General features: G+C 64.5%; 374 protein-coding genes, 7 tRNA genes and 6 pseudogenes (1 of these 387 cut by a window edge). 222 read left to right on the forward strand and 165 right to left on the reverse strand.

Annotated elements, in window-relative coordinates; all coding sequences use genetic code 11:
- Nucleotides 1-12: the beginning of a hypothetical protein gene (locus tag VI123_RS05305; RefSeq protein WP_255410195.1), read on the reverse strand. The gene continues 117 nt to the left of window position 1, outside the view; 12 of the gene's 129 nt are visible here — the first part of the coding sequence; its start codon is at nt 10-12; its stop codon lies beyond the left edge, outside the window.
- Between the two features lie 146 nt (nt 13-158).
- Between VI123_RS05305 and truD the strand changes: the two genes are divergently transcribed.
- From truD to VI123_RS05320, 3 genes are all read left to right on the forward strand, one after another.
- On the forward strand, nt 159-1535 hold the full coding sequence (gene truD, locus VI123_RS05310) for a tRNA pseudouridine(13) synthase TruD (RefSeq protein WP_336337003.1): 1377 nt from the start codon (nt 159-161) through the stop codon (nt 1533-1535).
- A gap of 72 nt (nt 1536-1607) precedes the next feature.
- Nucleotides 1608-2303: a phosphoribosyltransferase gene (locus VI123_RS05315; protein WP_336337004.1), complete on the forward strand. Its 696-nt coding sequence runs from the start codon at nt 1608-1610 to the stop codon at nt 2301-2303.
- A 407-nt stretch (nt 2304-2710) separates the two neighbouring features.
- Nucleotides 2711-3373, forward strand: coding sequence for a ribonuclease H (locus tag VI123_RS05320; RefSeq protein ID WP_336337005.1), 663 nt, complete (start codon nt 2711-2713; stop codon nt 3371-3373).
- A 799-nt stretch (nt 3374-4172) separates the two neighbouring features.
- On the opposite strand, the gene VI123_RS05325 is transcribed toward VI123_RS05320, so the two are convergent.
- The 3 genes from VI123_RS05325 to VI123_RS05335 all read right to left on the reverse strand — a co-directional run bounded on the left by VI123_RS05325 (nt 4173) and on the right by VI123_RS05335 (nt 9177).
- A complete protein-coding gene (locus VI123_RS05325; protein WP_336337006.1) occupies nt 4173-4637 on the reverse strand; it encodes a hypothetical protein in 465 nt (154 codons plus the stop codon).
- 216 nt (nt 4638-4853) lie between these two features.
- Nucleotides 4854-7106 (reverse strand): NADP-dependent malic enzyme, encoded by a 2253-nt coding sequence (locus VI123_RS05330; protein ID WP_336337007.1) that lies wholly within the window; start codon nt 7104-7106, stop codon nt 4854-4856.
- Between the two features lie 157 nt (nt 7107-7263).
- A complete protein-coding gene (locus VI123_RS05335) occupies nt 7264-9177 on the reverse strand; it encodes a methyl-accepting chemotaxis protein (protein ID WP_336337008.1) in 1914 nt (637 codons plus the stop codon).
- 128 nt (nt 9178-9305) lie between these two features.
- Here VI123_RS05335 and VI123_RS05340 point away from each other — a divergent pair, with 128 nt between their 5' ends.
- The 5 genes from VI123_RS05340 (at nt 9306) to VI123_RS05360 (ending at nt 13076) form a co-directional block, all read left to right on the forward strand.
- Nucleotides 9306-9794 (forward strand): COX15/CtaA family protein, encoded by a 489-nt coding sequence (locus VI123_RS05340; RefSeq protein ID WP_336337009.1) that lies wholly within the window; start codon nt 9306-9308, stop codon nt 9792-9794.
- A gap of 70 nt (nt 9795-9864) precedes the next feature.
- The gene (locus VI123_RS05345) at nt 9865-10659 is read left to right on the forward strand and encodes a basic amino acid ABC transporter substrate-binding protein (RefSeq protein ID WP_336337010.1); all 795 of its coding nucleotides are present in this window, start codon (nt 9865-9867) and stop codon (nt 10657-10659) included.
- Between the two features lie 3 nt (nt 10660-10662).
- Nucleotides 10663-11343 (forward strand): amino acid ABC transporter permease, encoded by a 681-nt coding sequence (locus VI123_RS05350; protein ID WP_336337011.1) that lies wholly within the window; start codon nt 10663-10665, stop codon nt 11341-11343.
- Entirely contained in the window at nt 11340-12092 is a 753-nt protein-coding gene (locus VI123_RS05355) for an amino acid ABC transporter ATP-binding protein (protein WP_336337012.1), read from the forward strand. Before VI123_RS05350 ends, VI123_RS05355 begins: the two co-directional genes overlap by 4 nt.
- A 3-nt stretch (nt 12093-12095) precedes the next feature.
- Entirely contained in the window at nt 12096-13076 is a 981-nt protein-coding gene (locus tag VI123_RS05360) for an amino acid ABC transporter permease (RefSeq protein WP_336337013.1), read from the forward strand.
- On the opposite strand, the gene VI123_RS05365 is transcribed toward VI123_RS05360, so the two are convergent.
- The gene (locus VI123_RS05365) at nt 13077-14576 is read right to left on the reverse strand and encodes a replication factor C large subunit (RefSeq protein WP_336337014.1); all 1500 of its coding nucleotides are present in this window, start codon (nt 14574-14576) and stop codon (nt 13077-13079) included. It abuts the gene before it with no gap.
- Between the two features lie 100 nt (nt 14577-14676).
- On the opposite strand from VI123_RS05365, the gene VI123_RS05370 reads away from it, so the two are divergent.
- From VI123_RS05370 to VI123_RS05380, 3 genes are read left to right on the forward strand one after another with little or no spacing between them, the layout of a single operon-like run.
- Nucleotides 14677-15246, forward strand: coding sequence for a hypothetical protein (locus VI123_RS05370; protein ID WP_336337015.1), 570 nt, complete (start codon nt 14677-14679; stop codon nt 15244-15246).
- Between the two features lie 54 nt (nt 15247-15300).
- Complete coding sequence (locus VI123_RS05375; protein WP_336337016.1) at nt 15301-15849, forward strand: type IV pilin; 549 nt, start codon at nt 15301-15303, stop codon at nt 15847-15849.
- A gap of 52 nt (nt 15850-15901) precedes the next feature.
- A complete protein-coding gene (locus VI123_RS05380; RefSeq protein WP_336337017.1) occupies nt 15902-16609 on the forward strand; it encodes a helix-turn-helix domain-containing protein in 708 nt (235 codons plus the stop codon).
- Between the two features lie 33 nt (nt 16610-16642).
- Here VI123_RS05380 and hmgB read toward each other — a convergent pair whose 3' ends face one another.
- On the reverse strand, nt 16643-17980 hold the full coding sequence (hmgB, locus tag VI123_RS05385) for a hydroxymethylglutaryl-CoA synthase (protein WP_336337018.1): 1338 nt from the start codon (nt 17978-17980) through the stop codon (nt 16643-16645).
- A gap of 98 nt (nt 17981-18078) precedes the next feature.
- Nucleotides 18079-18765, reverse strand: coding sequence for a hypothetical protein (locus VI123_RS05390; RefSeq protein ID WP_336337019.1), 687 nt, complete (start codon nt 18763-18765; stop codon nt 18079-18081).
- 180 nt (nt 18766-18945) lie between these two features.
- Here VI123_RS05390 and VI123_RS05395 point away from each other — a divergent pair, with 180 nt between their 5' ends.
- Nucleotides 18946-19695, forward strand: coding sequence for a CAP domain-containing protein (locus VI123_RS05395; protein ID WP_336337020.1), 750 nt, complete (start codon nt 18946-18948; stop codon nt 19693-19695).
- 33 nt (nt 19696-19728) lie between these two features.
- On the opposite strand, the gene VI123_RS05400 is transcribed toward VI123_RS05395, so the two are convergent.
- On the reverse strand, nt 19729-21729 hold the full coding sequence (locus tag VI123_RS05400; RefSeq protein WP_336337021.1) for a PKD domain-containing protein: 2001 nt from the start codon (nt 21727-21729) through the stop codon (nt 19729-19731).
- A 46-nt stretch (nt 21730-21775) separates the two neighbouring features.
- Nucleotides 21776-22357 (reverse strand): DUF2150 family protein, encoded by a 582-nt coding sequence (locus VI123_RS05405; RefSeq protein ID WP_336337022.1) that lies wholly within the window; start codon nt 22355-22357, stop codon nt 21776-21778.
- Between the two features lie 213 nt (nt 22358-22570).
- Between VI123_RS05405 and VI123_RS05410 the strand changes: the two genes are divergently transcribed.
- Nucleotides 22571-22879 (forward strand): hypothetical protein, encoded by a 309-nt coding sequence (locus VI123_RS05410; RefSeq protein ID WP_336337023.1) that lies wholly within the window; start codon nt 22571-22573, stop codon nt 22877-22879.
- 1 nt (nt 22880) lies between these two features.
- Here VI123_RS05410 and VI123_RS05415 read toward each other — a convergent pair whose 3' ends face one another.
- Together VI123_RS05415 and pdxS are read right to left on the reverse strand one after the other, a co-directional pair.
- Nucleotides 22881-24098 (reverse strand): mechanosensitive ion channel family protein, encoded by a 1218-nt coding sequence (locus VI123_RS05415; RefSeq protein WP_336337024.1) that lies wholly within the window; start codon nt 24096-24098, stop codon nt 22881-22883.
- Between the two features lie 77 nt (nt 24099-24175).
- Nucleotides 24176-25084 (reverse strand): pyridoxal 5'-phosphate synthase lyase subunit PdxS, encoded by a 909-nt coding sequence (pdxS, locus tag VI123_RS05420; protein ID WP_336337025.1) that lies wholly within the window; start codon nt 25082-25084, stop codon nt 24176-24178.
- 164 nt (nt 25085-25248) lie between these two features.
- Between pdxS and VI123_RS05425 the strand changes: the two genes are divergently transcribed.
- A complete protein-coding gene (locus VI123_RS05425) occupies nt 25249-26016 on the forward strand; it encodes a DUF1405 domain-containing protein (RefSeq protein WP_336337026.1) in 768 nt (255 codons plus the stop codon).
- A 29-nt stretch (nt 26017-26045) separates the two neighbouring features.
- Here the strand turns inward: VI123_RS05425 and VI123_RS05430 are convergent, their stop codons facing one another.
- The 8 genes from VI123_RS05430 to VI123_RS05465 form a co-directional block, all read right to left on the reverse strand.
- Nucleotides 26046-26222: a hypothetical protein gene (locus tag VI123_RS05430; protein ID WP_336337027.1), complete on the reverse strand. Its 177-nt coding sequence runs from the start codon at nt 26220-26222 to the stop codon at nt 26046-26048.
- 92 nt (nt 26223-26314) lie between these two features.
- Complete coding sequence (locus tag VI123_RS05435; RefSeq protein WP_336337028.1) at nt 26315-28987, reverse strand: valine--tRNA ligase; 2673 nt, start codon at nt 28985-28987, stop codon at nt 26315-26317.
- A gap of 235 nt (nt 28988-29222) precedes the next feature.
- On the reverse strand, nt 29223-30140 hold the full coding sequence (locus tag VI123_RS05440) for an HFX_2341 family transcriptional regulator (RefSeq protein WP_336337029.1): 918 nt from the start codon (nt 30138-30140) through the stop codon (nt 29223-29225).
- Between the two features lie 146 nt (nt 30141-30286).
- Complete coding sequence (locus VI123_RS05445; RefSeq protein WP_336337030.1) at nt 30287-31516, reverse strand: glycosyltransferase family 2 protein; 1230 nt, start codon at nt 31514-31516, stop codon at nt 30287-30289.
- Between the two features lie 273 nt (nt 31517-31789).
- On the reverse strand, nt 31790-32224 hold the full coding sequence (locus tag VI123_RS05450) for a YgaP family membrane protein (RefSeq protein ID WP_336337031.1): 435 nt from the start codon (nt 32222-32224) through the stop codon (nt 31790-31792).
- Nucleotides 32225-32326: 102 nt separating this feature from the next.
- Nucleotides 32327-33853, reverse strand: coding sequence for a sodium:solute symporter family protein (locus VI123_RS05455; RefSeq protein WP_336337032.1), 1527 nt, complete (start codon nt 33851-33853; stop codon nt 32327-32329).
- Between the two features lies 1 nt (nt 33854).
- Nucleotides 33855-34064, reverse strand: coding sequence for a DUF3311 domain-containing protein (locus VI123_RS05460; RefSeq protein WP_336337033.1), 210 nt, complete (start codon nt 34062-34064; stop codon nt 33855-33857).
- Between the two features lie 75 nt (nt 34065-34139).
- Complete coding sequence (locus VI123_RS05465) at nt 34140-34484, reverse strand: tRNA-binding protein (protein WP_336337034.1); 345 nt, start codon at nt 34482-34484, stop codon at nt 34140-34142.
- A gap of 51 nt (nt 34485-34535) precedes the next feature.
- Here VI123_RS05465 and VI123_RS05470 point away from each other — a divergent pair, with 51 nt between their 5' ends.
- Nucleotides 34536-35246 (forward strand): sugar phosphate isomerase/epimerase family protein, encoded by a 711-nt coding sequence (locus tag VI123_RS05470; protein ID WP_336337035.1) that lies wholly within the window; start codon nt 34536-34538, stop codon nt 35244-35246.
- Nucleotides 35247-35408: 162 nt separating this feature from the next.
- Entirely contained in the window at nt 35409-36731 is a 1323-nt protein-coding gene (gene dnaG, locus VI123_RS05475) for a DNA primase DnaG (protein WP_336337036.1), read from the forward strand.
- Here dnaG and VI123_RS05480 read toward each other — a convergent pair.
- Together VI123_RS05480 and VI123_RS05485 are read right to left on the reverse strand one after the other, a co-directional pair.
- The gene (locus tag VI123_RS05480; RefSeq protein ID WP_336337037.1) at nt 36728-37144 is read right to left on the reverse strand and encodes a GNAT family N-acetyltransferase; all 417 of its coding nucleotides are present in this window, start codon (nt 37142-37144) and stop codon (nt 36728-36730) included. The genes dnaG and VI123_RS05480 overlap by 4 nt on opposite strands.
- Nucleotides 37141-38499: a DUF92 domain-containing protein gene (locus VI123_RS05485; RefSeq protein ID WP_336337038.1), complete on the reverse strand. Its 1359-nt coding sequence runs from the start codon at nt 38497-38499 to the stop codon at nt 37141-37143. Before VI123_RS05485 ends, VI123_RS05480 begins: the two co-directional genes overlap by 4 nt.
- A 93-nt stretch (nt 38500-38592) precedes the next feature.
- Between VI123_RS05485 and VI123_RS05490 the strand changes: the two genes are divergently transcribed.
- The gene (locus VI123_RS05490; protein WP_336337379.1) at nt 38593-39201 is read left to right on the forward strand and encodes an undecaprenyl diphosphate synthase family protein; all 609 of its coding nucleotides are present in this window, start codon (nt 38593-38595) and stop codon (nt 39199-39201) included.
- Here the strand turns inward: VI123_RS05490 and uppS are convergent, their stop codons facing one another.
- Nucleotides 39202-40128, reverse strand: a complete 927-nt coding sequence (gene uppS / locus VI123_RS05495) for a polyprenyl diphosphate synthase (RefSeq protein ID WP_336337039.1) — start codon at nt 40126-40128, stop codon at nt 39202-39204.
- A gap of 114 nt (nt 40129-40242) precedes the next feature.
- Between uppS and VI123_RS05500 the strand changes: the two genes are divergently transcribed.
- From VI123_RS05500 to VI123_RS05510, 3 genes are all read left to right on the forward strand, one after another.
- Nucleotides 40243-40437: a cold-shock protein gene (locus VI123_RS05500; protein ID WP_008312646.1), complete on the forward strand. Its 195-nt coding sequence runs from the start codon at nt 40243-40245 to the stop codon at nt 40435-40437.
- 2 nt (nt 40438-40439) lie between these two features.
- Entirely contained in the window at nt 40440-40634 is a 195-nt protein-coding gene (locus tag VI123_RS05505) for a cold-shock protein (RefSeq protein WP_004591449.1), read from the forward strand.
- A 175-nt stretch (nt 40635-40809) separates the two neighbouring features.
- A complete protein-coding gene (locus VI123_RS05510) occupies nt 40810-41220 on the forward strand; it encodes a DUF5778 family protein (protein ID WP_336337040.1) in 411 nt (136 codons plus the stop codon).
- Here VI123_RS05510 and VI123_RS05515 read toward each other — a convergent pair whose 3' ends face one another.
- A complete protein-coding gene (locus tag VI123_RS05515) occupies nt 41221-41511 on the reverse strand; it encodes a DUF7577 domain-containing protein (RefSeq protein WP_336337041.1) in 291 nt (96 codons plus the stop codon). It abuts the gene before it with no gap.
- Nucleotides 41512-41610: 99 nt separating this feature from the next.
- Between VI123_RS05515 and ahbB the strand changes: the two genes are divergently transcribed.
- The 6 genes and pseudogenes from ahbB (at nt 41611) to VI123_RS05545 (ending at nt 46178) form a co-directional block, all read left to right on the forward strand.
- Nucleotides 41611-42666 carry a siroheme decarboxylase subunit beta gene (ahbB, locus tag VI123_RS05520; protein ID WP_336337042.1) on the forward strand — a complete coding sequence of 352 codons (1056 nt, stop codon included), beginning with the start codon at nt 41611-41613 and terminating at the stop codon, nt 42664-42666.
- A gap of 31 nt (nt 42667-42697) precedes the next feature.
- On the forward strand, nt 42698-43345 hold the full coding sequence (locus VI123_RS05525) for a precorrin-2 dehydrogenase/sirohydrochlorin ferrochelatase family protein (RefSeq protein ID WP_336337043.1): 648 nt from the start codon (nt 42698-42700) through the stop codon (nt 43343-43345).
- On the forward strand, nt 43342-44688 hold the full coding sequence (gene hemA, locus VI123_RS05530) for a glutamyl-tRNA reductase (protein ID WP_336337044.1): 1347 nt from the start codon (nt 43342-43344) through the stop codon (nt 44686-44688). Before VI123_RS05525 ends, hemA begins: the two co-directional genes overlap by 4 nt.
- 41 nt (nt 44689-44729) lie before the next feature.
- Nucleotides 44730-45008: a 4a-hydroxytetrahydrobiopterin dehydratase gene (locus VI123_RS05535; RefSeq protein WP_336337045.1), complete on the forward strand. Its 279-nt coding sequence runs from the start codon at nt 44730-44732 to the stop codon at nt 45006-45008.
- Between the two features lies 1 nt (nt 45009).
- A pseudogene (gene lwrS, locus VI123_RS05540) lies at nt 45010-45443 on the forward strand (LWR-salt protein).
- An 87-nt stretch (nt 45444-45530) separates the two neighbouring features.
- Nucleotides 45531-46178, forward strand: a complete 648-nt coding sequence (locus VI123_RS05545; RefSeq protein WP_336337046.1) for an HAD family hydrolase — start codon at nt 45531-45533, stop codon at nt 46176-46178.
- Here the strand turns inward: VI123_RS05545 and VI123_RS05550 are convergent.
- The gene (locus VI123_RS05550; RefSeq protein WP_336337047.1) at nt 46166-47092 is read right to left on the reverse strand and encodes a molybdopterin-binding protein; all 927 of its coding nucleotides are present in this window, start codon (nt 47090-47092) and stop codon (nt 46166-46168) included. The genes VI123_RS05545 and VI123_RS05550 overlap by 13 nt on opposite strands.
- A gap of 104 nt (nt 47093-47196) precedes the next feature.
- Here VI123_RS05550 and VI123_RS05555 point away from each other — a divergent pair, with 104 nt between their 5' ends.
- The 5 genes from VI123_RS05555 (at nt 47197) to VI123_RS05575 (ending at nt 52131) form a co-directional block, all read left to right on the forward strand.
- Nucleotides 47197-47970, forward strand: a complete 774-nt coding sequence (locus VI123_RS05555) for a GIDE domain-containing protein (RefSeq protein WP_336337048.1) — start codon at nt 47197-47199, stop codon at nt 47968-47970.
- A 41-nt stretch (nt 47971-48011) separates the two neighbouring features.
- Nucleotides 48012-48368 carry an Hsp20/alpha crystallin family protein gene (locus VI123_RS05560; protein ID WP_101350660.1) on the forward strand — a complete coding sequence of 119 codons (357 nt, stop codon included), beginning with the start codon at nt 48012-48014 and terminating at the stop codon, nt 48366-48368.
- Between the two features lie 18 nt (nt 48369-48386).
- Entirely contained in the window at nt 48387-50105 is a 1719-nt protein-coding gene (locus VI123_RS05565; protein ID WP_336337049.1) for an ABC1 kinase family protein, read from the forward strand.
- Between the two features lie 190 nt (nt 50106-50295).
- Nucleotides 50296-51714: a sulfatase-like hydrolase/transferase gene (locus VI123_RS05570; protein ID WP_336337050.1), complete on the forward strand. Its 1419-nt coding sequence runs from the start codon at nt 50296-50298 to the stop codon at nt 51712-51714.
- A gap of 6 nt (nt 51715-51720) precedes the next feature.
- Nucleotides 51721-52131 carry a GtrA family protein gene (locus VI123_RS05575; protein ID WP_336337051.1) on the forward strand — a complete coding sequence of 137 codons (411 nt, stop codon included), beginning with the start codon at nt 51721-51723 and terminating at the stop codon, nt 52129-52131.
- Here VI123_RS05575 and VI123_RS05580 read toward each other — a convergent pair.
- A complete protein-coding gene (locus tag VI123_RS05580) occupies nt 52128-53075 on the reverse strand; it encodes an AAA family ATPase (RefSeq protein ID WP_336337052.1) in 948 nt (315 codons plus the stop codon). The two genes, VI123_RS05575 and VI123_RS05580, sit on opposite strands and share 4 nt — an antisense overlap.
- Nucleotides 53076-53160: 85 nt before the next feature.
- Between VI123_RS05580 and VI123_RS05585 the strand changes: the two genes are divergently transcribed.
- Nucleotides 53161-53245: transfer RNA gene (locus VI123_RS05585), tRNA-Ser, on the forward strand.
- A gap of 41 nt (nt 53246-53286) precedes the next feature.
- On the opposite strand, the gene VI123_RS05590 is transcribed toward VI123_RS05585, so the two are convergent.
- From VI123_RS05590 to VI123_RS05605, 4 genes are all read right to left on the reverse strand, one after another.
- Entirely contained in the window at nt 53287-55143 is a 1857-nt protein-coding gene (locus VI123_RS05590) for a DUF2070 family protein (RefSeq protein ID WP_336337053.1), read from the reverse strand.
- Between the two features lie 48 nt (nt 55144-55191).
- Nucleotides 55192-55761, reverse strand: coding sequence for a GMP synthase subunit A (locus VI123_RS05595; protein ID WP_336337054.1), 570 nt, complete (start codon nt 55759-55761; stop codon nt 55192-55194).
- 57 nt (nt 55762-55818) lie between these two features.
- A complete protein-coding gene (locus tag VI123_RS05600) occupies nt 55819-56916 on the reverse strand; it encodes an ATP-binding protein (protein WP_336337055.1) in 1098 nt (365 codons plus the stop codon).
- 66 nt (nt 56917-56982) lie between these two features.
- Nucleotides 56983-57531, reverse strand: coding sequence for a DUF7097 family protein (locus VI123_RS05605; RefSeq protein WP_336337056.1), 549 nt, complete (start codon nt 57529-57531; stop codon nt 56983-56985).
- An 81-nt stretch (nt 57532-57612) separates the two neighbouring features.
- Here VI123_RS05605 and VI123_RS05610 point away from each other — a divergent pair, with 81 nt between their 5' ends.
- Nucleotides 57613-57960 carry a DUF192 domain-containing protein gene (locus VI123_RS05610; protein ID WP_336337057.1) on the forward strand — a complete coding sequence of 116 codons (348 nt, stop codon included), beginning with the start codon at nt 57613-57615 and terminating at the stop codon, nt 57958-57960.
- 192 nt (nt 57961-58152) lie between these two features.
- Entirely contained in the window at nt 58153-59661 is a 1509-nt protein-coding gene (locus VI123_RS05615; protein ID WP_336337058.1) for a (R)-citramalate synthase, read from the forward strand.
- A gap of 46 nt (nt 59662-59707) precedes the next feature.
- Here VI123_RS05615 and VI123_RS05620 read toward each other — a convergent pair whose 3' ends face one another.
- The 5 genes from VI123_RS05620 to VI123_RS05640 form a co-directional block, all read right to left on the reverse strand.
- Entirely contained in the window at nt 59708-60676 is a 969-nt protein-coding gene (locus VI123_RS05620) for a terpene synthase family protein (protein WP_336337059.1), read from the reverse strand.
- 400 nt (nt 60677-61076) lie between these two features.
- Nucleotides 61077-61376 (reverse strand): HalOD1 output domain-containing protein, encoded by a 300-nt coding sequence (locus VI123_RS05625; RefSeq protein ID WP_336337060.1) that lies wholly within the window; start codon nt 61374-61376, stop codon nt 61077-61079.
- A 98-nt stretch (nt 61377-61474) separates the two neighbouring features.
- Complete coding sequence (locus VI123_RS05630) at nt 61475-63928, reverse strand: bacterio-opsin activator domain-containing protein (protein WP_336337061.1); 2454 nt, start codon at nt 63926-63928, stop codon at nt 61475-61477.
- A gap of 90 nt (nt 63929-64018) precedes the next feature.
- Nucleotides 64019-64681, reverse strand: a complete 663-nt coding sequence (locus VI123_RS05635) for an HAD family hydrolase (protein ID WP_336337062.1) — start codon at nt 64679-64681, stop codon at nt 64019-64021.
- A gap of 43 nt (nt 64682-64724) precedes the next feature.
- Nucleotides 64725-65192 (reverse strand): bifunctional nuclease family protein, encoded by a 468-nt coding sequence (locus VI123_RS05640; protein ID WP_336337063.1) that lies wholly within the window; start codon nt 65190-65192, stop codon nt 64725-64727.
- Nucleotides 65193-65496: 304 nt separating this feature from the next.
- On the opposite strand from VI123_RS05640, the gene VI123_RS05645 reads away from it, so the two are divergent.
- Together VI123_RS05645 and VI123_RS05650 are read left to right on the forward strand one after the other, a co-directional pair.
- Complete coding sequence (locus VI123_RS05645) at nt 65497-65988, forward strand: hypothetical protein (protein WP_336337064.1); 492 nt, start codon at nt 65497-65499, stop codon at nt 65986-65988.
- 77 nt (nt 65989-66065) lie between these two features.
- Entirely contained in the window at nt 66066-66392 is a 327-nt protein-coding gene (locus tag VI123_RS05650; protein ID WP_336337065.1) for a hypothetical protein, read from the forward strand.
- 47 nt (nt 66393-66439) lie between these two features.
- Here the strand turns inward: VI123_RS05650 and VI123_RS05655 are convergent, their stop codons facing one another.
- The 4 genes from VI123_RS05655 to VI123_RS05670 all read right to left on the reverse strand — a co-directional run bounded on the left by VI123_RS05655 (nt 66440) and on the right by VI123_RS05670 (nt 68008).
- Nucleotides 66440-66676 (reverse strand): DUF3194 domain-containing protein, encoded by a 237-nt coding sequence (locus VI123_RS05655; RefSeq protein ID WP_310895493.1) that lies wholly within the window; start codon nt 66674-66676, stop codon nt 66440-66442.
- Nucleotides 66677-66679: 3 nt separating this feature from the next.
- A complete protein-coding gene (locus VI123_RS05660) occupies nt 66680-67069 on the reverse strand; it encodes a prefoldin subunit beta (protein WP_336337066.1) in 390 nt (129 codons plus the stop codon).
- 130 nt (nt 67070-67199) lie between these two features.
- Nucleotides 67200-67709, reverse strand: a complete 510-nt coding sequence (locus VI123_RS05665) for a hypothetical protein (RefSeq protein WP_336337067.1) — start codon at nt 67707-67709, stop codon at nt 67200-67202.
- Entirely contained in the window at nt 67706-68008 is a 303-nt protein-coding gene (locus tag VI123_RS05670) for a UPF0175 family protein (protein ID WP_336337068.1), read from the reverse strand. Before VI123_RS05670 ends, VI123_RS05665 begins: the two co-directional genes overlap by 4 nt.
- Nucleotides 68009-68166: 158 nt before the next feature.
- Between VI123_RS05670 and VI123_RS05675 the strand changes: the two genes are divergently transcribed.
- Together VI123_RS05675 and VI123_RS05680 are read left to right on the forward strand one after the other, a co-directional pair.
- Nucleotides 68167-69003 (forward strand): pantoate kinase, encoded by an 837-nt coding sequence (locus tag VI123_RS05675; RefSeq protein ID WP_336337069.1) that lies wholly within the window; start codon nt 68167-68169, stop codon nt 69001-69003.
- Nucleotides 69004-69062: 59 nt separating this feature from the next.
- A complete protein-coding gene (locus VI123_RS05680; protein WP_336337070.1) occupies nt 69063-69791 on the forward strand; it encodes a DUF2103 domain-containing protein in 729 nt (242 codons plus the stop codon).
- 1 nt (nt 69792) lies between these two features.
- On the opposite strand, the gene VI123_RS05685 is transcribed toward VI123_RS05680, so the two are convergent.
- On the reverse strand, nt 69793-70437 hold the full coding sequence (locus tag VI123_RS05685) for a hypothetical protein (protein WP_336337071.1): 645 nt from the start codon (nt 70435-70437) through the stop codon (nt 69793-69795).
- A 109-nt stretch (nt 70438-70546) separates the two neighbouring features.
- Complete coding sequence (locus tag VI123_RS05690; protein WP_336337072.1) at nt 70547-70771, reverse strand: hypothetical protein; 225 nt, start codon at nt 70769-70771, stop codon at nt 70547-70549.
- A 107-nt stretch (nt 70772-70878) separates the two neighbouring features.
- On the opposite strand from VI123_RS05690, the gene VI123_RS05695 reads away from it, so the two are divergent.
- The 8 genes from VI123_RS05695 to VI123_RS05730 all read left to right on the forward strand — a co-directional run bounded on the left by VI123_RS05695 (nt 70879) and on the right by VI123_RS05730 (nt 77278).
- Nucleotides 70879-71187: a 50S ribosomal protein L37ae gene (locus tag VI123_RS05695; protein WP_004591489.1), complete on the forward strand. Its 309-nt coding sequence runs from the start codon at nt 70879-70881 to the stop codon at nt 71185-71187.
- 26 nt (nt 71188-71213) lie between these two features.
- Nucleotides 71214-71348 carry a DNA-directed RNA polymerase subunit P gene (locus VI123_RS05700; protein ID WP_162316872.1) on the forward strand — a complete coding sequence of 45 codons (135 nt, stop codon included), beginning with the start codon at nt 71214-71216 and terminating at the stop codon, nt 71346-71348.
- A gap of 101 nt (nt 71349-71449) precedes the next feature.
- Nucleotides 71450-71695, forward strand: a complete 246-nt coding sequence (locus tag VI123_RS05705) for a KEOPS complex subunit Pcc1 (protein WP_336337073.1) — start codon at nt 71450-71452, stop codon at nt 71693-71695.
- Nucleotides 71696-71838: 143 nt separating this feature from the next.
- The gene (locus VI123_RS05710) at nt 71839-74580 is read left to right on the forward strand and encodes a PAS domain-containing protein (RefSeq protein ID WP_336337074.1); all 2742 of its coding nucleotides are present in this window, start codon (nt 71839-71841) and stop codon (nt 74578-74580) included.
- Nucleotides 74581-74685: 105 nt separating this feature from the next.
- Nucleotides 74686-75093 (forward strand): DUF7344 domain-containing protein, encoded by a 408-nt coding sequence (locus VI123_RS05715; protein WP_336337075.1) that lies wholly within the window; start codon nt 74686-74688, stop codon nt 75091-75093.
- A 70-nt stretch (nt 75094-75163) separates the two neighbouring features.
- Entirely contained in the window at nt 75164-75922 is a 759-nt protein-coding gene (locus tag VI123_RS05720; protein ID WP_336337076.1) for an aldo/keto reductase, read from the forward strand.
- A gap of 147 nt (nt 75923-76069) precedes the next feature.
- Entirely contained in the window at nt 76070-76900 is an 831-nt protein-coding gene (gene hop / locus VI123_RS05725; RefSeq protein ID WP_336337077.1) for a halorhodopsin, read from the forward strand.
- Between the two features lie 189 nt (nt 76901-77089).
- Nucleotides 77090-77278 carry a hypothetical protein gene (locus VI123_RS05730; protein ID WP_336337078.1) on the forward strand — a complete coding sequence of 63 codons (189 nt, stop codon included), beginning with the start codon at nt 77090-77092 and terminating at the stop codon, nt 77276-77278.
- Between the two features lie 146 nt (nt 77279-77424).
- Here VI123_RS05730 and aspS read toward each other — a convergent pair whose 3' ends face one another.
- Nucleotides 77425-78729: an aspartate--tRNA(Asn) ligase gene (gene aspS / locus VI123_RS05735; RefSeq protein ID WP_336337079.1), complete on the reverse strand. Its 1305-nt coding sequence runs from the start codon at nt 78727-78729 to the stop codon at nt 77425-77427.
- Nucleotides 78730-79042: 313 nt separating this feature from the next.
- Nucleotides 79043-79765: a phosphoglycerol geranylgeranyltransferase gene (locus VI123_RS05740; RefSeq protein WP_336337080.1), complete on the reverse strand. Its 723-nt coding sequence runs from the start codon at nt 79763-79765 to the stop codon at nt 79043-79045.
- Nucleotides 79766-79903: 138 nt separating this feature from the next.
- Here VI123_RS05740 and VI123_RS05745 point away from each other — a divergent pair, with 138 nt between their 5' ends.
- From VI123_RS05745 to VI123_RS05755, 3 genes are read left to right on the forward strand one after another with little or no spacing between them, the layout of a single operon-like run.
- Nucleotides 79904-80380 (forward strand): hypothetical protein, encoded by a 477-nt coding sequence (locus VI123_RS05745; protein WP_336337081.1) that lies wholly within the window; start codon nt 79904-79906, stop codon nt 80378-80380.
- A gap of 49 nt (nt 80381-80429) precedes the next feature.
- Nucleotides 80430-80831: a Rieske (2Fe-2S) protein gene (locus tag VI123_RS05750; protein WP_336337082.1), complete on the forward strand. Its 402-nt coding sequence runs from the start codon at nt 80430-80432 to the stop codon at nt 80829-80831.
- Nucleotides 80828-81019, forward strand: coding sequence for a hypothetical protein (locus VI123_RS05755; RefSeq protein ID WP_336337083.1), 192 nt, complete (start codon nt 80828-80830; stop codon nt 81017-81019). The genes VI123_RS05750 and VI123_RS05755 overlap by 4 nt, the downstream gene beginning before the upstream one ends.
- A gap of 6 nt (nt 81020-81025) precedes the next feature.
- On the opposite strand, the gene VI123_RS05760 is transcribed toward VI123_RS05755, so the two are convergent.
- Both VI123_RS05760 and VI123_RS05765 read right to left on the reverse strand, forming a co-directional pair.
- Complete coding sequence (locus VI123_RS05760) at nt 81026-81424, reverse strand: PPOX class F420-dependent oxidoreductase (protein WP_336337084.1); 399 nt, start codon at nt 81422-81424, stop codon at nt 81026-81028.
- A 43-nt stretch (nt 81425-81467) separates the two neighbouring features.
- The gene (locus VI123_RS05765) at nt 81468-83999 is read right to left on the reverse strand and encodes a DNA topoisomerase I (RefSeq protein WP_336337085.1); all 2532 of its coding nucleotides are present in this window, start codon (nt 83997-83999) and stop codon (nt 81468-81470) included.
- A 216-nt stretch (nt 84000-84215) separates the two neighbouring features.
- Here VI123_RS05765 and VI123_RS05770 point away from each other — a divergent pair, with 216 nt between their 5' ends.
- Together VI123_RS05770 and VI123_RS05775 are read left to right on the forward strand one after the other, a co-directional pair.
- The gene (locus VI123_RS05770; protein ID WP_336337086.1) at nt 84216-84764 is read left to right on the forward strand and encodes a hypothetical protein; all 549 of its coding nucleotides are present in this window, start codon (nt 84216-84218) and stop codon (nt 84762-84764) included.
- Nucleotides 84765-84930: 166 nt separating this feature from the next.
- Complete coding sequence (locus tag VI123_RS05775) at nt 84931-85221, forward strand: hypothetical protein (RefSeq protein WP_336337380.1); 291 nt, start codon at nt 84931-84933, stop codon at nt 85219-85221.
- Nucleotides 85222-85558: 337 nt separating this feature from the next.
- On the opposite strand, the gene gatB is transcribed toward VI123_RS05775, so the two are convergent.
- A complete protein-coding gene (gatB, locus tag VI123_RS05780; protein ID WP_336337087.1) occupies nt 85559-87076 on the reverse strand; it encodes an Asp-tRNA(Asn)/Glu-tRNA(Gln) amidotransferase subunit GatB in 1518 nt (505 codons plus the stop codon).
- 119 nt (nt 87077-87195) lie between these two features.
- Here gatB and VI123_RS05785 point away from each other — a divergent pair, with 119 nt between their 5' ends.
- From VI123_RS05785 to VI123_RS05800, 4 genes are read left to right on the forward strand one after another with little or no spacing between them, the layout of a single operon-like run.
- The gene (locus VI123_RS05785) at nt 87196-87495 is read left to right on the forward strand and encodes a DUF7518 family protein (protein ID WP_336337088.1); all 300 of its coding nucleotides are present in this window, start codon (nt 87196-87198) and stop codon (nt 87493-87495) included.
- Between the two features lie 21 nt (nt 87496-87516).
- Nucleotides 87517-91098 carry a chromosome segregation protein SMC gene (smc, locus tag VI123_RS05790; RefSeq protein WP_336337089.1) on the forward strand — a complete coding sequence of 1194 codons (3582 nt, stop codon included), beginning with the start codon at nt 87517-87519 and terminating at the stop codon, nt 91096-91098.
- Nucleotides 91091-92077 carry a ScpA family protein gene (locus VI123_RS05795; protein WP_336337090.1) on the forward strand — a complete coding sequence of 329 codons (987 nt, stop codon included), beginning with the start codon at nt 91091-91093 and terminating at the stop codon, nt 92075-92077. The genes smc and VI123_RS05795 overlap by 8 nt, the downstream gene beginning before the upstream one ends.
- 53 nt (nt 92078-92130) lie before the next feature.
- Nucleotides 92131-93234 (forward strand): site-2 protease family protein, encoded by a 1104-nt coding sequence (locus VI123_RS05800; protein WP_336337091.1) that lies wholly within the window; start codon nt 92131-92133, stop codon nt 93232-93234.
- Between the two features lie 16 nt (nt 93235-93250).
- On the opposite strand, the gene VI123_RS05805 is transcribed toward VI123_RS05800, so the two are convergent.
- Together VI123_RS05805 and VI123_RS05810 are read right to left on the reverse strand one after the other, a co-directional pair.
- Nucleotides 93251-93901 (reverse strand): hypothetical protein, encoded by a 651-nt coding sequence (locus VI123_RS05805; protein ID WP_336337092.1) that lies wholly within the window; start codon nt 93899-93901, stop codon nt 93251-93253.
- A gap of 49 nt (nt 93902-93950) precedes the next feature.
- Entirely contained in the window at nt 93951-94187 is a 237-nt protein-coding gene (locus tag VI123_RS05810) for a DUF7576 family protein (RefSeq protein WP_336337093.1), read from the reverse strand.
- A 75-nt stretch (nt 94188-94262) separates the two neighbouring features.
- Between VI123_RS05810 and VI123_RS05815 the strand changes: the two genes are divergently transcribed.
- Nucleotides 94263-94526 (forward strand): hypothetical protein, encoded by a 264-nt coding sequence (locus tag VI123_RS05815; protein ID WP_336337094.1) that lies wholly within the window; start codon nt 94263-94265, stop codon nt 94524-94526.
- 315 nt (nt 94527-94841) lie between these two features.
- Here the strand turns inward: VI123_RS05815 and VI123_RS05820 are convergent, their stop codons facing one another.
- From VI123_RS05820 to VI123_RS05830, 3 genes are all read right to left on the reverse strand, one after another.
- The gene (locus VI123_RS05820; protein WP_336337095.1) at nt 94842-95087 is read right to left on the reverse strand and encodes a hypothetical protein; all 246 of its coding nucleotides are present in this window, start codon (nt 95085-95087) and stop codon (nt 94842-94844) included.
- A gap of 211 nt (nt 95088-95298) precedes the next feature.
- Nucleotides 95299-95730, reverse strand: a complete 432-nt coding sequence (locus VI123_RS05825; protein WP_336337096.1) for a hypothetical protein — start codon at nt 95728-95730, stop codon at nt 95299-95301.
- Nucleotides 95731-95737: 7 nt separating this feature from the next.
- Nucleotides 95738-96175: a pyridoxamine 5'-phosphate oxidase family protein gene (locus VI123_RS05830; protein ID WP_336337097.1), complete on the reverse strand. Its 438-nt coding sequence runs from the start codon at nt 96173-96175 to the stop codon at nt 95738-95740.
- Between the two features lie 183 nt (nt 96176-96358).
- On the opposite strand from VI123_RS05830, the gene VI123_RS05835 reads away from it, so the two are divergent.
- A complete protein-coding gene (locus VI123_RS05835; RefSeq protein WP_336337098.1) occupies nt 96359-96943 on the forward strand; it encodes a HalX domain-containing protein in 585 nt (194 codons plus the stop codon).
- Between the two features lie 73 nt (nt 96944-97016).
- Here VI123_RS05835 and VI123_RS05840 read toward each other — a convergent pair.
- Nucleotides 97017-97160, reverse strand: a tRNA-Met gene (locus VI123_RS05840).
- A gap of 145 nt (nt 97161-97305) precedes the next feature.
- Between VI123_RS05840 and VI123_RS05845 the strand changes: the two genes are divergently transcribed.
- Nucleotides 97306-98295 (forward strand): DUF7115 domain-containing protein, encoded by a 990-nt coding sequence (locus VI123_RS05845; protein WP_336337099.1) that lies wholly within the window; start codon nt 97306-97308, stop codon nt 98293-98295.
- Between the two features lie 154 nt (nt 98296-98449).
- Here VI123_RS05845 and VI123_RS05850 read toward each other — a convergent pair whose 3' ends face one another.
- Nucleotides 98450-98818: a DUF5830 family protein gene (locus VI123_RS05850; protein WP_336337100.1), complete on the reverse strand. Its 369-nt coding sequence runs from the start codon at nt 98816-98818 to the stop codon at nt 98450-98452.
- A 75-nt stretch (nt 98819-98893) separates the two neighbouring features.
- Between VI123_RS05850 and VI123_RS05855 the strand changes: the two genes are divergently transcribed.
- Nucleotides 98894-99553 (forward strand): TVP38/TMEM64 family protein, encoded by a 660-nt coding sequence (locus VI123_RS05855; RefSeq protein WP_336337101.1) that lies wholly within the window; start codon nt 98894-98896, stop codon nt 99551-99553.
- Here the strand turns inward: VI123_RS05855 and VI123_RS05860 are convergent.
- Nucleotides 99531-102110 carry a PAS domain S-box protein gene (locus tag VI123_RS05860; RefSeq protein ID WP_336337102.1) on the reverse strand — a complete coding sequence of 860 codons (2580 nt, stop codon included), beginning with the start codon at nt 102108-102110 and terminating at the stop codon, nt 99531-99533. The two genes, VI123_RS05855 and VI123_RS05860, sit on opposite strands and share 23 nt — an antisense overlap.
- A gap of 46 nt (nt 102111-102156) precedes the next feature.
- Nucleotides 102157-102279 (reverse strand): HVO_2523 family zinc finger protein, encoded by a 123-nt coding sequence (locus VI123_RS05865; protein ID WP_336337103.1) that lies wholly within the window; start codon nt 102277-102279, stop codon nt 102157-102159.
- Between the two features lie 105 nt (nt 102280-102384).
- Between VI123_RS05865 and VI123_RS05870 the strand changes: the two genes are divergently transcribed.
- Nucleotides 102385-103905, forward strand: a complete 1521-nt coding sequence (locus VI123_RS05870) for a sulfite oxidase (protein ID WP_336337104.1) — start codon at nt 102385-102387, stop codon at nt 103903-103905.
- 6 nt (nt 103906-103911) lie between these two features.
- Here the strand turns inward: VI123_RS05870 and VI123_RS05875 are convergent, their stop codons facing one another.
- Nucleotides 103912-104118: a DUF7534 family protein gene (locus tag VI123_RS05875; RefSeq protein ID WP_336337105.1), complete on the reverse strand. Its 207-nt coding sequence runs from the start codon at nt 104116-104118 to the stop codon at nt 103912-103914.
- A gap of 98 nt (nt 104119-104216) precedes the next feature.
- Here VI123_RS05875 and VI123_RS05880 point away from each other — a divergent pair, with 98 nt between their 5' ends.
- Nucleotides 104217-104507, forward strand: a complete 291-nt coding sequence (locus VI123_RS05880; RefSeq protein ID WP_336337106.1) for a DUF7526 family protein — start codon at nt 104217-104219, stop codon at nt 104505-104507.
- Between the two features lie 77 nt (nt 104508-104584).
- Nucleotides 104585-104875, forward strand: a complete 291-nt coding sequence (locus VI123_RS05885; RefSeq protein ID WP_336337107.1) for a hypothetical protein — start codon at nt 104585-104587, stop codon at nt 104873-104875.
- A gap of 97 nt (nt 104876-104972) precedes the next feature.
- On the opposite strand, the gene VI123_RS05890 is transcribed toward VI123_RS05885, so the two are convergent.
- On the reverse strand, nt 104973-108086 hold the full coding sequence (locus tag VI123_RS05890; protein WP_336337108.1) for an adenosylcobalamin-dependent ribonucleoside-diphosphate reductase: 3114 nt from the start codon (nt 108084-108086) through the stop codon (nt 104973-104975).
- 560 nt (nt 108087-108646) lie between these two features.
- On the opposite strand from VI123_RS05890, the gene VI123_RS05895 reads away from it, so the two are divergent.
- The 3 genes from VI123_RS05895 to VI123_RS05905 all read left to right on the forward strand — a co-directional run bounded on the left by VI123_RS05895 (nt 108647) and on the right by VI123_RS05905 (nt 111812).
- Complete coding sequence (locus VI123_RS05895; protein WP_336337109.1) at nt 108647-109210, forward strand: J domain-containing protein; 564 nt, start codon at nt 108647-108649, stop codon at nt 109208-109210.
- Between the two features lie 37 nt (nt 109211-109247).
- Nucleotides 109248-109931, forward strand: a complete 684-nt coding sequence (locus VI123_RS05900) for a phosphoglycolate phosphatase (protein WP_336337110.1) — start codon at nt 109248-109250, stop codon at nt 109929-109931.
- A gap of 249 nt (nt 109932-110180) precedes the next feature.
- Nucleotides 110181-111812: a GTPBP1 family GTP-binding protein gene (locus VI123_RS05905; RefSeq protein WP_336337111.1), complete on the forward strand. Its 1632-nt coding sequence runs from the start codon at nt 110181-110183 to the stop codon at nt 111810-111812.
- 12 nt (nt 111813-111824) lie between these two features.
- Here VI123_RS05905 and VI123_RS05910 read toward each other — a convergent pair whose 3' ends face one another.
- The 5 genes from VI123_RS05910 to VI123_RS05930 form a co-directional block, all read right to left on the reverse strand.
- Nucleotides 111825-112322 (reverse strand): hypothetical protein, encoded by a 498-nt coding sequence (locus VI123_RS05910; RefSeq protein WP_336337112.1) that lies wholly within the window; start codon nt 112320-112322, stop codon nt 111825-111827.
- Nucleotides 112323-112324: 2 nt separating this feature from the next.
- A complete protein-coding gene (gene mch, locus VI123_RS05915; RefSeq protein ID WP_336337113.1) occupies nt 112325-113257 on the reverse strand; it encodes a methenyltetrahydromethanopterin cyclohydrolase in 933 nt (310 codons plus the stop codon).
- A 24-nt stretch (nt 113258-113281) separates the two neighbouring features.
- Nucleotides 113282-113614, reverse strand: a complete 333-nt coding sequence (locus VI123_RS05920) for an MTH1187 family thiamine-binding protein (protein WP_336337114.1) — start codon at nt 113612-113614, stop codon at nt 113282-113284.
- A gap of 73 nt (nt 113615-113687) precedes the next feature.
- A complete protein-coding gene (locus VI123_RS05925) occupies nt 113688-114338 on the reverse strand; it encodes an HVO_2922 family protein (RefSeq protein WP_336337115.1) in 651 nt (216 codons plus the stop codon).
- 216 nt (nt 114339-114554) lie between these two features.
- Nucleotides 114555-114626 (reverse strand) — tRNA-Gly (locus tag VI123_RS05930).
- Nucleotides 114627-114974: 348 nt separating this feature from the next.
- Between VI123_RS05930 and VI123_RS05935 the strand changes: the two genes are divergently transcribed.
- The 26 genes from VI123_RS05935 to VI123_RS06060 all read left to right on the forward strand — a co-directional run bounded on the left by VI123_RS05935 (nt 114975) and on the right by VI123_RS06060 (nt 131162).
- Nucleotides 114975-115820, forward strand: a complete 846-nt coding sequence (locus VI123_RS05935) for an RNA methyltransferase (protein ID WP_336337116.1) — start codon at nt 114975-114977, stop codon at nt 115818-115820.
- Between the two features lie 4 nt (nt 115821-115824).
- Nucleotides 115825-116841, forward strand: a complete 1017-nt coding sequence (gene rpl3p / locus VI123_RS05940) for a 50S ribosomal protein L3 (protein ID WP_336337117.1) — start codon at nt 115825-115827, stop codon at nt 116839-116841.
- A 3-nt stretch (nt 116842-116844) separates the two neighbouring features.
- Entirely contained in the window at nt 116845-117585 is a 741-nt protein-coding gene (gene rpl4p, locus VI123_RS05945) for a 50S ribosomal protein L4 (RefSeq protein ID WP_336337118.1), read from the forward strand.
- Nucleotides 117582-117839 (forward strand): 50S ribosomal protein L23, encoded by a 258-nt coding sequence (locus VI123_RS05950; RefSeq protein ID WP_004591553.1) that lies wholly within the window; start codon nt 117582-117584, stop codon nt 117837-117839. The genes rpl4p and VI123_RS05950 overlap by 4 nt, the downstream gene beginning before the upstream one ends.
- Nucleotides 117840-117841: 2 nt before the next feature.
- Entirely contained in the window at nt 117842-118564 is a 723-nt protein-coding gene (locus VI123_RS05955; RefSeq protein WP_004516968.1) for a 50S ribosomal protein L2, read from the forward strand.
- Entirely contained in the window at nt 118561-118983 is a 423-nt protein-coding gene (locus VI123_RS05960; RefSeq protein ID WP_336337119.1) for a 30S ribosomal protein S19, read from the forward strand. Before VI123_RS05955 ends, VI123_RS05960 begins: the two co-directional genes overlap by 4 nt.
- A 2-nt stretch (nt 118984-118985) precedes the next feature.
- Nucleotides 118986-119453, forward strand: a complete 468-nt coding sequence (locus VI123_RS05965; protein ID WP_336337120.1) for a 50S ribosomal protein L22 — start codon at nt 118986-118988, stop codon at nt 119451-119453.
- Nucleotides 119453-120367: a 30S ribosomal protein S3 gene (locus VI123_RS05970; protein WP_336337121.1), complete on the forward strand. Its 915-nt coding sequence runs from the start codon at nt 119453-119455 to the stop codon at nt 120365-120367. Before VI123_RS05965 ends, VI123_RS05970 begins: the two co-directional genes overlap by 1 nt.
- Nucleotides 120364-120579 (forward strand): 50S ribosomal protein L29, encoded by a 216-nt coding sequence (gene rpmC, locus VI123_RS05975; protein WP_053967654.1) that lies wholly within the window; start codon nt 120364-120366, stop codon nt 120577-120579. The genes VI123_RS05970 and rpmC overlap by 4 nt, the downstream gene beginning before the upstream one ends.
- Nucleotides 120579-120863, forward strand: coding sequence for a ribonuclease P protein component 1 (locus tag VI123_RS05980; protein WP_336337122.1), 285 nt, complete (start codon nt 120579-120581; stop codon nt 120861-120863). The genes rpmC and VI123_RS05980 overlap by 1 nt, the downstream gene beginning before the upstream one ends.
- Entirely contained in the window at nt 120854-121207 is a 354-nt protein-coding gene (locus VI123_RS05985) for a 30S ribosomal protein S17 (RefSeq protein WP_336337123.1), read from the forward strand. The genes VI123_RS05980 and VI123_RS05985 overlap by 10 nt, the downstream gene beginning before the upstream one ends.
- Nucleotides 121207-121605 (forward strand): 50S ribosomal protein L14, encoded by a 399-nt coding sequence (locus VI123_RS05990; RefSeq protein ID WP_004516961.1) that lies wholly within the window; start codon nt 121207-121209, stop codon nt 121603-121605. Before VI123_RS05985 ends, VI123_RS05990 begins: the two co-directional genes overlap by 1 nt.
- Before the next feature lie 4 nt (nt 121606-121609).
- A complete protein-coding gene (gene rplX, locus VI123_RS05995) occupies nt 121610-121972 on the forward strand; it encodes a 50S ribosomal protein L24 (RefSeq protein WP_336337124.1) in 363 nt (120 codons plus the stop codon).
- On the forward strand, nt 121969-122673 hold the full coding sequence (locus VI123_RS06000) for a 30S ribosomal protein S4e (protein WP_336337125.1): 705 nt from the start codon (nt 121969-121971) through the stop codon (nt 122671-122673). Before rplX ends, VI123_RS06000 begins: the two co-directional genes overlap by 4 nt.
- Nucleotides 122670-123203, forward strand: a complete 534-nt coding sequence (locus VI123_RS06005; protein WP_336337126.1) for a 50S ribosomal protein L5 — start codon at nt 122670-122672, stop codon at nt 123201-123203. The genes VI123_RS06000 and VI123_RS06005 overlap by 4 nt, the downstream gene beginning before the upstream one ends.
- Nucleotides 123200-123385, forward strand: coding sequence for a 30S ribosomal protein S14 (locus VI123_RS06010; protein WP_008312921.1), 186 nt, complete (start codon nt 123200-123202; stop codon nt 123383-123385). Before VI123_RS06005 ends, VI123_RS06010 begins: the two co-directional genes overlap by 4 nt.
- Nucleotides 123386-123387: 2 nt before the next feature.
- Nucleotides 123388-123780, forward strand: coding sequence for a 30S ribosomal protein S8 (locus VI123_RS06015; RefSeq protein WP_004516956.1), 393 nt, complete (start codon nt 123388-123390; stop codon nt 123778-123780).
- A gap of 2 nt (nt 123781-123782) precedes the next feature.
- A complete protein-coding gene (locus tag VI123_RS06020; RefSeq protein ID WP_336337127.1) occupies nt 123783-124319 on the forward strand; it encodes a 50S ribosomal protein L6 in 537 nt (178 codons plus the stop codon).
- Nucleotides 124320-124453: 134 nt separating this feature from the next.
- Complete coding sequence (locus tag VI123_RS06025; RefSeq protein ID WP_336337381.1) at nt 124454-125170, forward strand: 50S ribosomal protein L32e; 717 nt, start codon at nt 124454-124456, stop codon at nt 125168-125170.
- Nucleotides 125170-125619 carry a 50S ribosomal protein L19e gene (locus VI123_RS06030; RefSeq protein ID WP_336337128.1) on the forward strand — a complete coding sequence of 150 codons (450 nt, stop codon included), beginning with the start codon at nt 125170-125172 and terminating at the stop codon, nt 125617-125619. Before VI123_RS06025 ends, VI123_RS06030 begins: the two co-directional genes overlap by 1 nt.
- On the forward strand, nt 125619-126182 hold the full coding sequence (locus tag VI123_RS06035; protein WP_336337129.1) for a 50S ribosomal protein L18: 564 nt from the start codon (nt 125619-125621) through the stop codon (nt 126180-126182). Before VI123_RS06030 ends, VI123_RS06035 begins: the two co-directional genes overlap by 1 nt.
- Entirely contained in the window at nt 126179-126817 is a 639-nt protein-coding gene (locus VI123_RS06040) for a 30S ribosomal protein S5 (protein ID WP_004957374.1), read from the forward strand. The genes VI123_RS06035 and VI123_RS06040 overlap by 4 nt, the downstream gene beginning before the upstream one ends.
- On the forward strand, nt 126817-127281 hold the full coding sequence (rpmD, locus tag VI123_RS06045; RefSeq protein ID WP_336337130.1) for a 50S ribosomal protein L30: 465 nt from the start codon (nt 126817-126819) through the stop codon (nt 127279-127281). The genes VI123_RS06040 and rpmD overlap by 1 nt, the downstream gene beginning before the upstream one ends.
- On the forward strand, nt 127281-127778 hold the full coding sequence (locus VI123_RS06050; protein WP_336337131.1) for an uL15m family ribosomal protein: 498 nt from the start codon (nt 127281-127283) through the stop codon (nt 127776-127778). The genes rpmD and VI123_RS06050 overlap by 1 nt, the downstream gene beginning before the upstream one ends.
- A gap of 7 nt (nt 127779-127785) precedes the next feature.
- Complete coding sequence (gene secY / locus VI123_RS06055) at nt 127786-129249, forward strand: preprotein translocase subunit SecY (RefSeq protein WP_336337132.1); 1464 nt, start codon at nt 127786-127788, stop codon at nt 129247-129249.
- Between the two features lie 830 nt (nt 129250-130079).
- Complete coding sequence (locus VI123_RS06060) at nt 130080-131162, forward strand: glycosyltransferase family 4 protein (protein WP_336337133.1); 1083 nt, start codon at nt 130080-130082, stop codon at nt 131160-131162.
- Here VI123_RS06060 and VI123_RS06065 read toward each other — a convergent pair.
- From VI123_RS06065 to VI123_RS06075, 3 genes and pseudogenes are all read right to left on the reverse strand, one after another.
- A complete protein-coding gene (locus VI123_RS06065) occupies nt 131154-132602 on the reverse strand; it encodes a sulfatase (RefSeq protein WP_336337134.1) in 1449 nt (482 codons plus the stop codon). The two genes, VI123_RS06060 and VI123_RS06065, sit on opposite strands and share 9 nt — an antisense overlap.
- Nucleotides 132603-132914: 312 nt before the next feature.
- Nucleotides 132915-134465: an alkaline phosphatase family protein gene (locus VI123_RS06070; RefSeq protein ID WP_336337135.1), complete on the reverse strand. Its 1551-nt coding sequence runs from the start codon at nt 134463-134465 to the stop codon at nt 132915-132917.
- Between the two features lie 418 nt (nt 134466-134883).
- Nucleotides 134884-135439: pseudogene (locus VI123_RS06075) on the reverse strand (IS6 family transposase); the annotation flags it as partial.
- Nucleotides 135440-135687: 248 nt separating this feature from the next.
- On the opposite strand from VI123_RS06075, the gene VI123_RS06080 reads away from it, so the two are divergent.
- The gene (locus VI123_RS06080; protein ID WP_336337136.1) at nt 135688-136764 is read left to right on the forward strand and encodes an O-antigen ligase family protein; all 1077 of its coding nucleotides are present in this window, start codon (nt 135688-135690) and stop codon (nt 136762-136764) included.
- Nucleotides 136765-136913: 149 nt separating this feature from the next.
- On the opposite strand, the gene VI123_RS06085 is transcribed toward VI123_RS06080, so the two are convergent.
- On the reverse strand, nt 136914-138497 hold the full coding sequence (locus VI123_RS06085) for a hypothetical protein (RefSeq protein ID WP_336337137.1): 1584 nt from the start codon (nt 138495-138497) through the stop codon (nt 136914-136916).
- A 113-nt stretch (nt 138498-138610) separates the two neighbouring features.
- Between VI123_RS06085 and VI123_RS06090 the strand changes: the two genes are divergently transcribed.
- The 4 genes from VI123_RS06090 to VI123_RS06105 all read left to right on the forward strand — a co-directional run bounded on the left by VI123_RS06090 (nt 138611) and on the right by VI123_RS06105 (nt 143345).
- Nucleotides 138611-139291, forward strand: a complete 681-nt coding sequence (locus VI123_RS06090; RefSeq protein ID WP_336337138.1) for an IS6 family transposase — start codon at nt 138611-138613, stop codon at nt 139289-139291.
- A gap of 263 nt (nt 139292-139554) precedes the next feature.
- Nucleotides 139555-141018, forward strand: coding sequence for a lipid II flippase MurJ (locus tag VI123_RS06095; RefSeq protein WP_336337139.1), 1464 nt, complete (start codon nt 139555-139557; stop codon nt 141016-141018).
- Nucleotides 141019-141202: 184 nt separating this feature from the next.
- Nucleotides 141203-142312, forward strand: a complete 1110-nt coding sequence (locus VI123_RS06100) for a glycosyltransferase family 4 protein (RefSeq protein WP_336337140.1) — start codon at nt 141203-141205, stop codon at nt 142310-142312.
- A 115-nt stretch (nt 142313-142427) separates the two neighbouring features.
- Nucleotides 142428-143345, forward strand: a complete 918-nt coding sequence (locus VI123_RS06105; RefSeq protein ID WP_336337141.1) for a glycosyltransferase family 2 protein — start codon at nt 142428-142430, stop codon at nt 143343-143345.
- Between the two features lie 15 nt (nt 143346-143360).
- Here the strand turns inward: VI123_RS06105 and VI123_RS06110 are convergent, their stop codons facing one another.
- From VI123_RS06110 to VI123_RS06125, 4 genes are all read right to left on the reverse strand, one after another.
- Nucleotides 143361-144467, reverse strand: coding sequence for a glycosyltransferase family 4 protein (locus tag VI123_RS06110; protein ID WP_336337142.1), 1107 nt, complete (start codon nt 144465-144467; stop codon nt 143361-143363).
- Between the two features lie 694 nt (nt 144468-145161).
- A complete protein-coding gene (locus VI123_RS06115) occupies nt 145162-145611 on the reverse strand; it encodes a hypothetical protein (RefSeq protein WP_336337143.1) in 450 nt (149 codons plus the stop codon).
- A gap of 49 nt (nt 145612-145660) precedes the next feature.
- Nucleotides 145661-147076: a DUF4330 family protein gene (locus VI123_RS06120; protein WP_336337144.1), complete on the reverse strand. Its 1416-nt coding sequence runs from the start codon at nt 147074-147076 to the stop codon at nt 145661-145663.
- Nucleotides 147077-147146: 70 nt separating this feature from the next.
- Nucleotides 147147-147986: an RNA ligase family protein gene (locus VI123_RS06125; protein WP_336337145.1), complete on the reverse strand. Its 840-nt coding sequence runs from the start codon at nt 147984-147986 to the stop codon at nt 147147-147149.
- A gap of 348 nt (nt 147987-148334) precedes the next feature.
- On the opposite strand from VI123_RS06125, the gene VI123_RS06130 reads away from it, so the two are divergent.
- The 8 genes from VI123_RS06130 to phoU all read left to right on the forward strand — a co-directional run bounded on the left by VI123_RS06130 (nt 148335) and on the right by phoU (nt 155538).
- Entirely contained in the window at nt 148335-149093 is a 759-nt protein-coding gene (locus VI123_RS06130; protein WP_336337146.1) for a helix-turn-helix domain-containing protein, read from the forward strand.
- Nucleotides 149094-149196: 103 nt separating this feature from the next.
- The gene (locus VI123_RS06135) at nt 149197-150891 is read left to right on the forward strand and encodes a helix-turn-helix transcriptional regulator (protein ID WP_336337147.1); all 1695 of its coding nucleotides are present in this window, start codon (nt 149197-149199) and stop codon (nt 150889-150891) included.
- A gap of 380 nt (nt 150892-151271) precedes the next feature.
- The gene (locus VI123_RS06140; protein ID WP_336337148.1) at nt 151272-151976 is read left to right on the forward strand and encodes a DUF7344 domain-containing protein; all 705 of its coding nucleotides are present in this window, start codon (nt 151272-151274) and stop codon (nt 151974-151976) included.
- Between the two features lie 48 nt (nt 151977-152024).
- Nucleotides 152025-152561 (forward strand): DUF7344 domain-containing protein, encoded by a 537-nt coding sequence (locus VI123_RS06145; protein WP_336337149.1) that lies wholly within the window; start codon nt 152025-152027, stop codon nt 152559-152561.
- A 214-nt stretch (nt 152562-152775) separates the two neighbouring features.
- Nucleotides 152776-152904, forward strand: coding sequence for a hypothetical protein (locus VI123_RS06150; protein ID WP_336337150.1), 129 nt, complete (start codon nt 152776-152778; stop codon nt 152902-152904).
- Between the two features lie 134 nt (nt 152905-153038).
- Nucleotides 153039-154370, forward strand: a complete 1332-nt coding sequence (gene trkA, locus VI123_RS06155; RefSeq protein ID WP_336337151.1) for a Trk system potassium transporter TrkA — start codon at nt 153039-153041, stop codon at nt 154368-154370.
- A gap of 53 nt (nt 154371-154423) precedes the next feature.
- The gene (locus tag VI123_RS06160; RefSeq protein WP_336337152.1) at nt 154424-154732 is read left to right on the forward strand and encodes a hypothetical protein; all 309 of its coding nucleotides are present in this window, start codon (nt 154424-154426) and stop codon (nt 154730-154732) included.
- A 125-nt stretch (nt 154733-154857) separates the two neighbouring features.
- Complete coding sequence (phoU, locus tag VI123_RS06165) at nt 154858-155538, forward strand: phosphate signaling complex protein PhoU (RefSeq protein WP_336337153.1); 681 nt, start codon at nt 154858-154860, stop codon at nt 155536-155538.
- Nucleotides 155539-155746: 208 nt separating this feature from the next.
- Here phoU and radB read toward each other — a convergent pair whose 3' ends face one another.
- Entirely contained in the window at nt 155747-156454 is a 708-nt protein-coding gene (gene radB, locus VI123_RS06170; protein ID WP_336337154.1) for a DNA repair and recombination protein RadB, read from the reverse strand.
- A gap of 265 nt (nt 156455-156719) precedes the next feature.
- Here radB and VI123_RS06175 point away from each other — a divergent pair, with 265 nt between their 5' ends.
- The 4 genes from VI123_RS06175 (at nt 156720) to VI123_RS06190 (ending at nt 161705) form a co-directional block, all read left to right on the forward strand.
- Nucleotides 156720-158084 carry a sugar ABC transporter substrate-binding protein gene (locus tag VI123_RS06175; protein WP_336337155.1) on the forward strand — a complete coding sequence of 455 codons (1365 nt, stop codon included), beginning with the start codon at nt 156720-156722 and terminating at the stop codon, nt 158082-158084.
- Nucleotides 158085-158090: 6 nt separating this feature from the next.
- Nucleotides 158091-159692 (forward strand): sugar ABC transporter ATP-binding protein, encoded by a 1602-nt coding sequence (locus tag VI123_RS06180; RefSeq protein WP_336337156.1) that lies wholly within the window; start codon nt 158091-158093, stop codon nt 159690-159692.
- A complete protein-coding gene (locus VI123_RS06185; RefSeq protein WP_336337157.1) occupies nt 159693-160700 on the forward strand; it encodes an ABC transporter permease in 1008 nt (335 codons plus the stop codon).
- Between the two features lie 219 nt (nt 160701-160919).
- Nucleotides 160920-161705: a hypothetical protein gene (locus tag VI123_RS06190; protein ID WP_336337158.1), complete on the forward strand. Its 786-nt coding sequence runs from the start codon at nt 160920-160922 to the stop codon at nt 161703-161705.
- A gap of 2 nt (nt 161706-161707) precedes the next feature.
- Here VI123_RS06190 and larC read toward each other — a convergent pair whose 3' ends face one another.
- Together larC and VI123_RS06200 are read right to left on the reverse strand one after the other, a co-directional pair.
- Entirely contained in the window at nt 161708-162982 is a 1275-nt protein-coding gene (gene larC / locus VI123_RS06195; protein WP_336337159.1) for a nickel pincer cofactor biosynthesis protein LarC, read from the reverse strand.
- A gap of 69 nt (nt 162983-163051) precedes the next feature.
- Complete coding sequence (locus VI123_RS06200) at nt 163052-163468, reverse strand: universal stress protein (protein ID WP_336337160.1); 417 nt, start codon at nt 163466-163468, stop codon at nt 163052-163054.
- A gap of 200 nt (nt 163469-163668) precedes the next feature.
- Here VI123_RS06200 and VI123_RS06205 point away from each other — a divergent pair, with 200 nt between their 5' ends.
- Both VI123_RS06205 and VI123_RS06210 read left to right on the forward strand, forming a co-directional pair.
- Nucleotides 163669-165894, forward strand: a complete 2226-nt coding sequence (locus VI123_RS06205; RefSeq protein ID WP_336337161.1) for a CDC48 family AAA ATPase — start codon at nt 163669-163671, stop codon at nt 165892-165894.
- A gap of 156 nt (nt 165895-166050) precedes the next feature.
- Nucleotides 166051-167064, forward strand: a complete 1014-nt coding sequence (locus tag VI123_RS06210; RefSeq protein WP_336337162.1) for an NADP-dependent oxidoreductase — start codon at nt 166051-166053, stop codon at nt 167062-167064.
- Nucleotides 167065-167081: 17 nt separating this feature from the next.
- Here the strand turns inward: VI123_RS06210 and VI123_RS06215 are convergent, their stop codons facing one another.
- Complete coding sequence (locus VI123_RS06215) at nt 167082-168224, reverse strand: CBS domain-containing protein (protein WP_336337163.1); 1143 nt, start codon at nt 168222-168224, stop codon at nt 167082-167084.
- 108 nt (nt 168225-168332) lie between these two features.
- On the opposite strand from VI123_RS06215, the gene VI123_RS06220 reads away from it, so the two are divergent.
- The gene (locus VI123_RS06220) at nt 168333-168653 is read left to right on the forward strand and encodes a lycopene cyclase domain-containing protein (protein ID WP_336337164.1); all 321 of its coding nucleotides are present in this window, start codon (nt 168333-168335) and stop codon (nt 168651-168653) included.
- Between the two features lie 175 nt (nt 168654-168828).
- Entirely contained in the window at nt 168829-169320 is a 492-nt protein-coding gene (locus VI123_RS06225; protein WP_336337165.1) for an HTH domain-containing protein, read from the forward strand.
- A 12-nt stretch (nt 169321-169332) separates the two neighbouring features.
- On the opposite strand, the gene VI123_RS06230 is transcribed toward VI123_RS06225, so the two are convergent.
- Nucleotides 169333-169686 carry a hypothetical protein gene (locus tag VI123_RS06230; protein ID WP_336337166.1) on the reverse strand — a complete coding sequence of 118 codons (354 nt, stop codon included), beginning with the start codon at nt 169684-169686 and terminating at the stop codon, nt 169333-169335.
- A gap of 286 nt (nt 169687-169972) precedes the next feature.
- Nucleotides 169973-170047: transfer RNA gene (locus tag VI123_RS06235), tRNA-Val, on the reverse strand.
- A gap of 178 nt (nt 170048-170225) precedes the next feature.
- On the opposite strand from VI123_RS06235, the gene trpD reads away from it, so the two are divergent.
- Genes trpD through trpG form a run of 4 tightly spaced genes read left to right on the forward strand, consistent with a single transcriptional unit; the run spans nt 170226 to nt 174083 of the window.
- Complete coding sequence (trpD, locus tag VI123_RS06240) at nt 170226-171221, forward strand: anthranilate phosphoribosyltransferase (RefSeq protein ID WP_336337167.1); 996 nt, start codon at nt 170226-170228, stop codon at nt 171219-171221.
- A complete protein-coding gene (locus tag VI123_RS06245) occupies nt 171218-171862 on the forward strand; it encodes a phosphoribosylanthranilate isomerase (RefSeq protein ID WP_336337168.1) in 645 nt (214 codons plus the stop codon). The genes trpD and VI123_RS06245 overlap by 4 nt, the downstream gene beginning before the upstream one ends.
- Nucleotides 171859-173463, forward strand: coding sequence for an anthranilate synthase component I (trpE, locus tag VI123_RS06250; protein WP_336337169.1), 1605 nt, complete (start codon nt 171859-171861; stop codon nt 173461-173463). Before VI123_RS06245 ends, trpE begins: the two co-directional genes overlap by 4 nt.
- Entirely contained in the window at nt 173460-174083 is a 624-nt protein-coding gene (trpG, locus tag VI123_RS06255) for an anthranilate synthase component II (protein WP_336337170.1), read from the forward strand. The genes trpE and trpG overlap by 4 nt, the downstream gene beginning before the upstream one ends.
- On the opposite strand, the gene VI123_RS06260 is transcribed toward trpG, so the two are convergent.
- A complete protein-coding gene (locus VI123_RS06260) occupies nt 174080-174268 on the reverse strand; it encodes a hypothetical protein (protein ID WP_336337171.1) in 189 nt (62 codons plus the stop codon). The two genes, trpG and VI123_RS06260, sit on opposite strands and share 4 nt — an antisense overlap.
- A gap of 80 nt (nt 174269-174348) precedes the next feature.
- Between VI123_RS06260 and VI123_RS06265 the strand changes: the two genes are divergently transcribed.
- Nucleotides 174349-174549, forward strand: coding sequence for a hypothetical protein (locus VI123_RS06265; protein ID WP_336337172.1), 201 nt, complete (start codon nt 174349-174351; stop codon nt 174547-174549).
- A 1-nt stretch (nt 174550) separates the two neighbouring features.
- Here VI123_RS06265 and pyrF read toward each other — a convergent pair whose 3' ends face one another.
- A complete protein-coding gene (gene pyrF / locus VI123_RS06270; RefSeq protein ID WP_336337173.1) occupies nt 174551-175378 on the reverse strand; it encodes an orotidine-5'-phosphate decarboxylase in 828 nt (275 codons plus the stop codon).
- A 113-nt stretch (nt 175379-175491) separates the two neighbouring features.
- On the opposite strand from pyrF, the gene VI123_RS06275 reads away from it, so the two are divergent.
- Nucleotides 175492-175974 (forward strand): hypothetical protein, encoded by a 483-nt coding sequence (locus VI123_RS06275; RefSeq protein ID WP_336337174.1) that lies wholly within the window; start codon nt 175492-175494, stop codon nt 175972-175974.
- A 24-nt stretch (nt 175975-175998) separates the two neighbouring features.
- Here VI123_RS06275 and VI123_RS06280 read toward each other — a convergent pair whose 3' ends face one another.
- Nucleotides 175999-176343, reverse strand: a complete 345-nt coding sequence (locus VI123_RS06280) for a hypothetical protein (protein WP_336337175.1) — start codon at nt 176341-176343, stop codon at nt 175999-176001.
- Nucleotides 176343-176783, reverse strand: a complete 441-nt coding sequence (locus tag VI123_RS06285) for a DUF2240 family protein (protein WP_336337176.1) — start codon at nt 176781-176783, stop codon at nt 176343-176345. The genes VI123_RS06280 and VI123_RS06285 overlap by 1 nt, the downstream gene beginning before the upstream one ends.
- Nucleotides 176784-176873: 90 nt before the next feature.
- On the opposite strand from VI123_RS06285, the gene VI123_RS06290 reads away from it, so the two are divergent.
- Nucleotides 176874-177245 carry a 30S ribosomal protein S8e gene (locus tag VI123_RS06290; RefSeq protein WP_336337177.1) on the forward strand — a complete coding sequence of 124 codons (372 nt, stop codon included), beginning with the start codon at nt 176874-176876 and terminating at the stop codon, nt 177243-177245.
- Between the two features lie 49 nt (nt 177246-177294).
- Here VI123_RS06290 and VI123_RS06295 read toward each other — a convergent pair whose 3' ends face one another.
- A complete protein-coding gene (locus VI123_RS06295; protein WP_336337178.1) occupies nt 177295-178293 on the reverse strand; it encodes a PhoU domain-containing protein in 999 nt (332 codons plus the stop codon).
- Nucleotides 178294-178601: 308 nt separating this feature from the next.
- Between VI123_RS06295 and VI123_RS06300 the strand changes: the two genes are divergently transcribed.
- The 4 genes from VI123_RS06300 (at nt 178602) to pstB (ending at nt 183242) form a co-directional block, all read left to right on the forward strand.
- Nucleotides 178602-179624: a PstS family phosphate ABC transporter substrate-binding protein gene (locus VI123_RS06300; RefSeq protein ID WP_336337179.1), complete on the forward strand. Its 1023-nt coding sequence runs from the start codon at nt 178602-178604 to the stop codon at nt 179622-179624.
- Nucleotides 179625-179709: 85 nt separating this feature from the next.
- Nucleotides 179710-180720, forward strand: a complete 1011-nt coding sequence (gene pstC / locus VI123_RS06305) for a phosphate ABC transporter permease subunit PstC (RefSeq protein ID WP_336337180.1) — start codon at nt 179710-179712, stop codon at nt 180718-180720.
- A complete protein-coding gene (pstA, locus tag VI123_RS06310) occupies nt 180721-182364 on the forward strand; it encodes a phosphate ABC transporter permease PstA (protein ID WP_336337181.1) in 1644 nt (547 codons plus the stop codon).
- Nucleotides 182364-183242: a phosphate ABC transporter ATP-binding protein PstB gene (gene pstB / locus VI123_RS06315; protein ID WP_407066978.1), complete on the forward strand. Its 879-nt coding sequence runs from the start codon at nt 182364-182366 to the stop codon at nt 183240-183242. Before pstA ends, pstB begins: the two co-directional genes overlap by 1 nt.
- Nucleotides 183243-183266: 24 nt before the next feature.
- Here pstB and VI123_RS06320 read toward each other — a convergent pair whose 3' ends face one another.
- The 4 genes from VI123_RS06320 to VI123_RS06335 all read right to left on the reverse strand — a co-directional run bounded on the left by VI123_RS06320 (nt 183267) and on the right by VI123_RS06335 (nt 187413).
- Nucleotides 183267-184112 (reverse strand): TatD family hydrolase, encoded by an 846-nt coding sequence (locus VI123_RS06320; RefSeq protein WP_336337182.1) that lies wholly within the window; start codon nt 184110-184112, stop codon nt 183267-183269.
- 39 nt (nt 184113-184151) lie between these two features.
- Nucleotides 184152-184598 (reverse strand): NYN domain-containing protein, encoded by a 447-nt coding sequence (locus VI123_RS06325; RefSeq protein ID WP_336337183.1) that lies wholly within the window; start codon nt 184596-184598, stop codon nt 184152-184154.
- Nucleotides 184599-184706: 108 nt separating this feature from the next.
- Nucleotides 184707-186887 carry a heavy metal translocating P-type ATPase gene (locus VI123_RS06330; protein WP_336337184.1) on the reverse strand — a complete coding sequence of 727 codons (2181 nt, stop codon included), beginning with the start codon at nt 186885-186887 and terminating at the stop codon, nt 184707-184709.
- 97 nt (nt 186888-186984) lie between these two features.
- Nucleotides 186985-187413 carry a universal stress protein gene (locus VI123_RS06335; protein WP_336337185.1) on the reverse strand — a complete coding sequence of 143 codons (429 nt, stop codon included), beginning with the start codon at nt 187411-187413 and terminating at the stop codon, nt 186985-186987.
- A 201-nt stretch (nt 187414-187614) separates the two neighbouring features.
- Between VI123_RS06335 and VI123_RS06340 the strand changes: the two genes are divergently transcribed.
- The 6 genes from VI123_RS06340 (at nt 187615) to VI123_RS06365 (ending at nt 197821) form a co-directional block, all read left to right on the forward strand.
- A complete protein-coding gene (locus tag VI123_RS06340; protein ID WP_336337186.1) occupies nt 187615-189411 on the forward strand; it encodes a sensor histidine kinase in 1797 nt (598 codons plus the stop codon).
- A 134-nt stretch (nt 189412-189545) separates the two neighbouring features.
- Entirely contained in the window at nt 189546-190640 is a 1095-nt protein-coding gene (gene gcvT, locus VI123_RS06345; RefSeq protein WP_336337187.1) for a glycine cleavage system aminomethyltransferase GcvT, read from the forward strand.
- On the forward strand, nt 190637-191020 hold the full coding sequence (gcvH, locus tag VI123_RS06350; RefSeq protein WP_336337188.1) for a glycine cleavage system protein GcvH: 384 nt from the start codon (nt 190637-190639) through the stop codon (nt 191018-191020). Before gcvT ends, gcvH begins: the two co-directional genes overlap by 4 nt.
- A gap of 107 nt (nt 191021-191127) precedes the next feature.
- A complete protein-coding gene (gcvPA, locus tag VI123_RS06355) occupies nt 191128-192471 on the forward strand; it encodes an aminomethyl-transferring glycine dehydrogenase subunit GcvPA (RefSeq protein ID WP_336337189.1) in 1344 nt (447 codons plus the stop codon).
- Nucleotides 192468-193889: an aminomethyl-transferring glycine dehydrogenase subunit GcvPB gene (gcvPB, locus tag VI123_RS06360; protein WP_336337190.1), complete on the forward strand. Its 1422-nt coding sequence runs from the start codon at nt 192468-192470 to the stop codon at nt 193887-193889. The genes gcvPA and gcvPB overlap by 4 nt, the downstream gene beginning before the upstream one ends.
- 74 nt (nt 193890-193963) lie before the next feature.
- Entirely contained in the window at nt 193964-197821 is a 3858-nt protein-coding gene (locus VI123_RS06365) for a PAS domain S-box protein (RefSeq protein WP_336337191.1), read from the forward strand.
- On the opposite strand, the gene VI123_RS06370 is transcribed toward VI123_RS06365, so the two are convergent.
- From VI123_RS06370 to VI123_RS06380, 3 genes are all read right to left on the reverse strand, one after another.
- A complete protein-coding gene (locus VI123_RS06370) occupies nt 197818-198186 on the reverse strand; it encodes a response regulator (protein WP_336337192.1) in 369 nt (122 codons plus the stop codon). The genes VI123_RS06365 and VI123_RS06370 overlap by 4 nt on opposite strands.
- A gap of 38 nt (nt 198187-198224) precedes the next feature.
- On the reverse strand, nt 198225-198428 hold the full coding sequence (locus VI123_RS06375) for a DUF7511 domain-containing protein (protein ID WP_336337193.1): 204 nt from the start codon (nt 198426-198428) through the stop codon (nt 198225-198227).
- Nucleotides 198429-198496: 68 nt separating this feature from the next.
- Nucleotides 198497-198667, reverse strand: a complete 171-nt coding sequence (locus tag VI123_RS06380) for a DUF7838 family putative zinc beta-ribbon protein (RefSeq protein ID WP_336337194.1) — start codon at nt 198665-198667, stop codon at nt 198497-198499.
- A gap of 90 nt (nt 198668-198757) precedes the next feature.
- Between VI123_RS06380 and msrA the strand changes: the two are divergent.
- From msrA to mvaD, 3 genes and pseudogenes are all read left to right on the forward strand, one after another.
- Nucleotides 198758-199422, forward strand: a pseudogene (msrA, locus tag VI123_RS06385) (peptide-methionine (S)-S-oxide reductase MsrA).
- 69 nt (nt 199423-199491) lie between these two features.
- Nucleotides 199492-200028, forward strand: coding sequence for a cob(I)yrinic acid a,c-diamide adenosyltransferase (locus tag VI123_RS06390; protein ID WP_336337196.1), 537 nt, complete (start codon nt 199492-199494; stop codon nt 200026-200028).
- Between the two features lie 82 nt (nt 200029-200110).
- On the forward strand, nt 200111-201085 hold the full coding sequence (gene mvaD, locus VI123_RS06395; protein WP_336337197.1) for a phosphomevalonate decarboxylase MvaD: 975 nt from the start codon (nt 200111-200113) through the stop codon (nt 201083-201085).
- A gap of 128 nt (nt 201086-201213) precedes the next feature.
- On the opposite strand, the gene VI123_RS06400 is transcribed toward mvaD, so the two are convergent.
- A complete protein-coding gene (locus VI123_RS06400; RefSeq protein WP_336337198.1) occupies nt 201214-202332 on the reverse strand; it encodes a PAS domain S-box protein in 1119 nt (372 codons plus the stop codon).
- Between the two features lie 99 nt (nt 202333-202431).
- Between VI123_RS06400 and VI123_RS06405 the strand changes: the two genes are divergently transcribed.
- Complete coding sequence (locus tag VI123_RS06405) at nt 202432-203574, forward strand: NAD(P)/FAD-dependent oxidoreductase (RefSeq protein WP_336337199.1); 1143 nt, start codon at nt 202432-202434, stop codon at nt 203572-203574.
- A 13-nt stretch (nt 203575-203587) separates the two neighbouring features.
- On the opposite strand, the gene VI123_RS06410 is transcribed toward VI123_RS06405, so the two are convergent.
- Nucleotides 203588-204514 carry a chemotaxis protein CheW gene (locus VI123_RS06410; protein WP_336337200.1) on the reverse strand — a complete coding sequence of 309 codons (927 nt, stop codon included), beginning with the start codon at nt 204512-204514 and terminating at the stop codon, nt 203588-203590.
- Nucleotides 204511-205413: a ParA family protein gene (locus tag VI123_RS06415; protein WP_336337201.1), complete on the reverse strand. Its 903-nt coding sequence runs from the start codon at nt 205411-205413 to the stop codon at nt 204511-204513. The genes VI123_RS06410 and VI123_RS06415 overlap by 4 nt, the downstream gene beginning before the upstream one ends.
- Nucleotides 205414-205586: 173 nt before the next feature.
- Between VI123_RS06415 and VI123_RS06420 the strand changes: the two genes are divergently transcribed.
- Together VI123_RS06420 and VI123_RS06425 are read left to right on the forward strand one after the other, a co-directional pair.
- Nucleotides 205587-206072: a FlaD/FlaE family flagellar protein gene (locus tag VI123_RS06420; protein ID WP_336337202.1), complete on the forward strand. Its 486-nt coding sequence runs from the start codon at nt 205587-205589 to the stop codon at nt 206070-206072.
- Between the two features lie 131 nt (nt 206073-206203).
- Nucleotides 206204-207298: a hypothetical protein gene (locus VI123_RS06425; protein ID WP_336337203.1), complete on the forward strand. Its 1095-nt coding sequence runs from the start codon at nt 206204-206206 to the stop codon at nt 207296-207298.
- Here the strand turns inward: VI123_RS06425 and VI123_RS06430 are convergent.
- Entirely contained in the window at nt 207295-207468 is a 174-nt protein-coding gene (locus VI123_RS06430; protein WP_336337204.1) for a hypothetical protein, read from the reverse strand. The two genes, VI123_RS06425 and VI123_RS06430, sit on opposite strands and share 4 nt — an antisense overlap.
- A 193-nt stretch (nt 207469-207661) precedes the next feature.
- Here VI123_RS06430 and VI123_RS06435 point away from each other — a divergent pair, with 193 nt between their 5' ends.
- From VI123_RS06435 to VI123_RS06445, 3 genes are all read left to right on the forward strand, one after another.
- Entirely contained in the window at nt 207662-209158 is a 1497-nt protein-coding gene (locus VI123_RS06435; protein WP_336337205.1) for a hypothetical protein, read from the forward strand.
- 198 nt (nt 209159-209356) lie between these two features.
- Nucleotides 209357-209491, forward strand: a complete 135-nt coding sequence (locus VI123_RS06440; RefSeq protein ID WP_336337206.1) for a hypothetical protein — start codon at nt 209357-209359, stop codon at nt 209489-209491.
- Nucleotides 209492-209708: 217 nt separating this feature from the next.
- Nucleotides 209709-211820 carry a GH32 C-terminal domain-containing protein gene (locus tag VI123_RS06445; RefSeq protein ID WP_336337207.1) on the forward strand — a complete coding sequence of 704 codons (2112 nt, stop codon included), beginning with the start codon at nt 209709-209711 and terminating at the stop codon, nt 211818-211820.
- A 46-nt stretch (nt 211821-211866) separates the two neighbouring features.
- On the opposite strand, the gene VI123_RS06450 is transcribed toward VI123_RS06445, so the two are convergent.
- Both VI123_RS06450 and VI123_RS06455 read right to left on the reverse strand, forming a co-directional pair.
- Nucleotides 211867-213192, reverse strand: a complete 1326-nt coding sequence (locus tag VI123_RS06450; protein ID WP_336337208.1) for a glycoside hydrolase family 68 protein — start codon at nt 213190-213192, stop codon at nt 211867-211869.
- A 117-nt stretch (nt 213193-213309) separates the two neighbouring features.
- Entirely contained in the window at nt 213310-213576 is a 267-nt protein-coding gene (locus VI123_RS06455) for a hypothetical protein (protein ID WP_336337209.1), read from the reverse strand.
- A 100-nt stretch (nt 213577-213676) separates the two neighbouring features.
- On the opposite strand from VI123_RS06455, the gene VI123_RS06460 reads away from it, so the two are divergent.
- The 5 genes from VI123_RS06460 (at nt 213677) to VI123_RS06480 (ending at nt 217736) form a co-directional block, all read left to right on the forward strand.
- Nucleotides 213677-214723, forward strand: a complete 1047-nt coding sequence (locus VI123_RS06460; RefSeq protein ID WP_336337210.1) for a phytoene/squalene synthase family protein — start codon at nt 213677-213679, stop codon at nt 214721-214723.
- Between the two features lie 238 nt (nt 214724-214961).
- On the forward strand, nt 214962-216203 hold the full coding sequence (locus VI123_RS06465) for a hypothetical protein (RefSeq protein WP_336337211.1): 1242 nt from the start codon (nt 214962-214964) through the stop codon (nt 216201-216203).
- Between the two features lie 48 nt (nt 216204-216251).
- Entirely contained in the window at nt 216252-216629 is a 378-nt protein-coding gene (locus tag VI123_RS06470) for a hypothetical protein (RefSeq protein WP_336337212.1), read from the forward strand.
- A 49-nt stretch (nt 216630-216678) separates the two neighbouring features.
- A complete protein-coding gene (locus VI123_RS06475) occupies nt 216679-217026 on the forward strand; it encodes a TRAM domain-containing protein (RefSeq protein WP_336337213.1) in 348 nt (115 codons plus the stop codon).
- 83 nt (nt 217027-217109) lie between these two features.
- The gene (locus VI123_RS06480) at nt 217110-217736 is read left to right on the forward strand and encodes a TetR/AcrR family transcriptional regulator (RefSeq protein WP_336337214.1); all 627 of its coding nucleotides are present in this window, start codon (nt 217110-217112) and stop codon (nt 217734-217736) included.
- Here VI123_RS06480 and VI123_RS06485 read toward each other — a convergent pair.
- The 5 genes from VI123_RS06485 to VI123_RS06505 all read right to left on the reverse strand — a co-directional run bounded on the left by VI123_RS06485 (nt 217733) and on the right by VI123_RS06505 (nt 220237).
- On the reverse strand, nt 217733-218143 hold the full coding sequence (locus VI123_RS06485; protein WP_407066979.1) for a DoxX family membrane protein: 411 nt from the start codon (nt 218141-218143) through the stop codon (nt 217733-217735). The genes VI123_RS06480 and VI123_RS06485 overlap by 4 nt on opposite strands.
- A 94-nt stretch (nt 218144-218237) precedes the next feature.
- On the reverse strand, nt 218238-218798 hold the full coding sequence (locus VI123_RS06490; RefSeq protein ID WP_336337215.1) for an NAD(P)/FAD-dependent oxidoreductase: 561 nt from the start codon (nt 218796-218798) through the stop codon (nt 218238-218240).
- A 110-nt stretch (nt 218799-218908) separates the two neighbouring features.
- The gene (locus tag VI123_RS06495) at nt 218909-219658 is read right to left on the reverse strand and encodes a pirin family protein (RefSeq protein WP_336337216.1); all 750 of its coding nucleotides are present in this window, start codon (nt 219656-219658) and stop codon (nt 218909-218911) included.
- 186 nt (nt 219659-219844) lie between these two features.
- Nucleotides 219845-219919, reverse strand: a tRNA-Val gene (locus VI123_RS06500).
- A gap of 48 nt (nt 219920-219967) precedes the next feature.
- Nucleotides 219968-220237: a DUF7553 family protein gene (locus VI123_RS06505; RefSeq protein WP_336337217.1), complete on the reverse strand. Its 270-nt coding sequence runs from the start codon at nt 220235-220237 to the stop codon at nt 219968-219970.
- 148 nt (nt 220238-220385) lie between these two features.
- Between VI123_RS06505 and VI123_RS06510 the strand changes: the two genes are divergently transcribed.
- Nucleotides 220386-221333, forward strand: coding sequence for an MBL fold metallo-hydrolase (locus tag VI123_RS06510; protein WP_336337218.1), 948 nt, complete (start codon nt 220386-220388; stop codon nt 221331-221333).
- Nucleotides 221334-221340: 7 nt separating this feature from the next.
- On the opposite strand, the gene VI123_RS06515 is transcribed toward VI123_RS06510, so the two are convergent.
- From VI123_RS06515 to VI123_RS06580, 14 genes are all read right to left on the reverse strand, one after another.
- Complete coding sequence (locus VI123_RS06515) at nt 221341-222891, reverse strand: NADH-quinone oxidoreductase subunit N (protein WP_336337219.1); 1551 nt, start codon at nt 222889-222891, stop codon at nt 221341-221343.
- Complete coding sequence (locus VI123_RS06520; RefSeq protein ID WP_336337220.1) at nt 222892-224427, reverse strand: complex I subunit 4 family protein; 1536 nt, start codon at nt 224425-224427, stop codon at nt 222892-222894.
- Nucleotides 224428-226524, reverse strand: coding sequence for an NADH-quinone oxidoreductase subunit L (gene nuoL, locus VI123_RS06525; protein WP_336337221.1), 2097 nt, complete (start codon nt 226522-226524; stop codon nt 224428-224430). It abuts the gene before it with no gap.
- Between the two features lie 3 nt (nt 226525-226527).
- Nucleotides 226528-226830: an NADH-quinone oxidoreductase subunit NuoK gene (gene nuoK / locus VI123_RS06530; RefSeq protein ID WP_336337222.1), complete on the reverse strand. Its 303-nt coding sequence runs from the start codon at nt 226828-226830 to the stop codon at nt 226528-226530.
- Nucleotides 226827-227225 carry a proton-conducting membrane transporter gene (locus tag VI123_RS06535; RefSeq protein WP_336337223.1) on the reverse strand — a complete coding sequence of 133 codons (399 nt, stop codon included), beginning with the start codon at nt 227223-227225 and terminating at the stop codon, nt 226827-226829. The genes nuoK and VI123_RS06535 overlap by 4 nt, the downstream gene beginning before the upstream one ends.
- The gene (locus VI123_RS06540; protein WP_336337224.1) at nt 227222-227491 is read right to left on the reverse strand and encodes an NADH-quinone oxidoreductase subunit J; all 270 of its coding nucleotides are present in this window, start codon (nt 227489-227491) and stop codon (nt 227222-227224) included. The genes VI123_RS06535 and VI123_RS06540 overlap by 4 nt, the downstream gene beginning before the upstream one ends.
- A gap of 264 nt (nt 227492-227755) precedes the next feature.
- Nucleotides 227756-228217 (reverse strand): NuoI/complex I 23 kDa subunit family protein, encoded by a 462-nt coding sequence (locus tag VI123_RS06545; RefSeq protein ID WP_004518194.1) that lies wholly within the window; start codon nt 228215-228217, stop codon nt 227756-227758.
- A gap of 46 nt (nt 228218-228263) precedes the next feature.
- Entirely contained in the window at nt 228264-229304 is a 1041-nt protein-coding gene (locus tag VI123_RS06550) for a complex I subunit 1/NuoH family protein (RefSeq protein WP_336337225.1), read from the reverse strand.
- Nucleotides 229304-230986: an NADH-quinone oxidoreductase subunit D gene (locus tag VI123_RS06555; protein ID WP_336337226.1), complete on the reverse strand. Its 1683-nt coding sequence runs from the start codon at nt 230984-230986 to the stop codon at nt 229304-229306. Before VI123_RS06555 ends, VI123_RS06550 begins: the two co-directional genes overlap by 1 nt.
- Nucleotides 230987-230992: 6 nt before the next feature.
- Complete coding sequence (locus VI123_RS06560; RefSeq protein WP_336337227.1) at nt 230993-231685, reverse strand: NADH-quinone oxidoreductase subunit B; 693 nt, start codon at nt 231683-231685, stop codon at nt 230993-230995.
- On the reverse strand, nt 231678-232091 hold the full coding sequence (locus tag VI123_RS06565) for an NADH-quinone oxidoreductase subunit A (protein WP_336337228.1): 414 nt from the start codon (nt 232089-232091) through the stop codon (nt 231678-231680). Before VI123_RS06565 ends, VI123_RS06560 begins: the two co-directional genes overlap by 8 nt.
- 151 nt (nt 232092-232242) lie before the next feature.
- On the reverse strand, nt 232243-232893 hold the full coding sequence (locus VI123_RS06570; RefSeq protein ID WP_336337229.1) for an AIR carboxylase family protein: 651 nt from the start codon (nt 232891-232893) through the stop codon (nt 232243-232245).
- Nucleotides 232894-232939: 46 nt separating this feature from the next.
- Entirely contained in the window at nt 232940-233353 is a 414-nt protein-coding gene (locus VI123_RS06575) for a hypothetical protein (protein WP_336337230.1), read from the reverse strand.
- A 2-nt stretch (nt 233354-233355) separates the two neighbouring features.
- Nucleotides 233356-234978 (reverse strand): uracil-xanthine permease family protein, encoded by a 1623-nt coding sequence (locus VI123_RS06580; protein WP_336337231.1) that lies wholly within the window; start codon nt 234976-234978, stop codon nt 233356-233358.
- A gap of 114 nt (nt 234979-235092) precedes the next feature.
- Between VI123_RS06580 and VI123_RS06585 the strand changes: the two genes are divergently transcribed.
- Together VI123_RS06585 and VI123_RS06590 are read left to right on the forward strand one after the other, a co-directional pair.
- On the forward strand, nt 235093-236364 hold the full coding sequence (locus tag VI123_RS06585; RefSeq protein ID WP_336337232.1) for a HEAT repeat domain-containing protein: 1272 nt from the start codon (nt 235093-235095) through the stop codon (nt 236362-236364).
- Nucleotides 236365-236406: 42 nt separating this feature from the next.
- Nucleotides 236407-238029, forward strand: coding sequence for a phospholipase D-like domain-containing protein (locus tag VI123_RS06590; RefSeq protein ID WP_336337233.1), 1623 nt, complete (start codon nt 236407-236409; stop codon nt 238027-238029).
- A 15-nt stretch (nt 238030-238044) separates the two neighbouring features.
- Here the strand turns inward: VI123_RS06590 and VI123_RS06595 are convergent, their stop codons facing one another.
- Nucleotides 238045-239958, reverse strand: a complete 1914-nt coding sequence (locus VI123_RS06595; RefSeq protein ID WP_336337234.1) for a DHH family phosphoesterase — start codon at nt 239956-239958, stop codon at nt 238045-238047.
- A 94-nt stretch (nt 239959-240052) separates the two neighbouring features.
- Between VI123_RS06595 and VI123_RS06600 the strand changes: the two genes are divergently transcribed.
- The 3 genes and pseudogenes from VI123_RS06600 to VI123_RS06610 form a co-directional block, all read left to right on the forward strand.
- A complete protein-coding gene (locus VI123_RS06600) occupies nt 240053-240550 on the forward strand; it encodes a Mov34/MPN/PAD-1 family protein (RefSeq protein ID WP_336337235.1) in 498 nt (165 codons plus the stop codon).
- A complete protein-coding gene (locus VI123_RS06605; protein ID WP_336337236.1) occupies nt 240547-240975 on the forward strand; it encodes an adenylyltransferase/cytidyltransferase family protein in 429 nt (142 codons plus the stop codon). Before VI123_RS06600 ends, VI123_RS06605 begins: the two co-directional genes overlap by 4 nt.
- A 58-nt stretch (nt 240976-241033) precedes the next feature.
- Nucleotides 241034-241412: pseudogene (locus tag VI123_RS06610) on the forward strand (IS5/IS1182 family transposase); the annotation flags it as partial.
- A 42-nt stretch (nt 241413-241454) separates the two neighbouring features.
- Here VI123_RS06610 and VI123_RS06615 read toward each other — a convergent pair.
- The 4 genes from VI123_RS06615 to ribH all read right to left on the reverse strand — a co-directional run bounded on the left by VI123_RS06615 (nt 241455) and on the right by ribH (nt 244507).
- On the reverse strand, nt 241455-242279 hold the full coding sequence (locus tag VI123_RS06615; RefSeq protein ID WP_336337237.1) for a hypothetical protein: 825 nt from the start codon (nt 242277-242279) through the stop codon (nt 241455-241457).
- A 108-nt stretch (nt 242280-242387) separates the two neighbouring features.
- Nucleotides 242388-242843 (reverse strand): hypothetical protein, encoded by a 456-nt coding sequence (locus VI123_RS06620; RefSeq protein WP_336337238.1) that lies wholly within the window; start codon nt 242841-242843, stop codon nt 242388-242390.
- A 48-nt stretch (nt 242844-242891) separates the two neighbouring features.
- A complete protein-coding gene (locus VI123_RS06625; RefSeq protein WP_336337239.1) occupies nt 242892-244097 on the reverse strand; it encodes a pyridoxal phosphate-dependent aminotransferase in 1206 nt (401 codons plus the stop codon).
- The gene (ribH, locus tag VI123_RS06630) at nt 244094-244507 is read right to left on the reverse strand and encodes a 6,7-dimethyl-8-ribityllumazine synthase (protein WP_336337240.1); all 414 of its coding nucleotides are present in this window, start codon (nt 244505-244507) and stop codon (nt 244094-244096) included. The genes VI123_RS06625 and ribH overlap by 4 nt, the downstream gene beginning before the upstream one ends.
- Nucleotides 244508-244641: 134 nt before the next feature.
- Between ribH and VI123_RS06635 the strand changes: the two genes are divergently transcribed.
- From VI123_RS06635 to VI123_RS06645, 3 genes are all read left to right on the forward strand, one after another.
- On the forward strand, nt 244642-246606 hold the full coding sequence (locus tag VI123_RS06635; protein WP_336337241.1) for a flippase activity-associated protein Agl23: 1965 nt from the start codon (nt 244642-244644) through the stop codon (nt 246604-246606).
- Nucleotides 246607-246631: 25 nt separating this feature from the next.
- The gene (locus VI123_RS06640) at nt 246632-247777 is read left to right on the forward strand and encodes a 5-(carboxyamino)imidazole ribonucleotide synthase (RefSeq protein WP_336337242.1); all 1146 of its coding nucleotides are present in this window, start codon (nt 246632-246634) and stop codon (nt 247775-247777) included.
- Nucleotides 247778-247980: 203 nt separating this feature from the next.
- Complete coding sequence (locus VI123_RS06645; RefSeq protein ID WP_407066989.1) at nt 247981-248289, forward strand: plastocyanin/azurin family copper-binding protein; 309 nt, start codon at nt 247981-247983, stop codon at nt 248287-248289.
- Nucleotides 248290-248341: 52 nt separating this feature from the next.
- Here the strand turns inward: VI123_RS06645 and VI123_RS06650 are convergent, their stop codons facing one another.
- Genes VI123_RS06650 through VI123_RS06665 form a run of 4 tightly spaced genes read right to left on the reverse strand, consistent with a single transcriptional unit; the run spans nt 248342 to nt 250795 of the window.
- Nucleotides 248342-248983, reverse strand: coding sequence for a 30S ribosomal protein S3ae (locus VI123_RS06650; RefSeq protein WP_336337244.1), 642 nt, complete (start codon nt 248981-248983; stop codon nt 248342-248344).
- Nucleotides 248976-249206: a KEOPS complex subunit Pcc1 gene (locus VI123_RS06655; RefSeq protein WP_336337245.1), complete on the reverse strand. Its 231-nt coding sequence runs from the start codon at nt 249204-249206 to the stop codon at nt 248976-248978. The genes VI123_RS06650 and VI123_RS06655 overlap by 8 nt, the downstream gene beginning before the upstream one ends.
- Nucleotides 249203-250324: a hypothetical protein gene (locus tag VI123_RS06660; protein WP_336337246.1), complete on the reverse strand. Its 1122-nt coding sequence runs from the start codon at nt 250322-250324 to the stop codon at nt 249203-249205. Before VI123_RS06660 ends, VI123_RS06655 begins: the two co-directional genes overlap by 4 nt.
- Nucleotides 250325-250795: a 30S ribosomal protein S15 gene (locus VI123_RS06665; RefSeq protein WP_004957060.1), complete on the reverse strand. Its 471-nt coding sequence runs from the start codon at nt 250793-250795 to the stop codon at nt 250325-250327.
- 272 nt (nt 250796-251067) lie between these two features.
- Between VI123_RS06665 and VI123_RS06670 the strand changes: the two genes are divergently transcribed.
- Both VI123_RS06670 and VI123_RS06675 read left to right on the forward strand, forming a co-directional pair.
- Complete coding sequence (locus VI123_RS06670; protein WP_455429071.1) at nt 251068-252834, forward strand: DUF7289 family protein; 1767 nt, start codon at nt 251068-251070, stop codon at nt 252832-252834.
- A gap of 138 nt (nt 252835-252972) precedes the next feature.
- Entirely contained in the window at nt 252973-254697 is a 1725-nt protein-coding gene (locus VI123_RS06675; protein ID WP_336337247.1) for a polymer-forming cytoskeletal protein, read from the forward strand.
- A 4-nt stretch (nt 254698-254701) separates the two neighbouring features.
- On the opposite strand, the gene VI123_RS06680 is transcribed toward VI123_RS06675, so the two are convergent.
- From VI123_RS06680 to VI123_RS06700, 5 genes are read right to left on the reverse strand one after another with little or no spacing between them, the layout of a single operon-like run.
- Nucleotides 254702-255445 (reverse strand): DUF7289 family protein, encoded by a 744-nt coding sequence (locus tag VI123_RS06680; protein WP_336337248.1) that lies wholly within the window; start codon nt 255443-255445, stop codon nt 254702-254704.
- Nucleotides 255438-255878 (reverse strand): DUF7266 family protein, encoded by a 441-nt coding sequence (locus tag VI123_RS06685; RefSeq protein WP_336337249.1) that lies wholly within the window; start codon nt 255876-255878, stop codon nt 255438-255440. Before VI123_RS06685 ends, VI123_RS06680 begins: the two co-directional genes overlap by 8 nt.
- Nucleotides 255871-256845 (reverse strand): DUF7261 family protein, encoded by a 975-nt coding sequence (locus VI123_RS06690; protein WP_336337250.1) that lies wholly within the window; start codon nt 256843-256845, stop codon nt 255871-255873. The genes VI123_RS06685 and VI123_RS06690 overlap by 8 nt, the downstream gene beginning before the upstream one ends.
- Nucleotides 256833-257420, reverse strand: coding sequence for a DUF7288 family protein (locus VI123_RS06695; RefSeq protein WP_336337251.1), 588 nt, complete (start codon nt 257418-257420; stop codon nt 256833-256835). The genes VI123_RS06690 and VI123_RS06695 overlap by 13 nt, the downstream gene beginning before the upstream one ends.
- Entirely contained in the window at nt 257420-258013 is a 594-nt protein-coding gene (locus tag VI123_RS06700; protein WP_336337252.1) for a DUF7287 family protein, read from the reverse strand. Before VI123_RS06700 ends, VI123_RS06695 begins: the two co-directional genes overlap by 1 nt.
- A 209-nt stretch (nt 258014-258222) precedes the next feature.
- On the opposite strand from VI123_RS06700, the gene VI123_RS06705 reads away from it, so the two are divergent.
- The 12 genes from VI123_RS06705 (at nt 258223) to VI123_RS06760 (ending at nt 270316) form a co-directional block, all read left to right on the forward strand.
- Nucleotides 258223-258294: transfer RNA gene (locus VI123_RS06705), tRNA-Ala, on the forward strand.
- Nucleotides 258295-258488: 194 nt separating this feature from the next.
- A complete protein-coding gene (locus VI123_RS06710) occupies nt 258489-258632 on the forward strand; it encodes a hypothetical protein (RefSeq protein ID WP_336337253.1) in 144 nt (47 codons plus the stop codon).
- A 513-nt stretch (nt 258633-259145) separates the two neighbouring features.
- Nucleotides 259146-260933, forward strand: coding sequence for a hypothetical protein (locus VI123_RS06715; protein WP_336337254.1), 1788 nt, complete (start codon nt 259146-259148; stop codon nt 260931-260933).
- Between the two features lie 152 nt (nt 260934-261085).
- Nucleotides 261086-263476 carry a TPR end-of-group domain-containing protein gene (locus tag VI123_RS06720; RefSeq protein WP_336337255.1) on the forward strand — a complete coding sequence of 797 codons (2391 nt, stop codon included), beginning with the start codon at nt 261086-261088 and terminating at the stop codon, nt 263474-263476.
- Between the two features lie 166 nt (nt 263477-263642).
- The gene (locus VI123_RS06725) at nt 263643-264014 is read left to right on the forward strand and encodes a hypothetical protein (protein ID WP_008313104.1); all 372 of its coding nucleotides are present in this window, start codon (nt 263643-263645) and stop codon (nt 264012-264014) included.
- Nucleotides 264011-264409 (forward strand): hypothetical protein, encoded by a 399-nt coding sequence (locus tag VI123_RS06730; RefSeq protein WP_336337256.1) that lies wholly within the window; start codon nt 264011-264013, stop codon nt 264407-264409. The genes VI123_RS06725 and VI123_RS06730 overlap by 4 nt, the downstream gene beginning before the upstream one ends.
- A gap of 39 nt (nt 264410-264448) precedes the next feature.
- On the forward strand, nt 264449-266269 hold the full coding sequence (locus VI123_RS06735) for a hypothetical protein (protein WP_336337257.1): 1821 nt from the start codon (nt 264449-264451) through the stop codon (nt 266267-266269).
- On the forward strand, nt 266269-266430 hold the full coding sequence (locus VI123_RS06740; RefSeq protein ID WP_336337258.1) for a hypothetical protein: 162 nt from the start codon (nt 266269-266271) through the stop codon (nt 266428-266430). The genes VI123_RS06735 and VI123_RS06740 overlap by 1 nt, the downstream gene beginning before the upstream one ends.
- A 22-nt stretch (nt 266431-266452) precedes the next feature.
- Nucleotides 266453-267007, forward strand: a complete 555-nt coding sequence (locus VI123_RS06745; protein ID WP_336337259.1) for a hypothetical protein — start codon at nt 266453-266455, stop codon at nt 267005-267007.
- Nucleotides 267004-267837 (forward strand): hypothetical protein, encoded by an 834-nt coding sequence (locus VI123_RS06750; RefSeq protein ID WP_336337260.1) that lies wholly within the window; start codon nt 267004-267006, stop codon nt 267835-267837. The genes VI123_RS06745 and VI123_RS06750 overlap by 4 nt, the downstream gene beginning before the upstream one ends.
- Nucleotides 267830-268819, forward strand: coding sequence for a hypothetical protein (locus tag VI123_RS06755; protein WP_336337261.1), 990 nt, complete (start codon nt 267830-267832; stop codon nt 268817-268819). The genes VI123_RS06750 and VI123_RS06755 overlap by 8 nt, the downstream gene beginning before the upstream one ends.
- A gap of 273 nt (nt 268820-269092) precedes the next feature.
- Nucleotides 269093-270316: a hypothetical protein gene (locus tag VI123_RS06760; protein WP_336337262.1), complete on the forward strand. Its 1224-nt coding sequence runs from the start codon at nt 269093-269095 to the stop codon at nt 270314-270316.
- Nucleotides 270317-270339: 23 nt separating this feature from the next.
- On the opposite strand, the gene VI123_RS06765 is transcribed toward VI123_RS06760, so the two are convergent.
- Genes VI123_RS06765 through VI123_RS06775 form a run of 3 tightly spaced genes read right to left on the reverse strand, consistent with a single transcriptional unit; the run spans nt 270340 to nt 271880 of the window.
- Complete coding sequence (locus VI123_RS06765) at nt 270340-271347, reverse strand: hypothetical protein (RefSeq protein WP_336337263.1); 1008 nt, start codon at nt 271345-271347, stop codon at nt 270340-270342.
- A 43-nt stretch (nt 271348-271390) separates the two neighbouring features.
- Nucleotides 271391-271684 (reverse strand): hypothetical protein, encoded by a 294-nt coding sequence (locus VI123_RS06770; protein ID WP_336337264.1) that lies wholly within the window; start codon nt 271682-271684, stop codon nt 271391-271393.
- Between the two features lie 13 nt (nt 271685-271697).
- On the reverse strand, nt 271698-271880 hold the full coding sequence (locus tag VI123_RS06775) for a phage repressor protein (protein WP_336337265.1): 183 nt from the start codon (nt 271878-271880) through the stop codon (nt 271698-271700).
- A gap of 774 nt (nt 271881-272654) precedes the next feature.
- Between VI123_RS06775 and VI123_RS06780 the strand changes: the two genes are divergently transcribed.
- Nucleotides 272655-273683, forward strand: coding sequence for a tyrosine-type recombinase/integrase (locus tag VI123_RS06780; RefSeq protein ID WP_336337266.1), 1029 nt, complete (start codon nt 272655-272657; stop codon nt 273681-273683).
- Nucleotides 273684-274059: 376 nt separating this feature from the next.
- A complete protein-coding gene (locus VI123_RS06785) occupies nt 274060-277863 on the forward strand; it encodes a DUF7289 family protein (RefSeq protein WP_336337267.1) in 3804 nt (1267 codons plus the stop codon).
- Between the two features lie 129 nt (nt 277864-277992).
- Here the strand turns inward: VI123_RS06785 and rpl12p are convergent, their stop codons facing one another.
- The 5 genes from rpl12p to VI123_RS06810 form a co-directional block, all read right to left on the reverse strand.
- Entirely contained in the window at nt 277993-278340 is a 348-nt protein-coding gene (rpl12p, locus tag VI123_RS06790) for a 50S ribosomal protein P1 (RefSeq protein ID WP_151100166.1), read from the reverse strand.
- 17 nt (nt 278341-278357) lie between these two features.
- On the reverse strand, nt 278358-279404 hold the full coding sequence (locus VI123_RS06795) for a 50S ribosomal protein L10 (RefSeq protein ID WP_336337268.1): 1047 nt from the start codon (nt 279402-279404) through the stop codon (nt 278358-278360).
- 1 nt (nt 279405) lies between these two features.
- Nucleotides 279406-280044: a 50S ribosomal protein L1 gene (locus tag VI123_RS06800; protein WP_336337269.1), complete on the reverse strand. Its 639-nt coding sequence runs from the start codon at nt 280042-280044 to the stop codon at nt 279406-279408.
- 228 nt (nt 280045-280272) lie between these two features.
- Nucleotides 280273-280761 (reverse strand): 50S ribosomal protein L11, encoded by a 489-nt coding sequence (locus VI123_RS06805; RefSeq protein WP_336337270.1) that lies wholly within the window; start codon nt 280759-280761, stop codon nt 280273-280275.
- A gap of 95 nt (nt 280762-280856) precedes the next feature.
- A complete protein-coding gene (locus VI123_RS06810) occupies nt 280857-281057 on the reverse strand; it encodes a VNG_1110C family protein (RefSeq protein ID WP_336337271.1) in 201 nt (66 codons plus the stop codon).
- A gap of 158 nt (nt 281058-281215) precedes the next feature.
- On the opposite strand from VI123_RS06810, the gene VI123_RS06815 reads away from it, so the two are divergent.
- From VI123_RS06815 to VI123_RS06830, 4 genes are all read left to right on the forward strand, one after another.
- The gene (locus VI123_RS06815; protein ID WP_336337272.1) at nt 281216-282325 is read left to right on the forward strand and encodes an OBG GTPase family GTP-binding protein; all 1110 of its coding nucleotides are present in this window, start codon (nt 281216-281218) and stop codon (nt 282323-282325) included.
- Between the two features lie 133 nt (nt 282326-282458).
- The gene (locus VI123_RS06820) at nt 282459-282899 is read left to right on the forward strand and encodes a TIGR04206 family protein (RefSeq protein ID WP_336337273.1); all 441 of its coding nucleotides are present in this window, start codon (nt 282459-282461) and stop codon (nt 282897-282899) included.
- Between the two features lie 68 nt (nt 282900-282967).
- Nucleotides 282968-283720, forward strand: a complete 753-nt coding sequence (locus tag VI123_RS06825) for a VOC family protein (protein ID WP_336337274.1) — start codon at nt 282968-282970, stop codon at nt 283718-283720.
- 411 nt (nt 283721-284131) lie between these two features.
- Nucleotides 284132-286894, forward strand: coding sequence for a DUF7282 domain-containing protein (locus VI123_RS06830; RefSeq protein WP_336337275.1), 2763 nt, complete (start codon nt 284132-284134; stop codon nt 286892-286894).
- A gap of 90 nt (nt 286895-286984) precedes the next feature.
- Here VI123_RS06830 and VI123_RS06835 read toward each other — a convergent pair whose 3' ends face one another.
- Nucleotides 286985-287620 (reverse strand): hypothetical protein, encoded by a 636-nt coding sequence (locus VI123_RS06835; protein ID WP_336337276.1) that lies wholly within the window; start codon nt 287618-287620, stop codon nt 286985-286987.
- Nucleotides 287621-288064: 444 nt separating this feature from the next.
- On the opposite strand from VI123_RS06835, the gene VI123_RS06840 reads away from it, so the two are divergent.
- Nucleotides 288065-290806 (forward strand): DUF7282 domain-containing protein, encoded by a 2742-nt coding sequence (locus VI123_RS06840; protein WP_336337277.1) that lies wholly within the window; start codon nt 288065-288067, stop codon nt 290804-290806.
- A gap of 140 nt (nt 290807-290946) precedes the next feature.
- Nucleotides 290947-291942, forward strand: a complete 996-nt coding sequence (artA, locus tag VI123_RS06845; protein WP_336337278.1) for an archaeosortase A — start codon at nt 290947-290949, stop codon at nt 291940-291942.
- Between the two features lie 18 nt (nt 291943-291960).
- Here the strand turns inward: artA and dph5 are convergent, their stop codons facing one another.
- Nucleotides 291961-292740 (reverse strand): diphthine synthase, encoded by a 780-nt coding sequence (dph5, locus tag VI123_RS06850; protein ID WP_336337279.1) that lies wholly within the window; start codon nt 292738-292740, stop codon nt 291961-291963.
- A 75-nt stretch (nt 292741-292815) separates the two neighbouring features.
- Between dph5 and VI123_RS06855 the strand changes: the two genes are divergently transcribed.
- The 4 genes from VI123_RS06855 (at nt 292816) to VI123_RS06870 (ending at nt 294603) form a co-directional block, all read left to right on the forward strand.
- Complete coding sequence (locus VI123_RS06855) at nt 292816-293796, forward strand: class I SAM-dependent methyltransferase (protein WP_336337280.1); 981 nt, start codon at nt 292816-292818, stop codon at nt 293794-293796.
- Between the two features lie 40 nt (nt 293797-293836).
- Nucleotides 293837-294034 (forward strand): hypothetical protein, encoded by a 198-nt coding sequence (locus VI123_RS06860; RefSeq protein ID WP_336337281.1) that lies wholly within the window; start codon nt 293837-293839, stop codon nt 294032-294034.
- 3 nt (nt 294035-294037) lie between these two features.
- Entirely contained in the window at nt 294038-294451 is a 414-nt protein-coding gene (locus tag VI123_RS06865; protein WP_336337282.1) for a universal stress protein, read from the forward strand.
- Between the two features lie 78 nt (nt 294452-294529).
- Nucleotides 294530-294603, forward strand: a tRNA-Thr gene (locus VI123_RS06870).
- Nucleotides 294604-294801: 198 nt separating this feature from the next.
- On the opposite strand, the gene VI123_RS06875 is transcribed toward VI123_RS06870, so the two are convergent.
- Nucleotides 294802-295731 (reverse strand): DUF6338 family protein, encoded by a 930-nt coding sequence (locus VI123_RS06875; RefSeq protein ID WP_336337283.1) that lies wholly within the window; start codon nt 295729-295731, stop codon nt 294802-294804.
- On the reverse strand, nt 295732-295977 hold the full coding sequence (locus VI123_RS06880; protein ID WP_336337284.1) for a hypothetical protein: 246 nt from the start codon (nt 295975-295977) through the stop codon (nt 295732-295734).
- A gap of 506 nt (nt 295978-296483) precedes the next feature.
- On the opposite strand from VI123_RS06880, the gene VI123_RS06885 reads away from it, so the two are divergent.
- Entirely contained in the window at nt 296484-296780 is a 297-nt protein-coding gene (locus tag VI123_RS06885) for a DUF7562 family protein (RefSeq protein ID WP_336337285.1), read from the forward strand.
- Between the two features lie 35 nt (nt 296781-296815).
- Here the strand turns inward: VI123_RS06885 and VI123_RS06890 are convergent, their stop codons facing one another.
- The 4 genes from VI123_RS06890 to VI123_RS06905 form a co-directional block, all read right to left on the reverse strand.
- The gene (locus tag VI123_RS06890; protein ID WP_336337286.1) at nt 296816-297856 is read right to left on the reverse strand and encodes an NAD(P)-dependent alcohol dehydrogenase; all 1041 of its coding nucleotides are present in this window, start codon (nt 297854-297856) and stop codon (nt 296816-296818) included.
- 114 nt (nt 297857-297970) lie between these two features.
- Nucleotides 297971-298606 (reverse strand): PGF-CTERM sorting domain-containing protein, encoded by a 636-nt coding sequence (locus tag VI123_RS06895; RefSeq protein WP_336337287.1) that lies wholly within the window; start codon nt 298604-298606, stop codon nt 297971-297973.
- A 43-nt stretch (nt 298607-298649) separates the two neighbouring features.
- A complete protein-coding gene (locus VI123_RS06900) occupies nt 298650-298892 on the reverse strand; it encodes a DUF7385 family protein (protein WP_336337288.1) in 243 nt (80 codons plus the stop codon).
- A 42-nt stretch (nt 298893-298934) separates the two neighbouring features.
- Nucleotides 298935-299798: a cytochrome c oxidase subunit 3 gene (locus VI123_RS06905; RefSeq protein WP_336337289.1), complete on the reverse strand. Its 864-nt coding sequence runs from the start codon at nt 299796-299798 to the stop codon at nt 298935-298937.
- Nucleotides 299799-299954: 156 nt separating this feature from the next.
- Between VI123_RS06905 and VI123_RS06910 the strand changes: the two genes are divergently transcribed.
- The 3 genes from VI123_RS06910 (at nt 299955) to VI123_RS06920 (ending at nt 301956) form a co-directional block, all read left to right on the forward strand.
- The gene (locus tag VI123_RS06910; protein ID WP_336337384.1) at nt 299955-301301 is read left to right on the forward strand and encodes a hypothetical protein; all 1347 of its coding nucleotides are present in this window, start codon (nt 299955-299957) and stop codon (nt 301299-301301) included.
- On the forward strand, nt 301298-301600 hold the full coding sequence (locus VI123_RS06915) for a DUF7410 domain-containing protein (RefSeq protein ID WP_336337290.1): 303 nt from the start codon (nt 301298-301300) through the stop codon (nt 301598-301600). Before VI123_RS06910 ends, VI123_RS06915 begins: the two co-directional genes overlap by 4 nt.
- A 71-nt stretch (nt 301601-301671) precedes the next feature.
- Nucleotides 301672-301956: a DNA-directed RNA polymerase subunit L gene (locus VI123_RS06920; RefSeq protein ID WP_137684216.1), complete on the forward strand. Its 285-nt coding sequence runs from the start codon at nt 301672-301674 to the stop codon at nt 301954-301956.
- Nucleotides 301957-301958: 2 nt separating this feature from the next.
- On the opposite strand, the gene VI123_RS06925 is transcribed toward VI123_RS06920, so the two are convergent.
- From VI123_RS06925 to hisF, 3 genes are all read right to left on the reverse strand, one after another.
- The gene (locus tag VI123_RS06925; protein WP_336337291.1) at nt 301959-302807 is read right to left on the reverse strand and encodes a toprim domain-containing protein; all 849 of its coding nucleotides are present in this window, start codon (nt 302805-302807) and stop codon (nt 301959-301961) included.
- A gap of 55 nt (nt 302808-302862) precedes the next feature.
- Nucleotides 302863-303270, reverse strand: coding sequence for a hypothetical protein (locus VI123_RS06930; protein WP_336337292.1), 408 nt, complete (start codon nt 303268-303270; stop codon nt 302863-302865).
- A gap of 191 nt (nt 303271-303461) precedes the next feature.
- Complete coding sequence (gene hisF, locus VI123_RS06935) at nt 303462-304277, reverse strand: imidazole glycerol phosphate synthase subunit HisF (RefSeq protein WP_162413059.1); 816 nt, start codon at nt 304275-304277, stop codon at nt 303462-303464.
- Nucleotides 304278-304382: 105 nt separating this feature from the next.
- On the opposite strand from hisF, the gene VI123_RS06940 reads away from it, so the two are divergent.
- Genes VI123_RS06940 through VI123_RS06950 form a run of 3 tightly spaced genes read left to right on the forward strand, consistent with a single transcriptional unit; the run spans nt 304383 to nt 307055 of the window.
- On the forward strand, nt 304383-304574 hold the full coding sequence (locus VI123_RS06940) for a DUF7550 family protein (RefSeq protein WP_336337293.1): 192 nt from the start codon (nt 304383-304385) through the stop codon (nt 304572-304574).
- A gap of 54 nt (nt 304575-304628) precedes the next feature.
- Nucleotides 304629-305840, forward strand: coding sequence for an FIST signal transduction protein (locus tag VI123_RS06945; RefSeq protein WP_336337294.1), 1212 nt, complete (start codon nt 304629-304631; stop codon nt 305838-305840).
- 3 nt (nt 305841-305843) lie between these two features.
- The gene (locus tag VI123_RS06950) at nt 305844-307055 is read left to right on the forward strand and encodes a sensor histidine kinase (protein ID WP_336337295.1); all 1212 of its coding nucleotides are present in this window, start codon (nt 305844-305846) and stop codon (nt 307053-307055) included.
- Between the two features lie 10 nt (nt 307056-307065).
- On the opposite strand, the gene purL is transcribed toward VI123_RS06950, so the two are convergent.
- Complete coding sequence (purL, locus tag VI123_RS06955; RefSeq protein ID WP_336337296.1) at nt 307066-309231, reverse strand: phosphoribosylformylglycinamidine synthase subunit PurL; 2166 nt, start codon at nt 309229-309231, stop codon at nt 307066-307068.
- 227 nt (nt 309232-309458) lie between these two features.
- Here purL and VI123_RS06960 point away from each other — a divergent pair, with 227 nt between their 5' ends.
- Complete coding sequence (locus VI123_RS06960; RefSeq protein ID WP_336337297.1) at nt 309459-309824, forward strand: hypothetical protein; 366 nt, start codon at nt 309459-309461, stop codon at nt 309822-309824.
- Between the two features lie 15 nt (nt 309825-309839).
- On the opposite strand, the gene VI123_RS06965 is transcribed toward VI123_RS06960, so the two are convergent.
- Entirely contained in the window at nt 309840-310127 is a 288-nt protein-coding gene (locus VI123_RS06965; RefSeq protein WP_336337298.1) for a hypothetical protein, read from the reverse strand.
- A gap of 261 nt (nt 310128-310388) precedes the next feature.
- On the reverse strand, nt 310389-310922 hold the full coding sequence (locus tag VI123_RS06970) for a hypothetical protein (protein ID WP_336337299.1): 534 nt from the start codon (nt 310920-310922) through the stop codon (nt 310389-310391).
- Between the two features lie 88 nt (nt 310923-311010).
- Here VI123_RS06970 and VI123_RS06975 point away from each other — a divergent pair, with 88 nt between their 5' ends.
- Together VI123_RS06975 and VI123_RS06980 are read left to right on the forward strand one after the other, a co-directional pair.
- Nucleotides 311011-311244: a DUF2249 domain-containing protein gene (locus tag VI123_RS06975; protein ID WP_336337300.1), complete on the forward strand. Its 234-nt coding sequence runs from the start codon at nt 311011-311013 to the stop codon at nt 311242-311244.
- A complete protein-coding gene (locus tag VI123_RS06980) occupies nt 311241-311552 on the forward strand; it encodes a cupin domain-containing protein (protein WP_336337301.1) in 312 nt (103 codons plus the stop codon). Before VI123_RS06975 ends, VI123_RS06980 begins: the two co-directional genes overlap by 4 nt.
- Nucleotides 311553-311554: 2 nt before the next feature.
- Here the strand turns inward: VI123_RS06980 and VI123_RS06985 are convergent, their stop codons facing one another.
- Together VI123_RS06985 and VI123_RS06990 are read right to left on the reverse strand one after the other, a co-directional pair.
- Complete coding sequence (locus tag VI123_RS06985; protein ID WP_336337302.1) at nt 311555-311827, reverse strand: glutamyl-tRNA reductase; 273 nt, start codon at nt 311825-311827, stop codon at nt 311555-311557.
- A complete protein-coding gene (locus tag VI123_RS06990) occupies nt 311824-312093 on the reverse strand; it encodes a DUF2249 domain-containing protein (protein ID WP_336337303.1) in 270 nt (89 codons plus the stop codon). Before VI123_RS06990 ends, VI123_RS06985 begins: the two co-directional genes overlap by 4 nt.
- Nucleotides 312094-312182: 89 nt before the next feature.
- On the opposite strand from VI123_RS06990, the gene VI123_RS06995 reads away from it, so the two are divergent.
- Nucleotides 312183-313496: a hypothetical protein gene (locus tag VI123_RS06995; protein WP_336337304.1), complete on the forward strand. Its 1314-nt coding sequence runs from the start codon at nt 312183-312185 to the stop codon at nt 313494-313496.
- 2 nt (nt 313497-313498) lie between these two features.
- Here the strand turns inward: VI123_RS06995 and VI123_RS07000 are convergent, their stop codons facing one another.
- The 3 genes from VI123_RS07000 to VI123_RS07010 all read right to left on the reverse strand — a co-directional run bounded on the left by VI123_RS07000 (nt 313499) and on the right by VI123_RS07010 (nt 314585).
- Nucleotides 313499-313795: a DUF7521 family protein gene (locus tag VI123_RS07000; protein WP_336337305.1), complete on the reverse strand. Its 297-nt coding sequence runs from the start codon at nt 313793-313795 to the stop codon at nt 313499-313501.
- 110 nt (nt 313796-313905) lie between these two features.
- On the reverse strand, nt 313906-314205 hold the full coding sequence (locus VI123_RS07005; protein WP_336337306.1) for a DUF7521 family protein: 300 nt from the start codon (nt 314203-314205) through the stop codon (nt 313906-313908).
- 2 nt (nt 314206-314207) lie between these two features.
- Complete coding sequence (locus VI123_RS07010; protein ID WP_336337307.1) at nt 314208-314585, reverse strand: helix-turn-helix domain-containing protein; 378 nt, start codon at nt 314583-314585, stop codon at nt 314208-314210.
- A gap of 211 nt (nt 314586-314796) precedes the next feature.
- On the opposite strand from VI123_RS07010, the gene VI123_RS07015 reads away from it, so the two are divergent.
- Both VI123_RS07015 and VI123_RS07020 read left to right on the forward strand, forming a co-directional pair.
- A complete protein-coding gene (locus VI123_RS07015) occupies nt 314797-315948 on the forward strand; it encodes a multicopper oxidase domain-containing protein (protein WP_336337308.1) in 1152 nt (383 codons plus the stop codon).
- 265 nt (nt 315949-316213) lie between these two features.
- Entirely contained in the window at nt 316214-317218 is a 1005-nt protein-coding gene (locus VI123_RS07020; RefSeq protein WP_336337309.1) for a Cdc6/Cdc18 family protein, read from the forward strand.
- Nucleotides 317219-317521: 303 nt separating this feature from the next.
- Here the strand turns inward: VI123_RS07020 and VI123_RS07025 are convergent, their stop codons facing one another.
- Both VI123_RS07025 and VI123_RS07030 read right to left on the reverse strand, forming a co-directional pair.
- Nucleotides 317522-317734, reverse strand: coding sequence for a hypothetical protein (locus tag VI123_RS07025; RefSeq protein ID WP_336337310.1), 213 nt, complete (start codon nt 317732-317734; stop codon nt 317522-317524).
- Between the two features lie 280 nt (nt 317735-318014).
- On the reverse strand, nt 318015-319043 hold the full coding sequence (locus VI123_RS07030; RefSeq protein WP_336337311.1) for a hypothetical protein: 1029 nt from the start codon (nt 319041-319043) through the stop codon (nt 318015-318017).
- Between the two features lie 75 nt (nt 319044-319118).
- Here VI123_RS07030 and VI123_RS07035 point away from each other — a divergent pair.
- The 6 genes and pseudogenes from VI123_RS07035 to VI123_RS07060 all read left to right on the forward strand — a co-directional run bounded on the left by VI123_RS07035 (nt 319119) and on the right by VI123_RS07060 (nt 325413).
- A pseudogene (locus tag VI123_RS07035) lies at nt 319119-320286 on the forward strand (ISH3 family transposase).
- 175 nt (nt 320287-320461) lie between these two features.
- A pseudogene (locus tag VI123_RS07040) lies at nt 320462-321562 on the forward strand (transposase); the annotation flags it as partial.
- Between the two features lie 277 nt (nt 321563-321839).
- A complete protein-coding gene (locus VI123_RS07045; RefSeq protein WP_336337312.1) occupies nt 321840-322154 on the forward strand; it encodes an Htur_1727 family rSAM-partnered candidate RiPP in 315 nt (104 codons plus the stop codon).
- Nucleotides 322151-323386, forward strand: a complete 1236-nt coding sequence (locus tag VI123_RS07050) for a TIGR04347 family pseudo-SAM/SPASM protein (protein WP_336337313.1) — start codon at nt 322151-322153, stop codon at nt 323384-323386. The genes VI123_RS07045 and VI123_RS07050 overlap by 4 nt, the downstream gene beginning before the upstream one ends.
- A 246-nt stretch (nt 323387-323632) precedes the next feature.
- Nucleotides 323633-324319 carry a PHP domain-containing protein gene (locus VI123_RS07055; RefSeq protein ID WP_336337314.1) on the forward strand — a complete coding sequence of 229 codons (687 nt, stop codon included), beginning with the start codon at nt 323633-323635 and terminating at the stop codon, nt 324317-324319.
- A complete protein-coding gene (locus tag VI123_RS07060; RefSeq protein WP_336337315.1) occupies nt 324319-325413 on the forward strand; it encodes an asparagine synthase C-terminal domain-containing protein in 1095 nt (364 codons plus the stop codon). The genes VI123_RS07055 and VI123_RS07060 overlap by 1 nt, the downstream gene beginning before the upstream one ends.
- 7 nt (nt 325414-325420) lie before the next feature.
- Here VI123_RS07060 and VI123_RS07065 read toward each other — a convergent pair whose 3' ends face one another.
- Entirely contained in the window at nt 325421-325897 is a 477-nt protein-coding gene (locus VI123_RS07065; protein WP_336337316.1) for an NUDIX hydrolase, read from the reverse strand.
- Between the two features lie 43 nt (nt 325898-325940).
- Nucleotides 325941-326915: a transcription initiation factor IIB gene (locus VI123_RS07070; RefSeq protein WP_336337317.1), complete on the reverse strand. Its 975-nt coding sequence runs from the start codon at nt 326913-326915 to the stop codon at nt 325941-325943.
- 222 nt (nt 326916-327137) lie between these two features.
- Here VI123_RS07070 and gatC point away from each other — a divergent pair, with 222 nt between their 5' ends.
- The 4 genes from gatC to VI123_RS07090 all read left to right on the forward strand — a co-directional run bounded on the left by gatC (nt 327138) and on the right by VI123_RS07090 (nt 330258).
- The gene (gatC, locus tag VI123_RS07075) at nt 327138-327416 is read left to right on the forward strand and encodes an Asp-tRNA(Asn)/Glu-tRNA(Gln) amidotransferase subunit GatC (RefSeq protein ID WP_336337318.1); all 279 of its coding nucleotides are present in this window, start codon (nt 327138-327140) and stop codon (nt 327414-327416) included.
- Nucleotide 327417: 1 nt separating this feature from the next.
- The gene (gene gatA, locus VI123_RS07080; RefSeq protein ID WP_336337319.1) at nt 327418-328695 is read left to right on the forward strand and encodes an Asp-tRNA(Asn)/Glu-tRNA(Gln) amidotransferase subunit GatA; all 1278 of its coding nucleotides are present in this window, start codon (nt 327418-327420) and stop codon (nt 328693-328695) included.
- A 214-nt stretch (nt 328696-328909) separates the two neighbouring features.
- Nucleotides 328910-330037: a M48 family metallopeptidase gene (locus VI123_RS07085; protein ID WP_336337320.1), complete on the forward strand. Its 1128-nt coding sequence runs from the start codon at nt 328910-328912 to the stop codon at nt 330035-330037.
- Nucleotides 330038-330075: 38 nt separating this feature from the next.
- Nucleotides 330076-330258 carry a hypothetical protein gene (locus VI123_RS07090; protein WP_336337321.1) on the forward strand — a complete coding sequence of 61 codons (183 nt, stop codon included), beginning with the start codon at nt 330076-330078 and terminating at the stop codon, nt 330256-330258.
- A gap of 6 nt (nt 330259-330264) precedes the next feature.
- Here the strand turns inward: VI123_RS07090 and VI123_RS07095 are convergent, their stop codons facing one another.
- Nucleotides 330265-331368: a glycosyltransferase gene (locus tag VI123_RS07095; protein ID WP_336337322.1), complete on the reverse strand. Its 1104-nt coding sequence runs from the start codon at nt 331366-331368 to the stop codon at nt 330265-330267.
- Nucleotides 331369-331489: 121 nt separating this feature from the next.
- Here VI123_RS07095 and VI123_RS07100 point away from each other — a divergent pair, with 121 nt between their 5' ends.
- Nucleotides 331490-332812, forward strand: a complete 1323-nt coding sequence (locus tag VI123_RS07100) for an MFS transporter (RefSeq protein ID WP_336337323.1) — start codon at nt 331490-331492, stop codon at nt 332810-332812.
- 18 nt (nt 332813-332830) lie between these two features.
- Here the strand turns inward: VI123_RS07100 and VI123_RS07105 are convergent, their stop codons facing one another.
- Nucleotides 332831-333880: a glycosyltransferase family 4 protein gene (locus VI123_RS07105; protein WP_336337324.1), complete on the reverse strand. Its 1050-nt coding sequence runs from the start codon at nt 333878-333880 to the stop codon at nt 332831-332833.
- Between the two features lie 209 nt (nt 333881-334089).
- Here VI123_RS07105 and VI123_RS07110 point away from each other — a divergent pair, with 209 nt between their 5' ends.
- The 16 genes from VI123_RS07110 to VI123_RS19380 all read left to right on the forward strand — a co-directional run bounded on the left by VI123_RS07110 (nt 334090) and on the right by VI123_RS19380 (nt 349381).
- Nucleotides 334090-334377, forward strand: a complete 288-nt coding sequence (locus tag VI123_RS07110) for a ribonuclease P protein component 4 (RefSeq protein WP_336337325.1) — start codon at nt 334090-334092, stop codon at nt 334375-334377.
- Between the two features lie 52 nt (nt 334378-334429).
- Nucleotides 334430-334678: a YhbY family RNA-binding protein gene (locus VI123_RS07115; protein ID WP_336337326.1), complete on the forward strand. Its 249-nt coding sequence runs from the start codon at nt 334430-334432 to the stop codon at nt 334676-334678.
- Nucleotides 334678-335556: a mechanosensitive ion channel family protein gene (locus VI123_RS07120; RefSeq protein WP_336337385.1), complete on the forward strand. Its 879-nt coding sequence runs from the start codon at nt 334678-334680 to the stop codon at nt 335554-335556. The genes VI123_RS07115 and VI123_RS07120 overlap by 1 nt, the downstream gene beginning before the upstream one ends.
- Nucleotides 335557-335787: 231 nt before the next feature.
- Nucleotides 335788-336495, forward strand: coding sequence for a DUF4396 domain-containing protein (locus VI123_RS07125; RefSeq protein ID WP_336337327.1), 708 nt, complete (start codon nt 335788-335790; stop codon nt 336493-336495).
- Nucleotides 336496-336717: 222 nt separating this feature from the next.
- Nucleotides 336718-337866 (forward strand): BMP family lipoprotein, encoded by a 1149-nt coding sequence (locus VI123_RS07130; protein WP_336337328.1) that lies wholly within the window; start codon nt 336718-336720, stop codon nt 337864-337866.
- Between the two features lie 39 nt (nt 337867-337905).
- The gene (locus VI123_RS07135; protein WP_336337329.1) at nt 337906-339534 is read left to right on the forward strand and encodes an ABC transporter ATP-binding protein; all 1629 of its coding nucleotides are present in this window, start codon (nt 337906-337908) and stop codon (nt 339532-339534) included.
- A 33-nt stretch (nt 339535-339567) separates the two neighbouring features.
- Nucleotides 339568-340698 carry an ABC transporter permease gene (locus tag VI123_RS07140; protein WP_336337330.1) on the forward strand — a complete coding sequence of 377 codons (1131 nt, stop codon included), beginning with the start codon at nt 339568-339570 and terminating at the stop codon, nt 340696-340698.
- A complete protein-coding gene (locus tag VI123_RS07145) occupies nt 340698-341741 on the forward strand; it encodes an ABC transporter permease (RefSeq protein WP_336337331.1) in 1044 nt (347 codons plus the stop codon). The genes VI123_RS07140 and VI123_RS07145 overlap by 1 nt, the downstream gene beginning before the upstream one ends.
- A 438-nt stretch (nt 341742-342179) precedes the next feature.
- Nucleotides 342180-342788: a LamG domain-containing protein gene (locus tag VI123_RS07150; protein WP_336337332.1), complete on the forward strand. Its 609-nt coding sequence runs from the start codon at nt 342180-342182 to the stop codon at nt 342786-342788.
- A 179-nt stretch (nt 342789-342967) separates the two neighbouring features.
- Nucleotides 342968-343426 (forward strand): pyridoxamine 5'-phosphate oxidase family protein, encoded by a 459-nt coding sequence (locus VI123_RS07155; RefSeq protein ID WP_336337333.1) that lies wholly within the window; start codon nt 342968-342970, stop codon nt 343424-343426.
- Nucleotides 343427-344377: 951 nt separating this feature from the next.
- A complete protein-coding gene (locus VI123_RS07160) occupies nt 344378-344608 on the forward strand; it encodes a hypothetical protein (RefSeq protein ID WP_336337334.1) in 231 nt (76 codons plus the stop codon).
- A 9-nt stretch (nt 344609-344617) separates the two neighbouring features.
- Nucleotides 344618-345034, forward strand: a complete 417-nt coding sequence (locus tag VI123_RS07165) for a PIN domain-containing protein (RefSeq protein ID WP_336337335.1) — start codon at nt 344618-344620, stop codon at nt 345032-345034.
- A gap of 419 nt (nt 345035-345453) precedes the next feature.
- A complete protein-coding gene (locus VI123_RS07170; protein ID WP_336337336.1) occupies nt 345454-345933 on the forward strand; it encodes a hypothetical protein in 480 nt (159 codons plus the stop codon).
- Nucleotides 345934-346256: 323 nt separating this feature from the next.
- Nucleotides 346257-347465: a PD-(D/E)XK nuclease family protein gene (locus tag VI123_RS07175; protein ID WP_336337337.1), complete on the forward strand. Its 1209-nt coding sequence runs from the start codon at nt 346257-346259 to the stop codon at nt 347463-347465.
- Nucleotides 347466-347689: 224 nt separating this feature from the next.
- Nucleotides 347690-347935: an HNH endonuclease gene (locus VI123_RS07180; RefSeq protein WP_407066990.1), complete on the forward strand. Its 246-nt coding sequence runs from the start codon at nt 347690-347692 to the stop codon at nt 347933-347935.
- Between the two features lie 1014 nt (nt 347936-348949).
- Nucleotides 348950-349381: a hypothetical protein gene (locus tag VI123_RS19380; RefSeq protein WP_336337338.1), complete on the forward strand. Its 432-nt coding sequence runs from the start codon at nt 348950-348952 to the stop codon at nt 349379-349381.
- Here the strand turns inward: VI123_RS19380 and VI123_RS07190 are convergent.
- The 6 genes from VI123_RS07190 to VI123_RS07215 all read right to left on the reverse strand — a co-directional run bounded on the left by VI123_RS07190 (nt 349322) and on the right by VI123_RS07215 (nt 356664).
- Nucleotides 349322-351748 (reverse strand): DEAD/DEAH box helicase, encoded by a 2427-nt coding sequence (locus VI123_RS07190; RefSeq protein ID WP_336337339.1) that lies wholly within the window; start codon nt 351746-351748, stop codon nt 349322-349324. The two genes, VI123_RS19380 and VI123_RS07190, sit on opposite strands and share 60 nt — an antisense overlap.
- A gap of 3 nt (nt 351749-351751) precedes the next feature.
- Nucleotides 351752-353194 (reverse strand): ribonuclease H-like domain-containing protein, encoded by a 1443-nt coding sequence (locus VI123_RS07195; RefSeq protein ID WP_336337340.1) that lies wholly within the window; start codon nt 353192-353194, stop codon nt 351752-351754.
- Nucleotides 353195-353288: 94 nt separating this feature from the next.
- Nucleotides 353289-354122: a hypothetical protein gene (locus VI123_RS07200; protein WP_336337341.1), complete on the reverse strand. Its 834-nt coding sequence runs from the start codon at nt 354120-354122 to the stop codon at nt 353289-353291.
- An 813-nt stretch (nt 354123-354935) separates the two neighbouring features.
- Nucleotides 354936-355754 carry a hypothetical protein gene (locus tag VI123_RS07205; RefSeq protein ID WP_336337342.1) on the reverse strand — a complete coding sequence of 273 codons (819 nt, stop codon included), beginning with the start codon at nt 355752-355754 and terminating at the stop codon, nt 354936-354938.
- Nucleotides 355755-355759: 5 nt separating this feature from the next.
- Nucleotides 355760-356089, reverse strand: a complete 330-nt coding sequence (locus VI123_RS07210) for a hypothetical protein (protein WP_336337343.1) — start codon at nt 356087-356089, stop codon at nt 355760-355762.
- A gap of 2 nt (nt 356090-356091) precedes the next feature.
- Complete coding sequence (locus VI123_RS07215; protein ID WP_336337344.1) at nt 356092-356664, reverse strand: hypothetical protein; 573 nt, start codon at nt 356662-356664, stop codon at nt 356092-356094.
- Between the two features lie 1034 nt (nt 356665-357698).
- On the opposite strand from VI123_RS07215, the gene VI123_RS07220 reads away from it, so the two are divergent.
- The 4 genes from VI123_RS07220 to VI123_RS07235 all read left to right on the forward strand — a co-directional run bounded on the left by VI123_RS07220 (nt 357699) and on the right by VI123_RS07235 (nt 361126).
- Nucleotides 357699-358355, forward strand: coding sequence for a site-specific integrase (locus tag VI123_RS07220; RefSeq protein ID WP_336337345.1), 657 nt, complete (start codon nt 357699-357701; stop codon nt 358353-358355).
- Nucleotides 358356-358469: 114 nt separating this feature from the next.
- On the forward strand, nt 358470-359240 hold the full coding sequence (locus VI123_RS07225) for a hypothetical protein (protein ID WP_336337346.1): 771 nt from the start codon (nt 358470-358472) through the stop codon (nt 359238-359240).
- A gap of 225 nt (nt 359241-359465) precedes the next feature.
- Entirely contained in the window at nt 359466-360584 is a 1119-nt protein-coding gene (locus VI123_RS07230) for a tyrosine-type recombinase/integrase (RefSeq protein WP_336337347.1), read from the forward strand.
- A complete protein-coding gene (locus VI123_RS07235) occupies nt 360581-361126 on the forward strand; it encodes a recombinase family protein (RefSeq protein WP_336337348.1) in 546 nt (181 codons plus the stop codon). The genes VI123_RS07230 and VI123_RS07235 overlap by 4 nt, the downstream gene beginning before the upstream one ends.
- Nucleotides 361127-361217 lie beyond the last annotated feature (91 nt).

Genomic DNA, 361217 nt, shown 5'->3' on the forward strand with positions numbered 1-361217 from the left:
TAGCTTTGGCATCGTGGTGTTCTCGGGTCGCCCGCACAGCCACGACCCGGTCACGGATACAGTGTGTGCCGTGATAACACTAGGTATCGGCCGCAGCGCGGGTCGACGCCGCGTCCGCAAGCGCCAGCCATAAGCGCCGAGCCACGAACAGTCGACCAATGCAAGCGGCCCACCCCATCGAGCGAGCGGTCGGCATGGAGTACTACGTCAGCGACGCCGACGGGGTAGGCGGCCGTCTCCGCGCCTCCCCGGCCGACTTCCGGGTCCGGGAACTGGAGGCGTTCGATACCGAACCGGTCGACGCCGACACCGGCGCGTACCCGCATCTCGTCTTCCGGGCGGAGCTTCGCAACTGGGAGACCAACGACTTCGCCAGCGAGCTATCGGACCGACTGGGCATCTCCCGCGAGCGGGTGTCGTGGGCGGGGACGAAGGACAAGCGCGCGGTCACGACCCAGCTGTTCTCGGTGAAAGGCGTCGCGGCCGAGGACCTGCCGGAAATCGGCGGCACGGACATCGAGGTCGTCGGCCGCGCCGGCCGTCCCATCCTCTTTGGCGACCTGGCCGGCAACGCCTTCGAAATCGTCGTCCGGGAGACCGAGAACGCCGACGCCGCCGCGAGCGTCGTGGCGGACCTTCAGGCGTTCGCCACCGGGGACGACCCGACCGCGGGCGAGGGCGGCGAAACCGCCCTCCCGGACGGTGAGACAACGGTCGGCGTGCCCAACTACTTCGGTCAGCAGCGGTTCGGGTCGCGCCGGCCGGTCACCCACGAGGTCGGGCTGGCTATCGCCCGCGGCGAGTGGGAGGACGCGGTCCTGGCCTACGTCGGGAACCCCCACGAGCGCGAACCGGAGTCGACCCGAGAGGCGCGCGCGTACGTCGACGAAACCCGCGACTGGGCCGGCGCGCTGGACAGGCTCCCGGGGGCGCTGGGCTACGAACGCTCCATCTGTCACCGGCTGGTCGAGAACGGGGCAGCGGAGCCGGCGGACTTCCGCGACGCCTTGGAGGCCCTGCCGTCGAACCTCCAGTCGCTGTTCGTCAACGCCGCTCAGTCGTACGTCTTCAACCGCATCCTCTCGGAGCGGCTGGAGCGGGGGCTCCCCTTCGACCGGCCGGTCGAGGGCGACGTGGTCTGTTTCCGGGACGGCGACGCCCCCGAGGACTTCCCGATTCCCGACGCCGACCGCACCCAGGAGGTCACGGCAAAGCGGCTCTCGACCGTCGAGCGCCACTGCGAGCGCGGGCGGGCCTTCGTCACGGCGCCGCTGGTCGGGACCGACACCGAACTCGGCGGCGGCGAACCGGGCGACATCGCCCGCGGGGTCCTCGACGACCTCGGGCTCGAACGCGGCGACTTCGACCTCCCCGGCGCGTTCGACAGCGACGGGACGCGCCGCGCGATACTGCTCCGGACCGACCTCGGCGTCGACCGTGCCGGCGACGACCTGACGTTCTCCTTCTCGTTGCCGAAGGGGAGCTACGCGACGGTCCTCCTCCGGGAGTTCCGCAAGGGCGACCCGGACGCATAGCAGGCCCTTCGGGCGCTCGGTAAATGACGCGGAATATGCAACGGTTAAGTCCGGCCACACACGCCATCTCGTATGGGCGAGCTACCGGACGAGTTCTCGTGTACCATCACCGACTGGGAGTACATCTACAGCCTCTGTCGAGACGTGGCCGACGACGTGAAAGCCGCCGCGTTCGAGCCCGACGTGGTCGTCGCGCTGGCACGGGGCGGCTGGTTCGGCGGGCGCTGTCTCTGTGACTTCCTCGGGCTGGACGACTTAGCGAGCCTGAAAGTCGAGCACTACGTCGGGACCGCGGCGAAAGGCGAGGAGGCACAGATAAAGTACCCGCTGGCCGACGGTGCGGTCGAGGGCAAGGACGTGCTGGTCGTCGACGACATCGCCGACACCGGTCAGTCAATCGAGACGGCCGCCGAGTGCGTCCGCGACCGAAACCCCAGCAGCGTCCGAACGGCGACGCTCCAGTTGCTCCAGACGAGCGACCACGAACCGGAGTTCGTCGGCGAGCGCCTCGACGAGTGGACCTGGGTCGTCTACCCCTGGAACTTCGTCGAGGACATGGTCGAGCTCGTCGCGGGCGTGATGGCAAAGAGCGACCTGGAGACGCACACGGAAGCCGACATCCGCCGCCTGCTGCGGGAGTACCACGGCGTTGGCCGCACGGACCTGGAAATCGCCCAGCCGGACCGACTGGGCGAGGTCACCGCGGAGATGGAACGGCGCGGCGTCGCCGAAGCGGCCGGCGACGGCTGGCGACTCGCCGACGACTGAGACGGGGCGGCGTCGCTCACTCCGGCGGCAGTCGCTGTAGAAACGGGCACGGCAGTCGCTCCACCCGGGGTCGACGGAACCGAACGGCTAGCGCCGTCCGTCGCTAGTCGGGCGCTCCACTAGCGGCGGGCACGGCCGTCGTCGCGGACGTACTCTAACGCGCTGACGAACTGCTCTTTGTCGACCCGGTCGCCGGACTCCTCGAGTCGTTCGCGGATTTTCGTCGGGGTCATGTGTGTTGGTAACATGGGCCTGTGTCGGTATAACTCTTTCCGCTCCGCTAACAGGTTCGGCGCGAGACGTCCGACTCGAAGTACGGCGTGGGGCCGGCCCCGGCTCGAACCGCCGGACCGGGACACCCCCCGTCCAGGGAATATATTTAATACCCTGCTTACCCAACGGAAACTATGGCCGCTTACGGCCGGCCGTCACTTCGAGACCTGTTCGATGAATCACCGACGCCGCACATCGCGCATCCGCCGCGGAGTCACCATCGAGACTTCTACGTTGCCACAGACGGGTCGTTCAGACCCCACAACGGCACGACATCGACCGCCAGCGGGTCGAACGGCCCGACGGGCGGGCTGGGTGTCGTCGTCGAGACCCTCGACGGTGAGCGCGTGGTCAGGCTGTCGGTCCCGGACACCTGTCCCGACAACAACGTCGCCGAGTACCGGGCGCTCCACCTCGGACTCGACGTGCTGGCGAGACGGGCGCCGCCCGACGCCCGCGTCGGACTCCTCATCGACCACGACCAGCTCGCCGAGAACGTGAACGCGGAGGTGCTCGCCGCCCACGGCTCCGACTACGACCCGCCACACGCCGTTTCGGTCCCGCCGGCGACGGGGCTACACTGGCGCGGCATCCAGGCCCGCATCAACGGGTTCGGCGAGGTCCGCGCCGCGCGGATTTCCGGCGACCGCAACCCCGCGCATCCGCTGGCGAACGCACCTGACCAGTACGCCCACGTCAACGGCGAACCGGACCGGTGTGTCCTCCCTGACGCGCCGACCGTAAACGAACGCGTCCCGCCGCCGTCGCGCGCCGAGCGCGGCGGGGCGTCGGACTGACGGAACCTGGCCGGCCAAAGCCGGCGACACGCAAGAGCTCTCTCACATCGCGGTTACTGCTCTGTTTCTCCACCTCGTCGCTATCGCTCCGTTCCCCACTTCGCTGTCACCGCTCAGTTGCATCTGCGTTTGCCAACCCGTCCTGGACCACTACGGATAGTTACATACATCTGCGCTTCGGTGAGAAAAGCACGCTCACGGGTGGAAAGCTCCGTAACGACCCGCTCCATGCTGTTGTATCAGATACTCGTCAATGTCTCTCTATCTCATAACTTATGGAGATTATCAGCTACGTTCTCACGTACGTTCGGAAAACGTCATACTGACCAAATTTTAAGTGGTAAAAATAGAATAGTTTACAGTGGGAGGTGAATTACGTTGAGTACCAGAACTGACGGACCAGATGGTTTCGGCGGACAGTTCTTCGAGCAGCTGGTGCCGCGTCGGCGACTGACGCGGCACGACTTCGTTCTCGCCGTCATTCCCGCGGTGTTCGCCCTCACACTCGTTGCCGCGGCTGTTCTGGACCTCTCGATTCAGGCGGCAATTGCTGGCGCATCACTTGTTGGCGCTGTGGCCGTTGTCGATGCACTCTTCCTCCACCCACCGACCCGCGGTCAACGGCGAGGCGAGACGTGACATCGCGTTCCGGCATCGAGCCAGAACGCCGTGTCTTTTAGAGGGGCCACTCTGTGTCCCTCGATAGAAGCGGATCAGAGTATCATACAATTCCCACAAGTGTTGCTTTCAGTCAGAATAGTCTGAATAGACTGCACAGTAGGACTGCGAACCAAGCAATCTACGCTTTTCTCCCCAATAATCTAAGTATTAGTCCGAGCAGAACAAACCCGGCCCCGATGAGGCCGATGAGTGCGCCCCCGAGTTGAGCAATGGGACAGCCAAGGCAGTCAGATCTGTACGTCCACACTAAGTAGTATTTGCCATCATGCTGAACGTATGTGTCCCATGTTGTATCATCGTAATATTCAAACTCTGGTGGGAGGCGACTCGTGTTGGTGGTGGTCACTTTTGTGGTATTCTTTGCTGTCAAGAATAGCGATTGAGCCCTATCAGAGAGATTCGAAAATGTGTAATAGTGGTCATGTCCGTCTATCTGATCGACCTCTTCTGCAGTAGCTGGTTCGACGGTGATTGTGTACTCCGTGACAGGAATCATTGAGAATACGACGGCGCTCCCGCCGATGAAAAAGCATCCAAGAAGCATCCAGAACAGAGGTGTGAGTAATCTTTGATCAGAGGGCATTCAGTCGGAGTATTGCTGGTTGCGATATATGTTTTCGGCCGTCAATCACGCCACCGGAAATAGTTGGAAGTATAGGACTGGAGCATGTCTTCAAGCCATTCGATAGGGTTTGAATGATCAACATTTGGTCTGTACTACCGTTTCAACTCGGATCTGACAACAGTTCTATGACACCCTCACAAACGGATACGTTCCTGCGAAAAGACGGGTAGTCGGTTACTCCTGCTGAGCGTCGACGACGGCGACGCCGGCGAGGTTCACGATGTCTTTGACCTCGTCGCCGCGCTGGAGGACGTGGACGGGCTTGTCCATGCCGACCAGCATCGGCCCGATGGCCTCGGCACCGCCCAGCCGCTGGAGCAGTTTGTAGCCGATGTTGCCCGCTTCCAGGTTCGGGAACACGAGGACGTTCGCGGGGTCGTCGAGTTCGGAGAACTCGTAGGTGTCCTGCAAGATGTCCTCCACGACGGCAGTGTCGGCCTGCATCTCGCCGTCGACCGGGAAGTCCACGCGGTCGTCGCTTTGCAGGCGTGAAACCGCTCGGCGAATCTTCTTCGTCCCGGGGTTGTCGACGCTGCCGAAGTTCGAGTACGACAGCATCGCCGCCCGCGGTTCGACGTTGAACCGACGGGCCAGCTCCCCGGTGTGTCGGGTGACCTCCTCCAGTACGTCCGTGTCGGGGTCCTGATTAACGGTGGTGTCGGCACAGAAGATGACGCGGTTCTTGAACGTCAGCATGTAGACGCCGGCCGCGTAGTCGGCGTCGTCGGCCGTGCCGATGACCTGCAGCGGCGGCCGTAGCGCCGATGGATAGTGGTGGGTCAGGCCGGTCAGCATCGCGTCGGCGTCGCCCATCTCGACCATCACGCTGCCGAGGTAGTTCCCGTCCCGGACCAGTTCCTCGGCCTCGCGGCGCGTGATGCCTTTGCGCTGGCGAATCTCGTACAGCCGGTCGGCGTAGTCGGCCACATCGGCGGTCTCGGGGTCGACGACGACGGGGTCGAACTCCAGGCCGAACTTCCGGCGCGTGGACTCGATGCGGTCGGCGTCGCCGATGAGAATCGGCTCGGCGATGCCCTGCTCGACCAGCTGGTAGGCCGCCCGAATCATCTTCTCGTCGTGGCCCTCGGCGAGGACGACCCGCTGTGGGTCGCTCTTTGCCTTGTTGAGCACGACGCGCATCATCTCGCGGGACTTGCCCAGGCGGGCCTCGAGTTTCTCGACGTAGGCGTCGGTGTCGATTTCCGTCCGCGCCGCGCCGCTCTCGATTGCGGCCTCGGCGACCGCGGGCGTCACCTCGAAGAGGACCCGCGGGTCGAGGGGTTTCGGGATGATGTAGTCCGGGCCGAACTGCAGGGGCTGGTCGCCGTAGGCCTTGACGACCTCGTCGGGGACGTCCTGCTTGGCGAGGTCCGCGAGCGCGCGGGCCGCGGCGACCTTCATCTCCTCGTTGATCTCGGTCGCACGCACGTCGAGCGCGCCTCGGAAGATGAACGGGAAACCGAGGACGTTGTTCACCTGATTGGGGTAGTCAGAGCGGCCGGTGGCCATGATGACTGTGTCGTCGCGGGCCGCTTTGGCGTCCTCGTAGGCGATTTCGGGGTCCGGATTGGCCATCGCGAAGATGATGGGGTCGCTGGCCATCGACCGCACCATCTCCTGGTCGACGATGCCGCCGACCGAGAGGCCGACGAACACGTCCGCCCCCTCCATCGCGTCGGCGAGGCCGCCCTCGGGGATGTCGCGGGCGAACTCCTGTTTGAACTCGTTGAGTTCCTCGTGTTTCGCACGCTCCTCGGTGATGATGCCCGAGGAGTCACACATCGTGATGTTGTCCTTCGAGACGCCCAGCGAGACGTAGAACTTCGCCGAGGCGATGGCCGACGCGCCGGCACCGGAGAAGACGACGTCCAGTTCGTCCAGTTCCTTCCCGGCGATGTCGGCCGCGTTGACCATCGCCGCCCCGGAGATTATCGCGGTACCGTGTTGGTCATCGTGGAACACCGGGATGTCCAGTTCCTCGCTGAGTCGGCGCTCCACCTCGAAACACTCCGGGGCGGCGATGTCTTCGAGGTTGATGCCGCCGAAGGTCGGCTCCATCGCCTGGACCGTCTGTATCATCGCCTCGGCGTCGTCGGCGTCCAGTTCCACGTCGAAGACGTCGATGTCGGCGAAGCGCTTGAACAGCACGCCCTTCCCCTCCATAACTGGCTTGCCGGCCTCCGGGCCGATGTCGCCCAGGCCGAGCACCGCCGACCCGTCCGAGACGACCCCGACGAGGTTCCCCTTCGCGGTGTACTCGAAGGCCCGCTCGGGGTCCTTGTCGATTTCCCGACAGGGTGCCGCGACGCCGGGAGAGTACGCCAGCGAGAGGTCACGCTGTGTGTTCGTCGGCTTCGTCGTCGCTATCTCTATCTTGCCCGGCGGCTCGCTCCGGTGGTACTCCAGTGCGTCCTCGTCAAGTCCCATACCCCGACGTCGAACCCAACTGTAAAAAAGACAAGTTTACCGTCAACGGACGAGCGGTACAACGACAGCTGTCGAATACAGTCGCCGAGTGGCGGTCTACGGCACCGGAACGTCCCGTCAATTGGAAAACAGCCGCCGGCTGTGCCGCCCGCGCCCCTCAGTTCGCGTTGGTGAGTTCGCCGACCCGGGCGGTGAGTTCGGTGACCGCGTCCTCCTGCTGGTCGGCCGCCTCGACGATTTCCTTCGTCGCCGACTCGGCCTCCTGGGCGTGGGTCTGGGCGTCTTCGACCATCGAAGTCACGTCCTCGATAGCGCTCGCCTGGTCGTCGTTGGCGTCGGCGACCTCCTGGATGCCCCGCGTCGCCTCCTCGACGGCGTCGGAGATACGGTCCAGCGCGTCCAGTGCGTCCGAAATCTCGGACTCCGCGTGCTCGACCTGTTCGTGGGTGGTCCCGACCATGTCCGCGGTCTCGTTCGCCTGCGCCTGAATCGTCGTGATGCTGGTCGATATCTCCGAGGCGTACTCGCTCGTTTCGTTGGCGAGTGTCTTCACCTCGTCGGCGACGACGGCGAACCCGCTCCCGCTCTCGCCGGCGCGGGCCGCCTCGATGTTGGCGTTCAGCGCGAGCATGTTCGTCTGCTCGGCCACGTCGGCGATTATCTCGACGATTTCGCTGACTTCGTCCATCTGTTCGTCGAGGTCGGTGACGGTGTCGACGAGGTCGTCGCTCGTCTCGGCGAGCCCGTCCGTGACCTCCATGACCGCTTCGCCGGCGTCCGACCCGTCCTCGGCGGCCTCTCTCGCCCGTTTGGCCGCCGACGCGACCTCGCTCGACGTCGCGGCGACCTCCTCCATCCCGGCCCCGATGTTCTGGATGTTGTCGGCCGCCTCCGACAGGGCCTCGGTCTGTTCGGTGACCCGGCTCTCGACGGTTTCGGCTGACGAGTTCGTCTGTTCGATGGCGACTGCGAGCTGCTGGGCCTGTTCGTCGACCTTGTCCGCCAGCCGCTCGACCTGTTCGGCCATGTCGTTGAGCGAGGTGACGACCTCACACAGCTGGTCGTCGACGTACTCGGCACCGTCGGACCGGTCGAACGACGCCCGGGCGTCGAGCTGGCCGCTCTCGAGCGCGGCCATGGTCGATTTGACCTCCTCGACCAGGTTCGTCACCGCCTCGTGACGGTTGGCCTCGTCGGTCCGGTCCTGGACCATCTCGACGACGGCGATGAGTTCGCCGTCCTCGTCGTAGATGGGGGCGGCGCTGAACGAGATGTTGCGCTCGTTGCCGTGCTGGTCGGCCATCACGCTCGTATCGCGGTACAGCGTGAAGTCCTCGCCCTCGACCTTCGGCACGTCGTACTCCGTGTGAGTGGTCTCGGGCGCGTCGAGGACCTTGTCGGCGAGGGTCTTCCCGCGTCGCCCGTCCGGGTAAAACGCCATGCTCGCCATCTCCATCTCCTTCGCCTCGGCCTCCGAGACGCCGGTGAGGTTCTCGATAGAACGGTTCCAGGTGAGGATGTCGCCGTCGGTATCCAGCACGAAGAGCGGCGTTCCGATGTGGTGTAACACGTCGTGGTAGTTCAGCCCCGCGGCGGAGCCGCCACTCGGTTCGGACTCGGCGAACGCGTCGACGCCGGTCCGGGAGACGTACTGTGTCGCCTCCAGACCCTCCTGGAGTTCGGTCTCGACGGCGTCGATGGCAGCCTGTGCGTCCGGACCGAGTTCGTCCCGGAGCTGGTCGAACGCGCCCTCGACGAGCGATTCGGTGACGAACTCCTGGGTCGCGACGAACTCGTCTCGGCTGATTCCGGCGGCTTCGTACTCCTCGACGAGCGTCCGCAGCTCGTCGGGCGCGAGTTCGAACTGCCGTTCGACGTGCTGGGTTCCGATGGCGGCGGTTTCTGGGTCGTCGAAGCGGTCCCTGAGCCGCGGCGAGTCCGGGTCGAGAGCGTCGGTCAGAAAGCGGGTCTGCCCGTCACTCGCCGTGAGTCCTCCGTCCGCCCGTGGGGCCGGAGCGTCCGAAGAACTGGACTCCTGGCCGTAGATGTAGGTGCGGATGCGTTCGAACATGGGGTAACTATCTTCCCTTCCATGACACCTGTAGATAAAGATGACCCCAATAGTATCAGTAAAGATAATTGCACTCGTCGGTCGAGTGCGAAAAGAGAGCATAAGTACGTGCAACCGAAGGTCTAGGTATGACCACCCGTTTCCGCCGACTGGTGGCGACGACGACGGTGCTGACGTTCGCACTCATCCTGCTTGGCGTGTACACCGGTGCTATCGGTGCCGGGCTCACCTGCGAGGCACGCTGGCCGTTCTGTGACGGCTGGATGGGGCTGTTCCCCGCAAACTGGGCGAGCTTCGTCGAGTGGTTCCACCGGCTGGTCGCGATGATTACCGGCTTCGGTATCCTCGGCTCGACGGTCGCCGCGTGGCGCGGTGAGTACAGCCGGCGGATAAAGCTCGCGACCGGCGTCGCCACGGTCGTGCTCCCGGTGCAGATACTGCTGGGCGCGAACACCATCTTCAACTTCGGTGCCACGGCGCAGGTCCTCCACCACGGGGCCGCACAGCTCATCTTCGGCGCGATGGTCGCGGCGACGGCGTGGGCCTACACAGACACCGCGGAGTCGCCGTCCGTGCAGTCGGCCGACAGCCAGCACGCGGCCCGCGCCGACGACTGACCACGGCGGCGGGTACCACCCCTGTAGTTAACACGTAAGATATATTCCGGTCTGTCGTGTGGTCGGGATTATGTCAGACGACGGCCTTTCACGACGACAGTACCTCTCCACGGTCGGTGGAACCGCAGTGACCGTCTCGCTCGCCGGCTGTTTCGGCGGCGGTGGCGGCGGCGACGGGAGCACGGAAATCACTGCCGGGACCGCACCCGGGTTCCCGCCCTTCGAGATGAAGCAGGACGGCGAACTCGTCGGGTTCGACGTCGACCTGCTCGAAGCGGTCGTCGACGAGACCGACTACACGCTGGCCGGCTGGGAAGAGTACGAGTTCAAGTCCCTGATTCCGGCGCTGACGAACAGCAACATCGACGTGGTCGCGGCGGGGATGACTATCAACGACGAGCGCGACCAGACCATCGACTTCACTGACCCCTACTACAGCTCGAACCAGGCTATCGTCGTCCGCGAGGACGGCGACTTCTCCCCGTCGTCGCTGTCGGACCTCTCGGGACGTCCCGTCGGCGCACAGAAGGGGACCACCGGCGAGAGCACGATTCAGTCGGAGCTCATCGAGCCGGGCAACCTCGAGGAGTCGAACTACAACTCGTATGGCAACTACGTGCTGGCCATCGAGGACCTCCAGAACGGCAACATCGACGCCGTCGTCATCGACGAGCCGGTCGCCCAGACCTTCGCCGCCCAGCGCCCGGTCACCATCGCGTTCACCTACGAGACCGGCGAGAACTTCGGGTTCGGGGTTCGGGAGGACGACGACGAGTTCACGCAGGCGCTGAACGACGGCCTGGCCACGGTACGGGACGGGAGCACGTACCAGGACCTGACGAACAAGTGGTTCGGCCAGCAGTAACCGATGCCACTCCTCCCGCTGCAGAGTGACTGGGCGTTCGTCGTCGGGAACCTCGACCTGCTGCTCGCCGGCACCGGCGTCACAATCGGGCTGACAGCGGCGAGTATTCTGCTGGGCTTCCTGCTCGGGTTCCCCGCGGGCGCCGTCGAAGTGTACGGCAGCGGCCCGCTCAAGCGCGCCGTCGAGACGGCCGGCGTCGTGCTCCGGGGGACGCCGCTGCTGGTCATCATCATCCTGCTTTTCTTCGGGCTCTCGGTGTCCAGTAGCGCCTTCGTGACCGCGACTGTCGCCCTGGGCCTGCGGAGCGCCGCCTACCAGTCACAGATATTCCGCGGCGCGCTCCAGAGCGTCGACGAGGGGCAACTGGAAGCCGCCCGCGCCGTCGGCATGGGTCGGCTGCAGGCGATACGCAGCGTGGTCGTCCCGCAGGCGCTTCGCCGGAGCGTCCCGGGCTTCCAGAACGAGTTCACCATCGTCCTGAAGGACACGAGCATCGCCATCGTCATCGGCCTCGGCGAACTGCTGACCGTCGGCCAGAACCTCTACCAGGGCGGCCAGAGCACGGCCGCGCTCGAAATCTTCCTGACTGTGAGCCTCATCTACTTCGTCCTCACGTTCGTGACGAACCGCTCGCTCGACCGCCTCGACGACCGCTTCAGCATTCCGGGGGGTGAGCGGGCGTGAGCGACCCCCTGCTGAAACTCGACGATGTGTACAAGTCCTACGGCGCGGAGCAGGTGCTCTCGGGCGTCAGTTTCGACATGGACGCCGGTGATGTCGACGTGGTCATCGGCCCCAGCGGCAGCGGGAAGTCGACTATGCTACGGTGTGTCAACCGCCTTACAGAAATCGACAGCGGCGACATCTACCTTGACGGCGATTGCGTCACCGACGCCGACACGGACGTGAACGAACTCCGCAAGCAAGTGGGGATGGTGTTCCAGGACTTCAACCTCTTTGCCCACCTCACGGCGCTCGGCAACGTCACGCTCGGCCTGCGGAAAGTCCGTGGCATGGACAAGGAGGCGGCCCAGGAGAAGGGCTACGACCACCTGGAACAGGTGGGACTGCTGGACCAGGCCGACTCCTATCCGGCGGAACTCTCCGGCGGCCAGAAACAGCGGGTCGGCATCGCCCGCGCGCTCGCGATGGACCCGAAGCTGCTGCTGTTCGACGAGCCGACCAGCGCGCTCGACCCGGAACTCGTCGGCGAAGTCGTCGACGTGATGCGTGACCTCGCCGCCGAGGGCATCACGATGCTCGTCGTCAGCCACGAGATGGGGTTCGCCCGCTCGGCCGCCTCGGACATCATCTTCCTCGACGAGGGGCGCATCGTCGAACACGGCCCGCCGGAACAGCTGTTCGAGAACCCGCAGGCGGCCCGGACCGGCGAGTTCCTCAGCCGCCTGGAGACGAGCCACGAGGGGGAGTGACCGATGGGGACGCCGGAGTCCACGACCGCCGGGCGGACGATTCGCGCCCGTGCCGCCGGGCTGACGGACCAGCCGCTGACGGTGCTCACCGTCGCGGTCTTCTGGACGTGGCTCGTCGTGCGATGGACGAACGACTTCCTGCTTGACGGCGCGCTCGTCGAGCGCGGCACGTCGTTCTTTCCCACCGCTCCGTTCGAGGCGGCCGCGTCGGCGCTCGGTGGTCTCGCGGCGAGCCTCGGGCCACTCGGGTTCCCCGTCGGGTGGGTCGCCGGCTTCTTCGAGTTCCTGGCGGCGTCGGTTCCCTACCTCCCGGAGCTTGCGACCGGGGTCTGGGCCACGATACTGCTGACGGTCCTGGGCACCGCGCTGGGCTTTTTCATCGCGGTTCCGCTCAGCGTCGCCCGCGTGTACGGCGGGACTGTCACCCGGTCGGCGGCGCTCGCCTACACGGAGCTGTTCCGGGGCACGCCGCTGCTCGCCCAGCTGTTCGTCCTCTATTTCGCGACGCGGCTCTCGATTTACATCCGCGGCCTGCCCGCTGTGGGGACCGGGTACATCCCCGCCCAGGCGTTCTGGGTGGCCGTCATCGCGTTCACCCTCAACAGCGCGGCTTACCAGTCGGAGTACATCCGCTCGGCGCTGAACTCCGTGCCGGAGGGCCAACTCACCGCCGCGCGCGCAATCGGGCTCTCGAAAGTCGAGGGGATACGACACGTCGTCCTGCCACAGGGCCTGCGCTACGCGATTCCGGGCTGGTCGAACGAGCTCGTCTACCTCATCAAGTACTCGTCGCTCGCGAGTTTCATCACCGTCCGCGAACTGTTCGAGCGGACCGACGCCATCGCCAGCGAGACCTACCGGTACACGGAGCTGTTCGTCCTCGCCGGCCTGCTGTACCTGGCGCTGGTCATCTCGGCGTCGCTCCTGATGGAGTACGTCGAGGGCCAGGTCGCGATTCCCGGTCTCGGCACGACCGGCCGGTGACTACATGAAGTCGGAGAGGCCGGACTGTTGGTCGTCCTCTTCGGCGGCCTCGCTCGCTGATTCCGCGTCGGCCTCGGCGTCGGACCCGCCGCCGTCCTCTGTCGTGAGCGGCACCTGCTGGTCGTCGCTCCCCTCGTCAGCGTCGCCGGTCGCGTCGTCGGCCTCGCCCGCGCTGTCGCCGCCTTCGGCGCTCGCGCCGTCGAAGACCCCGCCGGAGTGTTCGACGGCGGCCTCTTCCCGGAGCGCCTCCGCGTCCGCGACGATGTCTTGGACCTTGTTCGTGTCCTTGCCCGACCCGGTGACGAACGAGACGTGTTCGGCCTCCAGGTCGTAGGTCGCCGCCATCGCAACCGTTAGCTCGCGGTTCCGGCAGTGGTGGGTCATCGTCGAGAGGAAGGGCATGATTTCACGGCGGGCGGTCCGCATCGAGACGCCGTCGATGGCGGCTATCTGCTGGGCGACGTAGTCGCGGGTGTTTCGCGTCCCTTTCGACCGGCCGAGCTTCGACCAGTAGCTCGGCGGGCCGTAGCGGGTCCAGCCGCCCTTGGTGCCGTTCCGTGCTGCGGCGACCCCGGCGGTCATGTTGTCGCCCGCGTAGCGCCAGAACGAGTAGTTCTGCGTCTCGCGGACCCGCCCGAGCCACTGGTCGGCGTTCGAGAGGAACTCGTAGGCCCTGGCCAGTTCGGCCCCCTCGTAGTCTTTGGGCATGTTGTCCTCTATCCAGTTGATGAGGTCGTCCGGCGTCTCGTCCACGTCGTAGCTCGCCTCCAGCGCCTCCTGTGCGCCGCCCTCCTTGAGCACCACGTCGAGGTACTCGAAGATGCCCTCGGTGGTGTCGCGCTCGCCGGTCACCACGTCGTCGGCGGTCAGCCGCTCGGTCGTCTCGGCGATGGCCTGGAGGTCCTTGACCGCGCCACGCAAGTCGCCGCTGTTCTGCTCGGCGAGGTCCTCCAGCGCGTCGGCCTCGTACTCGACGCCCTCCTGGCGACAGAGGTCACGAAGGACCGGAACGATAGAGCGGGGCGAGACCTCGCGGAACTCGATGTCCTGGCAGTTGTTTCGCAGGCCGTTGGACATCTCGTAGTACTCGTTGGCGATGAGCACCATCGGCTGGCTGGCCTCCTTCACGAGGGCCGTTATGGCCCGAGCACCCCCGCGGTCGGCGTTGCCGTGGATGTTGTCCGCCTCGTCCATGATGACCAGTCGGCGGCCGCGACCGCCGGCGGTCAGCGTCCCGGACTTGGCGGCCTCGCCGGCCACCCGGTTGATGATGTCTTTCGTCCGGGAGTCGCTGGCGTTGAGTTCGATGGTCGGCCACCCCATGTCGTTTGCCAGCGCGTGGGCGGCCGAGGTCTTCCCGATGCCCGGGGACCCGTGGACGATGACCGCCTCGCGGTGGTCGTCCCACGTCTCCGCCCACTCCTTGAGTGCGTCGCGGGCCTTGTCGTTGCCCCGCACCTCCGACAGCGTCGTCGGGCGGTACTTCTCCGTCCAGTCCATTGGGTCGTGGTTGGCGCGACCGGCGTTTAGTGGTTGCGGAGCCACACCGCCGCCCGGAGCCAGAAGACCTATCCCCGTCACTGGCCGCGGCCTAACCGGCATGAGTGACACAGCCCGTCGGAGCTACGCCGTCGGTGCCCTCGCCGGCGTCGCGGCGTTCGTCCTGACGTACGTCCTCGTCTACGCCATGAGCATCGCCACTGTCCAGGACGCGCTGCTGACGGACATCGCCGAGTCGTTCGGCGACGGCCGGGCAGCCTGGAAAATCGTCGGCTGGGTGTTCTTCAACGCCCAGTTCGTGACGACGACGATTACCGTCACCATCCCCTTCCTCGGCGGCACGTCGGCGGTCAACTTCATCGCCGAGAGCGAGTCGCTGTCGCCGGTCCTGTACCTGCTTCCGCCGGCGCTGCTGACGGCCGCGGGAACCGCGACGGCGCGTCTCGACGGGGCGACAGACATCGGCCGCGCGGTCCGCGTCGGTCCCGCCGTCGTGCTGGGCTACCTCCCGCTGGCGGTCCTCGGGGCTGTGCTGTTCACCGTCAGCGCCGGCGAGTCGGGCCAGGGCGCGCCGACGCTGCTGACGGCAGTCCTCCTCGCCGGCATCGTCTACCCAGCCGTCTTCGGAGCCGTCGGGGCCACAGTGGCTGCCACGGTCGGCGAGTCCTAACGGCGACCCGCTGCTGGGGTTTTTGCCCGAAGGCGCGGCAAGCGGCTACCAGCCGTGAGCCGCTCCAGCTACAACCGGGCCCGCCGCGGCGTCTCCCCAGTGGTCGGCGTGGTCCTCGTGCTCTCGATTACCGTCCTTCTGGCGGCGACAGTCGGCGGGGTCGCGCTGCACGCGGTCGGCGAGTCGGACCGCCGGACGCCGGTCGTCGCCAGGTCGACGGGGCAGTTCGTGACCGGCCCGTCGTCCGGGTGCGGCGCGAACACGGTGACGGTTCGACACGCCGGCGGCGACTCGGTCCCGGCCGACGAACTGGAAGTCGCCGTCGCGCTTCCCGACGCGGCGGCCCGCCTCGTCGATCTGCCGGTCCCCGGGACGGCACTCGCGGCGAACAACACCGACGACCCGGACAACGTCGTCTACGACTACTGCGTCGGCGGCGTCATCGCCGACGGGGGCCAGCCCTGGACCGCGGGACGAGCCATCTCCTTCCAGTTGAACGCCGGCGGCGGCACCGTCGAACCGGGCGACACCATCGACGTGCGCGTCGTCCACGCCCCCTCGAACGGGGTTCTGGCCGCGGTCGAACTGACCGCTCGCCGGTAAGCGCTCGCGGTTCCGATACCCTTTTGTTCGCGTCCCTCCAGCGTGTGAACTAATGGCAGGGGGTGCACGCGACGATCTCGCGGAGAAGATGGCGGGCGAGGTGGCACTGAGCGACGAGCCAGGGGCGACGCTCCGGAAGTGGCGCACCGACTTCGACGTCGCACAGACCGAACTCGCGGACGAACTCGACGTGTCACCGTCCGTGGTCTCGGACTACGAGAGCGGCCGGCGGGACAACCCCGGTATCGGCGTCGTCCGGCGGCTCGTCGTCGCGCTGCTCGACATCGACGAGGAGCGGGGCGGCGACCACATCCGGCAGCACGCTCGCGTCCTCTCGGCCGGGTTCGACAGCGACGTGGTCCACGACCTCCGGGAGTACTCCGCGAACGTCGGCGTCGAGCGCGTCTACGACGCCATCGACGCCGAGGAGCTGTACCGCGGCAGCACGGACACCGTGGCGGGCCACACTGTCATCAACTCAATCGCCGCCATCACGCGGCTCTCCTCCGACGAGTTCTACCAACTGTACGGCCAGTCGACCAACCGCGCGCTCGTGTTCACGAACGTGACCCGCGGCGAGTCCCCGCTGGTCGCGCTCCGGGTCGTCTCGCCGACCCCCAACGCGGTCATCCTTCACGGGCTCGAGGACGAGGCCGTCTGGGAGCACGCGCAGGACCTCGCCCGTATCGACGACTTCTCGCTGGCGATTACCGATATCGACCTGGAGGACCTGCTCGGCGGCCTGCGAGACCTTCCCTGAGCGGCTCGCTGTAAAAACCGTTCGCGCCCCTCGCTACTCCACGTACTGGTACTTCCGCTCGCCCATCCGGCCCCAGCCGTCGAAGGCGAACTCGCCTTCCGGTGCGGTGAACTCCTCGACGTCCGTCTCCGTCTCGTGGTTGTGTACGTCGTGGACCTGTTCGTACTCCGCGAAGGAGAGTTCGTAGCGGTTTCGAATCTGCTCGTCGACGTCGAGTGCGGCGATTTCGTCCTCCCAGCCGGGGACGACAGTCTCGGCGTGGACCTCCGCCTGCGCGCCGGAGCCGTAGGAGGCGACCAGCAGTCGGGCGTCGTCCAGGTCCAGGCCGTTCTCGCGGGCGTGTTTCAGACCCGACGCGCGGGCGATGTGGACGGAGCCGGTGTACCAGTTGCCGACCTCGCGGGAGATTTCCAGCGTCGGCTCGATGGCGCTCGCGTACCAGTCCCGGTAGCGTTCGGTCTCGGTGAGCGCGTCCGTGTACTCCTTGATGGCCGCGTGGAACTCGTCGTCGGTCTCGAACTCCGAGCGGGTCGGCTGGTGCCCGATTTCCTCGGCGAGGAGGTCGCCCACGTCGGTCCCGCGGACGATGTGTCGGTAGCCGAGCGCCGCGGCCTTTCGGACCATCCCCGGGAACGGCGTGTGGAACGGAATCATCTCGTAGTCGCCCGGGTGGATGTCGCCGGCCACCGCGGCGAAGTCCTCCAGCGCCTCGCGCATGCGGGCGAGGTAGACGTTCACCGAGCGTTTCCCGTCGACCGACGGGAACTGCTGGTTCGGCTTCAGGAAGTCAGTCTCGTCGGCGCTGCCGTACCCCTGTTCGGTCGAGAGTTCCACCAGGTTGGGGTCCTCGTCGACGAGCATCGCCACCGCGCCGGCCCCCTGCGTGGCCTCGCCGGGGTCGTCGCGGGCGTACAGCGCGGTGTCGGTCGCGATGACGAGCGCGGCCCGGCCGCGGTTCCGCCCGGCGCGAATCCAGTTGTAGGCGTCGTCGAGGCTCTGTGTGCCGGAGATACAGGCGAACTTCCGCTCGCCCTTGTTGGCGTGGTGGAAGTTCTCGTCGTACACCTGTTCGAGACAGCCCGCGATGTACGTCGAGACCGGCTTCGAGTTGTCGAAGGCGCTCTCGGTCGCCACGTCGATACGGCCGATATCGTCGGGTGTCAGCCCCTTCCGGTCCATCAGTCGGTAGGCCGCGTTCGCCCCCATCGTGACGATGTCCTCGTACACGTCCGGGAACGACGAGGCGCGCAGTCCCAGCCCCTTCGTGTACTTCCCCGGGTCGTCTCCCTGCGCCGGCGCGAACGTCTCCGCGAGGTCGAGTTTGAGCTTCCCGGTCCATATCTCCATGGCGTCGATACCGACTGCAGTCATGGGTCTAACGTCAGGACGGACGTATATGGGTTTGTCGACTGGTCTTTCGACGATTGACTAGTACTGTGCCGACGGACTGTGAGCTATCCGTGAGCCGGCTACTCGCTGGATGCCGGTTCCGTACTGAACGAGAGGTCGACGATGCACTCGCCCTCGAGAGCGTCGTACGGCTCGTCGACCGACGGAACGGCGCGCTCCCAGTCGGTGTTGTTGACCACGAGCCGATACGTTCCCGGCCCGATGGTAATCCGGTTCTCGCGGACGTTCGTCCGGTGGAACCGCGACACTTCGTCGGCGTACCGGGCCCGGTAGTGGCGCTGGAACGCCCGGTACTCCTCTTCGGTGAACAGGATGACGTCGACGGCCGGGCCGCGCCGGACGATGAGGTCGTACGTCAGCGTCGTCTGGCCGGTCGCCTCGACCGTGTAATCCTGGTACTCGTTTTCCTCAAGCCGGAACGACGTGTCGACCGACCGGTGGTCCGGTTCGGGCGTCGGCGTCGGTGTCTCGGTTTCGACCTGGAGGCGGGCCGAAGATTCTTCCGTGCTGTTCGTCTGGACCGCTTCGGCCCGCTGTGCCGGCGGCGTGTCGGCCCGCGCGACGGCGTTGTCGGCCGCCGGTGTCGAAGCCGTACCGGTGCCGTCAGGCGTAGCGACTCGCTGTGACGCTGTCGGGTCCGGGACTGGCGTCGTCTCGGACTCCCGTTCAGGTCGACTCCCGAGACAGCCGGCGGAGAGCGCGGCAAGCACCGAGGCTCCGAAGCCGCGCCGCGACAGGTCACCCATACCTCAGGACACTCATCCACAGTAAAGATGTTTACGGGCGGGTTTTCGTCGCTGGTAATCGGGGCCCGAATTCGTCCAAACATATTTGTGGAGAGAAAGCCGAGTCTACGCCGTTCGAGCCAGTTCCGAGAGAGTTGTTATCCAAGTATCATTTCTCGGAACGGGACGGGAACGATTCACATGAACAGGTCGGTCATCACGTTCGGACTGGTGGTTGTCGCGGCGGTCAGTGTCTCGCTCCTCGCGGGAGTGGCGGTCGAAGGGTCGGCCGGAGCGTCCGCGACCGAGTCAGCGCCGGCTCCGGCGACGAATGCGTCACCGGCGGCGACCCCCACCGCCGACAGGACGTCGCCGGCGGCGCCGAGTCGTGCGGGGACTCCGGCCGCCGCGATGCAGTCCGCGGACCCTACCCCGACGGCGGCACAGCCCACACCGGTGGACGCGGGGCCGGAGACGGCTGTCGATACGGCCCGCGTAGAAGCACACCTCATCGCGGCTATCAACGACCGACGCGGCAATCCGGTCGTCAACGACGCCTTCGACGGGAGCCTCTCGAACGAGACACGGACCGGACAGAAACTGTCGGCCATGGCCGCCACCCACAGCGAGCGCATGGCCGCCCAGGGGCTCGCCTCCCCCATTGCGAACGGGACTGACACGCGGGACCGCTACGCGGCCGCCGGGCTCGCAGACCAGTGTCGCCTCCGCCACGAGGGCAACGCGTACTTCCGCCCGGTGACTGACCTCGAACTCGTCACGAGCGTCGACCCCAACGGCGCGAACGCGACCCGGGTGGCAAACGCCGTCGCCGACCACTGGTTCGACCTCTCCGGGCCCCGTGATACGCTGTACATAGCACAGGCGAACCACATCGGCGTCGGCGCCGCGACCGCCGACGGCGTCGTCTACATCACCGTGAACCTTTGCTGAGGCCGGTGACGGGACGGAGTGCCGGAACGGACGTTATGGAACCACTTTACGGACAGTGTCCGCGTTCCCTTCCGAGTCGACGACCCGGAGCGCTACCGTCGTATCAGACGGGACCCTCTCTCTCACCGTCTGGCCGGTCGCATCGTCGAAGATGCCGTCGCCGTCGAGGTCCCACTCGTAGGCGGCGATGTCTCCCTGTGGGTCGCTGGACGGGCTGGCGTCGAAGTCTCGATTGTTACTGTTTCCTGAACTGTCTATCGTGAAGTCGGCGTTCGGCTGCTCGTTCGCGTTCGGGCCGCCGGGAGTGACCGTGAACATCTTCGAATCGGTACCGCCGCTCGATAGCTCGTAGGTGACCGTTATGGTGACGCTCTCACCATCCATGTCCACCTCGTCGGGACCCCAGCCGCCGTCCTGGAATTCGAACAGGTGGAACGTGGCGATAGAGCCATCGGACATGACCGGATTTGGTCCGGACAGGGAGCGGCTGTCGTCGTCGACGTCGATGACCCGTGGAACGTCTGTCCCGCCACCGAAATCAGTGTAGCCGTCAGTATCGGCCTCGATGTACAGTTCGTTTTCCTGTGGTGCCGGGTCGCGGTCATTGGCATACGTGTCGCTAAGGTAGTCTATATCGTCGTCGACGGGGTCGACCGCCACTGTCGTTATCGTGATTTCCTCGCCTAATTCGTTGGTGACACTGAACTCGACGCCGCCGTCGATGCCGTCGTTACTGTCGCGGGCAACGGCGTCCTCGTTGTAGATGAGTCCGTTGTTGCCGGACCCGTCACCGTCACCCGGTCCTTGACTCGCCTCGGTGACCGTCACCGGCACCGCGACATCTTCGGGTGTTTCGCTGTCGAACGAACCGTGGAGTTCGTCGATGCTGAACTCGACGGTGTGGTTCCCGGTCTCCGTCGACTGGGTCGTTTCGTAGACGAACTCGACCCGACCGTCGTTGTCGGCGGATTCCGAATCCGTCGTAAGCGCCCCTGTGTTCTCCCCTTCCACCGACCCGTTGACCGTCGCACCGCTCACGGGGTTGTTGTACGCGTCTCGGACCTCCAGAACTATCTCTTCGCTGTCACCTCTTGCAACGCTGATGCTGTCACTGTCGACCGTCGTGAGGTACGCTTCGCTCTCATCGGTTGTGCCCGTGCCGACGCCCGCCTTCGCCATCTGCAGGCGGTAGGTCGCCCCGCGCTCGAAGACGAGAGTGATGTTGTAGAGCGAGCCCGGTCCCTCGGACCCGATGACGTTTGCCACGTACCGGTCGTTGCTCATGTTGCCCGGATTCGGGTCGACTTCCTCGCCGAGCGTCTCGTTCCACTGCGAGGCCGGGAGCCGGGAGAGAAACGAGACCGAGACGTTCGACCCTGTCGCGTTCCGGACGCGGACCGTCCGGGACGACTGGGATTTGGGTTGCACGTCGACCGTGACCGAATCGCTCGCTGAACGGCTCAGCGACCCGTTGAGCGCGACCAGCGTGACGTCGCGGCCGTCGACCATCGCCTGCTCCGAGAGCGTGAGGTTCGCCCTCCGGAACTGGTTGTAGACGACGGAGTGCTCGTAGACCGTCTCCGGGGCACCGTCGTAGACGTTGTACTCCGGCTTGTAGGCGATGGCCCCCGTGTTGTAGTGTCTCGACGCCGTTCCGTTCCAGTAGTCCGCCGTCTCTGGGTTGACCGCCTCGGCGTTGCGGACCGTGAGGTTCCGCGATTCGTTGGCCGTCCCGTCCGTGTACAGCAGGCCCGACGGCGGCCCGGGGTTGGTCGCCACCAGCCGGCTCGGGTACCGCGTCCCCAGATGGACCGAGACGGCCTGTTGGCTCGGTTGTCCCGGGACGGAGACGATGGCGTTTCGCAGGTCCTGCAGCTGCGTCTGGACCTGCTGGTTGTGGTTGAACTCCACCTCCCGGTTTTGCTCGGGCACGGCGAACGCCTGGTACGACGAGAAGGCGATGATAAGCACGCCGAACAACAGCACAGCCCCGACCTGCACCGACTGCGCGCGCTCATCGCCCGTGAAACTCATGGCGAGGAGTTGCGGAGACGGCGGTAAAAACCTGACTGCCGAATTATCAACTCTCGTCTTCTTCGACGACTTCCGGGTCGCTCATCGCGGTCTGGAGGCTGTCGAGTCCGTTGACCCACTCGGAGACGAGCCCGTATTCGAGGTCTTCGGCGACCTCCATCGGGAGCTCCGAGCCGCCGATTATCTGCGTCCCGGCCTGGACGCAGTAGCCAAGCGCCGCGTCGAGGTCCTCTTGGGCTTCGGCGTCGGCGGCGGCCTCGATGTAGTCGGCGATGGCCGCGTCGTCGGCGGCCCCTTCGGCGACGAACTCCTCTGCCGCGTAGAACACGCACAGTAGCGAGGTCTGGACGCCGTCTATCAGCATCACGGTCTCCTCGTCGTCGATGTCGATGTCGTCGAGAACTATCTCGCGGACGCCGGTAAGCTCGTCGAGGGTCGCCTCCTTGTCGAGCGGCCCGTCCTCGTAGTCCGTGAGAATCTTCGCGACCGCGATTGCGGCGTCGTCCTGCAGGTTCAACAGGAGCCGCGCCGAATCCTCGTCTTCGGGGTCGACGTCCTCTTCCTCGATACGGTCTAGCCAGTTCTGCCAGCGTTCTTCGGTGTAATACTCCCCCGGCGGAGTGCTCATACCTCTCCGTTCGTCCCGTTGGGGATAGTAGTTTCGACCGGCGGCCACTGGACTGGAGCGCCACCGTCGCCGGGAGAACGCAGAAGACTGGCGTTTCAGTACCAGAGGAGGCTGTTGTGACGATGCACCGGCTCGATGTCTGACTCCGAGCGCCGGTCGCGGCCGCCACCGAGGAACGGACTTTTATGACAGGCGGTCGTGTCATGGAACACCATGGCACAGAGACAGCCGGCCGCGACCGTCGGCGGCCCGCTGGACCCGGCCACAGTCGCCAGACTGGCCGAACGGGCCGGTCTGGCGCTGGTCGCCGTCGCGCTGCCGGTGGCCGTCGGCGCGTTCGCCGGCATGGCCCTCACCGCCGGGTCGCTCCCGGCCGCGACTGCCGCCGCGGCCGCCGCGATGAGCGGGCCGCTGACCGCGGGGCAGGGGCTGTCCTGGCTGTTCTACGTCGGCGCGCTCGGAACCGTGCTTGGCTGTTGGGTGCTCGGGCTGGGGCTCGTCCTCGACGGTCTCGACCTGTAGGTCAGCCGTCGCCGTCCGGCCGCATCTCCACGCCGCGCTCCGGCGACACCTCCTCGGCCGCGTCCGCGCGCTCCGAGAGGGTCCGCTGGGGAAACGGAATCGAGACCTCCTCCTCGTCGAAGGCGGCTTTCACGCCGCGGACGACCGCCGAGATGGCGCGCCACTTCCGCGGCGGCGTCGGGTGGTCTATCCAGAACCGGAGCTCCATCACCACGGCGGAGTCCCCGAAGTCCTTCGGGACCACGTCCGGCGTCGGCGAGTCGACGACGTGCTCGATGTCGGTCATCGCCTCGCGGGCGAGCTCCATCGCCCGGTCCACGTCGGTGTCGTAATCCACGCCGACGTCGACCGTGAGCCGCAGGAGCCCCTTCCGGCTGCGGTTCGTCACCGCGCGGTCGCTCACGCGGTCGTTCGGGATGATGACGAACTCGCCGTCGAAGTTCTCCAGGCGCGTGTTGAAGATGGTGATGTCCGTCACGATGCCCTCCTCCTCGCCGATGAGCACCCAGTCGCCGATGGTGAACGGCCGGGAGAACATCAGCACGAAGCCGGCGATGAGCGACCCGAGCGTCTGTCTCGCGGCCAGGCCGACGACGATACCGAGGAACCCCGCCCCGACGAGCAGGCCGCTGAGGTCGATGCCCCAGACGGCGAAGACCGTCGCACCGATGGTGACGAACACGGTGACCTGCCCCAGTCGGAGGAGGATTTCCTCCTGGTGTTCGGTGAACCCGGTGACCGCCTGGCTGAACCGGCCTATCCACCGCTGCATCTGGTCGGACAGGACGAACGCCAGCATGACGAGGACGACCGTCTGTATCGTCGCCAGGACCGACCGGTTGCTGCCGTTGAGGTACGGTCCCACGGTCTGGACGATGTCGAGGACCCCCCAGACGACGAGAAACGAGAGGACGACGAGGACGACCATCGAGAACTGGGCGATGCGGAGGAACACGCCCCGGATGGTCGTCGGCGTGTAGTCGGCCATGACCTGCACCCAGTCGCCGGTCCGGTCCGCGGCGACGGCCCGCAGCCGCGAGAGGGCCGCGGGCACGGCGACGACGCTGAAAAGCAGGACGACCAGGAGGATGACCGTCGCGACGAGTCGCCCCTGCGTCGCGACGAGCTGTTCCAGCGACCGCTGTAACACGGTAAAGAGTTCCAGCAGTCCCTCACCGGTCTCGTTGGCGGCCGGCGTCGGCGTAGCCGTCCCCTGCACAGCCGTCTATCGCCGCCGTAGGAACTTGTGTCTTCGTCTTCCTGTCACCGCGACCATGCGAGAAACCGACGGCCCCGTCAGACGCCGCGGCCCTGCAGCTGCTCTTCCTCGTCGAGGTCCGCGTTCGCCTGGCCTCTCATCCCCTTGCCGGGGTTCTTCGCGATTTCCTTGAGCTGGTCGGGGTCGTCGTAGTTGTTGACCGCCGCGACGATGGACTCGCCCATCGCCTGCGGGTTCTCCGCGCCGAAGATGCCGGAGCCGACGAAGATGCCGTCACAGCCGTGTTGCATCATGAGCGCGGCGTCGGCGGGCGTCGCGATGCCGCCGGCCGCGAAGTTGACGACCGGGAGCCGGCCGCGGTCCGCCGTCTCGTGGACGAGCCGCCGGGGCGCGCCGTGCTCGCGGGCCCACTCGTCGCGCTCCTCGTAGGCCATCCCTTCGAGCATGCGGATGGAGCGCTGGATGTTGCGCTGGTGGGTAACGGCCTGGTTCACGTCGCCGGTGCCCGCCTCGCCCTTCGTGCGAATCATCGCCGCGCCCTCGTCGATACGGCGCAGCGCCTCGGCGAGGTTCCGCGCCCCGCAGACGAACGGCGCGGTGAACTCGCGCTTGTCGATGTGGTAGCGGTCGTCGGCCTGTGTCAGCACTTCCGACTCGTCGACCATGTCCGCGCCCGCGGCCTCCAGAATCTGGGCCTCGGCGGTGTGGCCGATGCGGGCCTTGCCCATCACCGGAATCGACACTTCCTCGGTTATCTCTTCGAGCTTGCCGGGGTCGGCCATCCGGGCGACGCCGCCGCGCTTGCGGATGTCGGCCGGCACCGACTCCAGGTGCATCACGGCGACCGCGCCGGCGTCTTCGGCGATTCGGGCCTGCTCGCGGTCGACGACGTCCATGATGACGCCGCCCTTCTGCATCTTCGCGAAGCCGCGCTTGACCAGGTCGGTCCCGCGGCGAAGGTCCTCGAGGTCGGTCTCTTCAGTCATTACTCCGGCTTGGAACTGGATTTACTTAACGCGTGTCCTTCCGAGGGACAGAACGCCGTCCGCCCGTCCGTCGGGGGCGGAACACCGAGCCACCGACGCTGACACGTCCAGGGGGCGGCCCCGAGACCACTACCGTTTTCATCGCGTCTCCCCACTGCACCGACATGGCTCCGGACGAGGGTGTCGGCGGGCGCATCGACGCGGCTGTCGCGCGGGTGTTCGGCCGGCGGCTCCCCGCCGCCGAGGGACTCCCGCGGTACGTCGCGCCACTGCCGCCGTGGCTGGAGAACGTCGGGCTCCGGCTCGCCTGGCCAATCGCGCTCGTCAATCTGGTCGGGACGCTGTTCGGGTTCTGGTACTACGCCGGCCGGCCGCTGAACACAGCGCCACCGCTCGTGGAGGGGCAGCTCGGCGCGGCTCCGCTGGCTGCCTACCCCCTGATTCCGGACTCGCCCGTGGCGACGATGTTCATCGGGCTCTCGCTGGCCGCCTGGCGGCTCGACTGGGATAGCCAGTGGCTCCACATGCTCGGCTTCTTCGGCTGTATCAAGCTCGGCCTGTGGACGCCGTACGTCCAGCTGGTCCTCAACGGGCCGGGCGGGATTCCGCTGTGGCTCTACTGGTTCCTGATTCTGAGCCACCTGGCGATGGCCCTGGAGGCGTTTCTCATCCACCGCTACGCGAGCTTCTCCGTGCCGGCCGTCGCGGTCGCTGTCGCCTGGTACGGGTTCAACGACGTGGTCGACTACTTCGTCCCGGTGCTGGACGGCCCCCACCACACCTGGCTCCGGGCCGAGCCGCTGGTCACCGGCGGGTTCGACCACACGGTGCTGGCCCACGACCTCGCGGCGAGCTGGGCAGTCGTGCTAACGCTCGCGGCGACGTTTCTCGCGCTGGCGACGCGCGTAGAGAAAGTGAAACGGCAGGCGTGACCGGCGCGGCCCTCCGCCAGTGGTCACACTCAGGTCGTGAACCCGTCCTCGGCGTCGCGCTCGTCGAGGACCCACTCCAGTTCCTCGATGGCGCGCAGGATGGCGACCTCGGCCTCGTCCTCCAGTTCTGTCGACGGCGGGTCGTGCTTGTCGTACTCGTTTTGCAGCGCCTCGATGCGGTCCCGAATGGCCTCCTCCGTTTGCATGGTTCGAATGACCGGACCGGCAGGTCTTGATGGTACTGGTCGCGGCGATGTGCGGCCCGACAGCCGCTGGAACCGCCGGAAGCGCGCCGGGCTTACCGGACGACGACGACGGCGCTGTCGGTCTCGGTCATCTCGCCCTCGCCGGAGTAGGTCCGGGACTCCTCGACGGCGAACATCTCGTCGGTGAGCGTGACGCCGGCGACGTGGAGTTCGTCGCCGTCTATCTCGTAGTCGCCGTCCTCGATGGCGGCGTCGATAGCGCCGACCTCGCTCCCGAACTCGGGGCCGACCAGCGAGTAGTCGAGGTCGATGCCGCTGACCGCGGTCGTGATGTCCGGTGCCTCGTCGTAGGTGTCCAGTCGGTCGACGTGCATCGCCTCGGCGACGGCGTCCTCGAAGCCGGCGACGTGGCCGAACACCTCGACGTGGTCGAGGTCGGCGTTCAGCGGCAGACCGTGCTCGGTCTTGTACCGCCGGAGCGCGGAGACGACCTCCATCGCCGTCTCGCCCGCGTCGAGGTCGGCGTCGTAGCCGCCCGCGGTCGGCCAGTCGGTCGTGTGAATCGAGCCGTCCTCGTCGTAGACGCGGTCCCACAGTTCCTCCGTGATGTGGGGCAGGAACGGCGCGAACAGTTGCAGGAAGGTCCGGTGGGCCTGCAGCAGGGTGAACTCCGTCGACGTATCTTCCCCGTCCGAAAGCCGCTGCTTGGCGATTTCGAGGTAGTCGTCACAGAACGTGTTCCAGAAAAAGGAGCGGAGCTCGTTGCGGGCCTTCGAGAACTCGTAGGCCTCGAACTTCGCCGTGACCGACTCGACGGTCGCGTCCAGTTCGGCCAGCAGCCACTCGTCGACCGCGGCGAGGTCGTCCGGTTCGGCGGGTCGCTCCGCCGGAGTGAGCTGGTCGACCAGCCGCGAGGCGTTCCAGAGCTTCTGGAGCAGGCGCTCGCCGGCCTCCAGGTCGCCCTCCTTGTACGGGAAGTCGTCGCCGATGGAGGTCCCGGCGGCCCAGTAGCGGGTGGCGTCGACCGGGAACTGCTCTAGCACCTCGCTGGGCGGGATGACGTTGCCCTTGGACTTGGACATCGCCTCCCGGTTCTCGTCTAGCACCATCCCGTTTATCATCACGTTCTCGAAGGGGACCTCGCCGGTGTGTTCGTAGCACTTGACGACGGTGTGGAACAGCCAGAACGAGATGATGTCGTGGCCCTGCGGGCGCAGGTCGAAGGGGTACAGCTCGGGGTTCTCCCAGGTGAAATCCCCGGCGTCGTCGTCCCAGTCCCAGCCGGCGTTGACGAGCGGCGTCAGCGACGACGTGGCCCACGTGTCGAAGACGTCCTCCTCGGGCGTCAGCGAGCCGTGGCCACACTCGGGACAGCTATCGACCGGCGGGTCGTCCGACAGCGGGTCGACCGGGAGCTGGTCGCGCTCGGCCATCACGGGCTCGCCGCAGTCGTCGCAGTACCACACCGGAATCGGGATGCCCGAGTCGCGCTGGCGGGAGATACACCAGTCCCACTCCAGCCCCTCTATCCAGTGCTCGTAGCGGGTGGCCATCTTCTCGGGGAACCACTCCATCTGGCGGCCGGCCTCGATGTACTCTTCCTTCTTGTCGAGCAGTTCGATGTACCACTGCTCGGTGACGAGGTACTCGACCTCCTCCTCGCAGCGCTCGTGGACCTGAACGGTGTGGTCGTGGTCGCGGCTCTCCAGCAGCGACCCCTCCTCGCGCAGGTCCTCGATGATGGCCTCGCGGGCCTCGGTGGTGTGCAGCCCGGCGTAGTCGCCGGCGAGGTCGGTCATCGTCGCGGACTCGTCGATGGCGAGCCGCAGCGGCAGGTCGTGGGCCTGGTACCACTCGATGTCGTTCTGGTCGCCGAACGTACAGCACATCACGATGCCGCTGCCGGTCTCCATGTCGACGCGCTCGTCGGCGATGACGGGGACCTCCTGCTCGAAGATTGGCACCCGCGCCGTCCCGCCGACGAGGTGCTGATTGTCGTCGTCCTCGGGATGGACGAAGACGGCGACACAGGCCGGCAACAGTTCGGGACGGGTCGTCGAGATGGTGAACGTCGCGTCCTCCTCGGCAGGTCCATCGCCAGTCTCGACGAGGTCGAACGCGATGTCGTTGAACAGCGTCGACTTGTCCTTGTCCTCCTGTTCGACCTGCGAAATCGCGGTTTCGCAGTCGGGACACCAGATGGTCGGCGCACGCTGGCGGTACTCCCGGCCCTGCTCGTAGAGGTCGAGGAAGGACAACTGGGAGACGCGCTGGACGTCCGGCGCGATGGTCTTGTAGGTGTTGTCCCAGTCGACTGAGATGGCGAGCGACTGCACGTCCTGGGTGAACTCGTCCTCGTACTGCGTGCAGACGTCGCGGCACTTCTCCTGGAACTCCCGCCGGGAGAAGTCCTGGTGGCGGATGTCGAGTTCGCGCTCGGTCAGCCGCTCCGAGGCGATGCCGTTGTCGTCGTAGCCGAAGGGGAAGTAGACGGTGTCGTCGGCCATCCGGTGGTAGCGGGCGACGAAGTCCTGGAGCGTGAACTGGTAGAGATGGCCCATGTGGAGGTTCCCCGACACCGTCGGCGGCGGCGTGTCGATGGTGAAGCGGGTGTCGGCGTCCTCGTCGTAGGCGTAGGTCTCGTCGGCGACCCAGCGGTCCTGCCACTCCGGCTCTACCTCGCGGGGGTCGTACTCCCCGTCGAGGGCGTCGGCTGACTGGTCTGCGGTCGATTCCTCCTGCGGTGGGTCCTGTGTATCACTCATGTTCGAACGGTGGGCGGATAGCCCGGATAGCGGTGGACTGCGGCGCGGTTGTCAGCGGTGCGTGCGTCGAGTGGTGGGGGTGGTGTGGGGCGTGGGGACCCCTACACCGACCGGGGCGAGAACCAGCGTCTGGGAGAGTCGACGCACCATCTGGTCAGTACTCGGCCGACGGCGGGATTAACGACTTCGGTTTCCGGTGGCTTCTCGGCAGGGCCACGATGACCACCAACTCAGGTCACGTCAGGTCGGGCTCGCGCCGGTCGCGGTCCTCGGCGGAGTGGGCGCGGACCCACAGCTGTCCGATGCGGGAGAGCGTCGTCCGGTAGGACTTCCCGTGTTCCTCCTGCTCGATGTACCCCTTGCCGCCGGGGCCGAGGCGGTCGACGTTGTAGATGACCTTCGAGCGGAAGGAGTCGGTGTACTCCTCGCCCATGTCCCGGGCCAGTTGCTGGGCCAGTTCGGAGACGGACTCGAACTCGCCGTGCTCGCCCAGCGTGAAGAGGATGACCTCCTCGAAGGGCTTGACGTTCGAGAAGGAGGCGACCGGAAGTTCCACGATGTGGGAGCCGTCGATTTCCTTCGCGCCGATGGTCGTCCCGCGCTCGTCGAACTCCGCCAGCAGGTCCCGCGCGGTTTCGAGTCGCTCGTCGACGCGCTCGTCGACCTCTTCGCCGGTGCGCATGTCCTCCAGCATGTCTATCTGCTTGCGCAGTTCCTCCGCGAGTTCGGTTTCGAGGTACTTCTCGGGGACCGTGTAGTAGGTGTGGATGCGGTCCCGGTCGCCCTCACGCTCGACCATGATGGAGTGGGCGGCGGTGGCGAAGGCGAACGAGACAGTCCGGGGCATCGCGGAGACGTTGACCCACACTTCGCTGCCCGCGTCGAGTTCGGCGTTGATGAGCTCGAAGGCCTGCTCGAAGGCCTCGTCGTAGTCGTACACGTCGGCGACGACGAACCGCTCGGTTTCGGCCCCGAGGAGGTTCTGGTAGTCCTTCTCCAGCTTTTCCGCGAGGTTGCGTGAGTACTCGACGTTGGCCTCGCTGCCGACCGCCCCTTCGAGCAGGATGACGCGGTCCACGTCGAGTTGCTCGCGCACGAGCGGCGCGATGAGCCGGTCGTAGTCGAACCCGACCGGGACGATGTGGGTCTGCATACCTGGTACGGTCGGCTGGTATTTATAAAAAACACCAGTCTTCGGCCCGTCGGCACGCACGCCGGCGCTGGCCGTCGCCGTCCCGTAGCCGGCCGGCGAGCAGCGACGGACTAGGTCCGTCAGCCGTCGGGCCGACGAACGTGGGCTCAATCGTCGAAGACGTGCATCTCGAACTCGTCGCCAGACTCGCGGAGGAGCCGTTCGGTCCCGTCGTGTCGCTGCAGCGAGCCCTCTTCGAGGTGATTGACCGCTTCGATGGTCTCGGGGGTCACCTTCTCGGTCACCTCGAACTCTTCGACGGGGGAGACGACGCCCCACAGCGCACCGGTGGCGTGAAGCACGACGGCCACCGGCGTCAGCAGGAGGAAGACGGGCCAGAGAATCGGGTGTTTCCGGTACGCGACGACGCCGAGGAACATGTACACGAACAGGATGCCGAGCAGCACCGTCGAGACGAGCCCGTACAGTTCGATGCCGGGCGCGGTGCCCGGCAGCAGGTACGACGCGAGAGCCAGCAGCGGCACGAACGGGGAGAAGGCCCAGGCGACCACGCGAGTGAGGTAGAGCGGTCGGTACAGCAGCGGCAGCAGGTAGTCGTCCCTGATGGTCCCGCTCATCCACCGACGGCGTTGTTTGAGCATCGACTTGACCGACGGCGGGGCCTGGTTCCGGAAGCGGCTGTCGACGAGCTGGTACGTGAGGTCGTACTCCCTGGCGGCGCGCCAAATCAGGTTCGTGTCCTCGGTGATAGTCGCCACGTCCCAGCCGAGTTCCTGCTCGATGTCGTGCCGGATAGCGAACCCACCGCCCCACGCGTACAGCGGGTACGAAAGCTGGTGAAACCCGAGCTGTTCGAACTGGTAGCCGGTCCGGAAGACCTCACAGAGATACGTCAGCCGCGAGCCGGTGTATATCGGTTTCTCCGTGAACTGAACGAAGTCGGCGTCCGGCAGGCCGGTGAAGTCGGTGACTATCGTGTCTTCGTCGAGATAGAGCGTGTACTCCCTGTCACAGTCGACGTTGCGCCGCGCCCACTCGACGGCACGCCCCTTGTTCGTCGCCGCACAGGTGAATTCGTCGGGAACGACGTGGACCGTCGCGCCCTCCACAGTGATGTCCGACTCGGCGATGACGCGAACGTCCGTCACCTCGTCCGGTATCGCGTCGACCGTCTGCTGGACGACCGGCGCGGCATCAATCGTCAGGATGCGGACCTGTACGTCGTCGAGTCCCCACACGTCGGTGCTGTCCGGCTTCCACCCGCGCGACAGGACGAACGTCTCGACGCTCCACCAGAGCGACGAGAAGCCGTACACGCCGAGCGCAGCCCACAGCAGTACCGACAGCAGCACCTGGACCGACACGGATTCGACCATCTCCTGTTTACCTCCGTGTTTGCACCTACTATTAGCTGTTCGTTTACGAGATACTATCCAGAAACCACTCGCGCTCGTCAGTTACATTCGTCCCGCCGGTCACGCAGGCCCGGCGAACTGCTTCCCGCGGAGGACTTCTGGCGTTGCTCGTCGAAACTCGGCTACAGTCGGAGCCGTACCGCGGCGCGCCGGCCACAGCCGGGGCTGGGCGACACAGCTGAGCGTCGGGTTCAGGCGACCCACAAAAAACCAGATTCGCGTCCAGCGGCGACGTTACTCGCAGCTCTCGTGGACGATAGCGCCCTCGTCGTTGGGCCCGCGGCGCTCCCCGGGGACGATTGGGTCCTCACAGACCGCGCAGGTCAGCGTGCCGTTAGCGCGGACCTCGGTGGTCGCCGCGTCGTCGGACGCGGCGAAGTCGACGCTCACGTCGGCCGAGTCGTCGGTCGCCGGTTCCTCGTCGGAGTCGCTCGGCGAGAACACGTCGTCGTCATCGGGTTCGCTTGTCGTGTCGATGTCGAACGTGTCGTTGAAGCCGCAGTAGCCCGTCGAGGCGTTGAAGCCCAGGCCGAGCGCGCCGACGCCGGCCAGCAGGCCGCGCTTTCGCTTCCCGCTGCGAAGCCAGCGCACGGAGACGATTGTCAGGACGACTGCAAGCACCGCTCGAAGCAGGCGGTCGCGACCGCCGACGTTCGTATCGGAGTCCATACCGGTACATTGGCCTGGACGCTTTTGTAGGTTTACATGTCGACCGACGGCCGCCGTCCGGTGGTTCCCGCGCCGAACGGCCGGCGAGCGGACCCGGTCGCTTCAGTCGCTCTCGACGCCGGAGACGGCATAGGCGGTGCGGTCCTCGGTCGCGGCGGGGGCGGTCACCAGCGAGACGCCGACCGTCAGCACGAGGCCGACCAGGATGCCCACGACGCCGGGCGTCCAGCCCATGTACGTCGCCGGGAGGGCGACGTCGAGGCCGACCAGTCCCGCAATCGTCGCTACGACCGGGAAGACGTGCAGGCCGTAGAACACCTGACTGCCGACGACGCCGGCGTACATGCCGGAGCGCGTCGTTCCCTGCCAGTACAGCGCGAGCGCGACGGGGACGGTCAGCTGGGCGAAGCCGCTGAATGCGGTGTCGCCTATCTGGACCAGCGTCCCGGGCGTGTAGAGGCTCGCGACGAACGAGAGGGTGGCGAAGGCGACGACGCCGACGCGGGCGACCAACCCCTCACGGCGGTCGGTCCGCTCGTCGCTGGCGTCGCTCCGGCCAGTCAACGGCCGGTAGATGTCCCGGGTCAGGTACGACGACCCCGACAGCAGCATCGAGTCGCTGGAGGACATCATCGCGGCCATCGCCCCGGCGATGACCAGGGCGGTGAACCACGCTGGCGTGTACTCGCCCAGCAGCGCCGGGATGACGTTGCCGCTCTCCGGGACCGTGACCCCGAGGCCGGCCGCCCACGCCCCCAGCATGAACGCCGGGACGAACAGGAGCAGGACCAGCACCGGCCAGAGCGCGAACGTGCGCTTGAGCACCTTCTTGGACCCGGCGGCGAAGAACCGCTGGTTTATCTGCGGGAACATCGTCACGCCGAAGGCGATGCTGACCGCGGTGGAGACGATGTACTGGGGCGTGTAGAGCCCGCCGCCGAGCGCGACGAACGCGGGCGCTTCGGACGCCAGCAGGTCGGTCGCCGCGCCCGCGCCGCCGACGGCCGATAGCACCCACGCGACGGCGACCCAGACCAGCGAGAGCATGAACAGGCCCTGGAGCGTGTCGGTCCAGGCGACGCCGCGCATCCCCGAAAGCGCGACGTAGAGAACCATGAACAGCGTGATACCGCCGGCCCCGACCCAGAACGGGACCGCGCCGTTCGTGAGGCCGACGATGGCCTGCCCGGCCCCTTTCTGCTGGAGCATCACGTAGGGGAACAGCCAGAACAGGCTCACGCCCGCGACGACGACCCGCAGCGCCGTCGAGCCGAAGCGGTCGCCCAGCATCTCCCCCAGCGTGACGTAGCCGTGGCGCTTGCCGACGAGCCACTGCTTGTACCCGAGCACGTACCAGAGGACGGCGAAGATGATGCCGTCCATCAGCCCCATGACGAGTATCCACTCGGGGCCGGCGCTGAACGCGAGGTTCGGGCCGCCGAAGAACGTAAACGCCGACAGCAGCGTCGCGAAGGTGGTAAACAGCAGGACGACCGTCCCGAGCGTCCGGCTGGCGAGGTAGTAGTCCTCGGCGGTCCGGTCGGTCAGCCGGTACGCGACCGCACCGACCGCGAGCGCGACGACCATGTACGCGCCGACGATGCCCAACTGGAGCGCGGTGTCGGCCACGCTACCGCACCTCCTCGACGCCGAGGCCCCAGTCTGTGCGCGCGAAGACGGCGAAGACGACGCTCGCCAGCGCCATCCACCCGATGTGCCACCACAGCCACACCGGCAGCCCGGCCGCGATTGTGCTTGTATCCCAGAGGAACCACGGCACTGCCAGCGCCATCAACACGAGCGCGACGACTGCCCACCCGGCAGCTCTGACGGTACTCATATTACGACAGGCTAGCCGCTGCCGGTACTAATGGGTAACGAACCTTCACCGACTCTCGTTGAAGAACAATCTTCTTCAATACACACGAGTGCCGGGTTCGACCTCCCGCTCGGGGGTCAGGTGGACGACGCCCTCCTCGCTGTCCACGCCGGTCACCAGACACTCGCTCTCGAAGCCGGCGATAGAGACGGTCCCGAGATTGACGACCGCGACGACCTGTGAACCCAGCAGTTCCTCCGGGTCGTATACGTCGGTCAGCCCCGCGGCGGACTGTCGGCGTTCGTCGCCGAAATCGACGTCGAGCTTGTACACGTCCTTGCGCGCTTCGGGGAACGGCTCGACGTCGACTATCTCGCCGATGCGCATCTCCACGTCTTCGAGGAACCGCGCGGGGTCGATTTCGGTTTCCGTGAATCCCATGGGCTCCGGTAGTACGTCCACTTATTTTACGACAGCGTTCGCAGCGACGGTATGCGAACGGCCATTCAGCTCTGGACGCTCCGGGACCTCCGCGAGCCGCTGTCGGACGTACTCGACCGTATCGCGGCCGCTGGCTACGACGGCGTGGAGTTCGCCGGCATCGGCGACCCCGGTGTGTCCCGGCGTGCCCTCGACGAGACGGGGCTGGGTATCGCCGGTGTCCACGTCGGGCTGGACGACTTACAGTCCGACTCCCGCACCGTCGGCAATCAGGTCCGGACGCTCGACGCGCCGTATCTCGTGCTCCCGTACCTCGACGACGACCACTTCGCGAGCGAGAGCGCCGTCGAGTCGACCGCGGCGCTGCTGGAACTGCTCGAGGCGGAGTTCGACCGCCCCCTGCTGTACCACAACCACGACCACGAGTTCGTCCCGCTCGGCGACGGCACCGCCTTCGACGCGCTCCTCGACCGGACGACGGTCGGCGTCGAGTTCGACGCCGGCTGGGCCCACGCGGCGGGCCAGGACCCCGTGACACTGCTCCGGCGACTCGACGGCCGCGTTCCCGTCGTCCACCTCAAGGACATGACCGCGGACGGCGAGCCGACGGCGCTCGGCGAGGGCGTCGTTCCGCTGCAGGCGGTGGTCGACGCGGCCCGCGAGGCCGGGACCGAGTGGCTCGTCTTCGAGCACGACGACCCCGAGAACCCCGTCGACGCCATCCAGGCCGGTATCGACGGCATGCGGCCGCTGCTGGAGTGAGCCGTCGCGGTCGGCACTGCGAGAAGACCTGCGGCGACCCGCAGGGGGCCCGCTCAGGCACCGGCTCGCGTGCGCAAGGTTATTCCGCTGTACTACCCAACATCAGTATAGTGACAGCAGTCCGTCGGGACATCCCGAGACGGGCTGGAAAACAGGACAATCATGCAAGATACGGCGAAATATCTGATACATGCCGACATCACGGCGGCGGGAGTCGTCGAGCGAAGCGACGTCGTCGGCGCGGTGTTCGGCCAGACGGAAGGGCTGCTCGGCGACGAACTGGACCTGCGGGACCTGCAGGACTCGAAGAAGGTCGGTCGCATCGACGTGGAGATACGCTCCGAAGGGGGCCAGTCCTTCGGCGAGATTACCGTCGCGAGCGGCCTCGACAGGGTCGAGACAGCGATTCTCGCCGCGGCACTGGAGACAATCGAACAGGTCGGGCCGTGCCGCGCCGAGATAGAGGTCTCCGAAATCGAGGACGTGCGCAGCGCCAAGCGCCGCGAGGTCGTCGAGCGGGCCACGGAACTGCTGAACGACTTCGAGGAGACGTCCATCCAGACCGCGGACATCGTCGAGACCGTCCGCCAGCAGGTCCGGGTCGCCGACGTGACCGAGTACGAGGGGCTCCCGGCCGGGCCGCGCGTGGCCGACTCCGACGCCATCGTCGTCGTCGAGGGCCGCTCGGACGTGCTGCAACTGCTGAAATACGGCATCAAGAACGCCGTAGCGGTCGAGGGTACGGACGTCCCCGATGCCATCGCGGACCTGACGGCCGGCCGCACGGTGACCTCGTTCCTCGACGGCGACCGCGGCGGCGACCTCATCCTGAAGGAACTCGCGCAGGTCGGCGACGTGGACTACGTCGCGGTCACGCCCAGCGGCAAGTCCGTCGAGGACCTCTCGCGCAGCGAGGTGATGGCGGCGTTGCGGGACAAGGTCCCCTACGAGACGGTCGCAAGCGCACAGAGCCTCGACACCATCCGCGAGGAGCTGTCCCACGCCGGGGAATCGACGACCGCCGACGGCGGTGCCGTGGCGGCCGCGGTGCCGGATGACTCCGTCGACGACCAGCCCGCGCCCGGAGAGGCCGGGTCAGCCGGGGCCGAGACGGCCGGCGAGGCGACGGTGGCGTCCGACGAGTCGAACGCGGCCGCGACGGCGGGCGACGCGACGGACGAGGACGCCGACGAACCGGCCATCCCTTCGCTTTCGGACCACATCGAAGCGGTCGTCAAGGACCACAGCGGGACGGCGCGGCTGGTCGACGAGGACGCGACGCTGCTCGCGGAGGGCGAAGCCGACGACGTCGTCTCGCTGCTTGCGTCGGCCGAGACCGTTCCCAGGACGGTCGTCGTCGACGGCGACTGCACGCAGAAGCTCCTTGACGTGGCCGCCCAGCGCGGCGTCGGCGTCGTCGTCGCCGGCGGGCACGGCGAGTACGTCAAGCAGCCGACCGCCGTCCAGGTCCGCATCGAGGGCTAGAGCTCTCGAACGAGCAACACGCCGTCACCGTCGTCGTAGTGGCCGGGCAGCTCGTCGGCGACCGAGAACCCGAACCCGTCGTAGAAGGAACGGGCCCGCTCGTCGTCCGCGCGGGCGGTGAGCCTGACGGTCTCGAACCCGCCGGCACGGAGCCGGTCGAGCAGGCCGTCCATCAGCGCCGTCCCGAGGCCCTGGCCCTGTTTTTCGGGCGCGATGGCGAACTCCGCCACGTACGCGACCGGGCGGTCCGGCACCACCAGCGCGTAGCCGAGCGGCTCGCCGATGTCGAGGACCAGCACGAGCGGCGGCCCGTTGAGTCCGACGCCGAGCAGTTCCGGCCACGGCTCGTCCAGCGCCTCGGTCTGGATGGCCCGGATGCGGGCCTCGTCCTCGGGACGGCCCTCCCGAATCATAGGAGGCCGACGGCCAGTACGACGCCGGCTCCGGTCAGCGCGGCCGCCAGCGTCGCGAGCATGTTGACGCCCTGGTTGCCGACCACCGAGCCCTCGACGGTTGCGCCCAAGAGGCTGTCGACGGTCATCCCGACCAGGCCACACAGGAGGATGACGCCGCTCCCGACCGTGCTGATGTCCTGGGTGAGCGCGGCGATACCGGCGATGATGCCCGCCCCGACGGCCCCGGCGGCGACGCCCTGCCAGGTGACGCCGCCGTCGGTGCCGGGCTCGACGGGTCTGAGCGTCGTGATGAGCCGCGGGTTGTCGTAGAGCCCGCCGAACTCGCTGGAGAACGTGTCGGTCATCGCGGCGGCGACGGCCCCGGCGAAGGCATAGAAGAACAGCAGCGGATCGACGGCGATGTGGCTCGGGCTCGCCGCCGCGGCGACGACGGCGAACAGCGCGACGATTGAGTTCGCCAGCACGTTCCCGCTCCCGCGTGCCCCCTCGTTTTCCTCCGCGATGCCCCGCTCCAGTTTCTCGTCGTATCGGTACTTCGTCGAGAGGCCGCCGAGCCCGAAGAAGGAAATCAGCATGGCGAACCAGCCGAAACCGCCGAGCACGATGGTCAAAAAGGAGAGGAGGACGCCGGTGAGCATTCCCGGGAGCGACGCGGTGTCGAGCGCGTAGGAGAGATAGCCGAGCAGTACTGTCACGGCCAGGGCGATGACGGCGCGCTGGCCCGTCACCGACGGGTCGAGTTCGAAGAACAGCCACAGCAGGAGGCCGACGGTGAGCATCACCAGCGGGTCGTCCCGCTCGAACAGGACCGAGCGGAGCAGGGCGGCGACGAACGCGCCGCTGGCGGCGAGAAACAGCACGAGCGGGAGGTCGACGGCGACCGCCCCCTCGCCGACGGCGGCCTGAATCCGCGTCCCCAGCACCTGGCCCGCGACGCCGGCGACGAAGCCGACGAGCACGAAGCCCGCGGTTGCGACCACCTCGTCGGAGCGGACGGTGTACGCGAGCCGCTGGCCGAGGTTGCCGTAGGCGACGATGACGACGACGCCGACGAACACCGGCACCGGGAGGCCAAAGCGGACGGCGAGCAACGCGAGGCCGGCGGCGGCGAGCGAGAAGGCCGCCAGCCCGTACAGTTTCCCGTCCTCGTAGTCGCCGGGCCGCGCGAACAGGTCGAACAGCCGCGAGTTCTGGTCGATGGCGGTCACGCCGAGCGCGGCGACGAGGACGAACGGCGCGATAGCGGCGACAGTCGCGAGTTCGAGCGAGCGAAAGCCCGTCGCGGCCGGGACGACGACCGCGAGGGTCCCCACCGCGGCGAACGCGCCTGCCCGACGGACTGTGCCAGTCACGTGCCACCGGTATCCCCGAGAGGCACTTACCCTTTCCGAACTGCGGAGGGCGGTACCGTGGGATTTACTGTGGCCGTCGGCATACCGGCGGACGTGGGGTTGTACGACCGCTATCTCGCGATGCGCGTCCGACGTAGCGACGCCGACCTGCCCGAGACGGTCGCGCTGGTAATCACGGAGCGTGACCTGCTGGGCGACGGTGCCTACCGGACGCTCGAACGCTTCTTCGACTGGGCGGTCCAGTACGGCACCGACACGGTCGTCGTCTACGTGAGCGTCCTCGACGAGGAGGCGATTCCGACGCTCCAGCGCGAACTCGAAAGCGTCACCGCGCCGCGGGAGATAGCGGTCAGAGTCCCGGACGACGAGACGACGGCCGACGCCCCGATTCAGATTTCAATCGGCCTGGGCGGGCAGTCCGAGTTCGCGACGGCCGTCCAGAAACTCGCGGCGGACGTCGACGCCGGCGAACTCGACCCGGCGGACATCGACGAGACCGCGGTCGAGGAACACCTCGTCTTCCCGACCGACCCGGACCTGGTCATCAAGACCGGGGCCGAGCGGCTCTCCGATTTCATGATATGGCAGTCCGTCTACTCGGAGCTGTATTTCACCGACGTGAACTGGCAGAACTTCCGGCTGCGGGACTACCTGCGGGCGCTGCGTGACTACCAGGACCGCCAGCGGCGCTTTGGCCGGTAATCAGTCCGCGAGGTCGTACTCCTCGTCGAGCTGTTCGCGTTCGGCGTTGGGGAGCGCGTCACGGAACCGCCCGAGCATCCGCTTTGCCGTCGGCAGCTCCGACTGCTCGATGGCACGCACAAGCGCGAGCGAGCGCTCGGCGCGGGTCGTCCGCCAGGACTGCTCGCGGTTTTGGTAGGTCCGAATCGCCCGGAGGAAGTCGACCTTCCGGAACTCGGGCCAGTAGGGGGTACAGAAGAACGTCGCGGCCTCGTTGCCGTTGGCGTGCCAGGGGAGGAAGTTCGAGGTGCGCTCGTCGCCGCCGGTCCGGACGATGAGGTCGACGTCGCGGGTCGGCCCCTCGTAGAGCCGTTCCTCGATAGTCTCCGCGGAGACGTCGGACGGGTCCAGCGCGCCGTCCTCGACGGCGGTGGCGACGTCGCGGGCCGCGCCGAGCAGTTCGGCCCGGCCGCCGTAGGCCAGCGCGACGTTGAGGTTGAGCTGGTCGTACTGTGCGGTTCGGCCCTCCGCGTAGTCGATGGCCTCCTGGACCCGCTCGGGGAGCATCTCCGTCTCGCCGATGGCGCGGATGCACACGCCGGCCTCGTGGACCCGGTCGGCGTCGGCGAAGGTCCGGAGCTTCTGCTCGACGAGGTCGAAGATGTGCTCCCGCTCCGCGGGGTCGCGGTCGAAGTTCTCCGTCGAGAACGCGTACAGCGTCACCTCCCTGACGTCGAGTTCGTCACACCAGTTCAGGAGCGCCTCGGTCGTCTCGGCCCCCTCCCGGTGACCCTCCTGTTTCTCGGCCCCCTGTTTCTCGGCGTACCGCCGGTTCCCGTCCTGAATGACGGCGACGTGGTCCGGCGTTCCCGACAGTTCCCACTTGAGCAGCCGCTCGTAGGCCGCGTAACCCAGTCGCTTCCCCCTCGATAGCATCATCGTATACATTTCAACCACTCAATAAGGGCTTTGTGGAAGGGGGCTGGTACAGTTATTTCCCGCCTAATATAACGAAATATATGCGCATAGTTTTAATAGACCCCGGCTTAACGTTCAACTGCAATGGCGACCGGTACGGTAGACTTCTTCAACGACACAGGCGGTTACGGTTTCATCGATACCGAAGACTCCGACGAGGACGTCTTCTTCCACATGGAGGACATCGAAGGTCCTGACCTCGAAGAGGGGCAAGAAGTGGAATTCGAGATAGAGCAGGCCGACAAAGGCCCGCGCGCGAAAAACCTCACGCGGCTGTAACCATGGCGACAGGCACTGTAGACTTCTTCAACGACACGGGTGGCTACGGTTTCATCGAAACCGACGACGCCGACGAAGACGTGTTCTTCCACATGGAAGACGTCGGCGGCCCGGACCTCGAAGAAGGGCAAGAAGTCGAATTCGACATCGAACAGGCAGACAAAGGCCCGCGGGCGAAGAACCTCACGCGGCTGTAGGCGAGAGCGACTCGCTTTTCGAGAGGACTGTTGCTCGACGGAGCGGTGCGCCCGGGTAGTGCGTGGCTTCTCACCGCTACCCGCGCGCCGTCTCACGGACCGAATATCTTCGGGTAGAGCCGACAAGCGCTCGGAATCCGAAGTGTCTTAGGCACAGGGCCGCCGACCGCATGGTATGAGCGAGGCCGACGCACTCGACGAGGACCTCTACCGCCGGACCAAACAACTGCTCGAGCCGGGCGAGATACAGCTCAACGGCGCCGTCGTCCACACGGAGTACGACGGCAGCGACGAAATCGAGATGATGCAGGCCACCATCGAGGTCGGCGAACTCATCGCCGAGGGCGCGGGGCTCGACCCCACGGACACGTTCGTCTACTCCGGCAGCGACGACCCCGAGTTCGCGTCGAACCAGCACCAGGGGCTCACGCTCGACGGCGAGGAGTTCGTCTGGGAGTGCCAGCAGCTCCTGCGCAACGGCTCCTTCGACCTGGTGTTTTACTACGAGGCCAGCGCCGACCACGACGGCATCCTCGCCGCCATCGAAGAGGCCGGCTACGCGGTCACGGGCGTCGAAGGCGAGTAATCAGTCGCCAGCCGACAGCCGTTCCTGGCAGTTGTGACAGTAGGTGTAGTCCGGACCGTTGGCCGCGCCGCAGATGCGACAGGTCGTCGCCTCGACCGCGGCCTGTTCGAAGTAGGCGTTGAGCTGGCCGGTGTCGCGCCCGGCGCGCCGGCCGCTGAACTGCTCGACGAGCGGCTCGTGTGCGGCGTAGTCCATGAGCCGGAACATGAGGACGAACCACAGCGGCACCCCTATCAGGACGAACAGGTAGACCAGCAGCCGGACCGCCAGTTCGGCCGTCGAGATTGCCACGCCCGGAGTACGGGCCCAGAGGGGTAAAACGCTCCGGCGACCGGGCAGGCGGGCGGCCGTCCCGGACTATTTTTATTCGCAGAACCCCCAGATTGCGGCATGAGCGAAGACCTCGGAACAGTAGACCGGGCCGTGCTGAACGCCTTTCAGGGGGGCTTCCCGGTCGTCGAACGGCCGTTCGAGCCGGCCGCGTCGGCGCTTGCCGAGCACGGCGTCGACATCGACGCGGACGAGCTGTTGGCGCGCGTACAGGACCTCGACGACGCGGGCGTGCTCACGCGGTTCGGCGCGCTCATCAACGCCGAAGCCATCGGCGGCACCGCGACGCTCGTCGCGACCCACGCTCCCGAGGACAGCTACGACGAGCACGCGGAACTGATAAACGCCCACCCCGAGGTCGCGCACAACTACGAGCGCGAACACCCCCATCTGAACATGTGGTTCGTGGTCTCCGTGGCCGAGGAGGGACGGGTCGAGGAGGTCCTGGCCGAAATCGAAGCCGAGACCGGCGAGGAGACGTACAACCTCCCGAAACAGCAGGAGTTCCACGTCGGCGCGAAGTTCCCCGTCGAGGGGCCACAGACACAGGCCGTCGACTGTTCGGACCTGGGGCCGGACGTGACGCCGACCGCGGAGCGGTCGCTCACTGCCGACGAACTGGACCTCGTGCTGGAAATCCAGGACGGGCTGCCGATTACCGCCACGCCCTACGCCGACGTGGCCGACGCAATCGACGCCGACGTCGACTGGGTGCTGGAGACGATACGGCGGTTCAACGCGGAGGGGAAGGTCCGTCGCGTCGGCGTCATCCCGAACCACTACGCGCTGGGCTACAGCGAGAACGGGATGACCGTCTGGGACGTGCCCGACGAGGTCATCGACGAGGTGGGGCCGGCCATCGCCGAGTTCGACTTCGTGACCCACTGCTACGAACGGCCGCGCCACGACGGCGTCTGGCCGTACAACTTCTTCGCGATGACTCACGGGCGAAGCGAGGCCGAGAGCCAGGAGCGCATCCAGCAGGTCCGCGACCGGATGGCCGAACACTGGGACGTGTCCGAGGACGATTGGGACACGCTGTTCTCGACGCGCATCCTGAAGAAGACGGGCATCAGGCTGGACGAACGAGCGCGGCGGAACGCAGAGACGCCGTGACCGTCCGCATCCGGGCACGGGGCGGTGGCCGATGATTCCGCTCATGCACGACTTCGAGGGCGAGACGGTGCTCGTCGTCGGCGGCGGTCCGGTCGGTGCGCGCAAGGCCCGTCGGTTCGCCGCGGAGGCGCGCGTCGTCGTCCTCAGCCCCGAGTTCGCCGACCGGTCGTTCGCGGACGCGGAAAAGGTCCGGGCCGCACCGACCCCCGAGCAGGCACAGGCGTGGGTCGAGCGGACCGACCCGGCGCTGGTCGTCGCCGCGACGGACGACCCGGCCCTGAACGACGCCTTCAGCGCGGCCGCCGAGGCCCACGGCGCGCTCGTCAATCGGGCCGACGACCACGGCGACCAGTCGTTCGGCAACGTCGTCGTTCCCGCGACAGTGCGTGACGACCCCGTGACGCTGGCGATTGCGACCGGCGGGCGCGCGCCGGCGCTGTCGAAGCACCTGCGCGAGCGCTTCGAATCGGAGTTCGACAACGCCGGGCTGATGGCGGCCCTCGTCGGCGACCTCCGCGAGGACCTCCGGGACAGGGGCGTCCCCCCGTCCGAGCGGCGTGACGCCGTTAGGCTCGTTGTCAGGTCACGGGAAGTTTGGAAGGCTTTAGATAGTGGCAGGTCCAATGGGGAGCAAGTAGCTAGAGACGTGATCGGAGAGTTACCTGGTGATCAAACGTGAGAGGGGACACTGGTGCAATCGTTGGGGTCTGTATCTCCCATGAGCGCGCGAGCGTCGACCAGCTAGAGACCGCTGCGGCGGACAGCGAGCGCCACGCCGTCGAATCCCTGCTCGCACACCCCGAGGTCGAGGAGGCGATTGCGCTGCAGACGTGCAACCGGACCGAGGGGTACGTCGTCGTCTCGGACCGCGAGGACGGCCTCGACGCGCTCGAACTGTTCACCCGCGCCGTCCCCGACGACGTCGTCGTCGAGATGGGGCACGAGGAGAGTCTCCGTCACCTGCTCCGGGTCGCCGCCGGGCTCGAATCGATTGTACTCGGCGAGGACCAGATTCTCGGACAGCTCCGGACCGCCTACGAGACCGCCCGCGGCGTCGGCGGCGTCGGGCCGACGCTGGAAGACGGCGTCACGAAGGCGATTCACGTCGGCGAGCGCGCTCGCACGGAGACGGAAATCAACGAGGGCGTCGTCTCGCTGGCCTCCGCCGCGGTTCGCCTGCTCGACAAGGAGTGTTCCCTCGACGGCGAGACGGCCCTGGTCGTCGGTGCCGGCGAGATGGGCCAACTGGCGGCGAAGGCGCTCGGCGAGGAGGTCGACCGGCTCCTCGTGGCCAACCGGACGGTGCCACACGCCGAACACGTCGCCGAGTCGGTCGACACCGACGCCAGCGCGGTCGCGCTCGAGGGCATCGAAGCGGCCGTCTCCGAGGCCCGCGTCGTCATCTCGGCCACCGGGAGCAGCGACCAGGTGTTCGACATCGGGACGTTCGGCGACGCCGGCGAGGTGTCCATCGTCGACATCGCACAGCCGCGTGACGTTCCGGCCGGCGCGGACCGCCTCCCGTCGGTGACGGTGTACGACCTCGACGCACTGGAGTCGGTGACCGCCGAAACCCGGAACAAGCGACAGCGGGCCGCCGAAGCCGTCGAGCGCATCGTCGACGAGGAGTTCGACCGGCTGCTCACCCAGTACAAGCGCAAGCGCGCCGACAGGGTCATCTCGACGATGTACGAGAGCGCCGAACAGGTGAAAGCGGCGGAGCTAAACAGCGCACTCTCGGCGGCGGACTTCGACGAGGACCAGGCGGAGGTCGTCGAAGCGATGGCCGACGCCATCGTCTCCCAGATACTCGCCGCGCCGACCAAGAGCCTGCGCGACGCCGCCGAGGAGGACGACTGGTCGACGATTCACACGGCCTTACAGCTGTTCGACCCGGACTTCGGCGGTCCCGACCAGGCCACTCAGCCCGAGTTCACCAAGGGCATGTCGGTCGAAGACATCCCGGACGGCATGCGCGACGAGATTCCGAACGCGATGCTCGACCGGCTCTCGGACGACTGACCACGCCCACCTTTTTGCCCACGCCGCCCGACCCATGCAGTATGGCAGACCTGCTCTCCGACGAGGAGATTAGCGACCGGCTACCCGACGGGTGGAGCCGCGACGGCGACGAAATCGTGCGCGTCTTCGAGTTCGACGGCTACCTGGACGCGTCGGGCTTTCTGAGCGCCGCGGCCGGCCTCGCAGAGGACGCGTGGCATCACCCGGAGATGACCATCCGCTGGGGCGAAGTCGAGGTCCGGCTCACGACCCACGACGCCGGCGGCATCACCGACAACGACATCGACCTCGCCGAGCGGCTGAACGGCATCCACGACTGACGTGCCCGCCGACGGACTCGCCGCCCTCCGGCCGACCGACCCGGACGGCGAACCGCGCGGTACGTCTTCCGCATCGAGGTCGACCCGGAGCCGGACGCGCCGGGACTGTGGCTCGACCCCGACCGGTTCGAGACGACGCTGTCCCGGGCGGCCGACGAACCGGGAACCGACGGGTGGCTGTTCTTCCGGGACACCCTCTGGCGGGGCGAACTGGCCGACGAACCGCATTTCCGGCGGCTCGTCGCGGACGAACTCGGCTGTCCGGTCGTCTCGGCGTCGTTCAGCGAACTCCGGACCGACGAGGCGCACCTGGCTGCGCTGAAAACCGCCATCGCCGGCGACCTGTCCCTGTTCAACGCCGAGTCGGTCAGCGACGTACTCACCAAGTACCTCGGCAGTTCGATACGCGTGGAGCCGGGCGGCGACGTCGCGTAGTCACCGCCTACAGCGTGTTATACGCGTCAAAACCGGTCGTAGGGCCCGAAAGACTATATCCGAAACTCCCCAACGAACTGACCCCCAATGACCACCGACTACGACTTCTGGCTGTTCGACCTCGACGGGACGCTCGTCGACATCGAGCCAGCGTATCCCCGGAAAGTGATGGGCGCCGTCGGCGACCGCCTCGGCGTCGAGTTCACGGAGCGGGAGCGGGACGCGCTCTGGTACGGGTTCGGTGGGACGCGGTCGCGGACGCTCGCGGAGCGGGGCGTCGACCAGCGGGAGTTCTGGCGGCTGTTCCACGAGGAGGAAGACCCCGTCGCCCGGGCGGAGGCGACGTACCTCTACGACGACGCCGAGGCGTTTCTCGCCACCCTCACCGGGCCGGTCGGGCTGGTCACGCACTGCCAGCAGTACCTCACCGACCCGGTCCTCGACCACTTGGACATCGCCGACTGGTTCGAGACGGTCGTCTGCTGTGACGACGACGTCGGCTGGAAGCCCGACCCGAGGCCCGTGGAACTGGCGATGCGGGAGATGGACGTCGGGGCCGACGGCCACCGCGGCGTGCTCGCCGGCGACAACCCGTCCGACATCGGCGCGGCGTGGAACGCGGGCCTCGACGGGGTCCACGTCGGGCGGCGGTCCCCGGCGGAGACGGGTCGGTGCGTGCGAGGCGACAGGCGCGTCGCCTCACTGCTCGACCTCGCCGCCTCTCAGGGCAGGTAGTCCCAGTCCTCGACGCCGACGGTGGTGCCGGACTCGAGGCCGGCTTCGTCCGCGGGCACGGACACCCAGCCGTCGGCCCGGGTCGCCACGGCGAGGTCCGCGCCCGGCAGCGGCGTCGCCGTCCCGTCGTCTACGGCGACCGGCGCGAACGTCCGGACCGTTTCCCGGCTGTCGATTCGCTCCGTCAGGGTCGCCGACGTCCGTGGGTGCGCGGACAGCGGGGCGTCGGCGAACGACTTCAGGAGCGGGCGAACGAGTTGGACGGCGCTGACGCGCGCTCCGGTCGGCGACTCCGGCAGCAACACCACCGGCCGGTCCTCGACGACGGCCAGCCCGGTCCGGCCGCCGGGGTCGACAGCGACGGTGTCCGTGAGCACGTCGCCGAGTTCGGCGACGACGTCCCTGAGCGTGTCGCCCGGCTCCGTCCCGGTGACGACGAGGAGGTCACGGGTGAGGTCGCGCTGGACTGCCATCCGGAGCGCCGGCGCGTCGTCGGCGACGGGGTCCCGGTAGGTCACCTTGCCGCCCCAGCGGTCGACGTACTGCGCCAGCGTGAACCCCGCCGTCTCGGCCTGTGGGGACTCGTCGCCGGTCCGCTGGAGTTCGTCGCCCGTGGGCAGGATACCCACCTGCGGTCGCTGGCGGACGAGCAGTTCGGTGACGCCGGCGGCTCTCAGCAGGCCCACGTCGCCGGGCCGTATCTGGTGGCTCCGCTCGAAGACGGCGTCACCGGCGCTGCGGTCGGCCGCCGCGACGGGGTCGTTCGCCGTCGCGTCCGTCGCCAGGACCCGGCCGACGGCGACGGAGAGTGGAATCCGGTCCGTCCGGTCGACGGGGCCGGCGACGCTGCCGACCCGTCGGCGTGCGGTCTCCAGCGGAAGCGACTCGGCGTCCGACGGCGAGGAACCAGCCATACCCGCCCTAGCGGCCGCTGTGTCAAAAGCGCCTCGTAGCGACCCCATCTCGTCGTCACCGCGGGACCGGGAACGCTTTTTTCCGTCGGCGACGGCGTCGACGTATGGTCCTCCCGCAACTGGTCGCTACCGTGTTCCTGGTCGTCGGCGGGTTCCTGCTCGTCCGCGGCGGCCGGGAACTCCGAACCGTGTTCCACATCCTCCGCAACGACCCGGTCCCGGTGCGTTCGCTCGACGGACACGCCGGCCCCGTCGAAATCACCGGCACGGCCGTCGCCGACGAGGACGCCGGGACGGTCACGGCTCCCTTCACCGGCAGCGAGTGTCTGGCCTACACCTACGAAGTCGAGGAGTTCCGCTCGTCGGGGAAACACTCCAGCTGGGAGACGCTCGACGCCGGACAGGCCGGCGTCGACTTCGTCGTCGACGACGGAACTGCCCGCGTCCGCGTGAATCCCGAGGGCGCGGACGTGCGGTTCGAGCCCCAGTCGGTCACCGTCGCGCCCGGCACGGAGCTTCCCGAACGCCTGGCCGAGTACGTCGAGCGGACGGAGGCCGTCGAGGCACAGGACGGGTCCGTGAACCTGCTCGTGACGGAGCTCAGTCTGGGGAACAAACAGCGCTTCACCGAGCGCCGGCTGGACGTCGGCGAGGACGTGTACGTCTACGGCCAGGCGACCCGCGGCCCCGCGACGGAGTGGGGGAGCAACCTCGTCGACGCCGTCGTCGGGGACGGCGACGGGACGCCGGTGTTCGTCGTCTCCGACGCCAGCGAGCGCGCCACCGCCTGGCGGATTGTGCGGGGCGCGGTCGTCGAGACGGCGTTCGGGCTGCTGGCCGTCGTCGTCGGCAGCGTCGCCCTCCTGTCCGTGTGGTAGAGACCGTCGGGTTTACCACTGCGTACCACTTAGGTGGGCGCATGTCTGCCCTGCGTGAAGCGCTTCGGGACCTCCCCGACGCCGTGTTCGCGGACGTGCTCGAATCCGAGGACGAATACCTCCTCGTGCTCGACCTGCCGGGCGTGACCGCGGACACAATCGACGTGACCGTTGAAGGGGGCCGCCTTCGTATCGACGGGCAACGGACCAAGGACGTTCCCGGGGAGTTCACCTTCGTCCGCGAGGACCGCTCCGTGTTCCTCGACGCCGAACTCCCGCTCCCGCCGGACACGACCGGGCAGGGCGGTGAAGGGACCGTGGAAAACGGCGTCCTCGAACTCCGCCTGCCGAAGGCGACAGCGGCACCGAGCACGACGATTCCCATCGACGGGGACTGACCCAGAGGTGGCAAGCCGGTGAACCTTCGCGCGTACTGGCGGTTCCTCGTCGTCGCCCGCCACTTCCTGCCTCTGTTGGTCGCGTACGCACGGGACCGGAAGCGGTTCTTCGTGGTCGGCTCGTCGCGCCGCGTCACGCCCGAACAGCGCCGGAAGCGGGCACAGCAACTGCTCGACTCGCTGTTGACGCTCGGCCCGACGTTCATCAAACTCGGGCAAATCCTCTCGACGCGGCCCGACGTCCTGCCGCCGGAGTACATCGAGGAGTTCTCGAAGCTACAGGACCGCGTGCCGCCGGCGGACTGGGACGAGGCACGGGTCGTCCTGGAGGACGAACTGGGACCCGTCGACGACCGCTTCGACGAGTTCGAGACGGAGGCGATAAGCGGGGCGTCGCTCGGGCAGGTGTACCTGGCGGAGGTCGACGGCGAGAAAGTCGCGGTCAAGATTCGCCGCCCCGGCATCGAGGCGCTCGTCGAGGCCGACCTGCGGGTCGTCCGCTGGTCGCTCCCGCTGCTGATGTATTTCATCGACGACTCCCGGTCGTTCTCGCTGGAGACGCTGGCCGACGAGTTCTCGAAGACCATCCGCGAGGAGATGGACTACCAGCGTGAGGGGCGCATGCTCACCGAAATCCGGGAGAACTTCCGGGACAACGACCGCATCTGCATCCCCAAGGTCGAGGAGTCCCACTCCACACAGCGGGTCCTGACGATGGAGTACGTCCCCGGCACGAAGATAAACGACATCGACAGCCTCGACGCGGGCGGCATCGACCGGACGGAACTGGCCGAGACGCTCCAGCGGGCGTACCTCCAGATGATTATCGACGACGGCGTGTTCCACGCCGACCCCCACCCGGGCAACCTCGCGGTCCAGGACGACGGGACGCTCGTCTTCTACGACTTCGGGATGTCGGGCCGGGTCGACCCGTTCGTCCAGGACAAGATAATCGACTTCTACGCCGCCGTCGCCGACCAGGACATCGACGCCATCCTCGACGCGCTCATCGAGATGGGGACGCTCTCGCCGGAGGCCGACCGGCAGGTGATGGGCGACGTGATGGAACTGGCCATCGCCGACGCCCGCGGCGAGGACATCGAGCAGTACCGCGTCCAGCAGATAATTCAGCAGGTCGAAGACACCATCTACGAGTTCCCGCTCCGACTGCCGGCGAACCTGGCGCTCGTGTTGCGGGTCGCCACGGTCGTCGAGGGCGTCTGCGTCACGCTCGACGAGGACTTCGACTTCATCGGCGTCGCCACCGACTACCTGCGCGAGGAGGGGTACCTCGCTGAGGGCGTGCGGAACTTCGTCGAGGACCGGGCCACGGAGGTGTCCGACGCGGCCCGGTCGGCCGTCCGCATCCCGCCGAAACTGGAGTCCGTCCTCGACAGGGTCGAGCGGGAGGACTTCCGCGTGCAGGCCGACATCGAGGACTCCGACGGCCTGCTGGCGACGCTGACCAAGCGTCTCATCCTCGGGATGTTGCTCGCGAGCACGCTGTTCTCGACGGCGTTTCTCTACACGCAGGCGTCGCTGCCGGCCACCGGGGTCGGCATCGCCGGCACGGTCGGCCTGTCACTGGCGCTGTGGTGGTCGTTCCGCTCGAAGAAGACCGTCCGCGCCAAGCCACAGTTCACCCGCCAGAGCATGCGCGAGCGCGACCGGGAGAGCCCGGGCGGGCTCAACACCGCCTTCGGCGAGGACACCGACGACGCCTACGGCGGCGACTGACGGGGTCGAGCGGGCCGGCGTAGCAGTGTATGGTTCTAGTATCCCCGCCTGAATTTATCCGGAACGTTCAGTATTCAGTGTCTGGTATACGGGGTATGAGAGAATTCGGTGGTACGTGCCGGGTGCGACCCCGGCCCCGCGGGCGCGATACGTCGGTCCCGGTACCGTCCAGGGGGAGGGCGGGCCGACGATGACAGCCCCAGCGACGAACAACGTGGTGCTCGTCACGGTCGACTCGCTGCGGGCGGACGCGCTGGGCGGCACCGACAGCGTCTCCCCCGTCATAGACTCGCTCGCCGAATCGGGCGTCGTCTTCGAGAACGCCGTCGCACAGGGGAACTGGACGCCGTTCTCGTTCCCCAGCATCCACGGCTCGCGGCCGGTGTTCGCCGAGAGCGACGACATCGGACTGGCGTCGACGCCGACCCTAGCCGAGCAGGTGTCCGACGCTGGCATCGAGACGGCGGGGTTCAACGCCGCGAACGGCTTTCTCACGGACCACTGGGGGTACGACCGGGGGTTCGACGAGTTCGAGCCGTTCGTCGACAGCGGCGGTTACAGCAAGTACCTGGCAGCCCACCCGACCGTCCAGGCGTGGGTCCAGCTCGGGACCTCGCCGTTCCGCCGCGCCGCGACCGTTCTCAGCGGCGGGTCCGACGAGCGCCCCTTCGCCGACGTGTCCCGGATGGGCGACCTCGAAGACCGCGCGACCGAGTTCCTGGAGACGACCGACGGGCCGTTCTTCCTGTGGGTGCACTACATGGACACGCACACGCCGTACGTCCCGGCCCCGCGACACATCCGCGAGGTGTCGGACAACCACTTCGGCGTCCTCCGGATGCTCAACGCCCACCTCCGGACGGGGCTGGGCTGGGAGGTCGACGACCGGACGCTGGAGACGCTCCGGACGCTGTACGAGGCGACGGTTCGGCAGGTCGACGCCAGCATCGGCCGGCTCCTCGACACCCTCGAAAGCGAGGGCCACCGCGAGGAGACGGCCGTCGTCGTCGCCGGCGACCACGGCGAGGAGTTCCTCGAACACGGGCACCTCGCGCACTACCCCAAGCTCTACCGGGAGCTCATCGACGTGCCGTACATCGTCTCGACGCCCGACAGCGAGCGCCAGTCGGTCGAGACGCCGGTCGGCCTCGACACCATCGCGCCGACGGTGTGTGACCTGCTGTCGCTCACGCCGGCGCCGGAGTGGGACGGGGCCTCGGTCGCCCCGGCGGTCGACGGCGAGGTCATCGCGGACCGCGGCCCAATCGTCTCCGCGGCGGTCCGGGGCGAGAGCGTGACCAGCCAGCCGATTCCCCGGAGCCGCGCGGACGGCGAACTCCTCCTCAGCGCACGCGACGAGCGGTACACGTACATCGAGTTCACGGAGTCGGGCCGCCGGGAGCTGTACGACCGGACGGACGACCCCGAGGAACAGGTCGACTTGTGCGCGGAATCGAACGATAGCGACCCGCCGGCGACCGTTCTCGACCGGCTCTCCGAGGCCGTCGCCGACCATCTCGCCGACCTCGACAGCGACGGGACGGGGGCGGAAAACACCGAGGCGTCCGACGAGATAACAGCACGATTAAAGGCGCTCGGTTATCAGTAAGGCTGTATGGCGTCCGCTGTCGTCACACCGGCCCGGCGACAGCAACTCGTCCGGTTCTTCCTCGTCGGCGTCGTCGCAGCTACCGTCCAGACGGCGCTGCTGTGGTCGTTCGTCGACATCGGCGGTTTGAACTACATCTTCGGGGCGGCGCTCGCCATCGAGTTCACGATACTGTTCCAGTACGTCCTCAACAACGCCTGGACGTTCCACCGCTCGCAGCACTCGACGCTCAGAGAGTACGTGGTGGGGATGGGGAAGACGAACCTCGTCCGCGGGACGGCCATCCCGCTGCAGCTGGGCCTCCTCTACGCGTTCGTCACCTGGGGCGGCGTCGCGTACCTCCTGGGGAACGGCGGCGCTATCGTCATCACCGGCGTGTACCGCTACGCGCTCGACGCCCACTGGACGTGGGGTTAGACGGTCGGCACGGGTACCTCGTCGAGCACGCTCTGGACGACCGTCTTCTTGTCGACCTGTTCGACCCGAGCGTCGGGTGTCAACACCAGCCTGTGTGCCAGCACCGGCTGTGCGACCCGCTTGACGTCGTCCGGGGCGACGTACTCCCGGCCGGCGATTGTCGCCATCGCCCGCGCCGCCTCGAACAGCCGCTGGGTCCCGCGCGGGGAGACCCCAACGTCCACGCGGTAGTCGTCCCTGGTCGCCCGCGCGAGGTCGGCCATGTACCGCAGCAGGTCGTCGTCGACGGTGACCGACTCCGGGACCGCCCGGAGTTCCTCGACCGACGCCGCGTCGAGGACCGGTTCCACGGTCGGGCTCTGTGTCGTCCGCCCGGCCCGTCGTCGGAGGAGTTCGACCTCGCCCTCGTCGTCGGGGTAGCCCAGCGAGGTCTTCGCGAGGAACCGGTCGACCTGGGCTTCGGGGAGTTCGAAGGTCCCCTCCATGTCAACGGGGTTCTGCGTGGCGATGACGAAGAACGGCTCTGGCAAGTGGTAAGTGTCCCCGTCGACGGTGACCTGCCCCTCCTCCATCGCTTCCAGCAGGGCCGACTGGGTCTTGGGCGGCGCGCGGTTGATTTCGTCGGCCAGCACGACGTTGGCGAACACCGGACCTTCGGTGAACTCGAAGCTCCGGGACTCCTCGTTGAAGATGTGCGTCCCGGTGATGTCGGCCGGCAGGAGGTCCGGCGTGAACTGAATCCGGGAGAAAGACAGCCCGAGCGCGGTCGCGACGCTGCGGGCGGTCAGCGTCTTTCCCGTGCCGGGCACGTCTTCCAGAAGGACGTGACCATTCGCAACGACGCCCAGCAGCACCGTCTCGAAGAAGCCGCGGTCGGCGATGACGGCACTCCCGATTTCGTCGAGTATCTGCGTCGACACCTCGCTCGCCTCGGTAGCGTCCATAGCCTGTCATGTTGCGGGGCCGGTAAATGGGTATCGAGACCGAAATCGAAACCCCTAAAGAGCAAACGGCGGTACTGACGGGTGAGCCGAGGTAGCCTAGCCTGGCCAAGGCGGTTGCTTCGAGAGCAACTGTCCTCACGGACTCAGGAGTTCAAATCTCCTCCTCGGCGTTCTCTGCAATCGACGCACGAGCGACGGCCGCGGTCGCCGCTCACGTCAGCAGGAATATCAGCACGCTGACGGTCATCACCGCGAGGATGAACGCCACAGCCAGCGCGCCGCCCATCGAGACCATCGCGTTGGCGGTCGAGGCCAGCGTCTCGGTGCGGTCGTTGCCGAACACCGTCACGGTCGCCTGCTCGCTTGCCATTCCGGCTTCGACGGGTTCGAGGTCGGCGACCGCCCTGTCGACGAGGTCCTCGATGAGCGCGACGACTTCCTTCTCGGGAATCGCCTGCCCGACCTGGTTCTCGGCTTCGACGGTGTTGACGATGTGCGTGTCGCTGGTCATCACCTCCATGACGTCCACGCCGTTGACGGCGTCGACGATGCGCTCGCGGAGACCGGGCTCCATGTTGTTGCCGTCGATGAGGACGTAGGCCGTTCGCTGGCCCGCCACCTCGAAGACGCAGACGCGGATGCCGAGCGGACCGACGCCGTCTTCGGGTTCCCAGGGGGTCTCGTCCCAGGCGACGCCACAGCGGAGCCGGCCGGTCTCGGCCTCCGTGAGCAGGCCACCGAGCTGTCCGGCCCCGTGGAGCATGTCGAAGGACCGCTGGCTGCCGGGGACGACGTGACCGAGGTCGTCGCCCTCCAGCCCGTCGTTGCAGTTGTGGGCGTCGACCAGGAGCACGTCGTCCAGTCCGTCGACCCGCGCCTCCGACATGGCCGAGAGGCCCACCGCGTACTCCACGTCGTCGGCACAGCCCGGCGCGTACGTGTTCACGACGAGGGCGTCCGAGCCGAACGCCTGGCCCGTCAGCGTGGCCTCGCCCTCGGTGACCCGGTGGCCCGCTGTCGCCTGGTCGTCGTATTCGAGGTTCTGGTACGCCGTCTCGGCGGTCACGAGGATTTTGTCGACCTCCCGCTCGGTGACGAGGTTGAAGTCGTGGCCGGCGGTCGCGTGCGGCGGGAAGGCCAGGCCGTCGGCCGACTCGGCGACGCGTCTGGGGAGGTTCCCGCCCCCGATTTCCCCCATCGGGCCGGGGTGAATCATCGGCAGGACGAACCGCGCCTTCTCCTCCCCGTCGGGTCGGCGGACCGACAACACGGTGACCGGGACGACGGCCTCCTCGCCGATGTCCTCGAAGAACTCCTCCAGTTCGCGGGTCCCCTCGGCGATGTGGCCGATGAAGCCACGGAGGAAATCCAGCGCCGAGACGCCCAGCGAGGAGCGCCACGGCTGGTCGATGACGACCAGAAACAGCCAGACCGCCAGCGCGTAGATGACACAGATGACCGCGAGGATGATGAAGTCCTGCGGGATGAACCCCTGTACCTGCGGGGGCACCTCCTCCGGGCGGGAGAGGTACTCCCGGAGCATCGGGTCTTCGAGGATGAACGCGGTCGCGCCGCTGTATATCGCCAGCAACACCGCGGCGGTGACCGTCTGGACGCTCGCCGGAACCGCGGCCTTCAGCAGCGAGTGCCGCGAGACGGCCATCAGGACCAGCAGCCGGAGCGCGAAAATCGACGCCAGCGCGACCAACAGCACGTCGAAGACGAAGTTCTGGCCGAGTCGGACGGTGAGGACGGCGATGACGCCGGCGACGGTGAGCATCGCAATCGTGATGAGCTCACAGATGAGCGCGAGCAGGGTGGCCCGGTTCGGGGTCAGCTGCCCGCCCAGTTGCCGGTCGACCCACGGCGTGACGGCACTGGCGATGGAGGTCGGCAGGCCGATGAGGAACACGCCCTGCCAGGCGTCGTCGAGGATGAACCGCGAGTCGAAGGCGACGACCCCGGTCATCGCGGCGATGACCAGCGCGAAGGCCAGACTCGTGTACCAGGTCGGAGCCCGGAAAATGAACCGCGAGAGGCTGGCGAGGTTGCCCTGTGTCGCCGTCATTTACGTATCACACCCTACGAGCGAATATAAAACCAGTCACATCATCGGCTACTGGCGGGCGACGGACCGCCGGTCACAGACCGACAGGAAGTTCTCGAACACTTCCTCGCCCTCTTCGGTGTGGGCGACTTCCGGGTGCCACTGGACGCCGTATATCGCCTCGTCGGTGTTGCTCATCGCCTCGACGCCACAGACGTCCGAGGTCGCGGTCCGCTTGAAACCCGGCGGGACCTCCTTGACCTCGTCCGCGTGGCTGGCCCACACGCGCGTCTCGGGGTACAGCGAGCCAAGCAGCGGGTCGTCGTCGTCGAGAATCTCGACGGTCACGTCCGCGTATCCGCCGTACTCGCCGCTGCCGACCCGGCCGCCGAGTTCGTCGGCGATGAGCTGCATCCCCAGACAGATGCCCAGCACGGGCACGTCGAGGTCGAGGTACGCGGGGCAGTTGCCGATGTCGTCCATGTCCGGGCCCCCGGAGAGGACGATGCCGTCGGCGTCGATGTCTTCGGGCGGGGTCGTGTTGTCCCTGAGCGAGACGTCGACGCCCATGTCCCGGAGCGCGCGCTGCTCCAGGTGCGTGAACTGTCCGTGGTTGTCGATAACGTCGATTCGGGTCATTACTGACGCGAAGGCCACGAAGGCGTATATATCTCCTGATGCGGTCGACAACCCCGGTCAGGGCCACGTTCGGAGGGTCCGGCGGAGTTCGTCGAGGGCCGTCGGGCCACGCAGTTCGAGCGTCACGGTGTTGCCGTCGTCCGACGTCGTGAGGTGGACCGCTCCGCCGTAACTCTCGACAATCCACGTCGTCAGCCACAGCCCGATGCCCTTCGAGTGGCGCAGTTGCGTCTCCGTGCCGCTGTCGAGGACCGCCCGTTCGTGCTGTGGAATCGACGGACAGTTGTCGCCGATGTGGACGAACACGGTTCGGCCCCGTTCCTCGACCGATACGTACAGCGTCGGGGTCTCCTCGCAGTGGACGACCGCGTTCTCGATGACGTTTTGCAACACGGTGTCCAGCAGCCAGTCGGCGTACACGTGCGACTGCGCCGGGAGGTCGAGTTCGACCGTCGTCTCGGGGTGGGACTGCGTTATCTTCTCGGTCTGTTCGCGGATTCGCGGCACGACGTCGACTGGCTGCTGTGCGCGGCGGTCCGCGTCGAACGCGAACTCTATCTGTCTCGCCTTCTCCGAAGTGCCGATGATGTCGTCGACGGTGTCGCTCAGTTTCTCGACGTGTGCACGCGTCTTGGGGTCGTCACGCTCCGCCGCTTCCCGCTGTAGTTCGCCGAGGTGCCCGAGCGCGACGTTGAGGTCGTTCCGGAGGTCGTGGCGGAGGACCCGGAATAGCACCTCGTTGCTCTGGGCGAGCCGGCGTCTGGACCGCCGGAGTTCGAGGAGCCAGCCGAACAGGATGCCGCCGAACCCCCCGACTGCGACGCCGCTCGCGAGTATGGCCGGGACCATCGAGGACTGTGGCATCGGGGCGAGCAACACGACGACGTTGATGAGCGTAAACAGCGCGATGCCGAACCCACACCACTCCGCGGCGGTCCACACCTGGTCGCCGGTCAGCCCGCTCACCGGGAGCCAGTAGTTCGCCGCGACCAGGACGAGGGCCGGTATCAACCCCACGCTGAGGATGACCACGTCGACCGGGGACCGCTGGACGAGATACGCGCCGTGTGCGAGCAACGCACCGGAGAGTACGACGCCGGCCGAGACGACGTACCCCGTCCCTAACGACTGTTTCGTGATTACGGGAGGGGTCACTCTAGGTGCGGTTATCGTATGACTACTTATTATTCGGCCGCCAGTTATTAATTCTGATAGCCAGAGTCACGAACCGTCGTAGCGGTCGGCGGCCGACTCGAACCCCAGTTCCGACTGTTCCTCAGAACGGCGCTGTTCACGCTCTGCAATGGCTTCTGAGTCCGGATTCGCGTCGTCGCCGAGCCGCGCCCACGACTGGTGAACCTTCGCGTGACACCACCGGCAGAGGTATACCGTTATCTCGTGTGATAGCTCCTCGCCGTCCCCGCGGTACGAGAGGTGGTGTTCCTCGAGCAGCGGTCGGTCGTCGGAGTGGGCCATCCGCCGCTCTTCGAGCCCACAGCGAACGCACTCCCGGTCGTGGTTCCGTGAGCGGAAGTGCGGGCAGTCGCTCCAGTCCCACTCCGGCTCTGCGTCGGCCTCTGCGTCCTCCGGTGCGACTGCCGCCGGACAGCGGAAGCCGTCGGCGCTGCGGGCGTCGGCGAACTCGGGGTCGTGGTGGCCGTGCTCGCGCGCCCAGCGACACTTCCCCTCGTCGGTGACGAAGTCGCACCGCCGGACGTGGTCGTACGGGTCGTCGACGCCGACGGAGGTGCCCCCCGGTGCCTTCTCCATAGGTCACGGTGTGGGCTCGCGGCCTCTCAAACCCTCCGTTCCGACAGAAGGCTTTTTGACTCCTGTGGCCTCCGCGGTGGTATGCGGCTCGTCCACGACCCCGACGGCGCGGCCCGCCCCCTCGCGACGGAGGTAGCGTACGCCGAGTCGCCCCTCGAACAGAGTCGGGGGCTGATGTTCCGGTCGTCGATTCCCGACGACTACGCGCTCGTGTTCCCGTTCGACCGGCCCAGCCGGCAGTTCATCCACATGCTGTTCGTCCGGTTCCCCCTCGACGTGCTCTGGCTCGTCGACGACGAGGTTCAGGCCGTCGAGACTCTCAGACCCTGGCGGTCGGTCGGCTACGCGAAGGCGGACACCGTCGTCGAACTCCCCGGCGGTGCCGCCGCCGGCGTCTCCGAGGGCGATACGGTTCGGCTCGTCTCCTGAGCGGTGCGTTCGGGGGCGTGGTAGTCGGTTTCGTCACCTTTTAGACCATGAAGATTAGAGTAGAGACCACTATGTCGGAACACCCGACGGAGGATAGAGGAAGTCGCCGCGAGGCGGCTGGCCGCGAAATTCGTGGCGCGTGATGGAGTATCTTCTGTGAGTCAGAACACCTTATTCGGAGGGCACCCAGCCATGCGTGCCCTCTCAGACGTCGGTGAGGTACAGTTTCTCGACACGACACTGCGCGACGGCGAGCAAGCGCCCGGGGTCTCGCTGACGCCGGACGACAAGGCCGACATCGCCCGCTCGCTCGACGCGGCGCGTATCGACGTCATCGAAGCCGGGAGCGCCTGTACCGGGCCCGGCGAGCGCGAGACCATCTCGCGGGTCGCGGGGCTCGACCTCGACGCGACGGTGACGAGCTTCTGTCGCGGCATCCAGAACGACATCGACCTCGCACTGGAGTGTGGTGTCGACGGCATCAACCTCGTCGTTCCGGCCAGCGACAAACACGTCGAGCAGAAGGTCGGGACCTCGAAAGACGAGAACGTCGAGATGACCGTCGAACTGGTGGAGTACGCCACCGACCACGGTCTGTGGGTCGAGGTCATCGGCGAGGACGGCTCGCGGGCCGACCTGGACTACCTCGAAGAGCTGCTCGGAGCCGCAATCGACGCCGGCGCGGACCGCGTCTGCTGGGCCGATACCGTCGGTCACGCGACGCCGGACCGGGCCCTCGAATGCGTCTCGCGGCTCTCGGACCTGGGACCGGTCAGCACCCACACCCACGACGACCTGGGGCTCGCGGTGACGAACGCCCTGGTCTCCATCGCGGCGGGCGCGGACCTCGTCCACGGGACCATCAACGGCATCGGCGAACGGGCCGGCAACGTCGCACTGGAGGAGGTCGCAATCGCGCTGGACCACGGTTACGGGGTCGAGACGATGGACCTGACCGAGGTCCACGACCTCGCCCAGCTCATCGCCAACCGGACCGGCATCCCGCTGGCCCCGAACAAGGCCGTGGTCGGCGAGAACGCCTTCACCCACGAGTCCGGCATCCACACCGACGGGACGCTCAAGGACGACTCGATGTACGAGCCGTACCCACCCGAGAAGGTCGGCCGCGAGCGCCGCCTCGCGCTCGGCAAGCACGCCGGCCGCGCGGGGGTCCGGGCCGCCCTCGACGAACACGACGTGGAGGTGACCGAGGACCAGCTCTCGGACATCGTCGCCCGCGTCAAGGAAATCGGCGACCGCGGCAAGCGGGTCACCGACGCCGATCTGCTGACCATCGCCGACGAGGTGACCGGCGACGCGCGCGACCGCCGGGTCGAACTGCTCGGCCTGACCGCCGTCTCCGGCTCCGATACGCCGACTGCCAGCGTCCGGCTCGCGGTCGACGGCGAGGAGCGCAAGGAGGCGGCGGTCGGCTCCGGACCGGTCGACGCCGCGATGAACGCCGCGGAGGTGGCGCTGTCCCACACCGCCGACGCGACGCTCGAAGCCTACCACGTCGACGCCATCACCGGCGGGACGGACGCGCTCGTGACCGTCGAAATCGAGATGTCCCGCGGCGACGACCACGTCGTCGTCTCCGCCAGCGACTCCGACATCACCCGTGCGTCCGTGCGCGCGATGGTGGACGCGATGGACCGGCTCGTCGCCGACGACGAGGAACCGCTCGTCGCCGACGACTGAGTAGCTGATTTACGCAGAACAGACTCCCCGGGGCTGTGCCCAGTCGTTACTTGTGGCCGCGGCTGGCCTCGTGGTACTGGAACACCGTCTCCATACCCCTGACCAGCGCGTCGAGGTCCACGCTCTCCGTGTCGAACTCGCGGTCGCGCACGGACTGGTAGATGTCGGCCCACCGGTCCCGGAACCGGGACTCGAACTGCTCGGCTTTGATTCGGTCAATGAGTTCCGCCTTCCCGTCGGGGTCTTCCAGCTCGTCCGGCGTGACGAGTCCCTCCTGAAGCGCCAGCACGACGATGCCGGCGGTGTAGTCGCCTTCCTTGACTTCCCGCTCCCAGGTCGTGAGCCAGTTGCCGATGCGGGCCATCTCCTGGAGGTCCCAGATGAGGTCCCGGACTGTGCCGTAGTCGGCGAGTTCGAAATCCGGCGAGTACATGAGGTCGACAGCCGCGTAGGGAAACATTACCATGTTGTGCGCCCCGTACGTTTCGGCCCCGCTGAGGTTCGCAATCCGGGGGTTCTCGTTGACGACGGCGCTGTAGTCCATCGCGTTCAGCGTCTGTCGCATGTCGTAGGTGAACACGTCGTAGAACTCGTCGACGCGCGGCGCGTCGGTCAGGCCGCCCTCGAACTCCCGCCACACGCGCTCGATGAAGGCGAAGTACTCCTCGCTTACCGCCGCACGGCTCGGGTCCATGGCCGACGGGTCCTGGACGAGTCGCCGGGCCTCCTCGAAGGTATCCCGGTCGCCGTCGTTCTCAACGATGTCGTCCAGGATGGTGACGTACATCGTGAGTATGGTCTTCTGTTTCCGGACGTGGTCGGCGTGGGCCGGGTGGACGGAGGAGAGCGTGAACTCGGGGAACAGCGAGTAAATCCACTGCCAGAGGAACCGGTCGCGCTCGCCACAGACCCGCTCGTACTCGTCGGCCAGCTCCGCGACCTCGTCGGGCAGGCTGGTCGTCCGGACCTCTTCGAGGAGGTCCTCGGCATCGGCCGTGGGGGACTCAACACTCATCGGACTCACCCTCCGGACGATAAGTACTGACTAACTGACGTTTGTCGGCTACTACTGTCCGCCGTTGGACGGCTGCTGCATCGTTGCTCGTGCCCTGCGGGCCGGGTTCGCTCGGTTGTTTGCCGCGGTCCATACAATCGAAAGGCGAAGTCGCGCTTATAGTGGTACTGACGCGTCGGCTGCGGGTAGTATACTGTTAACGACTCGCTTACCCGGCTTTACTCCAGATTACGTACCAGTTTTTCAGTTACTACCACAAAATAAGTATTTGCCTACTGAAAATTCCGGGAGTCACCTCCATAGAAAAGGAAATTAGGACGATACTACTAGCGTCCTGGGGGACGGTACCCTGACTGGTCAGGGTATGAAGTGCCGGTAGAACAGCCGCAGTCGGACCGCGTTACGCTTCGAGGCCAGTGGCGACGGAGACGTCACGGGACGGCGTCACCAGCACCGACCGGCTCCCCTCGACTTCGATGCGACAGCCGGCCATGTTGAACACGACCAGGCCGTCGGGAGATGGATTGTCGTCCGTCTCGGGACGGAACAGTCTGTCCAGCGCGTCCGGGTCAATGCAGTCGCTGATTCGGTCGTCGAGGTCGACGGGGTCGACACCCAGCGTGTCGGCCACGGCGTGGACGATGGTCTCGCTCAGCGGTTCGTTCGGTGACGGTCTGTAGACCAGTTTTGCCTGGGACATGGTTCGTCGCTGTCTGTCCCTACCGCCCCTACTGAAAAGGTGATTGTGGCTATACAGATACGGCCGGCCGGGCAGGCCACTAACAGTATAGCGACGGCTCAGCTGTCGCCGAACACGAGTTCGAGCAGTTTCCGCTCGCTGACCCGGAGGTGTCGGTTGACCGTCGGCTGTGACACGTCCAGGCTGGACGCGATTTCCTGGCCGGTCGTCTCCCGTGGCCAGTCGAAGAAGCCGCTCAGATACGCCGTCTGGAGTACTTCGAGCTGTCTGTCGGTGAGTTGCTCCTCAAGCGCCGACCGGACGGTTCCGTCGTGGTGCCCGTCAGACTGCGTGTCGTCGCGGCGCGCGACCAGGTCCACGTTCGCGTAGCGCTCGCCCAGCCGTTCGACGAACTGCCGAACGTCGGTCTCGCCCGAGACGGCGACAGTGACGGTGAGGCCGCCCGCCGACGTTCGGAGCGACTTCAACCGGCCGCCCTGTTCCAGGAGCGTCTCCGCGACGGTCCGGCCGGTCACGACGACCTCGTAGAGGCCGTCCAGCTCGTCGGCCGAAATCGCCCGCATCGCGTCGACCCGCGCCATCGCCTCCAGTTGCTGCTCGACGGCGTCCGGGTCACAGTCCGAGATAGCGAGGAAGAGGCGAATCGCGCCGTCGCCCCGACGCACGGCCCCCTCACAGACGACTGGGACGCCGAGCCGGTTCGAGAGGAGGGTCAGGAACGACTGGGGAGCCGACAGCGACAGTTCGAGTTCGACGGTGCCGTCCCCGGCCCGGCGCTGTCTGGACTCGACCTCTCGAATCGCGTTCGCGATAGTCTCGCCGAGCTCGGAGAACACCTCCTGGAGCATCTCGTCGAAGCCGTCCTCCTCCCCGGCGTACACCGTCAGGACGCCGTAAACGAAGTCGTCGTATTCCAGCGGGACGCTGAGCGCCGACTGGAACTCGCGGGAGAGCGCCTCCGTCCGCCAGTGCTCGCCACGGAGGTTGTCGGCCACCGACGGCACCACGGTCATCGTCTCCGACTGAGCGGTCTGGACGGCCGGCGGCCCGCCATCGCGCTCCAGCGACAGCGAGACGGCGTCGAGGTAGCTAGCGGTGTCGCCCGCCCACGCTCTCGGGACGAGTTCCGTCGCGTCCTGTCTGCCCAGCCAGGCGAAGGCGAACCACTGGGACTCGGCCAGCTGGTCACACACGGCCTGCTCGATTTCCTCGCAGGTCTCGGCCTCGACGAGCACCTGGTCTATCCGGCGGATGATGGCGTTGACCTGCTTGAGCCGGCGCAGTTCGCGGTTCTGTTCGCGCCGCTCGGCCTCGCGCTCGCGCAGCGTCGTCTCGCGGTCGACCCGCGCGAGCGCGGCCTCCGCGCTGGCGGCGAGCAGGTCGACCATCTCGCGGGTCCTGGCGTCGCCGTGTTGCTCACCCAGTTCGATGTAGAACACGCCGTGGTCCTCGAGCGGGAGACAGAGGCGCTCCGCGTCCGTCGTGACCGGTCCCGCCCCGAGGTCGAGACGCTCGCCGGGCGCGGCCTCGACGGCGCTGTCCCGGACGAACACCTCCCAGACCGTGCTCCCGCCCGGCCCGATGGCCCCGCTCCGGTCCGGCCCGGCGTCGCCGACGCTGCGAAGGGTGTTGTCGCTCCGGTCGAACAGGTAGATTTCCACGTCGGGGAGTTCCAGCACGTCGACGGCCGTCTCGAGTATCTGCTCGGCCACGGCCGTCTTGGTCTCCGTGTGGAGCAGCTTCCTGGTCGACTCGTGTAACGCCGCCAGCGTCTCCTCGAACCGCTTCCGGTCGGAGATGTCACGCACGACGCCGACCTGCCGGTAGCTCCCGTCATTGCGGTCGTACGTGGTGAACTTGGTCTCTATCGGGAGCGTGTCGCCGTCGGCGGTCCGGAGGTCCGTCGTCAGCGTCCCCACGTCGCGCTCGCCCTCGATGAACTGCCGCGACATCTCCGCGGCCTCCTCGATGACCGATTCGTCCGCGAGTAGCGTCGCGTTCGACCCGACCAGCGTGTCCTTGTCGTAGCCGGTCATCGACTCGACGGCGCTGTTGACCGTCTGCATCGTGAACGACTCGTCGAGCGTGTAGATGCCGTCCTCGATGGTCTCGACGATGCGCTCGTACTGTTCGAGCATCTCCGTGCGCTCGTGGCGCTCGGTCACGTCGTGAACGATGCCCAAGTACAGCTCCTCACCGTCCCACTGCTGGGGCTCGAAGGCGATTTCGACCCACCGCTCCGTGTCGCCGGCGGAACACGGCGACGTCAGCGGCATTCCCGGCGACTGACTGCAGTGGGCCCCGAGGTCCACGTCGCTCAACCCCGGGAAGAGCTCGTCCAGTTGGCTCCCGAAGACGTCCTCCGGGTCCGAATCGAGGAGGGCACAGAGGTGGTCGTTCCCGGTCCGTATCTCCCCGTCCGTGGCGGTGACGACCACTGGCTCGGGCATTCGCGCGGCGAGCGTCTCCAACAGCACAGGGGGAGATTGCTGTGCCGGTGTATCGCGTGCCGCCTGTTCGTTCTCGTCCGTTCCACCGACCGGGTTCTCCATACCGTTTCACGGCACTTGCCATGGGAAAGGTTGCTTTCAGTATACGTACCAGAATCCGATGCCTGCGTGTCCGTTGGGTCCGGATACGGCTCAGTCGCTCCGAGCGACGCGGACGACGTCTTCCAGGCCGGACACGTCGTAGTCCGGAGTCACGTCGAGTCGGGCGTCGACCCGGTGTGGCCGGCGGATGAACGCCGCGTCGATGCCGGCCCGGTGTGCCGCTTCGACGTCGGATTCGTTGTCGCCGACGAACAGGGCGTCGCTGACGCCGAGGTCCGCCATCGCCCGCTCGATGTAGTACGGCCGCGGCTTCTTCCGGCGGAGGCTCTCGACCGTCGGCTCGCGGGCCCAAACGCTGTCGAAGTAGTGCCCGATGTCGAAGTGCTCGAAGGCGAAGGCGACGGTGTCGCGCTGGTTCGACGAGACCACGCCCAGCGGGCAGTCGAGTCGGTCGAGGGCGGACACGTCGCCGTAGGGTCGCTTCCCGCCGGCACGGATGAGCGACCGCTGGACCGCGGTCAGCGCCTCGTCGCGGGCCCGGAAGAACCGCTCGGGGTCGATGTCGTACTGGGTACAGATGTCGGTGAGTTCGGGCACCGTGACGCCGATGCTCATCGCCTCGACGTGGGCTGTCGCCGGCGAAACCACGCCGAGTTCCTCGAAGGCCCGGCGCGCGCCGACGTAGTGTGCGTCCATGTCTGTCAGCGTCAGCAACACGCCGTCGTTGTCGAAGATGACCGATTCGTACCCCATCACCCATCCAGAGGGCGGACACACGCAGAAAGGTTTCGCGTGTTTACAGGCCGAAGTCCCCGCTCCCGCCCCGGCCCCCTTCCTGGTCGAACTGCTCGGGCGGTCGCCCGGCCTCGTCGAGGACTTCGTCCGTGACGACGACCGGACACTCCACCCGGAGGGCAATCGCGATGGCGTCGGAGGGGCGCGCGTCGAACACCATGTCCTTGCGCCGGTCGTCGGTGTACTGCTCCGCGTCTATCTTCCCGTAGAAGGTCCCGTCGGCTAGGTCGTCGATGCGGACCCGGTCGATGGCGGCCCCGAACTCCGTCACCATCTCGACCACCAGGTCGTGGGTGAGCGGGCGCTCGAAGGGCTCGCCGGCCATCGCCAGTTGCATCGACTGGGCCTGGTCCTTGCTGACGAAGATGGGGACGATTTCCTCGCGCGCACGGAGCAGGACGACCGGCGTGCCGCTCCCCTCCTCGCTGACACCGACGCCGACCCCTTCGACCGTGGCATCGTGTTCCATGGCCCAGTGTTGGGTTCGCGGGTATGAAAAGCTACCCCGGCGGTGGTTTCGAGGGCCTGCACCCGCTCGTGTGCCCGGCCCCGACTCACCTGTTCGTGGCCCGACCTCGACGCGCGCGCCAGCCGTCCCCGCCGGTCGGCCAGCCCTGACTTGAGGGCAGGTACGCGCCCGGCGAAGCCGGATTAAACCGAATTAAATCGGCCGATAGACCGTTCAAATCGGGCAAATCCGAGTTAATTCGCCTTTTCCGCTTGCCCCCTTCTTATGCCATCGGGCCAGAGAGACGAGCGGAGGCAACGACACGATGAAACTCACTACGATTGCCGGCGGCCTGCTCGCCGTGCTCGTCATCACGGGCTCGGCGGCGGCACTGCCCGGCGCAGCAGGCGCACAGGCCGACGACCACGCGGACGACGCACAGGCGGACAACGCCGAACAGGCGGCGAACGAGACAGCGAACGCGGACGGGACCGAAGCTGGCGGCGCTGCCGAAGCGGCTGACCGCCGCGGCCCGCCCGCCGACGCCGGCGCGTCGGCCGACCAGCGCGGCCCGCCGTCGGACCTCCCCGGACAGGTCCCCGACTTCGTCAGCGAGATTCACACGCTCGTCGGGCAGAAACTGGCCGGCGACCTCACGGGCGACCTGGGCGCACAGATAAGCGACCTGACCCCCGGTGACGAGACCGAATCGCCGCCCGAGAACGCTGACGACCAGTCCGACGACGCTGAGAGCGACAGCGACGACGCGGACCAAGAACAGTCTACTGACGGCGCGGACGACGACAACGACGCGTAATCCCCCTGACCTGCCGGCGCTCCACCCGTGACAGACCAAGCGCGGTTTTTTTGCTTGCTGAACCCCGAGTGAGGGGTATGGATGACACCGCCGAGTCCGGCGTCCGCGCCGACGACGGAACCGGGGACCGCACGACGGCGGACCTGCTCGCGGGCGACGAGGGCTCGTCGGCGTCGGACGAGTCCGACGGGATGAACCGGAAGCGGGCGCTCCTGTTCGTCGCGCCGTTCCTCGCTATCGGGCTGTTCGACCTGGCCCTGTTGCTCGGCTGGGGGCTGGACCCGCTGTGGGGGTTCATGATCCTCCCGCCGATACTGTTCGTCTCGGTGCTCGGCTGGATTGCGTTCCGAACCGGGTTCGCCAGCGACCGGACCGGTGACCCGGCCCTCGACAGCCGCGACTGAGCCCGACAGCGCAGTAAAACCCGATTGCCCGCTCGCCGTGCGGGTGTCTACTCCTCGAACAGGTCGTCGACGGCGGCCCGCGCGGCGAGCGCGGCGTCGTCCGCGACCCGTGCCTCGTCCTGCCGACTGTCGGGCGCGTTGACGTACACGTCCACGTCGAGCACGCCGTCCTCGAAGGTGACAGTCACGTCGAGGTCTTCGACCGCGCCGACGTCGTATCGGGAGAAGACAACGTCTTCGGCCGCGGTCGAGGCTGTCTCGACGACCTCATCGTCCGTCGGCATCCCTTACGCGCCGCCAGCGCCGGGGCCACCGGCCGGACCCGCGCCGCCCGCGCCGCCGAGCATCTGCTGGAGCTCGCCCTGGAGGTCCTCGAACTGCTCCTGGACGCGCTCTTCCTGCTTTTCGAGGGTCTCGACGCGGACTTCGAGGCTGTTGACCTTCTCTTCGAGGTCGTCCTTGGCCTCGTCGAACTCCGTCTTCACGAGGAGCTCGCCGACCTCGCGGTACATGGTCGCGTCCTCGTCGATGTCGTCGAGTTCGTCTAGGGCCGTCTGGGACTCCTGGAGCTCCGTCTCGGCCTGCTGTTTCTGTGCGGCGACCTGCTGTGCTGTCTGCTGGAGGTCCTGCAGTTCCTCGAGCTTCTCCTGTGCTTCAGGCGGAAGATTACCCTGCATACCTCCAGAGTTGGGGGCCGCACTGTTAAACCCACGCTTTCAGCTCCAGCAGCGGGACGGGACGCGACCGACAGTCCAGCCGTTTTGCCGAAAACCGCTTGAGACAGTCACTGCTGCCCTGATAGCGCAGTCAGGCGACCTCACCGACTGCCCGCTCCCGCAACTCCCCGGTCAGGTGCGTTCCGTGCTGGTCGATGCGCCGGACGATACGCTTTGCCTGGGTCGGTTTGAGGTACTTGTCCTCGATGGCGGCCCGGACCACGACGCCGAAACTGCTCGTCACCTCCGCGCCGAGTCCCTGGGCCATCCGGCGGACGGTGCGGTCTTCGGAGACGACGGCCACGGCGGACCGGTCCTCGCTGTCGCGGTGGGCCAGCACGCCAGCGAGCACCGTCACGGCGGCCCCGAGGTCTTTCTCGCCCAGCAGCGCCTCGGCCTGGTCGATGCGGTCCTCGTCGACGGCGGTGTCGACGCCGCTCTCGCGGTACTCGGCCAGGTTCGTCGCGGTCGGTTCGACCCGGACCTCGTCGATGACCGGCTCCGGGATGACGATGTCGCCGTCGAACGCGTCCAAAAGCGACAGTTCGCCGACCTGGCCCAGCGAGTACAGCGCCGTCGGCCCGACGTAGATGCGGGTCATAGCTCGGCGGCCGTGTCGGCGTCGAGCTCCAGGTCGGACAGTTCGAGCTGCGTCGTGAGGTTTCGCTCCCGGGCCACGTCGAGCCACTCCGCGATGGAGAGGTCCGCGAGCTGTGCCGCCTCGGCCGCCGACACGTCGCCGGACTGGTACTGTTCGACGGCGACCCGAAGCCGGAGCGTCTCCAGCCCCTCCCGGAGCGCCTTCCGAATCGTCGTCGAGCGGTCCTCCGAGAGCAGTTCGGCCACGTCGTCGAGTTCTTCCTTCTCTTCGGCGGGGAGGCGAGCGCTGATTGTCGGCATGTTTGCACAGTCATCCGCCGTAAACGCACATCAAACTACGGGTCGACAAAGCGTCTGTCGGCTGGCCTGAAGGTCCGGGACGTGGCGGCCGTCGACCCCGTGGTAGTCCGGCGGGGCGACCACCAACCATTAACGCCGCCGGGGCCCACGGGGAGCCAATGAGCGACGAAGCACACGCGTTCGTTCCCGGCCACATCACCGGTTTCTTCACGGTCGACCGGGGCGAGGACCCGGTCGAGACCGGGTCCCGCGGCGGCGGGCTGGCGCTGTCTGACGGCGTTTCCGTCACCGTCGCCCGCGGCGCGGAGACGGAGGTAACGCTGAACGGCGAGGGGATTCAGGTCGAGGCCGTCGAGCGGGTGCTGGACGCGTTGCGAACGACGGCGACCGTCACCGCCGAGACGCCGCTCCCGCTGGGGTCCGGATTCGGCGTCTCGGGCGCGCTGGCGCTTGGCACCGCACTGGCGGCCAACGCCGCCTTCGGCCACGGGCTCTCGTACAACGAACTGGTGACCATCGCCCACGGCGCGGAGGTCCAAGCCGGGTCCGGGCTGGGCGACGTGGTGGGACAGGCCCGCGGCGGCGTGCCGCTCCGACTCGAACCGGGCGGCCCGGAGTACAACTACATCGACGCGATTCCGGCCCGCAGCCGCGTCGAGTACGTCACCCTGGGCGAGCTATCGACCGAGGAAGTGGTCGGCGGCGACACGGAGCCGCTGACGGCTGCCGGCGAGCGCGCGCTCTCGGACGTGGTGAAAACGCCGACGCTGTCGGCGTTCATGCAGGCCGCCCGCCGGTTCTCCCGCGAGGCGGACCTGCTGACGCCGGCGGTCAAGGCGGTCATCGACGACGTGGCCGGAGCCGGCGGGGACGCCGCGATGGCGATGCTCGGCGAGACGGTGTTCGCGCTCGGGACCGGCCTCTCCGACGCGGGCTACGACGCCAGCGTCGCCGCCGTCTACCCGCCCGGCGCGACAGTCGAAGACGAAGAGTGACGACCGTCGGAGAGCCCGCGAACCGTCCCCCTTATCAGCGCGGACCCGTAGCCACAGCTATGGACTGTCGGCAGTGTGCCACGCCACTGGACCGACCGGGCGACTACTGCCTGGTCTGTCACACTGCTAACACGGACGCCGTCGTCCTCGAACTCGACCGCGAGCGGGCGACGGTGACCGCGCTCTTCGACGGGTCTGTCGTCGGTCAGCGGACGGTGACGACGACGCCGGAGGGCGAGGGCAGCGACGAGGCCGTCGTCGTCGAACTGCGGAACTTCGCCGGCCTCGTCGCCGACGAAGTCCGGCGCAAGCGGCCCGAGGAGGTGTACGTCACGGGCGACCGCGACGTCATCGCCGCCGTCCGGCCCCAGTTGCACTACGAGTTCTTCCGCGTCGAGGGCGAGGACCCGGTCCAGCGAGTCATCGACCGCCAGGGCGAACCCGCACTCGAAGTCGTCGACGCCGCGCCGGCGGAGAAACTCGGCGGAAGCCACTCGACGCTCATCGGCGGCCGGTCGGGCCAGCGAGTCATCCAGACCGTCGCCGGCCACCCCCACGTCAAGAAGGTCATCCCCGGCCCCATCGACGCCGGCGGCGCGAGTTCGCCGACGGGCGTCCGGGCGAAGGCGACCCGCGCCGACGACAACGGGAACGTCCGGGTGCTCATCCGCGACGGCTCCAGCGTCCAGGAGAACCGCGTCGTCACGACGGCCGGCGACCGCGAACTCGGCGAACACGTCCGGGCCGACCTGAACGAGGCGCTCCGCGAGGCGGAGCTACAGGACTGAGTCACGGCACGGCGGTGCCGACGACGAGGACGCCGGCGACCGCGACTCCGACGACCGCGGTCCGGCCAAACGCCGGCACTGCCGTCCGCACGTCGAGAATCAGGGGGGTCGCGTGGAGCACGGCGAGCGCGAGGTAGCCGGCCGGTGCGACCAGCGGGAACGCCACGGCCCCGACGGCAAGCAGGCCGAGGCCGACGACGCCCGCGCCGAGGTAGCCGCGGCCGCGGACGGGCTGGCCGGCTCCCTCCAGCACGCCCCCGGTCCAGCAGTAGCCGACCGCCGTCGCTGCGACCCACGCGTACCAGAACGCCAGCCGCTCGGGGACGATGCCGAGGAGCCCGCCGACCGTCAGCGCCGTCGCCGCGGCGTTGACCGTCCCCCAGGCCAGCATCGCGTCGGAGAAGCGGACCGAGTCGGGCGCGTGCAGGACGGCCAGGCCGACGAAGCCGCCGAGCAGGACGCCCCACAGCCCCGCCGCCAACAGCGCGCCGTCGGCGGCGTTCGACCACGTAATCACCTGCGTGCCGCCCCAGCCGACCAGCCCGGCCGCCGCCCCCGAAAGGAGGAACGCGGAGGGCGTGAGCCGCCCGCTCGTGGCCGGTGCGACCCGCTGGAGACGACTGCGGAGGCCGTCGAACGCTGCCATCGACCGGCGGTTCGCCCGCCTCCCCCTTGAGTGGTTCCTCTGCTACAGTGGCCGGTGAAAACCGAGACACACCCGACCACTGCGGTCGGTGCGGACCTCGTTTCGACTGTTACGATAGCTCCGCGGCCAGCAGGAGGATGCTGGGCGCGACGAGCAAGACGAGGCCGACGAATATCAGCACCGCTGGCACGACGAGCAGTCCCATCTCGGTGAACAGCCACAGCACGAGCCCGGCCAGCAGCGCGACGAGACCGACGAGTCGCACCAGCCACGTGACGATACCCTCGAATCCGGAGTCCGCGACGAGGTCGACGACGTCGAGTAGCTCGTCCATGTCGGCCGGGGGTTGACGACGGAGCCTGTTAGGCTCTGTGGCCGCACACCGGTTCGTCGGCGGCGGGGCGGCCGACGGTCGCGGCGGAACCGCATCTCGAAGGCCTTATGTGGCCGCTCGGCGGACAACAGACCACTATGGCTAGCAAGAGCGGAAAGACCGGGAGCTCGGGCCGTTTCGGCGCTCGCTACGGTCGCGTGTCCCGACGCCGCGTCGCGGAAATCGAATCGGAGATGAACGAGGACCACGCCTGCCCGAACTGCGGTGAGGACCGCGTCGACCGCCAGGGCACGGGCATCTGGCAGTGCAGCTACTGCGACTACAAGTTCACCGGCGGCAGCTACAAGCCGGAGACGCCCGGCGGCAAGACCGTCCGACGCTCCATTCGGGCCGCGCTGTCCGAAGACGAGGAGTAAAGGACCTCCACCCCTATCTCTCAGCTATGAGCTACAAGTGTTCACGCTGTAAGCGCGACGTGACGCTGGACGAGTACGGCGGCGTTCGCTGCCCGTACTGCGGACACCGCGTCCTGCTGAAAGAGCGGTCCCCCGACGTCAAGGAAATCGACGTCAACTGAGACGGCCCGTCGCCGGCGGTCTCCGGACTGTCGGTGGCGTGACCGGTCGCACCGCGGCGACGACGGCTTTTTCGACGACCACGACACAGCACACGACCAGCATGACTGCGCCACACCGGACCCGCCTCACCGCCGAGTACGACAGCGCCGCCCGTGCCCGCGCAGTCGAGCGCAGCGTCCGCCCCGAAATCGACGACATCGAGGGCGACCGGACGACCGCCAGCCTCGACCGTGACGGACGGCGGGTCGAACTCACCGTCGAGGCCACCGACCTCGTGGCGCTTCGGGCCGGCATCAACACGTGGCTGACGCTGCGCGGCGTCGCGGAGACCGTCGCGGGAAGCTAACGGCTGTTCGCTGTGGACCCACCGCGGTTTCGACGCCACGGGCGGAGACACGGCCGCACCTGCCGAACTGGCGCGGTCGCTGTCGTGACCCTGCCGAACAATTATTACCTCTCGGTAAAGTGGTTGAACAGCACACTAGGGTGATGATTGGGAACGACCTCGACGACATCGCGTTCGCGGGAGGGGGCCACGCCGACGCTACCGGTCGTGAGTTCGAAGTCGTGTATCTCGACACCGACCCGGCGGCGCGACAGCGGGTACGCACGGCACTGTCGGACCACAGCGCCGACGCGACGGTGACGACCGTGGCGACGACGACGGCCGCGCTGGAGGCGGTCGCGTCGACGGAGGTGGCCTGTCTCGCCCTCGACCCGGCCGGCCTGGACGATATCCCGGCCGCGCTGGTGTCGAACGACCGCTATCCCGTCGTCGTCTACACCGACGGCGACGACGCTGTCGTCGACGACGCGGCGACTGTCGTCAAGAAACAGCGTGGCGAACAGTCGACGTTTCTCGCGGAGAAGGTCGTCAGCGTCGTGTCGGCGTCGGCCGACAGGACCGAGTCCGCGCTGCGGGAGTCGCTCTCGGGCATCGAATCGCGTGCCGGAGCGGACGAAATCGCCGTCCTGCTGGGGTCCGACGGTGAGGTGCGCTGGTCGAACGCGGCGGTGTCGGCCTTCGTCGCCGGCATGGACGACACTCGCCGGGTCGACCGTCTCTACGACGCCATGGCCACGGCAGTGCCTGACACGCCCTGTGGCCGCCGGCAGGTACAGCGGCTCCGGGACGCCCCGACGGAGCCGGTCACCGTCAGGCTCCCCGGCGACGACCACGACCAGTACCTCCTCCGGCACGGGTACGAACTGCCCGACGCCGCGGGCGGGCTCACGCTCGTCCTGCTCCGGGACGTCACCGAGACCGCCCGGCGTGACGCTCGGACGGCGCTGCTGGACCTCCTCGTCGACCAGGCACAGGACGGGCTCTACACGCTGGACGAACGCGGCGTCATCGACTTCTGTAACGAGTCGTTCGCGGCGACGCTGGGATACGACCCGGCCGAACTGCGCGGCGAACACGCCTCGGCGGTCCTCGTCCCGGGGGAGCTCTCGAAGGGGCAGGCGACCGTCGAACGGCTGCTGGAGTCGCCCGCCGAAACGAGTACGACCGTCGACCTGACGTTCCGCCGGAAGGACGGCACCGAGCGGGAGCTGTCTATCAACTACACGCTGATTCACGACGACGTCGGCAACTACGACGGGCTCGTCGGCGTCGCCCGGGACGTCACGGAGCGAAAGCACCGCGAGCGGGAGTACCAGGAACTGACCGAGCGGCTGCACTTCGCGCTCGAAGGCGCGGAGCTCGGCGTCTGGGACTGGAACCCCAAGACCAACGAGGTTACCTTCGACGAGCGCTGGACCGGGATGCTCGGCTACACCACCGACGAACTGGAGCCGCGGTACGAGACGTGGGCGGACCTCGTCCATCCGGACGACATCGACAGGGCGGAACAGGCCCTCAAGGACCTGAAGACCGGCGAAACCGAGCTGTACCAGTGCGAGTTCCGGATGCGGACGAAAGACGGGGACTGGCGGTGGATTCGGGACATCGGGAAGGTGTTCGAGCGGACCGACGACGGCGAGGCGGTCCGTGCGGTCGGAATCCACCAGGACATCACCGAGGAGCGGCGACGCCAGAACGAGGTCGAACGACAGCGCGACGAACTGGTGACCCTCGACCGGGTCAACGTCCTGATTCAGGACCTCATCCACGCGCTCGGGACGACAGCGTCCCGGGACGAAATCGCGGAGACGGTGTGTGAGCGCATCGTCGACTCCGAGCTCTGGAGCCTGGCCTGGATCGGCGAGCGGACCGGAGCCAGCGACGGCCTCGTCCCGGAGACGGTCGCCGGGGCCGACGACCGCGTCGACGTCGCCACTGACTGGGCGGACCCGGGACCCGGCGAAACGGCGCTCCGAACGGGGACGCCACAGACGGCGACGGCCGAGAGCGGGGCTGCCGCGTCCTCCGGCGACGCCACGCCGGCCGCGGACGGGGCCGAGTCTGTCGCGGCTGTCCCCCTGGTTCACGGCGACGTCGTCCACGGCATCCTCTGTGTCTGCGCTGCCGAGCCGGACGCGTTCACCAGCCGTGTCGTCGAGAGCTTCGCCGTCCTCGGCGAGATGATTGGCTTCGCGTTCACGGCCGTCCAGAACCGGCGGCTGCTCACCCGCGACAGGGTCCTCGAACTGACCTTCGAGTCCCGGAACCCCGAGACGCCCCTCGTCTCGGTGTCGAACGCGTACAACTGCCGGGTCGAGGTCGTCGAGTCGGTCGATATCGGGTCGAACCACCTCCTGTACCTCTCCGTGGACGGTGGGCCGGCCGCCGCAGTCGCGGAGCGACTCGGCTCGCGCGCGGCGGTCGTCGACTCGCGGGTCGTCCGAGCGGACGACGACGGTGGCACCATCGAACTGCGGGTCCCGGAAACCATTCAGTCGCTCCTGCTGGATGTCGGTGCCTGTCGCCGGACAGTCGTCGCCGACGGCGGGACGCTCTCGATAACCATCGAGGCCCCGCCGGACGCCGACTCGCGGACGATACGGGAGACGCTCACCACGCTGGTGCCGGACCTCACGCTGACGGCAAAGCGGGAGTGCGAGCGGGCCCGCGACGCGGTCGCCGCCGACACGGACCCGAGCGAGAACCTGACGGACCGCCAGCAGGAGGTGCTCCGGACGGCGTTTCTGACGGGCTACTACGCCTGGCCTCGGGACACCGACGCGGAGCAACTCGCGGAGGCGCTCGGCATCGCGTCGCCGACGCTCCACCAGCACCTCCGACGGGCACAGCGGAACCTCGTCGAGGCCGTCTTCGATTTCCAGTAGGGCACCGACGTGCCGGCCCGAGCCGGCGGCCGGCGTTTCGGGGACGCCTAGCCACCCTAGGTACAGCGTTGATGTCCTTTGCCGCGGTTAATTCTGTTCCCACCAATGAGCAATCAAGGGAATGGCGGGCCGCGGAGCGACCGGTGGTGTGGGATGACGCCGGCGGACAGGACGCTGTCCACGGCGGATGTCGACGACGTGTTCGAGGTGCTGTCGGACTGGCGACGGCGCGCCGTCTGTCACTACTTCGTGACTGGTGACCGGACAGCCGCCGACGTCGAGGCGCTCGCGACGGTGCTCTCCGACCGGGGGGACGCGGGCACGGTCGGGGCGTCGGACACGTCGCCGTCGACTATCCGGACACAGCTCCGAGAGGAGCACCTCCCGGTGCTGCACCGAATCGGTGTCATCGACTACGACGAGCGAAGCGGCGCAGTCAAATACTGGGGATCGCCCACCGTCGAAAAGTGGCTCGACCACGCACGGGCGGTCACGCGGCGAACCGACTTCTGACAGACGACGGGCGCGGCTGGGGGGACGGCCGGAGCGGTACCCCTTTCTCGCGGCGGTCCAAACCCGGCACATGGACCTCCCACCGGTCGGGCTCGGCACGATGGGCATCGAGGACGCGGCCGTCGTTCGGACGGCCATCGACTGTGGCTACCGGCACCTCGACACCGCGCAGATATACGACAACGAGGCCGTCGTGGGCGCGGGCATCGCCGCTGCTGCCGCCGACCGCGACGACCTGACCGTCGCGACGAAGCTCTGGACCGACGCGCTCGGAGCGACCGCCGTCCGCCCGGCGACGGAAACGAGCCTCGACCGGCTCGGCCTCGACGCCGTCGACCTCCTGTACGTCCACCGTCCCCGCGGCGACTACGACCCCGAGACGACGCTGCCCGCTGTCGAGGCCGTCCGCGAGGCGGGGTTGACCGACCACGTCGGCCTCTCGAACTTCGAGCCCGAACAGCTCGCGGCGGCGCGCGAGCACGTCGACGTCGCCGCCCACCAGGTCGAGTTCCACCCGCTGTACTGGCGCGAGTCGCTGCTCGCCGACGCCCGTGAGCACGGCTACCCGCTGGTCGCGTACTCGCCGCTGGCCGGCGGGGGCGTGTTCGAGGACCCGACTATCGTTGACATCGCCGACCGGCACGACACGTCGCCGGCCGCCGTCAGCATCGCCTGGGTGACGAGCTACGACAACGTCGTCACGATTCCGAAGGCGTCCTCGCAATCCCATCTCAGCGCCAACCTCGCCGCCGCCGACCTCCAGTTGACCGACGCCGAGAGAGCCCGCATCGAGGCCATCGAGCGCGAAGAAGAACTGTTCCCGGAGTGACCGCTCCGCCGCTCCCGGCCAGTCCGGGATGCCGGCTTCGTACAGCGGTTTCACGCCGTCCGGGCCGGGCGCACCTTCTGACCCGGGTAGTGATACCGATACCGTTTGGCTACGCGGCTTTACGTGCCCTGTCCGTAGTCGCCGTACATGACAGCTGCCAGTCACACTGCAACGACAGTACTCCAGGCCTCACAGTCCGAGGTGTTTCAGGAGATACAGTCGAGTGTCCTCCTGAACTCGTCGCTGTGGGTGAACATCGCCCTCGCCGGGGTCGCGGTGCTGCTGTTCGTGTTCATGGGCCGAGGGGTCGAGTCCTCCCGCGCGAAACTCATCTGGGTCGCAACCCTACTGGTCCCGCTGGTCTCGATTTCGAGCTATGCTGGCCTGGCCTCTGGGCTGACGGTCGGCGTCCTCGAAATGCCGCCGGGCCACGCCCTCGCCGGCCAGGAGGTCCTCTCCCCGTGGGGTCGGTACCTGACCTGGACGTTCTCGACGCCGATGATACTCCTGGCGCTGGGGTTGCTCGCCGACGCCGACATCGCGTCGCTGTTTACCGCCATCACGATGGACGTCGGGATGTGCGTGACCGGGCTCGCGGCCGCGCTGATTACCTCTTCGCACCTGCTGCGCTGGGTGTTCTACGGCATCAGCTGTGCGTTCTTCCTGGTGGTGCTGTACATCCTGCTCGTCGAGTGGCCGGCCGACGCACAGGCCGCGGCGACGGCCGAGATATTCGGGACGCTCAAGCTCCTGACCGTCGTGCTGTGGCTCGGCTACCCGATTCTGTGGGCGCTAGGCTCGGAGGGGGTGGCCCTCCTGAGCGTCGGCGTGACCTCGTGGGGTTACTCCGGGCTGGACATCCTCGCCAAGTACGTCTTCGCGTTCCTGCTCCTGCGCTGGGTGGCCGCCAACGAAGACGCCGTCTCGAACGCCGGTGCGAGCGTCGGCTCCAGCGGCGCTGTGCCGTCGGACGACTGAGAGACGCGAACCGTCCGCGGTATCCTCGCCATATGTCTCTCCCAGCCGCGCTCGCTCAGTTCTACTCGTGACGGCCACGAACGCCGGCTGGTGGCTGTTGTAGCCGAACCTGCTCGACGCTCGATTAGTTGTTCCGAAGCCACCGCAGTCAGTAACGAATATGGCACGCCGCTCGATTGGCTAGTTCGTATGCCCTCCCCTTTCGAAAACCCGATTGTTCGCTACGGCATCCCACTGGTCAGCGCCACGGTCATCGCGGCTATTGCGTTCCTCTTGCTCGATGGAACGATACGATATGTCGCCCTTGGCATCGCCATGCTCGAAGTTGTAGTCACCCCACAGATTCTGAAACAGGCGGCGGCGAACGAACAGAACTAGTCGTCCTCCCGTTACCGAGTCGGTCCGACACGATGTAACCCTGCGGCTGTCCACCGCTGCTGTGCCAGACCTGGCGATAGCGCACCGCTGTGGGACAGTCCGCTCGCGTCACCGAGGGTCTGAGCCTGCAGCCAGAACCTCGCTTCCTACGGGCTCAGCCGCTGCCGGTCGCGCGGGAAGATGACCGCTTCCCGGATGTTCTCCAGCCCGAGCATCGTCATGATGAGGCGCTCGCCGCCGAGGCCCCAGCCGGCGTGGGGCGGCATGCCGTACTTGAACATCTTGGTGTAGTATTCGAAGGCCTCCGGGTCCAGGCCCTGCTGTTCGAACCCTTCGACGAGGTGGTCGAAGCGGTGTTCACGCTGGCCGCCCGAGACCAGTTCCATCGAGGGGTGCATCATGTCGAAGCCGGTCGAGACCTCCGCGTCGTCGTCGTGGTCCTTGATGTAGAACGGCTTGATTTCGCTGGGCCAGTCGGTGATGAAGTAGTGCTCGCCGACCTCCTGGCCGAGGACGTGCTCGGCCTCCGTCGAGAGGTCGTCGCCCCACACGAGCGGCTCGTCGAGCTCGCCCGTGGCGTTGATTTTGTCCAGCGCCTCCTCGTAGGTGAGCCGCGGGAAGTCGCCCTCGGGAGCCTCGAACTCGTCTTCGAGGCCGAGCGCTTCCAGCTCCTCGGCGCAGTTCTCGGCGACGCCCTCGTAGGCAGACTTGACGACGTGTTCGCAGGCGTCCATCGCCTCGGTGTGGTCGTAGAAGGCCGACTCGAAGTCGATGGAGGTCGCCTCGTTGAGGTGGCGGGGCGTGTTGTGCTCCTCGGCGCGGAAAATCGGGCCGATTTCGAAGACCCGCTCCAGGCCGGAGCCGACCATCAGCTGCTTGAACAGTTGGGGGCTCTGGTTCATGAACGCCTCGCGGCCGAAGTACGTGATGGGGAACAGCTCGGTGCCGCCCTCGGTCCCCGTGGCGACGATTTTCGGCGTGTTAATCTCCGTACAGTCGAGCTCGCGGAAGGCCTCGCGGACCGACCGCAGGACCTCGGCGCGAATCTCGAAGATGGCCTTGACCTCGTCCTTGCGGAGGTCCAGCGTCCGGTTGTCGAGGCGCGTCGGGAGTTCGGCGTCGACCTTCCCGGAGGGGTCGAGCGGGAGTTCGGGGTCGGCCTCGGAGATGACGTCGACGCTCTCGGGCGTGACCTCGACGCCGGTCGGGGCGCGGGGTTCCTCCTCGACGGCGCCGGTCACCGAGATGACCGACTCCCGCTGGACGCCGAGACCGGTCTCGACGAGGTCGTCGTCCATCTCGTCTTTCTCGAACTTGACCTGTATCTTCCCGGTGGTGTCCCGGAGAATGAGGAATGCGATTCCACCGAGGTCTCGGATTTCGTGGACCCAGCCGGCGACGGTGACCGTGTCACCCGGCGCTGCGTCCGCCGTGTAGGTGCGGTTTTCCATGGGTGTTGGTTCTTGTGGGCGTAACTTAAGGACAGTCTTTCGAAGCGAGGGTGCGAGCAAAGCCAGAACCCTCGTCAGTGCGAGCGGGAGCGATAGCGACACGCGAGCAGCGAGGTCGTGACCGGAGGGACCGACCTCGGCACGGCGAACGGTGAACGGAGTGAGCCGTGAGCAGCGAGGAGAGCGAGTGGCCGACCCTCGAGAGCGATGCGGTGACCAACGCGAACCGCAGCGCAGGAGCGTGACTCTTCGCTTCGCTCAGCGTCGAGAAAACCCGGACACCGGCTTCGAAACGGACGACCTGGGGAACGACTCAGCGGTCCGCGGTGGCGGCCGCCTGCGCGTCTCTCGCGCCCTCGACGGTCTCCCGGACCGCGTCGACACCCTCGTCGTGGACGAGGTCGCCGACGACGATGGTGTCGGCGTGGGCGGCCATCGTGCGGGCGGACTCGTAGTCGTGGATACCGCCGCCGTAGAACAGCGTGGCGTCGTCGAGGATGTCGGCCGCGGCGGCGACCTTCTCCGTGTCGCCGAGCATGCCGGAGTACTCGACGTAGACGATTTCCTGGCCGAGCAGGTGTTCGGCGGCCTCGGCGTAGGCGGCGACCTCGTCGGCGTCCAAGTCGCAGTTGGCCTGCGTGTAGGCGGCCACGGAGGCGTCGGGGTTCATGACGATGTAGGCCTCGGTGAAGGTCCGGGACCAGTCGATTTCGTCGTCGATGCGTATCCACTCCTTGTGTGCGCCGGTAATCCACGTCACGTCGCCGGCGTTCATCACGACGGGGATGAGGTAGCCGTCGTGGCGGTCGCTGTGGACGACGGAGGCAGGGTTCGACGGCTCGATGTAGACGGGGATGTCGTACTTGCCGCAGGCGTCGACGACCCGCTTCATCTTCTCTTCTGTCATGCCGGTCGTCCCCCCGACTTCGATGGCGTCGGTCCCCGTCGCCGCGACGTCCTCGTAGGTCTCTCCGTCGACCAGCGTCTTGTCGGGGTCTATCTTCACGATGTGGTCCCAGTCCGCCCAGTCGCTCATACCTGCCAGACTTGCGCGTGGCCGTATAACCGCTTCGGATACACCGATGACAGGGGCCGCGCCGGCAGTCCCGTCGGTGTCGCTTCGGATATGTACGTCTCCGAAGATTTATGATGGCTATGTTACAATCGTCAGACGATGACAGCGGACACGCACCGGTACGTCGTCGCCGGCATTCGGGCCGTGCTCGTTCTCACCGGCGTCGTCGTGACGGTCGCAGTGCTGTACTCTCTCTCGACGATGCCGACCGCGCCGCCGTCCGGGACCGGCTTCGTCCGCGGGCTCTCGTACCTGTTCGGCAGCGTCCTGTTCGTCCTCGCTCTGGGCGGGGCCGGACTCGGCATCGCCCTGCCGTCGCTGCTCGGGGCCGAGGACACGCTGGCGTTCGACCGCTGGCAGCGCCGCTGTCTCCAGAGCGCCGGCGGCCTCTTCGTCGGCGGGTTCGTCGTCGGACTGGGAGTGGGACTGCTCACCGAGTTGCAGTTCGGCCTCCTCCTCTGGCTGGTCGCCGTCGTCCTCGGCGTGCTCGTGGTCAGTTGCGTGGTGGTCTGGCGACTGTTCGAAGTGTTCGTCACGGCGCTGGTCCGGCTCATCGCAGCGGAGACCGGCGAGTAACCCCCGTCGGACGGTAACGCTGAAGCGGCCGGCCCCCGAACGTGTGGCCGTGCAGCGACTTACGACAGTCGAGACGGTCCACGAGGACGGGTCGTGGCTGTTCACCGCCCAAGACCCTTACGGCGACCTCGAAGAAGTCGTCCTCGTCCCCTGCGAGGACGGCGTCGAGGCGTGGGTGAACCAGTGTACACACGAGGCACAGCGGTTCGACACCGGTCGGGGCGTCCCGATGCGGGACGAGCAGCTCATCTGCCCCCGGCACGGCTCCCTGTTCGACGCCTGTGACGGCGGCTGTGACAACGGCGAGGCCGCGGGGACGACGCTCCCCGGCGTCGAGATATCGGAGACCCACGGCGACGTGTTCCTCACCGACGACGACTACGCCTTCGCCCACGAGGGCGGCATCGACGACGACGACGGCCCGAGTTCCACGTCCCACCTCCAGCTGTGACCGGCGGCCACAGCATCGACCGGGACCGGCTGCGGGCCGGCGTCGTCGAGTGCCCGCTCTGTGAGCGCCAGATTCCCGACCCGGTAGCACACGCGGTCGTCTACGGCGCGGTCGACGCGGTCACGGCCGACAACGCCGAGGCCGTCGAGTGTCCGGTCTGTGACGGCGTGACCTTCGTCGCCGACTGAGTGCGGTCAGCCGCCGGTCCGGACCTCGTCGGCCCTGATTCGGAGGATGATCCGCTCTGTCTGAATCGGGTTCGGGTACTCGGTTTCGCCCATGTATCGCTTCGCCAGCGCGTCGATGTGTTCGCGCGCGCCCTCCGTGGTCACCGTCTCGACCTCGCCCGTGACGGAGAGGAACCGATACGGGTTCTCCGGGTCCGTCATGCTCACCGCGACGCTCGGGTCGGCGTCGACGTTGCGCGCCTTCTGCCGGCCGCGCTCGGTGTTTATCAACAGCCGGTCGGCCTCGCTGTCGTAATCGACCCAGACCGGCGTGGCGTGTGGCTTCCCGTCCGGCGTCATCGTCGTCACGTGTGCGATGGTGGCTTTCTCGAACAGGTCGTGGAACGCCTCGGGTATCGATGGCACACCTGCGACCAGTCCCCCGAGGGGATTAACGGTACCGGCGGCGTCAGGCTTCGAGTTCGTCCTGCCACTCGCGGACCTGTGTGGCGCTGACGCCCTGGACCTCGGTGGCGACGACGTCGGGGTCGGCCTCCCGGAGCGCCGCCAGCGAGTCGACGCCGGCGTCGCCGAGCTTCTCCGCGGTCGCCGAGCCGATACCGTTCAGGTCCTCCAGGTCCTCGACGGCGGTGCGGGCCTGGTACTCCTCGTAGTTGCAGATGGGACAGCCCAGCTCCCAGGGGTCGTCGCTGTCGGCGTCGATGACCAGTTCCGGCAGGTCGTGCTCCTCGCAGACGGCCTCGGTCACCGAGATGTCGCCGTTGCGCGGCAGCGGCAGCGAGTAGTCACACTCGGGGTAGCGCGTACAGCCGACGAGCCGGGAGCCCGAGCGGAGGTGTTTGATGGCGAGTTCCCCACTGTGCTCGTCCCCTCCGGCGGCTTCGCCGCCCTCGCCTCGTTGCTCCTCCGGAGCAACGCCACACTCGGGACACGGCCCGATGACCTCGTCCTCGCTCTCGTCGGCCTTCTCGGCCTCACAGCGGGGACAGCCGTGGACGAAGGTGTCCCGGCCGGCGAGCATCTTGACGTGGTGCATGTCGTGCTCCTCGCAGTGTTCGTCGAGCACTTGCGGCTCGCCCGTGGAAGGCAGCGGGAGCGTGTTGCGACACTCGGGGAAGCCGTCACAGCCGACGAAGTACGACCCCTGGCGCGAGCGCCGGACCAGCATGTCCTCGCCGCACTTGGGACAGGGGCCGAGCGTCTTGTCGGCTTTCAGCGACTCCTGGAGGTGCTCGCCGATTTCCTCGCGCGAGTCCCGCAGTTCCTCGAACACGCGCTTGAGCATCTCGCGGGACTCGTCGGCCACCGTATCGAGCGTCTCCTCGCCGTTGGCGATGGCGGTCATGTCCGCCTCCAGCTGGGCGGTCATCTCGTCGCTGACGACGTGGTCGGCGAACTCCTCGGCGGCCTCGACGACGGCCATCGCCAGCGTCGTCGGTCGCGGTGGGTCCCCCTCGATGTAGCCGCGGTCGTACAGTTTCTCGATGGAGTTGTGGCGGGTCGATTTCGTCCCCAGTCCCTTGTCCTCCATCGTCTGGATGAGCCGCGACTGGCCGTAGCGGCGGGGTGGCTGGGTCTGTTTTTCCTCCATCCGGACCTCCGAGATGGCCAGTTCCTCGCCCTCTTCCACGTCGGGGACGTGGTTCTCGCTGGCGCTGGAGTAGGGGTAGACCTCGTGGTAGCCCGGTTCGACCAGGCGCTTGCCGTTAGCCTTCAGCGAGCGGCCGCCGGCCTCGGCGACGACGCGGAGGTGCTCCCACGTGGCGGCCTCGGCGACCGTGGCGAAGAACCGCCGGACGACCAGTTCGTATATCTCCCACTCGTCGTCGGAGAGGTCGACCCTCGGCGGAATCTCGCCCGTCGGGTGGATGGGCGGGTGGTCGGTGGTCTCCTCGTCGCCCTCGGTGGCGGTGATGTCGTCCTGTTCCAGCAGCGCCTCGGCGTCCTCGCCGAAGTGGCCGGCCCCGACGAACTCGTCCAGCAGGGCGTCCTCTTCGAGGTCGTCCGGGTAGACCGTGTTGTCCGTTCGCGGGTAGGTGATGTAACCGGTGGTGTACAGCTCCTCGGCGATGGACATCGCCTGCTGGGCGGAGTAGCCCAGCGAACTGGCCGCGGAGATGAAGGCGGTGGTGTTGAACGGCGTCGGCGGGCTGTCGGTGCGGGTCCGGCGGCGGACGCTCGTCACCGTCGCCGCGTCGACGCTCGTCAGGTCCGCGTAGGCGTCGTCGGCGTCGCCCTCGACCCAGACCCGCTCGGCCTCTTTACCGTCGTCGTCGTAGAAGTACTGGGCTTCGAAAGCCGAGCCGTTCTTCTGGAGGTCGGCGAATATCTCCCAGTAGTCCTCGGGGTCGAAGGCCTGTATCTCGCGCTCACGGTCGACGATGAGCTTCAGCGTCGGCGACTGGACCCGGCCCACGGAGATGAAGTCGTCGCCCAGTTGCCGGGCCGACAGCGAGAGGAAGCGCGTCAGCGCCGCGCCCCACACGAGGTCGATAATCTGGCGGGCCTCGCCCGCGGCCGCCAGGTCGAAGTCGATGTCGTCGGGGGTGGCGAAGGCTTCGCGGACCTCTCGCTCGGTAATCGAGGAGAAACGGACGCGGTCGACGGGCACGTCGGTCTCCTCGCGGATGAGCTCGTAGGCCTCCTTGCCGATGAGCTCCCCCTCGCGGTCGTAGTCCGTGGCGATGGTGGCCTCGTCGGCCTCCCGGGCCAGTTCCTTGAGCGTCGTGACGATGTTCTCCTGTGTCGGTTCCTTGGTCACGTCGGCATCGATGAGCTCGACCGGCTCCACGTCGCGCCAGTCGTTGTACTCCTCGGGGAAGTCGACGCCGACGACGTGCCCGGAGAGGCCGACGACGCGGGTGTTCCCCCACCGATAGACGTTGACGCCGTTCTGCCGGCTCGCGGACGCCCCCCCTTCCGAGAGTATCTCCGCGATACGGCGAGCGGCGTTGTCCTTCTCGGTGATAATCAGCCTCATCGGACACCACCAGTCTCTGTCATTACCCGTCGCTACGGAGTCAGTTGTTCTAAAGGCTTTCGGGAAAATCGGCCGACAGCGCGGGTGTGCGGGCGCTTGCGGGGCCGCTCGCGCTCGCGCGAAGGTAGCCCCTTGACAACTCTGGCCGGGTCGGGACCGGCTCCGGGGGACCGACCCTTTCGACGCACTCTTGGGACTGCCGCCCCGACCGTCTGTATGGACCGTCGGACCACCAAACTCCTCCGCGGAACCGCCGCCGCGCTCGTGTTCGCCACGGCGGCGTTTCACCTCTGGTGGGGGCTCCCGCGAAGTATCATCTACGCGCAGGCGATGGAGGGACTCCTCGGGCGGGGACTGCCGCCGGACCCCCGTCCGTTCCTGTTTGTCGCCTTCGCCGCGGTGTTGCTCGCCGGCCCGTACCTCGTCACTCGGGGACTCGTCAGCCTGCGGACCGCCTATCTCGCCGGGACCGTGCTCATGGTCGCCTCAATCGCCGCCTGGGTGTTCTGGCACGCCACCGGACACGGGGCCTTCCTCGTCGACGGGTTCTCCGCGCCGTCCGCGGGCGGCAGCGGCCACCACCACGGCGGGAGCACCGCCCTGCTGATACTGGACCACTTCGACACCGAGCCGACCGAATCGGCCGTCAAGACCCTCGAAGCGCTCGCCGCCGCGATATTCGTGACGTTGCTGTGGAGGGACCCCGCGCTCATCCCGGCCGAGCGACGCGAAAGCGTCGACTCGACCGTCCCGAACGAATCGTGACACTCGGCCCGGTGACACGGGCGGGCTGATCTCTCGGTTAAGAATACCTGTGTGATTCGTGGTCGATTCGCCCGACGAGGTGCCGTATCGTGACATTTATTAGCAGTAATGTCCCTTCTGTTACAGAATGGTGGACTCTGTCCCGGACGTGATATGGGATACAGGGATGGACCGGGTGTTCGAGGCCCTGTTTACCCGGCGGCGGCGGATGATTCTGTTCATGCTGAAACGAAGCAGTCCCCGGCCTATCGTCGACTTCCTGCCGAGAAGCGCCGGTGCCCGGAGTACCGAAACCGAACTCCGCCACGACGACCTCCCGCGCCTCGCCAGTCTGGCCTACATCGACTGGGACCGGGCCGCCGACGAGGTGTCGCGGGGCGAGCGCTTCGACGAAATCGAGCCGATGCTTGACCTGCTCGAAGACCACGCCGACGAACTCCCCGACGGCTGGCCCTGACGACGCAGACCGGCATCCGTCCAGGTCCCCGCACAGCAGCCGCCTCCCCACCTCGGGTACGCTCCCGTCGGTCGCGCACCACTCGTCGAAAAATCCGGACCAAAACGCGCTCGTTCGCTCGCGGCGCTCGCTCACGACCGTGAACCGTGGCCGGGGGCTACGGATGCTATCCGTCCAGTTCCTCACGCAGTAGTCCGTTCACGTCACCCCACCTTTTTCGTCCTCGGGTACGCTCCCGTCGGTCGCGCACCACTCGTCGAAAAATCTGGACCAAAAAGCGCTCGTTCGCTCGCGGCGCTCGCTCACGACCGTGAACCGTGGCCGGCGGCCACGGATGCTATCCGTCCAGTTCCTCGCGCAGCAGTCCGTTCACGTCGCCGGGGTCCGCACTCCCGCCGGTCTTCTGCATGACCTGTCCGACGAGGAAGTTGAGCGCGCCGTCCTCGCCACTGTGGTAGTCGTCGACGGCGTCGGGGTTCTCGTCGATGGCCGCCACGACGGCCTGCTGGACCTCGTCGCCGGAGGTCTTGCCCAGCCCCTCGCGGTCGACGACCGTGTCGGGGTCGTCGCCCGTGTCGAGCATCTCCCGCAGGACCGTCTCGTGGGCGTTCTTGGCGGTGATTTCGTCCTCGGCGACGAGTTCGACCAGGCGCGTCACCTCGTCGAAGCGGTCGTCGAGGTCGGTAATCGCCATGTCGCGGTAGTTCAGTTCGCCCAGTAAGTTGTCGGCGACCCACGTCGCCGCGAGGTCGGCGTCGAAGCGCTCGGCGACGCTCTCGAAGAAGTCCGCGACCTGCTTCGTGCTGGTGAGCTTCGAGGCCGCCTCCTCGCTCAGGCCGTACTCGGCGACGAAGCGCTCGCGGCGGGCGTCGGGCAACTCCGGGATTGGGACCTCGTCTTTCCAGTGGCTGACCCGCAGCGGCGGCAGGTCGGCCTCCCGGAAGTACCGGTAGTCCTTCTCCTCTTCTTTGGAGCGCATCGACACCGTGTTGCCATGGGTCTCGTTGAAGTGGCGGGTCTCCTGCTCGACGGCGCGGCCCGACTGGATGAGCTTGCGCTGGCGGGACGCCTCGAACGAGAGGGCCTGCTCCGCCCCCTTGTGGCTGGAGATGTTCTTGACCTCGGTTCGGTTGGCGTCTTCGAGCACACCGTCGTCGATGTCGCCGGCGTCGTCGACCTCGCTGGCGTCGACCATCGAGAGGTTCGCGTCGATGCGGAGGCTGCCGTCCCGGGTCGCGTCGAACACGCCCAGGTACTCGAGCACCTCTTCGAGCTTTTCGAGGAACGACCGGACCTCGCCCGGCGCGCGGAAGTCCGGCTCGGTGACGATTTCCATCAGCGGCGTCCCGGCGCGGTTGTAGTCGACGAGCGTGTAGTCCGCGCGCTCGATGGAGCAGGTCCGGGATTCGAGCGGCCCGGTCCCCTCGCGGACGTGCTTGATGGAGCCGGGGTCCTCTTCGAGGTGCGCCCGGCGGATGTCGACGCTGCGGCGCTCGCCCTCGACGGTGAACTCCAGTTCCCCGTCCTGGCAGATGGGGGAGTCGTACTGGGTTATCTGGAAGTTCTTCGGGAGGTCGGGGTAGTAGTAGTTTTTCCGGTGGAAGGTGGTCTCCTCGGGGATGTCGGCGTCGATGGCCTTGCCGACCTTCACGGCCGCCTCGACGGCCCCCTCGTTGACCACGGGGAGTGCGCCGGGCAGGCCGAGACACACCGGACACGTGTGGGTGTTGGGCTCGGCGTCGGCCACGTCGGTCGAACAGCCACAGAATATCTTCGTCTCCGTCTCGAGCTGGACGTGGACCTCCAGCCCGATGACGGCCGCGAGTTCGCGGGACTCGGACGCTTGTGCGGTCATTGTCCGGGGTTCGGCGGCGCGTGGCTAAAGGCTAACGACCCTGTACAGGCGCGGACGTATCAACCGAACTGGTAATGTCTGACGTAGGTATAAGTGCCCAGAATGGCTGGGTAACGGGTATGTGCGGCAACCGAGTCGAGGAACTCGAAACGCGCGTCAGGGAACTGGAAGCGTCGGTCGAGGGGCTGACCGACGAACTCGTCGAATGCAAGGTCCGCATCCGGGAACTCGAAGCCAGCGTCGACGCGGACAACGGCTTCAGCGCCGAGGAGTCCAACTCGGAGGAACCGGCTGCCGCAGTGGAGGCCGACACACCTAACACCGAGGATACCGACGAGGCAGATAACAGGGAGGAAGCCGAGGCCGGGTCGGAGACCGAGGCCGAAGAGGACTCGGAGTCCGACATCATCGTCGCGTAGGGCTGTCGGCCACACCACCGCATGCACATCAAAGAGCTCGTCCTCGACAATTTCAAGAGCTTCGGGCGCAAGACCCGAATCCCGTTCTACGAAGATTTCACTACCATCAGCGGCCCGAACGGCTCGGGCAAGTCCAACATCATCGACGCAATCCTGTTCGCGCTCGGACTGGCTCGCACCTCGGGCATCCGCGCCGAGAAGCTCACCGACCTCATCTACAACCCCGGCCACGCCGACGAAGACGCCGAGTACGACGGCGAGCGCCAGGCCAGCGTCGAGGTGATTCTGTCGAACGACGACCGCACGCTGTCCCGCTCGCAGGTCGTCAACGCCGCCGGCACGGAGGACGTGGGCGACGTGGACGAAATCGCCATCAAGCGCCGGGTCAAGGAGACCGAGGACAACTACTACTCCTACTACTACATCAACGGCCGCTCGGTCAACCTCTCGGACATCCAGGACCTGCTCGCACAGGCGGGCGTCACGCCGGAGGGGTACAACGTCGTCATGCAGGGCGACGTGACCGAGATCATCAACATGACCGCCGGCTCCCGTCGTGAGATTATCGACGAAATCGCCGGCGTCGCCCAGTTCGACGCGAAGAAGGCCGACGCCTTCGACGAACTGGAGGTCGTCCAGGAGCGCATCGACGAGGCCGAGCTCCGCATCGAGGAGAAACAGGAGCGGCTTGACCAGCTGGAAGACGAGCGCGAGACGGCGCTCCAGTACCAGGACCTCCGCGAGGAGAAAGCGGAGTACGAGGGCTACCGCAAGGCCGCCGAACTCGAAGACAAGCGCGAGGAACTGGCCGCCGTCGAGGAGACTATCGACGACCTCGAATCCGAACGCACCGAGCTACAGACGGAACTCGACGAGCGCCAGGGCGCGGTCATCCGGTTGGAGGACGAACTCCACGAGCTCAACCAGGAAATCGAGCGCAAGGGCGAGGACGAACAGCTCGCCATCAAGCGGGACATCGAGGAGATAAAGGGCGACATCTCGCGGCTGGAGGACCGAATCGAGTCCGCCGAGGAGACCGTCGAGGCCGCCGAGAACGAGCGCAGGCAGGCGTTCGTCCAGATAGACCGCAAGCAGGAGACCATCGACGACCTGGAGAGCGACATCCGCGAGACGAAAGTCGCCAAATCCAACGTCAAGGCCGACATCGCCGAAAAGGAGTCCGAACTCGCCGAGGTCCAGCAGCGCATCGACGAGGTCGGCGAGGAGTTCCAGGAGGTCAAGGACGAACTGGAGGCGAAGCGCTCGCGCCTGGAGACGCTCAAAAGCGAGAAGAACGACCTCCAGCGCGAGCAGGACCGCCTGCTCGACGAGGCCCGCCGGCGCTCGAACGCCGAAGACGAGAAGCGCGCTGCCATCGAGGAAGCGGAGGCCGAGATTCCCGACCTCGAAGCCGACATCGAGGACCTGGAGACGGAACTGGAGAAAGCCGAGCAGAACAAGGCGACCATCGGCGAGGTCGTCGACGATTTGCGGGCCGAAAAGCGGGCACTCCAGTCGGACCTCGACGACCTCGAAGACGAAATCAGCGCGAAACAGCAGGAGTACGCCCAGCTAGAGGCGAAGGCCGGCGAGGACGGCGACTCCTCGTACGGCCGCGCGGTGACGGCGATTCTCAACGCCGGGCAGGACGGCGTCCACGGCACCGTCGGCCAACTCGGCGGGGTCGACCCCGAGTACGCCACGGCCTGTGAGACGGCCGCCGGCGGGCGGCTCGCTCACGTCGTCGTCGACGACGACAGCGTGGGCCAGCGCTGCATCGAGTACCTCAAGTCACGCAGCGCCGGCCGGGCGACGTTCCTCCCGATTACGCAGATGCAGAACCGCTCGCTGGGCTCGCTCCCGAGCGCCGACGGCGTCGTCGACTTCGCGTACAACCTCGTGGACTTCGACCCCGAGTACGCGGGCATCTTCTCGTACGTGCTCGGCGACACGGTCGTCGTCGACAGCATGGATACCGCCCGCGACCTGATGGGCCAGTACCGGATGGTGACCCTCGACGGCGACCTCGTCGAGAAGTCCGGCGCGATGACCGGGGGCTCCTCCTCGGGCACGCGCTACTCCTTCTCGGGCGGCGCGGGCAAGCTCGAACGGGTCGCCACCCGCATCAACGAACTCGAAGACGAGCGCGCCGACGTGCGCGAGGACCTCCGGGACGTGGAGGAGCGCCTCGACGACGCCCGCGACCGCGAGTCCGACGCGACCGAACAGGTCCGGGACATCGAGACGAGCATCGAGCGCAAGGAGAGCGCCCTCGAAGACACCCGCGACCGCATCGGCCAACTGGAGGCCGACCTCGAAGAGATAGCCGCGGAGCGCGAGGACGTGGCCGACCGGATGGACGAACTGGAGGCCGACATCGAAGAAAAGACCGAGGAAATCGACGCGCTCCAGGGCGACATCGACGACCTGGAGGCCGAGGTCGAGGACTCGGAGCTGCCGGCCCTGACCGACCGGCGCGAGTCCATCGAGGCAGACATCGACGCGCTGGAGGACCGCCAGAGCGACCTCGACGCGGAACTCAACGAGTACCAGCTCGAGAAACAGTACGCCGAGGAGGCCATCGAGGACCTCCACGACGACATCGAGGCCGCACAGAACCGCAAGGCCGAACACGAGGAACGCATCGACGACCTCGAAGCGAAGGTCGCGGAGAAGCAGGAACTGAAAGCCGAGAAGGAACAGGCCGTCGCGGACCTCGAGGAGGAACTGGCCGAGCTCAAGTCCGAGCGCGAGGACCTGAAAGCCGACCTGCAGGCGGCCAAGGAGGCCCGCGACGAGCAGCAGGCCGCCGTCTCCGAAGTCGAGCGGGACCTCGAATCCGAGCGGGAGACCCAGGAGCGCCTGGACTGGGAAATCGACGAACTCGAAGCGCAGGTCGGCGACTACGACCCCGAGGACGTGCCCGACCACGAGACGGTCGAGCAGGAGATAGACCGGCTGGAGACGGAGATGGAGAAACTGGAGCCGGTCAACATGCGCGCCATCGAGGAGTACGACCGGGTCGACGACGACCTGCAGGAACTCGAAGACAAGCAGGCGACGCTGGTCGAGGAGGCCGACGGCATCCGCGACCGCATCGACACCTACGAGGCGCGCAAGAAGGAGACGTTCATGGACTCGTTCACGGAGATAAACGACCAGTTCCAGGACATCTTCGAGCGGCTCTCGAACGGCACCGGGCACCTCCACCTCGAAGACGAGGGCGACCCCTTCGAGGGCGGGCTGACGATGAAGGCCCAGCCGGGCGACAAGCCCATCCAGCGGCTGAACGCGATGTCCGGCGGCGAGAAGTCCCTGACCGCGCTGGCCTTCATTTTCGCCATCCAGCGGCACAACCCCGCGCCGTTCTACGCGCTCGACGAGGTCGACGCCTTCCTCGACGCCGCAAACGCCGACCTCGTCGGCGAACTGGTGGACGAACTCGCCGGCGACGCCCAGTTCGTCGTCGTCTCGCACCGCTCGGCCATGCTGGAGCGGTCCGAGCGGGCCATCGGTGTGATGATGCAGGGCGACAACGTGAGCGCCGTGACCGGTATCGACCTCTCTGGCGAGGGTGACGAGGAGGTGCCGGCCGATGACTAGCGAGGAGAGCGAGGCGCGCCCGGAGGAAGCGCCTCGGGACACTGAAGACGACATCCCCCTCGACATCACCGGGCACGAGGACCGCGACCCGCCCGGGGAGTCAGGCGACGCCGCGGCGCTGCTGGGCGGCGATTCGGACACGGACGACGACCGAGAGCGAGCCGACACCACGGACGACGGAACCGGGGACGACAGCGACGAGGACGTCGAACCGGTCGAAGTGCTGGTCCAGCTCGCGGACGACGGCGAAATCGACCCGTGGGACATCGACGTGGTGCGTGTCACCGACAAGTTCCTTGACCGTATCGACGACGCGGACCTGCGCACGTCGGGGCGGGCGCTGTTCTACGCGAGCGTCCTGATTCGGATGAAAAGCGACGCGATGCTCGGCGAGGGCGACGCCGACGAGGAGCCGGCCGAGCCCTGGGAGCAGGCGATGCACGAGGACGCGCCAATCGAACAGCCCGACCCCTTCGCCGCGCTGGAGTCGGAGATGGACCGCCGGCTCGAACGCCGCCGCGCCCGCGGGATGCCACAGACGCTCGACGAACTGGTCCGGGACCTCCGGGACGCCGAGCGCGATTCGTGGTGGAAAGAGTCCCGGGAGTACGACACCAGCGACTCCCCGAGCGGGTTCGACCGCGGGACGCAGGAACTGGACTACCGCGGGGCCGACGACATGCGGCTGGACGAGGAGCCGTCGGCCGCCGACGTGACCGGGACGGCCCACGCCGAGAACATCGACGACATCATCGCCGACGTTCACGACGCCGTCCGCGAGCAGTACGACAAGGGCCGCGAGGAGGTGCTGTACCGCGAGGTCGACACCGCCGGCGGGACCCGCGTCGAGACGTTCCTCGGGCTGCTCTTTCTGGCCCACCGCGGCCAGGTCCGGCTCCAGCAGGACGACCTCTTCGGCGACCTCTGGATTCAGGACCCCAGCGCCGCCACCAGGTCGGACGAGGCCGTCGCGGACTGACGACACCGGGGCCGGCAAACAGGTTCAAACGGGTCGAACCCTAAACGGGAGTAATGGCGACCCAGTCCTCGCCGCCGGAGTTGCCGGACCCGGAAGCGCTCGCGGACACCTTCCACGTCTACGAGGTCGACAGGACCGCCGAGGACGGCGTCCGGTACTACGGGGAGCCGATGACCGAGTCCGACCAGGTCGTTCACCGTATCGCGCCGGCGTTCCGCCAGCGCGGGTACCGCGTCGCGCTCAAGCGCGAGATGGGCGAGTGGGTGCTGATAGCGCGGGAGCGGTCGCTGGGCGTCGACGGGATTCCGTGGCTGAACGTCGGTCTCGCCGCCCTGACGCTCCTGTCGACGCTGTACGCCGGGACTCGCTGGTACGGGCTGTCCGTCTTCGAGGAGCCGACGGCCATGCTCGAGGCGTGGCCCTTCGCCGCCGCGGCGCTCGGCATCCTCGCGGTCCACGAGTTCGGCCACTACGCCATGAGCCGCTACCACGAGGTGGAGGCGAGCCTGCCGTACTTCCTGCCGTTCCCGAACGTGCTCGGAACCCTCGGTGCGGTCATCAGCATGAACGACCACATCCCCGACCGCAAGGCGCTGTTCGACATCGGCGTGGCCGGCCCGCTGGCGGGCCTCGCCGCGACGGTCGTCGTGACTGCCGTCGGCGTGACGCTCCCCCCGGTGGAGGTGACGCGCGGTATCGTCACGAACATTGAGTTGGGCTACCCGCTCTTACTGCAGGGTATCGCCGCGGCGATGGGCGAACCGCTGGAGTATGCGAACCCGCAACTTCTCCCGAACCCAGTCGTCATCGGCGGCTGGGTCGGCGCGTTCGTGACCTTCCTGAACCTCCTGCCGGTCGGACAGTTCGACGGCGCACACGTCGCCCGGTCGCTGTTTGGCGACCGCCTGTCGCTGGTCCAGCTGGCCGTCCCCGCCGCCCTGTTCGGGCTCGCGGCCTACCTCGTCGCTTTCGAGGGGGGACGGGCGGCCGGGCTGTGGGCGTTCTGGGGAGTGCTGGCGCTGGTGTTCGGTCGGCTCGGCTCCGCGACGCCGCTGGACGAGACGCCGCTGGGGCCGGGTCGCTGGGCCGTCGGCCTGGTCACGTTCGTCCTGGGGATGCTCTGTTTCGTGCCGGTGCCGCTCGTCATCACGATGTAACACACCGCGTGGCGGCTCACAGCCCGTACGGGTCGTACTCGGGCCTGGTGTCGGCGTCGGCGGGAAGGGAGTACCGCTCCCGGAACTCCGCGAGTAGCTCGTCGGCTCCGGCGGTGAACAGCACGGCGACGCCGTAGGGGCGGGAGTACGAGCCGGTGTCGGGCGCGTCGGGGTCGAGGAAGAGTGCGTCCGTCGGCGGCTCGCCGATGGTGGGGAGTTCGGTCAGGAGTGACTCCATCGGCACGAGGCCGGTGAGCACGCTCGGGACGAACGCGCCGCCGGGCAGCGGCGCGCGCGGCTGGACGAAACACTCCGCGACCGCTTTGCCGTCCTCTTCGAGGACAGTACTCGCCGGGCGTTCAAGCCCCGGTTCCCAGAGGGTCGCCGCCACCTCGGGAACCTCGGTGTCGACGGCGAAATCCATCCGGACGCGGTCGCGGCGCTCGAAGGAGAGCAGTGACCAGGCCTCCTCCGAGTCGTCCGGGTCGCCGCCCAGCGTCGCCGCGACCAGGTCGCCCGTCCGGAGGTCGTCGACCGCCGGCTGGCGCTCGCCGTAGCCGGACTGGTACACGGTGTAGAGGCGCGTCGCGTCGGCGTCGAACAGATTGATGTGCGGGACCGCTTCGACGACGCGGTAGACCCTGAACACCCCCGTGCGCTCGTCCATGTTCACCCCGACGGGTTCCACGGCCAAGACTCCGTGGACTCCCCGCCGGTCAGTCGGCCGCCATCAGCCGGAGCCAGTCGGTCATGCAGTCGTCGCTGCAGTGGTGGTGGCGCTGCCGGCCGCCGTCCGTGTCCACCACGCCGGTGACGAGATGCCACTCGTCGGCGTACACGTGGCCGCCACAGACCACGCAGTCCCTGACCGTCGCGTCGTCGGGGCGTTTCCCGACGGACACCGTCTCGACGTAGTAGGTCCCGCCGAGGGCGTACGGCACGGGCAGTCGCATAGCCTCGTCTCCGGGCTACACGCCCCTAAGTACCCCGACGCAACACGGAGGTAGCTCCGGCTCCAAGGAACAGTCATGAGTCAATCCACGGACCTCCCGGACCCGGAACAGCTCCGCGTGGCCGCCGAACGGCTGCTCGACGAGACGGTCGACCGTGACGAGTCGCTCCACGTCACGGCCGAGGACCTGTCCATCGCCGTCCCGACGCGGTTCGGCCCGGACGCCCCGCAGGCGACGTGGCGCTTCGACGGCGACGTGACGGTCTCGGTCGACGGCGTCAGGGGCCCGCTCAGGGAGTGGGTCGAACTCGTCGACAGTCGGACCACGGACACGGAGTGAGCCGGGACGACCCAGTCTCCCCGGCGCACCGCTCCCGGAGCGGACGTGTCACCATATCGTGTGAAATAGGCCACAGTTCTCACGGTCGCATCTCATTTCGGTGTAGTCCAATCGCCGAGTGGACACGGCGGGACGCCACCAACTGTGTCTGTCAACGAAATCTCCTGGTCCTCGCCGCCGTGTCCGCTGGCCCCATGGCCACTCGGTGACCGTCTGCACCCAGGGAGCCGTGACACGCCACGAACGCGGTGGTGCCGCGTTTCCCGCCGAACCCCGCGAGGGACAGCATCGGTCCGACGTAGAGGCCGCCGCCGGTCAGTCGCTTCTGCTGTGCGAGTGGCCGACGAGCAGCGACACGGCGTTACAGACGACGAGCGCGACGAACGCGGTCCGCGTCGCCCCGGAGTGGAGCCCGGTGACCAGCAGTGGGAGATAGAGAAACGGGAGCGCAATCGCTGTCCAGAACGCGATGCCGCGAACCGCGGAGACGAGGGACTCGTCGAACGCTGGCAGGGACTCATCGAACTGGGCGAGTAATTCGTAGGCGGACGAACTTGACATGTGGAGGACCTATCCACGGCTTCTACTGGAGATATCTTATAACCTCCAGAGGTTTCCGCCCGTTTCGCTTCGTTTCACGCTGCATCGCCTGCGATACGTTCGTTTTACGAACGGCTAAGCGAGGCTTAGATGTTTTATCCGCCGCGTAGCGTCTGTGGGTGACGCTGTGGCACGTTCGGCCGGGACGGCGACGCGGTCGGCGGTCCGAGGGCTACGGGCCGAGAAGCGACACGGTCACGTCGTGGCCCGTGTCCCCTACTGTGGTGTTATCGACGACATAATCCGGCAGGGACGCCCGCCACTCGGCCAGTCGTTGCTCGTGGTAGGTCCGGTGGCGCTCGACCGAGTACGTCTCGTCGTCCGCAGCCCGGAGTTCGTCGGCAGTGTCGTCCGGCGTCGGGTACGGCGGCGCGTCCGCCGTCAGCAGCGCGTCGGGGGCGAGATGGACCGTTTCGTCGTCTTCGTCCGGCTGGACGACGTGGAGACGCGCTCGCATCCGCCCGCTGAATGGCGGCGTGATGCGCAACACGGTCTCCGAGCCGTCCGCGGTCGCCTCGATGGCCGCAACGAGGTCGGTAGCGCTTATCGCGACTGCTCTGATGTCTGTCGGGTCGGTGTCCGTGGCTGAGTCTGTGGGGTTCATCGTGCTGTCACATCCGGTCGGTGTAGTCCCAGGTGTGGAGTCGGTCGGGTGTTATCCGTATCCGCACCTCGCGGCGGTCGGGCGCGAGCAACCGTTCGGCGAGCGGCGAGTCGGTTCCGCCGAGATAGCGGTGTAGCAACTCGGTGAGTACCGTCTTGTCTTCGTCCGCGGTCATCGTCGCCGTCCCGTTGCCCCTGACGCCACGGTACGGCGGCTCGTTCGTCGAGACTTCGAACGAGACGGCGTCGTCGTAGTCGAGGTAGTCGACGACCGCCGCGTCCGCCCCGGTCGCACACTCGAAGGTCCCGTCGACGAACCGGTACCACAGCGAGAGCATCCAGGGCTTGTCTGCGGGCGTCCGGCACCCGAGACGGAGTGGGACGGTTTCGGCGTCGAGGAACTGCGCCGTTTCCTCGCGCGTCCACGGTCCGGAGACGGTCACCATACAGACGGCGTACGGCCGCCGCGGTGTTAACAGCACTGGGACGAGTCACCCCGTCGTGACGCGGCGGACACGCCAACGATTCGGTCTCCTATTATCACATCTGAGAATTGGCTGGGTAGATTTATTTCGGCGTTCAGAAAATTCCCCGCTATAGGCGCCAGTAGGCCGACAGGAGGGACAACAATGGAAAATCGTGTCGAAACGAGGGAGGCAACGGTGCTGATAGTCGACGACGAGCCAGATATCGCGGACCTGTATTCGACGTGGCTGCTGACTGCCCACGACGTCCGGACCGCATACAGCGGTTCGGAGGCGCTTCGGATGACCGACGAGTCCGTCGACATCGTCTTTCTGGACCGCCAGATGCCCGAGCTGAGCGGCGACGACGTACTCGATTCTATCGCGGACCGGGACATCGACCCGGCGGTGGTGATGGTGACGGCCGTCGACCCGGACTTCGACATCGTCGAGATGCCCTTCGACGAGTACCTGACCAAACCGGTCAGCCGCGAGGAGCTCCTCGACACCGTCTCCGAGATGCTCGTCCGGAGTACGTACGACGACCGGGTCCAGGAGTACTTCGCGGTGGCCTCGAAGAAGGCGACGCTGGAGACTCAGAAGGACACGCTGCAACTCGAAGCCAGCGACGAGTACCGGACGGTCAGCGAGCGGGTGGAGGAACTCCGGCAGACAGCCGACGCCACGGCCGCTGAGATAGACGACTTCGAAGCCGTGTTCCGGCAGTTCCCCGGCAGCGGACTCTCGTAAGGCCGACTGGTCCCGGCTCGCGAGACACGACTCAGTGGTACGGCCTGCTACCGGTGCGTGAATTTCGGATAAATGCCCGGGGAGGGCTCCGAACCCTCGATCTCCGCATGGCCCAGGTCTGGGGCGTGACGAGCGCCCCGGGGTCATGACGGGTGCGTGCCGCATGAGTCGAGAGACCCTATGAGTGCGGCGCTATGTCCAGCTAAGCCACCCGGGCGCGGGTGCATTCAGCCGTTGGCCGTTAGCCGTCTTGAAGGTTCTCATCTCCGCCGGGACTGTGGAGTAGTCCCACGCCGCGGGCGTCTCATCGCCGCTGATAATCGACCCGCGGATTTAAGCCATCACGCAGGTATGCAGGCAGTATGGAGATACCAGACCTCGTCCAGCAGGAACTCGGGGACGAGGAGATTCGGGGCGGTGTCAACCTCGGCGACGAAGACGCGGCCTGTTTCACACCGACCCGGACGCTCGTCTACCGCGGCGAGGGCCTTCTCAGCGACGAGAAGGTCGCCAGCTACCCGCACGACTTCGAACGGCTCACCGTCTCGGAAGGGCGACGCAAGACCAAGTTCTCGCTCGTCTACACCGGCGAGAAGCTCGAACTGTCAGTTCCCGGTAGCCGCGGCGACGCCGTCCTCGAACGGCTCCTCGAAGGGAAACTCACCGTCTCGGGCGGCATCGACGACGACGAGAGCATCAGCGGCGTGTTCCGGTTCAGCGAACTCACGCTGGTCGTCACCGACCGCCAACTGCTCAAACACATCGGCAACGTCACTTGGGACGCCGACTACGAGGCCTTCTCCTTCGACGACGTGACCGGCCTGGAGTTCGAGGAGGGCAGCGTCGCGACGGCCGTCGTGCTCTCGTTCAACGAGCGTCCGGAACGCATCAAGGCACCGTCCGAGCAGGCACCGACGGTCCGGAAGACGCTCGAAGAGACCCTCTTCGCGTACCACGAGGTTGGGTCGCTCGCCGAACTCAACGCCGAAGTCGGCGCGGACCCGGAGGAAGGAGCCGACGACGCCGGGAGCGGTTTCGGCCTCGAATCCGGTATCGACCCGCTCGTGAGCAACGATTCGGCGAGCGACGCCGAGGCCGAAAGCGCCAACGCGCAGGCCGCAGCCGCACCGACCGGCGAGCAGGGTACGACCGCCGAGGCGACGGCCGAGACCGAGTCCAGCGGTTCCGTCGGGATAGACGCCGACACGGACGCCGCCGCGAACGCCGACGTCGCCGACCTCGAAGCGCAGGTCGCCGAACTGACCGCCGCCGTCGAGGCGCAGAACGAACAGCTCCGGAAACAGGAGCGCACCATCAAACAGCTCATCAAGGAACTCCGACAGGGCCGCTGAGCCGCCGGAGTTCCCGCTTGGTGTTTTTGAGACCTCGACCTGTTGGCGCTACTTGCGGTTCACTTTGTTCTCTTGCCTCTACAGGCGCGCTTTCGTGGCTCACTTCGTTCGCCGCTCGTCTAACGAGGGCCGCTCCTTCCGGTCGTGGCCCTCGCTACTCCCGCCCCAGCACTTTCCGAATGCACGTCGACCCGAACGGCCCCAGTTCGCCGCCGTCGAACTGGACGAAGTGGCCCGTGCCGATACTCGCCCCGCATCGCTGACACGAGAACTCGCCCTCGCGGACGACCACGTCGCTGTCGAAGTTCACGTACGACCCCTGTGACCGCGGGCGGACGACGCCGTCCTCGCGTTCGATGAGCCCGCGCATCACCGCGGTATCGAGTATCTCGCGCTGGACCTGTGGGTTGGTCGTCACCGTCTCGATGCGGTCGAGGGCGTCGGCGACGGACAGCTCCCCGTGTTCGAGGTGGGCCAGCAGTTCGACGCCGAGTTCGACCGGGTCGCGGTCCTGCTCGGGCACAACCGCCGTTTCGACGCCGAACGACCTAAAAGATACCACAAAGCGTTTGTCGATTGCTACCGCTCGATTGGGTAGATGGACCGCCTCGCGAAGCGACAGCTGGTCGGGACCGCCGGGCTGGTGGCAGTCGTCGCTCTCGTGACGACGCTGTTCACGCCCGAGCGGGTGGTCGCCCGGACGATGCACCTAGCGGACCACCCCGTCTACCTCGCCGGCGTCATCGTGGGGCTGTACCTGGTCCGGCCGTTCTTCGCGTGGCCGACGATGCCGCTGTCCGCGTTCGTCGGCTTCGTCCTCGGCATCGAGTACGGGTTCCCCGTCGCGCTGATGGGCGCGCTCGTCACCTGCCTCATCCCCTACCGGTTCGCGCTCCGGGCCGGCGAACAGGGCGGGATGTTCGGCTGGCTGGGCGACTCCGGCCGGCGAATCATCGAGGTGACCGGCGAGACGCGCGGCGTCCTGGCCGCGCGGCTCTCGCCCGTCCCCGCCGACCCGGTGTCCTACGGGGCCGGGTTCGCCCGCGTCTCGCCCCGGTCGTTCGCCGTCGGCACCTTCCTCGGCGAGATTCCGTGGGTCGCCGTCGAGGTCACCGCGGGGGCGTCGCTGCGGTCGCTGACACTGACTGGCCTCACTATCGACGCGCTCCCGCACGTCCTGCTGTTCTCCGCGGCGCTGGCCGTGCTGGTGCTCGCGGGCCCGGCCTACCGCCACGTCAGCTCACCGGACTCGTCGTGAACTCGAACCGCGCGCCGCCGGCGTCGCTCTCGGTCACCGACACCGACCAGCCGTGGGCCTGCGCAACCTCGATGACGATTGCCAGCCCGAAGCCGGTCCCCGTGTCGCTCGTGGTGTAGCCGCGCTCGAACACGTTCTGTCGCTCCGCCGGCGGGATTCCGGCCCCGTCGTCGGCGACGTAAAAGCCGTCGTCCGTCGTGCCGACGGAGACGGTTATCGGCGCGGCGTCGCCCGCTGGGGGCCCGTGGTCCATGCTGCCGTCGGCCCCTGTCCGACTGCTCGTGTCACCATGCTCCACGCTGTTCCGGAACAGGTTCTCGAACACCGTCCGGAGCCGCGCCGCGTCGGCTTCGACCGTCGCAGTCCCGCGTTTTTCGAGCGTAGCCTCGCCGGTTTCGACGTCGGCCCAGGCCTGGCCCGCGAGCGCGGCGAGGTCCACCGTCGCCGTCTCGCCGACCGTCTCGCCCTGCCTGGCGAGGGTCAGCAGGTCGTTGATGAGGTCGTCCATCCGGTCGGCCGCCGACGCCGCCGCGTCGAGGTGTGACACGTCGCCCGACGCCTGGGCGACCGAAATCCGCCCTTTGACCACGTTCAGGGGGTTCCGGAGGTCGTGACTCACGACGGAGGCGAACTCCGCGAGCTGTCGCTCCCGCTGTTTCCGGTCGCTGATGTCGCGGATGACGCCCGCCGTGCCGTTGAACTCCCCGTCCGGGGCCGGCAGCAACGCGATGTGGATTTCGATAGGGGTGTTGTCGCCGGACTGGTCGACGATGTCCGTCTCGAAGGTCGCGTTCCGGCGGCTCGGGTCGGACAGCATCGCCCGGATGAGTTCGCTGCCGCGGTCGATGTCCCCGCCGGTCATGATAGTCGAGATGTGCTCGCCGACGAGCGCGTCCGGCTCGAACCCCGTCAGTCGTTCCGCCGCTTCGTTCACGTAGGTGAACACGCCCTCGTCGTCGAGCGTGTACACCGGGTCGCCGACAGCCTCGATTATCGTCTCGTAGCGTTCGAGTTCCCGCTCGCGCTGCTTGCGCTCGGTCGTGTCCCGGAGCACGCCGACGGTCCCGTCGAAGTTCCCGTCCCCGTCGAACAGCGGCGCGACCCTGTCCTCGTTGACCCGGACCGTCCCGTCAGCCGACACCGTCCGCATCTCGAATACGGCCCACGTCCGCTCGTCGTCTGCGAGCACGTCGCGGATGTGTTCGGTCGCCGCTTCCACGTCCGACTCCGGCATGAACCGGGCGGGGTCCGAGCCGACTATCTCCGAGCGGTCGTACCCCAAATGGACGGCCATGGCTTCGTTGACCATCTCTATTCGCCCGCCGGTATCGAGGACGTACATCGGGTCCCCGACGTTCTCCACCAGCGTCCGGTACTCCCTGAGCGCCCGCTCCCGACGCTTCCGGTCGGTGATGTCGCGGCCGATACCGGCGATACCGTACAGGTCGCCGCGCTCGTCGTCGATGCGCGTCCCTCGGAACTCGTACTGGAGCGTCTCGCCGTCGGCCGCCTCGACACCCGCCTCGACGGTCCCGTACCCGGTCTCGATAGTCTCCTCGAACACCTGCCACAGTTTCTCGCGGTCGTCGTCCGCGATGAGGTCGTCGACGCCCATCGACGCCAGCTCCGTGTCGGTGTAGCCGGTCACCGAGGGGACGGTGTCGTTCCACCGGACCAGGCTGCCGTCCGGGCCGACGACGTAGAACACGTCGTCGACGGAGTCGATGAGCTTCTCGGTGAACGCCCGCTGGTCGGCCAGTTCCCGCTCGCGCTCCTCCCGCGCGGTCACGTCGGTGATGAACCCTTCGAGGAGTTCGACGCCGTCGTCGTCGGTGTCGACGACGCGGCCCCGCTCCCACATCCAGCGGTCCTCCCCGTCGGCCGTCTCCACCCGGTAGGTGACTTCGAAGGGCTCGCCGGCGTCGATACACGTCTGGACCGTCTTCCAGAGCCGCTCCGTCTCGGACTCTTTGATGAGCGTCCCCCAGGACACCTCGCCGCTTTCGAGCGCCGCCGAACTGTAGCCCACGAGTTCTGCCGCCCCGTCGCTGACGAACTGCATCGGCCAGTCGGGTTCGTTCCGCGCGCGGTACACCATCCCCGGTAGGTTCGAGATGAGCGTCGACAGCATCCGCTCGGACTCTTCGAGGGCCGTCTTGGCCCGCCGCTCCCCGACGGCCCGCTCGATGCGGTTCGCCAGCACGGTGTACTGGTCCGTCCCGACTCCCTTCTGGAGGTACTCGGTGACGCCGGCGGAGATTGCGTCGCTCGCAATTCCCTCGTTGCCTTTGCCGGTAAAGAGGATGAACGGTAACTCCCCGTACTCCTCACGGACGATCTTCAGAAACTCCAGCCCGTCCATGGTGGGCATGTCGTGGTCGCTGACGACACAGTCGAACGCGCGCTCTGACAGCCGGTCTAATCCGTCGGCCGCGCTTCGCTCGGTACAGACGGAGATGTCGTCACTGATTCGCTCCAGATGGACCGCAACGAGGTCGCCGAGGTCGGGGTCGTCGTCGACGTGTAGCACCGAGATTTCGTCCCCCTGGCTACTCATACCACATCCCTCGTGGTTCCAGAATAATAAACCCGTAAGCGACGCGTCAGTAGAACGTGTCCGCACAGTCGTACACGACGCCGTGCTCCGGACAGACGTACTTGCAGTGGCGGTGGTACATCGCGCGGTCACAGCGCGGGCAGGGCCGACCACCGGGCTGCTCGTCCATGCTACCGTAGACCGCCGCCGCTCGCTTGTGTCTTCCGGAGTTTCGGAACGGATTCTGGACGAAATTGGAACAACTCCTTTAGCGGGATAGGCCGTCAGTACAGCTATGACCGACGACCTCCTCGAAACGCCCGGCGGTCGGCTGCTCGTCAGCGCCGCCGCCGCCGTCGCGGGCCTGGCGGGGTCCTACGCGGTGACCGGCTACGCCCCGTCGTTCATCGCCTCGCCCATCGAGCGGGCGCTCGCCCGGGCGATGCCCGGTATCGTCGTCTCGACCGCCATCTCGACGCTCGGCAGCCTCGGCCAGCAGCTGAACCTCCTGCTCGCTATCGCCCTCGCGGGGCTGTTCATCGCGCTGGCGGCCCGGGCAGCCATCCTCACCGGCCAGCTGGCGAACAACCGAGCCCTCCCGACGGTCGGAACGGCCGTCGTGACCTGGGGCATCGGTGTCGTGCTCACCGGCGAGGTCGCTCTCGCCGCCGGTCCGGCGGTTGCCGCCGCTGCCGTCGTCGCCCTCGCACAGACCCTGGACGGCTTCGGCACTACGACGACGCCTATCTCCTCGAAGCGACGGCGGGCGCTGTCGACGGTCGGTGCGGCCGTCGGCGCGGCGACGCTCGGCTACGTGGCCGGGAACCAGCGGACGGTCATCGCGACGGGGGACGACGCGCCGGCACTCACTGCGCCGGGGGCCGACCTCGCCGACGTCGAGGAGAAGCTCGCCGTCGCAGCCGACTACTCCCTGGAACTGGACGACATCGACCCGCTGGTCAGCGAGAGCTTCTACGAGGTCGACATCAACTCCATCGACCCGGAGCTGTCGGCCGGCGACTGGTCGCTCTCTATCACCGGTGCCGTCGAGGAGGAAGTCACGCTGGACTACGCGGACCTCCAGCAGATGGACGCCGAAAACCGGTTCGTCACGCTCCGGTGCGTCGGCGAGCGGCTCAACGGCTACAAGACCGATACCGCGCTGTGGACCGGCGTGCCCGTCGACAGCCTCCTCGAAGAAGCCGGCGTCCAGAGTGGTTGTGAGTGCGTGATGCTCCGGGCCGCGGACGACTACTACGAGGAGTTCCCCATCGACGCGCTCCGGGGCGGCCTGCTCGCTTACGGTATGAACGGGACGGTCCTCCCCCGCGGCCACGGCTACCCCGTCCGGGCGCTGGTCCCCGGCCACTGGGGCGAGGTCAACGTCAAGTGGCTCTCGGAAATCGAAGTCCTCGACCGGGAGGCCGAAGGCTATTGGGAGCAACGCGGCTGGCAGGGGACCGGCCCAGTCAATCCGGTCGCCAAACTCCACCACGAATCGACGCGTCCCGACGGCCGCCGGCGCGTCGGCGGCCACGCCTACGCCGGCCTGCGCGGCGTCGAGCGCGTCGAGGTCTCGACCGACGGCGGCGAGACGTGGGCCGACGCGACGCTGTCGGACCGACTGCCGGCCGCCAGCGGCGACGGCCCCGCCGAGGACGCGTGGCGACAGTGGGAGTACACCTACGACCCGCCCGCGGGCGGCCACACCGTCGTCGTCCGGATGGTCGACCGGCGCGGCGAGGTACAGCCCGAAGCAGAGACCGACGCCTATCCCAGCGGTGCCTCGGGCTGGGTGTCCAAGCAGTACTCGTAGCCGCCGTCACCGCTCGACCCACGCTCCGAGCGACGCGTAGCCGCCCCCGTAACTGAGATAGTACGCCACCGGGAGCGTCACCGCCAGCAGGAGCCCCACGGCGAGTAGCTGCGTGTACGGGTCCGGCGGTGTGAGGAGGGCCGCGAGCGGAACGCTCACGACGGCTGCCGCCGCGACCGTCACCGCGAACTGTATCAGCGGCGAACTGCCCATATCGCTACAACGCAGCCCCGGACCAAGTGTGTTCCCGTACCGGTGTCGCCGTGCGGATGAAACGAGCGGCACATACCGCTCTGGCCACAAGGACGGCCATGGACGAGACGATTGCAGGCGAGGTCATCCACGTCGTCCCGCCGGCCGACCACGAGGACTACGACTTCGAGCCCGAGATGGCGTCGCTCGCCGAGTCGCGCTACGTCATCGTCTGCCGAAAGGGCGGGACGCCGTCGTGGCTCGAACGGCTGGTCGCGTTCTTCCGCCGCCAGCCTATCGAGCCGGTGACGCTCGTCGCCGACTCCGCGGCCGAGGAGGGCACGGAAATCACGGCGGCCGTCGAGGAGACGACGATTGCCGGCGTGTACGACGTGACCGAGTTCCGGTAGCGGGCGCTCCATAGCGAGAGGGAGCCGCCGCTCGTGTCGCCCCAACGCTTTATTCCGTCAGGCGGCTGTCACCGTGTGTGGACGTGATTCGACGGGTGTTGTTTCGTGAGCCGGCCGGACGACGGAAGGCACTGCTTTTCTCACTCTTTTCGGGCATCTGTATCCTCGGGTGGGCGTATTTCGGCGTCGTACTCGACGGCCCCCACATCATGCTCTTCCTGGGTGTCGCGTTTGGATGCTCCGGATACGCTGAGTCCCTCCCGCAGAACCGACGACGTTCGGCGGCGGTGCTGCGATTCCTCGGTCTCGATGTCCTCGTCGCCCTGACTGGTCTCCTCGTACTGGCTCCGGAACTGATACTGGACTGAGCGAGCGCAACCTGGACGTGCTCGATGCCCCCGTGGGACAGAGCGAAACGAAAAGAGCGTACAGTCAGTCGCTACGAACGCGGCTGTAGCGTGTCGTTCAGCACTCGGACCAGCCACAGGACTCGCAGGTCTTGCAGCCCTCCGAGTAGTACAGCGACAGCGAGCCACAGTCGGGACACTCCGGGCTCTCACCGGCGTCGATGATGTCCTGCTGGTCGCCGCCCGCGTCGGCCGCGGCGGCCGCGCCGCCGTCGGTCTGGGTCTGCGTGGCGGGTCCGGTCTCGCCCTCTTCGGCCTTCTCGGCGGTCTCCTCCAGCGTGGTCTGGTCTGGGTAGGCCTTGTCGACGTCGCCGTCGAGGTAGCGACGCAGGGCGGTGCCGATGGCGTCCGGGATGGACTGAATCTGCTCGCCCTTGTCCCAGGCGACCTTCGGCGACCGGATGCCCTGCAGTTCGTCGGCGATTTCCTCGGGGTCCACGCCCGAGCGCAGCGCCGTCGAGATGGTCTTGGCCAGCGCCTCGGTGAACGAGGCCGTGAAGCCGCCGGAGTTGCCGATGTTGGCGAACAGCTCGAACGGCCGGTCGGCCTCGGGGTCCTCGTTGATGTTGACGTACAGTTTCCCGTAGCCGGTGTCGATGCGCTGGGTGACGCCGTGGAGCACGTCCGGCCGGGTCTGCTTCTTGGCGAACTCGGCGTCCGCGTCGCCGTCGGCGACGCTCAGGATTTCCTCGACGGAGTCGTCGAGGGCGGCCTGGACGGCATCGTCTTCGAGGAAGCCCTCGATGCCGCCGAAGACCTCCTCTATCTGGGCGACGATTTCGTCGGCGTCCATGTCGGCGAACTCCGTGTTCTGGGCGCGCGTGGTCAGCACCTGTTTGCTGCGGGTGCCGTCGCGGTAGTAGGTGACGCCCTTGCCGCCGTGGTCGTAGATGTACTCGAACACTTCGGCGGCGTCCTCGATGGTGGAGTCGTTGGGGGCGTTGACCGTCTTCGAGATGGCGGAGTCGACGCCCTCCTGGCAGGCCACCTGGATACCCGCGTGTTCCTTCGCCGAGAGGTCGCCCGTGGTGACGAACAGCTCGCCGATGGCGTCCGGGACCGTCGTGAGCCCGTCGACGCCGTCGAACGCGTTGTTCGCCATCTGTTCCTGGGCCTCCTGTTTGACGGCCTCGACGTCGATGTCGTTGTCCTCCAGGGCCCGCAGGAAGTAGTCGTCGAACTCGACGAGCATCTCGTCGCCCTGGACGTCGTCGGAGACGTTCTTGTAGTAGGCGACGTTGTAGATGGGCTCACACCCGCCGGTGGTGTTGCCGATCATCGAAGTCGTGCCGGTCGGCGCGATGGTCGTCGTGTTGTGGTTGCGGATGGGGTAGCCATCGGCCCAGTCGTCGGCGTCCTCGCCGGTCTGCTTCTCGAACCACTCGCGGTACTCCGTCGGGTTCGCGTACTTGGAGTTGTCCCACTCCTCGAAGACGCCGCGGTCCTCGGCGAGTTCGTGGCTGGTCGCCTTCGAGCCGTGGTTGATGTGGCGCATCGTCTGGCGGGCGATTTCGTTCGCCTCTTCGGTGCCGTAGGCGACGCCCAGCTGGATGTACAGTTGCGCCAGCCCCATGATGCCGAGGCCGATCTTGCGCATCTCCCGGACCTTCTGCTCTATCTTCTCGACCGGGAAGTCCGACATCGTGACCACGTTTTCGAGGAAGCGGGTGCCGAGTTCGATGCGCTGGTCGAACTCGTCCCAGTCGATGGCGTCCTCGAGGAACGCGTCGATGGCGGCCTCCGTCGAGTCGTACTCGTCGGCGTGGGCCTCGGACCAAACGCGCCAGTCCGGGGCGTCCTCAGCGGCCAGCGTCGAGAGGTTGATGTGGCCGAGGTTACAGGCCTCGTACTCCTCGAGGGGCTGTTCGCCACACGGGTTCGTGGCGAGAATCTCGTGTTCGGGGTGTTCCTCCACGTCGAAGGAGTGCTGTTTGTTCACCCGTTCGAGGTAGATGACGCCGGGCTCGCCGTTTTCGTGTGCGCCCTGGACGATTCGTTCCCAGAGCTTCTCCGCGGGGATGGAGAGCACTTCGCCGGCCTCGACGTACTCGCCGAGGTCGAACATCTCGTACAGCTCCTCGGTCTGTTCGGTGGCGACGTGTGGCTCCTCGGTTCGGGGGTTCGTGAACGTGAACTCCTCGCCGTTCTGGAGCGCGTCCATGAAGTCGTCGGTGATGCCGACGGAGATGTTGAAATTCGAGAGGTGGCCCTCGACGGCGTTACGGAGGTGCTTCGGGACTTTGCCGTCCTCGTCGATGAGGTCGCGGGCCTCTTCCAGGGCCTCGGCGAAGGAGTTGTGCGTGAAGTCGTCGGGGTCGTTCAGGCGCAGCGTCTCGGCCAGCGAGACGTCCTTGTTCTTGGCGTGGATGAACTGGATGACGTCGGGGTGAGAGACGCGCATGACGCCCATCTGTGCGCCGCGGCGGGCTCCGCCCTGTGCGATGGTCTCGCACATCTGGTCGTAGGTCCGCATGAACGTGATGGGGCCGGAGGCGATGCCGCCGGTCGAGCCGACGGGGTCGCCGTACGGGCGCAGTTTCCAGAACGCGTAGCCCATGCCGCCGCCGGACTGGAAGACCTGCGCGGCCTCCTTGGCGGTCTGGTGGATGTCGTCGATGTCGTCGCCGGGCGAGTCGACGAAACAGGCCGAGAGTTGCTGGAGTTCGTCGCCGGCGTTCATCAGCGTCGGCGAGTTCGGCATGAAGGAGAGCTGTTCCATCTGCTCCTGGAAGGCGTCGGCGGTCGACTCGACGTGGTCGCGGACGCTTTCGGGCAGTTCCGGGACGACCGTCTCGTAGGCGAACTTGTTGACGTTGTAGACGGAGAGTTCGGTCTCGACGTCGTCGTCGACCGACGTTCCCTTGCCGAACACCTCGTCGGCGAGCTCGTCCCGCCGCGGGTGGTCGGGCTTCAGCTGGTCGGGCGAGACGTGTACATCGGCGTCCTGCTTGTCGGCCTCGAAGACGGCCTCGGCGAGCGCGATGTTCTTCGCGACCCGCTCGAAGAGGTCCTCGGGCTCTTCGATGAGGTCGCCGTTGGCATCCTTCCGGAGGTACCGGGCCGGGAGAATGTTGTGGTAGGCGTTGCCTGTGAGCCGCTCTTCGATAGTGTCACCGTCAGTACGTTTGATCGGCAGCGTAATCTCGTCGGCGGAGAGGTCGCTGTTACTCATCGCCCGCTCCTCCTCCCGACAGCGGCCGTCTGTCGGTCGATACCCCTCGTCGTAGCTACCCGTGATCCTGTCATTTCTGGCGGCGAATACGTATTCATCGATAGCGTTTAATCCTTCTTGTCTGCGATTCGGCGGCGGCCGTAGCGCTGTCCGGAGTCGCGGCTACGGTGTTCGACCAACGGTGCTGGTGACGCGTGAAACGATAGTCGCGTACAACGGAATAGATGCCGTCGATTCTCCTTAATACTGTCCAGACCGAAGTGAAAGTGAAACCCCGGCCCCGCGAACCGCCGGACACGGTCGAGATATCCAATGGAAACGGGCGGGGGTTTGCGACCGCCGATATACAGTCACTAACGTCACGTAGTCAGACAGTACTGTGTTACCAGACGTACCGCCGTAGAGCGGTTTCGCAGAAACCGGCCAGTCGGATACTGCGGCGTCGCTACCGCGTCAGCGCGCGGGCCGATACGGTGTCGCTCCGGACGGTCTCCCCGCTTCGTTCGGCGGACGACCGGGGAGGCGGGACGCTTACAGGTCTGTGGACCGAACGAGTGTGTGTGCAGTACGACGGGCTCACCAAGGGAATCGCGGTCGTGTTCGGCGGCCTGACAGTCGTCCTGACAGCGGTGGGGCTCCTGGTCAATCCCGCGGTGCTCTTCCTCGCGCTCATGTTCGGCGCGTCGACGTACTTCATGTACTACCACCTCAGCGGGAAGATGGCCGCCAGCCTCTACGAGCGGGTGGAACGCCAGGCGGCCCAGAACACCGGCACCAGCCGCCGGGGCGGGTTCGGGGCTGGCCCGCGGGAGGAGTGGGAGCCGCCGCGGGACGGTCGCCGGGCGCGCCGGTCGCGAGCGACCCAGAACGGTCAGCGCCGCCGTCAGAAGCGACAGCGACGCCAGACGGCGGGCGGCCGGCAACGCCGACAGCCCGTCCAGTCGTCGGGCCCCAGTCCGGCGGAGGCCTACCGGCGGCTCGGACTCGACGCGGACGCCGACCAGAGTGCCATCAAGCGGGCCTACCGGGAGAAGGTCAAGGAAGTGCATCCCGACACCGACGGCGGGAGCGAGAGGGAGTTCAAACAGGTACAGGCGGCCTACGAGACGCTGACCGACGACTGACCGTAATCCACATATCCGCCGCTCCGAACCCGGAGGTATGGACAGCGACACGCCGCCCCTCATTGTCGACATCGACGGGACGCTGACCGACGAGAGCCGTGCGCTCGACCCCCGCGTCGTGCCGGTCCTCCGCGAGTGGCCCGAACGCGTCGTCATCGCCACCGGCAAGGCGATGCCGTTTCCGGTTGCACTCTGTGAGTTCCTCGGCATCGAACGGACGGTCGTCGCCGAGAACGGCGGCGTAGTGTTCGTCGAGGCCACCGACGAACTCAGGCTGGAGGGTGACCACGAGGCGGCGCTCGCGGTCGGCGACGCCTACCGGGACCTGGGTCACGACCTCGGATTCGGACGGGTCGACCTGGCGAACCGGTGGCGCGAGACGGAACTCGTCGTGTCGCTGGACCAGCCCCTCGAACCGCTGGAGGAACTGGCCGCGGCCCACGGGCTCGTCGTCCTCGACACCGGTTTCGCCTACCACGTGACCGACCCGGTCGTCGACAAGGGAACGGGCCTCGAAGCGGTGTGTGCGGAACTGGACCTCGCTCCGGAGACGTTCCTGGCGGTCGGCGACTCGGTGAACGACGCCCAGATGTTCGACCTGGCCGGGGAGGCCGTGGCCGTCGCTAACGCCGACGAGACGGCGCTCGAACGGGCCGACCGGGTGACCGATGCGAGCTACGGCGACGGCTTCCTCGAAGCGGTCGCGCCGTACCGGGACTGACGCACTGGTATTCGGACAGCACGGTACGCAGTCGCTCTCTTGACGAGTCCGTTCACCGGAATCGGGTTCGTCACGCAACCGCGAACCCCGCGTGGCAGCTCAGTCCACGGCCCGTGCTGGCCGCGTCTCCGTACATAAATATCCGGCCGGGCGCTACTGTGAGAGACACACTCAGCCACTAGCTTCAAGAGTGCTCTGGAGCGTCAAATCCGGGGAAGGCTTATATCTACCCCACAGTAACGGGAGGATATGAGCCCCGACCGGGCTGTCCTCCGGCGCGCGCTTGACCGCGGTGAGCGGGAGGGCGGCAGCGTCGAGTTCAAAGAACGGCTCACCGAAGAGCTTCACCTCTCCGAGGGGCGACTCGAATCCCTCGCAGCGCAACTCCGCCACCGCGTCCTCTCCGGGGACGGGGAGGCGACCTACGTCGTCGGCGTCACCGACGACGGCGGCCTCGCCGGCATCTCGCCGTCGGCGTTCTCCGAGTCGATGGACGTACTCAGCCTGCTGGCAGACGAAGCCGGCGCACACATCGAGGAGGTGAAAACGTGGGGCGTCGACGGCGTCTCGGACGACGGGTCGACAGCCACCGACGGCATCGTGGGCGTCGCGACGGTCTCCGAGGGGTCGGTCCTCGCGGACGACGACCACATCGTCGTGGGCACAGCCGGCCACGTCGACCACGGCAAGTCCACGCTCGTTGGGTCGCTAGTCACCGGCGACGCCGACGACGGCGAAGGCGGGACGCGCGGCTTCCTTGACGTGCAGCCACACGAGGTCGAGCGGGGGCTCTCGGCGGACCTCTCCTACGGCGTCTACGGCTTCGACGAGGACGGCGACCCGATTCGCATGGACAACCCACATCGGAAAGACGACCGCGCACGGGTGGTCGAAGCGTCAGACCGACTCGTCTCGTTCGTCGACACCGTCGGCCACGAGCCGTGGCTCCGGACGACGATTCGCGGCCTCGTCGGCCAGAAACTCGACTACGGCCTCCTGACCGTCGCGGCCGACGACGGGGTGACCGAGACGACGCGAGAACACCTCGGCATCCTGCTGGCGACGGACCTCCCGACCATCGTCGCGCTGACGAAGGTCGACCTGGTCGACGAGGAGCGAGTCGCCGAGGTCGAACGCGACGTCGAGCAGGCGTTGCGGGAGGTCGACAAGACGCCGCTCCGGGTCGAGCGCCACGGCGTCGACACGGCCATCGACGAGATCTCAGAGACGGTCGTCCCCGTCGTCACCACCAGCGCCGTCACGAAAGCGGGGCTGGACGACCTCGACGAGATGTTCGAGGCACTGCCCAAAACTGCGGGCGAGGTGGGCGAGTTCCGGATGTACGTCGACCGCACCTACAACGTCCAGGGGGTCGGCGCGGTCGCGTCGGGTACTATCAAGTCCGGCGAGGTCGAGGCCGGCGACGAACTGCTACTGGGGCCGATGCAGGACGGGAGCTTCCGCGAGGTCGAGGTCCGCTCCATCGAGATGCACTACCACCGGGTCGACGAGGCCAAGGCCGGCCGCATCGTCGGTATCGCGCTGAAGGGCGTCCGCGAGGCGGACATCGAGCGCGGAATGGTCCTGTTGCCGGGCGACGCCGACCCCTCGCCGGTCCGGGAGTTCGAGGCAGAGGTGATGGTGCTGAACCACCCGACCCGCATCGGCGACGGCTACGAGCCCGTGGTCCACCTCGAAACGGTCAGCGAGGCCGCGGCCTTCCACCCGGACGGGGGCCAGTTGCTCCCGGGGGACGCCGGGAAGACCCGCGTCCGGTTCAAGTTCCGGTCCTACCTCGTCGAAGAGGGCCAGAAGTTCGTCTTCCGCGAGGGTAGTTCCAAGGGCGTCGGGACCGTCACCGACATCGACCCGGCGGAGTAGCGACCCGGCGGTTCACGGGGCCGTCCGGCCGCCGGTCGGTCGCCTGTATCCGGCAGCCGTTTTCTCGACGAGTCCGAACAGCACAGCCCACTCCAGCAGGCGGCCGGTCCGTTCCCGCCAGACAGCTTCCCAGTCGGCGTGGCGCTCGCGCTCCCAGCGTGGAACTTCGCCCCGGAGCGCGTCGAACGCGGCGTCGGCGTCTACCGGCTCCGGCCCGAGCGCGGCGATGAGCACGTCGGCGCCGAAGACCGATTCCTCGAACGCTGTCCCGAGAGCTGTCCGGTCGGGGTCGGTCCGCGTCCGGTAGTAGCCCCGCTGGCTCTCGGCGACAAGCCCCAGCGCCTGCAGGAACACCAGGTACTCCTGTGCCGTTTCGCGGTCGGACACGTCGGTCGCCGTCTGTATCGCCCGACAGCAGTCGGCCTCGCTGTCGGGGACGAGCGGAATCGCGTCGCGGACAGTCTCTAGAAACGCACGCGAGCGGACCGGCGGCGCGACCTTGTAGCGCACGGTCAGAGGCCGAAGCTCTCGGCCAGCAGGCCGTCGCTCGTCCCGCCGACGACGTGTGTGTCGCCGCCGACGACGTCGATAGTGACAGCGGCGGGGCCGAACAGCTCGACGGGGAGCTCCGCGAAGTCCCAGTCCACGTCCTCGAAGACGCCTTCGAGCGGCTCGCCGTACTCCCGGGCGGCGACGGAGGGCACCTCCTCGAAGCGGTCGAACGGCTCGTCGACAGTGAGGTGAACCTCGCTGCCGTAGGCGAGCGCGTCCGTCGTCCGGGCCATCGCGGTCGCCTCGTCTCCGGCGACCGGCGCGACCGGCGCGCGGCCGGTGGCCGACAGCACCGATACCGGGTCGAAGCCGAGCTCGGCCAGCCGGAAGACGGCCAGTTCGGCGGCCCGCGCCGCGGCGACGACGCTTCCCGTGACGCTCGCCGTCGCAAACGACGGCAGGAACACGCCGGTCTCGGGGACGCCGGTTCGCTCGGCGACCTGGGCGGCGACGCTCTCGTCCGGCAGCTCGTCGGTTTCCAGGGCCAGCACGGCGAAGTCGGCGTCCTCGCGGTAGCCGATACGCTGGAAGGCTTCCTCTTCGGCGACCAGCGCGCGTGCGGGGCCGCTCCCGAGCGCCTCGAAGCCGTCGACGGCCAGTTCCCAGCCGCCCTTCTGTGAGCACAGCAGGGCCAGCGCCGGGTGGTCGGTCGACAGTTCGACGTGGTTCAGCGGCGCGCCGCCGACGGTGTCCATCGTGGACTGGACCGTGGCCAGCCCGGCCGTCTGGATTTCCGCGAGCAACATGCCGGCCTCGACAGCGCCCGGCACCTCGACGCCGAAGTCGAGCACCGCCGCGTCGCCCTCCAGCGCGTGTACGTCTATCGTGAGTTCGTCGGCGAAGTCGATGGCCTCGTCGACTAGCTCGGTGGCCATCCGGTTGAGACTATCCATACGCCGTCTTTGGCACCCTCCCCTTTAATCTCCGCCTTCGGCGGCGTCGCTCCGCGCTTCGCGTCCGAGGTGCGCCTCGACGGCGTCGACCTTGTCCCGCGCCCGCTGGTCGACCGTCCGCTTGTCGTCTATCTTCAGGAACGTACTCACGCGGTCGGTCTGTTCGCCGACGGCCTCGTGGGCGGCGTGGGTGGCCGCGAACAGTTCCTCGCTGTCCTCCGCCTCGATTATCGTCCCCATCGGCGTCGTCTCGTACTCGACGTCGAAGGCCTCCAGCGCCGCGACGGCGTCGGCGACGTACGACGACATGCTGCCTTCGACGACCGGTGCGACCGAGAGGAACCCTATGCAGGTCATATCGGTCCACACGCGCGCCCGCGACCTAACCGCTGTGGTGCTCGTGAACTGAAGAAGCCGCCGTCCGAGGCGCTTACTCGCTGTCTTCGACCGGTGCGCCGCGCGCGTTCGTCTTCACGCTCTGGAGGCCCTGTTTCGCCTTCTGCTTGGAGGCGTAGCCCTGCCCGCAGTCGGCGATTATCTCCCCGTTGTCGTGGCGGAGCCGCCAGCGGGCCTTGTCCTCGCTGTCTTTGAACAGTTCGAACGTCGCCTTGCTGCCGCCGTCGTCGTCGGGTGCCGTCTCGTCTTTGGTCTCGTCGACGACGTACGCACCGGGCGCGTTGTCCTTGACGCTCTGGAGGCCCTGTTTCGCTTTCTGCTTCGAGGCGTAGCCCTCGCCGCTGTCGGCGATGATGTTCCCGTTGTCGTGACGGAGCCGCCAGCGGTACTGCTCGGCGCTGTCCTCGTACACCTCGAACGTGGCTTTGCTCGCCACGACTTCGGTCTCGACCTCGCCGTCGGCCTCCTCCCATTCCATCTCGATTTCGAGCGTGACGGTACCGTCCTCGCGTTCGACGCCGACCTCGAAGTCGGATTCGGCCGGCGGGTCGACAGTCACAGTCTGTTCCTCGTCGGCCGGCACTGGCTCGCCGCGGCTGAGCCTGTTTGCCAACCGCCGGAAGTACGACGCGATTCCTCTTCGACTCCGCATTTCCTGTGACTCGTGGACCGTCTCGTCTGTCATGCAACAACACTGTCGACGGGACAACGGATAACGCTACCCCCAATTCGTCAGCCGACGGTGCAGTCCGCTACGGGTTCCTGTAACTCAAAGAGTGAGTCGGTGGCCGACGCGACCTGCCGGCTCGTCGGTCGGCATCAGCAAAACTGCGCTGGCCGGGGTTGCAGCCAGTACGCGGCGCGGCGAGACGCCTCGCTTGCCAACGTGGCTGAAGAGAAATGCGCTGGCTGGGATTTGAACCCAGGTTGTGACCATGGCAAGGTCACGTGATACCAACTACACTACCAGCGCGTACTTCGGCTGCCCTGACCCTCGCGGCCGTCGGCCGCTCGGTACCAGCGCGCAACGCCTCGTTGCAATCAAATCTGGCGAGGGTGAGAGTAAAAAGCCTTCCGTTTTCCGGGGGAAACCGTGGGAAGTGAGGCCAATCGTCGCTCCCACTGCCGGCCCAGGCATGTGATGCTGTCACGGGCCACGGTCTTTCGGAAGCGGCAAACCGCTCAGCGAGCGTATCGGGTCCGAACCGGCATGACGGACCATGTGAACGCGACTCACCGCGAACACGAAACGGGGTCTTTTTAAGTCCGGGAAGGGGAGATATCGGCACAGTCTAGTGGCGCGACGTGGAAGCGTCACGGCATGACGACCAGCGTACTCGTGCCGTCTTCCCTCGCACGGGAAGCCGAAGACAGACGCGAGGCGACTCGCAAACTCGGTTACGTGGCCCGCGCGGCCGCGGTCTACCGGGTCGATCGGCTGACAGTGTACCCCGACCCAGACGGGGCGGGGAAGTGGGAAGACGGGTTCGTCGAAACCGTGCTGCGGTACGCCGCGACGCCCCCGCACCTCCGAAAGGAGATGTGGGGCAAGCGGGACGAACTGGAGTACGTCGGCGTCCTGCCGCCGCTCCGCGTGCGTTCACAGACCGGCTCCGGATCTGAGGGTTCGGGGTCGTTAAGACAGGGAATCGTGACCGAGGTCGGAGCTGATGGGCGCGTCCGGGTCAATTGCGGCATGCAACACCCGATCTCCCTTCCCGTCCCAGCGGATATGGACGTGGACCAGGGGGAGCGCGTGACCGTCAGGGTCTCTTCGCGACGGCCGGTCCGGGCGAAGCTCGTCGACGTCCCCACAACGGGATTCGACGTTGTCGCCGCGGACCTCGATGCGGCACTCTCGCGCGACGATGCCGGGCTCACTATCGCGTCCTCGCGATACGGCGAGCCGGTAACGTCGACCCGTCTCGGCCAGCTGGCCGAGCGGCGAGGCGCCGAAGGCGGCATGACCGTCGCCTTCGGGGCACCCGAGCGCGGGTTACCGTCGATACTCGACGTCGCCCCGGACGCCGTCGGGGGAGACCAGACGAGCGACGAACCAGAAGGGTTCGACCTCTGGCTGAATACGGTTCCGAACCAGGGCAGTGAGGTCGTGCGGACGGAGGAAGCTCTGTTCGCCTCCCTCACCTGTCTAACCCTCACGGAGTAAACGAATGCCACAACCAAGCAGACCACGCAAAGGCTCGCTGGGCTTCGGCCCGCGCAAGCGCTCGACGAGCGAGACGCCTCGCTTCAACAGCTGGCCGTCCGACGACGGCCAGCCGGGCGTCCAAGGGTTCGCCGGCTACAAGGCAGGCATGACACACGTCGTGCTCGTCAACGACGAACCCAACTCCCCCCGCGAGGGGATGGAGGAGACTGTCCCGGTGACAGTCATCGAGACGCCACCGATGCGCGCCGTCGCCCTGCGAGCGTACGAAGACACGCCGTACGGTCAGCGTCCGCTGACGGAAGTCTGGACCGACGAGTTCCACTCGGAGCTCGACCGGACCCTGGACGTTCCGGAGGACCACGACCCGGACGCTGCTGAGGAACAGGTACGCGACGCACTCGAGGCCGGTGACCTCGGGGACGTGCGACTCATTACGCACACCGTCCCCGACGCCGTCCCGAGCGTCCCGAAGAAAAAGCCCGACGTGATGGAGACTCGCGTCGGCGGCGGGTCCGTCTCGGACCGCCTCGACCACGCCCTCGACCTCGTCGAGGACGGTGGCGAACACGCCATGAACGACATCTTCCGCGCCGGCGAGTACGCCGACGTGGCCGGTGTCACGAAAGGCAAGGGGACGCAGGGTCCCGTCAAGCGGTGGGGCGTCCAGAAGCGGAAGGGCAAGCACGCCCGCCAGGGATGGCGCCGACGGATCGGCAACCTCGGTCCGTGGAACCCGTCCCGCGTGCGCTCGACGGTCCCCCAGCAGGGGCAGACCGGCTACCACCAGCGCACCGAGCTCAACAAGCGCCTCGTCGATATCGGCGAGGGCGACGAGCCCACCGTCGACGGCGGTTTCGTCAACTACGGCGAGGTCGACGGGCCGTACACGCTCGTGAAAGGCTCCGTGCCCGGTCCGGACAAGCGCCTGGTGCGCTTCCGGCCCGCGGTGCGTCCGAACGACCAGCCGCGCCTCGACCCCGAGGTGCGCTACGTCTCCAACGAATCGAACCAGGGATAACCTATGCAGGCAACAATCTACGACCTGGACGGCAACACAGACGGCGAGGTCGACCTGCCGGACGTCTTCGAGACGCCGGTCCGGTCCGACCTCATCAGCAAGGCTGTACGTGCCGCACAGGCCAACCGGAAGCAGGACTACGGGTCCGACGAGTACGCCGGCCTCCGAACGCCGGCCGAGTCCTTCGGTAGCGGCCGCGGCCAGGCACACGTCCCGAAGCAGGACGGCCGTGCCCGCCGCGTCCCGCAGGCGGTCAAGGGGCGACGCGCCCACCCGCCGAAAGCCGAGAAGGACCGCTCGCTCGACCTCAACGACAAGGAACGGCAGCTGGCCGTTCGCTCGGCGCTGGCCGCGACGGCCGACGCCGACCTCGTCGCCGACCGCGGCCACGAGTTCGACCGCGACGAAGTCCCCGTCGTCGTCTCCGACGACTTCGAGGACCTCGTCAAGACGCAGGAAGTCGTCTCGCTGCTGGAGGCGGTGGACGTCCACGCGGACATCGACCGCGCCGACGACACGAAAATCAAGGCCGGACAGGGGTCGGCCCGCGGACGGAAGTACCGCCGTCCCGCTTCGATTCTCTTCGTGACCAGCGACGAGCCGTCGACGGCCGCCCGCAACCTCGCGGGGGCCGACGTGGCGACCGCCAGCGAGGTCAACGCCGAGGACCTCGCGCCCGGCGGCGCGCCCGGTCGACTCACAATCTTCACGGAATCCGCACTCGCGGAGGTGGCCGAGCGATGAGCTGGGACGTCATCAAGCATCCGCACGTCACTGAGAAGGCCATGAACGACATGGACTTCCAGAACAAGCTTCAGTTCGCCGTCGACGACCGCGCCTCCAAGGGCGAAGTCGCCGACGCCGTCGAGGAGCAGTACGACGTGACGGTCGAACAGGTCAACACGCAGAACACGATGGACGGCGAGAAGAAGGCCGTCGTTCGCCTCTCCGAGGACGACGACGCCCAGGAAGTCGCCTCCAGAATCGGGGTGTTCTAACGATGGGACGACGAATCCAAGGACAACGGCGCGGTCGCGGGACCTCCACGTTCCGTGCGCCGTCACACCGTTACAAGGCAGATCTGGAGCACCGCAAGGTCGAGGACGGCGACGTCGTCGCCGGCACGGTCGTCGACATCGAGCACGACCCTGCCCGCTCGGCCCCGGTCGCCGCCGTCGAGTTCGAAGACGGCGACCGTCGGCTCATCCTCGCGCCGGAAGGCGTCGGGGTGGGCGACGAGCTACAGGTCGGCGTCAGCGCCGAAATCGCACCCGGGAATACGCTCCCGCTGGCGGAAATCCCCGAGGGGGTCCCGGTGTGCAACGTCGAGTCCAGCCCCGGTGACGGCGGGAAGTTCGCCCGCGCGTCGGGCGTCAACGCCCAGCTGCTCACCCACGACCGCAACGTCGCGGTCGTCAAGCTCCCCTCCGGGGAGATGAAGCGGCTCGACCCGCAGTGCCGTGCTACTATCGGCGTCGTCGCCGGTGGCGGCCGGACTGACAAGCCGTTCGTGAAGGCCGGCAACAAGCACCACAAGATGAAAGCGCGAGGGACGAAGTGGCCCAACGTCCGCGGTGTGGCGATGAACGCCGTCGACCACCCGTTCGGTGGCGGCGGCCGCCAGCACCCCGGCAAGCCCAAGTCCATCTCGCGGAACGCCCCGCCTGGCCGTAAGGTCGGGGACATCGCCTCGAAGCGAACAGGTCGAGGTGGCAACGAATGAGCTCAGAATATCAAATCGGCCACGAAGGAGAGTTCTCCTTCCGCGGCCACACGCTCGACGAGCTGCAGGAGATGGAGCTCGAGGAAGTCGCGGAACTGCTCCCCGCTCGACAGCGGCGAAGTATCGAACGCGGCCTGTCCGAGGAGAAACACAAGCTCCTCGAGAAGGCCCGCGAGGCCGGCGAAGAGGAGACAGCCAACGACCCCATCCGGACGCACCTGCGCGACATGCCGGTGCTGCCGGAGATGGTCGGGCTGACCTTCGCCGTCCACGACGGCCAGAACTTCGAGCGTGTCAAGGTCGAGCCCGAGATGCTCGGCCACTACCTCGGTGAGTTCCAGCTCACCCGGAGTAGCGTCGAACACGGTCAGGCCGGTATCGGAGCGACACGCTCCTCGAAGTTCGTACCGCTCAAATAATCATGGGAATCAGTTACTCAGTCGAAGCCGACCCGGACACGACGGCCAAAGCGATGCTCCGGGAGCGGCAGATGAGCTTCAAGCACAGCAAGGCCATCGCCCGCGAGATCAAGGGCAAAACGGCCGGCGAGGCTGTCGACTACCTCGAAGCGGTTATCGAGGGCGACCAGCCCGTTCCGTTCAAACAGCACAACTCGGGCGTCGGCCACAAGAGCAAGGTCGACGGCTGGGACGCCGGTCGCTACCCGGAGAAGGCCAGCAAGGCCTTCCTCGACCTGCTGGAGAACGCAGTCGGCAACGCCGACCACCAGGGGTTCGACGGTGAATCCATGGAGATAATGCACGTCGCCGCCCACAAGGTCGGCGAGCAGCAGGGTCGCAAGCCCCGCGCGATGGGGCGTGCCTCGGCGTGGAACAGCCCGCAGGTCGACGTGGAACTCATCCTCGAAGAACCGGAGGTCGAAGACTAATGGCCGACGAACAACAGTTCATCGAGGACGGACTTCAGCGGACCCAGATAGACGAGTTCTTCGCGGAGGAACTCGGTCGCGCCGGCTACGGCGGCATGGACGTCGCCAAGACGCCGATGGGGACCCAGATAGTCCTGAAAGCCGAGAAGCCAGGGATGGTCATCGGCAAGGGCGGAAAGAACATCCGGAAGATAACGACGGAACTCGAAGACCGGTTCAACCTCGACGACCCGCAGGTCGACGTGCAGGAAGTCGACGAGCCGGACCTCAACGCTCGCATCGTCGCGGACCGACTGGCTAACGCCTTAGAGCGTGGCTGGTACTTCCGCAAGGCGGGCCACACCACCATCGACCGCATCATGGAGTCGGGCGCGCTCGGCGCGGAGATCGTCCTCTCCGGGAAGGTCACCGGTGCGCGCTCGCGCGTGGAGAAGTTCAACCGCGGCTACGTCAAGCACAACGGCGAGCCCGCGGAGGAAATCGTCGACAGCGGCGTCGGCGTCGCCGTGATGAAGCTCGGCACCATCGGGGTCCGAGTCAAGATCATCCCGCCGGACGCGGAGCTCCCCGACGACTTCGAAATCTACGAGGACGTCGACGTCGAGGACTACGTGGCCGACACCGACGGCGAGTCCGTCGAGGAACTCCTCGAAGGCGAGCCCGAAGACAGCGAGACGGCCGAAGAACTCGACGAGGACGTGGCCGCCGGGGCCGACGACGACTCCGAGGCCGACGAGGAGTTCGTCGACGAGGAAATCGTCGAGGAAGACGTCGAAGTCCCGACTGACGACGACGTCGAGGACGTCGATGTCGACGAACTCGAAGAAGCCGTCGACGAGGAACTCGACGAGGACGTCGAGGCGGAAGCCGAAGAGCTGATGGACGAGATGGACGAGGAGGGTGACGACGAATGACCGTCCTGCACGTCCAGGAGATTCGGGACATGACGCCCGCCGAACGCGAGGCGGAACTCGACGACCTGAAGACCGAACTGCTGAACGCCCGGGCCGTCCAGGCTGCGGGTGGTGCGCCGGAGAACCCCGGTCGCATCAAGGAGCTGCGGAAGGCCATCGCCCGCATCAAGACGGTGCAGGGTGAAGAAGGCGACCTGCAGGAGAACGAATAATGCCACTGACACCCGAGACGCTCCCACGACACGAACTCGTCGGCCTCGACTGCGAGGTCGTCGCGGCGTCCAACCCGGACGCCGTCGGTATCAGCGGAACTGTCGTCATGGAGACGACACAGATGCTGACAGTCGAGGGAGCCGACCGGGTGTGGCACGTGCCGAAGGACGGGGCGACCTTTTCGTTTGCCGTCTCCGGACAGCGAGTCCGAGTCGACGGCGACCGACTCGTCGCGCGTCCCGCTCGTCGCACAGAGAACACAGGAGATTCACTATGGCGCTAGGACTGAACGTACAGGAACCGGAGGAAGCCTGTGCCGACCAGAACTGCCCGTTCCACGGAGAGCTCTCCGTGCGCGGACAGACACTGAACGGCGAGGTAGCCTCCACTGACATGGAGAAGACCGTCGTCGTCGAACGCGAGTACGACGTGAAGGTGCCCAAATACGACCGCTTCATGAAGCGGCGGAGCCGCGTCCCGGCTCACGCACCGGACTGTCTCGACCTCGCGGTCGGCGACACGGTCACGATAGCAGAGTGTCGACCGCTCTCGAAAACGAAAAGCCACGTCGTCGTCAGCGTGGGCTCGGACGAGCTCACAGACGGCGAACAGGACGGTGATGCCTGATGGAAGCACTCGGTGCCGACGTCACGCAGGGTCTTGAGAAGGGCTCGCTCATCACGTGTGCGGACAACACGGGTGCGCGAGAGCTCAAGGTCATCTCCGTCCACGGCTACTCGGGAACGAAGAACCGCCACCCCAAGGCTGGGCTGGGCGACAAGATCACGGTCTCGGTCACCAAGGGGACGCCGGAGATGCGTCGCCAGGTGCTCGAAGCCGTCGTCGTCCGCCAGCGAAAGCCGATCCGTCGGCCCGACGGCACCCGCGTCAAGTTCGAAGACAACGCGGCCGTCATCGTCGACGAGAACGAGGACCCGCGCGGGACCGAGCTGAAAGGTCCCATCGCACGGGAAGTCGCACAGCGATTCGGCAGTGTGGCATCAGCAGCGACGATGATCGTATAGAACCATGAGCGAGCAACCAGACAAACAACGCAAGAGTCAACGACGTGCCCCGCTTCACGAGCGGCACAAGCAGGTCCGGGCGACGCTCTCGGCCGACCTCCGCGAGGAGTACGGCCAGCGCAACGTCCGCGTCAACGCCGGCGACACCGTCGAGGTGCTCCGCGGCGACTTCGCCGGCGAGGAAGGCGAAGTCCTGACCGTGGACCTCGACGCCGCCGTCATCCACGTCGAGGACGTCACGCTCGAGAAGACGGACGGCGAGGAGGTCCCGCGACCGCTGGACACCTCGAACGTCCGCGTGACGGACCTGGACCTCGAAGACGAGAAGCGCGAGGCGCGTCTCGAATCGGAGGATGATTCCGCATGAGTAACCACCAGAAGCGACTCTCTGTGCCAAACAGTTGGCCCGTAGAGCGCAAGACAGCGACGTTCACGGTGAAAGCCGGTGCCGGCCCGCACGGTGAGTCGGGGGTTCCCCTGCTCATCGTCCTTCGGGACGTGCTCGGCTACGCCGACAACCGCAAAGAAGCCCGCTACGCCCTCAACGAGGACAACGTCCTCATCAACGGGAAGGCCATCTCCGACGAGGAGCGTCCCGTCGGGATGTTCGACATCCTGGCCTTCACCGAGCGCGAGGAGTACTACCGCGTGTTCCCCGGCGAGGGCGGTCGGCTGGCGCTGACCGCAATCGACCCGGACGCGGCCGAGTCCAAGCTCGGCAAAATCGTCACCAAGACCCACGTCTCCGGTGGCGACGTCCAGCTTGGCCTCCACGACGGCGAGACGCTCGTCGTCGAGGACGACCAGACCTACGACGCCGGCGACTCCATCGTCGTCGACAACGAGGACGGCGAGGTCGTCGCCCACTTCGAGTACGAGGAGGGCGCGCTCGTCACCGCCGTCGACGGTGCCCACGCGGGCGAAGTCGGCGAAGTCGAGGAGATTCAGGTCACGCCGGGGTCGGCCCAGAACAACGTGCTGGTCTCCCAGGACGAGGGCGAGGGCTTCGAGACGGTCGAAGAGTACGTCGTCGTCATCGACGAGAACTTCACGGGTGATGACGAATGAGCTCCGAGAGCGAAGCCGGCGGCGACTTCCACGAGATGCGCGAACCGCACATCGAGAAGGTCGTCGTCCACATGGGCATCGGTCACGGTGGCCGCGACCTCGCCAACGCCGAGGACATCCTCGAAGAGATCACCGGGCAGACGCCGGTGCGGACGAAGGCCAAGCGGACCGTCGGCGAGTTCGACATCCGCGAGGGCGACCCCATCGGCGCGAAGGTCACGCTTCGCGCCGAGATGGCCGAGGCGTTCCTCGAGACCGCCCTGCCGCTGGCCGAACTGGCGACGAGCCAGTTCGACGACACCGGCAACTTCAGCTTCGGCGTCGAGGAACACACCGAGTTCCCGAGCCAGGAGTACGACCCGAGCATCGGAATCTACGGGCTGGACGTGACGGTCAACCTCGTCCGTCCCGGCTACCGCGTCGCCAAGCGCGACAAGGCGTCGCGCTCGATTCCGACGAAGCATCGACTCAACCCGGCGGACGCGGTCGCCTTCATCGAGTCGACCTACGACGTGGAGGTGAGCGAATGAGCGAAAGTGAAACCACAGACGAGCCCGATTCCGAGACGGCAACCAGCGAGCGGACTGGCCAGCTCGAGTCCTGTCAGCGCTGCGGGCGCGAACAGGGACTCGTCGGCAAGTACGACATCTGGCTGTGCCGCCAGTGCTTCCGCGAGATTTCGCGGGGCATGGGCTTCAAGAAGTACAGCTAACAATGACAGGGAACGACCCATTCGCCAACGCACTGTCGGCGCTTAACAACGCCGAGAGCGTCGGGCACCTAGAGCAGACAGTATCGCCCGCTTCGAACGAGATCGGCAGCGTCCTCGAGGTCTTCTACGACCGCGGGTACATCGACGGATTCAGTTTCGTCGACGACGGCAAAGCCGGCGAGTTCGAAGTCGAACTGAAAGGAGCCATCAACGAGTGTGGCCCGGTCAAGCCCCGCTATTCCGCGGGCGCAGACGAGTTCGAGAAGTGGGAGAAGCGGTTCCTCCCCGCCCGTGACTACGGGACCCTCGTCGTCACGACCAGCCACGGCATCATGAGCCACTACGAGGCTCGTGAGCAGGGCGTCGGTGGCCAAGTCATCGCGTACGTATACTAACAATGCCACGAGTAGAACTGGAGATTCCGGAGGACGTGGACGCCGAGCAGGACCATCTCGACATCACCGTCGAGGGGGACAACGGCAGCGTCACGCGTCGGCTCTGGTACCCTGACATCGACGTGTCCATCGACGGCGACACGGTCGTCATCGAGTCCGACGAGGACGACGCCAAGACGATGTCGACGATAGGTACCTTCCAGAGCCACATCGAGAACATGTTCCACGGCGTGACCGAGGGCTGGGAGTACGAGATGGAAGTCTTCTACTCCCACTTCCCGATGCAGGTCGACGTCGAGGGTGACGAAGTCGTCATCGAGAACTTCCTGGGCGAGAAGGCCCCCCGCCGCACGACGATTCACGGCGACACTGACGTCGCCATCGACGGCGAGGAGCTGACCATCAGCGGCCCCGACATCGAGGCCGTCGGCCAGACCGCCGCGGACATCGAACAGCTCACGCGCATCAACGACAAGGACGTGCGCGTGTTCCAGGACGGGGTGTACATCACCCAGAAACCGAACCGAGGTGACGCCTGATGGCGGACAATCCCGAGAACACGAGCAGTGACGCCGACGCCAACGAGGAGGGGCTTCCCCAGGGCGACGTGCCCGAGGAAGACATCGAGTCCGAGCAGCCACACGACGGGGCGCCGGCCGAGGACCCCGACCAGGTGGCCGAGGAAGCCGAGGACGAAGACGAGTACCTCGAACTGACCGACATCAGCGGTGTCGGCCCGTCCAAGGCGGAGTCGCTCCGCGAGGCCGGCTTCGAATCCGTCGACGACGTCCGCGGTGCCGACCAGTCCGCGCTCGCCGACGTCAGCGGCATCGGGAACGCGCTGGCGGCCCGTATCAAGGCCGACGTGGGCGGACTCGAAGTCGAGTCCGAGACCGAGGCCGAAGTCGAGGAGGAAGGCGGCGAGGAAGCGCCCGACGAGGACGTGGAGACAGAACTCCAGGCCCGCGGGCTCGCCGACAAGACGCCGGACCTCTCCGACGAGGAGGCGCGGCTGCTGGCCCAGCGACACCGGGTCGGCAAGCCGCAGTTCAACCGCCAGGACCACCACAAGAAAAAGCGCGTCTCGACCTCGTGGCGCAAGCCCCGCGGCCAGCTCTCGAAGCAGCGCCGCGGCATCAAGGGCAAGGGCGACACGGTCGAGGCGGGCTTCCGCTCGCCGACCGCGGTGCGGGGCAAACACCCCTCCGGCTTCGAGGAGGTCCGCGTGCACAACGTGGACGACCTCGAAGGCGTCGACGGGGACACCGAGGCCGTCCGTATCGCCTCGAAGGTCGGCGCTCGCAAGCGCGAGCGAATCGAAGAGGCAGCCGAGGACGCCGGCATTCGCGTCCTCAACCCCACCTACGTCGAAGTCGAGGTGAGTGAGTGATGACAGACCTCTCCGCACAGAAGCGACTCGCGGCCGACGTCCTCGACGTCGGGCAGAACCGCGTCTGGTTCGACCCCGAGCGACAGGGCGACATCGCCGACGCGATTACCCGCGAGGACGTCCGCGAACTGGTAGATGAGGGCGCCGTTCAGGCGAAAGACAAGAAAGGCAACTCCCGTGGACGCGCCCGGGAGCGCCAGCAGAAGCGTGCGTACGGCCACCAGAAGGGAGCCGGCTCCCGGAAGGGCAAGGCTGGCGCACGGCAGAACTCCAAGGAGGACTGGGAGTCACGCATCCGCGCACAGCGCAAGAAGCTGCGCGAACTGCGTGACGAGGGAACGCTTTCGAGTTCGCAGTACCGCGACCTGTACGACAAGGCCGGCGGTGGCGAGTTCGACAGCGTTGCCGACCTCGAACGTTACATCGACGCAAACCACGGTGACGCATAATGGCGACAGGACCACGATACAAAGTACCGATGCGGCGACGCCGCGAGGCCAGAACCGATTACCATCAGCGGTTGCGCCTGTTGAAATCCGGCAAGCCACGTCTCGTTGCTCGAAAGAGCAATAAACACGTCAGGGCGCAGCTGGTGACGCTTGGCCCCAACGGCGACGACACCCTCGCGTCCGCTCACTCGAGCGACCTCGCCGAGTACGGCTGGGAGGCTCCGACGGGCAACATGCCCTCGGCGTACCTCACCGGCCTGCTCGCCGGGCTTCGCGCACAGGAAGCGGGCATCGAGGAGGCAGTGCTCGACATCGGACTCAACAGCCCGACCCCCGGAAGCAAAGTATTCGCAATACAGGAAGGCGCAATCGACGCCGGCCTGGACATCCCGCACAACGACGACGTACTCGCCGACTGGCAGCGCACGCGCGGTGCCCACATCGCCGAGTACGACGAGCAGCTCGAGGAGCCGCTGTACAGCGGCGACTTCGACGCTGCCGATCTCCCGGAGCACTTCGACGAGCTCCGCGAGACCCTACTGGAAGGTGACATCGAACTATGAGTGCTAACAACGGATGGGAGCCACGGACACGCCTCGGCAAGCAGGTCGTCGAGGGCGAAATCGACTCCATGCAGGAGGCGCTGAACTCCGGGCTCCCGCTGAAAGAATCGGAAGTCGTCGACCAGCTCGTTCCCGACCTGGAAGACGAAGTGCTGGACATCAACATGGTCCAGCGGATGACAGACTCCGGCCGCCGCGTGAAGTTCCGCTGCGTGGTCGCCGTCGGCAACCGTGACGGCCTCATCGGCTACGCAGAGGGGCGTGACGACCAGGTCGGCGGTGCCATCCAGAAAGCCATCGACATCGCGAAACTGAACATCATCGACGTCTCCCGCGGTTGCGGGTCCTGGGAGTGTGGCTGTGGCCGTCCGCACACGGTCGCGCTGCGCACCGAGGGCAAGGCCGGGAGCGTCGAGGTCGAGCTCCAGCCGGCCCCGCGCGGGCTGGGCCTGGCGGGCGGGGAGACCGTCCGAAAGGTGCTCGAACTCGCCGGTATCGAGGACATCTGGACACGCAGTAGCGGGAACACGCGCACCACGGTCAACTTCGCGAAGGCGACGTTCAACGCCCTCCAGAACACGGCCGAGGCGCGCGTCCCCGAACGGACCTTCGAGAAACGAGAGGTGATCGAGTGATGCACGCGCTCGTCCAGCTCCGTGGCGAAGTCAACATGCACAGCGACATCCAGGACACCCTGGAGATGCTCAACATCCACCACGTGAACCACTGCACGCTCGTCCCCGAGACGGACGCCTACCGCGGCATGGTGACGAAGGTCAACGACTTCGTCGCCTTCGGCGAGCCGAGCCAGGACACCCTGGAGACGGTTCTGGCGACGCGTGCCGAACCCCTCGAGGGCGACGCCGACGTCGACGACGAGTGGGTCGCGGAGAACACCGAGTACGACGACATCGCCGGGCTCGCGTGGGCGCTCCTCTCCGAGGAGACGACGCTGCGCGAGCAGGGCCTGTCCCCGACACTCCGTCTCCACCCGCCGCGTGGCGGCCACGACGGCGTCAAACACCCCGTCAAGGAGGGCGGACAGATCGGGAAACACGACACCGACGGAATCGACGACCTCCTGGAGGCGATGCGATAATGACGAGCAAAAAGAAACGACAGCGCGGTTCGCGCACGCACGGCGGCGGCTCGCACAAGAACCGACGCGGTGCCGGCCACCGCGGTGGGCGCGGCGCTGCAGGCCGCGACAAACACGAGTTCCACAACTACGAACCGCTCGGCAAGAGCGGCTTCAAGCGGCCGGAGAAGGTCCAGGAAGAGGCCGCGACCGTCGACGTCCGCGAGATAGACGAGAACGTCACGCTGCTTGCCGCCGAAGACGTCGCCGAAGCCGACGGCGACGGCTACCGCGTCGACGCTCGTGACGTGGTCGACGACGCCGACGACGCCGACTACGTGAAGGTACTCGGTGCCGGCCAGGTTCGCCACGAACTCACGCTCGTCGCCGACGACTTCTCCGAGGGCGCTCGCGAGAAGGTCGAGGCCGCTGGCGGCAGCGTCGAACTGACCGACCTCGGCCAGGAGCGCCAGGCCGAGGCCGAGACAGACGACAACGCGGACGCGGACGAGGAATAACAGAACGATGAGCTGGAAGGACACCGCCGAACCACTGCTTGTCCGGATGCCCGCCGTCCAGCGACCGGACGGTCACGTCCCGTTCAAGCGCAAGCTCACCTGGACAGGGGGCGTGCTCCTGCTGTATTTCTTCCTGACGAACGTGAAACTGTTCGGGCTGGACATCGACGCCAGCCAGCAGGTGTTCGGGCGCTTCTCCTCGATTCTGGCCTCCGGCCAGGGGAGCATCATGCAGCTAGGTATCGGTCCCATCGTCACGGCGTCCATCGTGTTACAGCTCCTCGGTGGTGCGGACCTGCTCGGCCTGAACACCCAAGACGACCCGCGTGACCAGATCCTCTATCAGGGGCTCCAGAAGCTGCTGGTGCTCGTGATGATCTGTCTGACCGGGCTTCCGATGGTGTTCGCCGGCGGCTTCCTCCCGGCTGACACGGCCGTCGCGAGATCCCTGGGTATCGGTACGACCGGCGTCCAGTGGCTCATCTTCGGCCAGATGTTCGTCGGCGGTGTCCTCATCCTGTTCATGGACGAGGTCATCTCCAAGTGGGGCGTCGGCTCCGGTATCGGGCTGTTCATCGTCGCCGGCGTGAGCCAGCGGCTCATCGGGGGCGTCCTGACCACGCCGTTTATCGGCAACAGCGAAGGCATCATCTACACCTGGTACCTGTTCATCACCGGCCAGCGGGGCACCGGGCCAGTGCTGGCCGCTGACGGCCTTCAGACCGTGTTGCTCCAGGGCGAACTCTTGGGCCTGGTGACGACCATCCTCATCTTCTCGGTGGTCGTCTACGCCGAGTCCGTCCGCGTCGAGATTCCGCTGTCGAACGCCCGCGTGAAAGGTGCGCGTGGCCGGTTCCCGGTCAAGCTCATCTACGCGAGCGTCCTGCCGATGATTCTCGTCCGGGCGCTGCAGGCGAATATCCAGTTCCTGGGCCGGATTCTGAACGCCCAGCTGGGCTCGATGCCCGCGGTCCTTGGGACCTACTCCAACGGCCAGCCCACCGGCGGGCTGTTCTACTTCCTCGCCCCCATCCAGAGCCGTGGCGACTGGATGTGGTGGCTCGAAGGGACCGCTCAACCGGTCTGGCAGATTCTGACCCGCGTCGGTATCGACCTGTTCATCATGCTGGTCGGCGGCGCTATCTTCGCCGTGTTCTGGGTCGAGACCACCGACATGGGCCCGGAAGCGACGGCCAAGCAGATTCACAACTCCGGGATGCAGATTCCCGGCTTCCGACAGAACGTCGGCGTCATCGAGAAGGTTCTCGAGCGATACATCCCGCAGGTGACTGTCATCGGCGGCGCGCTCGTTGGACTGCTCGCCGTGATGGCCAACATGCTGGGCACCATCGGCGGCGTCTCCGGTACCGGACTGCTGCTGACGGTCTCCATCACGTACAAGCTGTACGAGGAGATCGCCGAAGAGCAGCTCATGGAGATGCATCCGATGATGCGCCAGATGTTCGGATAGAACAGCCGAATATCTACACTTCTTTCTAGATAGGACCGCTAAACCGCTGCTTCACCCTCACTCTTTATTGCTTGGGTGTAGTTGACGTGAACAACAGTGCCACCGCTTCGAATGGCGGGCAACCTCTTTTTACCGAGCACGGCCTGAAATTGTACTGGGTCGCAGTGAACTCCTATTTAGGGTTTTGAGGGGGACTCGGGAGAGATGGAGAAACACTCTGCGGATAGTAATAGGACGTTCAGCCGACACTGTTTAGTTCTGAATGTATCCAATTGGTGTTTCTGAATTAACAGTTGACTTGGACACTGTGGCTGTAGTGTTGCATGAGGCGTTGCAAACACTGGTTGACGTTAGGTGGACTACTCTGATAAAACAAATGAAAGCGGTTGATTCGGCTGAAAACAATTTAGAAGTGTGTCTCAATATGGCTTCAAGTTTAATTATCAGGCACCCTTCAATTATTCACGAGGAGGAGGAGGAACTCTGTATGGATTGATTGTGCTCTTCCGCGACCCGTTACGGGTACACTGTTTGGATGAATTTCGGTTTCGATTGGATACCGAGATCCACTGTTACTGTGAAAGACGCAGACTGAGTCCTGTGAACGCTGATTATGTCGACATCAACCAATACTTCGTTTAAGTATATTTGGCTATATAAGGCGGCTTTCGTATCAACTCCTGTTTATTGTTTTTAATCAACTGCAACCATCCAACTGTCCTACCTGGTTATTTTGAGCTTTAAACAGGTCTGACCCATTCTATCACACTTTCATAGTGGTTATCCAATGCGACCGCCACGTACTTATCAGTCCGGACAAACCGAAGCACATGCGCATCCTTCGTGTCGCGCAGAAACTCTATCCGGAGGTTCCCGGTGGCGGACCGTATCACGTACATGCCATGTCGCGGGACCAGGCCGCACTAGGGCATGATGTGACTGTTTTGACTGTTTATGACAACCAATCACTTCCCCGACGCGAACGACGAGATGGGTACACCGTGGTTCGTCAACCGAGGACGGCGTCCATGCTTGGTAATGACCTCTCGATCGGAATAGGTAGATTCCTGTGGACTGCCGACGAATACGATATTATCCACGCTCACTCACATTTGTATGCTTCGACGAACTTGGCTGCGGTGAAACGGCGATTTGATGACATTCCGCTCGCAATAACGAATCATGGGCTGTACAGCCAGACTGCCCCAGAATGGACGTTCGACCTGTATCTCAGAACCGCTGGTCGCTGGACGTTTAACCAAGCAGACGCGATTTTCTGCTATACAGATGAGGACCGCAGTCGCGTCCAGAACTTCGGGGTAAAGTCCCCTATCAAGGTAATCGCGAACGGTGTTGATACGGACCGATTCACGCCCACAGGGCCGACAAGCGACCGGATCAACCACGATGGGCCAGTCGTGTTGTTTGTGGGGAGGCTGGTTGAGGGAAAACGGCCCCAAGATGCGGTGAAAGCAGTGAAACAGCTTCCGGATGGACTGAACGCACAACTGTACCTGGTCGGTGATGGCCCGATGCGGCCGGAGCTTGTTCAAATGGCGTCGGAGTCGGTGGAGTTTCTCGGACAGGTCTCGTACGACGAGATGCCAAGCATATATCGCTCTGGCGACGCAATTGTGCTGCCGAGTCGGGCCGAAGGATTACCCCGAACCGTCCTGGAGGCGTTCGCATCGGGTGTTCCAGTTGTATCTAGCCATTTAGAACACACCGCATCGATTGTCGAGCAGGCCGGTGAAACCGTAGATATCGGTGATGTCGAGGGATACCGAGAAGCGCTGAAACGCGTGCTCAATACCTCAAATTCGGGGGCAGCCGGTCGAGAAATCGCCGCTGATGGGTTCCGTTGGGAAACCACCGTCAAACAAACTACCAGAGCACTTCGGGAACTACTGTAAATAACCGAGTTCCTCTAGCCGGGACTTCGTACTAGCGCTCATTGAGACATCGGATACGTTTTCGGCATGTTTGAACGAATCGAGCCACGTGTCGAGCTGCTCGTCCAACTCAACGACTTTTTTAGACTCTCTGTCAGCAATATCGTTTGTTTCATCGGAGTCTAACTGGATCTCGTAGAGTTCCCGTGACCCATCAGATCCACGAATGTATTTATATCGATCAGTGCGAATCGTACGGAGGGTTCGATCATATATATGGACCTCTGGGGGGAGTTCGCCGACGCGCTTTTCGAGTGCGGCCATCGATGGTTGGGGAGCAAGGTATTCGGCGACCGCGTGCTCACGCGTCGCCTCGGAATCGGGGTGAAACGAGATTCCCTGAAATTGTTTCCGTGCATCAAGCGCATCGATATCGAGTACGTCAAGCACGGTAGGAGGGATATCGAGGAGTTGGACGAGGTCGTGGATATCATTGCCCCCGAACGGACCGCCGTGAACAATTAGTGGGACATTCAGGAGTGTTTCGTAGAGCGCGTACTGGTGGTCCATCAGATCATGTTCGCCAATATTCTCTCCATGGTCGCTTGTGACAATAAAAAGTGTATCCTCCCATTTCCCAGCTGTTTTGAACATATCGATAAGGGATTCGATCTTCTCGAAGAGATATGCGATTTCAGCCCTGTATAACGCCCGAAGGATGACGAAATCTTCCTCTGACATTTCGACGTCGCCGGCAATATATCTCCACGCATCTTGTGAAACGTCCATCGCTTCGTTGAAGCTTATGCCCTCGGGAAGCTGTTCCTTTGCGTGTTGCTTGGCAGGGCGATATTCGAGATGGGGTTCGATGTAGTTGATGAAGAGGAAGAACGGCCGTGTGTCGTCTCGTGTCTTGAGCCAGTCATGAACCCATTTGTTGGTTTGGGCAGCGCCATCGTCCTCATTCTTTCGTAGGAACTGACCGTAGATAGCGTTTGTCAGGTTCGTCACCGGGTTTCCATTGAACAATGCTTCGGTAGCTTTTTTAAGTTTGTCGACTCCCTCTTCTTGCCGAGCGATTTTTCCGAGGTCTGTGTTGGACTGGACATACTGCCAAGTCTTGTAGAACGTTTCGAATCCTCTTTCGAAGCCGAACTCTCCGCTTATCCAGGTGTTGTTGGAGACAGCGACTGTTTCGTAGCCTTGGTTTTGGAGAATTTCGGAAATTGTGGTAAGATCATCGCTGAGGTGTTTATGACCCGCATGAGCGCCGTGCTTTGATGGTGTCGTCCCAGTGAAAAGCGACGCATGAGATGGTAACGTCCACGGTGCTGAGGAGATGGCTCTTCTGTAGGTTGTGGCTGTCGCAAGAGTACTTTCCGACTCTTCTGCAGCCGATTTTGCGTCTAACAGCCCGTAGCTCTCGTCAACTCGGGCCGTGTCCATTACGATGAGGACCACATTCGTTGCTTTCATTTATTCACCAGCCAACTATATTTCCTGAAACTCGCTTCTTCTTCAAGACAACGATAGGTGCCAACGGAGATCCGGCTAATTCGAAATACATCATGTAATCCCATTTTAGATTTCTGTATAATATGCGTTCCGGGCTTCGGCGTTGAACTCTGTTCGTGAATCATGCTTCTCCTTTAGGATTACTCATAGGACATGGTTTAGATATTTTATCAAGATGGAACAAACTGTGATCCATCAGAATTGGACAGTAATTTGTTCACTACACAGTCTGCTACTCTCTGATTTTGACCGTTTTCCTCAGATTCTACCAAGCTGTTTTAACGTTAATACCCGGCTTTCGACGTGTTTCTTTTCGGACTTCTTATGGTCGGTATAGGCCGGCGTTCTGTCAGACGTATCGAGCCCAAGTATTACCGTCCCATCCATGTTCTCTGGGATCGGATACCCTAGAAGATGAAGAAGTGTAGGTGCAACATCTGCGATTCCATTCCGTTCGGCTCGCCCATCACTGGTTGCAATGTCTGGTCCGTTAGCAATGAGGATACCTTCCCGCTCGTGGACACCCGAGTTTGGCATCGGACCAGTCTTCCGGGTGAAAATCTGGGTTCCCAAATTACCAGAACAGTAGAACCCAGTAGTCGTTTCTAGCACAAGGTCTGGTGCTTGTTCGATATATGGGCCATGGTAGATATCGTCTCGCTGATAAACATTTTTGAACACGTTTTTCCCAGTCTTGGGATCTGTTACGTCAAGAAACATTTCTGTGAGTTCGTCACAGATTTGGTCATAGGCTGCTTGACTGACCTGCCCGTACTTCTCGCGACCAACCAAGTTGAGGTAGATATTCGGCATCACACCGAAACTATAGGCTGAAGTCTCTGTCCAGTTGATAGCATCCATAATCCTGTCGTTCCGGGGCATTTGGTCCTTTGCTGCCGACTTGACACTGCTAGGAATAAGAAATTCTAATGTGTCTGCGCTGATGTGGTTTTTGAGAAAGTCGTACGCATCGGTCAACACTGCCGTCGATGTGCCGACATCGTATTCTAGATACCCCTTCTGATTGAGTAACGCGTTAATATTCAACTCAGTATGGCACGGCTTGAATCCGTGGTCACTTGCAATTACGACATTGACGCGCTCGTCGAAGCATGCGAGAATATTTTCTAACGCTTCGTCAAAACGCTTGTATGCGTCCAGAATCGCTGCTCCAAATGACGAATCCTCATGAGCGGGATGCGACTCATGCATATACGCCCAGAAGTGGTGCTGGATATGATCAATTGCATTGAACATTAAGAAGTACAGAGGAATATCGAACGTTGAGATGAGGTGTTTGAAGAACTCCTCTCGTGCAGCGATACGCTTCATGACACCGTCGACGATATCTGCAGTGTCGTCTTGCCAGTTTATCCTATAGTCGTAGTAGTCCGGAATTATCTCTTTGAGCGATATTGGAGATACGATCTGGTCCTCGTTGATTCGAGCGAGACTACCCTGCACGAAGAATCCGTCCGTATTGTGATACGGAATCAGTGGTACCGAGCCAAGTCCGATGGGTTCGTCCATATGCTCCCAAAAAAAATCGAATCCTTTTTTTCGAGCATCGTTAATGTAGAAGTTCAGGGTCTCCGGAAAACGACCCATGAAATCGAACATCCCGTATTTTGCTGGGTTCTGTCCAGTCGCAAATGATGGCCAGGCCACCGAGGTGGTTGGTGGCTGTGTACTATCGAGAATTGAGTGGTACCCATCGGCCATTAATCGATCCAGCGTTGGGAGGTCTTCCCGATAATTATCAATTATCCTATATGTACCTCCATCTAAACCTATGATCGCCGTTTTCATAGTTCTATTCCAAATATCCTAAAGACTCCAAGTTTTCACGGGCCCTGCTTTCATCCACCGAATGTCTCTCGGACACTGAATCCTCAATTTCTGGGTGTTCTTTGGTAACCTCACTGAGAACGAAGGTGACATACGCTTCAATAGAATCGAATTTGGACCGACTGACACGCTCTTTGAGACGACTGGCAAGTTCGTCCGAGATTTCGATAACTTGGGCCATATGTCTAAATATTCCTCTTTCATGTAATAAAGTCGTCGGATAAGTCATTTGTAATTTCCAAAGAAATATTAGGGAAATGATGGTGGTGCAAGCTAAATGTGAGTTTGTTATGGATGCTTCGTGTGTTAACATTGTCTATATAATACCACATGACTGTATTCATATAAATTCGGTAGCAACCGGCTCAGTAGTATTTAGAGCGAAGCATTGTGCTAACGAGCAAAACTCTGGAGTCAGCGTTCGTCGATTGAATCCTCGGAAAATCCGTTCGACAGAGTTCCGATTTCCGTAGCGACACATTTGAAATCGGGGCCCTGCTCATTGAAGCGCAGGTTGGAGATGCTGAGCACTATCAATCAGAAAAGCAGTAGTTTCAACATCGTGTTTGTGCTGGAGTTCGTGCAGGAAAATTTTCGTGAGAGCAGTCGTAGTTGTCGGAAACACCGGATGTGAAGCAGCTCAACTGCAGATCAGTGCGGCGTACAGCTAGAATAGCTCGTCGTCGCTCTGAATCACTATTTCGTCGAGTGCGATTTGATTCGGTCCTTTCCCGGATTTGGCTGTAGATCGGCTTTCTGAACCTAATCGTGGATGGCTTTTCGACTGTGTCGGATTCGACGGTATTCGACATTGACAGCCTCGCAACGTGTGATTGAATACCTAACGTCATCGATGGCTCGGGTGTCCGCTCGCGCTCCACAAAATCCAAATCAAAGCCATTAGAGTTATAATTATTAAATTTTGGCTCGGAAATATTCTTACTGAGACAGCCGCTACCTCTATTACACTGAATTTAAGTACTCCGTCCATAGAGAGATAACCAAAGAAATGTTTGATTCTCGAAGGAAGTCAATCTACCTAATCGCTATCGTGACTATTGCTGCAATATTAGATTTCATATATGTCTTCCCAAGAATGAGCTTATCTAAGGTGCTAATGCCGTTTGCATTAGTTGGCATCGGGTCCGGATTTATTCTTCGGAATATGAACAAAAGAAAGATTATGTACTCATTCCCAAGATGGATCACTAACATTGGGTTCTTATGGATTACATTTTACCTGTATTTGGTTCTACGTTGGGCAGTTTTACCGACCAGTAGGGGGTTCTCTATCCTTCAGAGCTATATCTTCATCCCTATTTTTGCAGCAACACTCATAATACTTTTGAGAGACCATGAAGATTTTAATAGGGTAGTACATTATGTACTCATTGCGATAGTCGCCTTGGCAATTTTATCAGTGCTTGATGTTTTATTCGGTGCCCAGCGTGCAGATCCACTTGGTCTAAACCCAAACAATCTTGGGTTACGCTTTGTTGTCGGCCTTTTCTTAAGTGGTGTCTTGATTGAACAAACAGAGACCCGTGTACGGACTGGGTCATATGTCATCTGTATACTTATACTACTCCTTGGTCTGGGAGCAACAGGCTCACGTGAGGCATATATTTCATTTGTTTCAGCTCTAATATTCTACATAGTGGTCAACTACAATAATATTTCTCTGCGATACATACTTTCAAGGACGCTGGTTCCGGTTTTGGTGGCACTTGCCGGTATCATTATAATCGAACCGAATCTTGTCACCGGATCCTTTGGCCGGGTCAAAGCTCTAGTAACGTTCATCGCTAATCCGGATGCGCCTGTCGGCGCGGGTTCAAGATCTCTTAGTATTAGATATTCATTGCTAAAAACATCTATTGAAATGATACAAGAAAAGCCACTTTTTGGCTTTGGGTTAGGGACATTTCAAGAATATACTTCAACATTAAATCGGTTTAACCAGCCACGAGGTGCGCACAGCACATATTTGTATGTAGGCTCTCAGACAGGTTTGATTGGGCTCTTATTACTTATAGCGGTGTTTACTTCTATGCTTAATACTATACGCCGAGGTATTTTTTTGGAATCTAGCAACATCTTGGGGGAGAAAAAGAGGATGTCATTACTTGGTAGTATCGTAATTGCCGGTTTTGTTAATGCTATTGCGGCAGATGTCGTTCGATGGAAGATATTTTGGATTGGTATCGCATTAGCGCTCGCACATTACAAAATAATCGAAAAGAATAAAAGCAATTCATGACCTCGATGAGAGTACTGTATATTCATCCATTTCACATCCTCAGGTCGATTATTGGCACTGTCTATGAGTCCTGTCAGAGAATTTTAGCTTATGTTCTGGATGTATCGTGGTTATTGACCCTGAGATCTAATCCAAATCGTATACCTCTTTTATTTGGGCTTGTTTTCCACTTCAATTATGAGAACCTCCTCATTCTCGTAGATCACTTCATAACTCTTTGTCTGGTCAAAGGTTGAAGCAATCATTTCAGGGGCCGCTCTTCGTTGCCCTCCACCCGGAATTTGAATTGTATCCTTGCGGAAATAGATATGAGTTGGATTTAGTTGATATTTTTTAAGTACCGCGGTAAAACACTCCGGCGAGAGGCATTCTGATATAGCTTTTTGCTCGGCTAAGTTTTCATGGAACTTGCCCTCCCATTCTGCCCCCCATGACCCACTAAGTCGCGTTCGTTTCGCGAACATTGGAAACATCTCTGCTCTATTCCCAGATACGATAAATCGTGCATCACTCTTAGTCTCAGACTGGACCCAGTCAGTTGCTTCTTGATCGTCCCCATCGTATACAGATTCTAGAGTTGGCTGATGCGTGATTCCGCCTGTAACCGGCACGGCAAGTAGGCAAACAATGCTGCCCACAGTTATTACAGTCCGAATCTGTCTCGATATATTTGGTTTTAAAAAATGGGCTATCCCGACACTTGGAAGACGAGCAATAAGAGGTGCAACAAGAATGACAGCCGCAAGAAGACTAAACCGTTGCCGTGACACTGTGAACCCGATAAGGCAGGGCCATAGGACTGCAAACCAATCGTGCCGGTACGCTGCGTACAATGCTCCGATTAGTACCAGACTGTACGAAAATTTTGGGCTAACAACTGCTGTTTCGATTCTATAATATTGAAGTGGATTGATGAAGCTCTGGATAGCTCCGCCGTGTGTCTCTGCAGCGTATAAAAACACCTCAGACCCGTGGACAACCGTTACGAAAAGCACCCAAGGACAAATAAGGGCTGTGGAGACAGCAGCTATCGAAGCTGTAGACCGAATTGTAGTCCGATTTATGGGTTGAGCGGAAACAAGCAGCACCAAGCTGGCAGCAGTAAAAACTGCATAAATCGGGTGAGTGAGTGCAGTGGCCGACGCAAGCACAGATGCCGACCATTTTGACCAAGAAGCGCCTGTACGAAAATGATGTGCTGTAACACCGAGAGTTCCGACTGAATAAAAATATGCTTGCGCTCGCACAATGCCTCCTGCTCTAAGATGGTACCATGCAGTCGCAGGCAGTACACCGATGAGAATACCGACAACGGCTGCCTGAATTTCTGACTGTGACCGTTGAAACTCGAACCATGAAGCCGCGGCAGCTGTGCTAACCACGAATACTGGCGGTATGACTCTCGTAATTGTAAGCGCATCTATGCCCAATGAGAGGGGAATCGCAAGTACATACATACCGAGGGGTGGATAGGCGAAGGGCAACCCGTCAGGGGAAATGAGAGGGATAGAATAGGGGAGGACAAACATGTTTGAACGGATTGCATCCGCTCCGAGAAGGTACATTCCAGCAACGCTGTGTGGGTCAGAATGAATTGATCGCTTCGCCAGAGATGTTGTCAAAGATATTACGAACCCAGGAAAAAGATACCAGTGCTCCTTTATCGCCGCAAATATTGCCAGATGCCGATTGAAATTAGAAATAATTCTCTTCACAATTCCTATTGCACTCATTATCACGATTACTGTACTCTAATTTAAAACAGTTCGTGGAGTGAGACGTGAACAAATATGGCACTGTCTAGTTGAGGGATTGAGAAGTGAGCAGGCCGTAGCGAGAGGTGTTCATGTCACTCGCAGACCTGCTCAGAGAAACCTTAGAGGAGGACAGTCAAGACGTTTGGGAGAACGAGCGGACCCCGACACCCGTCCGGCGATTTGGAGTGCGTCTCCACACGGCGGGGCTGTCGATCAGGGAGACAGTGGCGATCTTAGACCTGCTGGGTGTCGATCGCTCTCACGGTGCGGTCTGGAACTGGGTGCATACGCTGTCCGAGGCTCAGAGCGACCCGCCGACGGCGTCGCCGTCGCGGGTCGCGGTCGATGAGAAACAGATCAAGGTTGACGGCGAGAAAAAGTGGTTGTACGCCGCTGTCGACACCGAATCAAAGCTGCTGCTCGAAGTTGACGTGTTCAGCCGCCGCGGGACTGACCCCGCGGCGGCGTTCCTGCATCAGCTCACCGAGAAACACGATGTTGCCGATTCAGTGTTTCTCGTCGATGCTGGCGGCTACCTGACTGCCCTCTCACGTCACGATTTGAGCGGTCGGCTCGACTACCGAATCCGGAACCACATCGAAAAGTGGTTCCAGACTGTGACCATGCGAATCGACCGCTTCCACTCCTTCTGGAGGGGCAGTCAGTCCAGCGCGAAACAGTGGATACGACGCTTTAGACACCACTACAACCACGAACGACCGAACCAGGCACTCGACGGACGAACGCCAGCGGAGGAGATTCAGAACTAGACAGTGCCACAAATATCAAAAATACAACGAAATGATAATTTAGCCTGTCCCATTGGCAGTTCAGAATATACGCTTATCAAGCCTTAACATACCGTTTCTGTTTGGCTCGGCCGGCAGTTCCTGTCTCTCCGTGAGTGCGGTACGAAACATCAACCAGGGATTGAGCCAGTAAGATTGACTTCCGTCAAGCGATCCAACATGGATAATTAAACCAATTAACACAGGAAAGGTTATTTCCCTCCAGAGAATGGCCCGAATATGTAATGGGTTTAGGAAAGAGTGTTAGCTGGAATGCATTAATCACATTTGTGGTTACCGTCGGCTCGCGATTTTCGAAATTTCTCGGGAGTGTTGTCTTTGCTAACGTTGCCGGAGGCGCGTCGCTTGGTGTGTTCTATTTGTTCACCTCGTTGTTCCGTGTCCTGCGGAAACTTATCGGACTCGGACTCGGCCAGGCAATCGTCACTCAAACGGCCGAGGCAGTTTCCAGCGACGACACCGACCATGTCGGTGAAATTGTCTCTTCGGCACTGCTCGTCCGACTAACCAGCCTCTGTTTCGTCAGCGTAGTATTGTACGCTGCACGGCACCGTCTGGGCCGGTACGTTGGGCTCAACCGCATTTGGATATATCTCGTCGTCGCGCTCAGTCTGACAATGCTCCTCTCAACTGCCAGATCCGTGCTCGTCGGGGTCAAACGTGTTGATGTCGCCAGCACCCTTGATTTCCTCAAAGAGATTTCGATGATTGTTATTCAGATTGCCCTCGTGTTGCTCGGGTTTGATGCATTCGGACTGGTGGCTGGGTTTCTCGCTGGCATGGCAGTTCCGACCGCGCTGGCTATCGTCCGGACGGCTCGGTTCCTTGAGGACTTGCATCCGGCGAGAGACCGTATCGAAGCACAACTTTCCTTCGCCCGGTTCTCTTTTCTCGACTCACTGGTCGGCGGTGAACAGATCTGGATTGACACGCTGATGCTCGGTGCGGTCGTTACGATAACGCAATCTGATATCGGTGTGTACGGAATAACATACTCGATAGCGATGTTTGGACTGACCTTATCTTCGTCTATAAGCCGTGCCATTCTCCCCGAAATCCGAGACCTTGACGTAGCGGACCAATATCAGAACCGTGATAGACTCGTTCAGAAGTCAATAAAATATTCGACGCTCATTGCACTCCCTCTGTTCTTCGGTGCGTTAGCCATTGGTGACAACGTGCTGGCCTTTATTTATGGGTTTGACCGCGGCTTTGAGCCCCTCCTCTTTCTAACCGCAGGCACGATGGTGTTCAGTATTTATCAACCGGTGCATCAGACATTTTACGCCCTCGACAGACCTCGAACCGCCTTCTTGGTCAGTGCCGTGACAAGCCTCAGCAATTTCTCACTAAATATTCTTCTGATACCACCATTCGGAATTGCAGGTGCCGGTTTATCTACAGCGGCATCAATGTGTCTTTCGGCAGCTACTGGACTCCTTTTACTTCGACGGTTGGGTGTCGTTTCACCGCTCCCGTTCCGAGCCTGGCGAATACAGTTCGGTGCGGCAGTCTTGATGGCCCTCATCGTCCGATTCGGCGACGTTCAGGTCGGAACCGACTCGTTGCTGTCTACCAGTATGCTGGTCACCGCCGGTGTCGCAATTTATGCGAGTGTCGTCCTCGTCGGTGATTCGGAAATTCGAAAACAACTTTTCAATCGGCTCGGCTCGCTGACCGCACCGTGATATTAACAACAGGTGATCCGGTTACTCTCACAATTTCTTTTTTGACTGCAGTCCACTCGTCACCAGTCGGTTTCTGGAGGACGTAGTACAATCCGATGCGGCGGCTTGATTCGTCGTAATGACTAATGTAACGATATGTCTCCCATCGAAAGCGTTTAGTCCAATCATGGCCACTCGAAAGGTAATGTCGAAGATCGGCGTTTTGACTATTCCGGACCTCACGTCGTACAACCCGGAACGAATTACGTTTGGAATCTGCTCAGCTATCGGGACTGACAACGACGTCGATATTGTCGGTGCTGAGTCGGTTAGCGACAGAATTGCGGACTGGTTTTCTATTTTCAGCTATCTACCACGTCAGCGTTCGTCCAGGCCCCTCCAACTTTTATTACTCCTGCCAGTGACAGCGTTAAATTTACTTCTATATATTCATCGAGAAAAACCGGACGTTCTTGCTTCATTCGGTAATTTGGGTGTTAACGGATTTCTTGTTACTACCATTGGGCGTCTCGTCTCGACACCGTCAGTCGTCCGCGTTACGAGCGATATGTTTGAAATCTACCGATATCAGAGTAGCCCGTTTGAGCGCCTGAACACATTCGTACAGAACAACGTCTTCGGATATATCGCTGTTCAACTGGCCAGTCGTGTCATCGTCCTCGGACCGAGAACAGAGGACAAACTCGTCAACCGAGGTGTCGCTTCATCAAAAATTCATATTATCCCACAACCGCCACAGACCGAGGAAGTACCACATCCAGATTCGGCGTTTTCAGTGCGTGCTAAACACGACATCCCTGCAGACATTCCTGTAATACTCTATGTGGGTCGCTTCTCCAATGAGAAGGGGGCAGAGCGGCTGATTCAAACGGTAAACTATGTCCTCAACCGCAGTGACGATATCCACTTTCTTCTGGTCGGGGCAGGTGGTGAAAAAGCGAAACTGGTCGAGCGTGCTCTTGAGGGGCCAAGAGTTCACTTTGCTGGCCATGTGAAGCACGAGTATATCCACTACTATTACAAAGCGGCCGACATCTTCCTCCAGCCCTCTAACACAGAAGGACTACCCAACACTGTGTTGGAGAGTCTTTACTTCAACCTCCCAGTTGTTGCGACGGACTCCGGCGGTGAAGTGATTACACACGTGTCAAATATCGGTACAGATAATCGTGAACTCGGTGAACTATTACTTAGAGGTGGAGAGAATCTCATAACAGATACGTTACCGGACCGAGCAACGTCTCAGCGAAACGCCGAACTGTATCGGCGTCTCTTTTCAACGATCGAAGTATAACGACCCAGGATGAACTATAATATGAGCCGATGTCATCGCTGGAGCAAAGTCTCCTTCTGCCATATTTCTATATCGCTATCTGTCTGCTTTCCACAAGAACCTCACAGAATTAATTATGACTGACCAATACAGCATTTCGGTTGTGATTGCCACCCGAAACCGGCCTTCGAAACTCGAAAACTGTCTTCGTTCGATATCGCAACAGGAAAGCGTTCCAGCGGAAGTGGTTGTGGTTGACGACGGTACGAACTCTCTCGCCAGCGACGTCATGAGGAGTCTACTCCCAGCGACAGTCCAACTCGAAGTAACCACCTCGGCGGGACCCACAAGTACGTCGACAGCACGGAATACCGGTGCACGAGTTGCTTCCTCCAGCATTGTTCTTTTTCTGGACGACGATGTCGTCCTTGCACCGTCGTACATCAACCGACTGCGTGAGATGTACAAGTCGCTGGATAGTTCAGATCTGGCTGGCATCGGAGGTTACGACGATGAGCTAAGGACACCGTCCTGGGTTGAGGAGCTGTATAACAGCCTATTCTATCTGGCCGAAGGTCGGTGGCGTATCAACAGTTGTGGCATGCAATCATGGGGACACGTCTCCGGCACAACAGCCGCCGATTGGCTCTCGGGGAACAACGCGAGTTATAAACGGTCTGTCCTCGTTGACCACCCCTTTCCACATTGGGAAGGTGGACGTGAAGCGCTTGAGGACATCGCAATGGGTTGGCGACTCAAGCGCGCTGGCTACCGGCTATTGATAGATCCCGGGCTGACAGTTGATCACGACGAAACAGGTATTACGGAGGGCGACTTCGCGTTCGGGGTGAAGCGGGGAAAAAACCGAATCAGGATATTCCGAAACTGGGGCAGACAGATACTCTGGCCACTGTTCGTTTGGGCATATTTCGGAGAAACCTTGAGACAGTTCCTGGCACCCGCTGTCGACGGCGACGTACGGGCCCACTGGCAAATCGGTTGTGGCATGATCGCTGCCCCATTCGTGTTTTTGTTGGGAGTTCTTAATCAATAGTACAAGGTGTGATAGCTAGCCAGTGACTGTCCGATACAACTTGATGAGCTCTTCTGCGTTCTCTCGCCACCCAGCCACCTGTGCCGGTCCAGTGTTTGTCGAAATTTCATAAGCCTCGGTGCTTATGACCGTTTCTAATACAGCAGCCAGCGACTCTGCAGTGTTTGGTTTATATACTTGGCCACGATTCTCGCTGTCCAGCATCTCTCGGATACGGCCTGTATCCGGTGCGACAGCGTACGTCCCGCAGGCCATAGCCTCTTTCAGGGCGATTGGGTGATTCTCCATCCGTGAGGAGAGCACGAATACGTCACTAGCGTTGAGATAGTCCGGTATATCTTCATGTGGGACTCGTCCAGTGAATCTGACGACATCCTCGATCGCTAATTCCGAGGCTGTCTGCTTGAGCGACTCGAACTGCGAGCCATCTCCGATAACAGTCAAATGGAACGGTATCCCATCGTCACGTAATATCGATGCTGCTTGAAGTATCTGGTCTACACGTTTTACCGGTTCTAAGCGACCTACGAACAGCAACTGTGGCACTGCTTCATCTCTCGATAGAGCTTGGACACTTGAGTTGGTGTAAGAGTAGAACAGGTCTGTATTAACTCCGGGATCTATGGTAATATATGGTGTTTCAAACATATCCGGATCCTCGTAGCTTTCCTCACAACCTCCCCAGAATACAAGCCCATCTGCGCGCCTCAGATGCCGGTGATACCGTGAATTCACCGACCCACGTACAGCGTGGAACACCGGGGCCGATGCTATCGATGATAACCGTGTGAGAATTGGACGTCCAGTAGTGAGAATCATATCTGTGTCTCTAAATAACGCCGGACGGTGTTTTTTTAGCCTTCGAACGAACAATTCTTGATTTAGATGCCGGAGCACTTTCCCGAGCGGTTCCGGCATATCATAACTGATTCCATACAGGTAGGGGCAGCTAACAGGGGCACAACGTCGGTCGAATTCGATTGGATTTCGCTTTTTATCTCGCTGGAACGTGTAGGTAACGCTGTGCCCGAGTTCCTCAAACTCCGAACCAAGATGCAGATCGTTGATTTCTGCACCACCACGTGCGTGGCCCAGATGCGTACAGACTATCGTAATATCCATTCTATGACTCGTCGTGTAACAGTGTAGGCCCCGCTGGTTTTACTCTGTATATTTCTATTCATCTACTATGCGTCTATTCGTAATAGTCCGATTTCTCATCAGTGACCGTGTTTGTGTTTAGAAATTTAGCAGGGAAATATATACTTTTTTACCACTCGATATTATCCTTGGTGTGCATACCGGGAGTAGTAATGTGAGCTATCCACGAGTTTCCCAAACGGTGTCCGTACCGCCGATGTTAATTACTTTGTCTTTTCCCCTCTCACAGACACGCGTTCGCTTCCACGACATCCCAGATCCCAACTACTCCGACCTTTGCGTTCAAGACGTGACCGTTCGCTCGTGCCGGGACAAGCTGGTACAGAAGCATGTTTCCCTTCAGATGGTCAATCTTGTTGAACATCACGATATGAATCCTACCGATCTGGTCTAACTGCCTGCACATTTTGTCAATCAAATCTTAGGTACCGTCTCTCCGATCTTATTACTGACTAGCGTTTTCAGGAGCAGACCATAACGAAGCCACGAACGCTCATGAATAGCGTCGGGTAGAATTTATCGTATTGATCTGAAGATCGTCAGTTCCTTCTCTTGCGTTGTCAGTTCCTCACAAAGATAATTCACGATGTATTCAGTGACTTCCGTGGCGGGATATCACTACTCTGAATCACAGCAAGTAGCCTAGATATGTCGGTCAGGACGAGTTGTCTTCGGTAGACTCCGATTCCCCACCAGCAGTACGCGTTTGCTCTGGCGGCTCCGGCGGTGTCAACAGAGCGACTGCGAGTTCGTAGCCCCGTGTCTCCGAAAGCGGGTCGAACACCGCCTCGCTAAGCCGTTCGAACGCACGTCTTGCGACCGACCCCACCTTCGAGTGGTGCCACGCATTCTCGATATGTGGAATGAGCATATCCAGCAGTGTAATAAAGGGCCCAACGGCGTACGTCTCGCGAAGGTCGATGACGATGACGTCCGGGTCGGGTTCCTTCGTGAGCCAGCGGTAGCAATACGATTCCTTGACGAACGCACTCGTCCGAGAGCCGAGCGTTCGCACGGCGTCAACGGTCCGTGAGCCGTCACTAATCGTGCCGATTCTCTCCCCGATGGCTTCAATAGGGTTTAGCGACCCGGATTCCTCGGACATCCGATTGTGTACAGATTTGAGTGGGTTGATATACGGTTTGTGATGTCGTTCAGAGCCCGACGCTCACGACCGTCGCTTCGATGGTTATCGTCCCGAGATTGATGACGACCGTCGAGCCCTGCTGGACGGACTCGCCTTTGAACTGGACACCGCTCGTCGTCTCACGGACCCGGAGTTCGGTCGTGATGGTGACGTCTCGCAGGTACGGGTGGTCGACGACGTTGACGGAACCGTTGTCACCCGTCGTGATGATGACAGACGGCTCGGTGGAGACGCGACTGACGCGAGCAACTGTTTCGCCACCGCTGGTTTCGGTCATGCCGGGCCTGATCGCGTCGGCCATATCCGCGCGCATGTCGGTCATCCGCAGGGTGACCGTTCGATTGGTGACCGCCCCGCGGGGTTCGAGTGCGCCGACGCGGTCGATGGTGCCGGAGAGTTCGTAGCTCTCTGTCGAGACGGTGATGTCGTTCCCGCGCTGGACGGCGGCGCTGCCGAACTGCTGGCGGCCGCTGCTTTCCAGGGTCGCCAGCGAGAGACCGACGAACACGCGTTTGCGGTCGGGGTTCTGTGTCGCGTACGTGGTGACCGTTCGCACTTCGGCGGCCTCGTACCCGGCAACGGTAGCGACGTCGCCGGTGGCGAGACGGTCGGCCGTTTCGGTGTCGACGGTGGTCTCGATGAGCACATCGGCGGTCGTCGACTGAAGGCCGTTACCGACCTGTTCGATGCGCCCGTCGAGCGTGTAGTCCTCGGCTGGGAGGGTGACCGACTGTCCGCGCCGGACCTGTGTGCCGCCGAACCGGCGGTCGGATTGCTGTCGGTGTGTGTCGAGTGTCGCCTCGACGAAGACGGTCTGCTCGGTCGGGTCCTCGGTCGCGTATGCAGCGACGTCCTCGATGGTCGCGACAGTGCGCCCGGCGAGTCGAACTTCATCACCGGGCGTGACGTCTCGCGCTTCGGCGCTGGCCATGGTGTCTCTGAGAACCACGGTCGTGTCTTCTTGGGCGAGGCTGTCGTTACCACCGACGGCACGTATCTGGCCGCGGACCTCGTAGCGGCTCGTCGCGACGGTCAGCGGCCGGCCGAGACGCGGGGGTGCATTCGCGTACGTGAGGCTGTCACCGTCGGGCGGTCCCTGAAGCGTGGTACGGACGATGACGCGAGTCTGATCGCCCTGGGGAGTCACGTGAACGTCCGTGACCGTGAGCTCGGAATCGCCGCCGGGACTGTACGTATCGCCTTCAGTGATCTCTGTGACGATGTACGACGGTTGCGTCCCGAGGTCGAGGGTGACGTTGGTCGTGTTCGGCGGAGGTGACTCAGGCTCGGGCTGGAGGACGAGCGCGGCGCCTGCCACGACGACTGCGACGACGAGCAGGACGGCCAATGCATCGACGACATTGACGAGACCGAAGATGTTCCCATCCTCGTCGAGGAGGGCCGACGAACGACTATCTGCCATGCTGTAGGCATTTTTTCGGAGTGGTTTGGGTGTTTCGTTGTGCGACTCATTTGAGTCGGCGAGCGGACCGCTACCGGTCGTCGAGAAACGCCCGCACCAGCGCTGCCACTTCGGAGCGGAACGTCCCCATATCGACCGGGTCCGAACCGTGATACAGTCGCCTGTGCTCTTCCCGGACGATGTCTTCGAGGGTTCGCTCGTAGAGCGTCTCGACCGTCACTGTCTGCTCGCGGTCTTCGAGTTCGGCAGCGAGCTTCCGGAACCGCTGTTCCGTCGCGTATCGGCGGGCCAGCGCCGACGCGTCGGCATCCTCTGGGATTGGCTTGTCGACCTCCTGCAAGTCGGGATTAAGCAGTTTCGCACGGCCGCCGCGCTTGTTCCGAATCACGACGCCTTCGGCCGGGCCGTCGTACCACGCCGACTGCGGCATCTCGTAGCTGGCCGGGTCGAACTCCTTGGCCCGCCGTTCCCGTTCGACCGCATTGACGGGCTGGAGGCCGAGCCGCTCGTAGATACCCTCGACGACGTCCGGGGAGAGAAACCGGTCGTCCGCCGCCGACCAGACGTCGAAGCCGAGAAACGACGGCGTGCGGTCCCAGTCGTAGTCGATTGTGTGGTGGTGCATCGCCTCGCCGAAGAAGACGTACGCCTCGACGTCGTCGACGGCGCTGCGGAGCGCGTCGCGGTCGAGGTTGTCACGGACGTGCCGGACGGCGTGGCGGTACGGGGCCGGCACCGCGTCGGGGTCGTCGTAGACGCGGCTCCGGTCGCCGAAGCGAAGGAGCCCCGACTGCTGGAGTTGAAAGCGCATGGTCGCGCCGTCGACCTTCTCCAGAATCCACAGGTGTCCCTCCTCGAAGGGAGCCGCAGGAGCGTCGTCGGCGCGTGGAATCGACGGGAACTGTTTCATTGTTTGTGCATCGCGGACTCTAGCTACCGGCCACCGACGGCGTCCGTCCACGGTGTTCTATCGTTCGTGGGGTTCTACCGTCGCTCCGCAGTTCGGACATTCCCCATCGGTGATGGTTAGCTGGGCATCACAGGACGGGCAGTAGTCGCGGTAGCACGCAGGGTCGCCCATATTCCACGTCTGTTCCGGAGCAGTGAGAGTGTTTCCCTGATTGCAGGGTCCCCTGGTGGCGGACAGCGGTACGAGCGAAAGATGATGCCGGCCTTCGGCTATCAATATAGCATCCCGCTTCTCACACGCTATTCGTATAGCAGTAATGGCCTTGTGCGCGATTCGTCTGGACTCCGTATGCACAACACCGGCGACCAGGGGTCGGCGACCGAGGCGGGCCAGCCAGCCGATGGCGCTGGGTGCGGGCCGGCAAACCGTTCGGAGACGGATGAGGCGACGCGGGAGAAGAGCCTCGGCGTCGAACTGTGTCTGGGTCACCCGGACCTGGTGCTGACGGACGCGACCGAGCGCAGTCCGGGCGTGACCGTCCGTCCGGAACAGATGGTCGACGATGGGGCCACGACCTTCCTCGTCGTCACGGCGGCGGGCGAGACGCTCGACCGGTTCGAAACGGAACTGGAACGGGACGGCACGGTGTGTGACGCCGTCGCCCTGGACTGGACGGAGACGGAGCGCGTCTACAGGATTGCGCTCGCGGACAGCGCCGTCCGTGGCACACCGCCGCTGGTCCGTGCTGGCGGGCGGGTCCTCGACATGGAAGGGGCCGGCGGGCAGTGGCACGTGCACGCGCAGTTCCGGTCGCGGTCGGCGCTGTCGCAGTTCCGAACCGAGTGTGCCGAACGGGACGTCTCGTTCCGGCTGGACCGGCTGTACTGGACCAGCGGCGAGGCGAACGCCGGGGCCTGCGGCCTGACCGCGGACCAGCAGGTCGCGCTCGAGACGGCCCACAGAGAGGGGTACTTCGACGTGCCCCGCGGGATTTCGCAGGCCGAACTGGCGGACGAACTCGACATCTCCCCGTCGGCGATGTCCCAGCGGATTCGGCGCGGGATGGACCAGGTCATCGGGTCGGAACTCGGGCTCTCCGAGGAGTGAACCGGCGAGAGTGGTTTTATCGTTGATTTGTCAGGTGTGGCGGTCCGTGGCAGGGGGTGGACGTGCCAAAAAGGATATTGGTCCCCTGTGACACCCGTACTGTATGAGACACCGAATCGTGAGCGGGATATGCGCTTTCCTTCTCCTGTCGACGGTCGCGTCTGCCTCCGCAGGTGTCGCCGCCGCGGAGACCGGCCAGTACGCCGAATACACGGCGACGGTCGACGACACCGAGCCAGCGATACAGGCGGTCGAGGCCACACAGGCTGTCGGGACCGGACCGAACGGGACCGCCTACGTCTGGGAGCGGATAGACGGCGAGCGAGCCGGCAGCTACCGGCTGTCGGTGGCGGTCAGTTCACCACAGGAGGGACTCGCGGTCTGTGCGCGGGCGAACGGTTCGGCGACGTGTACGCCGGTCGGACCGAACGGGACTGCGGCCCTCTCGACTCCCGGGTCAACCGGGCTCGACACCCTCTCTGTCTCGCTCTACAACACGAGCGCCAACGGGACGCTGGATACGCGGTCGGTGTCTCTCCAGCCGATTCAGCGCGCCGGTGACCTCGACGCCGACGGTCTCACCAACGGGAACGAAGTCGCGCAGGGGACGGCTCTCACTACCGCCGACACGGATGGTGACGGGCTCTCGGACGGCGCGGAGGTCCATCAGCGCGGGACCGACCCGGCGGCGGCTGACACCGACGGGGACGGGGTCGAAGACAGGACCGAGCTTCGACAGGGCACCGACCCGCTGGACGTCGACACGGACGGTGACGGGCTCTCGGACGAACGCGAACTGGCCCTGGGAACGAACCCGACCGTCGCCGACACGGACGGCGACGGGCTCTCCGACCAGCGCGAGGCGTCCGGAGAGACCGACCCGACTGATGCCGACACGGACAACGACGGGGTCGTCGACGGGCGGGAACTGGAGACCGGCACCAACCCGGTGGAGGCCGACACCGACGACGACGGCGTCGCCGACGGCCGGGAGCTATCCCTGGGCACGGACCCGACCGTCGCGGACACTGACGGCGATGGCCTCGGGGACGGGAGAGAACTCGACGCGGGCACCGCCCCCACGGAGAGCGATACGGACGGCGACGGGCTCGACGACGGACGCGAACTGTCGGTCGGTACGTCCCCGACAACCGCGGACACCGACGGCGACGGCCTCAGCGACGGGCAGGAGGTCTCGGCCCTCGGAACGGACCCCCTCGCGTCCGATACGGACGGCGACTTCCTGACCGACCACCAGGAGGTCGCCTGGGGGACGAACCCGAACAGCGCGCTGACGCCCGCCTGGGTGACGAGTTCGCTTCTGGGGTTCCTCGTCGGCATCGGGCTCACGACCGCGGCGATACGGCGCGGCTGGGTCACGGACCTCTCGACGGCCGCTGGGCTGTTCGTCTATCGGGCCCTCGAACTGGACCGCGAAATCATCGCGGTCAACCGTGACATCGAGGCCACGGACGCGGCGGCGTCCGACGGCGAGGGCAGCGACGCCGACACCGCGGCCGAGGCGTTCGAGCGGGCGGACGGGTACGTCCCCGACGAACGGCTCGTGAAGTCGATGCTGCGGGCCGAGAGCGGCCGGATGCGCCAGACGGAAATCGTCGACGCGACCGACTGGTCGAAAGCGAAGGTCAGCCGCCTCCTCTCGAAGATGGTCGAGGACGACACGGTGGTGAAAATCCGCCTCGGCAGAGAGAACCTCATCTGCCTGGAGCGGGCAAAGCCCGCGGCCGCGAACTCGCCCCACGCGGACGACAGCAAGCCACCGGCGCCCGGTGGATAAGCCGACCCACACCCGACCGGGAGAGCCGCGCCGATAGTGCCGACGCCGTGCAGTGACGGCGGTTTCGCGGCGAGTGAGCGCCGAGTGCCGCTCACGGCGCGGTCCCGGCAACAGTCGTAGCCGCATTCTGTCTGTTCGAAGGGGCGAATTCCCCGTCGTCGCGGTGAAACAGTTCGATACCCCGTGTGAAACAGTCAGAAACCCCTTCCCAGTGACTGAAGCGCCGAATACGCCGGATAGATTGCCCGAAAACGCCTTTTTACCCGACCCCGATTCGCGGTAAGTCGGTCATTATCGGCCCGTTAAATCGGTGAAACAGTCGCAACCGGCGGAACAGTCGACCCGGTATATGTCGGAGGCTGGGAAAGGGAGAACCGAACATGTCGATAGCCGAAACGACTTCCGAACCCACGACGACCGAGGCTGAGGAGTCCGCGACCGACGAGTCGCCGTCTTCGGAGTCTGCGTCGGGCGACGACCTCACCCGTGACGACCTCTTCCACGTCCTCCAGTGTCGTCGCCGCCGCCTGGTCCTCAAGTACCTCCACGAGTACTCCGGCGACGGGCCGGCCGAGATGAGCGACATCGCCGAGCACATCGCCGCGCTGGAACACGACACGACGGTCGATTCGCTCCGCTCGAAACAGCGCCAGCGCGTCTACATCGCGCTGTACCAGTCACACCTCCCGAAGATGGACGACGCGGGCGTCGTCAACTACAACCAGGACCGCGGACTCGTCGAAGCGACCGCGCTGGCGGACTCCTTCGACGGGTACCTCGACGAGGAGCCCTCGCTCCTGTCGACGACGCCGGCCGTGGAGTCAGTACCGTCGACCGAGCCGAGCGCCCCGACCGGCGGGCACGACCCCGGCGAGCAGTGGTCGAGACGGTATCTCGGCACGGCGTGTGCCGCGCTGGTCGCGGTCGGTGGCGTCGCGGTCAGTGGGGCCGCGGTCCCGGGCGTGGCTCTCGCTCTGGTCGTGAGCGCGGCGTTCCTGCTGCTGGCGCTGGGGCACCGGCTCGCACTGTCGGGGCCCCAGTCGCTCGCAGACCGTCTGCGGACCGTCTTCGGCCAGGGGCCGTAAGCGCACACCGGACAGATGCGTGGACTCAGCGGCACATCCGGAGGGCGCGTGTCCCCGACGGCCGGAGTCGACGATGCCCCCGCTGCCGAAGGGACGGACGGGGACGGTCTCGACGACGCGACGATGTTCGAACTTCTCGGCAACGAGCGCCGTCGAGCCTGCTTGCAGTGCCTGGCCGCACACGAGACGCCGCAGTCGGTCAGTGCCCTGGGCCGGGAGGTGGCGCGTACGGTCGCCGACGCGGAGACAGACAGCGACGACCTCTACGACAGCGTGTACGTCTCCCTCTGTCAGACCCACCTTCCCAAACTCGACGCCGTCGGCCTAGTCGAATACGAGCGGGAGCGAAAGCAGGTCCGCCGTGGCTCCAGATTCGACGCTATCAGACGCCAGTTCGAAGCGGCCAGCACGGACGAGGGAGTAGCGAGCGACACCTTTCGAGTCGGTCTCGCGGCGAGCGCCTCGACGGTCGTGCTGGGCGGGGCCGCGGTCGTCAGCCCACCGACGGTCAGGACGGTACTGCTTCTCGGACTGGTCGCGGGTCACCTTCTCGTACTCGCGTCCACTGCCACGGGTAGTAACTGAGCCCGCCTGTCGGCTGGACGACTGTCCCGGTGACGACCGACAGTAGTCACCTGCTACTACGGCGGACGCTACAGAGCGACTGCTGTATGCCGTCTGCGTCCGTCACGAGCGGCAACAGCGAACGCCGGCGCACGGGACAGAAGCACGTCTCTACCGGCCGGACAGCGGACGTAAAGAAGCATATAATCAAGCGGGGGGAGACGTACGAGTGGGTATGACCGACTACGCCAGCATGCGAAAGGCAATCGAGGAGACGAAAGAATCGTTCGACGCGGTCGAACGGTTCCACCGTCGGTCCCCCCTTCATCCCTGGGTGGACGTGCCGCTTCGAGACGAGCGGTAAGCGTCGGTCCCTCTCGGGGTCGGTTTCTCGCGCGGCGTCCGGGCTGGGGAGCTCCACCGCTCGCCGGCCGGATGAAAATACACTTCACCCATCGGTGGAAACCTGGTGCACATGTATCAGGCAGAGGCGGAGCCGTGTATATCGTAATCGTCGGTGCGGGCGAGGTCGGGTCGAACATCGCAAAGAGCCTCGCCGAAAGCCACGAAGTCGCCGTCGTCGACATCGACCCCGACCGCGTGGAGGCGCTGATGTACGACGCCGACGTGCTCGGTGTCGAAGGTGATGGCGCGGAACTCGACACGCTCACCGAGGCCGGCATCGAGAAGGCGGACGTGCTCATCGCCAGCACCGACGACGACGAGACGAACATCGTCACCTGCGGGACGGCGGTGACGGCCGCCGACCCGTTCACGATTTCCCGCGTCAAGAGCGCGAAGTTCCTCCGGACCTGGGAGAAGTCCAGGGGTGCCTTCGGCGTGGACCACATGGTGGCGACGAACCTGCTGACAGCGGAGAACATCGCCCGCGTCATCGGGCTCCCCGGTGCCCGCGACGTGGAGACGTTCGTCGACGGGCAGGTCCAGATGGGGGAGTTCGAGGTGCGCGAATCCAGCCCCATCACGAACCTGACCGTCGCGGAGGCCGACCGGTACGAGTCGCTGACCTTCGCCGCCGTGTTGCGCGGCGACGAGGTCATCATCCCGCGCGGGGAGACCGTCATCAAGGAGGGGGACGACATCGTCGTCATCGGGAGCTGTGAGAGCGTCCGGCTGTTCGCGACCGAAATCGCGCCGGAGTCGGATTCGACCCAGAACGTCCTCGTCGTCGGCGGCAGCGACGTCGGCTACCACACCGCGCGGCTGCTCCAAGACCGGGGCATCAAACCGCGGCTCGTCGAGCGCGACCACGACCGGGCGCGCGAACTCGCGGAGGCCCTCCAGGGAACCACCGTGCTGGAGAGCGACGCCACCGACAGCGAGTTCCTCGAACGGGAACACGTCGAGGACGCCGACGCCGTGGTCGCGACGCTCGACAGCGACGAGAAGAACCTCCTGGTGACGCTGCTGGCCAAGCGCCTCGGCGCGGAGCGGACCGTCGCCGTCGTCAACTCCGGCGAGTACGTCAGCCTGTTCGAGGCCGTCGGCGTCGACGTGGCCGTCAACCCCCGCGAGACGACCGCCGAGGAGATAACGCGGTTCACCCGGGAGTACGACGCGACGAAGGTCGCCATCATCGAGTCCGACCGCGCCGAGGTGCTCGAAATCGAGGTCGCCGCCGACAGCATCCTCGCCGGGCGGCCGATTCGGGAGTCGGTCCAGGAGCTGCCGACCGGCGTGGTCATCGGGGCCATCAGCCGCGGCGGCGAGTTGGTCATCCCGCGCGGTGACACCGTCATCGAACCCGGCGACCACGTCGTGGTGTTCGTCGAAGCCGCCTGCCTGGAGGCGGTCAACGACAAACTGTAGCGCCGACGGGAGTCCCCCGAGGGGTTAAGCCTCGCTACCGCCTCGAGGACGGTATGCCATCGACCGCAGACCGTGTCGTGCTCTCGTTTGCCCCCGCCGACGACGGGGACCCGTGGTCCGGCGTCGATACGGAGTGGATACTCGACGAACTGCGCGGAGACACCTATCAGCAGTACCTCCGACGGGCACACGGCGGGCCGGTGTCTGTCGGGGAGGAGTGGGCGGAATTCGTCAGCTGTGGCTGTGCCACACCGCAGGACGTCCTGTTGCGCGTCGAGCGCGTCGAAGGCGGGACGACCCTCGGCGCGGCGACGGCCCTCGACGTCCGTCCCCGCGACGACGCCGGGACCGTGTCACCGTAGTCGCTTTTCGCCATCGGACGTGGCAATATCCGGGATGTGAACGTTCTCTACCGTCGCAGCGGCCGGTATCGGGAGATATTGGGAGAAGGGAAAGGCTGATGCATGCCACTAGCACATTCCGGATTATGCCACGCGATTCCTATCAGGAGGGACTGAACTCGCTCCGCGAGGACGTCCTCTACATGTCCGAAATCGTCCTCGAACGCCTCCGGCTGGGGCTGGACGCGCTCGAACAGAAAGACGAGGAGATGGCCCGGGAGGTCATCGAGGGCGACCACGAGATAAACCAGTTGTATCTCGACCTCGAACAGGACTGCATCGACCTGCTGGCGCTGCAACAGCCGGTCGCGTCGGACCTCCGGTTCGTCGCCGCGTCGTTCAAAATCATCACCGACCTCGAACGCATCGGCGACCTCGCCACGAACCTCGGCGAGTACTCGCTCGAAGCCGAACGCGACGTGTATCCCGAGGTCGACATCCAGGACGTCGCCGACGTGACCATCGAGATGGTCGAAAACGCGATGGACGCCTACGGTAACGAGGACGCAGACCAGTGCTACGCTATCGCCGACATCGACGACGAAGTGGACGAACGCTGTGAGGCCGCCTCGGAGACGGTCGTGCGCGACCTCATCGAGCGGGAGATAGACACCGACTCGAGCGAGGAGGATATCGAGCAGCTGATGGCCGACGTGTCCCGGCTCCTGCTGACGATTCGGGACATCGAGCGGGTCGGGGACCACGCCGTCAACATCGCCGCGCGGACGCTGTACATGGTCGAGAACGACGACGACCTCATCTACTAGTACCTTTTTCGACCTCGGGTATCCTCGACCGCCATCGACGGCCTGCGGGTACCGCTCGGCGCAAAAATCTACGCTAAAAAGGCCGGAATCTCGGCCACAGCCCTCGATTCCGGTGAAACCCCTCGCTGCGCTCGCCGTATGCGTCCGTGACCGCACAGCCGCCACTCGGGGGCGTTTTCGACGGGCTGGCGAATCCGCTCCGGCTTCCTTACGCCGGTTCGACCGCGTCGTCGCCCACGAGTCCCGAGTCGGTGATGCGGAACTGGACAGTGTCGCCGGCGGGCTTGGCGCGGTGCTTTTCCAGCGTGGCGCGGCGGTTGCCGCCCCGGAAGCGGTCCAGGCGGACGATTGCGCCCGACCAGTGGTTGAGGGTGTGGCCGCCCAGCGCCGTCGAGCGGTCGCTGTCGGGGTCGGTGAACACCTGGTTCGTAAACAGGACCGCGAGGTCGTGTTTGCGGGCCAGCGAGAGCAGGTGGGTAATCTGGCGGGCCACGTCCCGCAGCGTCTCGCCGCCGTCCGCGTCGTCCCGGCGGAGCCGATAGAACCCGGTCGCGCTGTCGAGGACGATGAGTTCGACCTCGGCGGCGAATTCGGCGGCGTCCTGGACGGCCTCGGCCTGCTCGTCGTAGTCGAGCGCCTCTGTGACGATGAGCCGGCCGGCGAGGTCGTCGACCGTCTGTGCGGTCCCGCGTGCGCGGCCGCCGGCGACCTGCGCCATCCGGTCGGCCGAGAGCCCCTCGGTGTCGATGTACAGCGCCGCGTCGCCGGCGGCGGCGACTTCCATCACCGCCGACAGGGCGAAGTTGGTCTTGCCGGCCGCCGGCGGGCCGTACACCTGCGTCACCGCGCCGCGTTCGAGCCCACCACCTAGCAGGCCGTCGATAGCGTCGCACCCGGTCGGGACGTACTCGCTCACGGACTGGGATTGTGCGGGTTCGGATAAAAACGCTCGTACCTGCCGGCACCGCTGTCAGGCCTCGGCGAGCGCTGGGCCTGCGTCCACTCGGCCAGCGACACGTCGTCGATTTCGGCCGTCGCGAACCGTCAGCCCGCCCTCACTCGGGGACGATGATATCGCCGGGCTGTTCGAGACGAAGACAGGCATTCAAAAAATGACCGGCTAGTTCTCTAATTTAACCCGGCGACCAAAGTATTATTATCTTTGTAACAAACAAACATGTATGGTAGTCGACGAGACTGGTGACGGCACGGCGGACCGGCGGACGTACTTGAAGGCGCTGGGCACTATCGGTGCCGCTGGGCTTGCCGGGTGCGCGAGTGACGGTGGGGGCAACGGAGGCGGTGGCAGCGGTAGCGGTGGTGGCGGCTCGACCTCGACAGAGTGGTCGTACGACGGCGAAATCGACCAGGCGTTCGTCTCGCCGGACAACCTGGAGAACGACATCTGGCAGACGTTCCTCGCCGGCGCCGAGGAGGCGGCGTCTGCGCTGGGGCTGACGGTCGACTATCAGGGGCACGGCGGGCAGGAGTCCCAGCAGATATCGCAGTTGCAGTCGGCTATCGCGGCCGGTGCGGACATCCTGACCGGGACGGCCTACCAGAACTCCGGCGTCCGGTCGGTCGCCGAGACGGCCGCCGAGGGGGGCGTTCCGTTCACCTCCTATTGGACGATGGCCAACTGGTGGACACCCATGGACAGCGGCCCCGAGTTCCTCCAGTACCAGATCCCGGAGGTCGTCCGGACTGGCGCGGCCACCGCGCGTGTGCTGTTCGAGGCGATGGGTGGGTCGGGTAACTTCGTCCACATCACGGGGGTGCCGGGCCACGTTGGGTCACACCGCAACGCGGGGGTAGAGCAGGCGATGGAGGACTACCCGGACATCGAGCGCCTCGGCGGCCCGATTCCCAGCGAGTGGACACGCTCGACGGGCCGACAGGCGATGTCCGACTTCATCTCCCAGTACGGTGACGACATCGACGGCGTCTACGGTCAGAACGACGGCGTCGCGCTCGGTGCCATCTCGGTCCTCGAAGAGAACGACATGGCCGTGCCCGTGGTCGGGTACGACGGCTTCCGCGAGACGACCGAACTCATCAGGGACCGGTCGGCCGACTCGGGCGAGCCGTACATCGCCGGGACGTTCGCCGCCCAGCCGTTCTGGCAGGGCGGCTACGCCGTGGTCAAAGGGTACGACTGGCTCAACGGCTGGCGGCCCGAAGCCCCCGAGCGGATGATGTTCGGTGGTGGGGTCATGATTCTCAACGACGGCCTCTCACAGGACACGTTCAGCGGTCTGGACGTCTCGTTCACCGAACCGTCACAGTACCTCGACATCGCGTTCAGCGACGGGCAGTCACCCTACGACTGGGAGGCGATGTCCTACGAGTTGAGCGGCGATGACTGGGACCCACAGAACTTGCTGGTCCCGATTCGCCAGGAGGACTTCAGCCAGTTGCTCTGGACCGAGGAGAACAGGCCGTCGAACTACGAGGTTCCCGACGTCTACGACGACACTGAACTGTTCGACCGCGTCGAGGAGGACTACCGGGAGCGATTCGAGAACGGGCTGAACCCGTACGCATAGTCGACGATGGTAGCTAACACGGCGACGGATGACACCGTCACGAAGAGCAGGTCGGCCGGCGAGACGCGGGCCCACCTCCGGGTCGAGGGGCTTTCGAAATCTTTCCGAAACGTCGACGCACTCAAAGATGTCTCGTTGCACATCCGGACGGGCGAGGTAGTCGGCCTCGTCGGCGAGAACGGTGCCGGGAAGAGCACGCTGTTGAAACTGCTGACTGGCATCTACGAGCCGACCGCGGGCCGCATCGTCATCAACGGCGACCCGGTCGAAATCAGTGGCCCACGCGACGCCGCCAAGCGTGGTATCGCTATCGTCAAGCAGGAACAGGACGTCGTCCCCAACCTCACCGGCTACGAGAACCTCTATCTCGGGCGCATCCCGGACTACGCCCGCGGGGGAATCATCGACAGCGACAGCATGCGCGAGGACGCCCAGCAGATCGTCGACGACTTGGGCATGAGCTTCGACGTGGCGAAACCGGTCAAGTCCTACAGTTTCAACGAGCGCCAGATGCTGGAAGTGGCGAAAGCCTTCAGCGAGTCCATCCACACCGACAACCCCGTAATCCTGCTGGACGAACCGACCGCCGGCCTCGAAGAAGACAGCCGTGAACTGCTGTTCGAGCGGATAGAGGAACTCCGCGACCAGGCGTCGTTCGTCTTCGTCTCCCACGAACTCGACGAGGTGCTGGAGATAAGCGACCGGATATACGTCCTCAAGGACGGCGCGCTCGTCAGCGAGGAGTCGGCCGACGAGGCCACCGAGTCGACGCTCCAGCAGGCGATGGTCGGCCGCGAGACGGCCGACGAGTACTACCGGACGGACCGTCAGCGCCGGATAAGCGACGACGCCGAGACGGTGTTGCGGGCAGAGGGCATCGGACGCGAGGACGCGCTCACTGACCTGTCGTTCACGCTGCACGAGGGAGAGATATTCGGCGTGGTCGGGGTCGAGGGCTGTGGGAAGAGCGCCCTGGGTCGCGTTCTCTGTGGCGTCGACCCGCCCGATACGGGGACGATACGCATCCACGGCGAGCGCATCGAGCCGGGGTCGATGTCCGATATGGTCGACGCCGGGCTGGGCTATGTCCCCAAAGACCGGAAGTCCGAGGGACTGTTGCTCTACCAATCGCTCCCGATGAATATCTCGCTGCCAAGCATCGGTACCGACCGCGTCACCGACACTCTCTACGGTATCGGCTCGGCGCTCAACCTCGTCGACCACGACAAGGAGGTAGCGCTGGCAGAGGCAGCCGTCGAAGAACTGGACATCCGCACCCCGAGTATCGACACGCTCGTCCACCAACTGAGCGGGGGGAACCAGCAGAAGGTCGTCCTCGGGAAGTGGCTCATGCGCGAGGCTGACATCCTTATCCTGGACAACGTCACTCGGGGTATCGACGTCGCCGCCAAAGAGGAAGTCTACCGGGTGTGTCGTGACCTCGTCGAGAACGGCGTCTCGCTCGTGTTCATCGGCGACGAACTCCCCGAAGTCATCGGGATGTCGAACCGTATCGGCGTGATGAAGAAGGGCCGGCTTGTCGACGTCGTCGACGCCCCGCCGGGCGGGAAGCCGACCGAATCAGACCTCATAACCGAGATGATTTAAATGTCAGAGCGTACATCACAGTCCGCGTTGCGGGATCGGTTCGAGGAGTTCGCCGCCGACCGGACGCTTCAGGACTGGGTCATCGACCTCGGGCCCTTCGCCCTGTTGGCCCTGCTGATGGTCACGTTCAGCCTCACCAGCCCGGTGTTCCTGACCTTCTCGAACCTCGTCGATAACGTCCTCCGGAACAGCACCATCCTCCTGCTGGTCTCGCTTGCCGGCACCTTCCCGATACTCCAGCAGAGCATCGACCTCTCTATCGAGTCGATGGTCGGGATTACCGGCGTCATCGCCGCGATACTCATCTCCGACTTCCAGTTGGGGCTGCTCGGCCTGCTTGCCGCTGTCGTGGCTGGGACGGTGTTCGGGACGCTCAACGGCATCGTGTTCGCGAAGTTCAAGATCCCGTCGTTCCTCGTGACGCTGGGCTCGCTGTCGATTCTCTCGGGGACCGCACTGCTGATGACCGGTGGGACCTCGATACCCTACCGCGACCCCAGCGTCAGGTGGATCGCGACGGGCTATGTCATCCCCGGCGTCCCGAACCTCGTCATCTGGGGGTTCCTGTTCTACGTCCTGTTCGTCTTCGTCGCGTTCAAGACGCCGTTCGGCCGGTACTGCTATGCGCTCGGCGAGAACGAGACCGTCGCCGACCTCTCGGGCGTGAACGTCGACCGCTACAAGATCGGCTCCTTCCTCGTCTCGGGGCTGCTCTGTGGTATCGCGGGTGCGCTCTTGACCGCACGGACCGCCTCCGCCGCGCCCGGCATGGGGACGGGACTCCTGTTGCAGTCCATCGCGGCCATCGTCATGGGCGGGACTGCCCTGACCGGTGGTGTCGGCGGCCCACACCGCACCCTCCTCGGCGTCCTCGTGATAGGCGTCCTCGCCAACGGGATGAACCTCATCGGCATCCAGTCGTTCGTCCAGGACATCGTCCTCGGGTTCGTCGTCATCATCGCCGTCGCGATGTCGATGGACCGCCGGAAAATAGACATCGTGAAGTGACTGACTGGTCCCGGACGGACCGATTTCACGCGGAGGCGGGGAACCGAACCGGTCGTCGGCGGTGTCTGGACTGACCTGGCCGAACCGGACCGGGAATCAGCCGCCTCGTGGGCCGCCTCACCGAAGACCCGTCCGACACTGTTCTGGTTCCACAGCGTACGTTTGACCGAGGCCAGTCCCCTCCCATATCTGTAAGTAATCGGCGGCCGAAGTCCGGCCGTGATTGTCGTCGCCACCGAGGACTTCGAGGTGTACCACGGTGTCGTCAACGAGCTCCGCGACCGCGGCGTGGCGTTTACCACCATCGAACCGGGCGAGGAGTGGCCCGATGGCGCGGACGTGGCGGTCATCGCGGCCGGAGAGTCGGTCGAGGTTCCCGACGGTGTCGACGTCGTGCAGGCGGCCCCGGACGCGCCGCGGCAGGCCGTCGAAGCGGTCATCTCGACGCTGCGCGGCGACGACGGGCGCACCGTCATCGGCATCGACCCCGGCGAGCGACCGGGCGTCGCGGTTCTCAACGGTGACATGGTCGTCGCGGCGTTTCAGGTGCCCGCGGCGGAGGCCGGCGAAATCGTCCGCGAGGAGGTCGAGGACGCCGTCGACCCGGTCGTCCGCATCGGCGACGGCGCGCGGCTCGTCGGCGCGCGCATCATCGACGACATCCGGTCCGTGCCGGTGGAACTGGTCGACGAGACGGGCACGACCCCGTATCTCGGGTCCGGCACGCGCGGCATGGGCGACGTGCTGGCCGCGGTCAACATCGCCCGTCTCGACGGCGAGGAAATCGAGAGCCGGACCATCGAGCCGACCGCGGGGGAGCTCCAGAAGATAAAGGACCGCTCGCGGGAGGAGAGCGACACGAACCGGGCCATCAGCGAGGGGCTGGCCCGGAAGGTCGCAACCGGTGCGCTCACCGTCGAGGAGGCGCTGGCCGAACACGATAGCGACACTGCGGCCGGAGAGGGGGACGAGGGCGGCTCCGACTCGGATGCGGCCGGCGAGTAGCGCTACTCTCGGACCATCCGCTCGGCCCGCCGCATCACGTCCCGGACGGGGAGTCCGGTCGCGTCCGCGACGGCCGCGGCGTCGTCGTACTCCGCGCTCACGTCGAACACCGTGCCGTCGCTGTCGCTCGCAATCTTGACCGTGACCTCGAACTGCGCCCCGTCGACGGCGAGCGCGACCGTCTCGTACGCCCGGTCGGCGACCCAGCGGTGGCCGGCCCCGGACTCGCGCACGCCGAGCGTCCCGGTCGCTTCGGCGAGGCGGCGCGCGACCCGCTCGGCGTCGGCCGGCTTGCAGATGACCTTCACGATGTGGCCCGGCCGGGACTTCTTCATCGTCGTCGGCACGACCGACACGTCGCGCGCGCCGACCTCGGAGAGCGACCGCTGGAGGTCGCCCAGCACCTCGGGCGGGACGTCGTCGACGTTCGTCTCCAGCACCGTGATTTCGTCGCGGCGGAGCTGTCCCGCGCTGTCGCCGACCATCGCCCGCAGGACGTTGGGGCGGTCGTCGAGGTCCCACCCGCCAGCGCCGTACCCCGAGGCGTCGACGGCGAGTGACGGCAGCGACTCGGCCCCCTCGGCGACGTGGGCGAGAATCGCCGCCCCGGTCGGCGTCAGGAGTTCCCTGTCGACGGGGCCGCCCTGCAACGACCAGTCGGCCCGCTCGGCGATTTCGACCACCGCCGGGGTCGGCACCGGGTAGGTCCCGTGGCTCATCGCCACGGTGCCGCCCCCCGTCGACAGCGGCGTCGTCACGACCCGCTCGACGTCGAGGTCGTCCAGCAGGAGACAGGCCCCGACGATGTCAGCGATGGCGTCGTCGGCCCCGACCTCGTGGAAGTGCGTGTCGTCGAGGTCGGTCCCGTGGACCGACGCCTCGGCCTCGCCGAGAAGCTCGAAAATTGCCAGCGCGTCCGCTCTGACCGCCGTCGGCAGGTCCAGCCCCTCGACAAGTTCGACGACCTCGGCGTACGTCCGGCTGGGGCCATTGCCCTCGGCGTGAACGTGGTCGTGGTCGTCGTGGGCGTGAGAACCCGAGTGGTCGTCGTGCGCGTGGTCGTGTGACCCGTCGTCGGCCACGTCAGCGTCGGACAGCAGGACGTCGACGCGCGTGGCGGCGACGCCACACCGGTCCACCTCGGAGACGGCGTACTCGACGGGGAGTTCGTCTTCGACCGGCGACAGGGCCTCGCGGTCGGCCCCGGCGGCGAGGAGCGCCCCCAGCAGCATGTCGCCGGCAGCGCCCATCCGGCCGTCGAAAGCGAGTGTTCGCATACACGGGGCGTCGCGCCCCGCGAGTAAAAGCCCTCATACTGCGGTTCCACCGACAGCGCGGCGGCCGTGTCAGGTCCGACGGACGATGTGGACGTCGTAGGACTCGCCGTCCGTGACCTCGCCGATGGGGACGACGATGTCTTCGGTGTCGTCGCTGCCGAGGAACACGACGCTGGCGTCGACGTCTCGGGCGGTCTGTCTGATGGTCGTCGACAGTTCGCTGGTCGAGTGGGCGCTCACGTCGTCGTAGCGGAGCTCGGAGTCGTCGGTCGCCTCCTCGATTTTCCGCCGGAGGTCGTCCGCGGCGGTTTCGGCGGCGAAGTCCTCGGTCGGGTCGACGCGGCGGCGGCGCTCGGCGTAGTCGGCCCCGGTGGGGATGAACGCGACGGCGACGACGTCCTCGTCGAGCGCCTCGGCGTAGGTGACGGCGCGGTCGAGCGCGGCGTCTGCGAGCGGTGACCCGTCGAAGGGAACGAGAAATACCATATCGGCGCTATCGCGTCCAGCCTTATGAAACGCGGCGATGACGGCAGCCTGTGTCACCGCCACCCAAACCGGAGGCTATGACGGTGTGCTGTGCGGTGTGTTATTAGGTATCATATAAACCCGTCGCCCTGCGTCTTGGCCGCCGGTAGCATAAAGCATATCTCCGGGGCTACCCGAGTTCGTTGTAAGCAGGCTCTACTATGAACGAAGTCCAATTGGAAGTGGCGAAGGCGTACCCGAACGACTCGGGGCGCGGCATCGCCCGACTCGACCCCGACACGCTGCTGCACCTCAAGCTTTCCCCCGGCGACATCATCGAGATAGAAGGGAGCGACACGACCGCGGCCAAGGTGTGGCGCGCCGACCGGCAGGACTGGAACACCGACACCGTCCGCATCGACGGCTTCACGCGCCAGAACGCCGACGTGGGCATCGGCGAGCGCGTCACCATCCGCAAGGCCGAGGCCGAGAAGGCCGACAAGCTCGTCCTCGCGCCGCCGGAGGAGGCGTCGGTCCAGTTCGGCTCCGACGCCGCCGGCATGGTCAAACGGCAGATACTCAAACGGCCGGTCGTCGAGCGCGACATCGTCCCGGTGATGTCCTCGACGAACCACCCGTTCATGCGCTCGCCCGGCCAGGCCATCCCGCTCATCGCGGTCGAGACCGAGCCCGAGGGCGTCTGTCTCATCACCGAGGACACCGAGGTCGAACTCCGCGAGGAGCCCATCTCCGGGTTCGAGAAGACCGGCGGCGGCATCACCTACGAGGACATCGGCGGCCTCCAGAACGAGATTCAGCGGGTCCGCGAGATGGTCGAACTGCCGATGAAACACCCCCAGATATTCAAGAAACTCGGCATCGAGCCGCCACAGGGGGTCCTGCTCCACGGGCCGCCCGGCACCGGGAAGACCCTGCTCGCGAAGGCCGTCGCCAACGAGACCTCCGCCAGTTTCTTCTCTATCGCCGGCCCCGAGATAATCTCGAAGTACTACGGCGAGTCCGAACAGCAGTTACGCGAGATATTCGAGGACGCGAGCGAGGAATCGCCCTCGATAATCTTCATCGACGAACTGGACTCCATCGCGCCAAAGCGCGAGGACGTGACCGGCGAGGTCGAGCGCCGGGTCGTCGCACAGCTGCTGACGATGATGGACGGCCTCGAATCGCGGGGCCAGGTCATCGTCATCGCCGCGACGAACCGCGTCGACAGCGTGGACCCGGCGCTGCGCCGTCCGGGCCGGTTCGACCGCGAAATCGAAATCGGCGTGCCAGACGAAGTGGGCCGGGAGGAAATCCTCCAGATTCACACCCGCGGCATGCCGCTGTCGGACGACGTGAACCTCGCCAAGCTGGCGACGGACACGCACGGCTTCGTCGGGGCCGACATCGAGAGCCTCACCAAGGAAGCCGCGATGAAGGCGCTCCGTCGGTACCTCCCCGAAATCGACCTGGACGAGGAGGACATCCCGCCGAGCCTCATCGACCGGATGATAATCAAGCGCGACGACTTCAAGGGCGCGCTCAACGAGGTGAGTCCGTCGGCGATGCGGGAGGTGCTGGTGGAGCTCCCGAAGGTGTCCTGGGACAGCGTCGGCGGTCTCAGCGAGCCCAAAGAGCAGGTCCAGGAGGCCGTCGAGTGGCCGATGAACTCCCCGGAGAAGTTCGAGCGCATGGGCGTGACGCCGCCCTCGGGGGTGTTGCTGTACGGCCCGCCCGGGACTGGGAAGACGCTCATGGCGAAGGCCGTCGCCAACGAGACGGACGCGAACTTCATCTCGGTCCGTGGCCCGCAACTGCTCAGCAAGTGGGTCGGCGAGAGCGAGAAGGCCATCCGCCAGACGTTCCGGAAGGCCCGCCAAGTCGCTCCGACCATCATCTTCTTCGACGAGCTCGACTCGCTGGCTCCGGGTCGGGGCGGCGAGATGGGGTCGAACGTCTCCGAGCGCGTCGTCAATCAGCTGTTGACCGAACTCGACGGGCTCGAAGAGATGGAGGACGTGATGGTCATCGGCGCGACCAACCGGCCGGACATGATAGACCCGGCGCTCATCCGCTCGGGCCGGTTCGACCGGCTGGTGATGATAGGCGAGCCCGACATCGAGGGCCGCGAGCAGATACTGAAGATTCACACGGACGACACGCCGCTGTCGCCCGACGTGAGCCTGCGCGAACTGGCCGAGGTCAGCGACGGGTTCGTCGGCTCGGACCTCGAATCCATCGCCCGTGAGGCCGCAATCGAGGCGCTCCGCGAAGACGACGACGCGGAGGAAGTCGAGATGCGCCACTTCCGGCAGGCGATGGACAGCGTGCGCCCGACCATCACCGACGACATCCGCGAGTACTACGAGCAGATGGAAGAGGAGTTCCGCGGCGGCTCCAGCCCGCAGCGCCGGACCGGCACCGGCGGCCGCATCGGTTTCCAGTAGGGCCCCATCGGCGTTTCACGTGTCTCGTTTTCCGGTCGCCCGGACGCCCAGCAGCGGGTCACGTAACACCGGTGTACAATTATTAGATAAATTATACAACCGGTGTTTGTTTCTCCTTTCGAAGCCCCCTTTCTGGTCCCGAGTGTACGGGGCGTGATGTCCGACACGAACCGCGTCTATCGGCTGGCGAAGCGCCCCGAAGGGACCCCTGACCGCGACACGTTCGAACTCTCCGAGGAGGCGGTCCCGGAGCCGGGGCCCGGCGAGGCGCTCGTCAAGACGCTGTATCTCTCCGTCGACCCGTACATGCGCGACCGGATGAGTGCCGGGGAATCGTACGCGGACCCCTGGGCGGTCGGCGACGCGCTCCGGGGTGGGGTCGTCGGCGAGGTCGTCGAATCGAACGGCGCACGCTTCGACGAGGGCGACGTCGTCACCGGCGACCTTGAGTGGGCGGAGTACGCCACGGCACCGGGGCCGGCCCTCACACAGGTCGACCCCGAACTCGCGCCGATTTCGACGGCGCTCGGCGTGCTGGGCATGCCGGGCCTGACGGCGTACTTCGGCACCCGAGAGGTGGCCCGACCCTCGGCCGGCGACACGTTCGTCGTCACCGGGGCTGCGGGGGCGGTCGGGTCCGTCGCGGGCCAGCTCGCCAAGCTCCAGGGCGCACGCGTCGTCGGCTTCGCCGGTTCCGACGAGAAGGTCGCGTTCCTCGAAGACGACCTCGGCTTCGACGCCGGTATCAACTACAAGGCGACCGACGACTACCGGGCCGCCTTGGAGGAGGCCGCACCGGACGGCGTCGACGCCTACTTCGACAACGTCGGCGGCCCGATTACCGACGCGGTGTTCACGCAGCTCAACACCGACGCCCGCGTCGCCGTCTGCGGCCAGATATCCATGTACAACGCCGAGGAGCTCCCGACGGGGCCGCGCAAGCTGACCCACGTCCTCCAGTCCCGGGCGACCGTCGAGGGCTTCCTCGTCTCTGACTTCGAGCCGCGGTTCGAGGACGCGACGGCACAGCTCGGTCAGTGGGTCGCGTCGGGCGAGGTTTCCTACCGGGAAACCGTCACCGAGGGCATCGAGAGCGCGCCAGACGCGTTCCTGGGGCTGTTCGAAGGTGAGAACATCGGCAAGCAGCTCGTGCAGGTCGCCGAGCGGTAGAAAACGCGATTGGCTGGCTACAGTTCGCCGAGTTTCCGGAGGAGCTGGCCGCGGTACTCCTCGTCGGCCTGGACGCCCTTCAGTTCGAGGACGTTCCGTTCGAGCTTGTCGAGCGCGACGTTGAACGCGGTTTCGGCCCCGTAGCCCTCACCGGAGCCGGCCGCCTGACCCTTGTTGGTCCGCAGCCGAATCTGACACTGGATGAGCGGCGTGCCACGGAGCTTCTCCTTGTGCTCGTGGAACCGGACGTGGGCGTGCTGGACCTGCATCGCCCCGTACTTGTCCGCCACCGTCTCGATGTCCGCCCGGATGTCCGCACGGGAGATGGTGTCGAGCAGTTTGATGTTCGTAATCTGGACGTCCATGTGCTCCTCTTCGGTGTAGGTCAGCGCACGGAGCACGTCGGTCTTCGTGAGGATGCCGGCGACGTTGGTGTCGTCGGATTCCGGCGTGACGACGAGCCCGGCGAAGTCGTTCTCGAGCATCCGCGCGACGGCGTCCTCGACGGAGTCGCCGAGCTTCGCCGTCTCGACCGGGCTGCTCATCACGTCGTAGACTGGCATGTCGAGCACGCGCTCTATCTCGCCGGAGCGGTCGCCCCGCGTCGTCTTGTTCATGTCCCGGACGACGACGTCGACGATGTCGTGGCGCGTGACCATCCCGGACAGGCCGTCGCCGTCGTCTAACACCGGGAGCCGGGAGATGCCGTGCTTCCGGAGGAGGTTGACGACCTGCCCGACGTTGGTGTCTTCCGAGACCGTGATGACGTCCTGCGTGTAGATGTCGTCGACGCTGAGCGCGTCGAGGTTGTCGAGGACAGCCGCGAGGATATCGTCCTCCGTGACGATACCCCAGAGCTCGCCCGCCTCGAACACCGGCGCGAGCTTGACCCCACCCTCGACGAGGACGCGCGCGACCTCGCGCACGTCGTCGGTGCGCTCGACCTTCGGCGCCGAGCGCGTCATCGCCCCCGCTTTCGCGTTGTCCTCGACGTGGGACTGGACCAACTGTTTCTGCGTGATAACGCCAGCGTAGTCACCGTCTTCCGTGACGATGATGCCTTTGGGGTTCTCGCGTTCGAAGATAGACCGGACTTTCCCCAGGCGCTTGTTGGCGTCGACCTCGACAAACTCTCTGGTGGCGATATCAGCAATATCCATCGTTCTTCACAGTTCGTAGATTCGACGTGTGGGGTTATCAAGGTTGGTTAAGTCCCCAGGAACCGGGAGACGGACGAAGCTTTAGGCCCTTGGCTCTAAGGCCGGTGTATGCTGCCGGACATCGGTGTCTTCGGCCCCTACACCTATCTGGTCACGGAGGTGGTCTGGGGGTCGATTGCCCTCGTGTTGCTCTGGCGCGCGAACGCCCTCCGGACGGCAGCCACGACCATCGCCGTTCTCTATCCGATTGCGTACGTCTGGGACTGGTACACGCTGACCGTCGGCGTCTTCGCCATCGAACTCCGGACCGGGGTCGACCTGCTCGGGATTCCCATCGAGGAACACATCTTCATCGTCGTGGTACCCGCGCTCGTGCTGGGCATCCACGAGAATCTGCACGGACGCAGACGCGAACCACACGACGACTGAGCCCGACACGGGTTCAGCCGGTACCCGACGCTGTATCAGCGGTACAACCGGCCGTTCGCTGTCTGGGAGGGAACCCCCGATTTCGTCCGTCTCCGGCCACGAGGTCCGCATCTGTCCTGTGCAGACATCTCTCACAGTAGCTATATGTGTCAGCCGAAAGTGCTGTCAGGTAGCCATGAGTGATTCCGCCCCGACACCTCACATCGAGCTGTACGTCCGGTCGATGCTTCCCGACGGCGCACACGAACGCCAGGAAGAGGTCATCGGGCGACTCGAAACGCTGGACGAGAACGACCGCATCGACGGGTTCAGCGTCATCGTCTGGGGCAAACACATCGCGCCGCGGTCGGCCGCCGCCCGCACGGCGGAGGGCAAATACATCCTGAACCGCATCGCCGAGTTCAAGCAGTGGGCGCTGACCAACAACGTCTCGCTCGACTCCTTTTACCAAGACACCACCGTCGATTCGGAGGCGGCACAGTCGGCGTACGACGCCATGACGTTGCCAGTCATGGGGCTGGCCGAGTACGACGGCAGCGAACTCGTCCACGTCGCTCCCTGTACGCGAGACGAGACCGTCCACACGATTATGGACCGCATCGAGCGCCTCGAAGCGGGCCAACCGTCCGCGCTCGAACAGGACCGCGGCGACGTGAGCGTCGTCTGACGCGGGCCTCGGCTACGACGACCGGACCGTCTCGACGTAGGGTCTGAACTGGTCTATCTCCGACAGCACCTGGAGTACTTCCTCGGGGTTCCCCGCCAGTTCGTACCCCGGCCGCCCCTTCCCCGTCGGCGACTCCGTCTGTTCGTTCACCAACAGCCCCTTCTCGGCGAGTCGGCCCAGCGCCGCGATGACCTCCTGGCGCTCGACGCCGCCGAACGGCTGGCGGTCGATGTCCGCGAGGTGAGCCTTCGCCGTCTGTGTCACGTGGTAGGAGTGGGCCGGTGTCTCGCCGGCGGTTTCGAGTTCCGCGACCGCGAGCAACACGAACTGTTCGAAGGGGTCCGCCGACTGAACCGTATCTCTCATACAGATGACTCTAACGCGGTCAGGCCAAGAAAGTACTGGACGCGTCCGTCGGGCCGTCGGCCGTGACGAAACGACCCCCGCCGTCGGAACCACTGCCTCGACGGGGGACAAGCGGCCTCGAGTCCCCGCTCGGATAGTTCAGTCAGTCGCAACAGAAGCAGCGGGGTCGGGCGGACAGTGTACCGACGAGAGGCGACTGCCTCACTTCGTTCGGCGCTGCGACTCTCGGGGTTCGAATCCTTGACTACTGCGACTCGCTTCGCTCGTCGATTAGCGACGGTAGAAGTGGGTTCGGGCGGATTTGAACCGCCGGCCTCCTCCATGTCAAGGAGGTGTCATAACCGACCTAGACCACGAACCCTCACTGCGAGGTACACCTCATTGTTCCCGGTGGGTGTAATTGAAGGTTTCGAATTCCGTATCGCTACGTCGTCTGTTGATTGCCCACACATTTCCGTCGACGGCGGGGGGTCCCGATAGGCTTAAGTCAATGTACGGATTTGTACATTACAACACGAAAGAGTCCATTGGTGAATACAATGAAAGAGTACATCGAACGCGTTACTGACGGCGAGGACCTGACACAGGACGAGGCTCGGGCCGTTGCGACGACGGTCTTCGAGGACGCGACCGAGGCCCAAATCGGTGCGCTTCTGGCCGCACTGCGGGCCAAGGGGGAGACCGAGGCCGAGATAGCCGGCTTCGCGGAGGGGATGCGCGACGCCGCACGGACCATCCGACCCGAACGGGAGGGGCTGGTCGACACCTGCGGGACGGGCGGCGACGACTACAACACCATCAACGTCTCGACGACGAGCGCCATCGTGGCCGCCGGGGCCGGCGTCCCGATTGCCAAACACGGCAACTACTCCGTCTCCTCCTCGTCGGGGAGCGCCGACGTGCTCGAAGAGGTCGGCGTCGACATCGAGGCCGAACCGCCGGAGGTCGAGGAGACAATCGAGCGTGAGGGTATCGGCTTCATGCTCGCGCCCGTGTTCCACCCGGCGATGAAGGCCGTCATCGGCCCGCGCCAGGAACTGGGCATGCGGACCGTCTTCAACATCCTCGGGCCGCTGACGAACCCCGCCGACGCCGACGCGCAAGTGCTGGGCGTCTACGACCCGGACCTCGTTCCGGTGATGGCCGAGGCGCTTGCTCGCCTGGACGTCGAGCGGGCACTGGTCGTCCACGGCGACGGCCTCGACGAAATCGCCATCCACGGCGAGACGGCCGTCGCGGAGGTCACCGGCGACCGCATCGCGGAGTACACCATCACGCCGGAGGACATGGGCCTGGAGACCCACGACATCGAGGACATCGCGGGCGGTGAGCCCGCGGAGAACGCGGCCGACCTCCGCGGCATCGTCTCGGGCGAGGTCACCGGCGCGAAGCGGGACATCATCCTCGCCAACGCCGGCGCGGCCATCTACGTCGCCGGCGTCGCCGACACACACGAGGCGGGCGTCGAACAGGCCCGGCAGGCCATCGAATCGGGCGCGGCGGCCGACAAACTCGACGACCTCATCGGGGCATGACGCGCGTGAAAATCTGTGGCGTAACGGACGGCGCGGACCGCGACGCCGTCGTCGCGGCCGGCGCTGACGCGGTCGGCGTCATCCACGGCGTCCCGGTCGACACGCCTCGCGAGGTCGACGAGGAGCAGGCCGAGACGCTCGTCGGCGGCGTCCCGCCGTTCGTGACGAGCGTGCTGGTGACGATGCCGACGACGGTCCAGGAGGCCGTCAGGCGCGTCGACGGCGTCGAACCCGACGCCGTGCAGGTCCACGACGGGCTCTCGCCGTCGGAACTCGGGGCCCTCGACAGCCGAATCTCCCAGCAAATCGTCGCCGTGGTCGCGGCGGACGCGCCGGACATCGAGGAGTACGCCGCCCACGCCGACGCCCTGCTCGTGGACTCGGTCGACGCCGACGGCGGCGGCGGCACAGGCGAGACTCACGACTGGGAGCGCACGCGCGAGGTCGTCGCCTCGCTGGACGCCCCCGTCGTGCTGGCCGGCGGGCTGACCCCCGAGAACGTCGCGGCGGCCGTCGAGACGGTCGACCCGTTCGCCGTCGACGTGGCCAGCGGCGTCGAGCAGTCGGGCGGTCGGAAGGACCACGACGCCGTCGAGCGGTTCGTCCGCAACGCCACGCGAGCGACGGGGGGTGCAGCATGACTCTCGACGTCTCCCGCGAGGCGTTCGTCGACCACGCCGAGGCCGACCGGCCGGTCGTCGTCCGCGCGGCCGCGGAACTGGACGTCGACGTGGAGCCGCTGACCGCGTACGCGGCCCTGACCGGCCGCACGAGCGACGTGGCCGCCAGCGACTACACGTTCCTGCTTGAGAGCGCCGAGAAGGTCGCCTCCAGCGACCCCGACGGCGCGTTCGCGCCCGAGACCGACGACCGGCACGCCCGCTTCTCGTTCGTCGGCTACGACCCGCGGGCGGTCGTCACCGTGACCGGCGACGACAGCGAGGTCGAGGCGTTCGACGACCGCTACGCCGACCTCGTGACGACCGACGGCGGCGACGTGGTCGACGACCTCCGCGCCGCGATGCCGGACGTGGCGCTGCGGAACTTCCCGGAGATGGACCGTCAGCATCTCGACGGCGGCCTCGTCGGCTTCCTCTCGTACGACGCCGTCTACGACCTCTGGCTCGACGAGGTGGGCCTGGACCGCCCGGACTCGCGGTTCCCCGACGCCCAGTTCGTCCTGACCACGTCGACGGTCCGGTTCGACCACGTCGAGGAGACCGTCTCGCTGGTGTTCACGCCCGTCGTGAGACAGGACGAGGACGCGGGCGAGCGCTACGACGAGCTGGTCGCCGAAGCCGAGCGCGTCGAAGCTGTCCTCTCGGACCTCGACCCGCTCTCGACCGGCGGCTTCCGCCGCCAGCGCGAGTCGGCCGGTCCGCAGGACGAGTACGAGGACGCCGTCGAGCGCGCTAAGGAGTACGTCCTCTCGGGGGACATCTACCAGGGCGTCATCTCCCGAACGCGGGAACTGTACGGCGAGGTCGACCCGCTGGGCTTCTACGAGGCGCTCAGGGCGGTGAACCCCTCGCCGTACATGTACCTGCTTGGCTACGACGACCTGACCATCGTCGGTGCGAGCCCCGAGACGCTGGTCTCCGTCGCCGGCGACCGCGTCGTCTCGAACCCCATCGCGGGCACGTGCCCGCGGGGGAACTCCCCCGTCGAGGACCGCCGCCTCGCCGGTGAGATGCTCGCCGACGGCAAGGAGCGGGCCGAGCACACGATGCTGGTGGACCTCGCGCGCAACGACGTGCGCCGGGTCGCCGAGGCCGGCAGCGTCCGCGTCCAGGAGTTCATGAACGTCCTCAAGTACAGCCACGTCCAGCACATCGAGTCGACGGTCACGGGGCGACTCTCGCCCGAGAGGGACGCCTTCGACGCCGCCCGCGCGACGTTCCCCGCGGGCACGCTCTCGGGCGCGCCGAAGATCCGCGCCATGGAGATAATCGACGAACTCGAACGCTCGCCACGTGGCCCCTACGGCGGCGGCGTCGGCTACTTCGACTGGGGCGGCGACACCGACTTCGCCATCGTCATCCGGTCGGCGACGGTCGAGGACGAGGGCGACCGGGACCGCATCACCGTCCAGGCCGGGGCCGGCATCGTCGCGGATTCGGACCCCGAGAGCGAGTACGTCGAGACCGAGCAGAAGATGGACGGCGTACTGACGGCCCTGGAAGAAATCGAAGGGGCGCCGGGTGACGCGACTGACGACACGCCCGAGGAGGTGACCCGATGAGCGCGTCACAGCCGGCCGGCGAGGACGCGGTCAGGGACGATCTGCGGGTCCTGTTCGTCGACAACTTCGACTCCTTTACGTACAATCTCGTGGAGTACGTCTCCGAGCACGCCGAGACCGAAGTCGTCCGCAACACGGCGTCGCTCGACGACGTGCGGGCGTTCGAGCCCGACGCAATCGTCCTCTCGCCGGGACCGGGCCACCCGAAGAACGAGCGCGACGTCGGCGTCACGCTCGACGTGCTCCGGGAGGTCAGCCCCGACGTGCCGACGCTGGGCGTCTGTCTGGGCCTCGAATCGGCGGTGTACGCCTACGGCGGCACCATCGGCCGCGCACCGGAGCCCATCCACGGCAAGGCCTTCCCTATCGACCACGACGGGGAGGGCGTCTTCGCGGGGCTGGAACAGGGGTTCCAGGGCGGGCGCTACCACTCGCTGGTCGCCGAGGACGTTCCCGAGGAGTTCCTCGTCAGCGCGACGACGGAAACGGAGGACGGCACGGAACTGGTCATGGGCGTGCGCCACCGCGAGCACCCCATCGAGGCCGTCCAGTTCCACCCGGAGTCGGTCCTGACCGCGGTTGGCCACGACGTCATCCGGAACTTCCTCGCGGGGCTCTAGATAATCTGGAAGCCCAGCAGGCCGAGTAGCCAGAGGACGGCGACGGCGACGATGGCGAGGATGACGAGCCGCCACGCGACTTTCATCACGAACCGGCCGACGAGCAGTACGACGGCGATGGCCAGCAGACCGACCAGTATCGCCGGCGGCGAGGGAAGTGCCCCGACCTGGAGGAGTGACAGCATAGTAGCGATAGGACTCCCCACGGGGAAATACTTCGTGGCCGCGCCAAAGATTCAAACGGCCAGCTGTGCTACACTCTGGCATGAGCGTCGCCGGACTGTGCGAACTCTGTGAGCGCCCCGACGTGGACCACACCTGTGACAGGTGCGGCCGGCTCGTCTGTGACCGCCACTGGGACGAGGACACCGGGATGTGCGTCGAGTGCGGCGCGGAGGTCGGCCGGCCGAGCGGCCGCGTCCCGTCGGAGGACATGCCCGACGGCGTGGACACGTACCGCTTCTGAGCTACCGGAACTGGTTCAGTCGCTGTTTGAGCTGTTTCGCGGACTGGCCGGCGGCCTTGAAGAACGCGTCGCCGTCGCCCCGGGCGTCGGCGTCCTCGCCGGCGAAGATGATGCCCCGCGAGGAGTTGACGAGGCCGACGCCGTCGGCGAGACCGTGCTCGACGGCGGCCTCGGCGTCGCCGCCCTGCGCGCCGACGCCGGGGACGAGGAAGGGGATGTCGGGAACCAGTTCGCGGATGGCTTCGAGTTCGTCGGGGTTGGTCGCGCCGACGACCAGGCCGACGTTCCCGTTCTGATTCCAGAGGTCCGCGAGGTGGACGACGCGCTCGTACAGTTTCTCGCCGGAGGCCAGTTCGAGGTCCTGGAGGTCTTCGCCGCCTGGGTTCGAGGTGCGCCCGAGGACGAACACGCCCTTCTCGGCGCGCTGGAGGAACGGCTCCAGCGAGTCGCGGCCCAGGAAGGGGTTGACGGTGACGGCGTCGGCGGCGGGGCCTGCCTCGTCGTCGAGTAGCCGGGCGTACTGGCGCGCGGTGTTGCCGATGTCGCCCCGCTTGGCGTCGAGCAGTACGGGGACGTCCTTCCCGTGGGCGTAGGCGATGGTCTCCCGCAGCGAGCGCCAGCCGTCGGGGTCCTCGTAGAAGGCGGCGTTGGGCTTGTAGCAGGCGGCGTGTTCGTGGGTCGCGTCGATGATGCGGCGGTTGAACTGCCAGCGCGGCAGGTCGGCGTCCGCCACGCTGTCGGGGAGGCGGTCGGGGTCCGGGTCGAGGCCGACCGACACCACGCTGTCTGCGGCCGCGATGCGGTCCGCGAGACGGTCGAAGAAGTGCATAGATACCGCGGCGGCTGGCAGCGACACAAGCGTTTCCCTCTCGCGGCGTCCGCGAGAATCAGATTTGATATTCCCGCCCGGGTCTATTTCACACCGCGGGTAGAAGCCCGCTCATGGACCGTTTCATGGACATCGGCCACGTGGCCGAGACGCTCCCGGACCTGAGCGAGGTCCTGGAGGACCCGCGGCTCCGGCAGTTCGGGCTCGCCGGCGGCGTCGGACTCGTCGGTGTCGGTGCGCTACTGTCGCTCGCGCCCGCGTCCGGGCAGTGGCTGTTCTGGTCGTACGCTGTCGCCGCGACGCTGGTGTTCATCGGGGTGCCGCTGCTGTGTCTCGGCCTCGCCGCCCCGGACCCGGAGTCCGGGTCGCTGTTCCACCTCGGCATCGAACTGACGACGACACAGCGGCGGGCCGTCGCGCTGGGCTCGCTCTGTATCACCGCGACACCGATTATCATCGCCGCCGGCACGCCGCTCGGTCTCCCGACGCTGGTGCTCGCCGTCGCGGCCACGATGGCGGTGGTCGGTGCCGTGCTCGTTCTCACCGGCTTCGTCGCGTGGACCTCCGCGGCGATTGCCGAGCCGAGCCGTCACTGACCGCGGTCTTCCGGGCGACACGCGCTACTCCGACAGCGTCTGCGCCAGCACGTCGACTACGGCTTTCACCGCCGCGCCGCTGTGTGCGACCACTGTGGTTCCGTCGACGGTGACGTCGTCCCGTGCCGGCACGGTCGCGGGTTCCCGTTCGAGCACCAGCCGGGCCGTCTCCGGCGTCACCTCGACGACGGCCACCTCGGCGTCGGCGGCCGTCACACGGTAGGCGAAGGCCCCGTCCGGCGTCGGCTCCACGTCCCTGTCCGCGTCGACGACGGCCACCTCGGCGAGCGGCCCGCGCTGGAGGCCGGTCAGCTCCGAGGCCAGTAGCTGTCCGATTCGCCGGCCGTCGGTGATTCTGTCCTCGACCATCAGAGTTCCTCCCGTACGTCGGTAGCGACGTCGCCGACGTCGACTCCCTGACTGCGCGCGTACACGACGGCCGCGGCCTCCAGCGTGACGCCGACTTCGGACTGGAGGGCGTTGATGCCGGCGACGGCGGTCTGTTTCTCGGTCCCGGCCTCGACGACGGCATCGAGCACCCGCTCGAACGTCGACCGCGACTGGAGGATTTCCTCGCCCGGTGTGAACCCGTCCGGAATCTCGGTGTGCGTGGCGTCGAAGGCGACGACGAGGTCGTCGTCGTCCCGTTTGAGGAGCCCCTCGCTCGCGGCCACGTCGACAAGCGACTTGGCCTGGTCGGGCGAGAACCAGTTCCAGTCGAGCGAGAGCGCGACGACGAACTCGCTTTCCGCCATCCGGTCGGTTCCGCGCTGGCGGAACGGCGCGGCGACGGCCGTCTTCAGACTCATCGTCGGAGCAACCGGTCGGCGCGGGGGTAACGATTTCGATGGCGAGTCGGCATCGAACGGTTCAAGTAGCCGCTGGGTCTTCCTTCCCGTATGAAAGACCAGGGACGCTCCCCTCGCAAGCGGACAGGCGGACGCCGACGACCGAACCACAAGAAGAAGAAACACGAACTCGGCAAGGAGACGACCGAGACCCAGGTCGGCGAACAGCGCCTCAAGACCGTCGACTCCCGCGGCAACACCCAGAAGGTCCGTGCGGTCAAGACCGACGTGGCCAGCATCGCCGACGGCGCGGAGACCGTCGAGGCGACCATCGAGAACGTCGTCGAGAACCCCTCGAACCCGAACTACGCCCGGCGGAACATCATCACGAAGGGCGCAATCATCGACACGTCCGAGGGACAGGCCCGCGTGACCTCCCGCCCCGGACAGCACGGCCAGGTCAACGCCGTGCTGGTCGAGTAACCCGGTACCCGCTCAGTTTCTGCCGACGATTCCGGACACGGAGCGACGGCTACGGCCGCGGTGCGGCCTTCTGGAGCGCGCTCTCGGCGATGTTGCCGCCGTAGTCGGCGGTCCGGGACAGGGAGTCGACGACGCGACCGAGCAGTTGGGCGCTCTGTGGGTCCAGTTCCCTGACCTTCCCGTCGACTTCGCGGGCGGTCTCATCGACATCGGGGATGCGGCTCCGGGCCGCGTTCGCAAGCTCGACGGCCTCGTCGCTGTCGTCGGCGACCAGGGCGTCCATGGCGGTCTCGGGGACGGCGGTGGCTTCGGCTTCCAGCTGGTCGAGGAGGTCGGCGGTCTCGCCGGTTATCTCGCCGATTTCCTGCGAGAGACCGGCGATTTTGGTCGCGTGGTCGGCGATACGTTCCAGCTGCCGGGCGCTGGACTGGTAGTCGAAGACGGTTTCGCGGGGGAAGCCGATTTCGTCGGCCGCCGTCGGGTTCCGGAGGACGGTCCGGAACACGCGCGAGACCATGTACCAGAGGCGGTCCACGTCGTCGTCGCGCTGCATCACGTCGGCCGCGAGGTCGTCGTCGTCCTGGATGAGCGCCTCGACGGCGTCGGAGAGCATCGTCAGGGAGACCAGCCGCATGCGCGTAATCGCGTTGAGCACGGACAGCTCCGAGGAGTCGAGCAGGTCCTGCAGGACCACTCGGTCCGCGGTCTCCTCTATCATCTCCAGGCCGACCAGCCCCTGCGTCGCGTCGCGGACGATGCGGCGCTGTTCGGCGGTGATGCGTGAGGCTTCCAGCCGGATGATGTCGAAGCCGCTGACGTACATCGTCATCACGGCCCGCGTGAGCTCGTGCCTGTTTTCGAGCCCAGTCACGTCCAGCGTTCCCTCGACGTGGTCGTCGTCGCGCTGTGGCGAAACCAGCAGCAGGTCGTCTTCGGCGTAAAACTCGACGATACTGCCGCTGGCGACGTCGTTCTCCGTCGCCCACTCCTTCGGTAGCGAGACGGTGTACGTGGAACCACCCGTCAGCTGTACTTTGCGTGTCTCCATAGTACTACTACTGAGAGCCGATAGTGTATAAAACGTGGCGTAACTATATACTACGACGCGAGACTACGGCCCGAATGGCAATGTCAACGTAGCTCACGGGGAACCGTGACGTGGGTGCGAACGGCTACCGGAGTCACGGGCGGTCGTCCCTGTTCGAACCGGCCGCCTGTCGCTCCGAAACGTCCGTTGTGGCGGTCTGGCCACGCGACCCGGAGTCTCCGCCGGGGTATATAGCAATATATAGTGCTAATACCCAGATATAGTGCTAATAGTAGGGTACTTATTCGCTCTTCATCTTCCCTCGGGTGATGACAGATTCACCGACCGGTGGTTTCTCGCGTCGTCGCTTTCTGACAAGCACGGGTGCGATTGGGGCACTGGCGCTGGCCGGCTGTACGGAGCAGTCCGGCGGCAGCGGCGGTGGCGCCGACAACAGCGGTGGGAGTACCGACGGCAGCGGTAGCAGTCAGCTGTCCGGTGAAATCACTATCACAGGGAGTAGCACGGTGTTCCCCCTCGCGACGGCCGTCGCGAACGAGTTCCAGAAGCAACACAGCCAGGTCGACATCAGCCTTTCCTCGACCGGGTCCGGTGGCGGCTTCAGCAACCACTTCTGTGTCGGGAACTCCGAGTTCAACAACGCGTCCCGGCCGATATCCAGCGAGGAGGAACAGCTCTGTGCCGACAACGGTGTCGAGTACCACGAAATCAACGTCGCCACGGACGCGGTAACCGTCATCGTCAACACCGAGAACGACTGGGTCGACTGCGTGACCCCCGAGCAACTCCGGCAGATGTGGCGCGCAGACGGTGCGTCGACCTGGGCCGACGTGAATTCGGAGTGGCCCGACGAACCCATCAACCGGTTCGGTGCCGCCGACACCTCCGGGACGTTCGACTACTTCAACGAGGCGATTCTCGGCGAGGAGGCGGACCACACCAGCAACTACGAGGCCACCGAACAGGACAATCTCATCCTGCAGGGCGTCCAGCAGGACCAGTACGGTATCGGCTACTTCGGCTTCGCCTACTACCAGAGCAACACGGACGCGGTCAAGGCGCTCAGTATCGACAACGGCGACGGCTGCGTCGAGCCCTCGCTGGAGACGGCGAAGGCCGGCGACTACCAGCCTCTCTCGCGCCCGCTCTTTACGTATCCACGGAAGAGCGCGCTCGCCGAGGAGCACATCGCCGAGTTCGCACGGTTCTTCGTCGAACAGAGCGCCAACACCGAACTCGTCTCCGAGGAAATCGGCTACGTCCCACGGACCGAAGAGGGCATGCAGGAAGAACTCGACGCCCTCAACAGCGTCATCGACGAAGTCCAGTAACGAGCCGGATATATAGACAATAGAGAACTACGGATACAATCCGGGTACTTTTTCCCGAGATACACAGAATGAGCGAACAACACCGATGAGCAACGAAGGACAGGCCCCGGACCTGGCGGGCGACCGGGGATTCAGGTCAGTCCGTGAGTCGGCATACAAATACGCGCTGGCGGGCTGTGCCGTCCTGTCCGTACTGACGACGGTGAGTATCATCGGGGTGCTCGTCTTAGACGCCGCGGAGTTTTTCGCCGAGGTGCCAGTCTTGGCGTTCCTGACCGGGACGACGTTCAGCCCGAACCTCGAACCGGTCTCGTTCGGCGTCTTGCCCCTCGTCCTCGGGACGATTCTCATCACCATCGGCGCGGGCGCGCTCGCGCTCCCGACGGGCGTGTTGACCGCGATATACCTCAGCGAGTACGCGAGCGACCGCACGCGGTCGATACTGAAACCGATGCTCGAAGTCCTCGCGGGCGTGCCGACCGTCGTCTACGGCTACTTCGCTATCGTCTACGTCACGCCCGCGCTGAACGCCGCGATTACGGGGCTCAACGGCGTCTTCGGGACGGGATTCGACGAACTGGGACTGTTCAACGGGCTCTCGGCCTCTATCGTCGTCGGCATCATGATTATCCCGATGGTCTCCTCTATCAGTGAGGACGCGATGAGTTCGGTCCCGGACTCGCTGCGCCAGGCCGGCTACGGCCTCGGGGCGACGAAGTTCAACGTCTCGCTGACCATCGTGGTCCCGGCGGCGGTCTCCGGCATCGCCTCGTCGTTCATCCTCGCCATCTCGCGGGCCATCGGCGAGACGATGGCCGTCGTGCTGGCCGCGGGGTCCCAGCCGCCGGACATGCCGCCCGTCCAGCAGGCCTTCGGCATCCCGTACGTGGCCCCGACGGACGTACTCGGGCTGTTCACCGAGAGCTCCGCGACGATGACCGTCGCGATGGTCAACATCGCCCAGGGGGACATCTCCGGCGGGTCGACCGCCTACCAGTCGCTTTTCGCTATCGGACTCACGCTGTTCGTCATCACGCTGGCGATGAACGTCGTCAGCGACCTCGTGGCGAGTCGCTACCGGGAGGTTTACGAGTAAATGGCCACGACATCACCGACAGAGACCGAGTTCGGCGAGGTCAGCCGAATCAAGGGCATCGTCTTCAAGTACGTCTCCTTCGCCGCGTCCATCGTCGGCATCCTCGCACTCGGCGTGTTGCTCGCGTACGTGTTCTGGGACGCGCTCGGACTGGCGAGTGCCGGCACCGGCTGGTACCTCGCGTACACGGGCACGCTGCTCGTCCCGCTGCTCGCGTTCTTCGCCTACGCCCGGACACGGCCCGCCGTCGTCGCGGGGACGTTCGAGCTGTTCAGCATGACGCTGGCCGGCGTCCTACTGACCGGCGCGGGCGTCATCATCCTCTCGATTATCGCCAGCCCCGGGGTGTGGTTCGCGTACTTCCTCACCGTCGTCGGCCCCATCGTCGGCCTGTACGTCTACGGCCAGTACGACCGCGAGGCGACCTGGGTCGGCCTGGCGATGCTCGGGGTGGTACTGCTCGGCCCGGTCGTCGGGACGCTCGGGCTGGGCCCGTTGACGACCGTCGGCTCGTTGCTTGGCTCGCCCGGCATCTACTTCCTGTCGCTCGTGGTCCCCGCGGCCGCCGTCGCCGCGTATCTCTCGGCGGAACGGCTGGATTTCTCCCGGCGCCGGAGCCTGGGTATCGGCGTGGGCCTCCCCGTTCTCGCTATCGCCGCCGTCCCGCTGGTCGACACCGTGCCGGCCATCTCGCGGTCGGTCTGGCTCATCGGGCTCGTGTTGCTCGGCCTCCCGGCCGGGTTCGCGGTCGCGAACACGGCCCGAACCCGCGAGCGATGGCCGGCGTTTGCCTTCCCTGCAATCGTCGTCCTCGGGTTCCTCGCGGGCGAGGCCGTCGTCACCGCTATCGGAGCGACGCCGCCGACTCCGTGGCTCGACTGGCAGTACGTCACCAGCGGCCCGTCACAGACCGCGGCGGAGGCGGGACTGTACCCCGCCATCATCGGCTCGATATTCCTCATCGTGCTGGTGAGCGTGTTCACGTTCGTCTTCGGCGTCGGCGCGGCCATCTACCTCGAAGAGTACGCGCCGGGCAGCGGCCCGCTGGCCGCCGTCACGCGGATTATCAAGGTGAACATCTCGAACCTCGCCGGCGTCCCGTCAGTCGTGTACGGCCTGCTGGGGCTGGGCATCTTCGTGAACATCGAGTCGCAGGTCGGCCCGTTCACCTACGCCGGCTTCGGCGTCGGGACGGTGCTGACCGCCGCGATGACTCTCTCTCTGCTCATCCTGCCCATCGTCATCATCTCCGCACAGGAAGCGATTCGGTCCGTGCCGGACTCGCTGCGGCAGGCGTCCTACGGGATGGGTGCGACCCGGTGGCAGACGATTCGGAACGTCGTCCTGCCGCGCTCGCTGCCGGGCATCCTCACCGGGACGATTCTGGCCCTCGGGCGGGCTATCGGCGAGACCGCGCCGCTCATCATGGTCGGCGCGGCGACGACGAAGTTCTCCCCGCCCAGCGGGCTGTTCGGCAAGCTCACCGCGATGCCGATGCAGATTTTCGCCTGGGCGTTCGAACCGAGTGACGAGTTCCGGTACGGCGTCGTCGCGGCCGGCGTCGTGACGCTGCTCGTCGTCATGCTGACGATGAACTCCGTCGCCATCCTCGTACGGAACAAATATCAACAGGAGGCAAACTAATGACTTCACAGGACATGGCCAGCGACACCGACGTTGAGACCGACGACGACTCCCTCGTGACGACCGACCCCGGCAAGGGCGGCCTGGACGAGAACGCCGACCGCGGCTCGGTCGGGCAAAGCGGGGCGGGGACCGTCATCGAGTCCCGCAATCTTGACGTGTTCTACGGCGAGACCCAGGCGCTCCAGGACATCGACCTGGCAATCCCGGAGAACCAGGTGACGGCCATGATTGGCCCCTCGGGCTGTGGCAAGTCTACCTTCCTGCGGTGTATCAACCGCATGAACGACCTCATCGACATCGCCCGCGTCGAGGGCGAGCTCACCTTCAAGGGGAAGAACGTCTACGACGCCGACGTCGACCCGGTGGCACTGCGGCGGCGAATCGGCATGGTGTTCCAGCACCCCAACCCCTTCCCGAAGAGCATCTACGACAACGTCGCCTACGGCCTCCGCATCCAGGACAAGACGGACAACATCGACGAGGTCGTCGAGCAGTCCCTCAAGAAGGCGGCGCTGTGGGACGAGGTCAAGGACCGCCTCGACGGGTCCGCGCTGGACCTCTCCGGCGGGCAACAGCAGCGGCTGTGCATCGCCCGCGCCATCGCCGTCGACCCCGAGGTCATCCTGATGGACGAGCCGGCCTCGGCGCTGGACCCCATCGCCACCTCACAGATAGAGGACCTCATCGAGGAACTGGCCGAGGAGTACACTGTCGTCATCGTCACCCACAACATGCAGCAGGCGGCCCGCATCTCCGACAAGACGGCCGTCTTCCTCACCGGCGGCGAGCTCGTCGAGTTCGACGACACGGACAAGATTTTCGAGAACCCCGACAGCCAGCGCGTCGAGGACTACATCACCGGGAAGTTCGGATAGCCGTCTCGCTTTTCCCGTCGCCGCTTACCGCTCCAGCGTCGCTTCGGTGTCGATGCCGTACACCGCCTTCGGTGTCTCGACGTGGGCCGTCCGCACTGCGGCGTCGTGCCCGTTCTCCAGCAGCCAGCGGACGCGTCGCGGGACGGTCTTCGGGCCGAGCACCGCACCGGGTCGGTCCGGGTCGTCGATGTAATCGGTCTCCATCAGGAACGGCTCGTCGGTCTCGACGGCGATTTCCAGTTCGTCCTTGTCGGCCAGCACCGACTTCACCGGTCCCTGGAGCCGGCCCCCCGAGTAGTGTTTGACGACCTGCGCCCGGTCGAGGCCGCGTTCTTCGGCCCACTGCGCGACCGTCTCGAAGTCCTCGCCGCCCTCGGTGTGGAGCTGTATCGCACAGCCCACGTCGGCGGCGCGTTCGAACCCGTGGCACATCACCTCGTTCGAGGCCGCCCAGACGGCGTCGTCGACGTCGTAGTGGGGGCGGCCGGACTTCATCGCGAGCGCCCGCCCCTCGGCGACGTACTCCGCTGCCACGTCGAGGCCGGTCCGCATGATGTCCCGCGCCTCCGAGGGCGTGTAGCCGTCCTCGACGAGCTTCGAAATCAGCGCCGGGTGAACCCCGAGGACAGGCCAGGCTCGTCCGTCGAGCACGCCCGACGCCTCTGTGGCGGCCGCGACGGTGAGGTCGAACGCCTCCCGGAACGTCGCCTCCTCGGTCGCTTTCTCGACGAGATGCCAGGACGGTTTGTTGAGTACGAGCAGGTGCGTCCCGCCGTGGTCAGCGAATTCCTCTGCCGCCGCGACGTTCCGGCCGTTGACCGGGTCCAGGTGGAGGTGGTTGTCCAGTACCGGCGTGTCGTCGAGGTCCATACGCGGGCAATGGCACCGGCCGGAAAAACAGTTGGCGTCTTACAGGGTCACCGCGTCCTCCGCCGCGTTCCGCAACGCGTCCGAGCGGCCGTACTCCCCCGGCGCGACGGCGACCGTTCTGACCCCCTCTCTGGCGGCCACTTCCAGCGCCGGCTTGAAGTCTGTGTCCCGCGAGGCGACGACCAGAACGTCTATCTGGCCCGAGACGGCAGCGTCCGTCGCGTCGACGGCCAGCCGCACGTCCACGTCGCCGCTGGTGGTCCGGACCTCGAACCCGCGGGCCTCGGCGGCCTGGATGAGCCCCGGCGAGGCGTTCTGGTCGACGTAGAGGCGGGTCAGCGCCAGCGGGCCGTACTCGGCCGCGATGTCGCGGACCTCGTCGAGGTCCACGTCGAACTCCGACCTGAGGACGTTCGGCCCGTCGACGAACAGCCCGACGCGCCGCCGCGAGTCGATGTCTCCGAATATCCGACGGAACAGCTCCATGCGCCCCTTTCCCCGCCCGCCCCGCTTATGCGTGCCGTTTCGAGCTGTAAACCCGTAACCGCGATATCAAACGCCGGCGCATCGTCTCGACGCACGGTCTCCGTCGTCCTACCCACGGAAGCCGAGCAGTCGAAGCCCGTTTAGCGAGACGAGGACCGTCGAGCCTTCGTGACCGACCACGGCGAGCGGGAGTGGGATGCCCCGGAGGAGGATGGCCCCGACCATGAGCGCTATCGCGCCGAAGGCGATGGCGAGATTGATGGTGAGCGTCCGGCGGGTCCTGCGTCCGAGGCCGAGGACGTAGGGAATCTTGCTGAGGTCGTCGCCCATCAACACAACGTCGGCCGTGTCGAGCGCGACGTCGGTCCCCGCGCCGCCCATCGCGATGCCGAGGGTCGCTGTGGCGAGTGCCGGCGCGTCGTTGACGCCGTCACCGACCATCGCCACGTTCTCGTGTCGCTCGACCAGTGCCTCGATGGTCGCCACCTTCTCCTCCGGCAGCAACTCCGCCTGGACTTCGTCGATGCCGACCTCGTCGGCGATGCGCTGTGCGACGCGCTCGTTGTCGCCCGTCAGCATGACGATGTGCTCCACGCCGAGCGAGCGGAGGTCCGCAATCATCTCGGCAGCGTCGGGGCGAACGGTGTCGGTGAATGCGAGCCACCCCAGTACAGTGACGCCGTCGCCGCGCTGTCTGGCGACGAGGACGCTCGTTTTCCCCTCTGTCTCGAAGGTTTCGAGCCGATTGAGACCGGGGTCGAGCCCCTCGACCGACTCGTCCCCGAGGACCGTCTGAAAGTAGCTCCGGTTTCCGATATGGATGGTTCCGCCGTCGACGTCGGCTCGAACCCCCTTCCCGGCGGCCGACTGGAACCGTGCGGCGTCGGGTGTGTCGAGTGCTCGCTCGTCCGCCGCCGCCACGGTCGCGCGCGCGAGGTGATGCTCCGACCGGGCCTGCACTGCGGCCGCGAGCGAGAGGAGCGAGTCCTCGGTCAGTGTCCCGTCCGACGCACCATCGCGGACGAACACGTCGGTCAACTGCGTGTCGCCCCGCGTGAGCGTGCCGGTCTTGTCGAACGCGACCGCGTCAATGTTCGCCGCGGTCTCGACGTGTTCGCCGCCCTTGAACAGGACGCCCTGCCTGCCGCCGGAGGCGATGGCCGAGAGGACCGCCGCGGGCGTCGAGATGATGACCGCACACGGCGAGGCAGCGACCATGAGCGTCATCGCGCGGTAGAACGTGCTCGTGAACTCGGTGCCGAGTGCGAGCGGAATCCCGATGGCCGCGATGGTGAGTGCGAACACGCCGAGGACGTACGGCTGTTCGAGACGGTCGATGAGCCGCTGTGTCGGGGCCTTCTCGCTCTGGGCCTCTTCGACCATGGTGATGAGGCGACTGATGGCCGATTCGTGGGCCTGTCGAGTGACCTCGATTTCGAGGCTCCCGCTCTCGTTTATCGTCCCACCGAACACCTCGTCGTCGGGTTCCTTGGGGACGGGGACGGACTCGCCGGTGAGCGAGGCCTGGTCGACCGTGCCCTCGCCGGACATCACCACGCCGTCGAGTGGGATTCTATCCCCCGGCCGGACGACGAACACGTCACCGACGGCGACCTCGTCGATGGGAACTGTGACCTCGTCACCGTCGCGCAGGACCTGCGCCTCGTCCGGGCGCATCTCGACGAGGGACTTGATTGCCCGGCGGGAACGGCCGATTGCGTAGTGTTGGAGCGTGTTCGACAGCGAGAACAGGAAGAGGAGCATCGCGCCCTCGAACGGCGCGCCGATGGTGAGTGCGCCCAGCGCGGCGACAATCATCAACAGGTCGATGTCCACCGCGCGGTGGCGGAGCGTCTCGACGGCCCCTTTGAGCCCGTACCAGCCGCCGAAGACGTACGCGACGCCGTAGCCAGCCCACATGAGCAGCGACGGGCCGTTGGCCCACCCCGTCGCCAGGCCGGCCACCATGCCGCCCAGCGTCAGTCCGACGAACACTGCCTCACGCCTGAGTTCCGAGCGAGCGGGCACCTCGTCGGGTTCCGTATCGGGCTCGTCCTGTATCGAGACCTTGCGCTCGCGGACTGCCTGTCTGAGCGTTTCCTCGGAGGTGACGGTCTCGTCGTAGGTGAGCCGAACGCTCCCCGTTCGGAACGAGACCTCGACGTCGTGGACGCCGGGTCTGTCTCGGAGGTGTCGTTCGAGCGCCCGCGCCCCCGCTTCGCCGCGACCACCCCGTCGTTCAATCCGGACCGTACACGTCGAGAGCGGGGGTGTTTCAGTAACTGTCACGTGGTCTCTCCACACAGTGGGTGTTGGTTTTGCATTGTCGATATGTCGCTGGCTCTCGTCTGACGGGATGTCGGCTTCGCACTCTGTCCCGAGCACCTCAACTGACGATAGTCACCGGTATCCGTGCCCGGCGGGTGACTGTCTCGGCAACGCTTCCGAGGAGCGCACGGTCGAGTCCTGCCCGGCCGTGACTGCCCATGACAATCTGGTCGATGGCGTTGTCGTCAGCGAAGTCGAGGATTGCCCGTGCCGGTTTGCCGACTTCCGTGACGGTATCGAGTTCGGTATCCCGCTCTGTTGCGAGGTCCGTGGCCCTCGTGTGGATTCTGCGTGCTTCTTCCGTCGCATTCTCGTACCAGTCTTCGGCGACTGGGAGGCCGCCAGCCTCCACGTCGATAACCGAGTCGATTGGATTGATGACGTAAACCGTAGTAATAGCTGCAGCCGGGAAGGTCTCGATAGCGTACGTGAGCGCACGCTCTGCGAGCGGGGACCCGTCGTAGGCGACGAGAACGTTGGCTGGCACAGAGCAGTTATTTGTCGTGTACTGAAATGAATGTACTGCTCGGTCGATAGTGCTCGATTCGCTATGGGGCGTCTCGGTCGACACTCACAGCCTCCTCAAAGTCGGAACTGCCGGGCCGACACAACACTTAGGAGGATTCCTGCCGCATCTCCAATGATAGTCTTCCGCGGGCGGCCGACGGCGACTGACCGACCTCAGACCATGACCGGAGAACACTACCCGGACCCGGACGTGCTACGCGGGCTTTGTGAGACAATTTCTAACCCGGCCGTGGTATTCGACGCCGACGGCGTCTTCGTCGATGTCATCCACAACGCTCACAACGGGGCGTTGTTCGTCGAGGACCCGGAGGCGCTACCGGGAGCGGACCTCTGGGAAGTCTTCGCCACGCCACAGGCCGACCAGTTTTACGCGGTCATCGAGGACGCGATACGGACCGGCGAGCAACAGCACATCGCGTATCAGCTGGCTGTCGAGGACGGGGACCGCCACTTCGAGGCCCGCGTCACGCCGGTCGGCAGTGAGGAGACGGAACGCGTGCTGTGGCTGGCCGAGGACGTCACACAGCGCAAGCGCCGCGAGGAGAAGCAGGCCCTCGTCGAACGGGTGTTCGAAATCAGTCCGGTCGGACTCGTCGTCGTCGAACCGTCCGGCGAGATTTCGATGGCCAACGGCCGTGCGGAAGACCTGTTCGGTCTCGAACGCGAGCAAATCACCCGCAAGCAGTACACCGAAACGGACTGGAGGATATTCTACGAGGACGGGACCCCGATTCCCGAGTCCGAAAACCCCGTCACGCGGGTCTTCGAGTCGGGTGACCCGGTGTTCGGGTTCGAACACTGGATAGAGTTGCCCGACGGGACCGAGCGGTGGCTTTCGAGCAACGCCGCGCCGATACTCGACGACGACGGGCGCGTAGAGCGCGTCGTCGTCGGTCTGGACGACGCGACGGGGCTGAAACAGCGCGAGGAGCAACTGGAGTGGCTCATCGGGACCGAGACGCTGGCCGACATCGGCGGCTGGGAACTCGACCTGGAGACCGGGCTGATAGAGGGCACTGGGGGCATGAAGCGCCTGTACGGGACGCCGGAGTACAACCCGACACTGGAGGAAGCCCTCGAACAGTACCATCCCAGCGATAGGGAGGCCCTGCGCGACGCCATCGAGGCTTGCAGTGAGACCGGCGAACCGATGGAACTGGAAGCGCGCCGCCAGACCGGCGACGAAACCGAGCGGTGGTTCCGGCTCCGAGCCGAAAAAATCGTCAGGGACGGGACACCGAAACTGCGGGGCATCGTCCGGGACATCACCCGCGACAAGGAGCGCGAGCAGCGGATAATGGTCATGAGCCGGATATTCCGGCACAACATCCGGAACAAACTGACGGTGATACGCGGGAACGCGAGACTGCTCAAACGGGAACTCTCCGGGTCCGACAGCTCCGTCGACGCCGCCGAGCGCCCCATCGACAGAATCGAGACCGCGTCGCGGGAACTCGTCGTGCTGGCCGAGCGGGCACGGACGTTTGACCGGGTCATCGACCGGGACCTCCGGAGCGGCACGGTCCACCTCCGGCAGGTCCTCGACGACATCCGGGCGGACCTCGCGGAGCGCCACCCCGAGGCCACCATCGAGGTGGCGGCCACCGAAGGGGCGGTGTCGGGCGACAGGGTGGCGCTCGACCTGATACTCGACATTCTAATCGACAACGCGCTGGAGTACACCGACCTGTCCGACCCGACCGTCGAACTCGGGGCCGAGGAGACGCCGGCGGGGCAGGTGGCGCTGCGCATCGATACCGACGGGGCCGAACTCCCAGAGATGGAACGCAAGGTCCTGGAATCGGAGACGGAGGGGCCGGTCGCGGACAGTCGCGGCCTCGGACTGTGGGCGGTCACGTGGCTCGTCCGCCGCCTCGGAGGGTCCGTGACGGTTTCCGACGACCTCGACGACGGCACGCGGGTCGAACTCACGTTCCCGCCGGCGCGAGACGGGTGACGAACTCGGCGCAGTTTTCGGACAGGCTTCACCCACCCGTTCGGTCGATTCGACGATTTGATATCGTCGTATGTGATTTATCGTCGGGTCACGGGGGCCAAACGGTAAGACGACGCGGGACGAGATATCCGCGTATGTCACTGCGGTCACCACCGCTCTCTGCGGTTCACGAGACTGCCGACGCCTCCTTCACCGATTTCGGCGGGTGGGAGATGCCGGTCGAGTTCGAATCGATTCGCGCGGAACACGAGGCCGTCCGGGGCGAGGCCGGGAAGTTCGACGTATCCCACATGGGACAGATAACCGTGTCCGGCCCGGACGCGGCGGCGCTGACACAGCGGCTGACAACCAACGACGTGACCGCACTGGACCCGGGCGAGGCCCAGTACTCGGCCATCACCGACGACGCGGGCGTCATGCTCGACGACACCGTGGTCTACCGGCTCCCGGCGGGCGCGGCCGAGGAGTTCCTGTTCGTCCCCAACGCCGGTCACGACGGCGAGATGACCGAGCGGTGGCTCACGGAGCGGGACGAGCGGGGCCTGGACGCGACGGTGACGAACCGGACCGAGGAGTACGCGATGGTCGCCGTCCAGGGGCCGGACGCGCCGGCCCTGCTGGCGGCCGAGACGGACGGCGTCACGCTTTCGGCCCTGTCCCGGTTCGAGGTCGCCGACGGGACCGTCGCCGGCGTCGACGCGCTGCTGGCCCGGACGGGATACACGGGCGAGCGGGGCTTCGAGGTCCTCTGTCCCTGGGACGACGCCGAGACGGTCTGGAACGCGCTGGCCTGTCAGCCCTGCGGGCTCGGCGCGCGCGACACCCTCCGGCTCGAGATGGGCTTTCTGCTCTCCGGTCAGGAGTTCCACCCGGTCGACGAGCCGCGGACGCCGTACGAGGCTGGCATCGGCTGGACCGTCAAGCTCGACACCGAGTTCGTCGGACGGGACACGCTGGAGGGTATCGCCGCGGAAGGCCCGGCGGAGACGCTCGTCGGGCTCGAACTCGTCGACCGCGGCGTTCCGCGCCACGGCTACGACGTGACGACGCCGGACGGGGACGCCATCGGCCACGTCACCAGCGGGACGATGAGCCCGACGCTGGGGACGCCGATTGCCCTCGCCTACGTCCCGACAGCCCACGCCGAGCCGGGCGAGTCCGTCCGCGTCGTCGTCCGCGGGGAACCGAAGAAAGCACGTATCAGGAGCACGCCATTCCTCGATAGATGAGCTTCGACGTTCCCGACGACCTGCGATATCTGGAGTCACACGAATGGGTGCGCGTCGCCGGCGACACCGCCGAGGTCGGTATCACGGCGTTCGCACAGGACGAACTCGGCGACGTGGTGTTCGTCGAACTGCCCGACGAGGGGACGGCGCTGACGGCGGGCGAGGACTTCGGCGTGGTGGAGTCCATCAAGGCAGTCTCGGACGTGTACGCCCCGGTTTCCGGCACCGTCACGGCGGTCAACGACCGGCTCCGCGACGAGCCGGAACTGCTCAACGAGGACCCGTTCGGCGACGGCTGGATGCTCGAAGTCGAGGTCGCCGACGAGGGCGAACTCGAAGGCCTGCTCTCGCCCGACGCCTACCGCGACCAGATAGCGTAACCCCGGTGGCAGTGGTCCCCTGCAGGGGGTGAAAGGAGTAACCTAATGTGGACACGGTCGTTAGCTGTTGCCATCATGTCACCCCCGCGCTGCTGGGTGGTTCTCAAATGAGCGATAGTGACTCACACGCGACAGGCAGTCCGTACGCACCGCAGACGGCCGCAGAGACCGCCGCGATGCTCGACGCAGTCGGGGCCGACGACCTCGACGCGCTGTTCGACGTTCCCGAGTCCGTCGCCTTCGACGGCGAGTTCGGCATCGACGCCCGGAGCGAGCGGGCGACGCGCCGGGAGGTCGCGGCCCTGCTGGGCCGTAACGCCGACCTCACCGAGTTTCTCGGCCGCGGGCACTACGACCACTACGTCCCGAGCATCGTCGACGACCTCGCCGGCCGCTCCGAGTTCCTGACCTCCTACACGCAGTACCAGCCGGAGGTCGCGCAGGGTTTCCTCCAGGCACTCTTCGAGTTCCAGTCGATGCTGGTCGAACTCACGGGGCTGGGCGTCGCCAACTGCTCGATGTACGACGACGCGACGGCGCTCGGCGAGGCGGCGACGCTCGCCCAGCGAGTCCGGTCGGTGTCGGGCGACCGGGTTCTGATCCCCGAGCACCTCCGCGAGGGCAAGCGCGCAGTGCTCGCGAACTACGCCGACGGGCCGGGCCTCGCCGTCGAGTCCTATCCGATGGACGACGGCGCGGTCGACGTGGATGCGCTGTCCGACCGGATAGACGACGACACCGCGATGGTGTACGCCGAGTCGCCGACGGTCCGGGGGGTCATCGAGGAGCGCCTCGGCGCTGTCGGCGACCTCACCGACGACCACGACGCGCTGTTCTGCCTCGGGTCGGACCCCGTGGCGCTGTCCCTGCTGGAGCGCCCGGTCGACGTGGGCGCGGACGTGGTCGTGGGCGACGCGGCCTCGCTCGGCACCGGCACGGCCTACGGCTTCGGCCTCGGGATGTTCGTCACGCGCGAGGAGTACCTGCGGCAGGTCCCCGGGCGGCTGGTCGGGGCCAGCGAGGACGCCGCGGACCGCCGGGCGTACACGCTGACGCTCCAGACACGCGAACAGCACATCCGCAAGGAGCGGGCCACCTCGAACATCTGCACGAACCAGGCGTGGGTCGCGCTCCGGACCGCGATGCACGCCGCGTGGCTCGGCCCCGACGGACTGGTCGACCTCGCGAACGAGTGCGTGACTCGCCCCCGGGACCTCGCCGACCGTCTCAACGACATCGTCGGGGTGCAGGCACCGGTCCACGGCCGCCACCACTTCCGGGAGTTCGTCGCCCGCACCGACCAGCCGGCCAGCGCCATCGTGGCCGACCTCGCCGACGAGGGCTACGCCGTCCACGCGGTCGGCGAGCACCTGATTCAGGTGTGCGCCACGGAGACCACGGCCGAGGCCGAGGACGGCCTCGTCGCGGCGCTGTCGGAGGTGGCGAAATGAACTACGACCAGGCGCGCTGGACCGACGACGGCGACGACCGCTACGAGCCCCTGCTTTCGGAGAAGGCCAGCGAGACCGTCGAGGTCGAGGACTCGACGCTACCCGAGGACCTGACGCGGGACTCGCTGACGCTCCCGGGGCCGGCCGAGCCGGAACTGGCCCGCCACTACACGCGCCTCTCGCAGATGAACTACGGCGTCGAGAGCGGGCCGTTCCCGCTTGGCTCCTGTACGATGAAGTACAACCCCTCGTTCACCGAGGACGTCGCCGCACGGCCCGACGCCGCGGTCCACCCGGACCGCCCCGACAGGACGGTCCAGGGGACGCTCGCGCTGTGTCACCGCCTGCAGGACTACCTCGGCCGCATCGGCGGGATGGACGCCGTCACCCTCCAGCCCCCGGCCGGCGCGGCCGGCGAGTTCACCGGCATCCGGATAGCGAAGGCCTACCACGAGGAAAACGGCGACGAGCGCCGTGAGGTCGTCATCCCGGACTCGGCCCACGGCACGAACTTCGCGACGGCGGCGATGGCCGGCTACGACGTGGTCGAACTCCCGAGCGACGACGACGGCCGCGTCGACGTCGAAGCGCTGGCGGCCGCAGTCGGCGACGACACCGCCGCGCTGATGCTCACGAACCCCAACACGCTCGGGCTGTTCGAGCGCGACATCGAGACCATCGCGGACATCGTCCACGACGCCGGCGGCCTGCTGTACTACGACGGCGCGAACCTCAACGCCCTGCTCGGGCGCGCTCGCCCCGGCGACATGGGCTTCGACGTGATGCACTACAACGTCCACAAGACGTTCGCGACGCCCCACGGCGGGGGCGGCCCCGGAGCCGGTCCCGTCGGCGTCCGCGAGGGACTGGCTCAGTTCCTGCCGGCCCCCCACGTCAGGGAACGCGACGGCAACTACGAGTACTACGAACCGGAGGCGTCGATTGGCAAGGTCCACGGCTTCTACGGCAACTGGCCGGTGCTGGTCAAGGCCTTCGCCTACATCGCCCGGCTCGGCGACGCGGGGCTCCGGGACGCCAGCGCGAAGGCCGTGCTGAACGCGAACTACCTCGCCGAGCAGATAGCGTACGACGTGCCCTTCGGCCCGTTCCACCACGAGTTCGTCGCCAGCGCGGGCGACCAGGACGCGGCCGACGCCGCCAAGCGGATGCTCGACTACGGCGTCCACCCGCCGACGACGAAGTGGCCCGAAATCGTCGACGAGGCGCTGATGACTGAGCCGACCGAGGCGGAGACCAAGCGGTCGCTCGACCAGCTCGCGGCCGCGTTCGACGCCGTGGCCGGCGACTCCGACGCCGAACTGGCCGACGCGCCCTCGCGCCCGGCGGCGAAGCGCATCGACCAGGTCAGCGCCGCCAGGACCCCGCGGCTCTCCTGGCAGGCCCTCGACGACGCGTAGCCGCGTTTCGACATTTGATACTTTCGCCCGAGCGTATATGATACCCCGCCGTATAGCAGTTATAACGGAACGCTATGTCGGATACGCCGAACTTGTTGTACGTCGGTCCTGCCGACGAGGACGCGGACACAGCCACACCGGACGCGTCGGCCACAGTCACGACAGTGACGGGCGCGCTGTCGGAACTGGCCGACCGGCCCTACGACATCGTCGTCTGTGAACAGACCCTGCCGGGGGACGAGTCCGGCCTGGACGTGCTGGCGGCGATACGCGCCGACTATCCGGGGCTTCCGGTCGTCCTCACGACGGCCGAACCGGACGGCGCGGTCGCCGCCCAGGCGACGCGTCACGACGTGACCGAGTACGTGCCCCGCAGCGAAGTGTCGCTGTCGGACCGAGTACGCGACATCGCGGGGCGCGAACCGATGGATACCGACGAGGGTGCCGCCGGCGACGGCCGGGCGAGACTCCCGCCGACGCTCGCGGCTCCGTTCGACGCCATCGCCGGCAGCATCTCCGACGCCGTCGTCACAATCGACGACGAGAGCGAGATAGTGTACGCGAACGACGGGGCCGCCGAACTGACGGGCTACGACCGCGGGGCGCTGGTCGGAGCCGACTTCGCGGAACTGATTCCCGAGCACCTGCGAAGCGCCCACCGCGAGGGCATCGACCGCTACCGCCGGACCGGCGACCGGAACGTCGACTGGGACTCCCTCGAACTGCCGCTCGTGACCGCCGCCGGGGACCAGCTGACCGTCGCGGTGTCGTTCGGCGACTTCGAGCGAGACGGGCAGTGGTTCTGTACGGGCGTTCTCAGGGACATCTCCGGCCGGAAGGAGCGCGAGCGCGCCCTCGAAGAGACGAACCGGCGGCTCGACCTGGCGCTCGACGCGACCGACACCGGCGTCTACGAATGGAACCTGGGAACCGACGAGATGGTCTGGGACGACGCGACCGCGGCCCTCTTCGGGACGACGCCGGACGCCTTCGAGGGCACCGTCTCGGCGTTCTACGAGTACGTTCACCCCGACGACCGCCAGTCGCTCGAAGCGGCCTTCGAGCGGGTCACCGACGGCGACGAGCGGTTCGACGCCGAGTTCCGGGCCGCCGTCGACGGGGAGACGCGGTGGCTCCGGACCCGTGGCATCGTCGAGGACCGCGACGCCCAGCCCCCGCGTCTGGTCGCCATCGTCACAGACATCACGGAGCGCAAGGAGCGAGAGCGGACGCTGCGTGCCAACAACGACTCGCTCCAGGAACTGACACAGCTGGCCACCGCGGACGGACTCAGCGAGACTGCGACCGTCGAGCGGGCCATCGGAATCGGGCTGGACCGGCTCGGGATGTCGTTTGGCTACCTGAGCCGTATCGACGATGGGGTCCACGAAGTCCGGACGGTCGTCGGCCGCTCCCCCGTCGAGCCCGGCAGGCAGACGGCGCTTGAAGACACCTACTGCAAGCGGGTGCTCGAAACCGGCGACCTCTACGCGATTACCGACGCCGCCGCGGCGGACGGGCACGTGGCGGAGGTGTACCACGACTGCGGTATCGCGTGTTACGCCGGCGGCCTCATCACGGTCGACAGCGAACCGTACGGCACGCTCTGTTTCGCCGACCGACAGGCCCGCGCGGAGTCGTTCTCGGAGAACGAGGAGGCGTTCCTGAAACTGCTGGTGGAGTGGGTCAACCACGAACTCCAGCGCCGCCACCGCGAGGACGAACTCGAACGGTACGAGAACATCATCGAAGCGGTCGACGACGGCGTGTACGCGCTCGATTCCGAGGGCTATTTCGAGTTCGTCAACCAGGCGATGACCGACCTCACGGGCTACGCCGAGGACGAACTGCTTGGCTCGTACACCGGCTCCATCAAGGACGACGCCGTCGTCGAGCGCGCCGAGTCCATCGTCCAGGCGATGATATTCGGGGACCGCGACGACGAGGAGTCGTTCGAACTCGAGATACAGCAGGCCTCGGGGAACTCGTTCCCCGCTCAGGACCACATGACGCTGCGGTACGACGACGACGGGCGGTTCGCCGGCACCGCGGGCGTCATCCGGGACATCACGGAGCAGAAACGCCGCGACGAGGCGCTGTCGGGGCTGCTGGACACGACCCGGTCGCTCATGCAGGCCCAGACGCCACAGGAGGTCGCCGAGACCGTCATCGCGGCGACCGAGGTGGACCTCGGGTTCGACCACGCGCTCGTCAGGCTCTACGACGAGGAGACGGACACGCTCCGGCCGGTCGCCGCCAGCGACGAGGTGCCCGAACGGCCGGTGTACGACGCCGACGAGGGGTTCCCCGGCGACGCGTTCGAGCGCGACGAACCGATGGTCGTCGACGAGTTCGAGCGGGTAGACAACTACGAGTCGAACGTGCTGACCGCGGCGATGTACCTCCCGCTCGGCGAGTACGGCGTCGTGAGCATCGGCGCAGAGGCCGGCCACGAGTTCACCGACTCGGACGTCTCCATCGGGGAGATTCTCGCGTCCAACGCGGTCGCGGCGTTCGACCGCGTCGAGCGAGAACGGAGCCTGTTGCGGTACGAGTCGGTGGTCGAGAACGTCCGTGACATGATGTACGTCCTCGACAACGAGGGCCGGGTCCAGCTGGTCACCGAACCGCTCGCGGAGTGGCTCGGCTACGAGCGGGACGCGCTCCTGGGCCAGCATCCGAGTACCGTCCTCGAACAGGGTGCCATCGACGAGTTCGACCGCCGCATCTCCGACCTCTGCCGGCAGGGCGGGACCGGCGCGGTCCAGTTCGAAACGACGCTGGAGACGGCCACAGGCGAGCGGCGACCGGCCGAAATCGAGGTGTCGCTGCTCGACGCCGACCAGTTCCGCGGCACCGTCGGCGTCGTCCGAGACCTGACCGAACTCAAGCAGGCCCGGGCCGAGCTAGAGGACGAGCGCGACCGCTTCTCGTACCTGTTCAACACGCTCCCCGACGCCGTCATCGAGACGGAGACGGTCGGGGACGAGTCCGTCGTCAGGTCGGTCAACCCCGCTTTCTCCGACGTGTTCGGGTACGGCCAGGACGGGGCCGTCGACAGCCCGCTGTCCGACCTCCTCCGGCCGCCGGACACCACGGGCGACACGCTCCCCCGGTTCGACGAGACGCAGACGAACGGCGACGCATTCCAGACCGAACTCCGGCTGATGACCGAGACCGGGTTCCGCGACTTCCTCTTCCGGGGCGTCCCCTACAGCCGGGACGGCGACAGCGTCCGTGGGTTCGGTATCTACACCGACATCACGGACCAGCGGGAGCGCGAACGCCGGCTGAAACTGCTCAACCGCGTCCTCCGGCACAACCTCCGGAACGACCTGACCGTCGTCCTCGGGATGGCCGACGCCCTGGCGGAGCGCATCGACGACGCCGAGCGTCGGTCCATCCTCCGCAGGCTCCAGCGGAAGGCCGAGGAGATGGCGGCTCTCGGCGAGCGCGCACGCGAGATGGAGCGGTCCGTCCGCCGCGACCAGTTCGGGCAGGACCCGGTCGACGTGCCGGCCGCCGTCTCCGACATCGTCTCCACCTACCGGGACGAGTACGCCGGCCGGATAGAGACGGACCTCCCGGAGCAGTCAGTCAGCGCGGGCGACGGGCGGCTCCACCGGGTTCTGGGCGAACTCGTCGAGAACAGCCTCGAACACGGCGGCGACGAGCCCTCGGTTCGTGTCGACGTGCAGGCGGGCCAGCAACTCATCGCGATCACGGTCGCGGACGACGGGCCGGGGATTCCACAGCACGAACTCGACGTCGTGACCGGCGACGAACCGATAACGCAGCTCCGTCACGGGACCGGGCTCGGGCTGTGGCTCGTCGTCTGGGTGACAGAGACCTACGGCGGGACAGTCGAGTTCGACAGCGGCCCGGACGGCGGGACGGTCGTCACGCTGGAACTGCCGCGGATGGACGCCTAGATTGCCTCGCGGATGCGGTCGGCGAGGACGCTGTACTGCTCCGTGCCCGTCCCCTTCTGGACCACGGCAGTGACGCCGTGTTCCGCGGCGGTGTCCGCGACGTCGTCGTACTCGCGGGCCGTAAACAGCAGGAACGGGATGCCGACGCCGTCGTCCCGGAGCGCCCGACACAGCTCCATCCCGTCCAGCCGGGGCATCTTGTAGTCGCTGACGACCGCGTCGAAATCGTCCGCCGTTGCCAGGTCCAGTGCCGTCTCGGGGTCGGTTTCGGTCGTTATCTCGAACCCGTCCTCCTGTCCCAGAAACGCACCCACTATCTCCAGGACGTCCTCGTCTTCGTCTACCAGTAGGACCTCGATACTCATCGGTTCTAGGTCCGTGGTTCCCCGGTAAAAACTCTCGGTCACCGCATCGCGTCCAGGTCGACGACGACCGCCCTGTCCACGGTAATCCAGGTCGATAGCTTGGCGACGCCGGAGAGCCCCCGCGGCGAGACGGTACAGCGGTCCGGTTCCCCGGTGTACTCCACGACGGTCATCGACAGCTCCTGTGGGGCCCCCGGCCGCTCGTCCGTCGCGCTCCCGCTACCGTCCGGGTCGAGGCTCATCGGTACGAGAGACTGCTCGGGGATAGTGTAAAACAGCTGCTAAGAGGTCTCTATACCGCTCGGGAGAGCTATGCCGCCTGTCCGGTGTCGACTTCGCCGTCGATGCGGACGAACCCGTACTCACACTCCGGGCAGTGCCACTTGACCTTGGTCCCCAGGTGCATCGTCGTGCTCGCGACCTTCCAGAAGTCGCGGTACTCTTCGCATTCGGGACAGTAGTGTTCGAGTTCGAGGCCCATACCGAGTTGGTTCCGCGGGGGTACAGTTGAACTTCCCGGTTCCGTCCGGGCCGTCGAAGCAGGCAAGCCGCTCGAACCCCTGGGTCCGGTATGCCATCGACGTACGAGCCGACCCGGCCGACCGAACTGGCCGTCGACGCCGACGCGCCGCCGCCGTCGGCGACCGAGACGGCGACGTTCGGCATGGGCTGTTTCTGGGCCCGGACGCGCGGTTCGGCGCGATGCCGGGCGTCGTCAGGACGCGGGTCGGCTACGCCGGCGGGACCGAACCGACCCCCAGCTACTACGCGCTCGGCGACCACACCGAGGTCGTGCAGGTCGAGTACGACCCCGACGCGGTGAGCTACGCGGCCCTGCTCGACGTGTTCTGGGCGAACCACGCGCCGTTTTCGGCCCCGCACAAGCGCCAGTACCGCGCTGTGGTGCTGGCACACGACGACCGCCAGCGCGAGGTCGCCGAGCGGACGCGAACCGACCTCGAATCGCGGACGGGGACGGCAGTCGAGACGGCTATCGAGAACCTCGACCGGTTCTACCTGGCAGAAGACTACCACCAGAAGTACGAACTCCGCTCGACGCCGGTGGTCGCCGACGAACTCGAAGACCGTTGTGGCGACGGGTTCGTCGATTCGACGGTCGCTGCCCGGCTCAACGGCTTCGTCGCCGGCCACGGGGACGACGCCCAGCGCGAGGCGCTGTTCGCCGAACTGGACCTCCCGCCGGCCGCCCTCTCGGAGGTCCGCCGCCGGCTCTGAGCCGGCGGGTCGGCCGCTCCCCAAGGATTCGCCCACGGCTATAAGACGCTGGCAGTGCCAGCATCAGCTATGACTATCTACACCGGCCGCGGCGACCAGGGCCAGACGGACCTCCGGAACATGGAGCGGGTCTCGAAGGACAGCCGCCGCATCGAGGCGTACGGCACCGTCGACGAGGTGAACGCGCTGGTCGGCGTCGTCAGGCCGACCGGCCACGACGACATCGACGAGAAGCTCCGCGTCGTCCAGAACCACCTCCACATCGTCCAGGCCGACTTCGCGAACCCCAGCCCCGACGAGGACGACCCGCGGATACAGGAGTCCCACGTCGAGACGCTAGAGGACCTCATCGACGAGGCCGACGCGGAACTGGACCCGCTGGAGTCGTTCATCCTCCCCTCGGGGTCGGAGCCGGGGGCGAAGCTCCACCACGCCCGCGCGGTCTGTCGGCGCGCCGAGCGCCGCTGTGTCTCCTTCGCCGCCGAGGAGGCCGGCGTCAACGAGACGGCCATCATCTACCTGAACCGCCTCTCGGACGCGCTGTTTACCCTCGCCCGCCTCGTCAACAAGCGCGAGGGTGTCCGCGAGGAGAACCCCGAGTACTGAGCGCCTCCACCCGGCCGCCGCGGTGGGCGGTGCCGCGTCGGCGGTTCGCAATAGCAAAGTGACCGGCCCGGAAGGGTGAGGTATGAAAGCGACCGCGAAGGCACATCCGATTCAGGGGCTGGTGAAGTACCACGGGATGCGCGACGAGGAACTGCGGCTGCCGTACCACGACAGCATCTCCGTCTGTACCGCGCCGAGCCACTCGAAGACGACCGCGGCCTTCGACCCCGACCGCGAGGAGGACGTGTACGTCATCGACGGCGAGACGGTCACCGGCCGCGGGGCCGAGCGCATCGACGCCGTCGTCGACCACGTCCGGGACCTCGCCGGCATCGACCACGGCGTGCGCTTCGAGTCGGCGAACAACTTCCCGACGAACATCGGCTTTGGCTCCTCGTCGTCGGGCTTCGCCGCGGCGGCGATGGCGCTGGTCGAGGCCGCCGGGCTGGACATGACCCGCCCCGAAATATCGACGGTCGCCCGCCGCGGCTCCTCGTCGGCCGCCCGAGCGGTGACCGGCGCGTTCTCCCACCTCAGGACCGGGATGAACGACAAAGACTGCCGGAGCGAGCGCATCGAGACCGACCTCGAAGACGACCTGCGAATCGTCGCCGGGATGGTCCCCTCCTACAAGGAGACCGAGGAGGCCCACAAGGAGGCCGCCGAGAGCCACATGTTCGAGTCGCGGATGGCCCACATCCACGGTCAGATTTCGGATATGCGAGACGCACTGTACGACGGTGACTTCCACCGGACGTTCGAACTCGCCGAGAAAGACTCGCTGTCGCTGGCCGCGGCGACGATGACCGGCCCCGCCGGCTGGGTGTACTGGCAGCCCCGCACCATCGAGATTTTCAACGCCGTCCGGGAGCTTCGAAACAGCGAGGACGTGCCGGTGTACTTCTCCGTCGACACCGGCGCGAGCGTCTACATCAACACCACCGAGGCGTACGTCGACCGCGTCGAGGAGACGGTCGCGGACTGCGGCGTCGACACCCGCGTCTGGGACGTCGGCGGCCCCGCACAGGTACTCGACGAGGACGCGGCGCTGTTCTGAGCGCTCGTTGCCCCGGACCGCCCACGCTCACCCGGCCCCGTGGTCGACCGGTCGCCGGAGGCGGAGTTCCACGTCGGTGCCACCGAGGCACCCCTCCGAGACGGCGACCAAGCCGTCCGATTCGCGGACTATCCACTGGGTGAGCCACAGGCCCGTCCCCGTGCTGTGAGAGAGCGGCGTCTCCGTCCCGGTCGCCAGGACGCCTCCTGCGTCTCGGGGAGGCCCGGACCGTTGTCGGCGACCGTGAGCGTGACCCGGTCGGTGCCGGCCTCGGGCTCGGCGGTCACCTCGACGCGGGGGGTCGCGGCGTCGTTGTGCTCCACCGCGTTGTCGAGCGCGTACGGCAGCAGTTCGTGCCCGACGACGCGTCCCTCGACCCGGACGTTCCGGCGGAGGTCCACGGCCGCCTGCTCGGCCCGCAGACGCCCGGTCCGGTCACGGAGCAGGGCGTCGAGGTCGAACGTCGTCCGCTCGGACCCGTCGCCGTGTTGCAGTTGCTCTATCTGGTGTGCGGCCTCGCTCAGCCCCCGGATGTCCTCGATGCGGTCGGCGATGACCTCGACGTGCTCGCTGTCGCACTCCTCGGCGAGCAGGTCCAGGTGGCCGCGGACGACGGTCACGTCGTTGCGGATGTTGTGGCGAAACAGCCGGTTGAGGACGGTGATCCGCTGTTCCCGCTGCTTCTGTTCCGTGATGTCGTTGACGACCAGCGACGCGCCGTCCGTGCCGTCGCCGTTGAGCGGCGCGCCCCACAACTGCACGTCGAACGACGACCCGTTGGCGTGTCGGTGGCAGGCCTCGACACCGGTCAGGGACTCGCCGTCGACGAGCGACCCGAGTAGCTCGTCGAGTTCGGCGGGGGATTCCCCCAGCGTGTCGGCGTAGGCCCGGCCGGTCACCTGTCCTTCCGTCCACCCGAACAGCCGCTCCGCGCCGTCGTTCCAGAACTGAATCGACCCGTCGGCGTCGATCACCACCACCGCCGCGGGGACCGACTGGACGATGGCCGAGAACCGTTCGACCAGCGACCCGACCGAGTCCGCCAGGATTTCGACCTCCGCGTCGCGGTCGAGCCGGGCGTCCAGCAGCGTCAGAAACTCGGACAGCAGTGTCCGGGAGAGGGCCTCACGCTCGCGGACCGCGCTGTCCTGGTACGCCTCCAGCAGCGCCTGTCGCGTCTCCGTGTGACCCGCTTCGGTCAGCGACTGGAACAACTCGCCAACGAGTAACTCGACACCGTCGTCCATTTTAGGCTAGCCTAGTCGCCACGGTACGTGAATATAAATGGTACGGTGGGTCGTCCCCACGGAGACAGGCCTATGAGCGTCTGGTCCCAACCGGGCGGTATGCGCGTCGCCGTTCTCGGAGCCGGATACGCGGGGCTCACGCTCGCACGGAAACTCGAAGGGACGCTTCCGGACGGCGTCTCGCTCGTCGTCGTCGACGAGCGGCCCGAGCACCTCGTCCAGCACGAACTCCACCGGGTCGTCCGGCGGCCGTCGCTGGCCGCGGAGATAACCGTCGACTTAGACGCGGTGCTGGACTGCGAGATTAAGCAGGCGACGGTCACGGATGTCGCCCCCGACGAGGGGACGGCGACGCTCGACGGCTCGGAGACGCTGTCCTACGACGTGGGCGCGGTGTGTCTCGGTGCCCGGACGGCGTACTACGGCCTGCCGGGCGTGCGCGAGCACGCGACGCCGCTGAAACGGCTCGAAGACGCCCGCGACATCCGCGAGCGGTTCCTGGCCCTCGACGACGGCGACCGCGTGGTCGTCGGCGGCGCTGGCCTGTCGGGCGTGCAGGTGGCCGGCGAACTGGCCGAGATGCGCGAGGACGGCGTCGAGGTCCTGTTGCTCGAACAGGACGACGCCGTCGCCCCGTCGTTCCCGCCGGCGTTCCAGTCGGCGGTCCACGACGCGCTCGTCGACGTCGGCGTGACCGTCCGCACGGGGACGGGTGTGGTCGGGGCCGACGCCGACGCGATTGCGCTCGACGACGGCTCGGACCTATCGGCGGACCAGTTCGTCTGGACCGGCGGCATCGAGGGGTCGCCGGCGCTCGACGCCGACCGGCCCGTCGTCCGGGCGGACCTCCGACTCGGCGAGTCGACGTTCGCCGTCGGCGACGCCGCCCGGGTCGTCGACAGCGACGGCGAGGCCGTCCCGGCCAGCGCGGCGGCGGCCATCCGCGAGGCCCGCGTCGCCGCCGACAACATCGGGACGCTCGTCGACCGCAAACGGGGCGACGCCGGCGGCTTCGGGCCGCGGCTCACACAGTACCAGTTCGACGTGCCGGGGTGGCTCGTCTCCGTCGGCGACGACGCCGTGGCGAAGGTCGGCCCTTCCGTCCTCACCGGGCGGGCCGCGCTGGCGCTCAAGACGACCGTCGGTGCGGGCTACCTGGGAACGGTGGGGGCCGTCGAGAACGCGGTCGACCTCGTCAGCGAAGAACTGAATCTCGACGCGGACGGGACGGACGAGCAATAAAACAGCGGCGCAGTCAGTCCTCGTCGCCGTCGGTCGCGCTCCCGAGCACGTCGTCGGGCTCTATCCAGATGACGAACTCGTCTTCGTCCTCGCGGTCGACGACGCCGTTGATGTACTCGCCGTCGACCGGCGCGGAGTTGACCTCCGACTCGGCGACGGGGACGACCTGTCGGACCTCGTCGACTATCCAGCCCATCGCGCCTTGCTCCTCGAACACGTCGGCGTCGAAGACGACGATGAGGTTCTGCGTGCCCTCGCTGTCGATGTCCATCATCTCCTTGGGGTCCAGAATCGTCGTAATCTGGCCCCGCAGGTCGACGACGCCATCGACGTAGTCGTCGGTGTTGGGAACGCGGGTGACCGTGTCACGTTTGACGATTTCCTCGACGTAGTCGATGTCGAGACAGTAGTACTCGTCGCCGAGCGCGAACTCGAGCACCCGGACCAGCTCTTCGGTCTGTGTGGACTCGTCGTCGACCGCCGCGGCGCGAGCGCCGCCCTCGGTCGTCGCCGCGTCGCTCCCTTCCATCGCCTCCTCGATGAGTTCCTGGTCGGGCAGTTCGACGCCGGTCGGCCCCTGCATCGGGTTGGCCGACGCCGAGAGGTCGTCGGTCGGCTGGTCGACAGCGTCGGCGTCCGAGTCGGTGTCACCGGCCACCTGCTCGGAGGCCTCGGCCGCCCGCTGTGCGGCGGCCATCGCGTCGGCGGTGTCGTCGCCGGCGTCCGAGTCAGCCTCGTCGCTCTCGGCCGTCTGTCCGTCGGCGGCCACGTCGTCGGTGTCGGCGGTCTCGGTCGCCGGCTCCTCGCTCTCCGGTGGTTCACCGGCCCCGTCCGCGGAGGCGTCGCCCGCTTCCTCGGCGTCGTCGGTACTTTCCGCCTTGTTCCCCTCGCGCATCTGCCGGATGCGCTCCGCCCTGTCCATGCGTTCGTCGTCACTCATGCTGGTACCTCTGTGTCGGTAAAGCCGAACTGCTCGTCGAGTTCCGCGGCGATGTCCTCGAAGACAGCCGCCATGTCACACGGTTCCTCGGCCGCGAAGATAGACTGGCCGGCGCTGAACGCCCGCTGGAGCGCCACGCGCTTGCGGACCTCCCAGACCGGGCTGTCCGGGAACGCCATGTTGAACCACTCGAGCATCGTCTCGTCCTCGGAGGTGGTCTCGACGCGGTTGGCGACGACCCCGAGCGTGGTTATCGACGCGTCGGTCCCGCGCTCCATCGCGGCCATCTGGTCCATCAGCAGTTCGATGGCCCGCTCGGAGGTGGCCTCAGTCAGTGCGGGAACGAGGACGTTCTGTGCGGCGTACATGCCCGTGTCCGTCAGTTTCCCGTAGAACGGCGGGCAGTCGATGATGACGTAGTCGTAGTCGGCCTCGACCGTCGACAGCGCCCGGTCGAGCGTATCGAGCGCGTGTGACCCGGTGACCATCTCCGGCGTGACGTTGATGGCAAACGAGGCCAGCGCGTCCCGGTCGACGTCCCCGCCCTGGGTGTTGGCCCGGGCGAGGAGGTCCGCGATGGTCAGTTCGTGTTCGGCCTGGAGCATGTCGATGCTCGACGGAACCACGTCCATCTCCTCGCCCTCACAGATGAGGTCGCCCAGCGCCGACGGGTCGCCGGTCAGCGCGTCGAACAGCGTCGGCGGGTCGGCGTCGTAGGCCTCGACCAGACCGACGCCCTCCGTCGCGTTGCCCTGGGGGTCGAGGTCGATGAAGAGGACGTCCCGGCCGCGGTCGTTCAGTGCACCGGCTACGTTGATAGCAACCGTCGTCTTTCCGGTCCCGCCTTTCGCGTTGGTCACGCAGAAGCGGGCTGGACCGGTTTCTGATTGCCGGCTCATCGTCGAAGTATCCACAGGTCGACCCCGAGTCACTATAAAAATGTGGTCCCGATTATCAACGCCGCAACTGGGGGACGGCACGCGGCAGAGCGGGAAACGCCCGTGAACGCGTGCATGACGGCCGTCAGACGGTGTGCAAGATTTATGATTGTGTAGATTGAAGGGTCAGTATCATGACCATCAACCCGCGCGACTACGACCTCGACGAGCTACGGAAGATGGCTCGCCAGCGGGGGAACGGGATGGGCGACGAGGAGGTCCCGGACCCGACGAACCTGGATATGGGACTGGACGGCGACGACGAAGAAGTGCTCGCGGGGAGTTCCTTCCGCTCCGGGCTGTACCGCGAACTCCTGCCGTTCCTCGGTGGCGAGGCCCAGGAGAAGCCCTACCTCGAAACCCTGCCAGAGACGTACGCCGCGGAGTTCGTCGTCTTCGAGTGGCTGGAGTTCCTGCTGATGCACTCCGGCTACCAGGGGGCCGACGAAGCGCTCGACTACTACCGCTCTATCGACTGGATAACCGAGGCCGTCCAGGACGACCTCTCGGACTACCTGCTCGGCATCGACGAGTCCGCGACCAACGACGACAACGAACTGAGCGTCGACGACCACATGCTGAGTCTCGTCTACGTCGCGAAGCTCACCGCGATGACGTAACCCCCTCTTACTCGCCCGCTCCGAATCCCTGACAGCGCCGGCCGTCCGTATCGACTGCCCGAGGGGACGGCTATCAGACATGAATACTAGGGAGAGGATATATAGCGGGCGGTCGACAAGGACGACCGTACATGAGTGACGAGGATGCGGACGACGACACCGGGTCCGAATCGGACGCCGGTGTGTCGTCAAGCGGCGCTGCCGCTGTTCCGGTCGGGGTCAAGCTCGGGAGCACCCGGACCGTCATTGCCCTGCCGGGCGAACACGGCACGGAGAACCGGATTATCAAGACGCTGACGTGCATGGCGACCTACGAGGATGCCCTGACCGGCGAGGAGAAGGTCCTCTACGGCGAGGAGGCGGCCCGGGAGTACCCGGACCGCGTCCAGTACATGCTCCGGTCGGGACTGCCCGAGGACGCCGACCGGGCCGAGATGACCAAGACGTTCTTCGAGGCGATAATCGAGGAACACGACATCCCGGAACACAGCGGCGTCGTCTACGCCATCCCGACCATCGACAACCCGACCGGGCTGGAGAACCTCCGAGACGTCATCGAGAACTCCCCTATCGGGCTGGACCTGGTCGAGAGCTACCCCGAGTCGCTATGTGGCTCTATCCCGGCCTTCGGCGACGACCTCGAAGCCATCGACGAGATATTCGTCGCCGTCAACATGGGGTCGACGAACCTCGAAGCCTCCGCCTACCGCCGGGGCGAACAGCTCTCCCCGTTCACGACGGGCGCGGTGACCGGCAACGAGGTCGACCGCATGATAGCGAACTACGTCGAGGAAGAGACTCAGGGCCGAGTCAACATCGACACCCAGACCGCCCGCGAGTACAAGGAGGAACACGCCGATTTCGTCGACTTCGAGCCGTTCACGGACATCATCCAGCAGCCCGGCGGCGGCTCGCACGAGTTCACCATCGAGCGCTCGGTGATGGACGCCCTCGACGAGTACCTTGACGACGCCGTCGACGAACTGGCGAACACGTTCCTGCCGGAACTGGCCAACGACTACATGAAGGTGTACCAGCTCGCGCTGGACCGACCCATCGCCCTCACCGGCGGCATGGCTTGTATCCCCGGCATCGTCGACGAGTTCGAGGAGCGCCTCAGCGCGGAACTGAACCGCGACATTGAGGTCATCGCCGCCGACGAACCGGACGTCGCGCCGACCATCGGCGCACAGCGCATCGCGGCGCGGCTCGTCGAGACCAACTAGGGGTTCCGCCAGCAGTTCAGCCACCGCTCGATTCTCGGCTCCGGTCGCGCCATCCTGTGGCCCCGACCGGTCGATAGCAGTTCGAACACGTCGGTGTCGATGCCGAGGCTGGTCGCGTCGGTCGAGAGACCACCCTGTGGGCTCCGCTCTCCGAGACGGCTCCGTGCCATACGTCGCGTTCGGGCACATGATACCTAAAGCCAAGTCAGACGGCCGTCTGCCGGCCGGCGGACGGCCCGGCACGAGACCGTGGCCCGACCGGGGACTGTCGGGTCGATACACCCGAGAATCGTATTAATTTACGGCGTCGGTATCAGAATAGATAAGTGAATATCAAGGCCTAAGACGTATTCTAACCCGATAATGGGAAAAATTATCAACTTGAATAATTGCGAGGGCGACCCGCCCGACCTCCTCACCGGGACCGGTCCGGGGGGGCTCCTCTCGTCGGGGTATCTCCACGACGGCCCGGCGCTGGCGGCCGTCGACGACGACGAGACGCCGCAGTTCGTTCTCACCAGCCGCAAGCACGGCGTCGAAATCGGTCCGCCGGACGCCGGCGAGACGGTCCAGCCGGGACGCAACTATCGCATGATAGGGGTCGTGACGGACAAGCGGTTCCTGGTGCTGGTGGGCGACGCCGACGGCGATACGCGGTTTTCCGTCCCGCACGTCGACCTCGACCAGATAGCCAGCGACAGGTCGCTGGGGCACGGCCGGGTCACGTTTCGGCGGTGTGGCGACACGGAGTGGCGGGTCCACTGCGGCAAACAGGGCCTCGTCGACCTGACCGCGTACCTCTCGCACGCGTCGCAGGCGTGGGTTCGCGTCGAGAACATCCTCGACGAGGTCAAGCGGATGCTCGTCACGGCGACCGAACAGCGCGACCAGGGGGACCACGAGGGGGCGCTGGAGACGGCTCAGGAGGCCGGGGACCGCCTCGACACGGCCGGCGAGACGGCCGCCGAGTTTGGCCCGCCCGGGGACGCGAACGCGCTCGAAGGCCGCGTCAGGACCGTCCGGGAGCGCCACGCCGCGACACTCACCGAGGTTCGGCGCAGTCGCGCCCGGCGGGCGGTCGACACCGGCGAGCAACGCTGGCGGGACAACGACTTCGAAGCGGCCTACGAGGCCTACGACGCGGCGCGGTCGGAGTACGACGCCATCGTCTCGCTCCCGAGCGAGTCCGTCCCCGACCTCGCCGACGTCCGCGAGGAACGCGAGCGACTGGACGACGTCGTCGCGGACCTCGAACGGTCGCCGCTCCGCACCGCGGTCGCGGCCGACAACGAGGCCGTCGCGGCGGAGGACCCCGCCGTCGCCGCCGACCACTGGGCCGAGGCGCTCGACGCCTACCGCGAGGTCCTCGAACTCGACTGGGGCGCAGACGAGCGGCGATTCGCCGGCGACCCCGAGAAGGTCCGCGACCGGCTGGGGGCCGTCGCGGAGAACCTCGTCGCCGCCCGGCGGACCGTCGCCACGGACGCGATGGAGGCCGGGGACTGGTACGCCGACGCCGGCCAGCCCGACGTCGCCCTGGAGGAGTACGAGGCGGCACGGGCAGCGTTCGAGACGGCCCTGGCGGCCGCGCGGGACTGTTACCCGGACGCCACCGACCACCTGGAGGCGGAACTCGACGCCGTCGAACAGCGACTCTCGCGGACGGAGGCCAGGCTCGGCGGCGAGCGCGTCGACGTGGACGAACGCTTCGACGAGACCGAGCCGGTGCCGGACGTGGACCTGCCGGCCACCGACGACCGCTCGCTGTCGCCGGCCGACACCGCCGACCTCGCGGACGCCGAGGGCGGCATCGACGACGCCGACCCGAAAATCGACCCGACCGGCCACGGCGGGTCGTAGTCACGCCAGCGTCGCACCTACAGCGACCGTTCGCGCACTGGAACCTCGCCAGCGGCGGCTCCGTCGCGAGGACAGACCTAGATACACTGCACCATGTGAATGAAACCCACAATTCGGCCGTTACAGACCGTCTCCCGGCCGACCCCGACTATGGGCGGGAGAAAGTTTATATTCTTTAGTGAAGTATATACAATTATAATGGACTGCACCAACTGTGGCACACGGATGTCGTACAACGACCAGACGACGAAACTCACCGAGTTCGTCTGCCCCAGTTGCCACGAGACCGTCATCGACTGGAAGGCCCAGGCCCGCAACGCCCGCGTCCACTAGTTCCGCCCGCCGGTTCCGTTTCTCCGACAGTCTCGCTCGCAGCCACCACTCTGTCGAGTGACCGCTCCATTCTCGGACACCGCCATCGGCCCGTGCTGACGGCCCGCCGGAGACCGCCGGGCCCGGACACTTCGGCGACGGAAGCCACAAGAGCGTGCACGTCCGTTCAGAAACGATTGCCGAATGTTTTTATATTTCAGGCGGAGATAACGGGGCAATGGCAGATTCGCCACGCGTCGGCTGTCTCTACGCCGGTTCCTGTACGGACGAGCAGGCGGCGGCGTACGACTGGTGTCGGGAGGTAGTCGACGGCGCGGAGCGGTGTGCGCTCTCGGCCGTCGAGCCCACCGAGTACGACGTGCTCTGGTGGCATCGGGACGAACTGTTCGACGAGCGCGCGCTGGAAGACGCGCCGGCGCTGGCCGCGTACGTCCGCGAGGGCGGCTCGCTCCTGTTGACGCTGAGCGCGCTCTCGGCCGTCGAACCGCTCGGCTTCGAGGCGGTCGCGCCCGACGCCACCGGCTGGGAGGAGATTCCGGAGCCGACCGGCCACCTCTGGCAGTCCCTGTACGCCGACCACCCGATTCACGCGGACTACGACACCCTGCGCGTCCACACTCGCGGTCCCGGCGTGACGATTCCCTACGCGCGGTACGAGTCCATCGCGCCCCAGTCCGGTGACGTGCTCGCTAGCACGGTCCGGGGCGACACCGACGTGGTCAAGGGGATGACGGTCATCTCCTGGGAGCCCGGCGACGGACAGGTCCTCGGCGTCGGCTCCTCGGTGGCGTTCGCCCAGCCGACCCACGACGTGTGTCGGGGCAACCGCGAGACGCTCGTCCGGAACGCGCTGGCGTTCCTGGCGACGGACGAGCGGCATCCGCTGACCGGCCGCCCGAAGGACGTCGACACGTTCGGCCAGTTGCGCGAGCGCCTCGACGACGACCCGTCCCGGCCGTCCTACCACGTCACCCCGCCGGCGAACTGGCTCAACGACCCGAACGGGCTCATCCACTGGAACGGCCGCTACCACCTGTTCTACCAGTACAACCCCGTCGGCCCGTTCCACAACACCATCCACTGGGGCCACGCCGTCAGCGACGACCTCGTCCACTGGGAGGACCGCCCCGTCGCACTCACGCCATCGCCCGACGGGCCCGACCGGGACGGCTGCTGGTCCGGGTGTGCGGTCGACGACGGCGGCGTCCCGACCGTGCTGTACACCGGCGGTCGGGACAAGCGCCAGCTCCCCTGTATCGCCACCGCCGCGGACGACGGACTCACGGCCTGGGACAAGGACCCGGACAACCCCATCATCGAGGAGTTGCCGGCCGAACCGGAGGTGCTCCGCACGGAGGACTGGGAAGGGGAGTTCCGGGACCACTGCGTCTGGCGCGAGGACGGCACCTGGTATCAGCTCATCGGGGCCGGCATGGAGGGCGGCGGCGGCGCGGCGCTGCTGTACGAGTCCTCGGACCTCCGGAACTGGGCGTATCGCGGCCCGATTCTGACCGGCGACCGCGACACCGCCGGCACCGTCTGGGAGTGCCCGGAGCTGCTCGACTTCGGCGACCGCCAGCTCCTCCACGTCTCGAACTACGAGGACGTGGTGTACTTTCTGGGCACCTACGCCGACGGCGAGTTCGAGGTCGACCGCCGCGACAAGCTCGACCACGGCGACTTCTACGCCCCGCAGTCGATGTGGACCGACGACGGCCGCATCCTGACATGGGGGTGGCTCCCCGAGGCCCGCGACGTGAGCGGGCAGTGGGACGCCGGCTGGTCCGGCGCGATGTCGCTGCCCCGCGAACTGTCCCTGGCCGACGACGGCGGCCTCTGCCAGCGGCCGGCCCCGGAACTCACCGCGCTACGGGGCGAGAACACCGGCTACGACGCCCTGCGCCTCGGCCCCGGCGACACGGAGCGGCTGCCGGTCGAGAGCCGGTCGTTCGAGCTTCGCGCCACCGTTCGGCTGGAGGACGCCGAGGCCGTGGAGCTGTCCGTCCTCGAATCGCCGGACGGCGAGGAGCGGACGCCGGTCCGGTACTCCTACGAGAGCGAACTCGCGGTCGACCGGTCGGCCTCCAGCACCGACCCCCAGGCCACCGGCGACACCCAGTCGATGCGGGTCCGGCCCTACGACGCGCCGCTGTCGCTGCGCGTCTTCGTCGACGGGAGCGTCGTCGAGGTGTTCGCCAACGAACGCCACTGCCTGACCAGCCGGGTGTATCCGACCCGCGAGGACGCGACCGGAATCTCGCTGTCGGCCGAGGGCGGGCGCGCGACCGTCGCGTCGCTCGACGTCTGGGAACTGGACGCCGCCTGGTAAACAGCCGCGGCCGGACGTCAGCGAACGCGTCGCTGCGTCCGTTCTTTCACTCGGTCCCCGTCCGCGCGCCGTAGCTCCCGGTGTCGGCGCGGTTCCCGCGCCGAATCAGTTCGCGGTCGGTCGGCGGCAGTTCCTCGCCGTCCAGCGGGATGTGCCAGTGACCCAGCGCGCCGAGGATTCGCGTCCGGCTCCCCTCCACGTCGAGTCTGAGCGTCGGGCCGAGCGAGCCGCCGAACCGGCGCATCTGCTCGGACTCGGGCAGGTGGGCGATTTCGTCCAGCGTCTCGCCGTCGAAGTCGTAGTAGTTGAAGAAGCTCTGGACCAGCACCTCCTCGCCGTGGGGGAAGGCCATCCACGAGTACGACTGGAACGGCGCGTTCGCGGGGTTCGTGGCGACCAGCCCGGAGTCGTTCAGCGGGACGTACTCGCCCCGCAACTCCTCGGCGACGAAGCCGTACAGCGCGTCGAACCCGTCCAGGCCCGGCGCGAAGGTGTGGAGGTGGCTGGAGACGAACAGGTAGTACAGGCCGTCACGGTACACGACGTGGGGGCGTTCGAGTTCCTGATTGACGCCCACGGCGTCAAGCAGCGGGTCTTCGAGTTCCCACTCCAGCGGGTCGCCCGTCGGCGAGCGGGCGAGGCCCACGCTCCCGTTGAACTCCTGGAGTGCGGCGTCACCGCCGCAGGCGTCGCTACCCTCGGGGACCGGCGTGTTCGCCTCGAACAGGAGCCACGTCTCGCCCGTCGCGGGGTCCTCGAAGAACCACGGGTCGCGGAAGGTGTATATCATCCCCCGGGACTGCTCCTCGCGCTCGTAGCGGTCGCCGTCCGGAGTGAGCAGTTCGTGATGGGTCCACGGTCCCGAGAGGTCGAACCCGTCGTCGGTGTCGATTCGCCCGCCGCTCGCGCCGACGATGCGCTGCGTGTAGGTCAGGTCCTCGCTCCCCTCCTCGCCGGCGGCGGTGTAGTAGAGATAGACGCTGCCGTCATCGTCGTACAGCGCCGACCCGGCCCACTGGCGCTGGCCCAGGGCCGCCTCGAACACCGGGCCGGCGTTGTGCCAGGTGCGGCCGTCCTCGGAGTAGAAACAGCGGATGGTCGCCACGTCGTGGCGCTTGCCGGGCAGCAGGTCCGACGGGGCCGTCAGCGAGAAACAGACCCGGTAGCCGTCGACCGAAGCGAGCGTGCCGTCGCGCTCGCGGAGGAACCAGGTGTCCCAGATGTGGACCTCCGGGACCTGGTCGGTCGCGGGCGGGTAGACGATTGGGGCGACGGTGTCGTCGGTCCGCTCGATGCGACGCGCCTGCTCGCGCGTCCAGCCGGCGCGAGCCCTCGTTCCGGGACGACTCTCGCCGCGTGTCTCGTCTGTCATACCCCACGTTGGGCCGACCACGGCTATAAATGTTGTCAGGTGGGTACTACGGGTGTTGTATGAAAAATTCGAAACACGTGCGGGACGGCGCTGGAGCGAGGCCCGGGCACCGGCAGACTACTCGCCCGAGTCGTCGCTCCGGCTGACGCCTTCGGGGCCGGTGATGTCGATGGGGCGGACCCATTCGTACCAGATGAAGACGACGCCGAGGCCGTACCCCAGCGCCCAGGCGGCGCTCCCGACCCAGGGGTACCCGAGCGTGCTGAACCCCCAGTTCGCGAGGCCGGGGAGGACGACCACGAGGACGACCGTCAGCGCCAGCACCACTGCGTCCTGACTGTTCACGGTCGCGCCCTCCCCGTCGCTTGGCCGTTCATACGCCACGTTAGGAGTGGACACTCCTGAGTCTGTCGAAAGGCCGGCTCGGGACGACACTGTAGCCGTCCCATTTTTATCATCGTATGCCCTACCCCGGATGTCGGGAATGTCTCAGAACCACACAGACCGGTCGTCTTCGGAAGACATCGAGTGGTGCTACGATGCCGTCCATCGTGTGTCGCGGACGTTTAGTCTCACGATTTCGGAACTCAACGAACCGATGGCCCGGGACATCTGTCTGGGCTATCTTCTCTGCCGTGTGGCCGACACAATCGAGGACGCCGGTCACCTCCCTCCCGCGGTGCAGACGGAACTCCTGCAGACGTACAGCCGCTCGCTCGAACCGTCGAGCGGGACGACCGTGTCGTCGTTCCACGACGCCGTCGAGGAGTGGATTCCCACGACGACGAACGCTGACTGGGAGGTCGTCGAGAACGCCGACCGCATCGTCGACGTGTTTCACGCGCTCGATTCCCACTCCACACAGACGATTCGCGGCCCGGTCCGGGAGCTCGTCGACGGGATGGCGATGTTCGTCGACCGCTACGCCGACGCCGGCGGACTCCGAATCAAGACCCTCGACGAACTCGAAGAGTACTGCTGGTACGCCGCCGGCACCGTCGGCACGCTCGTGACCGGCCTGGTCTCTCACGAGGCCACCGACGAGCAGGTTGTCCAGATGGAGGACAACGCCCGGTCGTTTGCCCTCCTGCTCCAACTGGTCAACGTCGCCAAGGACGCCGCGACGGACATGGAAGAGGAGAACAACGTCTACCTCCCGCTGGAACTGCTCCACGAGCAGGGACTGGACCACAGCGACGTGAGCGACACCGACAACGTCGATGCGCTGGTCCCGGTCATCGAGCAGGTCACCGAGCGAGCGGAGGGGTACCTCGACGACGCGCAGGCGTGGCTCGAAGCCATGCCCGAGACCCGCGGCAACACGCTCTCGGCGTGGGCGATTCCGTTCCTGCTCGCCGTCGGCACTATTCGGGAACTCCGGGAGCGGCCCGCCGACGTCATCGAGCAGGGCAACGTCAAGATTTCCCGCGAGGAGGTCCACTCCGTGACACAGCAGTTCGGCGGCGAGGACGACCCCGCTATCGGGGAACTGCGGGCCAAGATACGCCGGCAGCCGCTCCACCAGTACTGAGACCTCACAGAGACATTCCCACTTCGCGGTCGGTTGCGACTCCTCGCTGGACGCGCGACCGTGCCCCGCTCTACTTTTGGCTTCCCCTCGCGTGTCGTACTCCCGGACGATTTCTCTGAGCCACCAGAGCTTCGGCCCGCTCGTCGCAAGCGTCGCGGCCGCGGCGCTGGCCGGCCGACAACGCCAAGCGACGTGGCGGGGACAGAACACTCATGGCCGCCCTGTGTGAACGCGGCCTATGGCCACAGCGGCGTCGGGGCTCTCCGAGCCACAGGTACTCGCCAGGACGAAAGACCGGCTGTTCGCGGACCGCGAGGACGCCTACGTCGTCGCGGACACGCAGTTCGCACAGCGGCGGTGGCTGGACGACACGACCATCGAGGCGTCCGTGCAGGCGACGCTCGCCCCGTTCAACCACGTCCGGGTCGGCACCGGCTACCCCGACCTCGTGGGCGTGCAGACGCTCTCGACGGACCTGGTGTCCGTGGACCGGCTCGGCGACCGGCCGCCGCTGGTCGCCGTCGAGGCGAAGGGGTACACCGGCGACGGGACCGTCGACGCCGAGCGCGGGGTCGTCCAGGCCCACGACCGGCTCAACGAAGCCAACGTCGCCTTCCTGACCGCGCCCCGGGGCGGCATCTCCACCGCCGCGCGGACGATGGCCCGCGAGCTGAACGTCGGGGTGCTTGGCGTCGCCCCCGACGGCTCGGTCTCGGTCCTCGAACGGCCTCGCGTGGTCGGCCACGGGTCGATGGACGCCGCTTCGGCCATCCGGTTCCAGGCGGGCGCTCAGGGCGTCGCCGACCAGAGCTTCGGGCTCAACCATCCCAAGAACTACGTCGCGGTGCCGCTGGCCGTCTACCACGACGGCGACACGCGGGCGCTGCTTTCCTCCCACGTCGTCGGGGCCGTCGAGGGCGCTCTCGGGGGCGCAGCGTTCCTGAACCTGGTCGAGCCCGGCCAGGGCTCGCCCGCGCTGACGCCGCTCGGTCGGGAGGTCGTCCGGTTCGCGCTCCGGACGGACGGGGACCTCGACGCCGCCCTCCGACGGTTCGAGGACTGGCAGCGCTCCCGCAAGCGGTTCGTCGACGTCGCGCCACAGTGGGGGCAGCTCGTCCGCCGGGTCGTCTCGGAGTACCCGGCCACCGAACTCCTCGTGGACGGGCTCTACGCCTGTCACCGGGACGGCTACGACGCCCCGTCGCTCGTCGAGTTCGTCGAGTACCTCCACGCGCTCCACCCCGAGTTCACCGTCGAGCTGTTCCTCCGCGGCGACGAGGCCGTCCGCCAGCGGGTGCTGACCGGCGACGGCGACCTCCGCCGCCCGGAACTCGCGGACGGCGGCGTCTACCACTCCCCGACCGTGTTCCAGCTGAAGGCGATGTACTACCACGCCGGCGTCGTGACCGAGCGCGGCGCGGAGCCGTCGAACCTCGACCCGGAGACCGACGAGTGGGCGCTGTGTGACCCGCTCGCGTAGCGGTCTCGCGCACAACGCTGAAGCGTCGGTAGCCCCTACGGTAGCGCGATGGCCCGGACCCTGGAGCTCCCCAACGGCGACGTCGTCTCGCCCGACGACGTGTTCTGCTACAACGACTACCCCTACCGGCTCGTCTGGCTCGACGACGACACCCACGAGTTCGCGCTCTCCCCGCTGTACTGGGGCGACAGCGGCATGGACATCCCGTTCCGCGACCGCGAGGCGCTCGTCGACCAGTGGGAGGTCGACTCCGAGGGCCGGATGACGGCCGAGGAGTGGGCCGGCTGGCTCGACGATGCGACGACGGACCCCAGGTACACCGACGACGAGGTCGCGTCGCTGGCGGCCGAACTCCCGACGGAGTGGACTCCAGAGGGCGGGACCGACGACTCCGGGGGCGGCCTCCTGGACCGCCTCGGGCTGTGAGCGCTGCGGACTCTGAAAGGTCTTAAGCCGTCGTCCCGCAACCCCATGCATGGAACCCATCTGGCTCGCCGCCGGCGGGGCCGCTCTCGCCGTCGGCATCGCCCTCGCGGTTGCGATTACCCGCCGCTCGTCCAGCAGCGCGTCGAAGCGCGCCCACGAGGCCGCACAGGAGCGGGACCCGCCGGTCGAACTCGGCGAGACCTACGAGTTCGGCGTCACCGAGTTCACCGATCACCACTCCGGCGACCGCGTCGCCGTCGGGAAGGTAGAGGGGTTCGTCCTGTTCACCGAGGACGTGCCGTCGTCGGTGTCGGCCGGCGACGTCATCCGGGCGAAGGTGCTGTCGTTCAACCGCGACCACACGTCCGCCGACGCCCGGTTCGTCGAGCGGGCGTGAGCGAGCCGCGGTCGGACGGGACGCGTGCCCGTTCGGTCCGGAGTGAGAAACCGATATGTGTCCACCGCGCTAAGGGTGTAGCCATGAGCGAATCGGACGGGCAGAGTACGCCACAGGACACCCGTGAGGTCATCATGGAGGCCACCTTCCGAGCGCTGAGCAAGCACGGGTACAAGGACCTGCGGGTCCGCGACATCGGCGAGGAGATGGACATGTCCCGGCAGGTGATTCACTACCACTTCGACGGCAAGTACGACCTCATCTCCTCGTTCCTGGCGTACATCATCGACCAGTACGAGGGCAGCGTCGAGGTCGACGACGAGACCGACCCCCGCTCGGAACTCGACGTGCGCATCGACCGGTGCCTGTTTGGCCCGGAGTTCGAGGACTTCTCCCACTGGGACCGGATGCAGGTGTACCACGAACTGTACGCCTACGCGCAAAACGACGACGAGCACCGGGCGCTGTTCAACGAACACTACGACCGGCTCCGGGACAGCATCGTCACGGTCATCGAAGACGGGATAGAACAGGGCACGTTCCGCGACGTCGACGCCGACCTGATGGGCCAGCTCGTCACCGACGTGATTCACGCCGCCCGGGGCCGGCGTATCGCCCTCGGTCACGAAGACGCGCCCGAGGAGGCCAAACGCGCCGTCAACGACTTCGTTCTCGACTCGCTGTACCCCGCGGACGCCGGCAAGCCCTAGACGGGACTGATACCGACGCTAAGCGCCCACGTCCCGGTCGCGGACGCCGCGACGACGAGCGCGCCGCCCGCGAGCGTCACGTTCTTCAGGAAGCTGTTCAGTTCGTCCTGTCGGTCCTCGTCCGGCACGGCCCAGAAGTCGTGCATCGTCACCGCGGAGACGACGAGGAACGCCGCGAGGGCGACCGCCGCGACGACCGGGAAGACGCCCACGGTCACGCCGAGGCCGCCGAGGATGAGGAGGCCGCCGGACGCGAGGACGGAGAACCTCGGTGCCGGGAGGCCCTTGTACTCGGCGTAGCCGGCCATCTGCTCGGTCTGAGTGAAGTGGCTCAGCCCGGTGAACGCGAGCACGCCACCGAAGAGCACGCGGCCGATGACGAGCAACACGACGTCGATTTCGGCCATCAGGCGCTCACCCTCCAGGCTTCGCGGTAGCTTGCAACGGTACTACTCGGGGTAACTGTGGGATTCATTGTGAGAGTGTATTCTGACCGCGTGCTCAGAGTTCCGGTACGTCCGACGGCATGTCGAAGTCGTGGTAGTACTCGCCTTTCTCCTTCGAGAGGATGTCGAGCACGGCGGCCGCGCCGTCGCCGGCCGCGATGACCGCCTGCCACTTCTCGGCTCGCCCCATCGCGCCCGTCGCGTAGACGTTCTCGACGGACGTCTCCATGTCGACGGTCACGTCGACGACGTCCTCGTCGGTGAACGCACAGCCGAGATCCTCGGCGAGGCTCCGGTCGCCGCCGGTCGCCAGGACGACGTACGCCGCGGTGTACTCGTCCCCGTCCGTCGTCAGGACGAACCCGTCGTCGGTCTGCTCGATGCCGGTGACCGCAGTCTCGTGGAGCGTCGCGCCCCGGTCGCGGGCCTGCCCGCGGGCGATAGTGAGGAACTCCTCGCCGCTGATGGACCGCACGGCGGGGTAGTTGAACAGGTGCGCCTTGTGCATCCAGGACTCGTCCGTGTCGAAGGCAATCGTTTCGAGGTCGTTCTTCGCAGCGTACTGTGCCGCACTCAGTCCGGCGGGGCCGCCGCCGACGACTGCTACATCTGCCATATGTCACGGCACGGGTCGCCCGCAAAAGAGTCTTACCATTTGGTAAAACGCGGCCAGTGCGGAACGGACACTGGCGGTCGGCCGTCAGCGAGTTACCGGCACGGCGGCCCTCACAGGACGAACGGGCCGCGCTGTCGAATCGGCTCCCCGTGCGGGCGGCCCGAGACGGCGACGACCCGGAGGGACTCGTCGCTCCGCAGCGTCACCGACCGCGCGTCGGTGACCGGCAGGACGTCACCGGCGGCGAAGGGCCGCCCCTCGGCCGTCCCGCTGCCGTCGACGCCGTAGACGAATCCGGCCCATTCGTCGGGCACCGACCACGTCCACGCGTCGGCGACGGTCACGTCCAGGTATTCCATCGGCGTGTGGAGGCTGATGGGCGAGCCGTCGCCGACGACCGTCGTGACCGTCGCGCCGTCCCGTTCCGCCGTCGGCAGTTCCGCCGCCCTCGCGTCGACGTAGTCCGGGTCGACCTCCTTCTCCGCCCGCGGCAGATTCACCCAGAGCTGGAGGCCCGTACAGGCCCGTCCGTCCGCGGGGAATTCGGAGTGGCGTATCCCGCTCCCGGTCGTGATTCGCATCGCGTCGTTCTCGTAGGCGGTGTTCGTGACCCCGAGCGAGTCCTCGTGTTCCATGCCGCCCTCAATCATGTACGAGACTATCTCGAAGCCGCGGTGTGGGTGCATCGGGAACCCCTCGTCGGGGTCGATGTAGAACTGCTCGAACAGGACGAACGGGTCGAGGTTGTGCGGATACCCCTCCGTCGGGAACGCGCGGTTCGAATTCACACCCGTCCCGTGGCGGACCGTCTCCCCGGCGACGGGGCCGTCGGTCGACGCGTGGGACTCGCTGCTGGTCATACTCCCCATAGTTTACCGAGCGGTAAAAGCGGCCGGGTACGCCTCGGCACGTCTGTGTGCGGCGCAATCGCTGGCAGATATCCGACAGTCCACGCGGCGGCCGGTCGGGATACGCGTCAACGGACGCTATGGCAGACCTGGTTCGGGGAGTCGGATACTCTCCTTCAAAAGTGTGAAGCGAACGGATGGGTTGGGGCGGATTCGAACCGCCGACTTCCTCCGTGTGAAGGAGGTATCATAACCGGACTAGATCACCAACCCGACGCACTCGACTCTATTCGAGCCCGTCCCTTAAGAATTGCTTTCCGTCTACGCTTCCGTCTCGTTCTTGCCGCGGTAATCCCCGATTTTCTGGCGGGCGTCGGCAATCGCCTCCTCGGCCTCGCCCTCGGCTTTCTCCTGTAGCTCCTTCAGGTCGGACTTGACGGCCTCCAGCCGGCTGGGTTCGGGCTCTTCCTCCTTCCCGGTGAGTTCGCGGAACCGCTCCTCGACCGGTTCGAGTTCTTCTTTGACGCCTCTGGTGGCCGTCTCACCGGCGCGTTTCAGGTAGTACCGCGCATCTTCGAAGTGTTTGTTCATATCTGTCCCTACGCGAAGGACGAATATATCTCTTGTGCCCGAAACACGGTGTGGAAGCGCGGCATATCGCGGGACGGCGTTCGTCCACAGTAGTAAACGTGTCCCGCGGGTACGAACTGTTTTGCGCCGGGACCCGCAACGGGGAGACATGTTCACGAGGGTGTCGATTCCGACGCCGTTCCAGGTCGGGGCTGTCAACGCCTACATCGCCAGACGAACCATCGTCGACCCGGGACCCGACAGCGAGGAAGCGTGGTCGCGCCTGGTCGAGGCGCTCGAAGCCCGCGAACTCGCACCGGGCGACATCGAGCAGGTGCTCGTGACACATCCCCATCCGGACCACTTCGGCATGGCGAACCGGTTCGCCGAGCAGGGCGCGCGCGTCCTCGCCAGCGAACCGGCGGCGGACATCATGCACGACTTCGCGGCGCAACTGCACGCCGAGCAGTCGTACTTCGCGGACTTCTTCGAGCGGTGTGGCGTCTCGCGCGAGACGGCCGAGACGGTCACGCAGTTGCCGGAGGCGTTCCTGCCCTACGCCCAGAGCGTCGACACCGACCGCGCGCTGGGTCCCGGTGACACCGTCACCGTCGACGACACCGAACTCGTCGTCGACAGCGTGCAGGGCCACTCCGCCGGCGAGATTATCTTCTCGTACGACGTCCAGGGCCGGCGGGAGGCGCTCGTCGGCGACAACGTGCTCGGCGACATCACGCCGAACCCGTTCCTCCAGCTCCCCGACGACAGCGGGATGCGTCCGCGGGTGTTGCCGGCGTTCAACGACTCCCTGCGGTGGCTCCGCGAGCAGGGTCACGACCGCTTTCTCACCGGCCACCGCGAGCCGGTCGAGTCCCCACAGGAACGCATCGACGCGATTCTCGACGAACACGACCGGCGCACTGCGGAGGTCGCCGACATCGTCGCCGGTGGCGCGACGACGCCAAGCGACGTGATGACGGCGCTGTTCGGCGACCTGCCGGCCACCGAGTACTTCGCCGGGATGAGCGAGGCCGTCGGGCACCTGGACGTGCTCGAAGTCGACGGTTGCGTCGAAAAACGGTCAAGCGGCGGCGTGTTCGTCTACGAGTCGGCGTAGCCGCGAGTTACAGCAACTGCGCGGCCTGGAACGCGATTTCGGAGACGCGGTTGAAACCGGGGACGAGCAGCACCGTCACGATGGCGGCCCCCACCACGGCGGTGTACAGCCCCATCGGGTACGACTCGATGGTCCGGTTGCCCGTCGGCTCCTCTATCCACATCGCCTTGACGACGCGGGAGTAGTAGAACAGGCTGAGCGCGCTGTTGATGATGAGCGCGGCGGCCAGCGACCACGCGCCGACGTTGAGCGTCGCCGAGAACAGGTAGAACTTCGAGAAGAACCCGCCGCCGATGGGCAGGCCTGCGAGGCTGAACAGGAACACCGTCATCGCCGCGCAGGCGACCGGCGCTTCCCTGCCCAGGCCGTTGTAGTCCTCGAAGCGGCGGCCGACGCCCCAGTACTCGGCCAGCGCGATGAACAGGAACGCGCCCGTGTTCATGAAGCCGTAGACGAGCAGGTGGGACATCCCGGCGCTCAGGCTGAGGCTCAGCCCCTCGCCGGAGCCGGAGACGGCGGCGAGGCCGATGAGGACGTAGCCGGCGTGGCCGACGCTGGAGTAGGCCAGCATCCGCTTGACCGTCTCCTGGGTCGCGGCGGCGAAGTTCCCGATGAACATCGTCGCGATGGCCAGTATCTGGAACGCCATCACCCAGTTTATCGCGCCACCGGCCGCAAGCAGGTCACCGATGGGGAAGGCGACGGCGAAGACGCGGAACGCCAGCACGAAGCCGGCGGCCTTCGACGCCGAGGAGAGGAACGCCGAAATCGGTGCCGGCGCGCCCTCGTAGGCATCGGGTGCCCAGAAGTGGAACGGCACGGAGGCGGTCTTGAACGCGACGCCGCCGATTATCATCAGGATGCCGACCCCGAGGACGGCCATCGGGACGGTCGGCTCACCGGACTGGGCCTGGACCGACCCGTCGACGATGGTCTGGACGGTTCCGCTCGAAATGGCCGTCGCGACGCCGTCGAACCGGAGGACGCCCGTCGCGGCGTACACCAGCGAGATGCCGTAGGCCAGCACCGCAGACGACACCGCGCCGATGAGGAAGTACTTCAGCCCGGCCTCGACGCTGCCCTTGTTCTCCTTGAGGAAGGCGACCAGCGCGTAGGACGGCAGCGACACCAGTTCCAGCGCGACGAAGGCCGACGCCAGGCCGTTGGCCGCGCTCAGGAGGCTCATCCCGGTCGCCGACAGCAGCACCAGCGCGAAGAACTCGGCCTGGTAGCTGTGTTCGGCGACGTAATCGTAGCTCGCGAGCACGACCAGCGTCGTGACGCTGCCGACGATCGCCATGAAGAACAGGGCCATCTGGTCGACGACGAGCTGGTTGTTGAACAGCGCGACGCCGGTGTCGTTGACCATCCCGGTCCCGGCGGTGATGAACCAGCCGGCGAACCCGAAGGAGAGCAGGGAGCCGACGACCGAGATACCGGCCAGCGCCTTCGTGTTCGTCGTGTCCGGGTTGACCGAGTCAGACAGGAGCAACGCCAGGGCGGCGAGACCCAGCGAGAGCGCCGGGGCCAGCGCCATCCAGTCGGGAAGTGCGACCATCTATGCACCACCTCCGATATCGAGAACCGGTGAAATCGAGTCCTGTATCATGGCGAAGGAGAGGTCCGGCGCGACGCCGAGTGCGATGACCAGCAGGAGCAACACGGCAAGCGGCGCGACGTCGTGGAACGCGGCCGGGCTGACCTCGTAGTCGGTCTCCAGGCTGAAGGTCCCGAACAGCGTGCGCTGCATGGCCCACAGCAGGTAGCCGGCGACGATGACGATGCCGAACATCGCAAGCGAGGTCAGCACCGGCGCGGCCCCGCCGAGCGTCGGCGCGTCGAACGAGCCCTGGAAGATGAAGTACTCCCCGGCGAAGCCGGCCATCAGCGGCAGGCCCATGTAGCCGAAGGCGGCGGCAACGAAGATGCCGACCGTCCAGGGCATGCGGTCCGCGAGGCCGGACATGTCGCCGACCATCCGCGTGTGCGTCGTGTTGTAGATGACGCCGACGGTCATGAACATCAGCCCCGAGATGAGGCCGTGTGCTATCATCTGGAAGGTCGCCCCGCCCATGCCGTAGGGCGTGAACGCGACCAGCCCCAGGATGACGTACCCCATCGACGAGATGGAGGAGTAGGCGACGATGCGCTTGAGGTCACGCTGGGCCAGCGCGAGCATCGCGCCGTAGATGACGCTGACGACACCGACGATGGCCAGCGGCACCGCGAGCGCCCGCGCCGTGTCCGCGAGCATCGTGAAGTTGAACCGCAGCAGCGCGTAGGTCCCCATCTTCAGGAGGACGCCGGCCAGCATGACCGACACCGGCGTCGGGGCCTCGACGTGTGCGTCGGGCAGCCACGTGTGCAGCGGGAAGACTGGCACCTTCACCGCGAACCCGAAGAACATCAGGATAAAGGAGATGGTCATCAGGTTGACGCCGGCGATGGTCGGCAGGCCGCTGGCGGTCCGGAACGCCTCGGCCATCGCGGGCAGGGACAGCGACGTGAGGTCGGTGCTGAACACGAGCGCGAATAGGCCCGCGAACATTATCAGCGACGCCACGTTCGTGTACACGAAGAACTTGATGGCGGCGTACTTCCGACGCGGGCCGCCCCAGACGCCGATGAGCAGGTACATCGGGATGAGCACGCCCTCCCAGAAGACGAACCACAGGAAGAAGTCGAGCGCCGAGAACACGCCGATGAGGCTCACCTCCATGAACAGCATTAGCCCGTAGAACTGGGACTGGCGCTCGTCGATGGGCGTCCACGCCGAGACGATGGCGAGCGTCGTCAGAACCGTCGTCAGCGCGAGCAGCGGCATGCTGATGCCGTCGAGGCCGACGTAGTACGACACCTGCAGTTCACCCAGCGTGAGCCAGGGAATCTGCTGGCCGAACGCGATGTCGGCCGGCGACAGCAGGGCGTTGCCCGTGCCGCCGTACTGCGTGAGGTACACCCAGTACATGTAGAGGCTGCCGACGGCCGGAATCGCGCTGATGCCGGCCGCGAGCTTCCCGGCGTACCGGTCGGGCGAGAGGAACACGAGCCCGGTTCCCAGCAGGGTCACGAGCAGGAGTGCGGCGACCCACATCTAGAACCACCCTCCCATGACGCCGAAGGCGGCAAGCAAGAGCACGAGCCCGAGCGTCAGCAGCGCCGCGTAGTTGCTGACGACGCCGGACTGGATGCGTCGGATGCGGCTGCCGCCGAACAGGCTCACGCTGGAGACGCCGTTGACGACACCGTCGACGACGCCCTGGTCGAACTTGTTCATCGCACGGGCGAGCGGGTAGGTGACACCCGTCGCGAGCCACACCTGATATTCGTCCTGGTAGTAGTTGTGCATGAGTAGCGTCTTCAGACCGCCGAGCTTGTCGGTATGCTCAACCGGGTCGGCACCGGCATAGAGGCTCCGCGCGAAGAGCACGCCGGCGAGTGCCAGCCCGAGCGAGACGCCCGCCGAGACCAGCAGCGTGCCGGTTTCACCGCCCAGCGGGTAGGCCGGGTCGACGTGGGGCACGTTGTGGAGCAGTTCCTCGTAGTGGTGCAGGTCCGTCGAGAGGAGCGCGGGCCAGCCGCCCTCCTCCGGACCGGTCAGCCACTTGTGGAGGTAGTCGATGGGTGCGCCGGTGAGCTTCGCGACCGGGGCCATGTTGATGAACCCGATGGTCGTAGCGAGGATACCGAGCACCGTCAGCGGCCCCTTGACGTTCCAGCGGACGGGCACGGGGTCCCGTGCCGTGTCCGAGCGCGCGTCGCCGTGGAAGGTCAGGTAGACCATCCGGAAGGTGTAGAAGCCGGTGAAGAACACGGCCAGCAGCCCCATCGCGTACGCGAGGAGGTAGGCCGTCCCGAGGCCACCCTCGGTACCGAACCCGTGGATGAGCGCCTCGTACAGCACTTCGTCTTTCGACCAGAAGCCGGCGAAGGGAACGATGCCGGCGAGCGCCAGCGACCCGGCGAGGAACGTCCAGTAGGTCACCGGCATCCGGTCTTTCAGGCCGCCCATGTCCCACATGTTCTCGTTGTGGTGCATGGCGATGATGACCGACCCCGCGCCGAGGAACAGCAGCGCCTTGAACACGGCGTGAGTAGTCAGGTGGAAGACCGCGGCGATGTAGCCGCCCGACCCCAGCGCGAGCATCATGTACCCGTACTGGGAGATGGTGGAGTAGGCGAGCACCTGCTTGATTTCCTGTTTCACGAGCCCCATCGTCGCCGCGAACAGGGCCGTGAAGCCGCCCACGAGCGCGATGACCGCGAGCGCCGTCGGCGAGATGGCGTAGAAGCCGTACATCCGCGCGACGAGGTAGACGCCGGCCGCGACCATCGTCGCCGCGTGGATGAGCGCGGAGACGGGCGTCGGACCTTCCATCGCGTCCGGGAGCCAGGTGTGCAGCGGGAACTGGGCGGACTTGCCGATGACGCCGCCCAGCACGAGCAGGCCAAGCACCGTGAACCAGGCCTGCGCGCCCATGCCGACCGTCTCCAGCATCGCGATGCCTTCGGTCTCGCCGTCGACGACGGCGTGTTCGGCCAGCATCGGGAAGCTCTCGGCGACCACCTCGCCCCCCTGCGTTATCGGGGCGAACAGGCCGGTCCCGAAGGTGGCGAAGATGCCGACGACGCCGATGAGGAAGAAGTAGTCACCGAAGCGGGTGACCAGGAACGCCTTCTTGGCGGCGCTGGGCGGGCCGTCCTCGCGGAACCAGAAGCCGATGAGCAGGTACGAACACAGGCCCACAAGCTCGAAGAACATGAACGCCATCAGGAGGTTGTTGGCGACGACGAACCCGAGCATGCTCGCCGTGAACAGGCCGAGGCCGGCGTAGTACCGGGGGAGCCCGGTCTCGCCCTCGTCGTTCATGTATCCAAGCGAGAAGATGTGGACGAGGAACGAGATGAGACAGACGATAAGCAGCATGAGCGCCGACAGCGGGTCCAACAGGAGACCGAAGTTCAGTCGGAGCGACTCGACGCTCGCGGTCCACGTGTACAGTATCTCGTTGTGGACGTCGCCGCCAGCCACCGTCAGCGCGACCCATATCGACAGCAGGAGCGATCCGCCCGTCGCGGTAATCCCGGCGAGCGCGCCGCCTTTCGGCATGCGCTCGCCGGCGAACAGCGCGACGAGGAACGATACGAACGGCAGCAGGACAATCGCCGGAGCGTATGTGAATGCAGCCATCTGTTACCACCTCATCGTCGTCGCCTTCGTCACGTCCACGTCTGTGAAGTTGCGGTACAGGACCAGGATGATGCCGATGCCGATGGCGACCTCGGCGGCGGCGAGCGCCATCCCGAACAGCGCGAACACCTGGCCGGTGAGGTTCCCGTGTTGCAGCGAGAACGCGACGAGGTTGATGTTCGCAGCGTTCAGCATCAGCTCGACGGACATCAGGAAGACGAGCGCGTTCCGCCGGGTGAGGATGCCGAACAGGCCGATACAGAACACGGCCGCCGAAAGCAGGAGGTACGTCTCGGCCGGAATCACGCGTCCTCACCCCCCTGGCCGCCGTCGGCGGCAACGGCCACGTCCTCATCCTCCGTCGTCTCCACGCCGAGTGTCACCGACTCGCCGGCGACTTCCCGCCGGGCGAGCATGACGGCCCCGACGAGTGCGGCCACCAGCACGATGTCGATAATCTCGAAGACGATGAGGAAGCCCTCGCCGGGGACGGCCGTCTCGCCTTCGTCCATTATCGCGCCCGGGGCGATGTCGAACAGCGCCGCCCCGAGGCTCTTGGTTATCGCCGCCCCTTCGCCGAAGCCCGCCGGGGCGGGAAACGAGACGCCGATAAACACGGCCCCGAGGACGACGAACAGGCCAACAGCGGCTAGTCCCGCGACGAAACTCCCCTCGGTCTGTAGTTCGGGCTTTGTAGTCATGGTGCCACCTCTATCACCGACTCGTCCTCACGAGTCAGCATCACCGCGAAGGTGATGAGGACGAGGACGCCGCCGACGTACACCAGGATTTGCATGGTTGCGACGAACGCCGCCTGGTTCATGACGTAGAACACTGCGACGCTGACCAGTGACACGCCCAGTAACAGCGCCGAGTGCCAGACGTCCCGGACTAACACGACGCCCGCAGCGCTGCCCACCGTTACCATAGCGAACAGCGCGAACGCGATTGACTCTGCCAGTGCCATCTTACTTGGAGACTCTTTGCGGCGTCCCTTTGAAGATTCCTCTTTCGTCTCGCCAGTAGAGCCACTGTTTGCCGGTATGACCCCCCAGATTTCGGGGGCACTCCCGCTGCATGGACGACCCCCTACCAAAATAGGCGGTGTTCTTGCCGGGAGAACGGTCACACAGGCCTCGAACCGTGAGCTGCGAAGGTACCTGGCCGTCGGTCGGGAACGACTGTCCGGAACGGCCACACGTCAGAGAACAACCGGAAAGCGCGCGAGACGTTACTGGTAGTCGACTTCGCCGTCGCCCTCGCCGATCCACGCGCCCCGGTCCGGTTCGCGGGACTCCAGCGGGTCGATGTCCTTGTACCACGGCACGTTCTTGAGCTGTTCCTTGTCGTAGGCGAACTCGTCTTTCGTGTCCGCGGTGAACTCGAAGTTCTGGGTCAGCAGGATGGCGTCGGTCGGACAGACCTCCTCGCACAGCCGGCAGTAGATACACTGGCCGATGTGGAGGTTGTACTGCTCGCCGTTGCGCTGCTCGTCCATCACGATCTGGATGGTGTTGTTCGGGCAGACGTTCTCACACTGCCGACACCAGATACACCGCTCCTGGCTCCACTTGTGGACGCCGCGGAAGCGGGGGCTCACCTCGGGGGCGACGTCCGGGTACTCCACCGTGAACGTCTCCCCGTCGAGGGCGTGTTTCATCGTCGTCGCCATTGATTTCAGGATTCCTATCATGACAGGTCACCTCCGGTCGCTCGTGGGTCGATACGTGTGGCCGTCATTAGACGGTCACCCCGACGATGACCGCGGTCAACAGCAGGTTCGCAAGCGAGAGCACCAGCATCCCCTTCCAGCCGATTTCGATGAGCTGGTCGATACGGACGCGGGGCACCGCCGAGCGGGCCCACTGCGTGAACAGGAAGACGCCCCATATCTTGATCATGAACCACACGATGCCCGGCAGGACCGGGCCGGCCGGCCCGCCGAGGAAGATGGTGGCGATGATGGCCCCGCCCAGGAAGATGTGGATGAACTCCCCGAGGTAGACGAGCACGAAGTACACCGAGGAGTACTCGGTCTGGTACCCGGCGACGATTTCGGTCGGCGCTTCAGGGATGTCGAAGGGGTTGCGGCCGACCTCCGCGAGGTTCGCTATCATGAAGAGGACGAACGCGAAGGGGTTCACGAACGCGTACCACGACGGCAGCGGGCCGACCAGCGACTGCTGCTGGGCCGCGACGATCTCGCTCATCTGGAGCGAGCCGGCGAAGATGACGACCGACGCGCCCGTCAGGATGAGCGGAATCTCGTAGGCGAGGTTCTGCGCGACCGCGCGCAGCCCGCCGAGGAACGAGTACTTGTTGTTCGACGCGTAGCCGGCCATCACGAGACCGACGGAGGCCATCGAGGCCGTCGCGAACACGTACGCCAGGCCGACCTCGGGGTCGGCGAGCTGGATGCCGTTCCCCATCGGGATGACGGCGAACCCGAGCAAGGCGGTGCTGGCGATGACCAGCGGCGCGAGGTCCCACGCCGGCCGGTCGACGCCTTCGGGAACGATGAGTTCCTTCGACAGCAGGCGGACGGCGTCGGCCACGATGATGAACAGCCCGTACGGACCGATACGGTCGACGGCGATGCGGTCGGTGAACGCGGCGGTTATCTTCCGCTTTGCCCACGGACCGGCAAGCGCCGTGTTCGTCATCATGAGCGTCCCGATGAGCCCCGCGCCGACGAGGCTCATCACTATCATCACGGCCGTGCTGTTGGGGTCGAGTCCCAGCAGGTTCGCGAGCGTCTCGGGCAACGGCGCCGACTGCATTACCGGTCCACCTCCCCGAGCACGATGTCGAGGCTCCCGAGCGAGGCAATCATGTCAGGGATGTACTCGCCCTGGGACATCTCCGGCAGCGTCTGCAGGTTCGAGAAGCACGGGCTGCGTATCTTGAACCGGGCCGGCTTGTCCGTCCCATCCGAGCGGATGTAGATGCCGAGTTCGCCCTTCGCACCCTCGACGGAGCGGTAAATCTCCCTGTCGGGGTCGGGGCGGAGCGTCCGCGGGACGTTGGCCTGAATCTCGCGGTCGTCCTCCGGCCACTGCTCCAGGAGGTCGACGCACTGTTCGATGATGCGGGCCGACTCCTCGACCTCGCGGAGGCGAACGAGCACGCGGCTGAAGTTGTCGCCGCCCTGCTCGGTGACGACGTTCCAGTCGAGTTCGTCGTAGTAGCCGTACGGGTCGTCCCGGCGGAGGTCGTAGTCGACGCCCGAGCCACGCGCCACGGGGCCGGTCGCGCCGTACTGCTTGACCATCTCCTTGCTCAGGACGCCGGTGTCGACACACCGCATCTGGAAGATTTCGTTGCCGGTGACGAGGTCGTGGATCTCCTCGAGCTTGTGCGGCAGGTCGTCGAGGAAGTCACGGACCTTCTCGAAGTACTCCTCGCGGGGTTCGGGCAGGTCCCAGGCGACTCCGCCCAGCCGGAGGTAGTTGAACATCAGCCGCTGACCGGTCAGGTCCTCAAGCAGGTTCTGGACGATTTCGCGGTCGCGGATGCCGTACTGGAAGACGGCGGTGAAGTCGCCGAACACGTCCAGCGCGAACGTCGCCAGCGCGAGTTCGTGGGAGGCGATGCGGCACATCTCGGCGGACATCGTCCGGATGATCTGTGCGTACTCGGGGACCTCGATGTCGGCGAGGTCCTCGGCAGCACGAGCGTAGGCCCACTCGTTGAGGATGCCGGCCGAGATGTAGTCCCAGCGGTCGGGGTAGGGCATGATCTGGTGGCGGTAGGTGCCCTGCTGGCACATCTGCTCCTCACAGCGGTGCAGGTAGCCGATGTCTGGCTCGATGTCGGCGATCTGCTCGCCGTCGAGCACCGTCTCGACGTGGAGAACGCCGTGGGTCGCCGGGTGGTGCGGGCCGATGTTGACGAACATCGTGTCCGGGTCGTCCTCGCTGCGCTTGTCGTCCTGCAGCGGGTTCGCGTGCTCGCGCAGGGAGACGATCTGTGGCTGGTCCTGGTTGTAGTCCTGGCTCAGCGGGTGGCCCTGCCAGGTCTCGGGCAGGAGGATGCGACGGAGGTCGGGGTGGTCGTCGTAGTCGATGCCGACCAGGTCGTAGGCCTCCCGCTCGTGCCAGTCCGCGGTGTCGTAGACGCGCGCGGCCGACTCGTTGTGCGGGTCGTCCTTCGGCGAGGGCACGACGACGGACAGCTCCTGTGTCGGGTCGTCGTACTTCCGCAGGTGGTAGATGGACTCGTACCGGTCGTCGTACTCCTGTGCGGTGACACAGGCGCAGTGGTCGAACCCTGCCTCCTCTTTCAGCGTCGAGAGGACCTCCTGGACCTCGTCGGGACGGATGACGAACCCCTCGGCGTTGACGTGCTCCTCGCGGTCGAGGACGTGTCCCCCGAGCAGGTCCGCGAGCGCGTCGTAATCGAGGCCGTCCTCCGTAACGCCGACGTCGAGCGCCGTGTCGCGTGATGGTTTTTCTAAACTCATGGCAAGTTATGGAGAGTCGTTCCAGTTGTACCGCATGACGAGGTCCTCCTCGTCGATTTCGCTGGCGAGTTTGTCCACGAGCTCGTCCTGTTCGAGGTCGCCGAACTCCTCCAGTTCGTAGGGCTTGACCGTCACCGGCGAGGACTCGCCCTCGGCGATTCGCTCCTGGAGCTTGGCGATACCGTAGATGAGCGCCTCGGGGCGGGGCGGACAGCCCGGGACGTGGATGTCGACCGGGATGACCTCCTCCGCGCCCTTGATGACGTTGTACCCTTCCTGGAACGGCCCCCCAGAGATGGTACAGGACCCCATCGAGACGACGAACTTCGGCTCGGGCATCTGGTCGTAGACCCGCTTCATCCGCGGGGCGAACTTCGAGACGATGGTCCCCGGGACGATGATGACGTCCGCCTGGCGCGGGGACGCGCGCGGCACCCCCGACCCGAAGCGGTCCAGGTCGTGCTTGATAGCGTAGGTGTGAATCATCTCGATGCTACAGCAGGCGATGCCGAACTGCAGCATGAACATCGAGGAGCCCCGGACCCAGTTCATGAACTTGTCGAACTTGGTCAGGATAAAGGGCGTCGACCCGAACGCCTCGCGCAGCGTCGAGTTGAAGCGGTCGTCGGCCCCGTCACCCATGCGGGCCTCCTGTGTCGATACGTCTTCGACGGCCGGTGGTGTCTGGTCACTACTCATATGTGTCTGCCCCCTTCGTGGCGCGCGGACTGCGCACCCACTGGACTGCGCCGTTGCGCCAGGCCCAACCGAGTCCGACGATGAGCACGCCGATGAATACGACCATCGGCAGCAGCGCCGTAGTCATCCCGAACTCAGCGACGGCGTCGCTGTAGATGACCGTCCACGGGAAGATGAGGACGGTCTCGATGTCGAAGATGACGAACAGCAGCGCGACCATGTAGTACTGGATATTAAACTTGATCTTCTGGCTGCTGCCAGTCGGCACTTCACCGGACTCGTAGGTGGTGCGTTTGCCTTGTTCCGGCACGCTGGGCCGCAAGAGGCTCGAAACTGCCATCATACTGACTGGGATGGCTAGCGCCACGACCGCGAGCGCGCCGATGGCGATCCATGGATTACTCATTCCGGTATCTCCTATCGTCTGCCGGTTAGAAGTACTCGCATATAAGGGTTCATTGTTCGGTTTTTCGGCCCTGTAGGTCTTTAAGAGCCGACGCGCCACGAGCGGGCCCGACCCCCTCCGGCGTGGCTCGCGGGCTCCGATACCACCCGGCCTACTCGTCCCAGTACTCGCGTTTGAAGCCGGGCGTCCCGAGTTCGTGGAGGTCGCGCGACGCCTCGCCGACTTCTGTCTGGAGCCCCTCGTGGTAGGAGACGAGACGGTCGCGCAGTTCGTCGTACTGCCGTGCGAGAATCTGTGCCGCCGAGAGCGCGGCGTTGAACGACTTGCCGGCGTCGACGGCGGTGATTGGCGCGCCCTGCGGCATGCCGATAACCGAGTCGACGGACTTCTCCTGTACCGGGACGCCGATGACCGGCAGCGGGTACGCGATGCTCGCGGTCATGTTCGGCAGGTCCGCGGACTTGCCGCCCGCGCCGGCGATAATCACGTCGACGCCGCGGTCGGCGGCCGTCTCCGCGTACGCGTACATCAGGTCCGGCGTCCGGTGAGCCGAACAGACGAACGTCTCGAAGGTGAAGCGGCTCTCGGGCGCGTCGGTGTAGTCCGTCTGTTCCTCGAACCCGAGTTCGTCCGCGAGCGCGGCGTACGCTCCCGGCCGCTTGCCCTGCCCGCCGGCCATCGTCGGCAGGTCCGAATCCGACCCCATGACGATGCCGACGTCGGGCGTCAGGTCGTTCGGCCGGTCCATCGCGGCTTCTTCGTGCAACTGGTCGATGAGCGACTGGACGCTGTCTGCGGGCATGCGACCGACTGCGACCGGGACCGGCGTAAGTGTAGGCGGTTTCCGGTCAGTCGGCAAGCGCCGCGTCCAGTTCGACAAGCAGCGTCTGTGGCTCCGCGGGGAAGCATCTGAGAGGGGCTGCACGGCCCCGTACCTGTATCCTGAGCGCGTCCCGCTTGCGGTAGGTGAGCGCGAGGCTGACGACGCCGGCGACGGCGAAGGCACCGCCGAGGAGGACCGACCGGCCGAACGACAGCAGGCCGAACCCCACAAGCGCGGCGCTCATCACCGCGAGAAACCAGTCGACGTCCTGGAGGCTCACCTCGACGACGTCGTCGAGTTCGACCACCACCGGACCGTCACCGCGGTCGACTACCAGGCGGTCGGCACCGAGGACGACGCGCCCGCCGAGCCGGAGCGAACCGGCGTACCGCTCGGAGCGGACGGGCGCTTCGGCCGCGTCGTGGCTGTCCTCGCCCACGGTCAGTCGTCGCTCGGCGCGGGCGGCCGGTCACCGCCGCGGCCGCGGATGCGGTCGAGCGACGAGACGTACTCGCTGTCGTCCTCGGTGAGCGCGGCCCAGGCCGCGAGGCCGCGCTCCTCGCGGGTCCCCGGCACGGTGTTGTCGAGGACGAAGGCGACGATGCCGCCGACGACCATCCCGGTGCCGCCCATGACGAACAGCGTGGTGGCGACGACGTCGGTCCCGAGGACGCCGCCCAGCACCGGGACCGCCGCAAGACCCTGCTGGAGCGCCGTCGACCCGCCGACGTCCATCCCCTGTCCGACCTGGCTCATGTACTCGGGCACCGCGAGGCCGGCAAAGAGCGCGAAGCCGACGATGAAGACGTTCCGGTTGGCGTCGAGGTCGACGTACTTGAGCTGTGAGAGCCCGACGGCGGCAATCTGTCCGAACATGACGATGTAGAGGCCGCCGATGATAGGCGACGGGATGGTCGCAAACAGCTGGCCCGCCGGGCCGAAGTAGCCGACCAGCATCATCACGACCGCGCCGATTTGCACGACGTAGCGCGAGGCGACGCCGGTGATGGCGATTGCGCCGACGTTCTCGGTGTAGGAGGTACAGCCGTTGCCGGTCCCCATGATGCCGGCGAACACGTTGCCGATACCCTCCATCCCGATGCCGTCGTTGATTCGGCGGCCGCTCGGTGCGCCGCGGCCGGCGATGCGGGCGACGGAGTGGTAGTCGCCGAAGCTCTCGACGACGGAGGCGAGCATCCCGGCGAACATCCCGACGACGAACCCCGGCGTGAACTGCGGGAGCCCCCACTGGAACGGGTAGATGGGCTGGACCAGCGGTGCGCTCGTGACCGAGCCGAGCGAGACGTAGCTGACAGAGCCGGCGGCGAAGACGCCCGTGACCGAGAGGACGGCCGCAACGGTCCACGCGAACACGATGCCCAGCAACACGGGAAAGAGCTTGAACGCGCGGTGGCGTCGGTCGAGGTACTGCGAGCAGGCGACGATTGCGAGCATCGTCAGCCCGAGCAGCCACCAGTTCTGGCCGGTCCCGGGGCTTGCGAAGTTCGGGTTCGCAATCTGGGGGACGTTGAACAGCGCCAGGCCGATGAGCGCGATGACCGGCGCGATGACGACCGGGCCGACGTAGCGCTTGAGCTTCCCCATGAGGCCGCTGTAGCCGATTAGCACCTCGACGACGCCGGCGACGATGACGGCCCCCTGTAGCTCGACGAGCATGGTCTGCCAGTCGGCCCCCTGCTGGGCGAGCACGCCGATGATGGCCAGTCCGGGCGCGAGCATGGAGAACGTCCCGCCCTGGACGATTGGGTACCGGTTGCCCAGCGTCGTCTGGGCGAGCGTGGCGACGCCGGAGACGACGAAGAACGTCCCGATGAGACGGCCGACCTGTCCCGGTGCGGCTTCGAGCATCCCCATCGCGCCCGCGAGTCCGAGCGGAATCGCCACGGACGCGCCTATCATCGTGAGGTAGTGCTGGACGCCCAGCAGTATCGCCTGTTTCCGTGGCGGCTTGTCGTCGATGCCGTACTCGACGAAGCCGGCGGTCTCCGGTTCCTCCGGTGTGGTCGCGTTTTGGCCGTCGTCCGGCGGTGTCTCGTCAGTCATGCTCGCTACCCGTGGCACTGCCACTCCCGACACATATTCTTTGCTCGTTGGCCCGGCGGGACGGCCCGCTTCGAAAGGAAAACGCTCTTGGCCCGTTCCGACACAGTCTTGGACATGAGCAACGGGGACGACGAGGCCGACGCGTCGGACGACGCCGAGGCAGATGGGAGCGACGTGACCGCCGAAGAACTGGAATCGCGTCTCACGGAGGCCGGCGAGGCCCTCGACGCCGCATCGACGGAGGCCGACCTCGACGACGTCGAGTCGTCCCTCGACGACATCGAGAGCGACCTCGAAGCCGCCGACCTGCCGGAACCCGACGAGGACGACGACGATGCCGAGGACCCCCGCGAGGAACTGGAGGCCCAGCTCTCGGACCTGCGCGCCGACCTCGACGAACAGCGTGGTCCCTACGCCGAGGACGTGGTCGCCATCGTCTCCGACGCCGCGGACACCGTCACCGACAGCGAATGGACCGACGACGGCGAGGCGGACGCACAGGACGCGGTCGAGACGTTCCTCGACGAGAGTGCCGAGTTCGTCGACCACGACGCCGACACGGGTGGCGATTTCGTCGCCGCCGGGGACGCGCTGGAGACGGTCGCCGACGCCATCGAAGCCGAGAGCCTCGACCCCGACGACGACACGGAGACCATCCAAGGGCTCCTCGAAGCCGCCGAGACGCTGGAGACGGGGCTCGAAGAGGCCGAAGTCTGGGACGACCTGACGGTACAGGAGCAACTCGACGCCCGCGGGTTCTACGACGTGTTGACGAACGAGAACCGGAAGGACTTCCCGCCGGAGTGGAACGCGGCGAAGCTCCACGCCGAGGAGGGGAACTTCGAGCAGGTCCTGTTCGCCTACGACAAGCTCGGGTCGGAGTTCTTCGACGGCTACATCGTCGACCTCCTGTACAACCTCGGGAGCGACGCGGAACCGGCCTTCGACGCGATGCACCAGCGCGCACAGAAACGCGACAAGGGACCAATCGAGGTGCTGGGGAAGATCGGCGACGAGCGCGCGACCGAGACGCTCCACGACTACATCGACGGCGACGGCGACCCCGCGCTCCAGAAGGTCACGCTGCGTGCGCTGGGCGCCATCGGCAGCGCGTCGTCGGTCCAGCCCGTCGCCAATCGGCTCGACGCTGACAGCGAGGAGGTCCGCTCGGTCGCGGCCCGCGCTCTGGGCCTGCTCGGAGACACCCGCGCCATCGAGCCGCTGAGTAACGTCCTCAAATCCGAGGACAGCGATTCCGTCCGCGCCTCCGCCGCGTGGGCGCTCCGACAGATAGGGACCGAAGCGGCCCTCGACGAGGCCGCCCGCTACACGGACGACCGCGCCTACCTCGTCCAGGCCGAGGCGGAGAAAGCGGCGAGCGCCTGAGCCCGGGAACCTTTTTGTACGAAGGGGCGGCCAGACGCCCCGATGCGGTCGCTCACATTCGTCTGCTGTCTGCTCGTCCTCGTAGCTACGGCCCCACAGACCGCCACCGGACAGGCCGCTTCGGCCACGACGACGGCCGGTGGTCCCGACGAGCCGTCGATTCACGCGGTGTATCCGGACCCCGTCGCCGGCGGCGACGAGGGAGAGTTTGTCGTCCTCAGCGCCCCCGAGGGGACCGACCTCGGGGAGTACGCCGTCACCGACGGTGACAGCACCGCTGCCGTTCCGAACACGACTGCCAGCGGACGTGTCGTCCTCTCGACGGCACCGAACCGGACCCGGAGGCTCACCGACCGGCCGGTCGTGGGCCTCGACGGCCACCTCGGGCTGGCAAACGGCGGCGAGCGAATCCGGCTCCAGCACGGCAACCGGACCGTCGACGCCGTCCGGTACGCCGACCCGGCTGAGGGCGAACTCGGCGTCGTGAACGGCTCGGTCGTTCGCTGGCGGCCGCTGGGCGCGACCGACCGCCCCGTCGTCAGGGCCGCGGGCGGCGAGGTGCGGGCGTTCGCGCTCCCGGACGCGCCCGCAACCCCGCTTCGTCCGATACGGAACGCCACGGAGCGGGTGTACCTGGCCGGGTATACGCTCTCATCCGACAGAGTCGCCGACGCCCTCGTCGCCGCCCAGCGCCGCGGTGCGACCGTCCGCGTCCTGCTGGAAGGCGACCCGGTCGGGAGCCGAACCGCCACGGAAGCCCGCACCCTCGACCGGCTGACCGACGCCGGCGTCTCCGTCCGGGTCGTGACGGGGCCCCGCGCCAGATACCGCTACCACCATGCCAAATACGCCGTCGCCGACCGGCAGGCCGTCGTACTGACGGAGAACTGGAAGCCCGCGGGCACCGGCGGCAACAGCAGCCGCGGCTGGGGCGTGGTGACGGCACAGCCGCGGGTCGTCGCGGGGCTGAATCGGACGTTCCAATCCGACGCCGGCTGGCAGGACAACCAGCGGTGGTCGACGTACCGTCGTGGCCGGCAGTTCGAGCGAGGCGAGCCGGCGACCGGGGACTATCCGACCCGATTTCCCGCGGAGTCGGTGGCAGTCCAGCGGACGGACCTCCTGGTCACCCCGGACAACGCCCAGCGCAAACTCGTCACGACGATAGACGACGCGGAGGACTCCGTCGACGTCGTCCAGCCGACGGTCGGGGACTGGGACAGCCCGCTGCTCCGGGCGCTCCGTCGGGCTGGGGCACGCGGCGTCGAGGTCCGCCTGCTCCTCAGTGACGCGTGGTACGTCCGCGAGGAGAACACACGGACGGCAGAGCGGTTCCGGGAGTGGGCCGAGCGCAACGACGCGGCGCTGACGGCGAAAGTGGCCGACCCCGACGGGCGCTACGAAAAAATACACGCGAAAGGCGCAGTCATCGACGACGAGCGCGTCGTCGTCGGCAGCCTCAACTGGAACGAGCAGGCGGCGACGGAGAACCGGGAGGTCGTGGTGATACTCCACGGGAGCGACGCGGCGGCCTACTTCGGCGCGGTCTTCGACGCGGACTGGGCGGCCGGCGGGTTCGATACGCCGGTCGGGGTCCTCGCCGCCGTGGTCGGCCTCCTCGTGGTCGCTGGGCTCGCCGCTCGTCGCGTGTCCTTCGAGGCCTGAAAACGAGCGCCGACCCTACACTTCGTCCGGCAGCGCCGTCGAACTGCCCAGTTCCTCGTCGATTTCGGCCTCGGCCATCTTCTCGACCAGCGCGTCGATGACCGACTCGCGCCGGCCCTTGACGAACTTGATGGAGCCGACGACGAGGTGGCCGCCGCCGGAGACGCCGCCGCCGTCGACCTCCTCGGTGAGTTCGGTGACCATCCGCGGGATGTCGAGTCGGACGCCGTCGGAGCGCAGGACGGCGAAGTCCGGACCGTAGCCGATGGTGATGACGGGGTCGCCGGTCTCGGCGACCTTCCGGTCGTGGATTTCGCCGGTCGTCTTGCCGGGTGCGGGGTACGTGAAGCGGTGAGCGTGGTTCTCGACGTCGATGGTGTAGAGGTGCGCGCCGTTGTCGAGGCGCTCGTGCTCGACGTGGCTCATCGCGGCGTCGAGCTGGTCGGCCACGTCGCGCTCGGCGCGCTCGGCGAGGAAGTCGACGACCTCCGCGTGGCGCTCGCGGTCGTCGCAGTCGACGTTCAGCACGTCGGTGATGAGCTGTTCGCCGGAGCTGTACCGCAGCCAGTGGGTGGCGTAGTCGAGCGCCTCACCGATGTCGCGCAGGTCGGTCTCGTCGTACCCCTGTTCGCTCGCCAGGTCGATGTAATCCCGCATCGCCTCGGCCTCGGAGCGGTCCGAGAGGCCGGCGACGGCGGGGACGTGCGTGAGGTCCTCGGTGAGGTCGGGATCGATCATCCGGGCGAGTTCGACACAGAGCATGCCCGTCGTGATGCGGTAGTCCTCGTCGTGGAGATAGGGGTTGACGTGTTGCTCGATGAGCGGCTCGACGGCCTCGGGGTCCGGGTGGTGGTGGTCGACGACGACGACAGGGATGTCGTAGTGCCGGAGGTTCCGGTAGGCCGGCGTGTCCTCCTCGGTCGAGCCGTTGTCGAGCATCAGCAGCATCGGGAGCTTCTGGCCGTGGCGGGTTCGGTCCTCCAGCGCGAAGTTGAGGTCCCGGGTCACGTCCTCCATCTCGTAGTAGGGGGCCTTGCTCGGCAAGCGCTTGAGGAGGTGCTGGGGCGCGCTGTCGTCCTCGTACTGGGAGGCGATAAAGGACTCCAGCGCGACCTGCAGGGGGACGCTCGCACAGAGGCCGTCGCCGTCGGCGTGGTGGCGCATCCGAATCGGCCGGCCCGAGAGCACGGTCTTGCGGAGTTCGGTCGCCACTTCGCGGAGGTCGTCCCACAGCTTCTCGAAGGCGGGCCACTCGACGAGTGGCTCGATGTCGGCCGGCTGGGCGGCCTCGGCCAGCGCGGCGTCGAGGTCGCTCTCGACGTCGGCGGCGGCCTCACCGTCGAGGACAGTGAGCGACTCGGCCTCGACCTGCAGGCCGTCGTCGCGCTCCTCGGCGCGCCCGGAGACGCGGACGATGTCGTCGATTTCGACCTCGGGGTGGGCCCGGACGCCGGCCTCCTCGAAGGCGGCACAGGGGACGATACCAGTCTCGTCGCGGACCTGGAACACCGTCGGGCCGCCGGTCTGTTTTATCTGGACGACCTGGCCCTCGATGACGACGGTCGAGCCGGTGGCGTCGGCGAGGTCGGCGACGGTGGTCGCGTCGCCGTGGACGACGCGCTCGTCCTCGTAGTCGGCGACCCGGACCTCCTCGAAGCTCAGGTCGCCGTCAGGGCGGATTTCGCCGAGTTCGACGATGAGGTCGTCGCCCACGTCGTACTGACCAAGGAGATTAGAGTCGTGGACGAGTCCGGAGACAGCGTCGGAGAGGTCGACGAACACGCCGTATTCGACGGTCCCGTTGACGGTTGCGTGGTACAGTGCGCCTTCTTCGAGGTCGTCGGACGTACATTGGTCCGCGAGATCGTAGACGATGGTCCCGCCGTCGGGGACCGTCGCACCGTCACCGGTGCCAGTTGGCGAAGACATTTGTCAGTTCTTCGGTGCTCCCCCGTTTGTACTCTTCGGAATCCACGGACGGACGAACACAACGCGTAAAAAGCGCCCGACCCGACTGCCTGGTATGGGGTTGTTCCGAACGAGCGGGATACTCGGGGTCGCGGAGTCCGCCCTCGAGTTCGCGCTCGCAGCCTCCGAGGAGGCCCATCCCAACGAGTACATGGGCTTCCTCCGGGGCGATGACGCCAGCAAGCTCGGGCTCGACGAGGACGGGACGGTTCTGACCGACGTACTGGTCATCCCGGGGACGGAGTCGAACCCGGTCAGCGCGACCGTCAAGACGAGCATGGTACCAAACGACATGCGAGCGGCGGGGTCGATTCACTCCCACCCGAACGGCGTCCTCCAGCCCAGCGACGCCGACCTCGCCACGTTCGGCCGCGGCGACGTCCACATCATCGTCGGCTACCCGTACGGCCGCGACGACTGGCAGGCCTTCGACAGCGACGGGACCGAGGTCGACCTCCCGGTGCTGGACGTCGAGCCGCCCGAGGAGTCCTTCTTCGATTTCGACCAGGCCGACATCGACGCCGAACTGCGCGAGGAGGAGTTCGACCAGTGACCCGCGTCGTCGCTCAGGGCACGTTCGACATCCTGCATCCGGGCCACGTCCACTACCTGCAGGACGCCGCCGACATGGGCGACGAGCTACACGTCATCGTCGCCCGCTCGGTCAACGTTACGCACAAGGAGCCGCCGGTCGTCCCGGACGAGCAGCGCCGGGAGATGGTCGGCGCGCTCAAGCCGGTCGACGAGGCCCACCTCGGCCACGCCGAGGACATCTTCGTGCCCATCGAACGTATCGAACCCGACGTCATCGCGCTGGGCTACGACCAGCACCACGACGACGAGCAACTGCAGGCGGCGCTGTCGGCGCGCGGCATCGACTGCGAGATACGCCGGGCCAGCCCGCTGGAATCCGAGGCGGCCGAGCGACTCCTGTCGACGGGACGGATCATCGACAGGGTGCTCGAAGAGCGAGACTGAATAGCTGGCTCTGTTGAAATCCTCAGAGGGTTACAGGTTCGCCCGGTAGTTTGACCGAATGCAGGCCTTCCCGAAGTCGCGGTTACTCCGTTTGTTGAGCAGGCGTCTCACTTTTCTCGAAGAGCTGTCACTCGGGACTCCTCAAAGTTCTCGAAACACCGGGACACACTCCACCAACACATCGTCTTGCTGTGTCTCCAGGGTCGGAAGAATCGACGTACCGAACGCTTCTCGGCGAATTCATCGAGATGTCCCGGATTCGGAGTGCCATCGATCTTGAGGAACTGCCGTCGCCCTCGATGCGGTGTAAAGCGTTCAATCGACTCAAGATGGCTGTTTGACGGGTTCTTCTCAACCACTCGGTCACACTTCTCCCGACTAGCGGTGTCGTCGGTATCGACGCCTCCGGGTTCGACCGGAGTCACGCCTCGAAGCACTCACTACGCAGTAAATCGGCTATCTCTGCCTCTGGCACACCGTCACACGATTTCAAGTCCGTTTGCTAGCGCGAGGCTGGCGATGGCGGCAAATCCGCCTGCTGCCAGTCCATACTTCAACATCTGGTAGCGAAGACTGCGGCTGAGTTCATCGAATCCTTGGTCGGAAAGCACCAGCGGTTCTTTGTCACTTCCCTGGAGCACGGGAGTACCTTGATCGACGGAGACTTCTCCGCAGACTGCCAGCATCTCGCCGTCGACAATAGCTCTCGCCTCAAAATACTCGTCGTCGGGGATTTCTTCGGGTTCATCTGCATCGAAGATGGACTCCATAATGGGACCGGGATTGACAGTCCAGTGTTCCTCCAGCTGGATGAACGGCGATCTCCAACTACGTCTCGACAGCCAGGTCGATACCGTCCAATCAGGAGACACTGTTGTAATGTTGGTGCTGTCGTGGGCCTCGGCCAACCAGTCTGTGTCGATCTGAATCTCGCGGCGACCGTCGTCTACGGTAAACGCCCCGGACTCAATCCCGGATGCATACGTGATCATATTCATCTCCGCTCCGGGCTTTTCGGCATCAAGGTTGTAGTTATGAGACTCGGTGTCCTTGAGCCGCCACACGTACGCACCAACGGGCTCCTCCTCATCGGTCGACAGAGAGTGGCTTAGTGGCGGGGAATCCCTCACATTCACCGTCCCCTCTACGGCGATTTTCTCACCCTCGACGAGCGTTAACGGACGACCGTTCTCGGTTGGTGACACTGTTCGGTAGAGCCGTCCGGCAGTAATTGCTCGGTGACCGAACCACAGCGCGGAAGCAAGTAGAACTACCCCAATGAGAGTCCGTACCGCGTCGACCATATTCGTCTGAACCGTTTGAATGTACTTATAGCACACCTACCGAACGGCTATTCCAGCGAGAGAACTGTTAGAACGATAGGCTTTCAACAGAGCCGAATAGCTGGCTCCTCAGCCCGACGCGTCTGTCGAGGTGCCCGCGCTCTCGACGGTGATGATCGCCTCCGAGACGGCGCGCTCGTCCGTGGTCTCCGACCCCGCCTCGACCGGGAGCGCGTACTCACCGGGGGGTGCCGCCGAGGGGACGGCGACCGATAACTGGCCGCTCACCGACTCGACCGCCGGGTCCCAGACCAGTTGTGGCGGATACGACTCTCTAATGGCGGTCGGCTGTGGCTCGAAGCTTTCGTGGGTGATCTGCCAGCTCTCGGGCACGTCGCCGAGACGCCAGGTGAGAACGCCGACGAGGGTGGCTTGGACGTCGACCGTCGCCGTCTCGCCCGGAGCGACGGTCGCGCCCGACGTGTCGACGGAGAGCGAGCCGCCGGAACCGCCGCCGGGCGACCGACAGCCGGCGACCAGCGCGGTTCCGGCGGTGAACGCGAGCAGGGCTCTTCGAGTTGGCATACTGACGTTTTCTGCCGAGCGGTGAAAACAGTTCGTCAGACGGCCGGCCTAGAGCAGATCTTCCGCTGCGAGGCGGTCGACGGCCTCTTCGAGGCGATCCTTGCTGTTCGCGTAGGAGAAGCGGGCGTAGCCCGGCGTCCCGAACGCGCTGCCGGGGACAGTGGCGACCTGGGCCTCGGAGATGGCCGCGTCGCACCACTCGGTGTCGTCGCCGTCGGGGGCGACTTCCGGCATCATGTAGAACGCGCCCTGCGGTTCGGGGACGCGGACGCCGCGGTCTTCCAGCAGGTCGATGAGGAACTCGCGGCGCTCGGCGAAGGCCTGTCGCATCTCCTCGACGGCGTCGTCGGTGTTCGTGAGCGCCTCGACGCCGGCGTGCTGGACGAAGTTCACGGCACAGGAGACGGAGTGGGAGTGGATCTTGCCGGCCTGAGAGACCAGTTCCTCGGGCCCGGCGAAGTAGCCGAGCCGCCAGCCGGTCATCGCGTAGGCCTTCGAGAAGCCGTTGAGCGTGACCGTCCGGTCTGCCATGCCGTCGAGCGTGCCCAGCGAGATTGCCTCCGCGCCGTCGTAGGTGATCTCCTTGTAGATCTCGTCGGAGATGACCGTGATATCGTGCTCGACGGCGAGGTCACGGACGCCCTCCATCGCCTCCCGGGAGTACACCGCACCGTGGGGGTTGCCCGGCGAGTTGACGACGAGGAGCGCGGTGTCGTCGGAGACGGCTGCGGCGAGGTCGTCGAGCGCGCCCTCGAGCTGGAAGTCGTGGGCGGCGGTGTCGACGCGTGTCAGCGTGCCGCCGGCGAGCTTCGCCATCGCCTCGTAGGACACCCACGCGGGGTCCAGCAGGGCGACCTCGTCGCCAGTGCGGGACTCCGTCCCGCTTGATGACGGGTGTGACCCGTCATCGCCGTCGATGACGGTCTGGAAGATCTCGTACAGCGCCTGCTTGCCGCCGGGCGTGACGATGAGGTTCTCCGGGCCATACTGGGTGAGGCCGTCGTCGTGGAGCTTCTCGGCGATGGCCTCCTTGAGTTCGGGGATGCCGTTCGAGGACGTGTAGCCGGTGTGGCCGGCGTCGAGTGCGTCCTTGGCGGCCTGTTTGATGTTTTCGGGCGTATCGAAGTCGGGTTCGCCGACGCTCAGGTCGACGACGTCCTTGCCCTCGGCCTCCAGTTCTGCGGCCTTGTTGCTGATTGCGAGGGTCGCGCTCGGTTCTACACGTTCGACGCGGGATGCGAAGTCCATAGTCATTGTTCGAGTTCGGTGGCGAGTTCGATTGCGCTCCGGACGGCCGAGGCCCCCTTGTCGGTTCGGGCCTCGGCCTCGTCCTGGCTCATGCCCGGGCCGATGATACCCAGCGTGACGGGGGTGTCGCGGTCGAGTGACACGTCCGTCAGGCCCTGTGCGGCGGCGTTGCCGATGACCTGGTCGTGGTCGGTGTCGCCGCTGATAATCGCCCCGAGCACGGCGACGGCGTCGATATCTGACCGACGCGCGAGCCGGTCGGCTGCCAGCGGCGTGTCGTAGGACCCGGGGACGGCGAGCGAAGCGACGATTTCGGCGTCGCCGTCGGCGGCCGCCTCGCGTGCCCCGTGCTCCATCGCCTCGATAACTGCCCCGTGTTTGTCGTACTGGGCGACGACCAGCCCGAGCTGCACCATACCTGACTCCCGGGGAGGGCCGAATAAAGTACTACCGTTCCGCGCCTGTGGCCGGTCGCTGTGCCGAACGGCTGGGGTAACATCCTGTTATAGAAACCAGAAGGATTCTAATGCCCCATGTGCTTGAGCCAGGTATGGCTGTGCCGTCCGTCCTCCACGATTTCCGGGACCGGTGGCGGTCCTGGTTCGCGGACGACCCCCGAGCCACCGTGAAGCTCGTCGTCGCCGTGACGCTTCTCGGTCTCGTCCTCAGAGTCGCGGCACTCGGGAGCCGCGTCGCCCACTTCGACGAGGGTCGGGTCGCCTACTGGGCGCTCCACCTCCGCGATTCTGGCTCGTTCGCGTACCGCTACATCATCCACGGCCCGTTCATCCAGCACGTCGACAGCTGGATGTTCGCTGTCGCCGCCCCCACCGACTTCACGATGCGGCTCCCCGTCGCAATCATCGGCGGCCTGCTTCCGCTGACGGCGTTGCTCTTCCGCGAGCACCTTCGGGACGACGAGACGGTGCTCACGGCCGCTTTCCTCGCGCTCAACCCCGTCCTCCTGTACTACTCGCGGTTCATGCGTAGCGACGTGCTCGTCGCGGCGTTCATGTTCACCGCCTTCGGCCTGCTGGTCCGGTTCGTCGACACCCGCAGGGCGCGCTATCTCTACGGCGTCGGTGCGTTCATGGCGCTTGGCTTCGCCTCGAAGGAGAACGCCATCGTCTACGTGCTGACGTGGCTGGGCGCGACCGGCCTCCTGCTGGCGAAGGTGCTCGTCCTCCCCAACGGCTACCGCGACACCGCGGCCTTCCTCCGGACCGTCCCGAGCGCCGGCGGGATCTGGGGACGGCTGTCGGGACGCGCCCGGGCCAGCGTTGGGCGCGTCGTCGACACGGTTCGCTCGTTCCGCGAGCGCCACGACAGCGCCGGTACCGTCCTCGCGGCGTACGCGGGCCACGTCGTCCTCGCCGCGCTGGTGTTCGCGCTCGTCTCGCTGTTCTTCTACGCCCCCCGCGGGGCCGGCGTCGCGGGCATCGAGTACCCGCCAGCACCGGCGGCCAGCGGCGACGTGAACTTCTGGTCGGGCGTGACGAACCCTTCGCTGTTCCCCGACCTCGTCGGGGCCACCTGGGAGCGGGTCGTCGACCAGTACACCGAGTGGTTCTCGCCGGCCTCCGAGAAGGCCACGACGACGGAAACCGGCCTCGTCAACTCCCTGGAGACGTTCTACGAGAGCGTCGACGGTCACTACGAGATACTGCTGAAGGCGCTGGGCTACACCGCTGCCCCGCTGCTTCTGTTCTCGGCGTTCGGGTACGCGCTCGACCGCCTCGGCACCGTCGAGCCGCGCCACCTCGTCCCGTTCGTGGCCTACGGCGGCTACGTCTCGATTCTGGGCTACCCCATCGGCACCGACATCGGCGCACCGTGGCTCGCCGTCCACGTCGTCGTCCCGCTGTCGATTCCGGCCGCCGTGGGCCTGGCCGCGGTCGTTCGCTGGGGGAGCGAGTCGCTGTCGGCCGACGACGTGACCGGTGCCGCCATCGCCGCCGCCGTCGTCTTGCTCGTCACAGCGCTGGTCGTCAACACCGCCGCCACGCGGGTGTACACGAACGAACATCTGGACGGCAATCCGCTGGTCCAGTACGCCCAGCCCCAGGAGTCGCTCCGGGCGGACCTGGCGGCGATGGACCGCATCGCGACCGCCAACGAGAACGGCACGGACGTGGTGATGTACCACGGGGAGCGCGGCGACGCCTACGACGGCGACGACGCCTACGTCAAGGAGGACCGCAGCGAGTGGAACGACTCGTGGTGGAACACCAGACCGACCTGCCTGCAGTGGTACAACTCGCTGCCGCTGCCGTGGTACTACGCGGCTGGCGACGTGAACGTCACGTGCGAGAACCGCCCCGACGCCCTCGCCGGGCAGGCCCAGGACGGAGCGCCGCCGATAATTCTCACCCAGCAGATAGACAGCACGGTCCCCATCGAGCGGCTCGAAGCCGCCGGCTACGAGCCCCGAACCCACCGGATGCGGACGAAGTACAGCTCGAACGACATGACCGTGTGGGTCCACGAGTCGTACGGCCGGGAAACCAACGCTTAACCCCGCTGCTGTGAAAACGCGCGGTATGACGCTCACGTCACCAGGACCCACCGTCGGAGTGGTCGGCGGTGGCCAACTCGGCCGGATGCTGGGCGAGGCGGCCGCGCCGCTCGGCCTCGAACTGCTCGTGACCGACCCGACGCCGGACTGCCCGGCCGCGCCGGTCGTCCGCGACCAGCTCGTCGGCGACTTCGACGAGGAGTCGACCCTGCGAGAACTCGCCGAGCGCGCCGACTACCTCACGTTCGAAATCGAGCTGGCCGACCCGGACGTGCTCGAACGGGTCGCCGAGGAGACCGGGACGCCGGTCCATCCCGCCCCAGAGACGTTGCGGACGATTCAGGACAAGCTCGTCCAGAAGCGCCGGCTCGCCGACGCCGGCGTTCCAGTGCCGGCGTTCCGCGCAGTCGATACCGCCGAGGACCTCCGCGAGGCCTGCGCGGAACTGGGCTACCCCGCCATGCTCAAGGCCCGGACCGGCGGCTACGACGGCCGCGGGAACGTCCCCGTCGACGGCCCGGAGGATGTCGCGGACGCAATCGACGCCATCGCCGGCCCCGCGATGGTCGAGGAGATGGTCGACTTCGAGCGGGAACTGGCGGTCATGGGCTGTCGCGGCGCGGACGAGCGCGACACGTTCCCGGTCACCGAGACCATCCACCGCGAGGAGATACTCCGGGAGTCAGTCGCGCCGGCACGGGCGTCAGAGGCCGTTCGCGAGCGCGCGCGTGCGGTGGCCCACGATGTGCTGGACGCCATGGACGGGCGCGGCGTGTTCGGCATCGAACTGTTCGAGACGAGCGACGGCGGGATTCTGCTCAACGAAATCGCGCCCCGGCCCCACAACTCCGGGCACTGGACCATCGAGGGGTGTCACACCTCGCAGTTCGAGCAGCACCTGCGGGCGGTCACCGGGCGGCCCCTGGGGTCGACCGACCAGCGGTTCCCGACCGTCTCGACGAACATCCTCGGGGACGTGGCCGAGCGCCAGCCGGCGGAGCTACGGGGCGAGGACGGCGTGCTGGCGACGCCGCGGGCGCACCTGCACTGGTACGGCAAGCGCGAGGTGTACGACCTCCGGAAGATGGGGCACGTGACCCTGACCGCCGACGCCGGCGACGGCCTGCTCGCCGAGGCGCGCGAACTGCGTGCTGGGCTGACCTTCGAGTAGTACGGCCTGTCCGCCGGGGCCACCCGCATCGGAACCGAGCGGTCTTTGGCCGTTCAGTTCTGAGTTTGGGTATGGAACGACGGGCCTTCCTCCGAGCTGTCGGGCCGGCGGCCGCCGCCGGGCTGGCAGGCTGTATCGGCGGCGGCACCGCTGAGGGCGATTACGACGTGGGGATGTCAGCGGCTGCGTTTCGCCCGGTTCGCATCGCCGTCGAACCGGGGACGACCGTCCGGTGGCTCAACACGAGCAAACAGGGCCACTCGGTCACGGCCTACGAGGACGGACTCCCCGACGGCGCGGCGTACTTCGCCTCGGGCGGGTTCGACACCGAGCAGGCGGCCCGCGACAACTGGGGGAGTTCCTCCGGCGGGACGATGTACGAGGGGCAGGCGTTTACCCACACGTTCGAGACGCTCGGCGAGCACCCCTACTTCTGTATTCCGCACGAACGGGCCGGGATGGTCGGGACCGTCGTCGTGACCGAGAACCCGGACGCCGTGACGGAAAGCTAGCACCGTCGCTGTCCGGCGCGTGCGCGACCGAAAAAACCGACACGCGACGGCGTTACGCTTCGACGTCGACGTCTTCTTCGTCCACGTCGACGGCCGTCTCCTCTTCGGCGGCGACTTCCTCGGGCCGCGCTTCGAGCGTGGTCTTCTTGATTTCGACGCGTCGGAGCGGGTAGATGTCCTTGGCCTCGCCGTAGATGGCGGAGGAGAGCCGCCCCTCGACGACGCTGTCGACCAGCTGTTCGAAGGTGCGGTCCTCGGCCGTCTCGCGGACGAGGTCTATCATCGTCCGGCGGATGGCCTTCTCCTGGGAGGCGTCGGCCTTCTTCGTCGTCACGGCGACCGGCTGGACCTGGACGCGGTAGTCGTCCGTGGTCAGCACGGTGATGTAGGCCTCGACCTTCGAGGAGCCCCGTCGGACGAGCGAGCGGAGGTAGTCCCGCGTGAGCTCGTGGCGGATGAACTCCGTGTACGCCGTGTCCGAGGCGACCTCGTTGATTTTGAAGGTCAGTTTGGTGTTGTTCTCGCTGGCGTCGTTGGTCAGTTCGCCGAGCGTCGTTTCGATGGTGCGTCCGAGCACCTTGTCCGGTTCGTCCGCCGGTGTCTTACCGAGAACCTCCCGGTCGAACTGCTCGGGAGCCTGCACGGTGTACCACCGTTTCTGTTCTGTGCGCTTGGAGACGCTTCGTTCACTCATGGTTGGATTGTGTGTGTTGGTCTGCGAGCTGTGCTGCGACCCGGATGTTGACGACGTAGTCGTCGACGGTCGCCTGCAGGCCGCCGGTCGAGTCCCGTTCGACGGTCGTGACCACGGCGTCGCCCTCGACGCGCGTGGTCATCTCGTCGGTATTGTCCGGCCGCATCGCGCGTGCAACGCGTTCGGGCGAGTCGTGTGTCGTGCGAATCTCGGCCCGTCTCATACTGCCTCCCGGAACGCCTCGATGAAGTCGGCCGTCGAGACGTCGAAGCGGGCGCGTGCCCGCTCGCCCGTCCCGACGGCGTCGCCGCCGACCGCGTCGGCAGCGGCGTGCATCGTCTCGGCGACGTCCCGGCCGTCCGTGGCGCGGGCCGCGGCGCGGTCGTCGGTGACGACGAGCGTCACCGGTTCCGGTGCGCGGTAGTCCGCGAACAGGCGGGCGACGGTGCCGGTCGGCATCGCGTCGCCGCGGGCGACGAACAGGCCGTCGTACCGGCCCGTGGTCGCCTCGGAGACGGCTTCGTGGGCGCGCCGGGCGTGCGTCCGCCAGGCGTCGAGTGCATCCTCGCGGACGGCGTCGTGACCGAGCGCGAGCGCGACCGCGGTACCGGGCCGTTCGCGGGCGACGGCGTCGAGGACGTCGGCGTAGCCGCCGACCGTCTCGAAGGGGCCGCCGACCGCGGGACGGAGCGCGCGCTGGACCGCGTCGGCGGCCCGCGGCGGCGCGTCCGCGGTGACGGCCAGCGCGACCAGCGACGCGAGGCGTCGGCGGTCGTCGGCCGAGAGAGAGTCGGCCTGCCCCGACTCCGCGTCGAGGCCCAGTTCGGCGAGCGCGGCCCGCGCGGCCTCCGTCTCGCCCGAGAAGGGCGCGACGAACAGCGTCGAGTGGGCCAGCCCGTCCGCGAGGTTCGCCGTCGGAACGGCGACGCCGGGCCGGCGGTCGAGCCCCGCCTGCTCGGCGGCTTCGGCGACGGTCCCGTCGACGTCCCCGGCGGCAATCGTGCCGGCCAGGGCGAGCGCGGGGTCCGCCGTGCCGAGTTCGCGGGCGGTCTCGAAGGCGGTCGCGGCGGCGCGGTCGGTCAGCGTCACGTCGGCGGTCGGCTGCGTGCGACCGATTGCGACGGTGATGTCGGTCTCGGTGGTCCGGTCGGGGTCCTCGAACGGGCGGACGACGCTCGCCTGGAACGGCGTGTCGTCGAGCGCCCGCGCCAGCAGGCCAGTCGCGGCCAGCGCCTCGCCGGTCGCGTCGCTGACGAGGCGCACGAAGGCGGCCTCCCGCAGCGACCCGGCGAGGTCGCCGGGCGAGGTGGCTGGCGTCGGTTCCCGACCGGTCGCCGACATCTATTCGAGACCCAGCGCTTCGACGGCGTTGTCGTAGCTGTAGGTGAAGTCCTCGTCGACCTCGTCGCCGCGGTAGTAGTCGATGAGACGCCGAATCTTCGACTGCGTGTTCTGGAGCGCACGCTTGTTCTGGTAGTCGCCGGGGTTCTCGTCCATGTGGTCGCGGAGGCGGACGGCCCGCTCGAGCAGGTTTCGGAGGTCCTCCGGCAGGTCCGGCTCGGCCTCGTTCTCCTCGAGGATTTCGGTGACTTTCTTGCCAGTCGCGAGCGAGACGTCAGGAATCGGCGTGCCCTGGACGCCCTCGTCGCGCAGCTTCAGGCCGATTTCGCTGGGCGAGTGACCCTGTTCGGCCAGTTCGACGACGCGCGCTTCGATGGCGTCTTCGTCGACGTCGCTCCACTCCGGGGGTTCGTCTGCCGCCGGTTTGTCCGAGTCGGACGAACCGCGGCGGCGTGTGTGCATTCGTGCCATTGTAATCTGGTTGGAACCGCACGAACCGCTCTCGTTACGAGGCGTATTGGCACTGTACAGTGCCGAACACGGCCGCAATCCCGAGCTGTGAAAGCCCACAGCGAGTCAGATTTGCGGTCGTGCTGTTCCCATCGCCACGTCCGGGAGGGCACGACAAAACCGTTCCGCTTCCCGGCCGACGCGTCGGCTCCAGAGACAACTATCTTCGGAGTATTACGATTGATAACTTGCCCGCCTCTTTTAACACATTTGTCGGCATATGTGCAGGTAATATGGGTAGTGTTGGGTGGAGCCTCGGGACTCGCGGACAGAGCGCTCCGCTCGGGCTCGCGCTGGTTTTCGCGGTGATGATCGTCTCGACGACGGCGGTCGTCGCGCTGGGCGCGGACGCCATCACGAGCACGCAGACCCAGCTCGACGTGGAGCGAACCGAGAAGTCGCTGACGGAACTCAACTCCAAGACCGCGCTCGTGGCGCTGGGGCAGACGGACGTCCAGCAGGTCTCGCTCCCCGCGAGCAGTGCGAGTTCCTATCGCGTCGACGAGGACGCCGGGTGGATGAACGTCTCCTACCGGAACACCACGTCGGGGAACCGGACGACCGTGTTCAACGAGTCGATGGGCGAGGTGGCCTACCGCGGCAGCGGTGAGACGCGGCTCGCGTATCAGGGCGGCGGCGTCTGGCGGTCCAACGGCGACGGCACGTCGGTGATGGTCTCGCCGCCGGAGTTTCACTACCGGGACGCGACGCTGACGCTCCCCCTGGTGACGGTGAGCGGCGACGGCCTGGTCAGAGACAGGGCGGTCATCACGCCGAACCGCTCGGAGCGGTACTTCCCCAACTCGACGCGGAACGAGGAGTTCACCAACCCGCTCGAGAACGGGAAGGTGAACATCACCGTCCAGAGCGAGTACTACCGCGCGTGGGGGACGTACTTCGAGGAGCGGACCGACGGTGAGGTGACCTACTACCCCGACAGCAGCCGCGTGTCCATCATCCTCAAGGTCCCGGCCGGGCCGCGGAAAGTCCGGAACGCCGTCGCCGCGACGAGCGACACCGGGTCTATCAAGCTCAGCGGGAACGACGCGTTTACCGACAGTTACACCTCGGCGGACGGGGACGGGTACGACGCCGCCGAGGCCGGCGACGGCGGCGACCTCACGACGGCGGGCGACATCACCGTCACCGGGAGCGCGGAACTGAACGGGAACATCACCGCCGGCGGTCGCGTCGAGTTCAGCAGTAACTCGATGACGTTCGACGGCGACCGGGTCGAGTGGGCGGAGGCGTTCGACGACAAACACGGGGCGTGTTCGGCGTCCTGTTCCGACGAACAGATTGCGTCGTTCGGGGACACCACCAACATCAACTCCCACGTCGACACGCAGGTCGACGACCTGTCGTCGTCGAACGACAACGCGGGCACGATAGCCGACGACGGCGTTATCGACGGGACCGAGGGGACGACGACCCTGTCAGCGGGTCGGTACCACGTCGACAGAATCGACCTCAGCGACGACGTGGAGTTCGACACGACGGGCGGGAACGTAATCATCGGCGTCGAGAACTACGTGAGCCTCAACACCGGGAACGACATCACGGTCTCGGGCCCGAACCAGGTGAAAATATACATACAGGGCGAGTCCGCCGCGTCGGGCGGCAGCGCCAGCGGCTATCACTTCTTCACGCAGGCGAGCGACATCAGGACCACCGGCGGTGTCAGCGAGCGGTCGACACAGGTGTGGATATACGGGAAAGACCACCTCCAGGCCCGGATGGAGAAGAAGGGGTCCGACGAGTCCAGGGTCACCGGCGTCATCTACGCACCGGGCGGGAAGCCCGGAACGAGCAGGTTCGAGATATGGAAAAGCGACCTCTACGGCGGCGTGGTCACGAGCGAGGTCGAACTCGAAAAGGGCGGCGCGGTCCACTTCGACCAGGCGCTCAAACAGGAGCGGACGATTCCCAAGGACACGAGCGTGGTCGCCATCACCTACCTCCACATCTCGACGAACGACGTCAACGTCACGTCCAGCTAACGGCCCGCCCACTCCGGCAGTATCAGAACTGGGACCACCGTCACGCGGTTTTGCCTCTCCCGGCTACAGCTAGCCACCGGAACGACGCCGTTCGCTCCGGCCAGCAACCTTATCAGCTGTGATAACTACTGTCGGACAATGCAACGTCTCCGGGGGACCCAGCGGGCACAGTCGGCCCCGCTGGGGCTGATACTGGTTCTCAGCCTCGTCGTCGTCGGCTCCGCGGTGGTCGTCGGCCTGGGCGCGACGGCGCTTTCCGACACCGAGTCCGGTCTCGACGTCTCGCGGGCGGAGACGGGGATGACCCAGTTCGACTCCCAGGCTGCGCTGGTGGCGCTTGGTAGCTCCGAGAGCCAGCAGGTGTCGCTCGTCGGGACGGACGCGGCCACGTACCGGCTCGACGAGGACGCTGGGCGGATGACGGTCAACATCACCAACCACTCGGCCTCCCCGCCGACGACGGTCACGCTGCTCGACGAACAGCTCGGGGCGGTCGTCTACGAGAACGGGAACCAGGAAGTCGCCTACCAGGGCGGTGGCGTGTGGCGGCGCTCCGACAGCGGCAGCGTCATGGTCTCGCCGCCGGAGTTTTACTACCGCGACGCGACGCTGACGCTCCCGCTCATCACCGTTCGCGGCGACCGGTCGCTTGGCTCGCGGGCGAGCATCTCGAAGGACGGCACGACGCAGGTGTACCCCGACCGGGCGGCCGGGAAGGCCAACCCGCTTGACTCGGGGACGGTCAACGTCACCGTCCGGAGCCAGTACTACCGCTCGTGGGGGCGGTACTTCGAGGAGCGGACCGACGGCGACGCGCATTACGACCACGCCGACAACAGCGTGACCACGACGCTCGTCGTGCCGACGGGGCCACGGCAAGTGACCAGCGCCGTCGCGGCCACGTCCGCGGGCGGGGAGATATCCCTCTCCGGCAGCGGCACCTCCCCCGCCCGGACGGACAGCTACAACTCCTCTCTCGGCAGCTACTCGGCCACGCGGGGGTCGTTCGGGACGATTACCACGGCCGGCGACGTCTACGTCAAGGGCAACAGCGAGGTAAACGGCTCCATCCGCTCCGGCGAGCGGGTCGAAGTCAAGGGCAGCGGCGTCGTCACCCGCGACGTCGAGTACTCCACCACCAAGCACATCAAGGGCACCGTCGACGGCGAGGTCAGACAGATTTCGGGCGTCGAGGGGGCCGGCGCTATCGACGGCCTGGTGACCCGGACGGTCGCCAACGCGAGCAGTACCAACGACAACGGCGCGACGAGCAGCATCTCGGGTGCCCAGCTGCTCTCCGGCGACCAGACGCTCGACGCCGGCACGTACTACCTGGAGGACCTGACGCTGAGCGGCGAGACGCTGACGATTAACACGGGGGGCGACGACGTGACCATCGCCGTCCGGGACTACGTCTACATCGAGAACAACGGGCGAATCGAGGTCAACGGCGACGGCGAGGTCCGCTTCTACGTCAAAGGTGAGACCACGTCGGCCAGCGGCCACCACTTCCACATCTACCGTACCGGGGCCGTCGACGTCGATACCGCGCAGAACGCGACGCAGTTCTGGCTGTACGGCCAGTCCGACTTCGACGCCGCCATCGAGGGCGACACCGACACCCCGCAGTTCGAGGGCGTGATTTACGCGCCGGCCGGCGGTGTCGGTGCCAGCAACGTCTACGTACAGAAGGCGGAACTGTACGGCGGCCTCGTCGCGGGGTCGGTCGAGGTCGACAACGGCGGGCTGGTCCACTACGACCGGTCGCTGAAGAACGTCAGGGCCGTCCCGAAGGACACGAACATCATCCGGCTGACGTACCTCCACGTCTCGAAGAACCGGCTCAACGTCACCAGCGGGTGACCGCTCACTGGTCGACGTCGACCGCGATGTCGTGGTAGACCACGTAGGTCCGTCCGATTTCCCCCGAGGGGGCCGTGAAGTTACACCAGCCGTTGGCCGCGCAGGTGAACCCCTCGCTCTCGAAGTACGACTGCCAGAGCGCCTCGCGTTGCGGGGTCGAGTCGACGCTGACGTTGACGTGTTCGACGTTGCCGCCGGTGTCGGCGAACGAGACGTTGCTGTGCCGGTGGTTCGTCCGGACGAGCACCGTCGACCCGCCCAGGCTCTGCTGGTCGCTGGCGGTCGTTCCGACGACGGTGACGAGCACGCGCTCCTCCGAGACGACTATCGGCGGCGACCGCTGTCGGACCCCGCTGTCCCGGTTCGTCCGGAACACCGCCCCCGCTTCGTACACCAGCTCCCGCTCCTGGTTGCCGGCGTAGACAATCGGCCGTATCTCCCAGCTACCGACGTCTACGGGGGCCGTGCCGTCGTGGACCTGCACCGATATCGTCGTGTTCTCGCCGGTCCTGAGCGACGCCTCGCCGAGGCTGACCTCCGTCGCACGGCTCGGTGCCCCCTGTTTGTGGAGGTCCGCGATGTTGTCCGAGAGCACGTCGAACGCCCGCTCGGCGTTCTCCATCTGCTCGGCGTCCCGGGCGTTCTGTAACGCCCCAAGCCCGCTCACCGAGACGAGGATTATCGAGGCCACGATGAGGCTGAACACCAGGGCGAAGCTCAGCACCTCGCTGACGGCGCGGTCAGCCATCTCGGACCTCCAGTTGCCCGCTCGACTCGTCGTAGAACACGGTTATCACGCCGCCGCCGGCGGAGGACTCGCCCAGGCTCGTCCGGCTCTTGAGCCGGACCGTCACCGACACCTCCGGCGAGGTCGATTCGAGGGAGAGTTCTGCGGCCCCGGCGTCAATCGAGACCTGATAGGTGCTCCCGCTCACCCGCTCCGGGAACGTGTGGTTCAGCCGCGCGGTCGGGTCGCCGTCGGCGGCGACTACGAGCCGGTCGATGCGGGCGATGTCCGAGGCGACCTGCTGGCCGATGACGTCGAGTTCGTCCCTGATGACCTGCTCCTGCCGGCTCTCGACGAAGTTGCCGCCGGCGATGAGCAGCCCCGACACCAGAATCGAGGCGATGGCCAGGCTCAGCGTGTAGCTCAGCGTCGTCGAGACGGCGCGATTACGCATCCGGCTCACCCGGGGCTACCCGTATCTTCGCGTCGTACTGCAGGTTCGACGTGGCGTAGCGGTAGCGGACGGTCGCGTTGTAAATCGCGGGCGTGCTGAACGGCGACGCGGGGGCCGTATCGAGCGTGTTGGCCGGCGTGCTGTCGCGGACGACCATCGAATAGTTCCCCCGTATCCCGTCGCCCCCCGCGTACGTGATGTTGTACTCGTCGCCGACGCCGTGGGCGAAGCGACCATCGAAGCTTCCGCCCCGGAGCGCGAGACACGGCTCGCCCTGGACCGTCCCGCCGGTCACGTCGATGTGAGCGTACGGCTCCTCGATGGGGACGGAACACGTCTGCGTGCCCGCCGACGTGTCGACCTCCACGTTGACGGTCCCGCCGGGGCCGACCGAACCCCAGATTCGCATCGTCCACTCCGGGTTGCCACCGGTACCGTTGGCCGTGACGACGAACTCGTTGCCCGAGATGGGGAGCTGCGTCGCGTTGATGACGAACCGCCTGGTCGCGGTCGTCCCGTCACCTGGACGGGTGACCCGTTCTCTGACCATCCAGTCGGCGCTCGGCGTCGCCTCGCCGGACTCGAACCGCGAGGTGTTGGTCTGAGCAATCCGCGTGCCGTAGGTCGGCGACCCGGCCAGCGTGACGTTCACGAGCGTCCCGCTGGTGACTCGCTGGCGCTCCGTCTGCGTGCTGACGGTCCGGACGCTGTCGCGCAACGCGGTTTCGAGCGCCGTCTGTGTCGAGTGGTTGTACCTGTTGGCCGCGGTGACGCCCCGCCCGACGTTGGCCTCCACCATCGCCCGCATCTCCAGCGCGTCGTTGCTCCCGGCGACCTCGCCCCGACTGGCGAGGTTCTGCGTGTAAATCGCGGAGTTGACGACCAGCGCCAGCCCGATGAACGTCACTGCCAGGGCCAGCGCCGCGATGAGGATTATCTGTCCACGGTCGTCGTTCAGATGCGCCACGCGACCACCTCCACGCTGACCGTGTTGTACACGTTCGCTCCGGTGTCCGACACCGTGTAGTCGGTCGCCGGGTCCCCGAGCCGGATGCTGCTCGGCGTGCCGTCCTCGTTCCGCAGCCGGTCGTCGTCCATGAGCGTGAGTGTGCGGCTCGCCCGCACCGCGTTGTCGCTCGGCTCGCCGCTGTAGACGTACCGGGTCGTGACGGTGTTCCCCTGCGTGTTCTGGAACCGGAGGTACACGTTGTACGCGATTCCCCGCCGGTCGAAGGCCCGCTCCAGCAGCTCCCCGAACCGATTGTCCGGCGGCCCGTTCGTGTAGTACTCCCGCCCGCCGGCCGTGTTGTGGAACTGCGCCGTGCTGTTGTTCCAGTAGAGCACGGCGGGTTTCAGCGCGCCCTCCGCCGCCGCTGACGCGAGCACCCCGTTGCCGATGGCCTGCTGCTGGTTCTCGATGTGCTGGCTCGACGTGCTCGCCGACAGCGGCGTCACCGCCGTCATCTGGAGCGCGAACACCAGACTCGCGAGCAACAGCATCCCGCTGACGATTGCTTCGAGCGTGTGAGCCTGTGCCCGCATTACCACATCACCACCCGTACCGTGACGTCCTGTCCGTTCAGGGAGGCGGCTCGCAGGGCCGTGACGGACGCGTCGTTGTTCGACGGCGGGGCCCGTCCAGCGGCGAGGACCGTCCCACAGCCGGCACTGGCCGCGACGAGTTCCTGGTTCCCGCTGTCCCAGCAGAGGAGTTCGTCGGCGGCCGCCGTCGCCGTCGCGTTCCCGCTGACCGTCACGTTCACGTTCTCCCGGAGCGGGTCGAGTCCGACCCGCTCCTCCGGACTCCCGCCCGACTCGTAGCCACACCCCGACGGCGGCGCGTTCCCGGCGAAGAACTCCCGCGTACAGTGCTCGTCCAGAACGTAGGGCCGCTGTGGCGACCCGAGCATCCCCATCGTGAGCCCGTCGGCGACCCTGTCGGTCGTCACCGTCTCCTCCTGAACGCCCGCGGAAAACGGCGACAGCAGTCCGGGGATGAACAGGAAGATGAATATCAGCACGCTCAGAAAGAGGCTCATCCCGATTGCGAAGTCCAGCGTCGTCTGTCCGCGCCGTCGCTTTTCGCTCTGGCGCAGTCGGTCCTCGGACTGCGTCCCGTTTCTCCTACCGTTCATATACCTGATTCACGAAACTGAGATTACTGTAGGGATGGTCTCAGGCGTTATAGCCATTATGGCCGTCCTGTAGCTCCGATTACTGGACTCGCGTTCCCGATGGATGCCGGGCGACTGCGGTCTGAACCATGACCGTGGGGCCGGTTCTCTATGTCCCGGTGCTTCGATGGGTTTAAGCAATCCCATCGGGAAGCAATCATTGCACACGAGGGCTCGTAGATCAGAGGTAGATCACTCCCTTGGCATGGGAGAGGCCCCGGGTTCAAATCCCGGCGAGTCCATCCTTATTTTACCGTCGTACACGGGGAATTAATAACACGGCGAGAGCGCCGTTTCTCCCCGTTTTCGGCACAATCGGGTTTCGAGAACCCTCCCCGGAGAAAGAGAGTTCACAGGGAATCCGGATGCACCCCTCGCAGTCACGCGATTGTTCCGAGGGAGACCGGTTCTCTGACACTTCTCGGAGGTGGTCGGCGTGTCGCCTAAACGCGACCTCGCCCAGCCCGCCGACTGGCCGTTCGCTCGTGATGAGTTTGTCCGTGCGTCTCGCCTCCTGGAGGCGACCGACGACGACGTTCGTCGAGCTATCGAGCGCATCGAGGACGGTGGTCAGCAGTGACCGACGAACTCCCTGCCCGCCCGCGCTGTCGATGGTGCGATGGCAGCGCGTCGGAACTCGAACCTGCCCCCTGCGCTCGCTGCTCGGTCGCTCTTGATCGCCTCAACGAACCCGGCGTTACCGCCGTCTCGAAAGAAGGGCAGGTGATTCGATGACGGACTGGTCGAACTACGTCCAGTACCGCTGTCCACTCTGCCAAGACAACTGCATCAACAGGGACGACCATCCTGCGGCGGAGGCCAATCGCTGTAAGCAGTGCTACAGTGTCCCCTCAGCAGACACCACAAGCGAGGGCGCGGGAGAGCTGGCACGCCCGGAAGCGCAACGGAGTGAGCATCCCGGACCGGAGGGCGAGCGCCAATCGCACTCCGCACCAGCTCGACCAACTGGAAGCGCCCCCACGCGGGGCGACCCGGAAGCCCGAGCGTTTCCCCCGAACCCGGAGGGTGAGGGGAATCCCAACGGCGACACACTGGACAGCCGACGAACGGACGCCCGTTCTGATGGTCCCAAATGAGCGTCGTCGAGCCGCCGGGACACCTGGGCGGTCTCGACCTCGCCGATAGATGTAACACTCCCGTCTTAGCAGACCTTCTCGAAGAGCGCGATCTTCTCGGTCACGGTCAATTGCTCGATGGAACTCTCACAGAACGCGACGAAGATCGCGTACGCGTAGCGAAGTTTATTGCGGCGCATCCGGAGGGTACACCGCTGTCACACGTTGTTTCGTACGCCGTCAAAGGTGTCTCACCCGAAGTATGCGAGCGCGTCGAAGGCTCTGACCCCGACTACCAGTTTGCATACCGCTTCATCGACGATCTTGTAGCCCCTGAAAACCCCTACGTGCGGAAATCCGAGTCTGCAGGGGTTCTGATGGTGACCCCGACCCTCCGCCTTCTTGACTTGATTACAGAAGGCATTACTCAAACAGCCAACGAAGAGGGCATCAAGTACGACAGGGAGTTTCTCCGGAACTACCTCTCTAAGGTCGATTCTGTAGACGATGACCTCCGGGAGCTACTGAAGGACGGTTTTACATCCTACCTCAATCGCATCAAAGACTACAAGCTCCTGTTCGATGTCCACTTCGTCGACCGGCGTGGTGGCGAGTCCACCAAGCGGATGACGAAGGATTACAAGACCCGATTCAACGACCAAGGCCGCGTTTCCAAGCAGTTTGCCCGGTTCAATGATGCACTCGAATACGGCTACGAAAACGCTGAGAACGCCGTCCTGGTGACGCTGACGACCGACCCGAAGCGCCAAGACTCGCTGCTTGACGGGATAGATTCGATAAACGAGAATTTCAACCGGCTGCTGTCGTATTTCGACTCGGACCCGTCGACGAAAGCCGATACCCGCGACCCGAGCGTTCCCGGCTGGCGTCCCGACCTCGACGACGACGTGACCGGGCGACCGCGCGACCGACCGGACTACATCAAGGCCCTGGAGTTCACTGAGAAAGGATACCCGCACCTGCATGTGCTGTTCTTCGACGTGCCGACCCGCCAGCAAGACGGACTGCCGTGGCTGTGCGACAAGCCGGAAGTAGCCGAGAAATGGGCCGACTACGGCCAAGGCGAGATCGTCGACGTGTACCCGCTGACGTACCGCGACGACCTCGACGAGCTGGAACCAGAGTTCCAGAGTGACGAAGGCTTCGTCGACTGGTATCGCTTCGGCGACCACGATCACGGCGAAGACTGGGTACGCGACCGTACCAGGTCACACGAGCTGATAGAGTTTGGCGATGACGGCCACGAGAAGGAATCAACCGCTGGCGCGTATCTCGGAAAGTACCTGAGTGCGACGTTTGGTTCGCTGCTTGACGCTACGGAGTCCTTTGAGCAGGGTGACGAAGATCGGGAAAATTATGATGATAAAGCGGCTACTTGGAAGCTCGCGTTGTACTGGGTGACAAACCGGCGCTTCTGGTCATGTTCACGGTCGATTACGGAGGGGATCGACCCGAGCGACCACCTGCAAGATCCGGACGTACGTGAAGCCGTGCGCTGGTGTTCGCTTGATTCAGTGAAAACTTCCATTGAGAGTGAAATCCGTGATAGCCTTGCACGCCGGCAGTGGACCAACCTTGATAACCTTGATGCTGCTGTAGAGCGGGCTATTTCTGAAGTGGAACGTCCACAAGTACGTTCAACGCTGCCAAAAGATCCCACATTTCGGTGTGTTATTGACTATATTGGAGCATATTCGTACTGGGATCTTCCCAGTAATGAACTAGGTGAGAATAATAGTGAGTTTGAACAAGTTGCTAAATTTACCGACAGCGCCTCTATGTGAATATACAGTCAGAATAAGATCTCGGACGGGTATCACCGGACTATATTAGCATTAATATTAGTATTTAAACTACATCGAATAAGATAAAAATAAAGCAAAAAGCCATAGTTCTAGTCGGGAGAGTTATTACGCCATAATTTTGTAATTAAATCATGCCTGACGAAATACTGTCCAATCCTTATGATTTCGGCTCTCCAATAAAAACCCGGGAAAAGTTCGCGGATCGAGAAGAGGAAAGGAAAAAAATAAAAGAGTATTTGCAACTGTCAGATACGGAAGATCCATCTTACTATCATCTAGCAATAACTGGCTCCAGAGCATCTGGTAAAACTAGCTTAATGAACCTCACTAAACAATTTGCTGACAATTTAGACTTCCTTACTGTGAAAATGCCACTAAATGAAGACATTGTTAGTAATGATATCGGCTTTTTTTCAGAGATGATCGACTCCATAATGACAAATGGTGCTAATCGAGGGATGTATGGTGGGCGTACGGGTGAAATCTATCAGAAGTTCCGTGATGTTCTTGACTCAGTTGATTTTGAAGCTAGGTATGATATTCCACTTGGTTTTGGTAGTGCCTATGTTGGTGCACAAATGCAGGATACACAAGAAACGGTAACGCAGAGAGTTCTAAAAGAAGATCTGAAAGAACTGCATCAGGAGGCCTCTGAGGCTGGAATGAGTACGATCGTTATCTTGTTAGATGAGTGTGATTTGCTCGCGGAAAACACCGCATTATTACAGAAATTAAGAAACATATTCACAGATATTGATGGGTATATATTAGTTTTATCCGGGACTGAAGATATGTTTCCTGATCTAAGTGATACATTTTCGCCTCTTCCCCGATCTTTTGTTAATATTCAGGTTGATGATTTTGAAGATATCGAGAAAACCGAGGAATGTATTAAAAAGCCTCTTTCAAGTGATAGGAGAGAACAAATTGAGAGGGACACAGTTGCTCAGATTCATAGAATTACTGGCGGTTCCCCATACGAAATAAATTTGATTAGTCACCACATGTATCGTAGGTGTCTTCAGCAAAATGACGAAAAGATACAACTTTCAAAACCGGTTTTAGATGATGTGCTTGAAGAACTTGAGGGTATCCGACAAGAGGGTCATCACGAGATAGCAAATAAAATTGGGGGTTTATCACCCTCACAACTTCAAATTCTAACGTCTACTTTAGAATTTCCTAACACAGAACCCGAACAATTTCTCAAATACAACCTACTTGATAACATTGGCAAGCTCGGTAGACAGAGCCCTAGCAGTGTTGAAGAAGAGATACATAGTCAGCTTAACGAACTGATTGAGTTAGATGTGGTTGATAACTCTGATGAGAAGATCTCCTTTGCTGGCAGTCAGTTTGACAGCTTATACTTGAGATACTATGTGGCCTCAATGGATACACCAGGTAACGATATCAGCTTTTTCCAAGGAAATGAGGGCCACTTGGTATCAAATATATTCTCAAAGTTTGCTGAAAGTATTTTTACCAACAATGACCGGATTTGGGCATATTCTGATCAACCTTCTCGATTTGATGTTGAGTCACAATCTGAGACATCACAAGAACATCGGCTATTTATTAATTTTCAGACAGTACCGTTTGAATCGACACATAATACATTAGAGGATTTAATATTTGACCAACCGCGAGGGCCGTACACTGAAGAGCTCCAAAATGTATTCTCTTTTAGATGTGAGATAGAATGGTTAGATGGTGGATTTACCGCAATCATACCCCAATGTGATGAACAAACTCGTGAAAAGATCGATGAAATCGCAAACACGCTCGAATCAGCTGGATTTAAAATACAACTGGAGTCAGATTATCAGTATGTAATTGAAGGAGAAGAGTGCAAAGATAACGGAAATTATGAGGAAGCAATCAAACATTATAATAAAGCAATTGATATAAACTCTCGTAATAGACTCTCAAACTTACGTAAAGCTGAGGTAGAACATGATAGAGGCAATTCAGAAAATGCTTTAGAGTTGTTAGATGAACTTTGTAATGAGGAACCAGACTGGATATCTCCTTTTGTTATAAAAGGTTTAATTCAGCTAGATTTGGGTGATAAAGAAGGCTATGAGAATATTAAACAGGCTCTCCCTGATCCGCAAAATTCTCTCAGTGCATTTGAACGAGCGATCCAGGGCCTAAACGAGATTGGAAGATATGAAAAATCCAAAGAAATTGCAAATAAACTTGTTAATTCAGATGATATTAGGCCAAACCAAAAATTGAATTTTGCAAAGGTGCTGATTGATTCTGGTCACCCCAGCATGGCTATAAAGATCTATGAAAAAATTAGTATATCTGACCTTCCGGAAGGGATCTCGGCAAATTACTATTATAACAGGGCTTGTGCACACTCTTTAATTGATAACAAGGAAGAAGCCATAGAAAGTCTGAAAGAAGCGGTGGAGATAGACGATAGATATTTAGAATCTGCATCATCTGATGGTGATTTAGATAATATTCGGGATAATGAACAATTTGAACAAATTATGCAGAAGTCTGAATAGCGCATATTGTTGAAGCTCTAATATATTACCTCGCATTATACGGAATATCAAAAGTAACCCCAGTGATTTATCGTAATAAATTCCTTTATAAGTACATCCCTAAATATAATACTTTCACCGAGGCGAGCGACCCCTTCTAGTTCCAACCCGCGAATTTTTCTCCTGTATGGCAACTCAGGAAACGCCATCCTTCGACGATCTCGAACCGGTCGACAACAGCACTTCTGACGACTACGATTCGGAGTGGATCGATCTCGAACCCGGCGAATCGGTCGTCGGTGAGATTCGGGAACTCACGCCCAACTGCGGCAAGTACGACACGACCGTCATCGAGCTGGCCCGTGGCATCGGCGACGTGGTCGCCATGTGGTCGAACAGCCAGATCGACAACGCACTCGACGACAACGACCTCGGCGAGGGCGACGTAGTCGGTATCAAGCATACTGAACAGACGAGTACGTTCACGAACGAGGACGGCGAGGAACAGGAGTACGACATCTGGAAGGTCCGGGAACTCCCTGCTGGAGGGCCTGAATGAGCTACCAGAATCGCGCGAGCGACATGGTGAGCGACTACATGAACATCCGTAGTCTGCCCGCCATGCTGTCGGTGGCGTTTGTCGCGGCCAGTCTCTACCAGTTCGGCGGTATCACGACGGTCGAACTCCCGTGGCTGTCGTACACGCTGACGACACAGCACTCGCTGCTGATCTCGCTCGGGGCCTTCGCTGCGGCGTTTGCCAGCTCCGAGACAAAGCAGTTCGAGTACTACGAGAGCTGGGAGAAGATCGCCATCGCACTGGGTCCCGCTGTCATCCTCGGCAACGAGTACCTGCCAGCGGTGAACGACTTCCTCACTTCCCTGGGCGACCCGCTCGGGATGCAGCTCGCCTTCCTCGCCACGGTCGTCTCCTGGGGAGTCGCTGTTCAGTAAACCGATGACACGACGCTATTCTTTCGGAGGTGAACCCCGATGAGTCACGCACGCTCGATCCTGCTGGCTGGCCTGCTCGTCCTGTCGGCAGTCGTTACTGGTGTCGGCCCCGCGCTGGCACAGTCGACGGAGACGGCTACGGACTCCAGTCCAGTTACGAAAACCTTCGAGACAGGCCCGCACAAGGTCAAGATTGATCTGTTTGACGTATCGTCAGAGACGACCATCACCGTGATTACGGACGAATCGCCTGCTGGCAACAACACGGCGATTCTAAAAAAGACCGTCAGCGGTTCTCAAAACAGCGCACATTTCCGAAATGCAGGTGCGTATGAGTCCTTCACCGTGAAGGTAGAGGGCGCTGACGGTCCAGTGTCCATGTCTAAGGGAGGAGTCACAGACGCATGGACTCCCGGCGATGACGGCAAATTCCTCGGTGACACGGGTGGAGACCCCGGATTCACCTACGACCTGAGCGAGCAGATCGGGGAGTCGGTGATGCCCCAGGTACTTCAACTCGACAGAACCCCGCTACCGGGTAGTACAACCGTCAACACGACGGGGTTAGACGCTCAAGAGACTCGCCTGGAAATCTACCAGTCCACGCTGAATCAAAAGGCATCGAACGACAATTACCACACCACGCTGTCTAACCAATTGTCCGATAGCAAGACTCAGGCCCGCATTATCGGTAAGAACGCATATATCAAGGCCCTGAACAACGGGGATAGCAAGTCAGCCGCAAAACAGGACGCAAAACAGGCTGTAGCAGACTTCTACACAGTAAAACAGCAGAATCTGAATACTCAGTGGCAGATTACCACTGAGTTGTTCGTCCAGAACCGGCAGTTGGCAAGTGACACCTCGGGAGTGTCCGCGAATTACCAGACTGTGAACGAATCAGTATCAGATAATGACGCCAAAACCACGTTCACAGGTCTTGGAACCACTACACTCACCACAGTCAACGGAACAACGGTCGAGAGTAATACCATCTCCATTTCTATCGAAAACACCGTCCAGAATGAGGCTAACAGCTATTCTGGCGGTGCGCTACCTGATGGTTCCATGTCGGGCCACGCCTCTGGCTGTACCTCGTGTGAGGTGACGGTGGACGGACTCAAGACCAAACCTCACGATACTACGGATCAGGCCGCTATGGCGTTGGCATGGGCAAAATTCGGTAATGAGTGGTCTGAAATTCAGAGTCAAAACACCCAAGTCCAAAGTGAGATGGACACACTGGCAGAAAACACCTATTCAGCCTATCAGAGTGGTGAAATCAACAATAGCGATCTCGTTGACCCCTACGTACTGGCATCCGAACAATCTGCGGGCGACGACTTCCAGGGCTGGACTGCTGCACAGTTGACCCTGATGGGACAGAACTCCCCGGAGAACTTCGACCAGATCGGGAGCTTCAACGTGACCACTGAATCCGGGACACAGTACGAAGGCGTCCTGTTCTCGCAGGAAAACCCTGCCAGCGGTCAGTTCGAGAACGGTTCAACCTACAACCCCAACCAGATCGGCGGCACGCAGTACGTCGTCACCAGTGACCGAATCGTCGAACTACAGAGTAACTTCACGGTGGACAAGATCACCACGACAAACGGTGAGGCCGTCCAGAACGTCACAATCGAGAAAACGACGTACAAGACCACGAACGTCACCGAACTCAAACAGCAGTACGAGGATTTGGCGAAGCGCCGAGCGGAGATCGAGGCGCGTAAGCAGAACCTTCGTGGCTCGGCTGGTGGTGGCCTGCTCGGTGGCTCATCCTCCTCGCTTGTACTGGTACTGCTCGGCGTTGGCGCACTCTACGCCGTGAGCCAGCGGCGGACGGGAGGTAACAACTGATGGTCTACTGGCTGGCTCTCAAGCTCATCCCTCGGGACGTGTGGCTCGTCTTGGTCGCACTTGTCGCGCTGCAACTCTCGGGGGCTGTCGACGTGATCGGGCCAGCCATCGATCTGGTGTCGTCCTGGCTCCCGGAACCCTCGCTTGACTGGTTCTGGTGACCAACACGCAGATTTTTCGAGCATGAACCTACGTACGCCCATACTCCTGATACTGATCGTCAGCTGTATCGCTCTCGCTGCACCAGCGGCAGCGCAGGAAACAACGAACGAGACGGCGACCTCGACGAACGTCTCCGCACCGGACGGTGCACCCAGTGATGTCGAACTCGTCGTTGACGAGAACGTTGTCGTCACAGACTACCGCTACGAGGACGGCCAAATGTTGATCGACTTCTGGTCGGACGAGTACAAAGTCGTCAGTGTCGCCCCGCAGGTCGATGATGGCTCGGAAGCGGGTAGCGTCTCATTCCGTGCTGCTGTCGTTGACGCAGATACGACGACGACTGTTCGAGTTCCATCCAGCGGTGGCGTCACACTCTGGACTGAGCAGTCCATCGAACAACAGCGGTTCCACTACCTCCGCAAGCCCAATTCGTTCATTATCACCGGTCCATGGAGTGGTGAGGACGTTCGCAACGCTGCCCTTGGCAGTGCGCTCGGCGTTGTAATCGCGGTCCTGTACGAAGCCGTCTCTGCGAAGGTCGGCTCGGCCCAGCGAGGTGAGCGACTGGCATGACCGACGACGAGAGCAATCCCGATCTCGACCGCGACGAGATGGCACATAACGCCGACCCCGGCCCAGATCACAGCCGTACCTATCGGCTGTTCCGGTGGCTCACGAACAACCTGCTGCTGATAGCCTCTGGTGTCGGTATCGTCCTGTTCGTCATCGCGTCGATACTCGGCTACGAACTCCCTCGAAGCCTGCGACTGATCGGACTCTGTGCGCTCGTGACTATTCCGCTGGTCGGGCGACCGACCGGGAAGAAAGTCCGGTCGCTGCTGTGGGACCCGAATTACATTTGGCTCGTTGACATCGATGCCCGTCACACGAAAGGCGGAATCTTCCGCACACCAGGACAACGGTTCCGCGAGTGGTCCGTCGAGGACGGCCAACTCGACTGGGTGAGTCCGAATCTCGCCTTCGGCAAGAACGTCGACCTCGAAGATCAAACCGTCGACGGCTGCTGGCGCGGCACGCTTTCCGATCGGGAGCTGATGCGTACGCTCCAGGCCGTCGAAGAGTGTCGCGGCCAACTCGAAGCCGATGCCAAGCGTGGCTTCGCCATCGAAGCCCAAGCGTTTACGATCATCCGAAACGCCACCAGAAAGGCGGTTCTCCGTATCGTCTCGACATTCGAGCGCGGGACACTGCCCGATGAAGGTGACGCACTGACCGACGAGATAGATTCGGCCATCGAACAGTTCGGACTCGACCGGAAGATTCGACACACAGAGGACGACGAGTCTCCGGAATCTGATGTTCCGGGCGTCCGCGTCGACCTCGACCAGGACCTCACCGACCTCGCTGGTGCTGGCGACGGAGGTGTTTCAGCTGATGACTGACTCCGACGAGAGACTGCTAACGGCAGCCAAACTCAACGAGGTCGTTGCTGGTAACATCGAAGGCGGCGAGTCACTGCACGAGCATACCGGCGTCGTGGCTGATGACGCAGACCGAGCAACCCTGTCGTTCGTCTCCTCACTCTTCGACCGTGGTGCTGAGGTAAGCGGTTCCCGGTCGTTCGGACAGACCGCACTCTCCGACGTTCTACAGTCCAAGTACCACACCGAAGCGGCTACCCGCGCCATCGAGAACGGCAACGGGTCGCTCGCTTCCTACCTCGTCGGCATCACCGAACAGGAACTCGACGCGTCGTCGCTGACGGTGACTGCTCGCCTGATGGATCGGCTCGACGCCGACGGGACACTGACGACAGTTCTCGCTGCGGGCCGACCCAACACTGGCAAGACGAACACGATGTTCCTGCTCGCCTCGGATATGGCTCGTGCAGTATGGGATGACGTGCTGGTCATCTCGAACTCCAAGACCTGGGAAGGCGCTGACCGCTACGTCTCCTCGATGCACGAGCTGATGACGCTCCTCGTCGAGAACCGCGACGTTCCGAAGACGTTCGTCCTTGACGAAGCCAGCCGATACATGGATGCCCGAGTCTACAGCCGCGAAGTGAGTACCCAGTACGCTCCCGCGCTGAAAGCTATGAGCAAACTCGGTGTCGAGGTCGTCGGTGCGGTCGGACACACCGGAAAAGATGTCGTCCCAGAGTGCAAGCGACTGACCAACCTGGCGTTCTGGAAATCAGCCCCGGATGTCGTCGAGTTCTACACCAACTGGGACGGCGAGGCAGACCGGCCCGACTCTCCGCTGTTCGATGCCGACCTGACAGACCTCGAACCGACCCTTCACAGCTACGACCCGGACGACGTTGCCTCCTGGAAGTGGGATCTCGACCCTGACGTGTGGCACGGCTTCGACAACTGGGACCACTTCGGCGACCGTCTGGAAGAACTCGGCCCGACAACGTAGCCGACGGTCTCCTCGATCACGTCGCCCACCCACCCGCCGACCCACCGCTTTCAGTGGTTGGGTACGTTGTGTCTCTTGATTACACCAACACCACAAGCGAACGGCGACGCGAAGCGCCCCCCTCACATGGGGGGTCGAGCGAGCCTGTGAGCGCACGCCCCCGAGCGGAGCGACGGGGGCAATCTTGATGTGGAACAGGTTTATAATTCCAGCTGATTATCTGATGGGTTCTTAGTATGTGATTTTATAATCAGCTAGGTTATCTCTGACTGTATGGATAAGATAGGTTATATTGAGTCATCAGTCTTTTTTATTAATGGATCTGGTAATCCGATGGATGTCGATACTGTTATTGATCGATTAAATAGATTGGTATCAGAATATGGGTATTCGATTACCTCTCCTATATTCGTATATTACTTGGATCGTGTTAGTGAAGAAATGGTGCTTAGTTATAGTTCTTCTATAGGTCCAAACCCGATGAAGATGCTTCCTTATAAATTAGAAGGAGATGCTGCCAATCCCACAGACCTACCGGATGATGATTACAGATTCTATATATTCTATTTACTCTCTAAATTGCATTTTGAGTTGGATGATTATGAAGGTATGAGGAAACTAGCTGAGAGGTATGAATCTATTTTCGGTGATCAACCGTATTTTGGGAAAATTATGGCTCTCTCTCTTCTGAATTCACGCGAATCAGATTTATTAACTAATTCTTTGGACACAATTTTTGAATATTCTAAAAATAACCCAGAATATCCAGAACTACACAAGGTTCTTGCGCAAGTCATTGCAGTAATGGTTGAAAATGATATCACTTATGCTGGAGATAACGCTAATATTCCAAAAAATGAAAATGAGTTGTTGAAATTGGGATATGATGAAATAAACCGGGCTCTAGAAGCAGATAATATTCCATCTGAATATCTTGTTGTGAAAGCTCAATTAGAATCTTTGAATAAAAATCACGATGCAGCAAAAGCTGCTATTTCTCAGGCAATCAGTGAACTTTCTAGATCTCGTACCAGATATTCCGATTTGCGAGCAAGGTTTGGACGTATGGAGAACCGCATCGAAACTCGTCGACAACAAAGTAAACTTGAAGAAAGAACTGTTGAAATTTCTGAATTGGTTAGCGAAATAGAAAACAAAATAGAAAATACGGACTCCAATATTACTGAATTGAATGATGATCTTGATAATATTCGTGATGACTTTCAACGCACATTTTTGGAATTTCTCGGCTTCTTTTCTGCTATCATAGCTGTTATAGTAATAACTGGACAGATTGCGATAGAAGTATCCGACCCTCAAATGGCTGGTCGGCTTATGATTGTGTCATATGGTGGCTTATTGTTTGCCTTTGGGGGTTTTTCAGTAATACTAAGTACCGATTGGACTGCGAGGCTTTCTCGATTTTTCTTGGCCGTAATCGGTCTATTGACTGCAGTTATGGCACTTTACCCTGGAGAATTCACTAGCATATTGTGAATGGCATATGTATCTAACCTCTGCTACTCTATCTCCACAAATTCTAATTCAGACGGAGAATAATTATAGATAGATATTTCCTCCTCTTCGCAGTACTCGCTCAAATTAGCGGGAGACACTTTCTCGACTTTGGACCCCTGAAATGCCACAGAAACTCCATCACTTTCCGTTTTTATAACTACAGCTGGGTCAGGGTCATCGTGAGATGACTTAATCACATAATCCCCTGCAGTATAGGGATTTTCCGCAAATTCTAGATTCTCATGTTTATACGTGTAGAGGCTGATATCCTGATCATCGCAGTATGATGAGAGCAGGGCTGGTGAAATATCTCTCCAGTCGCCAGGTCCCTCATCAAGCGAACTCGGGAAAGCGACTCTGACTGCTTCGCCATCAAGTTCCTGCCCGTACAGTTCTACCTGTGTCTCTGGAGGCAGGACCTCAATTACAACGCCCACTGACGCATCTTCGTCGTCACGCTTCTGTACGCGATCTCCCGGCTGGAATGGATTCTCGGGAGTTTGATTCATATTCGCAGTGTTCGGCCCGAGGTCCTGAAGATCGTTCATCGGACGAGTTGCCAAGTGTTCGAGCTTCTCAGGAGAGTTACCAGAGAACTGTACCTCTGTCTCAACCTTCGATTCGAGCGTTTCGACGTGTTCCCACCCGAGTAGAATCAAACTATCTTCGTTGTCCCGATGCCAGGCCATCACAATAATATCGTCTTCCGAATCCTTCTCGACGAGCGTTTCTGGCAGGAATGACGAAACGTCCCGAGAGGTCTTCACGTCGATATTATAGCCGAAAACCTCGAAATCATGACCAGAGTAGCTTTCCGGGTTACACCGTCGAATGGCATCTTCGTTTTCCCATTCCCACATCTCCGCTGGAAGGTATTCTCGACAGAACTGCTCAAACGCGATTTCCCCAAGATTACCGATTCGCTTCACATCTACATCGTCCGCACCCTGCTTTACTGCTTGATGATGGGCACGATTTCTATCTATTCCATCGGGAGTGAACTGATACACAACTCAACCAGTAGACTCAACGGGTATGAACATTCCCCTGGATTCACTCCATGAGTCGGGGATGGCGCGGGCGTGGATACAACTCTACATCGACCTCGCCTTCAAGATACTGCTCACCTTCCGTAGTCAGCTCTACGAGGTCCTGATCTTCAGTCAGAAATGCCACCAGATCGGCGTCAGCCAGAACACGACACCGTTCCTGAACCTGTGCTTCAGTGGCATGAATCCCATCTTGAAGTGCAATCTGACTCGCGGTCGACCACGAATCGTCACGCAGGTGTTCCAATATCCGGTCATCGATACTCTGTTGCCAGCGGGCGGTCTTTCGTATCGTCATGGTGGAGGGCTACTTACACGTCGTTCGTCTCTGATTCAGCCGTCGGCGATGGCTCTGAGATACTGTTTTCTCCGTCGATGTAGACGCCTTCTTCGGCGTCGTATTCTTCATCGAGGTACGCTTCTCCTTCCTCAGTAATCACGTAGGCTCCATTCCCAACGTGGGTCAGAAGTCCATGCTCGGCGAGTTTCTTCATTCGACGGCCGATCTGGGTTCTCGAAACACGGACTAACCCACTGTCGTGGACTTCCTTGGGCGTCCCCGTACCCTCGTTTTCTCGCATCCATTCGAGGATACGGTCGTCCCATACACTCTGCCACGAACCCGATAAGCGCATTTGAATAACGTATTCTACCCTTCCTACCTAATTCAGTTCTTTTCTACAATTACTTACCAATTAGGCATATATAGCTGTTCGATACATTTATGCACTCTCCGAGTAACAGTGTTGCTACGGGCCGCCCGTAGATGGCTCTCGGCCATCGAGAACCGGGCCGTGCTAGGACACGGCCCAGAAGGTGGCTCCGCCCGGCAAACCAATGTCGTACGGAACCGATACGGGGAGTACTCCCCGCACGGAAGTAGTTGAATCGCCTGCTCAAAAGTCCGCTGTTCGCCCACGTACGGAGTACCGCGTCCGATGTCCTGACTGCAACTTCTCCAAGCGGTATGACTCATATGCCGACGCGACTTCCCACCAGCGCCGTCATTCCTGCCCTCACTGTGGCCGGATGCTCGGTCTGTCCGAAGTCTCACGTCGGACTACGGACGACTCCCTCGATGCCGCCGCAGCACTGGCAGCTGCACAACAGGCCCGATATGCACTCCGCCAAGACGGGATTGCCCCTTCGGTTTCACGGATACTCGAAGAGATGGGACGCGACTCGAAAGGCTACCCTCTCGATAACGGACCAAAAAACCTCTCGGCCCACCAAGCAGCCTGCCAGCTACTTCCTGACGGGGTGGAAGTGTGAGCGACAGCCTCGAACCGATAGGTCCGGCAACTGCGGTAAACCTCTACCTCGATCACCGAGAACCGGAGCTATCTGAAAAGTCCCTCACGAACCAGCGGTACCGGCTCAATTCGTTCATCGAGTGGACCCAGTCGAAGGGAATCGAGAACATGAACGAGCTGACCGGGCGCGATCTACACGAGTTCCGAGTCTGGCGTCGGCAGGGCAAAGGCAGTGAATACGGTGAGGTCTCGAAGGTTACCCTTCGGGGCATCCTCGCTACGCTGCGGAAGTTCCTCGAATTCTGTGCCAGTATCGACGCGGTCGAACAGGGAATGCGCGAACGTGTGTTGCTGCCGGAGGTCGACCCCGAGGAAGCCTCGAAAGATGAGAAACTCGATACCGAACACGCCGAAGTCATCCTCGACCATCTAAATCGTTACCAGTACGCCTCCCGCGAACACGTCATATTCGGAATCCTCTGGCACACCGGTATTCGACTCGGAAGCCTCCGCTCGCTCGACCTGGACGACTTCGACGCTGATGGGCAGTACCTGCAGCTGCGACACCGGCCAGAAACGGGAACTCCGCTGAAGAACGGACGAGCTGCCGAGCGGTCGATTGCTGTCGGTGACTTCTACGCCGAAGTGATTCAGGAGTACATCGAGAACCACCGAGATTCGGTCACCGACGAATACGGTCGGGAACCACTCATCACCAGCGACCGGGGTCGTCTAAGTGAGACACCTATCCGGAGTGCTGTCTACCAGTGGACTCGACCGTGTATGGTCGGCGAGTGTCCACACGGAGAGAACCCGGAGAGCTGTGAGTACATGACTCGGGACACTGCCAGCGGTTGCCCGTCGTCCCGATCTCCACACGGTATCCGCCGCGGCTCGATCACGAAACACCTTCGAGACGGCACACCGGAAGAGGTCGTTTCGGACCGGATGAACGTCTCGAATGACGTTCTCGACCAGCACTACGACCAGCGTAGCGAGCGCGAGAAGATGGAGGTTCGACGGGAGTTCATCGACGACGCATGATTCAGCACCAGTACACCACAGCGGATGAATCTAGGAGACGCGCATCCTCGAATAGGCTAACAACCCGGCGAGTCCATCCGTATTTTACCGTCGTGAACATGGAGTGGTCGCTGGACCATCCGTCTCGGACCGGAGCGAGAAATCACTGGACAGTAGCGCCGCCGGTTCGTCTCCCTCGGCCACGAACCCGTGCAGGGTTCGGCCGTGGCTGCGTGTTAGATATGCAATATAGTGCGAGTACGTAACCGAAGCCGCGGGACAGAGCGTCGGTTCAGGGTCGAGCGGCGGCTGTTTGGTACCGATAGCACCTGCACACATGTCAGTAAAATAGTGTGGAACAGTACACTTATGTGCAATAGTTGGTATGTATCCGAGTATGGTCGAGTGGGGTAGCCGGGGGGCTGGAGACCGGGGTGTATCGCACGTTCTGGGCGTGGTGCTGTTGGCGAGCGTCGTCGTCGTCGGTGCGATACTGATAGTGCAGGCGGGCCAGGAGACGATTGGCTCGGTCAACGACGACGCGAACGTCGAACTCGCCGAGGAGGTGCTGCTGTCGGTCGACCAGAGCTTTCAGCGGCCGGGCACCGACGAGTCGGTCGAGATTCCGGACCGGGTTCGGTCCGGTGTCGCCGTCTCGAACGGCGCGACGTACAACCTGACGCTGAACGGGCGGCCGGCCTGTTCGACCGGGGACCGCTCGTTGCAGACGATTCGGTACCAGGGGGACGGTCAGCAGGTCGGCTATCAGGGCGGGGGCGTGTGGCGGATGGCGGAGTCGGGGGCGACGATGTCGTCGCCGCCGGCGGTGAGCTACGACGAGGGGGCGCTGTCGGTCTCGTTTGCGAACATCTCGGGACAGCACATCGGCGGGAACTCGGTCGCAATCCGGTCCAACGCGACTGCGATGCGGTCACACGAGGCCGCACTCCAGACGGCGCTGTTCACCGAAGCGACGTACGGGGGCGTCCGGAACGGGTCGTGGAACAGTTCAACGCCGAGTCAGGAGTGTCTGCCGTCGCGGGTCACCAACGCGACGCTGACAATCGAGAACAGCAGTTACGCCCGCGCGTGGGCGGACTGGGCACGGAGCACGTACGACGACAAGTACGTCGCCGTGACGCCGGACGCGGCGGAGCCGGGCGATAGCGTGCGTATCCGGTTCGCGCTCGGTGACGTGTCGGACTCACAGTTCGAGGTGGACGCCGTCGCGGTCGAGCGGGCGGGTCCCGGCACGGCGACCGTCACTGCGACCGTCAGCAACACCGGCGGGCTGAAGGACAGACAGGATATCGAGATACGGCACAACCGAACCGGGTCGCCCAGCGAGCTGACGGAGACGGTGACGCTCACGCAAGGGGAAACGACCACCGTGCGGGGGGACCTGGACGTGAGCGCCGCGACACGGCACAACTTCACCGTCGAATCGAACGGGGACATCGGCTTTCAGATTATCGAGTACGACGACGTGGCCGGAGCGCCGTCCCTAGACATCACGAGCACCTCGGTCCCGGCGTCGGCGCGGCTGAACCAGATACCGTCGGCGACGGTCACGGTCACGAACACGGGCGATATGACGGCCGACCAGACGGTGGCCTTCCGCGTCAACGGGTCCGAAAAGGCCACGCGGCGCGTGACCGTCCATCCGGGGGAGAGCCGGACGGTCGACTTCGGGCCGTCGCTGCCGACCGACGAGAGCGGGACGTACGCCCTCACAGTCACGACGGACGGCGACACATACTCCCAGCACAGTGACGACGGCCACTACTTCACGGTCGGTGACGCCGGCGTCTTCGAGGTCGCGTCGGTCTCGCCACCGGGCGGGGTGGAGAGCGGTGACACGGCGACCGTCGAGGCGACAGTCGAGAACACCGGCGACATTCCCAAGTCCGCCCCTGTCGAGATACGCGTCCTGAACGAGTCGGGGACGGTGGTCGACTCGAAGAGCCAGAGTCTCACTCTCAACGGGACCAGCGACGGGGCCGAGACCGGAACGGTGACCCTCACTACCGGTCCGCTCGACGCGCCCTCGTTCAGTAACTACACCTACACCGTCGAGACGCCGGACGACCGCGTCAACGGGACGTTCGCCGTCGGCGCGTCGTCCCCCCCGGTGTTCGACATCACCGGCGTCAGCGTCGACAACCCGGTCAAGCCGGAGCGTGACACCGAAGTCGGCTTCACCGTCACGAACACCGGCGGAACGGCGGGCACCCAGACGCTTCGCATCAGCAGCGGCTGGGGTGTGGACGCGGCCTCGGACGAGCACCTCGACCCCGGCGAGAGCACGACGCTCACGCAGACGGTTACCGCACCGTCCGAGGACGGGCTCTATCGGCTGGACTTCGCCACCGAAAACCAGACGACCTGGCGGATGCTGAACGTCCAGTCGGAGACGGCCGTCGAGCGCGATGGCAGCGGTTTCACCGCCAACGAGAAGGTCAACGCGACGATTGAACTCAAGGGGGCCGAACTAGAGGGGAGCAACGGCTACGCGATTACGCACGCGAAAGTCGAGATGTCGCTGGTCGTGGACAACCGCTCGGGGCGACACCGGATTCCGCTGTGGCGCGACGTCGGCCACGATTTCGAGGACGGGGACGTGAACGGCCCCTACGCCGAACGGCGGCTCATCGACGACGCGTACCCGAACCCCTACGAGTTCACGAAGACGTTCGAGCGGAACTCGACGTTCTCCGTCGTCGCCACGTCGTACTACTGTTACGAAACCACGTACACGGACATCCGGTTCGAGATAGACGGGCGGAACTACTACACCAAGCGCTGCAGCAATCCGGGCCCGGTCCGTATCTCGACCAGCGACAGCAGCACGAACGCCGACATCCTGGCCGACGGGGAGCAGACGCCCGGCTACGGGCAGGCCGGCAGGGCCCAGCGGCGGCTGGAGGACATGCTCGGCGAGCAGCGACTCGATGAACTCGACAACGGCACGGCGGTCCTCAACCTCGCCGACGGCGCGTTCGTCTACCTCTACGAGCTCTCGACGGAGAACGCCAGCCCCGAGAACGCGTACGGCGACGGCGACCCCGACTACAACGACGCGATGGTCATCTTCCGAACGAACTCCATCGAGCGGGAAGTCACGGAGCCGCGGTTCAAGTTCGTCGACGTCGACGCCCCGGCGCGCGTCCCCGAAACCGACGACGCGACGGTGACGGCGACGGTCAGAAACGTCGGCAACGCCACCGGCACCGCGACGCTCACGACCGCGTTCGACGGGAGTCCGGCCGGAACTCGGACGAGAGCTGTCGGGGTGAACGAAACGGCGCAGTTCACCGTCGACCTGGCGACGGCGAGCAAGACGCCGGGGGAATCGTACCAGTACCGGCTCACGCTGACGAGTCCCGACAGCCCAACCACCGGTGAGAAGGAGTGGGGAGGCAACGTCTACGTCGGCGAACTCGACGACCAGTTCATGCAAGTCGACGCCGTCCGCGCGCCGGGCACAATCGACAGCGACGAGTCCGCGACCGCCACGGTCGACATCACGAACGTCGGCGACGTTGGCGGCACCGCCGAGGTCGAACTCTACGCGAAAAACACCGACGACGCGAGCCCGACGTTCACGGTGGCCGACTCGGCGACGACCTCGCTGCTCACGCGGGGCGACACGGAACAGGTGAACCTTAGCCTGCCGGCCGACCGCGGCAACTACACGTACTACGTGCAGACCCGGAACAGCACGTCGGCCGCGCAGTCCTTCTTCGTCGGCCGGTCGGCGGTCGTCGTCAACGACACGCGGGGGGTCAACATCGGCGCACAGACCTACAACACCTCCACGCTCATCGAGCGCCGCGGGGGCGCACAGCGGATGACCGTCGAAGTCCGCAACGTCGGGTCGGTCGGCGACGAGCGCCGCGTGGCGCTCACTGTCACGAACAAGAGCGACGGCAGTACGGCGTTCGCGGGCTCGAAGAACGTCACGGTCGGTAGCGGTGACCTGACCGGCGTCGACGCGTATCCAGCCTGGGCCGGCTACGACACTGCCCTCGAACCCGGATACTACACGTACGAAGTGACGGTGTACAACGGCACGACCGGCGAGACGGTCGACGACACCGCGACGGGCGAGCTATACCTCAAGGCGGTCGACGAGAGCGGCGCGACCCCGAACGACTCACCCATCTCGGTCGACTCCGACACGATTACGCTCGGCGGGTAAGTCAACGCCCGCTGGACACAGTCGGCCCCGAAACGGTCGGTCGCCAGTCCATGCGGCCCCGTCAGCGTCGACCACGCCAGTGGCTCGTCGGGTCACGCGCAAAGAAAAACTGAGCTGTGTCGAGCCGATTCAGCCGAAGAGCTCGCCGAGGCCCTCGCCGCTGGCCTCGTCGTCCTCGTCGTCATCGTCGTCGCCGCCGTCGTCGGCAGCCTCTTCTTCGGCGTCCTCGTCGGCCTCGTCGGCCTCGTCGGCGTCACCCTCTGCGGGTGCGGCCGCGCCGCCGCTCGCCGGCACCGGTGCCGCGGCGGCCTGGTCGACGGCCTCCTCGATGTCGACGTCCTCGAGGGCGGCGACGAGGGCCTTGACGCGGGACTCCTCGACGTCGACGCCCGCGGCGTCGAGCACGTCGGTGAGGTTGTCTTCGTTGATTTCTTCGCCCGATTCGTTCAGGATGAGTGCAGCGTATACGTATTCCATTGTTGTAGTGTGCGTTGTTAGAACATCGCTCCGAGCGCGTCGCCGGCGTCCTCGTCGTCATCGTCGTCGTCTTCGTCGGCGGCCTCCTCGGCCGCGTCGTCGGCGTCGTCCTCGGATGCGGTGTCTTCGTCTTGGTCGTCAGTCGGTTCCTCTGTCGCCACGTCGGCCTCGACGCCCTGGAGCTCCTCCGGGAGCGCCTCCTCGTCGTCTATCTGCGAGGCGAGCGCACGGACCTGAGCGTCGGCCTTGCTCACGAGGTCGGGCACGACCTCGGGGTTCTCGATGGCCGCCTGGAGCGCGAGGCTCTTGGCGTTGCCACGAGCGGACTGGAGCATCGTCGGGGCCGTCGTCGCGGTCGGGTAGTCGGCGTTGACCGAGAGGTTGAACGCCCGGCCGGCGGCCGCCTGGATGTCGCTCCGGTACTCGTCGATGTCGAGTTCCAGTTCCTCGGGCTCGAACAGCACACCGTCGGCGAAGACGGCACGGAGGTCGAGACCGACCTCTTTCGGTTCGATGCCGAGCTCGTTCAGGACGTTCGCGAGTTCCTGCGAGACTTCCTCGCCGGTGGAAAGCACCGTCGAGTCGGACAGGACCTGAATGGAGCCTTCCTGGATGCGTGCGTCGGCACCCACGCTCTGGAGTTCGCCGACGAACGGACCGGGGTCGACGCCCGTGTCGCCCTCGGGAATCACGATGTCGTTCGGGGCCACCTCGCCGGCACCGATGGGTGCGGGCGTCTTGGAGGCCTCGAGTTCCTGGAACAGCGAGAACGGGTTGTCGTTCGTGCCGATGAGCCCGACCTGCCCGGTGATGTAACCGTTGAGGTCTTCGAGCCCGTCGTCGACTTCCTCGAGCGCACGCTTCAGGAGCGTGTTCCGGGAGACGCGAAGCTCGGCGGTCCCGTGCAGGTCACGCCGCATGTCCTGGAGCTGTCGAGAGGGAATGCCGGCGATGTTGACGACGCCGACGCTCTCGTAGGACTCTATCATCGCCACGATGGCGTCGACCTCTTCCTGCTTCCACTCGGGGATGGTTTCGGTCTTGCGTTCGGATTCGGCGCTCATGTCAGGCAACCTCCATCGCAGGCCCCATCGTCGTCTTCACGTAGACGGTGTCGATGTTGAGCGGGCCCTTCTCGAGGTCCGCGTGCAGGCGGCGGAGGATGACGTCGATGTTGTCCGCGATGTCCTCGGCGGACATGTCCTCCGCGCCGACCCGCGTGTGGAACGTTCGCCGTTCCCCGCTGCGGAGCTGCACGGTGTTTTTCATGCGTTCGATGACCTCGACGACGTCGTCGTCGGGGTCGAGCGGTTCCGGCATCTTCCCGCGCGGACCGAGGACGGTCCCGAGGTAACGGCCGATGTCCTGCATCATGTCTGTCTCGGCGATGAAGAAGTCAGTGTCATCGGCGAGGTCCTTGGCGGCGTCGTCGTCGCCACCCAGTTCCTCGAGTTCGTCCTCGTCGAGTACGTCGTCTGCGACTTCCTCGGCACGGAGGGCGGTTTCGCCCTCGGCGAAGACCACGATAGTGGTCTCCTGACCGGTGCCAGCAGGAAGCACGACGGACTCGTCGACGCGGTTCGACGGGTCGTTAAGATCTAAGTCGCGCAGGTTCACTGCGAGGTCGACCGTTTCGCGGAAGTTCCGCTGGGGTGCGTCCTCGAGTGCGCGCGAGACTGCGTTCTCTATTTCCTGATCTGCCATTGTTCACCTCCGTAGTACGCCAATCGGCTTCTACGGGTCAGTGAAACAGGCGGATGCCTGTCTCGTGCGGGTAGACGCCAATGCGACACTTAAACCCGTCGAACCAGCACGAGGGGCGCTAACGGGCGTGTTTCCGGTTCTCAGGGGTCGCCGCTCCATCGACGGTGCAGCGGCTCGACGGCGTCGAAAGCAGGGGAGAACACGCGCCGACCAAACGGCCAGTCCGACCTACGCTTGCGCTTCGGCCGCGAACACGTCGTCGTACTCGCCCGCGTCGATTCGCTCCTTGAACTCGCGTGGGTTCTCGCCTTCGATGGTGACGCCGAGAGAGGTACACGTCCCGACGACCTCTTTCGCGGCGTTCTTGAGGTCGTAGGAGAGCAGGTCGGGGTGTTTCTGCTCGGCGATCTGCTTGACCTGGTCGACCGAGAGGTCAGCGACGAAGTTCTCCTGGGGCTCGCCGCTGCCGGTCTCGAAGCCGGCCTCGTCCTTGATGAGTTCGGCCGTCGGCGGGACGCCGACCTCGATGTCGAACGAGCCGTCGTCGTCGTACTCGACGGTGACGGGGACTTCGGTGCCGTCGAACGCCGCCGTCTGGTCGTTTATCTCCTGTACGACTGCCTGCACGTCCACCGGTGTCGGGCCGAGTTCCGGACCGAGCGGCGGGCCGGGGTTGGCCTCCCCACCGGGAACGAGGACTTCGATAGTTCCAGCCATACATAGTGGAACCTTCGCGGCGGTTTAAAGGATTGCGTTTCACCGGCCCCTTCGTGAGGGCTCCACACGCACGAACGCCCCGCCGAGCCACACGCTCAGGCGAGCGTCACGCCGTTCATCGCGAGAAAATCGCTCGCGTCCTTGATTTCGACCGGAGAGCCGATTATCCGCACCTGTTCACCTTCGTGGTGGACACTCACTGTGAACCGCTGCTCCAACTCCTCGCGGATGCCGTCGAGCGCACCGACTGGCAGCAGTATCTGCGTGCTGTCGCGGAACCGACTCGCCGCTCCCATTATCGACACATGACGGAGGATACCCTATAGGTGTGTCGAATTACATGAGCCTCGTTTGACCATTCCGAACGGGAGGACGGCGGCGCTGTCGCGTACCGCCGGTCGGCGTCGGCGAGGGAGGAAAGCCTTATTCGGTGCGAGGGGCCGACATACACCTAATGGGGCTCGAAGAGGAGATTCAGGAACTCGAAGACGAGATCGCCAGCACTCCCTACAACAAGTCTACAGAGGCCCATATCGGTCGATTGAAGTCCAAGCTCGCCGAGAAGAAGGAGAAGCTCGAACAGCAGGCGTCCTCCGGCGGCGGCGGCGGCTACGGCGTCGAGAAACACGGCGACGCGACCGTCGCGCTCGTCGGGTTCCCCAGCGTCGGCAAGTCGACGCTGCTGAACGCACTGACGAACGCCGAATCCGAGACTGGTGCCTACGAGTTCACGACGCTTGACGTGTATCCCGGGATGCTCAAGCACAAGGGGGCGAACATCCAGATACTCGACGTCCCAGGGCTCATCGAGGGGGCGGCCGGCGGCCGCGGCGGCGGCAAGGAAGTCCTCTCGGTCGTCCGGACCGCCGACCTCATCGTCTTCCTCGTCTCCGTCTTCGAGATAGACCAGTACGACCGACTCCGCGAGGAGCTGTACAAGAACAAGATACGACTCGACCAGGACCCGCCGTGGGTCACCGTCCGCAAGAAGGGCAAGGACGGGATTTCGGTCAACACGGCCTCCGGCGTCGAACTCGACGACGAGACGGTCAAGGCCGTCCTGCGCGAACACGGGTACGTCAACGCCGACGTGACCATCGGGGAGGACATCGACATCGACCAGCTCGTCGACGGCGTGATGGACAACCGCGTCTACCTGCCCTCGCTCGTCGCGGTCAACAAAGCCGACCTCATCGAGCCCGATTACCTCCCCAAAGTCGAGGACGAACTCTGGGAGCGGGACATCGACCCTGATGAGGCGATTTTCATCAGTGCCGAGGAGGAAAAGGGGCTGGACAGTCTTACCGAGCGTATCTGGGAGGAACTCGGCCTCATCCGTATCTACATGGACAAGCCCGGCCGCGGCGTCGACCGCGAGGAACCGCTCATTCTCCGCGAGGGCGATACCGTCGACGACGCCTGCGAGAAACTCGGCGGGAGCTTCGACGAGCGGTTCCGATTCGCCCGCGTCACCGGCCCGAGCGCCAAGCACGACGAGCAGCAGGTCGGGCGCGACCACGAACTGGCCGACGAGGACATCCTGCGCATTGTCGCCAACCGCTAGGTCGTCGCTTCCTGCCTGAACCTGTCACGCTCGCGCGTGCACGAGACATCAATAACATTGAGCCCTGGCGACCCGTGCAGTATCGCCTTCCTGAATTAGATGCGTTCAAGCGTGTCCAACCCTGGAGACACGTATGGCCCACGGCCCTCGACGCCGCCTCGTCGCCGTCGTCGTCGCCGGAATCGTCCCGTGGACGGCGGTGCTCGTCGGGGCGGAGCTGACGCTCGTGTTCTCGTTTGGTCTGTTCAACACGAACCCGCCGGAACTGCTCTCGGTCTACAGCTACTTCGTCCGCTTTACCGGCAGCCTCCCGCAGTTCATCGAGTCGTGGGGCACGGGCGTCCTGCTGTACGCGTTTGCCCTGACCAGCGCCGCCCTCGGCGTCGCCTGGCGCGAGGACGTCCGGCTCACGGCACTCGCCCTGGCGGGCGCAGGTCTGACGCAGATTCCGGTCTTCCTGGGGTTCAACAGGCGACTCAACTACGTCGCCGTCCCGGTCGGCACCGTCGTCCTGCTCGCCGTGGTGTGGTGGTACTACCTGCCGGCGGTTCGGGCCGGCTCGGGAACGCAGTGACGGTATCGAAGCCGGACGGAACCACCTGTGGCGGTAGCCTTTTCGCTCGCTCCCACCATGGCCCGTGTATGTGGTCACTCGATCATACGATGATGCGCGTCGAAGACCTCGACGCGTCGCTCGACTGGTACACGACACATCTCGACTACGAAGAGAAGGGTCGCTGGGAGGCCGACACCTTCACGAACGTCTTCCTCGGACCGGAGGACGTCCACGACGAGGGGGCGCTGCTCGAACTCACGTACAACCACGACGGGCGCTCGTACACGATGGGCGACGCCTGGGGCCACATCGCCGTCCGCTGTGACGACGTGTACGACGCCTACGAGGAACTGATGGACGCCGGCGTCGATGACTACCGCGACCCCGACTCCTGTGGCGGCTCCTACGCCTTCGTCACGGACCCCGACGGCCACGAAATCGAGATCGTCGAGCGCGACCACGGTGCGAAGTGGTCGCTCGACCACACAATGATTCGTGTCGAGGACGCCGAACAGGCGCTCGGCTGGTACGTCCGGAAACTCGACTACGAGCTGTTCCGTCGCGAGGAGTTCGACGACTTCGCGCTGTACTTCCTCAAACCGGCGGACGCCCCCGACGAGGCGATGTCCGTCGAACTCACGTACAACTACGACGGCCGGTCCTACGAACTCGGCGACGCCTGGGGCCATGTCGCGGTTCGAACTGACGACCTCCACGACGCGTGGGAGACGCTGATGGGCCGTCACGCCGAAGACTACCGCGACCCGGAGAGCTGTGACGACCGCTACGCGTTCACCAAAGACCCCGACGGCCGCGAGGTCGAAATCGTAACGAACTGACGGCGCTGGCCGCCGGTACCCGCTACGTCGGAGAGCCGTTCGCCCCACCACGCGGCAGATATCGCTATTCCTGGCAGCAGTCGCACCCTCGAAACCCGCTTTTCACGCCAGTGACGACATCCAGTCATGTAAATCCGGTTGTCAGACACTCGAATGACAGTCGAGCATCAGAAGCCACAAAACCCATATACCCAACTCTATCCGGTGATATCGACGGTTTCTGCAGTCAGTCGTTCATGACATACGGTTGTCTAAACCACAAAGCATTTATAATAGACAGCTAACGTTACGACTGTACCCCTACCTATGGCGCCAGAAGTGAGTACGCCGGTCCGGTCTATGCGCGGTCGCGACGACCGCGTTCCGACCACGCGGAAAACTGCTGGGGTCGCCCGATAGCAACCACAAACTATGACAGGAAATTCGAATAAGGTTCGCAGCCTGTTCCTCACGGCGCTGATGGTCTTCTCGGTATTCGCCGGGACCATCGCGTTCTCCGGTGGCGCAGCCGCCGCCGCGAACGTCAGCGTCCAACAGGCCTCAGAGTATAACGACGGCACAGTCGAACTAGCACTCAACAGTTCAACCGGTAGCCCAGTCGCTGCCGGTGACATCGACGTCTACGTCGATGGCAACCAGAACCCGAGCAACTACGTCTCGAGTCTCTCCGTTGACGGAACCGACGACGGGACGACGGGACGTCTCGAGTTCAGTCTGGACCAGGACGTCCAGCCCAACCGCAACCTGACCATCAAGGTCTCAGGTCTCAGCGGTGGCGACGGTACAGTCATCGCCGAGGACATTGACGTCACGTCCCAGACGATCACAACTACCGGGTCGAACGACACGGACTTCAACGCGTTCCGCGGCGAAATTATCGCGGTTGAAGACGAAGACGCGGACGATACTGACAACTTCCCATCCATCGAGGTCGGAGCGGACAGTATCGTTCTGTCCGACACGTACACGGACAACAGCGAAGTGTACACCATCGACACGAGCAACCTCGACACCGGTGAAAGCTACGACATCGAGGTCGACGGTACTGAAGAAGGAGTCTTCACCGTCAGCGACCTCGCGCTCGAAGTGAACATCGACGACGATGTCGGCGACGGCGCCAACATCGACGAGGATGACACCCTCGCCGTCAACGTCTCCACGAACCGTGGTGGCGAGCCGGCCAACGCGACGCTGTTCGACGAGGACGACGACAAGGTCGCCACGCAGATCAAGAACCTGCAGGGTAACCGCAACGTCGTGTTCGACTTCGGCAACCAGAGCGCCGACGGCAGCCCGTACTACGTCCGCGTGACAGACAACCAGACCGGCGTCACCGCCGAGTCTGGCCAGATCAACGTCTCCGAGTCCGACGAGGGTGAGGCCAGCTTCGAAACCTCGACCGTTCAGGACGAAGTCGGTGACGTGGTCAACATCACGGTCCAGGTCGACAACACCGAAGACGCCGTCATCAACGTCGGTGACGAGAACGACGACAACTACTACATCCAGGGCCAGATCGAAGACGACGACGGCGACGGCGAAGTCGTCGTCCAGTTCAACAGCTACACCGCTGGCGACCACAGCAACAGTACGGTCCTCAGCGTCCCTGGTGACGACGACATCGACAACATTGAGGAAGGTGGCGATTACACCCGAGGCGGTCTGAGCGGAGACACGCTCGAGGCCGGTTCGTACTCGATGAACGTGACTGCGGGGACCTCCCCGGACGTCACCAGCCCCGACTCCGTCGGGACGCTCCGACTCAACGAGAACTCCGTTGAGGGTATCCAGACGTGGGCCGCACCGAGCGACGCCGATATCGACGACGAGGATGTCGATATCTACGACCGCATCGGTGTGAACCTCACGCAGTCCGATAATATCGCAGCCGAAGACGTCGTCGTCCACCAGATCGAGGCATCCGGTATCGAAGGTGCCATCGAATACGAAGAGGAAGACGGCGGTGCCGGAAGTACGACGGCAGCGTTCGCACAGGCAGTTGACACCGACGGCAGTACCGCTGACGGAACCGGTACTGCGGGCCTGACGCTCTACGTCAACCGGACCGACGTCGGTGCCAACGCCGACGCCGACCCGATTGACTTCGGTATCGGTGACCCGCTGACCGTCGTTGAGGACGCGGACAACAACACCTACTTCGTCGCGGTCGACACCAGTGACGTCGAGTTCGCTCAGTCCGGTGACACGATTGTCGACGAAGAGGATACGCGGATCAACGCGACCTTCGCCGTCAGAGAAGGTCCGCTGACCGACGACCAGAACAGTGCCAGCGCGCTCTACAGAACGTCCGAGCGTGACGCGACGCTGAACCTCGATGACGACGGATTCGTCACGGTCTCTGCTGCTGCTGGGCAGGAAGTGACTGGCGATACGAACGTCGCCCCCGGCTCCGAACTCGAAGTCGAGATGGAGTCCGAGAGCGAGGCGAACCCGTTCGTCCTCCGACCGGAAGCGACTGTCGACAACAACGGCACGTACACCGCCACGGCCGACTTCAGCGACTACTCCGCTGGAACGAACTTCACCGTCCAGACGCTCGACGTCGACGGTGACGAGGACTTCAGCGACGAGGAAGACGGTCGCATCGTCGAAGGTGCGACGGCCACTGTGAGTATCAGTAACCAGGAATCCGACGGTAGCGAAGTCGTCGTCGACAGCGCGCAGCTGTCCGACGGTGGCTTCATCGTTATCCACGACAGCTCGCTCCTCGAAGGCGAGGTCGCGGGTAGCGTCGTCGGGAACTCCGAGTACCTCGAGGCAGGCAGCCACGAGGACATCACGATCACGCTCGACGAGCCGATGGACGAGAACTTCACGGCCATTGCGATGCCGCACCTCGACACCAACGGCAACGAAGCGTACGACTTCCCGGACGCCGACGGTCCGTACACCCAGAACGGCTCCGCCGTGACGGACAGTGCGAACGTGACCGTCGTCGCTGAGGAACCGCCGGAAACCGAAACGGAACCGCCGGAAACCGAAACGGAACCGCCGGAAACCGAAACGGAACCGCCGGAAACCGAAACGGAACCGATGGACACCGAGACTGAAGCGCCCGAGACCACGGAAGCGTCCGGTCCCGGCTTCACGGCAGCCATCGCGCTCATCGCGCTGGTCGCCGCTGCGCTGCTCGCTGTCCGCCGCGACAACTAACCGGAATCACTCCGGTCCCTGAACACCACTCTTTCTTTCGCGCACGCACGAAGCAGTGCCGACAGTCTGCAGAACCACGCCAACTCCGGGCTACTCTGTCCGCTTGCGAACGGCTAGCTGCCTGTCGTCGGTCGTGACTGGGTCACAGTCGAACGCCGGGGCGACGCGGTAGTAATCCAGTACCTGTCGGACGTCGCCCTCGATGTCCGCCGACGTGAGGTCGGCTTCAGCAATCGTCTCGTCTTGCTGGTCGTAGATGGCCCTGAGCGACGTCGCTGGCGGCACACGGGCGGTGCCCGTTTCGCTCGTCGTGTACCGCCGGTCGACCTGCGTCTCGTAGCGGTTCCGGTTGACGACCCACTGCGTCCCGTCGGCGTGTGTCTCCACGACGACAGTCGGGTGCTTCGTGATGTTCCGGTCGCCGACGGCGTCGAGAATCAAGTCGTATATCTCCCGCGAGAGACTCGTCTGCAGGACGTTCCGTGCCGAGAAGTCGACGGCGTCCAGCAGCTCCGCGTTTTCGTCCGCGAACGTCTCTGCGGCGGCGGCCTCGTCCCCTTCGAGATAGAACACGTCGGTGAACTTCCCCGGATTGTTGGCCTGGGTTAGCCCTGCCGTCCCGGTGACCTGAATCGCGCGGACCTCCCCCCGTTCGTCGAAATTCAAATCAGCACGCGAGACACCGGTCTGTGGCGCTTCCTGGAGCTTGTCGTACAGCTGCGTCATCCTCTCGTTTGACCCATTCAAATTTCAATTGTATATGGCTTACTTACCAATTATCGATAGTCGATTTCACACTACGCCTGTGCTACTGAGGCAGACCAGAGCGGTAGTGTGGATTGAGTACCACGGGTCTAAAGCGAAGTCCACCTAGATACGGGACCAGCGGGCGTCTCCGACCGGAGTGTTGACCGTCCAATTCACAAACGAGTAGTTATATTTTCAGTTTAGAAGTAAATATAGATTCTAAAGCATTTCTGAGTGATTTTTACTTGTAATCTACTTACCAACTTTATTCCACAAAGCATTTACCACACTTCGGGTAATGTACCGATACCCCTACCCATGACGCCAGAAGTGAGTACGCCGGTCCGGTCTATGCGCGGTCGCGACGACCGCGTTCCGACCACGCGGAAAACTACTGGGGTCGCCCGATAGCAACCACAAACTATGACAGGAAATTCGAACAAGGTTCGCAGCCTGTTCCTCACGGCGCTGATGGTCTTCTCGGTATTCGCCGGGACCATCGCGTTCTCCGGTGGCGCAGCCGCCGCCGCGAACGTCAGCGTCCAACAGGCCGCGGAGTATAACGACGGTACAGTCGAATTAGCACTGAACGGTTCAACTGGGACTTCAGTCGGTTCCGGTGACATCGACGTCTACGTCGATGGCAACCAGAACCCGAACAACTACGTCTCTGGACTCACGGTCAATGCTGATGGTCAAAACGGCCGTATTGCATTTGACCTAGACAAAGATGTTCAGCCCAACCGCAACCTGACCATCAAGGTCTCAGGTCTCAACGGTGGCGACGGCACGGTCGTCGCTCAGGATATCGATGTCACGTCCCAGACGGTCACGTCGAACGGCAATAACGATACAGACATCAACGTCTTCCGCGGTGAAGTGATCGCCGTCGAAGACACGGACGCGGACGATACTGACAACTTCCCGTCCATCGAGGTCGGAGCGGATAGCCTCGTCCTGTCCGACTCGTACACGGACAACAGCGAAGTGTACACCATCGACACGAGCGACCTCGACACCGGTGAGGACTACGACATCGAGGTCGACGGTACCGATGAAGGGGTCTTCACCGTCAGCGACCTCAGCCTGCAAGTGAACATCGACGACGATGTCGGCGACGGCGCCAACATCGACGACACGGACACGCTGGCAGTCAACGTCTCCACGAACCGTGGTGGCGAGCCGGCCAACGCAACGCTGTTCGATGAAGACGACGACAAGGTTGCCACGCAGATCAAGAACCTGCAGGGTAACAACAACGTCGTGTTCAACTTCGGCAACCAGAGCGCCGACGACAGCCCGTACTACGTCCGCGTGACGGACAACCAGACCGGCGTCACCGCCGAATCTGACCAGATCAACGTCTCCGAGTCCGACGACGGCGAAGCGAGCTTCGAAACCTCGACCGTCCAGGACGAAATCGGCGACGTCACCAACATCACGGTTCAGCTCGACAACACCGAGGACGCCGTCATCAACGTCGGTGACGAGAACGAGGACAACTACTACATCCAGGGTGAGATTTCGGACGAAGACGGTGACGGCGAAGTTACCGTCCAGTTCAACAGCTACACCGCTGGCGACCACAGTAACAGTACGGTCCTCAGCGTCCCCGGTGACGACGATATCGACAACATCGAGGAAGGTGGCGATTACACCCGAGGCGGTCTCAACGCAGAAGCGCTCGAGGCCGGTTCGTACTCGATGAACGTGACTGCGGGGACCTCCCCGGACGTCACCAGCCCCGACTCCGTCGGGACGCTCCGACTCAACGAGAACTCCGTCGAGAGCATCCAGACGTGGGCCGCACCGAGCGACGCCGACATCACGGATGACGATGTCGACGTCTACGACCGCATCGGCGTGAACCTCACGCAGTCTGACGAGGTCGCGGCCGAGGACGTCGTCGTCCACCAGATCGTGGCGTCCGGTGTCGAAGGTGCCGTCGCATTCCAAGAGGAAGACAACGGCGCCAGTGGAACCACGGAAGCGTTCCTGCAGGCCGTCGACGCTGACAGCAGCACTGCTAACGGCGTCGGAACTGCGGGCCTGACGCTCTACGTCAACCGGACCGACGTCGGCGCGAACGCCGACGCTGACGCACTGCAGCTCAACAGCTCCAACGTGGACGTTGTCGAAGACTCGGACAACAACACCTACTTCGTCGCCGTTGACACGGGTGCCATCACGTTCACCCAGTCCGGTCAGGACCTCGTCGACGAAGAGGACACGAGCATCAACGCAACGTTCGCTATCAAGGATTCCAGTCCGATTTCCGACGATGGTACGAGCGCCAGCGCGCTCTACACCACGTCCGAGCGTGACGCGACGCTGAACCTCGACGACAGCGGCGTTGTCACGGTCTCGGCCGCTGCTGGTCAGGAAGTGACCGGCACGACGAACGTCGCCCCCGGCTCCACGCTCGAAGTCGAGATGGAGTCCGAGAACGAGGCGAACCCGTTCGTCATCCGCCCCGAAACTGATGTCGCTGCTGACGGCACGTACACCGCCACAGCCGACTTCAGCGACTACTCCGCTGGAACGAACTTCACCGTCCAGACGCTCGACGTCGACGGTAGTTCCGAGTTCAGCGACGAGGAAGACGGCCGCATCGTCGAAGCCGACACGGCCACCGTGAGCATCAGTGACCAGGAATCCGACGGTAGCGAAGTCGTCGTCGACAGCGCGCAGCTGTCCGACGGTGGCTTCATCGCCATCCACGCCGGTAGCGCGTCCGGCGACGTCGTCGGGAACTCCGAGTACCTCGAGGCAGGCAGCCACGAGGACATCACGATCACGCTCGACGAGCCGATGGACGAGGACTTCACCGCGGTCGCGATGCCGCACCTCGACACCAACGGCAACGAAGCGTACGACTTCCCGGACGCCGACGGTCCGTACACGATCAACGGCACGGCTGTCACGGACAGTGCGAACGTGACCGTCGTCGCTGAGGAACCGACGGAGACCGCTACGGAACCGCCGGAAACCGAAACGGAACCGCCGGAAACCGAAACGGAACCGCCGGAAACCGAAACGGAACCGATGGACACCGAGACTGAAGCGCCCGAGACCACGGAAGCGTCCGGTCCCGGATTCACGGCAGCCATCGCGCTCATCGCGCTGGTCGCCGCTGCGCTGCTCGCTGTCCGCCGCGACAACTAACCGGAGTCACTCCGGTCCCTGAACACCGCTCTTTCTTTCGCGCGCTGCCCCGGTAGCGGCGGCGCTGTCGGCGAGTCGGGCTGACGCCCGCAGTAACGCAACGACAAAACATATAGGCGGGTTCAGCCAACGTACGGGCAATGAGTGAGACAGTCCTGCAGGCGGGCGTCGACATCGCTGGACTGTCGTTCGACCCGGTCACGGTCTCGGAGCCGCTCATGTGGCTCGTACTCGCGGCCTTTCTGGGGAGCGTGGCCGTCGCCCAGTACGACCAGCGCTTGGCTCGCCCCGTCGGGACGGTCGGCTGGGTGGTGTTCGCGGCCTACTGGCTCGTCCTGGCCCCGCATTTCATACTGATACAAAAAAGCGTCGTCGAGGGGCTGGGAAGCGTCGTCGCCGTCCCCCTGTCGCTGTACACCGGCTACCTGCTCTGGAACGGCCGGGAGTCGCTCCTGGTGTTGACCCGAGCTATCGGTATCATGGGCCTCATCTACGTGCCCTTCCTCACTATCGGGCCGCTCCGCCAGACGATCATCGAGGTCGTCACCGACCAGGTCGCCTTCCTGATGACCGTCGGCGGCTACGACCCGGTTGTGGTCGACGGGCTCTCGCACAACGGCGTCGACATCGCGTCGAAGCAGTACCCCTACGAGAACACGTTCTGGTTCGACGGGAACGAGCGCCCGATAACGTACACTATCATCCTTGCGTGTACGGGCATCGGCAGCATCTCTATCTTCGCCGGCGGGATACTGGCGGTCGCGGCCCCGTGGCGGCGGAAGCTCCGCGTGCTGGTCGCCGCCATCGGCATCATCTACGTGCTGAACCTGGTCCGGAACATCGGCATCGCGCTGGCGTTCGGTCTCCAGAAGGCCCAGTTCTTCCCGGACGTCGTCATGACGCTGTTCGGCCTCAGCGACGCACAGCTGGTGTCGTACTACATCGTCGACCGGATGCTGGCACAGTTCGGTTCCGTCGTCGTCCTCGTCGGGCTCACGTGGCTGTTGATGCGGGAACTGCCGGAACTCACCGTGATAGTCGAGGACCTCCTGTTTCTTGTAACCGGCACGGAGTACGACCTCGGCCCGGCGTTCGAACAGCGGGAGTCGGGCTCTGCCACGCCCGGTGACGACTGACCCGAATCCGAGGAGGCGTTACTCCAGGTCCGCTCCGGCGAGTGACTCCAGTGCGTCCGCTTCGAGCGGGTGGAGCGACCCCGGAATCACGAGCAAGTGCAGTGGCTCCCCGAACGTTCGCGTGGCGAGTTCGTCGAGCGTATCGGCGACCACCAGCGGGTCCGGGCTGCCGGCCCTGGCGACCACGACGCCGACGGTGTCCGGGAACGGCTCCGCGAGCATCGCGGCGGCGTGGCTCGCGGTCATGTACGTGTCGTCGCTGTCGTCCCAGTGGGGGTCGTCGACCTTGATGTCGAGGTAGACCAGCGTGTGCAGGTCCCGTTCGCGGTTGTCCTCGATGGTGGCGACGACGCTGTCGGGAACGCCGTCGCCGCCGTGGGCGTCCTCGAACGGGAGCGTCGTCGCCTTGCCGAAGCGGTAGTTCTGGAGGCCGGTCAGCGAGCCGGCGGCGGTCTGAGCGGTCGTCCCGTGGACGATTCGGGTGTCGATGCCGCGGTCCGCGGCGCGGAGCCGGAGGTCGGTGTGCGTCGTCGAGACCATCGTGTCCCCGGCGGTACAGAAGACGACGTCTTCCTCCGCGGCGGCCGCGAGAATCGGTTCGGGGTCCTGCTCGATGCCGGCCCGGTCCCTGAGTTCGATGGTCGTCTCCAGTGTCTCCTCCAGGGTTTCGATGTCGGTACCGACCAGCCGGCTCGTGTAGAACTCGGCGAACACGCGGTCGGCGGCTCGGATGGCGTCCCGGCCGGCGACCGTGACCGAGCGCTCGTCGTAGAGGCCCAGTCCGACGAATGTGAGCATACCCGGAGTGGGTCGCCGTCCGGGATAAAGGGCGCGAAGCGTCAGGCTTACCGCCTGTGGCCGGGGAGTGAGCGTATGGGCGTTCCCTGCGTTCGTGTTCCCCGCGAGGCCGGCGAAGAGACTCGCCAGCGCCTCGCCGAGGCAGACCTCGTCGACGACGGCTACGACATCACGGTCGTCGACGGACAGCTGTACGTCCCCGTCACCGACCCCGCCGCGGTACCGTCGGACCTTGCCGTCGTGGAGGCCGACCCGCCGGTCCGCGAGAGCCAGACGATGCCGGCCGACGGGCTCGACTTCGACCCGAGCTACGAGCGCATTGGCGACGTGGCTATCGTCGACGAGGACGACGACGAGCGGGCGCGAGCGATTGCCGACGCGATAATGGACTCGGACCTACCGGTGCGGGCGGTGTTGAACCGCGCGTCGAAAATCAAGGGCGAACAGCGGGTCCGCGAGTGGGACGTGCTCGCCGGCGAGGGGACCGAGGGAACTCACAGGGAGTACGGCTGTACGTTCGACCTCGACCTCGCCGAAGTGTACTTCTCGCCGCGGCTGGCGACCGAGCGCCATCGCGTCGTCGAACAGGTCACCGAGGGCGAGCACGCCTTCGACATGTTCGCCGGCGTCGGCCCGTTCGTGGTCCCGTTCGCCACGCGCGGGGCGACCTGCGTCGGGACCGATATCAACGAGACGGCAATCGAGTACCTGCGGGCGAACGCCGAGCGCAACGGCGTCGCCGACCGAGTGACGGGCATCTGTGGCGACGTGCGCGCGGTCGCCAGCGAGTACGAGGGGTGGGCGGACCGTCTCGTGATGAATCTACCACACAGCGCCGACGAGTTCCTCGATACCGCCGTCCGCCTGGCCGGTGAGGAGTGCGTTCTTCATTACTACGACATCCAGCACGAGGACGACCTGTTCGGCCCCGGCGAGCGGGCGATTCGGGCGGCCACCGAGCCGACCTACGACGTGACGGTCGAGACGCGCCACACCGTCCGGTCCTACGCCCCGAAAGAGCACAACGTCGTTCTCGACGTTCGGCTGACACGCTAAGACGAGCCGTTCTATTCAGTCGTCGTGGGGATAGTACCAGATGGAGGTGAGCGAGGTCGACGACGTTGACCTCGCGCCGCCAGCGTGGCGACTTCTCCGGGTCGAACAGAACGCCGAGAAGGGGCTCGCCATCGCCGACCGCGGCTTCGTGCCCGCAAGCGGCGAAATCAAGGTCACCGGCACCGGGACCGAACTGCTTAACGACGAGGAAGTCGGACGCTTGTATCTGGGAGGCTAACCCATGTCTACGATACTCGTTCCCGTCGACGCAGACGAGGACCGCGCCCGCGGACAGGCCGCGTTCGTCGCGGAGCTACCGTCCGCCGACACCGACATCAAGGCCGTCATCACGCACGCGCTGACCGGGGAAGAGACGGACGCGCCCGAGGAGATACGCAACGTCGAACGGATTTCGACGGTCCGGCTCGTCCGCGACTACCTCGAAGACAGCGAGGTCGACGTCGAACTGGCCGAAGGGACCCAACCGCCCGCCGACGGCATCGTCTCGCTGGCCGACGAGTTCGACGTCGACCAGATAGTCATGGGGTCCAGAAAGCGGTCGCCGACCGGCAAAGCGGTGTTCGGGAGCGTCTCCCAGCAGGTCCTGCTCGAGGCGGACGATCCGGTCACGGTCGTCGGCGCTCGCGAGGAGTGAGAGCGACTCCCTCGCCGGGTCCGATTCGCAATCCTTATTGCGGTTATGCGTCCAAGAACTGATGTACGCCAGCGCCGCGCCGGTGTAGCTCAGACTGGCAGAGCGAATCCTTCGTAAGGATTAGGCCGAGGGTTCAAATCCCTCCACCGGCTTTCGATTTCTGACACCTCTACGGACCGACGCCGAGTGAACGCGTCTCGGGCTTGCTGTCCGTCCCGGCCGAATCGTACCGTTGTGCGGAACGTACTCACAGAACTGGACCGACTGTCGGGTTTCCTGCTGACGGACGGGGGAACGGTCTAGAACGGGTCTGCGCGCCGCAGTACACGGCGACCGGTCGGAGTGGCGCGTCAGTCAGCTATCGATATCGGTGACAGTCTGACATCGGTATCGACGATTTCCGTATCCGGACTGCCGTCGTACTGGAATCTGACCGAGCGTCGTTCGTCCCCTCGCATGATTGGAACGACTGCGAGCGCTTCGTCGAGTATACAGTGGCCCTCGCCGATGAACTCGACGACGACCTCAGTGTAGACGTCGTCACTGGTCTCGTTTTGTAGCTGGACCTCGAGCACCGTCTTGTCTGTGCAAGAGCGTCTGAGTTCCTTCCCCACTTCGGTAACGCTCGGAGACGCTGTCGAGGTCTTTTCTCGCGTTTCCGAATGGAGTTTTCGCCTGTTTTTCAACTCTGTAAAGATGTCTATCCTATCGATTTCATCCTCTGGTAGATACGTGTATCTCCCGAGCCGTCGCACCACCTCGCCCTCTGAATCTTTCAGTAGCGGATTCCGAAGAAGCAAATCGTTTTGCTCTCGTTCCCCTGCGTACTGCACGTCGCCCTGAATTTCCTGTCCGGAGGGTGTCTTAATCGAAGCAACGACTGGCGATTTCGCTTCCTGGTTGATGTAGTCCCACGTCTTTCGTCGCGTTCGAGATATCCCTTTGCGCTGGTGGACCCGTATATCATACAGGGTGCCAATGGCGTATCCCACCGGGATTGCGGCAAGGGTCAGCACTGATAGTACCACGAGCGACTCTTGTGGTGTGAGTTGAATTTCAGGGAGTAATATTATTTCCCGCTGGACTATCGATGTCAAGAAGACGTACAGCAGGTACCCAGCAAAGGCGAGCAGAGTGCTTCCAGTGAGACTGAACGCTTGCTTTTCGGCCTCCGTGAACGTATCCGGAACTCTCGCCTGCCATAGCAACACGTACGTCAACACGTATCCGGGCAGAAGTATCGCCAGTAGAACGACGCCGTCCGGAAGCGAGATGAGCATCTAATCCCGAGTTCCGTGCTCGTACTCCGCCGGGTCGTCGGATTTCCGAGTCGAGTGCTCGTACAGTGTAGCCACACCGGACTCTTCGGGATGCGCTTCGGCCCATTCGATGGCCGATATAGCCACCTGCGTGATTTGATTGTCGCTGATATCCGCTCTGACATCGTCGTCGAGGTCCCGCTTGATTTCCTCGACGAGTTTCGCCATCGTTACATCAGCTGTCGTATCGTCGTCGGTTTCGACCATAGTGAAAGTAGTAGTCCAACTGTCATAAATATATACCATGAACTACATTTCTGTTCAACGGTCACATCAACCGTCATTCCCTACGACGCTGGTGGAGCAGTGCTCCGTCCCCGGTTCGGCTTCTGCTGGCACCGTTGCCCAACACAGGGACGGGGAGACTGGGGATATGCCGACTCAGAGTCGGAGAACGCGAACCACTGCCGACCGGCCCGTCGCGGCGAGACTGTTACTGCGGTAGTCGGACACGGCGTGTCGTCGGGCGTTTCGACGGTCGACACAGCCGAGTTGGAGACCGGTTCGCTTCGCCACCAGCGGGCAGAACTATCGGTATAAAAAGGGCCCTCACCAGTGACGTGAAAGTTCGACAGACCGCAGGGTCGAAGCACGTCCCGAGTACGATGGTGACACAGTATTCATTCGGACGGCTGTCGGACACGCCCCGGCGTGCCGTCACGGGCGCACCGAGACACCCGCGGACGCCAGGAGTCAGGAGGTCGTGAGTGCCGATGGGATTCAAAAACGCCTGGCACCGCGACACCGACGAGGACGTCTGTTGTATCGCCTGCGGTGAGACGGTCGCTCGCTCTGACGCGCGCGAGTACGACAAGTACGGCGACCGATGGGACCGCGCGGACAAGTCCTTCGAGTACCTGTGTAAGCCCTGCTACCGGGAGTACTGTCACCTCGACCGGACCGGGCTGGAAGACCGGCTCGAAGCGGCCGGTGCCGGGACGGTGGGCCGAGGTGAGTTTCTCAGACGCTACCGCGACCAGGCGGAACAGACACGCGCCGACGGTCGCTGAGACGCCGGGCGGTCGGCAGGATGGCGCGCCTGCGATCAGGGGGTGATGACCGCGCGACCGTCGATGTCGCGGTCTTCGAGCCGCTGTGCGACGGTGTTGACGTCGTCGAGGCCGTACCGGGTCGTGTGGAGGTCGACCGCGCCCCGCTCGACGAGCGCGACCAGTTCCTGGAGTTCGGTGTACTGGCCGACGATGTTGCCCTGATAGGCGAACTCGCCGTTGACCAGCGCCTGTGCGGGCTCGTGGATGTGGCCCCCGTAGCCGATGATGTGGTGGTCGCCGCCGGCGGCACAGATGTCGGGCGCGAGCGCGGTCGTCTCGTCGGCCCCGACGAAATCGAGCACCTGCGCGGCCCCGACGCCGTCGCTGATGGCCTCGACCTCGCTGGCGACGTCCTGGCTCTCGGGGTCGATGGTGTAGTGTGCCCCGAGGTCGTCGGCGAGGTCGCGGGCGGACTGCTTGATGTCGACGGCGACGAGGTCCGCCGCACACATCGCGTCGAGACACTGGAGGCCGATGTGGCCGAGGCCGCCGACGCCGATGACGACGGCGGTGTCACCCGGATTGAGGCCGTCGACGGCCTTCTTCGCCGCGTGGTAGGCCGTGATGCCGGCGTCGGCGTGGGGCGCGATGTCGACCGGGTCGACGCCCTCCGGGAGCGGGATGACCGACCGGTCGCTGGTCAGCAACTGGTCGGCGAAGCCGCCGTCGGTCGTCAGGCCGTTGAACGCGTCGTTTTCGCAGTACATCGTCTCGCCCTGGCGACACGGCCGGCAGGTGCCACAGGTCTGGACCGGATGACAGATGACCTGGTCGCCCTCGGAGACGATGTCGACGTCCTCGCCCGTCTCGACGACCGTCCCGGCGTTCTCGTGACCGAGCGTCATCGGGAGCTCCTGTGGGACGTACTCCTCCCACATCCCCTCGATGATGTGGTTGTCGGTCTGGCACCACCCCGCCCCTTCGACCTCGACGACGACGTCGTCCCCGGCTGTGACCTGTGGCGCGTCCACCTCGTCTATCGAGAGCCCGTTCGACATGTCGTGTGTGTACTCGTGGAGTCTGGCTGCGCGCATCGTCCTGTGTCCGGGCGAGACGGCAATAAACGTACAGTATAAGATATCGAATAGATCCGCGACCGTGTCGGCGACGGCCGCTCACTCCGGGAGCGGGCACCGCATCGCGTGGGCTCAGTCCCGGCGGGCCAGCAGTGCGGCCCCCAGTAGCGCCACGACGGCGACGGGAATCCCCATGCCGGGTCCGAAGGCCGAGGACGGCGCGGGGCTGGTCGCGCGGACCGGTTCCTCGACCGGTTCGTCGGCCGCGTACTCCCAGACGGCGGTGTCGTTCCGGACGAGGTCGGCGTTCGAGGACGTGATGTCGGCGGGCATCGTCAGCCGGTACTCGACCGCGACGCCGTCCCCGAAGGCCACGTCGGTGTTCTCGCTCGCCGTGCGGAACGTCCGGTCCACGTAAGTGACGTTGCCGCCGCTGACGGTGGTCGACACGTCGCTGTCCGGGCCGGGCGTCCAGTTCGTGAACGTCATCGAGAGCGTGACGTTCTCGCCGTCCAGTTCCTGTTCGTAGGTGTAGTCGTCCATCCGGCTGACGTTCACGTCGGCCAGGAGATACCCCTCGACCGAGTCGTAGCCCTCCTGTCCGGCCCGGCTCTGGAGGCCGTCGTACACCGACGGGGACATCTCCAGGGTCAGGTCGTACTCCGAGACGGTGCCGTCGGCGGCCACCGTCGAGTCGACTGACGCGGTTACACAACCCGAGAGGACGACGAGGGCGGCGAGACCGAGCGCGGGGACTGCTCTGTGCATAACCACACGAACCGTATCGGGCGGAATAAGCCTTGTTAACCGCTCAGTGTGTCAGGACCAGGAGTTGGTCGTCGGTCCGGACCAGACAGAACGGCGAGCCGGGGTTTCCGAAGGTGTTCGTCCGCTTCTCGCTGATAAAGAGCGTCTCGAAGGCGTCCCCGCAGGCCGGGCAGGCGAACCCCGTCCTGTTCGCCAGCGTCATCGTCCCGCGGTCGTCTTTCAGCAGTTTGAGCCCGTGGCGGTAGTCGTGTACGTCGAAGCTCCCGCTGACGTCTAGCTGTTCCATAGGTGTGACACGAGCGCCGGCCGTCTAAAACGCGTCGGCGGCTCAGACGAGGTTCGCGCCCATGTACAGGACGACGACGAGGAAAATCCAGACGACGTCGACGAAGTGCCAGTACATCGAGGCCGTCGAGACGGACGTGTGTCGCTCGGCGGAGTACTGCCCGTAGTACGCGCGGACGAAGACGATACCCAGCAGCACGGCCCCCATGCTGACGTGCAGGCCGTGGAGCCCGGTCAGCCCGTAGAACGCGGAGCCGTAGATGCCGCCGGTGACGGTAAAGCCCTCGTGGACGATGAACTCGTAGTACTCGTAGACCTGCCCGCCGATGAAGACGACGCCGAGCAGCAGCGTCGCGCCGAGCAGTTTCAGGAACCGGTCGCGGTTCCCGTTCCGGAGCGCGAGGTGGCTGAAGTGAAGCGTCACCGAGCTAGCGACCAGGAGCAGCGTGTTGATGATGACGAGCGAGCCGAACACTTCGGGCACGGCCGCCTGCGTCCAGACCTCGCCGCCGCGGACGATGAAGTAGTAGACGAAACCGGCCCCGAAGGTGGCGATTTCGGTCCCGAGGAACAACAGCATCGCGAACTTCAGCGTCTTGTCGGAGTGGTAGTCGGTGCCCCGGTCCCAGAAGTCGGAGACGAAGGCGTGGTACAGCCAGCCGTAGAGGCCGACGAGGAAGATGCCGACGCTGCCGGCCGTCGCGCCCGCCGCGACCGTCTGGCCGACCAGCGCGTTCTCGCCCATCGAGAGCACGAACAGGGCCGCGCTGACGTAGATGCCCGAACCACCGATTGCCGTCACGAAGGGCCACCAGCTGGCCTCGCCGAACCCGTGGGGCCAGTCCTCCGTCGCCGGGAGGTGGTGCTCCCCGTGGCCGTCGTCCGCGTGTTCATCGGAGACACTCATACTAGGCCCCTTACGAACGGAATACTAAAAGCCCATCCAATTCACTGCGGGCTGGCACTCGCCATAGCCGGGTGCCGGCGGCATCCCGGAAGCTACACGGGGCCGAAGACCCAACCACCGACGATGACACTCCGGAGGCGTCGCGCGGTCGCGCTGGTGGTGTGCGGGCTGGGATGGCTGGCCGCGACGGGGACGGCCAGCGCCCACGGCGGCAGCCTCGCCAGCGGCGGCCGGGAACCGCTGACGATACCGACGTGGCTGTTCCTGAGCACTGGCGGCGCGGCCGTCGGCGCGTCGTTCCTGCTGGCCTCGTTCGTCACCGACCGGGCGTTCATCGAGCGCATCCACGGGTGGGGGAGGCCGCTGTCGGGGGATTTCGAGCGCGTTTTGGGACTCGGCGGCCGGCTGGTCGGTCTTGTCGGACTCGTGGCGGTGCTCGTGGTCGGCTTCCTCGGCCCGACGAACGCCCGGACGAACCTGGCGATACTGCTCGTCTGGGCCGGCTGGTGGGCCGGGCTGGCGATGACGACGTATCTCGTGGGCAACGCCTGGGCGACGCTCAACCCCCTGAAGACGCTCGCCGAACTCCTGCCGACGCTCGACCGCACGTACCCCGACCGCGTCGGGTCCTGGCCCGCCGTCGGCGGCCTGCTCGTGCTGGTGTGGGTCGAGGTCGTCAGCCCGCTCGCTGACCAGCCGCGACTGCTCGCGTCGGTCGTCGCCGGCTACTCGGCGGTGACGCTCGCGGGCGCGTTCGTGTTCGGCCCCGACGACTGGTTCGCCCGCGCCGACCCGGTCGAGCGGGTGTTTCGCTACTACGGTCGGTTCGCGCCCATCGGCCGCGGCGAGGACGGACTCCGACTGCGGCTGCCCGGCATGGACCTCTCCTCGCGGCGGCTGGTCGACGGCCCCGACGAGGTGGCGTTCGTGGTCGCCCTGCTGTGGGTGACGACCTACGACGGCCTGGTCACGACGCCCGCCTGGCGGGACCTGACGACGCCGCTCGTCGAGACCGGCGTCCCGCCGCACCTCCTGTACCCGGTCGCGCTGGGCCTCGGCTTCGCCGGCTTCCTCGGCGTGTACCGCATCGCGGTCCGGCTCTCGCGGGACATCTCGGACACGTACCTGGCTCCGTCGACCCTCGCACAGCGGTTCGCGCCACCGCTGGTCGCCATCGCCGTCGGCTACCACTTCGCGCACTACCTCGGGTACTTCCTGGTGCTCGCGCCGTCGCTGGCCGTCGCGCTCGCCTCGCCGTTTGCCAGTCCGGCGACGGTGCCGACCGTCGAGCTACCGGGGTGGTTCGGCGGGGTCGCGCTCGCGTCGGTCATCGTCGGCCACCTAGTCGCTATCTGGGTGGCTCACGCCGCCGCGTACGACCTGTTTCCCGCGCGTCTGCAGGCGATTCGGTCCCAGTACCCCTTCATCGCGGTCATGGTCTTCTACACGATGACGAGCCTCTGGGTCGTCTCCCAGCCGGAGGTAGCACTGCCACACCTATGAGTGAGACCGTATCCACGGACGACCGGACAGCATCGACCGACGACACCGAGACGTACGACGTGCCGGCCGACGCCGCGGCCTACGACTGCGCGTACTGCGGCCGGCCGTTCGCCCGCGAGTCCTGGCTCGCGCTCCACCGCGGGCTGGCCCACCCGAACGAACTCGACGACGCGGAGGTCGAGGCCTTCCGGGCGGCCCACGAGCGGGAGGAAGAGTCGCTCTCGACGTTCCGGCTCCAGGCGCTGGGCGCGCTCGTGCTCATCTACTTCGGCCTCCTCATGGTGTACGCGCTCGTGTAAGCCACCTCGCGCTCGCGCCGTCCGGGCGGGAAGCGAAGCGTTGATGGGTCGGAGGCGACCAAACAGTGGGTATGGACCTTCGCGTCATCGACAAATCCGACACGGAACTCTCTATCGAAATCGCCGGCGAGGACCACACGTTCATGAACGTCATCAAGGGGGCGCTGCTGGAGACCGACGGCGTCACGGCGGCGACCTACGACGTGAACCCGGAGCAGTCCGGGGGCCAGACGGACCCGGTGCTGACAATCAAGACCGAAGAGGGCGTCGACGCGCTCGAAGCGCTCGAAGACGGGACCGACGCCGTCATCGAAAAAGCCGACAGTTTCACCGACGCGTTCGAAGCCGCCGCGTAATTCTAGCAGAGCACGTACGTGACGAACACGCGCTCGTCCGGGCCGACGTGGATGTCGAGGCCGACCAGCCCGCCTTCGGCCGCGTAGATTCTGTTGCCCCGCTCGAAGTAGCTGTCGACAAGCGCGGTCGCCAGCGCCGTCTCGCTCTCGAACTGGTCGAGCGACTGTGGCGTCCTGTCGTAGGCCACCTCGTAGCTGACCACCACCGGCCGGTCACAGGGGAGCGGGAACCGGGTGACCCCCTCCCGCGTCGGCGGCTCCGCGTTGTCGTATCTCGCGTCGACACGGCCCTTGTTATAGTAGGCCGCGGCGTCGTCCAAGCTCCCGTTCCGCGCGACCGTCCCGCCGCCGACGCCCGACCGGCGGGCGTTGTACACGTCGAGATACCGCTGTTCGACGGCGGCCAGCGAGAGGGGCCCGACGGTGTCACCGCTCCCGGCCGGGGACGCTGTCTGTGGCGGCCCGGCGGGCGTGTCGGCGGCAAAGCCCGGCAGCGGCACGCCGGCGACGAGCCCGAGGAGAAGGACACCCAGGACCAGCGCCACCGCGACGTATCCGAGGACGTACTTGGCTTCGAGCACGTCGAGCCAGCCGGTCTTTATGTCGTCGAGGGGGTCGTCCTCCGGGGGCCCCGTCCGCCGCTCGAAGTTGCTCCCGCCACAGCGCTTGCACGGCGGTGAGTTCTTCTGGTGCTGGCGGCCACAGTCCAGGCAGACCCACCGGGGGCCGCCCTCGACGACCTCGTGGTTGACCTGCGTGACCGCCTCCTCGAAGGTCCCGTGCCCGCAGTTGTCACAGGGTGGGTCGTTCTCCTCGTGTGGTTTGCCGCACCACTCGCACCGCCATTTCATTGTAGTAACTCGGCGACGCGGACACAAAGCCTGCCCGATGCCGGCCCCGCCACGGTCACAGCGCGACGGTCCGCGTGACGTCGGCGTCCACGTCGAAGTGTCGCCCGTCGCGGAACACGTCGTAGCCGTTCGCCAACAGCGAGAGCGAACCGACCGTCATCGTGAGAAACAGGACGAGTTCGGTTCCCGTCGCCGTTCCGGCGACTACCGCCGGGCCGTACGTCGCCGGCCAGGAGAGGGCGAACACCGCGTAGGAGACGCCGACGAAGTGCCGCCAGGTGACCGTCACCGGCCCGACCGACACGGCCGCGACGATGCCGGCGAGGAGGAGGCCGACGCCAGCGACCAGCATCCCGACGAGGACCGGATTCACGGCGAGCGCGCCGACGCCGAAGACGGCGAAAAACGCGCCGAGGAGAGCCAGGTCGAAGAGGCCGAGATAGCGGTAGGTAGACTGCTTCACACACGATACTCGATACGACCGCGGTTAAATCCTGTCGGCCACGAAGTGCCTCGGCTACAACCGGACCGGGATTCCCTTGCTGTCCAGATACTCGGCTTCCACCTTTTTGCCGCTCGGGAGGCCCACGACCTCCACTCGCGGCAAAAACGTGGGTGAAAAAGCCGGTCCTCACTCCGTTCGGACCGTCCGTCTCACAACCGCACCGGAATCCCCTTGCTGTCCAGATACTCCTTCGTCTCCTCGATGGAGTACTCGCCGAAGTGGAAGATAGAGGCGGCGAGGCCGGCGTCCGCGCCGGCGTCGACGAACACCTCCTCCATGTCGGCGGGGCTGCCACAGCCCGAGGAGGCGATGACCGGCGTCGAGACGGTGTCACAGACGGCTTTCATCAGCGGGATGTCGTAGCCGTCCTTGGTCCCGTCGGCGTCGATGGAGTTGACGAACAGTTCGCCCGCGCCGCGTTCCTCTGCCTCGGTGGCCCACTCGACGACGTCGAGACCGGTTCCTTCGCGGCCGCCCTTGACGGTACACTCGAACCAGCAGGACTCGCCGTCGACCTCGGCGTAGTACTCGCCCTCGTCGTCGAAGCGGCGGCGGGCGTCGACGGAGATGACGATGCACTGGCTGCCGAAGGCGGCCGCGCCCTCGTCGATGAGTTCCGGTTCGGCGATGGCCCCGGAGTTGATCGACACCTTGTCCGCGCCGGCCCGCAGCGTCTCCTTGATGTCGTCGCGGGTGCGGATGCCACCGCCGACGGTCAGCGGGATGAACACCTCGTCGGCGACGGCCGAGACCGTGTCGAGCATCGTCTCGCGGCCCTCCGCGGAGGCGGTGATGTCGAGGAAGACGAACTCGTCGGCCCCGGACTCGTTGTAGGCCTTGGCCATCTCGACCGGGTCGCCGGTGTACTCCAGGTCCTCGAAGTTGACGCCGGTGTAGACGGCCGCGTCCCCGTTCTCGTCCACGTCCACGTCGATACAGGGGATGATTCGCTTCGTGAGAGTCATCTGGTATCCGTGGGTTCGCCACAGGGCCGTTTGACGGTTTCGGCTGGCGCAAACCGTCGGCCACAATCCGACAGCTACACGTACGCCGCCCAAGAACCACCGCCCATGGCAGACGACCACCACGAGGAGGACCGACCGGACTACGACCCCGAACACGTCGAACTCCCCGCGCGAGAACCACCGCTTCGGTCGACGGCCCCGCAGAGCGGTTTCACGATGTCACAGGTCGGTACGGGGCTCGGCGTCCTGCTCGTCGGACTGGTGCTTACGTTCGGTATCGCGCTGGCGCTGGCCTGAACGGCCCGTCTGAAAGCGTGTGTATAAGTTTCTCCGTGATAATAGCCGAATATTGTGTCGTCTGAGACGCCAGTCGGGACGACGGTCGCGACGGGAACGTCGACGGCGACCGTCGGACGCCGCGCCGGCCGCGAGGCAGCGACCGCGGCCAGGGAGCGACTGGCCACAGACCGCATCGACTTCTGTCAGGTGTTCGCCGCGGCGGCACTGGACCCGGAAGCGGTCCTGACGGCCGTCCGCGAGGTCGTCGACGCGGAGACGGTCGTCGTTGGCTGTTCGGCCAACGGGACGTTCACCGAAGAGCGGACGATGGACGACGGCGTCGCCGTCGCGCTCGTCACCAGCGATTCCTTCCGGTTCGACGCCGCCGTGGCGACCGGTCTCGGCGAGAACGTCCAGGGGACGGTCAGGGACGCGGTCCGAGCACTCCCGGACGACGTGGACTACCCATACCAGTCGGCCATCGCGCTCCACGACGGGCTGTCCGGCATCGGCGAGCGGCTCGCGCTCGCGATTCAGCGCCGGCTCGGCCCCCACGTCGGGTTCGCGGGCGGCGCGGCCTCGGACGACTACCGGATGGAATCGACGCCGGTGTTCTGCGGGGAGACGGTCGCGGAGGACGCTCTGGTGCTGGTGCTCGTCTCCGGCGAACAGCGGGCCGTCATCTCCATGGACCACGGCCACGAACCGGTCTCGGAGCCGTGGGAAGTGACCGACGCGGCGGGGAACGTCGTCCGCGAACTCGGCGGCCGACCGGCCTTCGAGGTGTGGAAAGACGCCGTCCGGGACTCCGTCGCCGAGCGGTTCGACGTCTCCGTCGACGCGCTCGACCCCGAGTCCGACGAACTGTACATGCTGCTCGGTGCCTACGAGTTCGGCATCGACCAGGGCGACGCGTACAAGATTCGGTGGCCGCGAGTCGCCGTGGCCGCGGAGGGCGCACTCGAGTTCGCCGTCGACATCCCGGAGGGGACCGTCCTCCGCGTGATGCACGGGAGCCGGGCAGGCCAAGTCGAGTCGGCCGGCCGGGCCGCACAGGAGGCGGTCGAACTGGGCGACGGCGGCCTCGCCGGCGGGTTCGTCTACGACTGTGCGTGCCGCGAAATCATCCTCCAGGAGGCGTTCCCGGAGGCGGTCGAGGCAATCGACGATGCGCTCTCGGCCCCCTTCGCCGGGTTCGAGACCTACGGCGAGCTGTGCATGCAGACGGGCCAGTTGAGCGGCTTTCACAACACGTCGACGGTGCTGTTCGCGTTCCCCGAGTGATACATGGACAAGTCAGAACTCGTCTCGAAATTCGCGGAGACGGTTGGCGTCGAGAAAGCGACGGCAATCGTCGACGAGGCGATGGCCGACATCGGCATCGCGGCCGAGACGACGCTTTCGGACGCGGACGCCCGGGACGTCTGTGAGGTCATCCAGCACAACAGCGAGGGCTACATCGAACTCGTCGCCAGCGAACTCCGCGTCCAGTTGGCGGCCCAGGAGCGTTTCGATGCGCTGCTCGAGAACATCCCGAACCCGGCCGTCGTCGTCGCGTTCGACCAGCGCGACCCCCGCGTCACCTCGGTCAACGAGGCCTTCGAAGCGGCGTTCGGCTACGACCGGAGCGAGGCGGTCGACCGCCCGCTCCGGTCGCTCGTCGCCCCGCCCGACTACGAGCCGGGAGACGTGGCGGCCGACTGGTTCCGTGACTCCGGGGAGACGGAGGTGACGCGGGTGACCGCGGCGGGCGAAGCGCGGACCTACCTGTTCCGGAGCGTCATCGTCAGCCGCGACGCCGGCGACGTGGAGGGGTACGGCATCTACACCGACATCACCGACCGCAAGCGCCGCGAGCAGCAGCTCGAACACCAGAACGAGCGCCTCGACGAGTTCGTCAGCATCGTCAGCCACGACCTCCGCAATCCCCTGAGCGTCGCCTCGGGGCGCACCGAACTCCTCCTCGACGCCGTCGAGGACGACGCGGTCCGGGAGGGGCTCGAAGCCGTCTCGGAGGCCCACGAACGGATGGAGCGCCTGCTCGATGACCTGCTGGCCCTCGCTCGGCAGGGCCGCGTCGTCGGCGAGCCGACGACAGTCGACCTCGCCACGGTGGCCACGGACGCGTGGCAACAGGTCGAGACCGCCGACGCGACGCTCACGGTCGAGACCGAGGCGACCGTCGAGGCCGACCCCGACCGCCTCCAGCAGCTGTTCGAGAACCTCTACCGGAACAGCATCGAACACGCCGGCACGGACTGCGAGGTGGTCGTCACCGACGCCGCGTCGAGCGGGCAAAACGGCTTCTCCGTCGCCGACGACGGCCCCGGAATCCCCGCCGCCGACCGCGAGCGGGTGTTCGAGCACGGCTACTCGACGGACTCGGACGGGACGGGCTTTGGCCTCTCTATCGTCCAGAGCATCGCCGAGGCCCACGGCTGGTCGGTCGCGGTCACAGAAAGCGAGGCCGGCGGGGCAAAGTTCGATTTCCGCTGGTGACCGTCGCAGTTCAGGCAAGTTCGTCGTCGATGACCGACCGCAGGTCGGCGATTTCCCCCGCGTCGTACTGGACCGTCTCGTCGTTGACGGTGATGTCGAGGTGGTTCGAGCCGTTAGCCGCGCCCAGTTCCGTCACCGGCGCGACGCCGTCGAAGGCCTCACGGACGGCCGACGGGTCGGTCGTCTCGAACACGACGCGGCCGGGGCGCTCGTTGAACAGGAGTCGCTTGCGGGTCCCGCGCTCGACCGTCTCGATTTCGACGGTCGCGCCGGCGTCCTCGTGAACCATCTCGGCGAGCGTCACCGCGAGGCCGCCGTGGCTCACGTCGTGACTGGCGAGCACGTGGTCGGCGTCGGCCACCTCCGCGACGGTTTCGACGAGCGCCGTGGGGTCGTCCGGAAGCGCCGGGAAGCGGTCCGTGCCGCCGAACTGGGCGGTGTACTCGGAGCCGCCCAGGCGCGGGTCGGCCTCGCCTTCGAGCGCGCTGTCCCCGACGACGACGAGCGTCCCCTCGCCCGACAGCGACATCGGCGGGGCGTCGTAGCCCTCCTTGACGCCGACGAGCGCGAGCGTCGGCGTGGGCGGAATCGGGCCGGTCTGGGAGTCGTTGTACAGCGAGACGTTGCCGCCCACGACCGGCACGTCGAGGTCGCCGCACATGTCGGCCAGCCCGTCCACGATACCCTTGAAGCCGCCGTAGACGTCCGGCTTCTCGGGGTTCCCGCCGTTCAGGCAGTCCACGGCCGCGTGGGGCGTCGCACCCTTCGCGGCGACGTTCGTGGCGTTCTCCAGCGCGACGGCGCGAGCGCCCTCGTAGGGGGCGGCGTCGGTCCAGTTGGGGTCTGCGCCGGCAGAGAAGGCGAGCCCGGTCCCGGCCTCGCGGACGGCGAGCAGCGCCGCGTCGTCGCCCGGCAAGACGCTGGTGCGGACCTGCACCTCGTGGTCGTACTGGCGGTACACCCAGCGCTTCGAGGCGCAGTTCGGACTGGCGACGATGCGCTCGAAGGCCTCGTCCATCGCGACCGTCGGGAGGTCGCGCTCCTGCTCGGGTGGGGCCTCGCTCGGGAGGTCGTTCATCGGCGCGCCGTCGCCCAGGAACTCAGCGTCGACGTCGACGACCGTCTCGCCCTCGAACGTGCAAACGTAGTTCGTCCCGGCCTCGGTGAGTTCGCCGATGACCGAACAGCCCAGGTCGAAGCGCTCGGCGAGTTCGGCCACGCGGTCGACGTGCTCCGGCGCGACCTCGTAGACCATCCGCTCCTGGCTCTCGGCGAGCAGGTACTCCATGGCGTTCATGTTGGGCTCGCGCTCGTGGACGCGGTCGAGTTCGATGCGCGCGCCGAGGCCGCCCTTGGCGACGAGTTCGGAGGACGCGCCACCCAGGCCCGCCGCGCCGAGGTCGCGGGCCGACTCGACGAGGTCCTCGTCCAGCAACGCCTCGTTGCACTCGATGAGCAGTTTCTCGGCGTAGGGGTCGCCGACCTGGACCGCGGGGCGGTCCTCGGTCTCGGCGTCCTCGGCGAGGTCCTCGCTGGCGAAGGACGCGCCGCCCAGGCCGTCACGGCCCGTCGCGTTGCCGACGAGGACCAGCTTGTTGCCCGGCTCCTGCGCCTCGGCGGTGATGGTCCGCTCGGGCTCCAGCAGGCCGATACAGGAGACGTTCACCAGCGGATTGCCCTCGTAGTCCTCGTGGAAGGCGACGCTGCCGGCGACGGTCGGGACGCCGATGCAGTTCCCGTAGTGGGAGATGCCCTCGACGACGCCCTCGAAGAGATAGCGGGAGTGCTCGCGCTCGAAGTCGCCGAAGTACAGGCAGTCGGCCAGCGCGATGGGGTACGCGCCCATCGAGAGGGTGTCGCGGACGATGCCGCCGACGCCCGTCGCCGCCCCGTCGAACGGGTCGACGTAGGACGGATGGTTGTGGGACTCGACGCCCATCGTGATGTACATCTCCTCGCCGTCGCCGTGGGTCGGCAGGGAGACGACGGCCGCGTCGTCGCCGGGGCCGATGACGACCTGGTCGCCCTCGGAGTCGAACGCCGACAGCAGGGGGCGAGAGGAGCGATACGCGCAGTGTTCGCTCCAGAGGTTCTCGAAGAGAGCGGCCTCCGCCCGTGTCGGCTCCCGACCGATCTCCTCGACCACGAGTTCGTGGTCCGCGTCGGACAGGCTCATTACATCGTCGTGGCCGCCCGTACGATAAGTCCCTTTCCATGCACCCGCGCCGGCAGCACGCGACCGTCGCCTGCCGCGACACACTGCGCCGCGGTTCCGCCTTCCCACGCGCTGGCCGCTCCAGCGGCGGAGTCGTCGCTCCCTAACGCGACGGCGTCCGGTTCCTTTTCAAATCAGATAACTGGGCCTCCGAGTATATATGGCCGCTAGACGTACCCCGGCACAGGATGGGGTCCGGGGATAGCGACTGGCTGACACTGGAGGGGAGTTCCTTCTCGGGCAGGTCGTTTTCCAGCGTGTGGGCGGTCGCCCTGGCGACCTACGGCGTCGGCGACGTGGTCACCACTATCGCCATCGTCTATTTCGTCCCGGACTTCACCGAGGCGAACCCGGCCATCCGCTGGGCGATTCAGTCGTTCGGCGGCGGGGGCTTCCTCGGACTCAAACTCCTCGTCATCTACTGCTGTCTCGGCGTGAGCCTCTGGGGCGGCGTGCTCGAAGAGGACCCGCTGCTGTACTACGGGCCGCCGGTGCTGCTGACCGTGCTGGGGCTCTGCGTGACCGGCTTCAATCTCAGGCTACTGTTCTCCTGACCGGCCACGACCGGGCTAGCCACCCGTCGCGTTACCGGCAGTGCCGTTGTCGGGCCGGCCGTCGGACGGCGTCTCGCTCAGGAGCGCACTCGGCGGCGGCGACGCGCTACCGCCGCTCACGGTTCCGATGCCCTCCGGCGTCCCTGTCGGCCGCGGCTCGGTCGGGGCGGCCGTCCCTTCGGCGTCGGGTCGGTCGGGGGGCGAGTCGCCGGTGAGACCGATGGTCCCGACGCCGGCCCCGACGACGGCGACCGCGACGAGAAGTCCCAGTCCCAGCAGCCGCTTGTCGTCGCGGCCGCTCATCTCAGCACCCCTCCTGAACGGCTATGACGGTGTGGCAGTGACCCGGTCTCATCGTGTCTCGATAGCCCTCCGTGGCCAACGGATAGCCGCTACTGGCCGACGAACCACCGACGGCCCCACCCAGTCGGCTCGGTGTCCGATATGTCGACGAGCGAACCGTATAACTTTTTCCATGTTTTCGACCGTCGAAACAAGTGTCGTCCACCGGGGCGCGACTGCCTCGGCAGGGCCGGAGGGCGGGACGGCGACGAGCGGTCGCTGTTAGAACGGCACGTCTTCCCCGGCCGAGTCGGTTTCGTCGTCGGCCCGGAGTTTGCCGGTCTGTCGGTACTGCGTTTCGAGCCGCCGCAGTTTGTCGTTGATGTCGGCGCTCTGGTGGTGTTCCCCGCTGACGCGGACGCGAACGAGGTCGTACTCGTGGCACTCCGACAGCCCGTTCCAGGCGCGGAACGCGCCGACGGTCAGGGTGTCGCTCTGCGGGCAGAACTCGGTCGTCGGCGTGAACTCGGCCCGCAACACCTGCTCGTCCGCTTCGCGGCCGTACCGGAAGCCGGCGTCCGGATGCCGGTGGTCTAAGTTCAGCCGCGCGAGGTTGTACCCGAAGGTCATGTCGTACACGCCCCGCTCGTCGAACAGGTCCATCGTGAGCCGGTGAAAGGCGGCGTGGTCGGCCCCGGAAAGCACCGCCGTCTCGGACAGGAACGGACCGGGGTCCGGGAGGTGGTCGGCGACGAACGCGCCGTAGCCGTCGAACCCGACGTCTGAGCCGCCGCGGAGGCCGGAGAGAAGGCTCATACCGTATCGAACGCGGGCCAGCCATCAGGGCCTGTTCCCGAACGCGTTCGGGAGAAGTCCCTCGCCGGCCCCCGGCGAACTCCGAGTGATGCCAGCAACGACACTCGACCTGCGCGAGACGCCACCGCCGGAACGGCATTCGAAGATACACGACTCCTTCGAGACGCTGTCGGCCGGGGAGACGCTCCGGATTATCAACGACCACGAGCCCAAACCGCTGTTCTACGAGATGCAGGCCGAAGTCGACGCCTTCGACGCGGCGAACTACCAGTGCGAACGGGAAGGGCCACAGAAGTACGTCGCCGACCTCCCGAAACGATGAGCGGGACCCGACAGTCCGGAACGGAGCGGGCGACCCTCGACGGCGACGAGGGCGGCCGGGCGCGGCTGTTCGACGGCGAGCCGAAAACCGTCCAGTTGTCCCTCGACGCGGGCGAGTCGATACCGGCCCACAGCCATCCCGGTCGGCACATCGTGTTCTACCTCCGGTCGGGTGCCGTGGACCTGACGCTGGGCGCGGAGACGCTGTCGCTCTCGGCCGGCGACGTCGTCCGGTTCGACGGCGACCAGGACATCTCCCCCGCGGCGACGGCGGACAGCGAGGCGCTGCTCGTGTTGGCGTCGGCGTAGCCTCACTCGAAGAGGGTCATCGCCGTCTCGATGCGCTCGTCGTCCGCGGTTTTCGCCGCGTCCTCCAGGCTCGACCGCGGGACGGCGAGCAGCCGGTCGACGAGGCGCTCGCTCAGCCGCTCGACCGCCATCCGCTGGTCGGCCGTCAGTTCGCCGTCAGCCTGCAACTGTGACAGCGTCCGGTCGAGCTGCTCCCGCCGAATCTTCGCGCCCCGGCTGTCGATGCGGGCTATCGCCTCCTCGACGTCGACGGGGGACTCCGTGTTCCGACTCATCTGCGCCAGATGACAGTCACTGTGGCGTCGTCGGTCTCAACGCTTTCGAAGTCGTAGCCCCTGTCGTCGAGTTTCGGATAGAGGTGCCGGGGCGCACGGTCGTTGAACTGGACGAGAACGGTGTCGTCGTCCAGGTCCGCGAGCCGCTCCAGGGTCTGCTTGAGCGGCTTCGGCGGCCCGAGCGACCGCACGTCGATGCGGTCGGTCGGTGCGTCGGCGGGCGCGCCCGTCTCCGTGAGCAAGGCCGTGGGCCGGTTCGAGGGCATATGTTCGTGTTCGGCCCCGCACGGGCCGACCCTTTTGCCGAACACGTTCGCCCCTACTGCCAGCAGGGCCGGGGCCGTACTAGCCGGTAATGAGCGGGATACCTGCCGACGTGGACGCGAGCGCCGCACCGCCGATGACGATTCCGTTGCGTCACTTCGTCGTCGCACTGGCGTACCTGGTCGCCGGTGTCGGCGTCGGCGTCGCCGGGGGACGGGCCGGACACCTCGCGCAGGTCCACCTCCTGCTCGCGGGGTGGGTCTGTCTCACCATCATGGGTGCGCTGACGCAGTTCGTCCCGGTCTGGTGTGGGACCGACCTCCACTCACACCGGTTGGCGGCCACGCAGTTGCCACTCGCCGCGGTCGGGTTCGCGGGCCTGGCGACCGGCTTCCTGACGGCGACCCCCGCCCTGCTACCGGTCGGCGGCGCGTTCGCGCTGGCCGGCGTCTGGATGCTCTGTTACAACGTCGGCCGGACGCTGCTCGACGCAGCGCCCGACGTGACGGCGGTCCACTTCGGCTGGGCGCTAGTGTTTTTCGCCATGGTGACCGCCGCCGGGTTCGTGCTGGCGATGGACCGCGCCGTCGGCGTCCTCCCGCTGTTGGGCATCGGCCGGCACGGGCTCTTGCTCGCCCACGGAACGCTCGCCGTGTTCGGCGCGGTCCTGACGACCGTCGCGGGCGCGCTGGCACAGCTCGCGCCCATGTTCACCCAGGCCGACACCGGCAAGGTCGCGGCGGCCGCACAGCGGGCGGAGACGGCCCTCTATCCGCTCGGCGTCCTCGCGCTGGCCGGCGGTCGGCTGGTCGGGTCACCCGCCCTGGCCCGGCTGGGGGCAGTGCTCGTCGCCGCCGGGCTCGGCGTCGTGGCGGCGCTCCTGGCGCGACAGCTCGTCGGTGCCCGCGTCGAGTGGTCGCCGATGCTGACCCGCTACGGCGTCGCGGCGCTGTCGCTGTGCCTCTGGGTCGGGCTGACGGTGCCCGCGTGGTGGGCCGACCCCCTCGGGTACACCGGGCTCCTCGGCCAGCCGGCGACGGTGTTGCTCGTCGGCGCTGTCGGCTTCGTCGTCCTCGGGACGCTGTATCACGTCGTCCCGTTCGTCGTCTGGGTCCACCGCTACAGCGACCGGCTCGGCTTCGAGGACGTGCCGATGGTCGACGACCTGTACGACCATCGAATCGCCGCCGGCGACGGTCTCGGATTGAGTATCGCGTACGTCCTCCTCGTGAGCACTCAGTGGCGCGGGATGCCCGAGGGCACGGCGCTGGTCGCCGGGGCCGCCGCGTTCCTCGGGGCCGTGCTGTTCGCGGGCAACCTCGTCGCCGTCCTGGTCGAACACGGCCCGCAGTCGCTGCCCGCGCTGTTGACCGGCCGTGCGCGAGCGCCCGCCGAGGACCCGTAGCCTCAGCCCGCGGTCGTCGGCTGGTCCGTGTACAGCGAGTAGGTCAGGACGAAGAACCCGACGGCGGTGAACAGTTCCTCGACGGTGACGCTCTTTGCCACGGGCATGCCGATGAACTGGTGGAGGCTGCCACCGAGGATTGCGCCCAGCGTCACGAACCCGATGCCGAGACAGAGCGCTCGCATCGCCGGGCTCTCGGTACGGCGGTACGCGCGGTATGTCAGCGTCGTCAGTATCGCACCACAGACCAGCGTGACCGTCTTCGTTACGATTAACAGCACTGCGTTCGCTCCGAGCATGGCTTCCAGTGACACGTGCTGGTAAATATACCGTCCGTCGCGTTTCCAGCCGGTGAGAATCCCGCTGTCCCGGCCCGCTTCCGTCGACAGCCGTTTCCCTACGGTGGCCGCTATCGGACGTACAGCGAGTACAGGATGATGCCGAGCCCGATGGCCGTCAGCGCGCTCGACGTGAACACGCTCACCGAGAGCAGTTGCTGACCGAGATACCTGCTGACGGCGATGTCGAGGACGCCGCCGGCGAACGCACCGAATGTCACCACCCCGAACCCGTACGTGAGCCACTTGTGCTGGGGGCTCTGTGTCCGGCTGTACGCCTGATAGGAGTAGTACGTTATCAGTCCGCCGAGGATGAGTATCAGTGTCTTCGAGACGACGATGCCGACCTCTGAGCTTGGGATGTGTACCATTGTTATGTCTCCTTTCGTACCTCGGACCAGAGGTTTTCGAGCCGTTGGTCCGGCGTCCGCGCGCGGTGTGAGATATCGACTGTGAGCGACAGTTCCTCGTCGAGGCTGATGACGACGTCCTCGAAGTCGATAGCGTACCGGCTGGCGTGTTGGCCGTCCGACCTGACCTCGACGCCCTCGTACAGCAGCGAGGACTCCGTCAGCAGTTCGAGCTTCCGGTACGTCGTCGACAGCGGTACGCCGCTCCGGTCGGATATCTCGCTCGCCGTCAACGGTTCCTCCAAGACGCTGACGATGGCGCGACAGTCCTCGTCGTCGAGCGCGTCGAGGACCGCCTGTAACTCCGGCGTCTCCTCGTCAGCGAAGGGGTCCCGGACCATCTTTGCTCGACAGTGCCCGCCCGAGACGTTTAATCTAACCGACTTAGGACCGCTTACCGCCCGACACAGCCGACGTCGCCGCCTCACGGCACGCAAATATGGGGGTCTTATACGTACTCCGGGGCTCGTTCCCAGCAGCTGAGAACGGTTCTGTCGGTCCGGGAACTCCCCTCCAGGGGTTTATATTGAGGTGTCTTATCGCCAAGTGCTTATGGAAGACCAGATCGGCGCACCCGGTTCGGGCATCTCCCGCCGCGACTTCGTGAAAGCATCCGGCCTCGGCGGCACGGCCGCGCTCGCGGGCTGTACCGCGCCGGGTGAGGTGCCGACCGACGAGTCAGTCGACACCGGCACGACCCCGGCACAGACCGACAGTACCCTTCCGACCACGTCGCCGCCGGAAATCGTCAACGTCGACGAGCAGGGCGGCGAGGTGACGCTGTCCTCCGTCCCGGCCAAACACGAGGCCCACCCCGGCGAGTCGATGGGCGGCCCCGTCGAACTCCCGCAGGTGTGGGCGTTCAAGGCCGACGACGGCGAACCCAGCGTCCCCGGTCCGATTCTCCGGACGACCGAGGGCGAGGACATGGAGGTCACGTTCGACAACACGGACGGCATGCGCCCGCACACGGTCCACTTCCACGCCGTCCAGAAGCAGTGGGAGGACGACGGCGTCCCGACCACCACTGGCATCCGCATCGACCCGGGTCAGAAGCACACCTACACCATCCCCGCGAACGTGCCCGGTACCCACCTCTACCACTGCCACTACCAGACCCACCGCCACATCGACATGGGGATGTACGGCATCTTCCGCGTCGACCCGAAGGGGTACGAACCGGCCGACAAGGAGTACTTCATGACGCTGAAGGAGTGGGACTCCCGGCTCAACCGCCAGATGGCCGGCATGGACGCCAGCTACGACGCCCGGAACCGCCGCCCCGACACGTTCACCATCAACGGCAAGGCGGCCCCCCGGACGCTCCACCCCGAAGACGGCTCCCCCATCATCGTCGAGCAGGGCGACACCGTCCGCATCCACATGTGTAACAACGGGTACATGGACCACCCGATGCACATCCACAACCACCGGTTCCAGGTGACCCACAAGGACGGCGGGGAGATTCCGGCGGCCGCCCGCCACGACCAGGACATCACCAGCATCCCGCCCGCCGGACGGCACACCATCGAGTTCGAGGCCGACGCCGACCCCGGCATCTACCTCGCGCACTGCCACAAGGTCAGCCACGCGATGAACGGGACCGCCTACCCCGGCGGGATGGTCACCGGCGTCGTCTACAAGGAAGCGATGGACACCGACATCTTCAAACAGCTGATGGACTACGCCGGCTACGACGCGTAACACGACGCTCCGGGCGTCGAGCCGCGTTTCGGGGGAATTTCGTGGAACTCCCAGGACGGAGGACACGCTCCGGTGATAAATCAGGTAGCGCTATACGGAATTCGGACGTCACGGCCGCCAGAGCTTCGGTAGGTGAATTTCTACAAATCAAAAGGTTTCTGATAAGTCTGTTCTGAGGGCGCTGAGGTGACGGTAGAGAGCGATTCTCGGAAGATTCGGAAACCGCACCCTTCCGTTTATCCGAATGGTTGCCGAATCACTCCATATGATTACCAACGCTCGCGTGTTACAGCCCGAGTTCATCCCTCGGGAGGTGAAACACCGTTCTGCCGAGGTGAGCCACCTCTCCGACACACTGCGTCCGATTATGACCGAGGGACGCCCGGAGCCATCGTTCCTGTACGGGCCGTCTGGGGCTGGGAAGACCTGCATCGCCAAATACACCGTCAAGCAACTCCGCGAGAACGTTGTCGACCTGAACTACCAATACGTGAACTGCTGGGAGGATTACAGCCGATTCAAGACACTCTACCGGATTCTCGACGGAATCAACGAGACGTGGGACATCCACCGTCAGTCAACCCCGAAAGACGAGCTGTTAGAGCGGCTACGCGAGTACGACGGCGCACACTACGTGGTTATTCTCGACGAGGTTGACCAGCTCCAAGATAAGAAAATCCTCTACGATTTCCATCGGATTCCTCATCTCACAATGATTCTCATTGCGAACCGCGAGGAAGACGTGTTCAGTTTGCTTGATGAACGGCTGTATAGCCGACTCCAGAACTGCCCCCGCATTCGGTTCAACAACTACGACTTGGCGGAGTTGGTGTCGATCATCGAGGATCGGGCGCGGTGGGGACTCAGGCCAGACGCACTCGCACAGAACGAGATGGAACTGATTGCGGACCACGCTGCCGGCGATGCCCGCGCTGCTATTGGTATCCTTCGTAACGCGACTAGGATGGCATCCCAGCGAGAGTATGACCAAATCACAGCTGAACTAATCCGAGAGGCAGTTCCGGAAGCGAATTCGGAAATCCGACAGAAGACGACAGACAAGCTCACCGACCACCAGCAGATTCTCTACGATATCATCACCGACAGCGGGAAAATCAGTGGCGGCGACCTCTACGAACAGTACTGTACTGAAGTCGACTCTGCCAAAACGCGGCGAACTATGAGGAACTATCTTTCTAAGCTAGAACAATACAATCTCGTCGTCGCATCAGGAAATACAAAAGGACGGTCGTATAGCCCGCAAACCTGACTGAATGGATACCTTCGTCTAGAGTAGAGAAGTGATTCATTTTTCATTTAATCGGTTATAAGCTGGTCGTACAGTAGCGTTACCTATCGGCCACCTCCTCAATTGCTGCTGAGAAGTCACAGTTTGAGCAAAGGAAGTTGTCATTCACTTTATGAACGTAAGTCTCTGTAGAGCCGCAGCTTGGACACCTGTACTCGCTTTCGTCAAGCATACTTCTCGGGGGCATCGAACCAAGGAGAACAGGCATCAGTATTAAAACCTCGGCTATCCAAGATGACTCGACATACCTGCAAGCAATATTATTCAATGGTCTTCTACGACGACTCGTTCATACTCCTCAGCGGTCGTCGCTCCAAACCCACTTGTCACGTATTTCCAGTCCATATCACTACAATCTGATTTCTTGTCCGGCCCACTTAGGAGGAGCTCTGAAGCTTGGCGGATGAGCGAGAGAACTGTTCCTGCTGAAAATAATGGGATTCCAATAACGGCGAATCCAAGTATCTTGTCGAGCATTAAAATCTAGTTGCTGGCAATAGAGCTTGAATTTTTTCCAACAAAGTACGGAGGTGCTCAATGGGCAAGTCTACTGACCGACGGATTCATCCAATCCCTGTGAAACCAGGGAGGGCCGACTGCTGAATAGAATCTCTATGTTTTGCAGGCCAATTAGGGTCAATATCAGCAGACTGAATGTTATTTCACCAGATTGGGCAAGGGCCAAGTAGAGAAGAGTATCCCAAAAGAAGAGGAAGCTGAAGAACGATTTCAAGCAAACCCTGGAGAGCTACTTCCGCTAACTCTCTACTGCTGGTTCAACCTTTTTCCCAACTATTTCTTCTGAGATATCCTCATCATACCGAACTTCTACCAGCTCAATTCCATGTTTTTTACACAGTTCCTTTGTCCGACGATCCCTCTCCTGACGTTCTTCTAAGCCCTCTTTTCCACCCCAAGCCTCGACAATCTCGTAGTGCTGGACACCTTGATACTCAACCCCAACTTGAGCTTCCTCAATGAAGATGTCCAGCTCGAGTCCTTCTAACCAGTCTGGTCTGTGGTGACGTTTGATCGTGTATTCGTCGCCGTACTTCGACTCTATAAGATTGTAGAGGACCGTCTCGCTCTCCCAACGACTCCCGATTTCGTGATGACCGAATTCCTGTCGAACCTCGTTCTCTATAGCTGTTGAAACCCGATCCCAATTTTCCTCAACAAGTTCCTCTAACTCCTCTAATTCGTCTGCCTCATCGGGAGGAAGACGTGGTTTCTCGTTGTACTCCTGTTTTATCTCGTAGATATGGTCCCCGTCTATATCCCCGGGATGGTAGTCTGGGTTATCTGAATCTGCGTATTTCTTGAGTAGCTCTTTCCGCTCTTCATTGATTTTCCGGTCGCGTTTTCGCCTTTTTGCTCTAAGTTTCTGTAGCCGCTGAGTCTTGGATTCAAAGTTATTCTCTAGTTCGTCATCTACCAATTCCAGTATGTCGTCAGGGATTTCTTCGACAAACGGTGTCTGAGTCCCGATGTTCCCGTAGAAGCCGTACTGATACTGTCGCTGGTTGATATACCACCCATAATTCTGCTTGAAGACTGTTCCATACATTTCATGGCAGAAACGGAGCTTGGGGACTACCTGATTACACCTATGACAAAGATCTGGTTTAAATTGGAATACGTCTATTATGTTTTCAAGACTTTCAAAATCGGTTTTTAGAGCCTTTTCTTTGATTTCGTCCTGAAATAGCTGGACAACGTTCTCTACAGTTACCTCTCGATGTGAGTCATCCAGTTCATCAATACGACCTCGAATATAGTTTTCCAAGGCTGTCTCAGCACAAGAACAGAAGTATCAGTACCTCACAAAGCCGGTTAGTTAGAACGTCTGCTTGCTGATGGTGTGTTCAAGACCAAGCAAGCAGACAATGAGATCCACGAAGACCAGCTCCTTAACTTTCTCGTCAACACGCTCAGCGATGAAATCGATCTTGACCTCGGCGATAATGCTGAAATCGACGCTGAGGACATCTACGAGGTCCTCGTCGGCGCATGCGCCGACGGGACCTCGGTCTCTACGCTATGTGGTTCCAGCGAGAACTCACCGCCTGCAAACACGATCCTTTACCACCTCCGGACGAAGTTCGAGCCGGAACGGCTCGAACGAGTCGCTAACACGCTTCTTCGTCGGGATATCGTCGAACTGCTCCCCGAGCAGGTGGAGGTCTGCGCAGACCTCCACCTGCGGCCCTACTACGGTGACGAAGACGACACAGACGGCCTCTACCACTCCGAAGCCAAGCGCGGAACCACCGCGTTCCACGCCTACGCGACACTGTACGCGCGTGTGAAGAACAAACGCTACACGCTGGCGGTCCGCCGTCTCGAAGACGGCGACACCGCCAGCAGCGTCCTCGCGGAGTTTCTTGGAGTACTCGACGGCCTTGACACCGAGGTCAAGGCCGTCTACCTCGATCGCGGCTTCTACGACAGCAAGTGTCTCACGCTACTCCAGGTGCACAACTACGCCTACGTGATGCCGATCATCCGGTGGGGGAAGGAGATTCAGCAGGAACTCTCGGAAGGGTGGAGCCGCGTCATTCAACACGACCTGACAGGGAAACTCGACGGTCACAGCTGTGACCGTCGAGTTTCCCGTCTACATCGACTGTACGTACCTGAATGGACGGTACGACGACCACGGCGTGGCGCGTCACGGCTACGCCGCTGACGCGCCGTTCATCGACACACCACGCCAGGCCCGATACCACTACAGCAAACGGTTCGGTATCGAATCGAGCTATCGCTTGTCTGAGCAAGCGATAGCGACGACAACGACGCGAAACGCGACGGTGAGACTGCTGTACGTCGTGTTGAGTCTGCTGTTGCAGAACGCGTGGCGGTATCTCCACTACGAATACGTGGCGACGCCCCGCCGAGGCGGGCGTCGCCTCTGGTGGTGGCCGTACAAGGAGTTCGTCAATATGGTTCGGAGGGCTGCGTGGACGGCCCTCGCGGTGCGTCGGGCCGTCCCCGCAAACCGGCCACCTGACGACCGGTTCCACCGGTAGGCACTGACCGAGCCCGCTTCTTCGTGAGTGGCAACGCTGTCGCGTCGGCGGCGAAGCGCCGCCGACAGCGACAGCTCCGCCCTCAATCAGCATCGCTCGACCGTTACCGACGACTCATCACAGCAGGACAGGTGGCTCAGGTCAGGTTAACTGGCGATGCTTTGTGAGGTACTGAGAATACGGCTGGCTCACAGATGATGATTTGACTGCCGATGGGTCGACGATTCTCCGCGTTCTCAAGCAGTTCGCCACACCCACAGACGGAGATGCACAGCTCACGATTGACGAACTTCTCGACGATGATCGAATGCCAGCTATCGACCGAATCCGTGATGAGTTGATGAGTGCATTCGATAGTGCAACAGAGAATATCATCAACTCAATCCGTGGAGATACCCCGTTCGATGACCGTGAGAAGGTCGCTGCCATCGATATCACGTATGAGCGAATCTGGACCTCACCGTGGGAGGACAGAGAACGAGGGATAGTCAACACGACCTTCCCACGAATGGCGAGTGGCTACAAGAAAGATGACGAATACAAACGTGGCTTCAAGTACGCCACAATCACGCTGGTAGGTGATATGACTCCGATCATCCTCGGTATTGAGCCAGTCAAAGAAAATTCCAATTGGGAGAAAGACGATGCCCCATCTTATTCGAAAGCAAGCCTTGTTTCACGGCTGTTGGATAGCGCACAGCAGTATGTGGACCTCGACGCGGTGATGTTCGACCGGGGCTTCTACAGCAAAGAGGTCTATGCCGCTGTCGAGGACCGGGGTCTGACGTACCTTTCGCCGGTTCCAAAATATACGGATGAACTGGAGTCCATCGAGGATATCAAGACGACTGACGGTGTCGACGCTGGCGTCAAACACGATGTTCCAATGGGGTTAGACGGTGAGGTTCACCACACGGCAGAATTCATCTACGCGCCAGTCGATGATGACGATGCCGACGGTAATTACGGCGTTTACGTCACAAACCGAGATCATGTCGCCCCAGATGAGATCCATGCCGTCGTGAATCAATACAGCCGCCGATGGGACATCGAGAACCAGTACAAGTCAATCGAGGCACTGCTGCCCCGAACCTCCTCGATGGACTATCGGGTTCGCTTCACTAACTTCGTGCTGACGGCGCTGCTCTACAACCTCTGGCGGCTGACGGACTATCTCATCAAGGTGGGGAAAGATAGAGAGATTCGCTCACCTCCAGAGGTCGGCTTCCGAACCTTCGTCAGAGCGTTAGGTTCGTATCTCCGCGAGATCGGGTAGTCCGTAGATCTGATTCTTCGGCTTGCAGAATCTTGAGCAGCAGCTATCGCGGTTTCCCGTTATTTTCCTAACAATGTGATTAATATACTAACATTAACTGATGAGTTTCGACGACTGATTTTATTCCAGAACTAAAATCATATGCTTAATCGGAATAGTTCGCTATTCCCGGTTGTAGCTCCCCTATCTGCGAGAAATGTGCGGCCGGCGGCCGGATAGTTCCCAGTAGCTGAGAACACGCCAGTCCCGTTTTTCTTGGGGAGACTAACAGAGGGGTATGGAAGAGTTCGACCACGAGGTGGACGCCCCGCGGGGCGCAACGAGTCGCGAGTGGGAGGTGTTCGTCCGCGAGGAGACGGCGGACCCGCTGGCCCACGTCGGCAGCGTCAGCGCGCCGTCCGCCGACATCGCCAGGGAGCAGGCCGCGTCGCTGTTCGGCCGGACCGCCGTCACGCTGTGGCTGTGTCCCGCCGACGAGACCCACCGCTACCAGACGGACGAGGCGGCCCTCGGGTCGGGGGCGACCGGGGAGGACGCCACGATGAGCGTCGACGAGATGGAGTCGGAGACGCTCCGGGGTGAGAACGGATGATTTCGGTCTCGAAACTGCTCTGTGACCTCGACGCCGAGGGCGACGGTCTCCGGTACGACGCGGCCGACGAGTCGACCAAACGCCAGATACGCGACCGGAAACAGCGCCGCCCGGTCGTCGTCTGGAACGTCACCAAGCAGTGCAACCTCTACTGTGACCACTGCTACGCGGCCGCCGACACCGACATCGCCGACGGCGAACTCTCGACGGCAGAGGGGAAGGCGCTGCTGGAGGACCTGGCCGACTACGGCGCGCCGGTGGTGCTGTTCTCCGGCGGCGAACCGCTCGTCCGCAACGACCTCGAACAACTGGTCGCCTACGCGAACGAGGTCGGCGTCCGCCCGGTGCTCTCGACCAACGGGACGCTCATCACCGAGGAGCGCGCCGAGTCGCTGAAGGCGGCCGGACTCAAGTACGCCGGCGTCTCCGTCGACGGCCTGCCGGAGCGAAACGACGACTTCCGCGGGGTCGACGGCGCGTTCGAGGGCGCGGTTCAGGGCATCGAGAACTGCCTCGACGCGGGCCTGAAGACCGGGCTCCGGTACACTATCACCGAGCGCAACGCCGCCGACCTGGAGGGGGTCGTCGACCTGCTGACCGACGTGGGCGTCGACCGCTTCTGTTTCTACCACCTGGATTACGGCGGCCGCGGGACCGAAATCGTCGACGCCGACCTCACGCCGGCCGACCGCCGGCAGGCGGTCAAGCGGGTCTGTGATATGACTCGCGGGTACCACGACCGCGGCGAGGAGATAGAGACGCTGCTGGTCGGGAACTACGCCGACGCGGCCTATCTCGTGGAGTACGCCCGCGAGCACATGAGCGAGGCCCAGGCCCGGCGAGTCTACGAGTACCTGCGGGTCAACGGCGGCGACCCGACCGGCGAGCGCGTCGCCGACGTGGACTATCAGGGCAACGTCCACCTGACGCAGTTCTGGCAGGGGTACTCGCTGGGCAACGTCCGCGACCGGCCGTTCGGCGACATCTGGGAGGACGAGTCGAACCCGCTGCTCCGGGCGCTCCGGAACCGCGAGGACCACCTCTCCGGGAAGTGCGCCGACTGCCGCTACGCCGAGGTCTGTCGGGGCGCGTCCCGCTTGCGTGCGCTCACCGTCGAAGACGACCTGTTCGCCCCGGACCCGCAGTGCTACCTGGAGGACGCCGAGGTGCGCGGCCCGCTTCCGTTCGACACTGGCAGGAACTCGATAGCCGGCGGGAGTTCGGCCGACTGACCCGGACGACCCTACTTTAATCCCCACCAAGGTGAGGGAGACGACTCATTCCGCCGTACCGGCAACTAGTGGCTGCGGCCGTCGATTGACGGTCGTGTCGTCGGGAAAGCACACGCTCAGTCTCGTGGGACAGAATGGGCGTTCCTTCGGGCAGTCGGCCGCCCTGGACACGGCGGCCGGTTTTGTTCTCTGTGAGCACTGGGGCGGACCGGGGCGCTTTTGCCCTGCCCCCCGTTATCGCCACCTGTGCAGTCGGTTGAGCTACACGCGCACTCGTCGCTGTCGTACGACGGCCGGGACCCGGTCGAACTCCTCTTAGAGCAGGCCAGCGCCGTCGGCTTGGACGCGCTGGCCGTGACTGACCACGACGAAATCGACGCCAGCCTCCGGGCGGCCGAGCTCGCCCCGGAATACGGCCTCGTCGGGATTCCCGGCATGGAGGTCACGTGTGCCGCCGGACACGTCCTCGCGCTGGGGATTCAGGAGGGGATTCCGCCCCACCTCCCCTTTGACGAGACGCTCGACCGCATCCGCGAGCAGGGCGGGCTGGCGGTCGTTCCGCACCCGTTCCAGGAGTCTCGCCACGGCGTTCTAGAGCACATCTCGAAGGCCGAACTCGCCACGGCCGACGCCATCGAGGTGTACAACTCCCGGCTGTTGACCGGGCGCTCGAACCGGCAGGCCGAGCGGTTCGCGCGACGGCAGGGCCTGCCGATGACCGCCGGCAGCGACGCCCACATCGCGGAGATGGTCGGCCAGGCGGTCACCAACGTCGGCACGGACGAGCCGACGGTCGAGGCGATTCTCGACGCGATTCGGGCGGGCAAGACGACCGTCGAGGGCAAGCGGACGCCGTGGCGGATTAGCTTCCGGCAGGCCGCCGGCGGGGCGAAGCGACGCGTCAAGAACGGCATCGCGGAGCTCCTACAGTGATGCAGGGGGCCGACGCGGCCGCCGTCGCCGACGCGCTCGAACGCGGCGCCCCCCTCCCGGGGACCGGCGGGTTCGCGGGCGAACTAGATGGGACGCTCGTCCGGGACGTGCTCGGGCGCTACCCGCTGTTCGTGGAGCGTGACGTTGCTGACGAGGGACGGGTCGCCCCCGAACAGTGGAGCCACGACCCGACGGCCCTGGCCGACCCGCGGTCGTTCCCCGCTGGGTACGTCCGCGACGGCGACGGAGCCAGACGCCGCTTCACGCTGCCGTCGCCCGACCCGTTTCCGGACCGCGAGACGGCGACCGAGGCAGTCCGTTCGGCTGTCGAGACCAGCGTCGACGCCGTCGACACCGGCGGGCTGGCAATCGCCTTCTCCGGCGGCGTGGACTCAGCGCTGCTCGCGGCGCGGCTCGACGCGCCGCTGTACGTCGCCGGGTTCCCCGACAGCCACGACGTCGACGCGGCGCGGTCGGCCGCGGACCTGCTGGGGGCCGACGTGCGCGTCGTGGAACTCACCCACGACGCCATCGAACGGGCGGTGCCCGAAATCGCCCGCGCGACGGGGCGGACGAACGCCATGGACGTACAGATAGCGCTCCCGCTGTACCTCGCCGCCGAGCGGGTCGCGGCGGACGGCTTTGACCGGCTGGCGCTCGGGCAGGGAGCCGACGAACTGTTCGGCGGCTACGCGAAGGTCGCCAAGGCACCTGAGGACCCCCGCGTCGAGGCCGACACGGTCAGGGGCGCACAGCGAGAGGTCGTCGCGACACTCCCGGACCAGCTGGAGCGGGACGTGCTCGCGCTGCGGGCCGCGGGCGTCGAGCCGGTGACGCCGCTGTTGCACGACCGCGTCGTCGCGGCCGCCCTGCGACTGGGCGGCGACCTGCTGGTCGACGGCGAGACCCGGAAGGTCGCGCTGCGGGCGGCCGCCCGCCGCTCGCTCCCCGAGGCGATAGCGACCCGGGACAAGAAAGCCGCGCAGTACGGCTCGCTGGCGGCCCGCGAACTCGACCGCCTCGCCCGGCAGGCCGGCTACAAGCGCCGGATGGACGACCACGTCACCCAGTACGTCGAGTCGCTGGTCGACTGAGCCGCGGCTACGCCTCGCGCACCGCCTCGATGGCGCGCTGGCCGACCTCGACGACGTCCGACGGGAGTTCGTCGCTTCGGCCCCGCAGGTCCTCGGGGGCGAACCACTCCCAGTCGTCGGCTGGCTGTTCGCCCGGCCCCGGTTCGATGTCGCGGCTGTCGGCCCGGCCGTAGAAGATGAAGTCGACGTGCTGGTGGCCGACCTCGCCCTCGGCGGTGACGTTGATGTCCTCCAGCAGGAAGTGCTGTGGCTGGGGTATCGACCGGACCGTCTCGCTCTCGATGGCCTCCTGTGGCGCGACGAGGTCCACGTCGAGCCCGAGTTCCTCGCGCGTCTCGCGGAGCGCCGCCTCGTGGGGCAGTTCGTCGCGGTCGACGTGGCCGCCGGCGGGCAGCCACATGTCGAGTTTGCTGTGTTCGTGCAGCGCGACGCGGCCGTCGCTGACGACGTAGACGGTGGCGACAAAATGTCGGGTCGTCTCCATACCGACCGAACGGGACAGCCGGTGGTTTAGGTTACGATACCCGTCAGGGGTGGATGTTGTCTTCCGCTTCCAGCAGTTCGTGGTAGCGGTTGCGGATGGTCACTTCCGAGATGTTGGCCACCTCGCTGACCTGGCTCTGGGTCACCTTCTCGTTGGTGAGCAGGGAGGCGGCGTAGACGGCGGCGGCGGCGAGGCCGACCGGCGACTTGCCGGAGTGGACGCCCTCCTCCTTGGCGTTCTGGAGCAGTTGGCGGGCGCGCCGTTCGACCTCCTCGGAGAGGTCCAGGTCCGACGCGAACCGCGGGACGTAGCTCTCGGGGTCGGCGGGCTGGATTTCCAGGCTCAGCTCGCGGACGACGTAGCGGTAGGTGCGGGCGATTTCGTCTTTCTCGACGCGAGAGACGCCCGCAATCTCGTCGAGCGAACGCGGCGTGCCGGCCTGCCGGGCGGCGGCGTACAGCGACGCCGTCGAGACGCCCTCGATGGAGCGGCCGGGCAGGAGGTCCTCGTCGAGCGCGCGCCGGTAGATGACGCTTGCCGTCTCGCGGACGTTCTCGGGCAGGCCCAGCGCGGAGGCCATCCGGTCGATTTCACCGAGGGCCTGCTTGAGGTTGCGCTCCTTGGAGTCCCGCGTCCGGAACCGCTCGTTCCAGGTGCGCAGGCGCTGCATCTTCTCGCGCTGGCGCGAGGACAGGGAGTTGCCGTAGGCGTCCTTGTCCTGCCAGCCGATGTTCGTCGAGAGCCCCTTGTCGTGCATCATGTTCGTCGTCGGCGCGCCGACGCGGGACTTCTCGTCTTTCTCCTTCGAATCGAACGCGCGCCACTCGGGACCGGGGTCGATTTCGTCCTCCTCGACGACCAGTCCACAGTCTTCACACACCGTTTCGCCGCGCTCGCTGTCGGAGAGTAGCGACCCGTTGCACTCCGGACAGACGAGTGACTCCGACTCCGCTTCCTCCGTCTGCTCTGTCTCCGTTTCGCGCTCGTTCGAGTATCGGCGGATGCTGGTATCGGTCATTTGTTGGGGGGACAACCGGGTATCGTACCCGAAAAACGTGTTGTAACCAATTGTTATATCCGCGGCGACTTAAAACTTTTGTCTGTTTCTGAAGTCCAATTTTCGAAACGAGAAACAAGAGTTGGCAATTCTTGTGTATTCGCTTCAGTTCATGTTACCAAACCTATATTTTCGTCCCGGTGTTTCGAAACGCTTACCGCGCATCCAGCACTCCGCCCCGACATGAGCGACCCCGCCGTCGACCCCGAGGAGGTCCGGCACGTCGCCGACCTCGCCCGCGTCGACCTCGCAGACGACGAAATCGAGCGGTTCACCGGGCAGTTCGTCGACATCCTGGACGCGTTCGAAGCGCTCGACGACGTGCCCGAGACAGACCGGGACGCCGAACTATCGAACGTGATGCGCCCCGACGAGGTACGTGAGAGCCTCTCGCAGGAGGAAGCGCTCCAGAACGCCAGCGACACCGAAGCGGGACAGTTCAAAGGGCCGAAGGTGTCGTGAGATGACGGAGTACAATGGCTACGTCACCGACGAGACCATCGAGGGGGCCGAGGACGGCCCGCTGGCGGGCCGGACCGTCGCGGTCAAGGACAACATCTCCACCGAGGGCGTCCGGACCACCTGTGGATCGGCGATGCTCGACGACTACGTCCCGCCGTACGACGCGACGGTCGTCGAACGGCTGAAAGACGCCGGCGCGACCATCCCCGGCAAGACCAACATGGACGAGTTCGGGATGGGGACGACCACCGAAACGTCGGCCTTCGGCCCCGTCGAGAACCCCGTCGCTGAGGGCCGCGTTCCGGGCGGCTCCTCCGGTGGCTCGGCCGCCGTCGTCGCCGCCGGCGACGCCGACCTCGCGCTGGGGAGCGACACCGGCGGCTCCATCCGCTGTCCGGCCGCCTTCTGCGGCGTCGTCGGCATCAAACCGACCTACGGGCTGGTCTCCCGGTACGGCCTCGTGGCCTACGCAAACAGCCTCGAACAAATAGGCCCTATCGCGCCCTCGGTCGAAGCGGCCGCCGAGCTGCTGGACGTCATCGCCGGCCCGGACGAGCACGACGCGACCACCCAGGAGGCTCCAGAGGCCGACGGCTCCTACGCCGGGGCCGCCGACGGCGACGTGGACGGGCTCTCCATCGGCGTCCCGACCGAACTGCTGGACGGAGCCGACGAGGACGTCGTCGAGACGTTCTGGGACGCGATGGCCGACCTCGAAGCACAGGGCGCGAGCTACCACGAGGTCCACCTCCCGTCGGTCGAACACGCCGTCGAGGCGTACTACGTCATCGCCATGTCCGAGGCCTCGTCGAACCTCGCGCGGTTCGACGGCGTCCGCTACGGACAGTCGGGCGGCTACGAGGGCAACTGGAACGAGTCGTTCGCCGACGCCCGCGAGGAGGGCTTCGGCGAGGAGGTCAAGCGCCGGGTCCTGCTGGGCACGTACGCCCTCTCGGCGGGCTACCACGACAAGTACTACAAGAAGGCCCAGGACGCCCGCGCGTGGGTCAAACAGGACTTCGACGAGGCGCTCGAAAACGCCGACGTGCTCGCCTCGCCCACGATGCCCGTCCCGCCGATGAAACGCGGCGAGAGCCTGGACGACCCGCTCACGATGTACCTGGCCGACGCCAACACGACCCCCGTGAACCTAGCGAACCTCCCCGCAATCTCCGTGCCGGCCGGCGAGACCGACGACGGACTCCCCGTGGGCCTGCAACTGGTCGGGCCGGCCTTCGGCGAGCGCGAGATTATCCGTGCGGGAAGCGCGCTGGCGTAGGACGCGAGCGCCATGCGAAGCGAGCGGTTTTTCGCCCACGTTTTTCGACGAGCGGTGCCCGCAGCGAACACAGTGAGCGAGGACGCCCGAGGAAAAAAAGGTGGTTGGCGAGCGCGAGAGTATCCGCGCCGGCAGCGCGCTGGCCTGACCGCCCGCGCCGCGGGTTGGACGCCCCGTCACGCTTTTTGAACAGGCTCGCCTACTACGACCGAGCGTGCCCTCCACCAACAGTACGCGCCGGCTACGGCTGGGTGCCCTCCTGCTCGTGCTTGTCGCCTTCGACGCGCTCGCCGTGGTCACGGCGTACGTCCTGGCACACGTCGCGTACGGCCTGCTCCCGACGGTCGGCCTCCCGGTCGGCGCGTCGGTCTGGACCCGGGGGTTCCATCTGGTCCCGCTCGGTCCCGTGGTACTCGCCGGGACGCCGCTCGTGTTGGCCCTGCAGTTCGTCTTCGGCTACCGGGTCACGCTGCGCGAGGCCGCCGGCGGGCCGGACCTGCCCGAGGCGTCCGAGCCAGAGACCACCCGGGAGCGGTTCGTCGCCATCAAGCGCGAGCGGCTCGGGGCGCGGCTCAGCGACCGGGTCCGACGGCTGGCCCGGACGGCGGACATGCCCGCTCCCGACGTGCGCGTCATCGACTCGGCGACGCCGAACAGCTACGCCGCCAGCCGGCCCGGCGAGCGGACGCTGTTCGTCACGACGGCGCTCGTCGACCGGCTCGAGGACGCCGAACTGGACGCCGTCCTCGCCCACGAACTCGCCCACCTGAAGAACGGTGACTCGTTCGTGATGACTGCGGCGGCGTTCCTGCCAATCGTGAGTGCTCGGGCCACCCGGAGCCTCCGGACGACGCTCGAAACGTCGGTGGTCACCCACCGGTTCCTGGACGGCGACACCAGCAGGAACGCCGTCGGCGCGGCCTACTTCCACTTCCCGCTGGTCGCGTTCGCACTCCTCGCGCTCCCGCTCGTGGCGGCGCTGTACCTCGCCAGCACGGCCTGTTACCGGCTCCTGTCGCGGGTTCGGGAGTACGCCGCCGACGCGGGCGGTGCCGTCATCTGTGGCTCGCCGGCGGCGCTGGCCAGCGCCCTGGAGACAGTCACGGGCGACCGCCGGCCCGACACGGACATCCGGACCGCCGGGACCGGCGTCCGGGAACTGTGTGTGGTGCCCGACGCGATTGCGTCGGAACCGCCCGACCCGCCGGAAGGGCGGGCCGAGCGAATCGCCCGCCGGTGGCACGCCGTCACCGAGCGGGCCCTGCCCGACTCGCATCCGGCCGTCGACGACCGCGTCGCCGCCCTGCGGGAGCGCCAGTCCGCGCTCGACCGGGGGCGCTAAGGGGTACAGTTTTACTCGCCGGCGACCCGAGAGAGGGTATGAGCGACGACGACGGACGGCTGAGTTGGCTCCACTGGCCGACGGTCCTGAAGGGGTTGGCACTGGGCATCGGCGTCGGCCTGATACTGGCCGTCTCGCTCGGCGACTTCTACCTCGGCATGGCGCTCGGGACGCTCAACGGGCTGGCCTTCGGTATCGGCTGGTCGCACTCCCGAGGGTGAGCGGCGTCACAGGACGCTGTCGTACACGTCGGCCAGTTTGTCGATGGCGTGGTCGACGCTAATCACGTCCCGCCGGGCCAGACAGCGCTCCCGGAGCCGCTCGCGCTCGTCGAGGACCCGCTCGATAGCCCGGCGGAAGCCGTCGATGTCGCCTTCGTCGTAGGAGTAGCCGGTTTCGCCGTCCTCGATGGTCTCGCTGAGCGCGCCGGCGTCGACGCCGGCGACGGGGGTCCCACAGCAGTTGGCCTCCAGGGCGACAAGGCCCTGCGTCTCGACGGGGCTGGGGAACGCGAACACGTCAAGGACCGAGTACAGTTCGGGGAGTTCAGCCCGGTCGAGAAAGCCCAGAAAGCGCACGTCGGCGTCGCTGCGTTCGGCCGCCGCTTCCAGCGACTCGCGGGCCGGCCCGTCGCCGCCGAACACGACCGTCACGTCCAGCCCCTCGCAGGCAGTGATAATGTCTTCGAGGCACTTCTCGTAGCCGTGTCTGCCCGTGTAGCCGACGATGGGGCCGTCGGGCAGGTCGTAGCGGTCGCGGAACGCGGCCGTGTCGACCGGTTCGAACACCGTCGTGTCGACGCCGTTGGGCACGACCGCGACCGGCGTGTCGAGGTCGATGGCCGCCCGGAGATGGGTGGCCGCGCGCTCGCCCGGCGCGATGACGGTGTCGGCGCGGCTCAGGAACCAGCGCTCGTAGCTCTCGGCGCTCGAACGGACCGCCGACTCGACGGCACCGTTGAAGGAGACGTACTCGGCGTACTCGCTCGTCGGCGTGTGATACGACGCGACGAACGGAACTTCGAGTTTGCCCGCGAGCCGCTGGCCCGCCATCCCGAGGCTGAAGGGGGTGTGGGCGTGGACCAGTTCGGCGTCCCGGACGCCTTCCGGAATCTGTGGCATCCCGAGGCGGAACCCCTCGTAGAAGGGAAACGGGAGGCTCCGGACCGGGTACTCGTTGTCGGAGGGCTCGTGGTCGCTTTTCGGATAGACCACGTCCATGCGGCCGCCGCGGTCGCGCCAGCGGTCCCGCCACGTCTCGACCGTGTAGGTCACCCCGTTGACGGTCGGGAGATACGTGTCGGTAAACGTCGCGACGTGCGGCAGTGCCATCGCCGCGGCGTAACACCACCAGGGCTTAAACCGTTGCCATTGGCGAGCCAGCCGTCAGACGGCTGTCACCCGCGACCCGGTGCCAGAGTCCTTTTGGGGGACCGTGGCGGAGTGTGGGTCAATGGACCGGGACGGCTGGCTGTACGCCTGGGCGCTCGCATCCGTGGCGCTGGGCGCGGGCTCGCTGCTCGTGCCGCTGTATTTCGTCGCCATCGGTGGTGAAACGTTCATGCTCGGCGTCCTCGCCGGGGTGGCAGCCGCGGCGGGCGCGCCCGGGGCCCTCATCTTCGGGCGCGTCGCCGACAGGACGGGGAAGCGTCGGTCGCTCGTCCTCCTCGCGCTGGGGCTGGCGGTCCTCGCCCTGGTGCTCGTCTCGCTCACGGAGCGGCCGTGGCTCGTCATCGTCGGCAACGGTCTGCTGTGGTTCGCGGCGGGCGCGGTCGCGCCGGTACTGACGCTGCTCGTCACCGTCGGCACCGTCGAGCGGGACTGGCCCGCGCGGTTCGCCCTCCTGAACCGCTACCAGGGCTGGGGATGGGCCGGCGGCCTCGTCCTCGGACTCGTGTGGACGACGCTGCTCTCGGGACCGCTCGGTGAGGTTCCCGCCCAGCAGTCGCTGCTGTGGCTGTGTGCGGCTGCCGTCGGCCTGTCGGCGGCGCTCGCGGCGAAGTGGCTACCGACCGACCCCGACGAACTCGCCCGCCCGCGGGCCAGTCGGCTGGCGCGGGCCATCACGCGGTCGCGCCGACTCCCGGTCCGGAGCGCGACGTTCCCGGTCGGCCCGGGCCGGCTGTACTGGCTCACACGGTCGATACACCCCCGGGACGTCGTGGCCCGGTTCTCCCCGGCGCTGACGGTCTACTTCGGGGGCGTCGTCGCCTTCTTCGTCGGGTTCGGCGTGTTCTGGGGACCGTTGCCCCTGTATCTCTCGCGGACGCTCGGCTACAACTCCGGCCTGGTCTTCGCGCTGTATCTCGTCTCCAGCGTCGGGTCGGCGCTGTGGTACGACCGCGCCGGCGCGCTCACCGAGCGATACGACCCGAGCGGGCTCCAGGTCGGCGGCCTGCTGGCCCGCGCGGCGCTCCATCCGACCGTCGCCGTCGTGGGACTGCTCTTCTCGGCGGCACTCGTCGGCACAGCGGTCAACGGCGTCGTGTTCGCCCTCATCGGCGTCGCCTGGGCTGTCATCGCCGTCACCGCGGCCAGCGTCGTCACCAAGCTCGCGCCGGCGGCGATTCGCGGCGAGGCGCTGGGCATCTACACCGCCGTCTCCGGCCTGGCGAGCGGCGGCGGGTCGATACTCGGCGGCTGGCTCGGCGGGTACGGCTTCCTGCTGGCGTTCGGCGTCGCCGGCGCGCTGGTCCTGGTCGGTGCGGTGCTGGTCGCGGTCGTCTGGCGGCGCTCGCCGACGCTCTCTATCGACAGCGAACCGCTCTCGGCGTAGCAACCGCGGCCGCGCGACTCAGACCAGTTCCTCGTAAGTCTCGACGAGCCGCCGGCCGACACGGTCGAGACTATGTTCTCTGGCGGTCTCTCTGGCGTTCTCCCCCAGGCGCTCCCGCAGGTCGGGGTTCTCGGCGAGTCGTTCGAGGGTCTCGCGGAACTCGGCCTCGTCAGCGCAGATGAGACAGTCGTGGCCGTCCTCGTAGTACTCCCGGAACACGGGGATGTCCGAGAGGACGACCGCCTTCCCGCAGGCCATCGCCTCCAGCACGGCGATGCCCTGGTTCTCGGCCTTGGTCGGGAACAGGTACACGTCGCCGGCCCCGAACGCCCCGCGGATGTCCTCGACCCAGCCGGTGAAGGTGACGTTCTCCGGCGGGTCGTTCACCCACCGCCGGACGGTCGTCGAGGCCTGCGGGCCGGCGTCGTAGGGGCCGAACCAGGCGAAGTCGTGCGCCGTCTCCTGGGCGAGTTCGCAGAACGTCGTCAGCCCCTTGCGCTCGAAGACGTTGCCGACGGCGAAGACGACCATGCCGTCGAGGTCGTACCGGTGCCGGTAGTCCTCGCGCATGTCCTCGTGGCCCGCCAGCGCGTCGACGTCGACGCCGTTCGTCATCGGCCGTATCGGCGCGTCGACGGGGTAGGATTCGAGGACGGCCTTCGTGTACTCGGAGGGACAGAGCACGAGGTCGGCCTGCGAGTAGAACCACCGGAGGTACCGACCCAGCCCCGGCGCGACCAGGTTCGACCCGCGGAAGCTGTCCCGGAAGTCCTCGCGGGTGACGTGGGCGTGCAGGACCAGCGGGATGTCCGCCTGCGCGGCGTGTCGGGCCACGGCGACGGAACCCGGGCCAATCATGTTGCAGTGGGCGAGGTCGAACTCCCGGAACACCGGGTCGTCGAAGGCGATATTGCCACCCAGCGCCCACGCCGGGTGCCCCTCCTGCCAGGGCGTCGTCTCCACCTCGATGTCGGTCTCGGACAGCGCCGCTCGCTGGTGGTCGACGGCAGTGCCGATACCCGACCGGTCGAGGCGGTCGGCCAGTTCGAGGTAGTTCAGGACGCGCACGTCTCGGGGCAACTCCGCCGGGGCCGAAAATCCTACCGACTTCGCCCCTGAGGGCGGCTGTCGTCGGTCTCGGTTCGGAGGTGCGGGGAGCCAGAACGCCCCCGCGCTCCGTTTGCCGGGGTTTTCCGGCTGTTCCCGGCAGTCCCGGGACAGGAGACGCCGCTGGCTCGTCCGGAAGGCATTTTCCCGCCGCCGACACAGTACCGCCAATGACGGACGAGGCGACCATCGCCCGCGAGCGAATCGACCGCCTCCAGTCGCTCGCCCGCGAGGCGGTCCAGGCCGGCAACGAGGAGCGCGCCCGGTCGTACGTTCGCCGCGCTCGCCGCGTCGCCGAGCGCCACCGTCTCCGCCTCCCGCGGTCGTTCGAGCGGTCGACGTGTGACGACTGCGACACGTACCTCCTTCACGGACACAACGCCCGCTCGCGAACCCAGTCCGGCCACGTCGTCATCACGTGTGACTGTGGGTCACAGTCGCGCTACCCGTACGACTGAGAATTCTTTACGACTATTGGTTTTAAGGGGCTGTCCTCGCTAAACGGTGTACATGAGTGACGCTTCTCGACAGTCCCGGATACACGACCTCGACGCGACACTCCGCGTCGGCAAACATGGCATCGAGTCCGTGGCGGACGAACTCGACGACCAACTGGAGAACACGGAACTGGTGAAAGTCAAGTTCCTCCGGTCGTCCCGCGGCGGGACGACGGCCGAGGAACTCGCCGACGACCTGGCCGAACTGGTCGGCGCTGAAGTGATTCAGGTGCGGGGCCACACAGCGGTGTTCGAGAAATGATGCAGGTCCAGCCGCTCACGGACCTGCTCGAAGGGCTCGGCGTGCCGGCCGCCGGCTCAATCGCCTCGGCGGCGGTCTTCGTCGTCGTGTTCGTCCTCGTCTACGTCCTGGGGAAGGCGATCGTCCTGCCCATCGTCGACCGCTCGCTCAAGTCCCGCGACCTCGACACCCACGCGCGGCGACCGCTGAAGAAGGTCGTCAGTATCGGGGTCGTCTTCGTCGCCATCTCCGTCGCCTTCGGGATGGCCGAGTACGGGAACTTCCTGCAGTCGCTGGCGACTATCGCCGCGGCGGCGACACTGGCTGTCGGCTTCGCCATGCAGGACGTCATCAAGAACTTCGTCGCCGGCGTGTTCATCTACACGGACAAGCCGTTCCGCATCGGCGACTGGATAGAGTGGGACGGCAACTCCGGCGTCGTCGAGGACATCAGTCTGCGGGTCTCCCGCGTCCGAACGTTCGACAACGAGCTCCTGACCGTGCCGAACTCGAACCTGACCGACGGCGTCATCAAGAACCCCGTCGCCAAGGACCAGCTCCGACTGAAGTTCGTGTTCGGCATCGGCTACGACGACGACATCGACAAGGCGACCGAGATAATTCTGGAGGAAGCGCGGAACCATCCGGATATCATGGACGACCCCGAGCCGTCCGTCCGGCTCATCGAGCTCGGCGACTCCTCGGTGGGCCTGCAGTCCCGCATCTGGATTGAGGATCCGAACCGGGCCGACTTCGTCAAGACGCGCGCCGAATACGTCAAGACGGTCAAGGAACGGTTCGACGCGGAGGACATCAACATCCCGTACCCGAACCGGACCATCGGCGGCGGGCTGGAGATGACCGGACTCGACAGCGTCGTGGAACCGGCCGACGACTGACCACCCGCCGGGACCGTGGGAAACCACGGTACGCGACCGCCGGCACCCCGTGCCCGGTACGCGGCCTGCGTGACGCTGTGTTCCGTTTCCAATCTCTCCTCGGTGTAGCGGTTTGGAATCCTAACCCCAACTGCATAAACTCCCCAGACCCAACTACGGCTTGCATCGATAATTCGACCCGAGCGGTGAGTAGTGACGCCGGACGGAGCCGCCACGAAATACTACGCAACCATGCTACTCCACGGACTCCTCACACAGCTCGAACACGCGCTCGCACCGGTTCGCCACGTCATGCGCCCCATCCTCTCGGACCCGTTCGTGATGGGGGTCTGGGCACTGACCGTGCTCGCGTCCGTCGGTATCCTCTGGTGGGACATCCGCGAACGGAATCGGACACTCCCGTCGCTGATGAAGGGCGTCTGGTCGCTGGTCGTGCTCTACTCCGGGCCGTTCGGTCTCGCGGTCTACTGGTACTCCGGTCGGACGCAAATCGCCAACGATTCGCTCTGGCGGCGGGGCTTTCGCTCGACGGCCCACTGCTACTCCGGGTGTGGGGCCGGCGAAGTCCTCGGCTTCGTCCTCCTCGGTGGCCTCCTCGCGCTCGGGAGTTCGCTCGTCACCACGGCGGGGACGTTCGCACTCGCATACCTGTTCGGCTACGCGCTCACCGTCGGCCCGCTGCTGCAGGAGGGCGTCGGCTTCGGGGAGGCGATGCTAGACGCCCTCTACAGCGAGACGCCGAGCATCACCGTCATGGAGGTCGCCGCCATCGGGACGGACCTCCTGGTCGCCGGCCAGGCCCACATCTCCGACCTGCTGTTCTGGGGCGCGCTGGCGTTCTCGCTGTCGGTCGGATTCGTCTTCGCGTACCCGGTCAACGCCACCCTCGTCTACTTCGGCGTCAAGGAAGGGATGGAGAACCCCGCGAACATGGGGTAGCGCACCGGGCAGACCACCGACTCGCGACGTGGCCGCTGGTGTGTCGGCAGAACTGGACCCCTGGTCCGACCCAGCTTCCCCAGTCGGGAGAGGCCCGATTCGAGGAACGGGCGTTCGTCGGCCCGTAGGAGCGCGACCCCCGTAGGGCAGCCTCGCCGCTGTCAAAAAACGCCGTCATCTACGAAATTCTTTTATGATACATACGATTATATCAAAAGTAGTATGAGTTCAGAAACTAAGCCACACGACCTCGACTCCGAATCTACCGACACGGGAACACGGTCGGCGATGGACAGACGGACGTTGCTTGCGTCAAGCGCCGCAGTCTTGGGGAGCACGGTGCTGGCCGGGTGTTCGGGCGACGGCGGTGACGGCGGTGACGGCGGTGACGGCGGCGATAGCGCGACGACCAACATCGCTATCGTGTCCAGTCCGGCCGGTTTCGACGACAGCGCGTTCAACGACCTCGCACTCGAGGGCCTCCAGACGGCCGCCGAGGAGTACGACATCAGCATCAATCAGGTCGAGGAGACCGAACAGTCGCAGTACCAGTCGGTGCAGGCCGAACTCGCACAGAGCGGCGACTACGACCTCATCGTCCTCGTCTCGTACAACCACACCGAGGCACTCTCACAGAACGCCCCGGAGTACTCGGACCAGTACTGGATGCTCATCAACGACCACGTCGACGAGCCCAACGTGGCGGGCTACACGTGGGCGAACCACCAGATGTCGTACCTCGCGGGCGTGCTCGCGGGGACGATGACCACGGAGGAACTGTCCCACGACGACAGTTCGACCACGCCGGACAGCGCGCAGGTGGGCTTCGTCGGCGGCGTCGACGGCTCGCTCATCAACGCCTTCGAGCGCGCCTACGTCGCCGGCGCGGAGTGGGTCAACGACTCCGTCGACGTGAACGTCGGCTACATCGGCAACTACACCGACACCGACACCGCCGCGGACATCGCCAGCTCGCAGTACAACGACGGGGCCGACATCGTCTATCACGCCGCGGCCGCCGCGGGCCGGGGCGTCTTCGAGGCCGCGCAGGAGAACGGCCGCTTCGCCGTCGGCGTCGACGCCGACCAGTCCCAGACGCTCCCGGACTTCCAGGACGTGATTCTGGGCTCGGCAGTCAAGTACATCAACGAGGGCACCCGGACGGTCGCAGTCGGCGTCGCCGAAGACAACTGGGCGGAGGTCTCGGGCGCGAACACGCTCGGGCTCGACCAAGAGGCGGTCGACTGCGTGATCGGCCAGGCCTTCCAGGACCAGCTGCCCGACGTCGTCAATCAGAACCTCGAAGAGGCCAAGCAGGCCATCGTCGACGGCGACATCCAGGTGCCGTGTACCGCCTCCGGGTGTAACTGATCGGCGTGGCGTTCCAAATGAGTGGATTGCCTGCCTTCCATGACGAGGAGTGAAAGCCAGCGGGACACCGACGAGACCCCCGCGGTCAGCCTGTCGGGTATCACCAAGCGGTTCGGTGACGTCGTCGCCAACGACGGGGTCGACTTCACGCTCGAAGCGGGGTCCGTCCACGCGCTGCTGGGCGAGAACGGGTCGGGGAAGACGACGCTGATGAGCGTCCTCTACGGCCTGTACGACCAGGACGCCGGCGACATCGCCGTCCACGGCGACCCGCAGGCGTTCGACTCGCCCCGGGACGCGATGGACGCCGGGGTCGGCATGATCCACCAGCACTTCCAGCTGGTCGAGCCGATGACCGTCCTGCAGAACATCGTTCTCGGCCACGAACCGACCGAGAACGGGCTGGTCGACACCGAGAGCGCCCGTGCGGACATCGAGGAGATAACCGCCCGCTACGGCTTCGACGTCGACCAGTATCTCGACGTTCCCGTCCGCGACCTGGACGTCGGCGTCCAACAGCGCGTCGAAATCGTCAAGAGCCTCTATCGCGGCGCGGAGATACTGATACTCGACGAACCGACGGCCGTCCTCACCCCACAGGAGGTCGAGGGCCTGTTCGACGTGATGGACGAGCTGACGGCGTCCGGCCACTCGCTCGTCTTTATCACGCACAAGCTCAGCGAGGCGCTGACGGCGGCCGACGAGATAACCGTGTTGCGCGACGGCGAGGCCGTCGGGACGGTCGACGCCGCCGACACCTCCGAACAGGAGCTCGCGCGGCTGATGGTCGGCCGCGAAATCGACTTCGACAGGCGGGAGCGCGCGCCCACGACCGGCGACCCGGTCTTCGAGGCCGAGGCCGTACACGTCCGGGACGACCGGGGTCTCGAACAGGTGCGCGGCGTCGATTTCACCGTCCGCGAGGGGGAGATTCTGGGAATCGCCGGCGTACAGGGGAACGGCCAGACCGAACTGGTCGAGGCGCTGACCGGTCTCCGGCCGGTCCAGTCCGGTCGCATTCGGTTCGGTGAGGAGGACATCACCGGGACGGGTCGCCGGGACCGGCTCGAGCAGGGAATCGCCTACATCCCCGAGGACCGCCAGGAGGAGGGGCTCGTGATGGACTACGACCTCGTCCGGAACGGCTTGCTCGGCTTCCAGACGACCGCGCCCTACGTCCAGCGCGGACTCGTCGACTGGGACGCCGTCCGCGACCACGCCGAGGGAATCGTCGAGGAGTACGACGTACAGCCCCCGGACGCGACGGCCGAGGCGTCGTCGCTGTCGGGCGGCAACCAACAGAAGTTCGTCGTCGGTCGCGAAATCGAACACGAGCCGACGGTGATGGTCGCCGCCCACCCCACGCGAGGGGTCGATATCGGCTCGATAGAGTTCATCCACGACCGCCTGATGGAACTGCGCGAGGCCGGTCTCGCGGTCGTGTTCGTCTCCTCGAAGCTCGAAGAGATCCAGACCCTCTCCGACCGGATCGCGGTCATGTACGAGGGGGAGTTCGTCGACGTCGTCGACCCGGAGGTGGTCACCGAGGAGGACCTCGGTCTGCTGATGGCCGGCCACGAGCGGGCGGCGAGCGGCGAACCGAGCGCCGACGGGAGCCAAGCGCCCGAACACACCGATACGGCGACCGACCGAGGTGACGGGGCGTGACCCCTGGCCGCCGGCATTCCGGGGTGAGTACGCGTGACTGACGCCGATTCGGACCGCGCTCGCGGGACGCTGGACAGGCTGGCCGACCGGCTACTGGACGCCTCCGTGGGCGAGCGCGTCGCGATTGCGACCGCGTCGACCGGACTCGCACTGCTCATCGGGCTGGTGGTGGTGGCGCTCGCGGGGTACGACTCGATGGCGTTCCTGGAGAACGTCGCGGTCGGCGCGTTCGGCGACGCCAACGCGCTGGCGCGGACGCTGAAGTTCACGACCCTGTTCGTCCTCACCGGGGTCGCCGTGGCAATCGCGTTCCGCGCCGGGGTGTTCAACATCGGCGTCCAGGGACAGTTCGTCGTCGGCGGGTTCGCCACTGTGGTCACGATACTGTGGCTGGCACCGCTGCTCCCCACCGGTGCCACCGGCGGCGTGCTGTTGATGCTGCTCGGGACCGCCGCGGGCGTCGTCGCTGGCGGCGCGTACGCCGCGATTCCGGGCGTGTTGAAGGCCTACGGCGACGCCAACGAGATCGTCACGACCATCATGTTGAACTTCATCGCGACCGGCGTCGTGGGCTACTTCGTCGACGGGCCGTTTCGCGGCGAGGGCAACCGCGCCCCGAACACGGCCCGGATTCCGGAGTACGTCTCGCTACCACGGCTCGTCTTCGACGTGCCCGACTTCTCGGTCGTCGGGCTGGCGGTGACGCTCGCGGTCGTCGTCGCCGTCGCCTGGGTCCTGGCTCGGACGCGGTTCGGCTACGAGATGGTCACCAGCGGTCATCAGGTGGCCGCGGCGACCTTCTCGGGGGTGAACGCCAGGCAGACAGTCGTCGCGACGATGACGCTCTCCGGCATGGTCGCCGGGGTCGCCGGCGCGCTCTTCGCGATTATGATTCAGGGGTATTACAGCGACCCCGCGGGCATCGGAACCTACGGCTTCGACGCCATCGCGGTGAGCCTGCTCGCGGCCAACAACCCGCTGGGCGTCCTCCCGGCCGGCCTGTTGTTCGGCGGTCTCGATTCGGCGGGGAGCCACCTGCGGATCAACAGCGACGTACCGGTCCAGCTGATCGATGGAATCATCGGACTGGTCGTCCTGTTCGTCGCGGCCCCCGAACTGTTCCGCATGGCTGCCGTGCGACTCGGGCTGGGAGGTGAGGACTGATGGACCTCGCCGACAGCGGGACCCAGCGCCGACTCGGAGCGGCGGTCGCGTCAGTCGCCCTGGCCATCGCCGTCGCGCTCGCGCTGGACTGGCCGCTCGCCGACATCGTGACCGTCGGCTTCGTCGAGCGGGCGCTCCAGGCCGCCACCCCAATCGCACTGGCGGCGCTCGGCGGGCTCTACGCCGAGCGAAGCGGCGTGTTCAACATCGGCCTCGAAGGGTTCATGATATTCGGGGCGGCCAACACCGGCGCGCTCGTCTGGCTCATCGGCGGCGAGTCGCCCACCCAGGCGGACCTGTGGCTCGCCATGGCCCTGGCGGTCGCGCTCAGCGCCGTCTACACCGTCCTCTTCGCCGTTCTCCTCATCCGCTACAAGGCGAACCAGATTGTCGCCGGGCTGGCCGTCTGGTTCGTCGGGCTCGGCTTCGGCCCGTTCACCGCGGTGCTCGTCTGGGGCAACCGGAACAGTCCGGGCCTGGTGAGCGTCGAAGACGTGACCGTTCCGGTCCTCGCCGACGTCCCGGTCCTCGGACCGATTCTCTTCGACACCTCGCCGCTGGTGTTGTTCACGATAGTCCTCGCCGTCGCCGCGTGGGTGTTCCTGTATCGGACGCGCTACGGCTTCTGGCTGCAGGCCGCGGGCGAGAACCCCGAGGCGCTCGACACCGCGGGCGTCGACGTGAACCGCGTCCGGTACGCCGCGGTGATATTCTCGGGGGTGATGGCTGGATTCGCCGGAGCCGTCTTGCTCGCTCACGCGGGGTCGTTCACCGGCACCGGCCAGACGATGGTCAACGGCCGCGGCTGGATCGGTATCGTCGCCTACCTGTTCGGCAACTACAACCCCCTCGGCGCGGCCGCCGCCGCGCTGCTGTTCGGCGGGCTGGACATGCTTCAGATACAGTTCCAGACGGTCGGCATCGAGTTCCCGAACCGACTGGTCAATCTGTTTCCCTACGCGGCCGTCGTCCTGGTCCTCACCGTCTGGGGCTCGACGCGGATGCCCAGTGCCCTCGGCGAGGCCTACGAAAGCGACGACTGAGTGCGCTTGCTCGACTGGCGACCGAATCCCGCGTTCGGGGCGACCCGTCCGAATTCGGGGCTCGAACACTGGAGTCGGTCGGAATATAGGGGGCTCCGTGGTTCGCGTGACAATCACACCGCACAGTGAGCACCGGCGGAGCGATAGCCACTATTAATTCATCACCAGATACTTTCCAAAAACTAATATCGGTAGCTACGAGGAAAAGCTGACATGGAGAAGTCCCGACGAAGCGTCCTGCGTACCTGTACCCTGACTGGAATCGGTGCACTCACTGGCTGTTTGCGATTCAATACTGGTGAGTCCGCCCAGACCAGCACACAATCTAACACCGATGAATCTACTCAGACCGGTACGCCAGCAAACACGGACGAATCTACTCAGACCGGTACGCAATCCAGTACTGGCGAGTCCGCCCGGACCAGTGTTTCGGATAACTTGGAGACCCCGGATTTACGGTACCGCTTCGAGGGGGACCTCGCTGCTACGACCGGTGACCACGACCTCTCAGGAGCGGGAGTCTCGTATGTAGATGGCCCGGAGGGGTCCCTGGCCGCTTCCTGGGCGGGATACGCGTCTACTGAGTTCGAAGCAATCGGGTCCGCAGAACCGCTGACATTCTGCTATTGGATGCGAGACAGCGGCACGCAATCGACGTGGGATGACGACCTCATCTGGCGCATCACCAGCGACGACGGCGACGCTGTCGGGGCGTTTTGCGATACGGACGGGGAACCGTTCCTCTTTACTTCGGGCTCCAATACACTGGACGAGAGCGAGACAAGCGTCCTCGATAGCGAGTGGCACCACATCGCGTTCGTCTATCAGCAGCGCAGGAACCGAATGCAACTCTATGTGGACGGGAGCCGGGATTATGCCATTGAGTACGACGACGACTTGAGTGGCATGGACGCCACTACCCTTATGTTCGGAAACGTCAGTGACGGTGGTTTCAAGCAGTACGATGGGGAAATCGACGATTTTCGCCTGTATCGACGGGCGCTCAGTGCTGCCGAAATCAGACAAATCGCCGGCGCTGAGCAGTGAACACCGCGTGATGGTGACAGAGAACAGTGAGGCGGCCGGATTTGGCGGTTCGAACATCGGGTCGTGAACAGAACACGGCGTCAGTTCCGACCCCGAGTGGGGTGCCTGACAGTACGACCTCCCCGGAGAGCGTTCGGCGTGGGGAGATACCTTTTGATACCCCGTCCCGAAGTGTCTGTATGGAAGACATTCGCTCGATACGGATGAGTACGGAAGAACGGAACGACTTCTTAGGGAACGGTGGGACGGGTGTTATTTCGTTCGACTCGCCCGACGATGGCCCCCCGTACACCCGGCCAATTTCCTATGGCTACGACGCGAGTACGGGGAACTTCTACTTCCGGCTGGCTGTCGAGTCCGAGGACGCCGACAAGAGCGAACTCATCGACGAAGGACGAGAGATTTCGTTCGTTACGTACGACGAAACCGACCGCGGGTGGCGAAGTGTCGTCGCAACCGGCAGATTGGACGAAATCACGAACTCTGGACTCGACCCCGAAGTCGCCGAGGCGATGCAGCAAGTACGAATTCCGTTCGTGGACCTGTACGACAGTCACCCCCTCACAGTGGAGTTTCGCTTCTTCCGGCTCAGTCCCGGACGAGTTTCTGGTCGGAAAGAAACTGGAGCGGATGAGTGAGTCGCTCGAAGGGGGTTCACGGACTCGTTGAGATACTGCGTGGTTATCCGAGTCCGATTTCCTTGTGACGCTTGTACAGATACGCGACACCGGCAGGAATCGTGATTAGCTGTACGGCCGAAACCACAAACGAACCCAGGTGCAGTATGGCGACACCGACCCACAGCATCCGGTTCGGTATCCAGTCCCCCTCTTTCCGACGGAGTGCCCTGGCATCGAGATAGAGGCACAACGAGTACAGTGGGGCCAGGAGGCTCCCGAGTAGAACGGTCGCTGCCACCGAGAGCAAAGAGAACAAGAATAGCAGGCCGGTCTCTGGACCGGAGGGCACGAGGCTTGGTGGCGAACCGGCCTGTGGTTCGCTCACAAACCGAAGCACACCGTACGAGACCTGTACTATCGCAAAAACTCCGATGAAGAACGCGACCCCGTACCACCATCGCGAATCCGAGGGACTACTGGAGGACTGGCCGGGCGACTTTTCTGACATCGGCTATGTGGAAGACCACATTCTGGCGGGACATGTACATTGTGGAACGGGACTGCTACTCGATACCACGCTCATTACAGCCCCCTAAATTCAGCGCGGGCCTCTCGACAGAATCACAGTACGTTCTCGAAGCCAGTGAGTTACCGACACTGGGGACAATGCCACCGCAATCGGTGACTGGTTTTATCTATGGATATCTGTGTAGCTGTCCGGGACTCACCGGTCGACGACGCAAATTCGGAACCGGTCGACGGTCGAACGAAATGGACCGAGACGGGGCTCTCAGAGGTGGGTCGTAGAACGCGTTTGAGCCGACTATTCCGTCGAATTAATTGAGACGGGCGCTGAGGGCGCTCGTTCGACTGGTGAACGAATCCCCTTGTTGGGCGTGAGGCGTCCGAATTCGCGAGTTCTAGGAGACACCGAAAAACACAGTAATCTGTGTGTACATAGGTTTCTGTATGCCCAGTATCACGGTCAACGTGGACGACGACCTCAAAGAGCGAATGGAGAGCCACCCGGAGATCAACTGGAGCGAGGTCACGCGACAGGCCATAGAAGAAAAAATCGAGGCGCTCGAAGTAATGAACGAACTCACCAGTGAGAGCGCGCTCACCGAGAGCGACGTACAGGAAATCGCTGACAAAATAAACGAGAGTGGACGGAAGCGCGTTGACGAGGAGTCGGTGTAGACACGACAAATGAAGCTGGTCATCGACGCCAACGTCGTCATCTCTGCGCTCATCGCTGATTCGAAAACGCGAGAACTTATCGTCACACTCGAACCCGACCTTCTGACACCTGCATTCGTCCACGACGAAATCGAGGACTACGAGGAGCTAATCGCCGAAAAGTCCGGGATGGAGCCGGACCGAGTGACACAATTCATGGACCTCTTGTTCCAGTATATCGAAGTTGTTCCTGCTGACGACTTCTACCAAGCTATCGAACGGGCTAAGAAAGCAATCGGTGACACCGACCCGGACGATGTTCTCTATCTGGCGTGTGCGATTGCCAGCGATGCGGCTATCTGGAGCGATGATTCAGACTTCGACGAACAGAATCTGGTCGAGACATACTCAACGACCGACGTGATCAACTCGTTCGACACCCGCTAAACGTGTTATTGAATTTCTCAGCTGCGCGCAGTAGAGATGGAGAGAAATTACCGAGAGGCAAAAGCTCTGTTCCAGACCGTTCGATTAGCGAACGAAAGTAACCAAGAAAATAGATTAGATTTGGAGTGTAGAAGGTTTGAAGTCCGCGAATTCGACTGTATTAGCTGATACGGGCGCTGAGGGCGCTCGTTCGTGCGGCGAGCGAATCCCTTGTTGGGCTTCTGGTATCCGATTTCAGAGGGTTGAGAAACGGATAGTTGTCAGCCTCTCGGTTGGTTTTCAGGCGCATGCTGCATACAGAGCGCATACCGGGCGCTAATATTCAATTTATCACAATGGTTGGATTGGTACGCACAATCAACAAATTCCGCACCATGCGGACCGAAACGGATATTCTGACAAACGATGAATATTATAATATGGCAATCAACATCTCAATCTTAACCGTCGTAGCCGCGTTTGCCGGCGCAGCACTCGGTGCATTGGTACAATTCGCTTGGCAGGTCTACACCCGACATAAAAAACGTAACAACCTCCGTCGTTCATTACAGGCGGAGCTCAAGTCAATGGAAAATATTAGCAAATATGAATTATCAAAAATTAACGATAAAAAGGGGATGTCTTACTTACTGTTACAGACCGCAGTATACGAGAATAACACCGACTCAATCGGCTTACTCTCGGAACCCGAGATTGAAAAAGTTCTAACATTCTATTCTCATGCAATGTATACCCAAAACCAACTGGAGAACGCCGCACGGTCACATGATATGGACGAGACAGACGTCATTGACGATGTGGAAACGTTGAAACAGAACTGGTCAGAGGCATATGACGCTGTAGATAGAAATCCCTCTTTTCTAAGCCACTTGTCCAAAAACGTGATTGGTGACAACTGATTTTAAATGGCACGGATACATCATGGTTGGCCCACCACAGAAGATGTGCAACGAACGGCACTCGCTTGCTGACTACAACCTCTAAGTCTTGCACGCCACTTTTGACAGCTTCTGGAGACATTAAACCGGACGTGCAAGGTACAGGGTGCGAATGCAGCACGCCGTCCTAACAGAATCCAGAGTACTACCGAGCGTTTCTCAAAGAACAGCTTCACCGATCGACTAAAACAGCAATGAGCTGTAACCTCTCAATTGAGACCACCAGAGGCTACTTTGTGACACAACCGAGGACTTATCAGAACGTTCTATAATTAGTAGAAAAGATGTCATCTCGAACTGAGACCGTCAACAAAAAAGTAAATAATTTCCAGTCATACGTCCGTCCGGCCGAGGAACCGCATCGAACGATTCCTGAAATCTTGGGTCGAGAAACGAGAGAGCGCACCTGGCACGATCTACTGGCGTATTTCCTTCGACCAACGAACGGGCATGGGTTAGGAACGGACCCACTAGCAGAGTTTCTTAAGACGGTCAGGAGGAATACAGCGATCGATCCATTGGGAGGAGACCTCGAAACCGTCCGTGTCGATACAGAGGTCCAAACTGGCGAGGAAGATCGGGTCGATATCTTTCTAACACAAGAAGAGCAGTGGTTCCTATGTCTTGAACTCAAGGTACGCTCTGCCGAACACACGGGACAGACGGCTGCATATGTCGACACTGAGTATATCGGGACTCGTTTGAAAACCGACTATCCAGCGGAAGCACATCACTATCTCTACTTGACAGTAGACGATACGGACGCGCCTACTGCAGCAGCATTCGAACACCTCACTTGGGACAGGTTGCTTAGTGCATGGGAGACACTGCTTCCAGAGTATATGGATTCGGGTCGGTATCCAAATCGTGGAGTTGCACAGTTCGCCGAGTTTCTCGCTCTCATGCGCGCCGAGGTGAGCGATCCGTTGGAGGGGTTGGAGTCTTATTACACCGATGTGCAAGCTGCCAAACGAGCGCACGAGGACCTAGCTCGCGCGTTAGCGGAAAGGCTGAGAGCTGGCGTTCGACAGCCGGCGTCCGAACGACAGGCGCTCCGTATCCGTACCAAAAGCGGTCGGTTTCCACAGTTCACCGAGGGTAGGTACAATCGTATCGAAATCGACAAACCACCTTGGCAGGCTGGCCGATCGAAGCCCACGGTGTGTATCGAACTGAACTTCCACCTCAGGCCGCATGTTGGTCCTGGAGAGGTCCAACACTCTCCGTCAGTAGCAGTCAACTTGGACATTCGCGGTGGGCAAAAGCTGAAGCAAGACTTACGAACGGCTTTCAGAAATCGAGTCGATAAATCCGAATACCAACCTAAGGGATTCGGTGAGCCACACACCAACACGAAGTGGCACTTCCTGACGACGGAGGTCGTTCTCGACGAAGTTGACGATCCTGTGGAAGCTATCCTCGACAAATTCGAGGTCCTTTATGAATTTGAAACGGTGATTGACAAGATTGTTAGGACAGTCCCGGAATCCTGATATCTCCCCTAAGATATTCGCTCTCCTTTCTAAGGAATTGGATTCTTCGCGTGTACTGAGGGGCTACGGGTGTGGATGCATCCGTTATGCCGACGATTACTGGTGGAAACACTAATTCACCGACAATTATGATCTTCGAAAAAGCAGCCGATTTGATCGCAAAGGGCCGAGACAACCGGCCTCAACCGTGCGTGAAATCTGCTCATCCGGAGTACTGCGCCGACGTGGCCAACCTGTTGCCTCTCAGCAAGACACACCACGCAGCGTTCGACAGGGCGCTGTTTACGATCGATCGAGAGTATCGGCTTCGTGCGAACCCGTCGTTCGAGACGGACAGTGACCTTTTACAGCGGACGATTCTCAACCGGGAGGGGAACAGACCTCAATCCCGGCTGAGAGTCTGCACCCACAGTACGTCGCACAGCACAATGCGGCGCTTGAGTGGGTGTGAGTTAGCGTTCACAACCTAGTGAGAGGATTGTAGACGTCCCTTTGAAGCACAGAGACCCAGTCCAGCATGAACTGAGAGGCAGCAACGGTGATTACTGCTCATGGAGACGAATTCGAGCGCAGAGCGAAACGAGCTGTGCAATGTCATCTCGGAGAACCCGCACACGGATCGCCTCCTGATCGTTCTCACGAGGCTGCAGACGGGTCAATGACAGCCCAACCCACTCGCCACGCGTTCGTTCGACAGCACACACCACCCTCTGGTGCCCGATCTCGAACGCATGTGACCACACGGATTCCCGTCCGGACCTATTCGGAGTCCGCTCTGAGACAGCGAGAAGCTCAGTCACGATTGCGACTACGAGGTCAGTGACCATTGGCGCAACTCTCCTATTTACTGATATATTGAATTGCTGTCCCTGTCGTCGATTCCTGAGAGACAGTTGACGGGGAGTGCCATCAGGACGCATCAAAAACCCGAGTTCAAATCCGTCTCGCTTACCACCCCGAAACCATTCCGAGAGATGGCAATCACGGTCACTCGAAGCCGCGTTCTGTTGGTACTGCCGCACACGTGCCTGCAAATCCTGGTCGGACTCACGGCGTTCGAGTTCATATTCGAGGAGTGTCCGAATCAACTCTTCCGTCGCGGTATCGGTAGGCGATAGAGATAGCGAAATGTCGCGTTCTAGTGACCAGGTCGCGGTCTCTAGACTCAGTTCACTTGCCTCTCCGGTGTCGTCATCTGAATCCGGGTCAGCAAAGGCAGCGAGCGATTGTTGACCGATTTGCTTATCATTGAGGTGCGGGAGGATTTCCCGTTCAGTCAAGCTGAGACTGGGAGACACAGTCGCTGATAGAGACTCGTTTTCTGGTGGGTGTGGGACAGCATACGGCCAGACTGGGAATGGGTCAGTCAGGTGGACGTCATCGAAGTCTGGTGAGTCTCCATCGTAATCACGCTCGTCGAGCCACATCACACTGAAGCCGTTCTGCAGGTAATCCTCAGTCGTGTTGAGAATGGACTTTTGCGAATGGCGATACTGAACTTCGACAGCAATTCCTCGTCCAAGTGGATGCCTTGGTTCAGTAAACAGGACGCAGACATCGGCCCGGCGTTCTCCTGTGCCAACTGTGTGTTCAATCCTAGTTTCTGCGGCCGGATAGTTCCCGAGGAGTTTCTCGGCAGCGATGTGTTTCATTTCGATGTGTGCAGCCGACTCACCGCTGCAGTTCGACCCGTCTGGCGGGGAGACATCCGGCGGGTGCCAGAAATGGCGAGCAATCGCTTCGCCAGCCCGAACTCCCATCTCCCCGTCACAGCGTGGACACCGAACAACCGCCGAATCACCGACCTCAAGTGGAAGAACCGGCCGGTCGTTTTGCAGTCCGATGAATGGCATCGCTCAATCCTGAAGCTGTTCAAGCGCTGCTCGGAGGAGACTGCTCGCAGCAGGCCGGTGTAGCGGCTCATTCTGATTCCCACACTGGCTACTCATCAGACAGGCTGGACAGCCGATATCACGCCCACAACTACACGCTTCGATCCGCTCCAGCGTCCGTTGCGTAACGGCCTCGAAATTCTCGTAGATACTGTGGGCGAACCCGACACCACCCTCAACCGCATCGTGAATGAACCACACAGGCGTTCCGAGTTCTGGGTGTCGAAGGGTCGAAAGCCCACCCATATCACTATTGTCTAACCGAAGTTCGAGCGGCGCCATCTTGATCATCCCGTGTTCACCGCCGTGAAGACCGCCGGCGACCGTGTATTCTCGTTCGCCCATCGATGAGAACTCCGCGTCTGATTTCGGCTCAATAAGCGAATCCGAGGGAATGGAGCGCATGACACGGTCCATAATTTCGTTCGGGAACGCAATCCACATCAGTTGCGTCCGCAGTGAGATTGGGTCGAGGTCGATCGGAACCATCGGTTCGACGATTTCACCACTGTACATATCGATGACATTGTATGCGCTGTAATCGATATGCACGGTTCCCATGCCAGCACAGAGTTGATACCCGTTCCCGAGGTCACGCGATTGTGTAATCTCCAGATTTCGAACCCGTTTGTCATGGATAGCCTGGGTATAATTTCGAGTCGTCGTTTCTTCCACTTCGACGAATGGATTATATGTGTCCTCGACGACCCGCTGCACCTCGTACTGGTCACCATCATATAGCACCAGAGCGCCAGGATAGTACTCTCGGTAGACCCGCTCTTTATCAAGCGGTTCCATGTCAATCTCGCCGTCGAGTTGTTTGACGCGGTACTGTTCGTCCGTGGTCGCATACATCGAGATGTCACTCTGGGGCCTGGCTGTTCCATTGTACTGTGCGCCACGGTCCAGGTCGCCCACGATCTGTCCTGCAGCCTCCCACATCTCGACTGCGCGTTTGAGCCGGTCGATCGGTCCAAACCACTGTTTATCCTCCTCCGTCAGTGGTCGTTCGGACGCAGCACAGAGAACGTGTTTTGCGTATACTGAATTATTCGAGAGGTCAACAACTGCGTCTTCGATATTTTCATCCAGAAGATACCCTGGGTTGTCGAGAACATATTGGTCGATCGCGTCTGATTGTGGGACAAATACCGACAGTGAATCGGTGTTACCGCGGCCAGCTCGACCGACACGCTGCCAAAACGACTGTCGTGTTCCAGGGTACCCAGTTAGTACAGTTGCGTCCATCGATCCGATGTCGATCCCGAGTTCGAGCGCACTCGTTGAGATGACACCATCGAGATCACCACCTGCTAACTTGTTTTCGACCGCCCGCCGTTTCTGTTTGCTGAGTCCAGCATGGTACGGAGCGATGTCGACATATTTTCCATCGGGGTGGGATTTCGAGGCGTCAATCGCTCGCTTGACACCGATCTCAGTTCCTTGCCGTGAGCCTGTGAACATCAGGGTCTGGATGTCGTTTTTCCCGAGATGAACGAGGACACCGGCAGCTTCGTCATCTGCATTCCGTCGCATCGACGGCAGGATTTCGTCTGGGTCTAGTTCGCCGACCACACTATCGTCGGTCTCCTGAACAGGGGGTTGCCAGAGGCCGATTTCCCGACGTCCGTGTGGACTCCCATCCTCGTCGATGACCTCGAACTCCGCGCCGGTCAGAGCTGCTGAATGTTCGCCGGGATTTCCGATCGTGGCCGTCGAACAAACCAGTTGAGGGTCTGCTCCATAGTAGTCCAGGAGTCGTCTGAGTCGTCGAATGACCCACGAAACGTGCATTCCATGCACGCCAGTATACGTATGGCATTCGTCGACGACGACGAGCTCACAGTTTTGGAAGATATCGTGCCACTTTGTGTGCGAATCAAGATATTGGTTGATACCCGCAAAATTCGAGATAACGACGTCAACGCGGTCCCTGATGACTCGTTTCCGATCATTTTTTGTATCACCATCATACGTCTCTGCCATCGCATCAATATCCAACTGATCGAACAGGTCGTTGACGGCATTCTCTTGATCAGCGCTCAGCGCTTTCGTCGGGTAGAGAAAGAGCGCACGAGCATCGGGGTTCTGCATCTTCCGAAGGCAGTAGTACAGAGTATAGACCCACGTTTTCCCAGAGGCTGTTGAGGTGGCCACACAGACGTTGTTATCCGCCTTGAGTTCTTCAATTGCTGTCGCTTGGTGGCTGTACAGGTCGGTGTCCAGTTTTGAAGCCAGTGGGTCCGGCAGTACAGTCTCGGCGGGAACATGGTCGGCATCCCGAGCAGTGTCGACGATGCTATCCACCAGCTGTTCATCGTACTCCGGAAATGTCTGTTCGAGCGTTTCAGTGTTCAATACGTCCGCCAGCGACGTGTGTTCCTGACTCATTGTTTAGAAATCACTTAGTGTGCCCTGCGAGCTGGTCTTCGAGGACGAGGACGCAGTCCCCCCATTCCCGCCCCCTCTGCTCATTCGATTAGTCGTGTCCCGAATCGTATCGTAGACGTACGCTAGTGCCCGAACGTCGTTCTCACAGTACCGCTTGTGTCGGTCCCAGTCCAGTTCGGTCGCCTGACAGGGGTTTTCAGCGTACCGCTGGAAGAGCCGCCCGACCTCCGCACCAGTGAGCCCTGTATCGGCCGAATCCCAGCCCAATGCCGGAGCAACATCGTCCAGCTTGTTCGTCACTCCCGGGAGCAGTGCGTTGTTCTCAGAGACCACCCAATCGTAGAGATCGAATTTCCAGGCATCCTGCCAGACAGCCAGATATTCCGGACAGTGTTCTGTGACATGCTCCTCAATCACTGGGAAATCAAACTCCCAGCCATTGTAGGCCACGATTGGACGATTGTCCCCAAATTCACTGAGCCAGGAAAGAAACATCTCGAGCGCTTGTGCTGGGTTGGTGGGGTCGGTCTCAATAAAGGACATATACCGTTCCTCTGGCTCCCTGATCAGTACCCCAATGAGCCAGACCATCGTCGGGTTGAGCCCATCCGTCTCAATGTCGATGAAAATCGGATCCGAGGTTGGCAGACTTGCGTCCGGCGCCTTCCTGACTTCACCCGCTGCCAATACTTGGGCCGATTCGATAATCGTGCGAGCGAGTGAGTCACCGATGCCAGAGAGGTCGGCGATCTCACGAACGGAAGCTGTCGCTAATTCGCCTCTCGAGTGGATACCAGCCTCGCGTAGCGTCTGCAGGCGTGACGCTCCAACCTGTGTTACTGCCCGGAGACCGAAGTCGCCGAGTTTTCTGGTTCGACTCCCAGTGAGCCCGCCTTTTTGTAATTGGAAGTGTGCCACGCCAGCTTGCGTGGTCCCTTGCTGCTCGTTTGCCCCCGGCATCACTCCCTGTACATCAACCCCGTTCCATTCAGCACGGTACGCTGGGTTAGCTCCGATCGATAGGTGAGTGAAGCTCCCCAGTGTACCGTGTTCGGCGAGTGGTGCTCGATACTCCTCAAGCCCCTCAAGGCTCGCTTGCAGATTGATCAGGTCGATAGAAACGGCAAGCTGGTTGGAGAGAACGAACGTCTCGTCTGCATCGTGAGCGCCCTCACGTTCCGCTTGTGCAAGCTCCTCAAGGGTCGCCGGTGTTGCTGCCCAGACCAGCCGAATATCGTCACTTCGAGCAATCTCCAGCGGAGACTGTGGCCGTGCTGGCTGAGTCGCCACGGTCACCGAGTCACCAACTTCTGATTGGAGGAATGGCTCGTGGATGCGCGAGGGTGTAAACAGTACATCTGTGTCGAAGTGCTGAACAATGTCCTGCAGCTGTTCCCCTCGACATTGTTGCATTGCGAAATCTGGGAGCACAGTGAGTCCGATCATGGCCCCAGACCCCCATCTGGACGAACCCCAGAGAGTGAGCAGCACAACGCCGGTAACTCAGCCGACGTCTGGATATACCCACTCATAGGACGTTTCACCTCTGTTCGCCCTCCGCCAGTGCCAGATTGCAGTCGTTGCGGAACCGACAACCCGCACATTGTTTCCAGTGATTGGCACCTGTCGGGTCACCACCATCGCGCCAGAAGGCAGCGTACTGGCGGAGTTGCTTTCCCTGCTCCGGGTCTCGCTTATATCCCAGAGGGTGGCGACGAATATTCGGGTGGATCGTCGACTCATCATCAAGTCGGATCGCGATATCGTCCCCTTCTTCGACCGCTACAAGCATCTGAGCTCTGCTCAGTTCAACGACGTCGAACTTGGATTGTGGATATTTGAGATATCGGGCCGAGAGGTCCGAAACGTCAAATCCAATCCGGTCGAGTAACGACGCATAACACCAGAGAACGAATCGCTCATTGGGAAAGAGTTCGTCGAGATATCGTTCTTTAGTCACACCCCGAACGAGAGTTAGCTGTGTCGGTTGACTGTCGACGAATCGAAGAAAGGTCGGCCGCCCAACGATAATCATACCCACGATTTTGTGAGCGAGGGGCGGATATAATAAAGAGATATCACCAGCCTCGATATCCGTCCAGATATCTCTAAGATCGTATTCTTGCTTCGTTTTAGCCATTGCAGCAACAAGCTCCCCGTGTTGTTCCTGCGCTCGAGCAAGCCGTTCTGGCCGCTCCTCATCAGACCCCTCGGCTCGCTCAAACACGGCTTTCTGTTCACAGTAGCGCTGTGTTTCGAGCGTGTCCAGTGTAATGACGTTATCAGACTCCCCCTTTTTGATGCTCTCGAAGAGATCAAGCTGGTGTCGTGCGATTTCGTCGGTTGGCTTGGAGTTGATCCGTCCGCCATCCATGGTAGGGTTTACACACGCAAAACCCATTAGGGTCCCGTTTGCGAAAAATTGACTGCAGTCTGTCGATTTAGGTATTAATTCTTACACTTCATTTAAGTACTACTCCTTTGGCGACTTCCTGGTACTATATTTCATGTCCGGTTCTGAGCTAATGGTGAGTCGTGTTTACTTGCAGTGCCTGACACGAGTGAGGCTGCCCAGTAATCAGCCGTCAGCCTGACGCAACAGATCCCAAGTTTCCCGGATATCGGCCAGATTCTCCACGGGAACGTACTGATACTGTCACGCCTCAATGGGGAATCGGGTATTCGGGCCGAACTGGTCACGAGCGTTGTCAGTGGGCGTGTAGAATTTGTAGGGATACCCCTGAACGCGGTCGCTAAACTTGAAGACCGATTCGGTGACCACACCGACATCTTTCAGGATACCGAGATGACGGTGGCGACTACGATATCCAAGCAGCTACTCAGAATATTTCGCCAAACTCCGATCCGTATACTCGCGATCTGCGTGGTCGAGTCGAATGAACTGGAACTCGCCCACCGCAATACCCGCCTCTACAGAAAGCGTATCGCGGATGTCACGGGGCAACGTGTGGATATCGATGACCGTCGGTGGCGAACTTCGAAGAGACGGGATTACTCACGCACTCCAGAGGGGTGGCCGATGAAGGCGGTCGGAGATCATGCGAACGTCTCCGAATCGGTATTCTCGATGCACTACGACTCGCGTTCTGAAGAGGAGAAAATGGAGCAGGGGGGAGAATATCTCGATAGTTACTAGCTATTGATGATATCTTTGGGTTCTTGGAAGCTAGTATTCTTCGAGTGTGAGCTCGACACTCTCTGAAAACGTGTCCCCGTTCATAATAATAGTCACAGTGACTTCTCTGGTTTTCCGTTCTTGGCCTTGATATCTGAGTTTGATATCATAGGGCTCGTGCCCTGAACCGGGCACCATCGTTTCTTCAGACAGCGTACCACTACCCTCTTGTGTTCCCCGATATTTCCAATCAACTTCATCTGGGAATTCGATTACTGTATTAAACGATATCTCCTCAGTATTGTTGTTTTCAATATTCACATGAAGTGGACGGGTAGAGTCGAAATCATGGAAGACACTCAGCTCCTCTGGCACAACCGAAATATCAATGGATTGAGCTTGCAGCAGAGCCGGCATGAACTTATTCCAGCTGAGGCCTCCCATTAGTACCACAATAGACCCAGGAACGAGATATCCAAAAAGAATTCCATTACTTAAGTCTATGGGGAATGGTAACGAGGAAGTAGAGAGCACGATTAGATATCCGTCAACGGAAAATGGAAGGAGCTCAATCAATAGCCACATTGAAAGGATGCTCATAAGTAAATATAAGAATAAACCACTTATTCCATATAATGTCCAGCGAGTAGCTTTTTCTAACTGATCTACTTCTGAGAGCTGAAAGTCAGTGGCTCTTCTTAGTGTATACACAGCATTGAATGCCACGATGTGTATGAACACAATTAGTAGGAACAAATGGGCGATGGGGTTCATCACGTACTGAGCGATACTTCTAGCCCCTAGAGACCCAAGAACAGCTACAATCAGACTGATTAGATACTGTATCTCAAATTTCTGGTCCCGGTCCATTCAAATCATACGTCCACGAAGAAATTTTCAAACTCTTCATAAATTAGCTGAAAGCCCTCTTTACGGATCTCGAGGTCACCAGTTCGCCGTCCTTTCTTTTCCACATTCACTCTTCCAATCCCTGATGAAGGCGCGTAACTCACCTGGAAATTGAATCTACGGTTATCATGACGAAATTCACCGCTAATACTAACAATTTTACCTCCTTGGCTTCGCCATCGTCGCACTTCTGGATGCTCAAAGATGTCTGTTCTTCCACCGATAGCAACGTCCTCAAGCTGACCACCACTGAGCAAAAACCGGACAGAATCGATGGTGAGATTGCCATTTGACATAGTTATTCTAATTTATCCTCCAGTGCTTCAACAAATCTCTCTACCTGTTCGTTTGCATCTTCAGAATTAAGGTTTCGATGCCCGACCCCTTCGAAGTCAAATCCTGATTTTTCTAACTTAGACTGAACACTTTTGGCTTTCCCATACTGGTTTGTATCGATTAAAACCCGCATATCGTCTAAATTCACTTCAAAATCTACCGGCTTCACATCTTCTGAAGTTTCTATTTCACCGGTTCGAAAGTTGAAATCTTTCTCAACGTCAATCCGCCAGCGTGTTGCTTCTAACTCGGTTTCAGAAGTATGGCGTACCTGATAACCTTCTTTTTGAATGTGGCCTTCATCATCGAATTGAGCCTCATTTTGCAGTAATTCTTGTTTTAGAGTCTCTATTGACGGAGCTTCGTTGATCTTGCAAATATAGTAGCCAAGGGGACGACCTTCTTCCTGAATTGTTTGCAGTCGATCAACTAATGATTCGTATTCCTCGTCTGTCCACTCTTCTTGGACCAGAGCATCGATTAATTCCTCTGGGTCACGACTCTTTACACCAGTACCTCTTTCGTCAACTATCATCCGGGTTTGATATAGTGGAAATAATCGGAGTATCTCTCTCAAATTAGCCTTGTCCACGGTCATTTCTATTTGATAGATTTGTCCTCTCCTTCATTCTTACTCAATCATTGGCCCTACGCTAATGGATAATTGGTAGTTTGCCCGCTTTTTAATATCTCTTGAAATTGAAGCCCCCAAATCCCCTCGTCAGTAAACTATATTCGCTACACCAAATCGGAAATCATCTGGTTAAGTTGACTGTCTACACGTTCTGGGCGAGCGATGAAGTTGTACATCCAGTCCGTGGAACCGTACAACGAGCAAACCTTCGCCTAGAGGTTGTCCGGTTAATGTCATCGGACTCCAAACTCCCGGCCGAGCTTCAGCGCGTTCTGCAGGATTTTGGTCCTATCGCTCTCGACAAGGGGACAACAAAAATTTTGAGTGGTAAATAGTGTTCATACTTATTGCTGGAGATCGTTTAATCGGAAGCATATCGTGCTGATTAGAATCTCTCAATTCTGCACGACTGGTTTGATAACGTTGGCATCAATTAGTGATTGATTTTCATTGATGCATTAAATCTGGACATACGCGAATCCCATCAATACCAGTTAGACCATCGAACGGGTACCATTGGAACCTCGTGACAGTCCCAAAGTGAGTCTTGGCAAGTTATTGTATGGTATTCGGCGTAAAAAATGAGTTTAGAACCAATTGGACCCGATGAAGCCCTGGAACTGTATCTTGAAGACAAAGGAAACGACGCAAGTCAGGCAACACTCTATTCACACTCATCAAGGCTGGGACACTTCGTGCGGTGGTGTACTCAAAATGAGATTACAAACCTGAACGAACTTACCGGGAGAACACTGCATGAATATCGCATTTGGCGGCGACGAGATGGCGAACTTGCCCCTGTATCAGAGAAGACTCAGATGGATACGCTCAGAGTGTTCATCAGGTGGCTAGAGGCAATCGACGGTGTTCATCAAGATCTGAGTACGAAAGTCCAATCTCCATCGCTTGGAGTGAATGATAACGTCCGAGATGTAATGCTTGAGAAAGAGCGAGCTGATGACCTCATCCGATATCTCGAAACCTACAGGTATGCTTCGTTGACTCACGTGATCATGGCATTTCTATGGCACACAATGATGCGCATTGGCGGCGTTCGGGCGCTTGATTTAGAAGACTACAATCAGAGGGAGCAGTATATCGAAGTACTGCATCGGCCAGAAACCGGTACGCCAATTAAAAATAAAGAGTTCGGTGAACGGATGGTTGCCCTCTCTGGACCGATGTGTACACTCCTTGATGACTGGATTGCCAACCAGCGTCCCCAGACCACCGATGAGTACGATCGAAATCCCTTATTGTCGACAAGCCACGGCCGAATTTCGAAAACTAGTCTGCGTGGACAATGTTACCGTCATACTCGGCCATGTAAGTCTCAGAATGAATGCCCTCACGACCGTGACTTCGACACCTGCGAAGCTTTGAAATCTGATGGGGCGTCGTTGTGTCCATCAAGCGTCAGCCCACATGCTGTTCGGCGAGGGAGTATTACCCATTCATTGAACCAAGATGTTCCTATGGCTGTGATCAGTGACAGAGCTAACGTCTCTTCGAAGGTTCTCGAGAAGCACTATGACCGACGGACCAAGAAAGAAAAAATGGAAAAGAGACGCGAATTTGTCGACGACATGTGATTACTGAAGTCGGAGATTTGCTGAGTTACATACATCAATACAAATTTGACAAGATAATCCGACAAAACTAGTTTATTGATGTGTACCGAATGTAAATCTGAGATATACTGAAGCATGGGACGGATACTATCTGAAAAAGGTGGGCCATCTCCAAAACTAGCCGGTCCTTCTGAGGCAGACAGTATTCCAGAAAAATTTCTAATTGATGGAGAAATTCCAACTTGGGCTAAAGCGACTCACTGGTTCACCTCTTTCGTTGAATATCTTGAAAATGAGTCAGTGGTTGCTCACAAAGCACTGAACTTTGCACCGTTTACTCAACGATGGGCTGGTGCTGCTTGGAGTGAGTTGTATCGGGTTGATCAGAAAGCATGCCGATGGGCAGAGTCAACCGTACTGATTGAGTTCAGCGGATCGTATTGGCTTGATAAGGACTCGAAGGTATTCCTGCCACCCGTTACTTTTCTCACTGCGTTACAATCCTCTAAGTCTGCCCGTCAAAAAGCACTGAGTCGCACTTTGTCTGATTTACCCCGGTGGCAGTCAATTCGGGTAATTGGGGGTGAGGGTCATAATGGATACCCACGGGTTTTCTTGGGACTTTACCTCCCTGTTGAGGTAGACAATAGTTTCTTCGAACCAGTACTTGATGCCCATCTTAACAACTGTCTTTGTGCTTCATTAGAGGCTCACATTTTAGATGATACCGTCAGTATAAATGGGCCGCCATCACACAAGTCTCGTCTTATTCATTCTCTTGGTGACAAAGTACCCGGTCTTAGTTCTGGAAGCGGGATTAGAGCAGAGTCTTGGGAAAAGAGAAAAATCGCTACGGCGTTGCACGCTGGTGGTTGCCGTCCGTACTCTTTTGGTCGTAGTATATAAATATATGATCGATAAGCGATAGACGGCGTGGGGATTGGTTTTCTTGAGTCATAACTTGATTACTTCTAACCACGTTATTGGGTAGTTTTGCTTGTATGAGGTGTTTAGGTTGTTTGAGAAAGTCTGTGCATCCCAGCTGAATACTAGGGTGTACAATTTGACCAATACGGATAGTAGTAGAAACAAGGACTGGAGTTCAAAACCACCGCTCCAGGGGGTTCAAGAGTGACAGATTTCCCCTCACGACAAGGTGGTGCACTACGAGAGACCAGTGAAGCGGGCTCAAGTTCGCTGGAATCTATCCAACCAGAAGAAGCCGTTTCAAAGTTTCTCTCGTACAAAGAACCAGAAATCCGTCCACAAACACTCAAAGAATACAAACGGAAATTAGACCACTTCATTGACTTCTGCAATAGCCAGAGTGTCGAGAATCTCAATCAATTAGATGGGCGAGTGATACAGGGTTTCCGACGATATCGTCGGCTCGAGAGTACAGACCAGAGAGAACCACTCTCCACGAAAACGATGCGGGACGATATGTATCTCTTCAGAGACTTCGTTAAGTACTTAGAGTACATCGAATCAGTCCCATCGGGTCTGAGTGACAAAATCGGCATTCCGGAACTGGGCTGGGGTGAAGGAGTCAGAGATACCAACATTAGCATTGACCGTCTCGAAATGATTCTGGAGCATCTAAGACAATATCAGTATGCCTCTCGGGAACACGTCGTCTGGAAGTTCCATGCGCACACCGGACGTCGACCTGGTGGTCTCTACGCGATAGATTTGACTGACCTATATTTAGACAGTGATGAGCCCTATGTAGAACTCCGGCATCGGCCTGAAGAGACGGAACTGAAAAACGGCTACCGAGGAGAAGGTGAAATCTACCTTTCAGCCGACGCGGCTCAGATTTTCCTAGATTACATCAACCAAAACCGAATTGACGTAACGACGGAAAATGACCGAGAACCGTTTCTGACCTCACGCTACGGTCGTCTCTCTAAGTCAACAATGCGGACATATGTCTACAGATTCAGTCGTCCATGTATCATATCAGGACAATGTCCTCACGATCAAGATATAGAATCATGCCAGGCAGCACAGTCAGATGATGTGGCATCGAAGTGTCCTTCAAGCCGTTCACCCTACGCTCTACGACACGGATACATCACTTCAAAACGTAGTGAGGGGGTTCCAGATCGGTTCATCAGTGGCCGATGTGATGTCAGTCCAGATGTTCTCGAGAAGCACTACGATGAGAGGACTGAGTCAGAAAAACGGGAACTGCGAAAAGAAGTGTTCGACAAAAGCCAGGAAAGCTCGACTGGTGGCTACGCATGAACCGAATACTCTCCGATGTTCTCTCGCTTTGGCCCAATGCACTTAAAAAAGGTAAGATACGCCAAGTCTTGGGAGAGCGTATCTTAGGTCTTATATCAGGTCTGTCCCACAACTTAAAACGTCAGTTCTCCTCTCCGCTATTTATCGCACTGCTCCTTACCCTGACTGCAAGCAAATCACAGAGTAAACTGGATAGCTTTACTCAGTGTGAAACACAGGCGACCGAGTCGCCTCAGGAGTTGGTTCAGGAGAACTCTATGTCCGGGAACGACTCGCATACTCCGCCTAATCCGGAGGGTGGAGGATCTGACTCTACCGCGGATCCCGGTGATGGTCCCAAAGGGATAATCTACGCCCGCGTCAGTTCTGGTGGTCAGCTCAATGGAAACGAAAGAGCTGATGGAAACGGTGAAGACGACGGCAGTATCTCCGGTCAGATTTCCGAGTTAGAAGACCTCGCTGAAAAACAGGGCATTGCTCTCCCCTATGACCCAATCACAGATGAAGCAAAGACTCAGTACCTCACAAAGCCGGTTAGTTAGAACGTCTGCTTGCTGAAGATGTGTCCAAACACCAGCAGCAAGCAGACAGTGAAATCCACGAAGACCAGCTCCTTAACTTCCTCGTCAACCG

The organism is Haloarcula sp. DT43 (assembly GCF_037078405.1).
GTDB lineage: Archaea > Halobacteriota > Halobacteria > Halobacteriales > Haloarculaceae > Haloarcula > Haloarcula brevis.

What these genes read in the sequence shown, in the direction of transcription:
- VI123_RS06365 (WP_336337191.1), top strand. Translation starts at nt 193,964, where the DNA reads ATGTCGGATACGCCGAACTTGTTGTACGTCGGTCCTGCCGACGAGGAC.
- VI123_RS05630 (WP_336337061.1), bottom strand. Translation starts at nt 63,928, where the DNA reads ATGGAGAACCCGGTCGGTGGAACGGACGAGAACGAACAGGCGGCACGC.
- VI123_RS06560 (WP_336337227.1), bottom strand. Translation starts at nt 231,685, where the DNA reads ATGAGTAGTGACCAGACACCACCGGCCGTCGAAGACGTATCGACACAG.
- VI123_RS05740 (WP_336337080.1), bottom strand. Translation starts at nt 79,765, where the DNA reads ATGAGCGACTGGGCGGACTGGGACCACATCGTGAAGATAGACCCCGAC.
- VI123_RS06915 (WP_336337290.1), top strand. Translation starts at nt 301,298, where the DNA reads ATGAGTGAGACCGTATCCACGGACGACCGGACAGCATCGACCGACGAC.
- VI123_RS05985 (WP_336337123.1), top strand. Translation starts at nt 120,854, where the DNA reads ATGGCGCTAGGACTGAACGTACAGGAACCGGAGGAAGCCTGTGCCGAC.
- gatC (WP_336337318.1), top strand. Translation starts at nt 327,138, where the DNA reads ATGAGCGACCCCGCCGTCGACCCCGAGGAGGTCCGGCACGTCGCCGAC.
- VI123_RS06720 (WP_336337255.1), top strand. Translation starts at nt 261,086, where the DNA reads ATGCCTGACGAAATACTGTCCAATCCTTATGATTTCGGCTCTCCAATA.
- VI123_RS06750 (WP_336337260.1), top strand. Translation starts at nt 267,004, where the DNA reads ATGACCGACGACGAGAGCAATCCCGATCTCGACCGCGACGAGATGGCA.
- VI123_RS19380 (WP_336337338.1), top strand. Translation starts at nt 348,950, where the DNA reads ATGGCGATACTGAACTTCGACAGCAATTCCTCGTCCAAGTGGATGCCT.
- VI123_RS06665 (WP_004957060.1), bottom strand. Translation starts at nt 250,795, where the DNA reads ATGGCACGAATGCACACACGCCGCCGCGGTTCGTCCGACTCGGACAAA.
- VI123_RS05460 (WP_336337033.1), bottom strand. Translation starts at nt 34,064, where the DNA reads ATGAGTACCGTCAGAGCTGCCGGGTGGGCAGTCGTCGCGCTCGTGTTG.
- VI123_RS06115 (WP_336337143.1), bottom strand. Translation starts at nt 145,611, where the DNA reads ATGTCCGAGGAATCCGGGTCGCTAAACCCTATTGAAGCCATCGGGGAG.
- VI123_RS05745 (WP_336337081.1), top strand. Translation starts at nt 79,904, where the DNA reads ATGACAGCGGACACGCACCGGTACGTCGTCGCCGGCATTCGGGCCGTG.
- purL (WP_336337296.1), bottom strand. Translation starts at nt 309,231, where the DNA reads ATGAGCCTGTCCGACGCGGACCACGAACTCGTGGTCGAGGAGATCGGT.
- trpG (WP_336337170.1), top strand. Translation starts at nt 173,460, where the DNA reads ATGAGCGCGTCACAGCCGGCCGGCGAGGACGCGGTCAGGGACGATCTG.
- VI123_RS06800 (WP_336337269.1), bottom strand. Translation starts at nt 280,044, where the DNA reads ATGGCAGATCAGGAAATAGAGAACGCAGTCTCGCGCGCACTCGAGGAC.
- VI123_RS05550 (WP_336337047.1), bottom strand. Translation starts at nt 47,092, where the DNA reads ATGGCTGGTTCCTCGCCGTCGGACGCCGAGTCGCTTCCGCTGGAGACC.
- VI123_RS06640 (WP_336337242.1), top strand. Translation starts at nt 246,632, where the DNA reads ATGACGCTCACGTCACCAGGACCCACCGTCGGAGTGGTCGGCGGTGGC.
- rpl12p (WP_151100166.1), bottom strand. Translation starts at nt 278,340, where the DNA reads ATGGAATACGTATACGCTGCACTCATCCTGAACGAATCGGGCGAAGAA.
- VI123_RS06400 (WP_336337198.1), bottom strand. Translation starts at nt 202,332, where the DNA reads ATGGACGACGGTGTCGAGTTACTCGTTGGCGAGTTGTTCCAGTCGCTG.
- VI123_RS06785 (WP_336337267.1), top strand. Translation starts at nt 274,060, where the DNA reads ATGGTCGAGTGGGGTAGCCGGGGGGCTGGAGACCGGGGTGTATCGCAC.
- VI123_RS06490 (WP_336337215.1), bottom strand. Translation starts at nt 218,798, where the DNA reads ATGGCAGATGTAGCAGTCGTCGGCGGCGGCCCCGCCGGACTGAGTGCG.
- VI123_RS05660 (WP_336337066.1), bottom strand. Translation starts at nt 67,069, where the DNA reads ATGCAGGGTAATCTTCCGCCTGAAGCACAGGAGAAGCTCGAGGAACTG.
- gcvPA (WP_336337189.1), top strand. Translation starts at nt 191,128, where the DNA reads ATGAGCGATAGTGACTCACACGCGACAGGCAGTCCGTACGCACCGCAG.
- gcvT (WP_336337187.1), top strand. Translation starts at nt 189,546, where the DNA reads ATGTCACTGCGGTCACCACCGCTCTCTGCGGTTCACGAGACTGCCGAC.
- VI123_RS06615 (WP_336337237.1), bottom strand. Translation starts at nt 242,279, where the DNA reads ATGGTCGACGCGGTACGGACTCTCATTGGGGTAGTTCTACTTGCTTCC.
- VI123_RS07170 (WP_336337336.1), top strand. Translation starts at nt 345,454, where the DNA reads ATGGCAATCAACATCTCAATCTTAACCGTCGTAGCCGCGTTTGCCGGC.
- VI123_RS05685 (WP_336337071.1), bottom strand. Translation starts at nt 70,437, where the DNA reads ATGGCAGCGTTCGACGGCCTCCGCAGTCGTCTCCAGCGGGTCGCACCG.
- VI123_RS05435 (WP_336337028.1), bottom strand. Translation starts at nt 28,987, where the DNA reads ATGAGTGATACACAGGACCCACCGCAGGAGGAATCGACCGCAGACCAG.
- VI123_RS07200 (WP_336337341.1), bottom strand. Translation starts at nt 354,122, where the DNA reads ATGGATGGCGGACGGATCAACTCCAAGCCAACCGACGAAATCGCACGA.
- VI123_RS07110 (WP_336337325.1), top strand. Translation starts at nt 334,090, where the DNA reads ATGACGGACGAGGCGACCATCGCCCGCGAGCGAATCGACCGCCTCCAG.
- VI123_RS06225 (WP_336337165.1), top strand. Translation starts at nt 168,829, where the DNA reads ATGAGTGATTCCGCCCCGACACCTCACATCGAGCTGTACGTCCGGTCG.
- VI123_RS05770 (WP_336337086.1), top strand. Translation starts at nt 84,216, where the DNA reads ATGGACCGTCGGACCACCAAACTCCTCCGCGGAACCGCCGCCGCGCTC.
- VI123_RS06900 (WP_336337288.1), bottom strand. Translation starts at nt 298,892, where the DNA reads ATGGAACAGCTAGACGTCAGCGGGAGCTTCGACGTACACGACTACCGC.
- VI123_RS06390 (WP_336337196.1), top strand. Translation starts at nt 199,492, where the DNA reads ATGACTATCTACACCGGCCGCGGCGACCAGGGCCAGACGGACCTCCGG.
- VI123_RS05645 (WP_336337064.1), top strand. Translation starts at nt 65,497, where the DNA reads ATGAAACTCACTACGATTGCCGGCGGCCTGCTCGCCGTGCTCGTCATC.
- VI123_RS07020 (WP_336337309.1), top strand. Translation starts at nt 316,214, where the DNA reads ATGATTACCAACGCTCGCGTGTTACAGCCCGAGTTCATCCCTCGGGAG.
- VI123_RS05445 (WP_336337030.1), bottom strand. Translation starts at nt 31,516, where the DNA reads ATGGTCGAATCCGTGTCGGTCCAGGTGCTGCTGTCGGTACTGCTGTGG.
- VI123_RS05825 (WP_336337096.1), bottom strand. Translation starts at nt 95,730, where the DNA reads ATGAACCCCACAGACTCAGCCACGGACACCGACCCGACAGACATCAGA.
- mvaD (WP_336337197.1), top strand. Translation starts at nt 200,111, where the DNA reads ATGAAAGCGACCGCGAAGGCACATCCGATTCAGGGGCTGGTGAAGTAC.
- gcvH (WP_336337188.1), top strand. Translation starts at nt 190,637, where the DNA reads ATGAGCTTCGACGTTCCCGACGACCTGCGATATCTGGAGTCACACGAA.
- pstB (WP_407066978.1), top strand. Translation starts at nt 182,364, where the DNA reads ATGACTTCACAGGACATGGCCAGCGACACCGACGTTGAGACCGACGAC.
- VI123_RS05880 (WP_336337106.1), top strand. Translation starts at nt 104,217, where the DNA reads ATGGACGAGACGATTGCAGGCGAGGTCATCCACGTCGTCCCGCCGGCC.
- VI123_RS05680 (WP_336337070.1), top strand. Translation starts at nt 69,063, where the DNA reads ATGGACTGTCGGCAGTGTGCCACGCCACTGGACCGACCGGGCGACTAC.
- VI123_RS06695 (WP_336337251.1), bottom strand. Translation starts at nt 257,420, where the DNA reads ATGCGGGCACAGGCTCACACGCTCGAAGCAATCGTCAGCGGGATGCTG.
- VI123_RS07145 (WP_336337331.1), top strand. Translation starts at nt 340,698, where the DNA reads ATGGACCTCGCCGACAGCGGGACCCAGCGCCGACTCGGAGCGGCGGTC.
- VI123_RS07135 (WP_336337329.1), top strand. Translation starts at nt 337,906, where the DNA reads ATGACGAGGAGTGAAAGCCAGCGGGACACCGACGAGACCCCCGCGGTC.
- dph5 (WP_336337279.1), bottom strand. Translation starts at nt 292,740, where the DNA reads ATGCTCACATTCGTCGGACTGGGCCTCTACGACGAGCGCTCGGTCACG.
- VI123_RS07010 (WP_336337307.1), bottom strand. Translation starts at nt 314,585, where the DNA reads ATGGTCCGGGACCCCTTCGCTGACGAGGAGACGCCGGAGTTACAGGCG.
- VI123_RS06070 (WP_336337135.1), bottom strand. Translation starts at nt 134,465, where the DNA reads ATGAAAACGGCGATCATAGGTTTAGATGGAGGTACATATAGGATAATT.
- VI123_RS06965 (WP_336337298.1), bottom strand. Translation starts at nt 310,127, where the DNA reads ATGAGCGGCCGCGACGACAAGCGGCTGCTGGGACTGGGACTTCTCGTC.
- VI123_RS07175 (WP_336337337.1), top strand. Translation starts at nt 346,257, where the DNA reads ATGTCATCTCGAACTGAGACCGTCAACAAAAAAGTAAATAATTTCCAG.
- VI123_RS05830 (WP_336337097.1), bottom strand. Translation starts at nt 96,175, where the DNA reads ATGGTGACCGTCTCCGGACCGTGGACGCGCGAGGAAACGGCGCAGTTC.
- VI123_RS05620 (WP_336337059.1), bottom strand. Translation starts at nt 60,676, where the DNA reads ATGAGTGTTGAGTCCCCCACGGCCGATGCCGAGGACCTCCTCGAAGAG.
- VI123_RS07000 (WP_336337305.1), bottom strand. Translation starts at nt 313,795, where the DNA reads ATGCTCGGAGCGAACGCAGTGCTGTTAATCGTAACGAAGACGGTCACG.
- VI123_RS05715 (WP_336337075.1), top strand. Translation starts at nt 74,686, where the DNA reads ATGAGCAATCAAGGGAATGGCGGGCCGCGGAGCGACCGGTGGTGTGGG.
- VI123_RS05900 (WP_336337110.1), top strand. Translation starts at nt 109,248, where the DNA reads ATGGACAGCGACACGCCGCCCCTCATTGTCGACATCGACGGGACGCTG.
- uppS (WP_336337039.1), bottom strand. Translation starts at nt 40,128, where the DNA reads ATGTATACGATGATGCTATCGAGGGGGAAGCGACTGGGTTACGCGGCC.
- VI123_RS06700 (WP_336337252.1), bottom strand. Translation starts at nt 258,013, where the DNA reads ATGAACGGTAGGAGAAACGGGACGCAGTCCGAGGACCGACTGCGCCAG.
- VI123_RS05655 (WP_310895493.1), bottom strand. Translation starts at nt 66,676, where the DNA reads ATGCCGACGGACGATGAGGTCGTCGAGACAGCCTCGACCGCGGCCGAA.
- VI123_RS06265 (WP_336337172.1), top strand. Translation starts at nt 174,349, where the DNA reads ATGAGCGTCGCCGGACTGTGCGAACTCTGTGAGCGCCCCGACGTGGAC.
- VI123_RS06580 (WP_336337231.1), bottom strand. Translation starts at nt 234,978, where the DNA reads ATGACTGACGAGACACCGCCGGACGACGGCCAAAACGCGACCACACCG.
- gcvPB (WP_336337190.1), top strand. Translation starts at nt 192,468, where the DNA reads ATGAACTACGACCAGGCGCGCTGGACCGACGACGGCGACGACCGCTAC.
- VI123_RS05370 (WP_336337015.1), top strand. Translation starts at nt 14,677, where the DNA reads ATGAGTGACACAGCCCGTCGGAGCTACGCCGTCGGTGCCCTCGCCGGC.
- VI123_RS05625 (WP_336337060.1), bottom strand. Translation starts at nt 61,376, where the DNA reads ATGTCCCAGGCAAAACTGGTCTACAGACCGTCACCGAACGAACCGCTG.
- VI123_RS05675 (WP_336337069.1), top strand. Translation starts at nt 68,167, where the DNA reads ATGAGCGACGAAGCACACGCGTTCGTTCCCGGCCACATCACCGGTTTC.
- VI123_RS06825 (WP_336337274.1), top strand. Translation starts at nt 282,968, where the DNA reads ATGTGGTCACTCGATCATACGATGATGCGCGTCGAAGACCTCGACGCG.
- VI123_RS06295 (WP_336337178.1), bottom strand. Translation starts at nt 178,293, where the DNA reads ATGGAGACACGCAAAGTACAGCTGACGGGTGGTTCCACGTACACCGTC.
- VI123_RS05925 (WP_336337115.1), bottom strand. Translation starts at nt 114,338, where the DNA reads ATGACAGACGAGACGGTCCACGAGTCACAGGAAATGCGGAGTCGAAGA.
- VI123_RS05960 (WP_336337119.1), top strand. Translation starts at nt 118,561, where the DNA reads ATGAGCTCAGAATATCAAATCGGCCACGAAGGAGAGTTCTCCTTCCGC.
- VI123_RS06105 (WP_336337141.1), top strand. Translation starts at nt 142,428, where the DNA reads ATGACTGACCAATACAGCATTTCGGTTGTGATTGCCACCCGAAACCGG.
- pdxS (WP_336337025.1), bottom strand. Translation starts at nt 25,084, where the DNA reads ATGACTGAAGAGACCGACCTCGAGGACCTTCGCCGCGGGACCGACCTG.
- gatB (WP_336337087.1), bottom strand. Translation starts at nt 87,076, where the DNA reads ATGACCGCACAAGCGTCCGAGTCCCGCGAACTCGCGGCCGTCATCGGG.
- VI123_RS07225 (WP_336337346.1), top strand. Translation starts at nt 358,470, where the DNA reads ATGGGACGGATACTATCTGAAAAAGGTGGGCCATCTCCAAAACTAGCC.
- rpl4p (WP_336337118.1), top strand. Translation starts at nt 116,845, where the DNA reads ATGCAGGCAACAATCTACGACCTGGACGGCAACACAGACGGCGAGGTC.
- VI123_RS06465 (WP_336337211.1), top strand. Translation starts at nt 214,962, where the DNA reads ATGGCCACAGCGGCGTCGGGGCTCTCCGAGCCACAGGTACTCGCCAGG.
- VI123_RS06260 (WP_336337171.1), bottom strand. Translation starts at nt 174,268, where the DNA reads ATGCTGTCACTCCTCCAGGTCGGGGCACTTCCCTCGCCGCCGGCGATA.
- VI123_RS06675 (WP_336337247.1), top strand. Translation starts at nt 252,973, where the DNA reads ATGCAACGTCTCCGGGGGACCCAGCGGGCACAGTCGGCCCCGCTGGGG.
- VI123_RS06180 (WP_336337156.1), top strand. Translation starts at nt 158,091, where the DNA reads ATGGTAGCTAACACGGCGACGGATGACACCGTCACGAAGAGCAGGTCG.
- VI123_RS06085 (WP_336337137.1), bottom strand. Translation starts at nt 138,497, where the DNA reads ATGAGTGCAATAGGAATTGTGAAGAGAATTATTTCTAATTTCAATCGG.
- VI123_RS06470 (WP_336337212.1), top strand. Translation starts at nt 216,252, where the DNA reads ATGGCCCGGACCCTGGAGCTCCCCAACGGCGACGTCGTCTCGCCCGAC.
- VI123_RS06970 (WP_336337299.1), bottom strand. Translation starts at nt 310,922, where the DNA reads ATGAGCCTTCTCTCCGGCCTCCGCGGCGGCTCAGACGTCGGGTTCGAC.
- VI123_RS06460 (WP_336337210.1), top strand. Translation starts at nt 213,677, where the DNA reads ATGTCTCAGAACCACACAGACCGGTCGTCTTCGGAAGACATCGAGTGG.
- VI123_RS05470 (WP_336337035.1), top strand. Translation starts at nt 34,536, where the DNA reads ATGCGAACGGCCATTCAGCTCTGGACGCTCCGGGACCTCCGCGAGCCG.
- VI123_RS06815 (WP_336337272.1), top strand. Translation starts at nt 281,216, where the DNA reads ATGGGGCTCGAAGAGGAGATTCAGGAACTCGAAGACGAGATCGCCAGC.
- VI123_RS05635 (WP_336337062.1), bottom strand. Translation starts at nt 64,681, where the DNA reads ATGGGGTACGAATCGGTCATCTTCGACAACGACGGCGTGTTGCTGACG.
- VI123_RS05545 (WP_336337046.1), top strand. Translation starts at nt 45,531, where the DNA reads ATGACCACCGACTACGACTTCTGGCTGTTCGACCTCGACGGGACGCTC.
- ribH (WP_336337240.1), bottom strand. Translation starts at nt 244,507, where the DNA reads ATGGTGCAGCTCGGGCTGGTCGTCGCCCAGTACGACAAACACGGGGCA.
- VI123_RS07115 (WP_336337326.1), top strand. Translation starts at nt 334,430, where the DNA reads ATGAGTGACGCTTCTCGACAGTCCCGGATACACGACCTCGACGCGACA.
- VI123_RS07160 (WP_336337334.1), top strand. Translation starts at nt 344,378, where the DNA reads ATGCCCAGTATCACGGTCAACGTGGACGACGACCTCAAAGAGCGAATG.
- VI123_RS05805 (WP_336337092.1), bottom strand. Translation starts at nt 93,901, where the DNA reads ATGGACGAGCGCACGGGGGTGTTCAGGGTCTACCGCGTCGTCGAAGCG.
- VI123_RS06210 (WP_336337162.1), top strand. Translation starts at nt 166,051, where the DNA reads ATGTCCGACACGAACCGCGTCTATCGGCTGGCGAAGCGCCCCGAAGGG.
- VI123_RS05395 (WP_336337020.1), top strand. Translation starts at nt 18,946, where the DNA reads ATGAACAGGTCGGTCATCACGTTCGGACTGGTGGTTGTCGCGGCGGTC.
- VI123_RS05775 (WP_336337380.1), top strand. Translation starts at nt 84,931, where the DNA reads ATGGACCGGGTGTTCGAGGCCCTGTTTACCCGGCGGCGGCGGATGATT.
- VI123_RS06655 (WP_336337245.1), bottom strand. Translation starts at nt 249,206, where the DNA reads ATGAGACGGGCCGAGATTCGCACGACACACGACTCGCCCGAACGCGTT.
- VI123_RS06635 (WP_336337241.1), top strand. Translation starts at nt 244,642, where the DNA reads ATGGCTGTGCCGTCCGTCCTCCACGATTTCCGGGACCGGTGGCGGTCC.
- VI123_RS07100 (WP_336337323.1), top strand. Translation starts at nt 331,490, where the DNA reads ATGGACCGGGACGGCTGGCTGTACGCCTGGGCGCTCGCATCCGTGGCG.
- VI123_RS05920 (WP_336337114.1), bottom strand. Translation starts at nt 113,614, where the DNA reads ATGACCTGCATAGGGTTCCTCTCGGTCGCACCGGTCGTCGAAGGCAGC.
- VI123_RS06570 (WP_336337229.1), bottom strand. Translation starts at nt 232,893, where the DNA reads ATGCCCGCAGACAGCGTCCAGTCGCTCATCGACCAGTTGCACGAAGAA.
- VI123_RS05855 (WP_336337101.1), top strand. Translation starts at nt 98,894, where the DNA reads ATGGACCGCCTCGCGAAGCGACAGCTGGTCGGGACCGCCGGGCTGGTG.
- VI123_RS06895 (WP_336337287.1), bottom strand. Translation starts at nt 298,606, where the DNA reads ATGCACAGAGCAGTCCCCGCGCTCGGTCTCGCCGCCCTCGTCGTCCTC.
- VI123_RS06220 (WP_336337164.1), top strand. Translation starts at nt 168,333, where the DNA reads ATGCTGCCGGACATCGGTGTCTTCGGCCCCTACACCTATCTGGTCACG.
- VI123_RS06650 (WP_336337244.1), bottom strand. Translation starts at nt 248,983, where the DNA reads ATGAGTGAACGAAGCGTCTCCAAGCGCACAGAACAGAAACGGTGGTAC.
- VI123_RS05345 (WP_336337010.1), top strand. Translation starts at nt 9,865, where the DNA reads ATGTCAGACGACGGCCTTTCACGACGACAGTACCTCTCCACGGTCGGT.
- VI123_RS05480 (WP_336337037.1), bottom strand. Translation starts at nt 37,144, where the DNA reads ATGATTCGGGAGGGCCGTCCCGAGGACGAGGCCCGCATCCGGGCCATC.
- VI123_RS07155 (WP_336337333.1), top strand. Translation starts at nt 342,968, where the DNA reads ATGGAAGACATTCGCTCGATACGGATGAGTACGGAAGAACGGAACGAC.
- VI123_RS06830 (WP_336337275.1), top strand. Translation starts at nt 284,132, where the DNA reads ATGACAGGAAATTCGAATAAGGTTCGCAGCCTGTTCCTCACGGCGCTG.
- VI123_RS06030 (WP_336337128.1), top strand. Translation starts at nt 125,170, where the DNA reads ATGACAGACCTCTCCGCACAGAAGCGACTCGCGGCCGACGTCCTCGAC.
- hop (WP_336337077.1), top strand. Translation starts at nt 76,070, where the DNA reads ATGACAGCTGCCAGTCACACTGCAACGACAGTACTCCAGGCCTCACAG.
- VI123_RS05315 (WP_336337004.1), top strand. Translation starts at nt 1,608, where the DNA reads ATGGGCGAGCTACCGGACGAGTTCTCGTGTACCATCACCGACTGGGAG.
- trpD (WP_336337167.1), top strand. Translation starts at nt 170,226, where the DNA reads ATGAAAGAGTACATCGAACGCGTTACTGACGGCGAGGACCTGACACAG.
- VI123_RS05380 (WP_336337017.1), top strand. Translation starts at nt 15,902, where the DNA reads ATGGCAGGGGGTGCACGCGACGATCTCGCGGAGAAGATGGCGGGCGAG.
- VI123_RS07060 (WP_336337315.1), top strand. Translation starts at nt 324,319, where the DNA reads ATGCAGGGGGCCGACGCGGCCGCCGTCGCCGACGCGCTCGAACGCGGC.
- VI123_RS06480 (WP_336337214.1), top strand. Translation starts at nt 217,110, where the DNA reads ATGAGCGAATCGGACGGGCAGAGTACGCCACAGGACACCCGTGAGGTC.
- VI123_RS06320 (WP_336337182.1), bottom strand. Translation starts at nt 184,112, where the DNA reads ATGGACCTCGACGACACGCCGGTACTGGACAACCACCTCCACCTGGAC.
- VI123_RS05410 (WP_336337023.1), top strand. Translation starts at nt 22,571, where the DNA reads ATGGCACAGAGACAGCCGGCCGCGACCGTCGGCGGCCCGCTGGACCCG.
- VI123_RS06770 (WP_336337264.1), bottom strand. Translation starts at nt 271,684, where the DNA reads ATGACGATACGAAAGACCGCCCGCTGGCAACAGAGTATCGATGACCGG.
- VI123_RS06285 (WP_336337176.1), bottom strand. Translation starts at nt 176,783, where the DNA reads ATGAGTCTGAAGACGGCCGTCGCCGCGCCGTTCCGCCAGCGCGGAACC.
- VI123_RS06545 (WP_004518194.1), bottom strand. Translation starts at nt 228,217, where the DNA reads ATGATAGGAATCCTGAAATCAATGGCGACGACGATGAAACACGCCCTC.
- VI123_RS06450 (WP_336337208.1), bottom strand. Translation starts at nt 213,192, where the DNA reads ATGACAGACGAGACACGCGGCGAGAGTCGTCCCGGAACGAGGGCTCGC.
- phoU (WP_336337153.1), top strand. Translation starts at nt 154,858, where the DNA reads ATGCCACGCGATTCCTATCAGGAGGGACTGAACTCGCTCCGCGAGGAC.
- VI123_RS06405 (WP_336337199.1), top strand. Translation starts at nt 202,432, where the DNA reads ATGCGCGTCGCCGTTCTCGGAGCCGGATACGCGGGGCTCACGCTCGCA.
- pstC (WP_336337180.1), top strand. Translation starts at nt 179,710, where the DNA reads ATGAGCAACGAAGGACAGGCCCCGGACCTGGCGGGCGACCGGGGATTC.
- VI123_RS07220 (WP_336337345.1), top strand. Translation starts at nt 357,699, where the DNA reads ATGCTTGAGAAAGAGCGAGCTGATGACCTCATCCGATATCTCGAAACC.
- VI123_RS05695 (WP_004591489.1), top strand. Translation starts at nt 70,879, where the DNA reads ATGTGGCCGCTCGGCGGACAACAGACCACTATGGCTAGCAAGAGCGGA.
- VI123_RS06290 (WP_336337177.1), top strand. Translation starts at nt 176,874, where the DNA reads ATGAAAGACCAGGGACGCTCCCCTCGCAAGCGGACAGGCGGACGCCGA.
- VI123_RS07205 (WP_336337342.1), bottom strand. Translation starts at nt 355,754, where the DNA reads ATGGACCGGGACCAGAAATTTGAGATACAGTATCTAATCAGTCTGATT.
- VI123_RS05820 (WP_336337095.1), bottom strand. Translation starts at nt 95,087, where the DNA reads ATGTCAAGTTCGTCCGCCTACGAATTACTCGCCCAGTTCGATGAGTCC.
- VI123_RS06060 (WP_336337133.1), top strand. Translation starts at nt 130,080, where the DNA reads ATGCGCATCCTTCGTGTCGCGCAGAAACTCTATCCGGAGGTTCCCGGT.
- VI123_RS06485 (WP_407066979.1), bottom strand. Translation starts at nt 218,143, where the DNA reads ATGGCCGAAATCGACGTCGTGTTGCTCGTCATCGGCCGCGTGCTCTTC.
- VI123_RS06855 (WP_336337280.1), top strand. Translation starts at nt 292,816, where the DNA reads ATGGGCGTTCCCTGCGTTCGTGTTCCCCGCGAGGCCGGCGAAGAGACT.
- VI123_RS06925 (WP_336337291.1), bottom strand. Translation starts at nt 302,807, where the DNA reads ATGAAATGGCGGTGCGAGTGGTGCGGCAAACCACACGAGGAGAACGAC.
- VI123_RS06745 (WP_336337259.1), top strand. Translation starts at nt 266,453, where the DNA reads ATGAACCTACGTACGCCCATACTCCTGATACTGATCGTCAGCTGTATC.
- VI123_RS05670 (WP_336337068.1), bottom strand. Translation starts at nt 68,008, where the DNA reads ATGCCGACAATCAGCGCTCGCCTCCCCGCCGAAGAGAAGGAAGAACTC.
- VI123_RS06950 (WP_336337295.1), top strand. Translation starts at nt 305,844, where the DNA reads ATGGACAAGTCAGAACTCGTCTCGAAATTCGCGGAGACGGTTGGCGTC.
- VI123_RS05405 (WP_336337022.1), bottom strand. Translation starts at nt 22,357, where the DNA reads ATGAGCACTCCGCCGGGGGAGTATTACACCGAAGAACGCTGGCAGAAC.
- VI123_RS05320 (WP_336337005.1), top strand. Translation starts at nt 2,711, where the DNA reads ATGGCCGCTTACGGCCGGCCGTCACTTCGAGACCTGTTCGATGAATCA.
- VI123_RS06090 (WP_336337138.1), top strand. Translation starts at nt 138,611, where the DNA reads ATGTCACTCGCAGACCTGCTCAGAGAAACCTTAGAGGAGGACAGTCAA.
- VI123_RS06000 (WP_336337125.1), top strand. Translation starts at nt 121,969, where the DNA reads ATGAGTAACCACCAGAAGCGACTCTCTGTGCCAAACAGTTGGCCCGTA.
- VI123_RS05785 (WP_336337088.1), top strand. Translation starts at nt 87,196, where the DNA reads ATGTGCGGCAACCGAGTCGAGGAACTCGAAACGCGCGTCAGGGAACTG.
- VI123_RS06860 (WP_336337281.1), top strand. Translation starts at nt 293,837, where the DNA reads ATGGAGGTGAGCGAGGTCGACGACGTTGACCTCGCGCCGCCAGCGTGG.
- VI123_RS05465 (WP_336337034.1), bottom strand. Translation starts at nt 34,484, where the DNA reads ATGGGATTCACGGAAACCGAAATCGACCCCGCGCGGTTCCTCGAAGAC.
- VI123_RS06110 (WP_336337142.1), bottom strand. Translation starts at nt 144,467, where the DNA reads ATGGATATTACGATAGTCTGTACGCATCTGGGCCACGCACGTGGTGGT.
- VI123_RS05590 (WP_336337053.1), bottom strand. Translation starts at nt 55,143, where the DNA reads ATGACGGCGACACAGGGCAACCTCGCCAGCCTCTCGCGGTTCATTTTC.
- pyrF (WP_336337173.1), bottom strand. Translation starts at nt 175,378, where the DNA reads ATGCACTTCTTCGACCGTCTCGCGGACCGCATCGCGGCCGCAGACAGC.
- VI123_RS05505 (WP_004591449.1), top strand. Translation starts at nt 40,440, where the DNA reads ATGGCGACAGGCACTGTAGACTTCTTCAACGACACGGGTGGCTACGGT.
- VI123_RS06960 (WP_336337297.1), top strand. Translation starts at nt 309,459, where the DNA reads ATGGGGTCCGGGGATAGCGACTGGCTGACACTGGAGGGGAGTTCCTTC.
- VI123_RS05905 (WP_336337111.1), top strand. Translation starts at nt 110,181, where the DNA reads ATGAGCCCCGACCGGGCTGTCCTCCGGCGCGCGCTTGACCGCGGTGAG.
- VI123_RS05990 (WP_004516961.1), top strand. Translation starts at nt 121,207, where the DNA reads ATGGAAGCACTCGGTGCCGACGTCACGCAGGGTCTTGAGAAGGGCTCG.
- VI123_RS06980 (WP_336337301.1), top strand. Translation starts at nt 311,241, where the DNA reads ATGAGCGGGACCCGACAGTCCGGAACGGAGCGGGCGACCCTCGACGGC.
- VI123_RS05330 (WP_336337007.1), bottom strand. Translation starts at nt 7,106, where the DNA reads ATGGGACTTGACGAGGACGCACTGGAGTACCACCGGAGCGAGCCGCCG.
- VI123_RS05860 (WP_336337102.1), bottom strand. Translation starts at nt 102,110, where the DNA reads ATGAGTAGCCAGGGGGACGAAATCTCGGTGCTACACGTCGACGACGAC.
- VI123_RS06420 (WP_336337202.1), top strand. Translation starts at nt 205,587, where the DNA reads ATGACCATCAACCCGCGCGACTACGACCTCGACGAGCTACGGAAGATG.
- artA (WP_336337278.1), top strand. Translation starts at nt 290,947, where the DNA reads ATGAGTGAGACAGTCCTGCAGGCGGGCGTCGACATCGCTGGACTGTCG.
- VI123_RS06510 (WP_336337218.1), top strand. Translation starts at nt 220,386, where the DNA reads ATGTTCACGAGGGTGTCGATTCCGACGCCGTTCCAGGTCGGGGCTGTC.
- VI123_RS07130 (WP_336337328.1), top strand. Translation starts at nt 336,718, where the DNA reads ATGAGTTCAGAAACTAAGCCACACGACCTCGACTCCGAATCTACCGAC.
- VI123_RS05865 (WP_336337103.1), bottom strand. Translation starts at nt 102,279, where the DNA reads ATGGACGAGCAGCCCGGTGGTCGGCCCTGCCCGCGCTGTGACCGCGCG.
- VI123_RS06495 (WP_336337216.1), bottom strand. Translation starts at nt 219,658, where the DNA reads ATGACCAGCAGCGAGTCCCACGCGTCGACCGACGGCCCCGTCGCCGGG.
- VI123_RS06095 (WP_336337139.1), top strand. Translation starts at nt 139,555, where the DNA reads ATGGGTTTAGGAAAGAGTGTTAGCTGGAATGCATTAATCACATTTGTG.
- VI123_RS06990 (WP_336337303.1), bottom strand. Translation starts at nt 312,093, where the DNA reads ATGCCCTCGAACCGGCCCACGGCCTTGCTCACGGAGACGGGCGCGCCC.
- VI123_RS05350 (WP_336337011.1), top strand. Translation starts at nt 10,663, where the DNA reads ATGCCACTCCTCCCGCTGCAGAGTGACTGGGCGTTCGTCGTCGGGAAC.
- VI123_RS05615 (WP_336337058.1), top strand. Translation starts at nt 58,153, where the DNA reads ATGCGTGCCCTCTCAGACGTCGGTGAGGTACAGTTTCTCGACACGACA.
- VI123_RS05665 (WP_336337067.1), bottom strand. Translation starts at nt 67,709, where the DNA reads ATGACCCGCATCTACGTCGGGCCGACGGCGCTGTACTCGCTGGGCCAG.
- VI123_RS06565 (WP_336337228.1), bottom strand. Translation starts at nt 232,091, where the DNA reads ATGAGTAATCCATGGATCGCCATCGGCGCGCTCGCGGTCGTGGCGCTA.
- VI123_RS07235 (WP_336337348.1), top strand. Translation starts at nt 360,581, where the DNA reads ATGAACCGAATACTCTCCGATGTTCTCTCGCTTTGGCCCAATGCACTT.
- VI123_RS07120 (WP_336337385.1), top strand. Translation starts at nt 334,678, where the DNA reads ATGCAGGTCCAGCCGCTCACGGACCTGCTCGAAGGGCTCGGCGTGCCG.
- VI123_RS06940 (WP_336337293.1), top strand. Translation starts at nt 304,383, where the DNA reads ATGGCAGACGACCACCACGAGGAGGACCGACCGGACTACGACCCCGAA.
- VI123_RS06230 (WP_336337166.1), bottom strand. Translation starts at nt 169,686, where the DNA reads ATGAGAGATACGGTTCAGTCGGCGGACCCCTTCGAACAGTTCGTGTTG.
- VI123_RS06050 (WP_336337131.1), top strand. Translation starts at nt 127,281, where the DNA reads ATGACGAGCAAAAAGAAACGACAGCGCGGTTCGCGCACGCACGGCGGC.
- VI123_RS07165 (WP_336337335.1), top strand. Translation starts at nt 344,618, where the DNA reads ATGAAGCTGGTCATCGACGCCAACGTCGTCATCTCTGCGCTCATCGCT.
- VI123_RS05580 (WP_336337052.1), bottom strand. Translation starts at nt 53,075, where the DNA reads ATGGACGCTACCGAGGCGAGCGAGGTGTCGACGCAGATACTCGACGAA.
- VI123_RS06100 (WP_336337140.1), top strand. Translation starts at nt 141,203, where the DNA reads ATGTCGAAGATCGGCGTTTTGACTATTCCGGACCTCACGTCGTACAAC.
- VI123_RS06715 (WP_336337254.1), top strand. Translation starts at nt 259,146, where the DNA reads ATGAGCGTCGTCGAGCCGCCGGGACACCTGGGCGGTCTCGACCTCGCC.
- VI123_RS06505 (WP_336337217.1), bottom strand. Translation starts at nt 220,237, where the DNA reads ATGAACAAACACTTCGAAGATGCGCGGTACTACCTGAAACGCGCCGGT.
- larC (WP_336337159.1), bottom strand. Translation starts at nt 162,982, where the DNA reads ATGCGAACACTCGCTTTCGACGGCCGGATGGGCGCTGCCGGCGACATG.
- VI123_RS05430 (WP_336337027.1), bottom strand. Translation starts at nt 26,222, where the DNA reads ATGCAAACGGAGGAGGCCATTCGGGACCGCATCGAGGCGCTGCAAAAC.
- secY (WP_336337132.1), top strand. Translation starts at nt 127,786, where the DNA reads ATGAGCTGGAAGGACACCGCCGAACCACTGCTTGTCCGGATGCCCGCC.
- VI123_RS05555 (WP_336337048.1), top strand. Translation starts at nt 47,197, where the DNA reads ATGGTCCTCCCGCAACTGGTCGCTACCGTGTTCCTGGTCGTCGGCGGG.
- VI123_RS05650 (WP_336337065.1), top strand. Translation starts at nt 66,066, where the DNA reads ATGGATGACACCGCCGAGTCCGGCGTCCGCGCCGACGACGGAACCGGG.
- VI123_RS06670 (WP_455429071.1), top strand. Translation starts at nt 251,068, where the DNA reads ATGGGTAGTGTTGGGTGGAGCCTCGGGACTCGCGGACAGAGCGCTCCG.
- VI123_RS06035 (WP_336337129.1), top strand. Translation starts at nt 125,619, where the DNA reads ATGGCGACAGGACCACGATACAAAGTACCGATGCGGCGACGCCGCGAG.
- VI123_RS06175 (WP_336337155.1), top strand. Translation starts at nt 156,720, where the DNA reads ATGGTAGTCGACGAGACTGGTGACGGCACGGCGGACCGGCGGACGTAC.
- VI123_RS06985 (WP_336337302.1), bottom strand. Translation starts at nt 311,827, where the DNA reads ATGAGTCGGAACACGGAGTCCCCCGTCGACGTCGAGGAGGCGATAGCC.
- VI123_RS06205 (WP_336337161.1), top strand. Translation starts at nt 163,669, where the DNA reads ATGAACGAAGTCCAATTGGAAGTGGCGAAGGCGTACCCGAACGACTCG.
- VI123_RS06430 (WP_336337204.1), bottom strand. Translation starts at nt 207,468, where the DNA reads ATGGCACGGAGCCGTCTCGGAGAGCGGAGCCCACAGGGTGGTCTCTCG.
- VI123_RS06520 (WP_336337220.1), bottom strand. Translation starts at nt 224,427, where the DNA reads ATGTGGGTCGCCGCACTCCTGCTCGTGACCCTGCTGGGAACCGGGCTC.
- VI123_RS05500 (WP_008312646.1), top strand. Translation starts at nt 40,243, where the DNA reads ATGGCGACCGGTACGGTAGACTTCTTCAACGACACAGGCGGTTACGGT.
- VI123_RS06905 (WP_336337289.1), bottom strand. Translation starts at nt 299,798, where the DNA reads ATGAGTGTCTCCGATGAACACGCGGACGACGGCCACGGGGAGCACCAC.
- VI123_RS06730 (WP_336337256.1), top strand. Translation starts at nt 264,011, where the DNA reads ATGAGCTACCAGAATCGCGCGAGCGACATGGTGAGCGACTACATGAAC.
- VI123_RS05570 (WP_336337050.1), top strand. Translation starts at nt 50,296, where the DNA reads ATGACAGCCCCAGCGACGAACAACGTGGTGCTCGTCACGGTCGACTCG.
- VI123_RS05365 (WP_336337014.1), bottom strand. Translation starts at nt 14,576, where the DNA reads ATGGACTGGACGGAGAAGTACCGCCCGACGACGCTGTCGGAGGTGCGG.
- rpmD (WP_336337130.1), top strand. Translation starts at nt 126,817, where the DNA reads ATGCACGCGCTCGTCCAGCTCCGTGGCGAAGTCAACATGCACAGCGAC.
- VI123_RS06475 (WP_336337213.1), top strand. Translation starts at nt 216,679, where the DNA reads ATGGAACCCATCTGGCTCGCCGCCGGCGGGGCCGCTCTCGCCGTCGGC.
- VI123_RS06245 (WP_336337168.1), top strand. Translation starts at nt 171,218, where the DNA reads ATGACGCGCGTGAAAATCTGTGGCGTAACGGACGGCGCGGACCGCGAC.
- VI123_RS06625 (WP_336337239.1), bottom strand. Translation starts at nt 244,097, where the DNA reads ATGACTATGGACTTCGCATCCCGCGTCGAACGTGTAGAACCGAGCGCG.
- VI123_RS06880 (WP_336337284.1), bottom strand. Translation starts at nt 295,977, where the DNA reads ATGGTCGAAACCGACGACGATACGACAGCTGATGTAACGATGGCGAAA.
- VI123_RS06020 (WP_336337127.1), top strand. Translation starts at nt 123,783, where the DNA reads ATGCCACGAGTAGAACTGGAGATTCCGGAGGACGTGGACGCCGAGCAG.
- VI123_RS06550 (WP_336337225.1), bottom strand. Translation starts at nt 229,304, where the DNA reads ATGCAGTCGGCGCCGTTGCCCGAGACGCTCGCGAACCTGCTGGGACTC.
- VI123_RS06805 (WP_336337270.1), bottom strand. Translation starts at nt 280,761, where the DNA reads ATGGCTGGAACTATCGAAGTCCTCGTTCCCGGTGGGGAGGCCAACCCC.
- trpE (WP_336337169.1), top strand. Translation starts at nt 171,859, where the DNA reads ATGACTCTCGACGTCTCCCGCGAGGCGTTCGTCGACCACGCCGAGGCC.
- dnaG (WP_336337036.1), top strand. Translation starts at nt 35,409, where the DNA reads ATGCAAGATACGGCGAAATATCTGATACATGCCGACATCACGGCGGCG.
- VI123_RS07065 (WP_336337316.1), bottom strand. Translation starts at nt 325,897, where the DNA reads ATGGAGACGACCCGACATTTTGTCGCCACCGTCTACGTCGTCAGCGAC.
- VI123_RS05935 (WP_336337116.1), top strand. Translation starts at nt 114,975, where the DNA reads ATGACGACCAGCGTACTCGTGCCGTCTTCCCTCGCACGGGAAGCCGAA.
- VI123_RS05325 (WP_336337006.1), bottom strand. Translation starts at nt 4,637, where the DNA reads ATGCCCTCTGATCAAAGATTACTCACACCTCTGTTCTGGATGCTTCTT.
- pstA (WP_336337181.1), top strand. Translation starts at nt 180,721, where the DNA reads ATGGCCACGACATCACCGACAGAGACCGAGTTCGGCGAGGTCAGCCGA.
- VI123_RS06835 (WP_336337276.1), bottom strand. Translation starts at nt 287,620, where the DNA reads ATGACGCAGCTGTACGACAAGCTCCAGGAAGCGCCACAGACCGGTGTC.
- VI123_RS06725 (WP_008313104.1), top strand. Translation starts at nt 263,643, where the DNA reads ATGGCAACTCAGGAAACGCCATCCTTCGACGATCTCGAACCGGTCGAC.
- VI123_RS06995 (WP_336337304.1), top strand. Translation starts at nt 312,183, where the DNA reads ATGAGCGGGATACCTGCCGACGTGGACGCGAGCGCCGCACCGCCGATG.
- VI123_RS06325 (WP_336337183.1), bottom strand. Translation starts at nt 184,598, where the DNA reads ATGGAGCTGTTCCGTCGGATATTCGGAGACATCGACTCGCGGCGGCGC.
- truD (WP_336337003.1), top strand. Translation starts at nt 159, where the DNA reads ATGCAAGCGGCCCACCCCATCGAGCGAGCGGTCGGCATGGAGTACTAC.
- VI123_RS06840 (WP_336337277.1), top strand. Translation starts at nt 288,065, where the DNA reads ATGACAGGAAATTCGAACAAGGTTCGCAGCCTGTTCCTCACGGCGCTG.
- VI123_RS06975 (WP_336337300.1), top strand. Translation starts at nt 311,011, where the DNA reads ATGCCAGCAACGACACTCGACCTGCGCGAGACGCCACCGCCGGAACGG.
- VI123_RS05640 (WP_336337063.1), bottom strand. Translation starts at nt 65,192, where the DNA reads ATGGAACACGATGCCACGGTCGAAGGGGTCGGCGTCGGTGTCAGCGAG.
- VI123_RS06435 (WP_336337205.1), top strand. Translation starts at nt 207,662, where the DNA reads ATGGGAAAAATTATCAACTTGAATAATTGCGAGGGCGACCCGCCCGAC.
- VI123_RS07190 (WP_336337339.1), bottom strand. Translation starts at nt 351,748, where the DNA reads ATGAGTCAGGAACACACGTCGCTGGCGGACGTATTGAACACTGAAACG.
- VI123_RS05800 (WP_336337091.1), top strand. Translation starts at nt 92,131, where the DNA reads ATGGCGACCCAGTCCTCGCCGCCGGAGTTGCCGGACCCGGAAGCGCTC.
- VI123_RS07090 (WP_336337321.1), top strand. Translation starts at nt 330,076, where the DNA reads ATGAGCGACGACGACGGACGGCTGAGTTGGCTCCACTGGCCGACGGTC.
- VI123_RS06735 (WP_336337257.1), top strand. Translation starts at nt 264,449, where the DNA reads ATGAGTCACGCACGCTCGATCCTGCTGGCTGGCCTGCTCGTCCTGTCG.
- VI123_RS06755 (WP_336337261.1), top strand. Translation starts at nt 267,830, where the DNA reads ATGACTGACTCCGACGAGAGACTGCTAACGGCAGCCAAACTCAACGAG.
- VI123_RS06820 (WP_336337273.1), top strand. Translation starts at nt 282,459, where the DNA reads ATGGCCCACGGCCCTCGACGCCGCCTCGTCGCCGTCGTCGTCGCCGGA.
- VI123_RS06140 (WP_336337148.1), top strand. Translation starts at nt 151,272, where the DNA reads ATGTCGATAGCCGAAACGACTTCCGAACCCACGACGACCGAGGCTGAG.
- gatA (WP_336337319.1), top strand. Translation starts at nt 327,418, where the DNA reads ATGACGGAGTACAATGGCTACGTCACCGACGAGACCATCGAGGGGGCC.
- VI123_RS06015 (WP_004516956.1), top strand. Translation starts at nt 123,388, where the DNA reads ATGACAGGGAACGACCCATTCGCCAACGCACTGTCGGCGCTTAACAAC.
- VI123_RS06515 (WP_336337219.1), bottom strand. Translation starts at nt 222,891, where the DNA reads ATGGTCGCACTTCCCGACTGGATGGCGCTGGCCCCGGCGCTCTCGCTG.
- nuoL (WP_336337221.1), bottom strand. Translation starts at nt 226,524, where the DNA reads ATGGCTGCATTCACATACGCTCCGGCGATTGTCCTGCTGCCGTTCGTA.
- VI123_RS06275 (WP_336337174.1), top strand. Translation starts at nt 175,492, where the DNA reads ATGGACCGTTTCATGGACATCGGCCACGTGGCCGAGACGCTCCCGGAC.
- VI123_RS05890 (WP_336337108.1), bottom strand. Translation starts at nt 108,086, where the DNA reads ATGAGTAACAGCGACCTCTCCGCCGACGAGATTACGCTGCCGATCAAA.
- VI123_RS06875 (WP_336337283.1), bottom strand. Translation starts at nt 295,731, where the DNA reads ATGCTCATCTCGCTTCCGGACGGCGTCGTTCTACTGGCGATACTTCTG.
- VI123_RS07210 (WP_336337343.1), bottom strand. Translation starts at nt 356,089, where the DNA reads ATGTCAAATGGCAATCTCACCATCGATTCTGTCCGGTTTTTGCTCAGT.
- VI123_RS07125 (WP_336337327.1), top strand. Translation starts at nt 335,788, where the DNA reads ATGCTACTCCACGGACTCCTCACACAGCTCGAACACGCGCTCGCACCG.
- VI123_RS06125 (WP_336337145.1), bottom strand. Translation starts at nt 147,986, where the DNA reads ATGAAACAGTTCCCGTCGATTCCACGCGCCGACGACGCTCCTGCGGCT.
- VI123_RS06760 (WP_336337262.1), top strand. Translation starts at nt 269,093, where the DNA reads ATGGATAAGATAGGTTATATTGAGTCATCAGTCTTTTTTATTAATGGA.
- VI123_RS06540 (WP_336337224.1), bottom strand. Translation starts at nt 227,491, where the DNA reads ATGGCACTGGCAGAGTCAATCGCGTTCGCGCTGTTCGCTATGGTAACG.
- VI123_RS05835 (WP_336337098.1), top strand. Translation starts at nt 96,359, where the DNA reads ATGGAAAATCGTGTCGAAACGAGGGAGGCAACGGTGCTGATAGTCGAC.
- VI123_RS05870 (WP_336337104.1), top strand. Translation starts at nt 102,385, where the DNA reads ATGACCGACGACCTCCTCGAAACGCCCGGCGGTCGGCTGCTCGTCAGC.
- VI123_RS05335 (WP_336337008.1), bottom strand. Translation starts at nt 9,177, where the DNA reads ATGTTCGAACGCATCCGCACCTACATCTACGGCCAGGAGTCCAGTTCT.
- hmgB (WP_336337018.1), bottom strand. Translation starts at nt 17,980, where the DNA reads ATGACTGCAGTCGGTATCGACGCCATGGAGATATGGACCGGGAAGCTC.
- VI123_RS06340 (WP_336337186.1), top strand. Translation starts at nt 187,615, where the DNA reads ATGACCGGAGAACACTACCCGGACCCGGACGTGCTACGCGGGCTTTGT.
- VI123_RS05535 (WP_336337045.1), top strand. Translation starts at nt 44,730, where the DNA reads ATGGCAGACCTGCTCTCCGACGAGGAGATTAGCGACCGGCTACCCGAC.
- VI123_RS06425 (WP_336337203.1), top strand. Translation starts at nt 206,204, where the DNA reads ATGAGTGACGAGGATGCGGACGACGACACCGGGTCCGAATCGGACGCC.
- VI123_RS05950 (WP_004591553.1), top strand. Translation starts at nt 117,582, where the DNA reads ATGAGCTGGGACGTCATCAAGCATCCGCACGTCACTGAGAAGGCCATG.
- VI123_RS05705 (WP_336337073.1), top strand. Translation starts at nt 71,450, where the DNA reads ATGACTGCGCCACACCGGACCCGCCTCACCGCCGAGTACGACAGCGCC.
- VI123_RS05425 (WP_336337026.1), top strand. Translation starts at nt 25,249, where the DNA reads ATGGCTCCGGACGAGGGTGTCGGCGGGCGCATCGACGCGGCTGTCGCG.
- VI123_RS05980 (WP_336337122.1), top strand. Translation starts at nt 120,579, where the DNA reads ATGCCACTGACACCCGAGACGCTCCCACGACACGAACTCGTCGGCCTC.
- ahbB (WP_336337042.1), top strand. Translation starts at nt 41,611, where the DNA reads ATGAGCGAAGACCTCGGAACAGTAGACCGGGCCGTGCTGAACGCCTTT.
- VI123_RS05575 (WP_336337051.1), top strand. Translation starts at nt 51,721, where the DNA reads ATGGCGTCCGCTGTCGTCACACCGGCCCGGCGACAGCAACTCGTCCGG.
- VI123_RS06795 (WP_336337268.1), bottom strand. Translation starts at nt 279,404, where the DNA reads ATGAGCGCCGAATCCGAACGCAAGACCGAAACCATCCCCGAGTGGAAG.
- VI123_RS05390 (WP_336337019.1), bottom strand. Translation starts at nt 18,765, where the DNA reads ATGGGTGACCTGTCGCGGCGCGGCTTCGGAGCCTCGGTGCTTGCCGCG.
- VI123_RS05450 (WP_336337031.1), bottom strand. Translation starts at nt 32,224, where the DNA reads ATGGACTCCGATACGAACGTCGGCGGTCGCGACCGCCTGCTTCGAGCG.
- smc (WP_336337089.1), top strand. Translation starts at nt 87,517, where the DNA reads ATGCACATCAAAGAGCTCGTCCTCGACAATTTCAAGAGCTTCGGGCGC.
- VI123_RS06740 (WP_336337258.1), top strand. Translation starts at nt 266,269, where the DNA reads ATGGTCTACTGGCTGGCTCTCAAGCTCATCCCTCGGGACGTGTGGCTC.
- VI123_RS06130 (WP_336337146.1), top strand. Translation starts at nt 148,335, where the DNA reads ATGCACAACACCGGCGACCAGGGGTCGGCGACCGAGGCGGGCCAGCCA.
- VI123_RS06005 (WP_336337126.1), top strand. Translation starts at nt 122,670, where the DNA reads ATGAGCTCCGAGAGCGAAGCCGGCGGCGACTTCCACGAGATGCGCGAA.
- VI123_RS06555 (WP_336337226.1), bottom strand. Translation starts at nt 230,986, where the DNA reads ATGAGTTTAGAAAAACCATCACGCGACACGGCGCTCGACGTCGGCGTT.
- VI123_RS06185 (WP_336337157.1), top strand. Translation starts at nt 159,693, where the DNA reads ATGTCAGAGCGTACATCACAGTCCGCGTTGCGGGATCGGTTCGAGGAG.
- VI123_RS06120 (WP_336337144.1), bottom strand. Translation starts at nt 147,076, where the DNA reads ATGGCAGATAGTCGTTCGTCGGCCCTCCTCGACGAGGATGGGAACATC.
- VI123_RS07215 (WP_336337344.1), bottom strand. Translation starts at nt 356,664, where the DNA reads ATGATAGTTGACGAAAGAGGTACTGGTGTAAAGAGTCGTGACCCAGAG.
- VI123_RS05710 (WP_336337074.1), top strand. Translation starts at nt 71,839, where the DNA reads ATGATTGGGAACGACCTCGACGACATCGCGTTCGCGGGAGGGGGCCAC.
- VI123_RS07025 (WP_336337310.1), bottom strand. Translation starts at nt 317,734, where the DNA reads ATGCTCGACAAGATACTTGGATTCGCCGTTATTGGAATCCCATTATTT.
- VI123_RS05610 (WP_336337057.1), top strand. Translation starts at nt 57,613, where the DNA reads ATGCGGCTCGTCCACGACCCCGACGGCGCGGCCCGCCCCCTCGCGACG.
- VI123_RS06375 (WP_336337193.1), bottom strand. Translation starts at nt 198,428, where the DNA reads ATGAGCCTCGACCCGGACGGTAGCGGGAGCGCGACGGACGAGCGGCCG.
- VI123_RS06370 (WP_336337192.1), bottom strand. Translation starts at nt 198,186, where the DNA reads ATGAGTATCGAGGTCCTACTGGTAGACGAAGACGAGGACGTCCTGGAG.
- VI123_RS05875 (WP_336337105.1), bottom strand. Translation starts at nt 104,118, where the DNA reads ATGGGCAGTTCGCCGCTGATACAGTTCGCGGTGACGGTCGCGGCGGCA.
- VI123_RS05525 (WP_336337043.1), top strand. Translation starts at nt 42,698, where the DNA reads ATGATTCCGCTCATGCACGACTTCGAGGGCGAGACGGTGCTCGTCGTC.
- VI123_RS06535 (WP_336337223.1), bottom strand. Translation starts at nt 227,225, where the DNA reads ATGACTACAAAGCCCGAACTACAGACCGAGGGGAGTTTCGTCGCGGGA.
- VI123_RS05400 (WP_336337021.1), bottom strand. Translation starts at nt 21,729, where the DNA reads ATGAGTTTCACGGGCGATGAGCGCGCGCAGTCGGTGCAGGTCGGGGCT.
- VI123_RS06410 (WP_336337200.1), bottom strand. Translation starts at nt 204,514, where the DNA reads ATGAGTGACGACGAACGCATGGACAGGGCGGAGCGCATCCGGCAGATG.
- VI123_RS05510 (WP_336337040.1), top strand. Translation starts at nt 40,810, where the DNA reads ATGAGCGAGGCCGACGCACTCGACGAGGACCTCTACCGCCGGACCAAA.
- VI123_RS05360 (WP_336337013.1), top strand. Translation starts at nt 12,096, where the DNA reads ATGGGGACGCCGGAGTCCACGACCGCCGGGCGGACGATTCGCGCCCGT.
- rplX (WP_336337124.1), top strand. Translation starts at nt 121,610, where the DNA reads ATGAGCGAGCAACCAGACAAACAACGCAAGAGTCAACGACGTGCCCCG.
- VI123_RS05595 (WP_336337054.1), bottom strand. Translation starts at nt 55,761, where the DNA reads ATGACCCGAATCGACGTTATCGACAACCACGGACAGTTCACGCACCTG.
- VI123_RS05795 (WP_336337090.1), top strand. Translation starts at nt 91,091, where the DNA reads ATGACTAGCGAGGAGAGCGAGGCGCGCCCGGAGGAAGCGCCTCGGGAC.
- VI123_RS06590 (WP_336337233.1), top strand. Translation starts at nt 236,407, where the DNA reads ATGCGGTCGCTCACATTCGTCTGCTGTCTGCTCGTCCTCGTAGCTACG.
- VI123_RS06445 (WP_336337207.1), top strand. Translation starts at nt 209,709, where the DNA reads ATGGCAGATTCGCCACGCGTCGGCTGTCTCTACGCCGGTTCCTGTACG.
- rpmC (WP_053967654.1), top strand. Translation starts at nt 120,364, where the DNA reads ATGACCGTCCTGCACGTCCAGGAGATTCGGGACATGACGCCCGCCGAA.
- VI123_RS06200 (WP_336337160.1), bottom strand. Translation starts at nt 163,468, where the DNA reads ATGGTATTTCTCGTTCCCTTCGACGGGTCACCGCTCGCAGACGCCGCG.
- VI123_RS07050 (WP_336337313.1), top strand. Translation starts at nt 322,151, where the DNA reads ATGATTTCGGTCTCGAAACTGCTCTGTGACCTCGACGCCGAGGGCGAC.
- VI123_RS06280 (WP_336337175.1), bottom strand. Translation starts at nt 176,343, where the DNA reads ATGGTCGAGGACAGAATCACCGACGGCCGGCGAATCGGACAGCTACTG.
- VI123_RS06300 (WP_336337179.1), top strand. Translation starts at nt 178,602, where the DNA reads ATGACAGATTCACCGACCGGTGGTTTCTCGCGTCGTCGCTTTCTGACA.
- VI123_RS06040 (WP_004957374.1), top strand. Translation starts at nt 126,179, where the DNA reads ATGAGTGCTAACAACGGATGGGAGCCACGGACACGCCTCGGCAAGCAG.
- VI123_RS06680 (WP_336337248.1), bottom strand. Translation starts at nt 255,445, where the DNA reads ATGGCTGACCGCGCCGTCAGCGAGGTGCTGAGCTTCGCCCTGGTGTTC.
- VI123_RS06160 (WP_336337152.1), top strand. Translation starts at nt 154,424, where the DNA reads ATGCCATCGACCGCAGACCGTGTCGTGCTCTCGTTTGCCCCCGCCGAC.
- VI123_RS06810 (WP_336337271.1), bottom strand. Translation starts at nt 281,057, where the DNA reads ATGGGAGCGGCGAGTCGGTTCCGCGACAGCACGCAGATACTGCTGCCA.
- VI123_RS05440 (WP_336337029.1), bottom strand. Translation starts at nt 30,140, where the DNA reads ATGCAGACCCACATCGTCCCGGTCGGGTTCGACTACGACCGGCTCATC.
- VI123_RS07095 (WP_336337322.1), bottom strand. Translation starts at nt 331,368, where the DNA reads ATGGCACTGCCGCACGTCGCGACGTTTACCGACACGTATCTCCCGACC.
- VI123_RS06885 (WP_336337285.1), top strand. Translation starts at nt 296,484, where the DNA reads ATGGGATTCAAAAACGCCTGGCACCGCGACACCGACGAGGACGTCTGT.
- VI123_RS06415 (WP_336337201.1), bottom strand. Translation starts at nt 205,413, where the DNA reads ATGAGCCGGCAATCAGAAACCGGTCCAGCCCGCTTCTGCGTGACCAAC.
- VI123_RS06135 (WP_336337147.1), top strand. Translation starts at nt 149,197, where the DNA reads ATGAGACACCGAATCGTGAGCGGGATATGCGCTTTCCTTCTCCTGTCG.
- VI123_RS06775 (WP_336337265.1), bottom strand. Translation starts at nt 271,880, where the DNA reads ATGAAGAAACTCGCCGAGCATGGACTTCTGACCCACGTTGGGAATGGA.
- VI123_RS06620 (WP_336337238.1), bottom strand. Translation starts at nt 242,843, where the DNA reads ATGCCAACTCGAAGAGCCCTGCTCGCGTTCACCGCCGGAACCGCGCTG.
- hisF (WP_162413059.1), bottom strand. Translation starts at nt 304,277, where the DNA reads ATGACTCTCACGAAGCGAATCATCCCCTGTATCGACGTGGACGTGGAC.
- VI123_RS06595 (WP_336337234.1), bottom strand. Translation starts at nt 239,958, where the DNA reads ATGTCTTCGCCAACTGGCACCGGTGACGGTGCGACGGTCCCCGACGGC.
- VI123_RS06080 (WP_336337136.1), top strand. Translation starts at nt 135,688, where the DNA reads ATGTACTCATTCCCAAGATGGATCACTAACATTGGGTTCTTATGGATT.
- VI123_RS06215 (WP_336337163.1), bottom strand. Translation starts at nt 168,224, where the DNA reads ATGGATATTGCTGATATCGCCACCAGAGAGTTTGTCGAGGTCGACGCC.
- VI123_RS06380 (WP_336337194.1), bottom strand. Translation starts at nt 198,667, where the DNA reads ATGGGCCTCGAACTCGAACACTACTGTCCCGAATGCGAAGAGTACCGC.
- VI123_RS05765 (WP_336337085.1), bottom strand. Translation starts at nt 83,999, where the DNA reads ATGAGGCTGATTATCACCGAGAAGGACAACGCCGCTCGCCGTATCGCG.
- mch (WP_336337113.1), bottom strand. Translation starts at nt 113,257, where the DNA reads ATGGATAGTCTCAACCGGATGGCCACCGAGCTAGTCGACGAGGCCATC.
- aspS (WP_336337079.1), bottom strand. Translation starts at nt 78,729, where the DNA reads ATGGAAAACCGCACCTACACGGCGGACGCAGCGCCGGGTGACACGGTC.
- VI123_RS05605 (WP_336337056.1), bottom strand. Translation starts at nt 57,531, where the DNA reads ATGGAGAAGGCACCGGGGGGCACCTCCGTCGGCGTCGACGACCCGTAC.
- VI123_RS06010 (WP_008312921.1), top strand. Translation starts at nt 123,200, where the DNA reads ATGAGCGAAAGTGAAACCACAGACGAGCCCGATTCCGAGACGGCAACC.
- VI123_RS07070 (WP_336337317.1), bottom strand. Translation starts at nt 326,915, where the DNA reads ATGACCGATACCAGCATCCGCCGATACTCGAACGAGCGCGAAACGGAG.
- VI123_RS05845 (WP_336337099.1), top strand. Translation starts at nt 97,306, where the DNA reads ATGGAGATACCAGACCTCGTCCAGCAGGAACTCGGGGACGAGGAGATT.
- VI123_RS05340 (WP_336337009.1), top strand. Translation starts at nt 9,306, where the DNA reads ATGACCACCCGTTTCCGCCGACTGGTGGCGACGACGACGGTGCTGACG.
- VI123_RS07005 (WP_336337306.1), bottom strand. Translation starts at nt 314,205, where the DNA reads ATGGTACACATCCCAAGCTCAGAGGTCGGCATCGTCGTCTCGAAGACA.
- rpl3p (WP_336337117.1), top strand. Translation starts at nt 115,825, where the DNA reads ATGCCACAACCAAGCAGACCACGCAAAGGCTCGCTGGGCTTCGGCCCG.
- VI123_RS06890 (WP_336337286.1), bottom strand. Translation starts at nt 297,856, where the DNA reads ATGCGCGCAGCCAGACTCCACGAGTACACACACGACATGTCGAACGGG.
- VI123_RS06865 (WP_336337282.1), top strand. Translation starts at nt 294,038, where the DNA reads ATGTCTACGATACTCGTTCCCGTCGACGCAGACGAGGACCGCGCCCGC.
- VI123_RS06660 (WP_336337246.1), bottom strand. Translation starts at nt 250,324, where the DNA reads ATGTCGGCGACCGGTCGGGAACCGACGCCAGCCACCTCGCCCGGCGAC.
- VI123_RS06150 (WP_336337150.1), top strand. Translation starts at nt 152,776, where the DNA reads ATGACCGACTACGCCAGCATGCGAAAGGCAATCGAGGAGACGAAAGAA.
- VI123_RS05810 (WP_336337093.1), bottom strand. Translation starts at nt 94,187, where the DNA reads ATGCGACTGCCCGTGCCGTACGCCCTCGGCGGGACCTACTACGTCGAG.
- VI123_RS05965 (WP_336337120.1), top strand. Translation starts at nt 118,986, where the DNA reads ATGGGAATCAGTTACTCAGTCGAAGCCGACCCGGACACGACGGCCAAA.
- VI123_RS06600 (WP_336337235.1), top strand. Translation starts at nt 240,053, where the DNA reads ATGGGGTTGTTCCGAACGAGCGGGATACTCGGGGTCGCGGAGTCCGCC.
- VI123_RS07045 (WP_336337312.1), top strand. Translation starts at nt 321,840, where the DNA reads ATGGAAGAGTTCGACCACGAGGTGGACGCCCCGCGGGGCGCAACGAGT.
- VI123_RS06920 (WP_137684216.1), top strand. Translation starts at nt 301,672, where the DNA reads ATGGACCTTCGCGTCATCGACAAATCCGACACGGAACTCTCTATCGAA.
- VI123_RS05815 (WP_336337094.1), top strand. Translation starts at nt 94,263, where the DNA reads ATGAGTCAATCCACGGACCTCCCGGACCCGGAACAGCTCCGCGTGGCC.
- VI123_RS06585 (WP_336337232.1), top strand. Translation starts at nt 235,093, where the DNA reads ATGAGCAACGGGGACGACGAGGCCGACGCGTCGGACGACGCCGAGGCA.
- VI123_RS06440 (WP_336337206.1), top strand. Translation starts at nt 209,357, where the DNA reads ATGGACTGCACCAACTGTGGCACACGGATGTCGTACAACGACCAGACG.
- VI123_RS05700 (WP_162316872.1), top strand. Translation starts at nt 71,214, where the DNA reads ATGAGCTACAAGTGTTCACGCTGTAAGCGCGACGTGACGCTGGACGAG.
- VI123_RS05970 (WP_336337121.1), top strand. Translation starts at nt 119,453, where the DNA reads ATGGCCGACGAACAACAGTTCATCGAGGACGGACTTCAGCGGACCCAG.
- VI123_RS06685 (WP_336337249.1), bottom strand. Translation starts at nt 255,878, where the DNA reads ATGCGTAATCGCGCCGTCTCGACGACGCTGAGCTACACGCTGAGCCTG.
- VI123_RS05955 (WP_004516968.1), top strand. Translation starts at nt 117,842, where the DNA reads ATGGGACGACGAATCCAAGGACAACGGCGCGGTCGCGGGACCTCCACG.
- VI123_RS05730 (WP_336337078.1), top strand. Translation starts at nt 77,090, where the DNA reads ATGCCCTCCCCTTTCGAAAACCCGATTGTTCGCTACGGCATCCCACTG.
- VI123_RS07195 (WP_336337340.1), bottom strand. Translation starts at nt 353,194, where the DNA reads ATGATCGGACTCACTGTGCTCCCAGATTTCGCAATGCAACAATGTCGA.
- VI123_RS05720 (WP_336337076.1), top strand. Translation starts at nt 75,164, where the DNA reads ATGGACCTCCCACCGGTCGGGCTCGGCACGATGGGCATCGAGGACGCG.
- VI123_RS05560 (WP_101350660.1), top strand. Translation starts at nt 48,012, where the DNA reads ATGTCTGCCCTGCGTGAAGCGCTTCGGGACCTCCCCGACGCCGTGTTC.
- VI123_RS05690 (WP_336337072.1), bottom strand. Translation starts at nt 70,771, where the DNA reads ATGGACGAGCTACTCGACGTCGTCGACCTCGTCGCGGACTCCGGATTC.
- VI123_RS07015 (WP_336337308.1), top strand. Translation starts at nt 314,797, where the DNA reads ATGGAAGACCAGATCGGCGCACCCGGTTCGGGCATCTCCCGCCGCGAC.